This window comes from Salinicola endophyticus (assembly GCF_040536835.1).
GTDB classification, from domain to species: domain Bacteria; phylum Pseudomonadota; class Gammaproteobacteria; order Pseudomonadales; family Halomonadaceae; genus Salinicola; species Salinicola endophyticus_A.
Genome location: NZ_CP159578.1, coordinates 3,573,484 through 4,032,642, shown reverse-complemented (window position 1 = coordinate 4,032,642; position 459,159 = coordinate 3,573,484). Strand labels below are relative to the sequence as shown.

At 66.1% G+C, this 459,159-nt stretch carries 392 protein-coding genes, 6 tRNA genes, 3 rRNA genes, 1 pseudogene and 1 riboswitch (2 of these 403 cut by a window edge); of the genes and pseudogenes, 199 read left to right on the top strand and 203 right to left on the bottom strand.

From position 1 onward, the window contains the following. The 7 genes from ABV408_RS18200 to ABV408_RS18170 all read left to right on the top strand — a co-directional run. Positions 1-316 carry the 3' portion of a TRAP transporter substrate-binding protein gene (locus ABV408_RS18200; RefSeq protein ID WP_353980286.1) on the top strand. Its footprint begins 656 nt before the window's first position, so the window shows 316 of its 972 coding nt (coding positions 657-972); its start codon lies off the left edge, out of view; it ends in the stop codon at positions 314-316. Positions 317-404: 88 nt separating this feature from the next. Next, entirely contained in the window at positions 405-1,493 is a 1,089-nt protein-coding gene (locus ABV408_RS18195; RefSeq protein WP_353980285.1) for a glycoside hydrolase family 88 protein, read from the top strand. A 424-nt stretch (positions 1,494-1,917) separates the two neighbouring features. Next, on the top strand, positions 1,918-3,507 hold the full coding sequence (locus ABV408_RS18190; protein WP_353980284.1) for an ABC transporter substrate-binding protein: 1,590 nt from the start codon (positions 1,918-1,920) through the stop codon (positions 3,505-3,507). A gap of 74 nt (positions 3,508-3,581) precedes the next feature. Then, positions 3,582-4,586: an ABC transporter permease subunit gene (locus ABV408_RS18185; RefSeq protein ID WP_035472694.1), complete on the top strand. Its 1,005-nt coding sequence runs from the start codon at positions 3,582-3,584 to the stop codon at positions 4,584-4,586. A 10-nt stretch (positions 4,587-4,596) separates the two neighbouring features. Next, positions 4,597-5,496 carry an ABC transporter permease subunit gene (locus ABV408_RS18180; RefSeq protein WP_353980283.1) on the top strand — a complete coding sequence of 300 codons (900 nt, stop codon included), beginning with the start codon at positions 4,597-4,599 and terminating at the stop codon, positions 5,494-5,496. A gap of 63 nt (positions 5,497-5,559) precedes the next feature. Next, on the top strand, positions 5,560-6,603 hold the full coding sequence (locus ABV408_RS18175; protein ID WP_353980282.1) for an oligopeptide/dipeptide ABC transporter ATP-binding protein: 1,044 nt from the start codon (positions 5,560-5,562) through the stop codon (positions 6,601-6,603). Beyond that, a complete protein-coding gene (locus ABV408_RS18170; protein WP_353980281.1) occupies positions 6,600-7,598 on the top strand; it encodes a dipeptide ABC transporter ATP-binding protein in 999 nt (332 codons plus the stop codon). Before ABV408_RS18175 ends, ABV408_RS18170 begins: the two co-directional genes overlap by 4 nt. Before the next feature lie 21 nt (positions 7,599-7,619). Here ABV408_RS18170 and ABV408_RS18165 read toward each other — a convergent pair whose 3' ends face one another. The 6 genes from ABV408_RS18165 to ABV408_RS18140 form a co-directional block, all read right to left on the bottom strand. Then, positions 7,620-8,780: a sn-glycerol-3-phosphate ABC transporter ATP-binding protein UgpC gene (locus ABV408_RS18165; protein ID WP_353980280.1), complete on the bottom strand. Its 1,161-nt coding sequence runs from the start codon at positions 8,778-8,780 to the stop codon at positions 7,620-7,622. Positions 8,781-8,805: 25 nt separating this feature from the next. Continuing rightward, entirely contained in the window at positions 8,806-9,651 is an 846-nt protein-coding gene (gene ugpE / locus ABV408_RS18160; RefSeq protein WP_353980279.1) for a sn-glycerol-3-phosphate ABC transporter permease UgpE, read from the bottom strand. Further along, entirely contained in the window at positions 9,651-10,526 is an 876-nt protein-coding gene (gene ugpA, locus ABV408_RS18155; RefSeq protein WP_353980278.1) for a sn-glycerol-3-phosphate ABC transporter permease UgpA, read from the bottom strand. The genes ugpE and ugpA overlap by 1 nt, the downstream gene beginning before the upstream one ends. Positions 10,527-10,651: 125 nt before the next feature. Then, positions 10,652-11,977 carry a sn-glycerol-3-phosphate ABC transporter substrate-binding protein UgpB gene (ugpB, locus tag ABV408_RS18150; RefSeq protein WP_353980277.1) on the bottom strand — a complete coding sequence of 442 codons (1,326 nt, stop codon included), beginning with the start codon at positions 11,975-11,977 and terminating at the stop codon, positions 10,652-10,654. 157 nt (positions 11,978-12,134) lie between these two features. Continuing rightward, positions 12,135-13,361 (bottom strand): peptide antibiotic transporter SbmA, encoded by a 1,227-nt coding sequence (gene sbmA, locus ABV408_RS18145; protein WP_353980276.1) that lies wholly within the window; start codon positions 13,359-13,361, stop codon positions 12,135-12,137. 97 nt (positions 13,362-13,458) lie between these two features. After that, the gene (locus ABV408_RS18140; protein WP_353980275.1) at positions 13,459-14,196 is read right to left on the bottom strand and encodes a GntR family transcriptional regulator; all 738 of its coding nucleotides are present in this window, start codon (positions 14,194-14,196) and stop codon (positions 13,459-13,461) included. A 213-nt stretch (positions 14,197-14,409) separates the two neighbouring features. Between ABV408_RS18140 and ABV408_RS18135 the strand changes: the two genes are divergently transcribed. Both ABV408_RS18135 and ABV408_RS18130 read left to right on the top strand, forming a co-directional pair. Further along, positions 14,410-15,213 (top strand): amidohydrolase family protein, encoded by an 804-nt coding sequence (locus ABV408_RS18135; protein ID WP_353980274.1) that lies wholly within the window; start codon positions 14,410-14,412, stop codon positions 15,211-15,213. Positions 15,214-15,297: 84 nt separating this feature from the next. Further along, positions 15,298-16,599 (top strand): SLC13 family permease, encoded by a 1,302-nt coding sequence (locus ABV408_RS18130; RefSeq protein ID WP_353980273.1) that lies wholly within the window; start codon positions 15,298-15,300, stop codon positions 16,597-16,599. Positions 16,600-16,803: 204 nt separating this feature from the next. Here ABV408_RS18130 and ABV408_RS18125 read toward each other — a convergent pair whose 3' ends face one another. Both ABV408_RS18125 and ABV408_RS18120 read right to left on the bottom strand, forming a co-directional pair. Further along, positions 16,804-18,288: an amidase gene (locus ABV408_RS18125; protein ID WP_353980272.1), complete on the bottom strand. Its 1,485-nt coding sequence runs from the start codon at positions 18,286-18,288 to the stop codon at positions 16,804-16,806. A gap of 60 nt (positions 18,289-18,348) precedes the next feature. Beyond that, the gene (locus ABV408_RS18120; RefSeq protein ID WP_285950807.1) at positions 18,349-19,365 is read right to left on the bottom strand and encodes a 1-aminocyclopropane-1-carboxylate deaminase; all 1,017 of its coding nucleotides are present in this window, start codon (positions 19,363-19,365) and stop codon (positions 18,349-18,351) included. A 228-nt stretch (positions 19,366-19,593) separates the two neighbouring features. Between ABV408_RS18120 and ABV408_RS18115 the strand changes: the two genes are divergently transcribed. The 9 genes from ABV408_RS18115 to hemG all read left to right on the top strand — a co-directional run bounded on the left by ABV408_RS18115 (position 19,594) and on the right by hemG (position 31,914). Continuing rightward, positions 19,594-20,085 (top strand): winged helix-turn-helix transcriptional regulator, encoded by a 492-nt coding sequence (locus ABV408_RS18115; RefSeq protein WP_353980271.1) that lies wholly within the window; start codon positions 19,594-19,596, stop codon positions 20,083-20,085. A gap of 281 nt (positions 20,086-20,366) precedes the next feature. Beyond that, the gene (gene kdgD / locus ABV408_RS18110) at positions 20,367-21,284 is read left to right on the top strand and encodes a 5-dehydro-4-deoxyglucarate dehydratase (protein WP_353980270.1); all 918 of its coding nucleotides are present in this window, start codon (positions 20,367-20,369) and stop codon (positions 21,282-21,284) included. 123 nt (positions 21,285-21,407) lie between these two features. Next, positions 21,408-22,790 (top strand): enolase C-terminal domain-like protein, encoded by a 1,383-nt coding sequence (locus ABV408_RS18105; RefSeq protein WP_353980269.1) that lies wholly within the window; start codon positions 21,408-21,410, stop codon positions 22,788-22,790. A 288-nt stretch (positions 22,791-23,078) separates the two neighbouring features. Then, positions 23,079-24,656 (top strand): aldehyde dehydrogenase (NADP(+)), encoded by a 1,578-nt coding sequence (locus ABV408_RS18100; protein WP_353980268.1) that lies wholly within the window; start codon positions 23,079-23,081, stop codon positions 24,654-24,656. Positions 24,657-24,895: 239 nt separating this feature from the next. After that, positions 24,896-25,369 (top strand): nuclear transport factor 2 family protein, encoded by a 474-nt coding sequence (locus tag ABV408_RS18095; protein ID WP_353980267.1) that lies wholly within the window; start codon positions 24,896-24,898, stop codon positions 25,367-25,369. A gap of 161 nt (positions 25,370-25,530) precedes the next feature. Further along, entirely contained in the window at positions 25,531-27,045 is a 1,515-nt protein-coding gene (gene betC / locus ABV408_RS18090) for a choline-sulfatase (protein ID WP_353980266.1), read from the top strand. A gap of 133 nt (positions 27,046-27,178) precedes the next feature. Continuing rightward, positions 27,179-28,765 carry an ABC-F family ATPase gene (locus tag ABV408_RS18085; protein ID WP_353980265.1) on the top strand — a complete coding sequence of 529 codons (1,587 nt, stop codon included), beginning with the start codon at positions 27,179-27,181 and terminating at the stop codon, positions 28,763-28,765. Between the two features lie 256 nt (positions 28,766-29,021). Further along, the gene (locus tag ABV408_RS18080; protein WP_353980264.1) at positions 29,022-30,380 is read left to right on the top strand and encodes an aryl-sulfate sulfotransferase; all 1,359 of its coding nucleotides are present in this window, start codon (positions 29,022-29,024) and stop codon (positions 30,378-30,380) included. A gap of 112 nt (positions 30,381-30,492) precedes the next feature. Then, on the top strand, positions 30,493-31,914 hold the full coding sequence (gene hemG, locus ABV408_RS18075) for a protoporphyrinogen oxidase (RefSeq protein WP_353980263.1): 1,422 nt from the start codon (positions 30,493-30,495) through the stop codon (positions 31,912-31,914). A gap of 213 nt (positions 31,915-32,127) precedes the next feature. Here the strand turns inward: hemG and ABV408_RS18070 are convergent, their stop codons facing one another. The 4 genes from ABV408_RS18070 to ABV408_RS18055 form a co-directional block, all read right to left on the bottom strand. Beyond that, positions 32,128-32,985 (bottom strand): HAD-IIA family hydrolase, encoded by an 858-nt coding sequence (locus ABV408_RS18070; protein ID WP_353980262.1) that lies wholly within the window; start codon positions 32,983-32,985, stop codon positions 32,128-32,130. A gap of 90 nt (positions 32,986-33,075) precedes the next feature. Further along, on the bottom strand, positions 33,076-34,029 hold the full coding sequence (locus ABV408_RS18065; RefSeq protein ID WP_353980261.1) for a glyoxylate/hydroxypyruvate reductase A: 954 nt from the start codon (positions 34,027-34,029) through the stop codon (positions 33,076-33,078). After that, positions 34,026-35,696, bottom strand: a complete 1,671-nt coding sequence (locus tag ABV408_RS18060) for a gamma-glutamyltransferase (protein WP_353980260.1) — start codon at positions 35,694-35,696, stop codon at positions 34,026-34,028. The genes ABV408_RS18065 and ABV408_RS18060 overlap by 4 nt, the downstream gene beginning before the upstream one ends. Positions 35,697-35,755: 59 nt before the next feature. Further along, the gene (locus ABV408_RS18055; RefSeq protein ID WP_353980259.1) at positions 35,756-36,754 is read right to left on the bottom strand and encodes a TDT family transporter; all 999 of its coding nucleotides are present in this window, start codon (positions 36,752-36,754) and stop codon (positions 35,756-35,758) included. A gap of 188 nt (positions 36,755-36,942) precedes the next feature. On the opposite strand from ABV408_RS18055, the gene ABV408_RS18050 reads away from it, so the two are divergent. The 10 genes from ABV408_RS18050 to ABV408_RS18005 all read left to right on the top strand — a co-directional run bounded on the left by ABV408_RS18050 (position 36,943) and on the right by ABV408_RS18005 (position 46,723). After that, the gene (locus ABV408_RS18050; protein WP_353980258.1) at positions 36,943-37,848 is read left to right on the top strand and encodes a LysR substrate-binding domain-containing protein; all 906 of its coding nucleotides are present in this window, start codon (positions 36,943-36,945) and stop codon (positions 37,846-37,848) included. 200 nt (positions 37,849-38,048) lie between these two features. Further along, complete coding sequence (locus ABV408_RS18045; protein ID WP_035475128.1) at positions 38,049-38,237, top strand: hypothetical protein; 189 nt, start codon at positions 38,049-38,051, stop codon at positions 38,235-38,237. A gap of 122 nt (positions 38,238-38,359) precedes the next feature. After that, positions 38,360-39,568: a 5-demethoxyubiquinol-8 5-hydroxylase UbiM gene (ubiM, locus tag ABV408_RS18040; RefSeq protein WP_353980257.1), complete on the top strand. Its 1,209-nt coding sequence runs from the start codon at positions 38,360-38,362 to the stop codon at positions 39,566-39,568. Between the two features lie 142 nt (positions 39,569-39,710). Next, entirely contained in the window at positions 39,711-40,616 is a 906-nt protein-coding gene (gnd, locus tag ABV408_RS18035; RefSeq protein WP_353980256.1) for a phosphogluconate dehydrogenase (NAD(+)-dependent, decarboxylating), read from the top strand. Between the two features lie 406 nt (positions 40,617-41,022). Beyond that, the gene (gene nrdH, locus ABV408_RS18030; protein ID WP_035475161.1) at positions 41,023-41,247 is read left to right on the top strand and encodes a glutaredoxin-like protein NrdH; all 225 of its coding nucleotides are present in this window, start codon (positions 41,023-41,025) and stop codon (positions 41,245-41,247) included. A 178-nt stretch (positions 41,248-41,425) separates the two neighbouring features. Then, on the top strand, positions 41,426-41,830 hold the full coding sequence (nrdI, locus tag ABV408_RS18025) for a class Ib ribonucleoside-diphosphate reductase assembly flavoprotein NrdI (protein WP_353980255.1): 405 nt from the start codon (positions 41,426-41,428) through the stop codon (positions 41,828-41,830). Beyond that, a complete protein-coding gene (gene nrdE / locus ABV408_RS18020) occupies positions 41,812-43,983 on the top strand; it encodes a class 1b ribonucleoside-diphosphate reductase subunit alpha (protein ID WP_353980254.1) in 2,172 nt (723 codons plus the stop codon). Before nrdI ends, nrdE begins: the two co-directional genes overlap by 19 nt. A 74-nt stretch (positions 43,984-44,057) precedes the next feature. Next, entirely contained in the window at positions 44,058-45,038 is a 981-nt protein-coding gene (nrdF, locus tag ABV408_RS18015; protein ID WP_035475159.1) for a class 1b ribonucleoside-diphosphate reductase subunit beta, read from the top strand. 161 nt (positions 45,039-45,199) lie between these two features. Further along, entirely contained in the window at positions 45,200-46,006 is an 807-nt protein-coding gene (locus ABV408_RS18010; protein WP_353980253.1) for a hypothetical protein, read from the top strand. Positions 46,007-46,102: 96 nt separating this feature from the next. Then, positions 46,103-46,723, top strand: a complete 621-nt coding sequence (locus ABV408_RS18005) for an NUDIX hydrolase (RefSeq protein ID WP_353980252.1) — start codon at positions 46,103-46,105, stop codon at positions 46,721-46,723. 23 nt (positions 46,724-46,746) lie between these two features. Here ABV408_RS18005 and ABV408_RS18000 read toward each other — a convergent pair whose 3' ends face one another. After that, positions 46,747-47,979: a methyl-accepting chemotaxis protein gene (locus tag ABV408_RS18000; RefSeq protein ID WP_353980251.1), complete on the bottom strand. Its 1,233-nt coding sequence runs from the start codon at positions 47,977-47,979 to the stop codon at positions 46,747-46,749. 226 nt (positions 47,980-48,205) lie between these two features. Between ABV408_RS18000 and ABV408_RS17995 the strand changes: the two genes are divergently transcribed. Then, positions 48,206-48,898 (top strand): tellurite resistance TerB family protein, encoded by a 693-nt coding sequence (locus ABV408_RS17995; protein ID WP_353980250.1) that lies wholly within the window; start codon positions 48,206-48,208, stop codon positions 48,896-48,898. 21 nt (positions 48,899-48,919) lie between these two features. Here the strand turns inward: ABV408_RS17995 and ABV408_RS17990 are convergent, their stop codons facing one another. Beyond that, positions 48,920-49,066: a hypothetical protein gene (locus ABV408_RS17990; RefSeq protein WP_353980249.1), complete on the bottom strand. Its 147-nt coding sequence runs from the start codon at positions 49,064-49,066 to the stop codon at positions 48,920-48,922. A gap of 157 nt (positions 49,067-49,223) precedes the next feature. Beyond that, a riboswitch (yybP-ykoY riboswitch) is annotated at positions 49,224-49,395 on the top strand. An 11-nt stretch (positions 49,396-49,406) separates the two neighbouring features. Here ABV408_RS17990 and mntP point away from each other — a divergent pair. Together mntP and arfA are read left to right on the top strand one after the other, a co-directional pair. Further along, positions 49,407-49,985, top strand: coding sequence for a manganese efflux pump MntP (gene mntP, locus ABV408_RS17985; RefSeq protein ID WP_353980248.1), 579 nt, complete (start codon positions 49,407-49,409; stop codon positions 49,983-49,985). An 85-nt stretch (positions 49,986-50,070) separates the two neighbouring features. Beyond that, positions 50,071-50,223: an alternative ribosome rescue factor ArfA gene (gene arfA / locus ABV408_RS17980; RefSeq protein WP_110678480.1), complete on the top strand. Its 153-nt coding sequence runs from the start codon at positions 50,071-50,073 to the stop codon at positions 50,221-50,223. A 122-nt stretch (positions 50,224-50,345) separates the two neighbouring features. On the opposite strand, the gene ABV408_RS17975 is transcribed toward arfA, so the two are convergent. The 3 genes from ABV408_RS17975 to rhtA form a co-directional block, all read right to left on the bottom strand. Continuing rightward, positions 50,346-50,675, bottom strand: coding sequence for a LysE family transporter (locus ABV408_RS17975; protein ID WP_353980247.1), 330 nt, complete (start codon positions 50,673-50,675; stop codon positions 50,346-50,348). A 210-nt stretch (positions 50,676-50,885) separates the two neighbouring features. Beyond that, positions 50,886-51,704 carry an AraC family transcriptional regulator gene (locus tag ABV408_RS17970; RefSeq protein WP_353980246.1) on the bottom strand — a complete coding sequence of 273 codons (819 nt, stop codon included), beginning with the start codon at positions 51,702-51,704 and terminating at the stop codon, positions 50,886-50,888. Between the two features lie 109 nt (positions 51,705-51,813). After that, on the bottom strand, positions 51,814-52,707 hold the full coding sequence (gene rhtA, locus ABV408_RS17965; protein ID WP_353980245.1) for a threonine/homoserine exporter RhtA: 894 nt from the start codon (positions 52,705-52,707) through the stop codon (positions 51,814-51,816). A 96-nt stretch (positions 52,708-52,803) separates the two neighbouring features. Between rhtA and ABV408_RS17960 the strand changes: the two genes are divergently transcribed. Beyond that, positions 52,804-53,376 (top strand): XRE family transcriptional regulator, encoded by a 573-nt coding sequence (locus tag ABV408_RS17960; protein WP_353980244.1) that lies wholly within the window; start codon positions 52,804-52,806, stop codon positions 53,374-53,376. Between the two features lie 39 nt (positions 53,377-53,415). On the opposite strand, the gene ABV408_RS17955 is transcribed toward ABV408_RS17960, so the two are convergent. Together ABV408_RS17955 and ABV408_RS17950 are read right to left on the bottom strand one after the other, a co-directional pair. Continuing rightward, positions 53,416-53,892: a carboxymuconolactone decarboxylase family protein gene (locus ABV408_RS17955; protein ID WP_353980243.1), complete on the bottom strand. Its 477-nt coding sequence runs from the start codon at positions 53,890-53,892 to the stop codon at positions 53,416-53,418. Positions 53,893-54,024: 132 nt separating this feature from the next. After that, positions 54,025-55,431 (bottom strand): PLP-dependent aminotransferase family protein, encoded by a 1,407-nt coding sequence (locus tag ABV408_RS17950; RefSeq protein ID WP_353980242.1) that lies wholly within the window; start codon positions 55,429-55,431, stop codon positions 54,025-54,027. 388 nt (positions 55,432-55,819) lie between these two features. Between ABV408_RS17950 and ampC the strand changes: the two genes are divergently transcribed. Beyond that, on the top strand, positions 55,820-56,998 hold the full coding sequence (gene ampC / locus ABV408_RS17945) for a class C beta-lactamase (protein ID WP_353980241.1): 1,179 nt from the start codon (positions 55,820-55,822) through the stop codon (positions 56,996-56,998). Positions 56,999-57,107: 109 nt separating this feature from the next. Here the strand turns inward: ampC and mqo are convergent, their stop codons facing one another. Continuing rightward, the gene (mqo, locus tag ABV408_RS17940; protein ID WP_353980240.1) at positions 57,108-58,706 is read right to left on the bottom strand and encodes a malate dehydrogenase (quinone); all 1,599 of its coding nucleotides are present in this window, start codon (positions 58,704-58,706) and stop codon (positions 57,108-57,110) included. Positions 58,707-58,965: 259 nt separating this feature from the next. On the opposite strand from mqo, the gene ABV408_RS17935 reads away from it, so the two are divergent. The 3 genes from ABV408_RS17935 (at position 58,966) to ABV408_RS17925 (ending at position 60,118) form a co-directional block, all read left to right on the top strand. Beyond that, positions 58,966-59,139 carry a hypothetical protein gene (locus ABV408_RS17935; protein WP_353980239.1) on the top strand — a complete coding sequence of 58 codons (174 nt, stop codon included), beginning with the start codon at positions 58,966-58,968 and terminating at the stop codon, positions 59,137-59,139. A gap of 114 nt (positions 59,140-59,253) precedes the next feature. Next, positions 59,254-59,790 carry a gamma carbonic anhydrase family protein gene (locus ABV408_RS17930; RefSeq protein WP_353980238.1) on the top strand — a complete coding sequence of 179 codons (537 nt, stop codon included), beginning with the start codon at positions 59,254-59,256 and terminating at the stop codon, positions 59,788-59,790. Between the two features lie 4 nt (positions 59,791-59,794). Continuing rightward, positions 59,795-60,118, top strand: a complete 324-nt coding sequence (locus ABV408_RS17925; protein ID WP_353980237.1) for a thioredoxin family protein — start codon at positions 59,795-59,797, stop codon at positions 60,116-60,118. A gap of 163 nt (positions 60,119-60,281) precedes the next feature. Here the strand turns inward: ABV408_RS17925 and ABV408_RS17920 are convergent, their stop codons facing one another. Then, positions 60,282-60,863 (bottom strand): gamma-glutamylcyclotransferase, encoded by a 582-nt coding sequence (locus ABV408_RS17920; RefSeq protein ID WP_353980236.1) that lies wholly within the window; start codon positions 60,861-60,863, stop codon positions 60,282-60,284. A gap of 199 nt (positions 60,864-61,062) precedes the next feature. Between ABV408_RS17920 and ABV408_RS17915 the strand changes: the two genes are divergently transcribed. Beyond that, complete coding sequence (locus ABV408_RS17915; RefSeq protein ID WP_353980235.1) at positions 61,063-61,932, top strand: sulfite exporter TauE/SafE family protein; 870 nt, start codon at positions 61,063-61,065, stop codon at positions 61,930-61,932. A gap of 37 nt (positions 61,933-61,969) precedes the next feature. On the opposite strand, the gene ABV408_RS17910 is transcribed toward ABV408_RS17915, so the two are convergent. The 3 genes from ABV408_RS17910 to ABV408_RS17900 all read right to left on the bottom strand — a co-directional run bounded on the left by ABV408_RS17910 (position 61,970) and on the right by ABV408_RS17900 (position 64,599). Then, positions 61,970-63,325 (bottom strand): nucleobase:cation symporter-2 family protein, encoded by a 1,356-nt coding sequence (locus ABV408_RS17910; RefSeq protein WP_353980234.1) that lies wholly within the window; start codon positions 63,323-63,325, stop codon positions 61,970-61,972. A gap of 292 nt (positions 63,326-63,617) precedes the next feature. After that, positions 63,618-64,076, bottom strand: a complete 459-nt coding sequence (locus ABV408_RS17905) for a YkvA family protein (RefSeq protein WP_353980233.1) — start codon at positions 64,074-64,076, stop codon at positions 63,618-63,620. A gap of 247 nt (positions 64,077-64,323) precedes the next feature. Then, a complete protein-coding gene (locus ABV408_RS17900; protein WP_035475106.1) occupies positions 64,324-64,599 on the bottom strand; it encodes a hypothetical protein in 276 nt (91 codons plus the stop codon). Positions 64,600-64,890: 291 nt separating this feature from the next. Here ABV408_RS17900 and ABV408_RS17895 point away from each other — a divergent pair, with 291 nt between their 5' ends. The 9 genes from ABV408_RS17895 (at position 64,891) to ABV408_RS17855 (ending at position 76,218) form a co-directional block, all read left to right on the top strand. After that, positions 64,891-65,457, top strand: a complete 567-nt coding sequence (locus ABV408_RS17895) for an isochorismatase family protein (protein WP_353980232.1) — start codon at positions 64,891-64,893, stop codon at positions 65,455-65,457. Beyond that, positions 65,454-66,428: a helix-turn-helix domain-containing protein gene (locus tag ABV408_RS17890; protein ID WP_353980231.1), complete on the top strand. Its 975-nt coding sequence runs from the start codon at positions 65,454-65,456 to the stop codon at positions 66,426-66,428. Before ABV408_RS17895 ends, ABV408_RS17890 begins: the two co-directional genes overlap by 4 nt. A gap of 152 nt (positions 66,429-66,580) precedes the next feature. Continuing rightward, a complete protein-coding gene (locus tag ABV408_RS17885; RefSeq protein ID WP_353980230.1) occupies positions 66,581-67,114 on the top strand; it encodes a VOC family protein in 534 nt (177 codons plus the stop codon). Between the two features lie 104 nt (positions 67,115-67,218). Further along, positions 67,219-67,821 carry a TetR/AcrR family transcriptional regulator gene (locus tag ABV408_RS17880; RefSeq protein ID WP_353980229.1) on the top strand — a complete coding sequence of 201 codons (603 nt, stop codon included), beginning with the start codon at positions 67,219-67,221 and terminating at the stop codon, positions 67,819-67,821. 62 nt (positions 67,822-67,883) lie between these two features. After that, positions 67,884-68,267, top strand: a complete 384-nt coding sequence (locus tag ABV408_RS17875; protein WP_353980228.1) for an antibiotic biosynthesis monooxygenase — start codon at positions 67,884-67,886, stop codon at positions 68,265-68,267. Between the two features lie 222 nt (positions 68,268-68,489). Beyond that, a complete protein-coding gene (locus ABV408_RS17870) occupies positions 68,490-69,713 on the top strand; it encodes an MFS transporter (protein ID WP_353980227.1) in 1,224 nt (407 codons plus the stop codon). A gap of 155 nt (positions 69,714-69,868) precedes the next feature. Next, positions 69,869-71,533, top strand: a complete 1,665-nt coding sequence (gene pgm, locus ABV408_RS17865; protein ID WP_353980226.1) for a phosphoglucomutase (alpha-D-glucose-1,6-bisphosphate-dependent) — start codon at positions 69,869-69,871, stop codon at positions 71,531-71,533. 187 nt (positions 71,534-71,720) lie between these two features. Then, positions 71,721-73,817, top strand: coding sequence for a methyl-accepting chemotaxis protein (locus tag ABV408_RS17860; RefSeq protein WP_353980225.1), 2,097 nt, complete (start codon positions 71,721-71,723; stop codon positions 73,815-73,817). Between the two features lie 310 nt (positions 73,818-74,127). Beyond that, a complete protein-coding gene (locus ABV408_RS17855) occupies positions 74,128-76,218 on the top strand; it encodes a methyl-accepting chemotaxis protein (protein ID WP_353980224.1) in 2,091 nt (696 codons plus the stop codon). A gap of 45 nt (positions 76,219-76,263) precedes the next feature. Here the strand turns inward: ABV408_RS17855 and stpA are convergent, their stop codons facing one another. Then, positions 76,264-77,574 (bottom strand): glucosylglycerol 3-phosphatase, encoded by a 1,311-nt coding sequence (gene stpA, locus ABV408_RS17850; RefSeq protein ID WP_353980223.1) that lies wholly within the window; start codon positions 77,572-77,574, stop codon positions 76,264-76,266. A gap of 241 nt (positions 77,575-77,815) precedes the next feature. Between stpA and ABV408_RS17845 the strand changes: the two genes are divergently transcribed. The 5 genes and pseudogenes from ABV408_RS17845 (at position 77,816) to ABV408_RS17825 (ending at position 83,750) form a co-directional block, all read left to right on the top strand. Beyond that, positions 77,816-78,304 (top strand): pyridoxamine 5'-phosphate oxidase family protein, encoded by a 489-nt coding sequence (locus ABV408_RS17845; RefSeq protein WP_035475094.1) that lies wholly within the window; start codon positions 77,816-77,818, stop codon positions 78,302-78,304. 111 nt (positions 78,305-78,415) lie between these two features. After that, positions 78,416-79,435, top strand: a complete 1,020-nt coding sequence (locus ABV408_RS17840) for a CNNM domain-containing protein (protein ID WP_353980222.1) — start codon at positions 78,416-78,418, stop codon at positions 79,433-79,435. 241 nt (positions 79,436-79,676) lie between these two features. Further along, the gene (zigA, locus tag ABV408_RS17835; protein ID WP_353980221.1) at positions 79,677-80,912 is read left to right on the top strand and encodes a zinc metallochaperone GTPase ZigA; all 1,236 of its coding nucleotides are present in this window, start codon (positions 79,677-79,679) and stop codon (positions 80,910-80,912) included. A 359-nt stretch (positions 80,913-81,271) separates the two neighbouring features. Next, positions 81,272-82,459 (top strand): annotated as a pseudogene (gene cml / locus ABV408_RS17830) (CmlA/FloR family chloramphenicol efflux MFS transporter); the annotation flags it as partial. Between the two features lie 190 nt (positions 82,460-82,649). Continuing rightward, positions 82,650-83,750: an NADH:flavin oxidoreductase/NADH oxidase gene (locus tag ABV408_RS17825; protein ID WP_353980220.1), complete on the top strand. Its 1,101-nt coding sequence runs from the start codon at positions 82,650-82,652 to the stop codon at positions 83,748-83,750. 124 nt (positions 83,751-83,874) lie between these two features. On the opposite strand, the gene ABV408_RS17820 is transcribed toward ABV408_RS17825, so the two are convergent. The 3 genes from ABV408_RS17820 to ABV408_RS17810 all read right to left on the bottom strand — a co-directional run bounded on the left by ABV408_RS17820 (position 83,875) and on the right by ABV408_RS17810 (position 87,883). Beyond that, positions 83,875-85,788: an acetate--CoA ligase gene (locus ABV408_RS17820; RefSeq protein WP_353980219.1), complete on the bottom strand. Its 1,914-nt coding sequence runs from the start codon at positions 85,786-85,788 to the stop codon at positions 83,875-83,877. A gap of 171 nt (positions 85,789-85,959) precedes the next feature. Beyond that, positions 85,960-86,883, bottom strand: coding sequence for a GTP cyclohydrolase FolE2 (gene folE2, locus ABV408_RS17815; RefSeq protein ID WP_353980218.1), 924 nt, complete (start codon positions 86,881-86,883; stop codon positions 85,960-85,962). A 133-nt stretch (positions 86,884-87,016) separates the two neighbouring features. Further along, entirely contained in the window at positions 87,017-87,883 is an 867-nt protein-coding gene (locus ABV408_RS17810; RefSeq protein WP_353980217.1) for an aldo/keto reductase family oxidoreductase, read from the bottom strand. A gap of 118 nt (positions 87,884-88,001) precedes the next feature. Here ABV408_RS17810 and ABV408_RS17805 point away from each other — a divergent pair, with 118 nt between their 5' ends. From ABV408_RS17805 to ABV408_RS17790, 4 genes are all read left to right on the top strand, one after another. After that, positions 88,002-88,931, top strand: coding sequence for a LysR family transcriptional regulator (locus tag ABV408_RS17805; RefSeq protein ID WP_353980216.1), 930 nt, complete (start codon positions 88,002-88,004; stop codon positions 88,929-88,931). A 29-nt stretch (positions 88,932-88,960) separates the two neighbouring features. Then, positions 88,961-89,929, top strand: coding sequence for a LysR substrate-binding domain-containing protein (locus ABV408_RS17800; protein ID WP_353980215.1), 969 nt, complete (start codon positions 88,961-88,963; stop codon positions 89,927-89,929). A 101-nt stretch (positions 89,930-90,030) separates the two neighbouring features. Then, positions 90,031-91,284 carry an amidohydrolase family protein gene (locus tag ABV408_RS17795; RefSeq protein WP_353980214.1) on the top strand — a complete coding sequence of 418 codons (1,254 nt, stop codon included), beginning with the start codon at positions 90,031-90,033 and terminating at the stop codon, positions 91,282-91,284. Between the two features lie 126 nt (positions 91,285-91,410). After that, on the top strand, positions 91,411-92,799 hold the full coding sequence (locus ABV408_RS17790) for a sodium:solute symporter family protein (RefSeq protein WP_353980213.1): 1,389 nt from the start codon (positions 91,411-91,413) through the stop codon (positions 92,797-92,799). A gap of 79 nt (positions 92,800-92,878) precedes the next feature. On the opposite strand, the gene ABV408_RS17785 is transcribed toward ABV408_RS17790, so the two are convergent. From ABV408_RS17785 to ABV408_RS17755, 7 genes are all read right to left on the bottom strand, one after another. Further along, a complete protein-coding gene (locus ABV408_RS17785) occupies positions 92,879-93,475 on the bottom strand; it encodes a phosphatase PAP2 family protein (RefSeq protein WP_353980212.1) in 597 nt (198 codons plus the stop codon). A 310-nt stretch (positions 93,476-93,785) separates the two neighbouring features. Then, positions 93,786-94,928, bottom strand: a complete 1,143-nt coding sequence (locus ABV408_RS17780; RefSeq protein ID WP_353980211.1) for an N-acetylmuramoyl-L-alanine amidase — start codon at positions 94,926-94,928, stop codon at positions 93,786-93,788. 154 nt (positions 94,929-95,082) lie between these two features. After that, positions 95,083-95,694, bottom strand: a complete 612-nt coding sequence (locus ABV408_RS17775) for an HAD family hydrolase (protein WP_353980210.1) — start codon at positions 95,692-95,694, stop codon at positions 95,083-95,085. 176 nt (positions 95,695-95,870) lie between these two features. After that, entirely contained in the window at positions 95,871-97,280 is a 1,410-nt protein-coding gene (locus ABV408_RS17770) for an isochorismate synthase (RefSeq protein ID WP_353980209.1), read from the bottom strand. Then, complete coding sequence (locus ABV408_RS17765; protein ID WP_353980208.1) at positions 97,277-97,582, bottom strand: isochorismate lyase; 306 nt, start codon at positions 97,580-97,582, stop codon at positions 97,277-97,279. Before ABV408_RS17765 ends, ABV408_RS17770 begins: the two co-directional genes overlap by 4 nt. Next, the gene (locus ABV408_RS17760; RefSeq protein ID WP_353980207.1) at positions 97,582-98,337 is read right to left on the bottom strand and encodes a thioesterase II family protein; all 756 of its coding nucleotides are present in this window, start codon (positions 98,335-98,337) and stop codon (positions 97,582-97,584) included. The genes ABV408_RS17765 and ABV408_RS17760 overlap by 1 nt, the downstream gene beginning before the upstream one ends. Next, complete coding sequence (locus ABV408_RS17755) at positions 98,334-99,977, bottom strand: (2,3-dihydroxybenzoyl)adenylate synthase (RefSeq protein ID WP_353980206.1); 1,644 nt, start codon at positions 99,975-99,977, stop codon at positions 98,334-98,336. The genes ABV408_RS17760 and ABV408_RS17755 overlap by 4 nt, the downstream gene beginning before the upstream one ends. 406 nt (positions 99,978-100,383) lie before the next feature. On the opposite strand from ABV408_RS17755, the gene ABV408_RS17750 reads away from it, so the two are divergent. From ABV408_RS17750 to ABV408_RS17700, 11 genes are all read left to right on the top strand, one after another. Continuing rightward, positions 100,384-101,274: an AraC family transcriptional regulator gene (locus ABV408_RS17750; RefSeq protein WP_353980205.1), complete on the top strand. Its 891-nt coding sequence runs from the start codon at positions 100,384-100,386 to the stop codon at positions 101,272-101,274. 145 nt (positions 101,275-101,419) lie between these two features. Continuing rightward, positions 101,420-105,733, top strand: coding sequence for an amino acid adenylation domain-containing protein (locus tag ABV408_RS17745; protein WP_353980204.1), 4,314 nt, complete (start codon positions 101,420-101,422; stop codon positions 105,731-105,733). After that, the gene (locus ABV408_RS17740; RefSeq protein WP_353980203.1) at positions 105,730-111,150 is read left to right on the top strand and encodes an amino acid adenylation domain-containing protein; all 5,421 of its coding nucleotides are present in this window, start codon (positions 105,730-105,732) and stop codon (positions 111,148-111,150) included. Before ABV408_RS17745 ends, ABV408_RS17740 begins: the two co-directional genes overlap by 4 nt. Beyond that, positions 111,147-112,196, top strand: a complete 1,050-nt coding sequence (locus ABV408_RS17735; RefSeq protein WP_353980202.1) for a Gfo/Idh/MocA family oxidoreductase — start codon at positions 111,147-111,149, stop codon at positions 112,194-112,196. Before ABV408_RS17740 ends, ABV408_RS17735 begins: the two co-directional genes overlap by 4 nt. Further along, a complete protein-coding gene (locus tag ABV408_RS17730) occupies positions 112,193-113,905 on the top strand; it encodes an ABC transporter ATP-binding protein (RefSeq protein WP_353980201.1) in 1,713 nt (570 codons plus the stop codon). The genes ABV408_RS17735 and ABV408_RS17730 overlap by 4 nt, the downstream gene beginning before the upstream one ends. Continuing rightward, a complete protein-coding gene (locus ABV408_RS17725) occupies positions 113,902-115,626 on the top strand; it encodes an ABC transporter ATP-binding protein (protein WP_353980200.1) in 1,725 nt (574 codons plus the stop codon). Before ABV408_RS17730 ends, ABV408_RS17725 begins: the two co-directional genes overlap by 4 nt. Positions 115,627-115,727: 101 nt before the next feature. After that, positions 115,728-117,893: a TonB-dependent siderophore receptor gene (locus ABV408_RS17720; protein ID WP_353980199.1), complete on the top strand. Its 2,166-nt coding sequence runs from the start codon at positions 115,728-115,730 to the stop codon at positions 117,891-117,893. Next, positions 117,893-118,174 (top strand): hypothetical protein, encoded by a 282-nt coding sequence (locus ABV408_RS17715; RefSeq protein WP_353980198.1) that lies wholly within the window; start codon positions 117,893-117,895, stop codon positions 118,172-118,174. Before ABV408_RS17720 ends, ABV408_RS17715 begins: the two co-directional genes overlap by 1 nt. 1 nt (position 118,175) lies before the next feature. Further along, positions 118,176-119,684, top strand: a complete 1,509-nt coding sequence (locus tag ABV408_RS17710) for a PepSY-associated TM helix domain-containing protein (protein WP_353980197.1) — start codon at positions 118,176-118,178, stop codon at positions 119,682-119,684. After that, positions 119,677-120,921, top strand: a complete 1,245-nt coding sequence (locus ABV408_RS17705) for a RhtX/FptX family siderophore transporter (RefSeq protein ID WP_353980196.1) — start codon at positions 119,677-119,679, stop codon at positions 120,919-120,921. The genes ABV408_RS17710 and ABV408_RS17705 overlap by 8 nt, the downstream gene beginning before the upstream one ends. Before the next feature lie 60 nt (positions 120,922-120,981). Beyond that, entirely contained in the window at positions 120,982-121,707 is a 726-nt protein-coding gene (locus ABV408_RS17700) for a 4'-phosphopantetheinyl transferase superfamily protein (protein WP_353980195.1), read from the top strand. A 238-nt stretch (positions 121,708-121,945) separates the two neighbouring features. On the opposite strand, the gene ABV408_RS17695 is transcribed toward ABV408_RS17700, so the two are convergent. The 7 genes from ABV408_RS17695 to ABV408_RS17665 form a co-directional block, all read right to left on the bottom strand. Continuing rightward, entirely contained in the window at positions 121,946-122,722 is a 777-nt protein-coding gene (locus tag ABV408_RS17695; protein WP_353980194.1) for a MauE/DoxX family redox-associated membrane protein, read from the bottom strand. A 164-nt stretch (positions 122,723-122,886) separates the two neighbouring features. After that, complete coding sequence (locus ABV408_RS17690; RefSeq protein ID WP_353980193.1) at positions 122,887-123,666, bottom strand: copper resistance protein B; 780 nt, start codon at positions 123,664-123,666, stop codon at positions 122,887-122,889. After that, positions 123,659-125,554, bottom strand: coding sequence for a copper resistance system multicopper oxidase (locus tag ABV408_RS17685; RefSeq protein WP_353980192.1), 1,896 nt, complete (start codon positions 125,552-125,554; stop codon positions 123,659-123,661). The genes ABV408_RS17690 and ABV408_RS17685 overlap by 8 nt, the downstream gene beginning before the upstream one ends. 37 nt (positions 125,555-125,591) lie before the next feature. Next, positions 125,592-126,080: a plastocyanin/azurin family copper-binding protein gene (locus ABV408_RS17680; RefSeq protein ID WP_353980191.1), complete on the bottom strand. Its 489-nt coding sequence runs from the start codon at positions 126,078-126,080 to the stop codon at positions 125,592-125,594. 251 nt (positions 126,081-126,331) lie between these two features. Beyond that, positions 126,332-127,648: a sensor histidine kinase gene (locus ABV408_RS17675; protein WP_353980190.1), complete on the bottom strand. Its 1,317-nt coding sequence runs from the start codon at positions 127,646-127,648 to the stop codon at positions 126,332-126,334. Next, on the bottom strand, positions 127,635-128,300 hold the full coding sequence (locus ABV408_RS17670) for a response regulator transcription factor (RefSeq protein WP_353980189.1): 666 nt from the start codon (positions 128,298-128,300) through the stop codon (positions 127,635-127,637). The genes ABV408_RS17675 and ABV408_RS17670 overlap by 14 nt, the downstream gene beginning before the upstream one ends. Positions 128,301-128,455: 155 nt before the next feature. Then, the gene (locus ABV408_RS17665) at positions 128,456-129,028 is read right to left on the bottom strand and encodes a flavin reductase family protein (RefSeq protein ID WP_353980188.1); all 573 of its coding nucleotides are present in this window, start codon (positions 129,026-129,028) and stop codon (positions 128,456-128,458) included. Positions 129,029-129,216: 188 nt separating this feature from the next. Between ABV408_RS17665 and ABV408_RS17660 the strand changes: the two genes are divergently transcribed. Continuing rightward, on the top strand, positions 129,217-129,405 hold the full coding sequence (locus ABV408_RS17660) for a hypothetical protein (RefSeq protein WP_353980187.1): 189 nt from the start codon (positions 129,217-129,219) through the stop codon (positions 129,403-129,405). 119 nt (positions 129,406-129,524) lie between these two features. On the opposite strand, the gene ABV408_RS17655 is transcribed toward ABV408_RS17660, so the two are convergent. Continuing rightward, the gene (locus tag ABV408_RS17655; RefSeq protein WP_035475066.1) at positions 129,525-130,160 is read right to left on the bottom strand and encodes a peroxiredoxin; all 636 of its coding nucleotides are present in this window, start codon (positions 130,158-130,160) and stop codon (positions 129,525-129,527) included. 212 nt (positions 130,161-130,372) lie between these two features. Further along, positions 130,373-131,440, bottom strand: coding sequence for an aldo/keto reductase (locus ABV408_RS17650; RefSeq protein WP_353980186.1), 1,068 nt, complete (start codon positions 131,438-131,440; stop codon positions 130,373-130,375). Positions 131,441-131,670: 230 nt separating this feature from the next. Between ABV408_RS17650 and ABV408_RS17645 the strand changes: the two genes are divergently transcribed. After that, positions 131,671-132,633 carry an AraC family transcriptional regulator gene (locus ABV408_RS17645; RefSeq protein WP_353980185.1) on the top strand — a complete coding sequence of 321 codons (963 nt, stop codon included), beginning with the start codon at positions 131,671-131,673 and terminating at the stop codon, positions 132,631-132,633. Here ABV408_RS17645 and ABV408_RS17640 read toward each other — a convergent pair. Further along, a complete protein-coding gene (locus ABV408_RS17640) occupies positions 132,603-133,148 on the bottom strand; it encodes a C40 family peptidase (RefSeq protein WP_353980184.1) in 546 nt (181 codons plus the stop codon). The genes ABV408_RS17645 and ABV408_RS17640 overlap by 31 nt on opposite strands. 246 nt (positions 133,149-133,394) lie before the next feature. Here ABV408_RS17640 and gloA point away from each other — a divergent pair, with 246 nt between their 5' ends. The 3 genes from gloA (at position 133,395) to ABV408_RS17625 (ending at position 137,640) form a co-directional block, all read left to right on the top strand. Continuing rightward, positions 133,395-133,925, top strand: a complete 531-nt coding sequence (gloA, locus tag ABV408_RS17635; protein ID WP_207033953.1) for a lactoylglutathione lyase — start codon at positions 133,395-133,397, stop codon at positions 133,923-133,925. 334 nt (positions 133,926-134,259) lie between these two features. Continuing rightward, complete coding sequence (locus tag ABV408_RS17630) at positions 134,260-135,915, top strand: glucan biosynthesis protein D (RefSeq protein ID WP_353980183.1); 1,656 nt, start codon at positions 134,260-134,262, stop codon at positions 135,913-135,915. A 366-nt stretch (positions 135,916-136,281) separates the two neighbouring features. After that, positions 136,282-137,640, top strand: coding sequence for a Na+/H+ antiporter family protein (locus ABV408_RS17625; RefSeq protein ID WP_353980182.1), 1,359 nt, complete (start codon positions 136,282-136,284; stop codon positions 137,638-137,640). Between the two features lie 57 nt (positions 137,641-137,697). Here the strand turns inward: ABV408_RS17625 and ABV408_RS17620 are convergent, their stop codons facing one another. After that, positions 137,698-138,609 (bottom strand): polysaccharide deacetylase family protein, encoded by a 912-nt coding sequence (locus ABV408_RS17620; protein WP_353980181.1) that lies wholly within the window; start codon positions 138,607-138,609, stop codon positions 137,698-137,700. Between the two features lie 169 nt (positions 138,610-138,778). Between ABV408_RS17620 and ABV408_RS17615 the strand changes: the two genes are divergently transcribed. Continuing rightward, on the top strand, positions 138,779-139,939 hold the full coding sequence (locus tag ABV408_RS17615; protein WP_353980180.1) for a M42 family metallopeptidase: 1,161 nt from the start codon (positions 138,779-138,781) through the stop codon (positions 139,937-139,939). A 58-nt stretch (positions 139,940-139,997) separates the two neighbouring features. Here ABV408_RS17615 and ABV408_RS17610 read toward each other — a convergent pair whose 3' ends face one another. The 5 genes from ABV408_RS17610 to ABV408_RS17590 all read right to left on the bottom strand — a co-directional run bounded on the left by ABV408_RS17610 (position 139,998) and on the right by ABV408_RS17590 (position 145,515). Then, positions 139,998-140,942, bottom strand: a complete 945-nt coding sequence (locus ABV408_RS17610) for an efflux RND transporter periplasmic adaptor subunit (protein WP_353980179.1) — start codon at positions 140,940-140,942, stop codon at positions 139,998-140,000. A gap of 125 nt (positions 140,943-141,067) precedes the next feature. Further along, on the bottom strand, positions 141,068-141,283 hold the full coding sequence (locus ABV408_RS17605; protein ID WP_110675987.1) for a DUF1656 domain-containing protein: 216 nt from the start codon (positions 141,281-141,283) through the stop codon (positions 141,068-141,070). Then, positions 141,273-143,567 carry an FUSC family protein gene (locus ABV408_RS17600; protein ID WP_353980178.1) on the bottom strand — a complete coding sequence of 765 codons (2,295 nt, stop codon included), beginning with the start codon at positions 143,565-143,567 and terminating at the stop codon, positions 141,273-141,275. The genes ABV408_RS17605 and ABV408_RS17600 overlap by 11 nt, the downstream gene beginning before the upstream one ends. A 223-nt stretch (positions 143,568-143,790) precedes the next feature. Next, positions 143,791-144,750: a 2-hydroxyacid dehydrogenase gene (locus tag ABV408_RS17595; RefSeq protein ID WP_353980177.1), complete on the bottom strand. Its 960-nt coding sequence runs from the start codon at positions 144,748-144,750 to the stop codon at positions 143,791-143,793. Between the two features lie 9 nt (positions 144,751-144,759). Then, the gene (locus ABV408_RS17590) at positions 144,760-145,515 is read right to left on the bottom strand and encodes a GntR family transcriptional regulator (RefSeq protein WP_353980176.1); all 756 of its coding nucleotides are present in this window, start codon (positions 145,513-145,515) and stop codon (positions 144,760-144,762) included. A gap of 143 nt (positions 145,516-145,658) precedes the next feature. Between ABV408_RS17590 and dctP the strand changes: the two genes are divergently transcribed. The 6 genes from dctP to ABV408_RS17560 are packed head-to-tail and all read left to right on the top strand — an operon-like array spanning position 145,659 to position 151,592. Then, positions 145,659-146,702 (top strand): TRAP transporter substrate-binding protein DctP, encoded by a 1,044-nt coding sequence (gene dctP / locus ABV408_RS17585; RefSeq protein ID WP_353980175.1) that lies wholly within the window; start codon positions 145,659-145,661, stop codon positions 146,700-146,702. Positions 146,703-146,736: 34 nt separating this feature from the next. After that, positions 146,737-147,243, top strand: a complete 507-nt coding sequence (locus tag ABV408_RS17580) for a TRAP transporter small permease (protein WP_353980174.1) — start codon at positions 146,737-146,739, stop codon at positions 147,241-147,243. After that, positions 147,240-148,547: a TRAP transporter large permease subunit gene (locus ABV408_RS17575; RefSeq protein ID WP_353980173.1), complete on the top strand. Its 1,308-nt coding sequence runs from the start codon at positions 147,240-147,242 to the stop codon at positions 148,545-148,547. Before ABV408_RS17580 ends, ABV408_RS17575 begins: the two co-directional genes overlap by 4 nt. A 15-nt stretch (positions 148,548-148,562) precedes the next feature. After that, positions 148,563-149,768 carry a mandelate racemase/muconate lactonizing enzyme family protein gene (locus ABV408_RS17570; RefSeq protein ID WP_353980172.1) on the top strand — a complete coding sequence of 402 codons (1,206 nt, stop codon included), beginning with the start codon at positions 148,563-148,565 and terminating at the stop codon, positions 149,766-149,768. Continuing rightward, a complete protein-coding gene (locus ABV408_RS17565) occupies positions 149,765-150,532 on the top strand; it encodes an SDR family oxidoreductase (RefSeq protein ID WP_353980171.1) in 768 nt (255 codons plus the stop codon). The genes ABV408_RS17570 and ABV408_RS17565 overlap by 4 nt, the downstream gene beginning before the upstream one ends. A gap of 19 nt (positions 150,533-150,551) precedes the next feature. Continuing rightward, a complete protein-coding gene (locus ABV408_RS17560; RefSeq protein WP_353980170.1) occupies positions 150,552-151,592 on the top strand; it encodes an L-idonate 5-dehydrogenase in 1,041 nt (346 codons plus the stop codon). A gap of 209 nt (positions 151,593-151,801) precedes the next feature. Here ABV408_RS17560 and ABV408_RS17555 read toward each other — a convergent pair whose 3' ends face one another. Continuing rightward, a complete protein-coding gene (locus tag ABV408_RS17555) occupies positions 151,802-152,431 on the bottom strand; it encodes an OmpW family outer membrane protein (protein WP_353982253.1) in 630 nt (209 codons plus the stop codon). Positions 152,432-152,703: 272 nt separating this feature from the next. Between ABV408_RS17555 and ABV408_RS17550 the strand changes: the two genes are divergently transcribed. Then, positions 152,704-153,531 carry a YrhK family protein gene (locus ABV408_RS17550; RefSeq protein ID WP_353980169.1) on the top strand — a complete coding sequence of 276 codons (828 nt, stop codon included), beginning with the start codon at positions 152,704-152,706 and terminating at the stop codon, positions 153,529-153,531. Between the two features lie 45 nt (positions 153,532-153,576). Here ABV408_RS17550 and ABV408_RS17545 read toward each other — a convergent pair whose 3' ends face one another. The 8 genes from ABV408_RS17545 to ABV408_RS17510 form a co-directional block, all read right to left on the bottom strand. Then, positions 153,577-154,626, bottom strand: a complete 1,050-nt coding sequence (locus ABV408_RS17545; RefSeq protein ID WP_353980168.1) for a metal ABC transporter substrate-binding protein — start codon at positions 154,624-154,626, stop codon at positions 153,577-153,579. Between the two features lie 259 nt (positions 154,627-154,885). Next, positions 154,886-155,770, bottom strand: coding sequence for a metal ABC transporter permease (locus ABV408_RS17540; protein WP_353980167.1), 885 nt, complete (start codon positions 155,768-155,770; stop codon positions 154,886-154,888). Continuing rightward, positions 155,767-156,483: a metal ABC transporter ATP-binding protein gene (locus ABV408_RS17535; RefSeq protein WP_353980166.1), complete on the bottom strand. Its 717-nt coding sequence runs from the start codon at positions 156,481-156,483 to the stop codon at positions 155,767-155,769. Before ABV408_RS17535 ends, ABV408_RS17540 begins: the two co-directional genes overlap by 4 nt. 2 nt (positions 156,484-156,485) lie before the next feature. After that, the gene (locus ABV408_RS17530) at positions 156,486-156,632 is read right to left on the bottom strand and encodes a hypothetical protein (protein WP_207033974.1); all 147 of its coding nucleotides are present in this window, start codon (positions 156,630-156,632) and stop codon (positions 156,486-156,488) included. 197 nt (positions 156,633-156,829) lie between these two features. Continuing rightward, a complete protein-coding gene (katG, locus tag ABV408_RS17525; protein ID WP_353980165.1) occupies positions 156,830-159,118 on the bottom strand; it encodes a catalase/peroxidase HPI in 2,289 nt (762 codons plus the stop codon). Between the two features lie 650 nt (positions 159,119-159,768). Then, complete coding sequence (gene poxB / locus ABV408_RS17520; RefSeq protein ID WP_353980164.1) at positions 159,769-161,493, bottom strand: ubiquinone-dependent pyruvate dehydrogenase; 1,725 nt, start codon at positions 161,491-161,493, stop codon at positions 159,769-159,771. Positions 161,494-161,652: 159 nt separating this feature from the next. After that, the gene (locus ABV408_RS17515; protein WP_353980163.1) at positions 161,653-162,678 is read right to left on the bottom strand and encodes a PDR/VanB family oxidoreductase; all 1,026 of its coding nucleotides are present in this window, start codon (positions 162,676-162,678) and stop codon (positions 161,653-161,655) included. A gap of 190 nt (positions 162,679-162,868) precedes the next feature. Further along, entirely contained in the window at positions 162,869-163,954 is a 1,086-nt protein-coding gene (locus tag ABV408_RS17510; RefSeq protein ID WP_353980162.1) for an oxygenase MpaB family protein, read from the bottom strand. Between the two features lie 188 nt (positions 163,955-164,142). Here ABV408_RS17510 and ABV408_RS17505 point away from each other — a divergent pair, with 188 nt between their 5' ends. Next, the gene (locus ABV408_RS17505) at positions 164,143-164,385 is read left to right on the top strand and encodes a hypothetical protein (RefSeq protein WP_353980161.1); all 243 of its coding nucleotides are present in this window, start codon (positions 164,143-164,145) and stop codon (positions 164,383-164,385) included. Positions 164,386-164,516: 131 nt separating this feature from the next. On the opposite strand, the gene ABV408_RS17500 is transcribed toward ABV408_RS17505, so the two are convergent. Next, positions 164,517-165,086 (bottom strand): helix-turn-helix domain-containing protein, encoded by a 570-nt coding sequence (locus ABV408_RS17500; RefSeq protein ID WP_353980160.1) that lies wholly within the window; start codon positions 165,084-165,086, stop codon positions 164,517-164,519. A 120-nt stretch (positions 165,087-165,206) separates the two neighbouring features. Between ABV408_RS17500 and ABV408_RS17495 the strand changes: the two genes are divergently transcribed. Continuing rightward, positions 165,207-166,022 carry an oxidoreductase gene (locus tag ABV408_RS17495; RefSeq protein ID WP_353980159.1) on the top strand — a complete coding sequence of 272 codons (816 nt, stop codon included), beginning with the start codon at positions 165,207-165,209 and terminating at the stop codon, positions 166,020-166,022. Positions 166,023-166,173: 151 nt separating this feature from the next. Here ABV408_RS17495 and ABV408_RS17490 read toward each other — a convergent pair whose 3' ends face one another. The 3 genes from ABV408_RS17490 to ABV408_RS17480 all read right to left on the bottom strand — a co-directional run bounded on the left by ABV408_RS17490 (position 166,174) and on the right by ABV408_RS17480 (position 167,187). Further along, positions 166,174-166,650 carry a hypothetical protein gene (locus tag ABV408_RS17490; RefSeq protein ID WP_353980158.1) on the bottom strand — a complete coding sequence of 159 codons (477 nt, stop codon included), beginning with the start codon at positions 166,648-166,650 and terminating at the stop codon, positions 166,174-166,176. 118 nt (positions 166,651-166,768) lie between these two features. Continuing rightward, positions 166,769-166,963 (bottom strand): hypothetical protein, encoded by a 195-nt coding sequence (locus tag ABV408_RS17485; protein WP_353980157.1) that lies wholly within the window; start codon positions 166,961-166,963, stop codon positions 166,769-166,771. Beyond that, a complete protein-coding gene (locus ABV408_RS17480) occupies positions 166,960-167,187 on the bottom strand; it encodes a hypothetical protein (protein WP_353980156.1) in 228 nt (75 codons plus the stop codon). The genes ABV408_RS17485 and ABV408_RS17480 overlap by 4 nt, the downstream gene beginning before the upstream one ends. Before the next feature lie 473 nt (positions 167,188-167,660). Here ABV408_RS17480 and ABV408_RS17475 point away from each other — a divergent pair, with 473 nt between their 5' ends. Both ABV408_RS17475 and ABV408_RS17470 read left to right on the top strand, forming a co-directional pair. Beyond that, complete coding sequence (locus ABV408_RS17475; RefSeq protein WP_353980155.1) at positions 167,661-168,809, top strand: AI-2E family transporter; 1,149 nt, start codon at positions 167,661-167,663, stop codon at positions 168,807-168,809. A gap of 90 nt (positions 168,810-168,899) precedes the next feature. Next, on the top strand, positions 168,900-170,420 hold the full coding sequence (locus ABV408_RS17470) for an efflux transporter outer membrane subunit (protein WP_353980154.1): 1,521 nt from the start codon (positions 168,900-168,902) through the stop codon (positions 170,418-170,420). Positions 170,421-170,492: 72 nt separating this feature from the next. Here ABV408_RS17470 and ABV408_RS17465 read toward each other — a convergent pair whose 3' ends face one another. Beyond that, positions 170,493-172,073 carry an EAL domain-containing protein gene (locus tag ABV408_RS17465; protein ID WP_353980153.1) on the bottom strand — a complete coding sequence of 527 codons (1,581 nt, stop codon included), beginning with the start codon at positions 172,071-172,073 and terminating at the stop codon, positions 170,493-170,495. Positions 172,074-172,207: 134 nt separating this feature from the next. Between ABV408_RS17465 and ABV408_RS17460 the strand changes: the two genes are divergently transcribed. The 7 genes from ABV408_RS17460 (at position 172,208) to rrf (ending at position 179,863) form a co-directional block, all read left to right on the top strand. Continuing rightward, positions 172,208-172,283, top strand: a tRNA-Thr gene (locus tag ABV408_RS17460). Positions 172,284-172,807: 524 nt separating this feature from the next. Continuing rightward, entirely contained in the window at positions 172,808-173,503 is a 696-nt protein-coding gene (locus ABV408_RS17455) for an ROK family protein (RefSeq protein ID WP_353980152.1), read from the top strand. Positions 173,504-174,500: 997 nt separating this feature from the next. After that, positions 174,501-176,040, top strand: a 16S ribosomal RNA gene (locus ABV408_RS17450). 100 nt (positions 176,041-176,140) lie between these two features. Continuing rightward, positions 176,141-176,217, top strand: a tRNA-Ile gene (locus ABV408_RS17445). A gap of 191 nt (positions 176,218-176,408) precedes the next feature. Beyond that, positions 176,409-176,484, top strand: a tRNA-Ala gene (locus ABV408_RS17440). Positions 176,485-176,713: 229 nt separating this feature from the next. Then, positions 176,714-179,602, top strand: a 23S ribosomal RNA gene (locus tag ABV408_RS17435). 145 nt (positions 179,603-179,747) lie between these two features. Continuing rightward, positions 179,748-179,863: ribosomal RNA gene (gene rrf, locus ABV408_RS17430) — 5S ribosomal RNA — on the top strand. The 16S, 23S and 5S rRNA genes sit together here with 2 tRNA genes alongside, the layout of an rRNA operon. Positions 179,864-180,287: 424 nt before the next feature. Here the strand turns inward: rrf and ABV408_RS17425 are convergent. Then, positions 180,288-180,977 (bottom strand): NAD(P)H-dependent oxidoreductase, encoded by a 690-nt coding sequence (locus ABV408_RS17425; RefSeq protein ID WP_353980151.1) that lies wholly within the window; start codon positions 180,975-180,977, stop codon positions 180,288-180,290. A gap of 183 nt (positions 180,978-181,160) precedes the next feature. On the opposite strand from ABV408_RS17425, the gene ABV408_RS17420 reads away from it, so the two are divergent. Continuing rightward, on the top strand, positions 181,161-182,075 hold the full coding sequence (locus tag ABV408_RS17420; RefSeq protein WP_353980150.1) for a LysR substrate-binding domain-containing protein: 915 nt from the start codon (positions 181,161-181,163) through the stop codon (positions 182,073-182,075). An 87-nt stretch (positions 182,076-182,162) separates the two neighbouring features. Here the strand turns inward: ABV408_RS17420 and ABV408_RS17415 are convergent, their stop codons facing one another. Continuing rightward, positions 182,163-182,465, bottom strand: coding sequence for a hypothetical protein (locus ABV408_RS17415; RefSeq protein WP_353980149.1), 303 nt, complete (start codon positions 182,463-182,465; stop codon positions 182,163-182,165). 179 nt (positions 182,466-182,644) lie between these two features. Here ABV408_RS17415 and ABV408_RS17410 point away from each other — a divergent pair, with 179 nt between their 5' ends. After that, the gene (locus ABV408_RS17410) at positions 182,645-183,847 is read left to right on the top strand and encodes an ABC transporter substrate-binding protein (protein WP_035474775.1); all 1,203 of its coding nucleotides are present in this window, start codon (positions 182,645-182,647) and stop codon (positions 183,845-183,847) included. 196 nt (positions 183,848-184,043) lie between these two features. On the opposite strand, the gene ABV408_RS17405 is transcribed toward ABV408_RS17410, so the two are convergent. The 5 genes from ABV408_RS17405 to typA form a co-directional block, all read right to left on the bottom strand. Then, a complete protein-coding gene (locus tag ABV408_RS17405) occupies positions 184,044-185,339 on the bottom strand; it encodes a branched-chain amino acid ABC transporter permease (protein WP_353980148.1) in 1,296 nt (431 codons plus the stop codon). Next, a complete protein-coding gene (locus ABV408_RS17400; RefSeq protein ID WP_353980147.1) occupies positions 185,339-186,337 on the bottom strand; it encodes a branched-chain amino acid ABC transporter permease in 999 nt (332 codons plus the stop codon). Before ABV408_RS17400 ends, ABV408_RS17405 begins: the two co-directional genes overlap by 1 nt. A 39-nt stretch (positions 186,338-186,376) precedes the next feature. After that, entirely contained in the window at positions 186,377-187,081 is a 705-nt protein-coding gene (locus tag ABV408_RS17395; RefSeq protein ID WP_285950683.1) for an ABC transporter ATP-binding protein, read from the bottom strand. 65 nt (positions 187,082-187,146) lie between these two features. After that, positions 187,147-187,917 carry an ABC transporter ATP-binding protein gene (locus tag ABV408_RS17390; RefSeq protein WP_035474779.1) on the bottom strand — a complete coding sequence of 257 codons (771 nt, stop codon included), beginning with the start codon at positions 187,915-187,917 and terminating at the stop codon, positions 187,147-187,149. Positions 187,918-188,259: 342 nt separating this feature from the next. Next, complete coding sequence (gene typA, locus ABV408_RS17385) at positions 188,260-190,104, bottom strand: translational GTPase TypA (RefSeq protein WP_353980146.1); 1,845 nt, start codon at positions 190,102-190,104, stop codon at positions 188,260-188,262. A gap of 476 nt (positions 190,105-190,580) precedes the next feature. Between typA and ABV408_RS17380 the strand changes: the two genes are divergently transcribed. Continuing rightward, positions 190,581-192,158, top strand: a complete 1,578-nt coding sequence (locus ABV408_RS17380; protein WP_353980145.1) for a TerC family protein — start codon at positions 190,581-190,583, stop codon at positions 192,156-192,158. Then, entirely contained in the window at positions 192,155-192,724 is a 570-nt protein-coding gene (locus ABV408_RS17375; protein WP_353980144.1) for a nucleotidyltransferase family protein, read from the top strand. The genes ABV408_RS17380 and ABV408_RS17375 overlap by 4 nt, the downstream gene beginning before the upstream one ends. An 89-nt stretch (positions 192,725-192,813) precedes the next feature. Here the strand turns inward: ABV408_RS17375 and ABV408_RS17370 are convergent, their stop codons facing one another. Next, positions 192,814-193,809 carry a polysaccharide deacetylase family protein gene (locus ABV408_RS17370; protein WP_353980143.1) on the bottom strand — a complete coding sequence of 332 codons (996 nt, stop codon included), beginning with the start codon at positions 193,807-193,809 and terminating at the stop codon, positions 192,814-192,816. A gap of 441 nt (positions 193,810-194,250) precedes the next feature. Between ABV408_RS17370 and glnA the strand changes: the two genes are divergently transcribed. From glnA to ABV408_RS17345, 5 genes are all read left to right on the top strand, one after another. Continuing rightward, the gene (glnA, locus tag ABV408_RS17365) at positions 194,251-195,657 is read left to right on the top strand and encodes a glutamate--ammonia ligase (RefSeq protein ID WP_353980142.1); all 1,407 of its coding nucleotides are present in this window, start codon (positions 194,251-194,253) and stop codon (positions 195,655-195,657) included. Between the two features lie 218 nt (positions 195,658-195,875). After that, positions 195,876-196,436 (top strand): DUF4124 domain-containing protein, encoded by a 561-nt coding sequence (locus ABV408_RS17360; protein ID WP_353980141.1) that lies wholly within the window; start codon positions 195,876-195,878, stop codon positions 196,434-196,436. 235 nt (positions 196,437-196,671) lie between these two features. Beyond that, positions 196,672-197,715, top strand: coding sequence for a nitrogen regulation protein NR(II) (gene glnL, locus ABV408_RS17355; protein WP_353982252.1), 1,044 nt, complete (start codon positions 196,672-196,674; stop codon positions 197,713-197,715). Between the two features lie 112 nt (positions 197,716-197,827). Next, positions 197,828-199,237 (top strand): nitrogen regulation protein NR(I), encoded by a 1,410-nt coding sequence (ntrC, locus tag ABV408_RS17350; RefSeq protein ID WP_353980140.1) that lies wholly within the window; start codon positions 197,828-197,830, stop codon positions 199,235-199,237. 90 nt (positions 199,238-199,327) lie between these two features. Further along, positions 199,328-201,076, top strand: coding sequence for an alpha-amylase family glycosyl hydrolase (locus ABV408_RS17345; protein WP_353980139.1), 1,749 nt, complete (start codon positions 199,328-199,330; stop codon positions 201,074-201,076). Between the two features lie 37 nt (positions 201,077-201,113). On the opposite strand, the gene ABV408_RS17340 is transcribed toward ABV408_RS17345, so the two are convergent. Continuing rightward, the gene (locus ABV408_RS17340) at positions 201,114-202,223 is read right to left on the bottom strand and encodes a cobalamin-independent methionine synthase II family protein (RefSeq protein ID WP_353980138.1); all 1,110 of its coding nucleotides are present in this window, start codon (positions 202,221-202,223) and stop codon (positions 201,114-201,116) included. 297 nt (positions 202,224-202,520) lie between these two features. On the opposite strand from ABV408_RS17340, the gene ABV408_RS17335 reads away from it, so the two are divergent. Beyond that, a complete protein-coding gene (locus tag ABV408_RS17335) occupies positions 202,521-203,384 on the top strand; it encodes an oxaloacetate decarboxylase (RefSeq protein ID WP_035474786.1) in 864 nt (287 codons plus the stop codon). A 144-nt stretch (positions 203,385-203,528) separates the two neighbouring features. Then, entirely contained in the window at positions 203,529-204,863 is a 1,335-nt protein-coding gene (locus tag ABV408_RS17330; RefSeq protein WP_353980137.1) for a deoxyguanosinetriphosphate triphosphohydrolase, read from the top strand. 188 nt (positions 204,864-205,051) lie between these two features. On the opposite strand, the gene ABV408_RS17325 is transcribed toward ABV408_RS17330, so the two are convergent. The 10 genes from ABV408_RS17325 to ABV408_RS17280 all read right to left on the bottom strand — a co-directional run bounded on the left by ABV408_RS17325 (position 205,052) and on the right by ABV408_RS17280 (position 215,491). Next, positions 205,052-205,768: an Imm52 family immunity protein gene (locus ABV408_RS17325; RefSeq protein WP_353980136.1), complete on the bottom strand. Its 717-nt coding sequence runs from the start codon at positions 205,766-205,768 to the stop codon at positions 205,052-205,054. A 29-nt stretch (positions 205,769-205,797) separates the two neighbouring features. Beyond that, on the bottom strand, positions 205,798-206,463 hold the full coding sequence (locus ABV408_RS17320) for a Tox-REase-5 domain-containing protein (protein ID WP_353980135.1): 666 nt from the start codon (positions 206,461-206,463) through the stop codon (positions 205,798-205,800). 76 nt (positions 206,464-206,539) lie between these two features. Continuing rightward, positions 206,540-206,830, bottom strand: a complete 291-nt coding sequence (locus ABV408_RS17315) for an Imm52 family immunity protein (protein ID WP_353980134.1) — start codon at positions 206,828-206,830, stop codon at positions 206,540-206,542. 553 nt (positions 206,831-207,383) lie between these two features. Further along, entirely contained in the window at positions 207,384-208,058 is a 675-nt protein-coding gene (locus tag ABV408_RS17310) for a Tox-REase-5 domain-containing protein (protein ID WP_353980133.1), read from the bottom strand. Further along, entirely contained in the window at positions 208,058-208,420 is a 363-nt protein-coding gene (locus ABV408_RS17305) for a hypothetical protein (RefSeq protein WP_353980132.1), read from the bottom strand. Before ABV408_RS17305 ends, ABV408_RS17310 begins: the two co-directional genes overlap by 1 nt. Next, positions 208,417-208,761 (bottom strand): DUF4123 domain-containing protein, encoded by a 345-nt coding sequence (locus ABV408_RS17300; protein WP_353980131.1) that lies wholly within the window; start codon positions 208,759-208,761, stop codon positions 208,417-208,419. The genes ABV408_RS17305 and ABV408_RS17300 overlap by 4 nt, the downstream gene beginning before the upstream one ends. A gap of 144 nt (positions 208,762-208,905) precedes the next feature. Next, a complete protein-coding gene (locus ABV408_RS17295) occupies positions 208,906-209,931 on the bottom strand; it encodes a T6SS immunity protein Tli4 family protein (protein ID WP_353980130.1) in 1,026 nt (341 codons plus the stop codon). 107 nt (positions 209,932-210,038) lie between these two features. Next, entirely contained in the window at positions 210,039-211,616 is a 1,578-nt protein-coding gene (locus ABV408_RS17290) for a hypothetical protein (RefSeq protein ID WP_353980129.1), read from the bottom strand. Then, entirely contained in the window at positions 211,613-214,369 is a 2,757-nt protein-coding gene (locus ABV408_RS17285) for a type VI secretion system tip protein TssI/VgrG (RefSeq protein ID WP_353980128.1), read from the bottom strand. The genes ABV408_RS17290 and ABV408_RS17285 overlap by 4 nt, the downstream gene beginning before the upstream one ends. A 195-nt stretch (positions 214,370-214,564) precedes the next feature. Then, positions 214,565-215,491 carry a LysR family transcriptional regulator gene (locus tag ABV408_RS17280; protein WP_353980127.1) on the bottom strand — a complete coding sequence of 309 codons (927 nt, stop codon included), beginning with the start codon at positions 215,489-215,491 and terminating at the stop codon, positions 214,565-214,567. A gap of 210 nt (positions 215,492-215,701) precedes the next feature. Between ABV408_RS17280 and ABV408_RS17275 the strand changes: the two genes are divergently transcribed. From ABV408_RS17275 to betT, 4 genes are all read left to right on the top strand, one after another. After that, complete coding sequence (locus ABV408_RS17275) at positions 215,702-216,790, top strand: 4-oxalomesaconate tautomerase (RefSeq protein WP_353980126.1); 1,089 nt, start codon at positions 215,702-215,704, stop codon at positions 216,788-216,790. 70 nt (positions 216,791-216,860) lie between these two features. Then, entirely contained in the window at positions 216,861-217,976 is a 1,116-nt protein-coding gene (locus ABV408_RS17270) for a tricarboxylate transporter (RefSeq protein WP_353980125.1), read from the top strand. A 39-nt stretch (positions 217,977-218,015) separates the two neighbouring features. After that, positions 218,016-219,971 carry a tripartite tricarboxylate transporter permease gene (locus ABV408_RS17265; protein WP_353980124.1) on the top strand — a complete coding sequence of 652 codons (1,956 nt, stop codon included), beginning with the start codon at positions 218,016-218,018 and terminating at the stop codon, positions 219,969-219,971. 502 nt (positions 219,972-220,473) lie between these two features. Then, positions 220,474-222,537, top strand: a complete 2,064-nt coding sequence (gene betT / locus ABV408_RS17260; RefSeq protein WP_353980123.1) for a choline BCCT transporter BetT — start codon at positions 220,474-220,476, stop codon at positions 222,535-222,537. A 27-nt stretch (positions 222,538-222,564) separates the two neighbouring features. Here the strand turns inward: betT and ABV408_RS17255 are convergent, their stop codons facing one another. Then, positions 222,565-223,416, bottom strand: a complete 852-nt coding sequence (locus ABV408_RS17255) for a hypothetical protein (RefSeq protein WP_353980122.1) — start codon at positions 223,414-223,416, stop codon at positions 222,565-222,567. Between the two features lie 320 nt (positions 223,417-223,736). On the opposite strand from ABV408_RS17255, the gene ABV408_RS17250 reads away from it, so the two are divergent. Continuing rightward, positions 223,737-225,368, top strand: a complete 1,632-nt coding sequence (locus ABV408_RS17250; RefSeq protein ID WP_353980121.1) for a sodium:solute symporter — start codon at positions 223,737-223,739, stop codon at positions 225,366-225,368. Then, positions 225,361-225,885: a hypothetical protein gene (locus ABV408_RS17245; protein ID WP_353980120.1), complete on the top strand. Its 525-nt coding sequence runs from the start codon at positions 225,361-225,363 to the stop codon at positions 225,883-225,885. The genes ABV408_RS17250 and ABV408_RS17245 overlap by 8 nt, the downstream gene beginning before the upstream one ends. Positions 225,886-225,900: 15 nt before the next feature. Here the strand turns inward: ABV408_RS17245 and ABV408_RS17240 are convergent, their stop codons facing one another. Genes ABV408_RS17240 through ABV408_RS17230 form a run of 3 tightly spaced genes read right to left on the bottom strand, consistent with a single transcriptional unit; the run spans position 225,901 to position 228,936 of the window. Continuing rightward, positions 225,901-226,872, bottom strand: coding sequence for a sugar kinase (locus ABV408_RS17240; RefSeq protein WP_353980119.1), 972 nt, complete (start codon positions 226,870-226,872; stop codon positions 225,901-225,903). A 26-nt stretch (positions 226,873-226,898) separates the two neighbouring features. Beyond that, positions 226,899-227,813: a nuclease-related domain-containing protein gene (locus ABV408_RS17235; RefSeq protein ID WP_353980118.1), complete on the bottom strand. Its 915-nt coding sequence runs from the start codon at positions 227,811-227,813 to the stop codon at positions 226,899-226,901. A 37-nt stretch (positions 227,814-227,850) separates the two neighbouring features. Then, positions 227,851-228,936 carry a diguanylate cyclase gene (locus tag ABV408_RS17230; RefSeq protein ID WP_353980117.1) on the bottom strand — a complete coding sequence of 362 codons (1,086 nt, stop codon included), beginning with the start codon at positions 228,934-228,936 and terminating at the stop codon, positions 227,851-227,853. An 85-nt stretch (positions 228,937-229,021) separates the two neighbouring features. On the opposite strand from ABV408_RS17230, the gene ABV408_RS17225 reads away from it, so the two are divergent. After that, positions 229,022-229,900, top strand: coding sequence for an NAD-dependent protein deacetylase (locus tag ABV408_RS17225; protein ID WP_353980116.1), 879 nt, complete (start codon positions 229,022-229,024; stop codon positions 229,898-229,900). Here the strand turns inward: ABV408_RS17225 and ABV408_RS17220 are convergent. From ABV408_RS17220 to ABV408_RS17200, 5 genes are all read right to left on the bottom strand, one after another. Then, positions 229,875-230,867 (bottom strand): aldo/keto reductase, encoded by a 993-nt coding sequence (locus ABV408_RS17220; protein WP_353980115.1) that lies wholly within the window; start codon positions 230,865-230,867, stop codon positions 229,875-229,877. The two genes, ABV408_RS17225 and ABV408_RS17220, sit on opposite strands and share 26 nt — an antisense overlap. A gap of 84 nt (positions 230,868-230,951) precedes the next feature. Then, entirely contained in the window at positions 230,952-231,383 is a 432-nt protein-coding gene (locus ABV408_RS17215) for a YbaY family lipoprotein (protein ID WP_353980114.1), read from the bottom strand. Between the two features lie 68 nt (positions 231,384-231,451). After that, complete coding sequence (locus tag ABV408_RS17210) at positions 231,452-231,826, bottom strand: translation initiation factor Sui1 (RefSeq protein WP_207033538.1); 375 nt, start codon at positions 231,824-231,826, stop codon at positions 231,452-231,454. A 100-nt stretch (positions 231,827-231,926) separates the two neighbouring features. Beyond that, entirely contained in the window at positions 231,927-232,607 is a 681-nt protein-coding gene (locus ABV408_RS17205) for an HAD family hydrolase (RefSeq protein ID WP_353980113.1), read from the bottom strand. A 310-nt stretch (positions 232,608-232,917) separates the two neighbouring features. Continuing rightward, positions 232,918-233,904 (bottom strand): D-glycerate dehydrogenase, encoded by a 987-nt coding sequence (locus ABV408_RS17200; protein ID WP_353980112.1) that lies wholly within the window; start codon positions 233,902-233,904, stop codon positions 232,918-232,920. 383 nt (positions 233,905-234,287) lie between these two features. Between ABV408_RS17200 and ABV408_RS17195 the strand changes: the two genes are divergently transcribed. After that, entirely contained in the window at positions 234,288-235,523 is a 1,236-nt protein-coding gene (locus tag ABV408_RS17195) for an FAD-dependent oxidoreductase (protein WP_353980111.1), read from the top strand. 153 nt (positions 235,524-235,676) lie between these two features. Here ABV408_RS17195 and ABV408_RS17190 read toward each other — a convergent pair whose 3' ends face one another. From ABV408_RS17190 to ABV408_RS17180, 3 genes are all read right to left on the bottom strand, one after another. Further along, a complete protein-coding gene (locus ABV408_RS17190; protein ID WP_353980110.1) occupies positions 235,677-237,095 on the bottom strand; it encodes a VOC family protein in 1,419 nt (472 codons plus the stop codon). Between the two features lie 90 nt (positions 237,096-237,185). Then, positions 237,186-238,439, bottom strand: coding sequence for an aspartate aminotransferase family protein (locus ABV408_RS17185; protein WP_353980109.1), 1,254 nt, complete (start codon positions 238,437-238,439; stop codon positions 237,186-237,188). 119 nt (positions 238,440-238,558) lie between these two features. Continuing rightward, a complete protein-coding gene (locus tag ABV408_RS17180) occupies positions 238,559-239,491 on the bottom strand; it encodes a LysR substrate-binding domain-containing protein (RefSeq protein ID WP_353980108.1) in 933 nt (310 codons plus the stop codon). A gap of 119 nt (positions 239,492-239,610) precedes the next feature. On the opposite strand from ABV408_RS17180, the gene ABV408_RS17175 reads away from it, so the two are divergent. The 3 genes from ABV408_RS17175 (at position 239,611) to ABV408_RS17165 (ending at position 244,065) form a co-directional block, all read left to right on the top strand. Beyond that, positions 239,611-241,104, top strand: a complete 1,494-nt coding sequence (locus tag ABV408_RS17175) for an aldehyde dehydrogenase family protein (protein WP_353980107.1) — start codon at positions 239,611-239,613, stop codon at positions 241,102-241,104. Positions 241,105-241,203: 99 nt separating this feature from the next. Further along, on the top strand, positions 241,204-242,667 hold the full coding sequence (gene nhaC, locus ABV408_RS17170; protein ID WP_353980106.1) for a Na+/H+ antiporter NhaC: 1,464 nt from the start codon (positions 241,204-241,206) through the stop codon (positions 242,665-242,667). Positions 242,668-242,784: 117 nt separating this feature from the next. Beyond that, on the top strand, positions 242,785-244,065 hold the full coding sequence (locus ABV408_RS17165; RefSeq protein ID WP_353980105.1) for an FAD-binding oxidoreductase: 1,281 nt from the start codon (positions 242,785-242,787) through the stop codon (positions 244,063-244,065). A gap of 207 nt (positions 244,066-244,272) precedes the next feature. On the opposite strand, the gene ABV408_RS17160 is transcribed toward ABV408_RS17165, so the two are convergent. The 18 genes from ABV408_RS17160 to ABV408_RS17075 form a co-directional block, all read right to left on the bottom strand. Continuing rightward, on the bottom strand, positions 244,273-245,799 hold the full coding sequence (locus tag ABV408_RS17160) for an aromatic amino acid ammonia-lyase (RefSeq protein ID WP_353980104.1): 1,527 nt from the start codon (positions 245,797-245,799) through the stop codon (positions 244,273-244,275). A 154-nt stretch (positions 245,800-245,953) separates the two neighbouring features. Beyond that, entirely contained in the window at positions 245,954-246,271 is a 318-nt protein-coding gene (locus ABV408_RS17155) for a putative quinol monooxygenase (RefSeq protein WP_353980103.1), read from the bottom strand. A 77-nt stretch (positions 246,272-246,348) separates the two neighbouring features. Continuing rightward, positions 246,349-247,770 carry an amidase gene (locus ABV408_RS17150; RefSeq protein WP_353980102.1) on the bottom strand — a complete coding sequence of 474 codons (1,422 nt, stop codon included), beginning with the start codon at positions 247,768-247,770 and terminating at the stop codon, positions 246,349-246,351. A 2-nt stretch (positions 247,771-247,772) separates the two neighbouring features. Next, positions 247,773-249,035: a Zn-dependent hydrolase gene (locus tag ABV408_RS17145; protein WP_353980101.1), complete on the bottom strand. Its 1,263-nt coding sequence runs from the start codon at positions 249,033-249,035 to the stop codon at positions 247,773-247,775. 44 nt (positions 249,036-249,079) lie between these two features. Then, positions 249,080-249,775: an ABC transporter ATP-binding protein gene (locus ABV408_RS17140; RefSeq protein WP_353980100.1), complete on the bottom strand. Its 696-nt coding sequence runs from the start codon at positions 249,773-249,775 to the stop codon at positions 249,080-249,082. Continuing rightward, positions 249,775-250,527, bottom strand: coding sequence for an ABC transporter ATP-binding protein (locus tag ABV408_RS17135; protein WP_353980099.1), 753 nt, complete (start codon positions 250,525-250,527; stop codon positions 249,775-249,777). Before ABV408_RS17135 ends, ABV408_RS17140 begins: the two co-directional genes overlap by 1 nt. Continuing rightward, positions 250,524-251,552, bottom strand: coding sequence for a branched-chain amino acid ABC transporter permease (locus tag ABV408_RS17130; protein ID WP_353980098.1), 1,029 nt, complete (start codon positions 251,550-251,552; stop codon positions 250,524-250,526). The genes ABV408_RS17135 and ABV408_RS17130 overlap by 4 nt, the downstream gene beginning before the upstream one ends. Position 251,553: 1 nt before the next feature. Beyond that, a complete protein-coding gene (locus tag ABV408_RS17125; RefSeq protein WP_353980097.1) occupies positions 251,554-252,414 on the bottom strand; it encodes a branched-chain amino acid ABC transporter permease in 861 nt (286 codons plus the stop codon). 75 nt (positions 252,415-252,489) lie between these two features. Further along, complete coding sequence (locus ABV408_RS17120) at positions 252,490-253,740, bottom strand: ABC transporter substrate-binding protein (RefSeq protein ID WP_353980096.1); 1,251 nt, start codon at positions 253,738-253,740, stop codon at positions 252,490-252,492. Between the two features lie 54 nt (positions 253,741-253,794). Then, positions 253,795-254,571 carry an FCD domain-containing protein gene (locus ABV408_RS17115; RefSeq protein WP_353980095.1) on the bottom strand — a complete coding sequence of 259 codons (777 nt, stop codon included), beginning with the start codon at positions 254,569-254,571 and terminating at the stop codon, positions 253,795-253,797. Between the two features lie 463 nt (positions 254,572-255,034). Next, a complete protein-coding gene (locus ABV408_RS17110) occupies positions 255,035-255,451 on the bottom strand; it encodes a hypothetical protein (RefSeq protein WP_353980094.1) in 417 nt (138 codons plus the stop codon). A gap of 182 nt (positions 255,452-255,633) precedes the next feature. Next, on the bottom strand, positions 255,634-256,395 hold the full coding sequence (locus ABV408_RS17105) for a DeoR/GlpR family DNA-binding transcription regulator (RefSeq protein WP_353980093.1): 762 nt from the start codon (positions 256,393-256,395) through the stop codon (positions 255,634-255,636). A gap of 67 nt (positions 256,396-256,462) precedes the next feature. Next, positions 256,463-257,635 (bottom strand): exo-alpha-sialidase, encoded by a 1,173-nt coding sequence (locus ABV408_RS17100; protein ID WP_353980092.1) that lies wholly within the window; start codon positions 257,633-257,635, stop codon positions 256,463-256,465. A 9-nt stretch (positions 257,636-257,644) separates the two neighbouring features. Next, on the bottom strand, positions 257,645-258,547 hold the full coding sequence (locus tag ABV408_RS17095) for an NAD(P)-dependent oxidoreductase (RefSeq protein ID WP_353980091.1): 903 nt from the start codon (positions 258,545-258,547) through the stop codon (positions 257,645-257,647). Positions 258,548-258,599: 52 nt separating this feature from the next. Then, entirely contained in the window at positions 258,600-259,607 is a 1,008-nt protein-coding gene (gene pdxA, locus ABV408_RS17090) for a 4-hydroxythreonine-4-phosphate dehydrogenase PdxA (protein ID WP_353980090.1), read from the bottom strand. After that, positions 259,604-261,007, bottom strand: a complete 1,404-nt coding sequence (locus tag ABV408_RS17085; RefSeq protein WP_353980089.1) for a four-carbon acid sugar kinase family protein — start codon at positions 261,005-261,007, stop codon at positions 259,604-259,606. The genes pdxA and ABV408_RS17085 overlap by 4 nt, the downstream gene beginning before the upstream one ends. Next, entirely contained in the window at positions 260,994-261,884 is an 891-nt protein-coding gene (gene dapA / locus ABV408_RS17080) for a 4-hydroxy-tetrahydrodipicolinate synthase (RefSeq protein WP_353980088.1), read from the bottom strand. The genes ABV408_RS17085 and dapA (ABV408_RS17080) overlap by 14 nt, the downstream gene beginning before the upstream one ends. 26 nt (positions 261,885-261,910) lie before the next feature. After that, entirely contained in the window at positions 261,911-263,275 is a 1,365-nt protein-coding gene (locus tag ABV408_RS17075; protein WP_353980087.1) for an Nramp family divalent metal transporter, read from the bottom strand. A gap of 232 nt (positions 263,276-263,507) precedes the next feature. On the opposite strand from ABV408_RS17075, the gene ABV408_RS17070 reads away from it, so the two are divergent. The 14 genes from ABV408_RS17070 (at position 263,508) to ABV408_RS17005 (ending at position 274,329) form a co-directional block, all read left to right on the top strand. Next, a complete protein-coding gene (locus ABV408_RS17070) occupies positions 263,508-264,182 on the top strand; it encodes an SDR family oxidoreductase (protein ID WP_353980086.1) in 675 nt (224 codons plus the stop codon). A 53-nt stretch (positions 264,183-264,235) separates the two neighbouring features. After that, positions 264,236-266,206: a DEAD/DEAH box helicase gene (locus ABV408_RS17065; RefSeq protein WP_353980085.1), complete on the top strand. Its 1,971-nt coding sequence runs from the start codon at positions 264,236-264,238 to the stop codon at positions 266,204-266,206. A 57-nt stretch (positions 266,207-266,263) separates the two neighbouring features. Continuing rightward, on the top strand, positions 266,264-266,392 hold the full coding sequence (pqqA, locus tag ABV408_RS17060) for a pyrroloquinoline quinone precursor peptide PqqA (RefSeq protein ID WP_353980084.1): 129 nt from the start codon (positions 266,264-266,266) through the stop codon (positions 266,390-266,392). A gap of 44 nt (positions 266,393-266,436) precedes the next feature. Then, complete coding sequence (gene pqqB / locus ABV408_RS17055; RefSeq protein WP_353980083.1) at positions 266,437-267,330, top strand: pyrroloquinoline quinone biosynthesis protein PqqB; 894 nt, start codon at positions 266,437-266,439, stop codon at positions 267,328-267,330. Then, positions 267,318-268,103: a pyrroloquinoline-quinone synthase PqqC gene (pqqC, locus tag ABV408_RS17050; protein WP_353980082.1), complete on the top strand. Its 786-nt coding sequence runs from the start codon at positions 267,318-267,320 to the stop codon at positions 268,101-268,103. Before pqqB ends, pqqC begins: the two co-directional genes overlap by 13 nt. Beyond that, positions 268,100-268,393 (top strand): pyrroloquinoline quinone biosynthesis peptide chaperone PqqD, encoded by a 294-nt coding sequence (gene pqqD / locus ABV408_RS17045; RefSeq protein ID WP_285950644.1) that lies wholly within the window; start codon positions 268,100-268,102, stop codon positions 268,391-268,393. The genes pqqC and pqqD overlap by 4 nt, the downstream gene beginning before the upstream one ends. After that, the gene (pqqE, locus tag ABV408_RS17040; RefSeq protein WP_353980081.1) at positions 268,390-269,502 is read left to right on the top strand and encodes a pyrroloquinoline quinone biosynthesis protein PqqE; all 1,113 of its coding nucleotides are present in this window, start codon (positions 268,390-268,392) and stop codon (positions 269,500-269,502) included. The genes pqqD and pqqE overlap by 4 nt, the downstream gene beginning before the upstream one ends. 134 nt (positions 269,503-269,636) lie before the next feature. Continuing rightward, positions 269,637-270,605 carry a ScpA family protein gene (locus ABV408_RS17035; protein WP_353980080.1) on the top strand — a complete coding sequence of 323 codons (969 nt, stop codon included), beginning with the start codon at positions 269,637-269,639 and terminating at the stop codon, positions 270,603-270,605. 12 nt (positions 270,606-270,617) lie between these two features. Further along, entirely contained in the window at positions 270,618-271,532 is a 915-nt protein-coding gene (scpB, locus tag ABV408_RS17030) for an SMC-Scp complex subunit ScpB (RefSeq protein WP_353980079.1), read from the top strand. Between the two features lie 38 nt (positions 271,533-271,570). Further along, complete coding sequence (gene rluB, locus ABV408_RS17025) at positions 271,571-272,434, top strand: 23S rRNA pseudouridine(2605) synthase RluB (protein ID WP_353980078.1); 864 nt, start codon at positions 271,571-271,573, stop codon at positions 272,432-272,434. Positions 272,435-272,649: 215 nt separating this feature from the next. Beyond that, positions 272,650-272,725 (top strand) — tRNA-Lys (locus tag ABV408_RS17020). A 31-nt stretch (positions 272,726-272,756) separates the two neighbouring features. After that, positions 272,757-272,832, top strand: a tRNA-Lys gene (locus tag ABV408_RS17015). Positions 272,833-272,893: 61 nt separating this feature from the next. Further along, positions 272,894-272,969: transfer RNA gene (locus ABV408_RS17010), tRNA-Lys, on the top strand. 166 nt (positions 272,970-273,135) lie between these two features. Next, positions 273,136-274,329: a serine hydrolase gene (locus ABV408_RS17005; RefSeq protein ID WP_353980077.1), complete on the top strand. Its 1,194-nt coding sequence runs from the start codon at positions 273,136-273,138 to the stop codon at positions 274,327-274,329. A gap of 56 nt (positions 274,330-274,385) precedes the next feature. Here the strand turns inward: ABV408_RS17005 and ABV408_RS17000 are convergent, their stop codons facing one another. Then, a complete protein-coding gene (locus ABV408_RS17000; RefSeq protein WP_353980076.1) occupies positions 274,386-275,933 on the bottom strand; it encodes a M48 family metalloprotease in 1,548 nt (515 codons plus the stop codon). 155 nt (positions 275,934-276,088) lie between these two features. Here ABV408_RS17000 and ABV408_RS16995 point away from each other — a divergent pair, with 155 nt between their 5' ends. Both ABV408_RS16995 and ABV408_RS16990 read left to right on the top strand, forming a co-directional pair. Continuing rightward, complete coding sequence (locus ABV408_RS16995; RefSeq protein ID WP_353980075.1) at positions 276,089-276,340, top strand: sulfurtransferase TusA family protein; 252 nt, start codon at positions 276,089-276,091, stop codon at positions 276,338-276,340. After that, complete coding sequence (locus ABV408_RS16990; RefSeq protein WP_353980074.1) at positions 276,337-277,419, top strand: AI-2E family transporter; 1,083 nt, start codon at positions 276,337-276,339, stop codon at positions 277,417-277,419. Before ABV408_RS16995 ends, ABV408_RS16990 begins: the two co-directional genes overlap by 4 nt. A gap of 6 nt (positions 277,420-277,425) precedes the next feature. On the opposite strand, the gene ABV408_RS16985 is transcribed toward ABV408_RS16990, so the two are convergent. Next, positions 277,426-277,896, bottom strand: a complete 471-nt coding sequence (locus ABV408_RS16985; protein WP_353980073.1) for a peroxiredoxin — start codon at positions 277,894-277,896, stop codon at positions 277,426-277,428. A 354-nt stretch (positions 277,897-278,250) separates the two neighbouring features. Between ABV408_RS16985 and dapA (ABV408_RS16980) the strand changes: the two genes are divergently transcribed. From dapA (ABV408_RS16980) to purC, 4 genes are all read left to right on the top strand, one after another. After that, positions 278,251-279,135: a 4-hydroxy-tetrahydrodipicolinate synthase gene (dapA, locus tag ABV408_RS16980; RefSeq protein ID WP_035477167.1), complete on the top strand. Its 885-nt coding sequence runs from the start codon at positions 278,251-278,253 to the stop codon at positions 279,133-279,135. Between the two features lie 51 nt (positions 279,136-279,186). Beyond that, entirely contained in the window at positions 279,187-280,137 is a 951-nt protein-coding gene (bamC, locus tag ABV408_RS16975) for an outer membrane protein assembly factor BamC (protein WP_353980072.1), read from the top strand. Next, positions 280,137-280,940 carry an MBL fold metallo-hydrolase gene (locus ABV408_RS16970; protein WP_353980071.1) on the top strand — a complete coding sequence of 268 codons (804 nt, stop codon included), beginning with the start codon at positions 280,137-280,139 and terminating at the stop codon, positions 280,938-280,940. Before bamC ends, ABV408_RS16970 begins: the two co-directional genes overlap by 1 nt. Before the next feature lie 78 nt (positions 280,941-281,018). Beyond that, positions 281,019-281,732, top strand: coding sequence for a phosphoribosylaminoimidazolesuccinocarboxamide synthase (purC, locus tag ABV408_RS16965; protein WP_353980070.1), 714 nt, complete (start codon positions 281,019-281,021; stop codon positions 281,730-281,732). Between the two features lie 134 nt (positions 281,733-281,866). On the opposite strand, the gene ABV408_RS16960 is transcribed toward purC, so the two are convergent. Both ABV408_RS16960 and tsaA read right to left on the bottom strand, forming a co-directional pair. Further along, positions 281,867-282,433 (bottom strand): peptidylprolyl isomerase, encoded by a 567-nt coding sequence (locus ABV408_RS16960; RefSeq protein ID WP_353980069.1) that lies wholly within the window; start codon positions 282,431-282,433, stop codon positions 281,867-281,869. 76 nt (positions 282,434-282,509) lie between these two features. Beyond that, on the bottom strand, positions 282,510-283,400 hold the full coding sequence (gene tsaA, locus ABV408_RS16955; protein WP_353980068.1) for a tRNA (N6-threonylcarbamoyladenosine(37)-N6)-methyltransferase TrmO: 891 nt from the start codon (positions 283,398-283,400) through the stop codon (positions 282,510-282,512). Between the two features lie 207 nt (positions 283,401-283,607). Here tsaA and ABV408_RS16950 point away from each other — a divergent pair, with 207 nt between their 5' ends. The 4 genes from ABV408_RS16950 to fabF all read left to right on the top strand — a co-directional run bounded on the left by ABV408_RS16950 (position 283,608) and on the right by fabF (position 286,684). Continuing rightward, on the top strand, positions 283,608-284,171 hold the full coding sequence (locus tag ABV408_RS16950; protein ID WP_353980067.1) for a cupin: 564 nt from the start codon (positions 283,608-283,610) through the stop codon (positions 284,169-284,171). Positions 284,172-284,232: 61 nt separating this feature from the next. Next, positions 284,233-284,724: a GNAT family N-acetyltransferase gene (locus ABV408_RS16945; protein WP_353980066.1), complete on the top strand. Its 492-nt coding sequence runs from the start codon at positions 284,233-284,235 to the stop codon at positions 284,722-284,724. Positions 284,725-284,784: 60 nt separating this feature from the next. Next, positions 284,785-285,384 carry a helix-turn-helix domain-containing protein gene (locus ABV408_RS16940; RefSeq protein ID WP_353980065.1) on the top strand — a complete coding sequence of 200 codons (600 nt, stop codon included), beginning with the start codon at positions 284,785-284,787 and terminating at the stop codon, positions 285,382-285,384. A gap of 37 nt (positions 285,385-285,421) precedes the next feature. Beyond that, entirely contained in the window at positions 285,422-286,684 is a 1,263-nt protein-coding gene (gene fabF / locus ABV408_RS16935) for a beta-ketoacyl-ACP synthase II (protein WP_353980064.1), read from the top strand. 113 nt (positions 286,685-286,797) lie between these two features. Here the strand turns inward: fabF and ABV408_RS16930 are convergent, their stop codons facing one another. Continuing rightward, positions 286,798-287,592: an SDR family oxidoreductase gene (locus ABV408_RS16930; protein ID WP_353980063.1), complete on the bottom strand. Its 795-nt coding sequence runs from the start codon at positions 287,590-287,592 to the stop codon at positions 286,798-286,800. 359 nt (positions 287,593-287,951) lie between these two features. Between ABV408_RS16930 and ABV408_RS16925 the strand changes: the two genes are divergently transcribed. From ABV408_RS16925 to astB, 5 genes are all read left to right on the top strand, one after another. Beyond that, positions 287,952-289,169: an aspartate aminotransferase family protein gene (locus ABV408_RS16925; protein WP_353980062.1), complete on the top strand. Its 1,218-nt coding sequence runs from the start codon at positions 287,952-287,954 to the stop codon at positions 289,167-289,169. A 10-nt stretch (positions 289,170-289,179) separates the two neighbouring features. Beyond that, positions 289,180-290,298 (top strand): arginine N-succinyltransferase, encoded by a 1,119-nt coding sequence (locus tag ABV408_RS16920; RefSeq protein WP_353980061.1) that lies wholly within the window; start codon positions 289,180-289,182, stop codon positions 290,296-290,298. Then, complete coding sequence (gene astA, locus ABV408_RS16915; RefSeq protein WP_353980060.1) at positions 290,298-291,317, top strand: arginine N-succinyltransferase; 1,020 nt, start codon at positions 290,298-290,300, stop codon at positions 291,315-291,317. The genes ABV408_RS16920 and astA overlap by 1 nt, the downstream gene beginning before the upstream one ends. 90 nt (positions 291,318-291,407) lie before the next feature. Then, the gene (gene astD, locus ABV408_RS16910; RefSeq protein ID WP_353980059.1) at positions 291,408-292,877 is read left to right on the top strand and encodes a succinylglutamate-semialdehyde dehydrogenase; all 1,470 of its coding nucleotides are present in this window, start codon (positions 291,408-291,410) and stop codon (positions 292,875-292,877) included. Between the two features lie 8 nt (positions 292,878-292,885). Further along, a complete protein-coding gene (gene astB, locus ABV408_RS16905; protein WP_353980058.1) occupies positions 292,886-294,226 on the top strand; it encodes an N-succinylarginine dihydrolase in 1,341 nt (446 codons plus the stop codon). Positions 294,227-294,270: 44 nt separating this feature from the next. Here the strand turns inward: astB and ABV408_RS16900 are convergent, their stop codons facing one another. From ABV408_RS16900 to ABV408_RS16890, 3 genes are all read right to left on the bottom strand, one after another. Beyond that, the gene (locus ABV408_RS16900) at positions 294,271-295,305 is read right to left on the bottom strand and encodes an SPFH domain-containing protein (protein ID WP_207033477.1); all 1,035 of its coding nucleotides are present in this window, start codon (positions 295,303-295,305) and stop codon (positions 294,271-294,273) included. After that, positions 295,302-295,766 (bottom strand): nodulation efficiency, NfeD-like protein, encoded by a 465-nt coding sequence (locus tag ABV408_RS16895; RefSeq protein WP_353980057.1) that lies wholly within the window; start codon positions 295,764-295,766, stop codon positions 295,302-295,304. Before ABV408_RS16895 ends, ABV408_RS16900 begins: the two co-directional genes overlap by 4 nt. 162 nt (positions 295,767-295,928) lie before the next feature. After that, positions 295,929-297,125 carry an MFS transporter gene (locus ABV408_RS16890; RefSeq protein WP_353980056.1) on the bottom strand — a complete coding sequence of 399 codons (1,197 nt, stop codon included), beginning with the start codon at positions 297,123-297,125 and terminating at the stop codon, positions 295,929-295,931. Between the two features lie 295 nt (positions 297,126-297,420). Between ABV408_RS16890 and ABV408_RS16885 the strand changes: the two genes are divergently transcribed. Next, the gene (locus ABV408_RS16885; RefSeq protein ID WP_353980055.1) at positions 297,421-299,553 is read left to right on the top strand and encodes a response regulator; all 2,133 of its coding nucleotides are present in this window, start codon (positions 297,421-297,423) and stop codon (positions 299,551-299,553) included. 24 nt (positions 299,554-299,577) lie between these two features. Here the strand turns inward: ABV408_RS16885 and ABV408_RS16880 are convergent, their stop codons facing one another. Then, complete coding sequence (locus ABV408_RS16880) at positions 299,578-300,993, bottom strand: WecB/TagA/CpsF family glycosyltransferase (RefSeq protein WP_353980054.1); 1,416 nt, start codon at positions 300,991-300,993, stop codon at positions 299,578-299,580. Between the two features lie 334 nt (positions 300,994-301,327). Between ABV408_RS16880 and ABV408_RS16875 the strand changes: the two genes are divergently transcribed. From ABV408_RS16875 to ABV408_RS16860, 4 genes are all read left to right on the top strand, one after another. Continuing rightward, positions 301,328-302,611, top strand: a complete 1,284-nt coding sequence (locus ABV408_RS16875) for an oligosaccharide flippase family protein (protein ID WP_353980053.1) — start codon at positions 301,328-301,330, stop codon at positions 302,609-302,611. Next, positions 302,608-303,537, top strand: a complete 930-nt coding sequence (locus ABV408_RS16870) for a glycosyltransferase family A protein (protein WP_353980052.1) — start codon at positions 302,608-302,610, stop codon at positions 303,535-303,537. Before ABV408_RS16875 ends, ABV408_RS16870 begins: the two co-directional genes overlap by 4 nt. A gap of 542 nt (positions 303,538-304,079) precedes the next feature. Beyond that, the gene (locus ABV408_RS16865) at positions 304,080-305,072 is read left to right on the top strand and encodes a glycosyltransferase (protein ID WP_251977698.1); all 993 of its coding nucleotides are present in this window, start codon (positions 304,080-304,082) and stop codon (positions 305,070-305,072) included. Continuing rightward, positions 305,069-306,058 (top strand): glycosyltransferase family 4 protein, encoded by a 990-nt coding sequence (locus tag ABV408_RS16860; protein WP_353980051.1) that lies wholly within the window; start codon positions 305,069-305,071, stop codon positions 306,056-306,058. Before ABV408_RS16865 ends, ABV408_RS16860 begins: the two co-directional genes overlap by 4 nt. Here the strand turns inward: ABV408_RS16860 and ABV408_RS16855 are convergent. Genes ABV408_RS16855 through ABV408_RS16845 form a run of 3 tightly spaced genes read right to left on the bottom strand, consistent with a single transcriptional unit; the run spans position 306,041 to position 309,980 of the window. Then, positions 306,041-307,405, bottom strand: a complete 1,365-nt coding sequence (locus ABV408_RS16855; RefSeq protein WP_353980050.1) for an O-antigen ligase domain-containing protein — start codon at positions 307,403-307,405, stop codon at positions 306,041-306,043. The genes ABV408_RS16860 and ABV408_RS16855 overlap by 18 nt on opposite strands. Beyond that, on the bottom strand, positions 307,360-308,772 hold the full coding sequence (locus ABV408_RS16850) for a hypothetical protein (protein ID WP_353980049.1): 1,413 nt from the start codon (positions 308,770-308,772) through the stop codon (positions 307,360-307,362). Before ABV408_RS16850 ends, ABV408_RS16855 begins: the two co-directional genes overlap by 46 nt. Beyond that, positions 308,769-309,980 (bottom strand): polysaccharide biosynthesis/export family protein, encoded by a 1,212-nt coding sequence (locus ABV408_RS16845; RefSeq protein WP_353980048.1) that lies wholly within the window; start codon positions 309,978-309,980, stop codon positions 308,769-308,771. The genes ABV408_RS16850 and ABV408_RS16845 overlap by 4 nt, the downstream gene beginning before the upstream one ends. A gap of 260 nt (positions 309,981-310,240) precedes the next feature. Between ABV408_RS16845 and ABV408_RS16840 the strand changes: the two genes are divergently transcribed. The 3 genes from ABV408_RS16840 (at position 310,241) to galE (ending at position 313,308) form a co-directional block, all read left to right on the top strand. After that, a complete protein-coding gene (locus tag ABV408_RS16840; RefSeq protein ID WP_353980047.1) occupies positions 310,241-310,792 on the top strand; it encodes a heme NO-binding domain-containing protein in 552 nt (183 codons plus the stop codon). Between the two features lie 14 nt (positions 310,793-310,806). Continuing rightward, entirely contained in the window at positions 310,807-312,231 is a 1,425-nt protein-coding gene (locus tag ABV408_RS16835; RefSeq protein ID WP_353980046.1) for a sigma-54 dependent transcriptional regulator, read from the top strand. 93 nt (positions 312,232-312,324) lie between these two features. Next, positions 312,325-313,308 (top strand): UDP-glucose 4-epimerase GalE, encoded by a 984-nt coding sequence (galE, locus tag ABV408_RS16830; protein ID WP_353980045.1) that lies wholly within the window; start codon positions 312,325-312,327, stop codon positions 313,306-313,308. A gap of 240 nt (positions 313,309-313,548) precedes the next feature. Here the strand turns inward: galE and ABV408_RS16825 are convergent, their stop codons facing one another. From ABV408_RS16825 to ABV408_RS16795, 7 genes are all read right to left on the bottom strand, one after another. Further along, entirely contained in the window at positions 313,549-314,925 is a 1,377-nt protein-coding gene (locus tag ABV408_RS16825; protein WP_353980044.1) for an amidase, read from the bottom strand. After that, entirely contained in the window at positions 314,922-315,605 is a 684-nt protein-coding gene (locus ABV408_RS16820) for a DUF2848 domain-containing protein (protein WP_353980043.1), read from the bottom strand. The genes ABV408_RS16825 and ABV408_RS16820 overlap by 4 nt, the downstream gene beginning before the upstream one ends. Before the next feature lie 103 nt (positions 315,606-315,708). Further along, on the bottom strand, positions 315,709-316,989 hold the full coding sequence (locus tag ABV408_RS16815) for a TRAP transporter large permease (protein ID WP_353980042.1): 1,281 nt from the start codon (positions 316,987-316,989) through the stop codon (positions 315,709-315,711). Then, positions 316,989-317,627 carry a TRAP transporter small permease gene (locus ABV408_RS16810; protein ID WP_353980041.1) on the bottom strand — a complete coding sequence of 213 codons (639 nt, stop codon included), beginning with the start codon at positions 317,625-317,627 and terminating at the stop codon, positions 316,989-316,991. The genes ABV408_RS16815 and ABV408_RS16810 overlap by 1 nt, the downstream gene beginning before the upstream one ends. Positions 317,628-317,699: 72 nt before the next feature. After that, a complete protein-coding gene (locus ABV408_RS16805) occupies positions 317,700-318,746 on the bottom strand; it encodes a TRAP transporter substrate-binding protein (protein ID WP_353980040.1) in 1,047 nt (348 codons plus the stop codon). 76 nt (positions 318,747-318,822) lie between these two features. Beyond that, a complete protein-coding gene (locus ABV408_RS16800; RefSeq protein ID WP_353980039.1) occupies positions 318,823-319,617 on the bottom strand; it encodes a putative hydro-lyase in 795 nt (264 codons plus the stop codon). A gap of 229 nt (positions 319,618-319,846) precedes the next feature. Beyond that, entirely contained in the window at positions 319,847-320,746 is a 900-nt protein-coding gene (locus ABV408_RS16795) for a LysR family transcriptional regulator (RefSeq protein WP_353980038.1), read from the bottom strand. 200 nt (positions 320,747-320,946) lie between these two features. Here ABV408_RS16795 and ilvD point away from each other — a divergent pair, with 200 nt between their 5' ends. From ilvD to ABV408_RS16775, 4 genes are all read left to right on the top strand, one after another. Then, the gene (gene ilvD / locus ABV408_RS16790) at positions 320,947-322,659 is read left to right on the top strand and encodes a dihydroxy-acid dehydratase (protein WP_353980037.1); all 1,713 of its coding nucleotides are present in this window, start codon (positions 320,947-320,949) and stop codon (positions 322,657-322,659) included. Positions 322,660-322,862: 203 nt separating this feature from the next. Further along, entirely contained in the window at positions 322,863-324,044 is a 1,182-nt protein-coding gene (locus tag ABV408_RS16785) for a hypothetical protein (protein ID WP_353980036.1), read from the top strand. A 109-nt stretch (positions 324,045-324,153) separates the two neighbouring features. Next, entirely contained in the window at positions 324,154-324,591 is a 438-nt protein-coding gene (locus tag ABV408_RS16780) for a hypothetical protein (RefSeq protein WP_353980035.1), read from the top strand. A gap of 120 nt (positions 324,592-324,711) precedes the next feature. Next, positions 324,712-325,239 carry a metallophosphoesterase family protein gene (locus ABV408_RS16775; protein WP_353980034.1) on the top strand — a complete coding sequence of 176 codons (528 nt, stop codon included), beginning with the start codon at positions 324,712-324,714 and terminating at the stop codon, positions 325,237-325,239. A gap of 16 nt (positions 325,240-325,255) precedes the next feature. Here ABV408_RS16775 and ABV408_RS16770 read toward each other — a convergent pair whose 3' ends face one another. Then, positions 325,256-326,482 carry a PQQ-dependent sugar dehydrogenase gene (locus ABV408_RS16770; protein WP_353980033.1) on the bottom strand — a complete coding sequence of 409 codons (1,227 nt, stop codon included), beginning with the start codon at positions 326,480-326,482 and terminating at the stop codon, positions 325,256-325,258. Between the two features lie 462 nt (positions 326,483-326,944). Between ABV408_RS16770 and ABV408_RS16765 the strand changes: the two genes are divergently transcribed. Continuing rightward, positions 326,945-328,009, top strand: coding sequence for an AbrB family transcriptional regulator (locus ABV408_RS16765; protein WP_353980032.1), 1,065 nt, complete (start codon positions 326,945-326,947; stop codon positions 328,007-328,009). A 21-nt stretch (positions 328,010-328,030) separates the two neighbouring features. Here ABV408_RS16765 and ABV408_RS16760 read toward each other — a convergent pair whose 3' ends face one another. Then, positions 328,031-328,528 (bottom strand): hypothetical protein, encoded by a 498-nt coding sequence (locus tag ABV408_RS16760; protein ID WP_353980031.1) that lies wholly within the window; start codon positions 328,526-328,528, stop codon positions 328,031-328,033. Between the two features lie 436 nt (positions 328,529-328,964). Here ABV408_RS16760 and ABV408_RS16755 point away from each other — a divergent pair, with 436 nt between their 5' ends. Continuing rightward, positions 328,965-329,687 (top strand): glutamine amidotransferase-related protein, encoded by a 723-nt coding sequence (locus ABV408_RS16755; protein WP_353980030.1) that lies wholly within the window; start codon positions 328,965-328,967, stop codon positions 329,685-329,687. A 129-nt stretch (positions 329,688-329,816) separates the two neighbouring features. Here the strand turns inward: ABV408_RS16755 and ABV408_RS16750 are convergent, their stop codons facing one another. The 10 genes from ABV408_RS16750 to ABV408_RS16705 all read right to left on the bottom strand — a co-directional run bounded on the left by ABV408_RS16750 (position 329,817) and on the right by ABV408_RS16705 (position 339,047). Next, a complete protein-coding gene (locus tag ABV408_RS16750; RefSeq protein WP_353980029.1) occupies positions 329,817-330,587 on the bottom strand; it encodes an ABC transporter substrate-binding protein in 771 nt (256 codons plus the stop codon). 184 nt (positions 330,588-330,771) lie between these two features. Next, complete coding sequence (locus tag ABV408_RS16745; protein ID WP_353980028.1) at positions 330,772-331,890, bottom strand: succinylglutamate desuccinylase/aspartoacylase family protein; 1,119 nt, start codon at positions 331,888-331,890, stop codon at positions 330,772-330,774. Positions 331,891-331,966: 76 nt separating this feature from the next. Continuing rightward, positions 331,967-332,788 carry a transporter substrate-binding domain-containing protein gene (locus ABV408_RS16740; RefSeq protein WP_353980027.1) on the bottom strand — a complete coding sequence of 274 codons (822 nt, stop codon included), beginning with the start codon at positions 332,786-332,788 and terminating at the stop codon, positions 331,967-331,969. A 71-nt stretch (positions 332,789-332,859) separates the two neighbouring features. Continuing rightward, positions 332,860-333,591 (bottom strand): ABC transporter permease, encoded by a 732-nt coding sequence (locus ABV408_RS16735; protein ID WP_207033451.1) that lies wholly within the window; start codon positions 333,589-333,591, stop codon positions 332,860-332,862. Further along, positions 333,579-334,295: an ABC transporter permease gene (locus tag ABV408_RS16730; protein WP_207033449.1), complete on the bottom strand. Its 717-nt coding sequence runs from the start codon at positions 334,293-334,295 to the stop codon at positions 333,579-333,581. Before ABV408_RS16730 ends, ABV408_RS16735 begins: the two co-directional genes overlap by 13 nt. Positions 334,296-334,305: 10 nt before the next feature. Next, positions 334,306-335,076: an ABC transporter ATP-binding protein gene (locus tag ABV408_RS16725; protein WP_035477094.1), complete on the bottom strand. Its 771-nt coding sequence runs from the start codon at positions 335,074-335,076 to the stop codon at positions 334,306-334,308. A 407-nt stretch (positions 335,077-335,483) separates the two neighbouring features. Then, entirely contained in the window at positions 335,484-336,467 is a 984-nt protein-coding gene (locus tag ABV408_RS16720; RefSeq protein ID WP_405049950.1) for a succinylglutamate desuccinylase, read from the bottom strand. 201 nt (positions 336,468-336,668) lie between these two features. After that, positions 336,669-337,697, bottom strand: coding sequence for an SMP-30/gluconolactonase/LRE family protein (locus tag ABV408_RS16715; protein ID WP_353980025.1), 1,029 nt, complete (start codon positions 337,695-337,697; stop codon positions 336,669-336,671). Between the two features lie 56 nt (positions 337,698-337,753). Then, complete coding sequence (locus ABV408_RS16710) at positions 337,754-338,344, bottom strand: lipocalin family protein (protein WP_110689090.1); 591 nt, start codon at positions 338,342-338,344, stop codon at positions 337,754-337,756. A 262-nt stretch (positions 338,345-338,606) separates the two neighbouring features. Next, the gene (locus tag ABV408_RS16705; protein WP_353980024.1) at positions 338,607-339,047 is read right to left on the bottom strand and encodes a hemerythrin domain-containing protein; all 441 of its coding nucleotides are present in this window, start codon (positions 339,045-339,047) and stop codon (positions 338,607-338,609) included. Between the two features lie 602 nt (positions 339,048-339,649). Between ABV408_RS16705 and ABV408_RS16700 the strand changes: the two genes are divergently transcribed. From ABV408_RS16700 to ABV408_RS16685, 4 genes are read left to right on the top strand one after another with little or no spacing between them, the layout of a single operon-like run. Beyond that, a complete protein-coding gene (locus ABV408_RS16700; protein ID WP_353980023.1) occupies positions 339,650-340,084 on the top strand; it encodes a hypothetical protein in 435 nt (144 codons plus the stop codon). After that, positions 340,077-341,273, top strand: coding sequence for a hypothetical protein (locus ABV408_RS16695; RefSeq protein ID WP_353980022.1), 1,197 nt, complete (start codon positions 340,077-340,079; stop codon positions 341,271-341,273). Before ABV408_RS16700 ends, ABV408_RS16695 begins: the two co-directional genes overlap by 8 nt. Before the next feature lie 31 nt (positions 341,274-341,304). After that, positions 341,305-344,109 carry an EAL domain-containing protein gene (locus ABV408_RS16690; protein ID WP_353980021.1) on the top strand — a complete coding sequence of 935 codons (2,805 nt, stop codon included), beginning with the start codon at positions 341,305-341,307 and terminating at the stop codon, positions 344,107-344,109. After that, entirely contained in the window at positions 344,084-344,872 is a 789-nt protein-coding gene (locus ABV408_RS16685) for a PEP-CTERM/exosortase system-associated acyltransferase (protein WP_353980020.1), read from the top strand. The genes ABV408_RS16690 and ABV408_RS16685 overlap by 26 nt, the downstream gene beginning before the upstream one ends. Positions 344,873-344,938: 66 nt before the next feature. Here ABV408_RS16685 and ABV408_RS16680 read toward each other — a convergent pair whose 3' ends face one another. Continuing rightward, complete coding sequence (locus ABV408_RS16680; protein ID WP_353980019.1) at positions 344,939-346,015, bottom strand: tartrate dehydrogenase; 1,077 nt, start codon at positions 346,013-346,015, stop codon at positions 344,939-344,941. 5 nt (positions 346,016-346,020) lie between these two features. Then, positions 346,021-346,902, bottom strand: coding sequence for an alpha/beta hydrolase (locus ABV408_RS16675; protein WP_353980018.1), 882 nt, complete (start codon positions 346,900-346,902; stop codon positions 346,021-346,023). Between the two features lie 111 nt (positions 346,903-347,013). Between ABV408_RS16675 and ABV408_RS16670 the strand changes: the two genes are divergently transcribed. Next, positions 347,014-347,928, top strand: a complete 915-nt coding sequence (locus tag ABV408_RS16670; protein ID WP_353980017.1) for a LysR family transcriptional regulator — start codon at positions 347,014-347,016, stop codon at positions 347,926-347,928. 261 nt (positions 347,929-348,189) lie between these two features. Here the strand turns inward: ABV408_RS16670 and ABV408_RS16665 are convergent, their stop codons facing one another. Both ABV408_RS16665 and ABV408_RS16660 read right to left on the bottom strand, forming a co-directional pair. After that, positions 348,190-349,131, bottom strand: a complete 942-nt coding sequence (locus ABV408_RS16665) for an ABC transporter substrate-binding protein (protein WP_353980016.1) — start codon at positions 349,129-349,131, stop codon at positions 348,190-348,192. Positions 349,132-349,178: 47 nt separating this feature from the next. Continuing rightward, positions 349,179-350,342, bottom strand: a complete 1,164-nt coding sequence (locus tag ABV408_RS16660) for a TauD/TfdA family dioxygenase (RefSeq protein ID WP_405049949.1) — start codon at positions 350,340-350,342, stop codon at positions 349,179-349,181. A 512-nt stretch (positions 350,343-350,854) separates the two neighbouring features. On the opposite strand from ABV408_RS16660, the gene ABV408_RS16655 reads away from it, so the two are divergent. Then, positions 350,855-351,718: a LysR substrate-binding domain-containing protein gene (locus ABV408_RS16655; RefSeq protein WP_285950596.1), complete on the top strand. Its 864-nt coding sequence runs from the start codon at positions 350,855-350,857 to the stop codon at positions 351,716-351,718. Between the two features lie 65 nt (positions 351,719-351,783). After that, a complete protein-coding gene (locus tag ABV408_RS16650; RefSeq protein ID WP_353980014.1) occupies positions 351,784-352,248 on the top strand; it encodes a hypothetical protein in 465 nt (154 codons plus the stop codon). 74 nt (positions 352,249-352,322) lie between these two features. On the opposite strand, the gene ltaE is transcribed toward ABV408_RS16650, so the two are convergent. Next, positions 352,323-353,339, bottom strand: a complete 1,017-nt coding sequence (gene ltaE / locus ABV408_RS16645) for a low-specificity L-threonine aldolase (protein ID WP_353980013.1) — start codon at positions 353,337-353,339, stop codon at positions 352,323-352,325. A 76-nt stretch (positions 353,340-353,415) separates the two neighbouring features. Beyond that, a complete protein-coding gene (locus ABV408_RS16640; protein WP_353980012.1) occupies positions 353,416-354,279 on the bottom strand; it encodes a cobalamin biosynthesis protein CbiX in 864 nt (287 codons plus the stop codon). A 181-nt stretch (positions 354,280-354,460) separates the two neighbouring features. On the opposite strand from ABV408_RS16640, the gene ABV408_RS16635 reads away from it, so the two are divergent. Both ABV408_RS16635 and ABV408_RS16630 read left to right on the top strand, forming a co-directional pair. Next, entirely contained in the window at positions 354,461-354,757 is a 297-nt protein-coding gene (locus tag ABV408_RS16635; protein WP_353980011.1) for a YciI family protein, read from the top strand. 147 nt (positions 354,758-354,904) lie between these two features. Next, entirely contained in the window at positions 354,905-355,252 is a 348-nt protein-coding gene (locus tag ABV408_RS16630) for a hypothetical protein (protein ID WP_353980010.1), read from the top strand. A gap of 150 nt (positions 355,253-355,402) precedes the next feature. On the opposite strand, the gene ABV408_RS16625 is transcribed toward ABV408_RS16630, so the two are convergent. From ABV408_RS16625 to ABV408_RS16615, 3 genes are read right to left on the bottom strand one after another with little or no spacing between them, the layout of a single operon-like run. Further along, entirely contained in the window at positions 355,403-356,317 is a 915-nt protein-coding gene (locus ABV408_RS16625; protein WP_353980009.1) for a methylenetetrahydrofolate reductase, read from the bottom strand. A 57-nt stretch (positions 356,318-356,374) separates the two neighbouring features. Continuing rightward, positions 356,375-357,172, bottom strand: coding sequence for a M90 family metallopeptidase (locus tag ABV408_RS16620; RefSeq protein ID WP_353980008.1), 798 nt, complete (start codon positions 357,170-357,172; stop codon positions 356,375-356,377). 44 nt (positions 357,173-357,216) lie between these two features. Beyond that, positions 357,217-358,779, bottom strand: a complete 1,563-nt coding sequence (locus tag ABV408_RS16615; RefSeq protein WP_353980007.1) for a bifunctional GNAT family N-acetyltransferase/carbon-nitrogen hydrolase family protein — start codon at positions 358,777-358,779, stop codon at positions 357,217-357,219. Positions 358,780-359,038: 259 nt separating this feature from the next. Between ABV408_RS16615 and ABV408_RS16610 the strand changes: the two genes are divergently transcribed. From ABV408_RS16610 to ABV408_RS16600, 3 genes are read left to right on the top strand one after another with little or no spacing between them, the layout of a single operon-like run. After that, a complete protein-coding gene (locus ABV408_RS16610) occupies positions 359,039-360,199 on the top strand; it encodes a porin (protein ID WP_353980006.1) in 1,161 nt (386 codons plus the stop codon). 10 nt (positions 360,200-360,209) lie between these two features. Beyond that, positions 360,210-360,632 carry a hypothetical protein gene (locus ABV408_RS16605; RefSeq protein WP_353980005.1) on the top strand — a complete coding sequence of 141 codons (423 nt, stop codon included), beginning with the start codon at positions 360,210-360,212 and terminating at the stop codon, positions 360,630-360,632. 3 nt (positions 360,633-360,635) lie between these two features. Further along, entirely contained in the window at positions 360,636-362,228 is a 1,593-nt protein-coding gene (locus tag ABV408_RS16600) for a diguanylate cyclase domain-containing protein (protein WP_353980004.1), read from the top strand. A gap of 7 nt (positions 362,229-362,235) precedes the next feature. On the opposite strand, the gene ABV408_RS16595 is transcribed toward ABV408_RS16600, so the two are convergent. The 3 genes from ABV408_RS16595 to ABV408_RS16585 all read right to left on the bottom strand — a co-directional run bounded on the left by ABV408_RS16595 (position 362,236) and on the right by ABV408_RS16585 (position 364,068). Then, positions 362,236-362,856: a flavin reductase family protein gene (locus tag ABV408_RS16595; RefSeq protein WP_353980003.1), complete on the bottom strand. Its 621-nt coding sequence runs from the start codon at positions 362,854-362,856 to the stop codon at positions 362,236-362,238. Between the two features lie 95 nt (positions 362,857-362,951). Continuing rightward, the gene (locus ABV408_RS16590; RefSeq protein WP_353980002.1) at positions 362,952-363,200 is read right to left on the bottom strand and encodes a GlsB/YeaQ/YmgE family stress response membrane protein; all 249 of its coding nucleotides are present in this window, start codon (positions 363,198-363,200) and stop codon (positions 362,952-362,954) included. Positions 363,201-363,354: 154 nt separating this feature from the next. Next, complete coding sequence (locus ABV408_RS16585; protein ID WP_353980001.1) at positions 363,355-364,068, bottom strand: dienelactone hydrolase family protein; 714 nt, start codon at positions 364,066-364,068, stop codon at positions 363,355-363,357. Positions 364,069-364,232: 164 nt separating this feature from the next. Between ABV408_RS16585 and ABV408_RS16580 the strand changes: the two genes are divergently transcribed. Then, positions 364,233-364,754, top strand: a complete 522-nt coding sequence (locus ABV408_RS16580; RefSeq protein WP_353980000.1) for a YgjV family protein — start codon at positions 364,233-364,235, stop codon at positions 364,752-364,754. Here the strand turns inward: ABV408_RS16580 and ABV408_RS16575 are convergent. The 4 genes from ABV408_RS16575 to ABV408_RS16560 all read right to left on the bottom strand — a co-directional run bounded on the left by ABV408_RS16575 (position 364,739) and on the right by ABV408_RS16560 (position 368,823). Continuing rightward, positions 364,739-365,404, bottom strand: a complete 666-nt coding sequence (locus ABV408_RS16575) for a GntR family transcriptional regulator (RefSeq protein WP_353979999.1) — start codon at positions 365,402-365,404, stop codon at positions 364,739-364,741. The two genes, ABV408_RS16580 and ABV408_RS16575, sit on opposite strands and share 16 nt — an antisense overlap. A gap of 30 nt (positions 365,405-365,434) precedes the next feature. After that, positions 365,435-366,346 (bottom strand): aminotransferase class IV, encoded by a 912-nt coding sequence (locus ABV408_RS16570; protein ID WP_353979998.1) that lies wholly within the window; start codon positions 366,344-366,346, stop codon positions 365,435-365,437. A gap of 24 nt (positions 366,347-366,370) precedes the next feature. Then, positions 366,371-367,783 (bottom strand): Na+/H+ antiporter NhaC, encoded by a 1,413-nt coding sequence (nhaC, locus tag ABV408_RS16565; protein ID WP_353979997.1) that lies wholly within the window; start codon positions 367,781-367,783, stop codon positions 366,371-366,373. 350 nt (positions 367,784-368,133) lie between these two features. Continuing rightward, positions 368,134-368,823 (bottom strand): glutathione S-transferase family protein, encoded by a 690-nt coding sequence (locus ABV408_RS16560; RefSeq protein WP_353979995.1) that lies wholly within the window; start codon positions 368,821-368,823, stop codon positions 368,134-368,136. A gap of 157 nt (positions 368,824-368,980) precedes the next feature. Between ABV408_RS16560 and ABV408_RS16555 the strand changes: the two genes are divergently transcribed. Then, a complete protein-coding gene (locus tag ABV408_RS16555; RefSeq protein ID WP_353979994.1) occupies positions 368,981-369,646 on the top strand; it encodes a helix-turn-helix domain-containing protein in 666 nt (221 codons plus the stop codon). Between the two features lie 148 nt (positions 369,647-369,794). Then, a complete protein-coding gene (rluF, locus tag ABV408_RS16550) occupies positions 369,795-370,877 on the top strand; it encodes a 23S rRNA pseudouridine(2604) synthase RluF (protein ID WP_353979993.1) in 1,083 nt (360 codons plus the stop codon). A 9-nt stretch (positions 370,878-370,886) separates the two neighbouring features. On the opposite strand, the gene ABV408_RS16545 is transcribed toward rluF, so the two are convergent. The 6 genes from ABV408_RS16545 to ABV408_RS16520 form a co-directional block, all read right to left on the bottom strand. Next, on the bottom strand, positions 370,887-371,288 hold the full coding sequence (locus tag ABV408_RS16545; protein ID WP_353979991.1) for a heme-binding protein: 402 nt from the start codon (positions 371,286-371,288) through the stop codon (positions 370,887-370,889). A 40-nt stretch (positions 371,289-371,328) separates the two neighbouring features. Then, on the bottom strand, positions 371,329-372,585 hold the full coding sequence (glcF, locus tag ABV408_RS16540) for a glycolate oxidase subunit GlcF (RefSeq protein WP_353979990.1): 1,257 nt from the start codon (positions 372,583-372,585) through the stop codon (positions 371,329-371,331). Between the two features lie 8 nt (positions 372,586-372,593). Further along, positions 372,594-373,724 (bottom strand): glycolate oxidase subunit GlcE, encoded by a 1,131-nt coding sequence (gene glcE / locus ABV408_RS16535; RefSeq protein WP_353979988.1) that lies wholly within the window; start codon positions 373,722-373,724, stop codon positions 372,594-372,596. A 77-nt stretch (positions 373,725-373,801) separates the two neighbouring features. Continuing rightward, the gene (glcD, locus tag ABV408_RS16530; RefSeq protein WP_405049948.1) at positions 373,802-375,238 is read right to left on the bottom strand and encodes a glycolate oxidase subunit GlcD; all 1,437 of its coding nucleotides are present in this window, start codon (positions 375,236-375,238) and stop codon (positions 373,802-373,804) included. Positions 375,239-375,548: 310 nt separating this feature from the next. Further along, the gene (locus ABV408_RS16525; protein ID WP_353979986.1) at positions 375,549-377,246 is read right to left on the bottom strand and encodes an L-lactate permease; all 1,698 of its coding nucleotides are present in this window, start codon (positions 377,244-377,246) and stop codon (positions 375,549-375,551) included. A gap of 426 nt (positions 377,247-377,672) precedes the next feature. After that, on the bottom strand, positions 377,673-380,024 hold the full coding sequence (locus ABV408_RS16520) for an FdhF/YdeP family oxidoreductase (RefSeq protein ID WP_353979984.1): 2,352 nt from the start codon (positions 380,022-380,024) through the stop codon (positions 377,673-377,675). Between the two features lie 495 nt (positions 380,025-380,519). On the opposite strand from ABV408_RS16520, the gene ABV408_RS16515 reads away from it, so the two are divergent. Next, the gene (locus tag ABV408_RS16515) at positions 380,520-381,233 is read left to right on the top strand and encodes a glutathione S-transferase N-terminal domain-containing protein (protein ID WP_353979983.1); all 714 of its coding nucleotides are present in this window, start codon (positions 380,520-380,522) and stop codon (positions 381,231-381,233) included. Between the two features lie 52 nt (positions 381,234-381,285). Continuing rightward, complete coding sequence (locus ABV408_RS16510; RefSeq protein ID WP_353979982.1) at positions 381,286-381,972, top strand: glutathione binding-like protein; 687 nt, start codon at positions 381,286-381,288, stop codon at positions 381,970-381,972. 105 nt (positions 381,973-382,077) lie between these two features. Here ABV408_RS16510 and ABV408_RS16505 read toward each other — a convergent pair whose 3' ends face one another. The 8 genes from ABV408_RS16505 to ABV408_RS16470 form a co-directional block, all read right to left on the bottom strand. Then, a complete protein-coding gene (locus ABV408_RS16505; RefSeq protein WP_353979981.1) occupies positions 382,078-383,040 on the bottom strand; it encodes a D-2-hydroxyacid dehydrogenase family protein in 963 nt (320 codons plus the stop codon). Between the two features lie 67 nt (positions 383,041-383,107). Next, entirely contained in the window at positions 383,108-383,914 is an 807-nt protein-coding gene (locus tag ABV408_RS16500; RefSeq protein WP_353979980.1) for an amino acid ABC transporter ATP-binding protein, read from the bottom strand. Further along, complete coding sequence (locus ABV408_RS16495) at positions 383,907-384,572, bottom strand: amino acid ABC transporter permease (RefSeq protein ID WP_353979979.1); 666 nt, start codon at positions 384,570-384,572, stop codon at positions 383,907-383,909. Before ABV408_RS16495 ends, ABV408_RS16500 begins: the two co-directional genes overlap by 8 nt. A gap of 20 nt (positions 384,573-384,592) precedes the next feature. Then, on the bottom strand, positions 384,593-385,234 hold the full coding sequence (locus ABV408_RS16490) for an amino acid ABC transporter permease (protein ID WP_353979977.1): 642 nt from the start codon (positions 385,232-385,234) through the stop codon (positions 384,593-384,595). 100 nt (positions 385,235-385,334) lie between these two features. Continuing rightward, a complete protein-coding gene (locus ABV408_RS16485; protein ID WP_353979976.1) occupies positions 385,335-386,243 on the bottom strand; it encodes a transporter substrate-binding domain-containing protein in 909 nt (302 codons plus the stop codon). Positions 386,244-386,574: 331 nt separating this feature from the next. After that, entirely contained in the window at positions 386,575-387,534 is a 960-nt protein-coding gene (locus ABV408_RS16480; RefSeq protein WP_353979974.1) for a CobW family GTP-binding protein, read from the bottom strand. Further along, positions 387,534-389,174 carry an amidohydrolase gene (locus ABV408_RS16475; protein WP_353979973.1) on the bottom strand — a complete coding sequence of 547 codons (1,641 nt, stop codon included), beginning with the start codon at positions 389,172-389,174 and terminating at the stop codon, positions 387,534-387,536. Before ABV408_RS16475 ends, ABV408_RS16480 begins: the two co-directional genes overlap by 1 nt. Further along, complete coding sequence (locus ABV408_RS16470) at positions 389,171-390,574, bottom strand: sodium/glutamate symporter (protein ID WP_353979971.1); 1,404 nt, start codon at positions 390,572-390,574, stop codon at positions 389,171-389,173. Before ABV408_RS16470 ends, ABV408_RS16475 begins: the two co-directional genes overlap by 4 nt. Positions 390,575-390,828: 254 nt before the next feature. Between ABV408_RS16470 and ABV408_RS16465 the strand changes: the two genes are divergently transcribed. After that, the gene (locus tag ABV408_RS16465; RefSeq protein WP_353979970.1) at positions 390,829-392,289 is read left to right on the top strand and encodes a PLP-dependent aminotransferase family protein; all 1,461 of its coding nucleotides are present in this window, start codon (positions 390,829-390,831) and stop codon (positions 392,287-392,289) included. Positions 392,290-392,467: 178 nt separating this feature from the next. Here ABV408_RS16465 and ABV408_RS16460 read toward each other — a convergent pair whose 3' ends face one another. Continuing rightward, a complete protein-coding gene (locus tag ABV408_RS16460; protein ID WP_353979969.1) occupies positions 392,468-393,817 on the bottom strand; it encodes an aspartate aminotransferase family protein in 1,350 nt (449 codons plus the stop codon). 383 nt (positions 393,818-394,200) lie between these two features. On the opposite strand from ABV408_RS16460, the gene ABV408_RS16455 reads away from it, so the two are divergent. Both ABV408_RS16455 and ABV408_RS16450 read left to right on the top strand, forming a co-directional pair. Further along, a complete protein-coding gene (locus ABV408_RS16455) occupies positions 394,201-394,971 on the top strand; it encodes a sulfite exporter TauE/SafE family protein (RefSeq protein WP_353979968.1) in 771 nt (256 codons plus the stop codon). Positions 394,972-395,022: 51 nt separating this feature from the next. Continuing rightward, positions 395,023-395,781, top strand: coding sequence for an SDR family NAD(P)-dependent oxidoreductase (locus ABV408_RS16450; protein ID WP_353979967.1), 759 nt, complete (start codon positions 395,023-395,025; stop codon positions 395,779-395,781). A 91-nt stretch (positions 395,782-395,872) separates the two neighbouring features. Here ABV408_RS16450 and ABV408_RS16445 read toward each other — a convergent pair whose 3' ends face one another. Further along, positions 395,873-398,428: a membrane-bound PQQ-dependent dehydrogenase, glucose/quinate/shikimate family gene (locus ABV408_RS16445; RefSeq protein WP_353979966.1), complete on the bottom strand. Its 2,556-nt coding sequence runs from the start codon at positions 398,426-398,428 to the stop codon at positions 395,873-395,875. A gap of 339 nt (positions 398,429-398,767) precedes the next feature. On the opposite strand from ABV408_RS16445, the gene ABV408_RS16440 reads away from it, so the two are divergent. From ABV408_RS16440 to ABV408_RS16410, 7 genes are all read left to right on the top strand, one after another. After that, positions 398,768-400,060 carry a hypothetical protein gene (locus ABV408_RS16440; protein WP_353979965.1) on the top strand — a complete coding sequence of 431 codons (1,293 nt, stop codon included), beginning with the start codon at positions 398,768-398,770 and terminating at the stop codon, positions 400,058-400,060. A 324-nt stretch (positions 400,061-400,384) separates the two neighbouring features. Next, complete coding sequence (locus ABV408_RS16435) at positions 400,385-401,512, top strand: branched-chain amino acid ABC transporter substrate-binding protein (protein ID WP_353979964.1); 1,128 nt, start codon at positions 400,385-400,387, stop codon at positions 401,510-401,512. Positions 401,513-401,613: 101 nt separating this feature from the next. Beyond that, complete coding sequence (locus ABV408_RS16430) at positions 401,614-402,528, top strand: branched-chain amino acid ABC transporter permease (RefSeq protein WP_035471257.1); 915 nt, start codon at positions 401,614-401,616, stop codon at positions 402,526-402,528. A gap of 1 nt (position 402,529) precedes the next feature. After that, complete coding sequence (locus tag ABV408_RS16425; protein WP_207033366.1) at positions 402,530-403,519, top strand: branched-chain amino acid ABC transporter permease; 990 nt, start codon at positions 402,530-402,532, stop codon at positions 403,517-403,519. Positions 403,520-403,529: 10 nt separating this feature from the next. Then, the gene (locus ABV408_RS16420; protein ID WP_353979962.1) at positions 403,530-404,306 is read left to right on the top strand and encodes an ABC transporter ATP-binding protein; all 777 of its coding nucleotides are present in this window, start codon (positions 403,530-403,532) and stop codon (positions 404,304-404,306) included. A gap of 86 nt (positions 404,307-404,392) precedes the next feature. Next, positions 404,393-405,100 (top strand): ABC transporter ATP-binding protein, encoded by a 708-nt coding sequence (locus ABV408_RS16415; RefSeq protein WP_353982251.1) that lies wholly within the window; start codon positions 404,393-404,395, stop codon positions 405,098-405,100. 35 nt (positions 405,101-405,135) lie between these two features. Then, entirely contained in the window at positions 405,136-406,170 is a 1,035-nt protein-coding gene (locus tag ABV408_RS16410; protein WP_353979961.1) for a trans-3-hydroxy-L-proline dehydratase, read from the top strand. Between the two features lie 21 nt (positions 406,171-406,191). Here ABV408_RS16410 and ABV408_RS16405 read toward each other — a convergent pair whose 3' ends face one another. The 7 genes from ABV408_RS16405 to ABV408_RS16375 form a co-directional block, all read right to left on the bottom strand. Continuing rightward, positions 406,192-408,255: an FUSC family protein gene (locus tag ABV408_RS16405; RefSeq protein ID WP_353979960.1), complete on the bottom strand. Its 2,064-nt coding sequence runs from the start codon at positions 408,253-408,255 to the stop codon at positions 406,192-406,194. A gap of 4 nt (positions 408,256-408,259) precedes the next feature. Then, on the bottom strand, positions 408,260-409,279 hold the full coding sequence (locus tag ABV408_RS16400) for an HlyD family secretion protein (RefSeq protein WP_353979959.1): 1,020 nt from the start codon (positions 409,277-409,279) through the stop codon (positions 408,260-408,262). Continuing rightward, positions 409,279-409,497, bottom strand: a complete 219-nt coding sequence (locus ABV408_RS16395) for a DUF1656 domain-containing protein (protein ID WP_353979957.1) — start codon at positions 409,495-409,497, stop codon at positions 409,279-409,281. The genes ABV408_RS16400 and ABV408_RS16395 overlap by 1 nt, the downstream gene beginning before the upstream one ends. Positions 409,498-409,690: 193 nt before the next feature. Beyond that, a complete protein-coding gene (locus ABV408_RS16390) occupies positions 409,691-411,274 on the bottom strand; it encodes a GGDEF domain-containing protein (protein ID WP_353979956.1) in 1,584 nt (527 codons plus the stop codon). Next, positions 411,244-411,951: a hypothetical protein gene (locus ABV408_RS16385; protein ID WP_353979955.1), complete on the bottom strand. Its 708-nt coding sequence runs from the start codon at positions 411,949-411,951 to the stop codon at positions 411,244-411,246. The genes ABV408_RS16390 and ABV408_RS16385 overlap by 31 nt, the downstream gene beginning before the upstream one ends. Before the next feature lie 37 nt (positions 411,952-411,988). Continuing rightward, positions 411,989-412,450 (bottom strand): GNAT family N-acetyltransferase, encoded by a 462-nt coding sequence (locus ABV408_RS16380; protein WP_353979954.1) that lies wholly within the window; start codon positions 412,448-412,450, stop codon positions 411,989-411,991. A 122-nt stretch (positions 412,451-412,572) separates the two neighbouring features. Then, on the bottom strand, positions 412,573-413,442 hold the full coding sequence (locus ABV408_RS16375; RefSeq protein WP_353979953.1) for an EamA family transporter: 870 nt from the start codon (positions 413,440-413,442) through the stop codon (positions 412,573-412,575). 208 nt (positions 413,443-413,650) lie between these two features. Here ABV408_RS16375 and ABV408_RS16370 point away from each other — a divergent pair, with 208 nt between their 5' ends. From ABV408_RS16370 to ABV408_RS16335, 8 genes are all read left to right on the top strand, one after another. Next, positions 413,651-413,815, top strand: coding sequence for a hypothetical protein (locus tag ABV408_RS16370; RefSeq protein WP_353979952.1), 165 nt, complete (start codon positions 413,651-413,653; stop codon positions 413,813-413,815). Then, positions 413,799-414,320 carry a DUF192 domain-containing protein gene (locus tag ABV408_RS16365; RefSeq protein WP_353979951.1) on the top strand — a complete coding sequence of 174 codons (522 nt, stop codon included), beginning with the start codon at positions 413,799-413,801 and terminating at the stop codon, positions 414,318-414,320. The genes ABV408_RS16370 and ABV408_RS16365 overlap by 17 nt, the downstream gene beginning before the upstream one ends. Before the next feature lie 477 nt (positions 414,321-414,797). Then, positions 414,798-415,772, top strand: coding sequence for a TAXI family TRAP transporter solute-binding subunit (locus tag ABV408_RS16360; RefSeq protein ID WP_353979950.1), 975 nt, complete (start codon positions 414,798-414,800; stop codon positions 415,770-415,772). A 252-nt stretch (positions 415,773-416,024) separates the two neighbouring features. Next, positions 416,025-418,616, top strand: coding sequence for a TRAP transporter permease (locus ABV408_RS16355; protein WP_353979949.1), 2,592 nt, complete (start codon positions 416,025-416,027; stop codon positions 418,614-418,616). Between the two features lie 142 nt (positions 418,617-418,758). After that, positions 418,759-419,196 carry a DUF4385 family protein gene (locus ABV408_RS16350; RefSeq protein WP_353979947.1) on the top strand — a complete coding sequence of 146 codons (438 nt, stop codon included), beginning with the start codon at positions 418,759-418,761 and terminating at the stop codon, positions 419,194-419,196. Between the two features lie 47 nt (positions 419,197-419,243). Next, positions 419,244-420,035, top strand: coding sequence for an MOSC N-terminal beta barrel domain-containing protein (locus tag ABV408_RS16345; protein WP_353979946.1), 792 nt, complete (start codon positions 419,244-419,246; stop codon positions 420,033-420,035). A 605-nt stretch (positions 420,036-420,640) separates the two neighbouring features. Beyond that, positions 420,641-421,297, top strand: a complete 657-nt coding sequence (locus ABV408_RS16340; protein WP_353979945.1) for a carbonic anhydrase — start codon at positions 420,641-420,643, stop codon at positions 421,295-421,297. Between the two features lie 49 nt (positions 421,298-421,346). Further along, positions 421,347-422,930 carry a SulP family inorganic anion transporter gene (locus tag ABV408_RS16335; RefSeq protein WP_353979944.1) on the top strand — a complete coding sequence of 528 codons (1,584 nt, stop codon included), beginning with the start codon at positions 421,347-421,349 and terminating at the stop codon, positions 422,928-422,930. 103 nt (positions 422,931-423,033) lie between these two features. On the opposite strand, the gene ABV408_RS16330 is transcribed toward ABV408_RS16335, so the two are convergent. After that, the gene (locus ABV408_RS16330) at positions 423,034-425,085 is read right to left on the bottom strand and encodes an alkaline phosphatase family protein (RefSeq protein ID WP_353979943.1); all 2,052 of its coding nucleotides are present in this window, start codon (positions 425,083-425,085) and stop codon (positions 423,034-423,036) included. A gap of 77 nt (positions 425,086-425,162) precedes the next feature. After that, positions 425,163-426,143 (bottom strand): catabolite repressor/activator, encoded by a 981-nt coding sequence (cra, locus tag ABV408_RS16325; RefSeq protein ID WP_353979942.1) that lies wholly within the window; start codon positions 426,141-426,143, stop codon positions 425,163-425,165. A 330-nt stretch (positions 426,144-426,473) separates the two neighbouring features. On the opposite strand from cra, the gene ptsP reads away from it, so the two are divergent. The 5 genes from ptsP to ABV408_RS16300 all read left to right on the top strand — a co-directional run bounded on the left by ptsP (position 426,474) and on the right by ABV408_RS16300 (position 433,740). Next, positions 426,474-429,362, top strand: coding sequence for a phosphoenolpyruvate--protein phosphotransferase (gene ptsP / locus ABV408_RS16320; protein WP_353979940.1), 2,889 nt, complete (start codon positions 426,474-426,476; stop codon positions 429,360-429,362). Then, positions 429,362-430,339 (top strand): 1-phosphofructokinase, encoded by a 978-nt coding sequence (pfkB, locus tag ABV408_RS16315; protein ID WP_353979939.1) that lies wholly within the window; start codon positions 429,362-429,364, stop codon positions 430,337-430,339. Before ptsP ends, pfkB begins: the two co-directional genes overlap by 1 nt. Continuing rightward, positions 430,336-432,156, top strand: a complete 1,821-nt coding sequence (locus tag ABV408_RS16310) for a PTS fructose-like transporter subunit IIB (RefSeq protein ID WP_353979938.1) — start codon at positions 430,336-430,338, stop codon at positions 432,154-432,156. Before pfkB ends, ABV408_RS16310 begins: the two co-directional genes overlap by 4 nt. 191 nt (positions 432,157-432,347) lie before the next feature. Next, positions 432,348-433,109 (top strand): methyltransferase domain-containing protein, encoded by a 762-nt coding sequence (locus ABV408_RS16305; RefSeq protein WP_353979937.1) that lies wholly within the window; start codon positions 432,348-432,350, stop codon positions 433,107-433,109. Between the two features lie 94 nt (positions 433,110-433,203). Continuing rightward, the gene (locus ABV408_RS16300; protein WP_353979936.1) at positions 433,204-433,740 is read left to right on the top strand and encodes an O-acetyl-ADP-ribose deacetylase; all 537 of its coding nucleotides are present in this window, start codon (positions 433,204-433,206) and stop codon (positions 433,738-433,740) included. Between the two features lie 19 nt (positions 433,741-433,759). On the opposite strand, the gene ABV408_RS16295 is transcribed toward ABV408_RS16300, so the two are convergent. From ABV408_RS16295 to folB, 4 genes are all read right to left on the bottom strand, one after another. Further along, positions 433,760-434,455 (bottom strand): response regulator, encoded by a 696-nt coding sequence (locus ABV408_RS16295; RefSeq protein WP_353979935.1) that lies wholly within the window; start codon positions 434,453-434,455, stop codon positions 433,760-433,762. Next, complete coding sequence (locus ABV408_RS16290) at positions 434,455-435,927, bottom strand: ATP-binding protein (protein ID WP_353979934.1); 1,473 nt, start codon at positions 435,925-435,927, stop codon at positions 434,455-434,457. Before ABV408_RS16290 ends, ABV408_RS16295 begins: the two co-directional genes overlap by 1 nt. A 189-nt stretch (positions 435,928-436,116) precedes the next feature. Further along, positions 436,117-436,641, bottom strand: coding sequence for a 2-amino-4-hydroxy-6-hydroxymethyldihydropteridine diphosphokinase (gene folK, locus ABV408_RS16285; RefSeq protein WP_353979933.1), 525 nt, complete (start codon positions 436,639-436,641; stop codon positions 436,117-436,119). Continuing rightward, positions 436,641-436,994: a dihydroneopterin aldolase gene (gene folB / locus ABV408_RS16280; RefSeq protein ID WP_353979931.1), complete on the bottom strand. Its 354-nt coding sequence runs from the start codon at positions 436,992-436,994 to the stop codon at positions 436,641-436,643. The genes folK and folB overlap by 1 nt, the downstream gene beginning before the upstream one ends. Before the next feature lie 164 nt (positions 436,995-437,158). Here folB and ABV408_RS16275 point away from each other — a divergent pair, with 164 nt between their 5' ends. Next, positions 437,159-437,836, top strand: a complete 678-nt coding sequence (locus ABV408_RS16275) for a glycerol-3-phosphate acyltransferase (RefSeq protein ID WP_353979930.1) — start codon at positions 437,159-437,161, stop codon at positions 437,834-437,836. Positions 437,837-437,915: 79 nt separating this feature from the next. On the opposite strand, the gene tsaD is transcribed toward ABV408_RS16275, so the two are convergent. Beyond that, the gene (gene tsaD, locus ABV408_RS16270; RefSeq protein ID WP_353979929.1) at positions 437,916-438,944 is read right to left on the bottom strand and encodes a tRNA (adenosine(37)-N6)-threonylcarbamoyltransferase complex transferase subunit TsaD; all 1,029 of its coding nucleotides are present in this window, start codon (positions 438,942-438,944) and stop codon (positions 437,916-437,918) included. A gap of 421 nt (positions 438,945-439,365) precedes the next feature. On the opposite strand from tsaD, the gene rpsU reads away from it, so the two are divergent. The 3 genes from rpsU to rpoD all read left to right on the top strand — a co-directional run bounded on the left by rpsU (position 439,366) and on the right by rpoD (position 444,022). Then, complete coding sequence (gene rpsU / locus ABV408_RS16265; protein ID WP_081919436.1) at positions 439,366-439,581, top strand: 30S ribosomal protein S21; 216 nt, start codon at positions 439,366-439,368, stop codon at positions 439,579-439,581. A 240-nt stretch (positions 439,582-439,821) separates the two neighbouring features. Continuing rightward, entirely contained in the window at positions 439,822-441,750 is a 1,929-nt protein-coding gene (gene dnaG / locus ABV408_RS16260) for a DNA primase (RefSeq protein ID WP_353979928.1), read from the top strand. A 409-nt stretch (positions 441,751-442,159) separates the two neighbouring features. After that, positions 442,160-444,022 carry an RNA polymerase sigma factor RpoD gene (rpoD, locus tag ABV408_RS16255; RefSeq protein ID WP_353979927.1) on the top strand — a complete coding sequence of 621 codons (1,863 nt, stop codon included), beginning with the start codon at positions 442,160-442,162 and terminating at the stop codon, positions 444,020-444,022. 217 nt (positions 444,023-444,239) lie between these two features. Here rpoD and ABV408_RS16250 read toward each other — a convergent pair whose 3' ends face one another. The 12 genes from ABV408_RS16250 to ABV408_RS16195 form a co-directional block, all read right to left on the bottom strand. Further along, complete coding sequence (locus tag ABV408_RS16250) at positions 444,240-445,358, bottom strand: porin (protein WP_353979926.1); 1,119 nt, start codon at positions 445,356-445,358, stop codon at positions 444,240-444,242. 62 nt (positions 445,359-445,420) lie between these two features. Further along, on the bottom strand, positions 445,421-445,723 hold the full coding sequence (locus ABV408_RS16245; RefSeq protein ID WP_353979925.1) for a hypothetical protein: 303 nt from the start codon (positions 445,721-445,723) through the stop codon (positions 445,421-445,423). Positions 445,724-445,940: 217 nt separating this feature from the next. Further along, the gene (locus tag ABV408_RS16240; protein WP_353979924.1) at positions 445,941-447,542 is read right to left on the bottom strand and encodes an ABC transporter ATP-binding protein; all 1,602 of its coding nucleotides are present in this window, start codon (positions 447,540-447,542) and stop codon (positions 445,941-445,943) included. A gap of 10 nt (positions 447,543-447,552) precedes the next feature. Further along, the gene (locus ABV408_RS16235; protein WP_353979923.1) at positions 447,553-448,524 is read right to left on the bottom strand and encodes an ABC transporter permease subunit; all 972 of its coding nucleotides are present in this window, start codon (positions 448,522-448,524) and stop codon (positions 447,553-447,555) included. A 70-nt stretch (positions 448,525-448,594) separates the two neighbouring features. Next, complete coding sequence (gene oppB / locus ABV408_RS16230; protein WP_285950529.1) at positions 448,595-449,521, bottom strand: oligopeptide ABC transporter permease OppB; 927 nt, start codon at positions 449,519-449,521, stop codon at positions 448,595-448,597. A 46-nt stretch (positions 449,522-449,567) separates the two neighbouring features. Further along, entirely contained in the window at positions 449,568-451,130 is a 1,563-nt protein-coding gene (locus ABV408_RS16225) for a peptide ABC transporter substrate-binding protein (RefSeq protein ID WP_353979922.1), read from the bottom strand. Between the two features lie 79 nt (positions 451,131-451,209). Next, the gene (locus tag ABV408_RS16220) at positions 451,210-452,805 is read right to left on the bottom strand and encodes a peptide ABC transporter substrate-binding protein (RefSeq protein WP_353979921.1); all 1,596 of its coding nucleotides are present in this window, start codon (positions 452,803-452,805) and stop codon (positions 451,210-451,212) included. 246 nt (positions 452,806-453,051) lie between these two features. After that, positions 453,052-453,987, bottom strand: a complete 936-nt coding sequence (locus ABV408_RS16215; RefSeq protein WP_353979920.1) for a C40 family peptidase — start codon at positions 453,985-453,987, stop codon at positions 453,052-453,054. Positions 453,988-454,018: 31 nt separating this feature from the next. After that, complete coding sequence (locus tag ABV408_RS16210; protein WP_353979919.1) at positions 454,019-455,617, bottom strand: peptide ABC transporter substrate-binding protein; 1,599 nt, start codon at positions 455,615-455,617, stop codon at positions 454,019-454,021. Between the two features lie 204 nt (positions 455,618-455,821). Beyond that, the gene (locus ABV408_RS16205; protein WP_353979918.1) at positions 455,822-457,015 is read right to left on the bottom strand and encodes a GGDEF domain-containing protein; all 1,194 of its coding nucleotides are present in this window, start codon (positions 457,013-457,015) and stop codon (positions 455,822-455,824) included. 40 nt (positions 457,016-457,055) lie between these two features. Then, a complete protein-coding gene (locus ABV408_RS16200; RefSeq protein ID WP_353979917.1) occupies positions 457,056-457,748 on the bottom strand; it encodes an OmpW family outer membrane protein in 693 nt (230 codons plus the stop codon). A gap of 191 nt (positions 457,749-457,939) precedes the next feature. Then, positions 457,940-459,159, bottom strand: partial view of a peptide ABC transporter substrate-binding protein gene (locus tag ABV408_RS16195; protein ID WP_353979916.1) — the 3' portion only. 358 nt of this gene lie beyond the right edge of the window; the window shows 1,220 of its 1,578 coding nt (coding positions 359-1,578); its start codon lies off the right edge, out of view; its stop codon occupies positions 457,940-457,942.

Sequence of the window (459,159 nt, the reverse complement as noted above, 5' to 3'; positions counted from 1 at the left end):
TGAGGTGGCGAAGTACTACTCACTCGACGAGCATCAGCGCATTCCCGATTTCCTGGTCATCTCCAACCGTGCCATGGACAAGCTGACCCCGGCGCAGCAGCAGATCGTGCGTGACGCGGCGGCTCATGCCACACAGTCCTATCGGCGGCTGTGGGACGCTGCCACGCGCCAGGCGCTGAGTGACGCCCGCGCCATGGGCGTCAAGATCAACCGCCCGGAGCAGGGACCTTTCCGCGAGGCAGTGCAGCCGCTCATCGACGACTACCGCCAGGACCCCGCGACCGGGGCGCTGCTGCGCCAGCTGCTCGCGCCCTGAGCGCGCCGGCGGTAACCAGGGCACGCCACGACGTGCCCATGCGCTACCACTTGAAAAATCGCTACTAAGTGAACAGGACGGTTGCTTGATGAATGCATCTCAAGACCTTTCCCAGGCGTCGCTCGAGCGGCAGATCGATCGTGTGATCCAAGGCCTGACCGAGTTGCGCCACGATGGCCGCTTTCACGAACCGAACCTGGATGGTTCAGCCGGCGACTATGTCAGCTTCGACAGCTGGGAGTGGCCCCAGGGGGTCGGTCTCTATGGTGTCGTCAGGTTGTGGCAGCGCAGCGGTGACGACGCCCTGCGTCAACTGCTGGAGGGCTGGTACGAGCGCCAGCTCGAGCGCGGGCTGCCGCCGCTCAATGTCAATACCACGGCACCCATGCTGGCGCTGTCGGTGCTCTGGGCCGAGACCCGCGAGGCGCGCTGGAAGGCGGTGCTGGATGGTTGGGCGGACCAGCTCATGGCGACACTGCCGCGTACCCGTAGCGGCGGCTTCCAGCACGATGTCTCGGACAAGATCAATGATGACGAGCTGTGGGACGATACCCTGTTCATGGTCGCGCTGTTCCTGGCGCACTACGGCCGTGCCGCCGGACGCGAGGCGCTGGTCGAAGAGGCCAACCTGCAGTTCTTGTTGCACACCCACTATCTGAGCGAGCGCGAGAGCGGGCTGTGGTTCCATGGTTGGACCTTCGATGGTCATCACAACTTCGCACGTGCCCGCTGGGCCCGCGGCAACTCGTGGATCTCCGCCGGTCTGCTGGATTTTCTCGACATGGCCGACCTGCCGCCGGCTCTCGAGCGCTACTTCACTTGGGTGCTGCGCGCGCAGATGGAGACCCTGATCGACTACCAGTGCCCCAGCGGCGCCTGGCGCACGTTGATCGACGACCCCACCGCCTACGAAGAGATGTCTGCTACTGCGGCATTCGGCTATGCCTTCTTGAAAGGCGCGAGGCTGGGCTACGGCAATGCGCGCTGGGCACAGGCCGGGCAGCGGGCGCTGGCGGCGGTGGTCTCGAACATCGGCGCGGATGGCCAACTGGCGAACGTCTCCTATGGCACGCGCATGGGCCATACGCTCGATTTCTATCGCGAGATTCCCCTCCATCCCACCGCCTACGGCCAGTCCATGGCGCTGCTGTGCCTGGTCGAGGCGCTAGAGCACTGAATGGCTGGCGCCGGAGCCTCCCGGCGCCAGCGCTCTGCTTCCCTACCCCTCCCTCCGGTAATGCTCTCGTTTTCCCCTGCGCTACCTGCTCGCTTGAATTGACCGGCTAAACGGGAACGTTGATCGGTATGCTGGCCGTGGCCGCGCAGCCCCCGACGTTCCTCGCCACCCAGGCCGCGGGGCAGGCGGCGCGTTGAGGCGGCTTGTCGAGACGGCGCGCTTAGAGTTTTGGGCTATAACCATATTGCGCCGTTAGCGCAAGCACCATGTCTCACGCTATCGGACAATTGATTAAACGCTAACCGACGAACTAACCTCAGGCGACTGCCCGCTGGGCCGAGCCGTCAGCGGGCAAGGCGACAACGATAAACGGCCACAAGCCGACAAAGACAATGACAGCGACCGCTGTGCAGGAGAATCTCCAATGAAAAAGACGCTGCTGGCCGCCGGTGTGGCGGCCATGATGATGGGCGCGACCCCGGTCATGGCCAAGACGCTGGTCTACTGCTCCGAAGGCTCGCCGGAGGGCTTCGACCCCGCGATCTACACCACCAGCACCACCTTCGATGCGACCAGCGAGACGGTGTTCAACATGCTGGTGCAGTTCAAGCCGGGCACCACCGAGCTGGAGCCGGCCATCGCCAAGAGCTGGGAAGTCTCCGACGATGGCCTGAGCGTGACCTTCCACCTGCGCGATGACGTCAAGTTCCAGACCACCGACTTCTTCACCCCCAGCCGGCCGCTCAACGCCGACGACGTCATCTGGAGCTTCGAGCGCCAGATGGACAAGGGCAACCCCTACTACAAGCTCGCCAACGGCAACTTCGAGTACTTCAACGCGATGTCGATGGGTGAGCTGATCAAGTCGATCGAGAAGGTCGACGAGCACACCGTCAAGTTCGTGCTGACCGAGCCCAATGCGCCGTTCCTGGCCAACCTGGCGATGCCCTTCGCGTCGATCCACTCCCAGGAGTACGAACAGCAGCTGATCGACGAGGGCAAGCCGCAGCAGGCCAACCAGCAGCCGATCGGTACCGGCCCGTTCCAGTTCGTCGCTTATCGTGAAGACGCGGCGATCCGCTATCAGGCCAACCCGGACTACTTCCGCGGCAAGCAGCCGATCGACAATCTGGTCTTCGCCATCACCCCGGATGCCCAGGTGCGCTACCAGAAGCTGATGGCCGGCGAGTGCCAGGTGATGCCGTTCCCCAACCCGTCCGACGTCAAGGCGATGAAGCAGAACGACGCCATCCAGGTGCTGCAGGAGCCGGGACTCAACGTGGCGTATCTGGCCTACAACACCCAGGAGAAGCCGTTCGACCAGCCGGAAGTGCGCCGCGCGCTCAATATGGCGATCAACAAGCAGGCGATCATCGACGCGGTGTTCCAGGGCGCGGGGGAAGTGGCCAAGAACCCGATTCCGCCGACCATGTGGAGCTACAACGACGCCGTCAAGGATGACCCCTACGACCCCGAGAAGGCCAAGCAGATGCTCGCCGACGCCGGGGTCAAGAACCTGAAGATGGACATCTGGGCGATGCCGGTCCAGCGTCCCTACATGCCCAACGCGCGGCGCACCGCCGAGCTGATGCAGGCGGATCTGGCCAAGGTCGGGGTCGACGTCAATATCGTCACCTACGAGTGGGGCGAGTATCTCAAGCGCGCCTCCGCGGTCGACCGCAAGGGCGCGGTGATCCTGGGCTGGACCGGTGACAACGGCGATCCGGACAACTTCATGGGGACCCTGTTGAGCTGTGCCGGTGTCGGCGGTGCCAACCGTTCGCAGTGGTGCTACAAGCCGTTCGACGATCTGATCCAGCAGGCGCGTACGCTGAGCGATCAGGCCGAACGCGCCAAGCTCTACGAGAAGGCGCAGGTGATCTTCAAGCAGCAGGCGCCGTGGGACACCCTGGCCCACTCGACGGTGTTCATGCCGATCCGCAAGGAGGTCACCGGCTACGTGATCAATCCGCTGGGTCTGCATAGCTTCGAAGGCGTCGATATCCAAGAGTAACTCCCTCCCTTCGTGGTGCACGGGGCAGCCTGGCGGCTGCTCCGTGCCCGCGCATGACTAGTCAGACCCTCACTATGTTCAAGTTCATTCTGGTCAAGCTGGCGCAGCTGGTGCCGACCTTCATCGGCGTCACCATCGTGGCGTTCGCCTTCATTCGTCTGCTGCCGGGCGATCCGATCCTGCTGATGGCGGGCGAGCGCGGCATCTCCGCCGAGCGCTACGCCCAGCTACAGGCGCAGTTCGGCTTCGACCGGCCGCTGCCGGTGCAGTACTGGGAGTTCCTCAAGGGGCTCTTGCACGGTGACCTGGGCAACTCTCTGGTCACCCACTCGCCGGTGGTCGGCGAGTTCTTCAGCCGCTTCCCGGCGACCATGGAGCTGTCGCTGTTCGCGCTCGCCTTCGCCGTGATCATCGGCCTGCCGGCCGGGGTGCTGGCGGCGATCCGCCGTGGCAAGACGCTCGACCACACCGTGGTCGGCATCAGCCTGACCGGCTATTCGATGCCGATCTTCTGGTGGGGCCTTTTGCTGATCATGTTCTTCTCCGGCACCCTCGGCTGGACCCCGGTCTCCGGGCGCATCTCCTTCATGTACTTCATCGAGCCGGTCACCGGTTTCATGACCATCGACACCCTGCTCGCCGGCGACTGGGGCGCCTTCCTCTCCGCGCTGCACCATCTGATCCTGCCCGCCATCGTGCTCGGCACCATTCCGTTGGCGGTGATCGCGCGCCAGACCCGCTCCTCGATGCTCGAAGTGCTGGGCGAGGACTACGTGCGCACGGCGCGGGCCAAGGGGCTCTCCAGCTACCGCGTGATCATGGTGCACACCCTGCGCAATGCGCTGATCTCGGTGGTCACGGTGATCGGGCTGCAGGTGGGGCTGCTGCTGGCCGGGGCGATCCTGACCGAGACGATCTTCTCGTGGCCGGGCATCGGCAAGTGGATGATCGATGCGATCTCGCGGCGCGACTACCCCTCGGTGCAGGGCGGTCTGGTGCTGATCGCGTTCATCGTGATGATCGTCAATCTGCTGGTCGATCTCGCCTATGGGGTCATTAATCCGCGCATCCGTCATTGAGGACCCAAAAATGGCTGCAATTTCTACCCCTGCCGCGCCCGGGACGTTTCGCCATCAGTTGGGCGGCTTCTGGAAGGATTTCAGCGCCAGCCGCGGCGCCCTGGTCGGGCTGATCTTCATTGCGCTGATCTTTCTGGTGGCGCTGCTGGCGCCCTGGGTGGCGCCCCACGATCCGGCACTGCAGGACCGCTCGGCGCTGCTGGTGCCGCCGGTGTGGCACGCCGAGGGCAGCTGGCGCTATCTGCTGGGCACCGATGCGGTGGGCCGCGACATTCTCTCGCGGCTGATCTATGGCGCCCGCTACTCGCTCTCGATCAGCGCCATGGTGGTGCTGATCTCGATGTGTGGCGGCATCTTCCTGGGGCTGCTGGCGGGCTACTTCCGCGGCTGGGTCGAGACCGTGATCACCCGCGTGATGGACGTGGTGCTGGCTTTCCCCAGCCTGCTGCTGGCGCTGGGCCTGGTGGCGATCCTGAGCCCGGGGCTGACCAGCGCGATGATCGCCATCGCCCTGGTACAGCTGCCCTACTTCGTGCGCCTGACGCGCGCGGCGGTGATCGGCGAGAAGAGCCGCGAGTACGTCACCGCCAGCCGCCTGGCCGGGGCCGGCCATATGCGTCTGATGTTCAACACCCTGCTGCCCAACTGCATGGCGCCGCTGATCGTACAGGCAACGCTGTCGTTCTCCACCGCGATCCTGGATATCGCCGCGCTGGGCTTTCTGGGCATGGGCGTGCAGCCGCCGACCCCCGAGTGGGGCGCGATGCTGGCCAATGCGCGCGAGTTCATGGGGAGCGCCTACTGGGCGGTCACCTTCCCGGGGCTGGTCATTCTGCTGACCGTGCTGATGATCAACCTGATGGGCGACGGGCTGCGCGATGCGCTGGACCCGAAGATGAAACGATCGTGAGCGCGAGGTCCGCCCCCGGCGCTGAAGACCGGGGCGGGCGTGGCGACGCGACGAGGAGTTCACATGGCATTACTTGATATCGCAGGCCTGAGCGTGCGATTCCAGACCAACAGTGGCCTGTTCACGGCGGTCGAGAACGTCGATATCCAGGTGGATCACGGCGACGTGCTGTCGATCGTCGGCGAGTCCGGCTCGGGCAAGTCGGTCTCGATGCTGGCGACCATGGGGCTGCTGCCGTGGACCGCCCAGGTCAGCGCCGAGCGCATGGCCTTCGACGGCCAGGATCTGCAGCGTCTGAGTTCGCGTCAGCGCCGGCGCATCGTCGGCGGCGAGATGTCGATGATCTTTCAGGAGCCGATGAGCAGCCTGAATCCGTGCTTCACCGTGGGCACCCAGATCGACGAGATGATCAAGCAGCACAAGGGCGGCTCGCGCCGCGAGCGTCACGAGCGGGCGCTGGAACTGCTCGCCCAGGTGGGGATTCCCGACCCGGCGCGGCGGATCAAGGCGTATCCGCATCAGCTCTCCGGCGGCATGAGCCAGCGGGTGATGATCGCCATGGCGATCTCCTGCGATCCGCGGCTGCTGATCGCCGACGAGCCGACCACGGCGCTGGATGTCACCATTCAGGCCCAGATCCTCGAACTGCTGCTCAAGCTGCAGGAGGAGAAGGGCATGGCGCTGATCCTGATCACCCACGACATGGGCGTGGTCGCCGAGACCGCCAAGCAGGTGATCGTGCAGTACGCCGGGCGCCAGGTGGAGCAGCAGGAGGTGAGGTCGCTGTTCGCCCACCCGCGCCACCCCTATACCGAGGCGCTGCTCTCGGCCCTGCCGGAGCGCGCCGCGGGGCAGTCGCGGCTGCCGACCATCCCCGGCGTGGTGCCGGGCCAGCACGACCGCCCCACCGGCTGTCTGTTCAACCCGCGCTGCCGTTACGCCACCGACCACTGCCGCGAGGTGGAGCCGGTGGCGGCGCCGGATGACCCGGCGCGCACGCTGTGCCACTACCCGCTCGGGCGGCCGGATGGCGAGGCGTCATCCGACCCTTCCCCCGGCGTCTCGCCCGAGGCGTCTTCCCCCTCGCGACCGGAGGTGCGTCCATGAGCCGTGAAGCGGTACTGCGCGCGCGTCACCTGACGCGCTACTACGAGATCAAGGGCGGGCCGTTCTCCAGGCCGGCCACGGTCAAGGCGCTCAACGAGGCCTCGTTCGAGCTGTTCGCCGGGCAGACGCTGGCGGTGGTCGGCGAGTCGGGCTGCGGCAAGTCGACCCTGGCGCGGGTGCTGACGATGATCGAGCCGCCCACCAGCGGCGAGCTCAGCATCAACGGCCAGGCGGTGGCGCTCAAGCCGGGCCAGCGCCCGCCGGCGGCGCTGCGCCGCGAGGTGCAGATCATCTTCCAGAACCCCTATGGCTCGCTCAACCCGCGCAAGACCGTGGCGACCATGCTGGAGGAGCCGCTCAAGCTCAACCGCCGCGAGATGAGCGCAAGCCAGCGCCGCGCCGCCGCGCTGGAGATGATCGAGAAGGTGGGCCTGCGCCCCGAGCACGCCGATCGCTACCCGCACATGTTCTCCGGCGGCCAGCGTCAGCGTATCGCGATCGCCCGCGCGCTGATGCTCAACCCTAAGATCCTGGTGCTCGACGAGCCGGTCTCGGCGCTGGATCTGTCGATCCAGGCCCAGGTGCTCAATCTGCTCGCGGATCTACAGGATGAGTTCGGGCTGGCCTACGTGTTCATCTCCCACGATCTCTCGGTGGTGCGGCGCATCGCCGACGACGTCATCGTGATGTACTTCGGCCAGCCGGTGGAGACGGGGCCGGCGGAGACGGTTTTCAGCCAGCCGCGCCACCCCTACACCCAGGCGCTGTTCTCGGCCACGCCGGTGGCCGACCCCAACCGGCGCCGCGAGCGGGTACGGCTAAAAGGCGAGCCGCCGTCACCGCTGGCGCCGCCGCCGGGCTGCCCGTTCGCCCCGCGCTGCCATCGTGCCACCGAGGCCTGCACCCGCACCGACCCGCCGCTGGAGCCGGTGGACGACACGGTCAGCGTGGCCTGTATCCACGTCGAGACCCGGGGCGCGCAGGCGGCGTCCTGATCCCAGCAGAGCGATACCGTCTCAGGCGATGCGCGATGTCGCTGCTGATGTCTCGGCGACAAGACGCGCCCGCCGTGCCAGACGCCGCTCTTCGGCGTCGAACAGGTGCAGCGGGCCGTCGACGCCGAGGCGGATCTCGCTGCCCTCACGCAGTGCCGCGGCCTCCAGCGTGGCCAGCGGCAGCCGCGCGGTGAGCGGGGCGTCGAGCCCCGGCAGGCGGCAGTAGGCCAGCGCATCCACCCCCAGGCGTTCGATCATCTCCAGGGTGACCGCGAACTCGCCCTGCGGGTCGAGGCGCAGATGCTCCGGGCGTACGCCCAGGGTGGCGGCACGCGCGGGCGCCTTGACCTCCGCGTTCGCCGCCGTATCGGCCCTGGCTTCGGCCTCGAGGGCGTCTGTTTCGAGGATCAGGCCGCCGGGCAGCCGTGCTCTGCCGTCGCTGTGGGTCACCGGCAGCAGGTTCATCGCCGGTGAGCCGATGAAGCGCGCCACGAAGCAACTGGCGGGCGTCTCGAACAGGCTCATCGGAGTGCCGATCTGCTCGATGCGGCCGTCGCGCATGACGACCAGACGGTCGGCCAGGGTCATCGCCTCGACCTGGTCGTGGGTGACATAGAGCATGCTCGCGCCCAGGCGCTGCTGCAGGCGTCGAATCTCCAGGCGCATCTGCACGCGCAGCGCGGCATCGAGGTTGGAGAGCGGCTCGTCGAACAGGAACACGCGCGGCTCGCGCACGATCGCCCTGCCCATCGCCACGCGCTGGCGCTGGCCGCCGGAGAGCTGGCGCGGGCGGCGTTCGAGCAGCGCCTCGATGCCCAGCAGGGTCGCGGCCTCGCGTACCCGGCGCGTGATCTCCTCGCGCGGGCGCTTCTGCAGCTTGAGCGCATAGGCCATGTTGTCGAACACGCTCATGTGCGGGTAGAGGGCGTAGTTCTGGAATACCATCGCCACCCCGCGCTGGGCCGGCTCCAGGCGGTTGGCCAGCGTCCCGCCGATCTCCAGCTCGCCATCACTGATAGTCTCGAGCCCCGCCACCAGCCGCAGGAAGGTCGACTTCCCGCAGCCCGAGGGGCCCACCACGACCATCAGCTCGCCACTTTCCAGGGTCAGATCGATACCGTCGACGGCGCGCTGGCCGCCCTTGTAGGTCTTGCCGAGCTGGCGGCATGTCAGCGTGGCCATGGGATGAGTCTCTTGGCGTTTGGGGTCACTTTTCGGCATCGGTCAGCCCACGCACGAAGAAGCGCTGCATGGCGACGATCACCACCACCGGCGGCAGCACCGTGAGCAGCGTCATCGCGGTGGCCAGTTGCCAGGGCGGCAGGGTGTCGGTGGACTGCACCAGATTCTTCAGACTGATCACGGCGGTGGCGTGATCCGGCGAGTTGGCCGCCAGCAGCGGCCACAGGTACTGGTTCCAGCTATAGATGAACATGATCACGAACAGCGCCGCGAGGTTGGTCCGCGACAGCGGCAGCACGAAATCCTTGAGAAAGCGCAGCGGCCCGGCGCCATCCAGCCGTGCCGCCTCGAACAGCTCCGACGGCAGGCTCAGAAAGCACTGGCGCAGCAGGAAGGTGGCGGTGGCCGAGGCGATCAGCGGCAGGATCATCCCGGCGTAGGTATCGATCAGCCCGAAGCGCGCCACCACGCCGTAGGTCGGCACGATGCGCACTTCCACCGGCAGCATCAGGGTGACGAAGATCAGCCAGAAGCAGAGCGTGCGGCAGGGAAAGCGGAAGAACACGATGGCATAGGCGGCCAGCAGCGAGATCGCGATCTTGCCCAGGGCGATACCCAGCGCCATCACCAGCGAGTTGCCGAGCAGGCGCAGGGCGCTGACGCCGAGCCCGGGCATCGGCTGCGACAGTAGCTGCCAGTAGTTGGCCAGCCCCTGGTCGCCGAACCACAGCGGGGCGATGCCGTTCTGCAGATCCGCGGCACTATGGGTGGAGGCGGTGAGCGCGAGCCACAGCGGTAGCCCGAAGATCACCACGCCAATGATCAGCAGCAGGTGAGTGAGGCCGTCGAGGCCGGGGCGACGATAGCGCATCAGTAGGCGACCTTGCGTTCGAGATAGCGGAACTGGATGAAGGTGAGCACCCCGACCAGCAGCATCAGCAGCACCGACTGGGCGCTGGAGCCGCCCAGGTCGCGGCCCACGAAGCCATCCTCGTAGAGCTTGTAGACCAGCGTGCGGGTGGCGCCGCCGGGGCCGCCCAGGGTGGTGTTGTCGATGGTGGCGAAGGTCTCGAACAGCACGTAGACGCTGTTCATCACCAGCAGGAAGAAGGCGGTCGGCGACAGCAGCGGCAGGGTGATGCCGAAGAAGCGCCGAAACGGCCCGGCGCCGTCGATGGCGGCGGCCTCGAGCAGCGAGGCGGGGATCATCTGCAGCCCGGCGAGAAAGAACACGAAGTTATAGCTCATCTGCTGCCAGATCGAGGCGATCACCACCAGCGCCAGCGCCTGGCCGGGGTCGAGCTGGGCATCCCAGTGCACGCCGAAAGCGGCCAGGGCGTGGGTCAGCACGCCGAGCACCGGGTCGAACATGAACAGCCACAAAAGCCCTGCCACCGCCGGTGCTACCGCATAGGGCCAGGTGAGCAGCACGCGGTAGAGCTTGGCGCCGTGGAGCACGCGGTCGGCGAGGACCGCCAGCAGCAGTGCCAGACCCATGGCGCCCGCCGCCACCAGCAGGCTGAACAGCGCGGTGACGCCGAAGGCGTGCCAGTAGCCGGGGGAGCTGAGCACATGCTGAAAGTTGGCGAGCCCGACGAAGCGCTCACCGAGGCCGAAGGCATCCTGCACGTAGAACGCCTGACGCACTGACTCGGCGGCGGGCCAGAAGAAGAAGATGGCAACCACCGCGAGCTGGGGCGCCAGCAGCAGCCAGGGAGTGACGGAGTGACGTTCGAAAGTGGTCATCTTGATCGGCACAGCGGGCGGCTTGCGCCGCCCGCTTTCAGGGACTCGACAGGAGAGAAGGACATCTCAGGCGCTTAGGGTTTGGACACAAGGTCAGCGCGCGCAGATCGTTTGCGTACGCAGCCCTAGTTCGAGACGCTGCGCTCGAACTGCTCGAGCTCCGCATTGCCACGCTTGGCGGCCTCGGTCAGTGCCTGGGCGGCGGGCTCGCTGCCGTTGAACGCTTTCTCCAGCTGCTCGGCGATGATGTTGCGGATCTGCGGCATGTTGCCCAGACGCAGGCCGCGGCCGTTGTCATCCGGCGTGCCCCGGGTCAGCTGGTCGATCGCCACGCTGGCGCCCGGCGTCTTGGCGTAGAAGCCCTCTTCTTTCAACTGCTGATAGGCGGCAGTGGTGATCGGCACATAGCCGGTGAAGCTGGCCCAGTCGGCCTGTATCGCCGGCGAGGAGAGGAAGTTGAGGAACTCGGCCACGCCTTTGTAGACCTTGTCCGACTGGCCCTGCATGACCCACAGCGAGGCGCCGCCGATGATCGAGTTGCGGGGCTGGCTCACCGCTTCGGCGTCATAGGGCAGCGGGGCGATGCCGAAGGTGAACTTGCCCTTGGCGGCTTCCTGGATACCCGCACGCGAGGCGGAGGAGGTGGTCAGCATGGCGCAGCGCCCCGACTGGAAACGCTTGGTGCCGTTGTCGGCGCGGCCGCCATACTCGAAGGCGTGGCTCTTCTGCCACTCGGCCAGATCCTGGATATGCCCCACCGTGGCCGGCTGCTTGTCGAACACCAGGCGGGCGTCGGTACCATTGAAGCCGTTGGCCTGGGTGGCGAAGGGCACATCGTTGATCGCGCTGAAGTTCTCCAGCTGGGTCCAGCTCGGCCAGGCGGTGGTCAGACCGCACTCGGCGGCGCCGCTCTCGACCAGCTTGTGGGCGTCCTTGCCGACCTCGGCCCAGGTCTTGGGCGGCGTCTCGATGCCGGCCTTGGCGAAGGCGTCCTTGTTGTAATAAAGCACCGGGGTGGAGGAGTTGAAAGGCATCGACAGCATGTGGCCGTCGCGCGAGGTGTAGTAGCTCTTCACCGCCGGAAGGAAGGCGTCGGGATCGAACGCCGTGCCGGTGTCCTGCATCAACTGGTAGACCGGATAGATCGCGCCCTTGGCGTTCATCATCGTCGCCGTGCCGACCTCGAACACCTGGGTGATCGCCGGTGCCTGGCCGGCGCGGAAAGCAGCGATGGTCGCGGTCAGATTATCGCTGTAGCTGCCCTTGTAGACGGGCTTGACCACATAGTCGTCCTGGGAGGCGTTGAACTCGTCGGCGATGGCGTTGACCTTCTCGCCGAGCACGCCCTCCATGGCGTGCCACCAGGTGATGGTGGTGGCCGCCTGGGCCGAGGTGGAGAGAGAGAGCGCGGTGACAGCGACGAACGGAAGCAGCATAGGGGTAAGGCGCACGGTACATCTCCTGACAGAGCGTTACAGGGTGTGGTGCGTACGCTAGGACGACAAGATGTCAGGAGCGTGGCATTCGAATGTCATTTGAATGACAGCGCTTTGACCGGGCGGTGACGTGGCGATGAAGGCAGGGCGCTGCGTGCCCCGCCGTCATCTCTCAGGTCGTTGCCTGGGGGGCCTCCGGCGTGCGTTCGATCATCCGCTCGAAGGTGCGCAGACGTTTGACGATCGACAGCAGTTCGATGATGGTCGACCAAGAGTTGACCAGATACTGGAAGGAGTCGCGCACCTGGCCGAAGACGTTGAGGATCTGCTGCAACAGGCCCAGGGTCAGCTTGCCGGCGACGATCGAGGGCGCCAGCACGATGAAGGCAAAGACCGCATCCGCCTGCAGGTAGAAGATGCGCGCGATATTGAAGTAGGCATAGTGCCAGTAGAGCCGGAAGTAGTTGCGCCGCACCGCCTGAAAAAGCTCCGCTACCGTGGCCGGGCGGGCGCGCTCGGCGGCGTCCTCGCCGTAGACCAGCTCCTTGCGGTAGGCCGCCTCCACGCGCTGATTGCGAAACTCCAGCCCCGGTAGCTTGACCCCTGCCAGTGCCAGGAACAGGGTACCGAACAGCGACCAGGCGACCGCCGACCACACCAGGGCGTTGGAGACGTGCCCGACCAGCGGCAGTTCGGTGATGTGCTGGGACATCGTTACCAGCAGCGGCAGGAAGGCGATCAGCGTCAGCACCGACTTGAGCAGACTCACCCCCAGCCCCTCCAGCGTGGTGGAGAAACGCATGGTGTCCTCCTGCACGCGCTGAGCGGCCCCCTCGACATGGCGCAGGCGCGACCAGTGGTGCATGTAGTAGTCGTTCATCGCCCAACGCCAGCGGAAGATGTAGTGGCTGACGAAGAACAGGTTGAACACCCCCACCGTGACCGCGACGAAGGCGATACCGGCGAAGGCGAGCATTTCGCCGTAGAGATCCGCCGCGCTCACCGCGCCGTCGCCGCTCAGCGCCCGCTGCACCATGTCCCAGAACGGCCCGTACCAGGCGTTGACCGCGACGCTGGTCTGGACCGAGAAGTAGGTCAAGAACACGATCAGCGCGCTGCCGAGGATCGACCAGCGCTGCCAGCGGTGCGGGCTTAAGCGGAACCAGGCGGCGGCGAAGAGCGCCGTGCACAGGATGTAGTAGAGGTAGAACCACAAAAACGACGGCGCCCAGAAGCGCGAGACATCGATCGGCAGCTCGGCGCCGGGGGCGAGCGGGGGCAGGCCGATGACGGCACCCCAGGCGTTGGCGGTGGTGTCCCACAGCCCCAGGCACAGCAGCGACCAGACGAGTGCGCTGAGCGAGAGCAGCGCGGGTCGAGGAAAGAAGGATCGAAACACGGTGACATCCTGCGCGGCGATGGGAGCGGGCCCGGCATCTTGAGGCCCTCTCCATCGACCGTGACGCCCGCGTTACGTTCCCTTACGGGTCGCGGTCTCAGGTGATGTCGACCTGATAGCGAAAGGTCTCGGCATTGCCCAGGGTGCGGCGAAACTCCAGCGGCGTGCCGTCGTAACCCAGCGCCAGGCGTTCGATGTTCACCACCGGCGCCCCCTCGGCGATCTCCAGCGCCGCGGCGGTGTGGGCGTCGGCGGTCTCCACGGTGAGGGTCTCGCGCGCCGAGGCCACCAGCTGGCCGCACTGGGTCTCGTAGAAGGGGTAGAGCAGGTTCTCGAACGCCTCCGGGTCCACCGACATCAGCCGGTCGAAGCGCGCCGCCGGCAGCCAGATCTCCTCCCGCGAGACGTTGCTGCCGCCGATCTGGCGCAGCCGTTCGAGCTTGATCACCTCGCTCCCCGGGGCGAGGTCCAGCGCCTTGGCCACGTTCTCCGGGGCCTGGGCACGCGTTCGGCTCAGAATCCGGCTGGTGGGTACTTGGCGCTCGCCGAGCGCATCCACCTGGCGGAAGAAACGGAACAGGGAGCCCTGGAAGTTGGGGCGCCGAATGAAGGTGCCGCGCCCCTGGCTGCGCTCCATCAGGCCGTCCTGGACCAGGGTATCCACGGCCTTGCGCAGGGTGCCCACCGCGACGCCGTACTGCTTGGTCAGCTCGGCTTCGGTGGGGATGGCGATGCCGGGTGCCCACTCCCCGGAAGCGATGCGCGAGAGCATATCGTCGCGCAGGCGTTGATAGAGCGGCAGACGTTCGTCGGTCTGCAGGCTCGACGTTCTCATCACGTTAGGTTCCCTGCCTGTTATTGATTTCAATGTATCACCTTTAGTCGTAGGTAAAGAAAACTGCGACTAAAAGCGTGTATGCTGTCGATTGATCTATTCATATAGATGAATGGATGAGTCGAAGCGGTCGGACAAGGGCTGATTGCATAGGCTTATATCATGTGATTCAAGGATTTTATGATGCATTCTACTGCTAAAGTCGTAACGGGCGTGGATACCCATGCTCACATCTTCCAGCGCGATCTGCCGCTGGTGGAGGGCCGGCGCTATAGCCCGGACTACGACGCCAAGGTGGAAACGTATCTGGCCCATCTGGACCGCTGTGGCCTGTCCCACGGTGTCCTGGTGCAGCCGAGCTTCCTCGGTACCGACAACGACTATCTGTTGGCGGCACTGCGCCGCTACCCCGAGCGGCTGCGCGGCACCGCGGTGGTCGAACCGACGATCTCTGCGGCTGCGCTGGATGCGCTCGACGCCGCCGGGGTGGTCAGCGTGCGTCTCAACCTGATCGGCAAGACGCTCGACGATTACGCCGCGGCGCCGTGGCAGGGCTTCTTCACGGAGCTGGCCCGGCGCCGCTGGTCGGTGGAGATCCAGCGCGGAATGGAAGATCTCGATGACGTGGTGGCGCCGATCCTGGACGCCGGCTGCGACGTGGTGATCGATCACTTCGGCCTGCCGGGCGGCGAAATCGATCCGGTGAATCCGGCACATCGTGCACTACTGACGCGGATGGCGCACCAGCCGCTGTGGGTCAAGCTCTCGGCCACCTACCGCAGCCGGTCGAGCCTGGATCAGGCGAGCCGCTCGATCGAGCGGCTGCGCGACGCCTACGGCCACAGCGAGAACCTGCTGTGGGGCAGCGACTGGCCGCACACCCGCTTCGAGGCGGACACCGACTACGACGCCCAGTTCGCGCTGCTGGAGAAGCTGCTGCCTGACCCGCAAGAGCGCCGCCAGGTGCTGGTCGACAACCCGGCGCGGCTGTTTCGGATCGCGCTGGCGGGCGAGTGAGCGCCCGCTTGCGCAGACACGCCAACAACATCACTCCGGGAGCCGGACGCGCCGGTACCGGGATCACGCACGAGGGGAACTGACATGATGAGTCTGCTGGTGGTGGGGGCGATCATCGTCTCCATCGTTCTCGGCTACCGCTTCAAGCTCAACATCGGGCTGTTCGCGATCGCCTTCGCCTACCTGATCGGCTGCTTCGGCATGGGCATGAGCCCCAAGGAGGTGATCGCCACCTGGCCGCTGAAGATCTTCTTCATCATCTTCTCGGTCTGCCTGTTCTACAGTTTCGCCATCGTCAACGGCACCCTGGAGAAGCTCGCCGAGCATCTGATGTACCGCTGCCGCAACGTGCCCAGCCTGATGCCGTTCGCGATCTTTCTCGCCGCCACGGTGATCTCCGGGCTCGGCGCCGGCTACTACACCGTGCTGGCGTTCATGGCACCGATCACCCTGCTGCTGTGCAACCGCACCGGTCTTAGCCTGATCGTCGGGGGGATGGCGGTGAACTACGGCGCGCTGGCCGGGGCCAACTTCGTCTCCAGCCAGAGCGGGATCATCTTCCGCACCCTGATGACCAGTTCTGGCGTCTCCGACAACCAGGCCTTCATCAATGCCCTGGGCATCTTCGCCAGCACCCTGATCGTGCCGGTGGTGGTGCTCGCCGGGCTGATCGTGGTGGGGCGCCGGCGCGGCAGCGCGGTGGCCTCGCTGGAGCACATCGAGCGTCCCGCGCCGCTCAACCGCGAGCAGAAGACCACCCTGACGCTGACGTTGATCATGATGGCCACGGTGCTGCTGCCGCCGATCGCCAGCCTGCTGCTGCCCGGCAATGCCGCGATCGCCTTCGTCAACGCCAAGGTCGATATCGGCCTGATCGCCAGCGTGTTCTCGGTCATCGCGCTGCTGCTCAAGCTGGGCGACGAGCGCCAGGCGATCGCCTCGCTGCCGTGGGGCACCATCATCATGATCTGCGGGGTCGGCATGCTGATCTCGGTGGCGATCAAGGCCGGCACCATCGATCTGCTGGGGTCGTGGATCGGCACCAACATCCCGCCGGCGCTGATTCCGGTCGCCTTCGGCGTGGCGGCGGCGCTGATGTCGCTGTTCGCCAGCACCCTGGGCGTGGTCACCCCGGCGCTGTTCCCGCTGGTGCTGCCGATCGCCAACACCCTGGCCATCGACCCGATGATCATCTTCATCGCCATCGTGGTCGGCGCCCAGGCCACCTCGATCTCGCCGTTCTCCTCCGGTGGCAGCCTGATCCTCGGCTCCTGCCCCGATGACCGCGCGCGTGCCGGGCTGCTGCCCAAGCTGCTGTTCCGCGCCGCGCCGCTGGGCTTCGTCGCGGCGATGGTGTTCAACCTGCTGCTGACCTTCGTGTTCTAACGTTCACATGAAAAGTCGGCGAGCACAGTACTTTTCAGGAAGTGCCTGACGCGCCGGCGACAGGACCAACCGCCAGGGGCGGCATCATCGATGCCGCCCCTGGTGTTTCTGAATCGGTGTTTCTGAGTCGGTGTTTCTGGATTGCGCCTCTGGACGCGTGTCCCTGGCGCCTCGAGTGCCAGAGCGCGGGGTTCGCGACGAGGCTCAGCCGCTCAGCGCGGCGGGCATGGGGGCCAGCTCGCCGCTGATGCGCTCGTAGAGACGTGCCAGTTGCAGCAGGCCCCAGTCGTCGCGCGGGGCGCCGATCAACTGCAGCCCCATCGGCAGGCCCCGGGCATCGACGCCGGCGGGCACGCTGATCGCGGGCAGACCCGCCAGCGAGGCGGGCACCACCACCTCCATCCAGCGGTGGTAGGTATCCATGGTGCGGCCGTCGATGGTCTCGGGCCAGGGCGTGTCGAGGGCGAACGGGAATACCTGAGCGCTGGGCATGGCGACGTAGTCGACCCGTTCGAAGAGGGCGCACCAGGCGCGATAGATCTCACTGCGGCGCACATTGGCCGCGTGGATGTCCTGGGCCGAGAGCGCGAGCCCGCGAGCGACCTCCCATTGCGCCTCCGGCTTGAGCTGGTGGCGGCTGTCGGGGTCGGCGTAGTACCCGCCGAGACTGCCGCACACCGCCCAGTGGCGCAGGGTGGTCCAGCTCTGCCACTGGGCCTCGGGCGAGTACGGCAGGGCCGCCGGTTCGATCCGGCAGCCGCCCGCTTCCAGCCGCTGCAGCGCGCTTTCGCACAGCGCGAGCACCCCCGGCTCCAGCGCCAGGTGCCCCGACCAGTCCCCCAGCCAGGCGATACGCAGGCCATCGCCGTCGCGCTCGAGCGCCGCCGCCGGATCTTGCCCGGTGGGCAGCAGCGCTTCACCCAGCGACAGCGGCGCGCGGCGGTCGTAGCCCGCCTGCACGGCGAGCAGGCGGGCCACGTCCTCGACGCTGCGGCCCATGGGGCCGTTGGTGGCAAGCTGCTGGCCGAACGCCTCCGGCGCCAGACCGGGGACGCGCCCGAACGAGGGGCGCAGGCCGATCACCTGGTTGAAGGCGGCGGGGTTGCGCAGCGAGCCCATCATGTCGCTGCCGTCGGCCACCGGCAGCAGGCGCATGGCCAGCGCGGCGGCGGCACCGCCGCTGGAGCCGCCGGCGGTGCGGGTCGGCGCGTGGGCGTTGCGGGTGGCGCCGAACACCGGGTTGTAGGTGTGCGAGCCGAGCCCGAACTCCGGCGTATTGGTCTTGCCGATCACGATGGCCCCGGCGGCGCGCATACGCGCGACCATCAGGCTGTCGGCGTCGGCGCGATGATCGCGGCACAGCGGCGAGCCCTGCATGGTGGGCAGCCCCTGCACGTCGGAGAGATCCTTGATCGCCTGGGGCACGCCGTGCAGCCAGCCGCGCGAGCGCCCGGCGGCGAGTTCGCGGTCGGCCGCCTCCGCCTCCGCCAGCAGTGTCGCCGAAGGGCGCCGGGAGACGAGCGCATTGAGCGACGGGTTGGCGGCATCGATATGCGCCAGATAGGCCGCCATCACGTCGCGGCACGATACCTCGCGGGCGTGTATTCGCCGGGAGAGCGTGGTGGCGCTCCAGGTGACGATCTCATCGAGCGCGTGCGCGATGGTGGGGCCGGCGTTGGCGTGGGGCATGCGCGTCTCCTCGCTGGGTGGGTGACGGGAAGCCGCCAGCATACCCCAGGGCGATGGCCCTCAGCCGGCGTGGAACAGCTCGCTGTAGGCGCTGAGCGCCGGGGCGCCGCCGAGATGGGCGTAGAGCACCCGGGAGCCGGCGGGAAATTCGCCGCGGCGTACCTTGTCGATCATGCCGTGCATCGACTTGCCCTCGTAGACCGGGTCGGTGAGCACGCCCTCGAGCCGGCCGCAGAGGCGGATGGCCTCCAGGGTGCCGTCGTTGGGCAGGCCGTACTCGGGATGCCCGAAGCGGGTGTCGAGGATCACATCCTCGGCCTCGATCGGTTGGCCGAGGTCGACCAGCTCGGCGGTATTCTGGGCGATACGCAGGATCTGGGCGTGGGTCCGCTCCGGCTTGGCCGAGGCGTCGATGCCGATGACTCGACGCGCCCGGCCATCGGCGGCGAAGCCCACCACCATGCCGGCCTGGGTGCTGCCGGTCACCGAGCAGACCACGATGTAGTCGAAGGTGAAGCCCAGCTCGCGCTCCTGCTGGCGCACCTCTTCGGCGAAGCCGACGAAGCCGAGGCCGCCGTAGGGGTGTTCGGAGCAGCCGGCGGGGATCGGATAAGGCTTGCCGCCGCGCGCTCGCACGTCCTCCAGCGCGCGCTCCCAGCTCGCGCGGATGCCGATATCGAAGCCCGCCGGGTCGAGGCGCACGTCGGCGCCCATGATGCGTGACAGCTCGATGTTGCCGACCTTGTCGTAATGGCTGTCGTCGTAGTTGACCCAGTTCTCCTGCACCAGCACGCACTCGAGGCCGAGATGCGCGGCCACCGCGGCGACCTGGCGGGTCTGGTTGGACTGGATGCCGCCGATCGAGACCAGGGTGTCGTAGCCGCCCTCGAGCACTTCCGGAATCAGGTATTCGAGCTTGCGCGTCTTGTTGCCGCCGAAGGCGAGCCCGCTGTTGCAGTCTTCGCGCTTGGCGTAGAGCTCGACCTCGCCACCGAGATGCTCGCTCAGGCGCTTGAGCGGGGTGATCGGAGAGGGGCCGAAGGTGAGGGGATAGCGGGGAAAACGATCGAGTCTCATGGGGTCACCGGATTGTCGTTGTGATGGCAGCGGCAAGACCGCTGGTCGCGGGAATGCGATGCCTGGGTGCTTGGCAGACAGTGCCTAAAACGCTATCAGGAAAGCCGATTGGTAAGGTTGCAAGTTGCGATCTTTTTTCGGACTGATATGAGTAATAAGTGGAGTTATGTCATCGATAGTTGTGCTAAAAATAACTGACGCACAATAAAATTAAGCTGAGGTGTTGCCATGACGCTCTCTGACGCCGCCGAGGCGCCGCCGCTGGATCGTATCGACCGTCAGATCCTCGACGTGCTCCAGCACGACGCCTCGCTCTCCAACGTGGCGCTGGCGGAGCGGGTCAATCTCAGCCCACCGGCGTGTCTGCGCCGGGTCGAGCGGCTCAAGCGCAGCGGCCTGATCAAGGAGGTGGTGGCGGTGCTCGACGCCGAGCGCCTGAACGCCGGCATGGTGGTGGTGATCGGCGTGGTGCTGGATCGCTCCACGCCGCAGTCGTTCGCCGACTTCGAGGCGGCGGCGCGGCATATCTCCGGCTGCATGGCGTGCCATCTGGTCACCGGCGAGTTCGACTACTTCCTGATGATCCGCACCCGCGACAGCCAGAGCTTCAACCGCCTGCACGCCGAGCAGCTCATCTATCTGCCCGGTGTGCGCCAGATCCGCTCCTTCATGGGGCTGCGTGAGGTGCTCTCGAGTACCCGGATTCCGCTGGGGCGCTGAGGGGCTCGCTGGCGGGCAGGGCATCGACGTCTGCACGTCACAGCTCGCCACGGTGAGGGGCGCCCCAGCCGCGCGCCAGGCTGGTCCGTGTGTTCCTAGGCTTTGGGCTAAGGTATAACGGCACTATAGTATGATGTATGACAACATCATCGACATCGAGCCTGCCGCTGATGCGTCGGCAGGTATGTGATGTCGACAGGGCGCTGCCGGCGTCTATCCATGTCAGCCCTTGTCCCCATATCAGCCCTTATGCCCGTGCCAGCCCTTAGCGAGGAATCCAGGTGAATTTTTCCAGAGACGCGCTCAAAGCCTCCATCACCGACGGTCTGCTCTCCTTTCCGGTGACCGACTTCGATGCCCACGGCCAGTTCGATGCCGAGAGCTACCGCCGGCGGCTCGCCTGGCTCAAGGACTACGACGTGTCGGCGCTGTTCGTCGCTGGGGGGACCGGGGAGTTCTTCAACCTGACGCTGGATGAGTATCGCGAGATCGTCACCATCGCGGTGGAGGTCCTGGGTGGCCACGTGCCGATCATCGCCAGCGCCGGGCAGAGCGCCGAACTGGCCAAGGCGCATGCCAAGGCGGCGCAGGACGCGGGCGCCGACGGCATCCTGCTGATGCCCCCCTACCTCACCGAGTGCCCGCAGGCGGGCATCGTCGAGTATGCCGCCAGCGTATGCGAGTCCACCGAGCTGGGGGTGATCTATTACAACCGTGCCAATGGCGTGCTCGATGTCGACGGCGTCAAGGCGCTGGCCGAGCGCTGCCCCAACCTGGTCGGCCTCAAGGACGGCAAGGGCGACATGCAGTCGCTCAACATCACCATCAAGACGCTGGGCGAGCGCCTGGCCTACGTTGGTGGCGTGCCCACCGCCGAGATCATCGCCGAAGCGTATCTGGCGATCGGCGTCAGCACCTACTCGTCGGCGGTGTTCAACTTCGTGCCGGCGCTGGCGGTGAAGTTCTATCGGGCGCTGCGTGAGGGTGACCACGCCTTCGTGCGCCGCGTCACTCAGGAGTTCTTCATTCCCTTCGTCGGCCTGCGCGATACCACCAAGGGCTATGCGGTGAGCCTGATCAAGGCCGGCGCCGGACTGGTCGGCTACCCCGCGGGCGATGTGCGCGCGCCGCTGGTGATGCCCAGCGCCCAGGAGCTGGAGACGCTGAGACGGCTGATCGAACACGCCGAGCGTCTGTGATCCCTGCGGCCGCCGGTGGCCGCTGTCGCTATCTAAGCGCCGCCCATCGCCGGCGGCCGCTGTCGTTCACTCCATTTGGCCCGACCGACGCCGGGCCGTCTCGCTCTCACCGCTGGAGGCGCCATGCCCAGCCACGCCACGACCATGAATGCCAAGCCCAGGCACGCCACACCGACCATCACCGCCATGCGGGTGATTCCGGTCGCCGCCCGCGACAGCATGCTGCTCAATATCGGCGGGGCCCACGCGCCCTGGTTCACCCGCAATCTGGTGATCCTCGAAGATAGCGCCGGCCACGTCGGGGTCGGCGAGGCGCCGGGGGGCGAGACCATCCAGCGCTCGCTGGAGCAGGCCCGCGAGCGCGTACTCGGGCAGTCGCTGGGCCAACTGCGCGGGGTGGTGGCGTCACTCCACGCGCGCGGGCGCAGTGCCGATTTCGAGGACTTCGGCCGTGGCTCCTGGACCTTCGAGTTGCGTATCAACGCAGTGGCAGCGCTGGAAGCGGCGCTGCTCGATCTGCTGGGCCAGTTCCTCGGCGTGCCGGTGGTGGATCTGCTGGGAGACGGGCGCCAGCGCGAGCATGTCGAGGTGCTCGGCTATCTCTTCTTCATCGGCGACGGCCACGCTACGCCGCTCGACTATCGGCGCGGCAGCGCGTCTGCCGGCGCTGGCTCGGGGCACGACTGGTATCGCCTGCGCGACCAGCCGGCGATGACGCCGCAGGCGATCGTCGAGCAGGCCCAGGCCGCGCATGATCGCTACGGCTTCCGTGACTTCAAGCTCAAGGGCGGGGTGCTGCCGGGGGCGCAGGAGATCGAGGCGGTCAGCGCGCTGCACGCGGCATTCCCCGAAGCGCGCACCACGCTCGACCCCAACGGCGCCTGGTCCCTCGACGAAGCGATCCGGCTGTGCCGCGACCTGCATGGCGTGCTCGCCTATGCCGAGGATCCCTGTGGTGCCGAGCAGGGCTTTTCCGGGCGCGAGATCCTGGCCGAGTTCCGCCACGCCACGGGGCTGCCGGTGGCCACCAACATGGTCGCCACCAACTGGCGCGAGATGGCCCACGCGCTGATGCTGCGCGCGGTGGACATTCCGCTCGCCGACCCGCACTTCTGGACCCTCTCCGGCGCCGTGCGCGTCTCCCAGCTGTGTCAGGATCACGGCATGACCTGGGGCTCTCACTCCAATAATCACTTCGATGTCTCGCTGGCGATGTTCGCGCATGTCGGCGCGGCGGCGGTGGGCCGGGTGAGCGCACTCGATACCCACTGGATCTGGCAGGAGGGTGATGCGCGCCTGACCCGCGAGCCGCCGAGCATCGTCGACGGCCGCGTGGCGGTCACCGACGCCCCGGGGCTGGGCATCGAGCTCGACATGGACGCGGTCGAACGCGCCCACGCCGACTACCGGCGCTTGCCGGCCGGAGGCCGTGACGACGCCATGGCGATGCAGTACCTGATCGACGGCTGGCGCTTCGATCCCAAGCGCCCGGCGCTGGTGCGCTGAGCCTTAGCGGCGGTGTCGGGCTCGGGGCCCGAGACCTGGCGTCGATGTCGCGCTTTGAGTCCTGGGTTCTTGGTCTTTAGCCCTTAGCCTTTAGTCCTTAGCCCTTAGTCGTAAACGGCGCTCTCTAGGCGACCATGCTGCTAGGCTCTCGAGGGTCCGTTGCGATCCTAGACGCCAGGGCGCGTACGAAAAAGCCGTCACCGGGGCGGTTTTCGTAGGCGGCCTGGCCTGGCTGATCCGGCTGCGGCCGGCAGCCAACGCACGACCATTACCACTTCAGGAGGCAAGATGAATCTGACAGGTGACATGCTGATCGGCCAGCAGGCCGTGACCGGCAGCCGCGATCCCATCCACGCGATCAACCCGGCCACCGACGAGCGTCTCGAGCCGGCCTACGCGGGTGGCACCCAGGCAGAGGTCGAGCGTGCCTGCGAGCTGGCCTGGGCGGCCTTCGACCACTACCGCGAAACCTCGCTGGAGACCCGCGCCAAGTTTCTGGAAACCATTGCCGAGCAGATCGAGGCGCTGGGCGACACCCTGGTCGAGCGTGCGGTGGCCGAGTCCGGCCTGCCGCAGGCGCGCATCCAGGGCGAGCGCGGGCGCACCTGCGGCCAGCTGCGCCTGTTCGCCCGCGTGGTGCGTGACGGCGAGTGGCTCGACGTGCGCGTCGATCCGGCGCTGCCCGAGCGCCAGCCGCTGCCGCGGGTCGACCTGCGCCAGCGTCAGATCGGGCTCGGCCCGGTGGTGGTGTTCGGGGCCAGTAACTTCCCGCTCGCCTTCTCGGTGGCCGGCGGCGATACCGCCTCGGCGCTGGCCGCCGGCTGCCCGGTGATCGTCAAGGCGCACTCCGCCCACCCCGGTACCAGTGAGCTGGTCGGCCGCGCGATCCAGGCGGCGGTGAAGCAGTGCGGGCTGCCGGAAGGCGTGTTCTCGCTGCTGTTCGGCTCCGGCCGCGAAGTGGGGCAGGCGCTGGTCACCGACCCGCGGATCAAGGCGGCCGGCTTCACCGGCTCGCGCAGCGGCGGTCTGGCGCTGTGGAAGGCGGCGCAGTCGCGCCCCGAGCCGATTCCGTTCTACGCCGAGATGAGCTCGATCAACCCGGTGTTCCCGCTGCCGGCAGCCCTGGCGGCGCGCGGCAAGGAGATGGGTGAAGCGTTCGTCGCCTCGCTCAACATGGGCGCGGGGCAGTTCTGCACCAATCCCGGCCTGGTGATTGCGGTCAAGGGGCCGGCGCTCGACGCCTTCGTCGCGGCGGCCGGTGAGGCGGTCAAGGCCAGCGGTAGCCAGACCATGCTGACCCCTGGCATCTTCGAAGCCTACGAAAGCGGCGTCAAAGGCCTCGCCGACAGCGGCAAGGCGCGGGAAGTCGCGCGGGGCAGCAAGGGCGATGGCCCCAACCAGTGCCAGACCGGCCTGTTCGTGACCGCGGCCCAGGACTTTCTCGGCGACGAGGCGCTGCAGGCCGAGGTGTTCGGCTCCACCTCGCTGGTGGTCGAGTGCGCCGATGCCGCCGAGCTCAAAAAGGTCACCGAACATCTGGAAGGCCAGCTGACGATCACGCTGCAGATGGATGACGCCGACCTCGACGCCGCGCGCGAGCTGCTGCCGACGCTCGAACGCAAGGCGGGGCGCATTCTGGTCAACGGCTGGCCCACCGGGGTCGAGGTGTGTGACGCCATGGTCCACGGCGGCCCCTTCCCGGCGACCTCGGATGCGCGCACCACCTCGGTGGGTACGGCGGCCATTCATCGCTTCCTGCGCCCGGTCTGCTATCAGAACCTGCCCGACGCGCTGCTGCCGGAAGCGCTCAAGCAGGACAACCCGCTGACACTCAAGCGTCTGGTCGACGGCAAGCGCGAAAGCTGAGCCCCGCTCGACACTCGCTAGAGATTGCCTCAGCCGCTCTCCATACTCGGGGGGCGGCTTTTTCGTGGCTACACGGGTCGCCCAGGGGCGGCGATCGGTCGTTTCCCGCGGGCGATGTATCAGCGTGCGCGTGGCAGACTGCTGCCTGAGTAGCGCATCCACCCCCACGCTTACCCGGCCCTGTCGCAGCGCCGCGAGATGGCCGTTTTCAGATAGCGCCTAGCTTCGAGGAGTCCCCCATGAGCCAAGAATCCCGCCCCCCGCTGCCCCCGTTCGACCGTGATAGCGCGATACGCAAGGTGCGCCTGGCCGAAGATGGCTGGAACAGCCGTGACCCCGACAAGGTTGCGCTGGCCTATACCGCCGACACGCGCTGGCGCAATCGCGCCGAGTTCATCCATGGGCGGGACGAGGCGCGCGCCTTTCTCGCGCGCAAGTGGGCGCGCGAGCTCGACTACCGCTTGATCAAGGAGCTGTGGGCCTTCGATGGCGAGCGTATCGCGGTGCGCTACGCCTACGAGTGGCACGATGATTCCGGCAACTGGTTCCGCTCCTACGGCAACGAGAACTGGCGCTTCGACGCCAACGGGCTGATGGCCGAGCGCCACGCCAGTCTCAACGACCTGCCGATCCGCGCCGACGAGCGGCTGTTCCACTGGCCGCTGGGGCGACGGCCCGACGATCACCCGGGGTTGTCCGCGCTGGGGCTGTGAGGCCTACCCGAGCACCGGTAGTTTTCGGATGAAGCCTAGCCCCAGCCTGGCTGGGGCTGAGACACCGAATCCATCGTTTGTGCCGATGCGCCGCCGCCGCGCATGCTGGGACTCCCCTGCCGTCGCAGGGGCGACGACCACGCAACGCTGCCGGGGGACCCATGACACGACCCAATATTCTGGTGCTGATGGCGGATCAGATGAACGGTACCCTGTTCGAGAACGGGCCGGCCGACTTTCTGCATGCGCCCAATCTCAAGGCGCTCGCCAAGCGGGCGGTCAACTTCAATCGCGCCTACACCCCCAGCTATCTGTGTGCGCCGGGGCGCGCCGCCTTCATGTCCGGCCAGCTGCCGTCGCGCACCGGGGTCTACGACAACGCCGCGGAGTTCCGCTCCGCCGTGCCGACCTGGGCCCACCACCTGCGCCGGGCCGGCTACTCCACCTGTCTCTCGGGCAAGATGCACTTCGTCGGCCCGGATCAGCTCCACGGCTTCGAGACGCGCCTGACCACCGACGTCTATCCGGCGGATTTCGGCTGGACGCCGGACTACCGCAAGCCGGGCGAGCGCATCGACTGGTGGTATCACAACCTGGGCTCGGTGACCGGCGCCGGGGTGGCGGAAATCTCCAACCAGATGGAGTACGACGACGAGGTCGCCTTCCACGCCGAGCAGAAACTGTTCGATCTCTCGCGGGGCCAGGATTCGCGGCCCTGGGCGCTGTGCGTGAGCTTCACCCACCCCCACGACCCTTACGTGGCGCGGCGCCAGTACTGGGATCTGTACGCGGACTGCGAACAGCTCGAACCCGCCGAAGGCGCGCTGGCATTCGATGAGCTGGACCCGCACTCCCAGCGCATCTTCATTGCCAACGATTACGAGAAATTCGATATCCAGCCCGAGCACGTGCGCCGGGCGCGGCGCGGCTACTTCGCCAATATCTCCTATATCGACGACAAGGTCGGCGGCATTCTCGATGTGCTCGAGCGCACCCGCATGGCCGAGAACACCATCATCGTGGTCTGCTCCGATCACGGCGACATGCTGGGCGAGAAGGGGCTGTGGTTCAAAATGAGCCCGTTCGACGGCTCCTCGCGGGTGCCGCTGATGATCGCCGCCCCGGGGCTGGCGCCGGCCAGCGTCGACACGCCGGTCTCGACCATCGATATCAACGCCACCCTGGCCGATCTGGTCGGCATCGATCTCTCCGAGGTCGCGCCCTGGACCGACGGTCAGTCGCTGCTGCCGCTGGCCCAGGGTGGCACGCGCGAGGCGCCGGTCTACATGGAGTACGCCGCTGAAGGCAGCTATGCGCCGCTGGTGACGATCCGCCAGGGGCGCTGGAAGTTCAACCACTGCGAGCTCGACCCGCCGCAGCTGTTCGATCTCGAAGCGGACCCCCGCGAGCGCCACAACCTGGCCACGGACCCGGCCCACGCCGAGACGCTGGCGGCGTTTCAGGCCCAGATGCGCGCGCGCTGGGACATGCCGCGCTTCGATGCCGAGGTGCGCGAGAGCCAGGCCCAGCGCCTGGTGGTCTACGAGGCGCTGCGCAACGGCCACTACTACCCCTGGGATCATCAGCCGTTGCAGGACGCCTCGCAGCGCTACATGCGCAACCATATGGATCTCAACGTGCTCGAGGAGGCGCAGCGCTTCCCGCGGGGGGAGTGAGCCGGGAAGCCCTGGCGTTCCGCTGTCATCGGCTGATGGTGGATCGCCGCGGCGGCGGGCGCGTACAATGCGCCCGCGCCGGCCACATGCGCCCGGACGCTTCATTCACGCCGTCCCCCGCGAGTACCTACCTTTGCTCTCTACCGCCAATATCACCATGCAGTTCGGCCCCAAGCCGCTGTTCGAAAACGTCTCGGTCAAGTTCGGCCAGGGCAATCGCTACGGCCTGATCGGCGCCAACGGCTGCGGCAAGTCGACCTTCATGAAGATCCTCGGCGGCGACCTGGAGCCGAGTGCCGGGCAGGTCATGAAAGACGCCACCACGCGGCTGGGCAAGCTGCGCCAGGATCAGTTCGCATTCGAGAACGAGCGCGTGATCGACACCGTGATCATGGGCAACCAGGAGCTGTGGCAGGTCAGCGCCGAGCGTGAGCGGATCTACGCGCAGGCCGAGATGTCCGAGGAAGATGGCATGCAGGTGGCCGATCTCGAGGTGCGCTTCGCCGAGCTCGACGGCTACACCGCCGAGGCGCGTGCCGGCGAGCTGTTGCTGGGGCTGGGCATTCCTCTCGAGCAGCACACCCAGCCGATGAGCGTGGTCGCCCCGGGCTGGAAGCTGCGCGTGCTGCTGGCTCAGGCGCTGTTCTCCGATCCTGACGTGCTGCTGCTCGACGAGCCCACCAACCACCTGGACATCAACACCATCCGCTGGCTCGAGGGCATGCTACGCGCGCGCAGCTCGACCATGATCATCATCTCCCACGACCGCCACTTCCTGAACAGCGTCTGCACCCACATGGCGGACCTGGATTACGGCGAGCTGCGGCTGTTCCCCGGCAACTACGACGAGTACATGACCGCGGCGACCCAGGCGCGCGAGCGTCTGCACGCCGAGAACGCCAAGAAGAAGGCCGAGATCGCCGAGCTGCAGCAGTTCGTCAGCCGTTTCTCGGCCAACGCGTCCAAGGCCAAGCAGGCGACCTCGCGCCAGCGCAAGATCGACAAGATCCAGCTCGAGGAGGTCAAGCCCTCCTCACGGGTCAGCCCGTTCATTCGCTTCGATCAGAACAAGAAGATCCATCGCCACGCGCTCAATGTCGAAAAGCTGACCAAGGCCTGGGGTGACAACGTGCTGTTCGAGCGCTTCGGGCTGCAGGTCGAGGCCGGCGAGCGTATCGCCATCATCGGCCCCAACGGTATCGGCAAGACCACCCTGCTCAACTGCCTGGTGGGGGCGATGACCCCGGACGCCGGCGAGGTCAAGTGGACCGACGCGGCGGAGGTCGGCTACTTCGCCCAGGATCACGCCGCCGACTTCGAGGGTGGCGAGACGCTGTTCGAGTGGATGCGCCAGTGGACCACCGAAGGCGAGCAGACCGTGCGCGGCGCACTGGGTCGCATGCTGTTCTCCAACGACGACATCGGCAAATCGGTGAAGGTGATCTCCGGCGGCGAGCAGGGGCGCATGCTGTTCGGCAAGCTGGCCCTGCAGAAGCCCAACGTGCTGGTGATGGACGAGCCCACCAACCACCTCGACATGGAGTCGATCGAGGCGCTCAACCTGGCGTTGGAGAACTACCCCGGCACGCTGATCTTCGTCAGCCACGACCGCGAGTTCGTCGGCTCGCTGGCGACCCGCATCATCGAGATGAAGGACGATGGCATCGTCGATTTCAGCGGCAGCTATGACGACTATCTGCGCAGTCAGGGGGTCTACTAGCACCACGGGCATCATCACCGCTGGGTGGAATCCATCACGCCCTTGGGCGACGAGAAGGGCTTAGCGGTGCCGACGCCGATCGCCCAGGTACCCAACGTCTCCTGACAGGGAGAAAAATGGCGTCGCGCGGGTCTATCTGAAAGCCGGCGATGGTGTATCGCTGCCATCGCCGGCCAGACAAGGTGCGCCGGTAGGCTGTCATGCCGGCCAGGCCCAGGCCCGTAAAGGGCGAGACTCGACGAAGGAGCGACGAGCGATGGTGTCACGGAGCACAGCCGTATCGGCAGTGATGGGGGCCTGGCTGATGGCCTCGGCGACCACGGTGCTGGCCTTGCCCAGCAGCTTTCCCACCGGTACGACCTACTACGATCCCGAACGCGCCTACAACGGCTTCGTGCTGTTTCCCGGCGGCGACCGTCAGACCCACCTGATCGACATGAACGGCAACGAAGTGCACCGCTGGGATTACGAGAGCTTCCCACCGGTGCCGCTCTCCGCTGCGCAGGCCGGCGGCGAGAAAGGGCATCTGCTGGTGCAGCTGGCGCGGGTCGACAAGCTCCCCGAGCACGCCAGCCCCGGCAACGGTCTCACCAACGCCACCGTGGCCGAGGTGAATTGGGACGGCGATGTTGAGTGGCAGTGGGGCAGCCAGCAGCATCCGGTCTACCAGCATCACGACATGCGCCGGCTGCCCAACGGCAATAACCTGGTGATGACCGCCGGGATGCGTGAACTCAACGGTTTCGATTATCCGGTCATCGACAACGCCGTCGAGGAGGTCGACCCATCCGGCCGGGTGGTCTGGTCGTGGAAGGCCGGCGATCATCTCGATGAGATGGGCTTTTCCGATGTCGGCCTGCGTGCGCTCAAGGATTCCGAGGATCCCGACTTTCTGCATCTGAACACGGCGGTACCGCTGGGCCCCAATCGCTGGCACGACGCCGGTGATGAGCGCTTCGCGCCGGACAATATTCTGGTCAACTCGCGCAACGCCAACGTCATGTTCATCGTCGACCGGCAGAGCGGTGAGATCGTCTGGCGTATCGGCCCCGATCTGCCGGCGCTCAAGCTCAATGGCAAGCTCGGCCGCCCCGTGGACCAGACCGTGGGGGCCCACGACGTCCACATCATCCCCGAGGGCCTGCCGGGGGCCGGCAACCTGTTGATCTTCGACAACCAGGGCAATGCCGGCTTCCCGCCGTCGAAGCAGGGGTTTTTCTCCTCCTCCCGGGTGATCGAGGTCAATCCGAGCAGCGGCAAGATCGTGTGGCAGTACACCGGCAGTATGTCGGGCATTTCGCCCTATACCTTCTACAGCTCGTTCATCTCGAGCGCGCGGCGGCTGCCCAACGGCAATACGCTGATCGACGAGGGCCAGGACGGCCGGCTGTTCCAGGTCACGCCGTCAGGCGAGATCGTGTGGGAGTACGTGAGCCCGTTCTTCGGCAAGTCGATGCCGGGCGACGACTACGTCACCAACCAGGTCTACCGGGCGCAGCTGGTGGATTATGACTGGGCGCCGCAGGGTACGCCGCATCAGGAGCACGCGGTGATGCCGGACTGCGACATTTATGTGGCGGCGCCCGGCTGTCATCCGGGCACGGCAGACAAGTAAACCGTGAGCGTTCCTATCGGTCGGCGTGGCGGCAAGACGCCGCACGCCGACCGGATGCGGGGCGCGCGATGTCTGCGTAAACTTCACAGAACACTCTCCTGCGCGAGCTCCCATGACCAGCCATGCTCCAGATGCTCCAGCCGACACGCCTGCCGCCCGCCATGACGCGCCTTCCGAGACCCTGATCGTCGGCGCTGGGGCCACCGGCCTCGCCGCTGCCTGGGCCCTGGCCAAGCAGGGCCGACAGGTGACGCTGCTCGAAGCCGGGGCGCGTGTCGGCGGCAATATCGCCAGCGAGCGCGACGGCGAGTGGCAGATCGAGCACGGCCCCAACACGGTGATCATGAAGCCGCCGCTCTACGCGCTGCTCGACGAACTCGATCTCTTGGGTGAGGCGCAGCCGGCCAACCGCGTCGCCAACAAACGCTATGTGGTGCTCGACGGCAAGCCGGTGGCGCTGCCCATGACACCGGCCGAGGCGCTGACCAGCCCGATCATCGGCTGGCGCGGCTGGGCCCGGCTGCTGCGCGAGCCGCTGCTGCCGCGCGGGCGCCAGGCGGAGGAGTCGCTGGCGGCGTTCGTCGAGCGGCGTCTCGGCCGGCGCGTGCTCCAGCGCATGGTCGACCCCTTCGTCTCCGGGGTCTACGCCGGGGACCCGGCCAGGCTCTCGGTGCAGGCGGCGATGCCGCGCCTGGCGGCGATCGAGCGCGAGCACCGCTCGCTGATCCTCGGCGGTCTCAAGCGCCTGCGCCAGAGCCGGCGCGAGCCCTCGCCGATACCGGCCGCCTGGCGCGGTCAGCTGGTCAGTTTCCCCGAGGGGCTTGCGCGCCTGGCCGAGCGTCTGGCCGAGTGCATCACGGCGCAGCCGAGTGCCGCCATCGAGACCGGCTGCGAGATCGTCGGCGTGCGTCGCGATGCGCAGGGTTGGGTGGCGGCCGCGCGTGATGGCCGCGAATGGCGTGGGCGGCAGCTGCTGCTGGCGGTGCCGGCGCCGCTGGCGGCGCGCTGGCTCGAAGCGCTCGATCCGGCCCTGGCCGAGCCGCTGGCGGAGATCGTCTATCCGCCGGTGAATGCCGTGGCGCTGGGCTTTCGCGATGCCGATATCGACCACCCGCTGGATGGCTTCGGTGTGCTCATCCCGCGGGCCGAAGGGCGGCCGACGCTGGGCGCGCTGTTCCCCTCCACGCTCTTTCCCGGACGCGCCCCTGACGGCCACAAACTGCTCAACGTCTTCATCGGCGGCCGCCAATCCCCCGAGGCCGCGGCGGGCGACGACGACACCCTCAGTCAGCGCGTGCAGGCGGACTTGGGCGATATTCTGGGTATTCGCGGTGAACCGGTATGGCGGCGGGTAGTGCGCTGGCCGCAGGCGATTCCACAATACGAACTCGGCCACGGCGAGCGGCTGGCACGCCTCGACGCCGCGCTGGAACGTCACCCCGGTTTGCACCTGGGCGGCAACTGGCGCGGCGGTATCGCCGTGGGCGACTGTCTGGAGAATGGCCGGCTGTTGGGCGAGGCGCTCGCTCTTTAGAACGCCTTTCTCAGAACGCCTTTCACAATCGCGAGACGACGTGGGCGTATCCGGCGGCAGGAGGTCGCGAGGGCGCTGTGAACCCCTCACTGGGCGCTACCTTTGCTATCCCTGGCAAAGGACCCTCGCTTTACCCTGCCCCCGGCACCCATCGTCAGAGGGGGATGGGCTTTGGGTCGATCGGCGCGGTTGGGGTGGGAAGTGTCTCGAGCGCTACTTGTCCACCAGCTCGGCCACCGAGGAGAGGATCTCCTTGGGCCGGAACGGGTAGCGCTCGATCTCCGATTTGTCGGCGATACCGCTGAGCACCAGCACGGTGTGCATGCCGGCCTCGATGCCGGCGACGATATCGGTGTCCATGCGGTCGCCGATCATGCCGGTGCCGTCCGAATGTACCCCGAGTTTGTTGAGCGCCGAGCGGAACATCATCGGATTGGGCTTGCCGACGATGTACGGCTTGCGCCCGGTCGCCTCGGTGATCAGCGCGGCCACGGCGCCGGTGGCCGGCAGCACGCCCTCGGCGCTGGGGCCGGTGGCGTCCGGGTTGGTGCAGATGAAGCGCGCGCCATCCTTGATCAGACGGATCGCCTTGGTGATCGCCTCGAAGGAGTAAGAGCGGGTCTCGCCGAGCACCACGTAGTCGGGCTGGGTGTCGGTCATGATGAAGCCGGCTTCGTGGATCGCGGTGAGCAGACCCGCCTCGCCGACCACGAAGGCCGAGCTGCCCGGGGCCTGGTCGCGCAGGAAGGCGGCGGTGGCCAGCGCCGAGGTCCAGATGCTCTCTTCCGGCACCTCGATGCCGCTGTGCTGCAGCCGGGCGCTGAGATCGCGCGGGGTGTAGATGGAGTTGTTGGTCAGCACCAGAAAGGGAATCTCACGCTCGCGCCACTGATTGATCAGCTCGGCGGCGCCGGGGATGGCCTTGTTCTCGTGGACCAGAACGCCATCCATGTCGGTCAGCCAGGATTTGATGTTGCGCCGGCTGGCGGTGTTCTCGCCCTTGCCGGTGCCTGACTTCCCGGACTTGCCCTTGGCGGACGATGCTGTGTCGGAGTTGCGGTTCTCGGCCATGAAACCCCTCGGCGTACGGCTGTGGATAACGTATCGATGATGGTCTTGTGCACAGGCAGTTTAGCAACTCGAACGGCAAAGCTCCGCCGTTCAGTAGCCGCGCGCGGCATCGGCGAGATCGGCGACCTCGCCGTGGGCCTCGAACTCTCGGATATTGGCGGCGACGATACGGCTGCCGCTCTCCGGGTCGATCAGCGAGGCGACATGCGGCGTCACGGTGATCTGCTGATGGCGCCAGAACGGGTGCGCCTCGGGTAGCGGCTCCTGGCGGAAGACATCGAGCGTGGCGTGGCTCAACTGGCCGCTGGCGAGCGCGGCGAGCAGATCATCCTCGACCAGGTGGGGGCCGCGCCCGGCGTTGATCAGGCTGGCGCCGCGGGGCAGCCTGGCGAACAGCGCGGCGTCGAGGAGATTCTCGGTGGCGGGCGTCAGCGGCAGCAGACAGACCAGAATCTCGCAGCGCTGGAGGAAAGCAGCGAATTCGGACTCGCCGGCGTAGGTGATGACCCCTTCGATCTCGCGCTGCGTGCGTGCCCAGCCGAGCGTCTCGAAACCGAGCCCGGCGAGCGTGCGCGCCGCGGCACCGCCCAGGTTACCGAGCCCCATGACCCCGACCCGGCGCCGGGTGGCCGGCGGTACCACCTGCTGCGCCCAGCGCTGCCGACGCTGGTTGGCGGCGATCGCGGGCATCTCACGATGATGGCGCAGCACGTGCAGCGCCACGTACTCGCGCATGCGCTGGGTCAGGTCCGTGCCCACGGTACGGATGATCGGCACCCCCGACGGCAGCTCGCGGTCGGCCAGGACGTGATCGATGCCCGCCCCCAGCGACACGATCGCCTTGAGGTTGGGGAAGGGAGTGAAGGTGCCGTCGGCGGGGCGCCAGACCACCGCATAGCTGACCGCGTCCGGGTCGCCGGGGTCATCCACCGGGCGCAGCGTCCAGCCGGGCAGCAGCGGGGCGAGCTGAGCGATCCACCACTCGATCTTGGCCGCATTGGGGATCGAGACGACGATCGTGGCACGCGTCTGGGCGGCATTCATGGGCGCACCTCCGGCGCGGTGTCGGTGAGCGGGTCGAGCTGGAACGGTGCCGGCGTGGCGCCGCCGCCGATCGGCTGGGTGGGATCATGGAGGCCGACACACTCGCCCGACTCGGGGTCGCGCGCCACGCCCGAGACACAGGCATAGAGCTTGGGAAACACCAGCGACTGGGCGATCTCCAGGGGAAAGCGCGATTCCAGCGCCGCCAGCGTTGCCGCGTCGAAGCGCGGGTCGACGCGTATCGAGCCGCGATGGCTGGCGTCGAGACGCGGGTGCTGCACGGCTTCTTCCAGGCTCATGCCGAAGTCCATCATCAGCGCCGCGACCTGGGTCACCGCCGGCATGATCAGGTTGCCGCCGGATGCGCCCACCGAGAAGCGCGCTTCGCCGTCCTTCACTGCCACCGTGGGGCACATGTTCGACGAGTTGATGCGCTTGCCGCCGGCCATGGTCGTGGGATAGCCGGGGCGCGGGTCGAAGTAGCTGACGCTGTCGTTCATCAGCATGCCGGTGGTGGGCAATGTGACCCCGGAACCGAAGCGATTGAGCAGGGTATAGGTGAGCGCGACCATGTTGCCGTCGGCGTCCACCGCGGACATCGACGAGGTGCAGGCGCCGTGTTCGCCGTCGATGCTCTCTCCGTTTGCGTTCCCTCCGTTCACATCCTCGCCGGCACTTGGCGGCAGCACGCCGGTGCGGATCTTGTGCTGGCGCCAGCACGCTTCCAGCGCCTCGGCGTAGGCCACCCAGGTCGCCGGGGTCGGCCGCGCGGGCGGCACCGGCATCGCCGCCCCGGCGTGGGACAGCATCTCGCGCTGACGCAGCCCGCCCGAGGTTTCCCCGGGGGTGTAGAGCGTATAGCCACGGTGCGAGGCCAGCATCGGCGCGTATTCGTGCACCGCGTAGCCTGCTAGATCCTCGCGTGTCAGGCGTGAACCGCCGGCCTGGAGATCGGCGACGATCTGCTTCGCCAGCTCGCCGCGATAGAAGGTTTCCGCGCCGCCGGCGGCGATCTCGCGGAGCGTGTCGGCCAACTGCGGTATGCGCAGGTGGCTCTCCGGCGTGGCCGGATGCCCGCCGGGCAGGTAGATCGCCGCCGAGGTGGGGTCGCGGGCCAGGGTGGGGGCACACAGCGCGATCTGCAGCGTGGTGAACCAGTCGACCTGAAGGCCGCGCTCGGCAAGCGCGATGGCCGGCGCCATGACCTCGGCGCGGGGGCGCGAGCCGAAGCGCGCCAGGGCATGGTCGAGCCCGGCCACCGCACCGGGCACGGTGATCGAGCGATAGCCTGCGATGTTGGCGTCGTCGACCACCCCGGGAAACCCCATCGGGGTGTGGGGCCGGGCGGGGTCGATCGGGTAGTCGTCCAGGCGGATGGCGGCGGGCAGTGTGCCCTGGAAGTCGAGCGCCACGGCGCGCTGTTCCCGGGCCAGCCAGATCACCATGAAGCCCGAGCCGCCCAGCCCGCACATCCACGGCTCGACGGCGTTGAGGGCGTAGGCGGTGGCGACGATGGCATCGACGGCATTGCCGCCGGCCTCGAGCTGGGCCGCCCCGGCGCGGGCAGCGAGCCGGTGCTGGGCGGCGACCGCACCCCGCGGCGAGCGCACCGGCGTGGTGGTCAGGGTCCAGTTGTCGCTATCGGCATGGGGGCTGGGGAGAATCATGGCCGGGTGGCCTCGCGCTGTCGGGTCTACCTGCGATCATACGGCCTGTGGCGCAAAGATCATCCCGCACCAGCGATATCGGCGTGCGCGGCCAGGCGCCAGGTGACCAGATAAAAGCTCAGATAGCGCAGCGCCACATAGCCGACGATCACACTGGCGACGACGATCTCCAGCGTGGCTAGGCCGTGGACGATGGCGATGTCATGGTGGTGGAAGCCGACGTGCTGCATCCAGGCGGCGGTCTTCACCAGTGCCGTGGCGCCGATCACCATGGGGAAGGTGAAGGCGGCGTAGCCGGGGCTGTAGGGCAGGCGCAGCAGCCGAATGAAGGCCAGGTAGATGATCAGCGTCATCAGCACCGCGATGCCGCCGAGCAGGGCCACCAGAAGCGGCGAGGGGCTGGCGACCACGCTCAGATAGCCGGCCAGCGAGAGGCTGGCGGGGGCCGCCATGATCGCGATGGTGGGCTTGGCCGGGTCGGGGATCTCGGCGGCGAAGATCAGCCGGTAGATCATCACCGGCAGCAGCACCGCGTAGAGACCCATGCCCAGCCAGAGCAGGCCCAGGGCCAGTGGATGCAGCGCGGCCACGCCGGGAAAGGCGACGTCGGCGACGATGATGCCCACCGGCGGCACGAACCACGCCGGCACCATGTGGTGCAGCTCGAAGCCGCGCACCCGATGCACCACGAAGGCGACCAGGAACAGCAGGTGCAGCGCCACCGCGACCAGCCACAGGGTCACGCCCAGGTTTGGTGCGAGCCAGGTGCCCGCGGCCTTCGACACCACCATGGTCGCCATGGCGAAGGTGGGGACCACGCTGCCCACCACCGGGTGGGCCAGATCCGCCCACAGCCGCCGCGGGTGGAGCACGAACTTGGCTGTCAGCAGCGCCAGCAGCACGCTGGCGATCAGCGCGCCGCTCACCTGCGCCACACCGCCCAGCGGAGCGAAGCTCTCCCAGGCCCAGCCGAGACTCGAGATCCCCAGGGCCAGGCCGGCCATGGGCGTGGGGGTGTGCTGCAGGCGCTGGTGCAGGGTCATCATGCGCGTAGCCATGGGTGCCTCGACGGTGACGATGATCGAATGCCACCCATGTTATGGCTTTTCGTTCTATCGATATATTTTAACTTTTTTCACTTGGCGTTTTATTATATTTAACGAAAATGTCCGGGCGTCTTACGCTACGGCCCACATGACCGTCGAGGCGTGGCGTTCCAGATACCACCCGCGACGAGAGGCACTCCATGGCCATCACCCTGCGCCAGCTCCAGGTCTTCGTCAGTGTGACCCGCGAGCGCACCCTGACCGCCGCCGCCGAACGGCTCGCGCTGAGCAAGCCGGCGCTGAGCATCGCTCTGGCCGAGCTGGAGAAGCAGTGCGGGCGAACCCTGTTCGACCGCCACCGCAATCGGCTCTATCTCAACGATCAGGGGCGCCGGCTGCTGCCGCTGGCGGACGAGCTGCTGGCGCGCAGCGCGACCCTCGAGCAGCTGTTCGATGACGCCACCACGCTGGGGGGCCAGCTACACATCGGTGCCAGCTACACCATCGGCCATCAGTTGCTGCCACACCTGCTGCGCGACTTTCGCGATGCCACCGGCCATCGGCAGCAGCAGCTCACCATCGCCAACAGCGCCGCGATCTGTAGCGCGCTGGAGGCGTTCGAGCTGGATATCGGCATGATCGAGGGGCGTGTCGCCGATGCGCGCTTCGACGTCATCCCCTGGCGCCAGGACCGGCTGGTGGTGACCGCCGCCGCCGACCATCCGCTGGCCGCGGCAGGGCCGCTCGAGATCGAGGCGCTGGCGGCGGAGTCGTGGCTGCTGCGCGAGCCGGGTTCGGGCACCCGCGAGCAGTTCATGCGCTATATCGCGCCCAGGCTGCCGGCGTGGCGTGCCGGGCTGGAGATCAACTCCGCCGAGGCGATCATCAATGCCACCGCGGCGGGGCTGGGGCTGACCTGCCTGTCGCGGCTGGAGGCGCGCCATGCGCTGCGCGACGGGCGCCTGGTCGAACTCGACGTGGGGCTGGAGATGACCCGCGAGTTAAGCCTGGTGCTGCATCGCGACAAGTATCGCAGCCCGCTGCTCGAACGTTTCTTGGCCTTCTGTCGGACGGCGGGGAACCCCGAGGACGATGACTTGGTCTAGGATATGTATGAAAACTGTCTGCGCTCGGCAATACGGCGTTAAAAATCGGCTTAAAATGCTCATTTACACCCCGTAAACTCCGCTTTCTCGCCTATTTTTTGCCTTGTCTTGCCTTCGCTCGCCGATTTTTCTTACACATCCTAGTCTGATGAGAGGGCCGGATAGGGACGCCGGTCACGGGTATCGCCAAAGGAGAGGTCATGATCATCACTGTGGGTGAATTCAAACGTCTGCTCGACGCCTACGACGACAGTCTGGAGCTGAGTTTCAGCGGGCTCGAGTACCATCGTCTCAAGCAGAAGGGCGATGCTCACCTCGAGGTCGAGTTCGAGGAGAAGGTGTTCAAGGACAAGCAGGGCCATACCCGGGTTCACGACGACAAGTACTGACGCTCGCCGTGCGGCGCGGCGCCGGGTGCGCGCATCGGCCGCGCCCGTGCCGCCAGCCGCGGGATTACCCGCGGCGTGTTTTTGGTTATCTTGACGCCCCATCACGGTAGGGAGCGGCAGAGATGGAAGGTTCCACCCCCACAACGCGGGTCGACGTCGCGATCGTCGGTGCCGGCCCGATCGGTTTGTGCTTCGCCAACGCGCTGTCGCGGCGCGGCGTGAGTGCGCTGCTGATCGACCGCCAAGCGCGCGCCAGTCTCGAAGCGCCGGAAAGCGACGGCCGCGAGATCGCGCTGACCCGCGCCTCGCAGCAGACCCTCGACGCGCTCGACGTATGGCCGCGGATTCCCGCGGATGAACGCGCGGCGATGCGCGCGGCCAAGGTCTTCAACGGTGAGTCGTTGTTCGCCATGCAGATCGCACCCCGCGCGGGGCAGGACGCCGAGCTCGGCTGCCTGGTGCCCAACCGGGCGATTCGCGCCGCCGCCTATGCCGCGCTCGTCGATTCGCCCCAGGCCGAGGTGCTGTGGCGCTGCGAGAGCGAGATCGAGACCTTCGCCCCCAGCGCCGACGATAGCGGGGTCGAGATTCGTCTGGCCGGCGGAGAGATCGTCGAGGCCGCGCTGCTGGTGGCGGCGGACAGCCGCTTCTCAAGCACGCGTCGGGCGATGGGTATCCCGGCGCACACTTATCAGCACGGCCAGCACATGCTGGTGTGCCGCATGCACCATGAACAGGCGCATGATTTCAGCGCCTGGGAGTGGTTCGGCCATGGCCAGACGCTGGCGCTGCTGCCGGTGGATACCCACTGTTCGTCAGTCGTGCTGACCCTGCCGCCGGCGCAGATGGATGCGCTGATGGCGCTGCCTCAGGCCGACTTCGAAGCCGAGATCACACGTCGCTTCGAGGGCCGCCTGGGGGCGATGACCCGGGCCGCCGAGGCGCGCCGCTATCCGCTGGTCAGTGTCTATGCCGAGCGTTTCGTGGGGCCGCGCCAGGCGCTGCTCGGCGATGCCGCGGTGGGCATGCATCCGGTCACTGCGCATGGCTTCAACCTTGGTCTCGAAGGCGTACGCCGGCTGGCCGGATTGGTCGGTGACGCCCGCGCGGCGGGGCAGGATATCGGCGCGCCGAGGCTGCTGGCGCGCTACCAGCGCCAGCAGCGCCTGGCCACCGGGCCGCTGTTCGCGGCCACCCTGGCGATCGTCGGCCTCTACACCGACGAGCGCCCGCCGGCGCGGCTGCTGCGCAAGGCGGTGCTGCGCGCCGGCGACGCCGCCTGGCCGGTGCGACGGCTGATCGCGGGGCATTTGATGCGCTCTGCAAGCTAGCGCGGATCACGGCACCACCGAGAGGCGGATTTTCCACTAGGTTCAGTACGCGAGATCGATTTCGATACATTTCATCGTCGTGCCCCGGCGCATGGTTTTCGATATCCGGCGGTGCGGCTCTCATCCGCAGGGAGAACGGCACATGGAACTCGCAATGGTGGGGCTGGGGCGCATGGGCGCCAATATGGCCGAGCGGCTGGTACGCGGTGGGCACCGGGTGGTCGGCTCCGATCCGAGCGCGGAGGCGCGCGCCAAGGCGGCGGAGAAGGGCATCGAGCCGGCCGAATCGCTGGCGGCGGCGATCGCCGCGCTGCCGTCGCCGCGGATCGTGTGGCTGATGGTGCCGGCAGGAGATCTCATCGATAAGCTGCTCGCCGACCTCGAGCCGCTGCTGGCGGCGGACGATGTGGTCATCGATGGCGGTAACTCCCTCTACAAGGACAGCCTGCGCCGGGCCGAGCGCGCCAGCGAGAAAGGGCTGCACTTCGTCGATGTGGGCACCAGCGGTGGGGTCTGGGGGCTCGCCGAGGGCTACAGCATGATGGTCGGCGGCGAGACCGCGGTGATCGAGACGCTCACGCCGCTGTTCGAGGCCCTGGCGCCGGCGCCGGACAAGGGTTGGGGGCATGTCGGCCCCGCCGGTGCCGGTCACTTCACCAAGATGGTCCACAACGGTATCGAGTACGGGCTGATGCAGGCCTACGCCGAAGGCTTCGCGATCATGGGCAAGAAAGCGGAGTTCGGTGTCGATCTGCACCAGGTCGCCGAGATCTGGCGCTACGGCAGCGTGGTGCGCTCGTGGCTACTCGACCTGACCGCCGATGCGCTGGACAAGAACCCCGGCCTGGAGGGCATCGCGCCTTACGTGTCCGACTCCGGCGAAGGGCGCTGGACCGTGGCCGAAGCGCTCGAGCTTGACGTCAGCGCGCCAGTCATTACCCTCTCCCTGCTCGAACGCCTGCGCTCGCGCGAAGCCGACTCTTTCGGCGACAAGCTGCTCGCCGCGATGCGCAACGAGTTTGGCGGTCACGCCATCAAGTCGGATTAAGCCCTGACGAGAGGGCGCCCGTCACACCTCGGGCCCTACCCGATGTTGGCCCTACCAGATGTAGTATGCCGAGCGCGCCGTTCGCTACCAGTCGAACGGCGCGCTCGACGTTTCCGGCGCCCTTTTCTGCGCTTATCGAGAGCCTTTTCCTCCCCCGAGGAAGAAATTTCCGCCCCTTGACAGGGCGTGAGGCGCACAACGGTGGGCCCTCCCGAGGGGGGCGAAAATATCCACAGGGAATGCACAGAAAAAAACCACATCTATGCTTGGAAAAACGCCAGGCTACCATATATAGTGTTTTTCCAGAGGCGGTCGACACCACGCAATGGGTGTCCAAACGCCGCCAAGGCCCGCACCATCGGCCAGCGATGGGCGCTATTTCCTATCACGGATGGTAATGATTATCATGAGCATCACGATCTATAGCAAACCCGCTTGCGTCCAGTGCAACGCCACCTATCGCGCGCTGGACAAACAAGGGATCGACTATACCGTGGTCGACCTGACCCAAGACGCCGCTGCCATGCAGCGCGTACAGGATCTCGGCTACCGTCAGGTGCCGGTCGTGGTGGCGGGTGATGATCATTGGGCCGGTTTCCGCCCGGACAAGATCAGCACGCTGGTCGCCTGATTCGTGGTTTCCGGGGCGCCCGCCCCGACTGACGCGGACCGCGCCAAGTGCGCCGGTCCGGTCTGGAGAGCGCGGTAGAGCGGCCGCTCGACGGCATTGCGCCGCGCTCGCAGAGAGTCTCCAGGCCGCGGTCCCATTCGACACGACCTGAATCGCGCAGAGGCGCAAGGAAGTCGTCATGGCTGAGCTGGTCTACTTCTCGACCAAATCAGGCAATACGCGACGCTTCGTGGAAAAGCTCGGCCTGCCGGCCAGCCGGATCCCGCTGAACCGTGACGATCCGCCACTGCGCGTTGCAGCACCTTATATTCTCATCGTGCCCACCTACGGCGATGGCGAACCGCGCACGGCGGTGCCGCCGCAGGTGATCCGCTTTCTCAACGATGAGCACAACCGGTCGCTGATCCGCGGGGTCATCGCCGGTGGCAACGCCAACTTCGGCGCGGCATTCGGCCTGGCTGGCCGGGTGATCGCACAGAAGTGCCAGGTACCGTATCTCTACCGTTTCGAGCTGATGGGCACCGATGAGGATGTCCGTCGCGTCCTTGCAGGGGTGAATGAATTTTGGAAACGCTCAGCCTAGAAAAAGAGACGGCAGCGCGATCGCCCGCCGATCACAATGCCAAGACGCTCGACTACCACGCGCTCAACGCCATGTTGAACCTGTACGATGCCGAAGGGCGTCTGCAGCTCGACAAGGACCGCGAGGCCGCGCGTCAATATTTCCTCCAGCACGTGAACCAGAACACCGTGTTCTTCCACTCGCTGAAGGAGAAGCTCGACTATCTGGTGGAAGAGGGCTACTACGAGCAGGAAGTGCTCGATCAGTACGACTTCGCCTTTGTCACGGCGCTGTTCGATCAGGCCTATGCGGTCAAGTTCCGCTTCCAGAGCTTCCTGGGCGCTTTCAAGTACTATACCAGCTACACGCTCAAGACCTTCGACGGCAAGCGCTACCTCGAACGCTTCGAGGATCGTGTGTGCATGGTCGCGCTGTCGCTGGCGCGCGGTGACGAGACCCTGGCGCGCCAGCTGGTCGAAGAGATCATCCACGGGCGTTTCCAGCCGGCCACCCCGACCTTCCTCAACTGCGGCAAGCGTCAGCGCGGTGAGCTGGTCTCGTGCTTCCTGTTGCGCATCGAGGACAACATGGAGTCCATCGGGCGCTCCATCAACTCGGCGCTGCAGCTCTCCAAGCGCGGCGGCGGGGTGGCGTTCTCGCTCTCCAACATCCGCGAGGCGGGGGCGCCGATCAAGCGCATCGAGAACCAGTCCTCCGGCATCATTCCGATCATGAAGATGCTCGAAGACGCCTTCTCCTACGCCAATCAGCTGGGCGCGCGTCAGGGCGCCGGGGCGGTCTATCTCAACGCCCACCACCCGGACATCCTGCGCTTCCTCGATACCAAGCGCGAAAACGCCGACGAGAAGATCCGCATCAAGACGCTCTCGCTGGGCATCGTGATGCCGGACATCACCTTCGAGCTGGCCAAGCGCAACGAGGACATGTACCTGTTCTCGCCCTACGACGTGGAGCGCATCTACGGCGTGCCTTTCGGTGATATCAGCATCACCGAGAAGTACGACGAGATGGTCGACGACGGGCGTATCCACAAGAAGAAGATCAACGCCCGCGAGCTGTTCCAGACCATCGCCGAGCTGCAGTTCGAGTCCGGCTACCCGTATCTGATGTTCGAGGACACGGTCAATCGCGCCAATCCGATCCACGGCCGGATCAACATGTCCAACCTGTGCTCGGAGATTCTGCAGGTCAACACGCCGACCGAGTACGACGACGACCTCGGCTATCGTCATATCGGCGAGGACATCTCCTGCAACCTGGGCTCGCTCAACATCGCCAAGACCATGGATTCGCCGGACTTCGGCGCCACCGTGGAGACCGCGATCCGCGGCCTGACGGCGGTCTCCGAGATGAGCCATATCTCCTCGGTGCCGTCGATCGCCGAAGGCAATGCCAAGTCGCATGCGATCGGCCTGGGGCAGATGAACCTGCACGGCTACCTGGCCCGCGAGCGCATCTTCTACGGTAGCGAAGAGGGGTTGGATTTCACCAACATCTACTTCTATACCGTGGCGTTCCACGCCATCCGTGCCTCCAATCGCATCGCCATCGAGCGTGGCAAGCGCTTCGCCGGTTTCGAGCAGTCGACCTATGCCAGCGGCGAGTACTTCGACAAGTACACCGAGCAGGCGTGGGCGCCCAAGACCGAGAAGGTGCGCGGGCTGTTCGAGAAGAGCGGTATCCACGTCCCGACCCAGGAAGACTGGCGCGAGCTGAAGGCATCGGTGATGGCCCACGGGCTGTTCAACCGTAACCTGCAGGCGATCCCGCCTACCGGCTCGATCTCCTACATCAACAACTCGACGTCGAGCATCCACCCGGTCACGGCCAAGGTCGAGATCCGCAAGGAGGGCAAGCTGGGCCGCGTCTACTACCCGGCGCCCTACCTGACCGACGACAACCAGGCTTACTACCAGGACGCCTACGAGCTCGGCCCGGAGAAGATCATCGACACCTACGCCGAGGCGACCCAGCACGTCGACCAGGGCCTGTCGCTGACGCTCTTCTTCCGCGACACCGCGACCACGCGTGACGTCAACAAGGCGCAGATCTACGCCTGGCGCAAAGGCATCAAGACGATCTACTACATTCGTCTGCGCCAGGCCGCGCTGGAAGGGACGGAAGTCGAAGGTTGCGTCTCCTGCACGCTGTAAGCCCGACTGTCTGAATTGTTGGAACGCGCCGGCGTGAGCGCCGGCGTCAACCGAACGAGAACATGCTCATGGATATGCCCGCGACCTCTGCAGCCCGCCATCTGAGCCGGGTCGATGCGATCAACTGGAACCGCCTTCAGGACGACAAGGACCTGGAGGTCTGGAACCGCCTGACCGGCAACTTCTGGCTTCCGGAGAAGATTCCGCTCTCCAACGACATCCCGTCCTGGAACACCCTGACCGAGCACGAGCAGCAGCTGACCATCCGTGTCTTCACCGGTCTCACCCTGCTCGACACCATCCAGGGCACGGTCGGCGCGCCGACGCTGATCGAGGACGCGGTGACCCCCCACGAAGAGGCGGTGATCACCAACATCAGCTTCATGGAGTCGGTCCACGCGCGCTCCTACAGCTCGATCTTCTCGACGCTGTGCGCCACCCGCGACGTCGACGACGCCTACCGCTGGAGCGAGGAGAACCCCTTCCTGCAGAAGAAGGCGGAGCTGATCCTCGAGCGCTATCGCGCCGAAGACCCGCTGATGCGCAAGGTCGCCAGCACCTTCCTCGAGTCGTTTTTGTTCTACTCCGGTTTCTACCTGCCGATGTACTGGTCCAGCCGTGCCAAGCTGACCAACACCGCCGACCTGATCCGCCTGATCATTCGTGACGAGGCGATCCACGGCTACTACATCGGCTACAAGTTCCAGCGCCAGCTCGCCCAGCTGCCGGCGGAGCGCCAGGAAGAGATCAAGATCTACGCCTACGAGCTGCTCCACGAGCTCTACGACAACGAGGTGAGATACACCGAAGCGCTCTACGACGACGTCGGCCTGACCGAAGACGTCAAGAAGTTCCTCCACTACAACGCCAACAAGGCGTTGATGAACCTGGGCTTCGAAGCGCTGTTCCCGGCCAGCGTCACCGACGTCAGCCCGGCGATCCTCGCCGCGCTCTCGCCCGGTTCCGACGAGAACCACGACTTCTTCTCCGGCTCCGGCTCCTCCTACGTGATCGGCAAGACGGTCAGTACGGAAGACGAGGACTGGGCGTTCTGAGGCGCGGTGAAGCGCTGAAGACGTGTCATGTAAAACCGCCCCATGTGGGCGGTTTTGCACGTCTGGGGTCGAGCTTCCATGCTCGCTGCACACTGCGTGCATGAAACGCGGCGATAGTGAGAGTGCACCGTGTCCCGGTGCGCCACAGGAGTCGTGTCATCATGCAAGCAAGATCCAAGTCACTGTTCGCGCTCGCCGTTACCCTCACCGCACTGTCTCCGTTGGCTATGGCGGCGCCGCCCGAGCGGGCGCAGCCACCGGCGCCGCACAGCGCCAAACAGGCCCACGCCACCGCGCTCAAGGACGCTGTGGTCGCCAGCTGGCAGCTCGACCAGCGCCAGCAGGCCGCGTTGGCCCAGGCGGATAGCGAGTTCCGTGACGGGCTGCGCCAGCTGCGCGGCGATGGCCCGAAGGCGGCCCCGGAGGCACGGCGTGGCGCACTCGATGCGCTGCTCGAGCGTCAGCGCCAGCAGCTCGCCGATGTGCTGGAGCCGGCCCAGCTGCGCGCTTACCTGATGCTCGAACGCCAGGCGGCGATGCCGCGCCATCCCGGCCCGGCGCATGACCCGGCGGCGCTGGATGCCGATCTGCAGGCGCGTTTCACGCCGCTGTTCGCGACCTGGCAGCTCGATCAGCAGCAGAGCGCGCAGGTGCTCAACGCCCAGCGCACCTTCTTCGATGGTCTGCACCAGCTCAAGCGGCCGGGTGCGGCACCCGACGCCGAGGTCGACGACCCGCGCGGTGAACGCTTCAAACGCCTGATCGAACAGCGCCATAGCGCTCTGGCCCAGGTGCTGAGCCCGGAGCAGGTCACCGCCTTCGAGGCGCTGACCCAGCCGCCACGGCCGCCGCGCGCCGGTCAGGCCCCGGCGCCCGATGCGCCGCCGGCGCCCCCTGCACCCGGCACGCCCCCGGCACCGCCGGTGCCTGACGCTCCCCCCGCACCGAGCGCCCCGCCGGCACCCTGAGTCATCCCGCCAAGCCCTTCCTCGGAAGGGCTTTGTTGTGCGTGCCACGGGGGCACTTGCTAGGCTGGATGCCTCATTCGCTGCGGGATGGATTCCATGGAAGATCAATGGCTGAGCTGGGCCAAGCGTATCTCTGCGCTCGCCGATACCGGGCTGCACTACTGCCGCGACACCTTCGACCGTGAACGCTACGAGGAGATCTCCGCGCTCTCGCGCGAGATGATGGCGACGCTGGGTGGAGCCACCCCCGAGCGTATCGCCACGGCGCTGGGCCCGCGGGAAGGCCACGTCACGCCGAAGATCGATGTGCGCGCGGCGATCATCGAACAGGGACGTATTCTGCTGGTGCAGGAGCGCTCGGATGGCCGCTGGACCCTGCCCGGCGGCTATGCCGAGGTGGGCGTGTCGGCGGCCGACAATACCTGCAAGGAGGTGTGGGAGGAGGCCGGGATTCGGGTGCGCATCGCGCGGCTCTATGCCATCCGCCACAAGGCGCGCCACGCCTACCCGCCGGACGTGCTCGACTTCTACAAGCTGTTCTTCCTCTGCGAGCGGCTCGACGACGCCCCGCTGGACCCCGGGCACGAGGTGCTGGATGCGGCCTACTTCGCGCCCGACGCGCTGCCGCCGCTATCGACGCCGCGGGCGATTGCCCGCGACATCGAAGACGCCTTCCTCTTTCATGCCCAGCCGCAGCGGCCTGCCGTCATCGACTAGCGCAGGCAGTGTGCGTACAGAGCCTAGAATGCTTCCCACTCGGCGGTTTCCGCCTCTTGGCGCCGTGCCGGTTGGGAGGCCGGTCTGGCGCTAGTCGCCGGCAGCGGGGCGGCCTGCGGGCGCCGCGGGGTGACCGCAGCACTGGCGTCGAGGCGGAACACCGCGACCACCGACTGCAGCTCGTTGGCTTCTTCTTCCAGCGCCCGCGCGGCGTTGGCGGCCTGCTGTACCAGCGCGGCGTTCTGCTGGGTGACCTGGTCCATCTGGGTCACCGCCTGGTTGACCTGGGTGATGCCGTGGTTCTGCTCCTCCGAGGCCGCGGCGATCTCGTGCATGATTTCGCTGACCCGGGTGATCGAGGTGACGATGTCGTGCATCGTGTCACCGGCCTTGTCGGCCAGGGCGGCGCCGCTCTCGACCCGCTCGGCGGAGCGCTGGATCAGGTCGCGGATCGCCTTGGCGGCATCGGCCGAGCGCTTGGCCAGCGTCTGCACCTCGTTGGCGACCACGGCGAAGCCGCGACCCTGTTCGCCGGCGCGAGCCGCTTCCACCGAGGCGTTGAGGGCGAGGATGTTGGTCTGGAACGCCACCGAGTCGATGGCGTCGAGCAGCGTCACCGCCTGGCGCGAATTCTCGCTGATCGCGTGCATCGTGCTGACCACGCCGCCGACCACCTCGCCACCGCGATTCGCCACGTCGGTGGCCTCGCTCGCCAGTTGGCTCGCCTGGACCGCGTTGTCGGCGTTCTGGCGTACGGTCGAGGTCAACTGCTCCATGCTGGCGGCGGTCTCTTCCAGCGATGCTGCCTGCTGCTCGGTACGCGAGGAGAGGTCGGTATTGCCCTGGGCAATGCCGCTGGCGCCGTCGAGCACGTTGTCGCAGGCGCTGCGCACGTTGCCGACGGTGCTCGAGAGATGGCTCTGGGTCTGCGCCATGGCCGCGAACAGCCGTCCGATCTCGTTGTTGCCGCGGCGCTCCACCGGCACCGACAGGTCGCCGGTGGCAAGCTTCTCGCAGTGTTCCACCAGACGTTCCAGCGGACGAATCACGTTGACCGTCACGCCCCACAGCACGATCGTCACCAGCACCAGGGTCGCCACCACCGCGACGGCAATGCCGGCGTTGATCAGCCCCGGCGAGACGTCGGTGTTGACGGCGTAGGCGGCCAGCCCCGCGACCCCCAGCACCAGGAGTGTGAATGCCACCAGTACCAGCAGCCAGCTGGTCTTCACGGTCATGTCTGCGAGACGTTTCATGCTTGGTTCACCTGCCTTCCCTTAGTATCGAAGAGCCGGGCGTCACCTGCGTGTGGCGGCCGGAACGGCACCGATCCACGTGGGTGCCGAGTACGCTCTATCGGCCCGCGCGGCAGCGTCTTGAGTGCCCGGCACTGCGACAAACTGGCACACCGGGCCGATGCCCCGGCCCGGTAGCCGAGGCTGGCGGCGCCATCTCTTCTCGACAGGCAGCGGAGTACAGCAGATGAATGCACAACGGATCCTTTCCCAGCTCATGCAGCAGGCGGGTAGCGGCCAGCGCCAGAAGGCCGGCAGCGGGGGCTTCGACGTCAAGTCGCTGCTCGGCGGCGGCGCGCTGGGGCTGCTGGTCGGCAGCAAACGCGGGCGCAGCCTGGGCGGCAAGGCGATCAAGTACGGCGCGCTGGCGGGCATCGGGGCGCTGGCGTGGAAGGCGTGGCAGGCGCATCAGGCGCAGCAGTCGACGCCAGCCGAGGCGACGCCAGCCGAGGCGACGCCAGCCGAGGCGACGCCAGCCGAGGCGACGTCCGCAGCGGACCAGCCGCTGGAGCAGCTCTCCGGCGAGCGCCAGGAGACGCGCAGCCGCGGCATTCTCAAGGCGATGATCGCGGCGGCGCGCGCCGATGGGCATATCGATGCCGCCGAGCGTGCCGCCCTGGCCGAGCAGATCGATGCCCTGGGCGCGGATGACGAGCTGCACGCCTGGGTCGAGCGCGAGATGTCGGCGCCGCTGGATGCCGAGGCGATCGCGCGCGATGCCGACTCGCCCCAGGCCGCCCGCGAGATCTACCTCGCCAGCGTGGCGATCATCGACGATCAGAATCCGATGGAGAAAGCCTGGCTCGACCAACTGGCACAGGCGCTGTCACTGGATGGCGAGATGCGCCAGGCGCTCGAGCGCGAGGTGCACGCGGGCTGAAACGCATCCCGTGCCACCGCGTCAGGCGGGGCGCGGGCAGCATCCGGCGTCCCCGCGCGGCGTAGCCAGGGCCGCGATCAGCGCGATCAGCGCGGTCAGCGAGAGCAGGGCGACCCGCGTGCCGTAGGCGTAGGTCGTCTGCAGCAGGCCGAGATGCTGGGTTGCCACGGCACTGGCGGCTTGCCACGCAGCGCATTCGCCAACCCCGTGTTCAAAGTTCAACTCGGGTGAACTTGATTAACGCCGACGACATGAGTTAACCGGGGTGTATTTTTCCCTTTAAATTCAATCATTTATTGAAAGGTTCCGGCGCGACGACTATAGTCTGAGTCTCTTTGGGGAGTAGCCGGTCGCTGGTGTGTCTGTTGTAGACCAGCGGCGTGCGTGTCAACACACTCGGCCCTGGCCGTGGCACGCACACCGATGTCGGTTGGCGAGACCATTGACACCCGCGACGCAGAGTCGGGCCTGGCGGGTGTCGTGGTGCAACCACCGGCTGGACGACGCCATGAATCCCGCATCTCTGTTCTTGCTTGCCTTCGCCATGTCGACCGACGCCTTTGCCGCGTCGATCGGCAAGGGCGCCGCGCTCAAGCGCACGCGGTTTCCCGAGGCGCTGCGCATCGGCATGATCTTCGGCACCATCGAGGCGATCACGCCGGTGATCGGCTGGGCCATCGGCCTGGCGGCAACGCATTTCGTGTCCGAATGGGATCACTGGATCGCCTTCGTGCTGCTGGCCGGACTCGGGTCGCACATGATCTGGGCCGGCCTCAAGCCGGATGACCCGCGTACCCAAGACGACGCACAAGCGCCGGCACGACGCTCGTTCTGGCTGGTGGCGGCCACCGCCCTGGCGACCAGCATCGACGCCATGGCGGTCGGCGTCACGCTGGCCTTTGCCAACATCAATATCCTGGTCGCGGCGGCGGCGATCGGCCTGGCTACCACGCTGATGGTCACCATCGGTATCATGCTGGGGCGGGCCATCGGTTCGCTGATCGGCAAGCGCGCCGAGATCGGCGGTGGCCTGGTGCTGATCGTGATCGGTTGTATGGTGCTCTACGAGCACCTCGCCGCCGCCTGAGCGATGGCGGGCCCAGTCCGCATGCGCTTTACCCCCATCTTGATCACACTCGTCGAGTCGCCATCCTGAACGTCAAGGAGCTTCCATGGCACGTCAGCCGATCCGCGACAACGCGCTCAAGGCCGCGTTACGCACACCGCAGTTTCGCCAGCAGCAGCAGACGCCCAAGAAGGGCAAAGGCAGCTATTCACGCAAGGGCCGTGGTGCCCAGGGGGGGCGCCATCGCCAAGCGGCCTGAAGCCGGCCGTTTCGCCATGGCGCTTTCCTGTCACCCTGCACGCTGCTTGTCTGCTCATTCTCCTCTCGCTTCTTATCATTCTTCTCTCGCTTCTTATCATTCTCCGCTTGCCGACCACGGCCTCAGCCCGGCATCAGCACGCTCCACCACGCTACCAGCAGCAGCACCAGCGCCAGCGCGCGGTTGAATAGCCGCCACGCCAGCCAGCTCAACCAGACGACACCCAGCCAGCTCAACGCCAGACTCGCGTAGGGCCGGCTGGTCAGCAGCTGGCCGAGACCCAGCCCCACCAGCAGCACGAGCGCGGCGGCGGCCAGGCTGGCACCGATCACCGCCGGCAGGGTACGCCGGAAGCCGTGATGCAGCCCCTGATGCAGAATCAGCAGATTGGTCGGCCCCGGCGTGATCGAGGCGACGATGGCGAACAGCGCGAAAGGTATCCAGCTCGGCATGGGGTCTCTCCATCGGACAACATGAGCTCCGACTATCGCCTGGCGCGGCTGATGCGTCTGGAAGATCTGAGCAGGGCTGGCATGCCGCCGAGGTCTGGTCGACGGCATCGGGGCGAAGGGGTGAGAGGAAGGGATCAGGCCGGCAAGGTCGGTTCGTCGGGATCAGATCGACAGGGTCGGGTCGACAGCGTTGGATCGAGGCAAGGTAGCTCAGCCGCGGCGGCGGTAGTCCGCGGGCGTGAGGCCATAGGCGCGTCGGAACCAGCGCCCCAGATGGCTCTGGTCGGCGAAGCCGAAACGCGCCGCGACCTCGGCCGGGGCATCGCCTACCGCCAGACAGCGGCGTGCCCGGGCGAGCCGCAGCTGAACCAGATAGGCGTGGGGCGCCAGGCCGAAGGCGGCCTTGAAGGCGCGGCTGAGACGGAAACGATCGACGCCGCAGTGGGCGGCGAGGGTCTCCAGGCCGATATCCTGCTCGCAGTGGGCGTGCAGGTAGTCGCGGGCCAGACGCGCGGTGCGCGGCAGCCGCGGGTCGCCCAGCGCTCTTTCCTGCCAGCCCAGGTGGGGCAGCATGCCGCGCAGCACGGCGTCGAGATGCGTCTCCCGAGCCAGTCGCCACCCGGGCGTGCGCAGTGCGGTGAAGGCCGCGGCCACCTGGCGCGCCAGCTCGGGGTCGTCGGCCAGCGTGCGCCGGAAGCCGGGTTCGCCGCTGGTGACCGGCGCCGCGCCGAACTGGCGCAGTTCACGCTGCAGCCAGGCCGGGTCGAGGTAGAGCATGGCATAGGTGAACCCGCCCGCGGTGGGTGCGCGGCCATCATGGAGTTCCCCGGGCTCGACGAAGAACAGCCGGCCCGGGGTGCTGTCGTGACGCTGACGCCGGCAGTGGAACTGCTGCACGCCCTGTTCGGTGAAACCGACCAGATAGCTGTCGTGCCAGTGCGGGTCGTAGGCGTGGCCCTCGAAGTGGGCGCGCAGGGTCTCGAGACCGCTGCCGTGGCGCTGCAGATCGATCCACCCGGTCGACGACATGCTCTCCTCCTGGGCTGCGTGGAAGCCGCTCCAGTCTGCCACGCCCGGTGTGGTGCGTCTGGAAGATTCGCGCGCCGCTGCCGACATCGCGCCCCGAGCGGTGCCGCGCTCAGTCGGGTAGCGGCGCCTCGAACGGCTCCTGGGCACGGGCGGTGAGCGTGGTGCCGATCGAGGCGACGATCACCAGCGCGATCGCCAGCCACTGCAGCACGCTCAACTGCTGGCTCAGGAACAGCAGGCCGGAGAGCGCGCCCACCGCCGGCTCCAGGCTCATCAGGGTGCCGAAGGTCTGGGTCGGCAGGCGAGGCAGGGCGATCATCTCCAGGGTGTAGGGGAGTGCGGTGGAGAGCACCGCCACCGCCAGCGCGAATGGCAGGATCTCGGGAGCGAAGATCGCCGGGCCGACCTCGATCAGCCCGATCGGGGCGATCACCACGGCGGCGATGGTGATACCCAGGGTGGCACTCTGGGCGCCATTGATCGCCCCGGCCTTCTGCCCGAACAGGATATACAGCGCCCAGCACACCCCGGCACCCAGGGCGAAGGCCGCGCCGACCGGGTCGACCGGGCCGCTGTGATCGTCACCCAGCAGAAGCAGCAGGATCAGGCCGCTGACCGCGAACGCCACCCACACCAGATCCAGCCAGCGGCGCGAGGAGAGCATCGCCACCGCCAGCGGGCCGGTGAACTCCAGCGCCACTGCGATCCCCAGCGGAATGCGCGCCAGCGCCTGATAGAACATCAGGTTCATGACGCCCAGCGAGACGCCGTAGATCAGCGTCGACTTCCACGCCCGGCGGCTGATGCGCCGCCGCCAGGGGCGCATTATCAGCAGCAGCAGGCCGGCGGCCAGGATCAGGCGAATCGAGGTGGTGCCGGTGGCGCCGATCTGGGGAAACAGTGTCTTGGCCACGGCCGCACCGCTCTGGATCGAACACATCGCCACCACCAGCATGGCGACCGGCCAGGCGCGCTGGACGAAGGGATGGGTGGCGACAGACATGACACCTCCAGGGGGGCTCGGGCATGATGGCTCGCCAAACGTGGCCGTTAAGCGCCTTGGCGGTGAGCGGCACGGACGAGAGTCGCGATTGTACGGATGGGCAATATATTGCACAAGCCTAGTGAGCGCCCCGATGTCCTGGTGCATGTGGCCGCCAATGTCAGACGCCTGCGCCAGGCGCTCTCCCTGAGCCAGCAGGCGCTGGCCGAGCGCGCCGGGCTCAGCCGACGCATGCTGGTCAATATCGAGAAGGGCGATGTCAACGTCAGCCTGAACACACTGGACCGCCTGGCCGAGGCGCTGGGGGTGCTGTTCTACGCGCTGGTTCAGCCACCGGACAGTGAAGACTCCGCGCGCATAGACGAGGTCGCCTGGGTCGGCCGCTCGCCGCAGAGCCGGGCACGGCTGCTGGCGAGCAAGCCGGCCCGCCAGGAGGTCGAGCTGTGGTCCTGGTCGCTCGCCCCGGGTGAGGTCTACGCATCGGCGGCCGACGACAACGGCTGGCACGAGATGCTGGTGGTGATCGAAGGGGCGCTGACGCTGGAGCTTGCCACGGGTGACATCGTCATCGCCGCCGGCGACTTCCATGTCTATCCGAGTGACCAGCCCTATCGCTATCGCAACGATGGGGCCGGCACGCTGCGCTTCATTCGCAACGTGGTGCATTGAACCCGCTGCGCACCCGGTGCCACAGAAGGTTAAGCGTGATCACAGTCCCGCCTTGTCCAGTCCGAAGGCCTTGTCGGCGGAGCCAGGAACGACCTGGAAGGCAATGCTGAGACGATTCCAGCCGTTGATGGCCACGATCAGGAAGGTCAGGTCCGAGAGCTCCGCTTCGGAAAAGTGGCTGCGCACGTCATCATAGATATTGTCATCGACCCCATGCTCGGGCAGCCGGGTCAAGGTTTCCGTCCAGGCCAGGGCGGCCCGCTCGCGGGGTGTGAATAGCGTCGATTCCCGCCACAGCGCAACATGGTGCAGACGCAATTCGCGCTCGCCGTCGATCTTCGCCTCTTTGACATGCATGTCGACGCAGAAGGCGCAGCCGTTGAGCTGGGAAGCGCGCAGCGTCACCAGATGCTTGATCTCCTTGATCACGTCGCTCTGCGACAGTGCCATGTTGAAATCGATGTACTTCTGCGCGGCCTGGGGAGAGGTCTGGTAGTAATTCACGCGGGCTTGCATGTCGCTCACCTGTCTGGGCAGTGGGTCGTAGGAGGGTGCGAATCAGATACCGGGACAGGATGAAAGGCGGACGTGGCGTCGCACAGGGCCAAGATCTGCGACGATTTCTAGGCCATGGCAAGAGGCGCCGCGTCACACCGTGAGCGCGGCCAGCCGAGTTGCCAGCGCATCGGCATGAGCCGCATCGATGACGTTGGTGAAGCTCAGCAACAGCCCTGACTGGCGTGCCGAGCTCAGATACCAGGCGGACAGTGCATGCCCACCCAGCCCGGCGCTGGCGGCCCGGTTCGCGATGGTCACGTCGTCGGCGCCTTCGGGAAGACGGGCCAGCAGGTGCATCCCACCGGCCTGTAGATCGAGCTGAACCCGGTCGCCCAGATGATGCTCGAGCGCCTGACTAAGATGTTCACGGCGCACCTGATAGAGCGCCCGCATACGCTTGAGATGGCGAGCGAAATGGCCTTCTTCGATGAAATCCGTCACAACCGCCTGACTCAACGTCGGGGCGCCATGCCCCAGCCCCTGCATCGTGCGCTGGAAGGTCGCGACCTGAGCACGGGGAACCACCAGGTAGGCCAGCTTGATGGCGGGAAACAGGACCTTGCTGAAGGTGCCGGTGTAGAGCACGCGCTCGTCACCATCGAGACTCTTCAGTGCCGGTTCGGGCTGGCCGCGATAGCGGTACTCACTGTCGTAGTCATCCTCGATGATCCAGGCCTCCTCCCGCTTCGCCCATGCCATCAACGCTCGGCGGCGGGCCAGCGTCATCGTTACCCCGGTGGGGCTCTGATGCGTGGGCGTGACGACGGCGAAGCGGGCCTGGGTGGTGCGTGAACATCCCTCTTCGACATTCAACCCTTCGGCGTCGACGCTCACCGGGTTCAAGAGCATACCCGCGCCCAGCAGTCGTTCCCGCGCCATCACATAGCCCGGCTCTTCGAACCAGCCACTGTCGCCGGGTGCCAGCAGGGCCCGGCAGATCAGCCCAAGCGTGTCCCGGTAGCTGTCGGTGATGAAGATCTGTTCGGGCTGGCAGGCGATACCGCGCGACACCCCGAGGTAGCTCACCAGGGCGCGCTTCAGCGCCGGGTGGCCCGTCGGCGGTGGGTAATTCAGTTCGGCGCTGGACTGGGCCCTGAGTCGGCGCTGGGTCAGGCGCGCCCACAACTTGTGGGGGAAGGCGTCCAGCGCCGGAAGCCCCAATTGGAACGGTAGCGGCGGCTCTAGATCGGGCTCCGGCGCCTGCTGGGCCATCGTATCCGGTGTCGGGGTCGGCCCCATGGAGTCGGGCAGGTGGGGTGAAACGATCGTGCCCGCGGGGCCTCGCGGCAACAGATACCCTTCGCTGACGAGCAGCTGATAGGCCAGCTCGACCGTACCGCGCGACAGGTTCAGCTCACTGGCGAGGCTGCGTACCGAAGGCACCCGTTTGCCGGGGGGCAGGCGCCCGTCTGTCATCGCTTCGCGCAGGCGCTGATAGAGCTGCCGGTAGATCGGCACGCTCTGCGTACGGTCGAGCCGAAGTCGGGTATTGGACATGTCGATGTCCTGGAAGATCGAAGACGTCTTGGCGCTGCCAAGCGGATCTGTCCGATTCTAACCTGACTCCTCTGCACAAGGAGGATGTCCGATGACCACCGTCCGACAACTACCGGTGACCACGGAGCAGGCGTGTCTGCCCTGCTTCGATGTCATGCGCGAGCTTCGCCCGCATCTCGAGGAATCGCGGGACTTCGTCAGTCGGATCATGCGGCAGAGGGCATCGACCTCGACCCTGAACTGCGTCCACGGAAGGCCGGCCAGGCGGTTGACGAATGGTTACGCAGCGCCGGTATTACCCAATATGCGTTTTCGCGCATGATAGCGGCAGCTGGCGCGCAGGCGGTCGTCATGTCGCCGATGAGGAATTCGACCCAAGGAGAGGACGATGAAAGCATGGTGGCTGGGTGTGGCGCTGGTGCTGAGTACGCAGGTGGCCGTGGCTCAGGAGATGGACGCGGCCGAGACCCGCCGGATAGTCGACCCGCTGATCGAGACGCTGATGCAGCAGGAGCGGATCGCCGGTATGGCGGTCGCTATCGTGCGCCCCGACGGGGTTCAGGTGCTCGACTACGGCATCGCCGATCGCGACACCCGCCAGCCGGTAGACGCCGATACCCTGTTCGAGATCGGCTCGCTGAGCAAGACCTTCACCGCCACGCTGGCTACCCTTGCTGCCGTGCGCGGCAAGCTCGATCTGGATGCGCCGGTGAGCCAGTACCTGCCGGTGCTCGAGGGCAGCACCTTCGATGACGTCGATGCGATCAATCTGGGCACCCACACCGCCGGCGGCCTGCCGCTGTTCGTGCCCGAGACGGTCAACGACCAGGATGCACTGATGGCCTGGTATCGTCAGTTTCAGCCGAGCGCGCCGGTGGGGGAGAGCCGACTCTACTCCAACCTGAGCATCGGGCTGCTGGGGCTGGAAGCAGCCGCCAGCCTCGGCAGCGACTTCGTGCCGGCGGTGCGCGAGCAGCTGCTCGAACCACTGGGGCTCGACCACACCTGGTACGACGTGCCCACCACCGAGCAGGGGCATTACGCCATGGGCGAGGACAAGTCAGGCGAGCCCAAGCGGGTCTCGCCCGGCGTGCTCGAGGATGAAGCCTACGGCATCAAGACCACCGCCACCGATCTGGCGCGGCTGGTCCAGGCCAATCTGGGGCTGCTCACGCTCGACGATGAGCTGCAGCGGGCGATCGATGCCACCCACCGGCCCTACTACCAGGTCGGCGACATGACCCAGGATCTGATCTGGGAGCAGTATCCCCGTCCGGTCAGCCTCGACACCCTGGTGGCGGGTAACGGCTATGGCATGATTCTCGAGCCGCAGACGGTCAAGCCGATCGCCCCGCCGAGTGATGACGTCGCACGGCCGGCCAAGGTGTGGATCAACAAGACCGGCTCGACCAACGGCTTCGGCGGTTACGTGGTAATGCTGCCCGACCGCCAGGTGGGGCTGGTGATGCTGGCCAATCGAAACTACCCCAATGCGGCGCGGGTGGAGACGGCCTACCGCATTCTTTCGGGGCTGGGGGCGATCGAGCCGGACGCCGCTAACCCCTGAGGGGAATGACAGGCGTCGTGGGCGGCCAGAAACGCCAAGCGCCCGCCGGAATCCGGCGGGCGCTTGGCAGGGGCGACGAGGACTGCGTCCTGATGCTGAGTGCTGACGTCTAGTGCTGACGCGGGGATGGGGCGTCGATAGCCGCCTGCCCCAGATCGGGCTCGTCGAGTTCGAGCAGTTCCCGCGACATCGCACGGACCTCGCTCAGCAGCTTCGGATTGGACGCCAGCGCCTGTCCGTAGGAGGGCACCAGTTCGCGCAGCTTGGCCTGCCACGCCTCGCTCTTGACCTGCTCGGGGAACACCTCTTCGATCAGGCGCAACATGATCGACGGCGCCGTCGACGCCCCCGGGGAGGCGCCCAGCAGGGCGGCGATGGTGCCGTCGGCGCCGCTCACCAGCTCGGTGCCGAACTGCAGCGTGCCGCCCTTGCCCTCGACGTCCTTGATCGTCTGCACTCGCTGGCCGGCGGTCCACAGTTTCCAGTCCGCGCGCTTGGCCTCGGGGTAGTAGCCCTTGAGCTCTTCGAACTGGTCCTCTTCGGACATGCGCAGCTGGCTGATCAGGTAGCGCACCAGATCCAGGTTATCCAGCCCGACCTTGGTCATCGGCCACAGGTTGCTGGGGGTGATCGAGCGCATCAGATCGGTCCACGAGCCATTCTTGAGGAACTTGCTCGAGAAGGTGGCGAAGGGGCCGAACATGATCGCCGGGGTGCCGTCGAGAATACGCTTGTCGATGTGCGGCACCGACATCGGCGGCGAGCCGGCCGGCGCCAGGCCGTAGACCTTGGCGTCGTGCTTGGCGACCACTTCCTGGTTGGTGGTGTAGAGGAACTGCCCGCCCACCGGGAAGCCGCCATACTGCTTGGCTTCGGGAATGCCCGATTTCTGCAGCAGCGGCAGCGCCGCGCCGCCGGCGCCGATGAACACGAAGCGCGCGTTGACGCTGCGCTCGTTGCCGCCATCGCTGGTGTTGGCGACCGTCACCTTCCAGCTGCCATCGGCGTTGCGCTTGAGATCGCGCACCTGGGTGTTGAGCGACAGCTCGAAATTGTCGCGCTTGGCCAGCGAGTCCATCATCTGGCGGGTGAGCTCGCCATAGTTGACCTCGGTGCCGATCGGCATGCGCGTGGCCGCCACCGGGTCATCGCCTTCGCGCCCGCTCATCACCAGCGGGATCCACTCGGCGATCTTGGCCGGATCCTCGGCATACTCCATGCCGGCGTAGAGCGGGTTGCGGTGCATCGCCTCGAAGCGCGCATTCAGGAAGGAGACGCGATCCTGGCCCCACACGAAACTCAGGTGCGGCACGGTATTGATGAACGAGCGCGGCTCGGAGAGCACGCCGTCACGCACCTGGCTGGCCCAGTACTGACGCGAGACCTCGAACTGCTCGGTGATGCCGATGGCGCGCTGAATGTCGACACTGCCATCGGGCTGGGGCGAGGTGTAGTTCATCTCGGCGAAGGCCGAGTGACCGGTACCGGCGTTGTTCCAGACGTTGGAACTCTCTTCGGCGGCGCGATCCAGCCGCTCGAACAGCTGGATCGACCAGTCGGGTTGCAGCGACTGCAGCAAGGTTCCCAGGGTAGCACTCATGGTGCCGCCCCCGATGAGAACCACGTCGACGTTGGGGGTATCGCCGGATGCCGCTCCTGCCTGGGTGGTCGGCAGGGAACAGAGCGTGATGCCGTGACGCAATTTCATGAAGGTTCTCTGTCTGATGGATACGGACAGGCGCGAACGCGAATGCGTCACTAGTTTAATGAGCTAGTCCCCTCAGTGCCATGATAGATGTCGACAAAGCCGAGAAATCGTCATCATCCGCGGCGCTCGTCGATGCCAATCGGGGGACGGCGGAGGTGGGCTTGACGCACGACCATTTGTTTAGCATGCTAATCAGGTGTTGCGACGAAACGTCGCAGCCGTCTTGTCAACCAGCCGTTTCCTTAACCAAGGAGGGGTCATGAAAGTGTTCAATCGTCTCTTCTCGATGCTCGCCGCGGTCATCGTCTCCGCGCTGCTGCCGTTCTCGATGAGTGCCGAAAGCGACGCCAGCCCGCATCAGAACCTCTATGGCAGCAGCAACCTCAGCGCCTCGGTCGGTGGCCAGGGCAAGCGCCATGACGATCTCTCCTGAAGCCGCCTGACGACCGCGGGCCGAGCGGACTTGTGTGCGCGTCTAAAGTCGCCTGGCGCCAGGGTATGCCGGTAGGTGACCATCAGCGTCTGTGCACCATCTCTGGAGTCCGCCATGCCGCTATACGCCTATCGCGATCATCGCCCCCAGCTCCCTGCCAGCGGTCGCTACTGGATCGCCCCCGGGGCGCACGTGATCGGGCGTGTCGAGCTCGGTGACGACGTGGGTATCTGGTTCAACGCGGTGCTGCGTGGCGACAACGAGCGCATCGTCATCGGGGCCGGCAGCAATATCCAGGAGGGCTGCATGCTGCACACCGACCCGGGCTTCGTGCTGCGCGTCGGCGCCGGCTGCACGGTGGGTCACCACGCCATCCTCCACGGCTGCGAGCTGGGCGACCATACCCTGATCGGCATGGGCGCCACGGTGCTCAACGGTGCCAGAATCGGCAAGCACTGCCTGGTCGGCGCGGGTGCTCTGGTCACCGAGGGCAAGCAGTTCCCCGACGGGTCGCTGATCGTCGGCGCGCCGGCCAAGGCGGTGCGCACCTTGGACGCCGAGGCCCGCGCTGCGTTGGAAGCGTCCGCCGAGCACTACGTCAAGCGCTGGCAGGCGTTCGCCGACGACCTCCAGCTGCTCGACGAGGAGTGAGGTCATGCTGCCCATCGATTACGCGCCCCAGGCCCCCGAACTCGCCGCGCTACGTGAAATGCGCGGCCCGGCGGTGATCGAGTTCGGCGTCTCCTGGTGTCCTTGGTGTCAGGCGGCGCAGCCACTGATCGCCGAAGCCTTCGCCGGCTTCGAGGCGCCCTATTTCAAGGTCGAGGATGGCAAGGGGCGGCCGCTGGGGCGCGCCTTCGGGGTCAAGCTGTGGCCCACCTTGATCTTTCTGCACGACGGTGAAGAGACCGCGCGGCGGGTGCGACCGGCCTCTACGGAGAGCCTGCACGAGGCCTTGGCGCAGCTCGCCGACGTCTGAGTCCCGCGGCGGATCGCTGCCGTGCTGCCTGCCACCGCGCTGCTGGCTACCCGCGCTCTCCATTCTTCGACTTCCCGCCCGTCCTCACGCCTCTATCGCCTGTCTTCTTCGCTTGGCTGAGGTCGGTTCTCTGCCCGGCGCGTTCAGTGCCGAGCCATCGCCATCAGAGCGTCGTCTCCAGGGCGTGCAGTTCGCGCTCCAGGGCAAACACGTGGGCGTCGTCCCAGCCCAGCTCGCGCAAGGCCTGGGCGAGATTGAGCAGATAGTCGCGGTTGGGCCCGCTGGGGCCGTGTGAGTCAGCGATCTGACGCGCGATCTCGGCCTCCGACGCCGGGCCCAGATAGGCGGCATTGTCGGCCCCGGCGAGATAGACCACACCCTCCGCCGTGGCCGGCGTGGCGCTGTCCATGAAGTCCATGCGCGTGACCACGCGCAGATAGCCGTTCTTCTCGCGGATATCCAGCGGCTCGAACACCCGCGGTGCGATGCGGTAGGCCATGCCGTGGCAGATCGCGTCCGCCTGCTCGGCCAGGGTCAATACGCGCCCGGGCGCCTCGGGTGTCCCGCGGTGGTCGTGGGAACCCTGCCAGAAGCGCCGGGTCCAGCCGCGGATCGCGGCCGGGCGGCGTTCCAGATAGTCGAAGTCCGCCTTCCAGATCAGCGAGCCGTAGCCGAACAGCCAGACCGAGTCGTGGCCGTCGAAGTGGGTCATCTGGCGGTTGTACGCGGTGGTATCGAAGGACATGGCGCCGTCTCGTCGGGTGAGTGGAAGTGACATCGTCGTCATAGCGGCAGACTCGATATGCATATCGGAAATCGAGATTGTCACACCTGACGGGAGCTCCGTTATATTGATCGCGTTTCTTATATCATTTCAAGCATAAGCGTCGAGGTCGAGTGGGTTCCACCCCGGCGTGAGCGCGGCAACTTCCCGGGAGAGCGGCATGCAGCGTTTGATCATCTTCGGTATCGCCGGTTTCATCGCCCAGCTGGTGGATGGGGCGATCGGCATGGGGTATGGACTGACTTCTTCATCAATGCTGCTGGCGCTCGGGGTCACCCCGGCGGTCGCCTCGGCCTCGATCCACATGGCCGAGGTGGCGACCACGGCGGCGTCGGGGACATCCCACTGGCGTTTCGGCAACGTCGACCGCCGCCTGGTCAAGACCATGATGCTGCCGGGCGGTGTCGGTGCCTTCGTCGGCGCCTGCTTTCTCAGCAACGTGCCCGGCGATGCGATCAAACCGGTGATCTCGCTCGGACTGCTGCTGCTGGGGCTCTACATCATCGCCCGCTATCTGTTCGATCTGGCGTCGCGGCAGCCGAGTCGTGACGTCTCCCGCGCCAAGCTGATCCCGCTGTCGCTGGTCGCCGGCTTCTTCGACAGCGTCGGTGGCGGCGGCTGGGGGCCGATCTCCACCCCGGTGCTGCTGGCCCACCGCGGCATCGAGGCGCGCAAGGTGGTGGGCTCGGTGGATACCAGCGAGTTCTTCGTCACCGTCGCCGGCACGCTCGGCTTCGTGCTGGCGCTGGGGCTCGACGACATCAACTGGCAGTGGGTGGCGGTGTTCGCGCTGAGCGGCCTCGCTGCGGCGCCGCTGGCGGCGTGGATCGTGCGCCTGCTGCCGGCGCGACTGCTGGCGGTGATCGTCGGCGGGGCGATCGTAGTGGTCAACGCACGCACGCTGCTCGGCGCGCTGGGCGTACACGGCGAGCCCGCCTCCCTGACGCTAGGCCTGCTGGGGCTGGGCTGGGTCGCGCTGGTGGCGATGGCGGTACGGCGTCATCGGGCCAGCGCGGCGGCGCTCTCCTGAGAGTCAGCGCTGGTGAGCCTGCGCCTGACATGCTGCCTCAGGACGATGATCGGCCCGGCAGCACCAGGTTGAGCACGATCGAGACGATCGCCCCGGGGATCAAGCCGGAGTCGATCAGCACGCCGATCTGCTCCGGCGCCGCGGCATACAGCCCTTTCTGTGCCGGCAGCCCGATCGCCACCGCCAGCGAGACCCCGACGATCAGCATGTTGCGCTTATCGAAGGTGGCGTGGGAGAGCATCTTGACCCCGGCGCTGGCGATCATGCCGAACATGATCACCACCGCGCCACCCAGCACTGCGGCGGGGATCGCCGAGACCGTCGCGCCGAGCTTGGGCACCAGCCCGGCGACGATCAGGAAGGCGCCTCCGATCGCCACCACGAAACGGCTGGCGACGCCGGTGAAGGCCACCAGCCCCACGTTCTGGCTGAAGCTGATCTGCGGAAAGCCGCCGAACAGCGAGGCGAAGGTGCTGGCCAGGCCGTCTGCCATCACCCCGCCGGAGAGTTCACGCGGGGTGGCCTCGCGCTCGGCGCCGCCGATCGCTGTCCCCGAGATGTCGCCGATCGACTCGGCGCAGGTCACCACCGCCATCAGCGCGATCGCCAGCATCGCCGTGGGGTCGAAGGTGATCCCCATCTGCAGCGGGATCGGTAGCTGGAACCAGGCCGCCTCGCCCACCCCCGAAAAGTCGAGCAGGCCCAGTGGCGCCGCCGCCACGCAGCCGACCAGGATGCCGATCAGCACCGCCGCCTCGGACAGAAAGCCGCGCCCGAACTGATGGAAGGCGACGGTGATCACGAACACCAGCGCTGCCAGCAGCAGATGGTGGGGGGCGCCGAAGTCCGCCGCGCCGAAGCCTCCGCCGACGTAGGAGAAGCCCACCGGCAGCAGCAGCAGGCCGATCAGCAGCACGAAGGTGCCCGACACCACCGGCGGAAAGAACACGCTCAGGCGGCGGTAGAACAGCCCCACCATGGCCATCGCCAGCCCGCCCACCAGCGCGCCGCCGAACACCGCAGGCAGGCCCTGGGTGGTGGCGATGGGGATCATTACCGGCACGAAGCCGAAGCTGGTACCCATGACGATCGGCAGGCGCGCGCCCACCGGCCCCAGACCCAGCGTCTGCACCAGGGTGGCGACCCCGGCGACGAACATCGCCATCTGCACCAGGAACACGGTGTCCGCTCCCGAGAGCCCGGCGGCGCCCGCGATCACCAGCGGCACCGTGGCGTTGGCGACGAACATGGCGAGTACGTGCTGGATACCCAGCGGGATCGCCTTGCGCAGCGGTGGCAGGTAGTCGACATCGCGCAGGCGCTCGGCGCCGCGTGTCTGCGGATGGGAGGCGTTGGGGGAGCTGGGCGCGGGGGCGGCGCTGTCCTGGGTCATCGTTGTCTCCGACGGCATTGTTGTTGGTGCTGACCTTATAGGGGCGGCAGCGCGCGATCGCGATGCCCGGCTCCAATCTAGCGGTTTTGCCGGTCGATGTAGACTTTCGATTTAGAGTCCATGTCCCACACCTCTGACGATGGGCGCCGGGGGCAGGGCAAAGCGAGGGTCCTTTGCCAGGGGTGGCAAAGGTAGCGCCCAGGGAGGCACAGCGCCCTCGCGACGCGCTGCCGCCGGAGAAGCCCGGTTGTGAAAGGCGCTTAGCAGGACCAGAGCAGGCGGTAGCCGGCCCTCAGCCCGGCGGTGACTCGGACGACTCGGGCCACCAGCGCGCCAGCACCGCTGCCGCCTGGCGCTCCACCTCTTCGTCGATATAGATCGAGACCGCGACCAGCGCCGCCGCCAGCACGCTGGCATCATCGGTGAAGCCGACGCCGGCGATGACATCGGGGATCGCGTCCAGCGGCGAGATAAAGTAGCCCAGCGCGCCGATGATGGTCGACTTGGCCCAGATCGGCACGTCGGGGCGTTTGAGCACGAAGTAGAGCTGCAGCGACTTGAGCGCCACGCCGCGCCCCGCGCGGCTGCCGAAGCGTGCCAGCTTGCGCCAGAAGCGCGCATCGCTATAGGCCTCGGCATGCTCGATGACCACCGCCTCAGGGTCGGTCATGGGCGCTGGCGTGTCGTGGGTCTCCGGCGTGGCGGGGGTGGCTGCCGGTGGCGTACGGCTGAAGCGGGGTAGGCGGGGCATGGCTGGTTTCCTCGTCGCGGACGCTGAGAGGGTGTCTACAAAATGTCTGCGCTCGACAATACGGCGTTGAAATCGGCTTCAAAATGCTCATTTACCCTTTGTAAACTGCGCTTTTTCGGCCGATTTCGCCTTGTCTTGTCTTGTCTTGTCTTCGCTCGCCGAATTTGTAAACGCCCTCGGAGACCGGGGCTGTGATTCTAGCCAGGAGTCCCCGCCCGCGCCTAGCCCCGCGCGGGCGGGCGCTGCCTCAACCCTTGACGCCGCCGGCGAAGTCCAGCGACAGCCGGATCGGGGTATCCAGCGGCAGCTTGACCACCGCCAGGGCGTGCTCGGTCATGCGCCGGATCAGTTGCTCGTAGGCTTCACCGCCTTCGTCCTTGATCGCCTTGACCTGATTCTCCGAGAGGTTGTCGCTGCCCAGCTGGTTCTTGGCGGCGTGGCGCAGCGTCTCGCCGGTCTCGCCGGCGGCGAGCTGGTGGAATTCGTCGCGATCCATACCATCGTTGTGCAGTGTGATCTCCATGGCGCTCTCTCCCTTGTGTGAGGCGTGACTTCCGTGTGTGGCTTGTGCCGTCTCGTCGAGCGGCGTGACGTCGCCGCCCACGCTACACAACGTAGAAGCCGGGCGGGCAGGGCACAACTCGCGTGTCAGCGGCGCCGATGCCTCGTCACGCGACGGTGCTTGTGGCACCTGACATCGAAAGGTCCGAAAATGTCCGCTATCCGGGCGCCCACGCCCTGGTGGCCGGCGTGGGCAAGCCCCTAGTCTGAACGCTCTGGCCGCTTCGGCCCTATCCTGTTCGAGGAGTTCGTCATGCCCGCCACCGCCCTGCTGCTGATCGATGTTCAGGCGTCTTTCCCGGCCCGAGACTACTGGGACGAGGCGCTCGCCGAGCGCTGGCGGCCGCACCAGCGCCGCCTGCTCGACCTCGCCCGCGAGACCGGCGTGCCGCTGGTGCGTATCTTTCATCAGGCGCCGGGCAGCGCGACGCCTTTCGACCCAGAGAGTGGCCTGATTCGTCCGCTCGCCGGCTTCGACGATGACGCCGACGTCACCTTCCACAAGACCGCCCACAACGCCTTCAGCGATACCGGCCTCGAGCGCTGGTTACGGCTCAACCGCATCGAGCGCCTGGCGATCAGCGGCATCCGCACCGAACAGTGCTGTGAAACCACGGCGCGAGTCGGTTCGGACCTGGGCTTCGCGGTCGATTTCGTCAGCGAGGCGACGCTGACCTTCCCCATGTCCCGCGCTGGGCACACCTGGAGCGCCGCGGAGATTCGCGCGCGGACCGAGCTGGTCCTCGAGGGGCGGTTTGCGCGGATCGTCGATGTCGAGACGCTGGCCACGGAGTGGCGCGGCGCACGCGAGGCCGCGTGAGCGCGGTGGTGGCGGGTGCTGACCTGCGGGTCGGGGTGCTGATGCTGCCCGGCCAGGTGCCGCTGGACCTGGCCGGGCCGCTGCAGGTGCTGCTCAGCGCCTTGCAGTTGGGCGCGCCGCTGGAACTGCGCTTCTTCGGCCCACAGGCGTCGCTGCCGTGGCTGGGGCCGCTGGCGCTGACGGGCATCGAGGCGCTGCCCGAGGCACCGCTGGCGCTCGATCTGCTGGTGGTGCCGGGGCAGTACCGGGCGCACATCGACAGCGCGCTGCAGCGCCACGCCGGCGACTGGCTGCAACGGCAGGCGCCCGCCTGTCGCACCCTGATGGCGGTCTGCTCCGGGGCGCTGCTGCTGGCCACGACAGGGCTGCTCGATGGCCGCCGCTGCACCACGCATCACAGCCTGCTCGACGAATTGCGCCGGCTGGCGCCGCTGGCCCGGGTGCGCGGCGACTGCATCTTCGTCGAGGATGGCCGCTATCTCACCAGCGCCGGGATCTCCACCGGCATCGATACCATGCTGCACTGGCTGGCGCTCAACCAGGGACAGCGCCTGGCCCAGCAGGTCGCGCGGGAGCTGGTGATCTACTGGCGGCGTAGCGGTCAGGAGCCGCAGCTCGGTATCTGGCTGGAAGGGCGCAATCATGTCGAGACGCGCATTCATCGACTGCAGGACGCGCTTGCCGCCGATCTCGCCCGGCCCTGGTCGCTCGCGGAGATGGCGCGAGTCGCTACCCTCGGCGAGCGCCAGCTGCGGCGACGTTTCGCCGCCCTGACCGGGCTCTCGCTGGGCGACTATCTGGCACGCCTGCGCCTGCAGCAGGCGCGTCAATTGATGAACGAGACAGACTGGAGCCTGGCCTGTATCGCCGAATGCAGCGGATTCGGCGACGATCGTCAGTTGCGGCGAGTATGGCAGCGCTTCGAGCACGGCTCGCCCGCGGCCTGGCGTCGCTCGCAGGCGCGTTCCTGAGCGCGCCGTCGCAATGGCTCCCCAGGTGATGTGCGGTGAAGCGCTGGATATTGAGGGGGTTAGACCACTGGTCTAAACTGGTTGGACCACTGGTCTAAGAGCGTCCTTTCCGGTGCCATCAGACCAGCCCCGGGCGTCGAGGAGAATTACGTATGCGCTGGCGCGGTATCAACCACCTGGAGCTGTCGGTCATCGATTACGAAGCATCGGTGGCGTTCTATGATCGGCTGTTCGGCTGGCTGGGCTACACCAGCTTCTGGACGCTCGATATCGGTTATCGCTCCACCTACTACATGGCACGTTTCCCGCTTCCCCACAGTTACATCGGCCTGCAACCTGCGCAGAGCGGTGGAAAACTCGACCACGCCGCACGCGCCACCGGCATTCATCATGTGGCGCTGTGGGCGGCATCGCGTCGAGAGATCGTGCGATTTCATCGCGAGTTCCTGCTGCCGCAGGGTATTCCGGTGAGCGAGCCGCCGGCGGAATATGCGGTCTATGCGCCGGGCTACTATGCGGTATTCTTCGACGACCCGATCAACGGTATCCACTGGGAGCTGGCGCACATCCCGCGGTTGCCGACGCCGATGGCCTATCTGCGCTGGCGTCGCGCCATGCAGGCAGCGCTGGCGGGCAGTGCAAGAGGACCGCGTGATACGCTACGCCGCCTGCCTGGTCGTGGCTGACGCCCGCCCCCGCTCACCCTTTGACCGACGTTCGAGATGTCATGCCCGCCACATCCTCCCCCTCTACCGTCAGGTCGCCCAGACGCACCCACCGCGAGCGCTTGATGTCGCTGTCGCCGGCCCAGCGTGCGCAGTTGCTCGACCCGGCGGAGGCCGAGTTCGCCCGGCACGGGTACGCCGGTGCGTCGCTCAACCGGGTGCTGGTCGCGGCGGGCATGAGCAAGGGCCAAGCCTACCATTATGTGCGCGACAAGGCCGACCTCTACGCGGCCACCATCGAGCGCGCCCTGCAGCGACTGATCGAGGCCGTCGATTACCGCGTGGGGGAGCCGACCGAGGCGGCGGTATTCTGGCAGCGTATCGAGCAGCTGTTCGCCCGGATCAGCCAAGTCTTGCTGAGTGATGAGCGGCTGGCGGCGCTGGCCTGTGGCATTCACGAAAGCGAGGCCACGCGGGCGGCGCTGGATGCCTCTCAGCTGTCGCTGCGGCGCCTGTTCACCGCACTGATCGCGCATGGGCAGACGCTGGGCGCGGTGCGTACGGATCTGCCTCAGAGCCTGTTGATGGACCTGCTGTTCGCCCTGGCGGTGGAAGTGGACCGCTGGTTCGCGACACATTGGTCCGCACTCGATGCCGACGAGGCGCGACGTCTGAACACGCGGGTCATCCGAATGCTGCGTGATCTGGCTCGACCGCCTGCCGAATGAGCGGGCGGCGATGGCTGAGCGCTGTCAACCATTGTCTGACGAAGGAGCAGGGAGCGACCGGCATGATTGTCAACACACCCGCCGCGCCATACTACGCGGTGATCTTCACCTCGCTGATGGGCGACGACACGGCTGGCTACGCGGCCATGGCAGATAAAATGCTGACGCTGGCTCGGGCCCAGCCCGGCTTTCTGGGCGTCGAGTCGGCGCGGGAGAGCATCGGCATCACCGTCTCCTACTGGACCGATCTCGACGCGATCCGCGCGTGGAAGCGTGATATCGATCACCGCGAGGCCCAGCGTCTGGGGCGGGAGCGCTGGTACGCGGCCTATCGCACGCGTATCGCCCGGGTCGAGCGCGACTACGGTTCAGCAGAGAAGGGCTCAGCAGAGCAGGGATTAGCAGAGAAGGGCTCAGCAGAGCAGGGATTAGCAGGGAAGGGGTGAAGAGAACGGGGCAGACGTACAAGGGGGAGATGAGCAGGATCGAGCCGGGCATGGTCGAGACGGCTGAGCGCCACCGATCGATTCTCGGAGTTTTGATCAAGCATTGTGGATTTTCATCGATAGTGGGGTCTCGCCTAATACTTTAGTCTTGCCGGCATGCCCGGGCGTTGGCGTTGTTCCTGCCACGCCTGCTTTTCAGACCCCTCGTCGAAGGATGCCGCCATGTCGACTCCCTTACCCACTGCCCAGCCGGCGCCGCCCTCGCGCTGGTTCGCGGTAATCGCTCTGACCCTGGGGGTATTCAGCCTGGTGATGGCCGAGTTCCTGCCAGCCAGCCTGCTGACGCCGATGGCCGACTCGCTGGCGATCAGCGAAGGCCAGGCCGGCCAGGCCGTCACGGTGACGGCGGTGGTCGCGCTGCTGTCGGGGTTGCTGGTGGCCTCCGTCACCCAGCGACTCGATCGTCGCCATGTGCTGCTGGCGTTCTCGCTACTGATGATCGCCGCCAACCTGACCGTGGCGTTCGCCCCTGGCCTGGCCTGGTTGCTGCTCGGCCGGGTCCTGCTGGGCATCGCTCTGGGTGGGTTCTGGGCGCTCTCCGCCGCTACCGTCATGCGACTGGTGTCGGAGCACGACGTGCCGCGTGCGCTGTCGCTGCTGTTCGCCGGTGTCCCCATCGCCACCATCAGTGCCGCGGCGCTGGGTAGCTATCTCGGCGATCTGTTCGGCTGGCGTGACGTTTTTCTGCTGGCGACGGCGATCTCGGTGCTGACGCTGATCTTCCAGTACCTCACCTTGCCGCGCATGACGCCGGAGCGTCCCACCCCGCTTGGCACGCTGGTGAGCGTGATGAAACGACCGGGCATGATGGTCGGCATCGTGGCCATCCTGCTCGTGTTCTGTGGCCATTTCGCCTTCTTCACCTATGTCCGTCCATTTCTCGAGGGCGTGTCGCACATGGGGATCAATGCGCTTTCATCGACGCTGCTGGCGTTCGGGGTGGCCAACTTCGTCGGCACCTTGGCCGCGGGGTATCTGCTGGAGCGCAGTCTACGCCTGACGCTTTTGCTGATGCCTCTGGTCATGGGCTCGCTGGGCTGGTTGCTGGCAACGCTGGGCGGCTTCTCGCCGGGAACCGATGCTTTCATGGTCGCGCTGTGGGGCTTCGCCTTCGGCGCGGTGCCGGTGGCCTGGTCGACCTGGATCACCCGGGTGGTGCCGGACGAAGCCGAGAGCGGAGGTGGCCTGATCGTGGCTTCGATCCAGCTGGCGATCGCCCTGGGGGCGGCCGTCGGCGGGGTCATGTTCGATCTGAGTGGCGTGCTTGGCGTGTGCGCCACCGCCGGCACGCTGCTGCTGGCCGGCGCGGCGCTGGTGCTGGCGGGGGTGAAGACGCGGCCGGTGGTCGCTGCGGAGTGCGGCGGGCAGGGCTCGGCCTGCGGCTGAACGTGTCGCGATGTCCCGCGCCGCTTCGCGCCAGGCATTGACGGGTAGCGGCGCGGGGAGTCTTGCTTGTCGGCTGGCGACAGTGGTCTGCTATAGGGAATCTGGCCGGCACGTGCGTGTCAGACCCTATCCCAGGCCATCGAAAGGAACCGACGATGAGTATCGACCCCCAGGCAGGACGCTTGCCGGACCCGCACAGCCTCGCCAATCTGCCGCGGCTGGTCTCGCGCTACTACAGTGAGCGCCCCGACGCCCATGATCCGGCCCAGCAGGTCGCCTTCGGTACCTCCGGCCACCGCGGCTCGTCGCTCAAGCGGAGCTTCAACGAGTGGCACATCCTGGCCACCACCCAGGCGATCTGCGAGTACCGCGAGGCCCAGGGCATCGATGGGCCGCTGTTCATCGGCATGGATACCCACGCGCTCTCCGAGCCGGCGTTCGTCTCCGCCCTCGAGGTGCTCGCCGCCAATCGGGTCGCGGTGCGGATCGACGCCGGCTGCGAGGCGACCGGCTTCGAGCCCGGCTACACCCCGACGCCGGCGATCTCCAACGCCATCCTCTTCTACAACCAGGGCCGCCACCACGGCCTGGCCGACGGCATCGTCATCACCCCGTCGCACAATCCGCCGGTGGATGGCGGCTTCAAGTACAACCCCACCAACGGTGGCCCGGCCGATACCGGTGTCACCAAGTGGATCCAGGAACGCGCCAACGAGCACCTCGCCGACGGCCTGCGCCAGGTCCAGCGGGTGAGCTACGCCGAGGCGCTGGCGGCACCCACCACCCAGCGTTTCGACTATATCGAGAGCTATGTCGGCGGCCTCGACAAGGTCATCGACATGGCTGCGATCCGCGATTCCGGGCTCACCTTCGCGGTCGATCCGCTGGGCGGTGCCGGGGTGCACTACTGGCCGCGTATCGCCGAGAAGTACGACCTGCCGCTGGAGGTGCTGTCGACCACGGTCGACCCGACCTTCCGCTTCATGCGCGTGGACTGGGACGGCAAGATCCGCATGGACTGCTCCTCACCCCACGCCATGGCCGGGTTGATCGAGAACAAGGATCGCTTCGACGTCTCCTTCGCCTGCGATACCGACCACGACCGCCACGGCATCGTCGCCCGCTCCACCGGGCTTTTGAACCCCAACCACTATCTCGCTGTGGCCATCGAGTACCTGTTCACCCATCGCCCTCACTGGGGCGACCAGGCCGCCATCGGCAAGACCCTGGTGTCGTCGTCGATGATCGATCGCGTCGCCGAGGGCCTGGGGCGCGAGGTCACCGAGGTACCGGTGGGCTTCAAGTGGTTCGTCGATGGCCTGATCGAGGGCAGTCTCGGCTTCGGCGGCGAGGAGTCCGCGGGGGCGTCGTTCCTGACCCTGGAGGGCCAGCCGTGGTCGACCGACAAGGATGGCATCATCCTCGGTCTGCTCGCCGCCGAGATCACTGCGGTCACCGGGCAGGATCCGGGCGAGCGCTACCGGGCGCTGACCGAGCGCTACGGCGCGCCCGTCTACCAGCGTGTCGATGCCCCGGCCACCCGTGAGCAGAAGGCCCGGCTGGGCAAGTTGTCGCCGGAGCAGGTCACCGCCGAGACGCTGGCTGGCCATCCGATCATGCGCAAGCTGACCGAGGCGCCGGGCAACGGCGCTGCCATCGGCGGGCTCAAGGTGGTGACCGAGGCGGGCTGGTTCGCCGCGCGCCCCTCGGGTACCGAGGACGTTTACAAGATCTACGCCGAGAGCTTCGAGGGCGAGGCGCATCTCACGCGTATCCAGCAAGAGGCCAAGGCGCTGGTCGACGCCGTGCTCGCAGGCTGAGCCGGCAGGCGGTGGCATCGCCACCGCCCGGTATGCCTTCCCTCAGGCGACTTGCGCCGCCGCGCGATCTCTCGGCGACAGTGGCTGTTCCCCGGGCCTAAAGTTACTTTGGGTCCGGGCGATATCCCCCCTGAATCGATTCGTTGCCGCTCGTCGAGCGGCGCCTCTCGCTGTCGGGGAACCCCTCATGCATTTCAAGTCCATACGTACGCTGGTCACGCTACTGGTGGGGGCGTGTATCGTCTTCGTGGTCGCGGCCATGGTGGCTTACACCGTCTATGCCAACGCGCGCTCCCAGGCGCTGGTGGACGCGCGCACCGACGCGCTGCTGACCACGGGGATCCACGAGCGCCTGAAAACCGTGGCCGGGCGCGAGGCCGAGCGTATCGAAGCACCGCTCGAGCACGCCCTGACCCTGGCGCGCTCGCTCGCCAACACCAATGCACTGATGGGTGCGGTCGACGAGCAGGGTCGGCGGCGACTGTCGCTGAGCCGTGACGGTCTCTCCAACCTGGTGCGTCAGACCGTGGTCGACAACCCCGACCTGCTCGACGCCTTCATCGGCTGGGAGCCCAACGCCTTCGGCAACGATGCTTACTATCAGGGCCGCGAGGACGCCGGCTACGGCAAGGATGGACGTTTCATGCCGTGGTGGTATCGCACCGCCGACGGCAAGATTGCGGTGCTGCCGCTGGGCGATACCCTGGACAGCGCCCAGGTGATGCCGAGCGGGATCCGTGAGGGCGAGTACTATCTCTGCCCCAAGGAGACCCGCAAGGTCTGCATCATCGATCCGGCGCCTTACGACTACAACGGCAAGACGCTGATGGTGACCTCGTTCAACGTCCCGATTCTGGTCGACGGCGAGTTCCGCGGCAGCGCCGGGGTCGATCTCTCGGTCGACTTCATCCAGGGCCTGCTGAAAGACGCCAGCAGCGCGCTCTATGACGGCGCCGGCGACTGGACGCTGGTCGCCCCGCGCGGCGGGATCACGGCCTATACCGATGACCCCCAGGCGGTGGGCAAGAATGCCAGCGAGGTGTTCGATGCCAGCATCAATGCGCTGCTCGATCAGGCGCGTCAGGGCCAGCCGGCGCTGCGTGAAGAGGGCGGCCAGATCGAGATGGCGTGGCCGTTTCATGTCGGCCCCGCTGACGGCAAGCCCTGGATACTGATGATCCGCCTGCCCGAGAGCGTGGCCATGGCCGGGCTCACCGACCTGCAGCAACAGCTCGCCGCCCAGCGCCATCACGACACCCTGGCGATGCTCGCAGTGGGCGCCGGGCTGGCCGCGCTGGGGCTGCTCGTGAGCTGGCTGCTCGGCGGCAGCCTGTCTCGGCCGCTCAAGCGGCTGGCGCAGCGCATGCGCGAGATCGCCTCCGGCGACGGCGACCTGACCCAGCGGCTGCCGGTGCGCGGGCGCAACGAGAGCGCCGAACTGGCAATCCAGTTCAATGCTTTCGCCGAGAAGATGCAGCAGGTGCTGATCGAGGTGCGCGATAGCAGCGACTCGGTCAAGCACGCCTCGCTGGAGATCGCCAGCGGCAGCGAGGACCTCTCGCGGCGTACCGACTCGATGGCGGCGAGCCTGCAGCAGACCTCGGCCTCGATCGAGCAGATCACCGGCACCGTGGAGCATACCGCGCACTCGGCACGCGAGGTCGACAAGCTGGCCGTCTCGGCCACCGAGGCGGCCCAGCGCGGCGGCGAGGTGGTCTCCAGCGTGGTCCAGACCATGGACGAGATCGAAACCTCGTCGCGTCAGATCGCCGAGATCGTGACCACCATGGACAGCATCGCCTTCCAGACCAACCTGCTGGCGCTCAACGCCTCGGTGGAAGCGGCGCGTGCTGGCGAGAATGGCCGCGGATTCGCGGTGGTGGCGCAGGAAGTACGCAACCTTGCCAGTCGCAGCGCGGATGCGGCGCGTCAGATCAAGACGCTGATCGACGCTTCCGCCGAGCGCACCCAGACCGGCGCCCAGCGGGTGCGCGACGCCGGCGCGGCGATGGACGAGATCGTCGCCAGTATCGCCCGGGTCAACGGCGTGCTGGGCGAAATCACCGCGGCCACCGGCGAGCAGAGCCAGGGCATCGGTCAGGTCAATCTGGCGGTGGCCGAACTCGACAGCGTGACCCAGCAGAACGCCGCCATGGTGCAGCAGACCGCTACCGCGGCGGCGGCGCTGCAGCAGGAGTCGCAGCGCCTGGCCGAGACGGTGGGTGCCTTCACACTGGATGCCACGACCGCCGCGCGCCCGGCGCTGGGCCGAGCCGGCAGTTGAAGTGACCGTGAAACGCAAAGAACTGAACTGAAACGACTTGAACTGACACGAACTGAACTGAAACCGTAACGGCCGGGGCGTGCGCCCCGGCCGTTTGTCATTGTCGCCCCTCCTTTAATCAAGCGGCGCCTAAAGTTTTCTTCGGGCGCGGCGATATCCCCATAGACGCTGCCGTGTTGATGCCCTGTAAGGTGATTCGGGGCAGCGCGGCCGGTGCCAGCCAATATCAAAAAAACAAGCTGACTCGATCGGTGTGAGCCGATCGACCGTAGCACCACGGGGGCTACTGCCTTCTCCAGGGGACTCTCTCATGCACTTCAAATCCATACGTACGCTGGTCACGCTGCTGGTGGGGGCGTGCATCGTCTTCGTGGTCGCGGCGCTGGTGGGGTACACCGTCTACGCCAATACGCGCTCGCAGGCGCTGGTAGATGCGAGCACCGATGAGCTGGTGACCGCGAGTGTTCGTCAGCGCCTGAGCGCAGTGGCCGGGCGCGAGGCCGAGCACATCCAAGCCAAGCTCGATCACGCCCTGACCCTGGCGCGCTCGCTCGCCAACACCAATGCACTGATGGGCGCAGTCGACGAACAGGGCCGGCGGCGGCTGTCGCTGAGCCGTGACGAGCTCTCCAACCTGGTGCGCCAGACGGTGGTCGACAATCCCGACCTGCTCGACGCCTTCATCGGCTGGGAGCCCAACGCCTTCGGTAACGATGCCTACTATCAGGGCCGCGAGGATGCCGGCTATGGCAAGGATGGGCGCTTCATGCCGTGGTGGTATCGCACCGCCGACGGCAAGATCGCGGTGCTCGGACTCGGCAGCTCGATGGAGAGTGAAAAGCCGATCCCGGGCGGCATCCGTGAGGGCGAGTACTACCTGTGTCCGAAAGAGACCCTGAAACCCTGTGTGGTCGACCCGCACCCCTTCGACTACAACGGCCAGACGCTGATGGTGACCTCGTTCAACGTGCCGATCCTGGTCGACGGCGAGTTCCGCGGCAGCGCCGGCGTCGACTTCTCGGTCGACTTCATCCAGGGCCTGCTGAAGCAGAACAGCCAGGCTCTCTACGACGGCGCCGGCGACTGGACGCTGATCGCCCCGCGCGGTGGGATCACCGCCTATACCAAAGCCCCCGAGGCCGTGGGCAAGCCAGCCGGAGAGGTGTTCGATGCCAGTGTCAATGCGCTGCTCGACCAGGCGCGCCAGGGGCAGCCGACGCTGCGTGAGAACGCCGGCCAGATCGAGATGGCGTGGCCATTCCATGTCGGCCCGGCCGACGGCAAGCCCTGGATACTGATGATCCGCCTGCCCGAGAGTGTGGCCATGGCCGGTATCAACGATCTGCAGCAGCAGCTCGCCGCCCAGCGCCATCGCGACACCCTGGCGATGCTTGCGGTCGGCGCCGGGCTGGCCGCGCTGGGGCTGCTCGTGAGCTGGCTGCTCGGCGGCAGCCTGTCGCGGCCGCTCAAGCGACTGGCGCTGCGCATGCGCGAGATCGCCTCCGGCGACGGCGACCTGACCCAGCGGCTGCCGGTGCGCGGGCGCAACGAGAGCGCCGAGCTGGCGATCCAGTTCAACGCCTTCGCCGAGAAGATGCAGCAGGTGATGATCGAGGTGCGCGACAGCAGCGACTCGGTCAAGCACGCCTCGCTGGAGATCGCCAGCGGCAGCGAGGATCTCTCGCGGCGCACCGACTCGATGGCGGCGAGCCTGCAGCAGACCTCGGCTTCGATCGAGCAGATCACCGGCACCGTGGAGCATACCGCGCACTCGGCACGCGAGGTCGACAAGCTGGCCGTGTCGGCTACCGAGGCGGCCCAGCGCGGCGGCGAGGTGGTCTCCAGCGTGGTCCAGACCATGGACGAGATCGAGGCCTCGTCGCGTCAGATCGCCGAGATCGTGACCACCATGGACAGCATCGCCTTCCAGACCAACCTGCTGGCGCTCAACGCCTCGGTCGAGGCGGCGCGTGCCGGCGAGAACGGCCGTGGCTTCGCGGTGGTGGCGCAGGAAGTGCGCAACCTCGCCAGTCGCAGCGCAGACGCGGCGCGTCAGATCAAGACGCTGATCGACGCCTCCGCCGATCGCACCCAGACCGGCGCCCAGCGGGTGCGCGACGCCGGCGCGGCGATGGACGAGATCGTCGCCAGTATCGCGCGGGTCAACGGCGTGCTGGGCGAGATCACTGCGGCCACCGGCGAACAGAGCCAAGGCATCGGTCAGGTCAATCTGGCGGTGGCCGAGCTCGACAGCGTGACCCAGCAGAACGCCACCATGGTGCAGCAGACCGCCACCGCCGCCGCCGCGTTGCAGCAGGAGTCGCAGCGCCTGGCCGAGACGGTGGGGGCGTTCACTCTGGATGACACCGGTGGTAACAGGCGCCCGGCCCTGGGTCGCTAGACCTGAATCACTAGACCTGGATCGCGGGATCGATGGTGCGGCCGATCAGTCGGGCTGGGGGGGCCTGGCCCGGCGCTGCCGGGCCAGCTCGCAGAAGAAATCGACGTACTCGATATGGCCACCGGCAAAGATCACATCGAGGCGTAGCGGGTCGTCGGGATCGCTGATGCCGGCCAGCGCCGGCCACGGCGAGACGCCGGGGTCCCTGGCGTGACGCGCCAGCCGCTCGGCGTCGACCCGGGCACGTGCCACCTCGCCACCGCTGCTGTCGACGAACAGCACCCGGTTGGGGCGCGCGAAGGCGTGCCCCAGCTGCTGCACCAGGGTCAGGAAACCCCGATCGCTGCCGCCCCGCTGTGGGGTGTCGTCCTCGCTGGTGCTGACCGAAGTGAGCGTGTCACCGACCCCGACGATCATCGGCATCAGCGCCGGATCGAAGTGCTCACGCGCCAGCGCCAGCAGCGCCTTCGGCTCGCGCGGGGCCTGGCGTGCGTCGAACGTCTCCCCCAGCGGCGCCACTCCGGTACGTGCCTGGTAGTAGCGATTGAGGATCGCCAGCACGCCGCTCTCCTTGACCGCCCCCCGCAGCATTAGCTGGAAGTCCGTGGTGCCTTCCGCGGTACCCAGGCGCGGGCGCTCCTGGCCTGAGTCGTCGCGCCCGGCGTTGGGCGCGTAGTGGATGAAGAAGGCGTCCTCGAGCCCTGCCGCCGCGGCCGCTGCCAGACGCGCCTGCATGAAGTCCACCACCGCCTCCTGCAGCCGCCAGTAGGGCTCGGGCGTTGCCTGCCAGTGGCGGCGGAAGACATTGAGGTTGAGCGTCGGCGAGGCGAGGTTGTCGAGCACGGCCGCGGCGATCAGAGGGGCACGCGTCGCGGCGTCCAGGGCGAAGGGCGGACGAGCCAGGCAGTGATCGAGAAAGGTTTCGGCCGCGACCGGAAAGCTGGCCAGAAAGTCGAGCTCTGCGGCGCTGACGCCGGGGTGCGACACGCGCCCGAAACGGTCCTGCCACTGGACCCCGCCGGCGGCCAGCCCGGGCAGGTAGCAACCGCGACGGCGCGCCTCGGCGGGGTCGTCGAAGTTCGCCTCCACCAGCGCGTTGACGCCGCGGGCGCCGACGTGTTCGCCGTTGGTGAGCACGAAGAAGTGCCCCGCCAGCTCGCCGGCGGCCTCAAGGTAGCGGCGCGGCAGCTGCCGGGTCAGCGGGTCGTCGACCAGCCCCATGCAGACGCCATCGAGATCCTGGATGATCAGCAGGTTGGCACTCGCCGCCAGGGCCTGGCCCAGCTCGGCGTGGTCGAGCGAGAAGGGGCGGGGAGTAAGAGACAGCGCGGCGCTGGGGGGCTGCGGGTCGGTCATGGCGTGGGCGGGCTCCGAGGTCGATGCGTGGCCTGATTGCGGGCGCCAGGCGGCGGTGCGGCAAACACGATGGCTTGAGTATAGCCCCCGCCGCGGAGGGGCTCAGCCCGAGGGTACGGTGGACTTTGCTTAGCCGGCGCCGCGCAACTAGGCTCAAGGAGCCGCCGAACCTTCGGCGGCCACGCCCGGATGGCGTGTTGTCCGGTTCGCTTGCGGACCCCCACGGTGACAGGAGGCAAGGATGTCCAGCCCCGAACACAAGCAGAAGATCTGGCAGCTGATCGACGATATCAAGGTCGGCATGCTGGTGACCCTCGACGACGGCGCACCCCGCGCCCGACCCATGCATCTGGTCCAGGATGCCTACGACGGCACGCTCTGGTTCTACACCCGGCGCAGCGCCGAGAAGGCGTTCGAAGCGCAGAGCGACCGCGACGTCTGCATCACCTTCTCCGATCAGAAGCACGGGGTCTATGTGTCGATGTCGGGCAAGGCGCGCCTGCGCGACGATGCCGAGCTGATTGACAAGTACTGGAACCCGTTCGTGGCGGCCTGGTTCGAGGGCGGTCGCGAAGACGACGATATCGCCATGCTGGAGATCGATATCGACTTCGGCGAGCACTGGCAGGCGCGCGAGAGCAAGGCTTTCCAGCTCTACGAGATCGCCAAGGCCAACGTGAAGAAGGACCACAAGCCCGATATGGGCGAAAACGAGAAATTCGGCCACTGAGCGTGACCGTGCGCCGCCGCCGTGCGCTCGGCGGCGGCGACTTCCGGTCGCCTTGACACGGCCCGGCCGAGTCCCGATAAAGAGTGCTCACTGGTCACATAGCGAACCCCCATGCTCCTGCTGACGGCTTTCGTCGTTCTCTCCATCGGCTTCTCGTTTCTGTGCTCGATTCTCGAAGCCGCGCTGCTGTCGCTGACGCCCAGCTATATCGCGCAGCTCCAGGACACGCGGCCCAAGCTGCACGACTCGCTCAATGCGCTCAAGTCCAATATCGACCGCCCGCTGGCGGCGATCCTGACGCTCAATACCATTGCCCATACGGTCGGGGCGACCGGGGTCGGCGCCCAGGTGGCGGTGGTGTTCGGTGACGCCCACGTGGCCATCGCCTCGGCGCTGATGACCCTGGGCATCCTGGTGTTTTCCGAGATCATCCCCAAGACCATCGGCGCCACCTACTGGCGCACGCTGGCGCCGATGCTGCCGCGCATACTCAAGTTCATGGTGTGGCTGCTGCTGCCGTTCATCTGGCTGTCGGAGATGATCACCAACCGCATCGCCAAGAACGAGGGCGATATCGACATGCGCGGGGAGATCAAGGCGCTGGCCAGGATCGGTCTCGAAGGCAAGGCGCTGGACGCCGACGAGGCGCGCACCATCACCAATATTCTCAACCTCCACGAGATTCCGCTGAAGCGGGTGATGACCCCGCGCACCGTATGCATGACGGTGGTGCCGGACATGACCGTGGCGGAGTTCGACCGCGACTACGGCAAGACCCAGTTCACCCGCTTCCCGGTCATGGATGGCGCCGAGCAGGCGCTGGGTTACGTGCACAAGGCCGACACCTACCACGCCGAGGACGAACAGCGGCTCAAGGCGCTGATGCACCCGATCGCGATGGTCGACGAGAGCGACAGCGTCGAGCATGTCTTCACCGCCATGCTCAACGACCACAACCACATCCGGGTGGTCTACGACGACCACGGCAGCTGGGTGGGGCTGATCACCCTCGAGGACGTGCTCGAGACGATCCTGGGCCAGGACATCGTCGACGAGACCGACAACGTGCGTAACCTGCGCAAGTACGCCCGTCAGCGCTGGCTCAAGCGGCTGCGCCCCCAGGGCGAGTGAGCGCAAGAGAGGGGGCGCCCTGAGCGGCCCCTTTTTTCGGCCCCGTGATCAGAGCCGCAGCCAGGCTCGATCTCATGCTATTCCGGCGGTACGACGCATTTCGCCGTGCGGCGATCGGTTTTACGCTTGGTCTATTTATTGTTATGTTATAACATAATGGCGTGACTCGGGCAGAGTGGCTTGGGCCGATACCGTCCTGCCGCCGCGCCCTGGCAACGACCGATGCAGTGAGGAAACCATCATGAGTGACACCCTACCGGCCGGCTCGCGCCGCCCCGCGCCGCCGCTTCCCGTTACCGTGCTCTCCGGCTTTCTCGGCGCCGGCAAGACCACGCTGCTCAACCATCTGCTCAACAATCGTGATGGCCGGCGTATCGCGGTGATCGTCAACGACATGAGCGAGATCAATATCGATGCCGCCCTGATCGAGCGTGAAGTCGATCTCAATCGCGCCGAAGAGAAGCTGGTCGAGATGAGCAACGGCTGCATCTGCTGCACCCTGCGTGAAGACCTGCTGATCGAGGTGAACCGCCTCGCCGACGAGGGTCGCTTCGACTACCTGGTGATCGAATCCACCGGCATCTCCGAACCGCTGCCGGTGGCCGAGACCTTCACCTTCGAGGATGAGCAGGGCCGCAGCCTGTCGCAGGTGGCACGCCTGGATACCCTGGTCACGGTGGTCGACGGCGCCAACTTCCTGACCCAGTACTACGAGGCCAAATCGCTGGCCGAGGCCGGTGAGAGCCTGGGCGAGGAGGACGAGCGCAACGTCGCTGATCTGCTGGTCGACCAGATCGAGTTCTGCGACGTGCTGCTGATCTCCAAGAGCGATCTGATCGACGCCGCCCAGCTCGCCGAAGTCGAGGCGGTGATCAGAACCCTCAATCCGGATGCCGAGATTCATGCCATCCATCATGGCCAGATCGCCCTGGATCGGGTGCTCGATACCGGCCGCTTCAGTTTCGAGAAGGCCCAGCTCGCCCCCGGCTGGCTCAAGGAGCTGCGCGGCGAGCATCTCCCCGAGACCGAGGAGTACGGCATCAGCAGCTTCAGCTTCGAAGCGCGCCGCCCGTTCCACCCGCAGCGCTTCTTCGAGCTGCTGCACGGTGACTGGGGCGATGGCCGCCTGCTGCGCTCCAAGGGCTTCTTCTGGCTCGCCAGCCGCCCCGAGTTCGCCGGTCAGTGGAGCCAGGCCGGCGGCATTGCCCACCACGGCTTCGCCGGCCTGTTCTGGCGCGCGGTGCCCGAGTCGCGCTGGCCCCAGGACCCGGAATACCTCGCCTCGATCCGGGAGAAGTGGGAAGAGCCGTTCGGCGACATGCGCCAGGAGCTGGTGTTCATCGGCCAGGGGCTCGACGTGGCGGGTATCCGCCGCCGCCTGGAAGCCTGCCTGCTCGATGACGACGAACTGGCCCGCGGCAAGGCGTACTGGAAAAGCCTGCCCGACCCCTTTCCCGACTGGGGTGTCGCCGCCTGAGCGACGCGCCCAGCTCCTCTCTGTGGTCTGGTCTCCACCAGAGTCTTCCCCGGCCCCATGGCCGGGGTTTTTTGTGTCACCCGGGGGCAGATGGCATGCGCTCTCTATAGGGGGGATATGCTGCGTCTCTGCTAGCGGCCGTCACAAGGCCAGATATTGCTGCGGCTGGACGGATCACATAGGCTCGAACCGTGTCTTGGTAACGGCTTGCACAAGGAAAGACGATGGGAGCCAGCATTACCGCAGAGCATTGAGCCGCAACAGCACCTGTAGTTGTTGCGGCACTCTGCGAGATCGATCCTGCCTGACGGATGACGAGCAGATGCCGCCCGATATTCTCGATCGAGCGGTGATTCGTCATGACTCAACTTTCCTCTGCTTGGCGGCACACGCTACTGGCAGCCTTGCTGCTGATGGCACCTTTCGACATTCTCGCCTCTCTGGCGATGGATATTTATCTTCCGGTCGTTCCGGCGATGCCGGGCCTGCTGGATACGACGCCTGACGTGATCCAACTGACACTGAGCCTTTACATGGCGATGCTCGGTGTGGGGCAAGTGATTTTCGGGCCGATATCGGATCGTCTTGGGCGGCGGCCAGTTCTGCTGACCGGGGGCGCTATCTTCGCCATGGCCTCCCTGGGGGCTGCGGTGTCAGACACGGCGGCTCCCTTCGTCACCTTCCGTCTGCTGCAGGCGTTCGGCGCCTCGGCAATGCTGGTAGCGACATTCGCGACGATTCGCGATGTGTACGCGAGGCGCCCCGAAGGTACCGTCATCTATGGGCTATTGAGCGCAGTACTGGCCTTCGTTCCCGCGCTCGGGCCCATCGTGGGGGCACTTGTCGACCACTTTCTGGGATGGCGGATGATATTCGTGCTATTGGCCGTGCTGGCACTGTTCACTCTGTTGCATGCCGGCATGCGATGGCACGAGACACGCCCGGAGCCGGGGGGCGAGACATCCTGGTCGCTGTCCTCGATTCTCTCGAGTCTGGATTTCTGGGTTTACACGCTCGGTTTCAGCGCCGGGATGGGGACCTTCTTCGTCTTCTTTTCGACGGCTCCACGTATGCTGATGGGCCGCGCTGGCTATTCGGGGATCGAATTCAGTCTAGCCTTTTCGAGTGTTGCACTCGTCATGGTCTTGACCACGCGATGCGTCCGGTCCTGCGCCACCAAATGGGGAAATGCAGGTTGCGTATTACGCGGAATGGGTGTGCTGGTATGCGGTTCACTGTTGCTGGGTGGGGGGGAACTCTATTGGGGACCCTCGTTCTTCACGCTTATCGTGCCCATGTGGGTAATGGCGATCGGGATCGTCTGCACGGTATCCGTGACCGCCAACGGCGCACTCGAGGCGTTTGACGAGATCGCGGGAACGGCAGTCGCGATTTACTTCTGTATCCAGAGTCTGATCGTCAGTCTCGCGGGCACGCTGTCAGTCACCCTGTTGAACGGAGATACGGCATGGCCGTTGATCTGTTATGCCACGACGATGGCGCTGTTGGTGTCGGCGGGGTTGGCGCTGCTCCGACTGCGTGACGCCGACGGCGGGGGGCTCCACATGACTAGAACCAGCCGGCCGATGCGCCATCGCTTGAGCGGTGCGGTGCGTGCCGTACCAGGTGCTACTCGTGGCGGTGTATGGAAAGCATCTTACGTTGGCGACATTGCGCTGCAATTATTAGCCAGCTACATTTTGTGCCATTCCATTCCGCGACAGGAGCCGCGATCCGATGGCATCTCCGCAACTCTTTTCCCCGTTGGCACTCGGCGGGCTGACCCTTCCCAACCGTATCGTGATCTCGCCGATGTGCCAGTACTCGGCCGACGACGAGGGGAGCATGACCGATTGGCATACGATCCACCTGGGCCAGCTGGCGCTCTCCGGCGCCGGCCTGCTGATCATCGAAGCCTCGGCGGTGGCCGCGGCAGGGCGTATCACCCCGGGGGACGTGGGGCTCTACTCCGACGCCAACGAGCAGGCGATGGCGCGTACGCTTGCGTCGGTACGCGCTCATTCGCCGATGCCCATCGGCATTCAGCTCGGCCACGCCGGGCGCAAGGCCTCCTGCCAGGCCCCCTGGGAGGGCGGTGCGCAGCTGGGGCTCGAAGACGGTGGCTGGGAGACCCTGGCGCCCTCTGCCATGCCCTATCAGGACGATCAGCGCCCGCCGCAGGCGATGACGCTCGACGATATCGACACGCTCAAGGCGGATTTCGTCGCCGCGGCGCAGCGTGCTGAGCGCCTGGGCTTCGATCTGATCGAGCTGCACGCGGCCCACGGCTATCTGCTGCACCAGTTCCTGTCGCCGCTCTCCAACCAGCGCGAGGACGCCTACGGCGGCAGCCTGGAGAATCGCATGCGCCTGATACTCGAGATCTTCGAGGCGGTGCGTGAGGTGTTCCCGGCGGAGAAGCCGGTGGGCATTCGTATTTCCGGCAGCGACTGGGTCGAAGGCGGCTGGGATCTGGAGCAGAGCGTGGCCCTGGCCCAGGCGCTGGACGTCCGCGGCTGCAGCTTCATCGACTGCTCCGGCGGCGGGCTCGACCCGCGCCAGACGCTCGATGTCGGCCCCAGCTACCAGGTGCCGTTCGCCCGGCGCATGAAGCAGGAAGTCGCCATGCCGGTGATCGCGGTCGGCCTGATCACCGAACCGGAGCAGGCCGAGGGGATCGTCTTCAGCGGCGACGCCGACGCCGTGGCGCTGGCCCGCGGCATGCTCTTCGATCCGCGCTGGCCGTGGCACGCCGCGGCCAAGCTGGGGGCCAGCGTGCACGCACCCAAGCAGTATCTCCGCAGCCAGCCGCATACCCTCAAGGGGCTATTTGGCTAGGACTGTTCGGCCAGGGCTATCTGGTCAGGGCTATTTGGCCAGGGTTTTTGGCGATAGTGCAGGTCACGTCGGGCGATGCAACTCACGGGTGGGCACACCGAGCTAGGTGCTTGGTATCGCCCGTTCAGCGGTTGTCGTCCGCCTCCTTGGGGGCCTCTTCACGCAGGCTGGCGATCGCCTCGCGGGCATCCTCCAGGCTGGTCGGGTCGTCGATGGTGGCGGGTACGTCGAAGCGCTCGCCATCGGCGATCTGGCGCAGGGCGCGGCGCAGGATCTTGCCCGAGCGGGTCTTGGGCAGCCGCGCCACCACCCGTACCTGCTTGAAGCTCGCCACCGGGCCGATCCGTTCGCGCACCAGCGCGATCAGCTCCTCGGTCAGCCGCGTCTCGTCGCCGTCGAAGCCATCCTTGGGGATCACCAGCCCCACCGGCTGCTGACCCTTGAGTGCGTCCTGGGCGCCGATCACCGCGCACTCGGCCACCGCGGGGTGCGACCCCAGTACCTCCTCCATCTCGCCGGTGGAGAGCCGGTGGCCGGCGACGTTGATTACGTCGTCGGTGCGTCCCATCACGAACAGGTAGCCCTCGTCGTCGATATAGCCGCCGTCGCCGGTCAGGTAGTAGCCGGGGTAGGTGGCCAGATAGGCGCTGTGCAGGCGCTCGGGGTCACCCCAGATACCGGCCAGGCAGCCCGGCGGCAGCGGCTGCTTGATCACCACGCTACCTTCGGTCAGCGCACCCACTTCCTCGCCGTGGCGGTCGAGGATGCGCACGTCGTAGCCCGGCACCGGGAAGGTGGCCGAGCCGGCCCGGGTGGGGACGGGGTCGAGCCCCAGCGGATCGGCGGCGATCGCCCAACCGGTCTCGGTCTGCCACCAGTGGTCGACGACGGGCACGTCGAAATGCGCCTTGAGCCAGTGGTAGGTGGGCGGATCGAGGCGCTCCCCGGCCAGGAACAGCGAGCGCAGGCTGGAGAGATCGTAGCCCTCCTTCAGCCGCGCCTCGGGGTCCTCCTTCTTGATCGCGCGGAAGGCGGTCGGCGCGGTGAAGAAGCTCTTCACCCGGTACGCATCGATCACCCGCCAGAAGGCGCCGGCGTCCGGGGTGCGCACCGGCTTGCCCTCGTAGATCACCGTGCTGGCGCCGCGCAGCAGCGGGCCGTAGACGATGTAGGAGTGGCCCACCACCCAGCCCACGTCGGAGGCGGAGAAGAACACCTCCCCCGGGGCGATGTCGTAGATCGCCTCCATCGAGTAGTGCAGCGCCACGGCGTAGCCGCCGGTATCGCGTACCACGCCCTTGGGGCGGCCGGTGGTGCCGGAGGTGTAGAGGATATAGAGCGCCTCGGTGGCCTTGACCGCAACGCAGGCGGCGGGCTCGGCCGCGGCCATGAGCGTCTCCCAATCGCTCTCGCCGGCGCCGAATTCGGCGTGGCACGCGTCGCGCTGCAGATAGACGCAGTGGGCCACCGCATGCGCGCTGCGCGACAGCGCCTCGCGCACGATCGGCTGATAGGGCACCACGCGGCCAGGTTCGAGCCCACACGAGGCAGCCACCACCACCTTGGGCTTGGCGTCCTCGATGCGCGCTGCCAGTTCGCGCGCGGCGAAGCCGCCGAACACCACCGAGTGGATGGCGCCGAGACGCGCGCAGGCGAGCATCGCGATCAGCGCCTCCGGCACCATCGGCATGTAGATCACCACGCGCTCGCCACGGTTCACGCCCAGCTCGCGCAGGGCACCGGCGCAGCGGGCGGTGGCGTCGCGCAGCTCCCGGTAGGTGTAGCGGCGCTGCTGGCCGCTGAGCGGTGAATCCCAGTAGAGCGCGATGCGCTCGCCGTGGCCCTGATCGATATGATGATCGAGAGCGGCGTGACACAGGTTGAGCTCGCCGTCGCCGAACCAGCGCGCATGGCCGGCGGCATCGAGCTCGAGGGCACGGCTCGGCGGGGTGCACCAGGGAATGCGCCGGGCCTGGCGCATCCAGAAGGCTTCCGGGTCGTCGAGCGAGGCCCGGTACTCGTCCTGATAACGACTCATGAACACCCCCACTGAGCGCTGGTTCGCGGCCGCCCGGAGTTTGCGTCAGGGCGCCGGCCGGTGGCACTGGCGGCGTGCAGCCGCTGTGTCTGCTCATACTCTATGGGCGTGGCGCGGCGGCGACCGTCAGACCATCGGCTAGCTTCGACGAATGGACGCGGGCGGCGCGGCTCAGCGCACCTCGAAGTCGCGTTCGGCCCGGGCCACGGCGTCGTGGGCGTGCAGGCTCTCGGCGTGAGTGATATCGATACGGTAGCCGGCGACGCCGGACTGCGCCTCGCAGGCTGCCGCCAGCCGCCGCGCGGCGTCTTCGCAGAACATCAGGTTGACCCCGTTGCGTTCGGCGAAGGCCTGCTCGTCGAGTCGCTTGACCAGCGTCTGCACCGGTGTCTGCAGGGTCTCTTCGAAGGCGTCGATGCGCGTCGCCGGGTCGTAGGCGGCATCCGCGCTCAGACGCAGCGCGATCACCGCCCGGCTGCGCTGACTGTGGGGCGTGGGGAAGCTGCCGCCGTGCTCGATCCACTCGGCCACTGCCTCGGCGTCGAGGTTTGCGGTGTTCTGCTCATCGGCCCAGTGGCGCCAGTCGCGGGCCATGGCGTGGCGGGCCAGCGCGGTCGAGCAGGGGCAGGTGGATGAGTAGTCGAGTTCGAGGGTCAGGGTCTGGCTCAGGCCCTCGCGGCTGCCGTCGAGGGCCAGCGTGAGGGGATAGTGGCGCCAGCCGCTGGCGTCGCTGAGCAGGGCACGGCGGCGCAGCGGCAGGGCGAAGCGCAAGGTCAGAGAGAGGCGCTGGCTGGTGTCGTCCTGGCTATCCAGCAGGGCGTGGCCCAGGGCGTTCAGCCGCGCCGGTGTCACCGGCGATTCGTCCAGACGGTCGAGCAGGCGATAGAGGCGCGACATATGGATACCGCGCTGACCGGCGGCCAGGTCGACGCTGACGTCGGCCGTCGCCGCCAGCCGCTCGCCGTCGGCCCAGTGCAGCCGGGTGGCGATGCCCTGCATGCCGACCCTTTGCAGGGCTCGGTATGGCGTGTCCTGGGACGGTTCCGGTTCGCGCCCAGCGGCGACATCCGGTAGCGGCGGTACGGTGAGGTTCATGAGTGCTCGTCGACGGTTGTAAGTGTTATTTTATAACATATCATTCCGGCCGATGGGTACACTCTTTGTCTGCCGCGCAACGCCGCAGGCCGAGCAATGCCGCAGGGGGATAGCGCGCTGATCAACCGGTGAATCAGTCGCCGATGCGGTCCAGTAGTGCCATCTGCGCTGCGGGGATCTCCAGCGCTGCTGCCTGGATATTCTGCTGCAGATGCTCGGGAGACGAGGTGCCGGGGATCAGCAGGATGTTGGGTGAGCGCTTGAGTAGCCACGCCAGCGCTACCTGCATCGGGGTGGCGCCGAGTGTCTGCGCCACGGCGGAGAGCGTTTCCGACTGCAGCGGCGTGAAGCCGCCCAGCGGGAAGAACGGCACATAGGGAATTGCGTCCGCGGCCAGCCGGTCGATCAGCGCATCGTCGGCGCGGTTGGCCAGATTGAACTGGTTCTGCACGCAGACGATGGGCACGATCTTCTGGCCGTCGGCTACCTGGGTCGGCGTGACGTTACTCAGACCGATATGCTTGATCAGGCCCCGTTCGCGGAGTTCTGCCAGTGTCGTCAGCGGCGCTTCCAGCGAGCCCTCCGCCGGCCCATGCGCGTCCAGCATGCTGCGCAGGTTGACGACTTCCAGTTGCTCCAGCCCCAGATTGCGCAGGTTGTCTTCCACCGCCTGGGTCAGCTCGGCGGGCGAGAGCGCGGGCAGCCAGGCGCCGGTTTCATCGCGCCGAGCGCTGACCTTGGTGACGAGGCAGAGATCACTCGGATAGGGGTGCAACGCCTGCTTGATGAGCTGATTGGTGATGTGCGGACCGTAGAAGTCCGACGTGTCGATGTGGTCGATGCCGGCGGCGATGGCCTCATTGAGCACCTGCAACGCCCGCGCCGGGTCCTTGGGCGGACCGAACACCCCGGGGCCGGCGAGCTGCATCGCCCCGTAACCGAGTCGTTTGACCTGACGGTTGCCGAGTGTGTAGGTGCCAGCCTTGTCGATGAGGGACATGTGTTCACTCCTGTGTCGATGAAGGGCGTTAGACGCGCTGATGTGTCCTCATGGTAGGTGCATCAGGGGTGTGCGACTATTGTGGTGAATCCATACAAGTTGTGCGGAGAAATGCACAGTGAGCGCCGATCTCGGTGATCTTCAGCTCGTGCTGGCCGTGGCCAGAGCCAAGGGGTTTCGGGAAGCGGCGCGGCTCAGCGGAACCAGTGCGTCGCGCCTGAGCGATGCGGTGCGGCGTGCCGAGACGGCGCTTGGCATTCGGCTGTTTCATCGCACCACGCGGGCGGTGACGCTGACCGAGGCAGGCGCCGCCCTGGTCTCGCGGCTGGCCCCAGCGGTCGAGGAGGTCGAAAACGCGCTGGATGCGATCAACGGCTTCCGGGATCGCCCCGCCGGCACGCTACGTCTCAATGTACCGGTTAGTGCGGCGCGGCTGATCCTGCCATCGATCCTGCCCGATTTCCTCAAGGCCTACCCGGAGATCCGCATGGAGGTCACCGCCGACAGCGCCGCGACGGATACGCTGGCGGCGGGCTTCGATGCCGGCATCCGCTACGACGAACTGCTCGAACAGGACATGATCGCCGTGCCCATCGGTCCGCGCGAGCAGCGTTTTGCGCTGGTCGCCTCGCCCGATTACCTGGCGCGTCATGGCACCCCCGCGCACCCCCGCGAGCTGCTGCAACATGCCTGTATCCGTGGCCGTTTCACCAACGGCAACCGGCCGGCCTGGGAGTTCGAGCGCGGTGAGGAGTCGATTCGCATCGAGCCCACCGGCCCGTTGACGGTCAGCATCGGCGGCGGTGTGGATCTTGGCGTCGAGGCGGCGTTGCAAGGCGTCGGTTTGGTCATGATCTTCGAGCAGTGGGTCCAGCCGTATCTTGCCAGCGGAGAGCTGGTCGCGGTTCTCGAGCCCTGGTGGCTACGCTTCCCCGGCCCCTATCTCTACTACTCGGGTCGCCGCCTGGTACCGGCCCCGTTGCGCGCCTTCATCGACTTCATCTGCGATCGAGACTCGCTACCCCGGCGGCGGGATCACGTATCCTGACGCTCTTCGTTGCCTCTCGGGAGCTTCCCATGCGCATGTCACCTCTGCCGCCGCTCAACTCGCTGGTCGCCTTCGAGTCGGCGGTGCGCCACATGAGCTTTACCCGCGCCGCGGGCGAGCTCAATCTGTCGCAGAGCGCGGTGAGCCGTCAGGTGGTCCATCTCGAGCAGTTTCTGGGGCGCAAGCTGTTCGTGCGCGAGCAGCGGCGGCTGACCCTGACCCGGGCCGGCGAGGCCTATGCGCTGCAGGTACGGGCGATCCTCGACGACTGTGTCCAGGCCACCGCCGAGGTGATGAAGAGCACTGGCGAGAACGAACTCACGCTCGCCTGCACTGCCGGCGTGGCGCAGTTCTGGATGGCGCCGCGGCTGAGCCTGTTCCGGCGCACCCACCCTGACATCAAGCTGCGCCTGATCGTGCGCGACGGTGTCACTTCGCTCTCTTCGTTCGAGTTCGATATCGGGCTCTACTACCTGAAGAGCCCCGCGCTGCCGGGGTTCGACGCTACCTTCGTGATCCCCGAGCAGGTCTATACCGCCTGCGCGCCGGGCTATCTCGCCACCTGCCGCGAGCGTCACGGCCTCGGCGAGGGCGAACGCCTGAGCCCGGCCCAGCTGCAGCACGAGACGCTGCTGATGCTCGAGGATGCCCAGAGCCTGTGGATCTCCTGGCACGACTGGTTTCGCTACCACCGCCTGGCCAGTCCGGCGCTGGCCAATACCCTGGTGTGCAACCACTATCCGACGCTGGTGGAGATGGCGAGCCTGGAGCAGGGCATCGTGCTCGGCTGGCGGCATGTGATCGACAGCCAGATCCGCCGCGGGCGCCTGGTATGGGCCTCCGACCACTGGGCCAGCCACGGTGGCGGCTATTTCCTGATCACCCCGGAGGAGCGCCGCGAGAACTACGCCACCCGCTGCTTCAAGCGCTGGCTGCTGGAGATGGCGCCCAACGAACCGCTGGCCGCGGCCCCGGGGGGCGGTCGCGGCGCGGGCTGAACGATGCGCTGACCGCATGCTGACATGCGTTTTTGTCGCTTTTCAGGCCGTTCCCGCGCTGATTAGGCTCGAGACGTTCCCGTCCCCACAAGAGCCCAATCATGACCGAACGCACGCCCCCCGCCCGCCTGCTCAAGAACTTCCGCCTGGTCGACGGCAGCGCCGCCGAACCGCGTGACGGCCTCCAGGTACTGATCGAGGGTGACCGCATCGTCCAGGTCGCCGAGACTGCGATCGATGCCCCGCACGCCGAGGTGATCGATCTCGGCGGGCGCACCCTGATGCCGGGGCTGATCGACTGCCACGTGCACGTGATCGCCACCACCGCCGATCTCGGCGCCAATGCGCTGCTGCCCGATGCGCTGGTCGCGGCGCGCGCCACGCCGATCCTGAAAGGCATGCTCGAGCGCGGCTTCACCACGGTACGCGACGTCGGCGGCGCCGACCGCGCCATCCAGCAGGCGGTGGCGGAGGGCTACTTCGTCGGTCCGCGCCTGGTGATCTGCGGCAAGGCGCTGTCGCAGACCGGCGGCCACAACGACTACCGCGGCTTCTTTGATGAGCGTGACGATCAGTACCAGACCCGCCGGCTGGGCTCGATGGGGCGCATCTGCGACGGCGTCGAGGCGGTGCGTCGCGCGGTGCGTCAGGAGATCAAGGGCGGCGCCCAGTTCATCAAGGTGATGGCCAACGGCGGCGTCTCTTCGCCCAGCGACCCGATCGATTTCCTCAGCTTCTCGCGCGCCGAACTCGAGACCATCGTCGAGGAGGCGAGCAATGCCCAGACCTACGTCAGCGCGCACCTGTATACCGACGAGGCGATCCGGCGCGCGGTCGAAGCGGGGGTGCGCTCGCTCGAGCACTGCAATCTGATCACCGCGGAGACCGCGCGCTTTGCCGCCGAGCGCGGGGCCATGGCGTGTCCCACCCTGGTGACCTATGAGCGGCTCAAGCTCGAGGGCGCCGAGTACGGGCTCAAGCCGGAGTCGGTGGCCAAGATCGACGACGTGCGCCTGGCCGGGCTGGAGAGTCTGGTGACCATGCGCGAGGCGGGCCTGGAGATGGCCTACGGCACCGACCTGCTCGGCGAGATGCATCCGCACCAGTCCGACGAGTTCGTGATCCGCGCCCAGGTGCTGCCGCCCCACGAGGTGATCCGCAGCGCCACCGCCACCGCGGCCAAGCTGCTGCGCATGGAGGGGGAGGTCGGCTGCATCGCGCCTGGGGCGTACGCCGACCTGATCGTGGTCGACGGCAACCCGCTGGAGGATATGCGTCTGCTGACCGGTCAGGGCGATCATCTGGCGCTGATCATGCAGGGCGGGCGTGTGATCAAGGAGCGCCTGAGCCGTTGAGCCCGGGGCGGCCGTGGGCGTCACCCACGGCCGCGACCGGCACGCGCTGGACAACCACCACCGTCGATAACAACCGCGACCCATAACAATCACGATCCATAACAACCACAATCGGAGGCCTGCACCATGCATGCACTCTTCGTCATTGCCTATCTGCTGCTGATGGTCGTCGTGGGGCTCTACTTCTCACGGCGCAAGGTCCACGACGATACCGACTTCATCGTCGCCGGACGCTCGCTCTCGACCCTGGTGCTCACCGCGACGCTGCTGGCGACCTTCGTCGGTTCCGGCTCGATCGTCGGCGGCGCCAGCTTCGTGTTCCAGCACGGCCCGGGGGCGGCGATCTTCTTCTTCGCCGGCACGCCGATCGCCGCGCTGGTGGTCTACTTCCTGCTGGCGCGCAAGATGCGCCGCTCACGCGCCACCACCATCCCGGCGCTGATCGAGGCGCGCTTCGGCCCGGTGGCGCGCTCGATCGCGTCGCTGATCATCCTGCTCGCCTACGTCGGTATCGTGTCGTATCAGTTCACCGGCGCGGGGCAGGCGCTCAATCTCGTCTTCGGCCTGCCGGTGTGGCAGGGCGTGGTGATCGCGGCGCTGGTGATGATCGGCCTGGCGACCATGGGCGGGCTGGTCTCGGTGGCCTACACCGACTATCTGAGCGCGGTGATCATCTTCGCCAGCATGCTGATCGCGCTGCCGCTGGTGCTGACCCGGCTGGGTGGCCTCGACGGCATGATGGAGGCGCTGCCGGCGACCCACCAGACGCTGCTCGGCGGGCTCTCGCCGTGGCAAGCACTGAGCTACTTCCTGCCGCTGTTCCTGCTCATCCTGGGCGATCAGAACCTGTTCCAGCGCTTCGCCGCGGCGCGCGACCCGCAGACCGCCAAGAAGGCCGCGCTGGGCCTGGTTCTGGCCTCCATCGTCTGCACATCACTGATCACGCTGCTGGTGTGCGCCACGCGGGTGATGTATCCCGATATCACGCCGTCGACCGCGATGATGACGCTGGCCCAGCAGGGCGTTCCCAGTGTGATCGGCGGCCTGCTGCTGGCCTCGATCGTGGCGCTGCTGCTGACCACCGGCAACTCGTATCTGCTCTCGGCCTCGGCCAGCCTGACCCAGGACATCGTCGGCGGGCTGTTCAAGATCCAGGTGCCGGCGGGCAAGGCGCTGCTGCTCAACCGCCTGGCGGTGGTGCTGCTCGGCCTGCTGGCCTGGGTGCTGGGCGCCTTCTTCCCCAGCGTGCTGGCGATGCAGATGTACTCCTACGGCATGTACGGCGCGGCGATCACGCCGGTGTTCCTGGCCGCGCTGCTGTGGCCGCGGGCGACCCCGGCCGGGGCGCTGGCGGCGATGCTCGTGGGTGGCGGGATGACGCTGGTGTGGGAGATCGCGCTGGGCAAGCCGATGGGCTGGAACAGCGTGCTGGTGGCGATGCCGCTGGCGGCGTTGACGCTGATCGCGGTGAGTCTGGCCGGGCGGCGCCCGGCGGCGGTCTCGAGTACGGCTTGAAGATGGCGAGAACGTTGGCAGCGATGCCAAACACCACGGCCGGGCACACTGCCCGGCCGTGGTGTTTACGGCACCTGGCTCAGCGCGGCATCCAGCCGCGGTCGATCAACGGCGCCAGCAGCCGCCGGTGAATTCCCCGGGCCAGCCGGTGCAGCGCAGGCATGTAGTAGGCCTCGCAGCGCGCGGCGAACAGGGCCACCGAGCCGGAGATGAGCAGTGCCCCCAGCATGTCCAGGGGGAAGTGCACCCCCAGATAGACCCGCGACCAGGCGATACCCAGGCCGATGGCGGCGAAGATCACCCCCAGCGGGCGCAGCTCCCGCGACAGCAGCAGGGTCACCGCGGCGGCGGTGATCACCGTCATGTGATCGCTGGGGAAGGAGCTGTCGGCAGCATGGCTCAGGTAGGTGTGCCCCACCGGCAGCATGAACGGGCGCGGATGACTCCACGCCAGCCCGATCACGCTGTTGACGCCGAGCGCGGCGACGCAGGCCACCAGGCCGCGCAGCGCCAGGCGCTGGCGGGCCGGGTCGCGCTGCAGCCAGCCGACGATCATCAAAAGCGGCACCAGGTAGATGGCGTAGATGGCCAGCGCGTAGGCCAGATCCAGCGTCAGCCGCGAGGCGTGGGCGGGGGCATTGAGCCAGTCGAACAGGCGAAGGTTGAGCGCTTCCATGATAGCGGTACGTCGTCGTCCTTGAGCGTCGTGCGGGAAAAACCAGATCGCCATGCTAGCGCCGCGGCGGCGGCCGGTGCGCAGGGATTGGTAACGAAACGGTCATCTTTTTGTCAGCCGTTGCCTGGCGCTGTCGGCGCCTGGCAACGGGTGATGGTTGTCGTTCTACGCCGGTTCGCTTAACAAGAGCTTATAACGCCTTTCACAGCCGCTAGACGACATGGGCTTATCCGGCGCCCATCGTCAGAGGGGGGATGAGCTCTTAGGGCGGCCACGCCGTCGCTGACAGCGGTTGGGCGTGGCGAGCGCTTCACGCCGGCAGCGGGTTGGTCTCGAAGAAGTCAGCCACGCTCTGGTGCAGTGCCTCGGCCAACGCTTGCTGGTGCGCCTTGACCAGCAGGCGCTTGCAGTCGGCGCGGTTGGACATGAACCCGGTCTCCACCAGCATCGAGGGGATGTCCGGCGACTTGAGCACCGCGAACGCCGCCTTGTTGACCCGGTGCTGATGCAGGTGGGTCACCTCGCCGAGATGGCCGAGCGTGGTCTTGGCCAGCTTCTGGCTGGCGACGTCGGTCCCGCGCATCGACAGGTCGATCAGCACCGACTGCACGTCGGGATCATCCGAATAGATGTTGCTGTCGCGGGTCGAGTCGTAGCGGTCGGCGGCATTCTGGCTCTCCGCCAGCCAGCGTGCCATCGCCGAACTGGCGCCGTGCTCCGAGAGGATGTAGACCGAAGCCCCCGACGCCGACGGGGTGGGCGCGGCATCGGCATGGATCGAGATGAACAGATCGGCGTGGTGGTCGCGGGCCATCAGCACGCGCTGATGCAGCGGAATGAAGATATCGCTGTCACGGGTCAGCGAGGGCTCGAAGCGCGCATCGGCGTGGAGCCGTGTCTTGAGCGCGTCGGCCACGCCCAGGGCGACATACTTCTCGTAGTGGTCGTCGGCGCTGACGCAGCCCGGATCCTTGCCGCCGTGGCCTGCATCGATCTCGATGATCGCCTTGCGCGGCTGGCGGTGGGACTCGGCTTCGGCGGTGACTGCCGCCATCAGCGGGTCGGGGTCGTTGATGCTGACGATCAGCTGGGCGCGCTTGGCATCCAGCTGGCGCACCTGGGTCCTGGGCTGCTTGAGCCGTTTCAGGTCGAGCACGATGCGAATGCCGTCGCCGTGACGCCCGGTGCGCACATCCTTGACGATACCGGCGTGCTGGCGCGGGGCCTTCGACGGTGCGATGCGCGATACCTGCGGCAGATCGATGACCACCCGCGGCGGGTTATCCAGGGTGAAGACCTTGTGCTCGTGGCTGCCCTCGAGCTCGATGACGAAGCTGGCGCTGTCGTCGTCTTCCTGCAGGGTGAAGGGGGTGAGCGGGTTGGCGGCCAGCGCGCGGGTACTGGGGAGGAGACAGGTGGCCAGAAGCGTGGTGATGAAGCGCCTTCTATCCATGACGGTGACTCGTGAAAATGGGTGACGATGGGTAACGATATGGACGTTATAACATAATGTTTATAGCCTAAGATCGGCATGACTATGACCAACGCCGGGGACAAATGATTCCTCGGCGAGTGATATCTCGCGGGCTGTGGCGCGCCGTGATTGGCTATCGGTCAGCCGGTGTCACCCGTGTCAGCAGCGCCTGGCAGTCCGAAAAGTGCCAGTCCACCGCTTCGGGGCAGGGGTTGTCGGGCGCGTTGACGAGCACTGTGGTCGTACCCGCGGCACGGCCGCAGGCCATGTCCATGGAGCTGTCGCCGACCATCACCAGCTCATCCGGCGCCTGCGCCCAGCGGTTGGCGAAGTGCTGCAGCCCGCCGGGGTGGGGCTTGGGCGGGGCTTCGTCGCGGCCGAGCACGTCAGCGTGGGCGAAGCAGTCCGCCAGGCCGATCGCCTCCAGCGTGATATGCGCCAGCTCCTTGGCGTTGCGTGTCAGGATGCCCAGCCGGCAGCCGCGCTGGGCCAGGGTCAGAATCAGCTCGACCGCGCCACTCGCCGCGGTGGCCGCGAGTGCCAGCGCACGCTCGTGCTCCAGCAGCCAGGCGTGTTTGGCATCGCGCTCGGCCGCGGGCAGTGTCTCCAGATGGTGGAGCAGATCCGCCCCCGCGGGAATCTCCAGCTCGCGGCGGATCGCCGGGAAGTCGTGCACACCGACGGTGAGCGTCCCGTCCATGTCGAAGACCCAGTGGTGGTGGCGATGCAGGGGACGAGACGTCATGGGGCGCTCCTCGTGAGGTATGCCTGGCATCCTGCCATGATCGCGGGTGCGGCGCGACGCGGTCGATGGCCCAGCCGAACTCGAATACCCTCGATCGACGTCGGCCCACGTTTGCCACGGGGGCACGACCCGCCAGGCGAGACCGGACGGTATCCATGCCCTTGGATGACCCATGCCTAGACGGCCGGACTGGTGGTGGCTGACAGAGCCTCCTGCATGGCGCTCAGTTTCAGGCAGGTCTCCCGATACTCATGTGACGGCTCCGAGTCTTCCACCAGACCGCAACCGGCGAATAAATATCCTCGTCCCTGCACTAGCAATGCTGAGCGCAGCGCGACGATAAAATCTCCGCTGCCCTTGCCATCGAGCCAGCCCAGCGGCGCCGCGTACCAGCCGCGATCCATACCCTCGTGCTGGCGAATGTAGTCCAATGCGGCGCGGCGCGGATGGCCGCCCACCGCGGGTGTCGGATGTAGTGCTTGTAACAGATGCAGGATGCCGTTGCCTTCCGCGAGGCGAGCGCGGATGGGCGTGTCGAGGTGCTGGACGCGTGCCAAGCGCTTCAGCATGGGGACCGGGGAAATCTCCAGCCCTTCGCAGAGTGGTGCTAGCGCTGTGCGGATCGCCTCAACTACCAGCTGATGTTCGTGTCGATCCTTTGCACTGTCGAGTAGGGCAAGTCCGAGCCGGGTGTCCTCCTGGTCATCGCCGCTACGGCGAGTCGTGCCGGCCAAGGCATGGGTAAGCACCTCACCCGCGCTGACCTTGATCAAGCGCTCCGGCGAGGCGCCTATGAAGCAGGCATCCGCGCGGCGGCAGGCGAACAGGTGAGCGTCGGCGTGTCGCTGGCGTAGCTTCTCGATGACCTGCCAAGGGGCGACGTGACCGAGTGGCTGGGCCTGAGTGCGTGCCAGAACTACCTTGACGAAGCGCCCCCGGCGCACGTCCTGCACGGCCTCGGCCACTTTGCTTTCCCATTGCTGGCGCGCCGACACCTTGGTATCCGCCTGGTCCGCGCCGTGATATGGCATCGGCGCTAGACGCTCGGCAGGACGATATAGTCGCGTCAGCGCGGAGCCATAGTCATGGGCCAGGGCGAGCGCGTTCTCACCGGGTTTGGCTAGATGTTGGCAGAGCAGGTAGTGCTGCCCATCCTCGCGTAGCACCGTGAGACTGGCGAGTAGCAGGCTGGCATCGGCAAAGCCCTGCCAGTGCGCCTCGCGCTGGCCGCGGGTATCGAAGCGGAAGCCACCGCATAGACGCGGCGCCACCGGCCCGGTGACCAACGCGTCGGTGCAGAGCAGGCGCCAGTTTTCCTCGACCTGAGTGAAACGCTGCTCAGCGTGGCCGTTGAGTTCCAGGGCGCAGCCCCAGGCGAAGAACGTCAGCTCGTTCTGTTCCCAATACAGGTAGGGAGTTCGCTTGTCATCCTGAGTGCTGAGAACCTGGAGTGGATCGAGCGGATCGATTTCGAAAGAGATTGCCGCCAGCACCGGATGCGCTAGCTGTTCAGCCTGGTCGATCGCGCGCTCGAGCGCGTCATGCAGAATCGCCGTATGTCGGCTCGATGACACTGTTTGGTTCATGCGGAGCCTCGCGTCTGGCGCCAGTATTCGATCTGCTGGTCGATGTACCAGTGGATGATCTGGACGAACAGGCTTTCGATGAAGGCGGCATCGAGGCCACTCTCAAGCGCCCAGCGAGCGCGCTCCGGTAGCATCGCGGCGACGCGTTCGGGGGCCGGTATCTCGGCCTCGCTGGACTTGAAGCATGAGGCTGCCTTGACGTAGTCCATGCGTCGGCCGAGGGTCTGGATGATGTCGCGGTCGATCCTATCGATGGCCTGGCGAATGTCGGTCAGGCTGGTGCACTCTTCGGCTGGTTGCATCACGCAGTCTCTCGGGACGGGGAGTCGTTAGTGGCGAGCCGGCGCAGCAGGTGTTCAATCACCGCATCGCGTTCCTCGCTCAGGTAGAAGTGGCCACCGGGGAAGCGTTTCAGCTTCACTGGGTGGCGGCTGTTGTCTTCCCATGCGCGTGCCTCGGCGCTGCTGACTTCCTCGTCACGCTCGCCCAGGAGGACGTCGAGAAGGCAGTCCAGAGCGATGGGTTGCGCGCGTTGGTAGGTTTCGATCACCTGGTAGTCGGCACGCAGAATCGGCAGGAACAGCGCGCGCAGCTCGGCATCCTCGAGCAGCTCGCTGGCTCCGCCCTGGCGGCGGATATCCTTCAGCAACGCGGCTTCGTCACCACCATGCAGTGCACCACCGCGTTGTCGGTGCGGTGCCGGATGAGCAGAGACGAACAGGTGGCGTAGTGTTACGCCAGCGCTTTCCAGGCGCAGTGCCGTCTCGTAGGCCAGTGCCGCGCCGAGGCTGTGGCCGAACAGCGCCAGAGGCGCGTCAGTGAATTCCTGCAGAGCACTGGCCGCGCCTTCGGCAAGTGCGTCCAGCCGGGTTGCGGGTGCTTCGTTGAAGCGATCCTCACGTCCTGGGTATTGCAGGGCCAGCAGATCGACGTCGGCGGGCAGGTGTTCGCTCCAGTTGCGAAAGAAGCTGGCGCTGCCGCCAGCGTGGGGGAAGCAGGCCAGGCGCAGACGCGGCATCGGCGTCAGGCGCCAGGGGCGGATCCAGAGGGGGCTCATGAGCGTTCCTCCAACTCGCGGCGCAGGTGCTCGCGCAGATCCTTCTTGCTGATCTTGCCGATGCCGGTATGCGGGAAGGCCGACATCAGTTCGATGCGATCCGGCACCTTGAATGCCGCCAGGCCGCAGCCGTTCAGGTACTGCTTCAGTTTCAGCGTCGAAGGTGCCGGCTGACGTGGGATGACGAAGGCACAAGTGCGCTCGCCGAGGAGGCTGTCGGGCATCGCCACCACGGCGGCATCGTGTACCTGGGGATGGGCGATCAGCAGGTTCTCCACTTCCTCCGCTGCGATCTTCTCTCCGCCACGGTTGATCTGATCCTTGTCACGGCCCTCCACCACCAGATAGCCGTCGACGTCACGGCTGACTCGGTCGCCCGTGCGGTAGAAGCCGTCTTCGCTGAAGGTGATGGCATTGTGCTCGGGCAGGCGGTAGTAGCCGCGGATGGTGTAGGGGCCGCGTACCTGCAGTTCGCCAACCTCGCCGGGGCCGACCTCGCGGCCTTCGGCGTCGACCACCCGCACCTCGTCGTCCGGTGACAGCGGACGCCCCTGGGTATGCAGTACGCGCTCCGGCGGATCGTCCAGGCGGGTGTAGCAGATCAGGCCCTCGGCCATCCCCAGCACCTGCTGCAACTGACAACCGAGCAGCGGGGTGACGAGCCGTGCCGCGTTGCTGCCCAGCTTCGAGCCGCCGACCTGGAGCAGGCGCAGGCTGCAGAGATTGGCGCGGCGGCTTTCCTGAGCATCCAGCCAGAGTATCGCCAGTGGCGGTACCAGTGCGGTGTGGCTGACCCGTTCATGGGCTATCAGCGCGAAGCAGGACTCGGGATCGCTGCGCTGGCTGACCACCACCCTACCGCCGGCCAGCAAGGTGCCGATCACGCCTGGGCAACAGAGGGTGAAGTTGTGTGCCATCGGTAATGCGGTGAGGTAGACCGTGTGTTCGTCGAAGCCACAGAGCTTGGCGCTGGCCCGCACGTTGTAGAGATACTCTCGATGGCGTCGGGGTATCAGCTTGGGGGTACCGGTAGTACCGCCGGAAAGCTGGAAACAGGCGATATCCCCGGCACGCGCGGCACACTCTTCCAGCGCTTGTGCCTGGTAAAGGGGCTCCAGCGGTTGCAGCGGGGTTTCGGCCTCGCCGTGAATCAGCGCCATCTGGCAGGCGCCGCTGGCGAGCAGTTCGCGGGCCATTGGCCGTGGGTCGAAACCATCGATCCGTTCGGCGCCAATGTAGGCCCTGGCGCCGATGAAACGGCAGAAGCCGCCGATTTCATGCTGGCGATGGGCGGGGAGTGCCATGACCGGACGTACGCCAAGCTGGAACAGGGCGAAGCAGGTCTCGACGAATTCGATGCTGTTGGGCAGATGCAGAACCACCGTATCGCCACGCTCCAACCCGACCTGGCGCAGACCGGACGCCAGACGGCGGCAGCGGATCAGTAGCTCGGCGTAGCTGAGGCGTCGTTCGGCGTCGCACAGGGCGATCCGCTGTGGATGGCTGGCGGCACTGGCGGCCAGGGCTTCGGCGAAGCTCAGGTTCTGCCAGTAGCCGGCCTCGATATAGCCGCGAATAAAGCTGTCGGGCCAGTCAGGCGCATCGTCGATGGACTGGGGAAGCGTGGACGCGAGCGGCATGCGATCTCCGAGAGGACGGTCGATTGTCATTTCATGTAAATGAGATTTATTATCATTGGCGATTCGCGTGTGACGCACAAGGGCTGGTCTTTCGATGGCGGGACTTTTTCATTCGCTACAGCGACTGAAGGGGGGAGCGGTGTCCGTTGGTCGCCAAGGAAGCACAGAATCAATCGCCGTACGCGCTGAAGAGCAACGCGACAGTTAAGAAAAATCTATATTTTTTAGTAACTTAAGATATCCTTTGGGTGGGCTTTTGCTCCCGTGCCGCGTGACGTGGCCAGGTGCTGGAGACGTTGAATCCGCGAGGACATCGAGCCGGTGGTTGCCGCAAGAAGCGTCACGCTACCTATCCATTCAGAAAGGTGCTGCCAAGCCGGCAGCGTTCGGGCTACAGGAAAATCCGATGACCATTACCATCATTGCCCCAAGATCGGACGGTGTCGCGTTGGTGGCGCCGGGCAACCGTGCCGGTGTCGCGCACCTCGACCCAAATCTCAAACTGGTGTCCGGAACCTTCCTGTCGTCCAGCGAGGAGTGGTTCGAGGAGCCGCTGGAACGGGGGCTGCGGCTTATCCTGGTACAGAGTGGCCGGCTGCGCTGTCGGGTTCCCGGTCAGCCCGAGCACACCATCGAAGGGCCGAGCCTGTGCACCATCGCCAGCGATGGCGATTTCAGCTCGGCACAGATCTACGCCACCGACAAACCGTTGCGCTACACCATCCTCCAGCTCGGTGTCGAAGCATTGAGCAGCCATGTCGGCTGGTTCCCCGAGCACCTGACGCAACGTCCCGGCGGCGATCCGAGGATCACGAGCTGTCCGGCGCCGCGAGCGATGCAGGCGCTGGCCTCGCAGATCGGCACTTGCCAGATGCGCGGACCGACCCGCGATCTTTACCTGGGCGGCAAGGCGCTCGAAATGGCTGCGCTGAGTGCTCAGTTACTCTCTGGTGAGACGCAGCCGGCCGATGGGCCGCGTATCACCTGTTCCGAAGTCGAGCGTATCCGCGCGGCCCGCGACCTGCTGGTGGGGGCGTTGCAGGAGCCGCCGTCGCTGGATGCGCTGGCCAGTCACGTGGGTATGAATCCGCGCAAGCTGACCGTCGGCTTTCGTAAGGTGTTCGGCACCAGCGTCTTTGCTTACTTGCAGGAGTACCGGCTGCGCGAGGCGCATCGGATGCTGTGCGATGAAGAGATGAACGTGTCGGCGGTGGCCTACCGAGTAGGATATAGCCCGGCACATTTCTCCATCGCGTTCCGCAAGCGCTATGGCGTCTCGCCCCGCGATATCCGCTAGCCTAAGTAGCGCTGCAGCTAATGAAATAGTTCGGTTGCCTAAAGGAATGGCGGATAGGTCTTCCTGATAATGAGATAAAGTCGCATTTGATAATTGTTGCCATATGTAGGCAGCCAACTTCAAATGTCTGTCTCAGGAAGCCTCCATGGATCTGCCCCTCGATTCCCGGCCCGCGCTGCGCGACTGGGTGACCGAACAGCTGGCCGAGCTTCTCGGCGCGCCGCACGACGATGTCCGCACCTTGACGGACGACGACGACCTGCTGAGCTGCGGGCTCGACTCGATTCGTCTGATGTACCTGCAGGAGCGCCTGCGTGCCCGCGGCGCGGCGCTGGACTTCGCCCAACTGGCGCGGCGCCCTTGCCTGGGTGCCTGGCTCGACCTGCTGGCGGGTGCCGAGCCGAGGCTTGCCCCCGTCACGCTGGCGGAGGTGACAGTGGCGCCGGATCAGCCGTTCGAGCTGTCTTCCGTGCAGCAGGCCTACTGGCTGGGACGGGGTGCCGACGAGGTGCTCGGTAACATCAGTTGCCATGCTTTTCTCGAATTCCGCGCGCGTGACCTCGATCCGCAGCGACTGGCCGTGGCGGCGCAGTGCGTGCGCCAACGCCACCCGATGCTGCGCGCCTGCTTCTTCGAGGGCCGTCAACAGATACTCGAATCGCCGCCGCTGCCCTGCTTCGACCTGCAGGACTGGCGCAGCCTGCAACCGGAGCAAGCCGAACGTGACTGGCAGACGCTACGCCAGTGGCGCTCGCACGAATGCCTGGCGGTGGAGCAGGGCCAGGTGTTCCTGCTCGGGCTGGTACGCATGCCGGGAGGTGAAGAGCGCCTCTGGCTGAGCCTCGACCTGCTCGCCGCCGATGTCGAAAGTCTGCGCTTGCTGCTCGCCGAGCTGGGCGCGGCCTATGTCGCGCCGGAATGCCTGACGCCAGCGCCGTCGCTGCACTTCGCCGATTATCTTGCGCGCCGCGCGGCACAGCGCGTCGAGGCGGCGGCGCGGGCTCGCGAGTATTGGCTGGAACGCCTGCCGCACCTGCCGGATGCACCGGCTCTGCCGCTGGCCTGCGCGCCGCAGGCGATTCAGCAGCCGCGCACCCGGCGCCTGGCGTTTCAGCTTTCCGCCCGCGAGAGCCAGCGTCTGGAACACCTGGCCGCACAGCATGGCGTGACCCTGTCGAGCGTGTTCGGCTGTGCCTTCGCCATGATCCTGGCGCGCTGGAGCGAGACCTCGGAATTCCTTCTGAACGTACCGTTGTTCGACCGTCACGGCGAGGATCCGCGTATCGGCGAGGTAATCGCCGACTTCACCACCCTGTTGCTGCTGGAATGCCGGATGGACGCCAGCAGGCCCTTCGTCGAGGCGGTGAAAGACTTCCAGCGCTGTCTTCACGGTGCCATCGATCATGCCGCGTTCCCGGCGCTGGAGGTGCTGCGCGAGGCGCGTCGGCAGGGGCAGCCGCGCTCGGCGCCGGTGGTGTTCGCCAGTAACCTGGGCGATGAGAGCTTCGTGCCGGCAGCCTTCCGCGATGTATTCGGCGAACTCCATGACATGCTCTCGCAAACGCCGCAGGTGTGGCTCGACCATCAGCTCTACCGGGTCGGCAATGGCATCCTGCTGGCCTGGGACAGCGTTGTCGGGTTGTTCCCCGAAGGCTTGCTCGAAACCATGTTCGACGCCTACGTGATGCTGCTCCAGCAGCTCTGCGACAGTGCCTGGGAGCGACCGCTCGGCCTGCCGTTGCCTTGGGCGCAGCAGGCGCGCCGGGCCATGCTGAATGGTCAGCCGTCGCTCGCTGCTCCGCGCACGTTGCATCACGATTTCTTTGCCCGCTCGTTGGCCGCGCCGTCCACCGTCGCGCTCTGCTACCGCGACAGGTGCATCAGCCGTGGCGAACTGGCCGAGCGCGCCCTGCGCATGGCCGGTGGCCTCTGCGCTGCCGGCGTCAGGCCGGGTGATGCGGTGGAGATCAGCCTGCCGCGCGGGCCTGAGCAGGTTGCGGCGGTCTTCGCCGTGCTCGCGGCGGGGGCCTGCTATGTACCGCTGGACATCGACCAGCCGCCAGCGCGTCGACGCCTGATCGAGGAAGCAGCCGGGGTGCGTCTGGTCATTGCCGGGCAGGACGACCCGCAGGCCTCGCCGCCGCGTTGGGATAGCGAGCGTTTGGCGTGCATGCCAGCCCTGGCCGCACCGCTGCCACTGTCGCCACAGGCCAGCGCCTATGTCATCTACACCTCCGGCTCCACCGGGGTGCCCAAGGGCGTGGAAGTCAGTCACGCGGCGGCGATCAATACCATCGACGCCTTGCTCGATCTGCTGCAGGTGAGCGAGGCGGATCGCCTGCTGACGGTTTCGGCGCTGGACTTCGATCTCTCGGTGTTCGACCTGTTCGGTGGCCTCGGTGCGGGCGCCAGCCTGATTCTGCCAAGCCAGGCACAGGCGCGCGATGCCGCCGCCTGGGCACAGGCCATCCAGCGCCATGGGGTGACCTTGTGGAACTCGGCACCGGCCCTGCTGGAAATGGCCCTCAGCCTGCCGGCCAGCCAGGCCGACTACCGTAGCCTGCGCGCGGTGCTGCTGTCCGGTGATTGGGTGGCGCTGGATCTGCCCGCGCGCCTGCGCGCGCGGTGCGACAGCGCATGCCAGCTACATGTGCTCGGTGGCGCCACCGAGGCGGGCATCTGGTCGAACCTGCAAAGCGTCGACACGGTGCCGCCCCACTGGCGCTCGATTCCCTATGGCCGCCCGCTGCCCGGGCAGGCCTACCGGGTGGTCGACGCGCAGGGGCGTGACGTGCCGGATATGGTGGTCGGTGAGCTGTGGATCGGTGGCGCCAGCCTGGCCCGTGGTTATCGCAACGATCCCGAGCTGAGCGCGCGGCGTTTCGTCCACGATGGCCAGGGCCGCTGGTACCGCACGGGGGATCGTGGACGCTACTGGCCCGATGGCACCCTGGAATTCCTCGGCCGGGTCGACCAGCAGGTGAAGGTGCGCGGCCAGCGTATCGAACTGGGCGAGGTGGAGGCGGCACTGTGTAACCAGCCCGGCGTGGAAAGCGCCTGCGCGGCGGTGCTCGAGGGTGCCACTGCGAGCATCGGCGCGGTGCTGGTGCCGTGCCTGGCAGAGCGCGCCGATAGTGCCACGCAGGTGCCGGAGGCACAGCGTTTCGAGGGCCTGGCCGAGGCCGAGACGGTGGTGACCCGAACGCTTCTTGGCGCGCTGCTGGAGGCGCCGCTGGCATTCGATGATGCCCTGCGCCAGCGCTGGCTCGACTGGCTGGCGGACTCCGCAGTGAACGCCCTGCCGCCGCTCGACGAAGCGTTGCAGCGGCTCGGCTGGCAGGCCGCGGACTTGAGCGCCATGGATAACGCCCTGCGTGCTCAGCTCACACAAGAGCAGGCGCCAGCCGCGTTACTTCTCGATCCCTGGCTGGCCCCACAGGCGCTGGCCGCGCGCCTGCCGGACGGCCGCGAGGCCCTGGCGCGCTTGCTGGACGCGCTGCCGACGCCGGCCAGCGGCGAACAGCTGCGGGTGGCCGTACTGGACACCCGCGCGGGTCTCTGGCTTGACCCCGCGTCGATCTCGGCCATGCACCCGAATCTCGAGCTGACCCTCTTCGAGCGCAGCCGGGGCCTGCTCGATGCCGCCGCTGCGCACCTGCCGTCGCAATGGGCGACCCAGGTGCTGGACGACGGCCTGCTGCCGGTAGAACAGCTCGGTCGCTACGATTTGGTGATCAGTTTCGCCGCGCTGCACACCTACGACACCAGACGCGAAGGGCTGGCGCTGGCAGCGGCGTTGCTGCGTCCGCAAGGCCGTCTGTTGCTGATCGACCTGCTGCGTGAATCACCGCTGGCGTTGCTCGGTGCGGCATTGCTCGATCCACGGCCGCTGCGTCTGGCGCCGTTGCCCGTGTTGCTGGACGACGTCGCTGGGGCGGGGCTGACAGCGCACTGCCTGTGGCGCAGCGAGCGCATCGCGCTGATTCAGGCGCAATCAGCAGGGCTCGGGTTCGATGCCGCCGCGCTCCGCTGCGCCCTGGAGGCGCGCCTGCCACAGGCGATGCGCCCCGATCATCTATGGTGCCTGCCGAGCCTGCCGTTGAACGCCAATGGCAAGGTCGACCGCCGTCGCCTGGCGCACAGCATGAGCCGCGCGCTGGGTCAGAGCCATGACGAGGGGGCCGCCCAGGAGCCACTGCAAGCTCACGAGAAGGCACTCGCCGAATGCTGGGAGGCATTGCTCAAGCGCCCGGTACGCCGGCGTGACGCCAGTTTCTTCAGTCTTGGCGGCGACAGCCTGCTGGCGACCCGTCTGCTGGCCCGCGTCCGCGAGCGCTTTGGCGTGCGCATGGCAATGGCCGACTTCTACCGCCAGCCGACCCTGGCCGGTCTCGCCCGTCAGGTACGGAGGCAGGCCGCCGACATCGAGGAACGCCACATGGAAGAGGGTGTGCTATGAGCCTGTGCGAACTGCTGGAAACCTGCCATAGCCGCCGCATCGAACTCTGGAGCGAGGAGGGCCGCCTGCGTTACCGTGCGCCCCAAGGCGCCCTCGACGCCGACCTTGCCGGGCTCCTGCGGGCCGAGCGCGAGGCATTGCTGGAACATCTTGAGGGTGGCCCGGACTGGCGCGCCGAGCCCGAGCTTGCCCATCAGCGCTTCCCATTGACGCCGGTTCAGGCCGCATACGTCTTGGGCCGCCAGACGGCCTTCGACTACGGCGGCAACGCCTGCCATCTTTACGCCGAATACGACTGGCCAGCCGACACCGACCCCGAACGCCTGGAAGCGGCCTGGAACGCCCTGGTCGCGCGCCACCCCATGCTGCGTGCGGTGATCGAGGACAACGCCTGGCAGCGGGTGCTGCCCGAAGTGCCCAGGCAGAAGCTGACCGTGCATGCCTGCACGGAACTCGACGAAAGCGCTTTCGAGCTACACCTGAGCCGGGTTCGCGAACGCCTCGACCATGCCTGCGTGGCGCTCGACCAGTGGCCGATCCTGCGCCCCGAACTGAGTCTGGGTCGGCATGCCTGCGTGCTGCACTGCTCGGTGGACTTCACCCTGATCGATTACGCCAGCCTGCAACTGCTGCTCGGCGAATGGCGCCAGCGCTATCTCGATCCACAGGGCACGGAGCCTCCATTGCAGGCGACCTTCCGCGACTACGTCGGGATCGAGCAGCGCCGCCGTCAGTCGCCGGCCTGGCAGCGCGATCGTGACTGGTGGCTGGCACGTCTGGACGATCTGCCAGGTCGCCCCGATCTGCCGCTACGGGTGCAGCCGGACACCCACTCGACGCGTTTCCAGCACTTGCACGCGCGGCTCGATGACGCCGCCTGGCAGGTGCTCAGCGCCCGCGCCGGCGAACATGGGCTGAGTGCAGCGGGAGTGGTTCTGGCGGCGTTCGCCGAGACCATTGGCCGCTGGAGCCAGAGCCCGGCGTTCTGCCTCAACCTGACGGTGCTCAACCGGCCGCTGCTGCACCCGCAGTTATCGCAGGTACTCGGCGACTTCACCGCCCTCAGCCTGCTGGCGGTGGACAGCCGACATGGCGACCACTTCGTCGAGCGCGCCCGGCGTATCGGTGAGCAGATGTTCGACGACCTCGACCACGCGACCTTCAGCGGCGTCGATCTACTCCGCGAGCTGGCCCGTCGGCGTGGACGCGGCGCCGATCTGATGCCGGTGGTTTTCACCAGTGGTATTGGCAGCGTGCAGCGCCTGCTCGGCGACGGCGAGGCACCCGGCGCGCCGCGCTACATGATCAGCCAGACCCCGCAGGTCTGGCTGGACTGCCAGGTCACCGACCAGTTCGGCGGCCTGGAGATCGGCTGGGACGTGCGCCTGGGACTGTTCCCCGAAGGCCAGGCACAAGCCATGTTCGACGACTTCGTCGGCCTGCTGCAGCAACTGGCACAGAGCCCGCGCTCCTGGAGCGACGACGAGGCGGCGGCGCCCCTCGAAGCGTTGCCGCAGGCGTTGCCCGGTAGCGCGCGGAGCATCGCCGCAGGCTTCGCCGAGCGTGCCCTGCTGACCCCCGAGGCAACGGTGATCCACGACGTCAGCGGCAGCTACAGCTACCGCCAGATCGCCCAGCACGCCAGCGCCCTGCGTCGTGCCCTGGCGGCACAGGGTGTGGGGCGTGGCCAGCGGGTCGCGGTGATGTTGCCGAAAAGCGCCCTGCAATTGGTCGCGGTGCTCGGCGTGATCCAGGCCGGCGCTGCCTATGTGCCGGTGGACATCCGCCAGCCGCTGCTGCGTCGCCAGACGATCCTCGCCAGCGCCGAAGTGGCCGTGCTGATCTGTCTGCAGCGCGATGCTGTGGATGCCGGCTATGCCTGCCTGGCCATCGATCGTCTGGTCGCCGATAGCGACTGGCCGCTGCCGCCCGCCGTGGAGGTGGCGGCAGACGATTTTGCCTACGTGATCTACACCTCCGGCTCCACCGGCACGCCCAAGGGGGTGATGCTCAGCCATGCGGCGGTGGGCAACACGCTGCTCGACATCAACCAGCGTTACGCCGTCGGCGAGCATGACCGACTCCTCGGGTTGGCCGAGCTGAGCTTCGATCTGTCGGTCTATGACCTGTTCGGCGCCACCGCGGCGGGCGCCCAGATCATCCTGCCCGATCCGGCCCGTGGCAGCGATCCATCGCATTGGGCCGAACTGATGGAGCGCCATGCCATCACCCTGTGGAACTCGGTGCCGGCTCAGGGCCAGATGTTGATCGACTATCTGGAGAGCGAACCCGAGCGGCGCTTGCCTGGGCCGCGTTGCGTGCTCTGGTCCGGCGACTGGATTCCGCTCAACCTGCCGACTCGCTGGTGGCGACGCTGGCCGGACAGCACGCTGTTCAGCCTGGGCGGGGCCACCGAGGCGGCGATCTGGTCGATCGAACAACCGATCCGCCCGGAACACAGCGCAATGGCCAGCATTCCCTATGGCCGCGCCTTGCGCGGGCAGAGCGTGGAAGTACTCGATGCCCGGGGGCGGCGCTGCCCGCCCGGGGTGCGCGGCGAGATCCATATCGGCGGGGTGGGGCTGGCGCTCGGCTACGCTGGCGACCCGCAGCGTACCGCCGAGCGCTTCGTCCAGCATCGCGATGGCCGTCGTCTGTACCGCACCGGCGATCTTGGCCGTTATCTGGCGGACGGCAGCATCGAGTTCCTGGGGCGCGAGGACGACCAGGTGAAAATCCGTGGCCACCGCATCGAGCTGGCTGAGCTGGACGCCGCGCTGTGTGCCCATCCGCAGGTCAACCTGGCGGCCACCGTGGTGCTGGGAGAGGCTCATGAGCGCAGCCTGGCCAGCTTCGTCACCCTGCACGCGCAGGAGTCGGACGATACCGACCCACAGGCGGCGCTCGATCTGGTGCGTCAGCGCGCGGCGCGGGCATTGCGGCGCGATTGGGGCAGCCTCGAGGAGATTGCCGGCGCGGTCGCCGCCCTCGACCGCGCCTGCCTCGTCTCGCTGGCTGCCTGGCTGGCCAGCAGCGACCTGTTTGCCAGTCGCGTGCCGCTGGGCTTCGCCACCCTGTGCCAGCGCCTGGGCATCGCCGAGGAGCATCAGCGGCTGTTGCGTCACTGGTTGCGCCAGTTGCAGGAGGGGGGTTACCTGCGCGTCGAAGGTGAGGGTTGGCTGGGCTGCGCGGAGCGTCCCATGCTGCGCCCGGAAGAGGCCTGGGCGGTGTTCGCTGAATGCGCACCGGCGGCGCTCTGGCCGGCGGAACTGATCGCCTACCTGCGCGACAGCGCGCAGTCTCTTGGCGAACAGTTGGCCGGGCGGATCAGCCCGGCAGCACTGATGTTCCCGCAGGGGTCGGCGCGCATCGCCGAGGCCATGTACAGCCAAGGCCTGCATGCCCAGGCGCTGCACGAGGCGATGGCCGAGGCCATCGCCGCCATCGTCGAACGGCAACCGCAGAGGCGCTGGCGTCTGCTGGAACTGGGCGCCGGCACCGCCGCCGCCAGTCGCGCGGTGATCGCCCGGCTGGCGCCGCTGGTGGCGAGTGGTGTGGAGGTGGATTATCTGTTCAGCGACGTCTCCAGCTACTTCCTCGCTGCCGCCCGCGAGCGTTTCGCCGGCCAGCCCTGGGTACGCTTCGGCCGTTTCGACATGAACGGCGATCTTCTCGACCAGGGCGTGGCGCCGCATTCGGTGGACATTCTGCTCAGCTCCGGGGCGCTGAATAATGCGCTGGACACCCCGTTGCTGCTGGCCGGCCTGCGCGAGCTGCTGGGCGCCGACGCCTGGCTGGTGATCCAGGAGCTGACCCGCGAGCACAATGAAATCAGCGTCAGCCAGAGCCTGATGATGGAAAACCCGCGCGATGTCCGGGCTCAGGAACACCAGTTGTTCGTCCATGCCGGGCAGTGGCTCGACTGGCTGGCGCGCGAACCGGGCGACCTGGCGTGCGGCGTGGTAGCGCCCGGCAGTGCCCTCGACCTGCTCGGTTACGATGTCCTGCTGGCGCGCTGCAAGACCGACCGCGCGCGCCTGGAGCCAGCCGAGCTGCTGGCCTTCGCCGAAACACGGGTGCCGCGCTACATGCTGCCGGCGCAGGTGCGCGTGCTCGAACGCCTGCCGGTCACCGGCAATGGTAAGGTCGACCGCAAGGCTCTGGCCGGCTTCGCCCGCCAGCCCCAGCCGAGCCCGCGCCGAGGCATTGCCCAGGCTCCGGCGGACGAGCTGGAAAGCACGCTGCTGAGTCTCTGGCGCGAGGTGCTGGACAATCCGGAGCTAGGGGTCGAGCAGGACTTCTTCGGCGCCGGTGGCGACTCGCTATTGATCGCTCAATTGATCGCCCGTTTGCGCGAGCGGCTGGAGGTAGCCCGCCACCATCCGTTCGACCGTCTGTTGCGCTGGGCGCTCAGCCAGCCGACCCCGCGTGGCCTGGCCGAGCGCTTGCGCGGCGCGCCCGAGGAGGAGCGCCAGCAGGGCACGGCACCTGCGCGCCGGTGCACGTCACTGGAAAGCGCCACACCGCGCGCGCCACTCGCCGAAGGCGCGGTGCCGCTCGATCCGCTGGTACGCCTGGTGGCCGGCGAGGGGGTGCCACGGGTGTTGATCCACGAGGGCCTGGGTACGTTGCTGGCGTACCGGCCGCTGTTGCGCGCCTTGGGCGAGGAGCGGCCACTGCTGGGCCTTGCGGTGCATGACAGCGATGCCTACCTGGCGACCCCCGCCGAGCACCTCAATGCCTGTCTGGGCCGGCGCTATGCCGAAGCGCTGCAGGCGACCGGGCTGCGCGAGGTCGATTTGCTCGGTTACTGCTCCGGTGGGCTGCTCGCCCTGGAAACGGCCAAGTCCCTGGTGCAGCGAGGGGTGCGCGTGCGCCACCTGGATATCGTCTCCAGCTACCGAATTCCCTATCAGGTGGACGACGAGCGCCTGCTGTTGTTCAGCTTCGCCGCCACCTTGGGCCTGGATACCGCAGCGCTTGGCTTCCCTGCGCCGCAGCCGCTCGGCCAGGCCGTGCAGGCGGCGCTCGTGCAGACGCCGCAACGTCTGGGCGACGAAGCGCTGGCAGGTTTGCCGAACCTGGCCGATCTCGCCGCCCTGCGTGCCCGCGTATTGCAGGCGGCCAGCGGCAGCGCCGATGCCGCCAGCCTCGAACGAGACACCCTCTATCGACTGTTCTGCCACTCGGTGCGCGCCAGCCAGGCCGAGGCGCCGGTGCCTTATGTCGGCAGCCTGCGGCTGTTCGTGCCGAACGCCGGTAATCCGCTGGTGCCGCGCTACGCCGAGGCCTTGGAAAACCATTGGCGGGCCGCTGCGCTCGGTGCCTGCAATGTCCACGAGATACCCGGCGGACACTTCGACTGCCTGGGCGAGGCCCTGGCGCAATTGCTGCTGACAGAGGAGGCGTGCCGATGAGCGATGTGCATTCCGTGGTGGTCGCTGGCTCTCGGTTCGGTCAGTTCTATGCGGCCGGCATCACCGCCGATCCGCGCTTCGTCCTGCGCGGCATCCTTGGCCAGGGCAGCCGGCGTTCCCAGGCACTGGCCACACGCCTGGGCGTCGCAAGCTGGCGCGAGGTGGCGGCCTTGCCGGACGACATCCGCCTGGCCTGTGTTGCAGTCGGCGGCGCGGCGCGCGGCGAGCAGGGCCCGGCGTTGGCCGAAGCGCTGATGGCGCGCGGTATCGACGTGCTGATCGAGCATCCGCTGCTGCCGAGCGAATGGCAGGATCTGCTGCGCAGCGCCGAGCGCCTGGGGCGGCGTTGCCTGCTCAACACCTTCTACCCGCAACTGCCAGCGGTGGCGCGCTTCATCGAACTGGGCCGGCAATTGCGCCGGCGTCGGGGCATTCGTCATCTGGACGTGGCCTGTGGCGTGCAGGTGGGGTTCGCCACCTTGGACATCCTCGCTGCAGTGCTGGAGGGCGTCGGTCCGTACTCGATGGAAGCCTCTTCGAGCGATCTGTCGAGCATGCGCGGCCTTTCCCTGGTGCTGGCGGAGGTGCCGCTGAGCCTGCAGGTGCTCAATGAACTGGCCGCCGCTGACGACGGGCGCATGACCCTGCTGCAACGCATCAGCCTGACCACTGACCGTGGCACGCTGAGCCTGCTCAGTCCCCATGGCCCATTGCTGTGGACGCCGGCGGTGGCCGTGCCGGCCGAGGATGACGACGGCCTGTTCGTGCTGTTGGACGAGACCTCCGACGAGCCGCTGCCCAGCGCTCAGCTCTGGTACGCAGAGCCCTGTAGCTGGACGCAGATCCATCAGCGGCTGTGGCCGACAGCCGCGGCCGAGGCGCTGGCGTTGCTCACCGACGGCGCCGAGGTGCATCGGCGTAACCAGCGCAGCCTGGAGGTCGCAGCCCTGTGGCAACGCATCGGCGAACGCCTGGGCTTCCCCGAGGCGCCGCCGCGATCCCTGGCGTCGGCGAGTCTGCAACAGGCCCTGGAGCCAGCATCATGACCCCGGTGCTATGGCGTCTGCTGCGTCCCTATCGCGGGCGGATGGCGGCGGCCATGGGCCTGCAGGCCTTGGCTGGGCTCTGTTCGCTGTTGCCCTGGATGTTGCTTGCCTGGCTGGCCGAGCCCCTGGCGCAGGGGCAGGTGCAAGCGCCGTTGCTGGCGCTACTGTTGCTGGCTGTGCTGACCTGGCTGGTGAGCCAGGCGCTGGCCGCGCACCAGGCCCATCGGGTCGATGCGGATCTCTGCAACGACTTGCGCCTGCGCCTGCTTTCGCACCTGCAACGGTTGCCGCTGGACTGGTTCGGGCGCCAGGGCCAGGACGCTGTGGCGCGCTTGCTGGAGCAGGACGTGCGGGCTTTGCACCAGTTGATCGCGCATGCCCCCAACGATCTCAGCAACCTGCTGGTGGTGCCGCTGGCGGCAATGCTCTGGCTGGCCTGGTTGCAGCCTTGGCTGCTGTTGTTCTGCCTGTTGCCGTTGCTGCTGGCTGGCGCCGGTTTCCTGCTGTTGCGCTCGGCGCGTTACCGCGATTCGGTGCAGCGGCGCAATGCTGCCCTGGAAACCCTCGCGGCGGATTACGGTGAGTTCGCCCATAACCTGCTGTTGGCTCGGCAGTACCCTGGCGCCGGCGTGCAGCGTGGCGTCGAGGCATCGGCTGCGGCATTCGGTGAGGCATTCGGTGCCTGGGTGGCGCGGGTCGGGCACCTGGCCGCGCTGGTCTACGTACAGTTATCCACACCCTGGCTGCTGGCTTGGGTTCTGCTCGGCGCGCTGCTGCTCGACAGCCTTGGCGTGTCTCTGGCGCTGGGGCAGGTATGTGCCTTCCTGCTCCTGCTGCGGGCGATGGCCGCGCCGGTGCAGGTGCTCGGCCATGGCGGCGATGCGTTGTTGAGCTCCCGCGCCGCCGCCGAACGCCTGCAGCAGGTGTTCGCTCAGGCGCCGTTGGCCGAAGGCCGTGCGACCACGCCACCGGCCGACGGCGCGGTAAGGGTGAGCGGCCTGGGGCATGCTTACGAGGGTGAGGAGGTGCTGAGCGATATCGATCTGCAACTGCCGGACGGCAGCCTGGTGGCTTTGGTCGGCGCTTCCGGTTCCGGCAAGAGCACTCTGCTGCATCTGCTGGCGCGCTATATGGACGCCGGACGCGGTGAGATACGCATCGGTGGCGTGGCGTTGGACGAGATACCTTCCGCTGTGCGCCACCGGCATATCGTGCTGGTGGGCCAACAGGCAGCAGCGCTGGAGATCTCCCTGGCCGATAACATCGCGCTGTTGCGTCCCGACGCTGCGTTTGACGAGATTCGCCAGGCAGCTCGCGATGCCTGTCTCGACCAGCGCATCATGGCGCTGCCGCACGGCTACGACAGCGTACCAGGGCGCGATCTGGAGCTTTCCGGCGGCGAGCTGCAACGCCTGGCGCTGGCTCGCGCGCTGCTGTCGCCAGCGCCTCTGCTGCTGCTCGACGAGCCGACCTCGGCGCTCGACCCGCAGACTGCCCGTAGGGTGTTGCGCAACCTGCGCCAGCGCGGGGGAGGGCGCACCCGAGTGGTGGTCGCTCATCGGCTGGCCGAGGTCAGTGACGCCGATCTGATCCTGGTCATGGCCGATGGCCGGATCGTCGAACGCGGCGAGCACAAGGCGTTGCTGGCCACGGACGGTGCCTACGCGCGGTTATGGCGCGAACAGAGCCGTATGGAGGTGGCGGTATGACGCCGTTCGAGCGTTTGCGTGCGCTGCCGCAGGACTGCCGCACCGCGCTGCGCCGTGCGAGTGGCTGGGCGATTCTGGCAGCGCTGCTGGATGCCGCCAGCGGCGTGCTGTTGGTACCGCTGATCGAAGCCTTGTTCGCCGACGGAGCGTTACCCTGGCGTTGGATCGCCGCGCTGCTCGGCGCGACCCTGGCCCAGGCGCTGGTGCAGTACCTGGCCCTGCGGCGTGGCTTCGCTGCCGGTGGTGCGCTGTCTGCCGGCCTGGTACGCGGCCTGGTCGCACGGCTGCCGCACCTGTCGCTACCGGCGTTGCGTCGAGTGGCACCAGCCGAAGGCCTATTGCGTGGCCCGGTGCTGCAGGCCATGGGCATTCCGGCGCATCTGCTGGGCCCTTTGCTCGGCGCGCTGGTGACGCCGCTCGGGGTAGTGCTCGGGCTGTTCCTGATCGACCCGCCAATCGCCCTCGGCCTGCTCGTCGCCGGTATCTTGCTGGGCGCGCTGCTGCGTTGGAGCGGGCGGCGCAACCTGGCCGTGGAAGACGCCCGCCTGGCCGCCGAGCGCGATGTCGCTCGGCAACTCCAGGCCTTCGCCGAGCACCAGCCATTGCTGCGCGCGGCGCAACGCGAGAGCCGTGCCCGACAGAACCTGGAAGACGCTTTGCAGAAACTCCACGCCACGACCCTGACGCTGCTGCGCCACAGCCTGCCCAGCGGCCTCGGCTTCGCCCTGGCGGTACAGGCGGTGTTCGCTTTCGCGCTGCTTGGTGGCGCCTGGATGGTACAGGCCCAAGGTCTGGATGGTGCTCGTCTGGTAGCGGTGCTGGTGCTGCTGGTGCGCTTCATCGAGCCGTTGTCCCAGCTCACCCATCTCGACCAGGCGCTGCGCGGCGCCTGGCAGGCCCTCGATACCCTGCTGCGGGTGTTCGCCCTGCCGCCGTTGGAAAGCCCCGAGCCGGACGAGCGCCCGCGCGACGCGAGCCTGGAGGCAGAGGCTTTGCGCGTGAATCTGGATGATGGCCGGGCCTTGCTCGAGGACATCTCCCTGAAGCTGGAAGCGGGCTCGCTGAACGTGCTGGTCGGCCCTTCCGGGGCGGGCAAGAGCACCCTGCTGGCCGTGCTCGGGCGGCTCTACGACGCCGATGCCGGGCGCGTCCTGCTGGGTGCTGTGGATATCCGTCGATTGAGCGCGACGACGCTCGCCGCCAGCCGCAACCTGGTGTTCCAGAACAATGGCCTGTTCCGTGGCAGCGTTGCCTGGAACCTGCGCATGGCGCGACCCGATGCCGGTCTCGAGTCGCTACGCGAAGCCGCGCGGGCGGTGGGGCTGTTGGAGGAAATCGAGAGCTGGCCGCAGGGCTGGGACAGCGAGATCGGCCCCGGAGGTGCACTGCTTTCCGGTGGCCAGCGCCAGCGCCTGTGCCTGGCCCGCGGCTTGCTCTCGGCGGCCCCGCTACTGCTGCTCGACGAGCCCACAGCCAGCCTCGATGCCGTCAGCGAGGCGCAGGTGCTGCGCAGCCTGGTCGCCTTGCGTGGCCGGCATACCCTGCTGGTGGTGACTCACCGCCCGGCGCTGGCGCGCCTCGCCGATCAGGTGCTGGTGCTGGAAGAGGGGCGCCTGCGCGCGAGCGGTCGGCACGCCGAACTGAGCGCCAGTGATGCCTGGTATGCCGATTTTGCCTACGAGCAGGCAGAGGAAAGTTCCATGTTGGCCGTGAATCGATAGAGAAATACCGGCAATCGAAAGCGCCTCTATCGATGTTTTTGTAGAATGATAATCATTTAGATTTATAAGCAAAAACGAGAACGACCAGGGAACGCCAATCGATGAACCATAACCGTTACGCACCCCTCTGCATGGGGCTGTTATTGATGAACCCGTTGGGAGTTGCCACTTCGCTTGCGGATGACCGTGCCGACGACACGTCCTCGGATACGGCAACGGCGGCAAACCACTCGGCCGGCAGCGTGAAGCTGCAGGACGTCGTGGTCGAGGGCGCGCGCCCCGCCGGCAGTGAAGCGCCGGGGGTGACCACGCTTGCCAGGATGCCACTCAGTCCGCGCGAGCTGCCGCAGTCGGCCAGCGTCATCGACCGAGAGCGCCTAGACGAGCAGAATCTGTCCAGTCTCGAAGAGACCATGAAGCAGGCCACTGGCGTCACCGTGAGGCCGTTCGAGCAGCTCACCACGGCCTATTATGTGCGCGGCTTCAAGATCGACTCCTTCGAGTTCGACGGCGTGCCGGCGCTACTGGGTGACACTGCCAGTTCGCCTCAGGACATGGCGATCTACGAGCGGGTAGAGATCCTGCGCGGCTCCAACGGTCTGCTGCACGGCACCGGCAATCCGGCGGCCACCGTCAACCTGGTGCGCAAGAAGCCTCAGCGGGAGTTCACCGCCAGCACCAACCTGCAGGCCGGAAGCTGGGATCGCTACCGCGCCGAGTTCGATGTGGGTGGGCCGCTCACGCCGAGCGGCAAGGTTCGCGGTCGGGCGGTGGCGGCTTATGAGGACCGAGATTACTTCTACGACACGGCGGATCAGGGCACACGTCTGCTCTACGGGGTGACCGAGTTCGATCTGACGCCCAGGACGCTGCTGACCCTCGGCGCGCAGTATCAGAACATCGAATCGACGACCAACATGGCCGGCGTGCCCATGGCCAAGGACGGCTCCAGTCTCGGGCTCCCCCGGGATACCTATCTCGACGTCGACTGGGACCGCTTCGACTGGGAGACCTACCGTGCGTTCGGCTCGCTGGAGCAGCAGCTCGGGCGGGGCTGGACAGGCAAGCTGAGTGCCGAGTACCAGCATGCGGACTCCCAATTGCGCTATGCCGGCGCCTACGGTGCCATCGATCCTGACACCGGCGATGGCGGCTATCTGACCGGGGCCGCCTACAGGTTCTCGACGATCCAGCGCAGCTTCGACGCCAATCTCAAGGGCCCCGTGACGTGGCTGGGGGCGACGCACGAGCTGCTCGGCGGCGTGACCTACGCCCAAAGCGAGAGCCGCGATGAGTCCGCTCCGTTTCTCGATCTGGCCGCCACGCCGGTCAACGTCTATCGCTGGGACCCGTCCAGTGTGCCGCGTCCCCGAATCGGCCAGTACAGCTCTCGCGGGACGACCACTACCACGCAGAAGGGCCTCTATGCCCTGGGACGCTTCAAGTTGGCCGAGCCCGTCACCCTGGTGGCCGGGGGGCGGGAAAGCTGGTGGGAGCAGGAAACCCCGGTAACGCGTTTCGCGCCGGGCCGTCAATTCACGCCCTATGGCGGTCTGATCTGGGACTTCGCCCGCGACTGGTCCTGGTATGCCAGCTATGCCGAGGTCTATCAGCCGCAGACCGGTCGCACCTGGAGCGGCGAGCTGCTGAAGCCGGTCGAGGGCAAGACCTATGAGACCGGCATCAAGGCCTCCTTCGCCGATGACCGTTTGACGCTGTCTCTGGCGGCGTTTCGCATCGACCTGGAGAACAACCCGCAAGTCGACCCCGAGCATCCCGGTGCCGGCCGTACGACCTACTACATCAGTGGCGGCAAGGTGCGCAGCGAGGGCTTCGAACTCGAGGGTACCGGTTACCTGACGCCCAACTGGAGCCTGTCAGCGGGCTATACCTACACCACCACCGAATATCTCAAGGACACTCAGTCCGCCTCCGGTGACCGTTACGCCTCCTTCACGCCGCACCATCTCCTGCGCTTGTGGAGCAATTACGACCTGCCCTGGCAAGCGCGGCGCTGGAGCGTCGGCGCTGGCGTCCAGGCGCAGAGTGACTACAGCGTCGATTCCGGTGGCGTGACGCTGCATCAGGGCGGCTATGCACTGGTCAACGCGCGCCTGGGATATCGCATCGACGAGCACTGGACGGCGGCCCTCAATGCCGACAACGTCTTCGACCGCACCTACTATCAGAGCCTGTTCAGTCCCAGCTGGAACAACCGCTACGGCGAGCCGCGCAGCCTCATGCTCAGCTTGAGGGGGACTTTCTGATGCCGCGCCGGCAGACATTCGGCTGGGTCTGGCGGGTGCCTTTCGCCACCACGGTCAGCCTGATCGCCGCGGCGGCGACGGGAGACCAGCTCACGCGAGGGTTGGTCGGATATGAGCCGCTGGAGCGGCTCTACGCCGGACTCTTCGGTGCCCTGGCCGTAGGTCTGCTGTTGCTGGTCGCCGAGCTGCTGGCGCCGGATGCCGACGCCATGGCCGGGAGGCTCGGTGTAGCCCTGCTTCTGCTGGGCCTGGCGCTGGGTCTGCTGACGGGAGCCCGTTGAGATGGCCATGCCCAATCGTGCCCTGCTGTTGGCACTGCATGGTGGCGCGGGGGCCCTGTTCGGCGTGGTGCTCTTCGTGGTGCTGTTCAGCGGTGCCTGGAGTCTCGGGCACGAGGTGTTGAACGACTGGCTGCGTCCACCGCCGGTATCGTCAACACGCATGACGATCGAGCGGGCCGTGGCCCGGGCACGCGAAGCGGGCGTCGATACGCGCCATGTCAGCATCGTGCTCCCCAGTGCCGAGCGTGCCGCCTTCCGCGTCTGCGATGCGCATTTGAACTGTCAGCTTACGTTCGATGCGCACGATGGTCGGCGACTCGACGACATCCCGTCGTTGGATATCCTGCTGAATCTCCACAAGAGCCTCTTCATCGGCTTTCCGGGACGGGTGGTGATCAGTCTGTCCGGCGTGCTGCTGTTCGTTCTCTGTGTGGCTGGCGTGCTGTTGCATGGTCGCCGCTGGCGTGAGCTATGGCGCTGGCGGCGTGATCGTGGTCTGCGCCTGGCGCTATTCGACCTGCATGGCCTCATTGGCCTATGGGGGCTGCCGTGGCTGTTGCTGTTCAGTCTCACCGGGGCTCTGAGCGGATTGGGGGCGCTGGGCACGCTGCTGCTGGCGCCGGTGGCCTATCCCGAGCAGCCTCGGCAGGTCTTCGCGGCGCTCATGGGGGCGCCTCCTCCGGCCGCCGTGGGCAGGCCGCTCGAGACGCGCGTCGATCTCGATGCGCTGCTGGCTCGCGATGCCGCACGGTCGCCGGGCTTCATGGCGCAGCGGTTGACCCTCGTCAACGCTGACGACGCTGCAGCCAGCGTGGAGATCGCGGGGGTGCAGCGGGGCTTGCCGAGTACCGCCAATTTCGAGCGCCACCGCTACCGGCTCGCTGATGGCACGCTCCTCGAGGAACACAGTTCGGCGCAGCGGGGTGCCTGGCTGCGCGCCTTCATCGCCGTGCAGCCCTTGCACTTCGCTCACTATCAATGGCTGGGGCCGGGCTGGTCGGCCGTGCTGCGCGGCCTGCATCTGACCATGGGACTCGGCGCCTGCCTGCTCTGTGCCACGGGGCTGTATCTGTGGCTGCAACGGCGACGGGCGGCGTCAGCGGCGCGCGTGACGATTCTCCTGCGCCTGAGCCAGGGCGTCTGCGTCGGTCTGGTCACCGCCGCGGCGCTGCTTCTTTTGGCACTGCAACTCCTGCCGCAAAGCATACTGAGCGGCCCCTGGCCGGGCCGACTGCTCGTCGGCGTATGGTCCGCCTGCGTGCTCGCGGCGCTGGCCCCCATCAAGGGGTGGCCACCGACGCGCTGGCTGCTCGGCAGCGCGGGGCTGGCCTGCCTGACGGCTGCGGTCATGCATCTCATCCTCTGGTTGAGCCAAGGGCGGTTACCCACCCTGGGAGCGGATGTGACGCTGCTCTGCTGCGGCTTGCTGCTCATCCGCCATGTCTGTAAGCAAGCTCGGGCCGCTCGACATTTAAGCCACTCTCGGATCATCGGAGATCGCCATGCTTGAGCTGTATCGTCACCGCCGCCTGGTCGTCACCCTGGCGTTGCTTTACCTGTCGCAAGGCATTCCCATCGGCTTGGCCATGGACGCGTTGCCGACGCTGCTGCGCCAGGAGGGCGCGCCGCTGCGTGCGCTGGCCTTCCTGCCGCTGGTGGGGTTGCCCTGGGTGCTCAAGTTCCTCTGGGCACCTTGGGTCGACAACCATTGGTCGCGACGGCTCGGTCGGCGGCGCAGCTGGATATTGCCGATGCAGGGCGGCGTTGTCGTCTGCCTGCTTAGCCTTGCCGCGCTCGGGATCGGCGTGGATAACGCTGGCTGGGCGGTAGGGCTACTGGCAGTGGCGTCGCTGGCCAGTGCGACCCAGGACATCGCCACCGACGGCATGGCGGCGGAGCACTTCAGCGGTGATCTGCTGGCCAAGGTCAACGCTATCCAGATCGCTGGGGTGATGATCGGTTTCTTCGCCGGTGGCGCCGGCAGTCTGATTCTCAGTGGTCAACTGAGTACGCGGGTGTCCTGTTTGATCCTGGCCTGTGTGCCGCTGGCAAGCTTGTGCTGCGTGTTCGCACTGGATCGGGAAGACCCTCGCGAGCGTCCGCCGGGGGCGGCTGCCAAGGCCAGCCTGTCGTGCTTCCTGCGCCGGCCGTTGGCGTCGTCGCTGCTGGTGCTGGCATTGCTGTCGGCGATGACCGCGGTATCCGGCTTCGGCCTCTCCAAGCTCTACCTGAGCGATGCCGGCTGGGCGCTGCAGGACATTGGCCGGCTGGGCATGAGCGGCGGGCTGGTCACGGTGTTCCTGGGCTGCGGGGGCGGCGCGTGGTTGATCCGGCACGTTGGTCTGTGGTGGGGATTGGCCTTCGGGGTGGTACTCGGCGGATGCTCGGCCCTGCTCTGGTCTCTGCAGGCCGGGCGCTGGCTCACGCTGAGCGACGAGTTGGTGTGGACTTGCGTGATCATCGGTTCGCTGTCCAGCGGCATCACCTCGGTAGCAATACTGACGGCAGCGATGCGCGTCGCCGGTCAGGGCAGCCAGGCGGGCACCGATGTGACGGCGGTCCAAAGCACTCGCGATCTCGGTGAAATGCTGGCGTCCTCGTTTCTGGTTACGCTCACCGCGCAGATCGGCTACGCGGGTGGCTTTATCAGTGGTGGTGCGCTGGCGCTGCTGGCGCTGGTCGTGGCCCTGCGCCTGCAGGCGCGAGAGGGAAGCGTCTCAGTGGGGATGAAAAGGGGAATCGAGTGAACGTTAGCCTTGGCAGTTGCGGGCAGAACCGGCCCCCTCGACGGCACAGGGAGATGAGCGATGGCAGTCGGGTCCGATAGGCGTCATATCGAGATTTGGTTTTGCGACCCGCGACAATGTGTGCTTCCTGCCAGCCTCGCCGGTCTCCTGTCAGCGCAGGAACGTGATGCGATGGCTGCTTTTCGATACCGGGACTCACGTCGCCAATATCTGGTCAGTCACGTCATGCTGCGCTGGGTCTTGAGTCGATACGAGCCGCATGTCGAGCCGGCATCCTGGCGCTTTCAGACAAATGACTTTGGTAAGCCGTGGATTCTCAATCCCACACTGGCGCCGCTGTATGTCAATCTATCGCATATCTCGACGTGCGCCGCGGTTGCCGTCTCCAGGGGCGGGGAGGTCGGTGTGGATATCGAGACATCCTCGACGTTGCCTGATCCTCAGCCCCTCATCGGGCTGTGTTTCAGTGAAGCGGAGAAGGCCCATCACGAATCCTTTGCGGCGGCGGACAGAGGCCAAGCCTTTATCCGGCGCTGGACGCTCAAGGAAGCCTGGTTGAAAGCGCTGGGCAAGGGGCTGAGCGTGTCACCTGCTTCGATCGAATGCACGTGGCAAGCTGGAGCGTGGCGCATAGACGATCACCATCACCGGCTGAGTTCCTGGCCGGGCTGGTCGGTACATCAACGCGCTTTACGGGAGGACGTACAGCTCGCAGTTGTGGCTGGCTATCCCAGTGCAGATGTCGAGCTGAAACGCTGGTATCCCACGGCGGACGATGGCTCGTGAAGGGCAGATGCTAGGGTCGTCTGCACGGCAATTTCTTCATCCGTTTTGACATGTCGTTGATTCGCCTCGCACCTTTCGCGTCCCGTCCATGTCGAGGACCCAGTGGTGGTGGCGATGCAGGGTACGAGACGTCATGGGGCGCTCCTCGCGGGATATGCCTGGCATTCTGCCGGCAGTCGGCCCCCGCAAGCCAAGAGCGGTGGCCGTGGACAGCGACGCTGTCGGGGGCACTGGCAGGTCATCCTGCCAGCATTCGCAGCGGCATCCAGAGACCCATCAATATCATCATCAGGTTTTCGGTCAGTGACAGAAAACCCAGCGGCACGTTGCTGTTACCGCCCACACAGGCACACTTCAGCTCGCGCTTGTCGATATAGACCGCCTTGAACACCGAGACGGCCCCCACGCCGCCGATGATCAGCGCCACCGGCGCAGCGATCCAGATCAGCGTGCCGGCGATCATCAAGACCCCGGCCAGGGTTTCGGCGAAGGGGTAGACGTAGCCGTAGCGCACGTGGCGCTGTGCGAGCAGATCGTAGTTGAGGAACATGGTCGAGAAGCTCTCGACATCCTGCAGCTTTTGCACCCCCAGCAGCGTCATCGCCACGGCAATGAACCACTCCAGCGCGCGACCGGTGAAGACGCTGCCATACACCGCCCAACTGATGGCCAGCCCCGTCAGGAAGGCGACGGCGAAGATGGCGATGACCGGCTGATAAGTGGTCTCGCCCTCTTTTTTCACACGCTTGCCAAAATACTCGCGCACCTCGGTGTAGCCACCGATACGCTCGCCGCCGATGAAGGTCTGCGGCGTTGTATCGACCCCGTGCTCGGCCTTGAAGCGATCGACCTCCTCGCGGGAGGTCAGCCAGTGATCCTCGACCTCGAAGCCCTTGCGCGCCAGCAGCGCTTTCGTCTTGAGTCCGAAGGGGCAGCGGTGGTCGGTCATCACCATGCGATAGAGGATAGCCTTTCGATGCTGGCCATCTCTGCTGTCAGTGGCTGTGCTGCTCATGGGAGATCTCCCTGTTATCCGTGACGTCCTGTCATCGCATGTGGCCTCAGGCGGGCAAATCGCTCATATCCGCCGCTTTTAAAACCCCGCCGCGTTTAAAAATAGACAATGTTGACCGGAGGTGTCGCTGGCGCCGATCGAAATGCCCGATCATGCCTCGAAGATCAGTACCAGGCGCGCAGCCCGACCACCAGCGCGGTGGTAGATTCGTCGTGATCGTGGTCACGCTCATGACTCACGCCGATATAAGGGCTGATCTCGCGCATCAGTTCATAACGCAAACGCAGGCCAACCTCGCTGCTGTTGAGCCCCTGCCGGAGGCCGTATTCCGGAACATCCTGCAGTGATGCCGAGACCTCCATACGCGGCTGCAACACCCACCGCTGGGTAAGGAGCATGTCGTATTCGAACTCAGCACCCATGCTGACGTCACCGTCATCACTGACGTAGAGCGCCGTATCGGTCTCCAGCATCAGAGGGGCCAGCCCCTGCAGACCGATCACCGCAAAGCGTCGATCCGGGTCGGGATTGAAGTTCTGGCGCACCCCCGCCTGCAGGTTCCAGAAGGGCGAGATGATGCGGCTATAAAGCAGCTCCAGGTTGCTGCTCTCCGGGCTGCCACCATTGATCGGCCCTTCCCCCTCGCTTTTCCACCAGAAGCGCTGCGTATCGTTACCGACCCAGCCCTGGGCATCCCACAGCCAGGCGTTGGGCGCACCGGCACTGTCGCGATATTCGAGTCGGTCGACCATCACCTGACTGAAGATCGCATCGTCATAAAGAGGCTCGGGCCAGTCGGCCGGTGAGCCGCTATGCGCACTGAGCGGCCCTTCGGGGATCACGCTGTCCACACTGGCACGACCATGCTGACCGGCCGTTGCAAGCGACGGCAGCGCAAGCGCCAGCGTCAGTAAGCCACACGAGACAATCCTCGAATCAGACATGAGACAGGACCTCCGCCGGTGCGACGCGTACGACCCGGAACATGCCGGCATCCATGTGATACAGCAGATGACAGTGGAAGGCCCAGCGTCCCGGCTCGTCTGCCGTCAACAACAGCGAGGCACGCGACGCCGGCAGCACGCTCAGGGTGTGCTTGAAGGGGAGCCGATCTCCCTGACCGTTCTCCAGCTCCATGAACATGCCGTGCAGGTGAATGGGATGCTCCATCATGGTGTCGTTGATCAACACCAGTCGGATCCGGTCTCCCAGCACGATATCGATGGGTTCGGATTCGGAGTACTTCACGCCGTCGAACGACCACATGTAACGCTCCATGTTGCCGGTCAGATGCAGCTCGATGGTACGTGACGGCGGACGCTGATCGCGCATGGGCCGGACGTTACGCAACTGGCTGTAGGTGAGGACGCGATGACCGACGTCTTCGAGTCCTGTCCCCGGCTCGCCCAGTCGATAGCGTAGCGTCTCAGCCACGTTGATGTTGCCCGGGCCATGATCGCCGGGGCCATGTTGACCCACGACCGGGCCCATGCCACCGCCTGCTTCCATCGCACCGTGGTTCATGCCGGCCATGCCGCCGTGGTCCATGCCCTTCGAAGCTGAGGCGCCGTGGTTCATGCCAGACATGCCGGCCATGCCGCCGTGGTCCATGCCCTTCGAGGCTGAGGCGCCATGGGTCATGCCAGACATGCCGGCCATGCCGGCCATGCCACCGTGGTCCATGCCCATGTCCATCATGGTGCGCTGGGGCGGCTTTCGAAGGTCTGGCACCGCCGCGCGCATACCGGGGCGAGGCGTCAGCGTGCCCAGAGCCTGACCGCTTCGATCCATCGACTCCGCCACCAGCGTATACGCTCGATCCGCCTGTGGTTCGACGATGACATCATAGGTTTCTGCCACACCGATCTGGAACTCATCGGTGTCGACCGGTTCGACCTGCTCGCCATCGGCGCCGACAACCGTCATGGCCAGCCCCGGGATGCGGAAATTGAAATAGGTCATCGCCGAGGCGTTGATCACCCGCAGCCGGATACGCTCGCCGGGACGGAACACGCCCTCCCAGCCCACGGCAGGATGCAGCCCGTTCATGAGATAGCTGTAGGTGGCGCCCGTGACGTCGGCGATATCGCGAGGGCTCATGCGCATGTTGTTCCAGGCCAGACGATCTCTGACGGTAGCGGCCCAGCCCTCCTTCTCCACCGCGTCGAAGAAATCTCCCACCGTGCGCTGGTTGAAGTTGTAGTACTCCCCCGAGCTTTTCAGCCGGGCCATGATTCGGTGCGGGTCGTCGAAGGTCCAGTCGTTGAGCATGACCACGAACTCCCGGTCCGCCGTGACACGGTGCGGTGACGCAGGATGAACCACCAGCGGGCCGGTCAGCCCTTTCTGCTCCTGCATGCCGGAGTGGCTGTGATACCAGTAGGTACCACTCTGGCGAACGGGAAAGCGCACCTCGAAGGTCTCGCCCGGCGCGATGCCGGGAAAGGAAACCCCGGGCACACCATCCATCTGGAAGGGCAACAGCAGGCCATGCCAGTGGATCGAGGTGTCTTCATCGAGATGATTGTGGATGCGTAGATGGGCCTGCTGCCCTTCCCACAACTCGACCAGTGGGGCCGGGATCGAACGGTTGATGGTAATACCGCTGCCATGGCCGCCAGCGATGGCGACGCGTTCACGACGCACGTCGAAATCCAGCAGGACCGGGCCGGGCACACCGCCATTCACCTGTGCCGCATTACCCGCCCGCGGGGTCAGCGGCGCCCCGCGGGCGTAGCCCGGCAGCAGTGCCTCCAGCCCTGCCAGCGCTCCCGTCCCGGCCAGGGCCAGGAGTAGGCGGCGGCGACTTTCATCCGTTACACGTGATGTCATGACAGACAGCTCCAGGTGACTGAGGGGCGCGCACGGCTCACGACGCTGAACTCAGCGTCACGACACCCTTCATGCCGGCTTCGTAATGGCCGGGGAGGAAGCAGGCGTACTCGACACGCTCCCCCTGAAGGGGCGCGGTCCATATCAGGGTTTGCGTGGCACCGGGCTCGATGGTGACCGATGTCGACATCATGTCGTCGTGGCCATCGCCGTGATGGCCTGCACCGTGACGGCCGTCGTTGTGTTGCATCATCTCTTGGTGTCGGCGCTGCATGTCGGCGCTGCCGATCGAGAACTCGTGGGGGAGCATGGATACGTTCTGAATGCGAAAGCGCACGGTGGCCCCCGGGGCAATCTGCAGTCGAGCGGGGTCGAACCACATGCTTCCGGCCTTGATCTCGATAGTGCGCGTCACCGCCGATGCGTCGCCCGAGGCGGAAGCAGAGTCGGAAGTGTGGTCGTGACTGGCATCGGCCAGCGCCGGGGAGGTGAGAATGAGCAGACTGGTGATCAGTAGGGCTTTCATGAGCAAGCTCCGCAGCAGACATTGTCTGCATCCTGCGCCTGCTTGCTGAGAGGAACCTGAAAAACGCCACTGTCGGCATCGTCAACGTGACGTTTTTCGATGTCCCCTCAGAGGGTGTTTACAAATTCGACGAGCGAAGGCAAGACAAGGCGAAATCGGCCGAAAAAGCGGAGTTTACAAGGGGTAAATGAGTATTTTGAGGTCGATTTCAACGCCGTATTGTCGAGCGCAGGCATTTTGTAAACACCCTCTCAGGCCGTCGGGATATCGATCTCGACGCGCAGCCCGCCCAGTGTCGCCTTCGCGTAGCGCACTCGGCCGCCGTAGCGATCGACGAGCTGGGCGAGGATCGAGAGCCCCAGACCATGGCCTCGACGCTGTTCGTCCAGGCGCCAGCCACGCTGACCCAGCGTGTCCAGCATCTCGTCCGCTACGCCTGGGCCGTCGTCTTCCAGACGCAGGCCGGGAGGATGGTCACACAGCGTCAGCTCGACCCGGCCACGCGCCCATTTGCCCGCGTTGTCCAGAACGATCCCCAGCATCTCCATGCCATCCTGGCGCTCCATGGGCAGGCGGTAATCGGCCTGTGCAGGGGCGTTCGAGAGGACGAAGTCGATGTCGGGATAGAGGGTGGTGAACATCTCCAGTAAAGAGTGGACGTCTGTCTCGGTGGTATGCTGCTGACCGGTACTGGGACCGGCGATACGCGAACGACGTAGCTCCGCCTCGAGCTTTTCGTCGATATCGTAAAGGCGGGTCAGGAGTCGTGCGCGGCGCGGTTCGTCGACTGCACGGCGCGAGCGCAGTGACTGGATCACCGCCGTCAACGGCGCCCGGATGGCATGGGACAGGTTGGCCAGCGACTCCCGCGAGCGTTGCTGGCGACGCTTCTGATCGTCCAAGAAAGCGTTGAGCTGACGGATCGGGGCATCCAGCTCGGAGACGGTCTCGATCTCGAGACGCGCACGGGTGCCTTGCTGTAGCTCGCCGAGTTGATGGCTCAAGCGCGCAAAAGGGCGCAGCGCCCGCTTGACCGCGAACAGATTCAATATCAGTAGCAGCAGCAGTACCAGCGCCGAAATGACGCCGACCCAGACATGCAGGCGTGAAAGCCCGCGCTCGACGCTGGCGAAATCCTCTCCGATCACCAGCGTCGACGGCTGGTCGTCGAGTACGAAGTGTGTACGCCAGACGAGCAAGTGATAGTCGCCCCAATGCACCTTGCTAGCTCGCCCGCCGGGCCCTTCGAGCAGTGGCTCGAGTGTCGGCAACAGGTCGGGATGGGAAGTGCGAAGGCGGTCGCCTATCTTCAGCAGATAGAAGTGGTGGAACACGTCGGCGGTGCTCGTGCCTTGCCATGCCGCTAGGTTGTCAGGGGTATGCTGAGCACGCAGATACTGCACGCTGGAGCGCGCCTCCTGCTCCAGGCGATCGGCCAGAAACTCCTGAGCCAGGCGATTGAGCAGGATACCGTGCAGACTCCAGGTGACGACCACCACGATCAGCGCCACCAGCGCAAGCGAGCCCAGTAGACGCAGGTACAGGCTGCGCCGATCAAGCCGAAACAAGCATGTACCCCTCTCCGCGTCGGGTCACGATGCGCTCGCGCCCGAGCCGATGGCGTAGGCGGGCGATGTAGACCTCGATCAGGTTGGGGGCCGCGGCGTCCTGGTCCAGTGCATAGAGCTGCTCCAGCAGCTGTGGCTTGGAATGGACCCGATCGGGGTGGCGCATCAGGTAGCGCAGCAGTCGGAACTCGGTCGAGGTCAGTCCCTGCCAGTCCCCCTGGGCGAGACGATACTGCTGACGCTGTTCATCGAGGCAAATGCCGTTGATTTCCAGAACGTGCGAGAAGGTGTCGACACGGCGGCGCAGCAGTGCCTGCAAGCGTGCCAGCAGCTCCTCTTCGTGAAACGGCTTGGTCATGTAGTCGTCGGCACCGGCGCGTAGCCCCTCCACCTTGTCCATCCAGCTATCCCTGGCCGTCAGGATCAATACCGGCACCGACCAGCGCGCCTGGCGCCAGTCGCTCAGCAGTGCCATGCCCGAGCCATCCGGCAACCCCAGGTCGAGGATCGCCAGCGCATAGCTTTCGGTACTCACCAGCGCCGCGGCCGTGCTCATGCCGCTGGCCACATCGACGCGATAGCCCGAGTCGTCCAGCAGCTCGGCCAGACTTTCGGCCAGTAGCTCGTCATCCTCTACCAGTAGCACTCTCATGTTCGCCTCCGCTAGGCACATCCATCCCTGCTGGCGCGGCTTCGGATCGAGCACGCTTCGGTCACCAACGCCGGGACGCCCGCTACGCTCATCATTGATGATACCGGTGCCGCAGAAGACGCTCCGAGCCTATGACCCGAATGCCGAAGGCTCGGTCACAGGTTTTGTCTCCGGAAATCCGCCGAGCGATCTATTTCGTCGCCAGCGACCATGAAACGGCCGTGGCCGCGGTAGTGCAGCGTGCGCGGTCGCTCCAGAGAAGTGTCGACATGGGCGGCGACGATCTCCCAGATGAACAGCTCATGGCGATCGATCTGGCTATCGTCCACCAGACGACACTCGAAGTTGGCATAACACTGTGCGACCGCAGGTGCCGAGACCTCCTGACTGGCCTGCGGCGTCAGCCCGAAGGCGGCGAATTTGTCGACTTCATCGCCATCGCTGTTGCCTACGCCGACCACTGCATCCACTAGATCGACGGTGGGCACGTTGATCGTGCACTCCCGGCTTTCGCGGATCAGATGATAGCTATGGTTGCCGGGGCTGATCAGGCAGCCGAAATGCGCGGGGGTGAAGCCGAGCATCATGTGCCAGCCCATCACCATCAGGTTACGCGTGTCCTGCCACTGCGACCCCACCAGCACGATCGGTCCTGTCTCGAGATGACAGCGGCACTGGTCGAGCGGAAAGCGGGATTTGTGTGCTGCGTGGTGCGTATGCCGGTTCATGCCGTGGCCCTCTCGTGGATCGCCTGTCGTCCAGCCTAGTCGAGACTATCGATCAGCGAGGGTATCGATCAACGAGGCTATCGATAGCCGGCATGACCATTATCGACGCCTTCAATTTTCCGTCACACTCTTGTGCTTATATCCTTGCTGTCAATCCCCCCAATATCTCTCTCGCAAGGAGACGCAGCGTGAAAATCTCAGGGCGCATCAAGGCGTTGATCATCATGGCCGTGGTTATCTACGTGGTTGCCCACGTAGTGCGTGTCATGGTGATGATGCTGGCGCGCTCGGCCACGCTGCGCCTGCCGGCACGCGAGGCGCGGCCGCGCCTGACGCGCGACGAGCGCAAGGCGCTGAAATCCTGCTCGCGCTGCTGAGCCATTTCCGCTCGCTCGCAAGACAACACTGCAAGCCAAGACGGCAGGGCAAAAAAAGCCCGCGCTCACCGAGCGCGGGCTTTTTTATGGGGCCGTTTTTACGGTGCCGGCCAGCCGGCTTATTTGTTGGGCTGCTTGGTCACGCGCAGGTAGGGCTTCTTCTCGTCCCAGCCGTTGGGGAACAGCTCCTTGGCCTTCTCGTTGTCGATCGACGGCACGATGATGACGTCGTCGCCGTCCTGCCAGTTGACCGGGGTGGCGACCTTGTAGCCGTCGGTCAGCTGCAGGCTGTCGAGCACGCGCAGGATCTCGGCGAAGTTGCGTCCGGTGCTGGGCGGATAGGTGATGGTCAGGCGCACCTTCTTGGCCGGATCGATGATGAACACCGAGCGTACGGTGTTGGTGCCGCTGGCGTTGGGGTGGATCATGCCGTAGGCCTCGCTCACCGAGCGGTCGGCATCTGCCAGCAGCGGGAAGTTGAGCCCGCAGCCCTGGGTCTCTTCGATATCGCCGACCCAGCGCTGGTGGTCGTCCAGCGGGTCGACCGACAGACCGATCGCCTTGGTATTGCGGCGCTCGAACTCCGGCTTGAGGCGCGAGACTTCGCCGAGTTCGGTGGTGCATACCGGGGTGAAGTCGGCCGGGTGGGAGAACAGGATGACCCAGCTGTCGCCGGCCCACTGGTGGAACGAGATCGGCCCTTCAGTGCTCTCCTGGGTGAAGTCCGGGGCGGTATCGCCGAGCTGTAACGCCATGACACTCTCCTGTTTGCCTGTTGACCTGGGGTGGCCGTGAAGCCGGGTTCGCACGCTCATCATGACGCAGCGCCGGGGGCGTGTGAAACAACCGCTGGCGCTAACGACATGCCCGACATCCCGGGCGGCGGCGCCGCCCAGGATGTCGTTCTCTGACTGAAGTGGTAGCGCTGCAGGCGTTTCTCAAGCCCTGCGCAGGATTCGACGCGGTATCAGCGCTTGCGCGCCTGGCGCAACTGCTCGCGGCGATAGTCGCCTTGACGCTCGAGCATCCAGCCCGGGTACTCGGCGGGCAGCGCGCTGACCTGGTCGAGCCGCGCCAGTTCGTCGTCGCTCAGCGTGACCGCGGTCGAGGCGATGTTGTCGTCGAGCTGATCGAGGCGCTTGGCGCCGACGATCACGCTGGTCACGCGCGGCTGGTGCAGCAGCCAGGCCAGGGCGATCTGGGCCACCGAGACGCCCTTGGCGTCGGCGATCTCGCGCATGGTGTCGATGCAGTCGAAGCCGCGCTCGCGGTCGACCGGCGGGAAGTCGAAGCTGGCGCGGCGGTCGCCGGCCTGGGCTTCGGCGTCACGGCTGTACTTGCCGCTGAGCAGCCCGCCCGCCAGCGGGCTCCACACCATCAGCCCCAGATCCTCGCTCTCGAGCATGGGGATCAGCTCGCGCTCCAGATCGCGCCCGGCCACGGTGTAATAGGCCTGCAGCGACTCGAAGCGGTGCCAGCCGTTGCGCTGGGCGATCCCCAGTGCCTTCATGATCTGCCACGCCGCCCAGTTGGAGACGCCGACATAGCGCACGTGGCCATGCTCGACCAGGGTGTGCAGGGCGCGCACGGTCTCTTCGATCGGCGTGGCGGGGTCGAAGCCGTGAATCTGGTAGAGGTCGATATGCTCGAGCTGCAGCCGCTTCAGGCTCGCCTTGACCCCCTCCATGATGTGATAGCGCGAGGCGCCGCGATTGTTGACCCCGGTCGAGCGGTAGGGGTCATTGGTGCCGGTGGGGCTGAACACCTTGGTCGCCACCACCACGTCGTCACGCGCCACGCCGAGGTTCTTGAGCGCCTGGCCGGTGATGACCTCGGACTGGCCCTGGGAGTAGACGTCGGCGGTATCGATGAAGTTGATGCCGGCGTCCAGCGCGCGGCCGACCAGTTTGTCCGCGTCCGCCTGCTGCAGGTCGCCGATCTGGCGCCACATGTCGCCGTCGCCGCCGAAGGTCATGGTGCCGAGACAGAGTTCAGAGACGAACAGGCCGGTGTTGCCGAGCTTGCTGTAACGCATGGGAGTGCTCCTGAAACTTGGATGGAAGGCGCGGCGTCGAGCGCCGCCGCTGCCGTTCCAGTATGGTCAAGGTCGGGGACGGTGACTGGCGCGATCCGGTCGGATATTTGCCCAAAGCTCTCTGTCTTGTTGGCCGCTGCCGCGCACGCTGTCGGCTTGGCGTAAGCTGTGCTCGGCGCGACTAGACTAGAGAGGAGGGCGGGACCGTGCAGCTTTATCGGATAGGCGAGTTGGCGGTACCTGCACGCCAGGAGGGGGGCGCGGCGAACGCCCAGGCGCTGCGCCAGGAGCTGGTCGAGTTGCTCGATCGTCTGACCCGCGGGCGCCAGGGCAAGTTGCCTACGGCGATTCCCGGGCTCGGCATCAACCGGTTCGATGCGCCGCAGCCGCCGCGCCATGTCATTCATGATCCGGTTTTCAGCGTGATTGCCCAGGGTGCCAAGCGGCTGGCGGTGGGCGAGGCGCTGTTCGAGTACGACCCCATGCACAGCCTGCTCGCCGCGGTGGATATGCCGGTGCTGGCGGAGGTCACCCAGGCCAGCCGTGAACGCCCCTATCTGGGGCTGCGCCTGGACCTGGATCTCGAGTGCATCGGCGAGCTGATCCGTGACCCTGGGCTGCCCTTCATCGCCACCCGCGAGACGTCGCGCGGGCTCAGCGTGAGCGAACTGGAAACGCCGCTGCTGGAGGCCTGCGTGCGCCTGCTGCGGCTGCTCGAGACGCCGGCGGACATTCCGGTACTGGCGCCGATGCTGCGGCGCGAGATCTTCTACCGCCTGCTGCGCGGCGAGCAGGGCGCGCGGCTGGCGCAGATCGCCAGCCAGGAGAGCCACGCCCATCGGGTCGCGGCGGCAGTGCGCCGGCTGCGCGAGCATTACGCTGAGCCATTGACGATCGCCGAGCTGGCCGCTGGCGTGCATATGAGCGTCTCCGCCTTTCATCATCACTTCAAGGCGCTCACGGCGATGAGCCCGCTGCAGTATCAGAAGCGGCTGCGCCTGCAGGAGGCACGGCGGTTACTGCTGGGCGAGGATCTGGAGGTGACGCTGGCGGCGCAGCGCGTGGGCTACGCCAGCCTGTCCCAGTTCAGCCGTGAGTATCGGCGCTGCTTCGGGCTCTCGGCACAGCAGGACCGCCAGCGCTGGCGCCGCGGTGAGCAGCGTCAGTCGGCCGGGGCCGCTGCCCCTAGATAGTGCTGGCGCCAGTAGCGCACGTCCAGTGACGAGACCGTCACCGTGCGCCCGCTGCCGGGGGCGTGGATCATCTGGCGGTGGCCCATGTAGATGCCGACATGGGTAGCGCGGTTGCCGCCGCCGAAGAACAGCAGGTCGCCGGGGCGGGCGACATCGATCTCGGGCAGGGCGTGGTACTGCTCGTTGGCGGTGCGTGGCAGCGGTACGCCGATCTTGGCGTAGGCCATCTGTACCAGGCCCGAGCAGTCGTAGCCGGCGGGGGTGCTGCCACCCCAGCGGTAGGGCGTGCCGAGGGCATCCTTGGCCGCGGCCATCACCAGGATGCGCGAGATCGAGAGATTGTCGCCATCGATCGCCGGACCGCTGTCGCGGGTGACGATTGCTTTCTGGGTGCTGCAGCCGGCAACCAGTAGCAGCAGGCTGCATAGCAGCAGCCATCCTAGGCGTCGGAAAGGGGCCTTGATGAGCGCACCGCTCGGGCCCGTTGCAGAACAGCGTATTGCGGGTGTCGCCATGCCAACTCGTCTCGCGCCGGTTTGTCAGGAGTGTAGAGCAGGCGGCGGGCGGGCAACAGCGCATTGCCCCTGCCCGGTTGAGACGTGGGGGTACGCCCCCCATCTCTCTACCTCATAGGCTTTGTACGAAAACCGCCGGCGCTCGCCGGCTTTTCGTACAAAGCCTAGATGCCATCGTAGCGAACGGCATCCAGCCTGGCCCACGCGCATGCATCATCATCGATCATACATAGGAGGAGAGTGCCCATGAGTATCGCCGAAGACCAGGTGCCGGGCGTCGAACCCGCCACCGCCGAGAGCCAGGGCTTCGTGTTCAACCACACCATGCTGCGGGCCAAGGACCCCAAGGTCTCGCTGGCGTTCTACACCCGGGTGTTCGGTATGCGTCTGCTGCGCAAGCTCGACTTCCCGGAGATGCAGTTCACGCTCTACTTCCTCGGCCACGCCGAGGCCGGAGAGGTGCCGGAGGATGATGCCGAGCGCACCGCCTACACCTTCTCGCAGAAGGGTGTGCTCGAACTGACCCACAACTGGGGCAGTGAGAACGACCCCGAACTCAGCTATCACGACGGTAATGCCGAGCCCCAGGGCTTCGGCCATATCTGTTTCGCGGTGCCGGATCTGGCCGCCGCCGAGCGCTGGTTCGACGCCAATGACGTCGAGTTCAAGAAGCGCGCCGACGAAGGCAAGATGCCCAACGTGGTGTTCGTCAAGGACCCGGACGGCTACTGGATCGAGGTGGTGCAGCCATCGCTCTCCGCTGGCCTCGGCGACTGAGCCGCACGCCTTCCCGCTGCGCTGGCCGGTGTCACCCTGACGTCGGCCAGCCACGGTCTCGTTAGCGTTTCTGCTGTCTCACTCCTACCTGCTGCCTCCTATCGCCTTTCCACGCTCTTCCTGCTAGCGCGCTGCGCGTCCTCTCTTTGTTCTCCCTGTGTGCCCGGTAGCCGTCGATTGCGCTCCACGACCGGATACCCCTGGGAACCCATCCGCCCGGCCAGCGTCTTATCATGGGATTTTATCGATGCAGCCCGGCGCGCGACGATCGGGTATGCTGCCAATCGTTGGTCCACCGAGGTGGGACTCGAGACGAAAAAGGATGGGGGTGTTCATGGATCGTAGAAGTGTACTGAAAAGCGCCATCGCGCTGGCGGCCTGGTATGGCGTGCCTTCGGCGCCACTGTTCGCGGCGGCAAAGGCCTCCAGCGGTATCGCCGATGGCAAGTCGCAGGCGTTCAGTTTCGACTGGCTCAAGGAGTACGCCGGCTCGCTGGCGGCAAAGCCCTACCAGAGCACGGTCGAGAAGCTGCCGCCGACGCTGGCCAACCTCACCCCGCAGCAGTACAACGCCATCGGCTACGACCCGGCCCACTCGCTGTGGCACGACATGAAGGGGCCGCTGGATATCCAGTTCTTCCATGTCGGCATGGCCTTCAATCAGCCGGTGCGGATGTACTCGATCGATCCGCAGACGCAGCAGGCCAAGGAGATCCACTTCCGCCCGGAGCTGTTCGACTACAGCAAGGCGGACGTCGACGTCTCCCAGCTCGAAGGCCAGGGCGATCTCGGCTTCGCCGGCTTCCGCGTGTTCAAGGCGCCCTCGCTGACCCAGCGCGACATCGTCTCGTTCCTCGGCGCCAGCTACTTCCGCGCGGTCGACGACACCTATCAGTACGGCCTGTCGGCACGCGGCGTGGCTGTCAACACCTACACCGACGGTGAGCGCGAGGAGTTTCCCGCTTTCACCCGCTTCTGGTTCGAGACGCCTAAGCCGGGCAGCACCACCTTCACCGCCTATGCGCTGCTCGATTCACCGAGCCTCGCCGGGGCCTACCGCTTCGTCATCCACTGCGAAGAGACCCGCGTGGTGATGGAGATCGACAAGCATCTCTATCCGCGCGAGACGATCGCCCAGCTCGGCATCTCGCCGATGACCAGCATGTTCAGCTGCGGCACCCAGCAGCGTGACATGTGTCTGACCTTCCACCCGCAGATCCACGACTCCGACCGCCTGTCGATGTGGCGCGGCAACGGCGAGTGGGTGTGCCGGCCGCTCAACAATCCGCCGCGGCTGCAGTTCAACACCTTCGACGACGACAGCCCCAAGGGCTTCGGGCTGCTGCAGACGGATCACGACTTCGAGAGCTACGAAGATATCGTCGGCAACTACCATGCGCGTCCGAGCCTGTGGGTCGAGCCCAAGGGCGACTGGGGCAAGGGCGAGATCCAGATGCTGGAGATTCCCACCACCGGCGAGACCATGGACAACGTGGTGGCGTTCTGGAAGCCGGCCAAGCCGGTGCAGCCCGGCGAGACTTTCAGCTACGGCTACAAGCTCTACTGGAGCGCGCTGCCGCCGGTGCAGAGTGACCTGGCGCGGGTGCGCAAGACCTTCACCGGTATCGGCGGCTTCCCCGAAGGGTGGGCGCCGGGTGAGCACTACCCCAAGGTGTGGGCGCAGCGGATTGCGGTCGACTTCATCGGCGGCGAGCTCAAGCACTTCTATGACGACGGGATTCCGGTGCATGCCCAGCTCGATGTACCCGAGGGCAAGGTCGAGCAGGTCGAGATCCTGTGGGTGGAGGAGGTCGACGCCTTCCGTATCCAGTTCGACTGGTATCCGACCAGCGACTCCACCGACCCGATCAACATGCGTCTGAACCTCAACGCCGACGGCAAGACGGTCAGCGAGACCTGGCTCTATCAGTACTTCCCGCCGGCGCCGGACGAGCGCCAGTACCCGGCGCACCCCAACCAGGCGAGCTGAACGACGCCTCGAGCGGCGGATATCCGCCGGACCCCATGAAGCAGGGCGGCCCTATGGCCGCCCTGCTTGCGTCTGGCGGTGTGGGTCTAGACCGGCGCCGCGCCGCGTCTGGATCGCCTGGTGCCGAATGCCTCCCGTTTTCGGGCTTATGGCTGCCTTTTCGCCGCCATTCTCGACATCTCTTCATCCTGAGGGCATGGGGCGCGCCCTGTGACCCCGGTCGGCCCTGAGGAGGGGGGAGACCGGGAGAGCAGGAAAATTCCGCTTTTCCCTGGCGTTCGCGGGCTGTGGCGATATCATCGGCGGCTTCGCGCGCAGGGTCGGCCGCAGGCGCCGGCGTCATGAAGCAAAGAGTCGAGGCGATGCATGAATGCAGTGGTTCTGGCCATCCTGGTGATGGTCACGTTGAGTCTGGCCCGGGTACCGGTGGTCTTCGCGCTGATCGTGGCAGCGCTGGGCGGCGGCTTGTATGCCGGTTTGCCGCTGGAGACGGTTCTCTCCGCGTTCAACGATGGGTTGGGCGGTGGCGCTACGGTGGCGCTCTCCTACGCGGTGCTGGGGGCGTTTGCGGTGGCGCTGTCGCGTTCCGGCATCACCCAGTGGCTCTCTCACCGGGCGGTGGGCAAGCTGGCGCTGGATGGCAGCGGGCCGTCGCGTCGCAGCGTGATCCTGGGGCTGCTGGGGTGTCTACTGCTGGCGGCGATCAGTTCTCAGAATCTGATCCCGGTGCATATCGCCTTCATCCCCATCCTGGTGCCGCCGCTGCTGGGGCTGATGAACCGGCTCAAGCTGGACCGCCGTGCGGTGGCCTGCGTGATCACCTTTGGTGTCACTGCCCCCTATATGCTGCTGCCGGTGGGGTTCGGGGCGATCTTCCTCAATGACATTCTGCTCAGCAACGTCAACGCCAGCGGCGCCGCCTACGGGCTTGAGGTGCAGGCGTCGCAGGTGCCGCTGGCCATGGCGATTCCCATCGGCGGCATGGCACTGGGGCTGCTCACCGCGGTGTTCTTCAGCTACCGCCGCCAGCGCCACTACGAGGACCTGCCCTATGTCGGCGAGAGCCCGGCCGATGAGCACCACGCGGCGGCCAGCGCCGGCGGGCTGGCGCTGTGGCAGAAACTGCTGCTGGTCGTTGCCCTGGTGGGCACGGTGCTAGTGCAGCTCTACACCGATTCGATGGTGCTGGGCGGGCTGTTCGGCTTCGCCGTGCTCGCCCTCACCGGGGTCTTCCGCTGGCACGAGCAGGACAGCGTCTTCACCGAAGGCATGCGCATGATGGCGCTGGTCGGCTTCATCATGATCGCCGCCGCCGGTTTCGCCAGCGTGATGCAGGCGACCGGCGCGGTCGACAGCCTGGTCGGCAGCTCCACCGCGCTGATCGGTGACCACAAGGGGCTGGCGGCGCTGATCATGCTGCTGGTGGGGCTGTTCATCACCATGGGCATCGGCTCGTCGTTCTCGACCATTCCGATCATCGCCTCGCTGTATGTGCCGCTGGCGCTCAACTTCGGCTTCTCGCCGCTGGCCACGATCGCCCTGGTGGGCACCGCGGCGGCGCTGGGCGACGCCGGCTCGCCGGCCTCCGACTCGACCCTGGGGCCGACCGCGGGGCTCAATGCCGACGGCCAGCACGACCACATCTGGGACAGCGTGGTGCCCACCTTCCTGCACTACAACGTGCCGCTGCTGGTGTTCGGCTGGATCGCCGCGATGACGCTGTGAGCGTGTTCGAGACTCATCCACTGCTCACGCAGGGCTCATCTATCGCTCACCCGGCGTTCACACTGGGGTAGCGCCGGCTGCCTCTAGCTGCACCTGGCGGGCGATGGCGCCGGGGGTGGTCCACCACACCCCCTCGGCTTCACGGTAGCCGGCCAGCTCGGTGAGAACCTCGCGCAGCTGGCGCAGGCGGAACGGCTGGCCTACCAGCCAGGGGTGCAGGGCGATCCCCATCACCAGGCGCTGCTGCTGCGACTGTGCCAGCAGCTCCAGGAACTGATCGCGGATCATGGTGCAGAACTCCTGCATGCTCACCCGGTGGGTGGAGATGGTGGGTATGTCGTTGACCTCCTGCGGATAGGGAATCGACCACAGCGTGCCCCGAGTGGTGCGCATGGCGGTCGGGCGTTCGTCATGGGCCCAGTTGAGGACATAGTCGAAACCCGCCTCGGCGAGCAGATCCGGGGTGCGCTCGCTCTCCGAGATCCAGGGTGACAGCCAACCGCGCGGCGCCTGGCCCAGATGGGCCGCCAGGCGCTGGCGGCATTCGCCGATCAGGCGGCGTTCGGCGGCTTGCTCGAGCTGGCCCTGGCGCTCGGCGTTGGTGTGGCCATGGGCGATGATCTCGTCGCCCCGCGCGGCGAAGGCGTCGATCAGCTCGGGGCAGTGGTCGAGCAGGGCGGTATTGGCGATCACCCCCGCCGGCAGCGCGAGCGATTCGAACAGTTCCAGACAGCGCCAGGCGCCGACCCGGTTGCCATACTCACGCCAGGCGTAGTTGAGCACGTCCGGCTCGCCCTCCGGGGCGGGCGGGGCGATGCCCACACCGCGTCCCTCGCCGAAGGCGTAGTGTTCCAGATTGAAGCCGAGATAGACCGCCAGACGCGTCTCGCTGGGCCAGTGCGCGGGGTCGCGGTCGGTGATCGGGCGGTAGGGGAAGCGGCCGTGGTGGCGCAGCGGCGGTTGAGACATCCTGTCGGCTCCTGTCCATCCTGGGGCGCTGGCGCGGCGCGCTCGCCGGCCATCGGGTCTACCCAGCGTAGCTTGCGCCTTGTGCTGGCGCTGCCCATTCGGGCGCGGGCACTGCTAAGCTGAACGAGGACTCTTCTTCTTCACGACAGACACCCGTCAGGAAGGTGGCATGAGCAAGACTACCGGTAAGAGCGCTGGTCCTAGCAAGAGCACCAAGGCCAAGACGCCGAAACGCACGCGCAGCGGCGGCAAGCCGCTCGACGATCAGGCGATGGCGTTCCTCGAGCGCTATCTCAACAACGCCTCGCCCACCGGCTACGAGTGGGAAGGGCAGAAGCTGTGGATGGAGTATCTGCGTCCCTACGTGGATGAGTTCATCACCGACACCTACGGCACCGCGGTGGGCGTGATCAACCCCGACGCCGAGTACAAGGTGGTGATCGAGGGCCACGCCGACGAGATCTCCTGGTACGTCAACTACATCACCGACAACGGCTTGATCTACGTCATCCGCAACGGTGGCAGCGACCATCAGATCGCCCCCTCCAAGCGGGTCAACATCCACACCGACAACGGCATCGTGCCCGGTGTGTTCGGCTGGCCGGCGATCCATACCCGGCGCCAGGGGCCGCAGGAGAAGCCGCCGGAGCTGGACAACATCTTCATCGACGTCGGTGCCAGCACCAAGGACGAGGTCGAGGCGCTGGGCGTGCACGTCGGCTGCGTGATCACCTACCCCGACGAGTTCTTCGTGCTCAATGGCGACAAGCTCGTCTGCCGCGCGATCGACAATCGCATCGGCGGCTTCATGATCGCGGAAGTCGCGCGGCTGCTGAAGGCGCGCAAGCAGACGCTCGATTTCGGCCTGTATATCGTCAACGCGGTGCAGGAGGAAGTCGGGCTACGCGGAGCGGAGATGATCGCCGAGCGGCTCAAGCCGAACGTGGCGATCGTCACCGACGTCAGCCACGACACCTCGACGCCGATGATCGAACCCAAGCGCGAAGGCGCCAACAAGATCGGCGATGGCCCGGTGATCTGCTACGCCCCGGCGATCCAGAACAAGCTGCGCGAGCGCCTGATCCAGGTCGCCACCGCGCAGAAGATCCCGTTCCAGCGTCTGCCGCGTTCGCGCGCCACCGGCACCGATACCGACGCCTTCGCATACTCCAACTCGGGGGTGGCTTCGGCGTTGATCTCGCTGCCGCTGCGCTATATGCACACCACGGTGGAGATGGTCCACAAGCAGGACGTCGAGCACGTGATCGAGTTGATCTACCATGCGCTGCTCGACATCAAGCCAGGCGAGACCTTCAGCTACTTCGAGTGATGGCCGACGCCTGACACCTCCCGACCCGCGCCGGCGTTATCGCCGGCGCGCGGTTCTCTCACACGCTGATCAGATTCTCCCACCACCGCTTCATCGACACCCACCAATCGGGCTGCGTCTCGTGCTCGGCGCGATCGCCGCCGAGGTAGATGGTGGCGGTGAGCCCGGCGGAGAGCTTGGTCCCCGGCGGAATGTCGTCGAGGGCGATGCGTACCGGAATGCGCTGCGACAGGCGCACCCAGTCGAAGGAGGCGTTGACCGAGGCCAGACCACCGTTCTGATTGCTCAGGCTGCTGTCGCTGATGCCGCGGGCGAAACTGTCGACATGGCCCCAGATCGGGCGACCGTTGGCCAGCAGCTGGACCCGCGCCGGCTCGCCGATCTCGATGCTGTCGAGCTTGGTCTCCTCGAAGTAGCCCAGGGCGTAGAAGCTGTTGGCATCGACCAGGGTGAGGGTATCGGCACCCACACCGACATACTGCCCCGGACGCAGCAGCAGGTTGGTGACATAGCCATCCACCGGGGCGCGTACGGTGGCCCGTTCCAGGTCGAGTTCGGCCTTGGCCACCTCGACCTTGGCCTGCTCGACCGCGGCCTGGGCGGTCGACAGGGTGAAGCGGGCGTTGTCCTTGTCCTCCTGGGAGACGTAGTTCTTCAGCCGCTGGCGCCGGCCGCTGGCGGCCTGGGCTTCGTCGCGCTGCTGCTGCAGGCGGTGCAGATTGGCGCGGGCATCTTCGAGAGCGAGCTGGTAGCGGCGCTTGTCGATGGTGAAGAGCACGTCGCCCTTGGCCACCCGCTGGTTGTCGTGGACCTGGAGATCATCGACCAGTCCCGCCACGTCGGTTCCGAGATGGATGACGTCGGCGCGGATGCGCCCGTCGCGGGTCCACGGGTCGTGCATGTAGTGGTTCCAGATCTCGGCCACGGCGACCAGGGCCGCCGCCACCAGGATCAGCGTCAGGGCCGGACGGATCGCTCGGCGAAGTCGATGGGTCATGGTCATGGTGTCTCTTCTATTGTCGGTCTCGGACAGCCTGGCGATGTCCATCAAGAGATGTCGTTCAGGCGATGTCTATCGGGTCGGGCGTCATCCGCATCGGTGACGGCGCAAGACTCGCAGCGCGGCGGTCATGGCGCGATCGGTAGCGCGCCGCTGAGCGCAAGCACCGCCCACAGCAGCAGCGCGAAGATCGCGATATCGGCCAGCACCGGTTGCCACAGCCAGTGGTAGAGCCGCCAACGCACGAACAGCCGGCGGATCAGCAGGTAGAGCGCCAGCGCCAGCAGTACCGGCAGCGCCAGCGGGGGCAGCAGAAAGCCGAGGAACGACCACTCAGCGAACATGGGTGTCATCTCCCGTCTCTGGCTCGTCCGAGCCGGTGTCTGTCTCGTTCACGTCAGTGCCTGATTCGTCCGACCCGGTATCTGACTCGTCGCTTTCCGTGTCCGCCTGGCCGGGCTCAGGCTCGCGCGTGGCGGCGCTGTTTACCGTCACGGGATCTTCCTGTGCATCTTCCTTGGTATCGTCCTGTGCACCTTTTTCCTGTGCATCTTTTCCCTGTGCGCCTTCCTGGGCGATGTCCTGCGGCGCCGGCGCCGTGGTGTCGCCCTGTTCCAGCATGACCCCGGGAGCGTCGCGCATCAGATGCCCGAGCATGGCGATCTCGCCGATGCTGGCGATGGGCAGGCGAGTCTCATGGTAGAGCCGCTCGACCCAGGCGATCGCCTCGTCGGCGAGCTGGTGCCAGACTGCCGGGTCGTGGCGCTGGCGCGCCAGCAGGCGGGTGCCGATGCCCGCCAGCCATGTCTCGATCTCTGCGCGATGCGCGCCCAGCTCCGGGCCCAGGCGGCGAATACGCCATACGCACAGGGCCAGGGCGTGGAGGTCGATCGCCTCGCGCAGCGCCGTATCGCTGCCGCCCAGCGCTACCAGGCGGCCGAGGCGGTCATAGAGGCGGCTCTCCAGGCGCGCGCGGCTGGGCTGGTTACGCTCGCCGAGCAGGCGTGCAAGCCCCTGCCAGTAGGCCGCCATCAGCGTACGGATACGCTCGGCGGGTGAACGCTGGCGCATCACCGAGTAGGTGATCATCGCCACCAGGGTGCCGATGATCGAGGCCACCCCGCCGTTGATATAGCGCGCTGGGGCGAAGGTGTAGGTCGAATTGAGGTTGAGCAGGGTCATCATGGTGACGGAGCCGGCCAGGCCGATTGCCGACCAGCGTGGGTGCGGCGTCAGCAGGGTGCCGATGACCACCGGTACCGCCACGGCCAGGGCCAGCAGCGGGAAGCCGTTGATCACCGGCAGTACCAGGAACAGCAGCACGCCGCCCAGGATCACTGCCGCCAGCGACCCCCACAGGAACTGATAGACCACCGCCGCGGGGTTGGGCGCCTTGGCGAACAGCATGGTGAAGACCCCCAGCAGCATCATTGCCAGATAGCCCGAGTGCCAGCCGCTGTGGATCCAGTAGAGCCCCAGCAGCTCGAAGGCGACGAACACGCGCAGGGCGTTGTAGCGTGCCACGAAGTGCTCGTTGTGGGTGGTGCGCGAACGGCGCTTTCGCGGCAGCGTCTCGATCCGCGCCGAATCGGGAGCGGTCAGGGCGTGGCGCAGGCGCTGGCCGTGGTGGAGCAGGTCGAGCACCTCGCCCAGGCGCTGGCGCACCAGCTCGGCACGGGCACGGCTGCGCGGCGAGACTTGCTCGGGATCCCAGTCGAATGGCGCCAGCACCAACGGCTCGCCCGGCGCGGCGGCGGGCTCGGCCGCGGTATGCTCGAGCACCGGCAGGGCCTGGTCGAGTAGCGGCGCCAGCCAGCGCTGGCCGTCGTCGCAGGCGCGCAGGTAGTCCAGTGCGGTCTCCAGCTCGCGGATCGCGGTGATCAGCGCCAGGCTGTCGCTGGCGAAGCGGTCAAGTGCGGGGATGAAGTGGCTCAGTCGCCGGGCCTCCAGGCGGGTCAGCCCGCGCAGCTTCTGGAACTGCTGATAGTGGCCCAGCAGGCGCTTGAACTGGCTGTCGCGCAGCCCCCGCGAGCGCGGCTGCGCCAACACGTCGAGGGTGTCGCGGGCGCCTTCGGTGAGAAACTCGGAGAGCGTCTGCGGCAGCGCGCGGCTGCCGAAGCGCGGGGCGATGGCGATATGCGTCAGCAGCGCACAGCCGATGCCCAGGGCGGTCTCGCTGAAGCGCGCCTGGGCCACATGCCATACCTGATCGACCCCGGTACCGATGGCCGTCAGCGAGACCAGGGTCGCGGTGTAGCCGCTGAGCATCATCACATAGCCGAGATACTCGTCCTGCTCGAGCATCACCCAGTACATGCAGACGGCCAGCCAGGCGCCGGCGAACAGCAGATAGAGCATCGGCTGCTGGCCGAACAGCGAGATCAGCACCAGCCCGACGATGGCCCCGAACAGAGTGCCGAACAGCCGCGCCACGCCGCGCCCGATGATGATACCGATGGGCGGTGTGCCGCCGGTGAACATGACCGGCTGCAAGGTCACGATCATCACCGCCAGGATCGCCCAGGCGGGCTGATAGAGATCCAGGCGCATGGCCAGGAACAGCGCCAGCCAGACGGCGAGCACGGTGCGCAGGGCGAGTAGCCAGTGGTCGGCGGGAATGCGTGTCATGAAAGCACCAGCGCCCGGGCGTGTGCACACGCCCGGGCCAGTCGTCGATGTCTCGGGGAGACGCGAAAAAGTCACCTAACAGTTAGTCTGCGAAGTATCACATCGACTAAGACACATGTCTAGATGCTGTCCGAGAAAGTCGGCGAGCGAGGGCCAGAAGCCACACGAGCGTGTTGAACGTTGTTCAGTTGGGCGTAACGCAAAGTGTCGCGCTGTGTCTCACTCAGGCAATGACGTTGCGCAGCTCCCGGCCGGCGGCCAGGCGATTGATGTTGTCGGCGATCGCGTCCTTGCGGCGTTCGATGGTGCCCTGGGTCCAGCCCGACATGTGTGGGGTCATGATCAGGTTGTCCAGTTCGTGGAAAGGCTGTTCGGCTGGCAAGGGGTGTGGTTCGTCGGCATTCGGATAGCGATACCAGGTGTCGATCACTGCCCCGGCGATGCGTTTCCGGCTCAGGGCCCGATACAGCGCCTCGGCATCGATCACCTCGCCTCGTCCGACGTTGATCACCCTCGCATGCGCCGGCAGGGCGTCGAACGCGGCGTCAGTGACCAGGCCTCGAGTGGCGGGTGTCTGGGGGAGTGCCACGACCAGATCGTCGATATCACGATAGAAGTCCGTCAGCGCATGCAGCGAGTAGGCCGTAGCCACCAGCGGATCGATCACCGGGCTGCGGTTGGCCACATGGACCGTCACGCCCAGCGGCCTGACGATTCGAGCGATGGCCCGACCGATATGGCCAAAGCCCAGAATGCCGAGTGTCCGCCCGGCCAGCTCACCGTGAAACCGGTTGCCCGACTGAAAGGTCCAGTCGCCACGACGCAACTGGCCATCGGCCTGGAAATAGGGAATCTGCGACGTCAGCAGCGCGCCCAGGACGTACTCCGCGATCGGCACGTCGTGGCCGTAGCAATTGCACAGCGTAGCCGTGCCTGGCAGCAGTGCTCGATCCACCGCATCGATGCCCGCGCCAGCCACCTGGAAAAGCCTTGCCCCCGAAGGCTGCGGCTGGTCGCTGGAGAGCCCCGTGGCGACCACCACGTCGGCGCGGGCATAGGCATGCCGATCATGCTCCTCGGTCAGATCGTCCGGCAGGCAGGCCAGCTCGGCGTCGATGTCGAGCCGAGCGCTCAGTCCGTCATGGAATGTGGCGGCATTCTTGCCGTGAAAGACGATTCGCATGGTGGCTCCTTATGGCATGAAGGGCTCGATACTGGCGTCGAGCAGGGACGGGTCCAGCTCCATCTCGAGGCAGGGGAACATGCCCGCAGCGAAATCCATCAGCTCGTCGGACGCCCGGCAGGCGCCATCGAGGTCTTTGGCGAGAATGGCTCGCAGCACCTCCTGATGCAGCGCGATATTGCGATGGATCAGCTCGTCCGTACCGCAGTAGGTCAGGAACAAAAACCCCAGCCGGCGATAGATCGTATGCAGCGGTCGCAGCGTTCTCACCAGAAAGGGTTCGGCAGCCGCGGCGAGAATCAGATCGTCCATACGATGGTCGAGTTCGTTGAAGCTCCTGATGTCATCCGCCGTCAGTGCCGTCTCACGAGCCTCGTTCAATGCCTCCAGCGATTCGTAGAGGCGACGCATTTGGCTGACGTGCAAATGTGATGCCTTCTTGATGGTCCGCTGAATGGCAAAGCGCTCCATGTCCCGGCGCAGATCCAGCAACTCGCGCTCCCTGGCGAGATCGATAGGTGCCACCTTCAGCCCACGCCCGGCCCGCACCTCGACCAGGGTGTCGTCCGACAGCTTGCGAACGGCCTCGACGATCGGCGTCCGCCCCAGCCCCACGCGCTCCTGCACCGCCTGGAGGGTGAGGTACTCGCCCGGTTTGAGTTCCATATGGGTCAACAAGGACTCGATCCGCTCATAGGCTAGCTCGCCCCGGGACAACCCCTTGATTGCCGTCGAGGCGCCCTTGTCTTGGGATGGTGCATTCATCGTCATGCCTCTCACTGTGACTCACCCAAGATATTTTGCGAATTAAACCTTAGTTTCATGGAATTATAAAAAATTGCGCGATATTTTTCTTCTCGAGATAGAACAAGACGGCGAAGCCGCCACGCTCATGACGAGGACGCCCCATGAAGACACTCAGCCGAAGAGACCTGATGAAGTCCACCGGGTCCGGACTATTGGCAGCGGGCCTGCTGCCCGGTGCCGCACGTGCCGCGACCGGACCGGCGGAATACCGTCTGCGCGCCCAGACCAACAAGAGCGAGACCTCGACCCAGGGCCGCATGTACGGCCGTCTGGTGGAGCTTTGTCGGACCCTCTCCGGTGGGCGGCTGCAGATCGATCTGCACTACTCGAACGCCATCGTCGAAGGCGTACAGACATTCGATGCCGCCGCCTCCGGGGTGCTCGACATCGACATGACCGGCGCCAGCTACCTCACCGGCAAGGACCCGGCCTTCCAGTTCATCGGCGACGTCATGGGCGGCTACGAGGACCCCATCCAGTTCCACGCCTGGCTGGACACCCCCCAGGCTCGTGAGATCGTCGATCCGCTCTACGCACGCTACGGGATGTATTGCGTCGGGCTGCTCTGCCCACCGCTGGAGTCACTGAGCTCCACCGTGCCGATTCCCGGCATCGAAGCGCTGAAGGGCTGGAAGTTCCGTTCCCCGCCGGGAATGGAGAGCGAGATCTTCGCCAGCCTGGGGGCCGCCCCGGTAGTCATGCCGTTCGGTGAGGTCTTCACTGCCATGGAGACCGGGGTCGTGAGCGGTGCGGATGCCGGCACCCTGGCCCTCAACCGCTCGCTCGGACTCTACGAGATCTGCAAGTACGCCACCTATCCGGGCTTTCATTCGATGCCCGCCGACCACCTGGCGATCAATCTTGAGGTCTGGAATCGACTGCCCGAGTCGCTGCAATTCGTGATTCGTACCGCGCAACGGGCTATCGCCTTCGACCTGATCAAGAGTGTCACGGTCGCTGATCGGCAGGTGGTGTCGGACCTCGGCGACGAGGTGACCTTCAGCGACTGGTCCGATGAAGACAGGAAGGCATTCCGCCAGGCGGCACTGGATATCTGGAAAGACTGGGCCACACGAAGTCCGGCGGCCGATGCCATGGTGACCAGCCATCTCGCCTTCATGAAGAAGCTCGGCTTGCTCACCTGAACGCGCTTACCGGTCCCCACCGCTGGAGTCTGTTATGTCGAACGACACGTCATGTCATCGTCATGATGACCGTTTCAGTTGGGACAGCCTTCCTGCCTGGCTGTTCATGGTCGTCATCGGGGCAACCACTTACGAGGTCGTGGCTCGCTACTTCTTTCACAGCCCGACGATCTGGGCCAACGAGCTCTCGCTTTACGTCTGCGCTATCGCCTACATCTACGCGGGCGGCTATGTCATGCGTCGTGATGCTCACCTGCGCATTTCGATTCTCTATGACCTGGCGCCTCCCCGTCTCAAGCGCTGGCTCGACATCATTCAGTGCCTGTTCATCGTGGGCTTCAGTCTCGCCATCGGCGTCTCCGGGGCGCCCGAGGCCTGGCAGGCCTTCATACACACCGAGCGCTTCGGCACCGCCTGGAACGCACCGATTCCGATGACGGTCAAGCCGCTGCTGGTGCTGTGTGGTCTGACCATGGCGGTGCTGGCGATCGCGAATCTGCGGCGTCGCCTGCGTGACAGCGACCAGGAGGTGCGGTCATGACGATAGCGGTCTTTTCAGCGGTTCTACTGGTCGCGCTCTTCGCGGCCATGGCCATCGGCGTCCCCCTGGGATTCGCCGCCGGCGGCGTCGCCGCACTGTTGGCCGTGGTTCATTTCGGCATCGATGTCCTGCCGCTGGCGATGGAGAAAGTCTACGGCATGGCGATCAACTACTCTTTCGCCGCTGTGCCACTTTTCATCTTGATGTCGTCGCTGCTGGAACGCTCATCGATCGCTCGAGATCTCTACGATGCGCTGCAGCAGATGGTCGGCTCCGTGCGCGGCGGCGTCGCTCTGGTCACGCTGATCATCGCCGTCGTCCTCGCCGCGATGAGCGGCATCATCGGCGGCGAGATAGTGATGCTCGGGCTGGTGGCGCTACCGCAGATGCTGCGCCTGAACTACGACCGCAACATGGCCATCGGCGTCATCGTGGCCGGTGGTTCACTGGGCACGATGATTCCGCCGAGTATCGTCATGATCATTTTCGGTCTGGTAGGCGGGGTCAGCATTCAGAAGCTGTTCGCCGCGACAGTGATTCCCGGGCTGATCCTGGCGCTGAGCTATATCGCCTATGTTGTCATCCGCTGCTGGCTGAATCCGTCCCTGGCGCCGGTCAAGGCCGCGGAGCCGGACAAGTCGGACATGACGCCGGGTCGCCTCTTCAAGAGCCTCGTGCCGCCGCTGTTGCTGATCGTCCTGATTCTGGGCTGCATCTATGGCGGCGTGACCTCGATCACCGAAGCGGCCTGCATGGGGGTCGTCGGAACCCTGGTCTTCATCGTGCTACGCGGTGAACTGTCACTGTCGCTGCTGCATCAGAGCCTGACCCAGACGTTGCGCTCGGTGGGGGTACTGCTGTGGGTGACGTTCGGTGTGGCGGTGCTGATCAGCGTCTACAACCTGGCCGACGGTCGCGAGTTCGTCAATTCGCTGCTCCTCGACGCCGGGCTGTCGCCGATGATGACGATTGTCTTGATGCTCGCGATCTTCCTCGTCCTGGGCTGCTTCATGGACTGGATCGGTATCGTCTTGCTGACCATTCCGATCTTCATTCCCATCGTCAATGAACTCGGCTACAGCCCGGTCTGGTTCGGCGTGCTGTTCTGCATCGCCATGCAGATCGCCTTTCTCTCGCCGCCCTTCGGCTCCGCCGCCTTCTACCTGATAAGTGTGGCTCCCGAGGGCATCGGCCTGATGGATATCTACAAATCCGTGGGACCTTTCATGGCCATTCAACTGGCCGTGCTGCTACTGGTCCTGTTCCTCCCCGACCTGGCGCTTTGGCTGCCTGGCCTGAATTGATACTTGGAGATGCCGGTGAAGATAACCGCGATAGAAACGCTCATTGCGCGAGAGTTCGAGAACGTAATCTGGGTGCGCATTCATACCGACGAAGGGACGATCGGGCTCGGCGAAACCTTCTATGGGGCGGGCAGCGTTGCGGCCCATATCCATGACACTCTGTCGCCGCGCCTGCTGGGTCGCAACCCGTTGGACATCGAGGCGCTGCACCGTGACATGACGGCCTTGCCACTCGCCCATGCCTCGACCGGTGCCGAATCGCGCGCGGTGTCGGCTATCGACATCGCGCTGTGGGACCTGCTGGGCAAGGTCTGCAACCAGCCGGTGCACCAGATGCTGGGCGGGCTGTGCCGGCCCAAGCTGAGGATCTACAACACCTGTGCCGGCTACGGCTATGTGCGCAATCGTGACATCCGCCCGGTCAACAACTGGAATCTCGGCGCCCAGGAGGGACCCTTCGAGGATCTCGATGCGTTCATGACCGACGCCGGCGCCCTGGCCGAGAACCTGCTGGAAAACGGCATCTCGGCGATGAAGATCTGGCCCTTCGACCCCATCGCGCGCGAAACCGGCGGCCTGGATATCAGCGCGGCACAGATGAAGCGCGCGCTTACCCCCTTCGAGCAGATACGCCAGCGTGTCGGTGACGCCATGGATATCATGGTGGAGTTCCATTCCCAGTGGAATCTGACCAGCGCAAAGCGCATCGCCAACGCCCTGGAACCCTACAATCCGTACTGGTTCGAGGACCCGATCAAGATGACCTCGACGGCGGCCCTGGGCGAGTACGCGCGCTCGACCCACGTGCCGGTCTGCGGCAGCGAAACGCTCGGCTCGCGCTGGCCCTACAAGGAAATGCTCGACCAGGACGCCCTCGGCGTGGTGATGGTCGACCTGTGCTGGACGGGCGGGCTCACCGAAGGTCGCAAGATCGCCTCGCTGGCCGAGACCTATCACAAGCCGTTCGCCCCTCACGACTGCATCGGGCCGATCGGCTTCGCCGCCGCGATACACATGTCGTTCAGCCAGCCCAACACCCTGATCCAGGAGTCGGTGCGCGCCTTCTACCGAGGCTGGTACCGGGAACTGGTGACACGCGTGCCGACCATCGAGGACGGTTACGTCTACCCCATGGAAGGGCCGGGGCTCGGCGTTGAGCTGTTGCCCGAGGTCTTCGAGCGTTCTGATCTGAGCGTACGTCGCAGTGAGGAGGCAGCATGACAGCGTTGTTCGATTTGACGGGCAAGACCGCACTGGTGACCGGTTCATCAGGCGGCCTGGGATTGGCCATGGCCCGCGGTCTGGCCGAGGCCGGCGCCGAAGTGATCCTGCACGGCAGGCATCAGGCAAAACTGGACCAGGCCGTCGGCGAGTTGCGCGCCGCCGGCCTGGCGGCCGACTCGGCCGCGTTCGACGTCACCTCGGAAGCCTCGATCGAGGCGGCCTTCGCCGCCTTCGACGAGGCGCAGTGCCACATCGACATTCTGGTCAACAATGCCGGCATGCAGTGGCGCCAACCGATGACCGAACTGGCTCTGGAAGACTGGCAAAAGGTCATCGACACCAATCTGACCAGTGCCTTTCTGATGGGCAAGCAGGCTGCACGCCGGATGATCGCCCGTGGCGACGGCGGCAAGATCGTCAATATCGGCTCGTTGACCAGTCAGGTGGCGCGGGCCACCGTCGCGCCCTATACCGCCGCCAAGGGCGGGATTCGCCTGCTGACCTGTTCGATGGCGGCCGAGTGGGCGCCCCACGGCATCCAGGCCAACGCCATCGGCCCCGGCTACATGCTCACCGAGATGACCCAACCGTTGGCCGACGATCCCGAGTTCGATGGCTGGGTTCGCAAGCGCTCGCCTGCCGGACGCTGGGGAACGCCCGAGGACCTGGCCGGCACCGTGGTCTATCTGGCGTCACCGGCCTCGAGTTACGTCAACGGTCAGATCATCTATGTCGACGGTGGCATGCTGGCTGTGCTGTGAATACCGGAGGGGAGACGGCATGAACACGACACACGCGGTGGTCGCCCATGGACCCCATGATCTGCGCATCGACGAACTGGCGTGCGAGACACCGGGGCTAGACGAGGTCCTCGTCAGGGTCGCGGCGGGCGGTATCTGCGGCTCGGACCTGCATTACTATCACGACGGCGGCTTTGGCGACGTGCGCCTCAAGGAGCCACTGACGCTGGGGCACGAGGCCGCCGGCTTCATCGCCGCGGTCGGCGAGGGTATCGATGCTTCGCTCCAGGGGCGGCTGGTGGCCATCAACCCCATTCGCCCTTGTCAGCAGTGCCGTTACTGCCTGCGGGGCTGGCAGAACCACTGCACCGACATGGTCTTCAGCGGCTCGGCGATGCGCTTTCCCCATGCTCAGGGCATCTTCCGCCAGCAACTGATCGTGCCGCTGGCGCAGTGTGTCTTTCCCGCCGCGGACGTCACTGCCGGCGAGGCGGCCCTGGCCGAACCCTTCGCGGTGGCTCTGCACGCGGTGCGACAGGCCGGGGATGTCTTCGGCAAGCGCGTGCTGGTGACCGGCGCGGGGCCGATCGGCGCGCTGACCGTGGCCGCGGTGCGAATGGCCGGCGCGGTCAGCATCACCGTCACCGACGTGGCGGACTTCCCGCTGGAGCAGGCCCGTCTGATGGGGGCCGACGAGACGATCAACGTCACGCGGGGCGATGTTCTGGAGCAGGCCGTCGCCGAGCATGGCGGGTTCGACATCGCCTTCGAGGCCTCGGGGGTGCCGGCCGCCCAGCTCCAGGCGCTGCGGGCGTTGGCACCCCGCGGCACCCTGATCACCATCGGCCTGGGCCAGGAGGCGACACTGCCGATGGCGCTGATCTGTGCCCGTGAGCTCACCGTTCGCGGCACTTTCCGCTTCCATGAGGAATTCGCGCTGGCCGTGAGCAAGCTCCCCGAACAGCGCGAAGCGCTCGGTCATGTGCTGACCGCCACGCTCGACTACACCCGGGCTAGCGAGGCATTCGACCTCGCATCGGATCGCAATCGCGCGCTCAAGGTGCAATTGCGTTTCGACTGAACTCCACGGCACATGCCAGGGGCCAGGCGGCGCGTGGCGTGCCGGCGTCAGCCCTTTGCAGCGACATCCCGGCGGCCTCTTGGCTCGCGCCGCCCACTGGGGCAGACGAAAAAAAGGCCACCTCGCGGGTGGCCAAGGAGAGAGTGGGAGCTCCCTGAGAAGATCGGACCGCCGGCGCTGATGGCCGGGCGGCTGGAAAACGTGGTTGCTTAGAAGCGGTAGCCGAGGCCCGCCATGACCACCCAAGGGTCGATATGCAGGGTGGTGTCGTAGGACTGACCGCCGACCTTGGCGGTGGCGTCGGAGTCGATATCCAGATACCAGGCGGCGGCATTGAGCGACCAGTGGTCGTCGACCAGCAGATCGACCCCCAACTGCCCGGCGGCACCCCAGGAGTCGTCCAGGTCGAGACTGGCGCCGGGCACGTCGATCTTTTCGTCGGAAAAGTGGGTGTAGTTGAGCCCCGCGCCGACATAGGGCTGGACCCAGGCATCGGTGCCGCCGAGCGGGTAGTACTGCAGCGTCAGGGTCGGCGGCAGGTGCTTGATCGAGGCGCCTTCGCTGCCGTTCAGGTTGATATCGTGCTTGAACGGCGCAGCCGCCAGCAGTTCCACCCCGAAGTTGTCATGAAAGCGGTAGCCCAGGGTAAAGGCGAAGTCGCTCTTGTCCTGGACGTCGACATCGATGTCCAGGGCATCGAAGCGACCGTTGTCGTCCTTGGGCGAGACCTTGGCCACACCGAAGTGGGTGAACCAGTCGCCGGCGCCATAGGCGAGTGCGGCGCTGCTCGGCAGTGCGGTAGCCACGGCGACGGCGGCGAGACAGAGATGACGAGTCATTGCGTTCATTAGCGTTCCCTTGTGCGATCCACAGGCACAGGTTACGCGGCAAAGACCCTAGAGGTAATGTGGTTATTTGTCGCAAAAGCAAACTTAGCCATCGCGCCGAACGCTGAATCTATGCGAGCCATCTTTCGCGGTACGTGAGGGGCACACCGCCGCCGTTGCGAGAAGGTAGCCCCGGCACGGCATGGAGTGACCGCCGGCGCGTGCATTGTTACCATCCCGAGCTGCGGGTGCACGCTTTGCCTGCGACGTGAAAGGATGCGCCCGTGCCTCACTTGTTCACCAATCGCGCCAAGCTGTCCGACCTGACCCGCACGACTCCCGATCTGCGGGACGATTTCCGCTGGGAAACTGCCAATGCGATCCTCTACAAGGCCGGCGGTTTTCTGTTTATCGTCGGCAGCATCTTCTTCTTTCCGCGCTTCGAGGCCTATCAGAATATTGGTGCGTGGATCTTCTTCGTCGGTTCGCTGTTGTATCTGGTGGTGACCGGGCACGACATGCTCGAGGTGCGCAAGTTCTGGCTGCAGAGCCCCCAGTCTCATCACGCCCTCAACCGGCGCTTCGAGCTGATCGCCGCCAGCGGCTATCTGGCGGGTACGCTGCTGTTCACCGTGGGCAGTCTGTTCTTTCTCAGCTGGTGGGGGTGGTTCATCGCTGGGGCTTGGTGCTTCGTCATCGGCTCGTTGCTGTTCGTGCTGGCCGCGAGCGTCAACGTATTGCAGATCGTCCAGGCGCCGTCGTTGCTATCCATGCAGATGACCAACTTGACGGCGGTCGCCTTCGTGGTCGGTTCGGTACTGTTTGCGGTCGCCTCGATACCCTATCTGTGGACCTTCGATGATCTAGAGAGCAAGCAGCGGCTGTTCACCTTCCTGGCCTGGCAGTACCTGATCGGGAGCCTGCTGTTCTTTCTCGGCGGTGTTTCCAATTACTACCGCGCCTATCTGCTCATCTGCCGATTTCGTGATGGTGAGAGCCGGCATGCCGACGACGATGCCCGGCTCATGGCGTATCTACACGGCGAGATCAGTGGCACGGAATTTCGCCGTGCCTGGCGTAACGAGGGGCTGTCGTCACGGGATCGTCCTTGAGCCCGTAGCGGAACGCTTCGCCGGCACCTCGGCACTGGCGCTGCTTCAGTCCCTGGCGGGCGCCGTGAGTGCGTCCACCAGGGTATCCACGTTGTGGCGGAACATGCCCAGGTAGGTGCTGCCTTCACCGTCCGGGGTCAGCGCATCGGCGTAGAGGGTGCCGCCGATGGCGATCCCGGTCTCCTGATGTAGCTGTTGCACCAGCGCCGGGTTGCTCATGTTCTCCAGGAACAGCGCCTTGGCGTGGTTCTGCTCGATCTGCTGGATCAGCTGAGCCAGGTCGCTGGCGCTGGGTTCGGCCAGGGTGTTGAGCCCCACCGGTGCGAGCAGCTTCAGACCGTAGGCGTGGGCGAAGTAGCCGAAGGCATCGTGGCTGGTGATGATCAGCCGGTCGGCCTCGGGGATCTTGGCCAGACGCTCGCGGGTTTCGGTGTCGAGCACTTTCATCTTGTCGATATAGCGCTCGGCGTTCTGGCGGTAGTCATCGGCGTGGCTGGGGTCGACCTCGATCAGGCCGTCGCGGATATTGCGCGCGTACTGCTCGCCGTTGCGCAGATCCTGCCAGGCATGAGGGTCGAGATTGCTGTGGTGATGATGGCCGGCCCCGGCATGCTCGTGATCGGCGTCGCCATGGTCATGATCGGCATCGCCGTGGTCATGATCGGCGTCGCCGTGGTCATGGCCGTGATCGTGATCGTCGTCATCCGCGACTTCCTCGTCGTGGTGGCCGTCGAACGCCAGCGGCTGGATGCCGCGGCTTGCTACCACCACCTCGCCCTGATAGCCACTGGCCTCGATCAGGCGATCGATCCAGCCTTCGAACTGCAGGCCATTGACCACCACCAGATCGGCGCCGGCCAGTGACTGGGCATCAGAGGGCTTGGGCGAGAAAGCGTGGGCGTCGCCGTTGGGGCCGACCAGCGAGGTCACCGCGACGTGATCACCGCCGATGGTCGAGACCATGTCGTCGAGGATGCTGAAGCTGGTGACCACCTTGAGCGGCTCGTCGGCGTGGGCCGGGCCGAGCAGGGCCAGGCCCAGGGCGCCGGCGATCAGACCCTGGCGCAGGGTGGCTGAGAGCGAGAGACGGGACATCGCGAATTCCTCCTTCGGTTGCGCGGCAGAGACCGCAGTGACGTAACGACAAGCGCGGCGTGACGCCGAATGGACCTAGGCTCTGTACGAAAACTACCTGCGCTCGGCAATACGGCGTTAAAAATCGTCTGGAGCGCCAGCCCGGTCAAAAATGCTCATTTACACCTCGTAAACTCCGCGTTTTCGCCGATTTTTGCCTTGTCTTGCCTTCGCTCGCTGACTTTTCGTACAAACCCTAATGGCTGCCGGACGCGCCGGCTCAGCCGTGTGCATCCGGCGGCAGAATCGGTTGTACCCGTCGGCGCCAGCGTGCGAACACGCTGTGGTAGCGGCCGAACAGCGCGGAGAGCAGATAGATCGCCCCCGCCAGCAGAATGATGCAGGGCCCCGAGGGCAGGCCGGCGTGGTACGACAGCAGTAGCCCACCGACGCTGGCGAACATGCCGATCGCGATCGCCAGCCCCATCAGCCCTTCGAGGCGCTTCGACCAGAAGCGCGCCGCGGTGGCCGGCAGCATCATCAGCCCCACCGCCATCAACGTGCCCAGGGTCTGAAAGCCGGCGGTGAGGTTGAGCACCATCAGCCCCAGGAAGAGCCCGTGCACCGCGCCGCCGCGAATTCCCTGGCCGCGCAGGAACAGCGGGTCGAGACACTCGACCACCAGGATGCGGAAGATCGCCGCGAGCACCACCAGGGTGGCGCTAGAGACGCCCACGATCAGCCACAGCGCGGTGGTATCGACGGCCAGGATCGAGCCGAACAGCACATGGGTGAGATCGACACTGCTGCCACGCAGCGAGATCAGCATCACCCCGGCGGCCAGCGAGATCAGATAGAAACTGGCGATCGCCGAGTCCTCGCGGTGTCCGGTCAGGCGCGAGACGCTACCGGCCAGCCCGGCCACCAGCAGCCCGGCGGCCAGCCCGCCCAGACTCATCGCGGGTAGCGAGAAGCCGGCGAGGAGAAAGCCCACCGCCACTCCGGGCAGCACCGCGTGGGCCATGGCGTCGCCTACCAGGCTCATGCCGCGCAGGGTGAGAAACACGCCCAGCGGTGGCGCCACCAGCGATAGCGCCAGCCCGGCCACCAGCGCGCGGCGCATGAAGCCGAAGTCGAGCAGTGGAGAAATCAACCAGTCGATCATGACGCCGGCCCCTGAGCGGCCGCGGCCGCCGCCACGGGCTGGCCGCTGGGCGTCCAGGTCATGGTTTGTGGCGTGTACCAGTGACCGTGACCGCGGTCGAGATGCAGCACCCGGTCGGCCAGGCGACGTAGCTGGTCGTGGTCGTGCAGCACGATGATCACCGACACCCCCTCGGCGGCCATGTCGCGCAGGGTCTGGATCAGTAGCTCGACGGTCGCCGCGTCGACATTGGCGAAGGGCTCATCGAGCAGCAGCAGCCGGGCTTCCTGCATCAGCGTGCGGCCGAGCAGGGCGCGCTGGCGCTGGCCACCGGAGAGCTCGCCCAGCGGGCGGTGCTCCAATGCCTGCAGCCCCAGGCGCTGCATCACCGCCTGGCCGCGGCGATACTCCGCCGGGCCGTAGCGGCGGAAGCTGCCGTGGGTGGGCCAGCAGCCGCTCATCACCAGCTCTTCGACGCTCATGGGGAAGGAGAGATCCAGTGCCAGCTGCTGTGGCAGCCAGGCGCGGCGGGCGTTGGGCACCTGGCACAGCACGCGTCCGCGCAGCGGCCGCAGCACGCCCATGATGCCCTGCACCAGAGTGCTCTTGCCGGCGCCGTTGGGGCCGACCAGGGCGGTGATGCTGCCGGCATCGAACCCGCCGCTGAGGTCTTCCAGCACCAGGCGATTACCCTGGGCCAGCGAGAGCGATTCGAGGGTCAGAATGGCGGCCATGCTCAGCCCAGCATCCCGACGGACCACGCCGCCGCCAGCCACAGCACGGCCAGCGGCAGCAGGGTGAGCAGCATGCGGCGTCCGGCGCCGAGCGACATCAGCGAAAAATGGCAGGGCCCATCCGGGCGGTGGCGGTGACGATGCGACATGAAACGACCTCTTGGATAGGTCGTGAAGGTTATATTATAACAAAATCGCTGCCAAGGAGAATTAGTGCGCAATGGCGACGTTGGCGGGCAGAAAAACGACTCGACGCCCCAGTAGGGCGCCGAGTCGTCGATGCGTGAGCCTGCGAGGCATTACACGTGGCGATCCAGCGGCTGAGGCCGGATCGCTGCCGTGCGTCTCAGACGTCGAAGCGGTCGTGCATCATCACCTTGTGCCACGCCTTGGCGAAGTCCTTGACCAGCTTCTCGTGGCCACCCTTCTGGGCGTAGAACTCGGCCAGCTGGCGCAGTTGGGCGTTGGCGCCGAAGATCAGATCGCAGCGGGTCGCCTTGAACTTCGTCTCGCCGGTGTGGCGGTCGTCGAGGGTGAACGTCAGCCCTTCGGCGTCGACCTTGTTCCACGCGAAGTCCGGCGAGGTCAGGTTGACGAAGAAGTCGTTGGTCAGCACGCCCGGGCGGTCGGTGAACACGCCGTGCTCCCGGTAGGCGCCCTTGGCGTTGACGTCGAGTACCCGCAGGCCGCCGACCAGTGCGGTCCACTCCGGCGCGGAGAGGCCGAGCAGGGCCGCGCGGTCGAGGAAGATCTGCTCCGGCGAGACGTTGTAGCGGATATCGTCGCGATGGAAGTTGCGGAAGCCATCGGAGACCGGCTCGAGCCAGCGGAAGGTCTGCTCGTCGGTCTGCTCGGCGGTGGCGTCGTTGCGCCCCGGGGTGAACGGCACCTCGAGTGTGACGCCGGCATCCTGGGCCGCTTTCTCCACCGCGGCACAGCCACCGAGCACGATCAGGTCGGCCAGCGAGACCTTCTTGTTGCCGCTCTGGGCGCCGTCGAAGTCACGCTTGATGCCTTCCAGCACGCCGAGCACGTGGGCCAGGTCGTCGGGGTTGTTGACCGGCCAATCCTTCATCGGTGCCAGGCGGATACGCGCGCCGTCGGCGCCGCCGCGCTTGTCTGAGGTGCGGAAGGTGGAGGCGGCGCCCCAGGCGACCGCGGCGAGCTGGGAGACGCTGACGTCGGCATCCAGAATCTTGGCCTTGAGTTCGGCGATGTCACGGCTGTCGACCAGTTCGAAGTCGACCGCGGGGATCGGGTCCTGCCAGATCAGATCCTCCTGCGGCACTTCCGGGCCCAGATAGCGCGCCTTGGGGCCCATGTCGCGGTGGGTCAGCTTGTACCAGGCGCGGGCGAAGGCGTCGGTGAAGTAGTCGAAGTCGTCGAGAAACTTCTCGCAGATCTTGCGATAGGCCGGGTCGACCTTGAGCGCGATGTCGGAGGTCATCATCATCAGCGGATGATCGACGCCTTCGAGGTGGGCGTCCGGCGTACGCGGGGCGTTCTTGTCCACCGGGGTCCACTGCAGCGCGCCGGCGGGGCTGCGGGTCTGCTCCCACTCGAACTTGAACAGGTTCTCGAGGTAGCTGTTGTCCCACTGGGTCGGGTTCTGGGTCCAAGAGCCCTCGATTCCGTTGGTCATGGTGTCTTCGGCGTTACCCTTGCCGCGCGGGTTGTGCCAGCCCAGGCCCTGGGACTCCATCGGCGCGCCTTCCGGGGCGAAGCCGATCTGGTCCGGCGGGGTCATGCCGTGGGACTTGCCGAAGGCGTGGCCGCCGGCGATCAGCGCCACGGTCTCTTCGTCGTTCATCGCCATGCGGCCGAAGGTGATGCGGATATCGGCGGCGGAGTCCTCGGGGATGCCCTTCTTGGCCGAGCCTTCCGGGTCGACGTAGATCAGGTTGGAGTTGGAGGCGGCCAGCGGCGCTTCGAGATCGTAGTCGTCGTCGCCCGCTTCACCGGTCCAGCGCAGGTCGCGGTTGACCATCTGATCCGGGTGGCCTTCGAACGGGCCGCGCGGGGCGTCCTCGATCTTCTTGCCGTACCACGCCTCCGGCCCCCAGTAGGTCAGGTTGTCCGGCTCCCAGGCGTCGATGCGCCCACCGGCGAAGCCATAGGTGGGAAAGCCCATCACTTCCAGCGAGCAGTTGCCGGTGAGCACGATCAGGTCGGCCCAGGAGAGCGCGGCGCCGTACTTCTGCTTGATCGGCCATAGCAGACGCCGCGACTTGTCGACATTGCCGTTGTCCCACCAGCTGTTGATCGGGGCGAAGCGCTGCATCGCTTCGCCGGCGCCGCCGCGGCCGTCGGCGATACGGTAGGTACCGGCGGAGTGCCACGCCATGCGAATCATCTGCGGGCCGTAGTTGCCGTAGTCCGACGGCCACCAGTCCACCGAGGAGGTGAGCAGCGCCTTGATGTCCTGCTTGACCGCGGCCAGGTCGAGCTCGCTGAAGGCCTTGGCGTAATCGAAGTCAGGGTCTTCGGGGTTGGCCTGGGGCGCGTTCTGATGCAGCAGCTCGACCTTGAGGCGATTGGGCCACCACTGATCGGTGGTGGGTTCGGAGCCGGCGACGCCGCCCACGGTATCGCCAGCGAAAGGGCACTTGCCGCCGATCTTGATCTCTTCACTCATGCTGTCCGTCCTTAAACGCTACTGTGTCGACTTCCGATATCTTCCCGGCACCGCGATGACGACGCGGCGAGACGATATCGCAAAGCGTCGGAGCGGCACTGCGCCCAGCCGCTCGCGTCTCGGCGTCGTCGCCGAATCTTCAGCATAGGTAAACTTTGGGACTGGCGTGTGACGCTGACGATAGTTTCTGACTACCATCTCGTTTGGCTGACGCTATGCCACCGCACGCCAGCGACAGCGTGTGGCTGGCACCAGTCCGCTGGGCTGAGGCTGGGCGCGCTGCGGCTGGGATTCAGGCTTTCAGCCAGCCATAGAGCAGTCGGCGAGGCAGGAAATCAGCCGCCGCTCTCGCCATGCTGCCGCGCTTAGTCCGCCCATACAGACGCGAGCGCAACACCAGCCAGTGCGGTTTCGATCATCAGTTCGTGATCGTGTAGGGCGACCGGACACCCCAAGCTAGACGGATTCCAGCAGGCGCACTCCCGTTCCCACAGGCGATCCGCATTGTCGACGTCGAGCAAATAGCGTGCGCAGCTGGTGAAATCGGCCGAGCGGGCGTCCGCTCGAGCCCATGGAACTGCGGGCGGTGACGTGACCTGCAACGGGAGATGCTACCGGCCGTTCATCGGCGCCGCTCGCCGCTGCGTGCGTCACCTCAGCAGGTTTGCCTTGGCCAATTCAACAACCTCGTCGCCGCGTCCATTTAGCACAGCCTTCAGCATGTATAGAGTGAAGCCCTTGGCCATCTCAGTCGTCACCTTCGGCGGCATAGCCAACTCCATGCGTTCGACGACGGCATCGATCAGGACGGGGCCGTCATGGGCCAATGCCTCCGCGATTTTGCTCTCGATGTCGGCGGGATCTTCGACGCGGATGCCCTTGATCCCGACCGCCTCAGCCAGCGCTGCGAAATCGGGATTGTCGAATCCGGTGCCGAAATCGACGAAGCCCGAGGACTTCTGCTCCAGCTCGATGAAGCCGAGTGCGTTATTGTTGAAGACGACGATCTTCACCGGCAGCTTTAGCTGCTTGAGCGACAGCAAATCGCCCATTAACATCGTGAATCCGCCATCACCCGACAGCGAGATGACCTGGCGCCCGGGATGCGCTGCCTGAATGCCGATCGCCTGCGGCATCGCGTTGGCCATCGACCCGTGCCAGAAAGATCCGATCAGCCGGCGCTTGCCGCCCATCGTGAGATAGCGCGCGCTCCACACGGTCGGCAGGCCGACGTCAGCCGTGAATGCCGCATCTTCACTTGCCATCTCACTCAACACGCGAACCACGTGCTGCGGATGGAGCCGCCCGCCCGGACGCCCCTCGGCCAGCTTGTCGAGGGCGGCGCGCGCCTCGGTATAATGATCGACGGAAGCGCGCAGATGCCGATCGTCACGCTTCTCGGCGATCTTCGGCAGCAACGCGGCGAGCGTATGCTTCACGTCACCGATCAAGCCTTCCTCGACCGAGGTGCGGCGGCCGATCGATTCCGGCCGGATGTCGATCTGCGCGATCCGCGCGTCCTTCGGGTAGAACTGGCGGTAGGGGAAATCGGTCCCAAGCATCAGCAGTGCATCGCAGGCGCCCATGGCATAGTAGCCGGATGAGAAGCCGATGAGGCCGGTCATCCCGACGTCATAGGGATTGTCCCACTCGATATGCTCCTTGCCGCGCAACGCGTGGACGATCGGCGCCTTGAGCGCTGCGGCTAGCGCAACGACCTCGTCATGCGCGCCCTCGACGCCCCCGCCGCAGAGCAGGGTCACTCGCTGCGATTCGTTGAGGAGGGTCGCGAGACGATCGAGCACGTCTTCGGGGGGAATGATGATCGGCCTACGCGGCTTCAGGGACAGCGGCTGCGGCGCGCTCGCGACCGAAATCTCATTCAGCGCAACGTCACCAGGGATGACCAGCACCGAGACACAGCGCTCCGCGACGGCCCGCCGGATCGCCATTTCTATCGCGCGCGGCATCTGGTCCGGGCTGGAGACGAGTTCGCAGTAGCCCGAGCATTCGCGGAACAGCTCCTGCGGATGCGTCTCCTGGAAATAGCCCGAACCGATCTCGGCTGACGGGATCTGTGCGGCGATCGCGAGCACCGGGACGCGCGAGCGATGCGCGTCGAACAGGCCGTTGATGAGGTGGAGATTGCCCGGACCACAGCTACCCGCGCACACCGCAAGTTCGCCGGTCGAGTGGGCTTCGCCGGCGGCGGCGAAGGCGGCCACTTCTTCGTGACGGACATGCAGCCAGTCGATGCCGCCCTTGCGACGGAGTGCGTCGGTGAAGCCATTGAGGCTGTCGCCGACGATGCCGTAGATCCGCTTAACCCCAGCGGCCTTGAGGGTATCGACTATTTGGTCGGCTACGGTTGTCATCGATACTTCCTTTAAACGTGCAACATCGGCTGTTGCAGCATTCGAACTGGCGGCGCGCCCGGCACAAGAACTTTCGACGGGCGCGGCCGATCGCTAAAGCCAATTGCCATGGCTAAACCTCCATGTCCCTAGGCGCAGGCCGGGGAGCGGGGCGGGCAGTCAAAGAGCGAGAACGATCTTTCTGGTTTTTGATCTGCTCACGCAGATCATCATCCGTCCGCCATCTGCGCGCGCTTCGTCCGTGTACCATTGATCGCGATGCGCCGGTATTCCGCCGAGCACCGCGACCTCGCAGGTTCCGCACACGCCCTCTTCGCAGGAAGTGGGATAATCGGGGAGGATCTGCCGCACATGGTCGAGGATCGTTTCATGCGGTTCCACGGTGAAGCTGTGCCCGCTAGCGCGACATTCGACCTCGAAAGCCGCATTCGGACGGATCCGTTCCGCGGTTTCGCCCTCACACACGGGTTCAGGATGCTCCGCAGCGACTTCCGTCCTCTGGTCGTCGAAGTCCTCTATGTAGAACCGAACCCCCTTTCGCTTCGAGACGATGTCCCCGGCCTCGTTCATGAAACCGGTGGGACCGCACGCATATACGGCTTCCAGCTTGTCTTCACGCTCGAAAAGCTCGGCAAGCGACTGGCGGCCGGTTTCGCCGCTGACATATACGTGCAATTCGGCATTTGCCTTGTCTGCCAATGTCCGAAGTTCGTCGATAAAGGGCATTTGATCAGGGCTTCGGACGAAATAATGGCATTTCCACGCAGCGTCGCTGCCATCGAGTTCGCGAAGCATCGAGAGGATCGGCGTAATCCCGATACCGGCTGCCAGAAAGGTATAGTGCGACGCCTGCTTGATCGGAAATCGGTTGATCGCCGGATAGATGTCGACATCGGTGCCCACATGGAAACGGTCGCGAATGGATAAGGAGGCCGATCCCGGATCCTGGAGAATCTTTACCGCGATCCGGTACTTCTTTTGATAATCGCCATCGATCAGCGAATAGGATCGCAATCCGCAGCCGGGAATCTCCACGTCGATATGCGCGCCGGGCGTCCAAGGCGGAAGATATTCGGCACTGAACTCGATCAGCAATACATTCCTGGCAATTTCGTCACGTCGCGTTATCTTCGCCGGGATACGGGTGAGTACCATGTTTCTGCTGGACATTGCCATTTCAGACATCGTGATTTTCCTATGGTGTGCTCATGTGAGCACCTCGATTCACCACTCGCGATGATTGCTTGCGACCATCTGCGGAAAGCAGTCAACGCCCCACATGCGCATCTTCATGAAGTATCGGGCAACGGTGCAACGAAATAAGTCTATCGTCGCAGCCGGTGCGGCCCGATCTCCACGCTATTGACTTGAGTAATCAATGCACCCCTTTCATGAGTGCGCGCGCTGACGCAATCAGCTCTCGAGCATCTGGGCCCCAGAAAAGATCGATCGCGCGCCGCTCGACATCTGGCGATTCCTGCCTGGCCCGGATTTCCGGTAGCGCAGCCTTCAAATTCTCTGCCTCTTCCGCCCTTTTCGCTTCGTCCCAGCCAGCTCCCCAAATCTGAAGATAAGTTGGATAAGAGGCGATGACCAAATTCGTCGGCTTGTTGAAGAACTCGTCCAAGACATCGACGGCCATCTGCTGGGTGGGGTGCCAATTTTTCTTGATCTGTTCCTGAGTGAGTACGGCGAAGTCCTTACCGGATTCAGGCATGATATACATCGTGTCCGTCTTTTTGAAAAGCTCCTGATATTTTTCAAAAAGGGCATCAACCTCCGCGATCGTCTGAGGGATTTCCTCTTCCGGCGCTCCCACAAGACGCAGATATGCCGCCGATTCCGCGACATACTGGTCGCGTTCATGATCCGGAAGCCGCTGCGGGGGGGAATCGCCATGCCAGGCGAAGTGTTCGTACGTCCACAGCATCCCCATCATCTCGGTCAGGGCCGCCCACATCACGTCACGGGGGCCATCGGCGTGGTATTCGCCCAGTTCCGGTTGCCCGACATCGATGATGCCGCCTTTTACATGATCATGAAGCGCATGCAGGTGCGCCCACATGGTTTCGGCAGTACGCGTATCACCGAACCACATCGGCGCATGAAGACCCGAATTGCGCTGAAAGCGGTTGAAGGAATCGAACGCGGTCAATGTCCCGGCGCGAACCTGGGTCGCAAGCGGATCGGCATCGCGGACACCGGCGACCACCGGCTTGTACATCAGCTGCATACTGAATTGCGCCGGTGTCTGGTAGATGACGGTGGCGGGATGCAACAGAACCTTCCACACGACACTGGAAGGGCCGAACAGGCCATAGTCCGGCGTGCCGTCTTCATGGTTGCGCTGGCCAGCTGCAACCGGTACCCCCAGCCTGCGCCATCGGGACGGATTTCCCATCATCTTTTCTTCCGTAAGGACGAAATCTTCCGACGAACTCACTGCATCTTGTTCGGACATCTCAAGTTCCTCTGGCAAGGTTACCTACAAATCGCTCGCTCACAGGCCCGCGATCCTCCGACGAAGCGCGGTTCGAGCGATCTTGCCACGCCGGCGCATCGTCCTGTCTTGGCTGCTGCCCATCACCCATATTCCCATTCGGGAATATGGGTGATGTAGGGCATTCCGTCAAGCGCGCAAGGGGTGGCGTGGCACATCATCGCTTTGATCGCGAAGTTGTGACAGGCGTTGGCATAGTATCTGAAGGTCAGTTTTTTCCGCCGAGGCATCCGCAAAATGTTCGGTTGCGCGGCAAACGAGGACGGCTCGACCTTGGGCAGATCATAGAGGCCGCACAGGCTTTCGATCTCGAATTGCTGACGATCCGATCAATCGCCACCGCGATGAACGTGGATCGGAAAGCGCTCAATTATCAGGTGAAGGATCGCTAGGCACTGCTCAGCATCGTGGCGCATAAGACGTGTTCGGAGGCTTGCCCCTCAGAAGCCATTCGCGCCGCCAGTGACACCTTGTTGACGGCGTGTTCCTTTGGCTCTGATCAAAGCTTCCTTAGCCTAATCAATCATCGAAGCGATGCGACAATCAGCGTAATCTCAAGATCGATCATCCGGCGCAGATCATCGGTGTCCACGGCGATTTCCTTCAGCGATCGAAAGGTTGCGGTCTTGATACGGGCCAGCAACCGAACGTCGATATCGGGCCGGTTGACATGCGCCGCCATGATGTCCGCGAGCAGCGCCTCCATGGCGGTATAGGCTTCCTGAACCGCCGGTACGCTGAAATCGAACAGGTCGCGCGCGTCCGGCATCGCATGGACGAACTCATACCCGCGGACGATCCAGTCGACCAACGCGAACCGCAGCTTGGCGTCCAGGGTTTCATGCTGGTCGAGTTCCTGCCGGATCGCCGCTATCGTTTTTGCGATTGCGTGGCGGATGACCGCATCGAACACGTCTCTCTTGTTGCGAAAGAGCGGATAGAGCGCCGTGCGCGACATGCCGACCGCCTGCGCGAGATCCGCCATCGACGTTCGTGCAAATCCGTATCGTGCGAAGACGATCGCTGCTGCTTCGACGATTGCTTCGCGCTTGCCCGTATAGGGCGGGGTCGTTTCGCTGGTCTGGGTCATCATATTTCGCCGATTGATCCTGACATATTTGCAAATAATGTCAAAGTGTCTATATATATACCACCGGGGAGGGGAAATCCTTGTCCCGGGTCACCCTCGACCCAGCTATCCACGGAGCACAACATGGCAAAGAAAATCTGGTTTGTAACAGGCGCATCGCGCGGCTTCGGCCGTATCTGGAGCGAAGCTGCGCTCAAGCGCGGCGACCATGTCGTTGCAACCGCACGCAAGCTGGACGATGTCGCCGATCTTTCCGCCACTTACGGTGACGCGGTTCTGCCGCTTGCCCTCGACGTCAACGATCGGGACGCTGTATTCGCTGCGATGAAGCAGGGTCACGAGCATTTCGGCCGCATCGACGTCGTCATCAATAATGCCGGTTACGGACAGTTCGGGACCATCGAGGAAGTCGCTGAGAAGGAAGCGCGCGCGCAGTTTGAAACGAACGTCTTCGGCGCCATCTGGGTGCTTCAGGCAGCGCTTCCGATCATGCGGGAACAAAAGAGCGGCCATCTGCTGACCGTCACCAGCATCGGCGGTCTCGTCAGCCTGCCGACGGTGGGCGTGTATAATGCCAGCAAGTTCGCGATGGAGGGAATCAACGATGCCCTGGTGCAGGAAGTGAAGGATTTCGGCATCAAGGTCACGATGATCGAACCGTCGGGCTATGCAACCGACTGGGCCGGTCCATCGGCCCACCGTGCCGACAGCATCGCCGCGTATGACGGCGTTCGCGACGATTTCGTTGCCTCGCTATCCGGCATGAAGCGCGGCGATCCGAATGCGACGGCCGACGCCATTCTGAAGGTGGTCGATGCGGACGAGCCCCCACTGCGGTTCATGCTCGGCAGCTTCGGTCTGGGGATGGTGAAGAAAAGCTATGAGCAGCGCATCGCCGAGTGGGAAGCTTGGTATCCGGTTTCTGCCGCGGCGGAATAACCCTTTGGGAGCAGGGCCTTGCTTGCCGAAAAGGCCTGCTCGACCCAAGTTGCAGTCGGGGCGGCAAGCGTAACGATACGCTTGCCGCCCCGATGGGCGTGTGGCTGGCACCAGTCCGCTGGGCTGAGGCTGGGCGCGCTGCGGCTGGGATTCAGGCTTTCAGCCAGCCGTAGAGCAGGCGGTAGAAGGCCTCTTCGCTGAGGGTGTCGTACTGGGAGAGATCGCGGCGCTGGCCATACTGCAGATCGGAGAAGCGGTAAGCGCCCTCGGCTTCGACCACCTCCTTGATGTCATCCTCGTCGGTGGAGGCGTAGAGCAGTACGCGATGGCCGGAGAGATACTGCTCTTCGGGTTTCAGGTGCAGCTTGCACGCGCCCATGGCGACGGTCTGCTCACGCAGGGTGAGTTGATAGGTCTCCTCGAAGCGGATCAGGGTCTGGGTCGTCTCCGCGTAGTGGATCTCGACCCCGTCGAGGGCGAGTGACTCGATCCACTCGGCGACACACTGCTGTAGTGCCTCCAGGCGCAGGCGTAGATCCTCGAGCCCCTGCTCGAATTCGAGGCGCCGCTGCTGGCTTTCGACGACCGCCTGCTGAATCCCGGTTCTCAACTGCTCGATATCGGCCATGGCTGGACTTCCGTGGAGTGAGTGACCCCTGGGGGCCGTGCAGACAGGGCCCCATAACAAGAAGCCGCCCAGGTTAGGCGGCTTCTCGGTATTACCCCGTTCACGCTCGGCGTGGCCTTCAGGCAGCAGCGGGCTGGCGGTTGTCCGGCGAGCGCTGCATCGCTGTCAGCGCTCGCTCCAGATCCAGCGCCTTGCATTTGAAGGCGCTGCAGTTGGCGCAGCAGACGTTGGCACCCTCTTCTGCCTTGATCGGCAGGTGAAACTGTCGATGACCGCAGATGGAGCAGGTGAGATCCAGCGTGACCGTGATCATGTCCTGCCACTCCGATGTTCGGCGCGGGCCATCTGCAGCGACAGCGAACGTGCCAGGTTGAGGGTGTGCAGCAGGTAGTTGGGGGTTGCGATCTCCTGCTGGTGCCCATAGGTATCGATGAAGTCACCGCACTCGATGCAGGTGATTTCGTCCCAGGCCTGATGACATTCAGAAGAAGCGGTTTGCGTATTTCCGCAGCGGGTGCATGAAATCCGGTGTTCCATGGTCAGCCCTCCTTGGCGTCGATGTCCGGTCTTCCTGACCGGTGATGAGTGGCGGCAATCCTTGCCATCGCACCCGGTGTCCTTACCGGGTTGGCCACCTGGGGTGGCCGCTGCGACAGGTGCAGAATGGCACAGCGTTTCTTGCTGTACAAGACTTGTACTAGTGTCGAAAGGTCGTAGCGCTTATCCTGGGTTAACATTACCCTGCCAACCACTTGAATTGCTTGATATATTCTGTGGGGATAAATCAAAAAATCAATGCTGACGGGCGGTTGCGTCCAGCAATTCGGAGCGATGGATACGCCGCCAACAAGCTGTACAACAGCTGATTTCCGCGCGTGTCGAACCGATGTCCGGTGTCCTCGTTGGCCATACTGGCGGGCTCTTCGGGTGGTCGACGGTCGATAGGAGCGGCCACGCAGGCCGGGTTACGGCTATGCTTGGCGTGTCATTTAGCGGAGCCTGTCGATTCCATGAGTTCATTGAGCCAGCACAAGGCGTTCATTCTGCTGTTGACGGCGGTCTCCATCGCTTTCGTATGGCTGCTGCTGCCGTTCTATGGCGCGATCCTGTGGGCCGTCATTTTGGCGATCCTGTTCCAGCCGATGCACCGGCGGCTGAACGCGCGGTTGGGGCAGCGGCCCAACACCGCGGCTTTTTTCAGCGTGCTCGCCTGCGTGTTCATCGTCATCATTCCGATGTCGTTGATCTTCTTCTCGCTGTTGCGCGAAGGGGCGAGCCTCTACCAGCGGCTCGACCAGGGCGATATCGATTTCAACGCCTACATCGCGCAGTTCCGCGATTCGCTGCCGCCTTCCGTGCAGGGCTGGATGGGCGATGCCGGCATCGGCAGCTTCGCCGATCTGAGCCAGCGGCTGGCTTCGGCACTCGAGCAGGGCAGCCAGCTGATCGCCAAGCACTTGCTGAGCGTCGGCCAGAACACCCTGCAGTTTCTGATCAGCTCGGGGATCATGCTCTACCTGCTGTTCTTCCTGTTTCGTGACGGCCGCAAGCTGGGCCAGCAGATCCGAGCCACGGCGCCGCTCAGCGATGCCTATACTTCGCGCCTGATCGAGAAATTCACCGCGGTGGTGCGGGCCACGGTCAAGGGCAATGTGATCATCGCCATGGTGCAGGGGGCGATCGGTGGGGTCGCGTTCTGGCTGCTGGGGATCGAGGCGGCGCTGCTGTGGGGCGTGCTGATGGCGTTTCTGTCGCTACTGCCGGCCATTGGCTCGGCGATCATCTGGGTGCCGGTGGCGGCCTATCTGCTGCTCAGCGGCGATTACGCCAAGGGCTCGATCCTGGTCTTCGTCGGCGTGGTGGTGATCGGGCTGGTGGATAATCTGCTGCGGCCGCCGCTGGTGGGCAAGGAGACCAAGCTGCCGGACTATGTGGTGCTGATCTCCACCGTCGGCGGCATGACGCTGCTGGGGATCAACGGCTTCGTGCTGGGGCCGCTGATCGCGGCGCTGTTCATGGTGTCGTGGTCGCTGTTTCGCTCCGAAAAGGAGGACGAGGAGCGGCCGCTCTCCGGTGGCGGTGACATCACCACCGAGGCTCGCCAGCACCAGCCATCGCACGCCGCGCCAAAGGCGCAACAGGGCCATCGGGAGAGCTAGCGGCGTCGAGACCGCTGGAGCCGATGGTGGCTGCAAAATCAGGATGATGCCCGGCCCGCCAGGTCGCCGGGCAGGCAAGTGGGGACAAGGATGTCGTTACACCAGGGAAAGGGGCGGCCGGTACCTCGGGTACTGGCCGGCGGGCTGATGCTGACACTCATGCTGCTGGCGGGGTGTGCCAACTATGCCGGCATCTCGCCACAGGCGACGCTGACGCCGCTCAGCCGGCTGAGCGCGCAGCAGGTACTGGGCGACACCCCGATCACGCCCGCAGCGTGGCCCGAGCGGGCGTGGTGGCGCGGGCTCGGCGACCCCGAACTGGATGCGCTGATCGATGAGGCGCTGGCGGATTCGCCGGATATCGATGCGGCACGCGCGCGTTTGCGCTCGGCCAATGCGGCGATTGCCAGTGCCCGGGCCAGCGGCCTGCCGAGTGTGGACGGCTCGGCCCAGGTGTCGCGCGCACGGGTCTCGGAGGTGCAGGACCCGCGCGGTCAGGGCAACTTCTACTCCACCACCCGCAAGCTGATGCTCTCGTTCGACTACGACCTCGACCTATGGGGCGGCAAGCGGGCCGCCTGGCGCGCGGCGGTGGGCGAGGCCCGGGCGCAGGAGATCGAGTTTCATGCCGCGGCGCTGACGCTCTCGGTCGACGTGGCGCGGGCCTATGTCAGTCTGGCCCACGCCTTCGAGCTGCGCGATATCGACAACCGCCAGCTCGACCGCGCCCAGCGGATCGACGCGATCAATCGCGAGCTGCAGCGGGCCGGGCTCGACAACCAGCTGCAGAGCCTGCAGTCCCAGGTCACCGTCGCCAATGCGCGGCAGACGCTGGAGGCCGCCGAGCAGTCGATCCGCAGCCAGCGTATCTCGCTGGCCACGCTCCTGGGCAAGGGGCCGGATCGCGGCCAGTCGATCCCGCGGCCGCGGGATCTGGCGCCGGCGATCGCCGCGCTACCGAGTGTCATCCCCGCTGAGCTGATCGGGCACCGCCCCGACGTGGTGGCGGCGCGCTGGCGGGTGGAGGCCGCCTCCCAGCGCATCAAGCAGGCCAAGGCGAAGTTCTATCCCAATCTCGACCTGACCGCGATGGCCGGCTTTCAGTCGCCGCTGGGGGATTACTTCTTCAGCGAAGCGGCGAAATCGGCCAGCGTGACGCCGGCGATCTCACTACCGATCTTCGAAGGCGGGCGGCTGCGCGCCAACCTGGAGAGCAGCGATGCCGACTACGATCTCGCCGTGTCGCGCTACAACGCGACACTGGTCGAGGCGCTGGGAGAGGTGGTCGACGACATCACCACACTCGACTCGGTGGCTCTCCAGCGCCAACGTCAACAGCAGGCGGTGGCCAGTGCCCGAGATGCCTATGCGCTGGCCGACGAGCGCTACCAGGCGGGGCTGGCCAACTATCTCGATGTGCTCAGCAGCGAACAGCAATTGCTCAGTGCCGAGCAGAGCCTGGCGCAGCTCACCACCCAGCGCCTCGACCGCTCGGTGCAACTGGTCCAGGCCCTGGGCGGCGGGTTGGCGCTGGATGCGGCGGTGCCCCACGCACCCGGCGGCGTTCCGCAGGCGCCGGATCCGGCGGTGATGGCCAGTATGCAGCCGTGATTCGCCGGCGTTGCGGCGTGGTGGCATCACCGGCGTTGTGTCGGCGCCAGCGATATCCGTGGCAGCCGCGCGCTAGCTCAGATCGGGGCAGGCGCCACGGCTTTCACTGGCCGCGCGGCTGGGCGGGCTCTTGAGGCGCGCCAGTATATCGCGCAGCGGGGCCGGGCGGGCGTAGAGGTAGCCTTGCAGGTAGCGTACGCCATGGTTGCGCAGATAAGTGTTCTGGGCGGGAGTCTCGACGCCCTCGGCGATCACCGTCAGTGCCAGGCGCTGGGCCAGATCGACGATATTGTCGAGCAGATGCCGCGAGAGAATGTCTTCGTCGGCCATGGTGACATAGCTGCGGTCGACCTTGAGATAGTCGACGCGGAAATGGCGTAGGTAGTCGAGCCCGACGCTGCCGGTGCCGAAATCGTCCAGGGCGATCAGAATCCCCATCTCGCGCAAACGCTCGAACAGCCGGAAGGTGTGCGGCGTGGCCCGGAACGGCTCGCGTTCTGTCAGCTCCAGCACCAGCGTGATCCGCCCCGGCGGAAAGGTATCGAGAAAACGCTGGCAGTCGTCGAGCAGCCGCCAGTCGTGGCAGTGCGCGGCTGAGAGGTTGAAGCCGATATGGAAGCCATGGGGCAGCTCGGCCAGGCGAGACGTCAGCTCGCTGGCGACTCGATGCATCAGGGCCTGGGTCAGCGGCACGATCATTCCGCTGCTCTCCGCCAGCGGGATGAACTGGTCCGGTGGAATGATGCCCTCCCCGGGGTGGCGCCAGCGCACCAGAACCTCGGCACCGTTCCAGCGGTCGGTGTCGGCATCCACGAACGGTTGGTAGTAGGGCACGAACTCGCCATCGCGCAGGGCACGCTCCAGCTCCTGCGCCGGCGAGCGGCGTTTGAGCATCAGCCAGAACATCAGCGCGCCACACAGGATCAACAGCCCCAGGATGGGCAGAAAGTCACTCTCCAGGGTGTGCCACAGGCTGCCCGGGGCCAGCGTTGCGCGCAGCCGGAACGGGTATTGGCTGGAGAAGCGCTCGGGGATCGTACCGTTGGCATCCCAGGGCGCCGGAGAGACGGTGCCGTCAGAGGCGAGTTGATAGTCACCGATCTGCAGTTTCAGCGTCAGGTCGCGTTCCGCCAATTGCAGGACATTGATCACATACTGGCTGTCGATACCGGCCAGCACGCTCCCGCCCGGGCTCGGCAGTCGGAACACGATCACCGCCCGCTGTGGTGTGACCTGGTTGCCGGCCATCAGGCGCAGACGCCCGGCACTGTAGTTCTGGCTCTGCTCTGGATATCGCCCCGTACCTTGCAGAGAGGTGCAGTAGATCTGGCCATCGCTCACGAGATTGAGCGAGCGTACGAACGGTGTAGCCATGCTCTGCTGGCGCAGCGCGAACACCGCCGACTTGCACGGGGCGCCGACCAGATAGCGCACCTGGTGAGTAGCGACTTCGGCATAATCGAAGATCGACTCCACCTTGCGCATGGCGTAGTCGAAACTCTCCTGGGTTTGCGCGGTCAGCTCGCGCTCCGCCTGCCAAAGCATCAGCGGCACGCCCACCAGCACCGGCGCGAGCGCGGCGAGTAGCGGAAATGTGAATTGCCGAGCCTGCTTGGCAAAGCGAAAGCGGAGACGATAGGGGGCGTGAGGCATGACGGCGGATTGTTGTCATTTCGCCATCAATAGCACGTTGCCCCGCCGAGGGCCAGGCAAGTGAAAATCCACAGCCGGCACCCGCGTTTACGCTTGTCCCCGTGGCCCCGCCTGATTATGATAGGCGCCGCCTGGCCGGTGTAGCTCAGTCGGCAGAGCAACGCATTCGTAATGCGTAGGTCGGTGGTTCGAATCCACTCACCGGCACCAAAATGACCCGTGAAAGCATGGGTTCAGGCATCGAGAAAAGTCACCTTAGGGTGGCTTTTTTCGTTTGGGGCCGCCCACTTTATCGGGCCTCGTGTAAGGTCCTGCTTTTCTCCCTCAGATATCCAATGCTCGACGCCTTCAGGCTACCTGGGCCCAACCGCAGCTAAGCTCATCCCGGGCGACCACCCGCTGCCTTCGCGTCGGCAAAAAACTTTCCGTTCATGCAACGGAAGTCGTGTTGCGCTTCAAGCAGCCAGCGGTCGCCTTGCTCGATGATGGAGAGAAGACGGGCATGGAGAAATGGCGCATCATGAACGCCTGATCGGCGACGTCATGGCCTTTGACCGCCAGCTGCTCGCCCATAAGGATGCCGCCGAACTCGCGTAGAAGATTGTCGGGCCGGCCCCGGACGACACGTCTGCGCTACCGTCATACAAGCCCGGCACCTGAGGACCTGACGACATGCAGGGCCTCGCACTGTTCGGTGGTTGGGTCGATCCTGCCTACAGGCCGGGGAAATCATGATGAGCAAACGTAATGCCAAGGGCGCGGACCTTGTCGTCCTCGCCATCGACATCGGCGGTAGCCATGTGAAGATCCGCTCCAGCGCCGGTGGCGAGAAAAAGAAGGCCGACAGCGGCAAGTCGATGGGTGCGGGCGATATGGTCGCCGCCGTCGAAGACATGGCCAAGGGCATGCAATATGACGTGGTCGCCATGGGCTACCCGGGGCCGGTTGTCCATGACAAGCCGCTTCATGATCCTGCCAATCTCGGCGCAGGATGGGTCGGTTTCGATTATGCATCCGCCTTCGGATGCCCGGTGCGGATCGTCAACGATGCGCTGATGCAGGCCATCGGCTCCTATCAGGGCGGACGTATGCTGTTTCTCGGTCTCGGCACCGGGCTTGGCGCGGCGATGATCGTCGAGAATGTCGCCCAGCCGATGGAGATTGCTCACCTACCCTATCGCAAGGGCAAGAGCTACGAGCACTATGTCGCCGAGGCGTATCGCAAAAAGAAGGGCAATAAGAAATGGCGCAAGCGCGTGTTCGATGTCGTTGAATGCCTCTCCGCAGCGCTTGAGCCCGATTACATCGTCATTGGTGGCGGAAACGTTGAAAAGCTCGACACGCTCCCGCCGAAATGCCGGCGCGGCGAAAACGCACTCGCCTTCGATGGCGGGTTCCGCCTCTGGAAGGATGAAGACCTGATCGTGTGAACTCTGCAGCTTTTGGCGTGATGTCGAAGAAGGCTATCGCGCCAAGGGCGACATCACGATCCGCGGTTTGCTGTTGCGCGAACAGCCAAACCTGAATTCGCATGAGTTTATCGTTTGCGCGCCGGCAGGCATTCAACGACAGCCGCCGGATGGCAAGGGTTGCTCTCGCCAGGGGGGCTGCCTTCGGTCAATTTCGTTGTGAGAGTCGTGTCGACGGAGGCGCGGATGCTCCGTGGCTGCCCCCTCGTCTGGCGCAGACACACGGGAGGGGCCTCGCTCTATATGCCTTTCATCCGCTATCAATTTTCTGATGCCTTGGTGCTTCTAAGCTGCCTGGGCGGCAGCGCACTCAACATCGTCTCTATAAAGCAATGCGTGCGCTGGCCTCCGGGTAGCGCACGCGTCCCGTCGTGCCGCCATGGGTGAGCCTTCTTCTCCGCCCTTGAAAGGCGGGCCAACTTTTTTGCTTTTAGCCCTTGCCAAGGCCGGTGTGGATCCGTAGAGTACGCATCCGCTGACGCCGAGACAGGTTCTCGGGGTTGGTGGAAAAGCTAGCTAAGCTGTTGAAAAGATTGAAAAAAATCGATTGACACTTAGCCGCGGAGGTAGCAGAATACGCGCCTCGCTTTTCCAGGATCGGTTCTCAGGCGGCAACGTGAACCGGGCAAGGGTCGACAAGAAAGACGTTGACATCTTCGCCAAGATCCTTAAAATACGCCTCTCCTTACGGCGACCCAGAAAGCAAGCGCTGACAAGCACTTGAGTCACTTTCGGGTCACGGCAGAAGGCTCGACACTCTGCGTGAGACGAGACTTCAAGTAAGGACGCTCTTTAACAATCGATCAGGTAATTGATGTGGGCGCTTGTCTTGCGTGACGCCAGTCACAGCATATCAAGGCAAGCGACTCGTCTAAGATTCGTTTGACCTTGAACCAAGTTTGGTCCGCTTCGCTTCTTCTGTCTTCGGGCAGAGAAGAGGTAAGGACTATCAGACTTTTAACTGAAGAGTTTGATCATGGCTCAGATTGAACGCTGGCGGCAGGCCTAACACATGCAAGTCGAGCGGCAGCACGGGGAGCTTGCTCCCTGGTGGCGAGCGGCGGACGGGTGAGTAATGCATAGGAATCTGCCCGGTAGTGGGGGATAACCTGGGGAAACCCAGGCTAATACCGCATACGTCCTACGGGAGAAAGCAGGGGCTCTTCGGACCTTGCGCTATCGGATGAGCCTATGTCGGATTAGCTGGTTGGTGAGGTAATGGCTCACCAAGGCGACGATCCGTAGCTGGTCTGAGAGGATGATCAGCCACACTGGGACTGAGACACGGCCCAGACTCCTACGGGAGGCAGCAGTGGGGAATATTGGACAATGGGCGCAAGCCTGATCCAGCCATGCCGCGTGTGTGAAGAAGGCCCTCGGGTTGTAAAGCACTTTCAGCGAGGAAGAAGGCTTGACGGCTAATACCCGTCAAGAAGGACATCACTCGCAGAAGAAGCACCGGCTAACTCCGTGCCAGCAGCCGCGGTAATACGGAGGGTGCGAGCGTTAATCGGAATTACTGGGCGTAAAGCGCGCGTAGGTGGTTTGGCACGCCGGTTGTGAAAGCCCCGGGCTCAACCTGGGAACGGCATCCGGAACGGCCAGACTAGAGTGCAGGAGAGGAAGGTAGAATTCCCGGTGTAGCGGTGAAATGCGTAGAGATCGGGAGGAATACCAGTGGCGAAGGCGGCCTTCTGGCCTGACACTGACACTGAGGTGCGAAAGCGTGGGTAGCAAACAGGATTAGATACCCTGGTAGTCCACGCCGTAAACGATGTCGACTAGCCGTTGGGACCTTTAAGGACTTAGTGGCGCAGTTAACGCGATAAGTCGACCGCCTGGGGAGTACGGCCGCAAGGTTAAAACTCAAATGAATTGACGGGGGCCCGCACAAGCGGTGGAGCATGTGGTTTAATTCGATGCAACGCGAAGAACCTTACCTACCCTTGACATCCAGAGAACTTGGCAGAGATGCCTTGGTGCCTTCGGGAACTCTGAGACAGGTGCTGCATGGCTGTCGTCAGCTCGTGTTGTGAAATGTTGGGTTAAGTCCCGTAACGAGCGCAACCCTTGTCCCTATTTGCCAGCGATTCGGTCGGGAACTCTAGGGAGACTGCCGGTGACAAACCGGAGGAAGGTGGGGACGACGTCAAGTCATCATGGCCCTTACGGGTAGGGCTACACACGTGCTACAATGGCCGGTACAAAGGGTTGCGAGACCGCGAGGTGGAGCGAATCCCAGAAAGCCGGCCTCAGTCCGGATCGGAGTCTGCAACTCGACTCCGTGAAGTCGGAATCGCTAGTAATCGTGAATCAGAATGTCACGGTGAATACGTTCCCGGGCCTTGTACACACCGCCCGTCACACCATGGGAGTGGACTGCACCAGAAGTGGTTAGCTTAACCTTCGGGGGAGCGATCACCACGGTGTGGTTCATGACTGGGGTGAAGTCGTAACAAGGTAGCCGTAGGGGAACCTGCGGCTGGATCACCTCCTTAAACGATTAGCGGATCGCGAGATAAACGCTCACAATCAATTACCTGATCGACCAAGAGCAAAGACTGTGGAAAGGCTCTCGAAAGCCGCCCAGTGACCAACGGGTCTGTAGCTCAGTTGGTTAGAGCGCACCCCTGATAAGGGTGAGGTCGGCCGTTCAAATCGGCCCAGACCCACCATCTCGAGCTCAGTTGGTTAGAGCGCACCCCCGGGGTGTCGAAAGAGAGGGTGAGGTCGCGGGGTTTTTCGAATCGGCCCAGACCCACGAATTTCGCCAGATACCGTGTTGCTTTTCACCTCGTGTAGCAGGTTACACGTCGGCAAAAAGCGCCTTGTCATGACGAAAATTATCCAGATAACTGGATTATCTGGGGCCATAGCTCAGCTGGGAGAGCGCCTGCCTTGCACGCAGGAGGTCAGCGGTTCGATCCCGCTTGGCTCCACCAAATCTTTCCCCGTTGGCACACGCCACACAGTCACCAAGTTCTAAGCCATCCGCTTCGTCGCTAACACTGCGACCGAGTCGATCGCTTAGAGCTTCTGCTCTAAACGCTCTTTAACAATGTGGATCATGCTGACAGTTCTTCTCGCAAGAGAGGAACGAAAAGTGATACGTCTCAAGCGTATCCGGCAATTGTCGTTGTGATCGCGCGACCAGACTCCTTCGGGTTATATGGTCAAGCGATTAAGCGCACACGGTGGATGCCTTGGCAGCCAGAGGCGATGAAGGACGTTGTAGCCTGCGAAAAGGCTCGGTGAGGTGGCAAACAACCTGTGACCCGGGCATGTCCGAATGGGGAAACCCACCCAGCATAAGCTGGGTATCCCACACTGAATCCATAGGTGTTGGGAAGCGAACCGGGGGAACTGAAACATCTAAGTACCCCGAGGAAAAGAAATCAACCGAGATTCCCCCAGTAGCGGCGAGCGAACGGGGAGTAGCCCTTAAGCAGGTGACTGGTTAGACGAACGGTCTGGAAAGTCCGGCCATAGCGGGTGATAGCCCCGTAGTCGAAAACCTGATCCTGTGAAATCGAGTAGGTCGGGGCACGTGAAACCTTGACTGAACATGGGGGGACCATCCTCCAAGGCTAAATACTCCTGGCTGACCGATAGTGAACCAGTACCGTGAGGGAAAGGCGAAAAGAACCCCGGAGAGGGGAGTGAAATAGATCCTGAAACCGTGTGCGTACAAGCAGTGGGAGCAGACACGTTCTGTGACCGCGTACCTTTTGTATAATGGGTCAGCGACTTATATTCAGTGGCGAGCTTAACCGTATAGGGGAGGCGTAGAGAAATCGAGTCTTAACTGGGCGACCAGTCGCTGGATATAGACCCGAAACCGGGCGATCTATCCATGGCCAGGGTGAAGGTCAGGTAACACTGACTGGAGGCCCGAACCGGGATCTGTTGAAAAAGATTCGGATGAGCTGTGGATCGGAGTGAAAGGCTAATCAAGCTCGGAGATAGCTGGTTCTCCTCGAAAGCTATTTAGGTAGCGCCTCACGTATTACCGCCGGGGGTAGAGCACTGTTTCGGCTAGGGGCCCATCCCGGGTTACCAACCCGAGGCAAACTCCGAATACCGGTGAGTAGAGCGTGGGAGACACACGGCGGGTGCTAACGTCCGTCGTGAAAAGGGAAACAACCCAGACCGTCAGCTAAGGCCCCCAAATTCTGGTTAAGTGGGAAACGATGTGGGAAGGCATAGACAGCTAGGAGGTTGGCTTAGAAGCAGCCATCCTTTAAAGAAAGCGTAATAGCTCACTAGTCGAGTCGGCCTGCGCGGAAGATGTAACGGGGCTCAAACCAGATGCCGAAGCTACGGGTTCATCCTCAGGATGAGCGGTAGAGGAGCGTCGTGTAAGCCTGCGAAGGTGTGTTGAGAAGCATGCTGGAGGTATCACGAGTGAGAATGCTGACATGAGTAACGACAAGGGGAGTGAAAACCTCCCCCGCCGGAAGACCAAGGGTTTCTGTTCTACGTCAATCGGAGCAGAGTGAGTCGGCCCCTAAGGCGAGGCTGAAAAGCGTAGTCGATGGGAAACGGGTCAACATTCCCGTACCGGATGTGATTGCGATGGGGGGACGAAGAAGGCTAGGTGAGCCAGGCGTTGGTTGTCCTGGTGAAAGTCAGTAGGCTGAGAGCTTAGGCAAATCCGGGCTCTCAAGGCCGAGAGACGAGACGAACGGACTACGGTCCGGAAGTCATCGATGCCACGCTTCCAGGAAAAGCCTCTAAGCTTCAGATCACATGCGACCGTACCCCAAACCGACACAGGTGGTCAGGGTGAGAATCCCAAGGCGCTTGAGAGAACTCGGGTGAAGGAACTAGGCAAAATGGCACCGTAACTTCGGGAGAAGGTGCGCCGGCGTAGCGTGAAGAGACTCGCTCTCCTAGCGCGAACCGGTCGAAGATACCAGGTGGCTGCAACTGTTTATTAAAAACACAGCACTCTGCTAACGCGTAAGCGGACGTATAGGGTGTGACGCCTGCCCGGTGCCGGAAGGTTAATTGATGGTGTTAGCGCAAGCGAAGCTCCTGATCGAAGCCCCGGTAAACGGCGGCCGTAACTATAACGGTCCTAAGGTAGCGAAATTCCTTGTCGGGTAAGTTCCGACCTGCACGAATGGCGTAATGATGGCCACGCTGTCTCCACCCGAGACTCAGTGAAATTGAAATCGCAGTGAAGATGCTGTGTACCCGCGGCTAGACGGAAAGACCCCGTGAACCTTTACTATAGCTTCACACTGGACGCTGATGTTGCTTGTGTAGGATAGCTGGGAGGCTTGGAAACCGTGACGCCAGTTGCGGTGGAGCCAACCTTGAAATACCAGCCTGGCATCATTGGCGTTCTAACTTCGCACCGTGATCCGGTGTAAGGACAGTGTGTGGTGGGTAGTTTGACTGGGGCGGTCTCCTCCGAAAGAGTAACGGAGGAGCACGAAGGTACCCTCAGCACGGTTGGAAATCGTGCATTGAGTGCAAGAGCATAAGGGTGCTTAACTGCGAGACAGACACGTCGAGCAGGTACGAAAGTAGGTTCTAGTGATCCGGTGGTTCTGTATGGAAGGGCCATCGCTCAACGGATAAAAGGTACTCCGGGGATAACAGGCTGATACCGCCCAAGAGTTCACATCGACGGCGGTGTTTGGCACCTCGATGTCGGCTCATCACATCCTGGGGCTGAAGTCGGTCCCAAGGGTATGGCTGTTCGCCATTTAAAGTGGTACGCGAGCTGGGTTTAGAACGTCGTGAGACAGTTCGGTCCCTATCTGCCGTGGGCGTTGGAGATTTGAGAAGCGCTGCTCCTAGTACGAGAGGACCGGAGTGGACGCACCTCTGGTGTTCCGGTTGTCACGCCAGTGGCACTGCCGGGTAGCTATGTGCGGACGGGATAACCGCTGAAGGCATCTAAGCGGGAAGCCCCCTTCAAGATGAGATCTCCCTGAGACTTCGAGTCTCCTAAAGGGTCCAGCAAGACGAGCTGGTTGATAGGCACGGTGTGGAAGCGCTGCAAGGCGTTGAGCTAACGTGTACTAATGCCCCGTGAGGCTTGACCATATAACCCCAAGGGGTCTGGGTCGGGCGATCACATCGCGACAATGGCCGGATAGGCAAGAGACGTATCATCAGCATGATCCAGATTGGTCGATGTGAAGCCGGTGCGTGAAAGCGCGTCACATGGTTCATGTCGACGTCAGTTTTGCCTGACGACCATAGCGAGTGGGAACCACCTGATTCCATGCCGAACTCAGAAGTGAAACCGCTTAGCGCCGATGGTAGTGTGGGGTCTCCCCATGTGAGAGTAGGTCATCGTCAGGCACCTATACCGAACCCCCGGCTCATGCCGGGGGTTCATTCGTTTTGGGGTCTCTCCCTGGACCCGTTCGTCGGGAACGAACGGGAACCGCTTCAGCGGGCCCGAAGGGCGAGTCTCAGGATGAGACGAGTCAAGTCGCGGAGCGCCGCCCCTGAGCGTGTACGAGAGCCTGTCAGGCATCGATACCGAACCCCAGTCTCGAGAGAGGCTGGGGTTCACTCGTTTATGGGACCTGAATCCTTCGAAACCTTTCCCCGCTACGCGGCTCAGGCATGCTGCCCTTAACTTATCCCCACTCCCTTTATCGGGCTCCAGCGGTGATCGGTCGTGGCTTCATGTACGCCATGCGGTCGTCATTGATTGGCATCCGGCATTGCAGTGCTGGCGTTAGTCGAGACTGACCGAACCCGCATCGCGATGTCGTACTCAGGCGGGGCAGGGCTCCTCTATGGACTGCAGACTTGCGACCAGTTTTTCTACCTGCCCTAGCGCCTCTCGGATGGAGCGTTGCAGACGTTCGCCACCCTCTTCCTGGTACTCGATGGCGATGTCGTGGAACCGTTCGATCCCGATCAATTCCAGGGCGGCGCGTACGCTGGCTTCCAGATGGTTCATGTGCGCCATCGCCCCGCCTGGTCCTAGCCCATGCCCGCCGCGGGAAGAGAGAATCACCGCCTGGCGCGGTCGGTCATTGAGCAGCGGGACCACCGGATGTTCCAGGTTGCTGGGGTCGAAACCGATCGTGCGGCCCAGTCGGACGATCTGGTCGATCCATGCCTTGAACGGTGCCGGGTAGCTGTAGTTGTAGAGCGGTATTCCCAGGACCAGCACGTCGGCGTCGATCACTTCGTCCACCAGGCGGTCGCTCTCGGCGAGCGTCTGGTGCATCGCCAGTGTACGGCTCTCCTGTGGGGTAAAGGCTGCCGCGATCCAGTCTTCATCGAGATAGCTCGGCGGCTGCGCGCCCAGGTCGCGGCGGGTCACCGGATCGTCGGGCCGGGCGGCCTTCCACTGTTCGATGAAGTGATGCGTCAAGCGGCGGCTCAAGGAGCCATGTTGGTGGGTGCCGGCGCGGCCTGGCCGCGGGCTGGCATCGAGATGGAGCAGCTGGGTCATGGTGTTCTCCGTAGGAGAGGGGGCCGATTCGTTCGGCTCAGCCAGGTGCTTTTGGCCAGGGTTGAAATGAGTCTGCTTCAGCCTTGAGTGGCTTCACGACCATGAAATCTCACCCGCATCGCAGCGACAAACGACCATTTCTTGTCATAATGAGAAAATAAAACTCATCCATGAGGTGGTGCCATGAGCGCTCGTAAACTGCCCTCGCTCTCTGCGCTGCGTGCTTTCGAGGCGGCGGCGCGCCATCTCAGTGCCAAGCGTGCTGCCGCGGAGCTGTCGGTGACGCCAACCGCCATCAGCCACCAGATTCGCCAACTGGAGTCGCAGCTAGGCGTTGCGTTGTTCATTCGTCAGCCGCGGCAGCTACAGCTCACCATGCAGGGTCGCGAACTGCTTGCCGCTGCCAGCGAGGCTTTCGATACCCTGGCGGCCACGGTGGCGCGCCTGCGCCCGGAACCAGCGCATCTCAGTGTCACCCTCTCGACCATTCCAGCAGTGGCTGCGCGCTGGTTGCTGCCGCGGGTGAGCGAGCTGCGCCAGGCCCATCCGGATCTCAATCTCAACCTGCAGATTTCCCACCATCTGGTGCCGCTGGATGGTGTCGCGGCGGATATGGCGATCCGCTACGGCGCCGGGCACTGGCCAGGGCTGGAGGCCGAGAAGCTGTTCGACAACACCTTTGTGCCCGCCTGTAGCCCGAGCCTGGCAGTGCGCAGTCATGCGGATTTGCACCACGCCACGCTGATTCACTACGAGCCGCCCAATCACAAGGGCGCGCTGCTCAGTTGGGGCGCCTGGCAGACGCTGGCGCGCGTCCCCGAACTGGAGATCGGCCAGGGGCTGGTGTTCTCGGATGAAACCCACACCATCGCTGCCGCTCTGGGCGGCCAGGGCATTGCACTGATGAGCCGCACGCTGATCGCCGAGGAGCTGGCCGATGGGCGCCTGGTAGAGCCGTTCGGCCCCGAACTGCCGGGCGAGCCGTTTCATCTGGTCTACCCGCCGGCGCGGCGTGATGAGCCCGCTATTCGTGCTGTTCGCGAGTGGGTGATGAGGCTGGCCGAGGGTGACCAGAGAGGTCGTGATGAAAAGGCGTGAGAAGAGACTGTCAGAAGAGATTGCGGGAAAGGCGCGGCGGTGACGCCTTGGACAAGAATGCGGCGGCCCTGAGCCGCCGCGTCCGGTTCAGTCGTCTTCGTCGCGGGGGGATTGGAAGGCGCGCTTGTCATCGGGCAGGCGCACCATGTCGCCCAGGTTGAGGTCGCCGTGGCTGTCATGGCGTTCGCCGTCGTCGCCGATCAGGGCGGCGACCTTGCCGATGCTGACGCCATCCTTGTAGGCCTCGACCTGAATGCGCACGGTGGCACCGTGGTAGCGCGCGGTGAGAATCATCCCGGGCTGCGGCTCGACCCGGTGCTGTTCGTCCTTGGCGTAGTGGGCATTGACACTGGCGCCGCCCGGGGCGTCCCACTCGACATGCTTGTGCATGCGTTTCTCCTTGTCCAAGAGGTTCATGTGCTCCTAGCGTAGCGCGCTTTGCCCGCCTCTGCCGCGTGGTGACCTCGCCAAAAGGCGCACGTCACGGGAGAGCGCAACGCTTGTCTTTTGCCCGCGCCGGCAGCACAGTTGAAGGGTCTTTCGTAACCCAACAATGAGTGACAACAACGATGAAAAAGACAGTCATGGCACTGGCGGTCGCGGCGGCCTCGGTGTGCAGCATCGCGGCGCAGGCGGACGTCAAGGTAGGCTTTCTCGGCGGTTTCACCGGCGGTATCGAGAGCCTGACGCCGCCGATCTTCGACGGCGCCAAGTTGGCGGTGGCCGAGGTCAACGAGCAGGGCGGGCTGCTGGATGGCGAGAAGATGGTGATGCCGTCCGGCGATACCACCTGCTCGGATGCCGCGGCGGCCTCCAACGCCGCTGACCGCTTGGTCAACAGCGAGAAGGTGACCGCAATCGTCGGCGCGCTGTGCACCGGGGCGACCATCGCCGCGGCCAACAACGCGGCGATTCCGGGTGGGGTGGTGATGGTCTCGCCGGCCTCCACCGCGCCGGCGGTGACCGATCTCGCCGACAACGACCTGGTCTTCCGTACCGTGCCTTCCGATGCCTTCCAGGGGGAACAGCTCGCCAAGCTGCTGCTCTCCAAGGGGATCGACAATGTCGCCGTGACTTACGTCAATAATGACTATGGCCAGGGCCTCGACGGCGCCTTCACCAAGACCTTCGAAGCCGAAGGCGGTACCGTTGCCGCCAACCTGGCGCATGAAGACAACCGGGCCGACTACCGCTCCGAGATCGGGCAGCTCGCGGCCAGCGGCGCGCCGACCCTGGTGGTGCTCGCCTACGCCGACACCTCGGGCCAGACGATCCTGCGTCAGGCCTACGAAAGCGGCGCCTTCACCCAGTTCGCAGGTGGCGATGGCATGGTCGGCAACTCGCTGGTGGATGCGGTGGGCGCCGACGTGCTCGAGGGAATGATCGCCACCCGACCCGGGTCGCCGCAGTCGCCGGGCACCGAGACCTTCACCAAGCTGGCAGAAAAGGCGGGGATCGACCCCACCGCGGTGTTTGCTGCCCAGTCCTATGACGCCGCCTTCCTGCTCGCCATGGCGATCGAGAAGAACGGCAGCGCGGATCGTGAAGGGCTCTCCAAGGCACTGCGCGAGGTCGCTGGCGCGCCGGGCGAGAAGATCCTGCCGGGCGAGTGGGCGAAGGCCAAGAAGCTGATCGATGCCGGTAAAGACGTCGACTACGAAGGGGCCGCCGGTGACGCCGAGTTCGACAAGAACGGCGACGTGCCGGGCGTGGTAGTCGAGATGGCGGTGGAGAATGGCAAATTCGTCACCAAGGGGCCGGTGGGTGAGTAAGCTGATCGGTGAATAAATAGCGTTACCAAGGAGCCGGTTAGCGAGTCACTGCGCCGGCGCCTCCCGAGATAGAAAAATCCGGGATAGGAAAAACCCCGAGTCGGCGGCTGCCGGCTCGGGGTTTCTGGTTTTCATGTAACTCCACGGGGCTGTCGCGATGAGCGCCCGTCGTGGTGGGCGCCCGTCACCGTGAACGTCAATCGTGCTGGGCGACCCGCTCCGGGATCATCCCGCGCGGGGCAAAGCGCAGCACCAACAGGATCAGCAGCCCGATCACGAAGACTCGCGCCTGCAGCGCGCGGCTATCGAGATTGCCCGGCTGCCAGCCGAACCAGTCCCCGCCCAGGGCGGTCACCAGATGCATCAGCGCCAGCGCCAGTGGGCCGGACATGATCCAGATCACGTAGACCAGCACCGCGCCGAACAGGGTGCCCAGGTTGTTGCCCGGGCCGCCCAGAATCACCATCACCAGCACCAGGAAGGTGTGGTTGAGCGGCAGATAGCCCTGGGGGTCGAAGATCCCGGTGAAGCTGGTCAGCACCGCGCCGCCCAGCCCCATCAGGATACAGCCGAAGACGAAGATCTCCTGGCGCCGGCGGTTGATCGACTTGCCCATCGCCGCGGCGGAGACTTCGTTGTCGCGGATGGCGCGGATCATCCGCCCCCAGGGCGCGTGGTAGGCGCGGTGGAGCAGGAAGAAGATCACCGCGATCAGCACCGCGGTCACGCAGAAGTAGAGCGCGCGGGCGGTGACGAAGCCGACCTCTCCGGGGTCGGGTACCGGCCACGGCAGCGGTGAGATGGTGGCGGTGCCGCGGGTCAGCCAGTCCGAGTTCTTGAGAAACGCCTTGATGATCTCGGCGATGCCCAGGGTGGCGATGACCAGATAGTCGCTGCGCAGCCCCAGGCAGATATGCCCGATGACATATCCGATCCCCCCGGCGAGCACGCCGCCGACGATCCAGCCGAGCCATACCGGTAGCCCCAGGCCGCCGATGAACTCCACCTGGGACTCGATATCGCCGGTGACGCTGCGCAACCAACTGATCACCACCAGGTAGGCGATGAGCGCGACGATCACGGTAATCAGCGTGCGCAGCCAGCGCGGCACGCCGAGCCGATCGATGCGGCTGACGGCCAAGACCAGCGCGACCGCGGCGACGATCGCCAGCAGCACCCAGCCCAGCCGGCCCGGCAGGTCGCTGGCCCAGAAGGCGTGATTGACCGGAATGCTGAAGAAGGTGGCGGAGAAGCCGCCGAGAGCGACGAAGCCCATGATGCCGGCGTTGAACTGGCCGGCGTAGCCCCACTGGATGGTCAGGCCGAGGGCCAGGATGGCGTAGCAGGCGGCCTCGACCATCATGCGTGTGGCGTAGGCCGGCCCCATGCTGGCGAAGACGGCGAGCACCACCAGCGCCAGGCCGCCGAACAGCAGGATCTCGCGGCGGGGGAAAGGACGCTGGGACGGCGTCTGTTGAGTGGAGGGGTTCATTAGATCACCTTCCCTTTGAACAGGCCGGTCGGGCGCCAGATCAGCACCGCGATCAGAATGAAGAAGGGCACCACGATCTTGTACTCGGTGCCCACCAGCGCCAGGTTGTTGGGCAGCTCCAGCCAGCTCGGCAGGCTATCGCGCAGCGGGCGCAGCAGCACCGACCAGTTGAATACCGCCAGGGTCTCGGCGAAGCCGACCAGGAAGCCGCCGGCGATGGCGCCGTAAGGGTGGCCGACGCCGCCGACGATCGCCGCGGCGAAGATCGGCAGCAGCAGGAAGAAGCTCAGGTCCGGCTTGAACGCCACATCCAGCGACAGCAGCGTCCCCGCCAGGGTCGCCAGCGAGCCGGCGATTATCCAGGTCAGGGTGATGATCAGCTTGGTATTGATGCCCGAGGCGCGGGCCAGGTCGGGGTTGTCCGACATCGCTCGCATCGCCTTGCCCAGGCGCGCCCGGGTCAGGAACAGATGCAGCCCGATCACCGCCACCAGGGTGACCACGAACAGGATCACCTGCGGCTCGGTGATGATGATCGGGCGCGTCACGCCGGGCAGCTCGATGCGAAAGATCGCCTTGCGCGCCTCGACGTAGAGGCTCTCCGCGCCGGTGCCGGAGAACAGCCGGATCAGCCCCTGCAGCATCAGCGTGACCCCCAGCGAGGCGATCACCATCACGATCGGTTTGACCCCGTGGGCACGCAGCGGCTGGTAGAACACGCGGTCGATGCCCACCGCCACCAGCGAGGTGAAGATCATCGCCAGCGGCAGCATCACGATCGCGGTGGGCAGCCCCAGGGCGTCGCCGGCGTGGGGAAAGGCCAGCGTCAGCAGCAGCACCACGAAGGCGCCCAGGGTCATCATGTCGGCGTGGGCGAAGTGAGCGAAACGCAGGATGCTGTAGATCAGCGTCACCCCGATCGCGCCCATGGCGTAGATGCAGCCGGTCACGCTCCCGGCCACCACCACGTAGTTGAAGAAGTAGATCAGCTCATTCACGGCGAAATCTCTTGTCCTGTCGGCATGGCAGCGGCGCTCTCAACCGCCGAGGAAACTCTTGGCCACCTGCGGGTCGGCGAGCAGCGCCTCGCCGCTGTCGGTGAAGCGGTTCTGTCCGGCGGCGAGCACGAAGCCCCGGTGGGCGATACGTAGCGCCTGCTTGGCGTTCTGCTCCACCATCAGCACCCCGACCCCGGTGGCGCTGATGCGCTTCACCTGTTCGAAGATCTCGTTCATATAGCGCGGCGAGAGGCCGGCGGTGGGCTCGTCGAGCAGCAGCACGCTGGGTTCGTTCATCAGCGCCCGGCCCATCGCCACCATCTGGCGCTGGCCGCCGGAGAGTTCGCCCGCGGGCTGGTGGCGCTTGTCGTAGAGCGGCGGGAAGATGTCGTAGATCTGGCGCTTGAGCCGCGACACCGTGGCCGGCTTGAGAAAGGCGCCCATCTCCAGGTTTTCCGCCACCGAGAGGCTGGGGAAGATGTTCTTCTCCTGGGGCACGAAGCCCATCCCGCGCTCCACCAGCTTGTGTGGTGGCAGATTGGTGATCGGGTCGCCGCGCAGGCGAATCTCGCCGCCGGTGATGGTGAGCAGGCCGAACACGGCCTTGAGCATGGTCGACTTGCCGGCGCCGTTGGGGCCGACGATGACCCCGATCTCGTCGGCTTCGATCGCCATGTCGACGCCGTTGAGAATGTTCATGCCGCCGTAGCCGCCATGAACGTCGATCGCTTCGAGTAGTGGCATGGTGAGCTCGTTTGTTATTGAAGCGGTTGGCGCACCGGGCTGCCCGGCACGCCGGCCGTGAAGCGTCAGGCCGTGGTGGCCCCGAAGTAGGCCTCGATGACCGTCGGGTCGTTCTGGATCTGCGCGATCGGGCCCTCCATCATCACCTGGCCCTGGGCGAGCACGATCACCGGATCGCACAGCCGCGCGATCATGTCCATGTCGTGCTCGATCACCAGGAAGGTGTAGCCGAGTTCCCGATTGAGCCGTTCGATGTTGCCCATGAGATCGCCTAGCAGGGTGCGGTTGACCCCAGCGGCGATCTCGTCGAGCAGCACCACGCGGGCATCGGTCATCATGGTGCGACCCAGTTCGAGCAGCTTCTTCTGCCCGCCGGAGAGATTGCCGGCCAGTTCGTTGCGCACGTGGGCGAGGCCGACGAAGTCGAGCACCTCGAGCGCACGGCGGCGGGTCTCGGCCTCCTGGCGGCGTACCTCGCCCGGCTTGAACCAGGTGCTGAAGAGGTTCTCCCCCTCCTGGCCCGGCGGCACCATCATCAGGTTCTCCAGCGCGCTCAGGTGGCTGAACTCATGGGCGATCTGGAAGGTGCGCAGCAGCCCCTTGTGGAAGCGATGATTGGCGGTGAGATGGGTGATCGGCTCGCCGTCGAGCAGGACCTCGCCGCTGTCGGGCATGAGGCTGCCGGCGATGATGTTGAACAGCGTCGACTTGCCGGCGCCGTTAGGGCCGATCATGCCGGTGATCGAACCGCGGGCGACCTGGATGGAGCAGTCGTCGATGACGGTCAGGCCGCCGAACGACTTCTTGATATTGCGGACATCGATGATCGGAGTCATCGCGTCTCCCCTGCAGCGTTGTTGATATTGTGCTGTTGCTGGCGTACTGGATGTGCGTTGTCTTGGGCTAGCGCTTCTGGCTCGAGGATGTGTCTAGAGAGTTTATCTAGAGAGTCTATCTAGAGAGCCTGGCTAGCGTGCTGCTGTCCTGTTTCCTGTCGCTTTTGAGGTTAGATGTTGGGTTGGCACTTGCCGCGTTGGCATCGTTCAAACGCAAAGAAGGCGGCAACTCGCCCGATCATCGCCGCCGCGGGCGGGCAGGTCAAAGCCTGCCGGCGCGGTGGCGATGGGTGCGAGTGCCGCCCATCTTAATCCGATTTCGGAGCGGGTATCAGCCCTTCCTCAATTCTTCTTGGCGCGCTTACGCTCGTTCTCGGTCAGATACTTCTTGCGCAGACGGATGTGGTTGGGAGTGACTTCCACCAGCTCGTCGTCATCGAGGAACTCGATCGCCTGCTCCAGCGAGAAGCGCACCGGCGGGGTCAGGACGATGTTCTCGTCGTTGCCGGAGGCGCGCATGTTGTCGAGTTTCTTGGCCTTGGTCGGGTTGACCACCATGTCTTCGGCGCGGTTGTTGATGCCGATCAGCATGCCTTCGTAGACCTCGGTGCCGTGCTCGACGATCAGCTTGCCACGCTCCTGCAGGGCATAGAGCGCATAGGCCAGCGCCTTGCCGGACACCATCGACACCAGCACGCCGTTGCGGCGCTTGATCATGGCGTCGGGCTTGAGCGGGCCGTAGTGGTCGAAGCGGCTGGTCAGGATGCCGGTGCCGGAGGTCAGGGTCAGGAACTGGCCACGGAAGCCGATCAGCCCGCGCGCGGGGATGATGAAGTCCAGGCGCACGCGGCCCTTGCCATCCGGGTTCATGTTGGAGAGCTCGCCCTTGCGGTAGCCGAGTTCTTCCATCACCGAGCCCTGGTGCTGCTCTTCGCAGTCGATGATCACCTCTTCGTACGGCTCCTGCTTGACGCCGTCGATCTCGCGGATGATCACCTCGGGGCGGCCCACGGCCATCTCGAAGCCTTCACGCCGCATGGTCTCGATCAGGACCGAGAGGTGCAGTTCGCCGCGGCCGGAGACCTTGAACTTCTCCGGGCTGTCGCCCTGCTCGACGCGCAGCGCCACGTTGTGGATCAGCTCCTGGTCCAGACGCTCCTTGATGTTGCGGCTGGTGACGAACTTGCCGTCCTTGCCGGCGAACGGCGAGTCGTTGACCTGGAAGGTCATGGAGACGGTCGGCTCGTCGACGGTCAGCGCCGGCAGCGCCTCGACCGCGGCGATGTCGCACAGGGTGTCGGAGATCGCCAGGTCCTCGATCCCGGTGATGCAGACGATGTCACCGGCGGTGGCCTGCTGGGTCTGCACCCGCTCCAGGCCCATGTGGGTCATCACCTGGCCGATCTTGCCACGGCGGGTGTTGCCCTCCTTGGTGATCACGGTGATCTGTTGGTTGGGCTGGACGCTGCCGCGCTTGATGCGGCCCAGACCGATGACGCCGACGTAGCTGTTGTAGTCGAGCGCCGAGATCTGCATCTGGAAGGGGCCGTCGAGTTCGACCTTGGGCGGCTCGACGATATCGACGATCGACTGGAACATCGGCGTCATGTCATCGGCCAGCTGGTCCGGCTCCATGCCCGCGATGCCATTGAGCGCCGAGCAGTAGATGATCGGGAAGTCGAGCTGGTCGTCGCTGGCGCCGAGGTTGTCGAACAGATCGAAGATCTGGTCGATGACCCAGTCCGGGCGCGCGCCGGGGCGGTCGATCTTGTTGACCACGACGATCGGCTTGAGGCCCTGGGCGAACGCCTTCTGGGTCACGAAGCGGGTCTGCGGCATGGGGCCGTCGACGGCGTCGACCAGCAGCAGGACCGAGTCGACCATCGACATCACGCGCTCGACCTCGCCACCGAAGTCGGCGTGTCCCGGGGTGTCGACGATGTTGATGTGGTAGTCACGGCCTTTGCCGTCGTTCCACTGGATCGCGGTGTTCTTGGCCAGGATGGTGATGCCGCGTTCCTTTTCCTGGTCGTTGGAGTCCATGATCCGCTCCTGGCCTTCCGCTTTGCGGTCCAGGGTGCCGGATTGGCTCAGCAGCTTGTCGACGAGCGTGGTCTTGCCATGGTCGACGTGCGCGATGATGGCAATGTTGCGGATGCTCTCGATGCGAGCGTCAGTGTCACTCATGGGGCGGTATCCATATAAATGTGTGCGCCCACGTTGGCTGTCGATCGCCTTTTGACACGGGATCGACGAATGACCCTGGGCACGGGTAGGAAGGTCGGCCGCGCATTGTACAGGCAAGGGCGCGAGACTGGCTACTTTCGTCGCGTAGACATCGGAAGTCGTTGGTCTTGATGGCAGTTTCCCGTGTGGGCGATGACATTTCGATGGCGATCGCCGCCGATGCCATCACACGACGGGATTCCCTTTGGCTGCTGCCGGTCCTAGACTGGCCGCTCCATAGTCAACGAGGGACCTGGCTTGTCCACGTCTAACGACGACGGTTGTCGTCGCTCCACCGCACTTTTTCTCTCCGCGCCGCCGTGCTTCCCGGCGCACTCCCGATCCCGCTCGCGTGCTCGCCCCCGGCGACCCGGTCGGCCCCCTGGGGCGGCCTGTGCCGCGGCACCGCCGTGCTTCACCGCCGCGGGTGAGTGGCGATGATGCTCTGGTTCGAATTCTCCTGGATGCTCGAACCCGCCGCCTGGGCGGGGCTGCTGACCCTGGTGATCATCGAGATCGTGCTGGGGATCGACAACCTGGTGTTCATCGCCATTCTCGCCGACAAGCTGCCACCGGCGCAGCGCGACCGCGCCCGGGTGCTGGGGCTGTCGCTGGCGCTGGTCATGCGCCTGGTCCTGCTGGCGGCGATCTCCTGGTTGATGGGGCTGACGCGGCCACTGTTCGTGCTGTTCGAGCACGGCTTCAGCGGGCGCGACCTGATCCTGATCGGCGGTGGGCTGTTCCTGATCTACAAGGCCACCAGCGAGCTGCACGACCATCTCAACGCTGCCACCGCCCACCAGGGGCGCAACCGCGGCCACTATGCCGCCTTCTCGGTGGTGGTGGCGCAGATCGTGGCGCTCGATGCGGTGTTCTCGATCGACTCGGTGATCACCGCCGTCGGCATGGTCGATCACCTGATGGTGATGATGATCGCGGTGATCATCGCAGTGGGGCTGATGCTGCTGGCGAGCAAGCCGCTGACGCGCTTCGTCGGCGAGCACCCCACGGTGATCCTGCTGTGTCTCGGCTTTCTGCTGATGATCGGCTTCAGCCTGGTCGCCGAGGGCATGGGGCTGCACATTCCCAAGGGCTATCTGTATGGCGCCATCGGCTTCTCGATCCTGATCGAGCTGATGCACGAGTGGCGCCGGCGCAACGAGGATCGCGCCGGTGCCCGCCTGGGCGCGCGCCGGGCGCGGACTGCGGATGCGGTGATGCGCCTGATCAGCGGGGGCGACATGAGCCTGGAGCAGCGTGCCGGCGAGCCGCTACGCGACGAGGGCGATGATGACGACGCGGCGGTCTTCGGTGCCGACGAACGGCGCATGGTGCGCGGCGTGCTGTCGATGGCGGACAAGCCGATCAGCGCGGTGATGACCCTGCGCCGGGATCTCGACTGCGTCGATCTGGACGAACCGCTCAGCGTGCAGCAGACGCAGTTGCGCGAGAGCACTCACGCCACCCTGGTGGCGATTCGTGGCGGCGAGCGCGACGCGCCGCTCGGCGTGGTGCACAAGAAGCGCCTGATCGACACGCTGCTAACCCAGGCGCCGCTGGCGCTGGAGACGCTGGTCGAACAGCCGCTGGTGCTGCTCGAGAACACCAGCCTGGTCGAGGCGCTGCGCCAGTTCCAGCGCAGCGGCGCGCTGATCGCCTTCGTGGTCGACGAGTTCGGCACCCTGGAGGGTGTGGTCACGCTGTTCGATATCCTCATGGACATCGCCGAGGAGGACCCCCAGGCCCAGGGTGCCCAGGCCAAGATCCGCCGGGTCTCCGCGGATTGCTACGAGATCGACGCCAGCGAGGATGTGGTCGACGTCAACCAGCAGCTACCCGAGCCGCTGCCGTTGGGGCGCAACTACACCAGCCTCGGCGGTCTGGTGGTCGACCGCCTCGAGACCCTGCCCTATATCGGCGCGCGGGTGGAGATCGAACGCTGGCAGGTCGAGGTGCGCGATGTCGAGCGCCACCGCATTCGCCGGGTACGGCTGTGTCTGGCCCAGCCCGAGTGAGTGCCGGGCACGCGGTGGTGCCCGCCGCCGCGTGCTTGCTGGTGTGGATCGCGCAGGATGCCCGGCGCCTGGCCGCGCTCTATCAGGCGCGTGAGCTGGCGCTGCCGGATGCCTGGCTGGCCGCCGGCTTCGTGCGCAACTGCGTGTGGGATCGACTGCACGGCTACGCGACCGCCACCCCGCTCAACGATATCGATCTGATCTATCACGACCCCGACGACACCTGCGAGGCCCGCGATCGGGCGCTGAGCGAGCGGCTGCGTGCGGCCAGCGGGCAGCCGTGGTCGGTCAAGAACCAGGCGCGCATGCATCGGCGCCACGGCCACGCACCCTATGCCTCGGCGAGCGCGGCGATGCGCTACTGGGTCGAGCGCGAGACCGCGCTGGGGGTGCGTCTGGACGCGTCGGGGACGCTGCGTCTGAGTGCCCCGCTGGGGCTCGACTCGCTGCTGGCGGGGCGGCTGTCACACAACCCACGCCACGGCGATGTGACGGTGTTCCATCGGCGTGTCGCCGAGAAACGCTGGCGAGAGCAGTGGCCTCGCCTGAAGGTCATACCGGCCTGAGGCGGACGATCCGAGCGCACGCCTTTTCATCACAGCGCCCGGGTTCATCACAGCGCCCGGGGCCAGACAGCTTCAGGATAAGAAAGCCCCTAGTGCGGCAGATGCCCCAACAGCCAATCAAACAGCCTGCCCGCGCTGCTGGCCAGCGGTTGGCCGATGACGAATCGTGGCAGCCGCCGGGTGTCGCTGCCCGGCTCCAGCCAGCCCGGGGTGCGCGTCAGCCAGCGGGCGTCGGCGTCGAGCCGGGTGAAGCGGTCGAGTGTCTCGATATCGCCGGGATCGGTGCAGGCGCGGATGCTCAACGGCTCGCGACACAGCCGTGACAGCCGTTGCTGTCCGGTCTGCAGGGCGCGCCGGGCATCGGTGCTGGCGGCGAGTGCGGCAACGTCGGTCAGTTGTCCGAAGCGCAAGAGCCCGGCCTGGTCGAGCCGACGTACGCTGAAGGCATCGAGTGCCGGCTCCAGCTGGTGCCTGCCGGCCAGCTCCTCCTGCCACAGCGTCTGCGCGATCTCCTTGAGACGCGGCGCTTTAGCCTTCTGCTGCGTCTGCAGATAATCCTCGATCGCCTGGCTCTTGCGCTCGTCCTGCCCGCCGCGGGGTGCGCCCGGCAGGTCGAGTTCGGACAGCCGGGTCGCGACGCGGCCGCGGGCACTCTCGTCGTGCCACAGGGCTTCGGCGATCAGCGTGCGATCGGGCATCCACGGCTGGCGGACCATCGGGTCGGGAAGAAAGACACTGGCCGGGAAGGCCAGCTTTTCGAGCAGCGGATGGAGACGCGTGGCGACGTCACGCCAGCCGCCATCGATGGTCAGTGCGATGCGCGGCAACTGATCGTGATGCAGCTGCAGGGCACTCTCGAGACTGACGATCTGGGCACTCTCGGTGAGGGTGGCGATGAGGTGTGCCAGGCTCTCCGGCCCGAGGCAGGTGTCGCGGCGATGCGGCAGACGGGCTTCGTCTTCGCTGTCGAGTACGCGGTTGAGCGCCAGAATCGCGCTGCGTCCCCATAGCGGCTCACTCAGATTGCGCCGCCAATGGCCGCGCAAGCGTTGTACCACGTCCTGTGGGCGATCCAGCCTGGGCATGTGTAGCCTTCCGTGATCAGGGAGCGACGGTGGCGGCGAAGGCGCCCTCCGCCCCAGTATCTCCGTCCTGCTCGCCGTGGAAAAGGGGCGTGGCGCAAACTTGCATGGTCAAGTCGCGCCCTGATTTGGTGCATATTGATCTTTTGGTTGGCCTTTTTGGTGCACTCGTCCGCGCGTGACGCACCAGAATGAAACCCTGGCGCTTTTCCGACGATTTTAGTGCATCGGCGTGATGCTGAAAAAAGATGGCATTACAGGGAGTTATTGTTTTACCACCAGCGTCTGCCTCATTTTGGCACATTACTTGCTCTTGTTTCGTAACACGCTTTATCGATCCGCGGGCAGTGGTTGCACGCATGGGCAAGCGCCCGGGTCACATGCTAAAAAGCGGTGTTGGACATTCGCCAACGAATCGAGCCATGGCTCACAGTGGAGGACAACATGTCTGAGAAAACCCTCGCCCTTATCGAAGAACACGACGTCAAGTGGATCGATCTGCGCTTTACCGATACCAAGGGCAAGGAGCAGCACGTCACCATTCCGGCCAGCGCCGTCGACGCCGAATTCTTCGAAGAAGGTCAGATGTTCGACGGTTCTTCCATCGAAGGCTGGAAGGGCATCAACGAATCGGACATGATCCTGCGTCCGGAAGACGGCACCGGCTTCCTCGACCCGTTCACCGAAGACGCCACGCTGATCCTGCGCTGCGATATCATCGAGCCGGCCACCATGCAGGGCTACGAGCGTGATCCGCGCTCCATCGCCAAGCGCGCCGAAGCCTATCTGAACAGCACCGGTCTGGGCGACACCGCCTTCTTCGGCCCGGAGCCTGAGTTCTTCATCTTCGACGAGGTCCACTTCAAGTCCGACATCGAAGGCTCGATGTACAAGATCACCTCGGAAGAGGGCGCCTGGTCCACCGATCGTCAGATCGAAGGCGGCAACCTGGCGCACCGTCCGCGCGTCAAGGGCGGCTACTTCCCGGTGCCGCCGGTCGACAGCTTCCACGACATCCGCAGCGCCATGTGCAACACGCTGCAGGCGATCGGCCAGTCGGTCGAAGTGCATCACCACGAGGTCGCCAACGCCGGCCAGAACGAGATCGGCGTCAAGTTCAACACCCTGGTGAAGAAGGCCGACGAAGTTCAGGAGCTGAAGTACGTGGTCCACAATGTGGCGCACGCCTACGGCAAGACCGCCACCTTCATGCCCAAGCCGCTGGTCGGTGACAACGGCTCCGGGATGCACGTCCACCAGTCGTTCTGGAAAGATGGTCAGAACCAGTTCGCGGGTGACGAGTACGCCGGCCTGTCCGAGATGGCGCTCTACTACATCGGCGGCATCATCAAGCACGCGCGTGCCCTGAACGCCTTCACCAACGCCTCGACCAACTCCTACAAGCGCCTGGTGCCGGGCTTCGAAGCGCCGGTCATGCTCGCCTACAGCGCGCGTAACCGTTCCGCCTCGATCCGTATTCCGTACACCTCCAACCCGAAGGCCAAGCGGGTCGAGACGCGCTTCCCCGATCCGACCGCCAACCCGTACCTGGCGTTCTCGGCGATGCTGATGGCCGGTATCGACGGCATCAAGAACAAGATCCATCCTGGCGATGCCATGGACAAGAACCTCTACGACCTGCCGCCGGAAGAGGGCAAGAAGGTTCCGACCGTCGCCAGCAGCCTGGATCAGGCCCTGGAAGCGCTGGACAAGGATCGCGCCTTCCTGACCGAAGGTGGCGTCTTCACCGACTCCATGATCGATGCCTACATCGAGCTGAAGGGTGAAGATGTCGAGCGTCTGCGCATGACCACGCATCCGGTCGAGTTCGAGCTCTACTACAGCCTTTGAACGACGGCCTTTGAACGACAGCCTGTAATCGGCGGCGTTCGCGCTCGACGACAAGCCCCACTTCGGTGGGGCTTTTTCGTCTGCGGCCGATAGAGAGCGGAAACGGAGCGCCGAAACGGCAGGTGGGGGAGACTCGGATGCGCAGCGATACCCAGTGTGAGGCCCGGTGCGGGTGGCGCCGGCGTGAGCGGTTCGGAAGGCGCGCACTGGCGCGCGTCATGGCGGGTGTGACGGTCGCGGTGATGGCCACCGGCGCGGCGTTGGCGGCGCCGGTCTACCGGCATATCGATGCCCAGGGCAACGTGGTCTACAGCGACCGCCCGGCCAGCGGCGAGCGGGTCGAGCTGGCCCCGATCAGCGTGGTCGACCCGCAGGAGGCGGAGGGTTCGGCGGGTGTGGTGTCATCGGTGTCACCGCGCGAGATGCCGGCACCCGAGGCGGCAGCGGCCTACACGCGCTTCGAGATCGCCAGCCCCGCCGATGGCACGACCCTGCCCACCGGGCGTGCCGGCGACGTCCAGGTGCGCCTGGTGATCCAACCGCCGCTGGCGTCCTCCGACCGGGTGCAACTGCGGGTGGATGGCGAGGTACGCCAGTCGCCGATGCGCACCCAGGTGTTCGCGGTGAGCGGCCTGGCGCGCGGTGAGCACCAGCTGCTGGCGGAGATCGTCGATGCCCAGGGAGCGGTGCAACTGGCCACGCCGCCGGTCACGCTCTATGTCCAGCGCGCCAGCGTGAATCTGCCCGCCAACCCGAACCGCGCCAACGGCTCGAAGTAATCCGCTCGCTCGGCTCGGGTAGCGAACGGGAAAGACGCCCGGTGGCGTGTGTCGCCCTGGACCTGCTCGCCTTGGCCTCCCTGCTTGAGCCGACTCACCTTGAATCTCTTGCGCCATTTTGGTGCATTGGCGATAGGATGGCGTGGCCTCCAGGCCGCCAACGCCCGTCGGTTTGGAGGTGGCGCGGTTCTTGCACTGAATCAGGACATGGCGGATCACCACGATGGAACGACGTATGTATCAACGCTTGCTGGAACATCTGACGACGGCTGTCGTGCTGCTCGACGAGCGGCTCCAGGTGCGCTGGCTCAACCCCGCCGCCGAGGCGCTGCTGGCAGCCAGCCGGCCGCGGGTGGTGGGGCAGTGGCTGGAGTGCCTGGAGGGCGAGTCGGGGCGGGTGCGCGAGGTGTTGAGCAAGGCGATGTGCGAGTTCCACCCCTACACCCAGCGCGAGGCGTCGCTGTCGCTGCCCGGCGGCGAGACGATCACCGTCGACTTCACCGCGACGCCGATCACCAGCCGCGAGCTGCTGCTGGAGATCGAGCCGCGCGACCGGCTGCTGCGTATCTCTCGCGAGGAGGCGCTGATCGCGCGTCAGGAGACGGTCAAGGTGCTGACCCGCGGCCTGGCCCACGAGGTCAAGAATCCGCTGGGCGGCATTCGCGGCGCGGCCCAGCTGCTGGAGCGCGACCTGCCCGACCCGCAGCTGGCGGAGTTCACCCGTATCATCGTCGAGGAGGCCGACCGCCTGCGCGATCTGGTCGACCGCATGCTCGGCCCCAACACCCTGGTGCGCCACGAGCCGCTCAACGTGCACAAGGTGCTGGAGCGGGTGCGCGCGCTGCTGGAGGCGGAGCACCCCAGGCTCGCCTTCGAGCGCGACTACGACCCCAGCGTGCCGGATCTGATCGGCGACGAGGCGCAGTTGATCCAGGCCACGCTCAACGTCGCGCGCAATGCAGTACAGGCGATGACCGAGCATGCCACTCCCGAGCCGCGGCTGCTCCTGCGTACCCGGGTGCGGCGCCAGTTCACCCTGGGCGCGGAGCGTCATCGCCTGGTGTGCGAGATGGCGATTCTCGACAACGGCCCGGGGATTCCCGAGCCGATCCGCGAGACGCTGTTCTTCCCCATGGTCTCCGGGCGCGCCGAAGGCAGCGGCCTGGGGCTCTCCATCGCGCAGTCGATCCTGCATCAGCACCAGGGGTTGATCGAGTGCGAGTCGCGCCCCGGGGCCACCGAGTTCCGTCTGCTGATTCCGTTCGAGGCGCCGGTTTGAGCGTCTCTCGCTATCCCCGCGGGCGCGCAAGGACGCGCTCTGCCGCTAGCGCCGCGAGCGCGGTTCACGCCGTCGCTGCGAGCGCTATTCATCTTTGTGCAGGAGGAGTGTCATGACCGATGTCGCCCGTATCGTGATCGTCGACGACGATCGTGCCATCCGCTGGGTCCTGGAGCGGGCGCTGGCGCAGCCGGATCTGGAGGTGAAATCCTTCGAGCGCGCCGATGCCGCGCTGGAGGCGATCGAGCGCCAGCCGCCGGAGGTGTTGTTGACCGATATCCGCATGCCGGGGATCGACGGGCTCGACCTGATGGCCAAGGTGCGCGAGATGCACCCGGACCTGCCGGTGATCGTGATGACCGCGCACTCGGATCTCGACAGCGCGGTGGCTTCCTACCAGGGCGGCGCCTTCGAGTATCTGCCCAAGCCGTTCGATGTCGACGACGCTCTCGCGCTGGTGCGCCGCGGGGTCGCCCATGCCCGCGAGCGGCGCTCGCCGGCGGCGATGCCGGAGGGGCTCTCGGCGGAGATCATCGGCGAGGCGCCGGCGATGCAGGAGGTGTTCCGCGCCATCGGCCGGCTGTCGCAGTCGCATATCACGGTGCTGATCAACGGTGAGTCGGGCACCGGCAAGGAGCGGGTCGCCCAGGCGCTGCACCAGCACAGCCCGCGTCGCGGTCAGCCGTTCATCGCCCTCAACATGGCGGCGATTCCCAAGGACCTGATGGAGTCGGAGCTGTTCGGCCACGAGAAGGGCGCCTTCACCGGGGCCACCGCCCAGCGTCGCGGACGCTTCGAACAGGCCGACGGCGGCACCCTGTTCCTCGACGAGATCGGCGATATGCCGGCCGATACCCAGACCCGGCTGCTGCGCGTGCTCGCCGATGGCGAGTTCTATCGGGTCGGCGGGCACACGCCGGTCAAGGTCGACGTGCGGATCATCGCCGCGACCCACCAGAATCTGGAGACCCTGGTTACCGACGGGCGCTTCCGCGAGGATCTGTTCCACCGTCTCAACGTGATCCGCGTGCACCTGCCGCGGCTGGCCGAGCGGCGCGAAGATATCCCGCGGCTGGCCCAGCACTTCCTCGCCGAGGCCGCCAAGGAGCTCGCGACCGAACCCAAGGTGCTGACTCAGGAGGCGACCGCCCATCTCACCCGTCTGCCGTGGCCGGGCAACGTGCGCCAGCTCGAGAACACCTGCCGCTGGCTCACCGTGATGGCATCGGGACGCGAGGTGCTGGTCGACGATCTGCCGCTGGAGCTGCGCGATCTCGACGGCGTGGAAGCGCCCAGCGGTGACTGGCGCGCGGCCTTCCGCGAGTGGGCGGATCGCGCCCTGGCCGCGGGCCACACGCATCTGCTCGAAGAGGCGGTGCCGGACTTCGAGCGTATCTTGATCGAGACCGCGCTCAAGCACACCGGCGGGCGTAAGGGCGAGGCCGCAGAGCTGCTGGGCTGGGGGCGCAACACCCTGACGCGCAAGCTGAAGGTGTTGTTGCCGGCGCTGGCGGATGACTGAATCCGAATTTAACCTCGATCATAAAAGCGGCTAGTCTGACACGACGCCCGGTGTTGTGACCGGGCGTCAATCCATCACCCAGGGGATGCCATGATCGAGAACACCGCCTGGTGGCGTGGCAGCGTCATCTATCAGATCTATCCGCGCAGCTTCATGGATGCCCGCGGTGACGGGATCGGCGATCTGCCGGGGATCACCTCGAAGCTCGACTACGTCGCCGAGCTGGGGGTCGATGCGATCTGGGTCTCGCCGTTCTTTCCCTCACCGATGAAGGACTTCGGCTACGACGTCACCGACTATCGCGGCGTCGATCCGATGTTCGGCTCCTTCCACGACTTCCAGATGCTGCTCGAGCGCGCCCACGAGCTGGGGCTCAAGGTGATCATCGACCTGGTGCTCAGCCACACCTCCGATCAGCACCACTGGTTCGTGCAGAGCCGCAGCTCGCGCGACAACCAGAAGGCCGACTGGTATGTCTGGGCCGACCCCAAGCCCGACGGCACGCCGCCCAACAACTGGCTGTCGTTCTTCACCGGCAGCGCCTGGACCTTCGATAGCCGGCGGCGCCAGTACTATCTGCACAACTTCCTGTCGTGCCAGCCGGATCTCAACTTCCACAATCCGGCGGTGCGCCGGGCGCAGCTCGACAACGCGCGCTTCTGGCTCGACATGGGCGTCGATGGCTTTCGCCTCGACACCTCCAACTTCTACTTCCATAGCCAGGGGCTCGAGAACAACCCGGCGCTGGGCAGCGGCGAACTCAAGACGCCCAGCGTGCCGGCGTCCAACCCCTACGCCATGCAGCGCCACCAGTTCGACATCAGCCAGCCCGAGAACCTGGGCTTTCTGCGCGAGCTGCGTGAGCTGATGGAGGAGTACCCCGGCACCACCACGGTAGGCGAGATCTCCGACGACCGCCCGCTGGAGCGGATGGTCGAGTACACCACCGGCAACGACCGCCTGCACATGGCCTACACCTTCGACCTGTTCGATGCGCGCTTCGAGGCCAAGCAGCTGCGCGATGTGATCGAGCACTTCCAGTATTACGCCGTCGATGCCTGGCCGTGCTGGGCGCTCTCCAACCATGACGTGATGCGCGTGGTCTCGCGCTGGACCGATCACGAGCATCTGGAGCAGCACGGGCCGCTGGTGGCGCGGCTGGCCACGGTGATGCTCTGCTCGCTCTATGGCAGCGTGTGTCTCTATCAGGGCGAGGAGCTGGGGCTACCCGAAGCCGATGTGCCCTACGAGCGGCTGGTCGACCCCTACGGCCTGGCGCTGTGGCCGGAGTACAAGGGACGCGATGGCTGCCGCACGCCAATGCCGTGGAGCGAGGGCGACCGCGGTGGCTTCTCCAGCGTCGAGCCCTGGCTGCCGGTGGATGTGCACCATCGCCGCCTGTGCGTGGATCGTCAGCTCGCCGACGCCGACAGCACCCTGAACGTGACCCGCGCCTTTTTGCACTGGCGCAAGGCGCAGTCGGCGATGGTCGACGGCACCCTGATCCTCTCCGACTTCGACGACGAGCTGCTGGGCTGGCTGCGCGTCTCCCGTGATCAGGCGATCCTCGCGGTGTTCAACCTGACCGCCGAGACCCGTACCACCGGGCTGCCCGAGGGCGCCGGGGAGATCGTCTACCGCCAGGGCTTCAACCCCGAGCTGGTGGAGGGGCAACTGAGGCTGCCTCCGTTCCAGGCGGCGTTCATCGAGATCGCCCGCGACAGCATCGACCCGCGAGCGCTGATCGAGCAGGAGCCGGATCTCGAGCGCAAGGGCTTCCTGAGCCGCCTGCTGGGCTCGCTGATGGGGCAGGAGGAGGGTGGCACGCGGCCGAGCTGAGGCCACGTGCCGCCGGAATTGCTCGGGGCGTGAAGCGTTACGCGCCCCAGTAATCGCGGGCCAGATCCACCACCAGCCGGATCTTGTCCCACTGGGCCTGCTCGGCCAGGTCGTTGCCCTCCTCGGTGGAGGCGAAGCCGCACTGCGGGCTCAGGCAGAGCTGCGACTTGGCGACGAAACGGCTGGCCTCGTCGAGCCGCGCACGCACGCCGGCGGGGTCTTCGAGGTCGCCCACCTTGGTGGTGACCAGACCGAGCACCGCCTGCTGATGGCCTTCGGGAATGAAGCGCAGCGGGTCGAAGCTGCCGGCACGATCGCTGTCGTACTCCAGGAACCAGGCATCGACGCCGACCTGGCCGAACAGGGTCTCGGCCACCGGCTCGTAGCCGCCTTCGCTGATCCAGGTGGAGCGGAAGTTGCCACGGCAGACGTGCAGCGAGACGAACAGATCGTCGGGCTTGTCGGCGAGGGCGTGGTTGAGCATCTCGGCGTAGATCGCCTGCAGCCGGTCGGGGTCGTCGCCCCGGGCGCGGGCGGCTTCACGCTCCTTCTCCGAGCAGAGATAGGCCCACACGGTGTCGTCGAGTTGCAGATAGCGGCAGCCGGCAGCGTAGAAGGCGCGGATCGCCTCGCGATAGGCGTCGGCGGTGTCGGCGAAGAAGGCGTCCAGGCTCGGATAGACATCGCTGTCGATCTTCTTGCGGCCACCGCGGAAGTGCAGCACGCTGGGGCTGGGAATGGTCATCTTGGGCATCGCCGTGGCCACCCCGGCCAGATAGCGAAAGTGCCCGAGCATCGGATGATCGGGGTTGAAGCCGACCTTGCCGTCGACCCGGATCTGCTTGGCCCCGGTCTGTATGCCCTGGAACTGGATACCCTGCTCACCGACGAAGCCGGTAACGCCGTCGAGCTGTTCGAGAAAATCGAAGTGCCACCAGGCACGCCGGAATTCACCGTCGGTGACCACCGCAAGGCCGGCCGCCTCCTGCTGCTCGACCACCCGGCGGATTTCGCGATCCTCCACCGCGGCGAGTGCAGCCGCATCGATCTCGCCCTGCTGATAGCTGGCGCGGGCCGCCTTGAGTGCCGCCGGACGCAGAAAGCTACCGACGATATCGGCTCGGAATGGGGGATGCGCTTGTGACATGGCAGTTTTCTCCGGTAGTAAAGCGACGGCATGCTGAGGGTGCTAATAGTGCGTGATGAGTACGATCGACACCAATGAAGGCGTTTCACGTCGATCATGCAGGGCGTTCACCTTGGTGCTCGAGACCGCTGAGCCTTCCTCGGCGCTGACGTTTGGCGATAAGACTTTAGTGGTAGAATCGTCGGCATTCTGACTCAACCCGTCGCGCCAGCGCGCGCCGGTTCGCGTTCGTTTTTCATCATCTCATTCATCACCGCGCGTGACGCAAGGCGCGGGGCGACATCACAGGAGTCTTCCGTGGCGACACCTTCCCAGCACGATCTGCGCAACGCCTTCCGCCAACTGTTGGCCAACGACGAGTGCTACTACACCGCCTCGGTGTTCGACCCGATGTCGGCGCGTATTGCCGCTGATCTGGGCTTCGAGGTGGGCATTCTCGGCGGTTCGGTGGCCTCGCTGCAGGTGCTGGCGGCGCCCGACTTCGCGCTGATCACGCTGAGCGAGTTCGTGGAGCAGGCGACCCGGATCGGCCGCGTGGCGCGGCTGCCGGTGATCGCCGACGCCGACCACGGCTACGGTAACGCGCTCAACGTCATGCGCACGATCACCGAGCTGGAGCGCGCCGGGGTCGCTGCCCTGACCATCGAAGACACCCTGCTGCCGGCGCAGTACGGCCACAAGTCCACCGACCTGATTCCGGTCGAAGAGGGCGTGGGCAAGATGCGCGCCGCCCTCGAAGCGCGCATCGACCCGGCGATGGCGATCATCGCCCGCACCAACGCCGGGCAGCTCGATGACGACGCCGCGGTCGCGCGGATTCGTGCCTATCAGGCCGCCGGCGTGGACGCCATCTGCCTGGTCGGCGTGCGCGATTTCGACCATCTCGAGACGCTGGCCTCGGTGCTGACCGTACCGCTGATGCTGGTCACCTACGACAATCCGGCGCTGCGTGACCGTGCGCGCTTGGCCAAGCTCGGCGTGCGCATCGTGGTCAACGGCCACGCCGCCTACTTCGCCGCGATCAAGGCGACCTACGACTGCCTGCGCGAGCAGCGCGATATCGCCACCAACGACCTCGACGCCTCGCGTCTCTCGACGCGGTACTCCACCCTGGAGGAGTACCGTATCTGGGCGCGTGAGTACATGGACGTCAAGGAGTAAGCCCCAGCGTCGACGAGGCGCGATGTCGGGGCGAGCGCTTTTCTTCGTCCCGAGCGATCGGCATGCTAGGCGTTAACCAGAACGCCTAGCCCCCTTATTGTGGCTCTCGGCAGTGAGCTGCTGTCCTTTCGAACGGAGATACCGATGACCGCCATGCACTGGGAGCGCCTGCTCGACCCCGTGCGTCTACACGACGCCCGCACCTCGCGCGGCGAGGTGGGGCGTAGTCCTTTCCACAAGGACTTCGACCGCATCGTCTTCTCCGGCTCGTTCCGGCGCCTGGGGCGCAAGACCCAGGTGCACCCGCTCACCGACAACGATCATATCCACACCCGGTTGACCCACTCGCTGGAGGTGGGCTGTGTCGGCCGCAGCCTGGGCATGATCGTCGGCGAACAGCTTCGCGAGCGGCTGCCAGAGTGGGTCAGCCCCGCGGACCTGGGGGTGATCGTGCAGGCGGCCTGCCTGGGGCACGACATCGGCAACCCGCCGTTCGGCCACGCGGGTGAGTACGCCATCCGCGACTGGTTCAAGTGGACCGAGCAGCAGGGCGGTGGCCTGCTCGACGGGCTGGACGAGGCCGAGCGTGCCGATCTACTCACCTACGAAGGCAATGCCCAGGGCTTCCGCATCGTCACCCAGATCGAGTACAACCAGTTCCGCGGCGGCATGCGGCTCTCGGCGGCGACCCTGGGCACGCTGCTCAAGTATCCGTGGACGGTCGAGCACGGCGGCAAGATGGGCAAGTTCGGCTGTTATCAGTCGGAGAAGCACCTGCTCTCCGAGGTGGTCGACCGGCTCGGCATGAAGTCGGCCGGGGAGTCCAAATGGTGCCGCCACCCGCTGGCCTATCTGGTCGAGGCTGCCGACGATATCTGCTACGCGCTGCTCGACCTGGAAGATGGCCTGGAGATGGGCATTCTGCGCTTCGACGAAGTCGCGGAAGTACTACTGCAGATCGCCGGAGAGCCGCCCAAGGGCTATCCGGGCATGCAGGAAGCCGGGGTCTCCCAGCGCCGCCGTATCGCCGCCCTGCGCGGCGCGGCGATGGAGCGCGCGGTCAACGAGGTCGGTGATGTCTTCGTCCAGCACGAGCAGGCGCTGCTCAACGGCACCCTGACCGACGACCTGCTCGAACTGTGCCACCCGGACCTGGCCTGGGGCGTGTCCGCGGCCAAGCAGCTGGCGCGTGAGCGCATCTTCCAGAACGAGCGCAAGGCCAAGCTGGAAATCGGCGCCTACACCACCCTGGGCATCCTGCTCGAAGCCTTTATCGGCGCCGCCCACGAGCTGCACCACACCGGCCAGTCATCCTTCAAGCACCAGCGCGTGCTGGCGCTGATCGGTGAGAACACCCCCAAACCCTCCTGGTCGCTCTACGCCAGCTACCGCCGCATGCTCGACTTCATCGGTGGCATGACCGACCACTACGCGGTCGAGCTCGCTCAGGAGATGGGCGGCCGCCTCAAGGGAGATTGAGATAAGGTCCTGTTGAAAACCTTGGTAGACAGCGGCGTGAATCGCCGCTGTTACCCTTGGCATTTTTCAATGCCACATGGCTGGTTCATCTTCGGCATCGACTAAGTCGATATTCGCGCCGCTGATGCCAAAAAGAGCATGGTTTATCCATTGGCTTTGAATAGGCCGGTTTGCGCGATCTAAACCGATCACATTCCTCGTTCCGGCAGTAATCCTCTATCGGCCAGAAATACCTCGGTCGCCCGGGCCAGTTTGATATGCTCTTCGTTGTCGGGGTCGAAGGGGTCTTTGGTGGTCACGATGAGGGTGCCGATATTCGGCAGATACTCCGCCATCGCAACAAAGGGCATCTCGTTACTCAGATCGACATCCGGCACCAGTGCCATCCAGCCGACCCATTCACGATGCGGAAATACGGCATGAGGACGATAGCGCTGTGGAGCTACATCGGCCCATAGGGGAGGCATAATGCTGGACAAATGCCGGAGGCAATTAGCAAAGACCTTCCAGTAATTAGGCCAGTCGGCTTTTTTTAGTAAGCCAGTATCTATGAAGAATGCACCTGGGCGCTCTCCCCCCCAAGAGAAGCCGTTTTCAATGTAATAATATTTTTTTTCCTCTGGGCTAAAGTTGCCTCGGGATGTGAATGATATTAAGCCTTCTCCACTATATTTGGGGTCGAATTTTTTCTCGGGTTTTATGGCGTCATTAATGACCCTGTTGCGTTCATGAACGTCGATCGATATGCCTTGCTCACCATAGGCATAACGCCACTGGTGCATAACCGGGTCTTCTCCACTGATTTTTTCAAGCATGGCGATCCATTTGTCGTAGACTGCCTCTGCTTGCATCGGTGCTTCAGCAGGTAAACTAATGAACCTTAGTACTGCACCGGAATAACCCATGCTTAATCTCCGTTGATATTGATCGTTACCTAGGCAGGCTCATATAGACAGGGGGTCGGCAGCCTTCTGTTCATGAATCTTTCTGCAGTATAATCTCGTACGACGTTATCAGAAAAGTACCAGGATAACTGCGCAGGCGGTATATTATTTGCTATTGCTCCTTGCTGTCGACTTGCCTGTACGGGGAATTCGTCAAGCGCCTTTGACATGAAATCCAAGCGGTTTCCTTGGCTATTGACAATTTCCCTGGGCTGCCAGCGACCTAGCCAATCCTGCTCCAGAAACTGCCGATAACCATACTTAGCCTCGACCAGTGTACACCTGGCCGACCAGAACCCATCGAAATCGACGCCATTGAATTGCCACTCCTCGATCCGGTTTGGCCCCACGATAGCAAAGGTCGGTCCGCTGCCCATATTGGCGATCTTCAACTGGTATTCGGGCCAACGTCCGTCACCCGTCTCGAAACGCCGGCCTGCAATGAATATGCTCCTCCTTTTTCGGGGCTCGCAGTCGTTGCAGTCCTCGTTGGTGTCGGTATCGCTGACCTCATCCGCGACCGGCCGTGAGCGAGTGTCGCTGCCGCTTTCTGAGGCCGTGTCGTTCAGTACACCGACCGCGGTGAGCGCCTCGCGGGTGATCGCGAGGTTGTAATCCACCGCGGTGGTCAGGACTTCCTTGCCGGCCTCTGCCATGGCGCTGTCTGCCTGGGAGAGATAAGATCTTGGATACTCTTGGATAGGGCAGGCAGATTATTGGGGCTAACAGCGATCAAATGCCTCGTTCTGGTAACAGTCCTCTATCGGCCAGAAATACCTCGGTCGCTCGGGCCAGTTTGATGTGTTCTTCGTTCTCGGGATCGAACGGCTCTTTGGTGGTCACGATCAGGGTGCCGATACCCGGCAGATACTCGGCTAGGGCGACAAAGGGCATCTCGTTGCTTAGATCGACATCCGGCACCAGTGCCATCCAGCCGACCCATTCTCGATGAGAGAAGGCAGCCTTCCTATGATAACCTTTTGTGGAAAAATTAGACCAATTTGCTTTTTTAATACGTGCCATTTTTTCTAAAAAGAGTGGAGTAAGCTGACCAGTAGTCTTCGCTCTTGGTGTCTTTGAGAGAGTTTGCGTTTAGAACAAAAGATCCTCCGAGATCCGAGGATCCATCGAGTAGTCGAGCCTTGGCAAAAAAGGCTTTTCGCTTTCCTTTAAACCTTGAGTGGGAACGGGCATGGACCAAGCGGTGAAGTTGACCAGGCCTTTGCCTTTGTAGCTTTCGTTGTTTTTGTGGGTCTCGTGATAGGCGCTCTTTAATACTTTGCTTTTGTCAGTGACTGGGCAATAGATGGCTTTGTCTTTTTCAGTGATGAGAGGGTATTGCCAGTCGCTTAAGGCTGTGTCTACTTCAGAGATTTTTTCTGTTGCTTTTAAAAAACAGGGAGTACACCTCTTCTATTTCGAGATCCTCTTTGTTTTTTTGGAAAAATCATCCTTAAAGAATATTTCATTTTTTGCTCCTTTTTAAAAGCCTTTGAGATGACAGGATATGATTAGCCCCGTTTCTGAAAACTCATCTTCTGTGAGTTCTTTGACACGAGGGTCCGAAAAAACCAGTTTAGGGTCGCGGGAGGCATGTTTTTCTAATTGCCACTGATTGTGCCGAAGCCTCGCTTATGAAAGAGTCTATGAGCTTGCTCATAAAAGGTATGCTGCGAGGTTGCCATTCGCATTCGATGTTTCTTTCTAACCAACTGCCATATCCATATTTAGCCTCGACTAGCGTGCAGCTGGCTGACCAGAATCCATCGAAATCGACGCTGTTAAACTTCCACTCTTCGATTTTGTTAGGTCCCGCGATGGAGAAAATTGGATTTCCACCCATATTGGCAACCTTCAACTGATACTCTGGCCAGTTTCCATCTCCTGTGTTGAAGTTTCGGCCCGAAGGCACGAACTTGTAGCCCCGTTTTCTGGGTTCACAGTCGTTGCAGTCCTCGTTGGTATCGGTATCGCTGACCTCACCCGCGACCGGCCGTGAGCGAGTGTCGCTGCCGCTTTCTGAGGCCGTGTCGTTCAGTACACCGGCCGCGGTAAGCGCCTCGCGGGTGATCGCGAGGTTGTAATCCACCGCGGTGGTCAGGACTTCCTTGCCGGCCTCTGCCATGGCGCTGCCGGCCTTGGAGAAGGCGCCTGTCTGCGATTCGATTGTGGCGGCCGCCGTGCTGGCACCGACGACACCCAGCAGGACCAGTGCCTCGTATCCTCCGAGAATCACAAGGGGAAATACCATCAATCGTCTCCTTGGTTGGTGGCACTGGCCGGGGGCATCTCGATCAACGCCAGCAGGTCTTGAGCGAGCAGGTCGGGCGACTGCTCGCTCTGCCGAAAATAGCGAGTGACCGCCTCACCGTCGATCAGCGCCGGGGCACTCAGGCCGTAGAGCATGTACTTGTGAATCAGGTCCTTGCGCGTCATGCTAAAGCTTGTGGCGCGGTCGTAAGCCTGGCCAAGGGTCTCAGCATGTTTCTGTGGTGTCTGTTGCTGGTAAAGCGAGGGCAGGCGAGATTGCAGAAACGCCATCGCCTCGTCGATCATCGCTTGCCGTTCGGGCTGGCGCAGCCGTAGCTCCTGGTCCGGTGTCAGTTCGATCATGATGTCGCTCCTTGCGTCTCGCCGGCGGGCCGAAATACCTGGCGCTCGTTCATGACACGGACACTCCAATAGCGAATGGGGCCGAACAGCGTGTACCGCTGGTCTTCGTCCAGCAGTTGCATCAGTTTCGTGAAGACCCGCGGGTCGTAGTAGCGCAGCAGTGCGAGGCCACCATCTGGCAAGCGCATGTCGAGCTGCTTTTGCATATGAGCAAAGAGATCGTTTTTCGCGCTCTCGTCGACCCATAAGCCAACTGAAGGCTGCGAGCTTCGCGTCAACCAGTGCGCGGCAGCTGGTTCGTGCTCGGTGGCGATGACCAGGCTCTCCTGGGACTGGGCCACACCCACACTGCCGGAGCGCGCCGGGACGGTTCCATCGCCAGGCTTATCCGCGTAAATGATGGCGGGATGGCAAGAGGGGCGCAGGTCGGAAAACGGCCCCTTCAAGAATGAAGGGGCCGTTGACCGTCATTTTGACGAGTTAGGTTAAAAGGCACCCGGGCGAGGCTTGAACGTCCGCGTGATGGCGTCCCAAAGCCCCACCGCCTCTGCATCGGTCAGCGAGGCTTTATTAATGCTGGGGTGCTCTTCACCGTGAGCAAACTGACCGTTACGCATAGAAATATCAATATAGGGGGCTCCTGGAGAACCTTTCAGGCTATTGGCCTCAAGATTGAAATAATTACCTTTGACGTTTTCATCGGTCGTGCCTGTGCTGAGCCATTCTTCTGCCTGATCTATACCATCGAGGTCCACTTCACCTTTTCTCAAAACTGAGAAATTTTGATCATTGGCTAATGCTCGTTCAGCCTGATCGGTACGATCCAACAACGTGTCTTCTTCAGCAATGGTGCTATCCGTGTAGAAATGAATATAGACATCTCGATTTTTATTATCTGAAAATCTCATTCCGACCTGTTCCTTGCGTGTCGGCACTGCGGCTCCGGGAATAGTCTCATCCGCGCCGCCGGCCAGAAAACCGTGCTCGAAACATAGGCCGGGGCGTTCGGGGATCTCTCCCGCCTGTCGAGGGGACAGGTGGGTCAACAAGTACTCGACCTGCTTAAGGCGTTCGGGTTTGTTGGACTTTAGTGAAGATCGCATTTGCTCATACTTACCTTCCGATAGATCTGTAGCTGTTAACTCCACTCGGAACATGGTCAATCCCTCGAATTTGTAACCCTCCAATAGCCTTGCCGCGTCTGGCATATGAGGGCTTTCGTTACGATCGATGATGACCATGTCGTCGCTAACATGGATGATCCGCTTGAGAAAGGGCTGATCTCCGGCATCCACAGTATGCATGGCTTCCAGCTCGGCTTTGCGCTTGTCGATTAGGCGCTCGAACATCTGTCGGCTGCTGGACTTGGCACTGATCTTGGCCTCATTGACGGTCAGGCTGCTGAAGCTCGGTTTGAGTTGCGACGGCATATCGACCTGAAAACGGCCAATGCAAACCGGCGCCTGCGTGTCGGTATAGGCCTCGACGGTCTGGCGTTCCTGGTCGTTCATCTCGGGGACTCCCTTTTCCGGTGCACCACAGGCCGTGGCCAGCAGTAATAGCCCGCTCATGAGCGGCGCTCGCAATCGAGTGATCATCCTTAATTCCCTGTATGCCTTTATTCCCATTGTTCGGCGATCTCGAGCAGTGAGGCCAGCGTGAACCAGCGTGCCGCCTCCTGGTTGTAGGCTGGCTCGTGCTCTGTGGCGATGGCCAGGCTCTCCTGAGACTGGGCCACACCCACACTGCCGGAGCGCGCCGGGACAGTTCCATCGCCAGGTTCATCCGCGTCGCTGATGGTGTATTGGTAAAAACGCGGGCGGCCTCGCGAGTCACGCTCGGTGATCATCCGGCGTTCACCATATTGATCCATCATTCTTGCGCCCATCAGGGTATCGGAGCCGTAGCTGACCTCTCGTCCATGCCAGGTGACACTGCCATAGCTGGGATGGGCATCGCTATCCGAATAAAACAGATAGGTATTGGTGTGGAACTGTTCGCTGAGTGCTGAATGGAAAGTCTTGACTGAAAGGTTGACGATTCGCGAATAAGCCTCCCAGGCCTCATTCAATGTGCCTTGCCGATCAGGTGCGCTTAGCCCCAGTTCCGGCATGGCCAGGGTCTCGTCCATCATGCCCCACCAATGGTCGCGCTCGAGATAGATCTCCGTGTAAGGGTCGCTAGCCGTCGGCAGTGTCAAGACTGACTCGTCAGGTCTTTCGATACGCAGCCAGCCGCTACCATACTCTGGCGTTGGGACTAGCTGTAGTGGCCCCGGCGCTTGTGCCAGAACAGCGGTCATTTCGCGTGATGAGGCCCCCAACACTTGGCTGGTGGCCCACGATGAGGGACTGAACGCCTGGCTTTCGGTACCGGACTTCATCCGTCGGTAAAACACCGCTGCACCTATGGTGGGCATGACGCCATGCACGATGCCCAACAAATCGGCGTTTCCTCCGGAAACCTCTGAATAGTATCGCGCGACCAATCCGCCCATGGAGTGGGTTACGAGAATCGCTTGCTTGCACGTCATGCACGCTTGGCGATAGCCCGCGATGATATCTTCTATACGTCGAGCCAGGGTGGCAGCTGAATCCGAATTGGACTGCAACCAGTTATAGCCGCAGGCGTGGACCGGAAAGTTGAAACGTCCCAACGTCTGAACGTTGCCTTTGGCTCGTGCCTGGGCTTTTTTCTCGCTCAGGCCCCGGGTCTCGATATAGTGGCGAGTCAGGTTGCTCTTGAGCGTGCTGAATGCGCTTTTGAATTCGATATTGAGCTGGGTTTCCAGCCACACCAGAAAGTCGCCGTAGGACATATTCGCCACTTCGCCCCAGCCGCGCGCTCTAAGTAGCTCATCCGTCGGAATCTTGTCTCCGCTCCGATGATCGATATAGCGACGTGCAATGTCCTGTGGGACGTGGCCTTCAGGGTCGACAGACGTTTGCGCGGGATTAAGTATACGTTTTCTAGCTTGGGCGCCTTTAATTAACCAAGGAGCTGCACTCAATTGACTGTCGAGACGCCATGTGTCGTCTGACTGAGTGTTCACCAAATTACTTCCCATCACTCCTGGTACGAAGACAATAGGGATCACGCCCTCATGCACGGCTACCTCGGTGACATGATTTTCTGCACTAGGGCGCATGCAACTGACGGCCATGTCGAAGATGTCGTAGATGTTGTACTGACTCATTCCGCCTGTCTCCGAAATAGAATGGTCATGCCCTCGACGAATTCGCTTTTCTGAACTTGGGTGTCGCCCTGGGCATTTGTCTTGCCGGTATGGATGATATTGCCATTTCGACGCAGCTCGAAGGGTATATTAGGGAGAGGCGTTCCATCGGGACGCGTGGCTCTGTACGTTTCCTGATAGGCGGTTTTTGGAAAATCATTAAAGGTGTGCGACATACTCGTCGGCCCACCGAAGTTGTGCTGTGCCCCTTTGATATCCGCAGCACCCGGGCAGTGAACCTCGATATTGCCGCCTTCGATACGGATATAACCGCCTCCGCTCTGCAATAAAATGCCCTTCTCGGCGTTGATTTGGATACGCCCTTCGGTGGAGGTCACCTGGACGCCTTTCTCCGCGGTGAAGGCCATCTCGCCATCTTGCGCCTGCACTTCGACCTTGCCGCGGGCGGCGAACAGCTTCATGCCGGCGCGGTAGACGAACAGCGAGAGCTTCTCGGAGATCGAGGCGACCAGACTCTTGCCGGTGGCCACGTTGACGTCTTCGCCGCTGGAGACGCTCAGCGAGCGGCCCTGGGCCAGGTGAGTCGATTCCGGCGTGCTCAGGGTGATGCCGGCGGGTGAGGCCATATGCAGCCAGGGCGCTTTCATGCGTGCCGCTTCGCCACGGCCGCCGCTGTCGGTGGCGCCACGGGCGTTGTCCTGCTTGGCATCCGCGAGCTGTTCGCTGTTGCCGTAGGTGTCGTCGGCGTCTTCGCCCGCCTGCTTGAGGTGCTCGCGGGCGTCGAGGGCGTCGGCGTTGTGGTCCGCCGCGCTCTGGCTGAGGCTGTCGCTGAGCTGGTAGGCGCTGTCGAGCTGCTGCTTGGCCGGCGTCAAATCGAGCTGGTCACCGCTGGCGCCGAGCTGGCCCCAGCTGGTGAGGTAGAGCCCCTGATTGGCGCGGATGGCGCCATAGGCATCGGTGCGCAGCTCGAACCCGGTGCCGCGGAAGGCGCCACGGGTGTTGCCGGTCTGGTGGATCAGGTAGCCGAGGTTGAGCTGGCTCTTCTCCGCTTCGGAGTTGAGACGGACGCGTTCCTGGTCGGTGGCGTCGTCGAACACCAGCTCGTTGTACTTGCTGCCGCGGTAGGTCTTGCTCTTGAACCCGGAGAGCAGGCCGTGGCTGTGCCAGTCCGGGGTCTGTTCGCCGTTGTAGACCCGGCCGGTGATCAGCGGGCGGTCGGCATCGCCTTCGAGGAAGTCGACCAGCACTTCCTGGCCGATACGCGGCACGAACACGCTGCCCCAGCCGGCGCCGGCGTTGGGCTGGGAGACCCGCAACCAGACGCTTGAGTTCTCATCGTTTTGCCCCTGGCGGTCCCAGTGGAACTGCACCCGCACGCGGTTGAGGTGGTCGGTGTGGATCTCTTCATTAGCCGGGCCGACCACGGTGGCGGTCTGCGGCCCGCCAATCACCGGGCGGCGGTGAGTCAGCGGGTGGCGGTAGGGTTGGCTGAGGCGCTGGGCTTCGAGGTCGACCAGAAAGTGACCGGTGCCGCCGCTGGCATAGTCGGAGAGACGCTCACCAGTAGGATCTGCGGTATCAGCTTCCAGCCCGTGCGCCTGCTTGGCGGCGTCGAGCTGGGGCTGCAGGCTGCCCGGCAGCGCCTGGAGCTGGGCCGAGACCGGCAGCGCGTTCTCGGCGTGGACGGTAACACCCAGCAGCAGGAACTGGCGCTCGGGCTCACCGCCGGTGTCGTGCAGCGGGTGCTGGGTGAGTTCGAACCAGCGCCCGGCCTGGAGCTGACGCGCACCGCCGCTGCCGCGGAAGCGCTTGGCGCGGGACTCATGGGCTTCCAGGCGGTTCTCGGTCAGCCGTTCGCCGCGCTCATGGCCGTGGTAGTAGTACTCGCCGGCGTAGTCGTAGAGCTCGGTCCGCGGCAGGTTGCCCTGGTCGCTGAGGGTGTCGAGCCCGGTGCGCTTGGTCAGCGAGGGCTGCTTGTAGTCGAAGGTGCCGACGCTGACCCGGGTGGGCTGCTGGATACGCACGCCGCCCCACTGGGTGAGGGCGTCCTCACGCTCGGTGGCCGCCTGGCGGTGGAAGCGGATCGCCTGGGGGCTGACCGGTTGGGTGGTATCGACATCGTCGGTGATCACCAGCCGATGCCCGTCGAAGCCCGACCCGGATGGGTCGGAGGAGGCGTTATCCGCGTCCTGTTCCTGCCCCGAATATTCGAAGTAGTACCATAATCCTTCCTCCTCAAAGAGACGGCTGACGAAGTTCAGATCGCTCTCGCGATACTGCACGCAGTAGCTTCTGGCCGGGTAGTCGCGGCGCAGGTCGAAGCGGTAGCGCCCCTGGGCCAGCTCGTAGTCGTCGAACACGGCGGTGAGCACATCGACGACGCTACGATCCTGGAAGATGCGGCTGTCGCGGCCCAGGCCGAGCATGGCGAGCCACGGTACCAGGGTGAGCTGGTAGTAGGTGACACCGCCATCTTCGCCCAGCAGCGCGGCCTCGGAGACCAGCCCGTGCAACGGGCGGTAGCTGCCGTCGGCCTGCAGGATCGAGAGCCGCGCCGGCTGCGCCATCAGCGTCTTGAGCTCGATATCGCCCTGCTGGGAGATGCAGTCGAGGGTGTAGGTAAAGGGGGCGCTGACGCGCTCTTCGCCCACCAGCCGATGGGGCACGAGGGCGGTGCCGGCGATATCGAGGGTCAGCAGCCGCTGCGACTGCGACAGATCGATATCGAAGGTGTCGAGGAGATCGTTGAGCATGCGGTTTTCCTGATCGCGGTGGCGGAGCCGGTCGACGAGGGTCAGAGACAATGTTCAGAGGATCAGGATAACGCATCACTGGCGAAATGTTTGTAGGAGATATGCTACGGCTGGCGTGAGATATCGGCCAGAAGGGCGCACTTTCGTCCAAAGAGTGACATGCCACTCTCATGTGAAGATTAGGTCACTTAAAGGCTAGAGATATATCGGCCCGCCGTTCTCGCCCCCTTCGCCGCGATCCCAGTGCCGCAGCAGCGTCTCGACGAAGCGCTCAGCGGCCGGCGACAGCGCGCTGTCGCGGCGGCGCACCATGCCTAGCGTGCGCTTGACCAGCGGTTCGACCAGCGGGCGCTGCACCAGCAGCGGGTGCTCGTCGTCCGGCATCGACAGCCGCGGCACCGCGGCCACGCCCAGGCCTGCTTCCACCATCCCCAGCGAGGTAGAGAGATGCTGCACCTCGTAGAACCAGGTCGGGCGCTGGGTCAGCGACGACAGCTCGTGGTCCAGCAGCATGCGGTTGCCGCTCATCCGGCCCACGCCGATCAGCTTGTGCTCGCTCAGTTCGCTCCAGGTCACCTGTGACTGCGTGGCGAGCGGGTGATCGTGGCGGCACACCAGGACGAAGGGCTCGACCACCAGCGGCGTGAAACGAATGTCCGGGTGATGTCCGCTGAGCATGTTGATGCCGAACTCGGCCTCGCCGCTGAGTACGGCGCCGAGGCCGTCGTTGGCGCTGAGGTCGAGCAGGCGTATGCGGATATTGGGGTAACGGGCGTTGTACTCGCGGATCACCGCGGGCAGGAAGTAGAACGCCGCGGTAGGAATGCAGGCGAGAGTGATCTGGCCGATGCGGTTCTCCGCCAGGGCGCGAATGTTGAACAGAGCGTGGTCGAACTCGTCGAGCAGACGCTTGGCCTGGGGAAAGAAGTCGCGGCCCACGGTGGTCAGGCTCACCTTGCGCGTGGTGCGCGCCAGCAGTGGGGTACCGAGCACCGCTTCGAGCTTCTGGATGCGTCGGCTCAGCGCCGGCTGCGACAGGTTGAGCGCCTCGGCGGCGGCCTGGAAGCTCTCCAGCTCGGCAACCTTGAGGAAGGCCTGGATCTGCTGAATCTCATAGTTCATTAGTCGAATGTCTCGCCGCCGCCAGGATCGTGCTCACTCTTCGGTCCCGATGCTTTTCTGTTTTTTATCAAATGCTTATTTACTTTATTGCAATTGATGCGCGATATGCATTAATAGCCACGATAATGGCATTGGAATGGCGATTTCAAGCATGCGAGCTTCCCCGTCACTTGTCGGCCATGAGGGCCGTCACGGGAAAGGAAACACGTCATGCGAGCCATACCCTGCGTTCTGATGCGCGGCGGCACCTCCAAGGGGCCGGTCTTTCTGGGACGCGATCTGCCCAGCGATCCTGCGGAACGCGATGAGCTGTTGCTGACCCTGATGGGGTCGGGTAACGAACTCGAAGTCGACGGCATCGGCGGCGGCTATCCGCAGACCAGCAAGGTCGCCATCGTCACGCCTTCCGCCGAGCCCGGGGTCGACGTCGACTATCTCTTCGTGCAGGTGATGGTCGAGCAGCGCCGGGTCGATACCTCCCCCAATTGCGGCAACATGCTCAGCGCCGTGGGGCCCTTCGCCATCGAGCAGGGGCTGGTCGCCGCAACGGGGGACGTCACCCGGCTGACCATCCGTAATCTCAACACCAACAGCCTGATCGATGCCGAGGTCTGCACGCCGGGCGGGCAGGTGACCTACGTCGGCGATACGCGTATCGATGGCGTGCCCGGGAGTGCCGCGCCGGTGCTGCTGGAGTTCCGCAACGTGGTGGGAGCCAAGACCGGCAAGCTCTACCCCACGGGCAAGCCGGTGGAGACGATCGATGGGGTCGAGGTGAGCTGCATCGATGCTGCCATGCCGATGGTGCTGATACGCGCCGCCGATCTCGGCAAGCGCGGTGATGAAACGCCCCAGGCGCTGGATGGCGACAGCGAACTGCTGGCGCGGCTGGAGTCGATTCGCCTCCAGGCCGGGGCAGCCATGGGCCTGGGCGACGTGCGCGAGCGGGTGATTCCCAAGCCGGTGCTGATCAGCGCCCCCGCCGGCGGCGGCACGCTGTGCGTGCGTTACTTCATGCCGCAGCGTTGTCATCGGGCGCTGGCAATCACCGGCGCGGTGGGGCTGGCGCTGGCGTGTGCCGATGGCCGCAGTCTGCTCCAGGGCCTCGCCGGCGCGCCGAGCGCGGAGGGCTTGCTCGAGTTCGAGCACCCCAGTGGCCGGCTCGGAGTGATCGCACGTTGGCCCGCCGAGCAGGCGTGGCCGAGCTGTTCGCTGATCCGCACCGCGCGGCGGCTCTTCAGTGGCAGCGTCTACGTGCCCGAGAGGCTGACGCCTGCCCCCGATACGGCGATCGGCTGAGCATGGCGCGAGCCGACGGTATGACGACAACACAGCCATAACAGCAACAACATCAACGAGGAGACGTGCCATGCACGCCAAGCGCACACACACCTTTTTCCCCTGCGTTGGCCGCCACTGCGCCCTGGCGCTGGCTGCGGCGCTGCTGCCACTGGGGGCTCAGGCCGCAGAGCCCGAGGCGGTGCCCGATACGCTCGAGTGGACCGTACCTTTCGGGGTCGGCGGCGGTACCGATGTCTGGGCACGCTTCATGTCGCACTGGATGGGGGAAGCGCTGCTCTCGCATCCGACCATCGTGATCGACAACGTGCCCGGTGGCGGTTCGATCACCGGCACCAATCTGTTCTACGCCCGCGCCGATGCCGACGGCTCGCAGATGCTGGTGACCTCGGCCTCGACCCAGTTCCCGGCCATGCTCGACGACCCGCGGGTGCGCTACGACTACGCCAAATGGACGCCGATCATCGCCGCGCCCACCGGCGGCGTGGTCTACGCCCAGCCGGGCTACGGCAAGGATACGGATACGATTCTCGCTGCGCTGCGCGAGTCGCCGACCAAGTTTGCCATGCAGACTCCCACCGGGCTCGAGATGCCGGTGCTGCTGGCCTTCGACCTGCTGGGTCTCAAGGTGGAGCCGGTGTTCGGCATGCGCAGCCGGGGCGAGGGTCGGCTGGCGTTCGAGCGCGGCGAGGCGGGGGTCGATTTCCAGACCACCTCGGCCTACTTCAGCAACGTCGCTCCGCTGGTCGAGGCGGGCAAGGCGGTGCCACTGTTCTCGCTCGGGGTGATGAACGCCGACAACGTCATCGAGCGTGACCCTGCCTTCCCCGATCTGCCGACCTTCTCCGAGCTCTATCTGGCGCAACCCGGGCATAGTCGCGACGACATCGCCTATCAGGTGTTCCACAAGTTCTTCGCCTCCGGCTATGCGCTGCAGAAGCTGCTGCTGGTGCCCAAGGACACCCCGCCGGCGCTGATCAAAGCCTACCGCCAGGCCGCGGCGACGCTGCCCGAGCGCGAGGACTTCCTGACCGCGGCGCGCAACCAGGTCGGCCCCTACACGCCGGTGGTGGGTGAGGTCGCGGCCAAGCAGCTCGACTCTGCCATGCAGCTCAGCGACGCGCGCCGCCAGTGGGTGATCGACTGGCTCAAGTCGCGCTATGGCGTGCGTGTTTCCACGCGCTGATCAAGCGCCGGCACCAAGGCCGGCCAAGGAGAGACAACGATGATCGATGCGTTGATGACGAGCCTGGGCGAGGTATTCAGCGGCGCCCATCTGCTCTACATGGGCTTCGGCGTGCTGGTGGGGCTGCTGGTGGGCATCATTCCCGGCCTGGGCGGTATCGCCGGCATGGCGCTGCTGCTGCCGTTTCTCTACGGCATGTCGCCGGGGCTGGCGCTGGGCATGCTGATGGGCATGGTGGCGGTGATCCCCACCGGCGATACCTTCACCTCGGTGCTGTTGGGGATACCCGGGTCGAGCGCCTCCCAGGCCACGGTGATGGATGGCTTTCCGCTGGCCAAGAAGGGGCAGGCCGCACGGGCGCTGGCCAGTGCCTTTCTCTCCTCGCTGTGCGGTGGGGTGATCGGGGCGGTGGTGCTGACCGGCTTCATTCTGGTCGCGCGGCCGCTGGTGCTGGCGTTCTCCTCGGCGGAGCTGTTCGTGCTCACGCTGCTGGGCTTGGCAATGGTCGCGGTGCTCTCCGGCGAGAGCCAGTTCAAGGGCATGGCGGCGTGCGGTCTGGGGTTGCTGCTCGGGGCGATCGGTACCGCCCCGGCCACGGGCGAGTTCCGCCTCAATCTGGATGTGGGCTATCTCTACGACGGTATCCCGCTGATCGTGGTGGGCCTGGCGATCTTCGCCTTGCCGGAGATCATCGACCTGTTGATCCAGCGCGGCAGCATCGCCCGCGAGCGTACCTCGCTGGGTCACGGCTGGCGCCAGGGGATCCGCGACGTGGTCGACAATCGCGGGCTGGTCGCCAAGTGCGCCGGCATGGGCAGCCTCATCGGGACCATCCCGGGGCTGGCGGGCTCGGTGGTCGACTGGCTGACCTACGCTTTCGCCTCGCGCACGGCCAAGGGGGAGAAGCACTTCGGCCAGGGCGACATTCGCGGCGTGATCGCTCCGGAGTCGGCCAACAACGCCTGCGCCTGTGGGGCGATGGTGCCCACGCTGCTGTTCGGCGTGCCGGGCTCGGGGACTGCGGCGATCTTCCTCGGTGGTCTGCTGCTGCTCGGCCTGGAGCCGGGGGTGAGCATGATCTCCACTCACCTCGACCTGACCTACACCATCATCTGGTCGCTTGCGCTGGCCAACATTCTGGGCGCGGCGCTGTGCCTGGTACTGGCGCGCCCGGTGGCACAGCTGACGCGGATTCCGTTCGTGCTGCTGGCGCCGGTCATCACCACGCTGATCCTGTTCGCCGCCTATCAGGCCACGCGCTCGCTGGGTGACTGGTACACGCTGTTGGCGGTGGGTGCGGTCGGGGTGCTGTTCAAGCGTGCCGGTTGGTCGCGCCCGGCATTCCTGATCGGCTTCGTGCTGGCGCCGGGGGCGGAGACCTACTTCTATCAGAGCGTGCAGTTCCAGGGCATGTCGGCCTTCCTGCGCCCCGGTGTGCTGATCATCCTGGGCATGATCGCGCTGGCGTTGCTGCTGCCGCTGCTCAAGCGGCTGCTGAGCCGGCGCCAGCCGCTGGCGGTCGGTGCCGAGGTCACCTCGCCGCAGCAACCGCCGGCAGTGCCTACCTTCGGGCGTGTCGATGCGCTGTTGGTGGTGGGTCTGCTGCTGCTGGCGGCGGCGTCCTGGTACGACATCAGCGGGCTCTCCTTCCTCGGTGGTATCTTCCCGCGGCTGGCGATCACGATCATGGCCGTGGGGGCGGCGCTGAGCGCGCTGGAAGCGTGGCGCCGCGGCGCGCGTTGGGAAGCACAGCCGCTGGGCGCGCCGCTGCTGTGGCTGGTAGGGCTCTTGGGGTTGGTGGTCCTGGCGTCGATGCTCGGCTTCGTCAGCGCGGCGACGCTGATGGCGTTCGCGTTCCTGCGCGGCGTGGCCAGGGCGCGCTGGTCGACGGCGCTGGCGATCGCGGCAGGGATCGCGGCCTTTCTGCTCGGCATGCAGGCGCTGCTCAGTCTGCACTACCCCAGTGGATGGCTGGATGCGCTGATCGGCATCTGAGCCCGCGCCTCGCTGTGGGTCGATGGCGCCTCCCCGGTGGGGAGGCGCCTTTTTTTGGTTCATCACACCTGTCCGGGGAAGCCGGTGACAGTCTAGGGCCGCGCCACGCGCGGGCCCCTGCGCGATGACTGTCAAGCGCGTTCGGTGCCAGTCCGCACCGAAGAAAGGCGAGAGCGGTGCGGTTGAAAGTCGCAGCATAACGCCGTATTTTAATTGAACGGTCAATCAATAAAGATGCGTGACGCCTTCTTGATGGTTCTCGTGTCCGGGCGCCTAGCGCGGTAGTGCGCCAGGTGGCGCCGGGTTGCGTTGACCGCGGGGAGAGCGGGCGTTGAAAGTCGCCCTGGCCGGTATGCCCCAAGTCGACTTAACTCAAAGCAAGATCGCAGCGCCCCGCGAGGGACAGCGGGAGCACCGCGCTGTGTTCGACGGTTCGTCTTCGCCCGTGAAGCAGTCTGGGCGTGACGCGCCGGACGTCATTTCGACACCGGATGGATATCGTATGCACACACAAACCGACAATAATTCACCAGCCCGAGACCGACTCAATCCCGTCGTGTTCTACGGCTCGGTGATCGGCATCGTCGCCTTCTCGATCTGGGCGATGGTCGCCACCCAGCAGGCCAATGCGATCATCAACGCGCTGCTGGGATGGATCTCCAACACCTTCGGCTGGTACTACTTTCTCACTGTCGTCATCTATCTCGCCTTCGTGATCTTCCTGGGCGTCTCACGCTTCGGCAAGATCCGCCTCGGGCCAGAGCACGCCAGGCCCGACTTCAATATCTTCTCGTGGTCGGCGATGCTGTTCTCGGCGGGTATCGGCATCGGGGTGATCTTCTTCGCCCTGGCCGAACCGTTGACCCAGTTCTACCAGTCGCCGCAGGTACCCAGCGACCAAGTGCTAGCGGCGCGTCACGCCATGGAGCTGACCTTCCTGCACTGGGGCATCTCGGGCTGGGGCATCTATACCCTGGTGGGGATGTCGCTGGCGTTCTTCAGCTACCGCCACAACCTGCCGCTGACCATCTCGAGCGCGCTATACCCGATCTTCGGCAAGAAGATCTACGGCCCGATCGGCCATGCGGTGGACATCGCCGCGGTACTCGGCACGGTATTCGGTATCGCCGCCAGCCTGGGGATCGGCGTGATCCAGCTCAACTACGGCCTGGATTTCATGTTCGGTATCACCGAGAGCGTCTGGACCCAGACCATCCTGGTACTGATGATCGTGCTGTTCGCCACCATTTCCGCGGTCACCGGGGTGGAGAAGGGCATCCGGCGGCTGTCGGAGTTCAACATTCTGCTGGCTGTCGCGCTGCTGCTGTTCGTGCTCTTCGCCGGCAAGACCATCTTCCTGCTCAACGCTCTGGTGATGAACGTCGGCGACTATCTCTCCGACTTCGTCTCGCTGTCGTTCAACACCTACGCCTTCGATCGCCCGACCGAGTGGCTCAACGCCTGGACGATCTTCTTCTGGGCCTGGTGGATCGCCTGGGGCCCGTTCGTGGGGCTGTTCCTGGCGCGCATCTCGCGTGGGCGCACCATTCGCACCTTCGTCGCCGGCACATTGACCCTGCCGATCGCCTTCATGATGATCTGGATGTCGATTCTGGGTAACAGTGCGCTGGACATGGCGATGAACGGTGCTCATGACTTCGGCGAGCAGGTGATGAACAACCCGCCGGCGGGCATCTATCTGTTCCTGCAGGCCTACCCGTGGCCAGTCTTCACCACCATCGCGGTCAGCGTGCTGGCGATCGTGTTCTTCGTCACCTCGGGGGACTCCGGGGCGCTGGTGCTGTCGAACTTCACTTCGATCCTCAAGGACGTCAACAGCGATGCGCCGATCTGGATGCGTATCCTGTGGTCGGCGGTGATCGGTGTGCTGACCCTGTCGCTGCTACTCGCCGGGGGGCTGAGCACGCTGCAGAGTGCGGTGGTGATCACCGGGTTGCCGTTCTCGATCGTGCTCTTCTTCATGATGGCCGGACTCTACCGGGCGTTGAAGGTGGAGGCATTCAAGGAGGATAGCCACCGGCTCAGTCTCTCCGGGTCGCTCTCCGGGCGCATGTCCGCCGGCGGGCGCGAAGCGGGTTACGACTGGCGCAAGCGGCTCAAGCGGGCGATGTCGTTCCCCACCCGCGACGAGGCACGTCAGTTCCTCGAGCAGACCGGACGCCCGGCGATGGAGGCGGTGCGCGACGAGCTCGAAGGCCAGGGCGTGAAGGTGCAGATCAACGAGGGGACGCAGAACGACGACGACTACCTGTCGCTCTACGTCGACCTCGGCAGCGAGCAGAACTTCACCTATCAGATCTGGACGCACCCGTTCGCCACGCCCTCGTTCGCCATGCGCACGCCGCGCAGCAGCAGCCGCTACTACCGCCTCGAGGTCTATCTACTCGAAGGCAGCCAGGGCTACGATCTGGCCGGCTACACCCGCGAGCAGGTGATCGACGACATGCTCGATCAGTACGAGCGCCACTTGCAGTTCCTGCATCTCAACCGCGAGGAGCCGGGCAGCATCAACATGCCCGACAGCCCCGAGCAGCCGCCGGCCTGAGGCGAGTGATCCGCGGCCCTGACAGCGTCAGGGCCGCGTGTCGCAGGCGGTCTCCGTCGGTGGTTCCCACGCCGGCGGCAGCTCTGCCGCCTCGGGCACCGGGGCGGTCAGGCCGAGTTCGCGCCGTCCCAACCAGTCGAGCATCGCCGCGCCGGTCACGCGACCGGCGTCGGCGATACCCTGGGTGCCGAACAGGCGGTTGAACTCGAACAGTATCGGCGTCTCGCCGAGCATGGCGACATCGAAGCCGCCATGATCGATCTGGAACGCCGCCGCCACCCGCTTCACCAGCGCGACGGCCGCCTCGGGGATGTCCTCGTGGTCGATGCGGCCGCCCTGGGCCACGTTGGCGCGATAGCCACCCAACGGCGTCACCCGCCAGTAGCTGGCGAGAATGCGGTCCCCCACCAGTACGATCCGCAGATCGCGATCGATCGGTAGCCTGGGCTGGGCGTAGAGCACCGGGTTATCCGCCGCGAAGCGCTCGAGTTCGCGGCGCCGTTCGACCAGATGCACGCCGTTGCCGCGGGCGCTGCGAATCTCCTTGAGAATCATCGGATAGCCGATTTCCGCCTCCACGGCGTCGATGCCGTAGGGGGTATTGGCCTGGATCACGGTGGGCGGAATGTGCTGCGGGAAGGCCGCGCGCATGGCACGGGTCTGCTCCACCTTGTCGTGCCCCAGATAGTAGGTCGCCGGGGAGGGAAAGATGCGCTTGTGCAGTGCATGCAGCAGCACGTTGACCTGCCAGTAACTGGGAAACAGCAGCCAGTCGGCGGCCTGGATCTCGTCCAGATGATCGAACATGCGCTCGGGCTTGATATAGCGAACGTTCGGCATGCCGAGGGTGCGGGAGACATCGAAAGTGATCAAACGCATCGGAGACCTCATCGAGGACAGGCGCGCCAGCGGGGAAGGGAGCGCATCATCCGAGGCTTTCCGGGGTTTGGCAAGAGGGTCGCGAGAGTTTGTCAGTGGCCCCGACGAGCAGTGCTCATGCCCCACGGCGCGTCGTCCCGGGCCGCGTCGGGCTGGGTTTTCCTGGTACCTGCACGGCTATCGAGACGTGGCGTTGCGATGCCGGTGTGGCGACATGCTAGGCTGAAGTCATCAATACAAGGCGCTTCAGGCACCTCTCCACTCGACGGACAACATCGACGTATAACTCCGACGTATAACAACAACGCGAGGATTGGCTCATGGGGGCTTTCACTGTCTGGGACAGCATCGTGCTGGTCGTTTACGTGCTGGGCATCGCCTGGGTCGGGGCCCGCTTCGGCAAGTCGCAGGCGACGACACAGGACTACTTTCTCGGTGGGCGCAGGATTCCCGGCTGGGCCATCGGTCTCTCGGTGATGGCGACCCAGGCCAGCGCCATCACCTTCATCGGTGCGCCGGGCTGGGGCTTCGAAGGCGGTCTCGAGCGGCTGGTGACCTTCATCAACGTGCCGCTGGCGATGGCGGTGCTGATCGTGGTGCTGGTGCCGATCTTCCATCGCGCCGGTATCTACAGCATCTACGAGTTGCTCGAACGGCGCTTCGGGCCGCTGACCCGGTCGCTGGCGGCGCTGCTGTTCCTGATCGCCCGCGGCCTGGCCACCGGTGTGGTGCTCTATGCGCCGGCGCTGGTGCTCTCGGTGGTGACCGGCTGGAGCGTCGATCTGACCATCGTGCTGATGGCGGTGATCGCGGTCGGTTACACCGTGCTCGGCGGTATCAGCGCGGTGATCTGGACCGATGTGATCCAGATGTTCGTGCTCTGGCTCGGGGCCATCCTGAGCATGCTGCTGATGGTCTCGAGCCTGCCCGGCGGCTGGAGCGACGTCTTCGCCTTCGGCGCCGCCCACGGCATGTTCGATACCTTCGACCTGTCGCTCGACCCCAGCGTGACCTACTCGCTGTGGGCGGGGCTGATCGGTGGGGTGGTCATGCATGTGGCCTACTTCGGCACCGATCAGAGCCAGATCCAGCGCGTGCTGACCAGTCCGAGCATTGCCGAGGGGCAGCGTTCGCTGCTGATCGGCGGCTATCTGCTGGTGCCGCAGATGCTGCTGTTCCTGTTCATCGGGGTGATGCTCGCGGCGTACTACCAGCAGCACGGGCTGACCCCACCGGAGAATCTCAACGAGCTGTTCCCGCGCTATGTGGTCGAGGCCTTTCCGGTCGGCATCACCGGCCTGGTGATCGCCGGCGTCTTCGCCGCCGCCATGTCGAGCCTGGATTCGGCGCTCAACTCGCTCTCGGCGGTGAGCGTGCGCGACTTCTATGCGCGCTTCGTCAGGCCCGACGCCGACGAAGGCCACTACCTCAAGGCGTCGCGCTGGGCCACCGTGTTCTGGGGGCTCTACGCCACCCTGTTCGCCTTCTTCGCCGGCAACCTCGGCCCGGTGATCGAGGCGGTCAATCGGATCGGCTCATGGTTCTATGGCGCTCTGCTCGGCGTCTTCCTGCTGGCGGTGCTCAGCCGACGCAGCAATGGGCGCGGCGCGGTGGCGGGCATGCTCTTGGGCATGGCCGCGGTGTGGGCCGCCTCGCACCTGGGGATCTCCTGGCTCTATCAGAATGCGGTGGGGCTCGGCGTATCGCTGGCGGTCGGCTATGCGGTCAGTCTCAGCGCCCCGGCGCCGAGACCTGAGCAGCTCGCCGACGTGACGCTGGAGGAGACGGCGCCGGACATGCAGGCGCTGCTGCGCCGGCGCAGTGCTGCGGCCACGCCGCTGGGGCGTGATGCCCGCGTGACGCGTGCCCGCTGTCTTGGTCTGCTGGTCTGGTTCGTGATTTCGCTGTTGGCCCTGGGGGGGCTGCAACTCTGGGCCCATGCCCATGGATGAGGGCCACCTACGTCGCCGGATCGATGGCGAGGCGGCGAGCCGGCGGCTGCGGCGCTACGCGGCCGCGCGCTTCGAACCGGCCTGGCTGGCGCTGTGGGCGGTGGCGCTGACGGCACGTGAGGCGCAGACGCCGGATGCCTGGCTGCTGGGGCGCAGTGGCCTGTCGCGGGCGTTGCTGTGGCCCGGGCCGCTGGGCCACGATGCCTGGGAGTATGATGCGCCGGCAGGCGTGGAGACCCGGCTGGGGGGCGAGACCAGTGAGGCGGGGCGTCCCTCGCCCGAGGCGTTTGCGCGCTGGTGGCTGTGGGAGCGGCTGGCCAAGCCGCGACTGTGGTCGCTGCGGGTGCAGCCCGCCACCCTGCAGCGGCTCTGGCTGCCGCTGTGGCTGGGTTACCACCAGGGGCGCCAGACGCGGCTGATCGTGCTGAGCGGAGTCTCCGGCGAAGCCCTCGGCGCGCTCAAGCCCGCGGTGCTGGCGGCGCTTCGGGCCGAGGCGCGGGCGGCAACGCCGGATTGAGTCGCCGCCCGCGTGTCAGCCGGGCATCGCCTCGCCGCTGCGCTCCATGGCGGCGAGTTCGTCGCGCCGGGGCAGCCCCTCCATGTCGCCGATCACCTGCACCTGACGCGCGCCGATCAAGTTGGCGCGGTGCAGCGCGGCGGGCCAGTCGAGCCCATCGAGACGCGCGCTGATGATGCCCACGGCGAAACCGTCGCCCGCACCCACGGTGTCCACGACCCGGGCCACCGGGGTGCCGGCGACGCTGCCTTCGCTGTCTTGCGTGCGGAAGTAGCTGCCCTCGGGGCCGAGCTTGATCACCACCGCCTGGGCGCCGCTGTCGAGATAGACCCCGGCGATGTCATGCGCGCTGTCGCGCCCGGTGAGCAGGCGCCCCTCGGCGAGCCCGGGCATCACGATGTCGGCCTTGGCCGCCAGGGCGTTGAGCGTCTGCTTCATCTCCGCCTCGCTGGCCCACAGGCTGGGGCGCAGGTTGGGGTCGAAGGAGATCGACAGCCCTGCGGCGCGGGCGCGGGTGAGCAGCTCGAACGAGAGCTCGCGGGTGGTGGCGGAGAGCGCCGGGGGGATGCCGGTGGCGTGCAGATGGCGCGCGGCATCGAGCGGTACCTCGCGGCAGTCGTCGAGGCACAGATGGCTTGCGGCGCTGCCGCGGCGGACATACTCCACGTGGGGGTCGGCGCCACCCTCGGCGCGCGCCTTGAACAGCAGCCCGGTGGCGTGCGCCGGGTCCTCGATCAGATGGCGGCAGTCGAGGCCCTCGGCTTCCAGTGCCCGGCGCAGGAAGGTGCCGTTATGGTCGCGCCCGACTCGGGAGAGCCAGCGCACGTCGAAGCCCAGCCGAGCCAGCCCGATGGCGACATTGGTGTCGGCGCCGGCGGTGCGCCGGTGAAATTGCCCGACGCTATCCAGCGGCCCGGCTTCGTCGGCCACGAACATCGCCATGGCTTCGCCGAAGGTGAGAACATCGAAAGCGGGTGCAGCGGACATGATATCTCCTGGAAAACGGGCGGCGTTCAGCGTGCGGCCGCCTTGCGTTGATATTGTTGTTGGCGGCGGTCGAGCGACTCCACCAGGCGCTGGCGCTGCTCGTCGTCGATCACTTCGTTGCCGTCGATACCCAACTGGGCGGCGAGATCAGCGCCGTCGATCACCTGCACCTCGCGATCGCTGCCCAGATGCTGGGTCTCGTCGTCGATGGTCCAGCCCGGCAGTACCAGCACGCCCTTCACCGGCACGTTCAACTGGGTGTGGCGTGTCAGCCACTGGCGCAGCCACACCGTGGCCATACGTACCTTGCGCAGCATGCTGCGCTGACTGCCATCGGGGAAGCGCAGCCGCTCGGACTCCACCGCGACGACCTGGTTGGGGTTGCCCTCCAGATCGAGGGGAAAATCCCGCGCCATGGTCTGGATCACGAACACCCCCTGGGGGGTGACCAGCACGTTGTCGATGCTGTAGCTGTCGGTGGGGAAGTCGTGGAACACGAAGAAGGGCTTGGCTACCGGGCGGATCAGATGATCCAGCGCCTGACCGATGGCCAGCTCCGAGGCCAGGCTGCGGGTGAGACGGCGCACCCGCTGCACGTCGCGCAGGATCAGAAAGCCGAACAGCATCGCCAGCAGGGTGCTGAACACCCCGTAGAGCGACCATTCGAGCCAGCTCTGCTCGTCGGCGAACAGCATGCGTCCCATGCCGTAGACCAGCGGCATCAGGGTCAGGGTCGGCGCCAGCGCGGCATCGAGAAAGAACGCCACCCGGGCGCGCTCGAGGCGGTCGCGGTGGAGCTGGGCGATTTCGCGGATCGGTTTGCCGTCGTGGGGGGAGCGCAGGCCGACGTTCTGCAGATCCCGCAGGGTGATCGCCACCAGCGCGGCCGCCCCCAGCGGGGCGAGAAAGATCAGCGGTAGCAGGTATTCCAACCAGGCCATGGGCAGATGTCCTTGCGGCGGCGGCGAAAATGCCATTCTAGCCGAGGTCGAGCAGGCTCTGCGATGTCGCGCTGTGCGCCACCTCGATTCGGTCGCGGCCGGCGTTCTTGGCCGCGTAGAGTGCCTGGTCCGCTTGCAGCAGCCACTGTTCGTGGCTGGTCATGTGGGGCGCCTTGGCGGCGGCGCCGATGCTGCAGGTGGGCATCCGCACCAGCGGTGGCGGTGGCGCGTGTCGGCGCAGGCGCTGCTGGAAGGCGCGCAGCGCGGCCTCGGCCTGTACCAGCGTGGTTGCCGGCATCAGGATGCCGAACTCCTCCCCGCCGTAGCGCCCGAGCAGAAAGTGCGGCGGGAGCGACCGACGCAGCAGCGTGGCCAGTTCGCGCAGGGTTTCATCCCCCACGCCATGGCCGTGCCGGTCATTGATGCTCTTGAAGAAGTCGAGATCGATCAGGGCGATCACACCCGGTGACTCCGTGACCTGCTCGGCGGCGATCTGGGCTTCCCAGAAACGCCGGTTGTAGAGCCCGGTCAGGCCGTCGGTGCGGCTCAGGTCGGTCAGGTTACGTTTCTGGCGGCTGAGCTGGCGCGCCTGCAGGTAGGTGATATAGCCGATCGCCAGCGGGTAGGTGATCAGCATCGGCAGGCTGCACAGGAGCACGCTGGTGGTGGGGATGATCGGCGGTGCACCGGGTGCGATCAGCCACATGCCGAACAGGCTGCCCAGCGCCAGCAGCCCGACACCGCGCAACGCCATGCGCGTGCCGCCGACGGCAATGTTGTTGAGGCTGATCATGGTCAGCACGACGATCGTCGGCAGCAGGTTGAAGTGCATGGCGGCGAGCCAGAAGCCACCCAGCAGACTGTCGATGCCGAGGTTCTGGCGTTCGGCGTGATAGGGTGAGCTGTGCCGCTTGGCGCGCCAGTAGGCGAGATGCGACCAGCCGGCGATCTGCAGTGCCCACAGCAGCCAGACCCAGGTCGGCGTCGGCAGCGTCAGCAGCGCGCTGCCGATGCACAGCCCCCCGGCAGCCAGCCCCAGGGTGCGCGGGGGATAGATCCGCCGGGCCAGGCGTAGGCCGCGCAGGCGCTGTTCGATCAAAGGGTCCAGAAGCGTATTGGGCATCGGGCAGCCGTGCTGCGTCTCCGCGGGACACAGTCTATTAGAAATAGGGTGGCTCCCTTTCTATCACCGATCGAGGGCAAAAAGCATGTGCGACACGTCGGCGGCGGGCGTCGAGGCGCTGGGGGCTTTCCTCGTCCGTTACCCGGAGCTATTCGTGCTCACCGGAGCGGGCGTGAGCACCGCCAGCGGCATTCCCGACTACCGCGATGCCAGCGGGGCGTGGAAGCGGCCGCCACCGGTCAGCCACCAAGCGTTCATGGCCAGTCGGGCGGTGCGCCAGCGCTATTGGGCGCGCAGTCTGGTCGGGTTTCGCGCCCTTGCCGCGGCGCGGCCGGGGGAGGCGCATCACGCCCTGGCGGCGCTGGAGGCCGGGGGTGGCATATCGCAACTGGTGACTCAGAACGTCGATGGCCTGCATCAGCGCGCCGGCTCGCAGCGGGTGATCGATCTCCACGGCCAGGCCGATCTGGTGGTCTGCATGCACTGCGGTGCGCGGCTGATGCGCCATGCGCTACACGACGAGCTGGCACGGCGCAATCCGCGCTGGCTCGACCTGCCGGCGGCGGTGGCGCCGGATGGCGATGCCGATCTCGAGGGTGTCGATTTCACGGATTTCGTGGTGCCCGACTGCCAGCGCTGCGGTGTCGGCATTCTCAAGCCGGATGTGGTCTTCTTCGGCGACAACGTACCCCGCGCCCGGGTACAGGCGGCCTTCGATGCCCTCGAACGGGCACCGGCCATGCTGGTGGTGGGGTCGTCGCTGATGGTCTATTCGGGCTATCGCTTTGCCCGCCATGCGGCGCGGCAGGGCAAGCCGATCGCCTGCCTCAACCTGGGGCGGACGCGCGCTGATGCGCTCTATGCGCTCAAGGTCAGCGCGCCGATCGGGCCCGCGCTGGAGGCCGCGACGGCGGCGCTGAGGCCGCCTGAGACCACGTTCAGCGGCGTGTCGGCGGCGCCATGAACTCGGGCCCGACCGGGTCCTTGATGTGCTCGGCGAGCAGCGCATCGATATCCGCCAGGTCGCGATCGCTCAGCTGCCAGCCGCTGATGTCGCCGACCGGGTCGACCTGGGCTGGCTTGCGTGCCCCCCACAGCGCCACGATGTTGGGCGAACGGTCGAGAATCCAGCGCACCGCCAGGGCCAGCACCGACTTGCCGTGGCGCTCCTGGGCCAGTGCCTCGAGATCCTTCACCGCGGCCAGGTACTGCGCGAAGCGCGGCGACTGGAACTTGGGGTCCTTGTTGCGCAGGTCGTCTCCAGAGAAGGTGGAGTCGCTGTGCATCTTGCCGCTGAGCAGGCCGCGGCAGAGGGCGCCGTAGGTGAGCAGGGTCAGATCGTTGTCCTCGGCGTAGGGCAGGATCTGCGCGTCGATATCGCGCTCGAACAGGTTGTACGGGGGCTGCAGCGTATGCAGCGGCGCCACCTCGCGGAAGGCCTCGCACTGTTCGGGGGAAAAGTTGCTGACCCCGATGGCGCGGATCTTGCCCGCCTGATGAAAGCGCGCCATCGCCTCCGCGGTCTCGGCGATCTCCACCAGCGGATCGGGCCAGTGGATCTGGTAGATATCGATGGTGTCGGTCTTGAGCCGCCGCAGCGAGTCGTCGAGCTCCTTTTCCAGCCGTTTGGCGGTGGCGTTGCGGGCCAGGCTGTCGTCGTCGTACCACTCCAGTCCCGCCTTGGTCGCCAGCACCAGCCGCTCGCGCTGGCCGCTCTCGGCGACCGCCTTGCCCACCACCTCTTCGGAGTGGCCGAAGCCGTAGGCCGGGGCGGTATCGATCAGCGTAATGCCCTTGTCGATGGCGGCGTGAATGGTACGGATGGCGTTGGGATCGTCGGTGCCGCCCCACATGCGCCCGCCCATGGCCCAGGTGCCCAGGCCCACGCGGGACATCTCGATATCGGTACCGGGTAGCTTACGCGTTTCCATGCTCGTCTCCGTCGAGGACTGACAGTCGAATCAGCGTGGTCGGTTTTCGCCCGGGCATCAAGCCAATGCCCCGGGGTGAGCGCTTCAGGGCGCCGAAGGGGAGAGCGCATCGGCCCCGGTCGGCACCACCGGGATGTCGGGCTCCGCTGGGTCGTGGCGACCGAACACCGCCACCGGTGTCTGGCTCAGGTAGATGATGCGCCCATGGCTGCGAATCTGGGCGCTGAGCTGGTAGATGTCGTCACGCGCGATGGCGTCGGGCAGATACTGCAGCGTGACAGGCAGCGGCAGCTGACCGAGCTGCTCGTAACGGCTGCTGGCCACCACGTCGCCGTGAGTGACGTCCTCCAGCTGCACCTCCAGGGTGGCATCGGCGGGCAGGGTGACCGGGTTCTCGGAGACCACCCGGGCAGCGAGGGTCTCGAACTGCGGCCCCCCGGCGCAGCCGGCCAGCAGGGCGACGGCCAGCAGGGCTGTGGCCGAACGGACGCGGCGCGAAAGGGCGGGGTACGGCATGGGAAGCGACCTCCTGAGATGGCGAACGAGCGGCTGGCGTTGAGACAGGCGTGGCGGCGATAAATTCCTCAGCCGCCGGCCAGCTTGACCGTATAGCCGCGGGTTTCTAGCTCGCGCTTGAGCACCTCGCGATGGTCGCCCTGTATCTCGATCACCCCCGCCTTGAGCGCGCCGCCGGTGCCGCAGCGCTTCTTCAATACCTTGGCCAGCGCCTTGAGCTCCTCCTGGGGGAGGGGAACGCCTTCGATCGTGGTCACGCCCTTGCCCTTGCGGCCGCTGGTTTCGCGGCGGATACGCACGATCCCGTCGAGTGCGGCGAGTCGCTCGGCTTCGGCGTCGGCCTGACAGCGGCACTCGGCGAGCGCCTGGCGGCACGCGGGGCAGGTCTCACCGTGCTCGGTGGAGTAGACCAGGCCGCGCAACTGATCCTGTAAGGAGGGCATGAAGGGCTCCGCTGCAATGGCTGAGACGCCATGATAGCGCGCTCGGCCGGGCCCGGACGAGCGCTGCCCGCCGCCGCCCCGCGAGGAGATTGGGGCGGTATCAGGCGTGGTTGGCAGCGAGCATCGGCAGCAGTCGATCGACGGCAGTAGGCAGCTCGCGCATATGACCGATGGCGATGGCGCCCGCCGGTGTGGCTTCGCGCTCGGGGAAGCGGTTGATGTGTATCACACGCATGCCGGCGGCCAGCGCAGCGCGCACGCCGACCTGGGCATCGTCGATCACCACGCAGTGGGCCGGGTCGAAGCCCATGTCGCGGCCGGCGTGCAGGAACAGGCCGGGGTCGGGCTTCCAGCTGCCCACGCTGTAGGCGCTGTAGATATGATCATCGAAGAAGTGGCGTAGCCCGGTGCTGTCGAGCGCGCGGCGGATCTTGTGCTCGGGGCCGTTGGAGGCGACGCAGCGCGGCAGCCCGCCCAGCGCATCGAGGGCACCGGCGGCGCCTTCGATCGGTGCGAGCTCGTTGAGCATGCGCTCGTTCATCTCACGGCGCATGTCGCGCTCGGTCTCTTCGCGCAGCGTGGGGTCGATCGCGCCGTAGGCGCGTTCGAGATGCGCCACGATGCTGCCGAAGCGCGCGCCGCGAAAATCGTTCATGTAGTCGATGGGGCGAAACGGAAGACCGGCCTGGGTGAGGTACTTGGCCATGATCTCGGCCAGCAGCGGTTCGCTGTCGACCAGGGTGCCGTCGCAATCGAAAAGCAAGCAGAGCGGGTCGGGCATGATGGGTCGCCTCGAGGGCGCTGTCAGTGAAAGGGGTGACCCGCGGCCGTGGCTGGCGAGTCGTTGGCTGTTGCGCCAATATCCCGGTTATCGGCACCGTGACCTCATTGTTGAGATAAGGTTACGGAACACTGTTTTCAATGACGCTTGCCAACTTTAGTCGCCGTGCTTCGGCTTGACAAGCCGGGGGGCGCAGCGGGGCGTGAATTGCACACTTTTTGACCGATGAAGTCGGCCCGGTCGGATGATAGGTCCTCGGTCAAACCAAGCCCCGCCCAGCCTGGCGTGGCGGAGCCAGTCCACCGGCCTGTCAGTCGAGCCGCTCGGGCCACGCCTCGGGATTGAACGGGCTGAGCGGGCGCTTGCCATCCAGCGCCAGCAGCAGGTTGTCGACGGCGCGCTGGGCCATGGCGGTGCGCGTCTCGTGGGTGGCGGAGCCGATGTGCGGCAGCGCGACCACGTTGGCCAGGCGCGGCAGCGGCGAGTCGGCCGGCAGCGGCTCCTGCGCGAAGACGTCGAGACCGGCGCCGCGGATCTCGCCGCGTTCGAGGGCCTCGATCATCGCGGCTTCGTCGACCACCTCGCCGCGGGCCAGATTGATGAAGATCGCGCTCGACTTCATGCGCGCGAACTCGGCCGCGCCGATCAGGTGCCGGGTGTCGGCGTTGAGCGGCACGATGGCGCAGACGAAGTCGGCCTCGCGCAGCAGCTCGTCCAGCTCGCAGTGGCGTGCCCCCAGCTCCTGCTCCAGTGCCGGTTTGGGCGAGGCCTTGGCGTAGAGCACGCGCATGCCGAAGCCCAGCGCACCGCGGCGGGCGATCGCCTGGCCGATCCGGCCGAAGCCGATCATGCCCAGGGTCTTGCCATGCACGTCGGTGCCGAACTGCTCGGCGCCGATACTCGCCTGCCACTCGCCGCGCTTGACGTACTCGGCCAGCTCCACCACCCGCCGGGCACTCGCCATGATCAGCGCGAAGCCGGTGTCGGCGGTGGTCTCGGTGAGCACGTCCGGGGTATGGCTGAGCAGGATGCCGCGGCGGGTCAGCTCCTCGACCGGGTAGCTGTCCACGCCCACCGAAATGCTCGAAATGGTCTCGAGATTCGGCGCCGCGTCGAGCAGCTCGGGGGTGATCTTCACCCCCGCGCCGATCAGCCCGTGGGCCTGGCCCAGCGCCTCGCGGAATGCCGGGTCGTCGGCGGAGGCGAGCTTGCCGAAGTAGTCGACCTGATAGCGCTCGCGGAGCTGGTCGAGCTGCTGCTCGTCGAGACGGCGATAGGCCAGGATACGCTTGCGCATGGAACTCTCCGTTTGATGGCAGGGACCGGCCGCCCCCGCCCAATGTGGCCGGGGGAAGACGCCAAAGCCGTTCCGGCACGGCGCCGAGCGGGGCCATGAGCTTGACCGGTGATCACCGCATCATGGCGAGTCGGCCTGCGTAAAGTCCAGACCGCTGAGGCTGACGCTGACGTCGACCACGAGGGTGCGGGTGATCGCGCCCGCGGCGCTTGGTTGCGCCGGGGTTGCTGTTATCATCGATTGCCACAGGCATGACAGGATGCGGCGCGGTGTTCGTCACAGGCGGCGGCATCGGCGTTGACCCATGGCGAGGCTGTCGACGTGTTCAAGGGCTGAGTAGGTGTTTAAGGGCTGAGTAAGTGTTCAAGGGCTGAGGAGTGGCTATGCAAGCGGATGTGGTGGTGCTGGGGGCCGGCATGATCGGGGTCTCGACCGCGCTGCAGTTGCAGCGGCGTGGGCGCAACGTGGTGCTGGTGGATCGCCGCGCGCCGGGGGAGGAGACCTCCTACGGCAACGCCGGCCTGATCCAGCGCGAGGCGGTGGAGCCCTATCCCTTCCCGCACGACAGCCGCATGATCTTCAAGGTCGCGCGCAAGGGCGGCATCGACGTCAACTACCACCCCTCGGCGCTGCCGCATCTGGCCTCGCCGCTGGCGCAGTACTGGTGGTGGTCCTCGCCGTCGCGTTACGCCCAGGTGGCGAGGGAGTACAGCCGGCTGATCGCCCACTGTCTGAGCGAGCACGACAGCCTGATCGAGGAGGCCGGCGCCGGGGCGCTGGTGCGCAAGAGCGGCTGGCGCACCGCCTACCGCAGCCAGGAGGCGCTGGAGAAAGGGCTGGCCAATGCCGAGCGGCTGGCTCAGGAGTACGGGGTCGAGCATGCGCCGGTCAGCGGCGACGAGCTGGCGCGGCTGGAGCCCGGGCTGACCCAGCGCCTGGCGGGGGCGGTGCACTGGACCCAGCCGTGGTCGGTGCGCGACCCCGGCGCGCTGGTGGCGAGCTACGCCAGCCTGTTCCAGGCCCGCGGCGGCGCCTTCGTCAGCGGCGATGCCGCGACCCTCGAACGCCACGGCGCCGGCTGGCGGGTGACCACCAGCGAAGGGCCGGTCGAGGCCGCCGAGGCGGTGGTGGCGTTGGGCCCGTGGTCGGATGAGCTGCTGCGGCGCTTCGGCTATCACCTGCCGCTGTTCGTCAAACGCGGCTATCACCGCCACTACGACATGCCGACGCCGCTGAGCATGGCGATGCTGGATGCCGAGAACGGCATCATGCTGGCGCCGATGAATCGCGGCCTGCGCATCACCACCGGGGCAGAGTTCGCGCGTCTCGACGCCCGCGCCACGCCGCTGCAGTCGAGCAAGGCCGAGCGGGTCGCGCGCGAGCTTCTGGCGATCGGCGATGCGGTCGAGCAGACCCCATGGCTCGGCGCGCGGCCGTGCACGCCGGACATGAAACCGGTGATCGGCCCGGCGCCCAAGCACGCCGGGCTGTGGTTCCACTTCGGCCACGCTCACCAGGGCTTCACCCTCGGGCCAGCGTCGGGGCGGCTGCTGGCGGAGATGATGTGCGGCGAGACGCCCTATATCGAGCCGGCGCCCTATTCGGCCAAGCGCTTCTGAGAGGGTGTTTACAAAATGCCTGCGCTCGACAATACGGCGTTGAAATCGACCTCAAAATACTCATTTACCCCACGTAAACTCCGTTTTTTTGGTCGATTTCGCCTTGTCTTGCCTTCGCTCGTCGAATTTGTAGACACCCTCTGAGCGGGCGCGTCAGTTGTCGGCACTGCAGGCTTCGAGCCCCAGGGCGTGCATCACGCGCTGGCGTGATGCCGCCTCGCGCCGAGCATAGAGCGCCAGCTCGTCGATCACCGGCGCCCCCAGCGCCTGCTCGAAGTCGTCGCGATTGGCGTGACCGGCGTAGCCGTCGCTGCGCGCGTCACCGAGATTGGACTGGAAGATACCGGCCGCACTCACCGGCAGGAAATCCTCGTAGGTGATCGGCTGCACGCTGACCCAGCCGCGGGCGATCGCCGCTTCCAGGTCCACTGTGGCCAGATCCACCGCTGCCAGGTCCGCCGTCTCCCCACCCACCGCTGCCTCTCTGACCGCCTCGCCCGCTGGGGTCAGCCGGTAATCGAAATAGGCCAGCCCCTGGCGGCGCAGCTCCGTCAGGTCATCGGGGAACGCCGTGAAGACAGCGTCGAGTACCTGCTGGTGGGCAGCGTTGTCGAGGCCCTGGCTGCGCTCGCGGGCGGCTGCCAGCAGCTGGTCGTAGTGCTCGCGTCCGGCTGGCGTCAGCGCCATGCCACGCTGCTCGATCTCGCCGAAGCGGGCACTGTGCGACCCCTGCTGGCGGTCGGCGAAACGAATCTCCTCCTCCAGCGCCTTGAAGCTGGTCTGGCGCAGCAGGATCGGGCAGGCGCGCCGGGGCGGGCCCTCGATCACCGCCTTGGGGGTGATCCCGACCTCGGGCATGCGGCGCTGCACCGTGTCGATATCCAGGGTGCGCGGGGTCAGGTGATTGATATGCGGGCCACGGAAGCAGACCACATCGGCGATCAGCCGATGCTGGTCGTGCAGGGCGCAGTAGGTGGGCCAGTCGACGGTTGCCTCGCGGTGCCAGCGGAAGGTCTCCAGCGCGGCGGCGACGAAGCGCTCGGCGTCGTCCTCGCTCAGCCCGCCCTGGGCTTCGTGGCGCTCGATCAGCGCCAGCGCCTCCGGGGTGAAGATCTGGCGGGCGTCGAGGATGGCAGCGGCGCGCTCGCGCAGCTGGCGATCCTCGATCAGCTCCAAGCGCAGCAGTGAGGTGAAGACACGGAAGGGGTTGCGCGCCAGCGCGGCGTCGTCCACCGGACGGAAGGCGGTGGCGTGAACCGGTACCCCCGCCGCGGAGAGGTCGTAGTAGCCCACCGGCTGCATGCCCATCACCGCGAACAGCCGGCGTAGCCCAGCCAGCTCCGCTGCCGTGCCCACGCGAATGGCGCCGTGGCGCTCGACGCCGAGACGTGCCAGGTCATCGTGGGCCTCGAGTCTGGCGGCCAGCTCGGGGTCGCCGGCGAGAGTCTCGCGATTGACGGTCTCGACCAGCTCCAGGAGCGTGCCGTACTGGGGGACTTCTGTCTGATACATCGCCGACATGGCGCGCGAGAAGCGGTCGCGGATCGCATCGGGGGAGAGAAACGAGGGCATGGCAAGTCTCCTGCGTATGAGGGGCGTCAAAAAGGGGCGCTTCGCGGCGCGTCAGGGTGTGGCGGGGGCGAGCACGTGGACGCGACGCGCTCAGGCGCGCAGCGTGGCCAGGGCCTCGCCGAGCCGCGCCAGGCCCTCATCGAGAATCTCGGGTTCGCTGGTCAGTGGGGGCAGCAGGCGCAGCACGTTGCGCTTGCGCCCGCTGGGCATCAGTAGCAGGCCGCGCTCGCGCGCCGCGGTGAGCAGCGCGCTCAGGTGCTCGGCCCCGCTGGCATTGGGGGTGTCGTCGAGCACGATGCCGCGCATCGCGCCGATGCCGGTGAGGGCGCCGACCATGGGGTGGCGGCCGCTGGTCTGCCACTCGCGGTGGTGGGTCAGCACGCGGGACTCGACCGCCTGCGACCAGCGCGCCAGATTGGCGTCGCTCATCTCCGCGATCACCGCCAGGGCCGCGGCACAGGCCAGGGCGTTGCCCGAGTAGGTGCCGCCCAGCCCGCCCCGGGGCAGCGCGTTCATCACCGCCTCGCGCCCGGCGACGGCGGCCAGCGGCAGCCCCGCGGCCATGCTCTTGCCCATTAGCAGCAGGTCGGGCTCGACCTCCAGGTGCGAGAACGCGAAGCGTGCCCCGGTGCGCCCGAAACCGGACTGGATCTCGTCGAAGATCAGCACGATGCCCAGCGCCTGACAGCGCGCTTGGAGCTGGCGGGCGAAGTGCGGGCAGAGCCGGCGGAAGCCGCCTTCGCCCTGGACCGGCTCGACGATGATCGCGGCGACCTCCTCGGCGGGAACCTCGACCGCGAACAGCCGTTCCAGCGCGGCCAGGGCCGTGGCGGCGTCGACCCCACTGTCCGGCCCCGGAAACGGCAGGTGGTACACCGGGCCGGGCAGGCTGCCGAGACGCTGCTTGTAGGGGGCGACCTTGCCGCCGAGATTGAGCGCGGCCAGGGTGCGCCCGTGGAAAGCGTCGTCGAAGGCGATCACCGCCGTGCGGCCCGTATGCGCACGGGCGAGCTTGAGCGCGTTCTCGGTCGCCTCGGCGCCGCTGTTGGTGAGCATGCAGCTGAGCGGATAGCTGACCGGCACGAAGATATCCAGCGCCTGGGCCAGATCGAGATAGCCGCGGTGGGGCAGGGCGTTGAAGGCCGAGTGGGTCAACTTGCCGAGTTGCGCCTGAATGGCGGCCAGGACGCGTGGGTGCCCGTGCCCCAGGTTGAGCACGCCGATCCCGGCGACGAAGTCGATATAGCGCTGGCCCTGCTCGTCCCAGACCTCGGCGTTGGCGCCGCGCTCCAGACAGATCGGATGCACCACCCCGAGGGCGTGGCTGACGTGGGGAAACTCCATGGGTGGCTACCTGCAGTGGCGACGATGACGGTTCGGGTCATCAAAGCAGCCGGGCAGGCGGCGCTTCAAACGAAAAAAAGCCGCCCTATCATTCCAAAAATTCTGGATTCTCCCGCCGGCTATGCGTCGGTCGGTGCGGGCGTCTGAACCGGACCCAGGGTGGGACGGTCACGATGTTCGTGCATCCAGTCGAGAAAGCCGCGTACCTTGGCCACCTCGCCCTTGTGTTCGGGATAGGCGAGGTAATAGGCGTCGCGGCTCGCGAGCGCGTGCGGCCAGGCCTGCACCAGTTGGCCCTGGGCGAGCTCCTCGGCGGCGAGAACCTGTGGCACCAGCGCCACCCCGCAGCCCACTCGCGCGGCGCGCAGCAGCATCTCGAAGGTATCGAAGCGTGGCCCGTGATAGCTGTGCTGGGTGTAGAGCTGCTGATCGGCGAACCAGGCATGCCACGCCTCCGGGCGCGAATCGCTCTGCAGCAGCACCTGCTGGGTGAGCGCAAGCGGATCGTCGAAGCCGCCGACCGGCACCAGCGAGGGCGCGCACACCGGCACCATCCGTTCGTCGAGCATATGGATGCACTCCGCCTTGGGCCACACGCCGCGGCCGTAGAAGAAGGCGGCGTCGACCCGCTCCTGTTCGAGATCGAACGGCTGCGTGCGGATGCCGATATTGAGATAGACGCTGGGATAGCGCAGGCGGAAACCGTTGAGACGCGGCACCAGCCAGCGGGCGCCGAAGGTCGGCAGGGTGGTGACGTTGAGCACCTCGCTCTCGCCGCCGTAGGACTGCATGTAGCGGGTCGACATCTCCACCTGGGCCAGCACCTTGCGCACCTCGGTGAGATAGAGCGATCCCTCCGGGGTGACCTGCAGCCGGCGTCGCACCCGGCGGAACAGCGGATGTTCGAGGATCGCCTCGAGCTGGGCGACCTGCTTGCTCACCGCGCTCTGGGTCAGGCTCAGCTCGTCGGCGGCGCGGGTGAAGCTCAAATGGCGCGCCGCGGCCTCGAAGCACTGCATGGCGGTGAGGGTGGGGAGATGACGGCGATTCATGGCAGCCTGCTGGCAGGAAAAAAAGGAATGATGTCGGTATAAAACGTCGTTTGTGGCGCGTCAATGGCCGGCGCAATACTGCCGCGACACCTTTTTCGTTCCGGCAGCAGGAGAACAACATGATCGACGAGATCCTCGGACGCCTCGGCGTGGCGACTTCGGCCTACCGCGACGGCGACTATGTGGTCACCTCGCCCACCGACGGCGGCGAGCTGGGCCGGGTCAGCAACGAGTCCGCAGCGGCGGTGACCGCGCGTATCGACCGCGCCGAGCGTGCCTTCGCCGCTTGGCGCCAGGTACCGGCCCCGCGGCGGGGCGAGCTGGTGCGGCTGTTCGGCGAGCAGCTGCGCCGGCACAAGGAGGATCTCGGGGCGCTGGTCACGCTGGAGTGCGGCAAGATTTATCAGGAGGGGCTGGGCGAGGTCCAGGAGATGATCGACATCTGCGATCTCGCCGTGGGCCAGTCGCGTCAGCTCTACGGCCTGACCATCGCCTCCGAGCGCCCCGGCCACCACATGCGCGAGAGCTGGCATCCGCTGGGCCCGATTGGTCTTATCACTGCCTTCAACTTCCCGGTCGCGCCCTGGGCCTGGAACGCCGCGCTGGCGCTGGTGTGCGGCAACAGTCTGCTGTGGAAGCCCTCCGAGAAGACCCCGCTGTGTGCGCTCGCCTGCCAGGCGTTGCTGGAGCGCGCCATGGCCGAGTTCGGCGACGACGCCCCGCAGGATCTGAGCCAGGTGATCATCGGCGAGCGCGAAGCCGGCGAAGCCCTCACCGACGACCCGCGGGTGCCGCTGATCAGCGCCACCGGCAGCACGCGCATGGGTCGCGAGGTCGCGCCCCGGGTCGCCGCGCGCTTCGGCCGCAGCATTCTCGAACTGGGCGGCAACAACGCCATGATCCTGGCGCCCAGTGCCGATCTCGACATGGCCGTGCGCGGCATCCTGTTCTCGGCGGTCGGCACCGCCGGCCAGCGCTGTACCACCCTGCGCCGTCTGATCGTCCACGAGTCGGTGCGTGACGAGGTGGTCGAGCGGATCAAGAAGGCCTACGCCAACGTCACCATCGGCGACCCGATGCAGGGCAACCTGGTCGGCCCGCTGATCGACGCCCAGGCCTTCGACCAGATGCAGTCGGTGCTGGAGAAGGCGCGCCAGCAGGGGGCCACGGTGTTCGGCGGCGAGCGCCAGCTGGCCGACACCTACCCCAATGGCTACTACGTCTCGCCGGCGATCGTCGAGGTCGCCGAGCAGAACGAGCTGGTCAAGCACGAGACCTTCGCGCCGATCCTCTACGTGCTCAGCTACCGCGACTTCGACCAGGCCTTGGCGCTCAACAACGACGTGCCGCAGGGGCTGTCGTCGTGCATCTTCACCACCGACGTGCGCGAGGCGGAAGCCTTCGTTTCCGATCAGGGCAGTGACTGCGGCATCGCCAACGTCAATATCGGGCCGAGCGGTGCCGAGATCGGTGGCGCCTTCGGTGGCGAAAAGGAGACCGGTGGCGGGCGTGAGTCCGGTTCCGACGTGTGGAAGAGCTACATGCGTCGCCAGACCAATACCGTCAACTACTCGCGCGAGCTGCCGCTGGCCCAGGGCATCAAGTTCGACTGACGCCTCGCCGGAGCGCGCCCTGCGCTCCGGCTCCACTTCCTGCATCTCTCCAACGCGCTCCCCTGTCCGCGCGCCAATAACAACTCCGGGAGAAGGTCGATGAGTGACAACGTTCGCGTGGGCGCGATTCCCAGCCTGCCGCTGGCGCTGGCGCCGCTACTGCTGACCGTGGCACTGCTGATGACGCAGTTCTTCGTCTTCGGTGACTTCACGCCCCACATTCCGCTCGCCTGCGGCATCCTGATCTGTGCCTTCTTTGCGCGCCTGCGTGGCATCGCCTGGACGCGCATGGAGGCGTCGATGCTCAAGGTGATCAAGCTGGGCCTGCCGGCGATCCTGATCCTGCTCGCGGTGGGCATGCTGATCGGCACCTGGATTCTCGCGGGAACGGTGCCGACGCTGATCTACTACGGCATCAATCTGGTCTCGCCGGGCTGGTTCCTGGTCGCCACCTGTCTGATCAGCTCGTTGATCTCGCTCGCCGTGGGCACCTCCTGGGGCACGGTGGGCACCGTCGGTCTGGCGCTGATGGGCATCGGCCATGGCCTGGGTATTCCGGTCTATCTGACCGCGGGTGCGCTGGTCTCCGGCGCCTTTTTCGGTGACAAGATGTCGCCGCTCTCCGATACCACCAACCTCACCCCGGCGGTCTGCGAGACCGACCTGTGGACCCATATCAAGAGCATGATGGCGACCACGGTGCCGGCGATGACGCTGGCGCTGCTGGCCTACGCCTGGCTCGGTGCCGGCTACGCCGATCAGCTGATCGACGTCGGTGGCATCGATGCCCTGCGCCGCACGCTGGCCGAGCACTTCACCCTGAGCTGGATCACGCTGATCCCGCCGGTGGTGGTGATCTCGCTGTCGATGGCCCGGTTTCCGCCGTTCCCCACCATCTTCGGCGGTGCCGCGCTCGGTGGGGTGATCGCGATCCTGCTCCAGGGCAGCGACGTGCAGGCGGTGTTCGACGTGATGCAGAACGGCTACGTCGCGGACACCGGCAGCGCGGCGATGGATACGCTGCTCTCCAAGGGGGGCGCGATGTCGATGACCTGGGTGGTGACCCTGACGCTGTTCGCACTCGGTTTCACCGGGATGCTCGAAGCCTACGGCACCATCGACGCGATCATGCTGCACCTGGCCAAGCTGATGCGCGGGCGCTTCAGCATGGTGCTGACCAGCTCGGTCACCACCGCGTCGGTGGGCACCGTGGTCGGCGACGTCTATACCACCCTGGTGCTGCCGGGGCGGCTGCTGCACGGGCAGTACCAGCAGATGGGCTACCGCACCTCGGTGCTGTCGCGCACCATCGAAGACAACGGCACGCTGCTGTCGCCGCTGATCCCGTGGAACATGGGTGGGAGCTTCGTCGCCGCCACCACCGGGGTGCCCACGCTGCTCTATGCGCCGTTCGCCTTTGCCTGCTGGCTGTCGCCGCTGTTCGGCCTGCTGTGGGCGCTGCTCGGCCGCTTTGTTCCGCGGCAGGCGACGACAGCGGATCGGGCGGCCGAGCGGCGGGCCGGTTCAGGGGCGCGGGGTGAAGCGCAGGCGGGTAGCGCCTGAGCGGCGCGGCGTGAGCGAGACGCCACCCCACACGATGTGATCGGCATGACACTGGCCGAGCGGCCAGTGTCCGGCCAGCAAGGCATCCAGCAATCAGCGCTCAGGCGAGGAGCGGTCATGCAAGAGCAATGTCTATGGACCCAGGGGGCGCAGGAGCCGGCGCCCGTTACCGAGACGCTGGATGGCGCGCTGCGTACCCGCGTGTGCGTCGTCGGCGGCGGGATCACCGGCCTCTCCACCGCGCTGCATCTGAGCGACAGCGGTACCGAGGTCTGCGTGCTGGAGGCGGGAGACATTCCGACCGGGGGCTCCGGGCGCAATGTCGGGCTGGTCAACGCCGGCCTGTGGGTGCCGCCGGACGATATCGTCAAGGCGCTCGGCGAGGCCGACGGCGAGCGCGCCAATCGGGTGCTCGGCGGGGCTCCGGCCAAGGTGTTCGCGCTGATCGAGCGCCACGGCATCCAGTGTCATCCCACCCGCACCGGCACCCTGCACCTGGGGCACAACGCCAAGGGCTGTGACGAGCTGGCGCGCCGGCGCGATCAGCTCGTAGCGCGTGGGGCCCCGGTCGAACTGATCGAGGGCGAGGCGTGCGAGCGGCTCACCGGGACCCGGCGTATCCGCGCCGCACTGTGCGACCGCCGTGCGGGTACGCTCAACCCCGCCGAGTATACTCGCGGGCTGGCGCGTGCCGCCCAGACCCAGGGCGCGCGGCTGTTCACCCACAGCCCGGTGACGGGCATCCAGCGCGAGGGCGACGGTTGGCGCCTGACCACACCCAAGGGCAGTGTCGTCGCCGACCGCGTGGTGCTCGCCACCAACGCCTACGCCCAGGACAATTGGAACCAGGCGCGCCAGCACTTTTTCACCGGCTACTACATGCAGGTCGCCTCGCGCCCGCTCTCCGGGGCCGCGGCGGATGCCATCCTGCCCGAGCGCCAGGGCGCCTGGGATACCCGCACGGTGCTCTCGAGCATCCGCCGCGACGCCGCCGGGCGGCTGGTACTGGGCAGCCTGGGTCGCGGCGAAGGGCGGCCGCGGGCCTATCTGAAGCGCTGGGCCGACCGCATCGCCGGTCACTACTTCCCCGAATTGGGGCCGGTCGAGTGGGAGTGCACCTGGAGCGGCCGTGTCGCCTTCACCCCGGACCACACCCTGCGCCTGTTCGAGCCGCTGCCGGGGATCGTCGCCGCCTGTGGCTACAACGGCCGCGGGGTCACCACCGGCACGGTGGTGGGCGAGGGCTTCGCCGAATATCTCAGCCGTGGCGACGACAGTCTGCTGCCACTGCCGCTCAAGTCCTACCGCGCCATACGTGGGCGCGGGCTATGGAGCGCAGCCTACGAAAGCGGCTTCTCGCTCTATCACCTGGGGCAGTGCCTGCGTCTGGTGAACTGAGAGGGTGTTTACAAATTCGACGAGCGAAGGTGAGACAAGGCGAAATCGGCCGAAGAGACGGAGTTTACGTGGTGTAAATGAGTACTTTGAGGTCGATTTCAACGCCGTATCGTCGAGCGCAGGCATTTTGTAAACACCCTCTGAGCGGTGCCCGCCCTGGGCGCTCCCTACGCTGAGTGCCCATTGGCTGCCCCGAGCGCTGCCGCGTCAGGAGACGTACAGCGGCCAGTGGCGTGAGCGGATCCGCGTCAGGCAGTGACGCAGCTCGCCATCCAGGGCACGATCCTCGCCCACCGGGGCAAAATCCTCACGCAACGCCGCGACCATGGTGGCCAGCGGTGCGGGCAGCGGGTCAGCGCGCAGGTGAACCCCCTGCAGCGCCGCCAGCAGTGTCGCCGCGGCGACCTGCTCGGTGAGTTCGAGCACGCGCAGCGCATCGCGGGCGGCGATGGTGCCCATACTCACCTTGTCCTGGTTGTGGCACTCGGTGGAGCGCGAGAAGACGCTCGCCGGCAGGGTGCCCTTGAGCGCCTCGGCGGCCCAGGCGGAGGCGCCGATCTGCACCGCCTTGAAACCGTGATTGATCATCGCCCGCTCGGCCGGGGCGCCTGAGAGATTGCCCGGCAGCCCATGGTTGTAGCGGCTGTCGACCAGCAGCGCGAGCTGGCGGTCGAGCAGGTCGGCGACGTTGGCGGTGAGGGTCTTGAGGCTATCCATGGCGAAGGCGATATGGCCGCCGTAGAAGTGGCCGCCATGCATCACCTCGCCCGAGTCGGGGTCGATCAGCGGGTTGTCGTTGGCGCTGTTGAGTTCGGTCTCGATGAAACCGTGCAGCCAGCCCAGGCTGTCGGCCAGCACCCCCAGCACGTGTGGGGCACAGCGCAGCGAGTAGCGGTCCTGCAGGCGCTGCTGCGGTGCGGCCGTCTCGCTCTCCATATCGGCGCGCAGCCAGGCGGCGACCTGGCCCTGGCCGGGATGCGGCTTGGCGGCGAACAGCCGGGCGCCAAAATGCGCCGGGTTGCCGCGCAACGCCACCACGTTGAGGGCGGTGATGCGGGTGGCGAGCTTCAGCAGATACTCGGCGCGGGCGAACGCCTGGCACGCCAGCGCGGTCATCACCGCGGTACCGTTCATCAGCGCCAGCGCCTCCTTGGGGCGCAGGGTCAATGGCGCCCAGCCCAGCTCGGCGTGGGCTTCGGCGGCTGGGCACACCCGGCCGCGCCAGATCACCTCGCGCTCGCCACACAGCATGGCGGCAATGTAGGAGAGCGGAGTGAGATCGCCGCTGGCCCCCACCGAGCCCTCCTCGGGAATGCGCGGCAGCAGGTCCTCGTGCAGGCAGGCGTGGAGCCGTTCGAGCAGTTCGAAGCGCACCCCGGAGATGCCCTGGCATAGCGACTGCAGGCGTGCCGCAAGCACCGCTCGGGCGGCTTCGGGCTCGAGAAAACGGCCCAGGCCACAGCCGTGGAAGGTGTAGAGCTGACGCGGCAATGCCGCCACCTGGCTCAGTGGCACCGCGGTGACGCAGGAGTCACCGTAGCCGGTGGTGATGCCGTAGATTTGCCCCTCGCGGTCGAGCAGCCCTTCGACCGCCTGGGCGCCGCGGGCGATGCGTGCACGCCACGCCGGGTCGTCGTCCAGGCGTGAGGGGGCACGGCGCTCGGCCAGGGCGACCACCGCCTCCAGGGTCAGCGGGGCGGGGCCGAAAACGATCGGCGCGGGGGCATGAGACATGGCTCGGTATCCACTTGGCTCGGGGTGGCGCCGAGTGTAGCCGGGCGATGTGCCCGGCGGCCAGCGAGCGCTTCGCCCGCAGAGTGCTGGCCGCCGGGGAGGATCGAGAAGTTCAGATCGAAAGTTTCAGATCGAAGGATTCAGCGCGACCGAGTCAGGCCGACGGGCGTTCGGCGGTAAGGAAGAAGCGCACCTTGGGCTCGGCGGCCAGCAGCGGGGCGGAGCCCTCCTTGAACGGGGCGTAGTGCGGCATGCTGGTGTGGTGCTCGAAGGCGGCACGGTCGCGGTAGACCTCGTGCAGCACCACCAGGTCTTCGCTGCCCTCCGGGGTCAGCACGTCGAAGGTGAGGCAGCCTTCCTCGTTGGCCAGTGACTCGCTGGCGTCGTTGTGTGCCAGCGCCAGAAAGGCCGGCACCTGACCCGGTTTGATCTGAAACTCGGCAATCACCACGAAGTGGGTGTTAGCGGTCATGAAGACCTCCCTGTTGGATGAAAGAGTGGCGTCGTAAAGCCCCTAGTGTAGGTGCAACGTCGGACGTCTGCTGACGGCTACGTCATACCTCCCGAGAACCCTGGCGGAATCAGGCGTGGCAGGTGGCGCTCGAGTAGTCGGGCGGCATCCATCACCCGCATGTCGTCGAAACGCGCCGCGACCAGATGCAGGCCGACCGGCAGGCCGTCGTCGTCGAGGCCGCAGGGCAGCGACGCTGCAGGTTGCTGGGTGAGGTTGAACGGGTAGCTGAACGGGGTCCAGTCCATCCATTGCCGGTAGCGACCGCCCTCGGGCACGTTGCTGCCGACGGCAAAGGGTGCCAGCGGCAGTGTCGGCGTCACCAGCAGGTCGTAGTGGCGATGGAACTCGGCCAGTTGCGCGGTCAGCGCGGCGCGCGCCTCGCCGGCACGCTGGTAGTCGCTCAGCGAAATGCGCGCACCGCGCTCGGCGATGGCTCGCAGGCCCGGGTCGAGGCGTTCGCGCTGGGCCTCGTTCAGACCGCCCACCAGTCGTGCGGCGCCGGCGAACCACAGGGTGTTGAAGGTAGCTTGAGGGTCGGCGAAGCCGGGGTCGATCTCCGTCACCTCGGCGCCCAGCCCGCGCAGCACGGCGACGGCGTCATTCACCACCCGGGCGATGTCCGGCGCGACTTCGACATAGCCCAGGTCGCGGCTGTAGGCGATCCGCCAGCCCCGCAGGTCGTCCGGCGGTGAGCGGCGCCAGTCGAACGGGCAGGGCGGTCCGGCGTAACCGTCACGCGGATCGGGCTGGGCGATCGCGCTCATCATCAGCGCGGCGTCCTCGGCAGTACGAGTCATCGGGCCGAGGTGCGAGAGCGTGGTCATGGCACTGGCCGGCCATTGCGGCACCCAGCCGAAGGTCGGCTTGAGGCCGAAGGTGCCGGTAAAGGCGCAGGGAATGCGGATCGAGCCGCCGGCGTCGCTGCCCTGATGGAGCAGGCCCAGGTTGAGCGCCGCGGCGGCGCCGGCACCGCCGGACGAGCCGCCCGGTGTCAGGCGCGGATTCCAGGGGTTGCGGGTGATGCCGTGGAGGGGATTGTCGGTCACCCCCTTCCAGCCGAACTCGGGGGAGGTGGTCTTGCCGAGCAGCACGCAGCCGGCCTCGCGCAGGCGGGCGGCGAACGGGGCGTCGGTGTCCCAGGGCCCGGCCGCCGAGGTGGTCGCGGAGCCCTTGCGGGTCGGCATGCCGCGGGTCGGGGTCAGGTCCTTGATGGTCACCGGGATGCCGTCGAGCGGGCCCAGCGGCGTACTGCGTCGATAGCGAACCTCGGCGGCGCGAGCGGCCTCCCGCGCACCGTCGGCGTCGACGTGACAGAAGGCGTTGATGGTGGGGTTATGGTGCTCGATGCGCGCCAGGCAGTCTTGCGCAAGTTCCACCGGCGAGATCTCGCCGGCGGCCAGCAGGGCCCCGGCATCGACGGCGCTCAGGCCGGCCAGGTCGGTGTCGCTCTTTGCCATGATCAGGCTCCTTTTTCCGCCAGTTCGAGGGTGGCGTGCAGCAGCACGTCGGCGCCGGCGGCCACGTCTGCGGGGCTGGCGTATTCGGCTTCGTTATGGCTGATGCCCTTCTCGCAGGGAATGAAGATCATTGCGGTCGGTGCCACGCCGGCGACGAGCACCGCGTCGTGCCCGGCCCCGCTGACGATGTCTCGATGGGCATGTCCGCCCGTCTGCGCCGCCCGGCGTACCGCGTCGATGCACGCGAGATCGAAATGCTGCGGCGGGTTGTTCGCGGTCTGGGTGACGGCGAGTTCCAGGCCACCCTCGGTGGCGATTCGTTCCAGGGTCCGGCGGAACTCGGTGACCATGGCGTCGAGCACCTCGCCGTCGCTGTGGCGCAGGTCGACGCTGAGCGTGACCTCGCCGGGGATCACGTTGCGCGAGTTGGGCCGTACCTGGCAGGCGCCGACGGTGCCGCGGCCGTCGGGCTGGTGGGCCATGGCGATGGTGTCGACGGCCTCGATCACGCGGGTGGCGCCGAGCAGCGCATTGCGGCGCAGATGCATCGGCGTCGAACCGGAGTGGGCGGCCATACCGGTCAGCGTGACGTCGAACCATTGGATGCCCAGCGCGCCGGTGACCACGCCGATGGTGTCGCCTTCGTCCTCGAGGATCGGCCCCTGCTCGATGTGCGCCTCGAGGTAGCCGGCAAACCGGGCCGGTCGGTGGGCGTCTTCACCGACGTAGCCGATCGCCTCGAGTGCCTCGCCGGCGCTGATGCCCTCGGCATCGCGCCGCGCCAGGGCGTCGTCGAGTGTCAGTTGGCCGACGAAAACGCCGGAGCCCATCATGCAGGGGGCGAAGCGGCACCCCTCCTCGTTGGTCCAGGCCACCAGCTCCAGCGGCCGCTGGGTCTCGATGCCCTGGGCGTTCAGCGTGCGGACCACTTCCAGCGCTGCCAGTACGCCGAAGCAGCCGTCGAACTTGCCGCCGGTGGGTTGGGTGTCGATATGGCTGCCGATCACCACCGGGTCGGCCGTGTCGTCGCGCCCCGGGCGCCGCGCGAAGAGGTTACCGATGGCATCGAAGCGCACCGTCAGATCTTCCGCCTCGCACCAGCGGGTCAGCAGATCGCGACCCTGGCGGTCGAGATCGGTCAGCGCCTGGCGGTTGCAGCCCCCCTTGGGGGTGGCGCCGATATTGGCCAGTGTCATCAGGCTCTGCCATAGGCGCTCGCCGTCGATGGTCAGCCGGGTCTCTTGAGAAGATGAAGTGGGGAGCATGGTCTTGTCCTTATCCTGGTCGAGGGCACTCTGGTCGGCGCCGTTCAGGCGCTCAGCGCCAGAAAGCGGTCACGGATCGCGGGGTCGTCGCGGAACGCCTGGGCGCTACCGTGATAGACCACCCGGCCCTGTTCGAGCACATAGTGGCGGTCGGCGAGCTGTTCGCAGACCCGCAGGTTCTGTTCGACCAGCAGCACTGGCAGCCCCAGGCCGCGGATGTCTTTGAGGATGCGCACGATCTCGTCGACGATCACCGGCGCGAGCCCCTCGGTGGGTTCGTCGAGCAGCAGAATGCGCGGGTCGTTGATCAATGCCCGGGCGATGGCGAGCATCTGCTGTTCGCCCCCCGAGAGTGCGTTGCCGCCGTTGCGGCGCCGCTCCTCGAGGCGCGGGAAGAGGCGATAGATGTCGGCGAGTTGCCAGCGGCTGCTGCGCCGGGCGGCGATCTTGAGGTTTTCCTCGACGCTGAGCAGGCCGAAGATCCCGCGATGTTCCGGCACCAGGGCGACCCCCTGGCGGGCGATGCGGAAAGGCTCCTGGCCGTTGATGATGCGCCCGTCGAAACGCACCGATCCGCGTCGTGGCGGCACCAGGCCGACGATGCTCTTGAGGGTGGTGGTCTTGCCGGCGCCGTTGCGTCCCAGCAGGGTGACCAGCTCGCCGGCCTCGACCTTGAGCGAGACGCCTTCGAGCACATGGCTCTTGTCGTAGTAGCTGTGGATGTCGTCGACCTCGAGCATCAGGCAGCCTCCCCCAGATAGGCGGTGCGCACTCGCTCATCCTCGCGCACCGCTTGTGGCGTTCCCTCGACCAGGATCCGGCCGCGGTTCATGACGGTGATGGTGTCGCTGATCGACATCACGATGCTCATGTTGTGTTCGATCAACAGCACGGTATGGTCGCGCCCAAGCTCGGCGATCAGCCGGGTCATGGTGGGGATGTCGTCGACCCCCATGCCCGAGGTCGGTTCGTCGAGCAGCAGCAGGCGGGGCCTGGCGCATATCGCCATGCCCACTTCCAGAATGCGTTGCTGGCCATGCGACAGGGTGCCGGCCGGCAGCTCGGCGCGCTCGGTGAGCGCCAGGCGTTCGAGCATTTCGTCGGCGGTAGCGGCATGGCGGCGGTGGCTATCCAGACGCCGCCAGAAGTCCAGCGCCCGCCAGCCGGCGGCGCCCTGGGCGGCCAGGCGCAGGTTCTCGCGAACGCTCAGGTTCTGGAACAGGCTGGTGATCTGGAACGAGCGCGCCATGCCCAGCGCCACCCGCCCATGGGCGGGGCGGCGGGTGATGTCGCGACCTTCGAACAGGATCTGCCCGCCGCTGATACGGCGCTCGCCGGTCAGGCAGTGGAACAGACTGGTCTTGCCGGCGCCGTTGGGGCCGATGACGGTATGAATGGTCCCGGGGTGGATACGCAGCCCGACCCCGTCGACGGCGCGGAAGGCCCCGTAGGCCAGTGTCAGGTCGCGGGTTTCCAGCAATGGTGTGGTCATGCGTCCTCCTGCGCCTTGCGCGCGGCGCCGGCGCGCCGGCGTCCCAGGGATTCGAGGCCGCCCCACAGGCCGCCGCGCATGAACATCACCACGGCGATCAAGGCCACGCCGAGCAGCAGCATCCAGCGCGGCCACAGGGCAGAGAGCAGGTCGCCGAGGATGACGATGGTACCGGCGCCCAGCAGCGAGCCGAACAGCGATCCGGTGCCGCCGATGATGGTCATGATCAGGATCTGCTCGGACATCGGTAGCTCGATGTTCGATAGCGGCGCGAAGTTGAGCAGCATGGCGTAGAGCGCCCCGGCGAGTCCGGTGACGGCGCCCGACAGCGCGAAGGCGAGAATCTTGAAGTGGCGGGTGTCGTAGCCCACGGCGGCGGCACGCGCCTCGTTCTCGCGAATGGCCAAGAGGGTACTGCCGAAGGCCGAGTCGATGACCCGACGCGCCCCCAGGTAGAGGAGCACGAACAGCACCGCCACCAGGCCATAGAAGGCCAGGGGCGACGCGAGATCGAACAGGGTGAAACCACCGATGGCCAGGGGAGGCCGCGGGACGTCGAGCAGACCGTTGTCGCCGCCCGTCCAGTCGCTCAGGGTATAGGCGATGAAATAGGCCATCTGGGTCAGCGCCAGGGTCAGCATGACGAAGTAGATCCCCGTGCGACGGATCGCCAGGGCGCCGACCAGCAGCGCCAGCAGACCCCCGGCGGCGGCCGCCAGCAGCAGTGCCGTGAACAGCCCGACCTGCCAGTGGATCATGGCCAGGGCCGCCACGTAGGCACCGCTGCCGAAGAAGATCGCCTGGCCGAAGGAGAGCAGACCGGTGTAACCGAGCAGCAGATTGCAGCCCAGCACGGCCATGGCGAAGATCAGGATTTCGCAGGCCAGCGTGGCCGAAGGCACCACCAGGGGCAGGGCGATGACCACCGCCAACATGGCCAGGGTCGTCGCCGCTGGCCGCCGCCGGAAGATGGCGTTGGCGGGGCGGCTGTCGCCGCGCGCCGGTGTCGTGAGCTTGGGGTTCATCTCAGGCCCTCCCGAACAGGCCGTAGGGCCGTAGCAGAATGACCACGGCCATCGCGGCATAAATCATCAGACTCGATCCCTGCGGCCACAGGCTGGCCATCAGGCTCTGCACCACCCCCACCATCAGGCCGGCGGCCAGGGCGCCGCCAAATGAGCCCATGCCACCGATCACCACCACCACGAACGCCACACCGAGGATCTCCGGGCCGAGGAAGGGATTGGCTCCGCGCAGCGGCGCGGAGAGCACGCCGGCCAGGCCGGCCAGTGCCACCCCTAGGGCGAAGGTGACCGAGAACAGGCGGAAGATATTGGTGCCGAGCAGTGACACCGTTTCGGTGGATTCGCTGCCGGCGCGTACCAGGGCACCGAAGCGTGTGCGTTCCAGCAGCAGCCAGAGGGCCACGGCCACCAGGGCGGCGAAGCCGATCAGGAACAGCCGGTACTGCGGGTAGGCGAAGTGGCCCAGTCGCACGATGCCGCGCAGCAGCTCCGGCGTCGGCACGCTCTTGCCCACCGGGCCCCAGAGCATGATCGAGACTTCCTGGATGATCAGCGCAATGCCCAGGGTGACCAGGATCTGGAAGGTATGCGGCAGATGATAGATACGCCGAATCAGGCTGCGCTCCAGCAGCCAGGCCAGCAGCCCCACCGCGAGTGGCGCCAGCAGCAGCGACAGCCAGAAGTTGCCGGTCAGGGTGACCGTGGTGTAGCAGAGGTACGAGCCGAGCAGGAAGAAGGCGCCGTGAGCGAAATTGACGAAGTTGAGCAGACCGAAGATCAGGGTCAGGCCGACCGAGATCAAAAAATAGATCATCCCCAGTCCCAGACCGTTCAGGATCTGGAAGAGATAGACGTTGAGCATGATGTCACCTCGCCGGGAGCGGAAGTGGTTGATGCCAGGCCGCGGCGGCGACGCTCGTCGCCCCCGCGGCAACGGTCACAGGTGGCAGCCGCTCTGCGCCGGCGACAGGAAGGATTGGCCCGAACTGACGATGTCGGCGTAATCGCTGGCGTCGGTCATCTCCGCGGCACCCTTGCCCTCGAGCAGGTAGTAGTCCTTGAGCACCTGGTGGTCGGCGGCGCGAATCGTCTCCTCGCCGGTGGGGCCCTGGTAGGTGCGCCCCTCGAGAGTGTGGATCAGCGTCTCGCCCTGGGTCGCGCCGCTGTCGGCCGCCGCCTGCAGCAGGGTCTTGGTCATGGTGTAGTCGGCGGCCAGCGGGTAGTTGGGGGTGATGCCGTAGGCCTCCTTGACCCTCTTCACCAGCTCACGGTTGGCGGGGGTGTCGACCTCATGCCAATACTGGGCACCGAAATAGATGCCGTCGATGTTGTCGTTGCCCAGCTCCTGTAGCTGCTCCAGGCCAGAGGACCACACCATGATGATATCCATCTGCTGGTTGAGCCCGAAGTTGACCGCCTGGCGCAGGGCATTCGAGGATTGCGAGCCGAAATTGAGCAGCACCAGAACGTCGGGGTTGGCGGCCATGGCATTGGTCAGATAGCCAGAGAACTCCTGCTCCTGCAGCGAGTGGTAGCTGTTGCCGACATGCTCCACGCCCTTGTCCGCGAAGACCTTCTCGGCATTGCGCAGCAGCGCTTCGCCGAAGACGTATTGGGGGGTGATGGTATAGAAGCGCTTGGCATCGGGGTGGCTGTCGATGTAGGGCACCAGGGTCTGCTGGATCGCCCCGTAGGTGGGCACCGACCAGCGGAAGGTGGCGGGGTTGCACTCGCTGCCGGTGATCTCGTCAGCGCCGGCCGGGGTCATGAAGACGCCGCCGGCATCGTTGACCTCCTTGCCCACCGCCAACGCGGTCGAGGAGAGCGTCGCGCCGTTGAACAGGCGCGCGCCGTCCTGCTCGATCGCTTCCTGGACCTTGCGCACGGCACGTCCGGCATTGCCCTCGGTGTCGATAGAGACATAGTCGATCTGGCGGCCCAGCTTGGCGGACATCTCGTCGACCGCCAGCTTGGAACCCATCTCGGCGTACTTGCCGTAACTGGCATTACTGCCGGAGAGGGATTTGACACCGTAGACGGTGATCGGTGTCTGGTCCTGGGCCTGGCTCGGGCCCGCCGCCACGCCGAGACCGAGGGTAGCGGCCATCAGGGTAGCGGGAAGCAGTCTGGTGGAAACCCGGGAGGTGAAAGACCGGTTGGTGGAAGACAGCGTATCGCGTCGCATCATGAACCTCGCAATGATTGTCGTTGTTGTTGCAGAGATGAGCCGGGGTGTCGGCCCCTAGTCGGGTGCTAGAAACCCCTGGCGGGGGTTGACCAGAAACTGGTCGGCGACCTGGCCCTCGAGGGCCGTCATGTGGTGCTCGGCATCGCACATGTGGTCGTGCATCAACTCGCGTACCCGCAGGACGTCCCGTTCGCGCAGGGCCGCGACCAGCTCGACGTGATAGTCGATGTTGGCCTGATCGAACTGCTTGCGCTCCGGCTTGTAGGCCTTCTTGAGCACCACCAGATCGCGCAGCAGATCGTTGAGGAAACCGCACAGGAAGCGCAGCAGGGGATTGGGGCAGGCGCGCGCCAGGATATTGTGGAACTCGAGCTCCAGCATGCGGTGGTGGCGATGCCCTTCGTCGCCATCGTGAGGCTGGCGGCAGCGCTCGATGTTGCCCTCCAGCGCGAAGAAGTCCTCGGGGACCAGATGGTCGATGACCGAGACGGCCATCTCGACCTCGGCCAGACGTCGCAACTGATAGACCTGGCTGCCATCGAGATGCTGGAAATGCAGAAAGTTGCGCAGGGCACGGCTGGCGGGATCGGTGGTGGGGGCCTTGATCAGTGCGCCTCCGCCAGGGCCGGTCTTCAACGTGATCAACCCCTCCACCTCGAGCACCTTGAGGGTCTCGCGAATGGTCGCCTTGGCGCAGCCATAGTGGGTCATCAGCGCCTTTTCGTTGGGCAGCTTGTCGCCCGGCTGCAACTGAGCGGTGACGATCTCACGCTTGATGTCTTCGCCGATGATGTCGGCCAGCTTGCGACGGCGCGTCGGTTCCGCGGTCATGGGGTGCCTGTCTTTGTATTTATACGAATAAATATATTAATTCGCGCAAAAGGAGCGGCGCGTCAAGGCGTCCTCTCCCTGGGAGGCGGCGCATGAGTGCACGTGTCTTGCACCCGCATGGTGCCGGTGAAGTTGCCGGCTTGCTGAAGGCCGGCACTAATCGCTTGTTCGATAACGGGAAGCGAGGTGCTACGTGGCAGTGCGAGGCGGGAGGGGTATGCACCAGAGGGATGAGTCGAGGGTTTTTTCGATAGCCGAAAGTTTTCAGGGGGCTCGTGATCGATGAATATTTTTGTGGCTGAGGGTGCCGGGAGGTGGCCCTGAGCCACCTCGCCTGCCATGCACGTCATCCCCGCGACAGCGCCTCTGTTGCCGCCAGCGCCAGGTCGTGGCTTGTCGCCCGCATCCCCTCGCAACCGGTACCGAGTGCCCTGGCGATCACCGCTAGTGGATTCGGATGGCGCTAATGAATGCGCGGCGCCTCGCCCATCCCTAACCGCTCCTGGAACTCGGCCACCGCGCTCTTGAGCAGTTCCATCAGCCCGGGAATCAGCGCTGCGCCCTGTTCGGGGCCACTGACGAACTGCTCGACGCTGACGTGCACCGCCTCCTGGTGGACCACCAGCTTGGCCGCCTTGATCGTGTTCATCACGTCGTTGGCGGTCTCCAGCAGCCGCAGACGATTGGTCGACGGGGCGGTCTGCCACACTCCGGGCAGCATCAGTTGGAAGAAGGCCGGTTCGTCGGCCGCGACGACCAGCACGAACTCCAGATGATCCTGACGCAGGCGCGCGGCCTGTTCGTCCATGGCTTCGATATCGATCTCTTCGGCGCGCAGCCGCTCTATGTATTGCGCCAGTGGCGTCTGTTCGGATGACATGGTGGCGCTCCGCTAATCAAGTCAATCAGGCTTCGAGCCCCGAGCGGTGACGCGGTTGGCGACACGGCCCGGTTCGAAGGCGATCCCCCCAGTGTAAGCGAGATCGCAGGCGAGAGCGTGGGGGAAGGCGCGAAGGGGTAGCATCGAAGGGGGCAGGCAGCGAAGGGGCCGAGAGCGAAGGCTCAGGGCGCGTCCGGGCGCCGCACCCGAGCGCCGAGGGCGGCGAAGACATCCACGCGAACGTCCTCGGCGTCGGTGATCAGATGCCATTGGCGCGGGAAGGGGGTCCAGTGCTGCTGGCTGGCGCGACCCAGCTTGGTCGCGTCGGCCATCACATAGACCTCGGCGGCGCGCGCGATCATCGCCTCCTTGAGCCACGCCTGCTCGGGGCTCGCCTCGCACAGCCCCAGCTCGGTCAGCCCATCGGCGCTCAGGAACAGGCGGTCGACGCTCAGCCGTGACAGCGCCGCGTGCGCCAGCGGCCCGTAGACGGTCATGCTGGAGGCGCGCAGGTCGCCGCCGAGCACAGTGGTGCGCCCTTCGGGCAGCTGGATCAGCCACGGCAGCGCGGCCATGTTGTTGGTGACCACGTGCAGCCCGCGGCGTTCGTGCAGGCACGCCGCCAGGGCCGCCGTGGTGGTACCGCCATCGAGCAGCACGGTGTCGCCGTCCTCGATGCAGTCGAGCGCGCAGGCGGCCAGGCGCGCCTTGACGTCGCCCTGGCGCAGCCGGCGCTGCTCCAGCGTCAGCTCGGGCTCGCGCTGGCCGACCCCGGTGGTCGCTCCGCCATAGGTGCGCACCAGCAACCCCTGCTCGGAGAGTGCGCCGAGATCGCGCCGTGCGGTCGCCTCGGAGATGCCGAAGTGGCGGCACAGCGCCTCGATGCTGGTGATGCCCGCGTGCACGGCTTCGAGCATTTCACGGCGGCGTTTGGCGACTTTCATTCCCTCTCCCTCGGCGTCGTCGGCTGCGTGCAGTATGCCATAGGCGCCGGCAGTGCCGCGGGGCGGGTCAGCCCTCCACCCAGGATGGGGCGACTCGGCTGTATTGAATGCACTGACGAAAGCGGGTGAAGGCGATATGCAGTGCGCCATCCGCACCCTGCACGATCGACGGGTAGGAGTACTCGCGGTTGGCACGGCTGGCGGAGTCATTGGTCATGCAGTAGCCGTCGCCGGTCTCCAGGTCACGGCACGGGCCCCAGCTACGCCCGCCGTCGGCGGAGAGCACCAGCGACATCGGCGCCCGCGGCACGCCCCAGAAGGCGCGCTTGCCATCCACCGCGGCCTGCTCGGTGAGCTCGCCGTGGGCTTCACTGTCCTCGATATCGTCATAGAGCGAGGTGCGCCGCTGGGTGATGCCCTCGGCGTTGATAGGGTTGTAGACCATCGCCAGGCGGCCATCGGCCAGGCGTGTGCACTGGATCGATGAGTTGTTGTTGGGCAGCGGCGTGGGTTCGGGCGCACTCCAGCGGCGGCCATCCCGTGAGCGGCTGAGATAGATCCGATCCGCCCAGCGGCTGCGGTAGAGCGCCACCAGCTCGTCGCCGTCGAGCCGAACAACGTTCATGTGCACGCAGCCGACGCTCTGTGGCACCTCGTGGGACTGCCAGCTGACGCCCTGATCGCTCGAAACCAGCACCGCGCTGATGTCGTCGTTGCCGACCCAGCGTTCGCCGGGTCGAGTGCGGCAGTGGAACACCGGGCAGACCCAGTCACCGTTGGCCAGCACCACCGGCGGCTGGCGCACGAAGGTGCCGGGTTCGGCGAACAGCGTCTCGATCGGCCCCCAGCTGTGGCCATCGTCGCGGGAGACCCGCTTGCGCACGAAGGCGGTGTTCTGATGGCCCGAGAGCTGCGCGGTGTAGATAAGCCACAGCTCGCCGGTGCCGGTATCGAACAGGATCGGGTTCTGCTCCGAGCGGGTATCGTCGTCGGAGAGCTTGACCGGCGTCTGCCAGCACGCCGCGCCGGCCGGTAGCCGCGACAGGTAGATCGAGATGTCCGGAACGCCCTCCTGAGTGCCGCCGAACCAGACGCACAGCAGGTCGCCGTCGGGGCGCTGATGCAGGTTGGCCGCGTGATTCTGGACGCAGGGCGAGGGCAGCAGCGCATCCAGGCGCTTCGGGTCGCCGTCGCGGGGGCGCAGCTGGCCATCGAAGAGGGCCTCGGGGGATGACGTCATGGGAACTCCTCAGACCAGCGACAGCTGATGACGGGCGGCGACGATGTCGGAGAGCTCGGGGACGAACCTGTCACCATCGCCCTGGGATTCGGCGCCGGCGTAAAGGTCTCGCACCGCCTTCGCCACGCCGGCTTCGACGTTCAGCGCCTCGGCCAGATCGGCGAGGTAGCGGGTATCCTTGTGGGCGTTGGCCAGGGTGAAACGGTGGGCGTCGCGGTCACGCTCGAGCACGTACTGGAAAAAGGTGCGGTAGAAACCGCTGTCCATGCGTGAGCCGCGGATCACGCTGTCGAAGGTCTGCGGGGTGATCCCGGCCTTGGCCCCGATGGTCAGCGCCTCGGCGAAGATCGCGCCATAGCCCATGGCGAGGAAGTTGTTGAGCAGCTTCATGGTGTGGCCGGCGCCCACCGGGCCGACGTGGAGGATCTTGGCCGCCCAGGTCTCGAGTACTGGGCGCAGGCGCGCAAGCGTGGCGTCGTCGCTACCCACGATCGCCTGCAGCTCGCCGGCCTCGGCCTGGGTCGGGGTGCCGCCCAGCGGGGCGTCGATCAGGATGATGCCGTCGGCGGCGAGCGAGTCGGCCAGGCGGCGGGTCACGGTGGGTTCGGAGGTCGAGCAGTCGACGATCACCAGGTCGCGCTTGCCCGCACCGCGGGCGCCGGCACGGATGCCCGTGTCGCCCTCGATCAGCGCCTCGACCTGGGGCGCGCCGGTGACGCAGAGAAAGACGATGTCGCACTCGGCACCCAGGGCGGCGGCGTTGGCGGCCTCGCGGGCGCCGTCGGCGATCAGCGCCTCGAGCGGTGCCCGGTTGCGGTGGGCGAGCCCGACCAGCGGGTAGCCGCCCTTGAGCAGATTGCGCGCGATCCCCGCGCCCATGAGTCCGAGTCCTGCAAATCCGATGGTCGGCATGTGGTTCTCCTTGCTGGCGGATATCGCGAATGATGCGTTCGTTTCAGGTGTGTCAGGCCGGTTGCCCGCGGCGGCTGGCCAGTTCCACCGCCTGGCGCAGCGCCTCGATCAGACTGCGGTCGTCGGCGCTACCGCTGCCGGCGATATCGAAGGCGGTGCCGTGGTCGACCGAGGTGCGCACCACCGGCAGACCCACGGTGACGTTGACCCCGGCCTCCAGCCCCATCACCTTGACCGGGCCATGGCCCTGGTCGTGATACATCGCCACCACGCAGTCGAAGTCGCCGCGCCCGGCGCGAAAGAACAGGGTGTCGGCGGGTAGCGGGCCCTCGACCTGCCAGCCGCGCTCGCGCAGGGTCTGGATCGCCGGGACGATCTTTTCCTCTTCCTCACCGTAGCCGAACAGCCCGTTCTCACCGGCATGGGGGTTGATGCCGCACACCGCGATACGCGGATTCTCCTGCCCGGCGCGGACCAGCGTGGCGTGGGCACGCTCGATGGTGCGCTGCACCAGGCCCGGTTCGATACGCCGGATGGCGTCGAGCAGACCGATATGGGTGGTGACGTGGATCACCTTCATCTTCGGGGTCACCAGCATCATCGAGACCTCTTCGGTAGCGGTCAGATGCGCCAGCAGTTCGGTGTGCCCCGGGAAGAGGTGGCCGCCGGCGTGCAGTGCCGCCTTGTTGAGCGGCGCCGTGCAGATGGCATCCAGCTCGCCAGCCTCGACCAGCTCGACGGTCCTGGCGACATAGCGGTAGGCGGCGTCGCCCGCGATCGGGGACACCTGGCCCCAGGGCAGCTCGGCGGGAATCAGATCGAGATCTATACAGTCGATCCGCCCCTGCTCGAAACGCGCCTGAGCGGGGGAGTCGACCACCGCGAGCGCTAGCGGCGAGGCGACGATCTCCATGGCCTGGCGCAGGCGGCGGGCATCGCCGATCACCAGCGGTCGGCAGCTGGCGTAGACCGCATCGTGGGCCAGCGCCTTGACGATGATTTCGGGGCCGATGCCGGCGGCATCGCCCATGGTGATACCGATGACGGGGCGGTCGCTCATGCGGGGGAGTCCTTTGCGGTGCCGCGTCCGGGGGCGTGCATGCCCGGGCGGGCGGGTGTCTCGGAGAAGGGAGCCGTCTCGGCGGCGGCATGCGGCCGGCGCGGGGCGACGTGCGTGGCCCAGAGGTCGACGAAGGCCGCGCTGTGGCCGAAGCCGCCGGCTTTGGTCACCACTTCCAGGGGATGTGTCGGGCGCTCGGCTGTCAGGCGCGCCATGCCGGCGACCGGCGCGTCGATCAGCGTCAGGCGCTCGATCCCGGCGGCATCGAGAATGGCGCGAGCGGTGGCGCCGCCGGTGGCGATCAGGCGGCAGACGTCAGCGAGGTGCGGCGCGATCAGCGCGCCGAGCGCCTCGCTTAGCGCGGCACCGTCGCGGGTATCACGTTCCTCGGGCTGGGCGATGCGCAGCATAACGTCGCGGTTGGACGTGAGGGCGTCGGCCAACCGCCTCGACAGGCGCTGGCGTGCGCCGGGCGGCGCCGGCTCACGTAGCGTCGCGGGCGCGATCTCGATCACCTCGAGCGCCGGTATGGCAGCGGCGAGGGCATCGGCCTGGTCATGGGCGCGGCTGCTCATGCTGCCGATCACGCTCAGGGTAGGGCCGCTCTCCGCCGGCGCCGAGGCAGCGATGCGCGCTTGCCGCCCGTGGCTATCTTCAAAAGCCGTCTCGGGAACAGCTTCAGGGGCAGGTTCAGAGACCAGCACCAGGGCGTCGGGAAGTGCCTGGCCGAGGCCGGCAGCGCCGACCCAGACAATGGAATCGAGCGCGCTGCCGAGGGTGGCGATGCGCTGCAGATCGCGGTCGTCTTCGGCGTCGCAGACCACCGCCTGGACGCCTGCGCGCTGCCAGTCGCGCAGCCGTTCGAGGGCACGGGTATCGTCGCCACGCAGGGTGTCGAGGTCGAGCAGGCGCGTGTCGAGGCCAGCGCCGGAGAGCATCGCGATCAGGTCGGCGCGTCCCTCGATACCCGCGTTGCGCCACACCTCGGTCTCCTCCACCGGCACGCCGTCGAGCCACTGGCGTCCCTCCCGGGTGGTGCGTCCGCTGGCCGGATAGGCCGGCGCGACCAGCGCCATGCCGGCCTTGGGTACCAGGCTTGCGATCTCGACGGCGAGATTGCCGCGCAGCGTCGAGTCCACCTTCTTGAACAGATGCCGGTAGTGGCCCTGCCAGGCATCCACACAGGCGGTGTGGCGGCGCGCGGCGACGGCCGGCGCACACTCACGCGAGTCGAGATCGACCGCGACCACGTCCGCCTCCTGCGGCCGCGTGGCCGCAAGCAGCACTTGGGTATGCAGCCCGCGCTCGGCGCAACCTACCGCCGAATCCGCGGTTCCGGTGAGATCGTCGGCGACGATCAGCAGCTGCGCATGGGGCGTGGCGCGCTCAGGGCGTGACACGAGAGTACCCCTCCAGCGCGCGTTCGAGGCTGGCGCGGGCCCCCGGTGTCAGCGCCTGGACCGGCGCACGCGCCGGCCCTGCCGGCATGCCCAGCAGCTCCGCTGCGGTCTTGAGCACGCTGGGCATGGTACCGAGCGCGAAGGCGCTGCGCAGCGGGCGCAGCGCTTCCTGGGCTTCCCGTGCGGTATCGATATCGCCCGCCTGCCAGGCGTGCCAGATCGACATCACCACATCCGGTACGGCGTTGGTGGTGGCGGCTACGGCGCCGTCGCCGCCGGCCATCAGTGTCCACAGGATCATCGAGTCGGTGCCGGTGAACACGGCAAAGTCCTCGCGCCGCAGGCGAATCAGCTGCACCAGCCGGTCGAAATCGCCACCGCTGTCCTTGATCCCGCGAATGTTGGGGATCTCGGCCAGCCGCGCCACGCTCGCCACCTCCAGCGTCACCCCCGCCTTGGCCGGAATGGTGTAGAGCAGAATAGGCAGCTCGGTGGCGCCGGCGATGGTCTCGTAGTGGGTGATCAGCTCGGCCTGGGTCGCGCCGTTGAAGTAGGGCGTGATGATCGAGAGACCATCGACGCCGACTTCCGCCATGCGCGCGTTGAGCGCGATCACTCCGCGGGTGGTGTAGCCCCCGGTGCCGGCGAAGACCGGCACCCGGCCTGCCGCCTGTTCGACCACGATGCTGGCCACGCGGACCTTTTCGTCGTCGGAAAGCGAGAAGAATTCGCCGTTGGTGCCGAGCGCGAACAGGCCATGGACGCCCTTGCCGATCAGGGTATCGACCAGCCGGCGCAGGCCGGCTTCGTCGATCTCCTCGTGGACATCCAGTGGGGTGATGAGGGCGGGAACGATGCCGCGGAATGCGAGGCTCATGGTATCTCCAGAGTCGGTGGAGGCACTCAGCCGAGCTGGCCGAGCGCCTGGATCAGGTTGTCGACGATGGCGTAGAGCGACCACAGTCCGATCAGCGACAGCACCACCAGGATCAGGGTCTGCCACCAGCGGTTGACGTGCTCATCGAGCATGAACTGACGCGAGCTGGTCATGCGTAGCACCCCGAAGAGGATCGGCGGCAGCAGGATCGCGGTGATCACGCTGGTACCGAATACGCTGAGATAGACCAGATTGGGCGCCTGCGGCATGCAGATGAACAGCGGCACCACGATGAACGCGGCGATCAGCACGCGGTTGTACCAGGGGTCCTCGGCCGGCTTGGCGAACGCCTTGCCCCGGCGGGTGGCCAGGTGCAGGCCGTTGAACATCAGATTGGCGAAGCCGCGGGCGTTGGCTGGAAAGCTGGAGAAGGCGGCCAGGAACAGGCTGATCCACAATAGCGCCGGCCCCATGGGACCGACTGCCATCTGCATCATGGTGGCGAGATCGTTCTCGTTGGAGACGGTCATCCCGGTGCCGCGAATGGTCTCCGCCGCGACCACCCAGAAGAGCACGTTGATGATCAACAGCGGCAGCATGCCGGCCATCAGATCGAACTGCTGAAGGCGGCGATAGCGCGGGCCGTTCCAGCCGCGCTCGTCCATGAAATAGGGGTAGAGCAGGTTGAGCGCCGAGCCGCCGATGGTGCCGATGGTAGCGATGGCGATGAAAATGGCATCGAACGGGCCATTGTCGGCCGGGATCGAGAAGGTCAGCCCCTTGGCCATTTCGACCAGATCGATATGCCCGGTGGCGACGATGGCGCCGACGAAGGTGGCGATGATCACCACCGAGGCGATGCGCGCGGTCCACTCCAGCCACTGATAGGCGTTGCGCCGCGCGAGCATGACGATGGTCGCCACCACCACCACGGTGCCGCCGACGAAGTAGCCCCAGGTGGCGCCGCCGAGCTCGCCGGAGAGCTGATAGAGCGCCACTGCACAGGCGCGCAGAAAGCTCATCTGGATGATGATCCCGTAGAAGAAGATCGCCACGCCGAAGAACATCGGAAAACCGCGCCATACGCGCTGGAAGCCCTGTAGCACCGAGGTATCGCCGAAGCGATTCTCCAGCTTGTACTTGGCGATGGCGGAGATCATGCAGTAGCGCGCGAACAGCGCCACCACCAGGGTCCACATCAGGGCGTAGCCGTAGTTGGCGCCGGACACCGTCGAGCTGACTAGGTCCCCGGTGCCCAGAAATGCCATCGCCAGGACCAGGCCCGGGCCGATACAGCGGATGTATTCGCCCGCGGTGCGCGGCAGCAGCGGCGCCGACTGCGGGCCGACATCGCTCGCGCTGGCCGGCTCGCGCATCGAAGTCCGTGACATGAGGGCACTCCATTTTGATTGTTTCGATCTTTGGGTTTGGCAAAATCTGATCGAAACGATCCATAAGGGCAAGCCGTTCATTCTTATACATAGGTCTAATCTTGTTCTCCACATACCATTTTTAAATTTAAAATCAATTTGTTGGTCGGGTTTTTCAGGGTTCGACATAGCGCTGGGCAACGCCTCTGTTCTATGATCGATGCGATCATTCTGGCGACAAGGGAGGCGACTCATGCGCATTCTGATCACGGGGTGCAGTTCCGGCATCGGCGAGGCCACCGCCCGACGGCTGCTGACGGCGGGGCATGAGCTGATCGGGGTCAGCCGGCATCGGCCGGCACTGGCGGCGAGCGGCATCGACTGGATCGAAGCCGACCTGAGTGATCCCGACCTCGACCCCGCCGAGTGGCTGCGCCCGGAGCTGGCGGTGGCCGGTGTGGTGCACGCTGCTGGCATCATGCATACCGGCGTGCTGGGGCGCCGCGATGCACAGGGCGCGGCGGCGATGTGGCGGCTGCACGTCGAAGCGCCGGCGCGCCTGCTCGATGCGCTGACCCGCCAGGCGCACCCGCTCAGGCGGGTGGTGCTCATCGGCAGCCGTACCCAGCAGGGGGCTGCGGGCAAGAGCGACTACGCCGCGTCCAAGGCGGCTCAGCAGGGGCTGGTGCGGAGCTGGGCGCGGGAGCTGCTGAGCGCCCCGGCGACGGTCAATCTGGTGGCTCCCGGTGCTACCGACACGCCGATGCTGCGTGATCCCGCGCGCGCTGACGTCGCCCCGGCGCTGCCGCCGATGGGGCGCTTCGTTACCCCGGAGGAGGTCGCCGCGTGCGTGGCATTTCTGTTCGACGACGAGGCGCGCTCGATCACCGGCCAGACCCTGACCGTCTGCGCCGGCGCCTCTCTGTAGGGTAGGGTGCGACTGCCGGCGCGCGGCAGCGATGCGCGTGCTACCCTCGCGCCATGTCTGCCAACGCCCCCCAACTCCGCCCCTATCAGACCCAGGCCGTCGACAACGTCATCGCCCACTTTCGCGGCAGTGACGACCCGGCGGTGGTGGTGCTGCCCACGGGCAGCGGCAAGTCGCTGGTGATCGCCGAGTTGGCCAGGCGTGCGCGGGGGCGCGTACTGGTGCTGGCGCACGTGCGTGAGCTGGTCGAGCAGAATCACGCCAAGTACCTCGCCTACGGGCTAGAGGCGGATATCTTCAGTGCCGGCCTCAAGCGCAAGGAGAGCGCGCGCCAGGTGGTGTTCGGCTCGGTACAGTCGGTGGTCAACGGCCTCGAGGCGTTCGCCGCCGGTGACTTCACCCTGCTGGTGATCGACGAGTGCCACCGGGTCGCGCTGCGCCACGGCGGGGCGGAGTCCGAGACACAGACGAGTGCTGCGGAGCGGGCGCGGGCATCCTCGAGCTATGCCCAGGTGATCGCCCGGCTGCGCCAGGCGCGGCCCAATCTCAAGATTCTGGGGCTGACCGCCACCCCCTACCGGCTGGGCGAGGGCTTTCTCTACCACCGCCACTACCACGGCATGGTCAAGGGGCCGGAGGACGCCTTCTTCCGCGACTGTGTGTTCGAGCAGCCGCTGCGGGTGATGGTGCGCCAGGGCTATCTGGCCGAGCCGCGGCGCCTCGACGCCGCCTTGGCGTTCTACGATTTCTCGCAGCTCACGGCGCAGCGCAATGGCCAGTTCGCCGAGCGCGACCTGAACGGGGTGGTCCAAGGCAACCGCGCCACGCCACAGATCGTGGCCGACGTGATCGAGCGCGCCCGCGACCGCGAGGGCGTGATGATCTTCGCCGCCACTGTGGCGCATGCCGAGGAGGTGCTGGGCCTGCTGCCGGCGGAGGCCAGCGCCCTGGTCACCGGAGCGACGCCGGGGCCGGAGCGCGAGCGACTGATCGCCGCCTTCAAGGCACGCGAACTCAAGTACCTGGTCAACGTGGCGGTGCTCACCACCGGCTTCGACGCACCTCACGTCGATGTGATCGCGATCCTGCGGCCGACCGAGTCGGTGGGGCTCTATCAGCAGATCGTCGGCCGCGGCTTACGGCTCTCGCCCGGTAAGCGCGACTGCCTGGTGCTCGATTACGCCGGCAACCCGTGGGATCTCTACGCCCCCGAGATCGATCAGGTGCGCCCGGACAGCGAGAGCGAGCCGGTCCAGGTCGAGTGCCCCGAGTGCGGCTTCGCCAACACCTTCTGGGGCAAGCGTGATGGCGAGCTGGTGATCGAGCATCACGGCCGCCGCTGCCAGGGGCTGCTATCCACACGCGACGCTGTCGATCGCGCCCAACCCGGCGCGCAAGACGACAGGTCGAACCCGGAAGCGTCAGCCGGTGTCGGCGTGGGTGTGGGTGTGGGTGCGAATGAAAGCCGGGGCGCGGCTTCGGGTGCCAATAAAGGCGAGGGCGCGGCTTCGGGCGCCAGTAATAAAGTGCAGTGCACCTTTCGCTTCCGCTTCAAGGTGTGCGAGCAGTGCGGCGGCGAGAACGACATCGCTGCACGCGCCTGCGGCCACTGCGGTGAGCGTCTGGTCGACCCCGACGACAAGCTGCGCGATGCGCTCAAGCTCAAGCACGCCAAGGTGCTGCGGGTCAGCGGCATGCAGCTGCAGGCGACCACCAACGGCCGCGGCGTGCCGCGTCTCAAGGTCACCTACCACGACGAGGATGGTGACACCCTGGACGAGTGGTTCGGCCTCGAGACCCGGGCCCAGCGCCACGTCTTCGCGCGGGTCTTTCTGCGCCAGCATCTGCGTGCTCCGGGCAGCGACTGGCAGCCCGCCTCGGCCGAGGAGGCTGCTGCCGAAGCGCATCGCCTGCGGGCGCCCGACTTCGTCATCGCGCGCAAGAGCGGCCGCTACTGGCGCCTGGGCGAGAAGCTGTTCGACTATGCCGGGCGCTATCGCACCGCCGAAGCGGCGGGTGGCTGAACCGAGACGATCGTTCACCGGCTAATTGTTTCACGAAGTCGGGTCGGATTGGCTAGAATGCACGGGCGTTCGCTGGAGCGCCACGCCACTCGATTCAAGGAGCTCACCATGAGCTGGACGACCCCGGAAGTGAAGGAAATCTGCGTCGGCATGGAAATCAACGACTACATGCCCGCCGAGTTTTGAGTTCGGCAGCAGGTGCAGGCGAAGCCGCGGGTCTGCGGCTTCGTGTGCTGGGGGCGGCCGCCGGTGGCGGCTCCCCGCAGTGGAACTGTCGTTGCGAGGTGTGCCGCCTGGCCTGGGCCGGCGACCCGCGCATCACCCCGCGCACGCAATCCTCGATTGCCATCAGTCGCGACGGCGAGCAGTGGGCGCTGATCAACTGCGCGCCCGAGATTCTGGCCCAGATTCGACAAAACCCGGTGCTGCAGCCGCAGCACGGTGACCGCCATACCCCGATTCGCAGCGTGCTGCTGACCAACGCTGACGTCGATCATATCGGCGGGCTGCTCAACCTGCGCGAGCGCTCGCCGTTCCGGCTGCTGGCCACGCCGTCGATCCAGGCGGTGCTCGAGGCCAACCCGATTTTCGGCGTGCTCAACGCCGAGTGTGTGACCCGCGAGCCGGTGGCCCTGGAAACCGCCTTCGAGCTGCTCGACGGCGTCAGCGCAAAACTCTTCGCGGTGCCGGGCAAGACCGCGCTCTACCTGGAAGGCGACACGGTCGAGATCGGCGTCGAGGGCGAGGATACCGTGGGCGTGGAGTTCATCGGCGCCGGCTCGCGGGTCTACTACATCCCCGGCTGTGCGGCGATGACCCCGGCCCTTGCCGCAAGGCTGGAGGGCGCCGACCTGGTGCTGTTCGACGGCACCCTGTGGCGCGACGACGAGATGATCGCCGCCGGTGTCGGGGTCAAGACCGGGGCGCGTATGGGGCACATGTCGATGTCGGGCGACGCGGGCAGTATCGCCGCCTTCGCCGAATTGGCGGTGCGCCGGCGCGTCTTCGTGCATATCAACAACACCAACCCGGTGCTGATCGAGGGCTCGCCAGAGCGCGCCCAGGCCGAGAACGCGGGTTGGGAGATCGCCTACGACGGCATGGAGCTTGCGTGTCGCAGCTGAAAGTCGAGAATCATCCCGATCTGGTCGAACCCCTGAGCATGGCAGCGCTGGAAGCGCGCCTGCGCGAGGTGGGCGAGACCCGCTATCACCATCGCCATCCGTTCCAGCTGATGCTGCAGAACGGCGAGCTGGACAAGCGCCAGGTGCAGGCCTGGGCGCTCAACCGCTACTACTACCAGGCGATGATCCCGATCAAGGATGCGTCCTTGATCGCGCGTCTCGACGATCCCGAGCTGCGCCGCATCTGGCGCGCCCGGCTGGTCGACCATGACGGCGAGGCGCCGGGCGAGGGTGGCATTGCGCGCTGGCTGAAGCTGACCGATGGCCTGGGACTGGCGCGTGAGCTGGTGGTTTCGACCCGCGGCATCCTGCCGGCCACGCGCTTCGCGGTGGAGGCTTACACCTACTTCGTGCGCGACCGCACGCTGCTGGAAGCGGTGGCTTCTTCGCTCACCGAGCTGTTTTCGCCGATGGTGATCGGCCAGCGGGTGCGCGGCATGCTGGCCCACTATGACTTCGTGTCGGCCGAGACCCTGGCCTACTTCGAACCGCGCCTGACCCAGGCGCCGCGGGATGCGGAGATGGCGCTGGATTACGTCAAGCGCCACGCCCAGCGTGCCGACCAGCAGCAGGCGGTGATCGATGCGCTGCGCTTCAAGTGCAGCGTCCTGTGGGCCATGCTCGATGCGCTCCAGTACGCCTACGTGGCGCCTGGCCAAGTCCCGCCGGGCGCCTGGAACGGCGAGGCTGAAAGGGGAGGGCAGCCGACATGAATCCATCAGCGCCAGCACTCGCCGAAGAGGCGATCGTACGTCTGCCGCGCGGCGTGAGACTGCGTGAAGACAAGGCCCGCGGCGGCTGGGTGCTGCTCGCGCCGGAGCGCGTGTTCCAGCTCGATCCGGTGGCCCGCGAGGTCCTCTCGCGGGTCGACGGCGAACGCGATATCGGCGCCATCGTCGATGATCTGGCCGCCACCTTCGCGGCCCCGCGCGAGCGCATTCTCGGCGACGTGCGCGCCATGCTCGCCGATCTGATCCTCAAGCAAGTGCTGGAAGTGGCATGAGTCATCTCGATGATTCTGTCCGTCCCGCGCCGCCGCTCGGCATGCTGGCGGAGCTGACCCACCGCTGCCCGCTGCAGTGCCCCTACTGCTCCAACCCGCTCGAACTGACGCGCAAGCGCGACGAACTCGACACGGCAACCTGGCAGCGTGTCTTCGCCGAAGCCGCCGAGCTGGGCGTGCTGCAAGTGCATCTTTCGGGCGGCGAGCCGGCGGCGCGGTCGGATCTCGAAGCGCTGGTGGCGAGCTGCGTCGAGCACGGGCTCTACACCAATCTGATCACCGCCGGGGTCAATCTCTCGCGGGCGCGGCTCGATGCCCTGGCCGAGGCCGGGCTCGACCATGTGCAGCTCTCGATCCAGGGCGCCACTGCCGAGGTCAACGATCGCATCGCCAATCTGCCCGGCGCGTTCGAGAAGAAGCGCGCCTTTGCCGCCGAGGTCACCGACGCCGGCCTGCCGCTGACCCTCAACAGCGTGATCCACCGCCACAATCTGCACCAGCTGCCCGAGCTGGTGGAACTCGCGCTCGACCTGGGCGCACGGCGCCTGGAGATCGCCCACGCCCAGTACTACGGCTGGGCGCTGGAGAACCGCGCCGCGCTGATGCCACCGCGCGAGCAGGTGATGGAGGCGCTGGCGCTGGTCGAAGCCGCGCGGGAGCGGCTCGCGGGCAAGCTGGTGATCGATGCCGTGGTGCCGGACTACTATGCGCGCCTGCCCAAGCCGTGCATGAACGGCTGGGGGCGGCAGTCGCTCAACGTCACTCCGGCAGGGCGCGTACTGCCGTGCCACGCGGCGGAGACGATTCCCGGACTCGCGTTCTGGAACGTGCGCGAGCACTGCCTGGGCGAGATCTGGTACGACAGCCCGGCGTTCAACGCCTATCGCGGCACGGCTTGGATGCCGGATACCTGCCAGAGCTGCGAGCGGCGCGAGATCGACTGGGGCGGCTGCCGTTGCCAGGCGCTGGCGCTCACCGGCGACGCCCGCCAGATGGACCCGGTGTGCGAACTTTCGCCCTACCATGACCAGATCCAGACGCTGGCGATCGTCGACGCCAGCCGTGACGCCGAGTTCCGCTATCGGCGCTTCGCTCGCGAGGGGCGGTGACTGGCTTCCCCCGGTCCCGAGACGTCTCACCCCGACCCGCTATCCGCGGCCCGCTATCCCGCCGTCCGCCATCCCTTGTTAGACTGCCGAATTGGCGTTGAGCGATTTCATCCAGCACCCGGCGGGGAGGCGGCATGCGCGTGATCGATTCCGAGCAGGAGCCCGATGCCGCCGAGGCGGCATCCCCTGAGCAGTTGCCGCTGGATTTCGTGGTGCGGGTCAATGGCGAGACGCTGACCCAGCTGCCCGAGGATCTCTACATTCCCCCGGAGGCGCTCAAGGTCTTTCTCGAGACCTTCGAGGGGCCGCTGGATCTGCTGCTCTATCTGATCCGGCGCCAGAACCTGGATATCCTGGCGATCAACGTCGCCGCGATCACCCATCAGTACGTCGAGTACGTCGAGCTGATGCACGCGATGGAGATCGATCTCGCCGGCGAGTATCTGGTGATGGCGGCGATGCTCGCCGAGATCAAATCGCGCAGCCTGCTGCCGCGCCCGCCCAAGGCGGCGGAGGATGACGACGAGGAGGACCCCCGCGCCGAGCTGATCCGCCGGCTGCAGGAGTACGAGCAGCTCAAGCTCGCCGCCGAGGAGCTCGACGCCTTGCCGCGCCAGGGGCGCGACTGGCATCCGGCCCAGGCGGCGCTGCCCACGCTCACGCCGCGGGTGGTGCATCCGGACGTCGAGCTGGGCGAGCTGCTCGGCGCGCTGGGGCAGATGCTAAAGCGTGCCGACCTGCGCCAGTCGCATCGTATCAGCCGCGAGGCGTTGTCGACCCGGGATCGCATGCAGGCGATCATGCAGCGGCTGCGTGCCGATCAGTTCACCCCGTTCGAGGCGCTTTTCACCCCCCGCGAAGGGCGCGCCGGGGTGATCGTCACCTTCATGGCGATTCTCGAATTAGCGCGTGAGTCGATGATCGAAATCGTGCAGAATGCGCCGCTCTCGCCGATCCACGTGCGTGCACGGCTGGCGCTGGAGGCGGGCGCCGAGGCCGCGTTCGACGCCGACGACATGACAGACGCCGCGGCGGACGAGTCGATCTTCGAGACCGATGGCGTGAGCGACAGCGACGCGTCGTCCGGCCGACAGCAGCGATAGCGAAGCGATACCATGAACCGTCTGACCGATCCCTACGTGACGCCGGCGCTCGACGAGATTCTCGAGGCCGTGCTGCTGGCCGCGGGCGAGCCGCTGTCGCTGGAGCGGATCGAGGCGGTGTTCGACGAGGGCAAGCCGCCCTCGCGGGCGGCGATCCGGGAGTCGCTCAACAAGCTCTCCGAGCGGCTGCTGGCGGGTGGGGCGCTGGAGCTGATGGAGTCCGCGTCCGGCTATCAGGTGCGTATTCGCCAGCGCTACTCGCCGTGGGTCTCGCGGCTGTGGGACGAGCGCCCGCAGCGCTACTCGCGGGCACTGCTGGAGACCCTGGCGCTGATCGCCTATCGTCAACCGGTGACCCGCGGCGACATTGAAGAGGTGCGTGGCGTGGCGGTGTCGAGTTCGATCATGCGCACCCTGATCGAGCGCGGCTGGATACGCGCCGTGGGCCAGCGCGACGTTCCCGGGCGCCCGGCGGTCTATGCCACCACGCGGGCCTTCCTCGACGCCCTGGGGCTGAAGAGTCTCGATGCGCTACCGCCGATGCACGAGCTGAAGCATTTCGAGACCTTCGAGACCGCGCTGCACACACCGCCGACGGAGGACACCGTAGCCGCCGACCAGGCGCCTGCGGCAGAGACCGAGAGCCCTGCGGCGGAGAGCGAGAGACCTGCGGCGGAGAGCGAGAGACCTGCGGCGGAGAGCGAGACGCCGAGCGGTGACGAACAGACAGTATCTTCGGCAGCGTCGGCAGTGCCCGACGCAGGCGAGCACGCCGAGACGGCGTCCCCCGGCCAGTCGTTGAGTTTTGCCGAGCTCGACGCACGTCTGGCCGAACGCGCCCGCCAGCGCCAGGCGGTGGAGCCCGACTCCGCCGCCGACGCCACGGACGCGGACACCCCGGAAGCCTCGGACGAACAGGATCCCTGAGCCTGGCTTCCCGCAGCCGATGAGGCATCGATAGACCCATGACAGACACCAATACCGAAAAACTGCAGAAAGTACTGGCCCGGGCCGGCTACGGCTCGCGCCGTGAGATGGAGACCGCGATCGGCGCGGGGCGCATCAAGGTCAACGGCAGCGTTGCCACCCTGGGCGACCGGGTCGGTGCCCGTGACCGGATCACCCTCGACGATCGTCCGGTCAACCTGCGCGCCAACGACGAGGTGCCGCGCCGGGTGATCATGTACAACAAGCCGGAAGGCGAGCTGTGCACGCGCAAGGACCCGGAAGGGCGGCGCACCGTGTTCGAGCGGCTGCCGCGCCTGAAGGGCGAGCGCTGGATCGCGATCGGGCGTCTCGACATCAACACCAGCGGGCTTCTGCTGTTCACCACCGACGGTGAGCTGGCCAACCGGCTGATGCACCCGTCGCACCAGATCGAGCGCGAATACGCCGTGCGCGTCATGGGCGAAGTGCAGCGTGAGCACGTGGTCAATATGGTCGAGGGCGTGATGCTCGAGGATGGCCCGGCGCGCTTCACCGATGTCCAGGAGTTCGGCGGCGAGGGCATCAACACCTGGTTCCACGTGGTGATCCTGGAGGGTCGCAACCGCGAGGTGCGCCGGCTGTGGGAGTCCCAGGGGCTGACCGTGAGCCGGCTCAAGCGTGTGCGCTACGGCAATATCTTCCTCGACAAGCGCGCCAAGGCCGGCGAGTGGCTCGAACTCTCCCAGGACGAGATCGACGAACTCTCCACCATGGCCGGGCTGGAGCCGCGCAAGGTGCCGGAACTGACCCCGGACGAGAAGAACCGCTGGAGCCGCGACAAGAACAAGCGGCGCCCGGTCACGGCGATGAAGAAGCCGCGGCGGCCGCGTCGCGACGCCTGATCTCGCGGCGGTTTGACCATAGCCGGGCCCGCGTCTGCGCGACGCGGGTTCGGCTTGGGGCCTTCGCCGGCTCTTGGTGAGTTCTCGCCTGTGCTTGATGGGTTCTTGGCGGGTTCTTGGCATCGGACCCGCGGTGTGCAACCGGCGCGGGCAAGGTGGGAAAAAACGCTTGCCTGCTCCGAGGCTTACCATTAGTATGTGCGCCCAGTCGGTAAGGGTCGTTAGCTCAGTTGGTAGAGCAGTTGGCTTTTAACCAATTGGTCGTAGGTTCGAATCCTACACGACCCACCACCGCCGACGGGTCGATGCAGTTTGCAAGTTTGGGTCGTTAGCTCAGTTGGTAGAGCAGTTGGCTTTTAACCAATTGGTCGTAGGTTCGAATCCTACACGACCCACCATCGATCTCCCCTATCGCCGTTCTCGGCAACCGATTCGACACCCTCGTCGATCGTCTGCAATGGGTCGTTAGCTCAGTTGGTAGAGCAGTTGGCTTTTAACCAATTGGTCGTAGGTTCGAATCCTACACGACCCACCATTGCTTCTTCGTTTTCGCTCTCCCTTGCACGTCGCCCCGTTTCCAGTTGCCCATCGCCCACGGCCTGCGGTGTCTTGCGTTGTCGCGTCTGTCGATGCGGCAGGCGAGTGCGACGCCACGTGGCACGTAACTGTGATAGAGATAGGGGCCGCCGAGGAGAATCGCCATGCCTGCCCGGTCACACGACCCCAATGCGCCAACCGCCGACGCTTATCGCCACGCCGCAGAGCCGATCGGCAGCGTCACCGATGCCTATTCGGGGCGCCTGGCACCAGATCTGGCGGTGTCGACCTATCGCAATATCCAGCGCCTGTTTCCGTCGCGCACCATCGCCGCCGGCGCAGCGGTGCGTGAGTTGCCACGCTCGCCCCGGGCACTGGGCGAGATCAGCGTGGTGCAGGGGGGCGAGCACTACGATCTCTACGACTATCTGGCGCTGAACAGCGTCACCGGCCTGCTGGTGCTGCACCGCGGGCAGATCCGCTACGAGACCTATCAGCGCGGCAATGGCCCCGATACCCGCTGGATGTCGATGTCGGTGGCCAAGTCGGTGACCTCCACGCTCGCCGGCATGGCGATCCACGACGGTGCCATCGCCGAGGGGCTGGCCGCGCGGGTGGGCGACTACGTGCCGGCGCTGGCCGATAGCGCCTATACCGCGGTGATCCTGCGCGAACTGCTGCTGATGGCCTCCGGGGTGGGCTGGAACGAGACCTACACTGACCCGGGCTCCGACCGCCGGGCGCTGCTGGCGGCCCAGCTCGAACAGCGCCCGGGGGCGGCGATGGCGCTGATGGCGACGCTGCCGCGGGTGGCGCCGCCGGGGACGCGGCACAACTACAGTACCGGTGAGACCCAGATCCTGGCGGAGATGGTCAGCCGCGCCGTGGGGCGCCCGCTGGCCGACTATCTGGCCCAGAAACTGTGGCAGCCCTATGGCATGGAGGCGGATGCCAGCTGGTGGCTGGCGTCGCCGCAGGGCGTCGAGATCGGCGGCAGCGGCATCGCCGCGACCCTGCGCGACTACGCCCGCTTCGGCCAGTTTTTGATCGAAGGCGGCCGTGTGGCAGGGGCGTCTCTGCTGCCTGCGGGCTGGATCGCCGAGGCCACGCAGCCGAGCGTGCTCGCCGGCGGCGAGTCGATCGACTACGGCTACATGTGGTGGAGCGGCTGGACTGAGCCCTCGCGCCGCGATCGCGCCTTCGCGGCGCGCGGCATTCATGGCCAGTATCTCTACGTCAATCCGCGGCGCGAGCTGGTGATCGTGCAGCACGCCGCGGCGCCCAAGCCGATGGGGCGGATGGTGATCGAGCCGATGTCGCTATTCGATGCGATCGCTGCGGCGTTGGCGAACGATTGAGGTAACGACTTGGGGCGACGAGCAGCGGGTGCCGATGTCGCCAGCGTGTGCGTCGCTCAGAAGTTCTGCATCGCCTCGCGATAGTCGAGAAAGTCCTGGCGCCGCTGCGCGATCCGGCTGGCCATGGCGTAGTCGCCGCTGCGCTTGGCGCTCTCGCTGGCCGAATCGAGCTGGCGGATCGCCGTGTCGATCTGCCCTTCGAGCTGTAGCTGCTCGGCCCGCGCCAGCTGCCCCCAGGTCTCGCGCCCGCTGCGCCCGGCGGCTTCGGCCAGCAGGCCGAACACGTTGGGGTCTTCCGGGTACTGCTCGCTCATCCCACGCAGCACGTCGAAGGCTTGGCCCGGCTGCATCTGCAAAAGCGCCTCGGCCTCGACCCACTGCGCCGGGAAGTAGTCGGGCGAGAGCCGCAGGATACGCCGCGCCCGCGCCAGGGCGCCGGGGCGGTCGTCGGCGTCGAAGGCGATCTGCGCGGCGGTAGCGGGGATCATCGACAGGTCCGGGTGGGTCTTGGCCAGCGTGTCGAGGGTCGCCAGTGCCTCGCTGTAGTGTGCCTGCCGGGCCGTGAGCAGCGCCTGCAGGTAGCGCACCGCGGCCGCAGGCGGGTGATCCTGTTCGAGCTCGGTCAGCGCCTGCGAGGGCGTATCCTGATTGAGCAGCAGCAGCGCGCGGGCGCGTATCATGGCGTAAGCCGTGTCGTCGTGGGCGGGTGGCGAAGGTAGCTGATCGGCGCGCGCTTGGGTGTCGCTGATGCGCGATTCGGTGACCGGGTGGGTGAGCAGGAACTCCGGCGGGTTGCCGCCCTGCAGCGTGGCCAGCTTCTGCAGCGAGCGGAACATCTTCGGCATCGCCTGCGGGTCGAAGCCCGCCTTGGCCATGGCGTTGAGCCCCACGCGGTCGGCCTCCTGCTCGAAGCGTCGCGAGTAGGCCAGCTGGTCCTGGGCGAAGGCGGCGGTGGAGCCGACCATGGTCGCCAGCCCGGCGCCACCGCCGCCACCGGCGGCGATGATCATCCCGGCGAGCATGGCGGCCATGGTCGGTAGCTGGGTCTGCTCGATACGCGCCATGCGCCGGGCGTAGTGGCGCTGGGCCAGATGGCCCAGCTCGTGGGCCAGCACCGAGGCGAACTCGTCCTCGTCCGGGGCCGAGGCGAACAGGCCGGCGTTGACCCCGACGATACCGCCGGGGACGGCGAAGGCGTTGAGCAGGCGGCTGTCGATCAGCGTCACCACCAGCTGGTCGTCGACGCCGCTGTAGGGCACCAGCCGGGCGAGAATCGATCGGACGTAGGTCTGGGCGATGGGGTCCTGCCAGGGGTCGGTCTGGGCGCGGAACTGGCGTAGCCAGGCACGGCCGAGGCGGTGCTCGTCGCTGGTGGTGACGGTGGCGCTGGTACTGCCCATATCGGGCAGTTGATAGCTCCCTCCGCCGGAAGGTTGGGGGCTCTCCATACCGGCCCGCTGAGGGCTCTCTATACCAGCCCGCTGAGGGCTCTCCATGCCAGTCTGCTGTGCCATGGCGGGCGACCCGCCGAGCCCGAGCGCAGCGACGGCCAGCGTGCCCAGCAGCACTCCGCGCGACGCGCGCGCATGCAATCTCATGATCATCGACCTTCTCGTCTGGACGCCGACGAAAGCGACGGAAGTCGCTGTCGGTTCTGCGCTATGATGCCTTCGACCGCAGCCTGTGGCAGACGTTGCCTGCAAACCCCAGGGTATGCAACTGTCGCTACGGTGCCCACTCAACCGATGCAGGAAGTGTCATGTCCCACGCCCCCGATCATCGGCTCGACGCCTCGGGTCTGAGCTGTCCGTTACCGCTGCTCAAGGCCAAGCAGGCGCTCGCCGGCATGCAGCCGGGGGAGCTGCTCGAAGTGGTCGCCACCGACGCCGGTTCGTGGCGGGATTTCGAAAGTTTCGCCGCGCACAGCCGGCACATCCTGGTCGAGCGCACGGCCACGGCGGGGAGCTACCGCTACTGGCTGCGCAAGGCGGGTAAGGATAGCGAGGCATGAGTTTGAAAGGCGTATTGCGGCAGTGGTTCGAGCGCTACCTCTCCGACGAACAGGCGATCGTCCTGCTGGCGCTGCTGGTCGGCGGTTTCGCCGTGGTGATCTGGATGGGGCAGGCGCTGGCGCCCTTTTTCACCGCGCTGGTGGTGGCCTTTCTGCTGCAGGGCGTGGTCGGCTGGCTCGAACGCTGCGGGCTGCCACGACTGCTGGCGGTGGGGCTGGTATTCCTGCTGTTCCTCGGCGCGTTGTTGGCGCTGGCGCTGATCGTGCTGCCGCTGGTGTGGAATCAGCTGATGGAGCTGGTGCAGGAAGCGCCGCGCATGTTCGCCAGCAGCCAGCTCTGGCTCGATCAGCTGCAGGCGCGCTACCCCACGGTGGTGACCCCGGATCAGATCCAGGGCTGGATCGCCTCCGCCGGGCGCCAGGCCTCCACCCTGGGCCAGCGCGCGCTGACCCTCTCGCTCGCCTCGCTGGGTAGCCTGATGGCGCTGATCATCTATCTGGTGCTGGTGCCGATCCTGGTCTTCTTCATGCTCAAGGATCGCGAACGCCTGGTGGCCTTCCTGCTCTCGCTGCTGCCGCGCCAGCGCACGCTGATGACGCGGGTATGGCAGGAGATGGACGACCAGATCGCCAACTACGTGCGCGGCAAGACCATCGAGATCATCATCGTCGGCAGCGTCGCCTTCATCACCTTCTGGGCCTTCGGGCTGCCCTATGCGGCGCTGCTCGGGCTGGTGGTGGGGCTGTCGGTGCTGGTGCCCTATATCGGCGCCGCGGTGGCCACGCTGCCGGTCGCCGCGGTGGCGGGCTTCCACTTCGGCATGGGCGAGCAGTTCTTCTACGTGCTGCTGGCCTACGCCATTCTGCAGGCGCTGGATGGCAACGTGCTGGTACCGATCCTGTTCTCGGAAGCGGTCGACCTGCACCCGGTCTCGATCATCCTGGCGGTGCTCTTCTTCGGCGGGCTGTGGGGTTTCTGGGGCATCTTCTTCGCCATCCCCCTGGCGACCCTGATCAAGGCGCTGGTCCAGGCCTGGCCGCGCGGTATCGCCAGCCAGGCCGAGATCACATCTCAGTGAGGGTGTTCAGCCGTTGAGTTCCTGGGCTGCGGCGAGCACTTCTTCGACGTGGCCCGGTACCTTGACCCCGCGCCACTCGTGGGCGAGCTTGCCCTCGGTGTCGATCAGGAAGGTGCTGCGCTCAACGCCCAGATGCTCCTTGCCGTACATCTTCTTGAGCTTGATCACGTCGAACTGACGGCATACCGCTTCGTCGCGGTCCGAGATCAGCTCGAACGGAAAGCCCTGCTTGGCCTTGAAGTTCTCGTGCGCCTTGAGGCCGTCGCGGGAGACCCCGACCACCACGGTATTGGCGGCGCGGAAGGCGTCGATGTTGTCGCGGAAGTCGCCCCCTTCGGTGGTGCAGCCGGGGGTGCTGTCCTTGGGATAGAAGTAGATCACCACCTGCTGGCCGCGGTAGTCGCTGAGGCGGAAGGTGGTGTCGCTGGTGGCGTCGGCGGTGAAGTCCTCGACCGGTTGTCCGATGCTGAGTGTCATGCTTGCCTCCCATGAGCTGTGACGACGTGGAAACAGGGGCACGCGTCGACGCTTGACGCGGGTCAGCGTGCCACTGGCATCGAACGATAGCCGATCTCGGCGGTCAATGCTCGGTGGCATGGGCGCTGCTGCGGGCAGCAGTGGCGGCGGCGCGGCTGTACAGGCCGCGGCAGCCTGAGTACCATTCGGTGTTTGCGAAATGCGTAGCGCGGGCAGTGCCACGGGCGTCCGGAGCGGCCTATCGGGCCTGGCGATGGCCTCCATTCTTCGGCCCGTGTCTTGTTTTCGGCCCATGTCTTGGAATCCTGTGTCAGGCCCATGCGCCCGTCAGGTCATAAGGGAGAGAACCGCAACATGATCACAGGCAGCATCGTCGCCTTGGCGACACCGATGAAGCCCGGTGGCGAGATCGACTGGGAGGCGCTGCGCCGCCTGGTGAACTTCCATCTCGACCAGGGCACCGACGCCATCGTCGCCGCCGGCACCACCGGTGAGCCGACCACCATGTCGTTCGCCGAGCACTTCGACGTGATCCGCACCGTGGTGGAGGAGGTCGGTGGGCGCATCCCGGTGATCGCCGGGACCGGCGCCAACAACACCGCCGAGGCGGTGGAGCTGGCGCGCTACGCCAGCGAGGTCGGGGCGGACTGCTGCCTGTCCGTGGCACCCTACTACAACAAGCCGACCCAGGAAGGCTTGTACCAGCACTTCAAGGCGGTCGCCGAGGCCAGCGAGCTGCCGATCATTCTCTACAACGTGCCGGGGCGCACCTGCTCGGATATCTACAACGAGACCGTCTTCCGTCTCGCCGAGCTCGAGCGCATCGTCGGGCTCAAGGATGCTACCGGCAACCTGGAGCGCGCCGAGGAGCTGATCGACCGCCTCAAGGGCAGCGATTTTGCGCTCTACTCCGGTGACGACCCCACCGCCTGCGACTTCATGCTGATGGGCGGCCACGGCGATATCTCGGTGACCGCCAACGTTGCGCCCAAGGCGATGCACGAGCTGTGCGTGGCCGCCGCCGGCGGCAACCACGAGCGTGCCCACCAGATCAACGCGCGCCTGGCGCCGCTGCACACCGCACTGGGGATCGAATCCAATCCGATTCCGGTGAAGTGGGCGCTCAACCGCATGGGCTACGCCGACAAGGGCATTCGCCTGCCGCTGACCTGGCTCTCCGAGCGCTACCACGGCAGCGTCGGCGAGGCGTTGCAGCTGGCCGGAATCGAGACCGCGTGAGCCGGCGCACGCCGGATGCCGAATAGACTTGCTTCGAACAAAGGTGGATGCATGAAGCCCATCCTCAAAGGGATGCCCCTGGTGCTGTGCGCGACGCTGACGCTGTCGGGCTGCGGTCTGTTCCAGGATGGTTATTATTACAATCGCGATGACGAGTATCGCGATGCCAAGATGAGCAAACCGCTGCAGCTGCCGTCGTCGAGCAACCCGATCCGTTATCAGGACTCGATGCCGGTGCCCCAGGCGGACAGCGACTTCATGGCCTCTTCGGATACCGACGCGCCGCGGCCGCAGCCGCTGGCGGCGGGGCCGAGCGAAGGGCAGCCGTTCGTCGAGGCGCGCCAGGCGGGCAACGAGCGCTGGCTGCTGGTCAACGCCGCGCCGGCCAGCGTGTGGCCGCGGCTGCAGGGCTTCGCCGTCGACCACGGCGTGCGTGCCACCGACATCGACCCCGCCAAGGGGCGTATTCAGACCGCCCAGGGTGAGATCAGCCTGCGCCAGGGGCTGCGCAGCGGTACCAGTGAGGTGCGCTGTAACATCGGCGATACCGGCCAGTGCCTGAGCGGGATCAAGGCCTATCTGGAAGCCAGTGGTGCCAGCGACAGCGGCGTCTCCCTGGCGGCTCAGCCGCTCGACCAGAGCGAGCGGGTCAAGCTGATCAATCGCGATGGCACCTGGCAGCTCAATCTCGCCCTGGATGCCAACCGCGCCTGGTCCGAGCTCTACTACCAGCTCCAGAACGGCTTCGACCAGCAGCGCCTCAAGCTGGTCGACCAGAACCGCAGTGCCGGCGAGTTCTTCGTCGACTACCGCCCCGCGGATCAGGACGGCGGCTGGTTCGACTGGTTCGGCGGCGGCGGCAGCGATTACCGCTCGTATCGCCTGCACCTGGTCTCCCAGGCGGCGCTCACCTCGGTGACTGTGACCGATCCCAGCGGCAAGCCGGTGCCGCCGATCGAAGCGCGCGACCTGCTCGACGCCATCGCCGCGACCCTGCGCTGATGGCGCAGGGGTCGCCGCTGGCGCCGGGGGCCGCGCCCGGGCTCTACTTCGCCTCGCTGGGCAGTGGCAGCAAGGGCAACGCGACCCTGGTCAGCGACGGCGAGACGCTGATCCTGGTCGACTGCGGCTTCGGCATGCGCGAGGCCGAGCGGCGCATGGCGCGGCTCGGCGTGCATCCGCGCCAGCTCTCGGCGCTGCTGGTGACCCATGAGCACAGCGACCATATCACCGGCGTCGGCGCCCTGGCGCGGCGCTATCGTCTGCCAGTGCACCTGAGCGCCGGCAGCTGGCTCTCGGGCAAGCTCGGCGAGGTGCCCGAACTCGATCTGCTCACGCCCCAGGCGCGCTTCGCCATCGGCGGGCTGGAGATCGATCCGGTGACCGTGCCCCACGATGCCCGCGAACCGATCCAGTTCCGGATCCGCGCCCAGGCGCGCAGTCTGGGGCTGCTGACCGACCTCGGCCACCCCACGGCGCACGTGGTCGAGGTGTTTCGCCACTGCGACGCGCTCTTCCTCGAGTGCAACCACGACCCGCGGATGCTCGCCGAGGGGCCCTATCCGCCCCATCTCAAGCGTCGCGTCGCCGGCCGCTGGGGGCATCTGGCCAACGCCCAGGCGGCGACGCTGCTGCAGCGGCTCGGCCTGGATCGGCTGGAGCGGATTGTGTGCTCGCACCTCTCGGCGCAAAATAACCACCCCGAACGCGTCCTGGAAACCCTGACGCCGCTGCTCGACGGCGACGAGTCGCGGCTGATGATCTCGACCCAGGACCACGGCACCGACTGGCAGCGGGTGGCCTGAACAGGCCGGCCACTGCGGCGTTGCGTGACACCCAACCTCAAGACAGCCGCCCGACGGCGGCGACGCGGAGACAGCTCCATGCAAAAACGCGATCTTCTCTACGCCGGCAAGGCCAAGTCGGTCTATCTGAGCGACGACCCCCAGCGGCTGGTGCTGCACTTCCGCGACGACACCAGCGCCTTCGACGGCAAGAAGAAGGAAGCGCTGGAACGCAAGGGCATGGTCAACAACCGCTTCAACGCCTTCATCATGAGCAAGCTGGCCGAGGCGGGCATTCCTACCCACTTCGATCAGCTGCTCTCCGATACCGAGTGCGTGGTCAAGAAGCTCGAGATGATCCCGGTGGAGTGCGTGGTGCGCAATCTGGCCGCGGGCGGCCTGGTGCGGCGTCTCGGGGTCGAGGAAGGTATCGCCCTGGAGCCGCCGACGTTCGAGCTGTTCCTCAAGAACGACGAGAAGGGCGACCCGATGATCAACGAGTCGCTGGCCGAGACCTTCGGCTGGGCGACGCCCGAACAGCTGGCGACCATGAAGTCGCTCACCTTCCGCGTCAACGAGGTGCTCAAGCAGCTGTTCCTCGATGGCGGCATGCTGCTGGTCGACTACAAGCTCGAGTTCGGCGTGTTCGAGGGCGAGATCGTGCTCGGTGACGAGTTCTCCCCCGACGGCTGCCGCCTGTGGGATGCCGAGACCCGCGAGAAGATGGACAAGGATCGCTTCCGTCAGGGGCTGGGCGGGGTGATCGAGGCTTACGAAGAGGTCGGCCGGCGCCTGGGCATGAGCTTCGACTGAGCCCATCCGCCCGCCGCCAGGATCGCCTGGCGGCGCGATAGCCCAGATGGCCCGAATGGACAGAGCCCCGGCACCCAGGTGCCGGGGCTCTCGTCGTTATGAGGCACGCGCAGCTGTGATGCCCGAGCCGCGCGTCAGTCGACCCGCTCGGCGCCGACGATGGTGATCGGCTGGGTCGGCACGTCGGCGTGCGGCCCGCGGCGGCCGGTGGGCGTCTCGGCGATCTTGTCGACGACGTTCATGCCCGAGACCACGTGTCCGAACACGGTGTAGCCGGGGTTGTAGAGATCGCGATAGTTCAGCGCGTCGTTGTCGACCAGATTGATGAAGAACTGGCTGGTGGCGGAGTCCGGATTGGCGGTGCGCGCCATGGCGATGGTGCCACGGGTGTTCTTCAGGCCGCTCTTCTCCAGCGGGATCGGATCATGGGTCGGTTTGGGTTCGAGATCCGCATCCAGGCCGCCGCCCTGGATCATGAAGTCGGGGATGACCCGGTGGAACACCGTGCCCTGGTAGTGCCCCTCGTCGACATAGCGCAGGAAGTTGGCCACCGTGCGCGGCGCCGCCTTGGCGTCGAGTTCGAGCTCGATGTTGCCCTGGCTGGTCTCCAGGCGCACGTGGGGATGATCGGCATCGGCCAGCGCCGGGGTCGAGAGCAGCGGCAGGGCGACGAGCCCGGCCGCCAGGATCGATTTCAACATGTAGTAACGCTCCGGTCTTTGATATGAGCACCCTAGCGGGGGTGGCGCCACTAGGCCAGCCCAAAACGCTGTGGTCTCAGACTGCCCCGTTGGGGCGCGGTTCGATGGCGATCACCTGCAGGCTGTCGCCGATATCGTCGGACACCGCCCGGAAGCGTACATTGACGTCGCGCAGGCAGACCCCGTACTCGCGCCCCGAGTCGCTGCCGGCCCGAGCGTGGTAGGCCGGGCGCGGGTCCTGGGCCAGCACCTCCTCGATCAGTGCGCTCAGCCCGGCGCCGTCGGCATGTGCAGCGAGGGCGCGCCGGGCGCCGTCACTGAAGCCGACCGTCATGGGCGCGGGGGCAGCCGGGGCGAAGCCGGCCCGCGCCTGCGGCTGTGACTCCGCCCACGGCAGATAGGGCCGGATATCGACGATCGGGGTGGCATCGCACAGATCGTGGCCGCGCAGATGCAGTTTCACCCGGCTGCGTCGGGCGGCCAGCGGCGAGCCGGCGATGGGCTCGGCGGCCGCCGTGGGGCGGGTGCTGAGTTCGACCTTCACCAGCTCTACCAGCGACAGCCCCAGGCGGTTGGGGCGGTGGGTGCTGCGGCTGGCGAAGACCCCCACGCGCTGGTTGCCGCCCAGGCGTGGCGGGCGCACCCGGGGCGACCAGCTGGTCGGGCTGCGGTCGAACACGAAGCTCAGCCACAGGTGGCTGAAGGCATCGATCCCTTCCACCGCCAGTGGATCGTCGAATGCCGCCTCCAGATAGAGAATGGCACGCGCGCTGGGGGCCAGCCCAGGCTGGCGCGGGATGCCGAACTTGTCGGGGTAGTCGCTGGCGAGGGTGCCGATCGGGGTCAGCGTGAGCGGCGCTGAGGGATCGTCGAGTCGGATGTCTGGCGTGGTCAAGGCGGGCGTGTCCGAAGCCGGTGGTAGCGCCACCGTGCGCGGCAAGGGCAGGGTGGGGCGAAGAAGCGTCATGGTGGCGGCTGAGGCGGCCGTGCGCAATGCGCGACATCGCCCGTGGCCCTTACAAGCGGGGCGCCGACACGGTAGCTGCGCGCCGTCCTAGCCGGATGCGCAGGCGGTGCCATACTGTCAGCGGGACACCCCCGCGAGCGGGCCCGAAGGAGCGGGCTGCACGCGTATCGACGGCGCCGGAGTCGCGCCATACCACGGAGAGGTTGGATGAGTTTCCTACGCGTCTATCACGAAGCCGACGGCGAACAGCCGCTGCTGACGACCCAAGAGCCCGAGCGTCTGCGCCTCGAACTCGAAGCCAATGCGATCCACTATCGTCATCATCCGTTGCCGGCGATGCCGGAAAGCGCACCGAGCGATGCGCTGCTGGCTCGCTACACGCCGATCATCGCTGAGGTAGGCCAGCTCAGCGACTGCCGCCGGGTCGAGCTGCGCGGCATGAGCCCACGCTATCTCGCTGACACCGGCGGGCTCGAGCGTGAGAGTCTCTCCCGCGAATCGCGTAGCGACAGCGATGACTGGCACCTGCTGCTGCATGGTCAGGCGGTGTTCTACCTCCACCTCAATGGCCGGGTCTATGTCATCGGCTGTGAGCGTGGCGATCTGCTGCTGATCCCGGCTGGCGTGCCGCACTGGTTCGACATCGGTCCCAGCCCCGACTTCGTGGCCTTGAGTTGGAGCGATGAGACGGCGCATCATCGGCTCGAGACCACCAGCGACATCGCGCTGCGTTTTCCGCGCTATGAAGCGCTTTACGCTGAAGTTGCCTAAACCCGGCGCTGGCCCGATGATGGCGCGGCTCGCCACCCATCCCGAACCCGGAGAGACCGTGATGCTGGAACGTACCCGCTTTCGAGAAGCGCTGCCGCGGGATGCGGCCGACCAGGCCGAGGTCTTCCACCATGCGGTCATGGAGGGGGCATCGAGCCGCTACACCCTGTCCCAGCGTGAGGCGTGGTCGGCGGCGCTGCCGCGCACCGCCGAAGCGTGGATGGCGCGCCAAGCGCTCTATCCCACCCTGGTCGCCGAGTGCGACGGCCACTGTGTCGGCTTCTGCGAGCGTGACGCCAGCGACGGGCGTATCGAGACCCTCTATGTGTGGCCCGCGATCACCCGCCAGGGCGTCGGCTCGCGCCTGCTCGAACTGTCGCTGGAGGCGTTGCTCGCCGCCGGCCACACCCGCGTGCTGATCGATGCCAGCCTGATGCTGGCGCCGGCGCTGGAGGCGCGGGGGTGGGCCCGACTGGCCGAGGAGACGGTCGAGCGCTTCGGCGAGTCGCTGCCACGGGTGCGGCTGGCCTTTACCCGGCCGGATACGCCCTGAGCCCCGACCTCCGGCTTTCCCTGGCGGGTGGAATCCGGTACAGTCGCTTGCATTATGAAAGTGAGCGACGAGCCCGACCTCTGCCCCATCGCCCGCGCGCTGGCCTGCGTGGGGGATAGCTGGACGCTGCTGATCCTGCGCGACGCCTTCCAGGGGGCGACGCGCTTCGATCAGTTCCAGCGTGGTCTCGGCATTGCTTCCAACATGCTCACTCGGCGTCTCGAGCGCATGGTCGACAATGGCCTGCTCGAAAAGCGCCGCTATCAGACCCGCCCGCCGCGCTTCGAGTATCGCCTGACCGACAAGGGACGCGGGCTGGCGCCGGTGCTGTTGACACTCTACGCCTGGGGCGAGCACCACCTGCCGATCGACGCCCGCGGTATCGAACTGGTGCATCGTGACAGCGGCGAGCCGATCGTGCCGGTCATCTACGACCGCCATCGGGGGATGCCGCTGGTACCGCGCGACGTGGCGATGGTCGCCGGCCCCGACGCCACGCCGGCGATGCGTCAGCGCGCCGAGCGTGCACGGGCCCAGGGGGAGGCCCTGTTCAGCTCTTCCATGCAGGATACCGCCACGGTGGAGACCGCTGTGGCAGATCCACTCGCTGAGGCCGCCGTTACCCCATCCGCCGAGATCACCGGCCAGCGGCCGCAATAATAGTGCTATTCGATCAACGACCAGTAAGGACAACGTCATGCGACGTATCGTAGTGACAGGTATGGGCATTCTTTCGCCGCTGGGCTGCCAGCTGGAGACCGTCTGGCAGCGCCTGCTGTCCGGCGCTTCCGGGCTGCGCCGCCTGCCCGCGGAGACCGTCGAGGGTCTCGCCGTCGGCGTCGGCGGGCCGGTGCCGACCATCGAAGAGGACAGCGCCGGGTTCGATCTCGATCGTGCCATCGACCCCAAGGAGCGGCGCAAGATGGACCGCTTCATCCAGATGGCGGTGGTGGCCGCCGACGACGCGCTCAGACAGGCCAACTGGTACCCCCAGAGCGAGGACGAGAAGACCCGCACCGCGACTCTGATCGGCTCGGGAATCGGCGGCTTCCCGGCGATCGCCGATGCGGTGCGCACCACCGACAGCCGCGGTCCGCGGCGGCTGTCGCCGTTCACCATCCCGTCGTTTTTGGCCAACCTGGCGTGCGGCCACATCTCGATTCGCCATGGCTTCAAGGGCCCGCTGGCCGCGCCGGTGACCGCCTGCGCCGCCGGCCTGCAGGCGATCGGCGACGCCGCGCGCATGATCCACGCCGGCGAGGCGGAGATCGCCGTGTGCGGCGGCAGTGAAGCGTGTATCGACCGCGTCAGCCTGGGCGGCTTCGCCGCGGCCAAGGCGCTCTCCAGTCATTACAACGATACCCCCGAAGCGGCCTCGCGGCCGTTCGATCAAGGCCGTGACGGCTTCGTCATGGGCGAGGGTGCCGGGGTGATCGTGATCGAGACTCTGGAGCACGCCCAGGCCCGTGGCGCCACGCCGATCGCCGAGCTGGTCGGCTACGGCACCACCTCGGACGCCTACCACCTGACCGCCGGGCCGGAGGATGGCGAGGGCGCCGCCCGGGCGATGCAGATCGCGCTGCGTCAGGCCGGCCTGGCCCCCAGCGACATCGCCCACCTCAACGCGCACGCGACCTCGACGCCCGTGGGCGATCGCGGCGAGCTGGCGGCGGTCAAGCGCGTCTTCGGCGAGCATCGTCCGGCGATCAGCGCGACCAAGGCCGCCACCGGCCACCTGCTCGGCGCCGCCGGCGGCGTCGAGGCGATCTTCACCCTGCTGGCGCTGCGCGACCAGATCGCGCCGGTGACGCGCAACTATCTCGACCCCGACCCGCTGGCAGCGGAGATGGACGTGGTCCACGGCGAGTCGCGCCCGATGGCGATGGAGCACGCGATCTGCAACGCCTTCGGCTTCGGTGGCGTGAATGCGAGCGTGATCTTCAAGCGCTTCGCTGGCTGAAACGGGCTGCGCTCGCCAGCGTTTCAGCGGGCTCGACGCAAGACGCGTGCCAGCGGTGATACCGCTGGCACGCGTCGTTTGAGGTGCTCAGCTCAAGACGCCAAGCCTGAGCGTCAGGCCATGGTATCGACGATACCGCCCTCGACCCGCATCGCCGCGCCGGTGGTGGCGCTGGCCTGCTCGGAGGCCAGATAGACGCTCAGGTTGGCGACCTCCTCGACCTCGGCCACCCGCTGGATGATCGAGGAGGGGCGGTTGTCCTTGACGAAGTTGGCTTCCGCCTCGGCCTCGCTCACGCCCTGCTCGGCGGCCATCTTGGCGATCATCTTGCCCACGCCCTCCGACTTGGTCGGCCCCGGCAGCACCGCGTTGACGGTGACCCGGGTGCCTGCCAGCACCTTGGCCAACCCACGCGAGATCGACTGCACCGCGCTCTTGGTCATGCCGTAGTGGACCATCTCGGCGGGAATATTGAGCGCCGACTCGCTGGAGAGGAACTGGATGCGACCCCAGTCGCGCTGCTTCATGCCCTGGGCATAGTGGCGCGACAGGCGCACCGCGCTCATCACGTTGACGTCGAAGAACTGCTGCCACTCGGCGTCCTCGATCTCGAAAAAGTCCTTGGGCCCGAAGATACCGACGTTGTTGATCAGGATGTCGCACTCGGGGCGCGCCGCGATCAGCGTCTGGCAGCCTTCGGCGCTGCCCAGGTCGGCGGCCACGCCGTCGATGCTGGCGCCGGGCACCTCGCGGGTGAGGGTGGCGATCGCCTGGTCGACGCGTTCCTGGGTGCGTCCGGTCACGGTGACACTGTCGCCGGCCTGGGCCAGCCCCTTGGCGATGGCCAAGCCGATGCCGGCGGTGGAGCCGGTGACGATGGCGTGCTTGGCACTGAGATCGATCTGCATGCAAACCTCCTTGAGTACGGTAATCGCAGCCGGGGAGACGCGGGCGCTCTGACATGGCACTGACCCTGCCCGGGTCTGGCGCCGACATGGTCCTCAAGGGCGCCGCGCAGGTAGACTGCAGGCTGGCAGGGGCGTAGCCCGGCGCCGCCGATCACCGCTCCGGGGCGCGCGCCGCTCCGGCTTCACGTGACTCTCAAGCGTAGGACGCTTTTCGCAATTTGCCGTCCCATCGCTGAAAGCCGCCGGCGAAGCGCCTGCTTATACTCGATTCCAGACCCTATCGGATGCTGGGCGCCAAGCGCCCGAGTCCCGCCCGGCCCGCCGCCAGGGACGCCGCGTCCAACCTTGAGGAGACCACGATGGCCGCAAGCCCGACGAGAGACGAATTCGACCGCTACATGACGCCCAACTACTCGCCGCAGCAGGCGATTCCGGTGCGCGGCGAGGGCAGCCGCCTGTGGGATCAGGCGGGCAAGGAGTACGTCGACTTCGCCGGCGGCATTGCGGTCAACGCGCTGGGCCACTGCCACCCCAAGCTGGTCGATGCCCTGACCACCCAGGCCAACAAGCTGTGGCACCTCTCCAACGTCTATACCAACGAGCCGGCGCTGAACCTGGCGCGCGAGCTGGTGTCGCGCACCTTCGCCGACAAGGTCTACTTCTGCTCCTCCGGCGGCGAGGCCAATGAGGCAGCATTCAAGCTGGCGCGGCGCTGGGCGTTCGACAACTTCGGCGAGCGCAAGCACAAGATCATCTCGTTCAAGCAGGGCTTCCACGGGCGCACCCTGTTCACCGTCAGCGTCGGCGGTCAGCCCAAGTACTCCGAAGGCTTCGGTCCGGTGCCCGGCGGCATTCACCACGCCCGCTTCAACGATCTCGACAGCGTGCGCGAGCTGATCGACGACGACACCTGCGCGGTGGTGGTCGAACCGATCCAGGGTGAGGGCGGCGTGACGCCGGCCACGCCCGAGTTCCTGCAGGGGCTGCGCGAGCTGTGCGATCGTCATCAGGCGCTCTTGGTGGTCGACGAAGTGCAGTCGGGTGTCGGCCGCAGCGGCAAGCTCTACACCTACATGCACTACGGCGTGACCCCGGACATCCTGACCTCGGCCAAGGCCCTGGGCGGCGGCTTCCCGATCGGCGCCATGCTCACCACCGACCGCGTCGCACCGTCGCTGGCGGTGGGCACCCACGGCTCCACCTACGGCGGCAACGCGCTGGCCTGCGCGGTGGGTCTGGCGGCGCTGACCACCATCGACACCCCCGAGGTGCTCGAAGGCGTCGAGCGTCGGCATGCGCTGTTCCGCGAGCATCTCGAAGTGATCAACCGCAAGTACGGCGTGTTCAAGGAGATCCGCGGCATGGGGCTGCTGATCGGCGCGGAGATGAGCGACGCCTATGAGGGCAAGGCGCGGGATATTCTGCCGCTGGCGCTCGAAGAGGGGCTGATGGCGCTGGTCGCCGGGCCCAACGTGCTGCGCATGGCGCCGTCGCTGGTGATCCCCGAGGCGGACATCCAGGAGGGCATGGCGCGCCTGGAACTGGCCATCGAACGGCTCGTCTCAGCCAGTGCGTGAGTCGACCGGCATGCGTGGCATCGACCCCTCTGCCCGCGCCGGCGAGGCCGCGCGGGAGGCCGGCCAGCTGCTGGTCCGCCCGGCCCAGGCGGCCGATCTCGGCGCCATCGAACGCCTGGCCAGCAGCGCCACGCCGCGGCTGACCAACCTGCCGGCCCACCGTGACCGCCTCGAGGAGCGCATCGCGCGCTCCTGCCGTGCGCTCTCCCACAACGTCGATTTCCCCGGCGACGAGAGCTACACCTTCGTGCTCGAGGACCGCGAGATCGGCGAGATCGTGGGGACTGCGAGCATTCGCGCCCAGGCCGGGGCTCAGGACGTCTACTACACCTACCGTCAGGAGACCCTGATCCACGCCTCGCAGCAGCTCAACCTGCGCCACGAGGTGCAGACGCTGTCGCTCTCCCACGAGATGTCCGAGGTGTCGCTGCTGTGCGCGCTGTCGCTGGATGCGCGCTATCGCGGCACCAGCGCCGCCTCACTGCTGCGGCGTGCGCGGCTGATGTTCATCGCCCAGTATCCGGAACGCTTCGCCGACACCCTGGGAGTGGCCTTCCCCGGCTATCTGGATGACACGGGTAGCTCACCGTTCTGGGCCAGTGTCGGTCAGCACTTCTTCAACCACGGCTATCACGAGATCAACCAGCTCGCCGGGGTGCGCTCGAAGAGCTTCATCGCCGAGGTGATGCCGCAGTTCCCGCTCTATCTGCCGCTGCTGACGCCCCAGGCGCGTTCGGCGATCGGGCGCGAGCATCCGGCCCACGAGCCGGCGCTGGGCGAGATGCTGGCAGAGGGCTTCGTGCGCTCGCGCCATGTGGATATCTTCGATGCCGGGCCGGTCCTGCGCGGCGAGCGCGCACGTCTGCGCACGCTCAATCAATGCGGCTGGCACCCGGTACGCATTCGCCCGGCGGCTTCGCTTCCGGACGCCGAGCCGGCGATGGTGGCCAACCAGCGTCTGGCCGATTTTCGCTGCACCGTGGCCCGCTATGCGCTGACGCCGACCGGCCAGTTGCTGCTCTCCGAGGCCCAGGCTGAGCTGCTCGGCGTGGAGGAGGGGCGGGCGGTCCTGGTCGCGCCGCTGGCGCTGCCGGACGTCGAGGATGCATTGGACGAGGGAGACCTGTAATGCGTCTGAGACCCATCAGCCATCACGATATCCACGAACTCAAGTCGCTGGCCCAGGAGACCGGGGTGGGCTTCACCTCGCTGCCCAACGACCACGACTTCCTCGTCGCCAAGATCGACAAGGCGGTGGCGGCCTTCGAGGGCCGTGTACCCGCATGTGAGCGGCTCTACTTCTTCGTGCTCGAAGACGAGCAGAGCGGCGAGCTGGCCGGCTGCTGCGCCATCGAGGCGGAAGTCGGGCGCGAGACGCCCTTCTATCACTACCGGGTGGGCAAGCTCGCCCACTCCTCGGTTCAGCTCGATCTGCACCGCACCATCGATACGCTGTTTCTGAGTTCCGACCACACCGGCGATGCCGAGGTCGCCTCGCTGTTCCTGCGCCCGGCCTATCGCCGCGACCGCAACGGCACGCTGCTGTCCAAGGCGCGCTGGCTGTTCATGGCGGAGTTCCGCGACGGCTTCCCCGACAAGGTGCTCGCCGAGATGCGCGGGGTGATCGATGCCGATGGCATCAGCCCGTTCTGGCAGTGTCTGGGCAGCCACTTCTTCCCCATGGAGTTCAAGCAGGCGGACCAGCTCACCGGGCTGGGCCAGAAGAGCTTCATCGGCGAACTGATGCCCAAGTACCCGATCTACACGCCGTTTCTGCCCGAGGCGGCGCGGGCGTGCATCGGCCAGGTTCACGAGCAGACCCGCCCGGCGCTGGAGATGCTCAAGAAAGAGGGGCTGCGCTGGGAAGGCTATATCGACATCTTCGATGGCGGCCCCACGGTGGAGGCCTATATCGATGACGTCGGGGCCATTCGCCACTCGCAGCGGGCGCTGGTCGAGGTCAGTGGCGGCGAGCTCGACTACGCCGAGCGTCCCAGCTGGCTGGCGGCGACCACCGGCATGGCGGACTTCCGCTGCAGCTTCATCGGCCGCGGCCCCGACGCCGACGGCGTGGTCCACCTGAGCGAGGCAGAAGCGCAGCGCCTCGACGTGACCAGCGGCGACGCCCTGCGCCTGCTTCAGACCTGAGCGGAACCAGAGCGACGGCGCGCTGGCCGCATCCGGCGGGCGCGCCGCAGCGGGCCGAGCCGACTTTTCAGAATCCAACCGGAGGGAACCATGGACGCCACACAACAACTGCTGATCGACGGCCAGTGGCAAGCGGGTGCTGCGGCTGCCTTCACCAAGCACGACCCGGTCGCCGGCACGCGTCTATGGCAAGCCAATGCCGCCTCCGCGGAGCAGGTCGGCGCGGCGGTGAGTGCTGCGCGGCGCGCCTTTGCCGGCTGGGCCCGGCGCCCGCTGGTCGAGCGCCAGGCGGTGGTCGAACGCTTTCGCGACCAGCTAGAGGCCAACCGCGAGCCGTTGGCCGAGAGCATCGCCCGCGAGACCGGCAAGCCGCTGTGGGAGGCGCGCACCGAGGTCGGCGCGATGATCGGCAAGATCGCCATCTCGTTGAACGCCTACCACGAGCGCACCGGCGAGCGCGCCCGCGACGCCAACGGCACCCGCGCGGTGCTGCGGCATCGCCCCCACGGCGTGCTGGCGGTGTTCGGCCCCTACAACTTCCCCGGCCATCTGCCCAACGGGCATATGGTGCCGGCACTGCTGGCGGGCAACTGTGTGGTGTTCAAGCCCAGCGAGCAGACCCCGATGACCGCCGATCTGACCCTGCAGTGCTGGGTCGCGGCGGGTCTGCCCGCCGGCGTGATCAATCTCGTCCAGGGGGCGGCCGAGGTGGGGCAGGCGCTGGCTGGCCACAGCGATATCGACGGCCTGCTGTTCACCGGCAGCGCCAAGATCGGCGGCCTGCTGCACCGCCAGTTCGGCGGCCAGATCGGCAAGATCCTGGCGCTCGAACTGGGCGGCAACAACCCGCTGGTGGTGCGCGACGTGCGCGACCCCGACGCGGTGGTGCTGACCATTCTGCAGTCGGCGTTTCTCTCCGGCGGCCAGCGCTGCACCTGCGCCCGTCGCCTGATCGTGCCCGAGGGCGAGAGCGGCGATCAGCTGATCGCGCGGCTGGCCGAGGCGATGCAGAAACTTCGCGTGGCGCCACCATTCAGCGAGCCGGCGCCGTTCTACGCAGGGCTCGTCAGCCCGGCGGCGGCCGAGGGGCTGCTCGCGGCCCAGGCCGATCTCGAAGCACGCGGCGGCCGGGTGATCGTGCGCATGGCCTCGCTCGAGGCGGGTACCAGCCTGCTCTCGCCGGGGCTGGTGGATGTCACCGGCTGCGCGGTGCCCGACGAGGAGCACTTCGGCCCGCTGCTCAAGGTCTACCGCTATCGTGACTGGGACCATGCCATCGAACTGGCCAACGACACCCGCTACGGCCTCTCCGCGGGTCTGATCGGCGGCGACCAGCCGGAGTGGGACGACTTCCTGCTGCGCATTCGTGCCGGCATCGTCAACTGGAACCGCCAGACCACCGGCGCCTCCGGCGACGCGCCCTTCGGCGGTATCGGCGATAGCGGCAACCACCGCCCCAGCGCCTACTACGCCGCCGACTACTGTGCCTATCCCGTCGCTTCGATGGAGTCCGATACCCTGACGCTGCCCGGCGAACTGCCGCCCGGGGTGAGTTTATGAGCGACGCGATGAGTGATGTGCGCGAGGTCAATTTCGACGGTCTGGTCGGGCCGACCCACAACTACGCCGGCCTGGCCCACGGCAACGTGGCGTCGATGCGCCACGGCGGGCTCGCCTCCAATCCGCGCGAGGCGGCGCTGCAGGGGCTGGCCAAGATGAAGGCGCTGATGGATGCCGGCTACGCCCAGGGCGTGCTGCCGCCGCAGCAGCGCCCCGATCTCGGCGCGCTGCGCGCGCTGGGCTTTACCGGCAGCAATGCCGAGGTGCTGACCCGGGCCGCCCGCGAGGCGCCGCAGCTGCTGCGCGCGGTGTGTTCGGCGTCGAGCATGTGGACCGCCAATGCCGCCACGGTGACGCCGAGTATCGACGCCGCGGATGGCCGCGTGCACTTCACCCCGGCCAACCTGCAGTCGAGCTTTCACCGCTATCTGGAGCCGGAGACCACTGCCCGCGTGCTGGCGGCGATCTTCCGCGATCCGGCGCACTTCGCCCATCATTCGGCGCTGCCGGCGACCCCGGCGTTCTCCGACGAGGGCGCAGCCAACCACACCCGGCTCTGCGGCGACCACGGCGAGCCCGGCGTGCATCTCTACGTCTACGGGCGTCAGGCGTTCGGCGGCGAGCGCGGCCCGCAGCGTTACCCCGCCCGCCAGACGCTGGAGGCCAGCCAGGCGGTGGCGCGTCAGCACGGCCTGGCTGATGCGCAGACGGTGTTCGCCCAGCAGCACCCCGAGGCGATCGATGCCGGGGTGTTCCACAACGACGTGATCGCGGTGGGCAACGGCCCGGTACTGCTCTACCACGAGATGGCGTTCCTCGACGAGGAGCAGACCCTGGAGGCGCTGCGCAGCCGAATGGCCACGCCACTGATCCCGGTGCGCGTCCCCAGCGAGGCGATCAGCCTGGAGGAGGCGGTCTCGACCTATCTGTTCAACTCGCAGCTGCTCACCAATCCCGGCGGCGACATGACGCTGGTGGTGCCGGGCGAGTGCCAGGAGAACGAGACGGTGTGGCGGGCGATCCAGGATCTGCTGCTGGCCGGGCACAACCCGATCGGCGAGATCCTGGTCAAGGACGTCAAGCAGAGCATGCGCAACGGGGGCGGGCCGGCCTGCCTGCGCCTGCGCGTAGCGCTCTCGGCGCAGGAGCGCGGCGCCCTGGGCGGGCGCGTGCTGCTCGATGAGGGGCTGCACGCCGAGCTGGTGGCGTGGGTCGAGCGTCACTACCGTGACCGGCTGACGCCCGACGATCTGGCCGACCCGCAGCTCGCCGAGGAGACATTGGCAGCGCTGGACGAACTCACCCGCCTGCTGGGTATCGGCAACGTCTATCCGTTCCAGCTCGGCTGAGAGGGACCGATTCAGGCGGCCCGGGCGTCCGGGCCACCCGGCGCTCAGCTCTGGCTGGCGGCGCCGCCGACCATGCCGCGCTGCAGGTCGTTGTCACGCAGATGCTTGGCGACCGTATCTTCCGGTGAGCCGGCCATCTCGCGGAACATGCCCATCGAGCCCAGCAGGGCAGAGGACTCGTAGGGCACGAAGACCCGCTCGCCCGCCTTGGCCATGTTCGGCAGCGCCTTGATGTAGCTCTGGCCGAGCAGGTAGCCCACCACGGTGCGCTTGTTCTCGTCGCTCTCGCCGATGGCGTTGAGCACCAGCTTGATCGACTCCTGCTCGCCCTGGGCGCGCAGGATCGCCGACTGCTTGTCGCCCTCGGCGTTGAGAATCGCCGACTCGCGCTGGCCCTGGGCCATGGCGATGGCGGCGGACTTCTCGCCCTCGGCTTCGGTCACCGTGGCGCGGCGTTTACGCTCGGCGGCCATCTGCAGGCGCATGGCGCTCTCCACCTCTTCGGGCATGGCGATGTCCTGGACCTCGACGCGGGTGATCTTGACCCCCCACTTGGAGGCCGGCGTCTCCATGTCCGCCTGGATGGCGTTGTTGACCTCGGCGCGGGATTCGAACAGCTTGTCCAGCTCCATCTTGCCCACCACCGAGCGCAGCGTGGTCTTGGCCAGCACCTCGACCGCCTGGCTCATGTTGGCGACCTCGTAGACCGCGCGCTTGGGGTCGATGATCTGGTAGTAGAGCGCGCCGTTGATGGTGACGGTGACGTTGTCGGTGGTCACCACCGGCTGGCCGGGGAAGTCCATCACCGTCTCGCGGCGGTCGATGCGCACCTCCTCGGTGGAGATCGGGTAGTACTCCTCGCCCTGCTTGCGATAGCGGATCATGCTGATCGCCCGCGGCTGCTCGATGAACGGGATGATCACGTTGATCCCGCTCTCCAGCAGCCGGTTGAAGGAGCCGAGACGCTCGACCACCATCACCTCCGACTGGCGCACGATGACCAGCCCCTTGATGATGAGGATCACGCCCAGCGCGACGATGATCAGGCTGATCAGCAGCCCGGGCCCGATGAAATTCATGATGATGACTCCGTATGATGGGGGAGCGTGACGATGGCAAGGGTGCCCTCGAAACGCTGGAAGATGACCTCGCTGTTGGCGGGCAGCTCGGTCGTATCGCTGTCGGCGACGCGCAGCCGATAGAAGTCGCCGTTGATCTCGATGCCGCTGGCGCCATCGAAATCGCGCTTCAGCGTGCGGTAGCGCTGGCCGCGTTCGGTGCCGGTGCCGGTGGTGCCATAGGCGACACCGCGGGGCGAGAAGCGGGGGCGGATCACCTTGATCACCAGCGGCAGCATCACCCCGGCGGCCAGACCCAGCCCCAAGAGTTGCCAGGTGAGCGAGGCGCCGAGCGCGGCCAGCAGCACCGCGACCAGCGTTGCCACCGCCAGCGCCAGCAGTACCAGTGCGCCGGAGAGCAGTTCGGCCAGCCCCAGCAGCAGGGCTGCCACCAGCCAGACATAAGCCATGTTCCAGTCCATTGCGTCTCCACCGATCGGATCGTGAAAAGGAGTACCGGCGCGGCCGCAGGCAAGCCGCTAGTTTGGCCAAAGCGGCGATGGATGCCTATCAGTGATCGCCGTCACATCGTGTAAGACTTCGCCCATAGCCGCCGTTGGCGTGCAGTACTTTTCAGACAGGCGCTAATCGTCACCGAGCCTGACCATCCGCGGCCGCCCCAGCAGCACCCCGGCCACGCTCTGACCGGCCAGCAGCAGCAGCAGGAACCCCAGCGAGAGCTGCCAGTCGCCGCTCAAACCGTGCAGGGCGCCGAACAGCAGCGGGCCGCAGGCCGCCAGCAGATAGCCCAGACTCTGCGACATGCCGGAGAGCATGGCGGCGTGCTGCGGCTGGCGCGTGCGCAGCACGATCATGGTCAACGCGAAACTGAAGCAGCCGCCCTGGCCGGCGCCGAGCAGCAGTGCCCAGCCGATCGGCGCTGCGGTGGGGGCCAGCATCAGCCCCAGCAGGGCGGCAGCGATCAGCGCACACAGGCCGAGCACCAGCAGACTGTGGTGGGTCAGGCGCGAGGCGAGGCGGGCAATGAAGTAGCTGGCGGGGATGCTGGTGAGATTGATCATCGACAGCATCAGCCCGGCGGTGGCCTCGGGCACGCCGGCCTGGATCGCCACCGCCGGCACCCAGGTCTGCAGGGTATAGAAGCCGAGCGACTGGGCGCCCATGAACAGCGTCAGCGTCCACGCCACCGGGCTGCGGAACAGACGCGACATCGGCGGGCGTTTGGCCGCGGTGCCGTCGCCCGCGGGCAGACGCAGTGCCAGGCGCCACCACAACAGCGCCGAGAGCCCGCCGAAACCGGCCCACAGCCAGATCGGGGTCGACCAGCTGCCCGAGGCGCGCATCAGCGGGACCGCGCTGCCGGCGCTGATCGTCGCGCCCACGCCCATCATCACCGTATAGAGCCCCATGGTACGGCCCAGGCGATCACCGCGATCGCGTTTGACCAGGCTCGGCATGAACACATTGCCGAAGGCGATACCCAGCCCCGCGCACAGCGTGCCCACCAGCATCAGCGTCACGCTCTCCATCCCACGCAGCAGCCCACCCAGGGCGATCAGGCTGAGCGCCCAGGCGATCGCGCGGTCGAGCCCCACGCGCCCGGCGAAACCCGGTGCCAGCGGTGACAGCAGCCCGAAGCAGAGAATCATCCCGGTGGTGAAGAGACTGGCGGTGCCGGCACCGATGGCGAGTGTCGACATGATCGGTTCGAGCACCGGCCCCACCACCACGATCGGCGCGCGCAGATTGATCGCGGCGAGGCCGAAGGCCACGAGCCACAGCCAGGCAGGGAGCGGTGCGCGGTTGGGCGATGTCGACATGGCAAAAGTCCCAGAAAATCGAGGGGCTAGCTTAACACCGATGACCGTTGAGCCGGCGTTGCATCGCGCGATTGGTGCCGGGGTGTCGGGTCGAGTTCGGAGTGTGTCGATCGCATCCAGGCGCAGGGAGGGCGGGCCGTTACACGTAGCCGGGGTAAGGAAGAAAGGGGCCGATGGGCACCGAGGCGGGTTCAACATCTTCTGGGCAAGCACGGCACGATTCAGACATTGCTTAATCATAAGCTTGTCTGCGCTACGCTGAGAGACGAGGCGCGAACGACATGAGGAGCCCGCCGTGGCGACACCCCCTGATAGCGCATCCGCCAAGGCGCGGATCGAGCGTCTGACACGCCGGCTGCAGCGCTCAGAAGCCGCACGAGAAGAGGCAGAGACGATTCTCGAGCGGCGTAGCCGGGAGCTGCTGCAGGCCAACGAGCAACTGATGGAGCGCGAGTCCGATCTGCGCGCCAGGCTGGAGCGCGAGACGCAGCATCTGATTCGCGCGCAACGCACGGCGAGAATGGCCACCTTTCACCGCTATCGCGGCAGCCAGCTGGCGGCATCACCCGCCTTCAACAGCCTCCTGGGGATCAGCACCGAGGCCAAGCCCAGTGAGCAAACGCTATGGGAGGCCATCCACCCCTTCGATCGCGACAAGATACAGCGCGCGGAAGCCGAGTTCCATCAATCCGCGGCAGCGGGAATAGACCATGAGTACGACTGTCGCATTCTGCGTGATGGCGAGGTTCGCTGGATACGCTGGATCATTCGCAAGGAAGTCGACGACCAGGGTCGTTTCGTGTCGTTCATCGGGGCGGTGCAGGACATCACCGAGCAGCGCACCTCGGAGCGCCGGGCGCGGGCCCTGGCGCTGGTGGCCGAGCGGCGAGTCAGGCAGTTGACCCGGCTCAGCGACGCCCTGCGCGAGAGTCGCCGTGCCGCCGAAACGGCGCTGCGGGTCAAGGCCGACTTTCTCGCCGCCATCAGCCACGACATCCGTACGCCGCTGAACGGTATCCTGGGGATGCTGGATCTGCTCTCGCTGGACGCCTTGCGTGTCGATCAGCGCGAGCGGCTCGGCATCGCCCAGGATGCCGCCAACCAGCTGCATCGCTATATCGAAGATATCGTCGACATGGCGCAGGCCGAAGAGGGCGCGCTGGAGTACTGGCCGCAGCGGGTGGATATCCACCGGCAGCTCGAGGATGTCATCCGTTTCTGGCAGGGCGGCGGGCGCTCCGGGCCGACGCCGCCACTCGAGCTGGAGACAGCGTCGGCGACGGAGCTCACGCTGGTTACTGATCCGGTGCGCTTGTGCCAGATCCTCAATGTCTATATCGAGCGGCTGGCGGAACGGGGCATGCCGATTCGGATTGGCACCCAGCGGCGATCGGGGCGGTTGGATATCCGGCTCTCCTGCCCGGGGGACGAACAGGACCCTCTGGCGGCCGACCCGCGTCGGCGGGCGCTGCTGCAGCGTCTGGCAACTACGATCGGGGCCCAGATACGGCCGCTGAACGTCCGGGCACGCGCCGGCGTCGTGCTGTCGCTGCCGCTGGCGGCTGACGAGGCGTCGCCCGGCGTGGCGTATGACGTCTCCGGAGTGCAAGAGACTGCTGGCCCCCGGCTCGATCGCGACGAGCCTCGGGTACTCGTCGTCGATGACATCGAGACCAACCGTGTCGTGCTGACCCAGCTGCTGCAGGTCATGGGTTACGTCAGCGACATCGCCTGTGATGGCGACGAGGCCGTGGAAAAGGTGCTGGACGGGGACGTTGCGTACGACGCCGTGCTGATGGACCTGCGCATGCCACGCATGTCCGGGGAGGAGGCGGTGGCGTGCATTCGCTCGGCGGCGGATCCGCGATGGCAGCGTCTACCCATCGTCGCGGTCACTGCGCATGCCAGCCGGGAAGAACTCGCCGGGTTACGGGCACGCGGGTTCAGCGAGGCGATGACCAAGCCGGTCGATCGTCAGCGGCTCTCTGCGGTGCTGCGGCGCGTGCTTGATACCGCGTCGCTCGACGGGGCAAGCGACGTCGAGGCGCTGCCCGACGCGACGGCACGGGCGCAGGATGAAGCGCTACCGGCCCCGATCGAGCCCGACTATTTTCGTACCCTGTTCAAACCGCTCCCCGCATCGCGGCGTGATCTGCTGCTGAAGGTGGCGATCGATGATTTCGAAAGGTTGATACAGGAGCTGGAGGCGGGTCACGCGCACGACAGCGCGGATGAGATCGAACGGGCCGCGCATAGTCTCAAGGGGGTGTCGGGTAACTTCGGCGCCTTCTCGCTGATGGCGGCAGTCGAGGCCTATCGGGCGCTGCCGCCTGAGGCCGCGGCGGCCCGCCTGCCGGCCCTGCGCGAACAGGTCGCGGGCGTGATCGACCACGCCCGCGACCTGTTCGCCAGTCTGGATTCGGATTGAGCGGCTGCGCTCCGGGTCAGCGTCTCAGTAGGCGCCGCGACGGCTGAGAACGGCGGGGACCGTGCGCAGCATCAGCCCGAAGTCGCGAAGGATGCTGCGGCTTTGCAGGTAGTCGATGTCCATGACGACCTGCTGCTCGAACGGAATGTCGGCGCGGCCCGAGACCTGCCAGGTGCAGGTGATGCCGGGTTTGCCGCCCAGGCGCTGCCAGCTGGCGTCGCGGTAGGTGACGACTTCGTCCGGCAGCGCGGGGCGCGGGCCGACGATCGACATCTCGCCGCGCAGCACATTGATCAGTTGCGGCAGCTCGTCGAGTGAGGTCTTGCGCAGCCAGGCGCCCACGCGGGTGATGCGCGGATCGCGTTTCATCTTGAAGCAGACGCCGTCACGTTCGCTGCGGGCGAGCAGCTCGGCGCGACGCGCCTCGGCATCCCGCACCATGGAGCGGAACTTCAGCATCATGAAGGGCTTGCCGTTGGCGCCGATACGGCGCTGGCGGAACAGCGCCGGGCCGCGATCCTCGGTGCGGATGGCCAGCGAGATGAGCGCGAACAGCGGGGCGAGTACCAGCAGCGCGGAACCGGCGATCGTCACGTCCATCAGGCGCTTGAGCGCGGCATGGAAGCGGGTGCGGGCGAGGCGTGCCTGCAGTCCGGCCAGGGTGGCGTGCGCGAGGAAGGTCACGTTGCCGACGAGGTAACGCTGGGCCAGGCGGCGGGGCTCCTGGGCCAGGCGCCATACCCACTCGCAGCCGCAGCGGCGTACCCAGGCCGGGGCGCGAGTGACGTTGTCGGCGTAGTAGTCGAACAGGCCGCCGACACCCAGCACGACGGGGACCTGCAGATGGTGGCGGTTCTCGGCGATCCAATTCTCCTGAATCGGCACGCCGAAGCCCACGAACAGCAGGTCCGGTTTTGCCCGATTGATGCGCGAGATCAGAAGCTCCGTCTCCTCGGCCGCGAAGAAGCCGTGCTGGGTGCCCGCGACGTTCAGTCCCGGATAGCGCTGCTGCATGGCGTCGGCGGCTCGGGCCGCGGTGCCCGGGCTGCCACCCAGCAGGTAGATAGAGAGTCCCTGAGTGGCGGCGCTTTCGCACAGGGCCGGGAACAGGTCAGTGCCGTTGAGATTGTCGCCCAGCGGCGCGCCGGCCAGCTTGGAGGCGATGCGAATGCCCGAGCCATCCGGCAGCAGCAGGTCGGTATGGGCCAGGCTCTCGCGATACTGCGCATCGCGGCGGGCCACGTTGACACAGTGCGCGTTGATGAAGTTGATCGTCGTCGGCGTGCCCTGAGCGGCACGCTCGATGATGGCGGTAACGGCTGCCTGCCGCGAGGCCGCCACCAGCGGCATGCCGAACAGGGGCGTGGTCTCCAGCGTCTGCTGCGGGGCCGGTGAGGCGGAGGCGTTGGCGGTACGGATGTCGAGGTTGGCAGTGTTCATGGTGACTCTCCAGTGGCAAGCGAGTGAGCTATCTGGAGAAGACGTGTCATAAATCGTGCCAGATTTTATTTTTATTTATAATAAACAATTACTTGTTTTGTTTTTTGGGGTGTCGGGCCAAGTCTTTGACAGGGCCTGGAGGCCCCCTGGGTTGCAGCTTGCATCGTCGAATGCAAATGGCATGTCAATTTGCGATGTCGGCGCCGAAAAACGCCAATTCAGCCTCGGGAAAAATGGCTAACGGCTTGCCATGAAAAAGCTTTTTGGAATTGGCCCGATTATTGAATGGGGTAGGCGAAGACTTCGAACCACAGCACATCAGCCGGGGCCAGACATGAACCCATTCGCATTTCGCTCTCACCTTGCTCGTCGGGAGAACAGCCCGCTACTACGTGGCCTGGTCGCCTTCGGTAGCGCCGAGATGATCAACCGCGTCGTGCGTATCCTGGCGATCGTGGTGATCGCCCGACAGGTGTCGCCTACCATCATGGGTGTGGCGGCACTGGCCCTGAGTCTGTTCGAAGTGGTCAGAGCGCTGGCCAACGCAGGGGTCGGCCAGCGCATTATCGCTGCCAGCGAGGATGCCCTGGCGGCCACCTGCAACACGGCCTTCAGACTGTTCTGGTGCTGGTGTGTCGGGGTCGCGGCGATTCAACTCGCCCTGGCCGGCGCTCTGCACCTCTTCGGCATGCGCGAGATTCCGCTGATGCTGGCGCTGCTTTCCGGCGTCTATCTGTTCATGCCGGCGGGCCTGGTGCAGGTGTTTCTGCTCATGCGTGAAGAGCGTTTCGGCACGATCGCGCGGATCGCCACCGTGCAGAACGTCAGCGATCACCTGCTGACGCTGCTCTTCGTTCTGATATGGCCGAGTGCCTGGGCCATCGTGCTGCCCAAGCTGGTCACCGCCCCGGTGTGGCTGGTGCTCGTGCGTCGTGCCAAACGCTGGATGCCGCAACCCGAGGCGGGGCATGTGCCCTGGCGCGCCTTCATGGGGTTCGCCGTCGGTGTCCTGATCACCGAGATGGTCAATGTCGCCCGCACCCAGCTCGACAAACTGATCGTGGGCGCCGTCTTCGGGGTCAAGGCCCTGGGTATCTACTACTTTGCGTTCAATGCCGGTCTCGGTATCACCACCTCCTTCGTGATGGCGCTGGGGCAGATCCTGTTCCCCTACATTTGCCGCGCGGATGATCTGGCGGAGCGCCGGCGCCGGTGCCACAAGGGGCTGATGCTGGCGCTGGTGGTGTTCCTGCCGTTACTGCTGCTGCAGGTGTGCCTGGCGCCCTGGTATGTACCGCTGATCTTCGGGGTGCAGTGGACGCCGTCGGCGCCCTTGGTGTCGATACTGGGGCTCGGGGCGATGCCGATGATCTTCGCAGCGGTGGCCAGCGCCTGGTTGCGAGCGCTCGACCAGCCGGGGGTCGAGGCGATGATGAGCAGCCTGGCGACGGCAGCGGCGCTGGGTGGCCTGGCGGCCTTTGCCGGCTGGGGATTGATGGCTGCCGCGGGCGCCTATGTGGCGGGGCTGGCACTGATCCTGATTCCGGGCTCGATTTGGTGTCTGAGGCAAGATGGTGGCATCGTTTCACGGATGCCGTTCAAGAGGGCTTGCGCATGACTCGGCCGAGGTTTTCCGTCGTGATTCCGGTCTACAACGCCGCCGACAGTATCGAGGAGACGGTCGCGAGCGTGCTGTGCCAGACGGAGCCTCACTTCGAACTCTGGCTCATCGACGATGGCTCCACCGATGACTCTCTGGCGCGGCTGCAGGCTCTGCAGGCGCGCGACGCGCGTATTCGCGTGCTCGCCCTGGCGAATGGCGGTGTCGCCGCGGCGCGCAATGCCGGCGCGGATCGCGCTGAAGGGGAGTGGATCGCGTTTCTCGATGCCGACGACGTGTGGCATCCCACCAAGCTCGAACGCCACTGGCAGTACCATCGCCAGGCGCCGCAGCTCGATATGAGTTTTGCCAAGATCGCTTTTCTACTCGGCGAGGGCACCGATCTGGCACGGGCGCAGACTGTCTCGACGGTACCGCCGGAGGCCCTGACGCTCGAAGATGTCCTGGGGGAGAACCCGGTCTGCACCAGTTCCAATCTGGTCGTCAGCCGCGAGTGCTGGCGTGCCAGTGGTGGCTTTCGCCGAGGCATGCAGTACGCCGAGGATCAGGAGTGGCTGGCGCGTGTCGTCAAGCAGGGGCGCCACATTCGCGGCATGGACGTTCTGCTGGTGGGGTATCGACTCTCGGCCGGCGGGCTGTCGGCCAATCTGCGCGCCATGTACGACGGCTGGCAGCAGCTGACGCGGGACTACGCGGCGGATTTCGATGCCGCCGCCGCGCGTGCGCTCTACTGTCGCTATCTGGCACGCCGGGCGCTGCGCGCGGGGAGCTCGCCCTGGCTGGCACCGCGTTTCGCGCTGGTCGGAGTGGCCAACTCGCCGCGGGCCTTCTTTCGCGATCGACGCCGGGGCCTGATGACCCTGGTGGGATCACTGGTCAGTCCGCTGCTGCCTCGTACCCTGCGCATGCGGCTATTCGCCTAAGTTTTGTACGAAAACTACCTGCACTCGGCAATACGGCGTTAAAAATCGGCTCAACATGCTCATTTACACCCCGTAAACTGGTGCGCCAGCCCGGTCCGTTTTCGCCGATTTTTGCCTTGTCTTGTCTTGCCTTCGCTCGCTGACTTTTCGTACAGAACCTAGTCCTGTCATCAGAGTCACGCGTCACTCTTCTTTCACCATACTTCTTTCATCCCGCTTAATTTCACCACACGCCTGTCGCGCTCGCGCTTTCTCGCCAGTGGCTCCTCGAGGGTCGCGTCGTCTGGCCGCGGCACGCGGTCGCGACAAGACTTGCGCGCGACCCCCAGGCGATTTCTTCTCGAAACGCGGGCAAATTGCGAAATCGGAGAAGGCGGGCGTCGCAATCTGCAGTGATGAGCGCAGGCAGTCGGTGTGATCAAGGCGGCATGTTTCTCAAGTCTTTGATTTATATTAAAAATAAAAGTTGGCACGGTTTTTGATACTCAAAGAGTAAAGACACTTGCTTCACCCAATTTCTTTATTCACTTGGAGTATCCGCCATGACCCTGCCCACCATCTCCGTCATCATGCCCGTCTACAATGTGGAAGCGTTCGTCGGCGAGGCGATCCAATCGGTGCTCGATCAGACGTTCCAGGATTTCGAGCTCATCATCGTCGACGACGGCTCCCTCGATAACAGCATGCAGGTGTGCCGAGGGTTTGCGGATGAGCGCATCCGTATCGTGACCCAGCGCAACCGGGGCCTCGCAGGCGCCCGCAACAGTGGCATCGCGGTGGCCCGCGGGCGTTACATCGCGCTGCTGGACTCCGATGACCGCTGGGACCCGACCAAACTCGCACTGCACTTCATCCATCTCAATGCCGATGACGCGGTCGACGTCAGTTATTCCGGCTCGCGCCTGATCGACGCCGAAGGCCGCCCGCTCGGTGTCAGCCAGCAGCCCCGGCTGACCGGCGTCGAGGCGCGCCACGTCCTCACGCGCAACCCGGTGGGCAATGGGTCGGCGCCGGTGATTCGGCGTCGCGCTCTGGACCGTGTCGCCTTCGTGCATCCGCAAGAGCCCGGGCGCCTGTGCTGGTTCGACGAGAGCTTCCGCCAGTCGGAGGACATCGAGCTGTGGCTGCGCATGATCGCCGGGTACGGCTGCCGCTTCGAGGGCATCGACGGCCTGCTCACCGACTATCGCATCGTGATCGGCGGGCTCTCCTCCAACGTGATTCGTCAGTACGAAAGCTGGGAGCGGGCGATCTCCAAGGCGCAGGCATACGCGCCTGAGCTGCTGGCGCGTCACGGCGCGCGTGCCCGGGCTTATCAGCTACGCTATCTGGCAAGGCGAGCGGTGCAGCTGGGGGATGGCTCCTTCGCCGTGGCCCTGATGCGTCAGGCGCTCGCAGCCAGTCCGTGGATCGCGCTGCAGGAGCCTTACAAGACGCTCGAAACGGGGCTCGGTGCGATGGCGGCACGCTGGCTGTCGCGTGAACGTTTCGCCCTGCTGTTGAGTCGTCGCTTGGGTACCGAGGTGGCCGCATGAAAACGCTCGAGATCGTACATTTGCTGGACGATGTCTCTCCCGGCGGGGTCATGCAGGCGCTGGCGATTTTCGAGCATCCTGCCTGGGTCGGCCGTCTGCGCAGCCGGGTGGTGACGGTGAAGCCGGATCAGACGTTGGCGCCGAGTCTGAAAGCGGATGTGATCATGACGCACTTTCCGCCGCGCTGGCGGGCACTGCCCTTCCTCGTGTCGCTGCGGCTGCGCAATCGTCACGCTCGGCTGATTCATATCGAACACAGCTATACCCGTGCCTGGGCGGCACATCATGTGCCGCGCTTCGGCCGCTTTCGGATGATGCTGAACATCTCCAGCCGTCTGTTCGACCGTATCGTCGCGGTGTCGCAGGGACAGTCGCAATGGTTGACCGAGGCCGTGGGGATAGAACCACGACGCCTGCAGGTGGTCTCGCCCTGGAGCGACGTCCCCGCGCTGCAGGCGGTGCCGCCCTCGGACTGGCAGGGGCAGCGCCCGCTGGTGGTGGGGGCCTATGGCCGTTTCGTCTGGCTGAAGGGGTTCGATCGCTTGGTCGCTCGCTTTCTGACGCTGGATCCGGCGCGCTATCAGCTGTATCTGGGCGGGAGCGGGCCGGAGGAGCAGGCGCTGCGGGCGCTGGCCGGAGAGGCGCCGCACATCCACTTCGTCGGGCAAGTCGATGATCGTGCCGGCTTTCTGGCCGCCTGTGACATCATCGCCGTACCCTCGCGCTGGGAATCCTTCGGCCTGGTGGCGGCCGAGGCTCGGCAGGCGGCTCGGCCGCTACTGGTCGCCGGCGTGGATGGGCTGCCCGAGCAGGCGGCCGAAGCGGGGTGGGAAGTGGATTTCGATAGCGAACACGGCCTGAGTACCTGCCTTCAGAATCTGACGCCGCCGCGGCTGGGTGCCATGGCCGCATCGGCGCGTATCTCCACGCAGTGCCTGGTCGATGATCGACTCCTGCGCTGGCGGCAGTTACTGCCGCTCGACTGAGTCTTCCGCCACTGTCAGCTCGCCTTGCCGATGCGGCGCTGGCGCCCCCTCCTCAGCCCTCCCACCGGTGGCTTCCAGACGCCGCCAGGCGGCCTGTCTGGCCGCGATGCCGACGATGACCAGCGCCGGCCAGTAGAGATAGCTCAGAATCTCCAGGTTCTCCCCGAAGCTGTAGAGGGTGAGCAGCAGCAGCATGGCCAGGGCGACACGACCGACCGGTTGGTAGAGCGCCAGCCTGCCCGCCATCCAGAAGCTCGCCGCCAGCGGCACGGCCAGGGCGATCGCCCCCAGCAAGCCTTTGACGAAGAGCAGGCCGTACCAGCTATGGTGGCTGCCGATCGGCATGTACTCGACCAGATGCGGGCCGTTTTCCACGATGCCGTGGCCGAACCAGGGCGCCTCGTTCTGCCAGCGTTCGATGGCGATACGGCCCAGGGCGGCGCGCACTCGGCTGGAGTCGGCGCGGGCACTGGTGAAACGCTGTATGGCCTGTTCCATCAAGCCCTGTATCTGGGGAGACAGCAGCCCCAGCAGCAAGATAGCGGGGGCCGCGGTGAACCAGGTCCATGGCTGGCGCAGGCGGCTGACACCGAACGACACCGGCCAGACGATCGCCAGCGCCACGAGTGCCAGTCGCGACTGGCAGAGTAGTGCGATCAGCAGGCCCGCCGACACGCCGATGATTTTCCAGCCCAGCTGCTTCTCCTCCAGCGCGCAGAGGATGTGCACTACCGCGATCATGCCGGCCGCCGGTGACCAGGGGGCGAAGAACTGCCAGCGTGGCACGCCGGTCCCCGGCTCCAGCGTATACAGAATCACCGCAAAGTACTCCGGTCCCGACCCGCCGACGATCTTGAGTGGCGACACATACAGCTGGCCCGGAAGCCCCACGAACGGCGCGACCAGAAACAGAGGGATCAGGATCAGCGTCTGCAGTCCCAGGCGGCAGACGGCCCGATAGATCACCTCGGGGCGCACGGGCAGCAGCGCGCCGGCCAGCGGGAACAGCGCCAGCAGTGCCCAGCCCTTGGCCCAGCCGATCGAGGACTTGATGGTCTTGGCGGTACCCAGCTCATTGAGCAGATGCCCGACGATCAGGATCACCAGCATCGCCAGCATCGCCAACAGCCAGATGAAGATCACCGGATGGGGCGGCGGCGGGCGCCATGACGTGGCGTCCCCCGGGGCCAGGTATAGCGTGACCGCTGCCATCGCCGCCAGGATCCAGGCCATGGCCGGCCCGGCGATGTACAGACCGCCGAGCAGCCAGAGCAGCCAGGTGCACTGAATGGCGACCGAAATCAGCCTTTCGGCAGCAGTAGTTTGATAATCGGCTGGCGTAGCCATAGCAGCAGGAAGCCCATGATGACGAAGAGACTGGCGACCACGCCGCCAGCCACCGCAAGCACCGCCGACGGCGACGAGGGGGCGCTGGGCAGCGAAGGTGACTCGAAGGTCTGGACGAGCGGGTAGGACGCGAAGGGGTCCGACTTGTTGGTGTCCAGCCGGGCCAGTGCCGAGGAGAAGACCGCCTCGGAGATCCGCTGCTCCCTGAGCAGATCCGACAGGCCGGCGGCCATGGTCACCAGATCGCCATGATCCTGGTTCTCGCGTCGAATCTGCTGCTGAATCTCCACCAGCTCGGCGTTGATGCCGGCCACCCGGCCTTCTGCGCTCAATAGCTCATCGAACAGTCGGGCGCGGCCTTCGCTCACCGAGAGGTCGACGAAGCGCTGCAGGGTTTGGGTCGGCAACCCCGTGAGCGTCGCACCGCGCGCCAGCATCGCCTGCAGCAGGGTATCTTTCTGGGCCTGGCGTTCGCTCAAGCGCAGATGGCGATCGCCCAGCGTGGCGCGATCCTGATTCCAGTCGGTCAGCGCGATGGCGTAGCGCGACAGCAGCGACTGAAAGATCGGGTCGGCCTTCAGCAGCAGCGCGCTACGCGCCTCCGCCAGGGACACCTGCAACAGCTGGCTCAGGCGCTCGGCCGTGGCCCGGTAGCGCTCCAGCTCGAGCCGCGCGCTGCGTTGCTGCGCCTCCAGGTCATCGACGACCCCCAGGCGCTGATTGAACTGCTCGAGCGTTGCCAGCCCCGCCTGTCCCTGGAACTCGAGCACGCGGCGCTGCGCTTGCTGTAACTTCTGCTGTAGCTCCTGAAGCCTGTCGCGGTCCGCCGTTTCGCGCTTCTCCGCCTCGTCCTGGCGCAGGCGCTCCAGGCTGGACAGGAAGCTTTGACGCAACGCTTCGAGACGCGCCTGCGCCTGCTCGGGCGTCGGGCCTGCCATGGCCACCATGATCAGGTTGGTCTGATCGACCAGGCGCACGCTCGGACTGGGCAGCATGCCACCGCCATCGTCCAGGCGCTGCGCGCCACGCTGGAGCACCAGGTCCGAACTCAGCAGCCGCTTGTAATTCTCCGTCGGGCTCAGCGAGGGCGTCGCGAAGGCGGAGCTCGTCTGCGACGAGGCCTGACCGATGGACTCCAGATTGATCGAGCCGCCGACACCCGATCCGGGCAGTATCAGGGTCATCGAGCTCTTGTAGCTGACCGGTGCCAGCAGCAGATAAGCGGCCAGCAGCCCCCAGATGATCAGCAGGAAGGGGGCGATGGCGATGATATAGCGGCGATAGCGGCCCGCCGAGGGTAGCCCATCTCGAATGAACCACCAGAGACGCAGCAGCCGGCGCGGTGAAGGTGAGCGGTTATCGGTCATGGTGAGGCATCGTGGATGAGAATGACGGTGGCGGCCGGCCCCAGGGCTTCGCCCACCATCGACACGGCGTCCCTGACGTTCATCCAGCGGCTGTCGTAACAGGCGAGCGCGTCGCCGGGCATCAGATAGGGGTTGATACGATCCCGGTCCGGGCGCTCCAGCATGTCCTCGACATCGCGGTCGATGACCACGGTGGTGTCATCGAACGGGTTGGTGGAGATGAGAACGGCATGGCGGTGAGCGTTCATGGCCGAGCCGCCGACACAGTTGGCGCTGACCAGCCCCTGCAGTAGACGCGTGCCGTAGGGCAGGCTGGTCGACTCCTTGCCGATCGCCGAGGTGGCGTTGCTGGCGGCGGGTCGTGACAGGTTGGACATGAACACGCGTACCCCTGGCGGCGTGACCGGTGTCGGTCGCACGAGCGCCGCGTCGAAGCAGTGCGTGCTGGGCACCTCGACACGATCTCCGGGAGCCAGTCGCAGGTCATCGGCGCCGCTGCCTTCGACCAGCCCGGCGAGGTCGACTGTCGTCCACTGGTCACCTCGAATGACACGCACGTCGCCCAGGTTGGCATCCGGACGGGCACCGGCGGCAGCCATGATCGCCATTGACAGATTGCGACCGAGATTGGCATCCCCCGCCACCGGGCCGTCGCGCTGGCCGACGCGACTCTCGGCCGGGCGTTCACCGATGCGCACGGTGCCCGCATTGAAAACCGCGCCTCTGACCGAAATCGAGATACCCGCACGCTCCACCAGCGAGACGGCAGCGACACGCGGTAGACGCCGGACCAGCTGTGCCTCGACGAGCCTGTCGCTCAAGCGGGCTTCCACCTCGGCGACGGAGCGTCCGGTGGTGTCGATCACGGGCAGGCCGGGTAGTGCCAGGCGGCCGAGTTCATCGATGACGTACAGCTTAGAGAGGTCCCCCGGGTCGCCGAGCACGTCGACACGCAGGCGGTCGCCGGGGGCGAGACTGGCAGGCTCGGCGCGCATCTGTGCCGCCGGAACATACGTTTTTCCGGCCGGCGGGGGCGGCGACATAGCGGGCGTGCATTGGCGCTGGTAGGCGTCGGCCTCCCACTGTTGCGGCATCCACAAGGCGCCATCCCGGTTTTCGGGCGTGGGGGCCGACTGGCAGCCGCTCAGTGTCATTGCGGCGGTGACGATCCACGCCATGGTGCGTGTACGGTAATGGGCTTTATGCATGCGCACCTCTCTACATAATCCATCATTGTAGAGAAGTCGATGCGGAAAGGAATCGAAGTATTATTAGATTTCACTCTGTCTCTCAATGGAATGTCTCAAGTTGCAAAGACATTGATGCTGTTTGCAACGTGCCGCCTCCCGAAATGCAAAAGAGAGCGCTTTTATGCCGCTATTTTCGTGCCTAGATATTGGCATCGATATTGCAGAGCCTTCTCCATTGACTTCGATTCTTCGTCTACTCCGTGGCGGAAGGGGCGCGTATGAAAGGGTTGATCTTTGTCGAGCTGATGAACTTTCTCGATGAGCAGTTGGGTGACGCCATTACCGAGAGGGTGGTGGAAGCGGCCTCGCTGCCCAACGATGCCGCATTCACCACGGTTGGCAACTATCCCAGCCACTACGCGGCGGACCTGGTGGCGGCCGCGGCCAGGATGACCGGTGCCGATGCCGCTTTGATGTGTGAAGATTTCGGCCGCTTTCTCTTCCAGCGTTTCCAGACACGTTTTCCACATCTATTGTCGCGCTACACCAGTGCCCGGGAGCTTCTCGAGCATGTCCAGGGGCATATCCATGAGGAGGTCAAGGTCATTTATCCCGATGCTTCGCCACCGCAGGTGGAGACGCACAGTGATATAGAGGGCTATACCGTCACTTATCGTTCGGGGCGGGGGTTCGCCCATATCGCTTACGGTCTGGTAGCGCAGTGCATCTCATTCTATAGTGAACAGAGCGACGTCTCTTGGAAGTCCGGCAGCACCGACACGCAGGCGTGCTTCATTATTCGGCCCAGAAAAGGTATCTATCCTCTATGACGGAAAGCACTCGGGTGTTGATCGTCGAAGACATCGTGTCTCTTGCGCTCACCTATGCCAGTCAGCTGGAGGCCGCCGGGTGCCAGGTCGAAATCGCCGATAGTGGAGAGAAAGCCCGCTATTATATCGAGGCCGGAAAGCGCGAGCGGCAGGCATTCGATGTCATCCTGCTCGACCTGAAACTGCCGGATGTCGATGGCCTGGATTTTCTGGCGGATGCCCCCGAGTTGACCAAGCATGCCAGCGTTGTCGTCATTACTGCGGACGGCTCCATCAATCGGGCCATCCAGGCCATGCGTCTGGGAGCCTACGACTTCCTGGTCAAGCCGGTCTCGGTCGAGCGCTTGACGACCACCGTGAAACGCGCCGGCGAGCGGCTGCGTCTCGAGCAGGAAGTGCAGGTGGCGCGCAGTCTTCAACGGCGTGAACAGTTTCAGGGCTTCATTGGCGGCTCCGACGTCATGCAGGTCGTCTATCGCGCGATCGAGAACGTCGCCAACTCCAAAGCCACCGTATTCATCACCGGCGAAAGCGGGACCGGCAAGGAGGTGGCGGCCGAGGCCATCCACGAGCTCAGTCAGCGGCGGTCGGGGCGTTTCGTCGCAATCAACTGTGGCGCCATACCCGAAAACCTTCTCGAGTCCGAGCTCTTTGGCCACGTCAAAGGCGCCTTTACCGGCGCGCTGGAGAATCGCACCGGGGCTGCCAGAGAGGCCAGTGGCGGTACGCTGTTTCTGGATGAAATCTGCGAGATGGAGCTGAAACTGCAGGTCAAGCTATTGCGCTTTCTGCAGACCGGCATGGTGCAGCCCGTCGGTAGCAACCGAACCGTGCCGGTGGATGTGCGCGTGATCTGTGCCACCAACCGCGACCCCTTGGTCGAGATGAGCGAGGGGCGTTTCCGCGAGGATCTCTTCTATCGTCTCTCTGTGCTGCCTATCGATCTGCCTCCGTTGCGGCAACGGGGGGATGATGTGGTGCTGCTGGCTCAGGCGTTCATGACGCGTTTTTCCACCGAAGAGGGCAAGACGTTCGAGGCGCTCGACGATGAGACGCAGCAAACGCTGCATCGATACCACTGGCCGGGCAATGTCCGCGAGCTGCAAAACGAGATTCGCCGCGCCGTGGTGATGAGCGCCGGTAACCAGCTCTCTCTGGCACATCTGGGGACGGCCGCGGCGGCACCGGCCATGCGTGCCGAGTCTGGAGGCAGTGAGCCGACACAGCCGCAACACGCCCCCGATGCTGGCGCTGATGCAGCCCCGTCCGGACTCGCCTTTCAGGGGCTGACGCTCGAGCAGATCGAAAAGATGGCGATCGAAAAGGCCATCGCCAACAATGGCGGCAGTGTGCCCGGTGCGGCGCGTGATCTCGCCGTCAGCCCCTCTACGATCTACCGCAAGCTGGAGAAATGGTCTTTGACCGGAACCTCGTCTTAGTTTGCTTTGCGTCGTTGGTCGGGGTTGGCGTGCAGCGCATCGATAGACGCTGACATAAAGACGTTGCTGGTTTTATCGAGGCTTGGGGTGTCAATGTCCAAAGGTGAGATTCTGGTCGTGGGCGGCGCTGGTTATATCGGTTCGCACATGGTCGAGCATCTGTATCGATCGGGATATCGGGTGACCGTTCTGGATAATCTATCCACAGGACATGCCGATGCCGTCGTCAATGCCGAGCTGGTCGTCGCTGACCTCGGAGATAGAGAGACGCTAGGGCGTCTCTTTCGGTCCAAGGCCTTCGATGCCGTGATGCATTTCGCGGCCTTGAGCGAAGTCGGTGCCTCCGTCACGCAGCCCGAGGCCTACTATCAGAACAATGTGGCCAAGACCCTTGCGCTGCTGGCAGAGATGCGCTGCCACGGCGTGGATACGTTCGTGTTCTCGTCGACGGCGGCGGTATACGGGGACGCCCACGAAAGTGCCATCGGCGAGTCTAGCGGTACCTCGCCGATCAACCCTTATGGGTGGTCGAAGCGCTTCATCGAGCAGATCCTTCGCGACTATGCCCACAGCTATGCGCTGAGGCCGATGATCTTTCGCTATTTCAATGCGGCGGGTGCCGATCCCGAGGGGCGATTGGGCGAACGCCACGATCCCGAGACGCACCTAATTCCGCTGCTGCTCCAGGCCGCTTCCGGCCGCCGCGCTGACTTCACGCTGTTCGGTAGCGACTACCTGACGCAGGATGGCTCCTGCGTCCGGGACTTCATCCATGTCGACGACCTGTGTCGCGCGCATCGCCTGGGTCTGGAGGCGCTGTTGCGAGGAGAACCGGGCGATGTCTTCAACCTGGGAAGTGGCGTTGGTTACAGTGTCCTGCAGGTCATCGAATCGGTCAGGCGCGTGACCGGGTGTGATGTCGCCGTCAAGACTGCCGACCGTCGCCCTGGCGATCCGGCGTATCTCGTCGCCGACGTGACAAAGGTCGAACGTGCGCTGGGATGGCGGCCTCACTACTCGCTGGATGAGATGGTGGCCCATGCCTGGCGCTTCGAAACCGACAGGGCGCAGGGATAGCGCTGGCTGACCTCGACCATCGATTCTGATCTGTCAGGCCAGCGTATCCGATCCGTACGGCGGGGCTCATCGAGCCCCGCCGTGTGCGTCTGGGGCAGCGCCCGTCATGCCGCCGCTCGAGGGCATTGGCTCTGCCGGCACCTTTACAAGAGGCGCCGGGAAGTGCAACGGGTCCATGAGGGAAATATAGGGAGGATTCTGACCGCGAGAGCAGGTCACGCTTGCCGAGCCACCTTCGCGCTATCTCCTCAGCATCCTCTCCACCACGCAGGCATGCTGCAACAGCATGGTATCGTCGCCCTGGGGGCGCGATAGCATCAGCCCGATGGGCAGCTCGGCGCCGGTGGCGATGTAGGGCAGCGAGATCGAGGCCGCGTCGAGATAGTTGAAGACGCTGGTATTGCGCAGCGCCAGCCGGTTGGCGCGCTGGAAGGCGGCGGCATCGTCCTCGAGCGCGGCCCGTCTCGGGGGCAGCGTGGCGACGGTGGGCAGCAGCACCGCATCGAAGCCGGCCATCTCCTGTTCAAAGCGCTGCTGCCAGCCCGCTCTTGGCCACAGGCGCTGCAGGTAGTCCGCGGCGCTGATGTCCCGGCCGCCCTGCAGGCGTTCGGCGATCAAGGGGTCGTAGTCGGCTTCGGCGCGGGCGAGCTGCTCGCGGTGCAGCGCGGCCGCTTCCGGTACCACCAGGCCGCCCTGCTGGTTGATGGCCAGCGCCGCGTCGATCGCCGTGAACGGCAGTCGCTCGATGTGGCATCCCTGGGCCTTGAGTACCGCGATCGCGGCCTCGAAACCGTCACCCACGGCGTCGTCCAGTTCGCTCAGCAGGTCGCCTGCGGCCACCGCCAGCCGCAGCGGTCGCGGCGTCGTGTCCAGCGCCGGCAGTGGCCGCTCGGCGAGGATCGACCAGAGGCTGGCACAGCACGCCACGCTGGGCGCGATCGGGCCCACGCAGTCGAGGCTCGGTGCCAGCGGATAGGCTCCTTCACCGGGTACGCTGGCCTGGCTCGGCTTGAAGCCGGTCAGGCCGCAGAACGCCGCAGGAATTCTGAGCGAACCGCCGGTATCGCTGCCCAGCGTGGCGGCGGCGAGACCGAAGGCAACCGAGGCCGCGCCACCTGAGGTCGAACCGCCGGTGATGCGTTCGCCATCGAACGGATTGGGCGGCGTGCCGTAGTGTCGATTGAGACCGAGCCCCGAGAATGCGAACTCGCTCATGTTGGTACGCCCGGTCAGCAGCGCCCCGGCACGGCGCAGACGCTGGACCGCCGGCGCATCGTGGCTGGCGGGCGGATTGCCTCCCAGCACGCGAGAGGCGGCTCGGGTCACCTCGCCACGGACGTCGAACAGATCCTTGATGCTGACCGGCAAGCCCGCCAGGGGTTGAGTGGGGTCGACCTGCGCCAGCCGATCATGCAGCGTGTCGGTATCGAACTCGATATAGGCTGTGGCGGTGACCTCGGCGCGTGCCCGGGCTCGCTCGATCAGTGCCTCCAGCGCCTGGGTGGGGGTGAAGTCACCGCCGTCGATGGCGGCCTGCCAGTCGCGTAGCCGGCGTTGGCCGGCAGGGCGCTCCCAGAATGCGCGTGCGCCACCTTGTGGGGGCTTGATTGAGCTCATTGCGCGACCTCGAGCTCGATGACGGCGTAGCGGTGGCTCAGGCGACGATTCAGCACGGGGTCGGTGAGCGTCATCGAGAAGCGTGGGCTGGGCCGGATACCGCCGATGGTCGGTACCGTGCCGCACAGCAGCAGCGTGTCGGGGGCCAGCGACTCGCCCTGCTTGAGTGCGGCGGGCAGCTTGGCCAGCAGCGTCTCGATATCCAGCAGCTCGGCCAGCGTGCCCTGCTGATAGGTGACGACCTGACCGTTCTCTTCGATCTCGCTGGCCAGCGCCAGCGCATCCCAATGTGCGCGAACGGCTGTCAGCGGCCAGGCCTGTCGGGCGACCGGCTTGGCGCAGAGCTGCTTGGACTCGGCGACACCGACCGCCTCGAGTTTACGGTCGGTGTGGTCGGAGGCGAGCGTCACCCACAGCCGGCCATCACTGTCGCTGACCAGACAGACCTCGGCCTCGCCGGAGCCGTCACCGCCGAGCATCTCGACGTGCTCCGCCTGGGTCAGCAGTTGTGCACTGGCGCGGTAGAAAAGCGGCACGCTGGAGGGCGGTTTGACGCCGATGGCGGCCAGCTCGTCGATATGATGTCGCACGCCCGCTTGATCGCGGCCTGCCCAGCCGGCGATCGCCAGCCGCCGTGGCGTGACGTTGAGCGTGCCTTCAGGGGTATCGAAAGTCAGCATGAGCGGTTCCTGAGTTGTCTTTGGCGCGAAGATCGGCATCGGCTGCCGCGGGTCATCGATGGCACGACGTAGCGATAACGCGGCGCCTCGACGACGCGGCGGATCAGAGCGAGTTCGGCAGCCACAGGGCGATGCCGGGGAACAGGATCAGCAGCACGGCCATCACCACCATGGCGGCGATGAACGGCAGCGTGCCGATGATCACATCGGAGAACGGCTTGCCGCGCCGGGCTGCCTGCACGATGTAGAGGTTGAGACCGACCGGCGGGGTGATCAGCGCCATCTCGACGAACAGGATCATCACCACGCCGAACCACACCTTGTCGAAGCCCGCGGCGAACAGCAGGGGGGCGATGATCGGCAGCGTGATCACCATCATCGAGAGCGTCTCGATGAAGAAACCGAGCACCACCAGCAGTGCCAGCACGCAGAGCAGCAGCGCCATCGGCGACAGGTCCAGTTGCGTCAGCAGCTGCGTCAGCTGTTGGGAGAGGCCGGCCGAGGCGAGCGCGAAGTTGAGAAACGACGCCGCCAGCATGATGAACAGAATCATCGAGGTAGTGCGCACGGTGTTGTCGAGTGCGGCGGTCAGCATGCGCCAGTCCAGGCGTCGGTTGAATGCGGCGAGTATCAGCGCCACCACCACGCCGATGGCGGCGGCTTCGGTGGGTGTCGCCCAGCCGGTGTAGATCGAGCCGACGATGGCGATGAACAGGACCAGCAGCGGCAGCAGGAACTTCAGGTGACGCAACCGCTCCGACCAGCTCGAGTGACTGCGTGGCCCCCCTAGCGAGGGCTTGAAGGTGCAGAACAGGATCGCCGGCAGCATGAACAGGCCGGTCAGCAGGAGCCCCGGCAGCAGCCCGGCCACGAACAGCTTGGGGATCGAGGTCTCGGTGAGGAAGCCATAGACGATCAGGTTGATCGACGGCGGAATCAGGATGCCCAGCGTGCCGCCGGCGGCGATGCTGCCGCAGAAGAGCCGCGGGTGATAGCCGAGCTTGTCGCCCTGTGGTAGCGCCACGGTGGAGATCGTCGCCGCGGTGGCCACGGAGGACCCCGAGGTGGCGGAGAACAGCATCGAGGTCATGACGTTGGCATGCAGCAGGCCGCCGGGCAGCCAGGAGAGCCAGTGATCCATGGCGCGATAGGCGCGCTCGGCGATCCCCGCACGCACGATGATTTCGCCCATCAGCACGAACAGCGGAATCGCGATGAGCAGAAAGGAGTCCGCCGCCGACCACAGATTCTGGCCGAGTGCCCGCATCAGCGGGAAGAACGAGAAGAACTGATCGACGCCGAAGGCGAGCAGGAACAGCACGATGGCGACCGGAATACCGGTCAGCAGCAGTGCCAGAATCCCGATGGAGAGATAGGCGAGCATCAGGATTTCCCTCCTGTCGCGGTATTGTCGCGCGCGCGGGTCGCGGGTGGGGCGGTTTCGAGTGACTCGGCCTCGAGCTGGTCGGCATCGTGGCCCATGCCGATCAGCGTGCCGATCGTGTCACGATCGCCGCCGACCGCGGCCAGCAGGGCGCGAATCGCCAGCACCGCCGCCGACACGGCAAACCAGGTGTAGCCCAAGACCCAGACCAGCTGCGGTATCCATAGCGGTGTCGACAGCGGCGTATTGGCGGTGGTGTGGTTGGAGAGTGACCCCGAGAATACCGGCCAGGCGTGGATGACGATCATCCAGCCGACCAGATTGACGGCGAGTATCGAGAGCAGATCAAGCACCGTACGGGCGGCGCTGGGCAGCTTCGAGTAGCCGACATCGATACGGATATGGGCACGTTCGACCAGCGTGTGCGAGAGCCCCCAGGCCGAGAGAACGGCGAGGACATAACCGGCAGTCTCCTGGACGCCTTCGAAGGAGCGACCCAACAGTTTGCGGCCGACCACTTCCAGGATGACCATCACCACGACGGCCAGCAGCAGCAGGCCGATGAGCCGTGCGGCCCAGCGCGAGACGAGGCGGACGGCGCCCACGAGGGCGTCGACCAGAGAGACGAGAGCGAGCATATTGAATACCTGCCGGCGGCTGAGAACGGGTGTCTGGGGCAGGGCACCGGCGTGCCCGGCCCTGCGACCCGTTTACTTGACGATGGGGAGCGCGACGAGCGGCGCGACGTTCGCGTTCCACAGCGAGATCGTTTCGTCATCGATCCGCGCGGCCCAGCTCGGCAGGACTGCACTGACCAGCGCCTGATGGGCGCGCTCACGGTCGGCATCGGTCACCGCGACCAGGGTCATGTCGCCCGGCTTGCCGTGTTCGCACTCGCCATTGCCGGTCAGACAGGCGATGCCCTGCTGCTCGTCCTTGGGCAGATTGTTCCACACCGGATCGATGAAGCCGGTGGCGATCTCACGCTCGATCAGCTGGCGGGTGGCGTCATCCAGCGACTGCCAGGTGGCATCGCTGATGGCGGTAATGACGGTGTCCCAGCCGCCCACCGGCAGGGGCAGCAGATAGTCCGCCACATCCTGCCAGCCGGAGTTGTAGCCGGAGAGCGAGCCGGTGACGGCGCAGTCGATCACTCCGCGCTCCAGCGCCCCTGGCACCTCGTTGAACGCCATGACCGTGCTCTGGGCGCCGAGCGCGGAGAGGAACTCAGCCGTGGTGCGACCGCTGGCGCGGACCTTCTTGCCCTGCAGGTCGCCGAGGCTCTTGATCGGCGTGTTGCAGAACACCACCTGCGGCGTGTTGGGCGCGATCGCCAGCACGTGCGCCTGGTAGTGAGACTGCATCGCCCGTTCGGCGATCGGCATGAACGCCTCGCTGACCTCGCGGGCCTTCGCGGGGTCGGTGGTCATCATCGGCAGGTCGAGCCCTTCGAGTGCCGGCGCCTCGCCGCCGACGTAGTCGGAGAAGGTCATGCCGACATTGAACAGGCCGTTCTTCAGATAGGTGAAGACATCGCCACCGGAGATACCCATCTGATCGAAGGTCGTCATCTGGACCTGAATCTGGCCGTCGCTCGCCTCGGGCAGCGTCTCGGTCCAGAACGGTTTCTCGAAGTTCTTGTGGAGCGAGACCGCGCTCCAGGTACCGACGACATTGAGGCTGGTTTCCGCACTTGCCGGTTGGGCGAGACCGGCGGCCATAGCGGTCATGGTGAGGCCGAGCAGCATCTTTTTCATGGGACTCTCTCGCGTATTGAGTTTGTTGTACGAGGGTGGGTCATCGCCTGACGGACGCGCTTGTCGCGCGATGTCGTCAGCGGTACTTCAAGCGATGGTTGGGAATGTCGGTGATCAGCATGTGGCCCGGGGCGTGGGCCATGGCGAAGGGCAGCTTCGCATTCATCAGTGCGATCTGCGGCGTCACCCCGCAGGCCCAGAACACCGGGATGTCGCCGGCTTCCATCACCGGGGCATCGCCGAAGTCCGGCTTTTGGATATCGTCGATGCCGATCAGCTCCGGTCGCGCCAGGTGCAGGGGCGCGCCGTGAACGCTGGGCATGTCGGTGGTGATCTGGATGGCGCGGATGGCATCGGCCGGCGACATGGCGCGCATCGACACGACGTAGCTGCCGTGGAACGGGCCGGCGGGGATCAGCGGAAGGCTGGTGCGGTACATCGGCACGATGGTGCGAGCGGCCATGTGGCGAACCGGTACGCCCTCGGCGATCAACGACTCCTCGAACGAGAACGAGCAGCCGAGCGAGAAGGTGACCAGGTCGTCGCGCCAGCGGGAGACGAGATCGGCCGGTTCGTCGACCAGTTCGCCCTCTTCATAGACGCGGTAGCGTGGCACGTCGGTGCGCAGGTCGATCGCTTCACCCAATACCTGCGGGTGAATGCTACCCGGTTGGCTGACGTCGAGTACCGGACAGGCGGCGCGATTGGCCAGGCAGAAGCGCAGGAAATCGGCGGCGTAGCGCTCGGGCAGAATGACCAGATTGGCCTGGGCGTAGCCGTTGGCGATACCGGTGGTGGTGGTGGGCCAGTCGCCGCGACGGATGGCGTTACGTGCCTCGGCCGGAGAGACGGTGGCGTCGAGAGAGGTCATGTCGTCGATCCTGATTGTCATTGTCGTGGCCGCTACGACCGCCAGGGCCGAACGCCACCTTTATGCAATCCAACGCTATGGGTTCACGGCGTATCAATCCAATCGATTTTTATGATTCCCTTTCATCGGCAAAACCTTTCAATCTCGGCCCTCTCGACAAAACCCTTCAATGTCAGGCACATCGCCAACGCCTTCCGCCACGCGACCCATCGGCGACGCCATGGCAGCGTCAGGCATGCTCGCGCTGGTCTCGTTGACCGAGCTCGATCGCCAGATCGATGACGCCATCGGCCAGCGCCTTGTCGATGTGCTGCGGCCAGGAGGCCGCGAAGTCGAGCCGAGGCAGATCACAGGGCAGCGTGATGAGCTCACCGCGGGCGATCTCCTGCTCGACGATGCGCGGCGGGATGGCACCGACGCCGATGCCATCCAGCGCCAGGCGTACGATGGTCCAGACCGAGCCGGAGCAGTGCAGCTTGATCCGCTCGAGGCGCTCCTGGTGGAGCAGCGACTGCAGCGCGCGATAGGGGCGGCTGTCACTGGCGAAGGTGATCAACGGTGTTCCGGTTCGCGCCAGCGCTTCCAGGGTGAAGGTCTGGGGCGAGAAGCCCAGCTGCGGCGTGGCGATCAGGCCCGTGGCATAGTGGCACAGCGGCCGGCTGAGAATGTCCTTGGCGTCCACCGGACCCAGCGTGAAGGCCATGTCGACCTGGCGATTGAGCAGTCGGCTGGCGAGCCCCGGCGTGCCATCCACCTCGAGCTGCAGCGTCATGTCGGGAAAGCGATTGGCGAGCTCGGCAATGAACGCCGGCAGCCAGCTGTGGGCGATCGTTTCCACCACGCCGAGACGCAGCACCCCCTGGAACGGGTTGCTGGCCTCGAGCATCGCCATCGCCTCCTGACGCGTCTCCAGCAGCAGCTCGGCGTGGCGATAGAACTGCCGCCCCTTCAGGGTCGGCTGGATCGGACGCTGGGCGCGGTCGAGCAGCGCGCCACCGACGATCTCCTCCAGCCGCGCGACCCGATCGGAGATCGAGGGCTGGGTCAGATGCAGGTGCTGGGCAGCCAATCGGAACGAGCCGAGGCGCACGATCCAGACGAAGGCTTCGATTTCCTTGAAGTCGAACATGACGAGCCGCCGCGAAGTGAGAGAGGATGGAGCGAGAGCGCCGCGCCAGTATGGCACGGACAGGGGGCCGCCAAGCGATCTCCGCCGGTTCCATCGGTCACGGACGCCAGCCAGGCGCGTCCGTGTAACACGATGCCGCGACCGCACGCCAATCACACGCCAGGACCACAAGACTCAGCATCACCAGAGAGGAGCGCCCGATGAGCGAGCACGATGCCACCCACGAGAACGACCCGCGGCGGCGCCATTCGGCCAAGGTGGTCGATGGCCCCGGCAAGGCCGCCAGCCGCGCCATGCTGCGCGCCGTCGGTTTCAACGACGAAGACTTCAAGAAGCCGCAGATCGGGGTCGCCTCGACCTGGAGCCGGGTCACGCCGTGCAACAGCCATATCGACGTGCTCGCCGACGCGGCCAGCGCCGGCGCCGACGCCGCCGGCGGCAAGGGCGTGGTGTTCAACACCATCACCATCAGTGACGGCATCGCCAACGGCACCGAGGGCATGAAGTACTCGATGGTCTCGCGCGAGATCATCGCCGACTCCATCGAGGCGGTGGCCGGCTGCGAGGGCTTCGACGGCGTGGTCGCGATCGGCGGCTGTGACAAGAACATGCCGGGCTGCATGATCGGTCTGGCGCGCCTCGATCGCCCGGGTATCTTCGTCTACGGTGGCACCATCCAGCCCGGCGCCGGGCACACCGATATCGTCTCGGTGTTCGAGGCGATGGGCGCCTACTCCCAGGGCAACAAGTCGCTGATCGAGGTCAAGCAGATCGAGGAGACGGCGATCCCCGGGCCGGGCTCCTGCGGCGGCATGTACACCGCCAACACCATGGCCTCGGCGATCGAGGCGCTGGGCATGAGTCTGCCCAACTCCTCGGCCCAGGAGGCGGTATCGCAGACCAAGCGCGACGACAGCCACGCCGCCGGTGAGGCGGTGCTCAATCTGCTGGCGCTGGGTCTGAAGCCGTCGGACATCATGACCCGCCAGGCGTTCGAGAACGCCATCATCGTGGTCATCGCCCTCGGCGGCTCCACCAACGCGGTGCTGCACCTGCTGGCGATCGCCAACACCATCGGGGTCGAGCTGACGCTGGATGACTTCACCGCGATCGGCAAGCGCGTGCCGGTGCTGGCCGACCTGCGCCCCAGCGGCCACTACATGATGAGCGAGCTGGTGGCGATCGGCGGTATCCAGCCGCTGATGAAGACCCTGCTCGAGGCCGGCCTGCTGCACGGCGACTGCGTCACCGTCACCGGCAGAACGCTGGCGGAGAACCTCGCCGAGGTCGCGCCCTATCCGCTCGATCAGCAGATCATCAAGCCGCTGGATGCGCCGGTGAAGGCGTCCAGCCACCTGCGCATTCTCTACGGCAACCTCGCCCCGGAAGGTGCGGTGGCCAAGATCAGTGGCAAGGAGGGCACCCGCTTCACCGGCCGCGCGCGGGTATTCGACTCGGAAGAGGAGGCGCAGGCGCGCATCAACGACCTGACGGTGGTCGCCGGCGATGTCGTCGTCATCCGCTACGAAGGGCCCAAGGGCGGGCCGGGCATGCGCGAGATGCTCACTCCCACCTCGGCGATCATGGGCCGTGGCCTGGGCGATCAGGTGGCGCTGATCACCGACGGGCGCTTCTCCGGCGGCAGCCACGGCTTCGTGGTCGGCCATATCACCCCGGAAGCGTTCGTCGGTGGGCCGATCGGCCTGGTCGAGGATGGCGACGAGATCACCATCGACGCCGAGAACGACGTCATGACCCTGCACGTCGACGACGCCGAGCTCGAGCGCCGACGCGAGGCGTGGCGGCGGCCGACGCCACGCTATGCCCGCGGCGCCCTGGCCAAGTACGCCAAGACCGTCAGCTCGGCTTCACGTGGTGCGGTGACCGATCTGCCCGACGTTCTCGATGACTGAGTTCTCGACGACTGAGGCGCAGGGCGACTGAAAGGCTGGATGAGCGGGGCGACCGGCCGCGCGCTCCAGCGGTTCGCGCCTCCAGCATTAGCCGGGCTCATGCTGGAGGCGCGGAATTTTCACGTGTGTACGCCAGTTTCCGCGGCGCGGCTTGGGTATCCTTGGCGACTGATTCATCACCATGACAGCGTTGAGGGGACCCCATGCAGACCAGCCGCGACCGCATTATCACCACCCACACCGGCAGTCTGCCGCGCACCCCGGCGCTGTCGCGCATGCTGGTCCTGCGTGAGCAGGGCAAGCCGGTGGACAGCGCGGCGTTCGAGGCCGAGGTCGCGCGCTGTCTGGATGGCGTGATCGGCGCCCAGCTCGATGCCGGGCTCGACAGCATCAACAACGGCGAGGCGCCGCGGGTGGGGTTCTCGACCTATGTCAGCGAGCGCATGAGCGGCTTCGGCGGCGAGGGGCGGCGCAAGCCCACGCTGGATATCCAGAAATTCCCCGGCTATGCCGAACACATGGCGCGCCAGATCGGCGTCTCCGAGGATCTGGCCAAGGTGTGGAACACGCCGCTGGCGCAGCAGGCGGTGCGCTACGATCCGACCCTGGCCGGGGTCAAGGCGGAATTGGCCTCGTTCGAGGCCGCGCTGGCGGGGCGCCCGGCACCGCGGGAGACCTTCATGACCGCGGCTTCCCCCGGCGTGGTCACCACCACCATGCTCCGCGCCCAGGACAACCCTGACTACCCCACCGACCGCGACTATGTGCTCGCCGTTGCCCGTGAACTGAAGCAGGAGTACGAGGCGATCGTGGCCGCCGGCCATGTGCTGCAGCTGGACGCCCCAGATCTGGCCATGGAGCGCGTGATCCTGTTCGGCGATGCCGACCTGGGGACTTTCCTCGAGCGCGTCGAGCTGCACGTCGAGGCGATCAATCTGGCGCTGGAGAACATCCCGGCGGACAAGGTGCGCCTGCACGTCTGCTGGGGCAATTGGCAGGGTCCGCACCAGGACGACGTGCCGGTGGCCGAGCTGCTGCCGATCCTCTACCGGGCCAAGGTGGGGGCGCTCAGTATCCCGCTGGGCAACCCGCGGCACGAGCATGAGACGGTCTCGTTCAAGACCCACCCGCTACCCGATCATATGCTGCTGATGCCGGGGGTGATCGACGTCACCACCAACTATCTCGAACACCCCGAAGTGGTGGCCAACCGTATCTGCGCCTCGGTCGCTGCGGTAGGCGATCGCGAACGCGTGGTGGCAGGCACCGACTGCGGCTTCGGCACCTTCGCCAGCTACGAGTTCGTCGCCCAGGACGTGGCCTGGGCCAAGCTCGCGGCACTGAGCGAAGGGGCGGCGATCGCCACCCGGCGGCTGTGGGGCTGAAGCTGCGGCCAGCGCGCGGCGTCCCGGGCTCTTCTATACTGCAAGCGTCCATGGCTCGACCGAGCCTGATGTGATGACAAGGAGAGGTGGCATGACCGGGAGAGGGGCGATGAGCGTAAGCCGTGCGGTGAAAGTAAGAAGTGCGATGAACGTGGTGAGCACCATGGCCATTGGCGTCGGGGTGTCGCTGTGTCTGGCGAGCGCCGGGGCGATGGCCCAAGAGCCGGGAGCCAGCCAGCCACACCACCCCAAGGAGACCCGGGTGCTGGAAGAGGGGGCGCCCGAGATCGCCAAGCAGTGCCTGGCACTGGCGCTCGACAGCGGCGAGAACCGCGAGATCGAGGGCAAGGCGATCTACGACACCAACGCCTGGGACTATACCGCCGACGAGCTCGACAGTGGCGATACCTTCGAGCTGCTGGTCGATCTGCTGGGGCCAGGCAATACCAAGTACAACCTCACCTGCCAGGTCGACGCCGGTGGCAAGGTGACGTTCGACAGCGTCGAGACCTCATCCACGGTCAAGTCCAACCCGGGCGGTGCCTGAGACGCTGCCATGTCATTGCGCGACGGCCCTTCGGGGCCGTTTTGCTTTATCCATTGGGGGCTGATGCCGTGAGCGTCGTGTGAAGACATGGCGACGTTCGAGAGTGGCTAGGAGCGCGCCATGAACGACACCCACAGCGGTGATGAACGGCTGCACGAGAGGCGCACGCTGCGTATCGACAGCGCGGCGCCGCTCGGGGTGATCGCCGACACCCACGGCCTGCTGCGCGATGAGGCGCTGGCGCTGCTCGCCGACTGCCCGCAGTTGATTCACCTCGGCGACGTCGGCGACCCCGAGATTCTGACGCAGCTAGCCGCTCGCGGCCCGCTCTATGCGGTGCGCGGCAACATCGACCGCGAGGGCCCCTGCGCGGCGCTACCCACCCACCTCGAGCTGATCGTCAACGGCCAGTCGTTGCAGCTGGTGCACGATATCGCCGACTGCGACGAGCGGCTGGCCTGTGCGGCGATCCTCCACGCCCACTCGCACAAGCCGCGCCAGACCTGGCGCGATGTCGACGGCCGGCGCCAGCTGCTGTTCAATCCGGGCGCAGCGGGGCGGCGGCGCTTTCGCCTGCCGCTGACCCTGGGCAAGCTGTGGGTCACCCCCGCCGGGCTGCGTTCGGCGATCATCCATCTACCGCTGTAAGACGCGCTCGGCAAAGTCACGGCGTACCGGGCAGCAGCCGCACCAGGGCGCCGTCGCGGGCATCGGTCAACGCCCACAGCGCGCCGTCCGGCCCGGCATCCACATCGCGCACCCGTCCCAGCCCCGTTGCCAGGCGCGCTTCGCCGCTCACCCGTTCGCCATCCAGCGTCAGCCGCACCAGGCCGCCGGGGGAGAGCGAGGCGATGATCAGGTTGCCGTGCCAGTCGGGGAAGCGTGAGCCCTGATAGAAGGTCATGTCGCCCGGGGCGATCACCGGGTCCCAGTAGTAGATCGGTTGCTCCATTCCCTCCCTGGTGGTTACGCCTTCGCCGATCGGCGCGCCGCTGTAATCCTCACCGTAGGTGATCACCGGCCAGCCGTAGTTGCGCCCGGCCAGCGGCACGTTGAGTTCGTCACCGCCGCGGGGGCCATGTTCGATGGTCCACAGCTTGCCGCTGTCGGGGTGCAGCGCCGCGCCCTGAATGTTGCGATGGCCGTAGGACCATACCGCCGGTGCCCCCGCCTGACCCGCGGCGAACGGGTTGTCCTCGGGAATGCTGCCGTCGGGGTGAATACGCACCACCTTGCCCAGATGCGTGTGCGGGTCCTGCGCCAGCTGGCGCGGTGCGGGCAGCGAGCGTTCACCGAGGGTGACGTAGAGGTGGCCCTGGGTGTCCCAGACCAGCCGCGAGCCGAAGTGCTTGGTCGACGCCCAGGCCGGCGTCTGGCGGAAGATCACCGTCAGATCGTCGAGCTGCTGGCTCCCGGCGGCGAGGGTGGCACGGGCGACGGCGGTGCCGTTCTTGCCACCCTCGCGCGGTTCAGCGTAGCTCAGATAGAGCCGGCGATTGCGCGCGAACTCCGGGTCGAGGGTGATATCGAGCAAGCCACCCTGGCCGCGGGCGTCGATCTCGGGTAGCCCGCCGATCGGCGCGGAGACGCTGCCGCTACGCAGATCGACCCGGCGCAGTCGACCCGGTCGCTCGGTGATCAGGGCGGTGTCGTTGTCGACAAAGGCCAGGCCCCAGGGGTACTCCAGCCTCTCGGCCACACGCTCGATGCGCAGCGGCGCGCTCGCCGGCAGTGCCGGGGCGCGGGTCTGCGCAGCGAAGGCGGGGCGCTGCTCCGGGGCGTTGGGTGGGCCGGTGGGCACCGGCGCCTGGGCCAGGGCGTCGCCGCCCAGCGCGAGCAGGGCGACGCCAGCGATGCGTGAGGCCAGGCGAGGCGCTGTGGTTCTTACCAAGTGCGGGGCCCAGCATGGGGCCAGCCTACTGGCCATGTTTGGGGCCATGTTTGGGGCCATGTTCGGGGACAAGTGAAGGGTCACGGATGGCGGCATGGGGCTCTCCTGAAACGAACGCGGTGGCCGGCTGGCGGGTGCCGGCAAGGATCGGTGCAAGACGACGCCTCGAGAGTATGGACCCTGGGGCGCGGGCCGGCGTCGAGCTCGTGCTGAACAAACGGCGCTCCGCGCCGTCTCGAAAGATTGTCGACAAACACTGACGCTATTAGTGATGCCTGATAGAATTCTGGAAGGGCTGAATAGCTTGGCGAGCGACATGAAGCGCAAGGCGCACGGCGTGCAGAAGATGAGACATAACTCGGGGTTAGGCGAATCTTCGAGCACCGCGCAACGTCGCGATTCGGTCGAGTAGCCCGCTGTTCAGCTTTTCCTAGTCTTTTACGGAATTCGGCCTCCCTCCACGTGCCTAGACCCTCTCCCTCTCTTCACAATACCTGGCGCTGGCTCCTGCTGGTGCTGGCCTGTGGCGTATCCAGCTGGCTGCTGGCACTGGTGCATATGCCGGCCGGCGGATTCATCGGCCCGATGGCGGTCGCCATTGTCTATGGAGTCACGGTGGGCGGTCTCGCGCTGCCGCGCAGCGCCTTCAAGCTGAGCCAGGGGGTGGTTGGCGTGCTGATCGCCCAGACCCTGACACTGGCGGTGTTGCGCCAGATTCTGGACGCCTGGCCGGTGATGCTGCTGGCCACGGCGATCACCCTGTTGCTGAGTCTGGTGGTGGGCATCGCGCTGGTGCGGCATGGCGGCCTGCCGGGTACGACCGCGGCCTGGGGCACCACCCCCGGGGCCGCCGCGGCCATGGTCGCGATGGCCGAGGAGAGCGATGCCGACCCGCGGATCGTGGCCGCGATGCAGTATGTGCGGGTGGTCTGCGTGGTGCTGCTCGGCGCGCTGGTCAGCCACTACCTGGGGGTGACCGACACCAGCGCCGGTCACGCTGCGCCACTGCCGGCCTCGGCCCGCGCCTGGCTCGACCTGCTGGCGACCCTGGCGGTGGTCGTGGCCGGCGTGTGGCTGTGTCATCGCCGCCTGCCGGCCGGGGCGCTGCTGGGGCCGGTGGCGCTGGGCACGCTGCTGCATCTCGGCGGGGTGGTGACCCTGACCCTGCCGCAGCCGCTGCTGGAACTGGCCTACGGTGTGATCGGTGCCTATGTGGGGCTGCGTTTCGACCGTGCCACGCTGCATACCATTGCCCGCGCGCTGAGCAAGATGGTGCTGGCCTCGCTGGTACTGATCGCGCTGTGTGCGCTCTCGGCGTGGCTGGTGACGCTGCTGATGCATACCACCTTCATCAGTGCCTATCTGGCGACCAGCCCGGGTGGGCTCGACTCGATGACCATCATCGCCATCGATACCCACGCCGATGTCGGTCTGGTGGTGGCACTGCAGACGCTGCGTCTGTTCACGGTGGTGCTGGTGGGGCCGGGGATGGCGCGCCTGGTGGCGCGTTTTGCGCGGCCGACCTGAGACGGGATTCTGAGCGCGTATTTACTCGGTACGCCAGTGCCAACGACGGCTCGACGTGTCCGGCGGGGTGTGGCTGCGCACCCGGCTGACCCACGCTTGGCGGTTGTCGTGGCGAATCAGATAGACCGTCTCGCCTTCACGCAGCGGCGGATTGGCGGGGTCGATCAGGATCGCTTCGAACCAGCGCGAGTGATAGAACACCTGCAGCGTGCCGCGCACCGGATGCGCGGTAACCTGCACCGCCGCCTCGGCGCCGGCACCGGGGGAGGGCAGCGAACTCGCCAGCCAGGCGGGCATCACTCCCGGGCGTAGCATCACGTTGACTGCCAGCAGCAGCATCAGGCCCAGGCTCAGACTGAGGGTGGGCGTGAGCAGCGGAGACTTGATCGCCACCGCCAGCATGAGCGCGGCGGGCACCGCGGCCGGCGGAAAGGCATTACCGCGGCAGAGCAGCAGCAGGGCATAGAGACCCACACACAGTGCGGCCGCTTCCTGCAGATGATCGAACCATGGCGCCATACGTCACCCTGCTGACTGAGTCACGCTCGCCTCTCACTGGGCAAGTCGTCGTTCTTCGATCGAGCCCCTGGCGACGTTGCAGCAGTGGCCGCTGGCCGTCTCACAGGGGACTCGCATGCTCACGTCTGAGGATAAAGATCGCCACTGGTGGGCTCCACACGAGAACGGTAAACAATTGAAGCTCAACGTAGCGGTTGAGAGGGATTGTCGCCGCCGTTGTGGGACAATGACGGCTCGCCAGACGTCTGCCCTCAGCCCCTGTCTGCTGCGCGTCGGATGGCTGGGTGGCCTGGGCTGCGGTGCGTGACTGGGGCCGCTGACCGACGCTGTCAGCAGACGTAAGCGCGACGTCGCCGGAAGATCGAGGTCACCGTCAGGTTCAGCAGAATACTGAGTTCAGATCACCAAGGTCAGAGCACGAGAAGAGGAGAGCTCCATGCGCATTGGCATCCTGCAATGCGACGATGTCGCCGAGCCGCTACGCGAGACGCATCGCAACTATCCCGAGCAGTTCGCCCGCCTGCTCGGCTCGCAGGAACCCGGGCTCGAGTGGCACACCTGGCGCTGTCTCGATGGCGAGATTCCCACCCAGGCGGATATCGCCGAGATCGATGCCTGGTTGATCACGGGGTCCAAGTACGGCGTCAACGATGGTGACGCCTGGATCGAACGGCTGTGCGAATTCGTGCGTCTGCTGTGGGCGCAGCGCCGGCCGCTGATCGGTGTCTGCTTCGGCCATCAGTTGATCGCCAAGGCGCTCGGCGGCGAGGTCGAGCGTAGCCCGCGTGGCTGGGGCGTGGGGGTGTCGTACAACCGCATCACCGGCCAGGCACCGTGGATGACCCCGCCGCGGGAGGCGCTCAATCTGCTGGTCAGCCACCAGGATCAGGTTGCCCGACTGCCGGCCGAGACCCGGGTGCTGGCAGCGAGCGACTTCTGCCCGTTCTATCTGATCCAGATCGGCGAGTGCTTCCTCGGCATTCAGGGCCACCCGGAATTCACCAAGGCGTACTCGGCGGATCTGATGAATCTGCGCGGCGACCGCATGCCGGCGGATAGGGTACGTGAAGGGCAGGCATCGCTGGCCGACGAGGTCGACAGCGAGACCATGGCGCACTGGATGCTCGCGTTCTGGCGTCAGGCCGGGGCGGCCCAGTGAGCGCCGCCGGCAGCGTGTTCCGGTAGCGCCTGAAGCGCGATACAAAGACAAAGCCCCGATCCAGGATCGGGGCTTTTTTCTTGCCACTACGGCATCGGCCGGGGGCCGATGCCGTAGCGGTGACAGCGATCACTCGCCGGTCTTGAAGTACTTGTCGTAGATCTTGTCGTAGGTGCCGTCCTGCTTCAGCGTGGCCAGGGCCTCGTTGAAGCGCTCGGCGAGTTTTTTGTCGCGCGGGCGGAAGGCGATACCGAAGCCCTCGCCGAAGTACTTCTCCGGCTCGGTGATCATGCCGCCGATTGTCTTGTAGTTGCCTTCCTTGCTGTCGAGCAGGGTCGACTTGCCCACCGGGAAGTCGAGGAAGGCGATATCGACGCGACCCGCATCCATATCCAGTACCAGGTCGTCAGCGGTGGTGTAACGGCTGATCTTGGCCACGTCGCCGTACATGTCGGTGACGTAGTTGTCCTGCAGGGTGCCGCGCTGGACGCCGATGGTCTTGCCCTTGAGCGACTGGGGATAGATCGTCTCGATGCTGCTGCCGGCCGGTACGAACCAGGCGGAGGGCGGCTTGATGTACGGGGCGGAGAAGAGCACGGTGGCACGGCGCTCGTCGTTGATCGTCATCGACGACATGATGGCGTCGTACTTACGTGCCAGCAGGCCCGGAATGATGCCATCCCATGCTTGCACCACCCACTCGCAGTCGGCCTTGATCTGCTTGCACATGGCGTTGCCGAGATCGATGTCGAAGCCGGTCAGCTCGCCGTCGGCGGTGCGGTACTCCATCGGCTCATAGGGCACATCGACGCCGATGCGCAGATGCTCCTTGTCCTGGGCGTGGGCCGCGCCGGCGATCAGCGCGGCGCCGAGCAGCGTGGTGGTCAGCAGTTTTTTCATGAATCGCGTCTCTCTTGTGGTACGGGTGTTGTTGTTCAGTTGTCGCCTGGTCAGCGAGGGCGTCCCGACGTCGGCGGCCTCGTGAGCGATGCCGCGTCGGTGATACGGGCCTGACGCTGGCAGCATAACCAATGCGCCGACGCTTGAATATCAGCCCCCGGCGATCCGACCAGCGTCAGCGGCCTCACGGCGCCAGCAGATAGCCGCTGCGATGGCTCTGGTGGCCGGCGATATCGGCCACGATCATCCCGGCAGTGGCCATACGGCGCTGGGTTCGAGCATAGAACATGCCGCGCTGGGGCGCGCGGATCGCTTCGATACGATCGCTGATCGGATCGATGATCTCGGCGATCAGCTGCCCCGCCTCCACCTCGACGCCGGGTGCCAGATGGAACACCACCAGGCCGCCGATCGGCGCGTGCAGGAAATCCATCGCCGCCAGTTCGGTGGCCGGGTAGGCCAGCCCCGGTAGCGGCGGCGCCTCGCCCACGACCAGACCAAGGTGGGTCAGCCAGTCGATGATCGCCTGGCTGTCGTGGGCCGCCAGCTCGTGGGAGACGTCCTGCTGCCCGCGCAGCTCTACAGTGACCGACTGGGTGCCGTAATCGATCGGGAAGCGCTCGCCGAAGCGCTGGCGCAGCGCTTCCCACACCAGGGTGAAGCACTCGTCGAACGACTGCCCGCCGGAGTCGGTGGCGAGCATGCTCGCCTTGGCGCCGAAGTAGCGCGCGAAGGGTTCGAACACCGGCCACGCCGCCGGCGTGGTGTAGAGGTGCTCGACCGCATTGAAGTCGCAGTGCAGATCGAGCACGAAGTCGGCCTCGCAGGCCAGGCGTTGCAGCGTCAGGCGCAGCGACTCGAGGCTGGTCGTCGCCTCCCGTGCCGCCAGGGCGGCGCTGAAGCGCGCCCGGATCAGGCGCCGGTTGGCGGCGATATCGTCGCTGAGCTCGGCCTCGAGGCCGTCGGACACCTGGTCGACCACATCGACGTAGTGGCGGTTGAAGTTCTTGAGCGTCTCGAAGTCGTAGCGACCCAGCGCGGTATCCATCAGCTGCTGGTCGAGTCCGATCGGGTTGGCCACCGGCACGACGCTCACCCGGCAGGCGAGGCGGCCGTCGCGTTCGAGTTCGGCCAGGCGCTGCTTGAGCGTCCAGGCGACCATCATGCCCGGCAGCTCGTCGGCATGCAGCGAACCCTGCACGTAGACGTGGCGCTCGGCGTCGGCGGGGCCGAAGTGAAAGCTGTCGAGCGCGCGCTCGGTGCCCGGAACCGGGCCGATCAGGGGGTGTCTGCGGTGTTCCACGGGGAGTCCTCGGCGCGAAGTGGCAGCGAGCGGCGCACCGCCAGGGAGGGCGGCGCGCCGGTGCATCGGGGGGCGCTTACTGGGCGCAATCCTGCTGGCTGGGGCGCACGGACAGGTCGTAGTCGAAGTACTGGTGCATCAGCTTGTCGAAGGTGCCGTCGGCGTAGACCGCGCAGATCGCCTGGTCGAACTTCGCCGCTAGCGCCTTGTCTCGCTTGCGGAAGGCCATCGCGGCGCCCTTGCCGAAGATCGAGGTGGGCGTCTTGATGCTCGGACCCACCTGCTTGTAGGGGCTGTTGTCGCCACGGAAATCGATGGCATCGACGGCGATCGGGAAGTCTTCGAAGGTCAGGTCGAGACGCCCGGCCTTGAGGTCATTGACCACGTCCTGGGACGAGCCGTAGCGCTGGATGTCGAGCACGTCGCCATACTCCTGAGTGACGTAGACATCGCGGATGGTGCCGCGCTGCACGCCCACCGAGAGGCCCTTGAGCGAGGCTTTGTCGGCGATGTCGATATCGCGGTCACGCGCGGTGATCCACACGCTGGGCGTGTTGTAGTAGGGCAGCGAGAACAGTACTTGGCGCTCGCGCTCCGGGGTGATCGCCATCGACGACAGGATGGCGTCGTACTTGCGTGCCAGCAGGCCGGGAATGATGCCGTCCCAGGGTTGTTCGACCCAGGTGCAGTCGAGCTTGGCGCGCTTGCACAGTTCGTTGCCGAGATCGATCTCGAAGCCTTCGAGCTGGCCGTCGGCGCTACGCATCACGAACGGCTCGTAGGGCACGTCGATGCCGAGACGCACGGTCTGGGTGTCGTCGGCCAGCACCGGCGCGGCTGCCAGCGGCGCGGCGAGCAGGGTGGCGGTGATCAGGGTCTTGGTGATCCAGTTTGTCATGGTGTCGGTTCTCGCTGTGATCGCAGGTGTCGTTATTGTGGTCTCGAGGGCCATCCTGGCTGCCACCGCGCTCAGGCGCCGCGCGGTCGCAGGTGGGCCAGCAGGCGTTTTTCCAGCCGGCGGAAGACGAACATGATACTGAAGGTCAGGCACAGATAGATCAGGGCGACGAAGATGAAGGCCGGGAAGGGGGCATAGAAGCGTGCGTAGACGTAGTAGGCCGCCCCGGTCAGGTCCATGATCGTCACCACGCTGGCCACGGCGCTGGCGTGGAGCATGAAGATCACCTCGTTGCCGTAGGCGGGCAGCGCACGGCGGAAGGCGCTGGGCAGGATGATACGACGCATCATCAGGCCCTTGGACATGCCGTAGGCACGTGCCGCCTCGATCTCGCCCTTGGCGGTGTTCTTGATCGCGCCACGAAAGATCTCGGTGGTGTAGGCCGCGGTGTTCAGCGTGAACGCGATCAGCGCCGGGTAGAAGGCATCCTTGAACACCTCCCAGAAGATGGTGTCCTGGATGCCATTGAAGAACACCACGCCGTAGTAGACCAGGTAGAGCTGGATCAGCAGCGGGGTGCCGCGGAAGACGTAGGTGTAGGCGTAGATCGGCCATTTGATCCACCACCGCTTGGAGCCGCGGCCGATCGCCAGCGGTACCGCCAGCACGATGCCCAGCAGCAGACACAGGAACACCAGCTGCACCGTGGTGACCAGACCGTTCCAGTAGAAGCCCAGGGTATTGGCGGTGAAGATCGCGTTGCCCGCGAGCAGTTGGGTGAACCAGGCGTTCAGTTGGTCCATTCGCTGGCCTCCCCGAAACCGGTGCTGTAGCGCTTGCTGAGCTTGGCGAAGCCCCACTCCGAGAGCGAAGCGATGAGCAGGTAGATCCCCGCCACCGGCAGCATGAACAAGAACGGCTCATGGGTCGCCTTGGTCGCCTCGGCGGCGACCCGCACCATGTCGGTCAGGCCGATGATCGAGACCAGCGCGGTGGTCTTCAGCAGCACCATCCAGTTGTTGCCGATTCCCGGCAGCGCATGGCGCATCATCAGCGGGAAGCGCACGCGGCGAAACGCCAGCCACGGGCTCATGCCGTAGGCGCGGGCGGCCTCCATCTGGCCTTCCTCGACCGACTGGAAGGCACCCCGGAAGGTCTCGCCCATGTAGGCCCCGAAGATCAGGCCGATGGTGATGACACCGGCGACGAAGGCATCGACGTTGATGAAGATATCGACATCGAAAGCGTCGTAGAGCTGATCGGTGAGCATGTTGATGCCGATCTGGCCGCCGTAGAACAGCAGCATCATCAGCACCAGATCCGGCACGCCGCGGATCAGCGTGGTGTAGAGGGTGCCGATGGCGTGGATGGCGCGATTGCGCGAGAGCTTGGCGCTGGCCGTGAGCAGGCCCAGGATCACCGCCAGCACCAGCGACAACAGCGCCAGTTCGAGCGTGACCATGGCGCCTTCCAGCAGCCGCGGGCCGTAGCCTTGCAGGTCGATCATGATGGCCGCCTCAGTGCTTGGGCGCCAGGAACTGGCGCAGGCGCTCGGAGCGCGGGTTGTCGAGGACCTCGGCCGGCGTGCCTGACTCTTCGATCACGCCCTGGTGCAGGTAGATCACCTGGCTCGAGACATCGCGGGCGAAGGCGATCTCGTGGGTCACCAGAATCATGGTGCGGCCCTCGTCGGCGAGCCCGCGCATGACCTTGAGCACGTCGCCCACCAGCTCGGGGTCGAGCGCCGAGGTGGGCTCGTCGAACAGCATCACTTCCGGGTCCATCGCCAGCGCCCGGGCGATCGCGCCGCGCTGCTGCTGGCCGCCCGACATCTGGGTCGGATAGTAGTCGGCGCGCTCCAGCAGGCCGACCCGGTCGAGCAGCGCCCGGGCTTCGTCGATGGCCTGCTTGCGTGGCTTCTTGAGCACATGCACCGGGGCTTCGATGACATTCTCGAGCAGCGTCATGTGCGACCACAGGTTGAAGTTCTGGAACACCATCGAGAGCTTGGCGCGCAGGCGCTCGACCTGTTTCCAGTCGGCGGGCTCGCGGCCGTGCTTGGTGGCACGGAAGTGGATCGGCTCGTTGTGCACGATCAGCTCGCCTTCGTCGGGCTGTTCGAGCAGGTTCATGCAGCGCAGGAAGGTGCTCTTGCCCGAGCCGGAGGCACCGATCAGGGTGATGACATCGCCCTTGTGAGCCTCGAGAGAGAGGCCCTTGAGCACCTCGTGGGAGCCGAAACGCTTCTTGATGTCGCGCGCCTCGAGCGGGATGGGGGTCGTGGCCATGTGGTCGTCCACCGAATGAGTTGGCTGGCAGGAACCGTCGGCGCGCTCGGGTATCCGGCTCGCGAAAGTCGGGGTGAGCGGCGCTGCTCCCTGCCGGGCTGAGAAACGAAATCCCGGAATGGGCGCTAGGAAAAATGCGGCGATTCTATCAGCTTCGGCGCCGGGTGCCAGAGACCTCTGGCGGTGGTGGCGGTGGTGGCGGTGCCGGCCGGCCTGTGGTGGTGGGAAATGCGGTAGGCATATGACATGGCAGAGTGCTCCTGCACGGGCGTTGTCGTTGTTGGATGTCGTCGCTGTAGATCGTTTTTTGCAGATCGTTCTTGAAGAGAGTTGCCGGAGACCGTTGTTGGCACGCGTCCAGCAGCGCTCGCATGACGCCTCGCCGCTGGGCAGCGCGGCGCCGGGCTTCAGCCGTCGCCGGGGGCGGCACAGGGCCGTACCAGCAGTGCCGCCCGCGCGTTGAGTTCGACCCGGGCGTTGGGAAAGACCACCGCCAGTGGTTCGGGGCCGACCACGAAGCCGCCACCGGTGTCATCTTCGCTGAGCCGCGTTTTTGGGGCGAATTCGGTGAAGTTGGCGACATCCTCGGCGAAGGTGAGCCGGAACGAGGGATGATCGCGCATCAGCTCCACCGCGACCTGGAAGAAGCGCAGCGCCTCGACATTACCCGCATCGGGTGCCCGCCCCGCGGCCAGGCACGCCAGCCAGCGGCGCATGCCGCCAAGCGCGGCGAGATCGTTGGCGCCGAACGGACGCACCTTGCCCAGCTCCAGGGTATAGGCCTCGGCAGCGTGATAGTGGCGCGAATAGTGCGAAAAGGTCCAGCTGTGCTGATGCTGCAGCAGCACCGCCTGCATGTCGGCGGCGGCCAGCGCCGACCAGTGCGAGGTCGGCTGGTGCTCGGTGAACGGCACCACGGCAAAACGCGGGTAGCGGCTGTCACGGATGGCGGTGTGCATATCGAGATGCAGCGGACGCGCCGGATGACGAGCATAGAAGTCGTCGACCAGTTGCATGAGCTGGCGCGCACGCTCGGGCTCGTCGCCGTCGGTTGCCAGGTCGCGCCGGAACAGCCGGTTGAGATTGGTCTCGACGAAGCGCGTGCCAGCGCGAATCGCCGGCAGGTTGCCCAGAATCACCAGCAGCGGCGCGCCGAGCGTCACCGTCCCGGCCTCGAGCGCGGCGAGCAGCTCGCCCACCAGCTCGATCGGCGCGGTCTCGTTGCCATGGATACCCGCCGAGATCACCACGCTGCGCGCCTGCGGCGCGGACCGGGTCGGGGTCAGCTCGAGCACCCCTGGGGCGAGCGTGCGGTAGCGCCCGCCGGCGAGCTCGCCCTGATGGGTGCCGGTGTCGCCGTCGAGGGTCAGCGCCAGCCAGTCATCGAGCAGGGACATGAGCGTCTCGCGCGTGCGGGGAACGGATGCCGGGTTCGATCACTCGTGGCCTCGGTGTGACGGGGTGTGCACTCAGATTACCCGCTTGCCCGGCGGCGACAAGCGCGGCCGTCGACAGACTGAAAAAGCGCGGCCGCATCATGAAAGCGCCGTGACCGCCAGGTTGACCGATACCCACCCGCGCCACGTCCCGGCTCAAACCCCGCGGGCGTTGGTATAAAGGGTGTAGATCGAGCGGCTGGCGGTCATCAGCAGGCGGTTGCGCTGGGCGCCGACGAAGCACAGGTTGGCGCACACCTCCGGCAGGCGGATGCGGCCGATACGCTCGCCCCCGGGGGCGAAGATGGAAACGCCGTCGCGCCCCTCGCCGCCGGAGACGCTCGCCCACAGATTGCCATCCACATCCAGGGCGATGCCGTCGTAGGTCTCGTCGTGGCTGGAGACGATCACCTCACGCGCGCCCAGCGCACGGCCCTGCTCGGTCAGGGCGAAGCGCGACACCGAGGCGGGCAGCTCGGGGAAGTGCGAGGGGGCGGTGTCGCTGGCGTAGAGGTAGCGGCCGTCGGCGGAGAGCGCCAGGCCGTTGGGTTTGGCCAGCTCGTCACTGAGCCGCTGCGGCTCGTCGAGCGTGTCGTCGACGTAGTAGATCGCCGGCGCCAGCTGCAGCGCGCGTTTGCTGCCCTCGTAATCGACATGGGCGCCATAGCCGGGGTCGCTGAAGATCACGCCGTCATTGGGCAGGATCACCAGATCGTTGGGGGCATTGAGGGGCTTGCCCTGGAACGCTTTGGCGAGCACGCGGACGCTGCCGTCCCACTCGTAACGCACCACCCGCGCCGGCGAGTGTTCACAGACGACCAGACGCCCATGGTTGTCGAAGGCGTTGCCGTTGGCATGGCCGACCCCTTCGCGCAGCACGCTGACACGCCCGCTGGCTTCGTCCCAGCGCATCTGCCGGGCGCGCGGGATATCGCTGAACACCGCGTAGCGCCCGACCGCGTTCCACGCCGGCCCCTCCAGCCACAGGCCATCGGACCAGTGCCGCTCAAGCGGGGTGTTGAACAGATAGTAGGGCTCGAAGCGTGCATCCAGCACCTCCCAGGCGGGATCGGGATAGCGGCTGGGCGTCGGGCCCGCGTCCTGCGCCCAGGTCGTGGGCGAGAGCGCGGCGGTGGCGGCGAACGCAGCGCTGGTGCCGAGAAAGTGACGACGGTTCATGTCCATATGGCGAAGCTCCTTGACGGCGAAAGCACGGGGCCTGGGTGCAGGTTGAGCGGGCGTCAGCCCGCCGAGGGGGTATCGGGCTGGGGCGGACAGTGTGCCGGGTCTTGCTCGACGCTGATCAACTCGTCGACGGGAAAGTCCAGCGCCTGGGCTCGGTCGAGGTAGGCCGAATAGGTCGCCGCGGGCATGGTCGGTTGGCGCGAGAGTATCCACAGGTAGTCGCGATCGGGGCCCGCCACCAGCGCATGCTGGTAGTCCGGATCGAGCGCCAGCACGCTGTAACCGGCATAGAAGGGGCCGAAGAAACTGACCTTGAGATGCCCGACATCGGGCTCGCCGGCGAAGCTGGCACGCCCCTCGGCGCTCTCCCAGCGCTGCTCCTTGGGGTCGTAGCCGCGGTTGATGACCCGAATGTCGCCGTCGTCGCGCAGGCTGTAGTTGGCGGTGACGCATTCGAGACCCGACTCGAAGCCGTGATCGAGGCGGGCGATCTCGTACCACTGGCCGAGATAGTGGTCGATGCGGAAATCGGTGACCGGCTGAGTCCCTTCCGGCACGCCGGTACAGCCGGCCAGCAGCGTGAAGGGGGCGAGCCAGGTCAGGCGCGGATAACGGGGCAGACTCGAGGGTAACAGCACAGGATCCATCCTTGTTGAGCGGCAGCGTCACCACGGCTCGCGCGGCAGAAGTTCGCCAAGTCCTAATAGATTGCCCAAATGAGACAAAGTTGCAATACCGAGCGCCACCCTCGGCGCTACCAAGGGCGCTGGCGGGGGCCGCGGCGAATCGCGCTGCGAGTCTTGTACGAAAAGCCCGGTGAGAGGGGAAGGCAAAGAGGAGATAAAGAGAGGTCGAAAGCGGCGCCGCTGCGCCCGTGTGGAGGGCGGCGACGCCTGCCGGGGGGCTGGCTCAACTGGCGTGGCGCGCCTCCATCTCCTGCTGATAGGTCTTGGCCAGCGAGGTCTTGTGGGCATCGTCGAGCACACGGCCCGCGAGCTGGAACACTTCCTGCTCTTCCTCTTCCAGATGGTGCGTCACTAGATGCTGCAGCTTCTTGGCGCTCGCCAGCCAACCCGGGGAGTCGTATTCGGTGCTTTCCAGCGTCTCGATCAGCTCATCGATCTCGTGATGCTCGGCGACGCTATGACGCGCCTTCTCCTGCGTCATGTCGTACTCCATCATCGGGATATACAGCGCCCGCTCCTCGGCGGCGGCGTGATTCTCGAGCTCGGCACGCAGGCGCTTGAACAGCTCGTCGCGGCCTTCGCTGTCGCCATGGGTCTTCACCAACAGTTCCAGCAGCTGACGCTGCTTGTCGTGACTTTCACGCAGGGCTTCGAAAATGGTCATGGTCTTCCTCATCCTTGGGGTCGTCCGGGGGCAGCATGATGGGTCGCGGTGCCAAAGCCGCCACCGCGCATCGCCGGGCCTGTAGCGGCCCGCAGCGTCGATGCGCTGCATCATGTCTCTAGGTTAGGCCATGCTCGGCACACCCGCACGCCCTGGTCGCCAGCCTCGCCGTTCCGCCGTCGCAAGGTGCCATCGCCGGTGATATTGCAGCGCCTGTTGCACCCGCCTCAAGTAGAGGAATGCCGCGCATTCGTGCCGCTACGGTCAGTACTGCGCGACGCTTTGCCACACTGGCGATCTACATTTTCTCTGCCTATCTCCAGCACGCCTGAGGGTGCGCTGGCTGCCGCGGGCGGCAGTGTCATTTCTCTTGACGCTTAGGTGACTATCTTTGGCAGGATCATCGATGAGATAAAAATGATACAAGCTGTTATTTTAGGGCCTAGAAGTCCAAGTCGCGCCGAAGGAGTGTCTCCGCAAGGCGTGGCATGGGAGACCGGCATTGCGGCAGTGCGGCGGTCAATTTCGGAGTCGAACGTGTCCTTGGTGATGAGCAGACCAACAATAAGCATCCAGGGGATCGAGCTGCGGAGTCGCATGACATGCGACCACCGCTGATCGCTTGTCTCTGCCTCGTAGCGGCGCTTCTCTTCACCGTCAAGAGCCGTGGCGACGACCCTATGGTGGTCCTGATCGCCAATCCGTCAGTCATCCAGAGCTCTCTATCGCTGGAAACCGTCAGAGCGATCTTTGCCATGCGTCAAAGAACTCTGGCCGATGGCCAAGCAGTGCATGTTTTCGTGCTACCGGACGGCGACCCGCTGCACGAGGCCTTTGCCAAGAAGATTCTCGGCGTCTATCCCCATCAACTCCGCCTGGCCTGGGACAGGGCCGTCTTTTCCGGTACCGGACAGGCACCGAACGAAGTCGCCACGGCGTCGGCGATGCTCAAGGCTGTGGCCTCCACGCCCGGCGGTATCGGCTACGTCTACCGTTCAGAACTGACGAATCAAGTTCGGGTGCTCGACATTGAATAACGTATTACGAAGCGCAGCGCCGAGCTGGCTGAGCGTGCTCGGTTTGACGCTGGCGGTCCAGGCTCAGGCAATGGAGATGCCGGATACTTTTCAGGTTCACGGCTTCATGAGCCAGGCGCTGATCTTGACCGATCACAACGACTTCTTCGGTCCTAGCAGTCGCGATACCGGCAGTCTTGAGTACACCGAGCTGGGGCTCAATGCCTCATTTCGGCCGCGCAGTAATGTGCTTGTGGCAGCGCAGGTGCTGGCGCGTCAGGCAGGCGACATGCAGCAACTGAACGAGCCTGAGCTCGACTATGGGGTGCTGGATTATCAGTTCTTCACCGACAGCGACGCCAATGCGGGCATTCAGCTCGGTCGTTTCAAGAACCCTCTCGGACTCTACAATCAAACGCGAGATGTCGCCGCCACACGGCCCAGCATATTGCTGCCACAGTCCATTTACTTCGATCGCACTCGCCAGCCCGCGCTGTCCGCGGACGGCGTCATGCTTTACTCAGAGGCATTTCTGAATAACGGTTCCGTCCGGTTTCAGTTCGGTATGGGTAGCCCTCGTCTCGACGATCAATCCGAAGTCAGTGCCTTGGGTGCGGACAGTTATGGCGAATTCTCGGGTAGAACGTCCTACATCGGTCAGGTGCGTTACGAACATGGTGGCGGCGAATTCGTGCTGGCATTGACTTATGCTGACGTCAATGCGGAATTCGACTCTCGCGGTGTGCGGCCCGGTTTGGGTGATTTTTCCTTTCAGCCTTGGCTTCTTTCTTTTCAGTACAATCTGGAGAACTGGTCTTTCACGACCGAATACGCCATCCGTAACATTCAGACAAAAGGATTCGTGTCTCCTTATAACTATGATGTGACGGGAGAGAGCTGGTACGTGCAGTTGAGTCGACGGCTGGGTAGTGACTGGCAGTGGCTCTTGCGGTACGACTCCCTGGTGACCGATATCGATGATCGTTCAGGGAAGGAGTTTGCTCGGACATCAGGCCAGCCGGCCTTCACGCGTTATGCCAAGGACTGGACGACCGGCATCCAGTGGCAGCCCTATGGGCGTTTTATGGTATCGACGGAACTTCACCATATCGAGGGTACGGGCTGGCTGCCTTATCAGGATAGGGCGGAGCTCATGAGCCAGAAGAAGTACTGGAATTTGCTTCTGTTTCAGGTCTCTTACTTTTTCTGATGTCATCGACGAAACTCTGAGAGGCGTTTGAATGCGTGCTCATGAGCGTACCTTCAAGCTGGACCTGAAATGGCGAGCCATGCTGCTCACCAGCTTTCTGCTTTTAGGTTTGACGATTCTGATCGTGTGGGTGAGCAATCGGGCGTTGATGGACCAGTTCGCTGATGCCCGCCGCGATTTCTACGATCGTCAACGTCAGGAAGTCCATTTCAATATTCAGCGCTCCGCGGATGCCATGCGGCAGATGGCGAGTCTGGTGGCTGCTTCCGAACCCCTGGGTAACGCGCTGCTGCATGCAGACACAGAGCGTGCCAGCCTTGCGCTCCGTGCGCTGTGGCCAACACTGCAGTTGGATGCAGGTGTGGATGAGGTCATCGTCTACGACCGCAGCCTGAACGTGATCACGAGTACCGGTAGAGAGAGTTCCGCAGCACCTACCCCCATCGATCGTGTCTGGCTGCGCGGCGTTCTGGCCCGTGAAGAGCCGGCCGATCGGTTGAGATGCCGGCAATCGTGCCAGCAGTACGAGGCGGTGCCTGTCCTGGCCGAGGGGACAGATGCCGGGGTGGTCGTTCTCTCGCGTTCGCTGGCCGACGTGACGCGCTATGTGCAGATGAGCTCTGGGAGTGAGGTCGCCCTGCTGGTGCGTCAGGAGGGCGGCGCAGGTGGTAAGCGTTTTCTACCGCGCTGGGATGCCCTCCTCACTGCCTTGACCCATGAGGCCGAGCTGCTCCCCTTCATCAAGGCACTCACGCAACAGTACGCTTGGGAGACGATCGAGGGCAGATCTCTGAGTTACTCGCAGGACGGCCGGACCTATGAGCTGTCGACGATACCCATCGCGGGTACTGATAGTGGAAGTGATACGCGGGGAAGTTTTCTGCTGGTATCGGACGTGACCACGCAGATGGAGAGCATTGCTAGCACCACCAACACCATTCTGCTGATCTCTCTAGGGGGCTGGCTGGCGGCGGAATGTATCCTTTACTTGATCCTTCGCTATCGCATGGATCAGTTGCGGGCGATCAGCCGCAAGCTCCCGCTGCTCGCCGATCGGCAGTACTACGTCATGCGTCAGGGGCGACAGGCGCGCAGGTCATTGTTCGTCGACGAGATCGATACACTGGAGAAGACGGCGATCGATCTCGAAATACAACTCGAAGGTCTCGAAAAGGAGGTCAGCAAACGCGGGAGCGAACTCGAGACCCGAGTACGGGAACTGGCCCGAGAGCGTGACTTCATCAGTGGACTCATGAATACCGCAGAGGTGCTGGTCGTCACGCACCGCCGGGATGGCCGCATGACGCTGGTCAATCGATTCTGCCAGGTGATGACGGGATTGGATGAGCAGGCGCTCAAGCAACGCAGTTTCCCGGCCACCTTTGCGGTCGAGCGCTTCGATGAGGAGGAGATATTCGCGCATGGCAGCCAGCAGGAAAGTACGTTCGTTGCTGTCGATGGCACCAAGCGAACGATCGTCTGGTATCACACCCCGTTGAGAACGGAGGAAGGGGGCTCCGAGGTCATCTCTGTCGGCGTCGATATCACCGAGAGAAAAACGGCTGAAAATCAATTGTCCTGGCTGGCCAACCGCGACCCGCTCACAGAGCTCTACAATCGACGTTTCTTCGAGGATGCATTGCGCCGCGCCGTGGTCACGGGTCACTTCGGTGCCGTGCTCTATCTCGATCTCGATCGATTCAAGGACGTCAACGAGCTAAGCGGCCACCATTCCGGAGACCGGCTGCTGCGGACCGTGGCAGCGACGCTGGCAGAGCTCAACCTAGGCAGCATCGTGGCTCGCCTGGGAGGCGATGAGTTTGCCGTGCTCATGGAGCACGCCTCTGCGGATCTAGCGATCGAACGCGCCAAACAGATTGCTGAGGAGTTGGAGCATCGCAGTCTGCACGTGGACGGTCGCACCCACCGCGCCAGTGCCAGTATCGGTATTGCGCTCTATCCCGATAACGGCGACAGTCCCGATGAGCTTATGGCCAATGCCGACTACGCGATGTATCGCGCCAAAGAGGACGCTACCCAACGCTGGCATTTGCTGACGCCGGATCAGCAGGGGCGTGAAGATTTGAAAAATCGTGTCTTTTGGATCGAAAGGATTCGCAATGCACTGCTGCATGACCAGTTCGAATTGCTGGTTCAGCCTATCTTTCGATTGAAAGATCTCACTATTCAGCATTACGAAGCGCTGCTGCGTATGCGCCAGGAAGATGGGGGTTATTTATCGCCGGGCGCTTTCATCCCCGTTGCCGAGCGCACGGGTCAGATCGTTGCCATCGATAGATGGGTGCTTTCCCACGGTATCGCACTGCTGTCACGCCGATCAGACGAAGTCATCAATCTGGCTGTCAACCTCTCCGGGCAGTCTCTCAATGACCGGACATTGACAACCTTCCTGCGTGAAGAGTTTGATAAGTGGCAGGTGAAGCCCCACCGCTTGGTGGTAGAAGTCACCGAAACGGCGGCTGTGACCGATTTTACCTCGGCAAGAGGTGTGCTAGAAGAAATCAGACGCTTGGGCTGCCAGGTGGCACTCGATGATTTTGGCGTTGGCTTCAGCAGTTTCTACTACCTGGGGCAGCTACCGTCGGACTATATCAAGATAGATGGGTCATTCATTACCACGCTGTTGGACAGCGAGGAGAGTCGGCTGATCGTCAAAGCCATCGCCGATATTGCTCGGGGGTTGGGCAAGAAAACGGTCGCCGAGTTTGTTGATAAATCTTCTATTCTACCCTTCTTGGCTAATTATAATATCGACTACGCTCAGGGGTTTTATTTTGGTAAACCAATGCTTGCTCGCGACGCAGGATTTGGATGAGCTCTCGCAGCCTCGCTCGATCGCTGGTGTGACGGACGCATTGCTGACGATTTTTCACTTCAGACTGGCACTGTCCGAAGACGACAAGCGGTGTGCCTTTCAGCTCCGTCATCGGGTGTTTTGCGAAGAGCTCGGGTTTTTCAGCATCGATCAGCACGATCGCGTCGAGAGGGACGCATTCGATGACAATGCCCTGCACTGTCTCGTGGCGCATCGCGAAACAGGGATAATCGTCGGATGTTTGCGGGTGGTCAAGGCGACTGGGGATGATGGCGAGGCGGTCATTCTACCCGTCGAGGAGCACTGTTCGCATTTAGGCATCACTATCGATATGGGAGACGTTCCACTCTCCAGGACGCACCTCTGCGAAATATCGCGTGTCGCCATTCCCTACTATTTTCGCACTGGTGGTGGGAGTGGGAGTGCATCGGCGCAGGAGAAGCAGCTGCTGCAACAACACGGTCGTCAGACGTTCATGACCCTCGGTATTGGTCTGAACCTATGCGCTACCGCCCTGAGTGGTCTGCTTGACCGTCCTCACGTTCTAGCGATGATCGAGCCACGCTTTCAGCGCCTGCTGGCCAGGGCCGGGCTGCGTTTCGCCCAGGTGAGCCCGACCGTCGAGCTGCTCGGTGTGCGGGCGGCGTTCTATATCGACCAGCGACGTGCCGAGCGCGAACTCAGCCAGACCTTTCAGCCGCTCTACGCGGCGCTCTACCACGAGCTGGAGCAGCAGTATCGTCTGACTCGCACCGCTAGTTGACTGGCCCCTACCGCCGCGCGCCCCGGCGTAGCACGGCTACTCCAGGGCTTGCCGGTCGCGTCGCGATCAGAGTGCCTCGGCGATTGCCCGGCCCAGGCTTTCGGTGGTGCCCTGGCCCTTGATGTCCGGGGTGAGCAGCGTGCGGTCGTCGCTGGCCAGTACGCGTTCGATGGCGCTGACGATGGCGGCGCCGGCGGCATCGTGCCCCAGATGCTCGAGCATCATCGCGCCGCACCAGATCTGGCCGATCGGGTTGGCAATGCCCTGGCCGGCGATATCCGGGGCGCTGCCGTGGACCGGCTCGAACAGGCTGGGGAACTTGCCCTCGGGATTGATGTTGGCCGAGGGCGCAATGCCGATGGTGCCGGTACAGGCCGGGCCGAGGTCGGAGAGGATGTCGCCGAACAGGTTGCTGGCGACGACGACGTCGAACCAGTCCGGGTGCAGGACGAAATTGGCGGTCAGGATATCGATATGAAACTGATCCACGCCGATTTCGGGGTAGTGCGACGCCATCGCCTTCACCCGTTCGTCCCAGTAGGGCATGGTGATCGAGATGCCGTTGGACTTGGTCGCCGAGGTCAGCTTCTTGCGTGGGCGGCTCTGGGCCAGCTCGAAAGCGTACTTGAGCACCCGGTCCACCCCGGTACGCGTCATCACCGTCTCCTGCATCACCGTCTCGCGCTCGGTGCCCTCGAAGATCTTGCCGCCGATGCTCGAGTACTCGCCCTCGGTGTTCTCGCGCACCACGTAGAAGTCGATGTCGCCGGGGTGGCGGTCCGCCAGCGGGCTCTTGATGCCCGGCATCAGCCGGCAGGGGCGCAGGTTGATGTACTGGTCGAAATGGCGCCGGAACTGCAGCAGCGAGCCCCACAGCGAGATATGGTCGGGTACCTTCTCCGGCCAGCCCACTGCGCCGTAGAAGATGGCGTCGAACCGCGACAGGGTGTCGAACCAGTCGTCCGGCAGCATCTGGCCGTGTTCGAGGTAGTAGTCGCAGCTACCGAATGCGAACGTCTCGAACTCGAGCGCGATATCGAAGCGGCGGGCGGCGGCCTCGAGCACGCGCAGGCCTTCAGGCACCACTTCTGTACCGATGCCGTCGCCGGGGATGACGGCGATGCGATGGGTCTGGCTGGCCATGGGGATTACCTCATGAAGTCGATGAGATGACGGAGCACGCCAGCGGGCGCCTCCTCGGGTAGATAGTGGCCGCAGGGCAGGGCCTCGCCGTCGACCTCGGCGACGGAGACCGCGCGCCATTCGGCCAAGGCGTCGAAGCAGCGCTCGATCACGCCGTGTGCACCCCACAGCACCCGTAGCGGGCGGGTGAGGTGGCGCCCGGCAGTGCGGTCGGCGCGGTCGTGTTCGAGATCGATGCCGCGGGCGGCACGATAGTCCTCGCACAGCCCGTGGGCGGCGCCGGGCAGGGCGAGACAGCGTTGGTACTCGGCAATGGCGGCGGGGTCGAACGGCGCCAGCCCCGCGTGGCGGCTGCCCATGATGCGGGTGACGTACTCAGCCGGTGCGGCTTCGATCCACGACTCCGGCAGCGGCGCCGGCTGGATCAGGAAGAACCAGTGCCAGTAGGCGGTGGCGAAAGTGAGATCGGTCGCCTCGTACATCGCCAGGGTCGGTGCGATATCCAGCACCATCAGCTTGCGTACCCGCTCGGGATGGTCGAGCGCTAGACGATGGGCGACCCGGCCACCGCGGTCATGCCCGCACAGAAAGAAGCTGTCGAAGCCGAGCTTATCCATGACCGCGACCTGATCGGCGGCCATGCGGCGCTTGCTGTAGTTGGCGTGTTGCGGCTCGCCCGGTGGCTTGCTGGCATCGCCGTAGCCACGCAGGTCGGTGGCGACGACGGTGTAATGCTCGGCCAGCGCCGGTGCCAGGCGATGCCAGATGACGTGGGTCTGCGGATGGCCATGCAGCAGCAGGAGCGGCGGACCCGAGCCGCCGATCACGCCGGTAATGGAGACATTCGCGGCGACTTCGATGGTGGCGTGTTCGAATCCTGGGAACATGTTCTCTCCTCGCGCTGCCTGTCTGCAGAGACGCCTGCAGTGTAGGCCCTCTCGCCATGGCGATAATCGGGCTATCATGCAATCCATTGTTGAATACAGGTGGAGAATGGCGTGGCGGCGCTCGACGATCTGGCCTTTTTCCAGCATATCGCCCGGGCGCGCAGCCTGACCGGGGCGGCGCGCGAGCTGGGGGTATCTCTCTCTGCGGTCAGCAAGCGGCTGCAGCAGTTGGAGCTGCGGCTGGGCGTGGCGCTGGCGATCCGCACCACTCGGCGCCTGACGCTCACCCCGGAGGGGGAGCGCTATCTACAGCGCGGTGCGCTGATCCTCGACGATCTCGGCGAGCTCGAGAATTCGCTGCGCGAGCAGGGCTCGGCGCTGAGCGGGCGACTGCACGTCAATGCCACCTTCGGCTTCGGCCGGCGCCATGTGGCGCCGCTGCTGTCGCGCTTCGCCGCCTGCCATCCCCAACTCTCACTGCAGCTGGAACTGAGCAACTTCCCCCGCGGGCTCGATGCCCAGGGCATGGATATCCACATCCGAGTGGGTGAGCCGCCGGATGCACGCTGGGTTGCCCGGCGGCTGCTCGCCAACCGTCGCATCCTGTGTGCGGCCCCGGCCTATGTGGCCAGCCGGCCACCGCTGCGCACACCGGAAGATCTGGCCCAGCACGACTGCCTGGTGATCCGCGAGAACGATACCGACTATGCGTTGTGGCGCTTCGAGACCAAGGCCGACCCGCATGAGCAGCGTACGGTGCGCGTGCACGGCCGGCTGTCGAGCAACGACGGCGAGGCGATGACCCGGCTGGCGCGTGATGGCCACGGTGTGCTGCTGCGCTCCTGGTGGGACGTGCATGGGCTGCTCGCACGCGGGGAGTTGGTCGAGCTGCTGCCCGAGTGGCGCGGCGTGGCCGCGGACTTCCACCTGCTTTACAGCGCGCGTGCGCGAGAGAGCCTGCGGGTCAAACGCTTCGCCGAGTTCATGGTGGCGGAGATGGCGGGGCGGGTGCCGCCGCTACCCTAGCTTGGGTACGACGCGTACCGGCATGCTGCGACTTGCCGTGCGGCGCCCGGGGGTGGCCCGGAAAAAAGCCAGACAAAAAAATGCCCACCAGGGGATGGTGGGCAAATAAGGGATCATTCAAGGGAACACTGACTCAGAGTGCCCGTGTGAGGGATAGTTCCCGGCGTGTCCCCAAAAAATCTCGAAAAAATGTAACGCTTTTTTGCCGTGATGGCGGAGCGCGCTCGGCGCTCCGGCCGGTGCGGCCTCAGCCAGCGTGGATCACAGCGAGAACGCTGCCTTCACCGCCGGCCAGGCGGGCTCGCCGGCGGTGGTCTCGACGCCCTTCAGCATCGTCTGTACCTCTTCTGGATGCGCGGTGATCCACGCCTTGGCCACCGCCTGCTGTGACTCCCCGACCTGGCCGTACTGCTGGATCATCCAGCTCTGCTCGGCCGAGGAGAAGGTGAACTGATCGAAGAAGGTCACCAGGTTGGGATGCGCGTCGGCATATTTGCTGGCCATCAGCGTGCGCACGTCGCTGGCGCCGTTGCCCTTGCCGAACAGATTCTTGCTGTCGCTGAGGTAGTGCATGGGAAACTCGAGGTTCATCCAGTGCGGCTTCCAGCCGACCCACACGATCGGCTCGTGGTTGTCGATGTGGCTCTTGACCGCGCTGAGCATGCCTACCGTGCTGGTGTCGACCAGCGTCCAGTCACCCAACCCCCAGGTGTCGGCGTCGATCGCCTTGTGTAGGATCTCGCTCGCCGCCGAGCCGGCACCGAAACCGTAGATCTCGCCGCCGAATTCGTCGCGATGGGCATCGAGGTCGGCGAACGAGGTGATGCCGCTCTCGTAGACATACTCGGGCACCGCCAGTGTCATCTGCGCGCCGGTCACGTTGGTGGCCAGGCGGCGCACGCTGCCCTTCTCCTCCAGCGGCGCCAGCATCGGCTGCTGGGCCGGCAGCCAGGCCCCCAGAAAGACATCGACGTCACCGCTGTCCATACCCTGGTAGATGACCTGCAGCCCGATCTCCTGAGCCTTCGGATGATAGCCAAGCGTGCTCAGCAACTGGCTGGCGATCTCGGTCTTGACGCTGATACCGGGCCAGGCGGGCGCGCCGAAGACGATACTGTCGTCCGCGGCCTGGGCCGTCGGCATGGCGCTCAGACTCAGGCCGGCGCTCAGCAGCAGGGCGGGCAGGGTGGTCGCATATCTCATTGTCATTCTCCTTGATAGCGGGTAAGGGCTAGCGGTGGTGCGGTCTCTCAGCGTGTCAGCACGCGCAGATGTGACTGCAGCATGTCGAGGTCGAGATAAGTGCCCTGCAGGTGGCGCTTGCCGGTGTTGGGGTCGAAGGCGTGACGCCCGTGCAGCACGCGACGGTTGTCGAAAGCCACCATCTGCCCCGGCGCCAGGCTCAGTTCGACCCGGCGCTGCGGCTCGCGCAGGAGCTGCCAGAAAGCGTGGTAGGCATCGTACCAGGCGTCGATCTGCGCCAGCGGCAGGCTCAGGGTATCGCGAATCCAGTTGTTGAAGCGGATTTCGCGCGGCTCACCGGCGGCATCCAGGTCGATGACCGGCTGGCGCACGGCGATATCGTGACCTTCGTCCTGGAAACGGAAGTCGATCGGCGTCTCGCTGAGCACCCGAAACGCCTGCGGGTCACGCTGACGCAGCTCGCGCGCCGCGGCAAAGCCGTCGGTGAAACTCGATTCGCCACCTTCAGCGTCGTTCTCCAGGCAGTAGAGCAGCTGGATGTCCGGCGGCTGACGCCAGTTGGGCAGATCGGTGTGCAGCTCCAGGCCGATCGCGGTATAGGCCGCGTTGTTCGGATTGGGCACCGAGCGCACATCGAAGCGGGCGCCGAAGTTGGTGGCGCGCTGGGGACCGATGTGTTCGGCGATGCGAGAGACCGTCTCCCGCTCGCGCGGGCCGTCGTCGAGCAGCACCAGGCCGTCGCGCAGCAGCGCCTCGATCCAGCGGCGGCGCCCGGCCTGGCTGTCGTCGAAGTCGGCATAGGCCACGTGGCGCGGCGCGAAGCCGGGCTGCCACGGCTCGGCGCGGGGCAGCAGGGTGTCCCGCGCTTGGCCGGGACGGCGCTGATGCAGCCAGCCGGCATCGAAGCGCGAACGATGGCCGTCGGCCCAGATCAGGCTCAGGCAGTCGGCGGCAACCTCCAGCTCGGCCACCGCATCGTCGTTGCCCAGACGCGCCCACAGCGGGTCGTCGAGCAGCGAGTAGAGCCGCTCTCGGGTCAGCGGGTGGCGGCACGCCGAGCAAGCGCAGTGATCGCGCAGCCAGCGCTGGGGGAACTCGCCTTGACTGCCGTCGGCCCAGGTCAGCACCACTCGCCGTGACTGCCGCCTGGCCTCCACCAGCGCGACGTCGGGCGCGCCCTCGCCCTGGCGATAGCGGCGCAGCTCGGCCATCTCGATGCGCGTGTCGGCGCTCTGGGCAGAAGCGGTGTGGAAGGCATTACCGGATGACAAGACTCGAACTCCCGATGGCGAGGCCATCTCTAGCAGGCGAATGACAGATGAGCGGATAACCGCTGGGCGAGGGGGAGACGCGCGTAGACGCCTCGCGTCTCGCGGTATCGTTACAGAATGCGGATGGCGGCGAAGGGTGACAAACGATTAATCTATCGGCTAAGGCCAAGCTGAGCTAATGCCGGGCTTATTTCGGAAACCGTGTAGGCTGTGTCCGACATCGTCCGCCAGTCGGCGCTTAGGTTCTGCGCGAAAAGTCAGCGAGCGAAGGCAAGACAAGGCAAAAATTGGCGAAAACGGACCGGGCTGGCGCTCCAGTTTACGGGGTGTAAATGAGCATTTTGACCGGGCTGGCGCTCCAGCCGATTTTTAACGCCGTATTGCCGAGCGCAGGTAGTTTTCGTACAAAACCTAGGGCCACTTCTCGACCACAGACCCCGCAGAGAGTCACTATGTCCCAGCTACCCCCGGTGCTCTGGCTACACGCGTTCGAGGCGGCTGCGCGCACGCTCAGCTTCACCGCCGCGGGGCGTGAGCTGGGGGTCACCCAGTCGGCGATCAGTCAGCGCATTCGGCTGCTCGAGGATCGTGTCGGGCAGCCGCTGTTCGTGCGCCACCCGCGCAGCCTGGCGCTCACGCCGGCCGGGCGCGCCTGGCTGCCCAGCGTGCAGGACGCCTTCGCGCGGCTGGCCGAAGGCACCGCCGAGGTGTTCGGTCCCAGTCCCGATGCGCCGATCACCCTGCGCGCCACGCCGGCACTGCAGCAGACCTGGCTGGCGCCGCGCCTGCTGCGCTTCCAGCAGGCGCATCCGCAGGTCACCCTGCGCCTGGTGAGCGCGATCTGGGCGGATGACTTCGGTGCCGAAGGGGTGGATATGGAGCTGCGCTACGGCCACGGCGAATGGCCCGACCTCACCGCGCAGTGCCTGGGGGAAGAACGCCTGCTGCCGGTGTGCAGCGCGGCGCTGGCGCAGCGCCTGGGCGAGCCCGCCGACCTGGCCGGCGAGACGCTGCTGCACGCCGCGGGGTTCGCCGCCGGCTGGCCGAGCTGGCTGGCCCTGGCAGGTGTCGCCGGGCTCGAGCAGCGCTGCCGGGCGATGATCTGCGATACCCACGTGACCACCCTGGCGCTGGCCGGATACGGCGGCGGGATCGCGCTTTCGCATCGGCGCCTGCTCGAGGCGAGCCGCGACCTGGTGGCGCCCTTCGCCCTGGACATGGCCACCGACGAAGCGTTCTGGCTGGTACGCCCGGCCAGTCGCCAGCTGCGCGCCCCGGCGGCGGCGCTGTGGGACTGGCTGCTGGCGGACCACTGAGCCGAGCCGGCCACGGCCCAGGTGGGCTATGCTGAAGACCTTTCCCGCCAACTTCGAGGTGGAGCATGTCCAAGATATCGCGATCCCGCCGTCCGCTGGCCAAGGCGGCGCTGACGCTCGGCCTGGCCCTGATGACGGCGCTGCCCGCGGCCGGCGTCGCGTTGGCGCAGGGTGTCACCGGGGTCGACCCGCACACCGGCAAGCGCGTGTATCTGCCCGACAACAACCACGACGGGCGCGCAGACTACGTGCCGCGGCGCCTGGAGATTCAGGTGGTGCCGGGCATCAACACCGCACCCAATCCGCCGCCGGTGCGTGACGACTCGGCCGGTGGCACGATCTGCCACGGCCGCGACGGCGGTACTACCATCTCCACCGCGCGACGGGTCTGCGATCCCGATGCGCCGAGCGGCGATGGCGGGCCGGGCGCCAGCTCGACCACCACTCGCTCGACTACCACGACGACCACCACGACCACGCGCTCCACGCCGACACGTCCCTCTTCCGGCTCCTCCACCCGGGTCGATTGAGGCGCTTGCCGGCGTGCGGCAGGCGACGCTGCGAGCCGGCCGCGTCGGTGACTGGCTGATCGGTGGTTGGCTGATCAGTGGCTGGCGAAGTAGCGCGTGAAGGCGTCCACTACCTGATCGATATCCGCCTCGGAGACATCGCGGTGGGTGACGAAGCGCGGTGCGTAGAGCGCGCCGACCAGGATATCGCGCGCTTTCAGCCAGGCGTGCAGGTGCTCGGGGTCGAGGGCGTCGCCGCGGGTGAAGCGCACGAACACCATATTGGTCGACTGTGAGGTCACTTCGATGCCATCGATGGCGTCGAGCCCCGCCGCCAGACGCTCGGCCTTGGCATGATCCGCGGCCAGTGCCGGCAGATGATGCGTCAGCGCATACTCGCAGGCCGCCGCCAGCAGCCCCACCTGGCGCATGCCGCCGCCCACCACCTTACGCCAGCGCCGGGCCTGGTCGATCAGTGCCTGGCTACCCACCAGCACCGAACCGGCCGGCGCGCCAAGCCCTTTGGAGCAGCAGATCGAGACGCTGTCGAAGGGCGCGCACAGCGCTTCCAGGGTCGAGCCGCTGGCGATCACGGCATTGCCCACGCGCGCACCGTCGAGATGAGTGGCGAGGCCATGGCGTCGCGCCAGCGCGGTGGCCTGATGCACGTAGTCGGCATCCAGCACTTGGCCGTGGAAGGTGTTCTCCAGCGCCAGCAGTCGGGTGCGGGCGAAGTGCGGGTCGACCGGCTTGATCGCGGCGGCGATCTTCTCCAGCGGCAGGCTGCCGTCGGCGGCGTTGTCGATCGGCTGCGGCTGAATGCTGCCCAGTACCGCCGCGCCGCCGCCCTCGTAGCGATAGGTGTGTGCCTGCTGACCGACGAGATATTCGTCGCCACGCTGGCAGTGGCTCATCAGCGCGACCAGATTGCTCTGGGTGCCGGAGGGGAAGAACAGCGCCGCCTCCTTGCCGGTCTGGTCGGCGGCGTAGCGCTCCAGCTGATGGACGCTGGGGTCGTCGCCCCAGACGTCGTCACCCAGGGGGGCGTCGAACATCACCCGGCGCATCTCGGCGCTGGGGCGGGTCACGGTATCGCTGCGTAAATCGATCATGGAAGCGCCTTTGAGGTGTCGTTGCAGAGGGTCGTGGTTGAGGGTCGCTTCGGCCAGGCGTCGGGTCGAGCGTCGCTCACGCCGGCGGCGATGCCGGGGCGAGCGCCATCAGCAGTGGTGAGCCGGCGAGCGCCTGCTGCAGGCGAGTCGCGAGAATCTCGACGATGGCGTCGTTCTCGCCCACCAGCCGTGTCGTGACCACGTTCAGGCCGGGGGCGCGCGCCATCGCCTGGGTGCAGATCTCGTCGATGTCGCCCCCTTCGCCGGCGTGGCGGCCCGGGGAGAGAAACAGCATCGCGAGGATCACGTCACCCTCGGCCAGCGCGGGCGAGGCCAGCAGGTCTTCCAGCAGCGGCTCGTTGAAGCGGTAGGCGTCGCCCTCGCGGCGCTCCATCGAGGCGAACGTCACACACGCGACCTCGTCGGCCAGCAGCGCGCTCAGTTGCCCGCTGAGGTAGTTGCGCACCGCCGTCACCTCGGGGATCGGGCTGCCGTGGTCGACCAGCACGACACTGGGCTTGGACTGGCCCGTCATGCATTCGCGCACGTTGTCGGCGAGGAGCCGTGCCAGGCGCAAATCCGGCGCCAGCAGCGTATCCACCAGCGGCGGGGCGACCTTCACCGCCAGCCCGGGGTAGTTGGCCTGCACCTCGGCCAGCCGCTCCGGCAGGTAGCGGGTCAGCGCCTGGCTGGGGCCGAAGAAGAAGGGCAGGATCAGCAGCTCGGTCACGCCCGCGGCGGCATGGCGTTCGGCCAGCGGCCCCAGCGAGACGGCCTTGTGCCCGCCGAGCTGCTCGGGGGGGATCTTGAACGAGTGCAGCAGCGACGCGGCCTCGACCGCCTCGCCACTGACCTGGCTCAGGGCTGCGGCGAGCCGGCGCAGATTGAGCGTGGCAGCAGGGCGCAGGGAGCCGTTGTCGACGAGTAGAATCTTTCGCATGGGGCCTCGATAGGGTAACGGCAGAGCCAATCGCTGAATGGCTAGCATACCCGAGCGCTAGCGCTTGGCAGAACCGGGCAGACTGGCCATCGTCTCTCGGCGGTGCGTTTGTTCACGCCAGGCGCTTGGCGCATGATGCCGACGCCTACCGGGTCGATTGAACCAACAAGGAGAGCATGGCATGACACAGTACGCCGTCGTGGCTCACGACTACACCGATGAAAACGCCCTCGCGCGTCGCCTGGCCAATCGCGAGGCGCACCTGGACGGTATTCGTGCGCTCTCCAGGCAGGGAAAATTCCTGAGTGGCGGGGCATTTCTGGATGAGCACGGCAAGATGATCGGCTCCAACGCGCATTTTCAGTTCGAGGATCGCGCCGCGCTCGACGCCTGGCTCGAGACCGAGCCCTATCTGACCGGCCGTGTCTGGGAGCACGTCGACATTCGCGAAGTCAAACTGTTCGACCCCAACACCTAGGGGCTTTACGAAAAGTCGGCTAGCGAAGTCAAGACAAGGCAAAAATCTATGAGAAAGCGGAGTTTACGGGGTGTAAATGAGCATTTTGAGTGGATTTTTAACGCCGTATTGCCGAGCGCAGCCAGTTTTCGTGAAGGGCCTGGGACGATGACCCAAGATCCCGCACTCCCCCAGCGCATTCGCCAACACCTGGCGGCGGTTCCCCGCGAGGCACTGCCGATCACCTATCAGCAGCTCGCCGAGGCGTTGGGCTTGCAGCCGCCGCGCACCATTCAGCGCGTCGCCCAGGCGCTGGAAGCCCTGATGCGTGAAGACGCCGAGCACGGTCGGCCCTTTATCGCCGCGCTGGTCGTCAGCCGCCGCGGGGAAGGGCTGCCCGCGCAGGGCTTCTTCGATCTTGCCGTGGAACTGGGGCGGTTCCCCGTCGATCCGGCGCGACAGGCCGGGGCTTGGCGGGAGGCGTTTGAACGCGCGATGGCAGCGAGATCGGTGTAGAGGCGATCCCAATTCCATTCGACACGCTGTCCGTCGGGCGGGGGCGGGCTATCCGACACGCGGTATCTGGCCGGCTACCGGTGGGTCGTTGGCTACCGGCGGATCGTTGATAGAGAGACGACGCCGACTGGGCGATGACCCCGGTCATCCTCAAGTTTGCGCGAAACGATTGGCCCACTTCACCGTGAGATCGAACGCACCCAGGGCATAAAAGTGGAAGCCCGCCAGGTTGCTGGCCGGATCGCGCTCCTTGGAGGCAGCCAGTGCCTTGACGATCCGGCCCGGATCCTGACCTCGCCAGCTCAGGCCTAGCAATCCTCTCAATCCGGTCATGTTCCTGTGTAGCACCTTGACCGAGGAACCGACCCCGCAAGCCATGGCGTGCTTGAGCAGGCTGGGTCCACTGGCCAGACCGTGCAGGCCGGCATGAATCGGCAACCGATTGCCTTGCTCCCGAATACGACGCTCCCAGGCAATGAAAGGGTCGGCATCGAAGAAAAACTGGGTGACGATGTAGAGCGGTATACCGGTCTCGACCGAAAAGGCATTCTTGATCGCCAAGGCACGGTCGAGCGCTTCCTGCGTCGCCTCGGGGTGACCCTCCGGGTGCCCCGCCACACCGATACGCCGTATGCCGACACGCTCGATGATACCCGACTCCAGCAGCTCGAGCGTGTTGCCGAGCTGGCCGTGAGGCGTGTCGTCGCCGCCGGCCAGCAGCAGGATCTCATCGACAGCGGTCTCTGCCACCAGTTTCGATAGCAAACGCTCGAATTCACGCTTGTCGGCCAGCCTACGGGCGGTCACATGGGGTACCGGTTTGAATCCCATGCCCTGCAATCGCTTGGCGCAAGCCAGCATCTCTGCGTGCGTATTCTTCGGGAATTGGGGAATGAAAATGCGGGTCTCCTCGGGGACGGCACCCCATTCGACCCTGTCTCCAAGTATCGCCTTCGGTGTGGCCTCTATCGAATACCCCTGGGACAGCGGGGTGAATGGCACGCAAGGCCCCTCGTTCAGCGGTGTCGTCACCGCGTCTTTGGGCTTGGCGAATGGCGCCGACATCTTGACCCTCCATCCGGCGGTTTTTTACGCTATTGCGTTCGAATTTTGAAATCGGCCTCAGGCGGAGGGCGGGGGACGTGTGAAACGCGTCATGGCGTCCTGCCCGAAGTAGCGCTTCAACAGGTCATAAAGCGCGGGATAGACCTCGATCAGCTGATCCGGGGCGGTGAAGAAGAGCTCGCAGCAGACCGCGAAGCACTCGCCGGGGTGGGTGGCGGCGTAGTCGTCGATCGGTGTCTCTTCGCCGCGGGCGAGGTGCGCCTGCAGGTCGTCCCACACCGCGGTGAAGATGCGATGCCACTCCTGGGCGGTGACTTCGCTCGCGGCGGCCAGCGGCGGAAAGCCGTCGACATCGTGGGAGTTGCCCAGGTCGAGCTTGTGGGCGAACTCGTGGATGATCACGTTGTAGCCGGAGTAGTCGCCGCTGGCGCCGACCTCGGGGGAGGCCAGCACCACCGGGCCGCGCCAGGAGGTCTCGCCGGCGCGCTCGTCCTCGTACTCGTGCATCACGCCGAAGTCGTCCAGCTCCTCCACCCGGCGGTGGAAGGCGTCGGCGACCAGCACGATATCGTGCACGTTGGCGAAGGCGGCGCTGGCGTCGTCGTCGCTCCAGGCCAGCGTCAGCAGACAGGCTTGGGCGGCGATCGCCAGTTGGGCGGCGAGATCGTACTCGACCTCCTCGGACGCCGCCCACTGCCAGCGGTGCAGCTGCTGCCAGGCGCGCTCACCCAGGCGTGCGGCGTCGCTGTCGTCGAGGTCGGCGAGCAGCGGCAGGCCCTGGCGTACCGCCTGCCAGCACGCCGCATCGAACGCGGGAGCACCACGCCGAATGGGCCACCAGCCCGGCCGCTTCACGCGCGCCTCTCCGTGGTGGCGTTACGCTCGCCTCGCCGCATGCCTCAGCTCTCTTCCTGACGCGCTCCGGACTTCCACGACCAGTCGCGCAGGCGCAGGTCGTAGAGGTCCAGGCGGCGATCCTTGAGGTTGGTCACCGCGCCCTCGTTGCGGACCAGCTTGAGCTTGGTCAGGTCGAGATCCGAGAACATCACCATCTCGGTGTTGGGCGTGGTCTCGGAGAGCACCGCATCGTGAGGGAAGGCGAAGTCGGAGGGCGAGAACACCGACGACTGGGCGTACTGGATGTCCAGGTTCTCGATCGAGGGCACGTTGCCGACGCTACCGCACACCACCACGTAGCACTCGTTCTCGATCGCCCGGGCCTGAGCGCAGTGGCGCACGCGCAGATAGCTGTTCTTGGTGTCGGTCCAGAACGGCACGATCAGCACGTCCATGTCCTGCTCGGCGAGCAGCCGCGGCAGCTCCGGGAACTCCACGTCGTAGCAGATCAGGATGCCCACGCGGCCGGCATCGGTCTCGAACACGCACAGCTCGTCGCCGCCCTCGACCACCCAGTCACGGCGCTCCTGAGGAGTGATATGGAGCTTGGCCTGGCGGTCGACGCTGCCATCGCGGTGGCACAGGTAAGCGACGTTGTAGAGCTTGCCGTCCTCGCCCTTCTCCACCATCGAGCCGGCAACGATATTGATGTTGTAGGAGACCGCCATGCGCGAGATCTCGTTCTTGAAGCGCTCGGTGAAGCCGGCCAGGAACTGAATCGCCGCGACCTGATCGGTCTGGTCGGTCAGCCCCATCAATGGCGTGTTGAACAGTTCCGGAAAGACCGCGAAGTCGCTCTGATAGTCGGAGATGGCGTCGACGTAGAACTCGACCTGCTTGAGGACCGACTCGACCGAGTCGAACTCGCGCATCTGCCACTGCACCGCGCCCACCCGAATCTGGGTGCGCCGGGTGTCGATCACCAGGCTGGCCGGTTCGTAGAGGATGTTGTTCCACTCCAGCAGGGTGGCGTAGCCCATCGACTTCTCGTCTTCGGGCAGATACTTCTTCAACAGCCGTTTGACCAGGAAGTCGTTGGCCAGCTGGAACGACAGGATGGGGTCGTAGAACTCCTTGCGCGCGACCCGCTCGATGTACTCCGCCGGCGACATCTCCTCGGCGTGCTGGTGATAGTTGGGGATTCGCCCGCCCGCCAGGATCGCGCGCAGGTTCATCGAGCGGCACAGGTCCTTGCGCGCTTCATACAGGCGCCGGCCGAGGCGATAGCCACGGTAGGCGGGGTCGATCAGCACGTCGAGACCGTAGAGCGCATCGCCCTCGGGTTCGTTGAGAATGATCTCGCGGTGGCCGATCAGCTCGTCGTACTTGTGCGGGTTGGAGAAGCGGTCGTAATCGACCCGCACGGTGAGCGCGACGCCGACGATCTTGTCGTCGTCCTCGATGATGATCTGGCCATCGGGGAACTCGTCGATCAGCTTGTCGATGGTGTGCTGGGACCAGGCACCGCCGATGTCGTCGTAGACGGCGTCCATCAGCCGCTTGAGCTGCGGATAATCCGCGCAGGCGAGGTTACGCAGGTTGAGATGCAGTTCTTCCAGAGACATTGAGCGGCTATCTCCATCCGGGCCAATAACGGTCGGCGCACATTGGCGTGAAAAATGGGCTTATAGAGACAAAGTCTAACACGTCGCGTTCCCCGCCGAGTGGCGTCGCTTGGGTGGGCAGAACCGGCCCGTGCCTGCGCCCTCGGCGGGTTGCCGACTTCAGAAAGGCTGTCATCTGCCGACAATAATGCAGACATTCTAATTTTTCTTCGAGCGGTGGGACGCGTGGCAGCCACGCCGCCCACCCCTGAGACCCGGTATGCAGCGATGGCGACAGATAGGGCTGGGACTGGTGCTGATGAGCATGAGTCTGGCGGCCCAGGCGTTTCATGCAAGCGACGACGGCCGCCTCACGCTGAGCGGTTTCGGCACCCTGGGGCTGGTTCACAGCGACAATTCCGATGCCGAGTTCCTGCGTGACATCGGCCAGCCCAAGGGCGCCGGAGAGGGGTGGAGTGCGCGGGTCGACAGCCTGCTAGGGGCGCAGCTCGAGTGGCGTTTCGAGCCGCGTTGGGACCTGGTGGTGCAGGGGATCAGCCGCTACCACGACAGCGGCAATTACCGCCCCGAGCTGAGCTGGGCGTTCGTGCGCTATCGCCCTGACCCCGCGCTGCAGCTGCGCGCCGGGCGTCTGGGTTGGGATGTTTTCCAGCTCGCCGATTCGCGCTACGTGGGTTACGCCTACCCCTGGGCGAGACCCCCGGTGGATCAGTTCGGCATGCTGCAGTTGACCCATATCGACGGCGCCGACATCACCTTCAAGCAGCCGCTGGGCAGCGACCTGGTGCGGCTCAAGCTCTACGCCGGGCGCTCCGAGAGCCGCATCCACGTGGTCGATGACCTGGTCGCGGACTTCGATGCCGACGCCGTCTACGGCGGACACCTCGACTACGAGCACGGCCCCTGGCGCCTGCGCACCAGCTATACCGAAGTGCGCTCGGACGTGGACTACACTGGTGGGCTGGTGAACGAGATCGACAGCCTTCAGATACCCGGGTTGGATGGCGAGCGCGAGGTCGAACGCGCGCTCGGCTTCTCGCGGCTGCGGCTGTTCTCGTTGGGGGCGCTGTATGACAGCGGCCCGCTGCAGGTACAGGCGATGTGGAACCGTAGCCGTACCGCGCGCTACCACGGCCGGATCGATTCGGCGCTGCTCTCGGTCGGTTACCGGTTGGGGCAGGTGACGCCCTATGTCGCGCACTCCCGTGCCATCACGTCTTCCACCCATCCCGACGTCACCGATATCGACCAGCGCACCTGGACCTTCGGTACGCGCTTCGACGTCGCCAGGGATATCGCACTCAAGGTGCAGCTCGATCGTATCGATACACACAGGCCTGGCTTCTTGTGGCGTGGCGACAGCGACTGGGAGGGCGGTTGGAGCTCGATCTTCAGTCTCGGGCTGGACTTCATCTTCTAGGAACCTGGGCATGATTCGCGTGCGCGCCTGTCTTCTCATAGCGCTACTGACGCTGACGCTGACGCTTCCGGCGAAGGCGGATATCGCCATCGTGGTCGAGGCCGGCAGCGGCGTCGGTCAGCTCACCCGCAGCGAGGTGGTCAATATCTTCATGGGCCGTTATCGCAAGCTGCCCAATGGCAATCCGGCGCTGCCGCTGGACGTGGCACCGCTCAAGGTGCGTTTCTATCGTGCGCTGGTGAACAAGAATCTGGCCGAGATCAACGCCTACTGGGCGCGCCTGGTCTTCTCGGGCGAGGCCTCCCCGCCGCAGCAGGTAACGACGGCCGTCGAGATGCGCCAGCTGGTGGCGCACAATCCGAGCGCCGTCGGTTATCTCGACAGCCGCGAGGTGGGTGACGATCTGCACGTCGTGCTGATACTGAGCGAGTGAGCGATGTCGCGACTGCTGATGCTGTTACAAACCCGCCTGGCGCTGCGCACCACGGCGATCATTTTGCTGATCGTGGGCCTGCTGGGCGTCGCCTTCCTGCTGCTGGCGGTGCACTTTCGCGCCCAGAGTGTGCATCGGGAGCAGCAGGCGCGCCTCGAGGGCCTGCTGACCACGGTCGAGCGCACGGCACAGATCGCCTGCTTCCTGAACGGCGAGGAGCTGGCGCGGGAGCTGGCCGATGGCCTGCTGAGCAACGACATCGTGCATGCAGTACGCATCGAATCCCTCGACGGCAAACTGCTGATCGGTCGGGGCGGGCCGATCGACAGCCCCAACGATGCCCTGTTCACGCGCGAGATATCGTCGCCGTTCGAGCCCGAGACACCCCTGTGCCGCCTGATCATCGATCCCGACCAGCGCTATATCGATGGTCTGGTCGGTCAGGCCTCGCGCTTTGTCGGCGGTGCGCTGCTGCTGCAGCTGCTGGGGATCGGCTTCTGTGTGGTGCTGGTGGTGGTGCGCTACGTGACCCGCCCGATCACCGGGTTGTCGCAACGGCTGCGAGCGCTGGAGGCGGAAACCGGGCAGAAACTGCAGGCGCCGCGGGGTAACCGCGACGACGAGATCGGTCAGTTGGTGAACAGCGTCAACGCCATGATCGATAACCTGGTCCAGAGCCTCGACGCCGAGCGCTGTCTGCGCCTCGAGCGCGAGGTCGAGGAGCGCCGCTACCGGGCGATCTTCGACAATGTCGAGACGGGAATCTTCGAGGTCGACGACGATGGCACGATCCGCGTCGCCAACCCCGCCTTCCGGCGTTTGTTCAAGCTGCCCGCCAAGCGCGACCTGACCCGTCACCCGATCGACTTCGCCACCCTGGTCGACCCCGAGGGCAGCTTTGGCGCCAGCCCGGCCACGGTGGTCGCCGGCGGCCGTGGGCAGCAGTGGGAGGTGGCGCTGGGCGACGAGGAGCCGCGGCGCTGGGTCAATCTGGTGCTCAACCCGCTGGAGGCCGGGCGCTTGCAGGGGGTCGCACATGATGTCACCGCGCGTAAGCGCGCCGCGGACGCGGCCGAGCAGCTGGCGGTGACCGACCCGCTGACCGGGCTCGGCAACCGGCGTGGCTTCGATCGCCGTCTGGCGGTGATGGGGCGCCATCATCGGCTCTACCCGGATCGTTGCCACGCCCTCGTGCTGCTCGACTTCGATCACTTCAAGCAGATCAACGACACCCACGGTCACCACGCCGGAGACCGTGTACTGCGCCACGTCGGCGGCGAGCTGGCGATGCTGCTGCGCCAACGCGACTACGTGGCGCGGTTGGGCGGTGACGAGTTCGTGCTGCTGCTGGAAGGGTGCGGGCAGCGCGACGAGGTCGAGGCGCTGCTGGCGCGCTTCGTCGCGGGGCTGCAGACCCCGATCGAGCTCGAGTCGGGGGTGGCGATCACCATCGGGGTCAGCATCGGGGTGGCGCTGCTCGGGGTGGATACCGAGGAGCCGCAGCAGGCGCTGCTGCTCGCCGACCGCGCGATGTACGCGGCCAAGCGCGCCGGGCGCAATACCTGGCGCTTCCACACGTCCGACGGCAACGGCTGAGCCGCGCTCAGCCCGGTCGGCGCATCTGGAAACGCTGCGCCTCGGCGGCCTCGAAGTAGTCCGCCGGACCGCCGCCGCGCAGGATCGGGCGCGCGGCGGCGGTCTGATAGATGCCATCGACCAGCAGGGCAGGATCGATGTGCACCCCGACCACCTCGCCCAGTACCAGCCAGTTGTCGATCTCTTCCCCAGCGGCGGAGCGCAGCCGCAGCGTCTGGCTCAGACGGCACTCGAAAACCACCTGGGCTTCGCCCACATGGGGCACCGCGACGACCTGGGAGGCGCTCGGGGTGAGCCCGGCCAGGCTGAACTCGTCGACCTCCGGGGCCACCGACGCCGCGCTCTGGTTCATGGCTTCGGCCAGAGGGCGGGTCGCCAGCTGCCAGCAGAACTCGCCGGTGCGTTCGATGTTGCGCACGCTGTCCTTGTAGCCGGCACTGGAGAAACCGATGATCGGCGGGGTATCGGCGAAGGCGTTGAAGAAGCTGTAAGGGGCCAGATTCAACTGCCCCGACGCGTCCTGTGACGAGATCCAGCCGATCGGGCGCGGGCCGATGATCGCCTTGAACGGATTGTGCGGCAGGCCATGCCCCTCTCGGGGCTGGTAGAAGTGGGCGTTGCTGGGCATAGCGAAAGATTCCTGAGGGGACGCGATGACGTGGCGGCAGTGGCCGCCGCCGGCACCATGCCCGCGGCGACGATGAGGGGAGACTGGGTTTGGCGCTATTTGCGCACCACGCGATAGACGATCAACAGCACGATGGCGCCGAGGACGGCGATCGCGAAGCTGCCGAGGTTGAAGCCGGAGACGCTGCCGAAGCCGAGTGCGGTGCCGATCCAGCCACCCACGACCGCACCCAGGATGCCGAGGATGATGGTGACGATGAAGCCGCCCGGATCCTTGCCCGGCATGATCAGCTTGGCGATGGCGCCGGCGATCAGACCGAAGATGATCCACGTGATGATGCCCATGAGTGCCTCCTGGCTGGGTTGGCGCCTGCCGAGATGGCGCGCCTTAGCGAGTAAAGGGGTCTATGGCTGACAGTATCTATCCTGGTCAGAAGCTAGTCGGCGTCGCCGCGCCCGGCAAGCGCCTGACAAAGGCCTAGCGTGGCGGGGTCGCGCTTCAGGCTGTGCGGCCAGCGAGAAAGGTCAAAGTGCGCCCATGGGCCAGCGCCGCGGCCTGCTGGTGATAGCTCGCCCGCGACCAGCAGTTGAAGCCGTGCTCGGCGCCGTCATAGAGATGCACCTCGACCTCGCGGTTGGCGGCGAACGCGTCGCGGGTCTGTTCGACATGATCGAGCGGGATATGATCGTCCTCGGCACCGAAGTGGAACTGGGCCGGTACCGCGAGCTCGCCGGCGCGATCGAGATACTCGGTGAGGCCACCGGCGTAGTAGCACACCGCGGCATCGACGCCCGCATCCAGCGCACACAGGTAGGAAAGCACACCGCCCATGCAGTAGCCCACCGAGGCGATCGGCCCTTCGCACACCGGGCTTGCACGCAGTGCCCGGGTGGCGGCGCGCAGGTCGCTGATCACGGTGGGGTAGTCCAGCGCCTGCTTGTGCGCCACGGCGGCTTTCCAGTCGTCACCGTCATAGCCCAGCTCGACCCCTGGCGCTTCGCGCCAGAAGACATCGGGCGCGATGACACTGTAGCCATCCATGGCGTACTGCTCGGCGACACCGCGGATATGGCCGTTGACGCCGAAGATCTCCTGGATCAGCAGAATGCCGGGGCCCTTGCCCTTGTGTGGCAGCGCCTGATAAGCCTTGAACGTCTTGCCGTCCTCGGCGGTGATCTCGATCCATTCGGTCTTGATGTGGGTCTGGGGCATGTCTGGCTTCCTGTACGGGGTAAATGATCTTGGCCGGCGAGGGGCGTCTTGCCGGCAGTGGCCGCTGAAACGGCGCCCGGCGGCGCGCCGGACAACCCGGGGAAAAGTATAGCAGGCTATCTAGCATCGGCCGGGGAACGCGGCCGTCACAGGGAGAGGGACGCATGCCGCCACTCGATGCCACCACGCTGGTCGCACAGCTCGGCGGGCTGATCGCGCTGGGTTTCATCATCCTGGCCTTTGCCAGCCGCCAGGACGATCGGCTGCTGCTCCACCTGATCTTCGCCAATGTCGCCTTTGCCGTGCATTTCCTGCTGTTCGGCGAGTGGACGGCGGCGGGTATCACGCTGTTGGTGATCGTGCGGATTCTGCTGGCGCGCCACTATCGCGGCGACTGGCGGGTGATGCTCGGCATGCTGGTGCTCAACCTGGCGGTGGCGCTGGCCGCAGCGCGCGGTCCAGCGGACCTGTGGCCGCTGGTGGCGACGCTGTTCGGTACCGTGGGCATGTTCATGCTGCGTGGCATCCCCATGCGGCTGTGTCTGGCCGCAGCCGCGCTGGCATGGCTGATCAACAACGCGCTGATCGGCTCCCTCGGCGGCATCGTCGCCGAACTGCTGGCGCTGGTGACCAACCTGGTGACGATCTGGCGGCTACGGCGCTGGTGCTATCAGTCCAGGGTCTGAATCACCTGCGCCAGGCCCTGCTGCATATGACGGGCGATATAGCTGAGCGTTGCCTCCAGCGAGTCACCCTTGGCGTGTTCCAGGTAGCTGTCGTGCGATTGGCGGGCCGGTCCGGGGCGGTTGTGTGCGCGCTGGTGCAGCACGAAGTAGCACTGCAGGTGCGGTTTGATGCGCGACCAGGCATCGAGCAGCAGAGGGTTGCCGCTGAGCTCGTAGCACCATTGATGCAGCGCGAGCTCGCGGTCGATCGCCTGTGCACCGTCGCCGGCATCGATCGCCTCGAGCAGGCGCGCATGGCGCTGCTCTAGGTCGTCGAAACTGGCCGCGGTGCGCTTGGGCCAGAGGCTCGTGAACGCCATCTGTTCCAGGCCGGTACGGTACTCATAGAGCTGATGCAGCCCCTCGGGTGTGAGTTCGAGCACGCGTACGCCCTTGTAGGGTTCGCTGATCAGCAGGCCGATATTCATCAGATGGCGGATGGCTTCGCGCAGCGGCGCGCGGCTGACGCCGAGCTGCTGGGCCAGCGCATTCTCGGTCAACCGCGTACCGGGGGCGATGGTGCCATTGGCGATCAGTGTCTGCAGGCGCTGGGCGGTCTGCTCCCAGAGCGTCTGGCGGGCCGGAATCTGCGCGATATCGGTCGATAGCATGCGTTTCTCAAAGTGGCGTGAGTTATGACGTCAGCCCTTGAGGTAGTCGTCGTAGAGACCCGTCAGACGCTGCATCAGGCTGGCGTCACGGCGGTTCACGATAGCATGTCCGTCGATGTGATAGACCGGTGTCAGACCACCCAGCGTGCCGGTGACGAAAGCCTCGTCGGCGGTGTAAGTCTGCGCCAGGGTGAAGTCCAGCTCGCGCACCACGATACCCGCCTGCCGCGCCAGACGCATGACCGTCTTGTGGGTGATGCCATTGAAGTTGTAGCGCCCGGTGGAAGTCCACAGCTCGCCGTCGCGAACGATGAAGAAGTTGGTCGAGTTGCAGCTGGCGACGAAGCCATGCGGGTCGAGCATCAGTGCTTCGTTGGCGCCAGCATTGATCGCCTGAATCAGTGCCTGAATGAAGTTGAGCCGGCTATGGGAGTTGAGCCGCAGATCGAAGACGTCGGGGCTGCTGCAGCGAAAGGTCGAGGTGAATAGCGTCAGGCCCTGCGCCTTGGTGGCCTTGTCCACCACCTTGTGCTCGGCGACGATGACGATGGTGGCCTTGCCGCGCAGGAAACGCGGGTCCTGGTTGGGAGTACTCTTGAGCCCGCGGCTCACCATCAGCCGAATATGCACGCCATCGTGCATGCTGTTCTTGTCCAGAGTTTCCCGAATCAGGTCGACCAGCTCGTCGCGGGTGACACCGATATCCAGCGAGATAGAGGCGGCGCCTTGATAGAGCCGCTCCAGATGCTCGTCGAGCGCGATCAGCCGGCCATCGACCAGTCGGATGCCTTCCCAGACGCCGTCGCCGAGGACGAAGCCGCTGTCGAAGATCGATACCGTCGCCTGGTGCTTGGGTTTGAATTCGCCGTCGACATAGACGATCACCTCTTCGTTGCGGGTATCGGCCACGTAGGATTGCGAGCTGCCAGTAGTGTGAGTCATGCGGTTTCCTTCCATGCTGTACGGTCAGGCGGCGGGTTCTGTTTCCGGGGCGGGCTGCGGCCGCTGCCACATGGCGAAGCCGGTGAAGCCATAGAGCAGCGAGAACACCATCACCAGCCAGTGGTACCAGAGGAACGGCAGGTAATCGGTGGTCGCAACACCGGTAGTGGTGGCCATGAACACCGCGCCGCTGGTCCAGGGAATCATTGGGGTCGAGAGCGTGCCGCCGGCCTCGACGTTGCGCGACAGCACCACCCGCTGCAGCCCGAGCCGGTCGTAGATGTTTCGTGTCATCGAGGCCGCGGTGAAGATCGCCACGTAGGCGGCGCCGCCGAAGATCGTGCCGAAAAAGCCACATGCCATGGTGGCCAGGGTCAGCCGGCCAGTGCTGCGGTGGACCATGCGTGTGAGCGCGGTGGCGATGGTATCGAGGACGCCGATACGCTCCATCAGACCCCCCAGCCCCAGTGCGAAAATGACGATGGCGATCACCGGTAGCATCGAGACGATGCCGCCGCGATTGAGGATGCTGGCGAGATAGCCCGAGCCGTAGTCGCCCTGATTGCCGGCATACAGCGTGGTCACCGCCTGCAGTGGCGTGGCGCCCTGAGCCAGCCAGGCACAGAGCACGCCGAGCACGGCGCCAATCGCGATCACTGGCAGCGCGGGCTTGCGCAGTGCCAGCAGCACCAGCGTGGCGAGTATCGGCAGTAACAACCAGGGAGAGAGCATGAAGTGCGCATCTAGCTGAGCCATGACCGCGTCCGCCTGCTGCATGTCATAGCCGCTACGGGAAAGGTGATTCCCGGCCAGGGCGAAGCCGAGCGTGGTCAGCGTGACGCAGGGCACGCCGGTGTAGAGCATCGAGCGCACGTGCTCGATCAACGGCACTTCGCACAGCGAGGCGGTGAGTACCGTGGTATCGGAGAGGGGCGAGAGCTTATCGCCCACGTAGGCGCCGGAAATCACCGCGCCGGCGACGAGCGGTAGCGGCAGTTCGAAGCCGTGCCCGATACCCATCATGGCGATGCCGATGGTGCCCACGGCGCCGAACGAGGTGCCGGTCACCAGCCCGGTTGCGGCGCAGATCAGGAAGGCGGCGGGCAGGAACCAGGCCGGGTCGATCAGGGCAACACCGTAGTAGATCACGCTGGGAACGATGCCAGCTGCGATCCAGGCACCGATCAGCGCGCCGACGGTGATGATGATCATCACCCCCTCGAGGCCGCTGCGAATACCGTCGAATGCACCCTGCTGGAGCGAGTCATAGGCGTGGCCGAGGCCCTTGCCGATGGCGAACATCGCAAACCAGGCAGCGAACAGCGCCAGTGCGACGGGCATCTTGAGTAGCAGCACCGTCGACATGATGGCGGCGAAGCTGGCGAGAATCAGGCAGAGCGCGACCGGGCCCGGACGACGGGCAGATTGTGGCCTCATGGGACACCTCGAACGTTATTGAGCTTGTTATGCGGTGTGCGTCAATAAATTGTATACAGCATACAATGTGTGCGACTCAAGCCGAAGAGGTCGAAAAGTCATCACAGAGGCATGCCGGAAAGGCGACCGCATCATTCAGAGCTCGACAGATCGATTTGGGTGATAAGAGCGGTAATGGGCGGCGAGGCGACGTGAGGCACGAGCCATGGCGAGCAGCGAGGAGGCTGGTCGTGAAGGAAGTGAGCGGCTGGGGGGAGTGCTGAGTCAGAGATGATCAGCGCCTGACGCATGAGCGCAGGCGCCAGTCAGCATGGCCATCACAGCGAACGAGACGGCCATGCATCGAAACGCTAGGCCGGCTGGCGGCGGTCTGCGAGTACCCGACGTCCGCGGATGCAGTCGGCCTCGTGGGGCTCGTCGACCCACGGCTCGGCGATACCTTGTTCGATCCAGCTCGCTACCGCCGGGTGCGCCAGCAGGCGCTCGGCGTAGTCGCGGGCCGCGCCCTCCAGGCAGATGCAGTAGCCATGCACGCGCACTGCTATCGGGGCGAACATCGCGTCCACTGCGGTGAAGCGCGCACCCGCCAGCCAGGGGCCGCCGAAGCGCGCGATGCCTTCCTGCCACAGGGTGTCGAGGCGGGCAATATCCCGCGCGAGGGCGGCGCTGGGTTCACCCAGCTCGATGCGCAGGGCGCAGCTCATCGAGCACTCATCGCGCAGCGCGAATAAGCCCGCATGCATCTCGGCACTGGCGCAGCGGGCCCAGGCGCGTGCCTCGCGCGCCTGCGGCCAGGCTGCTGGATGGCTTTCGGCGATGTACTCCATGATCGCCAGCGACTCCCACACCGCGCTGTCGCCATCATGCAGACAGGGCACCTTGGCGGTGGGTGAGAATTCGGCGAAGGCTGCCTGCTTGCCGTCCCCTTCGAACGGGGTCATCACCTCCTCGAAGGGGATCTCCAGCGCGTGCAGCAGCACCCAGGGGCGCATCGACCAGGATGAGTAGTTCTTGTTGGCGATAAAGAGCCGATACGTCATATCCACCTCCAGGGCTGTGTCGCCACGAGTATGCGCTGAGCCGGTGGGAGCGGGAAAGCGTCGCGCGCCTACATGCCAAGCTTCGCGTTGCAATGGCGTTTCGTCTGACGCAACATTCGTCGCTGATCGATGGTCCATTCCGGTGAAGAGAGTCTCCATGGCACAACGACGAGTCGAGGCGGTGGAGCGCGCCCTGACGCTGCTTGGCGCGTTCTCGCGAGATCGGCACGAGTTGACGTTGACCGAACTGGCCAATGCCACCGGCTTCTACAAGAGCACCATCCTGCGGCTGATGGCCTCGCTCGAACATTTCGGCTATGTGGCGCGCGACGAGCGCGGGGTCTATCGGATCGGCCCGGCGGTGCTGACGCTGGCGCCGCTGGCAGTGGAGGGGCCGCAGCTGGAGCGTCTGGTCCGGCCGGTGCTGGTGGCACTGCGTGATGCCAGCGAAGAGACCGCGGCGTTCCACGTACGCGATGGTGAGGCAAGGATCTGTCGGTTGCGCGAGAACGGCCACCTGGAACTGCGCCACCACCTCGACGAGGGCGTGCGCCTGCCAATCGGGGAAGAGGCCATCGATCAGGCCCTGGGTGGCGAGCTGCCGGCGGGGCAGTTGGCGCTCTCCCAGGGTGGACGTCAGGCCGGACTGTCGACGGCGGCGATCGCTGTCTACGATGGTGAGGGTGAATTGAGAGGCGCGCTGTCACTCTCCGGGCCCAGTGCGCGGATCGACGCGCGGATCGAGGTCCACCACGCGCCACTGCTGATCGAGGCCGCGGCGCGTCTGTCACGCGACTGGCCGCGCGGGCTCATTCCTCTCTGATACCGCCGGGGCGGACACCTCGAATTGACGCCGGTTTTATCGGCGCGACTGAAGCGTCAAACTAGGCGCGGTCACCGGGTGATGCCGTTTCACCGGTGGCTACTCGAGCGATGCCGAGGCATCTTTTTTTCTGGCTGGACGACCCCTTATGGCGCTACGACAATCGACCCGGATCAACAAGTACATCAGCGAGAGCGGCATGTGCTCACGCCGTGAGGCCGATCGCTTCGTGGAGCAGGGCAACGTCTGGATCAACGGCCGCCGCGCGACCACCGGCGACCAGGTGGTGGCGGGTGATCGGGTCAAGGTCAACGGCCAGGAGATCGAGCCGCGGGAGGCGGAGGATCTGGTACTGATCGCGCTGAACAAGCCAGTGGGGATCGTCAGTACCACCGAGTCCAGCGAGAAGGACAACATCGTCGAGTTCGTCAAACACGGCGCGCGCATCTTCCCGATCGGCCGGCTCGACAAGGATTCCCAGGGGCTGATTCTGCTGACCAACGACGGCGATCTGGTCAACAAGATCCTGCGCGCGCACAACCAGCATGAAAAAGTCTATCGGGTGACGGTCGACAAGCCGATCACCGACGACTTCATCGCGGGTATGCAGCAGGGGGTGCCGATCCTCGGTCAGGTGACCAAGCGCTGCCAGGTCAGCCGCGAGTCGACCTTCGTCTTCACCATTACGCTGGTGCAGGGGCTCAACCGCCAGATACGCCGCATGTGCGAGTACTTCGGCTACGAGGTCACGCAGTTGATCCGTACCCGGATCATGAACATCTCGCTCAAGGGGCTGGCGCTGGGTGACTGGCGGGATCTCACGCCAAAGGAGATCGATACGCTCATCGCGTTGACCCGCGACTCCGGCAGCGAAGCCGAGCCGGAGCGCACGCCCAAGCGCGCGCGCAGCGGCAGCGCTGCGAAGCCGGCGACCGGCAAGCCTCGCGCCGGTGGCAAGTCCGCTCCCGGCAGCAAGCCGTCTTCCGCTGGCAAGCGTGCCGGCCGTGATGCTGCCAGAGGCGGAGCGGCCAGTGCCAAGAAGCGCGGCAGCGCCAACGCCCGCTCCGGCCCGAAGAGCGGCGCCGCCGGCAAGCCTGGTGCCAAGGGCAAACCCGGAGGGAAAGGCAAGCCGAGCGTCACTGGCAAACCCGGCGGCAAGCCCGCCGCCAAGGGGCGCGGCGGAAAGCCAGGGGCGCCCAACGCCAAGGGCCCGCGCGGCAAGAAGCGCTAGGTCGGGCGCTTAGCCGATGGCTTTCACCGCGGCCTTGGCCACCTGTACGTCCTGCTCCGGCTTGACCCCGGAAATCCCCACGCTGCCGATCACCTCACCGTCGACGATCACCGGCACGCCGCCTGCGAGCAGCGCCTGCATGGGCGCGCTGACGAAGGCGGTGCGGCCATTGTTGATCATCTCTTCGAAGACTTGAGTCTCCTTGCGGCCGATGGCGGCATTGCGGGCCTTCTCGCTGGCGATGCCGGCGCTGAAGGGGGCGGCGCCGTCGAGCCGGCGCAGGCCCAGCAGATGGCCGCCGGCGTCGGCCACGGCGATGGTGACCGCCCAGCCCTGGGCCTCGGCTTCACGCTGGGCGCTGTCCAGCAGGGCGTTGACGTCGGCGAGTTCGAGTACGGATTGGGTCTTCATGGTGTGGCTCCTGGGGAAACTGACAACAGGGGATTGTGAGTCATGCCTGGGGCGCGGCCAGACGCTCGTCGACCAGCTCGATCCAGTGGCGCACCGGGGTGCGCCCGGCGCCATCGAGGTGGCTCTGACAGCCGATGTTGGCGGTGACGATAGTGTCGGGCTGGCCGGCCTCCAGGGCCTCCAGCTTGGCGTCGCGCAGCTGGCGCGACAGCACCGGCTGGGTGATCGAGTAGGTGCCCGCCGAGCCGCAGCAGAGATGGGCATCGCGTACCGGCGCGAGATCGAAACCGAGACGTGTGAGCACGCCTTCCACCGCCCCGCCGAGCTTCTGCGCGTGCTGTAGTGTGCACGGGCAGTGGAAGGCGAGACGCTGGGCGTCGTTGGCGGTGGTACTCCCGGCCAGCGCTTCGAGATCCTCCTCGCGCAGGATCTCGACCAGATCCTTGGCCAGCTCGCTGACGCGGCGGGCCTTGTCTGCATAGGCGGGGTCGTCGGCGAGCATCTCGCCATACTCCTTGACGAAGGCGCCGCAGCCGCTGGCGGTCTGCACGATCGCCTCGGCGCCGTCTTCGATCAGCGGCCACCAGGCGTCGATATTGGCGCGCATGCGCGCCCGCCCCGTGTCCTGGGCGTTGAGATGGAAATCGATCGCGCCGCAGCAGCCGGCGTCGCGCGCCGCGCGCACGCCGATACCCAGGCGGTCGAGCACGCGCGCGGTGGCGTCGTTGGTGTTGGGTGCCAGGCCGGGCTGCACGCAGCCTTCCAGGATCAGCATCTGGCGGGCGTGACGCTCGGGCGCGGGGCGTGCCCGGCGCGGTGCCGGTCGCGGTGGGATCTTGTCGCGCAGCGCGGCTGGAGCCAGCGGACGGAAGGTCTGGCCCAGGGCCAGCAGGGCCTGGAAGCGCTTGGGCTCGGCCAGCGCCTTGCGCAATCCCAGACGCAGCGCGCGTTCACGCGGGGTGCGCCCGACCCGGCGGTCGACCTCGGCGCGGCCGATGTCGAGCAGCTTGTGGTACTCGACCCCGGAGGGGCAGGTGGTCTCGCAGTTGCGGCAGGTGAGGCAGCGGTCGAGATGCAGCTGGGTCTCGCGGGTCACCTGGTCGTCGCCGGCGTCGCTCTCCAGCAGCTCCTTGATCAGGTAGATGCGCCCGCGCGGGCCGTCGCGCTCGTCGCCGAGCAGCTGATAGGTGGGGCAGGTGGCGTTGCAGAAGCCGCAGTGCACGCAGGTGCGCAGGATGCGGTCGGCTTCGCGGATCGCGGGCCGTTCGCGCGCGGCGTCGGTGAATTGTGTCTGCATGGTGGCTCCTACCAGTCGGCGTAGAGCCGGCCGGGATTGAAAATGGCGTGCGGGTCGAGACGCGTCTTGAGCTGCTGGTGATAGCGCGCCAGCACCTTGGGCAGTGGCGAGAACGGCGAGGCGCCGTCGGGCGCGGGGCCGAAGCGCGTGGCGTGGCCGCCGGCGGCGATGCTGGTCTCGTGCACGTGCGGTGCGGGCTCGTCGCTGCGCAGCCACTGCTGGGCACCGGCCCAATCGCACAGCCAGTCGCCGCTCAGCGCCGGGCGCCGGGCGCGGGCCGGCAGCGAGAGCCGCCACAGCGGCCGTGGGTCCTGCGGCGAGAAGAAGGCCAGGCGCTGCTCGCGCAGATCTTCCCAGAAGGTGGCATCATCGGCGTCGCCGCCCAGGCGTTCGCGGGTCGATGCCACCGAGCCTTCGCCCCCTTCGAGACGCACATGCAGCACGCCCTCGGCGAAGGCAGCGCCACTCAACGGCAGCGGCTCGCGGCCCCAGGCGCGTAGACGGTCTAGCGCGCGCGCTTCGTCCATCTCCAGACGCAGGCAGGCGCTCGCCGGCGGCAGCGGCAGCACCTTGAAAGAGACCTCGGCGAGTACCCCCAGCGTGCCCTGGGCGCCGACCATCAGCCGCGACAGATCGTAGCCGGCGACATTCTTCATCACCTCGCCGCCGAAGCGCAGCAGTTTGCCGTCATGGGTGATCACCCGGGTGCCGAGCACGAAGTCGCGCACCGCTCCGCTCCAGGGGCGGCGTGGCCCGGAGAGACCGCAGGCGACCATGCCGCCGACGGTGGCCGCATCGCCGAAGTGCGGCGGCTCGAACGGCAGCCGCTGGCCGCTGGCGGCGAGCGCGCTTTCGAGCTCGGCCAGGCGCGTGCCGGCGCGTACCGTGACCACCAGCTCGACCGGATCGTAGTGGACGATGCCCTGATGCTCGCCGAGCGCGAGGCGCCTCTCGGCAGCGACCCGGCGGCCGTAGAAGGCCTTGGTACCGCCGCCCTGGATCACCAGCGGTGTGCGCTCGCGGTGGGCTTGGCGCACCTGCTCGCAGAGCGCGTTGCTCAGGTCCTGGCCGCTATCCAGGGTAGGCCCGGCCTGATCCGCAGGGGTGAACTCGGGGCGCTGGTCCTGGGGGTGTGGCATCACGCATCTCCTGACTCGAACGACTAGCTAGACTTTGTACGAAAACTACCTTCGCTCGCTGACTTCTCGCACAAACCCTAGAAGCGGGGCAGCTCGGGGTGGGGCAGCTCGCCGTGGTGCACGTGCATGGCGCCGAATTCGGCGCAGCGCGCCAGCGTGGGAATGTTCTTGCCCGGATTGAGCAGGCGATGTTCGTCGAAGGCGAACTTGACCGCATGGAACTGGGTCAGCTCGTCGGCGGCGAACTGGGTGCACATCTGGTTGAGCTTCTCGCGTCCAACGCCGTGCTCGCCGGTGATGGTGCCGCCGACCTCGACGCAGAGTTCGAGAATCTTGGCGCCGATGGTCTCGGCGGTCTCCAGCTCGCCGGGGCGGTTGGCGTCGAACAGGATCAGCGGATGCAGGTTGCCGTCGCCGGCGTGGAAGACGTTGGCGACGCGCAGCCCGTAGGTCGCGGAGAGCTCGTTGATGCCCTTGAGCACCCGCGGCAGCTCGCGCCGGGGAATGGTGCCATCCATGCAGTAGTAGTCCGGCGACATGCGCCCCACGGCGGGGAAGGCCGCCTTGCGCCCGGCCCAGAACAGCTGACGCTCGGCGTCGTCACGGGCGAGCCGGATCTCGCTGGCCCCGGCGCGCTCGAGCAGCTCGCGCACGCGCTCGCAGTCGGCGTGGACATCGGCCTCGACGCCGTCGAGCTCGCACAGCAGGATCGCCTCGGCCTCGACCGGATAGCCGGCGTGGACGAAGTCCTCGGCGGCGCGAATCGCCAGGTTGTCCATCATCTCCAGGCCGCCGGGAATGCAGCCGGCGGCGATGATGTCACCCACCGCCTTGCCGGCACGCTCGACGTCGTCGAAGCTGGCCATCAGCACCTTGGCCACCTGCGGCTTGGGCAGCAGCTTGACGGTGACCTCGGTGATCACCCCGAGCATGCCCTCCGAACCGGTGAACAGTGCCAGCAGATCGAAGCCGGGCGCGTCCAGTGCCTCGCTGCCCAGGGTCATGCGTTCACCCTCGATGGTGACGATCTCGACGCTGAGCACGTTGTGTACGGTGAGCCCGTACTTGAGGCAGTGCACCCCGCCAGCGTTCTCGGCGACATTGCCACCGATCGAACAGGCGATCTGCGACGAGGGATCGGGGGCGTAATAGAGCCCGTGCGGCCCGGCGGCTTCGGAGATGGCCAGGTTGCGCACCCCCGGCTGCACCCGCGCCAGGCGCGCATCGGGATCGAGTTCGAGAATACGGTTGAAGCGCGACATTACCAGCAGCACGCCCTTGGCCAGCGGCAGCGCACCGCCGGAGAGCCCGGTACCGGCGCCGCGGGTCACCACCGGCACGCGCTGGGCGTGGCAGACCCGCATCAGCGCCGTCACCTCTTCGAGGGTCGCCGGTAGCGCCACCAGCAGCGGCAGGGTGCGGTAGGCGGAGAGCCCGTCGCACTCGAACGGGCGCAGATCCTCTTCGCGCGCCAGCAGGGTGAGCCCTGGCGCCTCGGCGTGAATCGCCGCCATCAGCGTGGCCTTGTCGACGCTGGCGATCTCACCGTCGAGTCTTTCATCGTAGAGCAGGGTCACGGTCTACTCCCTGGATTGCCGTCATGGGGTGCTTGTCTTGGAGCGGCGTCTCTGCGGACGCTCGCACGTGGCGCCTCTGCCAAGAGATGCCGGTGCCGCGCAACGTTGTGGAAAGTATTTCCATACTGATCTCTGGCATTGTGAGAAAGCGACAGGGGGCTCACCATTAGCCAAAAGACGTAGATGTTGTTAATTGGTCAGACCATGGCGATGCCGAGGCATCGCCATGGTCCGGGACGGGCGGTGGTCAGCCACCCATCAGCGGGTCGCCGATATGGAACACGTAGAAGGCGAGCAGGCCGACGATGCCCGCGAACAGGCAGTAGTAGAGGGTCGGCAGGATCGTCTTGCGCAGCGTGGTGCCCTCGCGGCCGAGCAGCCCCACGGTGGCCGAGGCCGCGACCACGTTGTGAATGGCGATCATGTTGCCGGCCGCCGCGCCCACCGCCTGCAGCGCCACCATCATCGCGGTGGAGACGCTGAGCGCCTCGGCCACGTTGAACTGGAACGCCGAGAGCATCAGGTTGGAGACGGTGTTGGAGCCGGCAATGAAGGCGCCCAGCGCGCCCACCGCAGGGGCGAACAGCGGATAGACGTGGCCCACGCCGTCGGCCACCAGTTGCGCCATCGCCACCGGCATCGAGACCAGATCGGACTCGTTGACGCCGGAGTTGATCAGGATGCGCACCATGGGGATGGTGAACAGCAGCACGAAGCCGGCACCGAGGAGGGTCTTCGAGGATTCGGCGAATGCCGCCTTGACCTGGCTGGCGCGCATCTGGTGCAGGAAGATGGTGCAGATCACCGCGATCAGGATGATGCCGCCGGGCAGATAGAGCCACTCCACGCTGCCGGAGACGCCCTGTTCGCCGAGGATGTTGCTCCAGCCGGTGCTGACCGAGGAGAGCGCCGACTTGACCGCCGGCACGGTGCGCGAGATCACCAGCAGTACGGCGACGATCACATAGGGCATCCAGCCGCGCAGGGTCGACATCGGGGCGCGCCCGGCGACGTCCTCGACCTTGATCTCGATCGTGCCCAGCCACTCGGCCGGCCACTGCGAGCGTGGCGGGAAGTCCCAGATATCCTTGGGCAGCAGAAAGCCTTTGCGTGCCGCCGGCACCACGATCGCCAGACCGATCAATCCGCCCAGCAGCGACGGGAACTCCGGCCCCAGGAAGACCCCCACCAGCATGTAGGGCACCACGAAGCAGACCCCGACGAAGAGCGCGAAGGGTGCGATCGAGAGGCCCTCGCGCCAGGAGCGATTTTCGCCGAAGAAGCGCACCATCACGGTGACCAGGATCAGCGGCATGAACACCCCGATCAGGCCGTGGGTGAGCGCCACCTCGGAGGTGATCAGGCGGAAGAAGGTCTCCCAGCTCGAGCCGTCGGCAGCGAGCTGCTGGCTGATCGCCGCCTGGTTGAGCCCGCCGGTGACGCCGACCACGATCGGCGTGCCCACGGCGCCGAAGGAGACCGGGGTCGACTGCAGCATCATCCCCACCACCACCGCACCCAGCGCGGGGAAGCCGAGTGCCACCATCAGCGGCGCGGCCACTGCGGCCGGCGTGCCGAAGCCCGAGGCGCCCTCGATGAAGCAGCCGAACAGCCAGGCGACGATCAGCGCCTGCACGCGGCGGTCCGGGCTGATGCCGGAGAAGCCGTTGCGGATCGCCATGATGCCGCCGGAGTGCTTGAGCGTGTTGAGCAGCAGGATGGCGCCGAAGATGATCCACAGCAGCGCCACGGTCAGGATCAGCCCCTGGAGAGTCGATGCCAGCACCCGGTTGGCGGTCATGTCCCAGGCGAACAGTGCGATCAGCACCGCCACCACGAAGACGATCGGCATGGCCGTGCGCGCCGCCATGCGCAGGCCGATCAGCAGTACCCCGGCCAGGATCAGCGGCAGGAAGGCAAGCAGTGACAACACCGTATGGTCCATAGCGAAAGCCCTTCTGTGATTTTTATGAGAGCGTGGTTTTCATGCGAGCGTGACTGTTGTTCGTTCGGGTCGAGAAGCGCGTGAGAAGCCGTTCTTCGACGCCGCTTAGACGCCATCCCCCGTCCGTGCCGCGGGGCAGGGGCGGATGCTGGCACGATAGCCAGACGCCCGGGCGTGCGCTATCCGTGGATAAGTGGTCAGACCATGGTGAATCGTTGCGGTGGGTTGCCTGCGGGCCTCTTGCTGCAAGGCTTGCCTGGTGGCGCCGGGGTGTGTCGCGGGGTCGAGGGAGCCGCGATGATGCGACTAATGGACGGTGCCGGTGATCGGTGTCAGCTTGCTTATCGGTGCCAAAAAAAGCGCCGGGTCTCCCCGGCGCTTCGATCGTTCTGGCAGGTTGCACATCTCGGCGCTGCGATGGACGCCTCAGCCGGTGGCGAGCAGGCCGGTATCGGCTTCGATCTGCTCGGTCGACATCAGCGTCACGTTCACCGGGATCGACTTGGCCGCCAGGGTATTGCTGCCGGTGTCGCGGTTGGCCACCGGGATCAGGTCGTTGACCTCGGGATAGTAGGCGCCCAGGCAGTTCTCGGGCAGGTCATAGGCGATGATCTTGAAGCCGGAGACGTTGCGCTCGACGCCATCGTCGCTGAGCGTGCTCAGGGTCACCTTGTTGCCCGCCTCGAAGCCGTGCTTCTCGATATCCCGCGGGTTCATCATCAGCACCATGCGCGTGCCGTAGATGTCGCGATAGCGGTCGTCGTAGGAGTAGACGGTGGTGTTGTACTGATCGTGGCCGCGGATCGAGAGCAGCTGGAAGTGGGCATCGCCGGGTTCGGACTCGTCCTCCGTCAGGTGGTCCTGCGGGAACAGGAAGTGCGCCTTGCCGGAGTCGGTGTTCCATACCCGGTCGCGGGCGGCGATATCGAGATGGAACACCCCGTCGGCGGCGAGGCGCTGGTTGAAGTCGTAGAAGGTCTCCGGCTGGCTCGCTTCGATCTTGTCGCGGATGCGCGCGTAATCCTCGGCCAGCCACGCCCAGTCGACCTTGGGATTGGGGGCCAGGGTCGCCCGCGCCAGTCCGGCGACGATCGCGATCTCCGAGCGCAGGTGTTCGGAGGCCGGTTCCAGCGCCCCCTTGGAGCCCTGCACGTTGCACATGCCATCCTCGATGGTGATGGTCTGCTCGACCCCGGCCTGGATATCCTTCTCGGTGCGCGCCAGCGCCGGCAGTAGATAGGCCGCCTGTCCGTGGATCAGATGGCTGCGGTTGAGCTTGGTCGCGATCTGCACGGTGAGCGGGATCTTCTCGACGTGGGCGCAGACCCGGGCCTGATCGGCGATGGCGCGGAAGAAGTTGCCGCCCATGCCGAGGAAGGCGTCGGCCTCGTCGCGCAGGATCGCCTCGCAGCACAGCGCCACGTCATGGCCGTGCTCGCGCCGGCACTCGATGCCGAAGAGCTCGTCCAGCTTGGAGAGGAAGGCTTCGCCGGACTTGTGGAAGATGCCCACGGTGCGGTCGCCCTGGACGTTGGAGTGGCCGCGCACCGGGCAGGCGCCGGCGCCGCGTCGGCCGATATGGCCGCCCATCAGCAGCAGGTTGAGGATCTGGTGGATATTGTCGCCGCCGCGCATGTGCTGGGTGATGCCCATGCCCCAGCAGCAGATCACCCGCTCGGCGCGAATCCACGCCTCGGCCGCCTCGCCGATGGCGGCGCGGGTCAGCCCGCTGTGGCGCTCGATGCGCTCCCAGGGTAGCTGGCGGCAGTGTTCGGCGAAGGCTTCGAAGCCATCGGTATGCATGTGGATGAAGTCGTGGTCGATCACCCGCTTGCCGCCGTTGTCGCGGGCCTCGTCGTCGGCGGCGATGATGTGCTTGCACATGCCCTGGATGGCGGCGATATCACCGCCGATGCGCAGTTGATGGTACTGGCTGCTGATCGGTACGCCGTGGTTGGTCAGCATGTCCTTGGGTGTCTGCGGATTGGCGAACTTGACCAGCGCCCGCTCGCGCAGCGGATTGAAGGTGATCACCTCGGCGCCGCGCAGGCGCGCCTCGTGCAGCAGGCCCATCATGCGCGGGCTGTTGGTGCCGGCGTTCTGGCCGAACAGGAAGATGCAGTCGGCGTGCTCGAAATCCTCCAGCACCGTGGTCGCCTTGCCCACGCCGATGCTCTGCGGCAGTGCCACCGTGGTGGTCTCGTGGCACATGTTGGAGCAGTCGGGGAAGTTGTGGGTGCCGATCATGCGGCCGTAGAGCTGCCATAGAAAGGCGGCCTCGTTGGAGGTGCGCCCGGAGGTGTAGAGCTCGACCCGGGTCGGGTCGTAGGTCTGGATGCGCTCGCCGATCTCGCGGTAGGCGGTCTCCCAGTCGATGGGATCGTACTTGTCGGTGGTGGGGTTGTAGCGCAGCGGATGTGTCAGCCGCCCCTGCTTTTCGAGCGCGTGATCCGACCACGCCAGCAGTTCGTTCACGCTGTGCTGGGCGAAGAACTCCGGCGTGGTGCGCGCCGCGGTCGCTTCCCACGCCACCGCCTTGGCGCCGTTCTCGCAGAACTCCAGCGGGCCGGGCTTCTTGGGGTTGGGCCAGGCGCAGCTGGGGCACTCGAAGCCGCCGTCGGGCTGGTTGATCTTGAGCATCAGCGAGTTGCCCTTGAACGGCACCTTCTCGCGCAGAAAATGGGTCTCCGTGGCCTGCACCGATTGCCAGCCGCCGCCCGGGGCGTCGTGCTCGCCCTGCTGGCCGTGCAGTTCATCATCCTTGAGTTGATGTGACATGACCGTGGTCTCCTTGATCGACCTGCGAACTGCCGGCACAGCGTTGCCAGTGAACCGCGAACTCGGGAAGCGCTGAATACATCGCCGAACGAGCCGAACGAGCCGAACGAGCCGAACGAGCCGAACGAGCCGAACGAGCCGAACGAGCCGAAGGGCAAGGCGTACGGAACGCAGAAGGCGAGCCTTCGGCCGGGCTGGCGCCCCAGTACCGTGCCACGTAGTCATTCGCTGGGGACGCCGAGTCCGTGCGGATAGTCATGCAGCGCTTCCCTCACGCTGTGCCGGCTACCGTTTACAGTATGGCAACGCTTGCGCATTTGCCCAGTTCGGTCTGGGTCCATGAGGAAGTGCTGAAGAGGGGGCCTGCCCGAGAGGCGCTCAGTGCGCCGCGCCGGCGGCAGTTTCCGTTTGACGCCCATCGACCCCTTGGACATGCTGGATCACGTCGATTGACCTCTTGTCACATTGTTCTCTTGTCACGAGGAGATGCCTGTCATGGCGCTTAAGATGTTCGATCTCTGCGGTCGCGATGAGCGGCTGCGTTTCTCGCCCTACTGCTGGCGGGTCAAGTTCGCCCTCGCCCACAAGGGGCTGGCGTGCGACTTCGTGCCCTGGAAGTTCACCGACAAGGAGGCGCTCGCCTTCTCCGGCCAGGGCCGGGTGCCGGTAATGGTCGATGGCGAGGAGACCGTCGTCGACAGCTACGAGATTCTGCGCTATCTCGACCGCGCCTACCCCGACAAGCCGCTGCTGGGCGAGGGCGCCGCGGCGGAGCGCGCGCGCTTCTTCAAGTTCTACAGCGAGCGCTCGCTGGCCCCGGGCATCGTGCGCACCATTCTGATGGATGTCTTCAATACCATTCACCCGGATGATCGCGACTACTTCCGTACCACGCGCGAGAAGGCCTTCGGCCGCACGCTCGAGGAGATGCACTCGCCGAGCCAGGGCCTGACCATGCTCGACCGCGCCTTGGAGCCGATGCGCGGGCGTCTCGACGAGAGCGAGTTCCTCGACGGCGCCGCCCCCGGCGCCGCCGACTATCTGGTCGTGGGCGCGTTCATGTGGGCGCGGGTCTGCTCGGGCGCCGACCTGGTCTCCAATGCCGACCCGGTCTACGCCTGGTACCAGCGCATGCTCGACCTCTACGACGGGCTGGGCCGCAACGCCACCCGCCTCGTCGATGTCGAAGGGGCGTATCAGAACGTGTGAGTTCGATAGCGGCGGCGCGATCGCGTGCCGCCAGCGGCGACAGGAGCTGGCCATGATCGATCTGTATTACTGGACCACGCCCAATGGGCACAAGATCACCCTGTGTCTTGAGGAGGCCGGGCTCGACTATCGCATTCGGCCGATCGATATCGCCAAGGGTGAGCAGTTCAGCGCCGAGTTTCTGGAGATTTCGCCCAACAACCGCATTCCGGCGATCGTCGACCGGGCACCGATCGACGGCGGCCAGCCGCTGGCGCTGTTCGAGTCCGGGGCGATCCTCGAGTATCTCGCCGACAAGAGCGGCAAGTTCCTGCCCAAGAGCGGGCGCCAGCGCTACCGCGTGCTGCAGTGGCTGCACTGGCAGGTCGGCGGGCTGGGGCCGATGGCGGGGCAGAATCATCACTTCCGCCACTACGCGCCGCGCAAGATCGAGTATGCGATCGAGCGTTACACCAAGGAGACGGCGCGGCTCTACGGCGTGCTCGACCGCCAACTGGAGGACAACGACTTCGTCGCCGGTGATGACTATTCGATCGCCGACATGGCGATCTGGCCGTGGATTCGCTCCTATGAGAAGCAGGGCCAGGAGCTGGATGACTTCCCCGCGCTGCAGCGCTGGTTCGAAGGGGTGCAGCGGCGTGACGCGGTGAATCGGGCCTACGCCCGGGCGCTGGAGGTCAACCCGGACAACGACGTGGCGATGACCGATGAAGCGCGCGGGCACCTGTTCGGGCGCTGAGGGCCGCCAGGAGAGCCAAATAGAGAGGCCCGGTATTCACCGGGCCTCTCGCGTTTCCATCACACTGTTCTAGCACAACATCGTTCTAGCACACCGCTCTGGCGCTCAGCGTTCGCTGTCGAAGAACGTCTTGACCTGCTGGAAGGCGGTGGCGAAGTAGCGTTCGTAGGTGTCCTTTTCGACGAAGCCGATGTGCGGTGTCGCCAGTACTCGCGGATGCGCCTGATAGGCGCTCGCGCCCTCCGGCTCCTGCTCGAAGACGTCCAGCGCCGCGCTCCCCGGACGCCCGGCATCGAGGGCATCGAGCAGCGCCCCGGGGCGGATCAGCTCGGCGCGGCTGGTGTTGACCAGCAGCGCATCGGCGCGCATGGTGGCCAGCTCGCGCGCGGTGATCATGCCGCGGGTGTCATCGGTGAGCCTGAGATGCAGCGAGACCACGTCGCAGCGGGCGAGAAAGGCGTGGCGATCGGGCTCGAACGCGATACCCAGCTCGAAGGCGCGCCCGGCGCTCGCTTCGCGTCCGTGGGCCACCACCTGCATGCCGAAGGCCTGGGCGTAGCCGGCAACCAGACTGCCGATCTTGCCCAGCCCCCAGATGCCCAAGGTGCGCCCGTGCAGCGCATGCCCCAGCGACTCCGTCTCCAGACGCTCGGTGGTGCGCTGCCACTCGCCCCGGGCCTGGCGCGCCAGATAGCCGCCGAGACGGCGACAGCCCGCCATGATCAGCAGCCAGGTCAGCTCGGCCGGGGCGATGGGCGAACCGGTGCCCTCGCGCACCGCGATACCCAGCTCGCGACACGCCTCGAGATCGATCGCCGAGGCCAGGCGTCCGGTCTGCACCACCAGCTTGAGCCGCGGCAGCTTCTCCAGCACCTCGCGGCTGAGCACGCTACGTTCGCGGATCAGGATCACCGCATCGCTCTCGGCCAGCCGCGCCGCCAGCGCCGAGGGGGCGACCCGCGCGTACTCGATATCCAGCCGCACGTCGCAGCCGTCGAGTTCGCGCACGGCGTCGAGAAAGCCGCAGCATCCCTGATAGTCATCCAGCACCGTTACCGTCATCGCCATGGCAGCGCCTCCTCGGCAGTCATACTGGCTGCCATTGTTGGCACGTCCAGGGGTGGCTGTCGAGCGGTCACTGGTGGCGTTCGAGAAAGCGCTGAACGCGCTCGGTACGCGGCCGGGTGAAGAAGGTTTCGGGGTCGGCCTGCTCGATGATCAGCCCCTTTTCGAGAAACACCACCTGATCGGAGACGGCGCGGGAGAAGGCCATCTCATGGGTCACGATGACCATGGTGTAGCCTTCGGCCGAGAGCGCTTTGATCACCCCCAGCACCTCGCCCACCAGCTCCGGGTCGAGCGCCGAGGTGGGCTCGTCGAACAGCATCACCTCCGGCTGCATGGCCAGCGCACGGGCGATCGCCACGCGCTGCTTCTGGCCACCGGAGAGGGTGTTGGGGTAGGCATCCTGCTTGTGCGACATGCCGACCTTGTCGAGCAGTTCCCGGGCTCGCGCCTGGGCTTCCTGTCGCGACTGGCCGAGCACGTGGATCGGGGCCTCGGTGACGTTGTGCAGCACGTTGAGGTGCGGCCACAGGTTGAAACTCTGGAATACCATGCCGGTCCTGGCACGCACGCGCGCCAGCGCCTTCACCGACATGGCTCGCCCGTCGGCGTTGATGCCGATACGCTCGCCGGCGATGTGGATGGTGCCGCGCTCCGGCTGTTCCAGCCAGTTGATGCAGCGCAGAAGCGTCGACTTGCCCGAGCCGGAGGAGCCCAGGATGGTGACGACGTCGCCCTGTTTGACCTCCAGATTGACGTCGCGCAGCACCTCGACGTCGTCGAAGCTCTTGGACAGGTTGCGGATCGAGACCGCGGCTGTACTCGCGTGAGGATCACGCGTCGCCTGACGTCCGGCCGTGGCGTAAAGATCAGACATTGTCGAACCCCCGTCTGCTACCGAAGCGCCCACACTGTTTGACGATCACTTCCATCACGATGCTGACCGCCCAGTAAAAGCCGATCACCACGATGAAGGCTTCGGTGGGAATGAAGTAGGTACCGGAGAGGCTGTTGGCCGCGGCCGTCAGCTCCTGCACGGTGATGATGACCAGAAAGGCCGTGTCCTTGAGCGCGTAGATCAGCTGATTGCCCAGCAAGGGGCGGGTCTGCATGACGATCTGCGGCAGGATCAGACGCAGGAACATCTGGCTGCGGGTGAAGCCGTGGGCCTGCGCCGCCTCGATCTGACCGGGCGGGAAGGTCAGCCGGCTGCCGCGGAAGATCTCGGCGATATAACAGCCGTGGTAGACCGCCAGGGCACCGACCCCCGACCACCAGGCGTCGAGCCGGATACCGAAGCTGGGCAGGCCGTAGTAGAGCAGGTAGGCCAGGATCAAAAACGGCAGCATGCGCATGCCGTCGATGAACACCCGCAGCGGTACCGCCAGCCGCGGGCGACTGCCTTCGAGCAGATAGAGCAGGATGCAGCCGATCACGAAGGCGGCGCTGATCGCGCAGCCGAAGATCGTCATGGTGCTGAGAAAGCCGGACCAGAACTGATCCCGCGCCTGCCACAGAATTTGCCAGTTACTCATGACCTTCTCCTCGCGATGCCCTAGACGGCGAGCCGGTTGGCGCGGCGCTCGGCGACCCGCTGGGCCCACACCAGACCGCCGATGATCGCCATGTAGAGCACGCAGGCGACCAGAATCGGCGGCAGCGGCTCATAGGTGACCGCGGAGATGCGGTTGGTGACACGGGTCAGATCGACGATCCCGATCACCGCGATCGCCGGGCTGCCCTTGATCAGAAACGACATCTCGTTGATCAGCCCGGGCAGACTGGTGATCACCATCTGCGGCAGCATGATGCGGCGGAAGGTGATCCAGGGGGTCATGCCCGTGGCCATCGCCGCCTCGCGCTGCTCGCGCGAGAAGTTGCGAAAGGCGCTGCGCCAGATCTCGGCGTTGAAGGCGGTGGTGTTGAGGGTGAGGGCCAGAATCCCCGCCACGTTGCGGTCCAGTTGAAGGCCGAAGGTCGGGGCGCTGAGGAAGATGAACAGCGCCAGGGTGACCAGGGGCGTGGCACGGGCCAGGCTGATGTAGAGCACCAGCAGCTGGTCGATGAGCGGAACCTTGGCGAGTCGGATCAGCGCCAGGATCAGCCCGGCGGTGACCCCCATGGCGATGGACACGCCGGAGATCCAGAGCGTGGTCCAGGCGCCCTCCAGCAGCATGTGCCAGGCACTGGCGTTCATGATGAGCTCTCCACAGGGTGGTCGCTGGCAGCGCACCGCGGGCAGGCCGCGGCGCGCTCGGGTCGGCTAGACGTGGTCGCGGCGGCGCCGCGGTGACCTGCTACTGGCTGCTGGCCTGCAGCTCGTGGAACTGCTCGACGCTGGTCAGCGGTACCGTGGGCAGATCGGGGAAGCTCTCGCCGAACCACTTCTCCTGCAGCGCCGCCAGCTGGCCGCTCTCGCGCAGGTGGTCGAGGAAGCCATTCATGTAGGCCAGCAGCTCGGGGCTCGACTTGGGGATCGGCCAGGAGACGTAACCCGGGCCGGATACCGCCGGGCCCTTGGCGAAGACGTTCGGCTTGGAGGCCACCAGGGTGTTGACCGGTACCGCCGAGTCGATCACGAAGTCGAGCCGGCCATTGGCCAGGTCGGCGAAGGCTTCCGGGTAGGATTCGTACTGCACCACCTTGCCCAGTTCGCCGCCGCTCTCCTTGAGCATCTTCTCGAGCTCGGGCAGGCGTGACAGCAGCACGCTGCCGGCCTGGACCCCCAGCGTCTTGCCGCTCAGGTCGGCCACGCTCTTGATGCTGTCGTCGCCGGCACGGGTGATCGCGAAGTGCTGGGCGGAGGCGTAGGGCGCGGTGTAGTTGAACACGCGCAGGCGCTCGTCGGAGACCGATGCGCCGGTCAGTGCCATGTCGTACTGGCCGGTGGAGACCGCCGCCAGCAGGCCGGTCCACGGCAGGATGTCCTGCTTGACGTCGAAGTCGGCATACTCGCGCAGCGCCACCAGCACGTCGGCATTGAACCCGACCGGCTGGCCGTTCTCGATGTAGTTGAAGGGGGCGTAGTTGTCCTCGGTGGCCACGCTCAGGCTGCCGCGGCTCTCGATCTCGGGTAGATCGGCCGCCATGGCCCAGGGTGGCGTGGCCATGGCGAGGGCCAGCAGGGCACCGCCCACCAGGGTGGCCAGGCGTGCGCCGTAACGGTGCGGGGTCGGTGTCGTGGAACGGGTCGGGAAGCGCATCATGAAGAACCCTCTCGAGGTGTTGTTATGGCGTGACGTCTTGGTCGAGTGACGCCGCTATCGAGTGATGTCGTTGTCGCGTTTGTTGTTATCGCAGTCGCTGTCATTGCAGTTGCTGTAATGCATCGCCCCGCCGGGTCGGCCGTCAGCGCTGGGGCGACCTGTGCGGCGCTGGTTTCACCCTAAAGAACTCGCCGCCCCTCGCCGTAGAGCCAGTTGGCCGGCAGTGGTTGGCCAGACGCCACGCCCGCGGCTGAATCGGAACGCAGCCGCCGACCTGGGGCCGGCGTGGCCGCAGATCGGTCCGCTGACGCTTTCATTATCTATGCAGGGTTCATGCCAGTTCTTCGAGGGCAGCGATCAGCTGCGCCAGCGCGACGCCGCGAAAGCCGATCCCGATGAGCTGGCTCGGTCCGCCACGACCCGGCGCCGTGGGAGTCCAAGAGGAGCGCCCGCCGCTCCACTGAAAGACGTATCGCCGGCCCGCGCAGTCGATAAACCCTTTGGCTCGCGCGAGAGCGTGCTGGTGCACGGAGAGCAGCGCCTCGAGCGTCTCGCGGTGCAGCGTCGCCGGCAGCGTGATGCTGAAACGCTGCCAGTCGAGGCTGGAGCCTGGGGCGGGGCCGGGAGCGGTGGTAGAGCCAGTGCCGGTTACCGCTGCACGGAACGCCGGCGCCGGTTCGCGCCCGTTCTCGACTGTCGCGTACAGCGATGGCGCGTCTGATTGGCAAACGATAGGGGTGGTGGCTGGGGCGAGCGCGCTCAGCCGCTGCCAGGCGGCTTGCCGCGATGTCGGTGACAGCAGCGCCGCCCGGTTCACCACGAGTTCGGTGGCGCCGATGATCTGTTCGGCGACCAAGTCGCCGACCCGGCGATCGTCGAGACGAGCCGTCAAGGTGGAGAGATCGACCAGGGTGACGATGCGTTCCAGGTGGTAGCGCCGCGCCACCCGGATGAGATCGGCGATACGCCCGGGGCGGGCCACGCCGCTGGTCTCGATGATCAGCGACGTGGGCGGCTGCTCCCAGCGCGCCAGGCGCGAGAGCTGGACACCGAGTTCGTCACTCAGCGAGCAGCACAGGCAGCCGCTGCTCAGCGCGAGCAGGTGCTGGCCCTGGTGTTCGATCAGTTCGGCATCGACGTTGAGGGTGCCGAAGTCGTTGACCAGCACCAGGGTATCGGCACCGCACCCCTGACGCAGGTGTGCATTGAGCCAGGTGGTCTTGCCGGCGCCGAGATAGCCGGCGATCAGCGTGACCGCGATGGTGCCGGGGACGCCGTTGGTATCCGTCATCAAGGCTCGGCCGGCGGGTTGGGATAGACGATGCCGCCGACCACGGTCGCCGCGACGCGCAGCGTCGGCAGCCGCGCCAGCGTTACCTCGCGCGGGTCCTCGTCCAGAACCGCCATGTCGGCGAGCTTGCCCACTTCGAGGCTGCCGATGCGATCGTCGAGCCTGAGCGTATAGGCGGCATCCAGGGTGATCAGCTTGAGCGCCCGCGTCACGCTGAGCGCTTCATGCGCGCCCAGGATCGCGCCGCTGGCGGTCTGGCGCGCTACCGTGCACCAAGCGGTGAAGAGCGGTGACAACGGTGTGACCGGGGCGTCGCAGTGCGCGGCGATGGGGATGCCGAGACGCTCGGCCGAGGCCAGCGGTTCCAGGCGCTGGCTACGCTCGAAACCCAGCGTCCGCGTACGGTGGATGTCGCCCCAGTAGTAGAGGTGGTTGGCGAACATGTTGAGGCAGACCCCAAGGCGGGCCGCACGCCGCATCTGCGCCTGATTGATGATCTGACAGTGCTGCAGGGTATGGCGATGATCGGGGCGCGGCCACAGCGCCAGGGCGGACTCGATCGCGTCCAGCATCAGATCCACGGCTTCGTCGCCGTTGGTGTGGATATGCAGCTGCAGCCCGGCCTGATGGTAGCGCTGGACCACTTCGATGAGCCGCTCCGGCTCCGCGTTCCATAGCCCGTTGGGTGTGCCGTCGTGGTATCCCGGCCAGTTGAGTCGGGCGCTGTAGCCTTGGATCGAGCCATCGGTCATCAGCTTGACCGGCCCGAAGTGCAGCTTGTCGGTGCTGAGCTGGCAGCACGCCAGTACCCGCTCGATGCCGACATCGGTGGTGTAGGTCAGCGCGCTCATCGCCGGCACCAGGCGCATCGGCACATCGTCACGCGCGCAGGTGGCGAGCATGCTCTCGACGCCGTCCTCGCTGAGCGGGTTGTAGAGGTCGGTCAGGGTGGTGACGCCGTGGCGCTGCGCGATCCGGGCATAGCGGGCCAGCGTCTGCGGCTCGCTGCCACGGTCGAAGAGATCCAGCGACAGCGTATCGAAGATGGCGAACATCGCTGCCATCTCACGCAGCTCGCCGTTGGGGTGGCCGTCTGCGTCCTTCATCACCCCCTCGATCTCGGCATGCGGGTCGAGGCCGGCGTGGCGCAGCATGGCCCCGTTCACCGTCATCATGTGCAGATTGGCATGGATCACCACGATGGGGCGTTCGGCGTCGACGGCATCCAGGTCGTGGCGATCCAGGCGCCGGTCGGGGAAGTAGATCGGATCGAACCCCCAGGCTATCAGCGCTGCCCCGGCGGGGAGGGTGTCAGCCTGCTGGCGCAGGCGTGCCTGCAGCGAGGCGATGTCGGTCAGCCCTGGCCAGAGGCTGCCCTCGGGGTCCTGACGGGCAAAGAACCCGGCATAGACGTACTCCCACAGAGCCCCCTCCAGCGCATGGCTATGCCCCTCCACGAACCCGGGCAGAATCACCTTGTCGGCGAAGCGTTGATCGACCTCGTGGGCACCCAGATCGGCCAGCTCGTTCAGCGTGCCGACCCCGAGCACGCGCCCATCGCGCACGGCGATATGGGTCGCCTCCGGCAGGCTCGGGTTCATGGTCAGGATGCGACGCGCGGCATAGATGCGAAGACTCATGTCGGGCTCGTCTCCTGAGGGGTGGCCGCGCGGGTTTGACGTCGGCGCTGCCAGCCCCGCAGCAGTGGAATGCAGGCCAGGGCGGCCACGGCATAGCCACCGAAGATGCCCAGGTAGGTCCAGGTGCCCAGGGAGGGGGCAATCGGTGCGAAGAAGAACAGGGTCGGAATATTGACCACGATGATCGCGATGTTGAAGAACGCCAGCTCCTTGGGCACTGAGGTGCTGAAGTCCGCATCGAGCATGCGTAGCAGCAGCAGGCCGGTACCGGTGGAGCCGCAGCAGCAGCCGAAGGCGGTCACCGTGCGTTCCGGGCCGAGTCGCCCGCTCAAGCGGCCGATCGCCACCGCGCCCAGCAGGGTGACGAGGGTGACGCCGACGGCGACGATCAGTATCGGGATCAGCAGCGCGGTGAGCACCGCCACCTGAATGCTCATCAGCGTCGCCACGACCATGAAATCGACCGAGCCGCTGGTGATGCGTTTGAGGGTGTCGTCATCGACCTTGCTCGACCAGCCGTAACGGTCGATCACCAGACGCATCAGCACGCAAATCGTGAGGCCATGGATGAAAAAGAGATTGAAGCTGAAGAAGACCGGCAGCACCTGATTGCCGGCGACCAGCGGCTGCATGAACGACAGCCAGGCATAGGTGATGGCGTAGGCGACCCCGAGCAGACCGAGATGCCAGGCGAGTGAATCGACGTTGCCGGCGTGGGTGACCTGCCGACCGCCGGCGGGCTGATGCTCGGGGGCATGGAAGCCGGCGATGAAATCGTCATCCAGGGTCGACTCGCGGTTGCTGTTGAGGCCGCGCTTGAGACAGTGACGCGCCACCGGCACGCCCACCGCGAACGCGGCGATGAAGCCCAGCGAGGCGAAGATGACGCCGACCTGGGCGGCATCGGCGATACCGTAGCGGGTCTCCCAGATGGTGCCGTAGGTCAGTGCCTGGCCCGGCCCCTGGGTGAAGCCATGGGTGACGATCGCCCCCAGTAGCGGGTCGAGGCCGGCACCGCTGATCCAGTCATAGCCCGCCATCAGGGCGAAGCCGAGCACCGCCTGAGCGCCCAGGCTGGCGGTCCAGATCAGTGTGAGCCAGAGTCCGCCGCCGACCACCCCCTGACGACCCTCCCGGGTGGTCGATCTGGGGCTGCCGGTCAGACACAGCGACATGAAGCTCAGGGTGAAGAAGTGAAAGGCGAGGGCGGTGAAATCCCCGGGCCCGTAGCCGGGGATCAGCCCGCACGAGAGCAGGATGAAACCGAGCACACCGGCGACGATGCTACCCGGCACCAGGCTGGCGCGCAGCCAGCCGAGGCGACCGCGCAGTAGGCTGCCGGCGACCAGCAGCGCCGCCATCAGCGCGAAGGCGATGATGCCATGAAAGGTACTGCCCATGTTGCGATCCTCACGGTTGATATTGTTGTAGGCACGCCCTTGGGGCGGGCATCACGCTTGGGCCCTGTCAGCGATGGTAAGGTCGGGTAGTGGCGATGCCACAGGACAGTTGCCGAGGATGGTCGAGACAGCGGCGAGCGCCGTTGGGCGCGCAGGAGGGCGAGCGAGCATGGGCGCAGGTAGGCATTCGATGGCGTGATTCTTGCAGTGACCACCCAGTAGGACGACGTCACGGCTGGCCAGCGAGGTGCACCATGCTCGATCACTACTTTGCGCTCGATTTCGACGCCCCGCGGGGGCTGCAGGAGCAGCTGCGCGAGGCGCTGCTCGACGCCATCCATACCGGTACCATTCCCGCTGCGGAGGCGCTCCCCTCCTGCCGCAGACTGTCGAGTCAGCTGGGCATCTCGCGCAATACCGTGGCGCTGGTCTACGAAGGGCTGGTGGAGGATGGCTACCTGGTCAGCCGGCCGCGCAGCGGCTACTACCTGCACGCCACCTATCACGCGGCGGTGGGCGAGCCAGCGAGCCAGCCGTGTGCAGCGCAGCAGCAGGATGCACCAGGATGGGACGCGCGCTTCACCCATCGTCCCAGTCATTTCCAGGGCGTGCTACGCCCCAGCAACTGGATGCACTACGAGTATCCGTTCGTCTACGGCCAGCTCGACACCCAGCTGTTTCCGCTGGAGCAGTGGCGCGAGGCCTCGCGCCGGCTGCTCGGCGGGCAGCGCGAGCGCCACTGGCTGAGCGACCGCTACGATCAGGATGACCCGATGCTGATCGAGCAGCTGCGCACCCGGGTGCTGCCCAAGCGTGGCATCCACGCCCGCAGCGACGAGATCCTGATCACGCTGGGGTCGCAGAATGCGCTCTTTTTGATCGCCCAGCTGCTGTTCGATGCGCGTACCCGGGTCGCGGTCGAGAACCCCGGCTACCGCGAGGCGGCCAATGTCTTTCTGCGTCAGGGGGCAAAGCTCAGCTATCAGCCGCTGGACGACGAGGGCATGTGCCTGGATGCGGCGGCGGCCGACTGCGACTACCTCTATGTCACGCCGAGCCACCAGGGGCCCACCGGGGTGACCATGAGCCGTGCGCGGCGCGAGGCGCTGATCGAGCAGATCCAGCGCCGTGATCAGATCGTGCTGGAGGACGACTACGACGCCGAGGTGAATTTCGATCACCACGCGCTGCCAGCGCTGAAGGCGAGCCGGGCGGGGGCCCGGGTCATCTACATGAGCAGCCTCTCCAAGCCGCTCTCGCCGGGGCTGCGGCTGGGTTATCTGGTCGCCGATGCCGAGTTGATCGAGGAGCTGCGGGCGCTGCGCCGGCTGATGTACCGGCACCCGCCCTCGAGCCTGCAGCAGCAGCTGGCGCAGTTTCTGTCCCAGGGCCACTACGACCGCTATCTGCGCGTCTTCGCCGAGGAGATGTACCGCCGCTGGGAGACCCTCGATGCCTGTCTCCAGCGCGACCTGCCGAGCTGCCGGCGGATGGGCGGCGACCACGCCAGCGTCTTCTGGCTGCAGGCACCGGCCGAGGTCGACACCCAGCGCCTGGCATGGCGGGCGGCCCAGCACGGGGTGCTGATCGAGCCCGGCTTCCAGCACTTCTTCGACCGGGTGCCGCCGCGCCACTTCCTGCGGCTGGGTTTCGGCGCCATCGACGTGGCGCGTATCGGCCCGGGAGTCGAGCGTCTGGCCCGGGCCATGGGATGACGCCGGCGGGGTTGTCCGCCCCAGCCGTGGTTTAGGGAAACGCTGAATAAATCGCCGAACGAGATGAAGGGCAAGGCGCACGGAACGCAGAAGGCGAGACATAACATGGGGTTAGGCGAGTCTTCGAGTACCGTGCAACGCAGTCATTCGCTCGTGCAGGCATTTATGCAGTGGTTCCTTAGCTGGCGGCGCCCAGCACCTCGTCGAGAATCGCCAGCCCCTGTGCCACCTCGGCCTCGTTGACGATACACGGCGGGGTCACGTGGATGCGGTTCTCGACCACGAACGGCAGTAGCCCCTTGTCGATCAGGGCGCGTTTGATCCTGGCCATCTCGGCCCCCGGCAGCGGCGCGCGCGAGGTGCGATCGCTGACCAGCTCCAGGGCGTGGAACACGCCGACACCACGCGTCTCGCCGATGATGGCGTGATCTCTGGCGAGCTGCGCCAGGCCCGTGGCGAGCGCGCCATTGCCGACCCGATCGGCGTTATCGACGATCCCCTCCTCGGCCATCGTATCCAGCGTGGCGACGATCGCCGCCATGGCCAGTGGATGGCCGGAATAGGTCAGGCCGCCGTAGAACATCTGGTCGTCGAAGTGACGGCAGATCGGCGCCGAGACGATCACGCCGCCGGCCGGCACATAGCCTGAGTTGACGCCCTTGGCGAACACGATCAGGTCGGGGCGGACATCGAAGTGCTCGAAGGCGAACCAGCGCCCGGTACGGCCGAAACCCGCCATCACCTCGTCGAAGATCAGCAGGATGCCGTAGTGATCGGCCAGTCGGTGCACGCCCTCCAGATAGCCCTGGGGCGGAATCAGCACGCCGGCAGTGCCGGGTACGGACTCGAGCAGAATGGCGGCGATCGCCCCCGGCCCTTCGCACTCGATCACCCGCTGCAGATGCTGCAGGGCGCGCTCGCACTCCTGCTGCTCGTCGCCGGCCCAGAAGTCGCTGCGATAGAGATAGGGGTTGAAGAAGTGGGCATGGCCACGGGCGAACTCGTTGGGGATGCGCCGCGGATCGCCGGTCGCGGCAATGGCTGCGCCGGTATTGCCATGATAGGAGCGGTAGGCGGAGAGAATCTTGTCGCGGCCGGTGTAAGCCCGCGCCATGCGGATGGCGTTCTCGTTGGCATCGGCGCCGGCGTTGGTGAAGAAGACCTTCTCGAAGCCCTGGGGCGCCCGCGCCAGGATGCGCTTGGCCGCTTCGCCGCGGGCCAGGTTGGCATGCGCCGGCGCCACGGTCGCGAGCGCGCCGGCCTGGGCCTGGATGGCGGCGATCACCTTGGGATGCTGGTGGCCGATGTTGGTGTTGACCAGCTGGCTACTGAAATCGAGATACTCCCTGCCCGCGTAGTCCCACACCCGGCAACCGCTGCCGCCGGCGATCACCAGCGGGTCGAGTGTGGCCTGGGCGGACCAGGAGTGGAACACGTGCTGACGATCGAGCTGGCGGACATGATCGTTATCGATTGCGTCGTTGTCGCTCGTATCGTTGCCGAGGGCGGTGGTCGGGGCCTGGGTCATGGTCTGCATCCTGTGTCGCCCGGCGCTGGCGGCACCGGTGGGAAAGGCGGAGTGCGCCTCGGGCGCTCTGCTTGCGCCCGGAGGTGTCTGGTTCACGTTCAGACTAAGCGGCGCTGCAGGATCGCCTTAGAGCCAGAACCTCGTCGCGCTCGTGACAGCCGGTGCCATGTCCCGAGGAGTCGCCACAACTGGCCCTACGGTCGTGCCGCCCGGGGCGCTTAAGGTGCTTGGCGTGGAGCATGAAGCCAGCTTTTCCACAGCAGGTTGCCGCCGCCCGGTTTGCATAGCCGGGATTCCACAATCGGGATTCCATAGCCAGATTGACAACATGAGAGGGCGACGATGGTCGGGTCGATGCGGGCGGGGCCGGGGAGCGCCCCACGGTGAGCGTCGCGGCGATGATGCCGGCGCTGCCGTCGCTGGGAGCTGTCCTGGCGCTGGCGTGCCTGGCGGGGGCGGTGCGCGGCTACTGCGGCTTCGGCTTCGCCATGCTGCTGGCGCTCGGGCTGATGCTCGTGATGCCACCGCTCGAAGCCGTGCCGCTGGCCCTGCTGCTCGACCTGATCGCCAGCGCGGGGCTGTGGCGGCGCGCCTGGCGCCTGGCCGACCGTCCCCGGCTGAGCCGTCTGATCGGTGGCATGGCGCTGGCGACACCGCTCGGCGTATGGCTGATGGCGAGCATTCCGCCCGCGCCACTGCGGATCGTCGTCGCACTGTTGGCCCTGGTCGGGGCGCTGGCGCTGCTGCTGGGGCGCACGGCGGTGCCCAGTGCGGCACGCGAGCTGCGCGCTGGCACTGCCTGGCTGGCCGGGGCGGCCTCGGGGCTGTGCCAGACGCTCGCCTCGTCGGGTGGCCCACCGCTGATGCTCTATCTGCTGCAGCAGCGGCTGCCGCCGGCGGTGCTGCGCGCCACGGCGATCCTGTTCTTTGCGCTCAGCAGCAGCGCCGCTCTGAGTGGCCTGTGGCTGGCCGGTGCGCTGCATGCCCAGACGCTGACACGCGGCGCCTGGCTGCTGCTGCCGGCGCTGCTCGGCAACGCGCTGGGGCAGTGGGCCTTCGAGCGCTCGCCGCCGCGCTCGATGCGCTGGAGCGTGGCGCCGCTGCTGATCGCGCTCTCGCTGTGGGTGCTGGCGCGAGAGACCCTGTTGCGCTGAGCGCACCGCGATAGACACGCAACCACCGACAATCAAGCCGAGGAGACAAGCATGCAAGACGTCGTTTTCATTACCGGTGCCACCTCCGGGTTCGGCCGCGCCGCCGCCCGCCGCTTCGCCGAGGCCGGCTGGGCGCTGGTCCTCGCCGGGCGTCGCCAGGCGCGGCTCGAGGCGCTGGTCCAGGAGCTGTCGAGCCGGGTCGAGGTGCACACGCTGGTGCTCGACGTGCGCGATGACCAGGCCGTAAGTCAGGCGATCGAGGCGCTGCCGGAGCCGTTCAAGCGGGTGCGCGCGCTGATCAACAACGCCGGCCTGGCGCTGGCGCCGGAGCCGGCCCAGCAGGTCAAGCTCGCGGATTGGCACACCATGATCGACACCAATATCACCGGTCTGGTCAACGTGACCCATGCGCTACTGCCAACGCTGATCGAGACCGGGGCAGGGGCGAGTATCGTCAACGTCGGCTCCATCGCCGGTCAGTGGCCCTATCCGGGGAGTCACGTCTACGGGGCGTCGAAAGCCTTCGTGCAGCAGTTCAGCTACAACCTGCGCTGCGATCTTCAGGGTAGCGGCGTGCGCGTCACCGACCTGGCCCCGGGCCTGGCCGAGACCGAGTTCACCCTGGTACGCACCGGTGGCGACCAGGCCGCATCGGATGCGCTCTACCGCGGCACCACTGCGCTCAGCGCGGAGGATATCGCCGAGCAGATGTTCTATCTGGCCACGTTGCCGGCGCATATCAACATCAACCGGCTGGAGGTGATGCCGACGCGGCAGGCGTGGTCGGCGTTCGCCGTCGACCGTGATTGAACCGACACGGCGTCCTGGCGTCTCGCTGAAACGCATCGCCCCGGCCAGTTGGCCGGGGCGATGCGGTCTTGCGGTGAGTGTAGCGCGCCGCTCAGGTATCGCTCTGCTTGGGCAGGGCGTAGGCGATCACGTAGTCGCCGGTGGGGGTCTGCATGAAGTGGTGGCCGGTGGCGACGATCACCAGATACTGGCGGCCATCGGCCTCGTAGACCATCGGGTTGGCCTGGCCGCCGGCGGGCAGGGGAGCCTGCCACACGGTCTCGCCGCTCTCGATGTCGATCGCGCGAATCAGGTCGTCGGTCGCCGCGGCGATGAAGATCAAGCCGCCGGCGGTCACCACCGAGCCGCCGTTGTTGGGCGTGCCGATATCGATCGGCAGGCCCGAGCGGATGCCCCAGGGGCCGTTGGCGCGGGCGGTACCCAGCGGGCGGTCCCATAGCGTCTTGCCGCTGGAGAGTTCGATGGCGCGGATATGACCATACGGCGGCTGCTTGCACAAAAGCCCGGTGTAGGGCACCCGCCAGCCGGCGTTGACGTTGATCGCGTAGGGGGTGTTGGCCTGCGGATCTCCCGCGCCCTCGGCGCCGCCGCGGTCGGATTTTTGCTCCTCGCGCGGGACCCAGCCCAGCTCGTTGGCGACGTCACGCGGCACCAGCTCGTTGTAGTTGGGCATGTCGTTGTAGTTGGCGATGATCACCCCGCGCTGCGGATCGACCGCCACGCTGCCCCAGTCTGAGCCGCCGTTGTAGCCGGTGTACTCGACCCACGGCTGTTCCGCGGTGGGCGGTGTATACATGCCCTCCCAACTGGCCTGATGGTACTGGATACGACAGAAGAGCTGGTCGAACGGCGACATGCCCCACATGTCTTTTTCGGTGATGTCCGGCTGGCGCAGGGTGGCGTAAAGCGAGAACGGCTGGGTCTTGCTGCGCTGCTCCGGCTCGGCGCCACCCTGAGGCACCGGGCGCTCCTCGGCGCCGCCGCCGAGCAGTTCGCCGGTCTCGCGGTTGAACACGTAGATCTCACCCTGCTTGGTGGGCATGATCAGTGCCGGCACCTCGCCGTTGTCGGTGGGGAAGTCGATCAGCGTCGGCTGCGAGCCGGGGTCGTAGTCCCACACGTCCTTGTGCGCGGTCTGGAAGTGCCACTTGGGCAGGCCGGTCTCGACGTCGAGCGCGACCATCGAGCTGGCCCACGCGTTCTCTTCCGGGGTGCGCGAGCTGCTCCAGTAGTCGGCGGCGCTGTTGGCCATGGGCAGGTAGACCAGCCCCAGCTTGCTGTCGCCGGCGGCGGTGGTCCACATGTTGGGCGAGCCGCGCACGTAGGTCTCGTCACCGCTCAGCGGTTCGCTGCGGTCGGGGCGGCCGGCATCCCAGGCCCACTGCAGTTCGCCGGTCATGGCGTCGAAGCCCTTGATCACGCCGGAGGGCGGATAGCGGCGCTGGCCGTCGAGCACCTGATGCCCGGTGACGATGACATCGCGCACCACCACCGGGGCGGAGTTGATCGAGACATAGCCCGGCGGGGTCTCGCCCATGTTGCGTTTGATATCGACCTGGCCGTTGTCGCCGAAATCGGTGCACGGCTTGCCGGTGGCGGCGTCGACTTCGATGATGCGCCCATCCAGAGTGCCGGAGATGATCCGGGTGCGGCAGGCGATGGCGTCGCCGGCGGCGACCGCGTTTTCTTTGTCTTGGTCGCCGCCGTTCTGATGCTCTTCGCGCTTGGCGTCACCTTCCTGGGCGCCGCTGGCCGCCTCCTGAGCGTCGGCGCTGGTGCTGTCCGCCGCGGGCAGGCGATCCGCCGGTACCTCGTAGTAGGTCACGCCGCGGCAGGCGGCGGTGTAGGGGATGGCTTCCTCGGAGACCACCGGGTCGTAGCGCCAGTTCTCTTCGCCGGTGGCGGCGTCGAGGGAGATCAGGATATTGCGCGACGTACACAGAAAGACGTCATCGCCCACCTTGAGCGGGGTGGTCTCGGCGCCCCAGCGTTGATCCAGCACGTCGCCGGTGCGGTACTGCCAGGCGACCTGGAGCTGGTCGACGTTCTCCGGGGTGATCTGCTCCAGCGGCGAGTAGCGGGTGGCCGCCGAATCGCGGCCGTAGGCGGTCCAGTCGCCAGGGGCGGGTACGTCCGCCGGCTGGGCGTTGCCGACATCGGTGGCCAGCGAGCCGTCGGCGACCGCCGGTACCGCCGCCAGATGTTGATAGCCGCGCCCGGGCAAGAGTGCCAGCGCGCCGGCCACGATCAGCCCCACACACAGGACACCGGCCAGCGCGAAGCCGACCCGAGGGCGCGGGCCGCCGCGCAGCGCGGGTGTGACCAGGGCGACCAGAATCGCCAGGATCAGGACCAGGTCGAAGCGCGGGATCCAGCGCCAGTAGTCGAGCCCCGACTCCCAGGCGGCCCACAGGAAAGAGCCGATGAAGACCAGCGCGTAGAGCCAGGCGCCCGAGAGCCGGCCGCGCCATAGCTGAATGCCCGCGAGCAGCATCCCTACGCCCGCGATCAGGTAGTACCAGGAGCCCCCGAGCAGCGCCAGATAGAGCCCGCCGCCGCCCAGGGCGAGTCCGGCTAGCGCGATGATGAGACCCACGATGCAGGCGAACAAGCTGCCCGCACCGCGAGACGAGGTGGATTTGGCCACGGTTCTCTCCCTTGAATGAATGCTGTGCCTTTCCGCCGATCCGTGGATCGCTGCGCGGCGCAGATTTATTTGTCGTGGGCACGACGTCTATGCCACGTCGGGCGCCTGCTCCCAGCGTAGTCAGCCCGCGCCGAGCTGACGAATTCCGCGCGCCACGGGGCTTTACGCCAGATGTCAGATGGGTAACGGATTTGTTACGGTAAAAGTCGAAACCGCCTACCTTGTATGGAGGACGCCGTATCAGCGCGCGTCCTTGCGTCTACGCGAATTCAGCGCGTGCGACGCGGTTTCTCGGCGGCCCGGCAGAGGCCGCATCGACAACGACAAGGGAATAACAACGTGACCAAGACCTACAAGACGATCGGCCTCACCGTGGGCCTGATGGCCTGCGCGCCCGTGGTATTCGCGCAGAGCTCGCAGGATAGCGAAGCGATCCAGCGTCGCCTCGACGCGCTTCAGCAGCAGGTGCAGGAGCTCAGGCGCGAACTCGCCGCGCAGAAGGCGAGTCAGCAGCGCGAGAACACCCAGACGCGCCAGTTGGCGGAGAAGAACAGCTCGCTGCTGGACAACGTCGGGACGCCGCAATTCAGCGGCGCGATCGAGCTGGGCTACACCTTCAACGACTGGAGCGAGTCGAGCAAGGATACCGTCGGTGACATGGACTTCGGCAAGTTCATCCTCGGCATGGACGGTGGCGAGGGGCCGCTCTCCTACTCGTTTCAGTACCGCTTCTACGACGGCTATCGCTTCCTGCACCACGCCTGGGCGGGCTACGCCTTCAGCGATGCCGATACGGTCAAGCTCGGCCTGGTGCAGACCCCGTTCGGCAACATGGATTACGGCTACCTCGGCTGGTATGGCAACCTGCCTTATCTGGCGGGCTTCAACGACAACCAGAACGCCGGCATCAAGTGGGACCACAGCCAGGGCGCCTGGGATACGTCACTCGCCTTCTTCAAGACCGATCAGCTCGGCGACGGTAACGAGCACTACGGTGCCAACGCGATCGGTGACAGCGCCCAGGGCAACAGCGAAGAGAATCAGCTGGCCGCACGCGCCGCCTACACCTTCGGCAAGGGCTCGGACTACACCACCGAGGTCAACCTCTCGGCCAAGGGGGGGCAGCTCTATAACCACAATACCCAGAAAAGTGGCGACAACTGGGCCGTGGCGCTGGGCATGAACGGCAACTACGGCAACTGGAGCACGCTGTTGCAGGCGACCAGCTACCAGTACAACGCCAAGAACCCCGACGAGACCGTATCGGGTATCTCGGACAACGCGCTGCAAGTCGGTGCCTTCGGCTTCAACTATCTGATCCCGGCAGAGGGGCAGATGTATTCGGCGAGCCTGGCCTACAGCATGGACGTCGATTGGGGCGTGGTGGAGAACCTCTACTTCTACAACGACTTCAGCTATATCGCCGCCTCGGGTGACTACTCGGCGGTCAACGGCGGCTTCGGCGACATGGACGACCCCATGCTCAACGATCTGGGGGTGAAGGTCACCGCCGGGCGCTACTACGCCTGGTTCGATATCGTCACCAACAAGAACGGGCTGAACTACTTCGGCTCGCCGGTGGACGATGGCTGGCACACCAGCGTACAGAGCCATTTCGGTCTGACCTACTGAGGGTTGGCCAGATCGCGATGCCATGCCCCGTCGAGCTCGCTCGGCGGGGCATGCGCGTTTCTGGAATCACCTCTGGTGCCACTCCCTGGCCACGCCGCAGGGGCTGCATGTCTGACGAGTAGACCAAGACCATCTGCGAGCATTAGAAACGTATATTTTATACAAGAGGTGTGCTATCAGTGCGTAACACGCCATGTCAGGAGGGGGTGGCAAAGAGGGAGGGCACGTTGCCCATCCCGCTGCGCACCGCTCAACGCAGGCGGTCTCCTGATCAGCGTCGTACCAACAACCATAAAGCGCAAAGCGAAGGGAGTAGTGGCAATCATGAACCTGAGAACGATCCTCAAGCTCATCGCCTCCACGGCGGCCCTCCATCTGGCCGCGAGCGGCCCGGCACTGGCCCAGGACGGACCGATCACCATCGGGGTCCAGGCGCCCACCACCGGCTCCGAAGCGACCTACGGCAAGGACATGCTCAATGCCATCGGCCTGGCCGCCGACGAGATCAACGCCAAGGGCGGCCTGCTCGGCGGACGCCAGATCACGCTGGTCAGCGGCGATACCGCCTGTGACCCGCAGCAGTCGGTCAACGCTGCCAGCCGTCTGGCCTCGCAGGAGGTGGTCGGCGTGGTCGGCGGCTACTGCTCCGGTGCCACTCAGCCGACGTTGAAGATCTACGGTGACGCCAATATTCCGTTCGTGATCGTCGCGGCCAACTCGACCCAGTTGATCCCCGCCAACCCCGGCAACGCCTTCATGATCAATTCGACCGGCGCCGACCAGGCCAAGACCGCGGTCGACTTCTTTGCCGGCAAGGGCATCGACAAGCTGGCGATCGTCAACCAGGGCGATGCCTACTCCCAGGACCTGGCCAACCTGACCCGCGACGCCTGGACCGCCGCCGGCCACGAGCTGTCGGCCTTCGAGTACGTCAACAAGGGCGAGCAGGACTTCTCGGCGCTGGTCAACAAGATCCGCGGTTCCGGCGCCCAGGCGGTGTTCTGGACCGCCTACTACGCCGACGGCGGTCTGCTGATCCGGCAACTGCGCCAGCGCGGCTTCCAGGGCACCATCGCGGTGGGCGACGGCTCCAACTCGCCCAAGCTGTTCGATATCGCCGGGCAGGCCGCCGAGGGCGTCTACGCCTTCTCCAACCCCACCGCCGACTTCCTGCCGGCCGCCAAGCAGTTCATCAGTGACTATCAGGCCAAGTTCGACACCGCCCCCGGCCCCTACGCGCCGCTGGCCTATGACGGCATGCAGCTGATGGCCTGGGCCATCGACAAGGCCGGCTCCACCGACGCCGATGCCATCATCAAGGCGCTGGGCAGCGCCGACGGCAAGGAGTGGCTGGCCGGCCCGATCAGCTTCACCCCGCAGCACACCCTGGCACGCAGCAACTTCGTGGTGCTCGAGGGGCAGGGCGGCAAGTGGACCCGCTACCAGCCCTGATCCACGGCCGGCCGTAGGGCCCGCCCGCCACTTGCGCAGACATTGCTCGGCGGGCGGCGCCGTGACGGCCTCTTCCCCTCGCTGCCCAGGGACGCATGCCCATGACCTGGTACGACTCTCTGCTCCAGCAGCTCGCCGACGGGCTGGTGCTGGGCTCTTTCTACGCGCTGGTGGCACTCGGCTACACCATGGTGTTCGGGGTCATCAAGCTGCTCAACTTCGCCCATGGCGATCTCTACATGACCGGCGCCTTCGCCGGCTTCGGCGGTCTGTCGCTGGTCTCCGGGGTGCTCGGCGCCGGCTGGCTGGGCATCTTCGTGGCGATGCTGCTGGCGATGCTGGCGGTGGGCTGCCTGGGGGTAGTGATCGAGCGTATCGCCTACCACCCGATGCTGGCGGCACCGCGGCTTTCGATCCTGATCACTGCGCTGGCGGTGTCGCTGGTGCTGCAGAACGCCGCGCTGTCGCTGACCGGCGGCCAGTACACCGCCTTCCGCACTGACCTCGGCTTCGGCGGGCTCAGCCTTGGCAACCTGTTCATCTCGTATAACCAGATCGTGCTGGTGGCCACGGCGGCGGTACTGATGATCGCGCTGGAGCTGTTCGTGTCGAAGACGCTCTATGGCCGCGCCATGCGCGCGGTGGCGATCGACAAAGACATGTGTCGCATGCTCGGCATCAACGTCTCGGCGGTGATCGCGATCACTTTCTTCATCGGCTCGGGGCTGGCCGCCGCGGCCGGCACCATGGCCGGCGCCTACTACGGCAGCATCTGGTACTTCATGGGCTTTCTGATCGGGCTGAAGGCGTTCACCGCGGCGGTGATCGGCGGCATCGGCAGTATCACCGGGGCCATGCTCGGCGGCCTGATCCTGGGGCTGCTGGAGTCGTTCGGCACCCATATCCCGTTCATCGGCAGCGAATGGAAGGATGTCTTCACCTTCGCGATCCTGATCCTGGTGCTGGTGTTCAAGCCCACGGGGCTGCTCGGCAAATCCGAAGTGGAGAGGATGTGACATGGCCAATCCGACCCCCGTGGCGCCACAGGAGCGCCCCCGTGGCAACCCGGCCCAGCGCCTGTATGCCGCCTTCGACTCCCCCGGGCGGCGGCGCGCGCTGCATCTGGTGCTGCTCGCCATCCTGATCGTCACGCCGTGGCTGTCGAGCCAGTACGTCACCGTGATCCTGACCAATGCGCTGCTCTACGTGGTGCTGTGCCTGGGTCTCAACGTGGTGGTGGGCTATGCCGGCCTGCTCGATCTCGGCTATGCCGCCTTCTTCGCCGTGGGCGCCTACACCATCGGCATCCTGACCCAGCAGTTCGGCTTCAACTTCTGGGCTGCGATCCCGTTCGCGCTGCTGGCGGCGGCGCTGGCCGGGGTGATCATCGGCGGGCCGACGCTGCGGCTGCGCAGCGACTATCTGGCCATCGTCACCCTGGGCTTCGGCGAGATCGTGCGCTTCACCGCGCGCAATCTGGAGATCACCGGTGGCGCCAGCGGGCTGTCGCACATCCCCGAACCGTCACTTTTCGGCTGGTACATCGATAGCTCGATCGATTTCTACTACGTCTTCGCGGTGCTGGCGGTGCTCGCCTACATCGCCAGCCAGCGGCTGTTCGACTCGCGCCTGGGGCGTGCCTGGCTCTATGTGCGCCACGACGAAGACGCCGCCGAGGCGATGGGGATCAACCGAGTCGCGGTCAAGCTGGCGGCCTATGTGATCGGCGCGATCTTCGGTGCCGTCGGCGGCATCTTCTTCTCGGTCAACCTGGGCGCGATCTCGCCGGAGAGCTTCAGTTTTCAGCAGTCGGTGCTGATCCTGATGGCGGTGGTGCTGGGGGGCATGGGCAAGATTCCCGGGGTGATCCTGGGCGCCTTCATCGTGGTGCTGGGCCCGGAGCTGCTGCGCGAGTTCGATACCCTGCGGCTGCTGATCTTCGCCGTGCTGCTGCTGCTGATCATGCTGTTCCGGCCCAGTGGTATCTGGCCCGAAAAACGATCCTGAGGAGCCGCCGATGCTACTCCAACTCAACCAGGTGTCGCTGAGCTTCGCCGGTAACAGCGTGCTCGACGGGGTCGCTTTCGGGGTCGCCGCGGGGCGCATCCAGAGCCTGATCGGCCCCAACGGTGCCGGCAAGACCTCACTGTTCAACGTCATCACCGGCTTCTATCGGCCGCAGCGTGGCGAAATCACCTTCGACGGCGAGCGCCTGGTCAAGCGCAAGCCGCACAGCGTGACCCGCCTGGGTATCGCACGCACCTTCCAGAACGTGCGCCTGTTCCGCGAGATGTCGGTGCTCGAGAACGTCATGGCCGGCCAGCACTGCCGCTCCCGTGCCGGCGCGCTGGCGGCGGTGCTGCGGCTGCCCAGTCAGCGCGCCGAAGAGAAGCGGATTCGCGCGACCAGTCTCGAGTGTCTCGATTTCGTCGGCCTCGCCGACAGCCAGGAGCGCCTGGCGACCAATCTCGCCTACGGCCACCAGCGGCGGGTGGAGATCGCCCGGGCGCTGGCCACCGAGCCCAAGCTTCTGCTGCTCGACGAGCCAGCGGCGGGGCTCAACGGCAGTGAGAAGGAGGCGCTGGTCGAGCTGATCCGGCGCATTCGCGACGAGCGCGGCATCGCGGTACTGCTGATCGAGCACGACATGAGTCTGGTGATGAACGTTTCCGAACATATCAGCGTGCTCGACCACGGCAGCCTGATCACCGAAGGCACGCCCCAGGCGGTGGCCAACGATCCGCGGGTGATCGAGGCCTATCTGGGCCAGGACGACGAGGAGTTGGCGCTGTGACACAGACGACGAGAGCCGACGAGGTGGCGGCGGCGAGCCCGCCGGCCGCAGGGGGGCAGGGTGCGCTGCGCCAGGGCGAGGTGCGCCTGAGCCTGAGCGGGGTGGATGCATTCTATGGACAGATCCAGGCCCTGCGCGGGGTGTCGCTGGAGGTGCGCCAGGGCGAGATCGTGACCCTGCTGGGCAGCAACGGCGCCGGCAAGTCGACCACGCTGAAGACCATCTCCGGGCTGGTGCGGGCGCGTCAGGGTGACGTCTGCCTCGAGGGGGAGTCGATCGCCCGGCTGCCGGCGCATCGGATCGCCCGCCGCGGCGTGGTCCACGTGCCCGAAGGCCGGCGTGTGCTGCGCGGGCTGACGGTGAAGGAGAACCTCGAACTGGGTGCCTTTACCGTCAAGGACGGCGCGCTGCGCCGGCAGCGGCTGGAGGAGGTCTACGCGCTGTTCCCGATCCTCCACGAGCGCCGCCATCAGGATGGTTCGCTGCTCTCCGGTGGTCAGCAGCAGATGCTGGCGATGGGGCGGGCGCTGATGCACGGCCCCAGCGTGATGCTGCTCGACGAGCCCTCGATGGGTCTGGCGCCCAAGCTGGTGACCGAGATCATGCGCATCATCAAGCGCCTCAACGAAGCCGGCACCACCATCCTGCTGGTCGAGCAGAACGCACGTCTGGCGCTGCGCCTGGCGCACTACGCCTACGTGATCGAGAACGGCGAGATCCGTATGCAGGGTGATGCTGCAGCGATGCGCGAGGACGCTGCGGTGGTCAAGGCTTATCTCGGCCTGGGCGACTGAGCCCGCGGTGCACGCGGATGGCGAGGAGTGACACGATGCACAGCACGCGCGTGATCCACAGTGTCAGTTGCCACGCCGAGGGCGAGGTGGGGGATGTCATCGTCGGCGGCGTGGTGGCGCCCCCGGGTGAGACCCTGTGGGCGCAGTCGCGCTGGATCGCCGCCGACGCCACGCTGCGCGACTTCATGCTCAACGAGCCCCGCGGCGGGGTGTTCCGCCACGTCAACCTGCTGGTGCCGGCCAAGGATCCGCGGGCGCAGATGGGTTTCATCATCATGGAGCCGGAAGACACGCCGCCGATGTCCGGCTCCAATAGCCTGTGTGTTGCCACGGTGCTGCTGGAGACCGGCATTCTGCCGATGCACGAGCCCTACACTCGGCTGGTGCTCGAAGCGCCGGGCGGGCTGATCGAGGTGAGTGCGCGCTGTGCCCAGGGGCGGGTGGAGGAGGTCGAGGTGCGCAATCTGCCGGCCTTCGTCGCCCATCGCGATCTGACCCTGGAGGTCGCCGGGCTGGGTAGCCTGAGGGTGGACACCGCCTTCGGTGGCGATAGCTTCGTGATCGTCGATGCCGAGGACCTGGGCTTCCAGGTGACCCCGGACGAGGCCCGCGAGCTGGTCGATGTGGGCATGCGCATTACCCGGGCGGTCAACGAGCAGGTCGGTTTCGAGCACCCGGACAATCCGCAGTGGCGCCACGTCTCGTTCTGCCAGATCGCCGCGCCGCCGGTGCGCGAGCAGGGTACCTGGGTAGGGCGCAACACGGTGGCGATCCAGCCCGGCAAGCTCGACCGCTCGCCCACCGGTACCGGCTGCTCGGCCCGCATGGCGCTGCTGCATGCTCAGGGCCGGCTGGCGGTCGGGGAGACCTTCATCGGCGAGTCGATTCTGGGCTCGCGCTTCCACTGTCGGATCGAGGCGGCCACCGAACTCGGCGGGCGTCCGGCGATCGTGCCCTCTATCCGCGGCCGCGCCTTCATCACCGGCACCCATCAGCACACCCTCGACCCGCACGATCCGTGGCCGTCCGGCTATCGCATCGCCGACACCTGGCCGCGACGCCTGAGCTGAGCCTGGGCGCGGCTCACCGCCTCAATGGCTGGCGCTGGCGGTGGCCGTCGACGGCTTGATGTGCGGGCGCTCGGCCATGATCCTGGCCAGACGTTCCAGCGCCAGTTCCAGGCGCTCGATCAGCCCCTCAATCAGCACGCGGCGATCCGCGGGGACATCGCCGTGCTCGGCGATCAGCGCATCCAGGCGCTGGCCGGCGGCGTGTACGCCCTGGGGGGGGCGGCCGTTGGCGGCTTCCTCGAAACCGCTGGCCAGGGCGCGCAAGAGTTGGCGGTGGGCGCGCCGGATCAGCGGGTGCGATGCGTCGTCGAGGCGGTCGCGCAGGCGCAGGGTGGCGCTGCCGATATCCAGGCCGGTGAGGCCCAGGATGAACAGATGGCGCTGATCCTCCGGCAGCATGTCGTCGTGCTGTGCCAGTTGCAGCATGCGATCGGCCATGTGGCCGCTGAAGCGAGTCTCGGCATCGCGGATCGAACGCCGCCGCAGCTGGTGGATATCCTGGGAGATGGCGTTGATCAGACGCCGGCGGCGTAGCCGCGTGCCCAGTCCAGGTAGCAGACGGAATCCCATCACCACACAGCTCAGACCGATGATCACCGACAGTGCGCGGTTGGCGAAGCTGTCGAAGGAGAAGTCCATGTTGTTGCCGGGCATGGTCAGCAGGATATTGAAGATGGTGAAGGCCAGGCAGTAGCCCATGATCTTGGGGTTGGTCGCGCCCATCAGCCCGAGGAACAGCGGCGTGCCGAAGAGCATGGCCAGCATCGGAAAGCCATGGGCCTGAGACAGCAGCACATGGCCGAACAGGAAGGCGCTGGGGATCGCCGCGAGCATGCCCTTGTAGAACATCATGGTGATCATCACCGGATTGTCGCGGCTGGCGAAGAACGCCGAAAACAGTGTGCCCAGCAGCAGCGCCACCAGTGCGCTGTTCCATGCGGTGAGAATCCAGAAGGTGGCCAGGCAGGTGAACACCAGCCCGGCGCGCAGGGCGTTGATGCCCGCTGCCAGGTGGTCGCGGTGCCACGCCAGGGGGGCCGAGCGCAGGCGGTGACGGCCCGGGTCGGCGATCGCCTCGCGTGCGTCCAGCATCACCATGGCGTGGCCGATCGCTTCGCGGATGCCCAGACGCACGCGACGGTCGAGCGGCGCCAGGCCGGACTCGTTGCTCTCGTGGACCAGGCGGCGCAGCGCGCGCAGCTCCTGGCGTGCCTGGGGGACGCCGTTGACGTGTTCCGCTTCGCGGAAGCCGTCGGCGACCTGGCGTGCGATCTCGACACTGCCCGGGTCGAGCTTGTCGGCGTGGTCGTGCAGCAGTTGGTGCAGCGCGTGCAGTGTGGCCATGAGGCGCAGCGTGCGGCGTGTCAGCACGTGGGTGGCGCGCATGCGCCCAGGGCCTTCGGGGCCTTCGAAGCGCGCCGCCTGGCTATCGGTCTCTAGCATCGTGAGCGGCCCCAGGCTGCCGCGCAGGGCCTGCTGCATGGCGGGGATGTCATCACTCGCCGCCAGGCGCAAAGCGGCATGCTCGAAGGCCTGGTTGATCACGCTGTCGGCCTGGGTGGCGAGGTGCTCGCCGACCCTGGAGGGCCACAGCAGCGAGCTCACCAGGGTGGCGCATATCGCGCCCAGGCCCAGCTCCGAGAGCCGCGCGACGGCGATATCGAACATCCCACCGGGAGAGCTGCCGCTGGAGATCACCACGATCAGCATCGCGGTGACCGCGCCCATGATGCACCCGTAGGTGTAGTTGTTGCGCCACAGCGAGGCGACATAGGTACACAGCATGATCCATAGGGTCAGCGCGGTCAGTGCCGGGATCCGCGCCTGGGCGAACAGCGCCATGATCGCGATCCCGACCAGGGCGCCGATGAGGGTGCCGCCGATCTGACAGATGCCCTTTTCGATCACCATGCCGCTCATCGGTCGAATCTGCAGAAACGCCGCCGAGATCAGCGCCCAGTAGGGGCGATCGAGGTTGAACCAGAGCGCCAGGTAGAGCGCGAGCATCATCGCCAGGGTGGTCTTGATCGCGAACTTGACCGCCGCGGCGTCCGGCATCAGATAGTGCTTGAGCAGCGTCGGCATGGGATCAGGGCACGTCGTCGGTGGCGCGCTCGGTGGGGATCGCGTCGGGGAGCGGCGTTGGCGACTGGGACTGCGGCGTGGGGCGTCGATCCACGCCGCTGCCGGCCGGGGCTGCAGTGCTGACGGGCTGGGCCGGTGCAGGCTTGGCGTCGGTGCGCTCGGTATCGGCGTCGTGCTGGATGCGGATCGTCGCGGTCATGCCGGCGCTCAGCAGGGTGTGATCGGGCATCTCGTCGAAGGTCACCAGCACCGGAATTCGCTGGGCCAGGCGCACCCAGTTGAAGGTGGGCTGAACCTGCGGCAGCAGCTGGTTGTTGAGGCTGGTGTTGGTATCGGCAATGCCGCGCCCGATACCGGCGACATGGCCGTGCAGGTGGGTATCACCGTTCATCAGGATGATATCCGCCGGGTCGCCGATGGCGATCGACGACAGCTTGGTCTCTTCGAAGTACCCCATCACGTAATAGGAGTGCGCCTGCACCAGCGCCATCACCGGGGTGCCGCGGGAGACGTAGTTGCCCGCTGCCAGCTGCAGGTTGAGCACGTGGCCGCTCACCGGCGCCACCACCCGGGTGCGCTGCAGGTCGAGCCTGGCGCTGGCGAGGCTGGCCTGAGCCTGCTCCAGATTGGCCTTGGCGATGCGTGTGTTGATCTGCGCGATCTGGCGATCCTCGGCGCTGATCGAGCGATTGCTGAGCTGGTTGCGGCGGCTCTCTTCGGCGCGTTTCAGGTCGAGCGTGGCTTGATTGTTGGCGACACTGGCCTCGGCCTTGTCGAGGGCGGCCTGATAGCGCGAGGGATCGATCTCGAACAGGGTGTCGCCCTGGCTGACGTAGCCGGTGTCGCTGACATTGAGCGAGCGCACCCAGCCGGAGACGTCCGGGGCGATGGTGATCACCTCGGCGCGCACGCGGGCGTCGCGGGTCCAGGGCGTGAACAGGTAGTAGTTCCACAGCCATACGCCGGCGGCGATGGCGATGGCGACGACGATCAGGGTCAAGAGGATACGGAGCGAGTTGCGCATCAAGAGCTCTCGAGCAGGACGGTAAACAGAAAAGTGATGGCGGCGGTGAAGAGCACGAACAGCGAAACGTCGAACCAGGCTTCGTACCACAGCGCGCGCTGCCCGACGAGCCAGTGCAGCAGGGTGCGTGTGACCAGCGTGGCAACGAGGCCGAGTATGGCGTAGATCAGTAGGGGGCTGAGATAGATGCCACCTAGCGCGATTTCCTGAAGACCCATGACACCTCTTAGCCCATCCGTCGAAGCGGCGATAATATTAGCATGCTTAATAAATCGCCGACAGGCTCCGTGACATGCCGCGCGCCGTGCCTCTCTGCGGTGGCGTCTCTTCCAGGGTATCGCTGCGACGGCGTCACTGCGCGTGCCGATCCCTGACGTGAGCAGAGTTTAGACCGAAATCGGTGTGTCCGTCTCAGCTCTCGCTCTGCACCACACGATCGCGGCCGCTGCGCTTGGCCTGATAAAGATGACGATCGGCGCGGCGCATCAGTTGCTTGAGTGGCTCCCGCGGGTAGCGCTCGGCCGCACCGATGCTGAGGGTGAGCGCCAGCTGTGGCCCCGAGGCCAGCACCAGCGGGGTGGTGGCCACCATCCGACAGAGGCGTTCGGCGACCGCCACCGCCTCGGCGAGCGTCGTCTCCGGCAGCACCACCGCAAACTCCTCGCCGCCCACCCTTCCGACCAGGCTGGGGTCGCGCACCGCGCTGCGCAACTGGTTGGCGACGGCGCGCAGTGCGTCGTCGCCGACATCGTGGCCATACGCGTCGTTCACCCGCTTGAAGTGGTCGATATCGATCAGCAGTACGCTCAGCGGCATGTTGCGGCGCCGGCGCAGGTGCCTCACGGCCGCCTGCAGCAGTGCACGGCGATTGCTCAGCCCGGTCAGGTCGTCGGTGTCGGCGCGCCGGGTCAGGCGCTCCTGCTGGCGTCGGCGCTGAGTGATGTCGAAACACCACACCAGCCACGCCGGCTGTTCGCCCACCCGCAGCTGGCGCGCGTTGAGCAGCGCCCAGTAGGGCGCCCTGGGACACAGCCTGGCCTCCATCTGATAGATCAGTTCGCCGCGTTCGAGCCGTGCGACCAAGCGCGCGTGCTCGGCGGGATCCACGAACAGCGCCGCCAGGCTGAAGCGGCTGGCGTGGTCGGCGCCGCTCTGGATGAGCAGGCTGTCGCTGACATAGAACACCTGCCGCTGATCGGCACCGATCAGGGTGACATCGCTGGGCGAGGAGTCGAGGATGCTCTGCAATAGTGCTTCACGGTCGCGCAGGGCCTGGGTCCGCTCCTGGATACGCCGCTCCAGCGAGAGGTTGAGCTGATGCAGGTCGTTGGCCAGGCGGCGCGTGCGCCGCTGGTCCAGGATGATCTTCAGCGCCAGCAGCGCACAGCCGGCGGCGAGCAGCAGCAGGGCCAGCGAGAGCCAGTGAAAAGTGCGCTGCAGCGTCTGGCGCTGGTGGTCTGTCTGGGTGGCGACGGCGATATTGGCGGCGACGACCAGCGCATGCAGTGCCGACTCCTGGTCGGCGAGGGTCGCGGCGATCGTGGCGGCCACCTGGCGCGCGGCCCCCGCCTCCTGCCAGCTGAGCTCTTGGTTCCAGCGCAGGGTCGCCTGGTCGAGGTGGGTCAGGGTGGCCTGGATCTGCGGACGCTCGCCCTCCTGCTCGTCGAAGATGTGCGTGTGCAACAGCGGCAGCAGGGCGGTGCGCATCACTCCCAGGCGTAGCTTGAGGCGTGCGGGAGGCTCGAGGCCGCTGGCCACGGCATCAGCGGTCGAGGCCAGGGCCATGACCTGCCGGCTGAGATTGTAGCTCTGCCACACCTCGTTGTAGCGCCCGGGCGAGGCGAACTCCTGGCCGCGGTCGGCCACCGTGTGCAGCCCCGCCAGTGCCACGCCCATCATGATGCCGGCCAGTAGCATCAGTGCCAGGGCGTGCCATGGGCGGCCGCCGTCCGGTACCGCCGCCTTCAGCGCAGCTGCAGTTCGTCGAGTTGCCATACGGTGCGGTTGTAGTAGGTCCGGGTATAGAGTTCGGGGTGGTTATCGTAGGGGTACATCACCATCAGCGGGCCGTAGGCGTCCACCGGCAGGTAGTGGCCATCACGCCGGTAGGCGACGATCGGATCGTAGCGGGAGAGGTCGCTGGCGGGAATGATCGCATCGTAGTCGTTGAGGGCATAGGCGTGCAGGCTCTCCGGCAGTGGCAGTTGCTGATGCGCCAGCAGCGTGCGCAGAGAGACGCCATACCAGTGGGACGAGCCCAGGCCACTGTCCGGAATCGGCCCCATCACCTCGCGACCGGGCAGCGCTTCCAGGTCGCCGAGCGTCAGTGTGGCGAGCGGCTTGCCGGCGGCGTCGGTCAGCCGCAGCAGCGGCATATCGCGCGGATAAGGCGTGGCCTCGGACGGCATATCATCGCGCGTGGCCTCGGACGCCATATCATCGCGCGTGGCCTCGGACGCCATATCGCGCGTGGCATCGGGCGCGGCACCGGAGGTGTCGGCAAACGCCGGGCGGGCCGCCAAAGCCCCCAGCGCCAGCAGCAGCCAGGCGCAAGATATCAGCCAGATTCGCGATGACAGCCAGAGCGGCTGCCGCCCGCGCCGCCCCTGGCTCGGGACACCGCGACGCTTCACGGACATAAGGCTGGTCAAGCAAGCAGAGAGTGTCGACATGGTCGGTTTGGCTCCTGGCCGTTGGGTGGCGTCTCGCTCAGGCGTTGGGGTCGTCGACCAGCAGCCGCGAGAACCTGACGATCTCGGCGTTGCGGTTGGACCATCCCAAGTGCGTCCAGAAACGGTGGGCGGCCGTGTTGTCGGCCAGCGTGTCCAGGTGCACTTTCTCGATGCCGGCGGCCAGCAGCGCCTGCAGACAGTGCTCGGTCAGCTGGCGCCCCAGGCCCAGTCCGCGGCATTCGGGCTCGACCATGACATGCTGCAGATAGCCGCGGCGGCCATCGTGCCCCGCCATGGCGCAGCCGACGATGCCCGATCGCCCGGGCCAGCGGGCGACGAAGCTCATGCCCGGGTTGCGCGCCAGATAGCGCGCGGTGGCCTCGCGGCCATCGGCCTGGCGCAGCACCACGCCCGGGGTGCGCTGCATCATGGCGACGAAGTCGGGGTGATCGTCCAGGGTCATGGCGGCGATCGTCACGCCGGGGGCGGCTGGGGGCATGTGGTCTCCTCGAACAGGGCAGCGGCAGATGACGCCGGCTCCCGTGAGTCGGTCAGTGGTGGCGATTCCAGAACGGCAGTCGTGCAATCTGGACGCCCGGGCAGGGCGTACGTTGGCTTATATCACGACGTCCGACGGGCGAGTCGCAGGCGCCGCAGGGGCAGGTTGATCACTGCGAGACCCGCGATCACCAGCAGCCCGCCGACCACCTTGTGCATGCCCAGCGGATCGTCCAGCAGCCATACCCCCAGCGCCACCGCGAAGACGGGCATCAGCAGCGTCAGCGGTACCACCCGGTTGACCGGATGCTTCTGCAGCAGGCGATACCAGAGCCCGTAAGCGGCGATCGAGGACATCACCGCGGTATAGACCACGGCGCCCCAGCCGGCCCAGCCGGCGTGCTGGATGGCTTGCCATTGACCGGATTCGAACAGCGCGCTGCCGAGCGCCACCAGCGGGGTGGCGAACAGCGCGATCCAGCCGGTCAGGGTCAGCGGCGGGATCGGCGGTGCCAGCTTGATGATCAGCGTCGAGACCGCCCAGGCCAGCGCGCTCGCCAGCAGCAGCGCGGTGGAGAGCGGCGGCGGCAGCGAGGGACCGCCGGCCAGGACCACCACGCCGCCGAACGCCAGTACCAGCCCGGCGATACGACGCGGCCCCAGCTTCTCCCTGAGAAAGAGTGCCGCCAGCAGGGTGGCGAAGGGCGTGCCCATCTGTACCAGCAGCGCTCCGGTGCCGGCTTCGGCATGTTCGAGGCCGACGAATAGTAGCGGAAAGTGGAGCCCGCCGAAGGTGATCGAGAGCAGCAGAACCCAGCGCAGCTGGGCGCGGGTAATACGCGTGAACGGTACCACCAGCGCGGCGACCAGCATGAAGCGCAGTACCATCACCAGCAGCGGCGGCATCTCTGCGACGCCGAGCTTGATCACGATGATATTGAGTGCCCAGATGGCAATCACGCCCAGGCCGATCGACAAATCCTTGAGGGGCACGCGCTGAGTTCCTTTGATATGGCTGGGCCCGTGGGTCCTTGGGCTCGTAGGTCCAGACTTTCAACGCCGCGGGCGTGGCCGTCAAGGGGCCATGGCAAGCCTGGGGGAGGGGGCTATGACGAGCCTGGCGCCGGGGGCTATGGCGAGCCCGGCCGACGCGGTATCTTGAGCCCGACGCTCGCCGTCGTCGACCATCGAGGATACGAAAATGTTGAAGGGAATCGCGATCTGTCTCTGCCTGCTGGTGACGCAGCTGGCCATGCTCTCCTGGATCGACCACCGTCAGGGTGGCAGTGAGTCCGTCCAGCGCCAGACCACCAGCGCCCAGGCGTCGCCGCGCGCCCGCGAGGATGACGATGCCGAGCTCGGTTGAGGCCGCCCGGGGGCGAGCTGGGCGCCGGTTGCCGGCAGCGACGCTGCGCTGGGGTACGGCGCTGGCGCTGCTGGCATGGGCGGTACTGGCTGGGGCCGTGGAGCCGGGCCGGCTGGGCCTGAGCGGAGCGGGGGGGGACTACACGCTGCGGATCGAAGTGGCGGCCACTGCCGAGCAGCGGGCACGGGGGCTGATGGCGCGCGACGCTCTGCCCGAGGACGCCGGCATGCTTTTCCTTTACCGCGCCGAGCAGCCCGGCAGCAGTGCCTACTGGATGTACCGCACGCGGATTCCGCTGGATATCGCCTTTCTCGGCGCGGATGGCACCATCCGTGCATTGAGAACGATGCCGCCGTGCCGTGCCGAGATGCCCAGCCGCTGCCCGGCCTATGCGGCAGGGGTGGAGTTTCGTGCCGCGCTGGAGACCAACGCCGGCTACTTCGCCCAGCGCGGGCTCGGCGTGGGCGACCGGGTCGATCTCGGCCCCTGGCTCACGGCGCCTTGAGCGTATGCCGGTCACGCATGCCCCATAGCGGTCTCGCCCGGTCCGCAGCGCCCGCCGCGGACAGCGGCGGAGAGATCCGCTTCTCCTGGCGTGTGTGGTGGTATTTCTCCGCGGCGCGATGCGCGGATCCAGAGGCAGAAGCGGCAAGGCGCGGGTTTTGCCAGCACGAAACTCTCTATAACATGGCTCGCCGTCGGGATAAGCTATGTTACTTAGGGAGTGCCGTTGTGTCCGGCGCCGGTTCGGGGCCACATCGGCCATCGGCACGCGCTCCAGGACGCTCTGCATGACGCGCCCCTGGCCGTTACGCAACAGGGAACGGGAAGCATAGCGGGCCTGCCACGCGTCACCCAGGGAGGGCGCGGCAGGCATGACGAGCCGGGACAGAATCAGCACAAGCCCGGGCCACGCCACCACTCGACGTTCGGGGTCGCCAGATCGACCTCACACAATAAACGGGAAACTCGAGGTATGCGCATGAAACGCCACGCTTTGACTGCAGCCTTACTCTCCTCTGCCCTGATGGGTGCGGCCACGCTGTCCGCCCCCGCCATGGCGCAGGACACCCAGTACATCACCATCGGTACCGGCGGCCAGACCGGCGTCTACTACGTGGTCGGCCAGTCCGTCTGTCGGATGGTCAACCGCAGCGCCGAAGAGAGCGGCATCCGCTGCAACGCGCCGTCCACCGGCGGCTCGGTGGCCAACGTCAACGGCATCAAGTCCGGTGAGTTGAACATGGGCGTCGCCCAGTCCGACGTGCAGTACAACGCCTACAACGGTGAAGGTCAGTTCGACACGCCGATGAAGGATCTGCGCTCGGTGTTCTCGCTGCACGGTGAGCCGCTGACCATCCTGGCGCGCGAGGATGCCGACATCCACTCGATCCAGGATCTCAAGGGCAAACGCGTCAACATCGGTAACCCGGGCTCCGGCCAGCGCGCCACCATGGAAGTGCTGATGAACGCCGAAGGCTGGGATACCAGCGTGTTCTCGCTGGCTTCCGAGCTGGGTGCTGCCGAGATGGCCTCGGCGCTGGCCGACAACAACATCGATGCCATGGCCTATGTCGTTGGCCACCCCAATGGCGCGATCCAGGAAGCGACCACCACCGTTGCCTCCAACCTGGTGCCGCTTAACGATGACGCGGTCAAGGGGCTGGTCGACAAGTACCCCTACTACAGCATGTCCACCATCCCCGGCGGGATGTACGAAGGCAACCCGGACGACGTCCAGACCTTCGGCGTGCGCGCTACCTTCGTGACCTCTGCCGAGGTGCCGGACGAAGTCGTCTACCAGACCGTCAAGGCGGTGTTCGACAACTTCGACCGCTTCAAGCGTCTGCACCCGGCATTCGCCAACCTCGAGCCGAAGGACATGATCAGCGAAGGGCTCTCCGCACCGCTGCATGATGGCGCCAAGCGCTACTACCAAGAGCAGGGCTGGCTCTGAGGAAACACGGTACAAATGCCTGCGCGGATGAATCGCCGCCTTGCGCTTCATCCCGCTCGCCTATTTGTTCAGCGTTTTCCTAAGCACGCGTGGGCTGACGTCTCGTCGAGGCGTCAGCCGCCGCGCCCTGGAAGGGGGCGGGCAGTGACGCCCGGCTCCGACCGCGAAGCGTTGCCGCAAGCAGACGTTTCGTCCCTGCCGTGAGCGGGCCACTTCCTCGGCGCCTGCGTGTTTCCCAGTCAGGATCTCACCATGACCGATACCAAGACCTCCGGCCCCGATCAGGCCAAGCTGGACGAGCTGGCCGCTACCGACACCGGTGGCCGCAAGCTGACCGGCTTTCCCAACCGATTGCTCCTGGGCGTTGCCGCAGCCTGGTCGCTGTTCCAGCTGTGGATCGCCTCGCCGCTGCCGTTCGTGTTCGGCTTCGGCGTGTTCAGCGCCACTGAAGCGCGTTCGATTCATCTGGCGTTCGCCATATTTCTCGCCTTCATGGCCTATCCGGCATTCAAGCGTTCTCCGCGCGAGCGCATGCCGCTGCCCGACTGGGCGATGGCCCTGGTGGGGGCGTTCTGTGCCTCCTACCTCTACTTCTTCTACGATCAGCTCGCACAGCGCCCCGGTGCCCCCATCCTGCAGGACGTGATCATCGGCGTGGTCGGCATCGTGCTGCTGCTCGAGGCGTGCCGCCGTTCGTTGGGGCCGCCGCTGACGATCATTGCGCTGATCTTTCTGATCTATTCGCTGGCCGGACCCTACATGCCGGGTATTCTGGCCCACCGCGGGGTGAGCTTCTCGGGGCTGGTCAATCATCAGTGGCTGACCACCCAGGGGGTCTTCGGCATTGCTCTCGGGGTCTCGACCAGTTTCGTGTTCCTGTTCGTGCTGTTCGGCGCGCTGCTCGACAAGGCTGGTGCGGGCAACTACTTCATCAAGGTCGCGTTCTCGCTGCTGGGCCACTATCGCGGCGGCCCGGCCAAGGCCGCGGTAGTCTCCTCGGGGCTCACCGGACTGATCTCCGGCTCCTCCATCGCCAATACCGTGACCACCGGCACCTTCACCATTCCGATGATGAAGCGGGTCGGATTCAGTGCCACCAAGGCCGGCGCGGTGGAGGTGTCTTCCTCGGTCAACGGTCAGATCATGCCGCCGGTGATGGGGGCGGCGGCCTTCCTGATGGTCGAGTATGTCGGCATTCCTTACATCGATGTGATCAAGCATGCCTTCGTGCCGGCGGTCATCTCCTATATCGCGCTGCTCTATATCGTTCACCTGGAGGCGCTCAAGGCGGGCATGCAGGGGCTGCCGAGCGGTAATCCGCAGCGCCCGTGGCTCAATAAGATCCTCGGCTTCCTGACCGGGCTGGTCGGGGTGATGGTGCTGGCGGCGGCGGTCTACTACGGGATCGGCTGGCTCAAGCCGGCCCTGGGCGAGTCTGCTTCCTGGGTGATCGGCGCCGGGGTCATCGCGGTCTATGTGCTGCTGCTCAAGCTCGGCGCCAATTACCCCGAGCTGGAGGTCGACGACCCCAATCAGGAGATCACCCAGCTGCCGCGCACCAAACCCACCGTGATGGTAGGGCTGCACTACCTGCTGCCGGTGATCGTGCTGGTGTGGTGTCTGATGGTGGAGCGCCTGTCGCCGGGCCTGTCGGCGTTCTGGGCCACTGCCTTCATGATCTTCATCATTCTCACCCAGCGCCCGGTCGATGCGCTCTTCCGCGGGCGCAGCGACTTCGTCGGCGATCTCAAGCGCGGCGGGCGCGACCTGTGGGAAGGGCTGATCGACGGTGCGCGCAACATGATCGGGATCGGCATCGCCACCGCTACCGCCGGTATCATCGTCGGGGCGGTGGCGCAGACCGGGGTCGGCCTGGTGCTGGCGGATCTGGTCGAGACGCTGTCGATGGGCAACCTGCTGCTGATGCTGCTGCTCACCGGGGTGCTCAGCCTGATCCTCGGCATGGGTCTGCCGACCACCGCCAACTACATCGTGGTGTCGGCGCTGCTGGCGCCGGTGATCGTGCAGCTGGGCGAGCAGAACGGTCTGATCGTACCGCTGATCGCGGTGCATCTGTTCGTGTTCTATTTCGGCATCATGGCTGACGTCACGCCGCCGGTGGGGCTGGCCTCGTTCGCGGCGGCGGCGATCTCCGGCGCCGACCCGATCCGCACCGGCTTCCAGGCGTTCTACTACAGCCTGCGTACCGCCGCGCTGCCGTTCCTGTTCATCTTCAACACCGACCTGCTGCTGATCAATGTCGACCTGTGGCACGGCATCGTGATCTTTGTCGTGGCCACGGCGGCGATGCTGATCTTCGCCGCCGCGACCCAGGGCTTCATGCTGGTCAAGAGCCGCTGGTACGAGAGCGCGCTGCTGCTGCTGGTCGCTTTCACCCTGTTCCGTCCCGGCTTCTGGATGGACATGGCCGATGCGCCCTACCGCGAAGTGCCGCCGGCCCAGTTCGAGCAGGCGCTGGGCGAGATCGGTCCGCGTGATCACCTGATGGTACGAGTCGATGGGCTGGATGCCTACGGCGCGCCGACCAGCTTCGTGGTCCAGGTACCGGCGACCGAGGGGAGTAGCGGCAGCGAACGCCTCGATAGCCTGGGGCTGCACCTGATGCAGGAAGATGGCAAGGTACTGGTCGACACCACCGACTTCGGCAGTCAGGCGGAAAAGCTCGGCTTCGACTTCGATCAGCAGATCGTCTCGGTGCGGATTCCGCGCGATCAGCTGCCCAAGGAGCTGATGTGGATACCGGGACTGCTGCTGTTCGCCATGATCGTCCTGTTGCAGCGCCGTCGCCGCGACGCCGGGAAGTCGCGCGAGGCGCTCGCCTGACGCTGCGCCACGCCCGGTAGACGGGCAGTATGCAGTTCGATGTGATGCAGACGGCCGCCTCGCCAGAGGCGGCCGTCCTGCCTTCGAGGCGCGTGGTGCTGGTATTGACGGCGCGAGGTATGGGTGTTGAAGGAGAGTGAAGATGGCGTTTCCCGACAGCCGCATCGATTACCGCCGCCACCCCGAGGCCTACCGCATCGGCCGCGGCGAGCGGGGCGTGTTCCACGTCCAGCCCTACAAGGACGAGCTGCTGTCGCTGTGGGCGATCCGCAACGAGGCTGACGCCCGCGAGGCGGTGACGGCGCTCTCGGCGCGTTTTCGTGACTACCGCGACGCCGACGATTTCGTCGGCATGGACATGGCGCGCAAGTATCTGCAGATGGGCTATACCCGTGCGCGTCGCTACGCCCGCTACCCGGGCGGGCGCAAGCGTGACCAACGCGGCCGGCCGGTCGAACCGCGGGATGCCGATGCCGAGAAGGCACGTATCGCCGAACACTACCAGCGTGCACTCGAGGCGGTGCGCGACGACACCACCTACAGGCGCGCCAAGCGTGCGCATCAGCAGCGCCGCCGCTGATGCGCCTCGCCCCCCTAGATGACCGATCCTCTGCCAGGAGCCTACCCATGCCCACGCTCTCCGCGATCCACCGCTATCCGATCAAGTCCGCCGCCGGCGAATCGCTCGTCCAGGCCCGCGTCGAGGAGGAGGGGTTGGTGCTCGATCGTCGCTTCATGGCAATCAAGCCGGATGGCACCTTTCTCACCGCGCGCACGCATCCGCAGTTGCAGCGGGTGCGCCCGAGCTTCGACGGCGAGCGTCTGACCCTGACCCATGACAGCCTGCCGCCGCTCGACGTCGCGCGCGAGGAGTTCAGTGGCGAGGCGGTGACGACCCAGGTGTGGGGCGACGAGTTTGCCGCGCAGGCCACCCACGCCTCGCTCGATGCCTGGTTCAGCGAGGTCGCCGGCGAGCCGGCACGGCTGCTGTGGCTGGGCGAGCGCTCGCCGCGCTACCGCGACGCCATCGGAGTGCGTGTGAGTTTTGCCGACGGCTATCCGCTGCTGTTGATCTCGCAAGCCTCTCTCGATGATCTCAACCGGCGCACCGACGGCACTCATGTCATGGCTCAGTTCCGGCCCAACCTGGTGGTGACGGGTACCGAGCCCTATGCCGAGGATGGCTGGCGGCGTGTGCGTATCGGTGAGGTGACGTTCCGCGTCGATGCGCCCTGTTCGCGCTGCGCCATGGTCACGGTGGACCCGGCACGCGGTGAGAAGCGCGCCGATCGTGAGCCGCTCAAGGCGCTGGCCGGCTACCGTCGCGGAGCGCGTGGAAAGGTCTATTTCGGGCAGAATCTGGTGGCCGAGAATGCCGGCAGTGTGAGCGTGAACGATGCGCTGGTGGTGCTCGAATAGCCTGGATCTCTCTTGCAAGGGCAGTACCTGATCCTGCAGAGACAGCCTCCAGTTGCACGCCTTTACTCGTGGAAATCGGCACTTTCATGAATGTCAGATGAATCGGTGAGTCGTTTTAACATTCATGTTGTCTACCCTCAGAGGGTGGGGTGACAAGGCTGATCAGGCGTTCATCCTGGCGACAGGTAATCGCGGCTTCTGTTACATTAGTTTTTATTAAATTTTAAACGTTCCTCGCTGGCTGATAACCGCATGAGCGCCCTGTTCATGCGGTATTCATCTTTATGACCATTTCGACTCGAATAGTTTCGAATCGATCGCGCTACTGGCACTTTCTGGGCCAGTATGGTGCGCCATTCCTGTCTGTTTTCCGCTTCTCATCAGTGGCACCGTGCGCACAATCCTTCACCTCGGCTTACAAAATTTTCAGCGTGCAAAGCGGTTAATGGTTGCCGCCGACATGGCTCTCCCGTTACGACTTTAGGCGAAGCCGGCGCCGCCGTGTTACCCGGGGCGCGGACGGCTCCTGTCATCGCCATCCACCGATCGCTATTCGAGCGCAGTGTGATCGCGACTGGCGATCCCAACGCTGCCGAGGAGTTCCCATGCAATTCACCGATCGTCTGCTACTCGAGAACCGCGCCTGGGCCGCCGGCATACGCGCCGCCGATCCGGAGATATTCTCCCGCTTGCACCAAGGCCAGGCGCCTGGCGCGCTATGGATCGGTTGCTGCGACAGCCGAGTCCCCGCCGAGCAGATCTGCAACGCCAGCCCCGGCGAGCTGTTCATCCATCGCAATATCGCCAACCTGGTCGACGAGAACGACGCCAACGTGATGAGCGTGCTCGAGTATGCGCTCAAGGCCCTCGAGGTCGAGCACATCATCGTCTGCGGTCATCGTGGCTGCGGCGGCATCCAGGCAGCGATCAGCGGCGACGAGGCGCTGGCGGCCCTGCCCCGGGTCGAGTCCCATGTCGGCCAGCTCAGGCAGCTGGTGGCGGTGCACGCGGATGAACTCAACCGCTTCACTCAGCTGGGTGACAAGGTCGACCACGTGGTCGAGCTCAACGTCACCGCCCAGGTCGAGCGCCTGGCCGAGCTGTCACTGGTACGCGAGAGCTGGGCGGCACGGCGCGCACCGACCCTGCATGGCTGGGTCTACGACCTCGCCAGCGGTCAACTCGACGACGTGGTGAGCCGCGGCCCGGCAGACGCTGACGCCATCCCCGAGGCCAACGGTTGGCGTCGCGCGGCGAGCTGAGGCTGGCACCCCGCGACATCGACGGATTTTTCAGGTCAAGGACAAGACAATGACGACTCAGACTTCTAGCGACGCTCACGTGGAGCGTGCCGAAACACTTTCCCTGCGCCACCTGGCCCGCGATCTGCCCGCCGGCATCGTGGTCTTCCTGGTGGCGATTCCGCTCTGTTTGGGGATTGCGCTGGCCTCCGGCGCGCCGCCCTTGGCCGGACTGGTGGCGGGCATGGTCGGTGGGCTGGTGGTGACGCTGTTCAGCGGCTCGGCGCTGTCGGTCAGCGGCCCCGCCGCCGGGCTCACGGTGATCGTGCTCGACGCGATCGAGACACTTGGCAGCTTCTCCGCCTTTCTCACCGCGGTGATCCTGGCCGGCGTGCTGCAGCTGGCGATGGGGATCTTCCGGCTCGGGCGGATCGGCGCCTTCGTGCCGACTGCGGTGATCAAGGGCATGCTCGCGGGGATCGGCCTGATTCTGGTGCTCGGGCAGTTTCCCATGGCGCTCGGCCATCCGCTGGATGACATGCCGGCGATCACCGACCCGGTGGCGCTGTTCAGCGGCGTCGCGCCGCTGGCAGTGGGGATCGCGCTGTTCAGCCTCGCCGTGCTGGTGCTGTGGGAACAGCCGCTGATCAAGCGCCAGCGGCTGCTGAGCCTGGTGCCTGGGCCGCTGCTGGCGGTGCTCGGTAGTATCCTGATCGAGCGGCTGGTGGGTACGGCGATGCCGGCGCTGGCGCTGGATACGGCGCACCACGTGCAGCTCGGCGGGCTCAGCGGTCCGGCTGATCTGCTCGCCGAGATGACCCGCCCGACCCTGGGCGCACTGGCCAACCCGGCGGTCTATACCGTGGCCATCACCATTGCCATCATCGCCAGCCTGGAGACGCTGCTCAGCCTGGAAGCGGTCGACAAGCTCGACCCGCTCAAGCGTCATTCGCCGCCGCACCGCGAGCTCAAGGCCCAGGGCATCGGCAACATGGTCTGCGGGCTGCTCGGCGCGCTGCCGGTCACCGCGGTGATCGTGCGTAGCTCGGCCAACGCCAATGCCGGCGGACGCACGCGTCTGGCGAGCATCATCCACGGCGGGCTGCTGCTGGTGAGCGTGGCGTTCCTGGCCATGTGGCTGGAGCTGATCCCGCTGGCGACGCTGGCCGCGATCCTGCTGCATACCGGCTACAAGCTGGCCAAGCCGTCGCTGTTCGTCGCCCACTACCGCGAGGGCATGCGCCGCTTCGTGCCGTTCACCGTCACTGTGGTGACGATCCTCGCCACCGACCTGCTGATGGGGGTGTTGGTGGGGCTGGTGTGCAGTCTCTACTTCCTGCTGCAGTCCGGCTACCGCTCGGCGATCGCCCACACCCGGCGCGGTGATCACGTGCTGCTGCAGTTCCAGCAGGATGTGTCGTTTCTCAACCGCGAGGAGATGCGCCAGTATCTGGACGCGGTGCCCGACGGCGGCGAGCTGATCGTCGATGCCACCGGGGCCAACTATGTCGACCCGGATATCCGTGAGGACATCGCCCGCTTCATCGACAGCGCGCCGAGCCGTGGCATCGTGGTCGAGCTACGCGACGTCGAGGGCACCAGCGGCACCTATGGCGATATCGACGGCGACGCCGCGCTGCTGCGTCCGGCCTGAGCCACGGCAGCCGCCACTCGATGTATCGTCACCTCCACCGCCGCCGGCCCGTCAGCCGGCGGCGGTCGCGTGAGTGAGATACGCCGCCACCGAGCGCTGCGTTTCAGTCGGCGATACGATCGAAATGGGTATCGACGTCATCGGCGCCCAGCTGCATGACCTCGCTCGGTGCGCCCTCGGCGTCGAGCCGCACGTAGCCGATACCGGCGCGGTTCCACAGCCGCTCGCCGTGGCTGGCGTGGGCCGGGCGATAGGGTTCGACCAGCATGCGCCGGCGCTTGGTCAGCCAATTGAGCGGTGACCAGGGCGCGTAGAGCCAGCGGTTGAGGCGGTCGAACCAGTCGAGCAGGGTGGTGGGGAAGGTGTTCTTGAGGCCGCTGCTGGTCACCTGCCACATCCGGGGGCCAGCCACCTGCGTGAGCGAATCGCTGTGTTGCGCGGTGCCGGTTCGCCGGTCCGATCGACCCTCGTCTAACCCCAAGTTATGCCTCCGATTCTGCGCTCCGCGCGCCTTGCGCTTCATCTCACTCGGTTTGCCGGTAAATATGTCGATTGATCGCTGGCGCAGGGTGATGGCGTAGACGAAGGAGTAGTGGACGTCGCCGGAGAGGATCACGTAGCGCTGCGGCGTGCGGCTGTGGCGCAGGATGTTGAGCATGGTATGCGCAGAACCCGGGTGTGCCATCCAGTTCTCGGCATCCACCATCAGCGGCTTGCCCAGGGCGGTGAACAGCCGCTGTACCCCTTCGATCAGCTTGACGCCGAAGATCGGCGCCGGCGAGACGATGATCACCTCGGACTGTTCGAGCAGATCCTGCTGGAACTCGCTCAGCGCCTCCCAGTCCATCAGCCCCGAGGGGCGGTGGCGCTTGCGCTCGCTGCGCCAGCGCCGGGTGCGGGTATCCAGCACCACCAGACGCGGCTGGGTATCCAGGGTGTAGCCCCAGCCGGTGAAGCGCAGAAGCTGGGTGATCAGCTCGCCGTGGCGGGCGCAGTCGAGACGGCCGTCGGCGTCACGCCGGGAGAGCCACTCGCGGGTCGCCGCCAGCGGCGCGGCCAGGCCGTCGGGGTCGTTGCCCCAGCCCTGGCACAGCAGGTAGGCGAGCAGCGCGTTGCCGACGATCCGCCGTGAGAAGGGATGGCCGTAGACGGCGGCCTCCCAGGCGGCGGTCAGGTTCCAGTCGTCGGTGATGTCGTGATCGTCGAAGATCATCAGCGTCGGCAGATGCGCCAGCAGGCGCGCGACCTGCGGCAGCGCGGCGACGAAGCCGTCGATGTGACGCTGCTCGCGGCGGTAGCGCTCGCCCTCGGCGGCGTCGAGGGTGGGCATTTCGAGCGTGATCAGTCGCCAGGGTGTGGGCGACCATACCAGCAGATACATCGCCATCACCTCCGCGAAGGTGATCAGGTGGTTCTCGGCGCTGGCACTGGTGAAGATCGGCTTGCGCTTGCCGCCGAAGAACTTGTCGCGCAGCGCGGCGTTCGACGCTACCGCGGGGAGCAGTGCGTCGCGGTGGTAGTAAGTGTCGTCACGGGCGTAGAGCGCTTCCCCGGTAGCGATCTCGGTGCCTTCGAGGCACTCGTCATACAGCCCCAGCCGCGCGATCAGCGCATGGATGGCGGCGAGCAGGGGGCCGGCGACATCGTCGGCGTAGATCTGGTCACCGCTCAGGATCAGCGCCGCCGGGCGGGCAGCGGCGTCCTGGTGGCGCTCGCCCAGCCAGCGGTCGCCGCGGGCCAGACCATCCGCGCCGGCGTGGTGGGGCTTGCGACACGAGCCGTGGAGCAGCGCGTCGTGGCGTGCGCGCAGCACCAGGGTGGGCAGCGGCTCGCCGGGATAGGCGAGCGCCTGGCCCCAGTCACGCAGCGAGCACCAGGCGTCGTGGCGATCACGGTAGGCCAGGTCGTAGGCGATGCGCGTCTCCTGCGGCAGCGGCGTTGTCAGTGCCAGATCGATCAGATGGCAGTGGGCGTGATCGCCGATGGCCAGGCAGGTGGTGGCAGCGTCCAGGTCGTGCGTGCGCGACTCGCCGTCGGCGCTCAGCGTCAGCCGCAGTGCGAGCGGGCGCGTGGCCACCAGCCACAGCACCAGGCGCTGCGGGTCGCAGCGGCGCAGCAGCGGGCCGGCCAGGATATCGGGCAGGGTCTCTTGCATGAACGCTTCCAGCTCGGGGGAGGAGGGCGTGCGCGTCGACGACGCGGCCTCAGCATAGCCCGGGCGGGCGGCCGTGGTCACCGCCGGCGCTTGAGCGTGCGCTCGATCACATCGAGGCCGGGGCGGTAGTCGCCACGCACCGCCTGCAACGCGCGCGCCAGCGCCTGGGCGGCGACGCGGTCGTGGTCCTGGGGCAGCGAGTTGACCCGGCACGGCAGGAAGTCGAGCAGGCGGTCGTCGCCGAAGGTCGCCAGGCGCAGGCCGGTGGGCAGTGCGCCGCGTTCGAGCAGGGCGTCGAGCAGGCCGTCCAGCAGGGTGTAGGAGGCGGTGACGATGGCGTCGGGCAGACGCGATTCGCCCAGTAGCTGGCGCATGGCCGCGGCGCCGCTGGCGCGATCGTAGCGCGCGGCGCTGATACAGCGGTACTCGCCGGCGAAGCTGCGGCAGGCGGCGAGGAAGCCCTGACGGCGTTCTGTGCTGATCGACAGCTGGGGCACGGCGTCGAACCACACGATCTCGTTGACGTCGGGGTCGAGCACCGAGCGGGTCAAGGCTTCGCCGGCGCTGCGGCCGTTGGTCACCACGCTGATGAAGTGCTGCGGGTCGAGCGGGCGGTCGACGGCGATCACCGGTAGCCCTTTGGTGAGCAGCTCGGCGTAGAAGTCGTCGTCCGGGGCCAGGCTGCTGGCGACGATCAGCGCATCGCAGCGCTGGGCGCGCAGCGAGCGCGCCAGCGTGCGCTCGCGTTCGGGGTCGTCATCGGAGCCGACGATCAAGAGCTGATAGCCCTGGCTGCGGGCGCCATGCTCCAGGCGTTTGGCCAGGCGCGCATAGCTGCCGTTCTCCAGGTCGGGGACGATCAGCCCCAGGGTGCGGCTGTCGCCGCCGCGCAGCGCCGCGGCCTGGGCGTCGATGCGGTAGTCGTGGTCGCGGGCGACCGTCAGCACCCGTTCCACCGTGGCCTCGCTGATGCGCCGTGCGCGCGCCTGTCCGTTGAGGACATAGCTGGCGGTGGTGCGGGACACACCCGCCAGGCGGGCGATATCGGCGAGTTTCATCGAGCGGTCTCCGGAGCGTGCGAACGCCTGGCACCATAACCCGTCGCGCCGGGGCGGCCCAGCCCCGGGCGTACGCTCGATGCCGCGGGCGGCGGCGTCCTGCGAAGGTCTAGCTTGTCAAATGCCCGCGTAACGACGAGCATAACGCCATTAGGTGACACGATTCAGCTTATTCTGATCGACGCCGCGGCCGGGCTCCGGACCGCGACGTCGGCTCAGCGCTTGTCGGCGGTGACCGGCGCGTCCGGCGCGACAGCGGTGACGCCGCCGGCCGCGGCTGAGTACAGTGGGCTCTGAGCGTCGCCAACACCGCTTCCGGGAGAGACCGACATGCTGACCCTCACGCCGCAAGACGCGGCCCTCGACTGCCGCGCCGACGGCTGGCAGGACGCCCTCGACCAGGCTGCGGCGTCGCTCCACCAGGCCGGGCTGGTGGAGCCCGCCTACCGCGATGCGCTGCACGCCCGCGAGGCCCAGGGCTCGACCTATCTGGGCAGCGGCATCGCGATTCCCCACGGCACCCCGGAGAGCCGCAGCCAGATCCACCACACCGGGGTGCGCTTGCTGCAGTTCCCGCAAGGGGTCGAGTGGCACGATGGCAACCGCGTCTATCTGCTGGTCACCATCGCCGCCTCCAGCGACGAGCACCTCGACGTGCTGCGCCAGCTCACCCACGTGCTCGACGCCGAAGGCGTCGCCGAGCGCCTGGCCGCCGCCGACAGCGCCGAGGAGATGATCGCGCTGCTGTCGCGCCCGCGGCCCAAGGCGCGTCTGGACGCCGACACCCTGTGTCTCAACTTCCCCGCGCGTGACCGCTTCGAGCTGGCACTGGCGGCGGCGGCGCGGCTGCGTCAGGCGGAGTGTGTCGACGCCAGCTTCGTCGCCGCGATCAACACCCAGGAGCCGGTCGCGCTGGGGCAGGGGCTGTGGCTGGTCAGTGCCGACCGCGGTGTCAAGCAGCCGGCGCTGTCGTTGGCGACGCCGGAGCGCGCCTTCAGCGGCCCGCGCGGGCCGGTCAACGGGGTCTTCTGCGTGGCGGCCCTCGACGACGCCCACCGCGACCTGCTGGCACGTCTCGCCGAGCTGCTCGACAGCGGCCAGGGCGAGGCGCTGGTGGATGCCGACGCCGACGGCGTGCTGATGCGCCTCTCCGGCGAGTCGAGCAGTGCCCAGACCGCCCGGGTTACCCTGCTCAACGCCCACGGGCTGCACGCGCGGCCGGCCAAGGTGCTGGTGCAGAAGGCACGCGAGCAGGCACTGCCGGTGCGCGTGCGCCTGCTCGAAGGCAGCGCCGAGTCGGTCTCGGCGGCGAGCCTGACCAAGGTGATCGGGCTCGGCGCGCGGCGCGGCCAGACACTGATCTTCTCGGCCGAGGGTGAGGGCGCCGAGGGCGCGCTGGCGGCGATGGTCGACGCCGTGGAGAGCGGGCTGGGCGAGGCGGTGCGGCCGCTCGCCGAAGCGGCTGCCGCGGGCGCCAACCGCGCCGCCCGACGTGAGGTCGAGGCGCCGCTCGAACCGCTCGAGGACGACGGCGTGCTGCCGGCCACGGCGGCCTCGCCGGGCCTGGCGATCGCCCCGGCCTATGTGATGCGCGCGCCGGATTTCGACTACCCCGAGCGCGCCCGCGATCTGGCCGCCGACAAGCAGGGCCCGGCCGAGCGCCAGCGTGAGCGGCTGCAGGCGGCGCTCGACGAGGCGCGGCGCCAGCTGCAGGCGCTGATCGGCACTGCCAAGGGCGGTGACGTGGCCGAGATCCTCTCCATGCACGCCGAGATGCTCGACGACCCGGAGCTGCACGAGGCGGCCTTCGAGGGCATGCGCGACGGTCTCAGCGCCGAGGCGGCCTGGTGGCAGGCGATCGATACCGCGGCCCGGGCCCAGGAGGTACTCGCCGACCGGCTGCTGGCAGAGCGTGCCGCCGACCTGCGCGACGTCGGTCGCCGGGTGCTCGGCGTGCTGTGCGGCATAGAGCTGCCGACGCCGCCGCAGCGCCCCTACATTCTGGTCACCGACGATATCGGCCCCTCCGACGTGGCGCGGCTGGATACCGCTCAGGTTCGAGGGTTGCTCACCGCGCGTGGCGGTGCCACCTCGCACAGCGCCATTCTGGCGCGGGCGCTGGGTATCCCCGCGGTGGTCGGCGCCGGCGAGCGGGCGTTGACCCTGAACAACGACGACGACCTGATCCTCGACGGTGATCTCGGTCGTGTCATCGTGCGCCCCTCCGCCGAGCGCCGCGACCGCGCCGAGCTACGCCTCAAGGAGCTCGAAAAGCTGCGCCGTGAGGCGCACGGGGCGCGCTTCGAAGAGGGGCGTACCGCCGACGGCAAGCGTATCGAGGTCGCCGCCAACCTGGGTAACACCGCTCACGCCGCCGACGCGGTGGAGCAGGGTGCCGAGGGCGTGGGGCTCCTGCGCACCGAGTTCATCTTCATGGCGCATCCGGAGGCCCCCGACCTGGAGACCCAGATCGGCGAGTACCGGCGCGCCTTCGACGCCCTCGACGGGCGCCCGCTGGTGGCGCGCACGCTCGACGTGGGCGGCGACAAGCCGCTGCCCTACTGGCCGGTGCCGGCCGAGGACAACCCTTTCCTCGGCCTGCGCGGGCTGCGCCTGGCGCTGACCCGGCCCGAGGTACTCGAGACCCAGCTGCGGGCGCTGTTGACCGCCGCCGGCGAGCGGCCGCTGCGGATCATGTTCCCGATGGTCAAGGACGTCGACGAGTACCGCCAGGCGCGTGCCATCGTCGACCGCCTGCAGGCGGAGATCGGCGCCGGCGACGTCCAGGTCGGGGTGATGATCGAGATCCCCTCGGCGGCACTGCTGGCGCCGAGCCTGGCCGCAGAGGTCGACTTCTTCTCCATCGGCACCAATGACCTGACCCAGTACACCCTGGCGATCGACCGCGGCCACGCCACCCTCTCGGCCCAGGCCGATGGCCTGCACCCGGCGGTGCTGCGGCTGATCCAGATGACGGTCGACGCCGCCCACGCCGAGGGCAAGTGGGTCGGGGTGTGCGGCGAGTTGGGCTCGGATGCCGCCGCGGTGCCGGTGCTGGTGGGCCTGGGGGTCGACGAGCTGTCGGTCTCGGTGCGTCAGGTGCCGATGGTCAAGGCGCGCCTGCGCGGCATCACTCAGGAGAGCGCCGAGCGCCATGCGCGCACCGCACTCGCCCAGGCCACCAGCCAGGCCGTGCGTGACGCGCTGGAGGCACTGTGATGGCGAGCGCGCACGAGCTCCTGGTGGTGACCCTCAATCCGGCGCTGGATCTTTCGATCGGGCTGCCGACGCTGACCCTGGGTGCGGTCAACCGTACCCAGTCGAGCCAGCTGGCCGCCGCTGGCAAGGGGCTCAACGTGGCTCGCGTGCTGGCCGCGCTGGGCCATCGAGTGACGCTCTCCGGGCTGCTGGGAGAGGACAACGACGCTCCCTTCATCGCCGCCTGCGCCAGTGCGGGGATCGCGGATGCCAGCCTGCGTCTGCCGGGCGAGACGCGCATCAACGCCAAGATCGCCGAAGCCGATGGTCGGGTGACCGATATCAACGGCCCCGGGCTGAGCGTCTCGGCCGAGGCGCTCGCGGCGCTGCGCCAGCGTCTCGAAACGCACTGCCGTGAGCGGACGCCGGGGGCGGTAGTGCTCACCGGCAGCCTGCCGCCCGGGGTCTCGGAGGAGGACTTCGCCGCGCTGGTGGCCGCACTCAAGGCCACCGGTGTGCCGGTGTGGGTGGATACCAGCGGGCCGGCGCTGGCGGCGGCGCTGGCGGTGCCGCCCAGCGCGGTGAAACCCAACGAGCATGAGCTGGCGGCCTGGGCCGGCGCGCCGCTGGATACCCTCGAGGCCCAGCGCGAGGCGGCGCGGCGGCTGCATCGGGCAGGGGTCGAGGAGGCGCTGCTGTCGCTCGGCGGCGCGGGCCTGATCTGGGTCAGCCGGCGCGGCGAGTGGCTGGCCGAGCCGCCCCGGGTGAGCGTGGTCAACACCGTGGGCGCCGGCGATACCCTGGTCGCCGGCATGCTCCACGGCATTCTCGCCGACCAGCCGCCGGCCCAGGTGCTGGGCTTCGCCACGGCGCTGGCGGCGGACGCGGTGCGGCATGTCGGCGTGGGCCGGCCCGAGGCCGCAGACTTTTCCGAACTACTTCAACAAACGCGCGTGCAGCGGCTCGACGAGGCGACGTACGCGGGGGAGAGCGCATGAACGTGATTCTGATTACCGCCTGCCCCAGCGGCATGGCGACGACCTTCCTCGGCGCGCGCCGGCTCGAACAGGCCGCCAAGCGGCTGGGCTGGCAGGTGTCGGTGGAGATGCACGGCGAGCTGGAGGCGGTGACCCCGGTCTCCGCCGAGGCGATCGCGGCGGCCGAGCTGGTGGTGGTCGCGGCCGAGCGCGTGCCCGAGCCGCAGCGCTTCGACGGCAAGCGGCTGTTCCGCGCGCCGATCCATCAGGCGTTGCCCGACCCGGACGCCTTCCTCGAGCGCGCCGCGCGCGAGGCCGCGACCTTCGACGCCGCGAGCGCGAATGCGGGCGCGCCCGCCACCGCCACGCCGGCGCCCCAGGCCGCCGGCGGTAATGGCCAGCGGCGCATCGTCGCGGTGACCGCCTGCCCCACCGGGGTGGCGCACACCTTCATGGCGGCGGAGGCCCTGGCTCAGGCGGGTAAGGCGATGGGGCACGCGATCCACGTCGAGACCCAGGGCTCGGTGGGGGCGCAGAACGCGCTGACCGCCGATGACATCGCCGCCGCCGACGTGGTAGTGCTGGCCTGCGATATCGAGGTCGACGACACCCGCTTCGCTGGCAAACCGATCTATCGCACCTCCACCGGCGCGGCGCTCAAGCAGCCCAAGCAGACCCTGGAGACAGCGCTGGTCGATGCCCAGGTGGAGTCGAGCGGCGCGCCCCAGGGCGGCAGTGCAGGGGCCGGCGGCGGGGCGCGCAAGAGCGTCAAGGAGCGCGGTCTCTACAAGCACCTGCTGACCGGGGTGTCGTTCATGCTGCCGATGGTGGTGGCGGGCGGTCTGTGTATCGCGCTCTCGTTCGTGTTCGGGATCAAGGCCTTCGAGCAGGAGGGCACCCTGGCCGCGGCGCTGATGCAGATCGGCGGCGGTACCGCGTTCAAGCTGATGGTGCCGGTACTGGCCGGCTATATCGCCTACTCGATCGCCGACCGCCCCGGCATCGCCCCGGGCATGATCGGCGGCATGCTGGCCTCGACCCTGGGCGCCGGCTTCATCGGCGGGATTCTCGCCGGCTTCCTGGCCGGCTACTCGGCCTCGGCGGTGACCCGCTACGTCAAGCTGCCGGCGAGCGTCGAGTCGCTCAAGCCTATCCTGATCATCCCGCTGCTGGCGAGCCTGTTCACCGGCCTGGTGATGATCTACGTGGTGGGCACGCCGGTGGCGGCGATTCTCGCCGGGCTGACCCAGTTCCTCAACAACATGGGCTCCACCAACGCGGTGCTGCTGGGCCTGCTGCTGGGCGCGATGATGTGCTTCGACATGGGTGGCCCGGTCAACAAGGCGGCCTATACCTTCGGGGTCGGCCTGCTCTCCACCGAGACCTACATGCCGATGGCGGCGATCATGGCCGCCGGCATGGTGCCGCCGATCGCCATGGGCATCGCCACGCTGCTGGCACGGGGCAAGTTCTCGCAGCCGGAGCGCGAGGCGGGCAAGGCCTCCTTCGTGCTGGGACTGTGCTTCATCACCGAGGGGGCGATCCCGTTCGCCGCCAAGGACCCGCTGCGGGTGATTCCGCTGGCGATGATCGGTGGCGCGGTCACCGGGGCGCTGTCGATGTGGTTCGGGATCAAGCTGATGGCGCCCCACGGCGGCCTGTTCGTGCTGCTGATCCCCAACGCGGTCAACATGGCGCTGCTCTATCTGGTCGCCATCGCCGCCGGGTCGCTGGTCACCGGGGTCGGCTATGCGCTGCTCAAGCGCGGCGAGAGCGAGCTGCCGGCGGTCGCCGACGCGGGCAGCGGCGCCGTTGCCCGCGAGCAGCGCACCGGCTGAGGCTGGGCGCGTTCCACGCTATCGACGCCGGCGCCCTGCGCCGGCGTCTTGCGTTGGGTGGGCAGTACGTCACCGAACAGCCACGCTCTGTCGCCTATGCTGCTTTACAAGCTGAAGATGACACTTGTCCTATACGGGCGCCTGCTGGATGCCTGAAGTCACCATGCTAACCTTGAGCCTGGATGTCTCCGATGAAGCAGAATATCTACGACAATCACGATTTCTTCAGCGGCTACATGGCGCTTCGTGAACGCGAAGGTGGTCTCAATGCCGCCATCGAAGAGCCCGCCGTCCGGCGTCTGTTGCCCGCGCTGAACGGTCTGGATGTTCTCGATCTTGGCTGCGGTTTTGGCAAGTTCTCCGAGTACTGCCTGGCGCAGGGCGTACCTCGATACGTTGGCGTCGATATTTCGGAAAAGATGATCGCCGAGGCGAGGCGACGGTACCCGGACAAGCGAGCCCAGTTCCACGTAAGTGCTCTGGAGGACGCTGAGTTCGACGTTGGCTCCTATGATGTGGCGGTGGCTTCGATGTGTCTGCACTACGTCGAAGACCTCGGGGGCGTGCTGGATAAGGTCGCTTCCGCCTTGAGACCCACTGGGCGTCTTGTGCTCTCGGTGGAGCATCCGATTTGCACCGCGCTGCTCGCTGGCTGGCACGACTCGGAGCAAATGCCACGGATGCACTGGCCGGTAGATGACTATTTCACCGAGGGACGGCGTTCCACCACCTGGTTCGTCGATGGGGTGATCAAGTATCACAGAACCCTGGATACCTATCTGAGTGCGGCGCTGGTGGCCGGTCTCTCGATCGCCCGGGTTCTCGAACCCCAGCCCACGGCGGAGGCCATCGAAGCGCAGCCACGGCTGGCCGAGCATCTCAGGCGCCCGCCGATTCTGGTCATGGGGTTCGACAAACGGCCACACGAGAGCCAATCGTCCCAAGACAGATAGCTAGTGCGGATGTCGCCCCGAGCTGTGGTAATGCCTTGGTCATGGTCCGGTGGCGGAACTAAAGTGAAGGCGATAGCCGTCAGAGGAGGTCGCGATGCAGATCCACTACCGCCAGGCGGGCCTCACGGTCGCCGAGGGCGATATCACCCGTTTCGACGGCGATGCCATCGTCAATGCCGCCAACCGTAGCCTGCTCGGCGGTGGCGGCGTCGATGGCGCGATTCACCGCGCGGCGGGGCCGCAGCTGCTCGAGGCGTGCCGCGCCCTGCGCCAGCGCGACTGGCCGGATGGCCTGCCGGTGGGCGAGGTGGCGCTGACCCCCGGCTTTCGGCTGCCGGCCGGTCACGTCATTCATACCGTGGGGCCGGTGTATGCCGAGTCCGAGGACCCTCGCGGACAGCTCGCTGCCTGCTATCGCAACGCCCTGGCGCTGGCTGACGAACAGGGATTCACCCGGCTGGCCTTTCCCGCCATCTCCACCGGCGTCTATGGCTATCCGAGCGCCGAGGCGGCGGCGGTGGTAGCCGAGGTGATGCGTGAGCGGCTACCCCAGTTGCCGGGGCTGGAGGTCACCCTGGTGTTCTTCTCCGCAGCGGATGCCGAGTCCTTCGTGCAGGTGGCGGGCTGGTAGGGCCCTTGTCGCGCCGCCTTCACTCCTCCGGCTGGTACTTGTAGCCGACGCCGTAGACCGAGCGGATGATGTCACGCTCCGGCCAGATGTCGGCGATCTTGCGCCGCAGTTTCTTGACGTGGCTGTCGACGGTGCGCTCGGAGACGATGCGGTGGTCGCGGTACATGTGATCCATCAGCTGGTCGCGGGAGAAGATCCGCCCGGGGCTCTGCATCATCACCTTGAGCAGCTGGAATTCGACCGCGGTCAGCCCCAGGTCGTGGCCGCCGGCCAGGGCGCGCCAGCCATCCTCGTCGAGCACCAGGCGCTCCTCCTCGGAAAGCTCGCTCTCGGCGCCTGCCGCGGCGCCCTGGGTGCGGCGCAGCACCGCCTTGACCCGGGCGACCACCTCGCGCGGGCTGAACGGCTTGCAGATATAGTCGTCCGCGCCCAGCTCCAGCCCCAGCAGGCGGTCGACCTCCTCGACCCGGGCGGTGAGCATGATCACCGGCAGCGCCGGGTAGCGCTCGCGGATCTGCCGGCACAGGGTGAGGCCGTCGGTGCCGGGCAGCATCAGATCGAGCAGCACCAGCATCGGCGCCTGCTCGGCCAGCCACTCCATCACCGCGTTGCCGTGGTCGATATGGTCCGAGGCGTAGCCGCTCTTGGAGAGGTAGTCGGCGATCAGTCGCGCGATCTTGGGTTCGTCCTCGACGATCAGAATGGTGTCGTTCATCAAGCCGGCTCCTTGTCGGATGGCGTGGTCGCCATCTCCAGCGGAAAGGATAGGGTCCAGCGCAGCCCGCCCAAGGGCGAGAGCGAGGGTACCAGGGTGCCGCCCTGGGCCTCGATCAGGGCGCTGGCGATCGACAGCCCCAGGCCACTGCCGCCGCTGCGGCGGCTGCGCGAGCCTTCCACCCGGTAGAGGCGCTCGGTGAGCCGCGGCAGGTCGCGCTCGGCCACGCCGGGGGCGGTATCTTCCCAGACCACTTCGGCGTGGCGCGCCCGGCGCTTCAGGGTCACCTGCAGCGAGCCGGGGCTGTCGGTGTAGGCGATGGTGTTGGAGAGCAGGTTGTCCCACAGCTGGCGCAGGCGCTGGCTATCGGCGCGTACCAGCGCGGGCTCGGTCTCTAGGGTCAGCGCCAGGCCGCGGTTCTCCAGTCGCAGGCGGCTGTCCTCGAGGCGCTGGACCAGCGAATCCTCGAGATCCAGCGGAATCAGGTGCATGTCGAGTGCGCCGGCATCGCTCTGGGCCAGCAGGCGCAGGTCCTCGACCAGGTGGCCGAGCTGATCCACTTCCTGCTGCAGCGAGCCCAGATTGTCCGCGCTCAGCTCGCGCACGCCATCCTGCATCGCTTCGATCTCGCCGCGCAGCACCGCCAGCGGGGTGCGCAGCTCGTGGGCGATATCGGCCACCCAGCGCTGACGCGCGCGGCGGTTGGCCTCCAGCGTCTCGGCCAGCTGGTTGAAGTCGGCGGAGAGGCTGGAGAGCTCGTCGTGGCCGCGCTCGGAGAGGCGCACGCTGTAGTCGCCCAGGGTCAGCCGGCGGGTGGCCAGGGTCATGTGGCGCGCGCGTCGCCCCAGCCACCAGGCCAGCCCGCTGGCGAGCAGCAGCGAGGCGAGGAACAGCGAGCCGACGATGATCATCAGATTGCGCTGCTGGCGGTCGAGGAAGATCTGGTCCATGCGCGCCATCAGCCGCTCCGGCGGCAGGTAGCCGAGCTGACCGACGGTCTTGTCGCCGCTGCGGATGGGCACGAAGTGCGGCTCCGGCGGCGGTGGCAGGTTGGGATCGCGCTGTGGCGGCGGGTCGAGCAGCGGCTCGCCGATCACCGGGTTGCTCAGCTCGTCGAGCAGCACATAGCCGCGGGCATCGCTCAGCTCGCGATCAATGCCGCTGGGCGGGCGGCGCTCGCTCGACCACAGCTGACTGCGTACCAGGCTCTGCCAGGCGCGCGGGTTGTCGCGCAGCCAGCGCCAGCTGCCGCGGCTCGCCCACTGCTCGCCGAGGGCGTTGGCCAGGGTCTCGGCGCGGGAGGCCTGGCTGCGCTCGAGGTAGCTGACGAAGCCCTGGTCGAGGCTGCGCGAGACGAACACGAAGACGAGACCGCTGATCAGCACATTGGTCAGCAGGATGATGACGAACAGCTTGAGGCTGAGTCGCGACAGGCGCGGCCAGTCGCGCGGGCTTTTGAGGGTTAGCGCCATGGGGTCGGTTTTTTTCACGAACCGGGAAGACCTCGTCAGTATGCCGTCGCCGGGCGCAGCGACGATCCAGGCAATGGGTAAAGATCGTGGAGATCGCTGTCACCAGTAGAGGTGGCGGTCAGGGCGTCAGGATGATTGTGACCTGTCCGGCGCTGGCGTGCACCTGGGCGGTTGCCAGCGTCGGTCGTGTCAGTCGGGTGCGGATATCGCGCGGCCGTGCCAGGTGAAGGCGACCGCCCAATGCGGCTGGGTGCGGGCATCGAAGCGTGCCCACAGCTCGGCGAAGGTGAGTCCGTGAGTGGGGTGGCGGTGATCCGGCAGCAGCTCCGCCAGCGGATGCAGCACGAAGGCGTAGCGCTCGATGTCCGCCCGCGGCAGGGTGGTGTCGCCGTGGCGCCCGCAGGCCTCGCCCCATAGCAGCAGGTCGATGTCCAGGGTGCGCGCGACCTGCTTGGTGGGGCCGGCGGGGCGGCCGTGGGCCTGCTCGATCGCCTTGCAGCGGGCGTTGAGCGCGGCGGGCGCAAGGTCGGTATCGAACGCTACCACCAGGTTGTAGAAGTCGCGCGGGTCGCTGAAGCCCACCGGCGGACTCTCGAACACCCGCGAGACGCGCAGCGTCGCCGGGGCGGCGAGGGCCGCCAGTGCATCCAGAGCGCCGACCAGGTGACGCTCACGTTCGATGCTGCTGCCGAGTCCGAGTACCGCCAGCGGCATCAGCCGGCCTCGCGCTCGATGCGCACGCCCACCGCGCGCGCGCTGGCGACGGCGCCGGGCTTGCGCACGGTCAGGCGCAGACGGCGCACGCCGAACTCGGCGATCACCAGCTGCGCCACGCGCTCGGCAAAGGTCTCGACCAGGCCATGGGCATGGTCGGCGGCATAGGCGGTGAGGCGCTCGCAGATGGCGGCGTAGTCCAGGGTGTGGGTGAGGTCGTCGTCGCGCGCCGCGGCGCGGATGTCGGTGGCGAGTTCGAGGTCGAGCTCCAGTGACTGCTGTACGTGGCGTTCCCACTCGTAGACGCCGATGACGGTCTCGACGCGCAGCCCTTCGATCAGTACTTGATCCATCTTGATTGGGTCCATCCTGATTGAGTCCACCCAGGTTCGGTACACATCCGGTTGATTCGCGCCACGCGCTGCGCTCGCGAGCGTCGATTGTACGTCATGAGAGTGGCAGAATCAGGGCTCGCGTCGTCCGCGACCCATGCCGATCGTCCACTGCCGGAGGGCGGATGCCGTCATCCACGCTCATCACCATCGCGCTGGCTTCAGCCGGCTATCTCAGCGGCTCGCTGCTGGGGGCGATCTGGGTCTGCCGGCTGTGGGGCCTGGGCGACCCGCGCCGGGCCGGCTCCGGCAACCCGGGGTTCTCCAACGTGCTGCGCGCCTTCGGCTGGCGCCCGGCGCTGGCGACCTTGGTGATCGACGCGGGCAAGGGCATGCCGGTGCTGTGGCTGGCCGGCAGCGCGTCGCTGTCGGTGTGGGCGCAGGGGTTGGTGGGGCTGAGCGTGCTGCTGGGGCACAGCTGCCCGCTGTGGCATCGCGGGCGCGGGGGCAAGGCGGTGGCCAGCGCCTTTGGCGTGCTGTTGATGCTGGCCACCCCGGTCGCCCTGATCTGCGCGGTGTGCTGGTTCCTGCTCGCCTGGCGGGTGCGCACCGCGGCGGTGGCCTCGCTGGCCACGGCGCTGAGCGCGCCGCTGCTGAGTTACTGGCTGGTGCCACCGATGAGCGGGGTGATCTGTGTGTTCTCGACCCTGGTGCTCATCCGCCACGCCTTCAATATCCGGACCTGGCGCGAGCACCGACGCGAGACCGTCGCGCCGGCGCTGGCCGACCCGCTGGACGAGGAGGATGCGCTCGAAGATCGGCGTGACGTCGGCACGGAGAGGCAGCGTCTCGATAGCGACTAGCGTGGCTCTGTACGAACACTACCTGCGCTCGCTGACTTTTCTTGCAAACCCTAGCGTGGGCCGGCGACAGCCGACAGACTCAGGGCTGCGGCGGCGTGAGCTCGGCCAGCGGCCAGCGCGGCCGCGGCTGCGGGGTATCACTGCGCTCGCCCGCCAGCAGGCGCTGGGCGCCAGCGTAGGCGATCATCGCGCCGTTGTCGGTGCAGAAGCGTCCGCGCGGGTAGTAGGCGCGGGCGCCGCGCTTGGCCAGGGCCTGGTCCAGGGTCGCGCGCAGCCGGCGGTTGGCGCTGACCCCGCCTGCCACCACCAGACGCTGGCGTCCGCTCGCTTCCAGCGCGCGGCGGCACTTGATCACCAGGGTGTCGACCACCGCATCCTCGAAGGCGCGGGCGACATCGGCGCGCGCCTGGGCATCCAGCGCCGCCTGCTGTTCCAGGCTGCGCAGCGCGGTCAGAGTGTGGGTCTTGAGCCCGGAGAAACTGAAATCGAGACCCGGGCGGTCGGTCATCGGGCGTGGGAAGTGGAACCGGCTGCTGTCGCCCTGCTCGGCCAGGGCCGCCACCTGGGGGCCGCCGGGGTAGGGCAGGTCGAGCATCTTGGCGACCTTGTCGAAGGCCTCGCCGGCGGCGTCGTCGACCGACTCGCCGAGCAGGCGGTAGTCGCCCAGCCCGCGCACGTCGACCAGCTGGGTGTGGCCACCGGAGACCAGCAGCGCCACGAACGGGAACTCCGGCGCCTCCGGCTCCAGCATCGGCGCCAGCAGATGCCCCTCCATATGGTGCACGCCGAGGATCGGTACCGCGAGCGCCCGGGCCATGCCGTGGGCGGTGCAGGCGCCGACCATCAGCGCGCCGACCAGCCCCGGGCCGGCGGTATAGGCGATGGCGTCGATGTCGCGCTTCTCCAGGCCGGCATCGGCCAGCACCTGATCGATCAGTGGCAGCAGCTTGCGGGTGTGGTCGCGGGAGGCGAGCTCCGGCACCACGCCGCCGAACTCCGCGTGCAGCGCGACCTGGCTGTAGAGCGTATCCGCCAGCAGGCCCTGCTCGCTGTCGTAGAGGGCCACGCCGGTTTCGTCACAGGAGGTTTCGATGCCCAGCACGCGCATGGTCGAAGGTTCCGTCGCTAATCAAAAGGGGGAGGGGAATGACAAGGCGCACTATACTACGCGCTGGCGATGGGCTTTGCATGGTCTCCACGGATGGCCTTCAAGGATGGTCTCCCCGGCACGGAGTCCGTGGCAGGGCCCGCCTGACGCCTGCCGGACAGCGCAGCGGCCAGGAAAAGTCGTTTGCAAAGCGTGAAGGCCGGCACTAGAATACGCTGCTCTGCAGGACTGGGTCGTGCGCTCTAACGCCCCTCGAGCGGTCGTCGAACCGGATTTTTCGGTGCGATACCGCGCAAGAGGCGGATCCGGGATTGCGACGCGGCACGCCCTCAGGGTGAGCCGTAGCGCCGTCTGAATCCCCTCGGATCATCATGGGCGTGCGTTCAAACCGAACTCAATTCCCAAGGTAGGTGAGTGCTTAATGCCTTCTGTCAAAGTACGTGATAACGAGCCGTTCGACGTCGCGCTGCGTCGCTTCAAACGTTCCTGCGAAAAAGCCGGAATCCTGTCTGAAGTCCGCCGTCGCGAAACTTACGAAAAGCCCACTTCCGTGCGCAAGCGTAAAGCTGCCGCGGCCGTGAAGCGTCACGCCAAGAAGCTCCAGCGTGAGCGTAAGCGTTTCGAACGCTTGTATTGATCCGTACTGGGGGTGACGTGAGTCACTCCAGAGGGATAGCCCAAACGGCCGCCGCCTCGGTGGCCGTTTGTTTTTGTTCCTCGCCCCCGGAGGGTGTCTACCCAGCCGGCGGCCGCAAGACGCGGCCCACGCGCAGCGTCGTCCGCTGCGTAGACCCTCTCTCCTCGACTGTCCCATTCCCGAGACAGTGGCCGTCGGCGCCGGGCGCCCGCGGCCGGCGCAACGAGAGCGTTTGACGCCATGGCCGGACAGATTTCACAGCGCTTCATCGATGACCTGCTGGCGCGGACCGATATCGTCGACGTCGTCTCCGAGCGCGTGCAGCTCAAGAAGAGCGGGCGCAACCACAGCGGTCTCTGCCCCTTCCATCAGGAGAACTCGCCCTCCTTCACGGTCAGCCATGACAAGCAGTTCTACCACTGCTTCGGCTGCGGCGCGCACGGTAACGCCCTGCGTTTTCTGATGGAGTACGACAACCTGCGCTTCCCCGAGGCGGTGGAGCAGCTGGCCGGTCGTGCCGGCATGCAGGTGGAGCGCGAGGGCGGCGATGACCCGGGCGCGGCCAAGCGCCAGCAGAAGCGCGAAGAGGGCGTCAATCTGCTCGAGCTCGCCTCGCGCTTCTTCCGCGAGCGGCTGGCGCTGGGGCAGGGCAAGACGGCGCGCGCCTATCTCGAGCGGCGCGGCCTGAGCCAGGAGGTGATCCGCGACTTCGGCATCGGCTACGCCGAGGACGAGTGGGAAGCACTCAAGCGCTATCTGAGTGCCCAGGGCATCAGCGAGGCGGTGCAGGTCGAGTACGGCCTGCTGGTCCATCGTGAGGAGACCGGACGCACCTACGACCGCTTTCGCGATCGGGTGATGTTCCCGATCCGCGACTGGAAAGGCCGCACCATCGCCTTCGGCGGACGCGTGCTGGGCGATGCCAAGCCCAAGTATCTCAACTCGCCGGAGACGCCGGTCTTCCACAAGGGGCGCGAGCTCTACGGGCTCTTCGAAGCGCGTCAGGCCAATCGCCAGCTCTCCCGGGTGCTGGTGGTCGAGGGCTACATGGACGTGGTGGCGCTGGCCCAGTTCGGCATTCGTAATGCCTGCGCCACCCTGGGCACCGCGCTCACCGCGGACCATCTGCAGCGGCTGTTCCGGCTGGTCGACGAGGTGGTGTTCTGCTTCGACGGTGACAACGCCGGGCGTCAGGCGGCGCGGCGCTCGTTGACCACGGCGCTGCCGTCGATGATCGATGGCCGCCAGGTGCGCTTCCTGTTTCTGCCCGAGGGCGAGGACCCGGATACCCTGGTGCGCCAGGAGGGGCGCGAGGCGTTCGAGAATCGCGTCACCTGCGCCAGTCCGCTGTCCGAGTTCCTGTTCGAGCAGGCTGCAGAGGGCCACGATCTCAAGCAGGTCGAGGGGCGTGAGCGTTTCGTCAGCGCCGTGCTGGAAGCGTTGAAGCAGCTGCCCGACGGGGTGTTGAAGTCGCTGCTGCTCAAGGAACTCTCGTCGCGCAGCGGTATCGAAACCTCGCAGTTCAGCGACTGGCTGGCGACCCATGCGCCGCCCGTGCCGCGGCCGACGGCGGAGGCCGGCGACGACGGGTTCGAGGCGATGATGGCGACCTCCGGCGAGGTCGAGTCGGCGCCCATGGCCGAATATGGCGCTGGGCCCGGGTATGGAGAAAGCCGCGCCGGCACCGGCGGCCCCCGACGCGGGCTGGCGGCGGCGCGTAGCGGAACTGCTACGCTGTCCCTGAGCTGGCCGGCGCGTATCGTGCAGCTGCTGCTGCACGAGCCGGGGCTGGCCGAGACGCTGCCGGAGCGTCTCGACTGGTGCTCCGAGGCGGAGCCCGACGGGCGTCTATGCCGCGAGGTGGTCAAGTTGCTGCGGGCCGGTCGCTACCGCAGCCCGCAGGTGCTGCTGGCGCATTTCCACGGCACCCCCGAAGGGGAGCGGTTGGATCAGCTGGCGCGGCGCGAGATGGCGATTCCGCGCGAGGTCAGGGCCAGCGAGCTGGCCAACTGGGTGCGCCATCTCGAGCGCCAGAGCGAGCGCCTGACGCCGGCCCAGGAGTATCAGCAGCTGCTGGCGAAGAGTCGCCAGCCCGGCGCGCTGAGCGCCGAGGAGAAGCAGCGTCTGCGCGAGCTGATCGGCATGCTCGCCGCCGGCGGCTCGGCATGACGGGATCGGCATGGCCCGATGGGCGTGACAAGGGGGTATGCCTGCCGGGCGGCCTCATCCGTGCGTCGGCGCATGCGACAGGTTATATCGATAGGTCTATAAATCGAGATGACTATAAATTGAGAGAGACAGGTCGATATAGCAGGCAGGTCGCGCCCACGGGCAGCAACGATAAAGCACACAGAATAGAATACGACAGGGAAGCGTGAAGAACCGCGGCAGGAGCCTCGAAGCGGTTGAAATGGCGGCGAAAGCCTCCAAATAGGGTAACCAAACACACTAGCACACCTGGCAGACAAGGCAAACAGATACTGGCAGCAAAATGCCGGTACGCGCTATACTAGCAGGCTTTTGGGGCGTCGCGCTGTCACCCCAGGTGCTTCATTCTTCTTCGTCGAGTAGGGTTTCTATGGCTGGACACGCACAGCAGTCACGTTTGAAGGAGCTGATCGCACGCGGCAAGGAGCAGGGCTTCCTGACCTATGCCGAGGTCAACGATCACCTCCCCGAAGATATCGCCGATCCCGATCAGGTGGAAGACATCATCTCCATGATCAATGACATGGGGATCAACGTCGTCGAGGAAGCGCCTGACGAAGACACCCTCATGATGTCCGACAACTCCACCGACGAGTCGGCGGCGGAGGAAGCGGTCGCGGCCCTGGCGGCGGTGGAGAGCGATGTCGGACGGACCACCGACCCGGTGCGCATGTACATGCGCGAGATGGGGACGGTGGAACTGCTGACGCGGGAAGGCGAGATCGAGATCGCCAAGCGCATCGAGGAGGGCCTGCGCGAAGTGATGTCGTCGCTGGCCTATCTGCCGGGCGCGGTCGACTCCATCCTTGCCGCCTACGATCAGACCCAGGACGAGGAGGCCCCGGGCCGCCTCTCCGATCTCTTCTCCGGTTTCATCGACCCCGACGAGGGCATCCCCGGCGTCGCCGAGGTCGAGATGCCGGAAGTGGAAGAGAGCAGCCTCGCCGCGAGTGACGACGACGACGAGGACGATGAAGACAAAGAAGACGAAGAAGACAGCGACGACAACTCCAGCGAAGGCGGCCCCGATCCCGAAGAGGCTCGCGTACGCTTCGAGCAGATCCGCCAGCAGAACGAGGCCGCCAAGGCGGCGGTGGCCAAGCACGGCTTCGATGCCGATGTGGCCAAGGCCGAGCTGGCGCGTCTGGCCGAGCTGTTCTCGCCGATCAAGCTCTCGCCCAAGCATTTCGAGCGCCTGGTAGGCCAGGTGCGCATCAGCGTGGAGCAGGTGCGCGAGCAGGAAAAGGCGATCATGCAGGTGTTCGTCAAGCAGGGTAAGGTGCCGCGCAAGACGTTCATCAGCGCCTTCCTCGGCAATGAAGCCAGCGATGCCTGGTTCGACGAGTTCGTGGCCAAGCACGCCAAGTATGCCGATCGGCTCACGCCGTTCCGTGGCGATGTTCAGCGCGCCCAGCGCAAGATCGGCTTCGAGGAGGAGATGGTCCAGCTGCAGGTGAGCCAGCTCAAGGAGGTCAATCGTCGCCTCTCGATCGGCGAGGCCAAGGCTCGCCGGGCCAAGAAGGAGATGGTCGAGGCCAACCTGCGTCTGGTCATCTCGATCGCCAAGAAGTACACCAACCGCGGGCTGCAGTTCCTGGACCTGATCCAGGAGGGCAACATCGGCCTGATGAAGGCGGTGGACAAGTTCGAATATCGCCGCGGCTACAAGTTCTCGACCTACGCCACCTGGTGGATTCGTCAGGCAATCACCCGCTCGATCGCCGATCAGGCGCGCACCATCCGTATCCCGGTGCACATGATCGAGACGATCAACAAGCTCAACCGGGTCTCGCGCCAGATGCTCCAGGAGATGGGCCGCGAGCCGACGCCGGAAGAGCTGGGCGAGCGTCTGGAGATGCCGGAAGACAAGGTGCGCAAGGTGCTCAAGATCGCCAAGGAGCCGATCTCCATGGAGACTCCGATCGGTGACGACGAGGACTCGCACCTGGGCGACTTCATCGAGGACAGTACCATGGTGCTGCCGATCGACTCCGCCACCGGCGAAGGCCTGATCGAAGCCACCCGCAACGTGCTCGGTGGGCTCACCGCGCGCGAGGCCAAGGTGCTGCGCATGCGCTTCGGCATCGACATGAATACCGACCATACTCTGGAAGAGGTCGGCAAGCAGTTCGACGTCACCCGTGAGCGTATCCGCCAGATCGAAGCCAAGGCGCTGCGCAAGCTGCGTCATCCGTCGCGCTCCGAGCCGCTGCGCTCGTTCCTCGACGAGTAATACCCGGGCTGCGTGCCCCCTCGACGACCCCGGCAGCCCAGCGCTGCCGGGGTTTTTTCGTTGGCGCGGCGCGCGGTCATGCTCGTACCACGCGTCGCGCTGACAGACCGCACTGGCGTGAACCCGATGCCCACACGAGCCGCATGAAAAAGCCGCTGCGCGGGGCAGCGGCAAACGATCGTGCAGTGGGCGCGTCCGCTCCCGGAACCGGTGTCGCTCAGAAGTCGTAGCGCACCAGCAGATCGGTCTCGTCGTGGCCGGTATGGCCGTCGTCGGCCCGGCGCGAGTCGTCGAACTTGCGCTCGACGGCGAGGATCAGGTTGTCGTCGAACAGCAGCCAGGCCGCGCCGGCGAGATAGAAGGCGCTGCGCGCGTCGGAGTCGCGATCCTCGAGGCGGTTGAAACCGGTGTAGAGCTGCACCGTGCCGGGGACCTGCTGCTTGACGTTGTAGAGCGCCACGCCCTCGTAGCCGCGGGCCTCGTCGACGATGCCGTCGCTGTTGGTGACACCCTTGAACTCACCGTCGCGAACCAGGTTGTGGTATTCGCCGGCTGTCAGCGCGAAATACCAGTTGCCCGGAGTCCAGCGCGCCGCGAGCAGGCCGGCGTCGACGTTCTCGTCGCGGTCGCTGCCGCCTTGGAGCTCGCCGTCGATCTCGCTGTGGGTATAGGTCAGACCGAACGCCCAGTCGTCGCTCGGCTGATAGACCGCGGCACCCTGGGCGGTGTACTTGCGCTCAAGGTCGACCAGATTGCCGCTGTAGCCCACCGAGCGGGGCACGTCGTTGCGCGAGGTCTGGTAGAGCACCCCCAGGGTCCAGTCGCCAAAGCGGTTCTGATAGGAAATGGCGTTGTCGGGGCGGCCGTTGCCGTCGAAGCCGCCGTCGCTGGAGGCGCCGTTGAAGCTGCCCTGGGCGGTGGCGCCGTTGTACCAGAACCAGTCGGTCCAGTAGGCGACCATGTCGTACCACAGCGAATACTGCTTCCCGATCAGGATGGTGCCGTAGTCATCGTTGCTGACACCGGCATAGAGCAGGCGCTTGTAGTGGTTGTCGGTGCCATCCTCGAAGAAGGGGTCGAAGGCCCACTCGGCGCGGGCGATCGACGACCAGCCATCAGCGAAGTTGTGTTCGTGGATCAGGCGTACGCGCGAACCGGCGTTGGTCGGGTCGTGGTCGTCGTGGGTATCGTCGACGAAGCTGCTGCCGGCGGCGATACGCCCGCTGAAGGTGAGCTTGTCCTGCGCTGTCTCGTAGAGCGTCAGGGCGAGGGCCGAGTGGCTGGCCAGCAGCGTGCCGGTGGCGACGAGGCTCGCCAGGAGAGTCTTGTTGTACATGGTGAAGCGTTACCTATTTATTATTGAAGGAAAAAATGGGTTCTCAAATGGCAGGGGGCGGATCAGGGCGACTCGGTGGCCTGGCTGTCGAGGAACTCTTCGAGCGATAGCTGACGATCGCCGTCGCGGTCGGCGGTGCCGAAGGCGCCCATCAGATCGGCGTCCGAGCGCGCCTCGCTCGGATCGATGACGCCGTCACCGTTCTTGTCGAGTTGATGAAATTGCGCGACCAGCGCCGGCGGCGCGCTGCCTTCCAGCTTGGCGCGCTCGAAGCTGCCGGCGCCGTCGCCGAAGGGCAGGGTGTTCTGGCAGCCCGCCAGTGCCACCAGGATGGCGGCGCTCAAAAGACCTTGTGTGGTGGTCATGGATGTCTCCCTTGAAGGAGTGGATGAAGGGGTAAAACCCCGTTTTTCGGCCGCAGTTGTCCGTGGCGCCTGCCACAGGGCAAGCGCGGCCAAGTCGTTGTCAGGTGTCTGGGATCGATTAGATCCGGTGCGAACCGTGGTTTATTGTCAGCGTGTCTCTCCCGGGTCGAACGGCGGCGCCTATCCGATGGCGCCGCCGCTGACGCTCTGCGTCATCTCAGGCCGCGTCGTCGTCGAGGAAGGCGGCCTTGATCAGTGCCTGGGTGTAGGCCTCGCGGGGGGCGGAGAAGAGCTGCTCCGTCGGGCCCTGCTCGATCACTTGCCCCTCCTTCATCACCAGCACGTCGTCGGAGAGTGCGCGCACCACCGAGAGGTCGTGGCTGATGAACAGGTAGGTGAGGCCGTACTTTTGCTGCAGATTGCGCAGCAGGTCGATCACCCGTACCTGCACCGAGCGGTCCAGCGCCGAGGTCGGCTCGTCCAGCAGCAGGAGTTCGGGCTTGAGGATCAGCGCGCGGGCAATGGCGATGCGCTGGCGCTGGCCGCCGGAGAACTCGTGGGGGTAGCGATTGCGCATTCCCGGGTCGAGGGCGACCTCCTCGAGGGCGGCGATCACTTCGGCCTCGCGCTGGCGGCGGTTCATCTCCGGGTGGTGCACCTTGAGCCCTTCGCTGATGATGTCGCCGACGGTCATGCGCGGCGACAGCGAGCCGAAGGGGTCCTGGAAGACCACCTGGAGGCGCGAGCGCAGCGGACGCATCCCAGACTTGTCCAGCGCCGAGAGGTCGGTCTCGCCGAGGTGGATATCGCCCTCGGACTTGAGCAGCCGCAGTAGTGCCCGGCCCAGGGTCGACTTGCCCGAGCCGGACTCGCCGACGATGCCCAGGGTCTCGCCGCGGCGGATGCTGAGGTCGATGCCGCGCACCGCTTCGAAGTAGTCGCTCTTGCCGAACAGGCGCTTCTTGAGCGCGAAGCGCACCTTGAGGTCGCGCGCGCTCAACAGCACCGGCGAATCTGCCGGGGCGGGCGTCTTGCGCCCGCGCGGGATGGCGTCGAGCAGCATGCGCGTGTAGTCGTGGCTCGGGGCGTCGAACACCGCCTGGGTGGGGCCGCTCTCGACCACCTCGCCGTAGCGCATCACGCACACCTTGTCGGCGAAGTGGCGCACGATGCTCAGATCGTGGGTGATGAACAGGATCGCCATGCCGTACCGGGCCTGCAGCGACTTGAGCAGGTCCAGAATCTGCGCCTGGACCGTCACGTCGAGGGCGGTGGTCGGCTCGTCGGCGATCAGCAGGCGCGGTTCGCAGGCCAGCGCCATGGCAATCATCACGCGCTGGCGCTGGCCGCCGGAGAGCTCGTAGGGGTAGCTGTCGATGCGCCGCTCGGGTTCGGGAATGCCGACCTGCTCGAGCAGGTCGAGCACGCGGCGGCGCTTGGCGCTGCCGTGCAGGCCCTTGTGTTTGGTCAGCACCTCGCCGATCTGGCGCCCGACCCGGTGCAGCGGGTTGAGCGAGGTCATCGGCTCCTGAAAGATCATCGAGATGTCGTTGCCGCGGATGCGGCGCATGCGCCGGGGCGTGACCGCGAGCAGATCCTCGCCGTCGAAGCGGATCGCGCCCTGGGTCTGGGCCAGCTCCGGCAGCAGGCGCAGGGTGGCGGTCGAGGTGACCGACTTGCCCGAGCCCGATTCGCCCACCAGCGCCAGGGTCTCGCCCTCGGCGATGCGCAAGCTGACCTCCTTGACCGCCGTCACCGCGCCGGTGGGGAGTTGGAAGGTCACGCTGAGCTTGTCGATTTCCAGTAGTGATTGCGTCATCGGATCGTCCTCAGCGGGTCTTGGGGTCGAGGGCATCCCGCAGCCCATCGCCCAGGAAGTTGAGACAGAACAGCGTGGCCGCGAGGAAGAACGACGGCACCAGCAGCATCCACGGGGCGCTCTCCATCATGTCGACGCCTTCGGAGATCAGTACCCCCCAGCTGGTCAGCGGCTCCTGCACGCCGAGCCCCAGAAACGACAGGAAGCTCTCGAGCAGGATCACCTTGGGCACGGTCAACGTGACGTAGACGATCACCGGGCCGATGGCGTTGGGGATGAGGTGGCGGGTGACGATCTTGCTGTCGCGTACGCCCAGCGCATGCGCCGCCTCGATGAACTCGCGGCGCTTCAGGGCCAGGGTCTGGCCGCGCACGATGCGCGCCATGTCGAGCCACTCCACTGCGCCGATGGCGGCGTAGATCAGGAAGATATTGCGGCCGAAAACCACCATCAGCAGGATCACCAGGAACATGAACGGCAGCGAGTACATGATGTCGACGAAGCGCATCATCAGGCTGTCGACCCGCCCGCCGAGATAGCCGGAGATGGCGCCGTAGAGCACCCCGATCACCAGGCTGACGAACGAGGCCACCAGCGCCACCGAGAGCGAGACACGACCGCCGTAGAGCACCCGGGTCAAGAGGTCGCGGCCGTTGGCGTCGGTGCCCAGGTAGTGAGCGTTCTCCAGCGTCGGGCCGGTGCCGAAGGCGTTCCAGTCGACCTCGGCCAGGCCCCAGGGCAGGAACCAGGGGCCAGCGACGCACACCACCACGATGGCGATCAGCAGGCCGAGGCTGGCCATCGCCGCGCGGTTCTGGGTCAGCCGGCGCCAGGCATCCTTGGCCAGGCTTTCGCCCACCGGGGCGTCTGCGGCGCGCGGGTCGGGCGTGGGGTCCGGGCCCGGCGGCGGGTTGGGGCCGCCAGCGGGCAGCGGGGCGGCGTTGTCTTGCGCGCCGCTATAGGGCTTGGCGTCGGATGTCATTAGCGGCCTCCCTGTGGTTGTGGTGATGGGGTGGGCGTGAAGGGTCGGTTGTGACGTACAGGGGCATGAGTCAGTCGTCGTAACGAATTTGCGGGTCGAGCGCGGAATAGAGCAGATCGACGATCAGGTTCATCAGCACGATCAGCACGCCGTAGAAGACCACGGTGCCCATCACCAGGGTGTAGTCGCGGTTGAGCGCCCCCTGCACGAAGTAGCGGCCGATGCCGGGGATGCCGAAGATCTGCTCGATCACCACCGAGCCGGTGATGATCCCGGCGATCGCCGGGCCGAGGTAGGAGACCACCGGCAGCATCGCCGGGCGGATGGCGTGGCGCCAGATCACCTCGCGTTCGGAGAGCCCCTTGGCGCGGGCAGTGCGGATGAAGTGGCTGCCCAGGGTCTCGATCATGCTGGCGCGCATCATGCGGGCGATGTAGGCGATCTGCTGGATCGACAGCGCCACCACCGGCAGCACCAGGTTGGGCCAGGCGCCGCCGTTCCAGCCGCCGGCCGGCAGCCACGCCAGCAGCACGCCGAAGACCAGGGCGAAGATCGGCGCGATGACGAAATTGGGCACCGCAATGCCGGTCAGCGCCGTGCCCATCACCAGGTAGTCGACGGTGGAGTTGCGCCTGATCGCCGCGGCGATCCCCAGCGGCAGGCCGATCATCAAGGCCAGCAGGATCGCCAGCCCGCCGATCTCCAGGCTCACCGGGAAGCCCTGCATGATCAGCTCGGTGACGCTGAAGTCCTTGTACTTGAACGAGGGGCCGAAATCGCCTTCGAGCAGATTGCCCATGTAGCGCAGATACTGCATCGGCAGCGGCTCGTCGAGGTGGTAGGCCGCCTTGAGGTTGGCCTCGATCTCCGGCGGCAGCTGGCGCTCGCCGTCGAACGGCCCGCCCGGGGCCACCCGCATCAGGAAGAACGAGATGGTGATCACGATCAGCAGCGTGGGGATCGCCATCAGCAGCCGCTTGAGGGTGTAACTCAACATACCGGTGCACCTCGCGGCGCGCACGGCGGGGTCTGGGCATCGATCATCAGTCGCGCTCCTCCAGATAACGCAGCGGGTGGACATCCATCGGGTTGCTCTGCCAGCCGTCGAGCCTGGGTGAGACCAGATGCACGGAAACGTAGTCGTAGAGCGGCAGCAGGGCGTAGTCGTCGAGCAGCCGCTGCTGGGCCTGGGTCAGGGTGCGCTGGCGCGTCGCCGGGTCGAGCTCGCCGGTGCTCCTGGCCACCAGGGCGTCATACTCGGCGTCGTGATAGCCGCTGGCGCGGCTGGCCGAGCCGTCGTCGGCGTAGGAGCCGAGGAAATCGAACGGGTCGTTGATCGTCGCCACCATGCCGTAGCGGGCGACCTCGAACTTGCCCTGGCGGATGGTGGCGTAGTGCACCGCCGCCTCCGAGTTGACCAGCGCGACCTCGACCCCCAGCGGCTTCCACATCGCCGCCACCGCCACCGCGATCTTCTTGTGATCCTCGAGGGTGTTGTAGTTGAGCGTCAGCCGCAGCGGATGCTCGGGGCCGTAGCCGGCCGCTTTCATCAACTGCCGGGCGCGGGTCAGGCGCGCCTCCATCGGCATGTCGGCGAAGGCCATCTGGCCGCCGGGCGCGTTGGCGGTGCCGCGCGGCACGAACCAGGTCGAAGGCGTCTGCCCCTGGCCCAGGATCTGGCCGGTGATCACCTCGCGGCGTACCGCCAGGTTGAGCGCTTCGCGTACGCGACGGTCGGCCAGCGGCTGGCCGTCGCGCAGGTTGAACATGTAGAAGTACTCCGCCGTCAGCGGACCCACGCGCAGCGCGTCCGCCAGATTCTGCTTGGCCCAGACGAAGCGCGACGACGGCACGCTGGAGTAGGCGATATCCATCTCGCCGGTGCGGAAACGGTTGAGCGCTGAGCCGGCGTCGTCGATCGGGTAGAAGGTGGCCTGGTCCAGGGCGACGTCCTGGGCAGCGTGGAAGTGTGGGTTCTTGGCGATCACGATGCGCGCCTGGGGCTGCCACTCGCTCAGGGTGAAGGCGCCGCTGGAGACCGTCTTGCCCGGCTCGACCCAGTGCTCGCCGGCGGCCTCGATGGCGTGTGCCGGCAGCGGCGCCGCTTCGGTCATCGCCAGCGCCTGCAGGAACCAGGCGGTGGGCTGGGTCAGGTGAATCTTCAGGGTGTGCGCGTCCGGCGTCTCCACGCCCAGGCTTGCCGGGGCGGCCTCGCCTACGTTGATCGCCCGCGCACCGACGATGGGGTAGTAGAGATTGGCGTTGTGATTGGCGACCGCCGGCTCGAGTACCCGGCGCAGGGCGAACGCCGCGTCTTCGGCGGTGATCGGTTCACCATCCGACCATTCGGCGTCGCGCAGGTGAAAGGTGTAGGTCTTGCCGTCGGCGCTGATCTCCCAGCGCTCGGCCAACCCCGGTACCAGGCTGCCGTCGGCGGCATAGGTGACCAGCCCCTCGAACAGCGCGCGGGTGATGCGCGTTTCCCAGTTGCCGCTGGTCTTCTGCGGGTCGAGGGTGCCCGGCTCGGCACCGTTGGCGATATTGACGCTGAAGGCCTGGGCCGAGCTGGCCAGGGCGCCGAGCGCGAGTCCGCCGAGGGCGGCCATGAGCTGTCGTGAAAGCATCGTCTTGGCGTTCTTGTTGGGCCGCCGCGCGGATCATCGTTCTCCGGCGGCGGGGTGAGTGTCAGTCGTCGCGGGAAAGCCAGCGCGACAGATGGCGGTTGAGCGCGTTGTCCTGCCAGCCCGAGAGGTCGGGGGCGACCAGGTTGCGCGAGACGTCGACATAGATCGGCGCCATGGCGTAGTCGCCCAGGGCCTGGCGCTCGGCCTGCTCGAGCAGCTGCTGGCGGGCGTCGGCGTCGGTCTCCCGGCTGGCCGCGCGCATCAGCGCGTCGAACGCCGGGCTGCGATAGCCGCCGTAGTTCTTGGGCGCATTGCTCTGCAGGATGCCGAGGAAGTTGCTGGCGTCGTCGAAATCGGCGACCCAGCTGGCACGGCCCACGTCGAAGTTGCCGTTGGCCAGCTCGGCATAGTGGACCGCGCCCTCGGCGTTGATCAGCTGTGTCTTCACCCCCAGCGGTTGCCACATCGCCGCCAGTGCTACGGCGATGCGCTTGTTGGCTTCGGTGGTGGAGTAGCGCAGGGTCAGCTCCAGGGGGTGCTCGGGACCGTAGCCGGCGTCTTCGAGCAGGCGCTTGGCCTGGGCAATCCGCTCATCCATCGACCGATCCAGGCCGGGCATGCGCTGGGCGTCGTAGTGGGCGACGCCGCCGGGCACGAAGCCGCTGGCCGGCGCGACCACCCCGCCCATGATCTGCTTGGCGATCACCTCGCGGCGGATGGCCAGATTGAGCGCCTCGCGCACGCGCTTGTCGGCGGTGGGGTGGCCCTGGCGCTGGTTGAGCGCGAAGTAGTAGTTGGCCAGCTGCGGTGCCAGGTGGACGGCGTCGGGCAGGTTGTCTTGCAGCCACTGATAGCGGTCCGGCGAGAAGTCGCGGACGATATCCAGGCCCCCGGCGCGGAAGCGCTGCAGCGCGGCGCTGCGATCTTCCACCGGGTAGTAGTCGACCCCGTCGAGGGTGACTTCGGCGGCAGCATGGAACTCGGGGTTCTTGCGCGCTGCGATATGGTCGTGGGAGACCCACGAGGTGGGGGTGAAAGCGCCGTTGGTGACGATATGGTCCATTTGGGTCCAGGCATCGCCGTAGCGCGTGACCACGTGTGACGGTACCGGCGCGGCGGCGATGTGCGCCAGCAGCGTGGTGAAGTAGGGCGTGGGGCGCTCTAGCGTGATCTGGAGCGTCTTGGCGTCGAGTGCGACGACGCCCAGCGCTGGCGCGTCGGCTACGCCCTTGGTGTGCGCCTCGGCGCCGCGGATGAGGTAGAACAGATTGGCGTAGACGGCGCCGTTGGCCGGGTCGAACAGACGCTGGAAGGCGAGCACGAAATCCGCCGCCACCACCGGCTGGCCGTCCGACCAGTCGGCGTCGTCGCGCAGATGAAAGGTGTAGGTCTTGCCGTCGTCGCTGACCTCCCAGCTGCGGGCGACGCCGGGCACGTAGCGCCCGTCGGGGTCGAGGGTGACCAGCCCTTCGAACAGATCGCCCAGTACGTCGTTCTCCCAGGTGGTGCCACCGATGCGCGCGCTGTCCAGCGAGGCGGGCTCGCCCTGGATGCCGATGGCCAGCGTCGCCGCCGCGGCCGGGGCGGAGAGCGACAGCGCCCCCAGCAGCAAGGGGAGACAGCGGGCCGTGAGACGGCGTGTGCGTGAATCGAACATGATCGAGTCCTTGTGTTGTTATGCGAGGCGCAGCGTTCGGGGCTGCGCCGCCCGGGCGCGTTGCATGGACGTCCTACCCGTCTCGATCCTATGTCATCCCGGAGATGCCGGCACTCGATAGCGCTGAGGCTCTCTATCGATACAGCGCTGAGGGCTCTCTATCGCGCTGAGGGCTCTCTATCGCGCTGAGGGCTCTCTATACATACAGCGCTGAGGGCTCTCCGGGGTCTGCTTGCGGCGGCGCACTCAGCCGAGGTGGCGGCGTACCGCACACAATTGCTCGGCGTAGTGGCTGCCGCTGAGCCGGCGGCGCTCGACGCGGGCGTTGTTAGTCGGCGCGTGGAGCAGGGTGTCGTCACCCAGATAGAGCCCCACGTGGTCGACCACCAGGCGCCCGCTGGCACCCGGCTTCTCGAAGTAGAGCAGATCGCCGGCGCGGCGCGCCTCCAGGGCGACCGGTGTGCCGCTGGCGAGCTGATCGCCGGCGTCCCGCGGCAGCGCGATCCCGACCGCCGCGAACAGGCTGTGCACCAGCCCCGAGCAGTCATAGCCGAAGCTCGAATTGCCCGCCCACAGATAGCGCAGCCCCTCGAAGTGGCGGCCCAGTCGGGTCAGGGTGGCGGCGTCCGCGGGCAGCGGGGTCTCCGCCAGCCGTACGCTGTTGCGTGGCAGCCAGCCGCGGCCCAGCGGCGAGATCACCTCGACGTGTGTCGGCGTCACGGCCAGCCGACGCAGCCGGGTCATAAAGCTCAGTGCCAGCCGGTCGGCCTCGGGTCGGCCGCGTTGCGGTGACGTCACCACCAGCTCCGTGCGTGGCGCCGTGACCACCACCTCGCCCTCGACGCCACCCTCTGCCTCGTCGACGTCCTCGGCGAGCTGCGCCGCCGGCAGCCAGCCGGGGTAGCCGCGCGGATCGAGGGCGCTCGTCTGGCTCGGCACCACCACCCGGCACCACTCGCGGCCAGCGGCGTCGGTGGCGCGCTCGAGCACTTGCACCGGGGTATCGAACAGCACCTGGCTGACCAGCAGCTTGTCGCGGCACAGCGTCAGGCGGGTGTCGTCATCGAGTGCCGCCAGCCAGCGCTCGAGCTGGACCGGCGCCGCCAGCGCCGGGGCATCGAGGGTGCGGGGCGCCTGCGGCGAGCGCCACAGGCCGGCGACGGAGACAGCGATACGCGGCATGCTCGGTTCCCCCGATTCGGCGCGCGTGCGCTCAGTCCTTGAAGCTCACCCAGCGCGACGGATGGTTGTCCATCGCGTTGTCCTGCCAGCCCTGGAGTTCGGGATTGACCAGATTGCGTGTGACGTAGAACAGCAGCGGGGCGACGGCGTTGTCGTCCATGGCGGTCTGTTCTGCCTTTTCGAGCAGTGTCTCGCGCGCATCCAGATCCAGGGTCTGCGCCGCCTGATCCATCAGCTTGTCGTAGGTGGGGTTGGAGTAGGCGCCATAGTTGTTGCCTACCCCGGTATGCAGCAGGGTGAGGAAGTTCTCGGCGTCGTTGTAGTCGGCGACCCATGCGGCGCGGGCGACATCGAAGTCGCCCTGGGCGATGGACTGATAGTGGACGGTGGCCTCGGCCTGTTGCATCTGCACGTCGACGCCGAGCGGCTTCCACATCGCCGCCACGGCGATGGCGATCTTCTTGTGCTCGTCGCTGGTGTTGTAGCGCAGCCGCAGTGTCAGCGGATGGTCGGGGCCGTAGCCGGCCTCTTCGAGCAGCGCCTTGGCCTTGGCCATGCGTTCGTCGATCGACATTTCCTTGAACGGTACCGGCTGATGCTGATAGTGGCTGACCCCAGGCGGCACGAAGGCGAAGGCGGGCAGAAAGGTGCCGGCCATGATCTGCTTGGCCAGAACCTCGCGGCGAATGGCCAGATTGAGCGCTTCCCTTACCTTCGGATCTGCGGTCGGCCGGCCGTCGCGCATGTTGAATACGTAGTAATAGTTACCGAGGTAGGGCCCCATGTGGGTGGCCTTGGGCAGGTTCTCCTTGAGCCACTGGTAGCGGCTGGAGGGATATTCGCGCAGCACGTCCAGCTCGCCGGCGCGGAAACGCGAGATGCCGGCGTTGCGATCCTCGGTGGTGTAGTAGTTGACGCCATCCAGTGCGACTTCGTCGGCAGCGTAGTAGGTCGAGCTCTTCTCGACGCTGATGCGTGACTGCGACACCCACTGCACCGGATGGAAGGCGCCATTGGTGGCGATATGGTCCATCTTGACCCAGTCGCGACCGTACTTGTCGACCAGATGCTTGGGCACCGGATAGGCGGTGTAGTGGGTCAGCAGTTGCAGGAAATAGGGTGTGGCCTGGTTGAGCGTCACCTCGAGGGTCTTGCCATCATCCAGCGATTTAGCGCCCAGGCTCTCGGCCGGCTGCTTGCCGGTGTTGATCGCCTCGGCGTTGGCGATCGGGTAGAGCATATAGGCGTACTTGGAGGCGTTCTTGGGCGCCAGCAGGTGCTGCCAGCCGAACACGAAGTCCTCGGCGGTGACCGGCTCGCCGTCCGACCACTTGGCGTTGTCACGCAGATGGAAGGTATAGGTCCTGCCGTCATCGGAGACCTCCCAGCGCGTTGCCATGCCCGGCAGCACTTCGCCATCGGCCGACTGCTTGACCAGACCTTCGAAGACATCCATCAGAATGTCCGACTCCCAGGTGCCGCCGGAGACCTGCGAGGTATCGAAGGAGGCGAGCTCACCGATGACACCGATATTGAGCGTCTCGGCCTGGGCCGGGGCGGCGAGGCTGCCGATGGCGAGCGCGAGGGCACTGACGGCGTAGAAGCCGCGGGGAAGAGCGGGGAAGGGCATCGACGATGTCTCCGAATGTGTTTGTTGTTGTGGCGCGCACGGGGTTTCTCGAACAGTGCCCAGCGAGCGGCCGATACGACACCTTCGCGCGATCGGCTCAGCGCGTCTAATTCAAATGCTCGATGGTGTCTTTCATCTCATGCATAGCAGGCCGGGCTGCATGCGGCGAGGGCCGCGGGGATGGCTGTGGCGGGCGCGCGCGGATCAAGACATGGGGCGAGTCAGCATGGCGCTGTCGCTCTGCTCGGCGGCGTCGACGCAGATACGGTCACGGCCCTTGCGCTTGGCGCGGTAGAGCGCGCGGTCGGCACTGACGATGGTCGCGCTGAGCGTCTCGCCCTCCGGTGACGCCTCGGCGATGCCGATCGACAGTGTCACCGGGATATCATGCCCGGCGGCGTGCAGCGGGGTGCATATCACCGCGTCGCGCAGGCGCTCGGCGATCGCCTGCGCCGCCGCGATATCTGTCCCGGGCAGCAACACCAGGAACTCCTCGCCGCCCCAGCGCACCGCCACGTCCCCATCGCGTATGGCCCCGCGCAGGCGTGCGGCGACCGTGACGATCACGCTGTCGCCTACCTCGTGGCCGTAGGTATCGTTGATGCGCTTGAAGTGGTCGATATCCGCCAGCAGCACGGCTGAGCGAGTACCCTCGGCGCCTGTCGTGCGTGCCGCCTCCAGCCGGTCCAGCGCGCGCTGGGCGCCGTGGCGGTTGGCCAGCCCGGTGAGCTGGTCGGTCTCGGCCTGCTGGCGCAGGGCGCGGTTGGCGCGCTCGCCGGCCATGGCGATATAGCCGAAGTAGACCAGGATACTGGCGACCCGGTCGACGGCGAAGGAGGGATAATTGACCGCCTCCAGCGTGGGCAGCGTGAGGTCCAGCGCCAGCGCCACGGCGGTACCGACCAGGGCTACGGCGTAGGCGGTAAACGCCAGCGCCACGACGATCGGCGAGAACAGCCGTGCCGAGGCGGGCCTGACGATCTCGAACACCGTCAGGCAGGCCGGGAGCGTACAGACCAGGGCGATGACCAGGCGGCGATAGTTCAGTGCCACCTGACACAGGTCGAGCACCGCGAAAAGCAACAGGGGAAGCGTCAGCATGGCACCCAGCAGGCGCGGGTCGATGCGCCGCCGATAGAACAGCCGTACGCCGCTCCAGGAGCAGACCAGGCTGAGCATGAAGAGAAAATAGGTGATCAGGCTGAGCGTCAGGCTGGGTTCGCCGCTGGCCGGGAATTGGGTCATCAGCGCCGCCCCCAGCGAGGAGCCGATGAGTGCGGCCAGCCAGTGCCACAGGAAGCGCTCGCTGGGCTGACTCAGTACCACCGTCAAGAACACCAGCAGGAAGGCGGCGCGGCTCAGCGTCGCCGTGAGCAGAGCATCGTCGATCATGTGCATGGTGTCGCCTTCCTTCCCGGGTCGCGCCGGCCCGGCCGTGTCAGAAGCGGTAGCCGAACCCGGCGCCGAGCGTCCAGATATTGGCCCGCAGCTCGCTGCTGAACCCGTCGCCTTCGAAACGATAGGTGGGCACCTTCAGATAGTGCAGGCTGGCACTGACGAACCAGTCACCACTCACATGATAGTTGGCGCCGGCCACCAGCAGGGGACCGCTGACCGGCTCGACCGAGAAATCGGGAATGCCGGCCGCGGGTTCGACACGCCGCTCGCGGGCGTGGTAGAGACCGGCGCCGAGGTAGGGCGTCAGTGCACCCCACGAGGGGAAGTGGTGCTGCAACGAGAGTGTCGCGCTGTAGCTGTCGACACGACCGACGTCGAAGTCGCCGATCAGCGAGTCGCGTACTCGGTAGTGCGTGCGCGAGACGCCGCCGGTGAACTGGAGCGCCCAGCGCTCGCTCAGGAAGTAGCTGATGTCGACGCCCGGCTGAACGCGGGAGGCGATCTCGACCTCGCCGCCGATGGTCGAGATCGTCGAGTGGACCTGGGTGGCATGACTGCCTAGCACCACGCCACGCAGCAGCCAGTCGCCCTGGCCCAGGGTACCCGCCCGGGCTGAACCGGTGGGCGTCAGTGCGACGAGCACGAGCAGGCAGAGACAGGCGGAGCGGGCACGAGAGAGGTAGAAACGGGTGGCGCGATGCGGCTGGGTGACGGCTGGCGCAAGGTGCCGCATGGCGCTCTCCTGGGGCAGTTCGAAGGTCGGTGCCGGTCACGCCGACACCGCCGCGTCCTGCCGTCACTCTCTCCCTTTATCGGCGGCGATACGGCACGCTTGAGCGCCGTGGCCGCCGTGGCCGCCGTGGCCGCCGTGGCCGCCGTGGCCGCCGTGGCCGCCGTGGCCGCCGTGGCCGCCGCGGGCGAGCCTTACTCTGGCTTGTGCACCCAGCGCGAGGCGTGCATGTCGAGGGCGTTGTCGTCCCAGCCTTCGAGCCCTGGCGCCACCAGGTTGCGCGAGCTGTAGGTGTAGATCGGCGTCAGCGGATAGTCGGCCAACCCCAGCCCCTCGGCCTGCTGCATCAGCTTGGCCCGCTTGGCCGGGTCCTGCTCGCGATCCGATTCACTCAGCAACTGGTCATAGCGCGCGTCGTGATAGGCGCCGTAATTGTTGGTCTCGGCGGAGAGCAGCTGGAGGAAGTTCTGGGCATCGTCGTAGCTCGAGATCCAGGCGGCGCGGGCGACCTGGAAATCCCCCTGCATCAGGTCGGCGTAGTGGATGTTGGCCTCGGTGTTGCGCAGTTCGACATCGACCCCCAGCGGTTTCCACATGGCGGCCACGGCGACCGCTATCTGGCGATGCTCATCGCCGCTGTTGAAGCGCAGGGTCAGCTTCAGCGGTTTGTCCGGGCCGTAGCCGGCCTCTTGCATCAGTGCCTTGGCCTTGTCCAGGCGGGTGTCGATGGGAGCGTCGAGCCCCGGCTGCGACTGCGCCTGATAGTCGCTGGTCCCCGGCGGCACCAGCGAGGTGGCCGCGGTGACCGCGCCCTTGAGCAGCTGTTCGGCGATCACGTCGCGGCGGATCGCCAGGCTCAGCGCCTCGCGTACCCGCTTGTCGGCCACCGGCGAGCCGTCGCGCAGGTTGTAGACGTAGTAGTAGGTGCCCAGTGAGGGGAAGCGGTGGGTGGCATCGGGAAGCGTTTTCGAGAGGCGCGGATACTGCGCCGCGGGATAGTCGCGCAGGATGTCCAACTCGCCGGCGCGGAAGCGCTGGATGCCGGCCACCTTGTCCTCCAGCGGATAGTAGTCGACGCCATCCAGGCTGACGTTGTCGGCATCATGGAAGTGAGCGTTCTTGACCGTTTCCAGCTCGGTGTTGGAGACCCATTTGACCGGCTTGAAGGCGCCGTTGACCGCGATATGCGACGGGTCGCTCCAGTCGTCGCCGTACTTGGTGTAGAGATGCTGGGGGATCGGATAGGCGAACGGCAGTACCAGGGTCTTGAGGAAGTAGACCGTGGGCTCGTTCAGGGTGATCCGAAGCGTCTTGCCATCGTCGAGAGAAGCGACGCCGAGCGTCTCGAGCGGCTTCTTGCCGGCGTTGATCGCCTGGGCGTTGACCACCGGGTAAAGGCGGTGGGCGTAGTTGG

Coding starts and splice junctions, on each gene's coding strand:
- ABV408_RS18195 (WP_353980285.1), top strand. CDS start 405: ATGAATGCATCTCAAGACCTTTCCCAGGCGTCGCTCGAGCGGCAGATC.
- ABV408_RS18190 (WP_353980284.1), top strand. CDS start 1,918: ATGAAAAAGACGCTGCTGGCCGCCGGTGTGGCGGCCATGATGATGGGC.
- ABV408_RS18185 (WP_035472694.1), top strand. CDS start 3,582: ATGTTCAAGTTCATTCTGGTCAAGCTGGCGCAGCTGGTGCCGACCTTC.
- ABV408_RS18180 (WP_353980283.1), top strand. CDS start 4,597: ATGGCTGCAATTTCTACCCCTGCCGCGCCCGGGACGTTTCGCCATCAG.
- ABV408_RS18175 (WP_353980282.1), top strand. CDS start 5,560: ATGGCATTACTTGATATCGCAGGCCTGAGCGTGCGATTCCAGACCAAC.
- ABV408_RS18170 (WP_353980281.1), top strand. CDS start 6,600: ATGAGCCGTGAAGCGGTACTGCGCGCGCGTCACCTGACGCGCTACTAC.
- ABV408_RS18165 (WP_353980280.1), bottom strand. CDS start 8,780: ATGGCCACGCTGACATGCCGCCAGCTCGGCAAGACCTACAAGGGCGGC.
- ugpE (WP_353980279.1), bottom strand. CDS start 9,651: ATGCGCTATCGTCGCCCCGGCCTCGACGGCCTCACTCACCTGCTGCTG.
- ugpA (WP_353980278.1), bottom strand. CDS start 10,526: ATGACCACTTTCGAACGTCACTCCGTCACTCCCTGGCTGCTGCTGGCG.
- ABV408_RS18140 (WP_353980275.1), bottom strand. CDS start 14,196: ATGAGAACGTCGAGCCTGCAGACCGACGAACGTCTGCCGCTCTATCAA.
- ABV408_RS18130 (WP_353980273.1), top strand. CDS start 15,298: ATGATGAGTCTGCTGGTGGTGGGGGCGATCATCGTCTCCATCGTTCTC.
- ABV408_RS18125 (WP_353980272.1), bottom strand. CDS start 18,288: ATGCCCCACGCCAACGCCGGCCCCACCATCGCGCACGCGCTCGATGAG.
- ABV408_RS18120 (WP_285950807.1), bottom strand. CDS start 19,365: ATGAGACTCGATCGTTTTCCCCGCTATCCCCTCACCTTCGGCCCCTCT.
- ABV408_RS18115 (WP_353980271.1), top strand. CDS start 19,594: ATGACGCTCTCTGACGCCGCCGAGGCGCCGCCGCTGGATCGTATCGAC.
- ABV408_RS18105 (WP_353980269.1), top strand. CDS start 21,408: ATGCCCAGCCACGCCACGACCATGAATGCCAAGCCCAGGCACGCCACA.
- ABV408_RS18100 (WP_353980268.1), top strand. CDS start 23,079: ATGAATCTGACAGGTGACATGCTGATCGGCCAGCAGGCCGTGACCGGC.
- ABV408_RS18095 (WP_353980267.1), top strand. CDS start 24,896: ATGAGCCAAGAATCCCGCCCCCCGCTGCCCCCGTTCGACCGTGATAGC.
- betC (WP_353980266.1), top strand. CDS start 25,531: ATGACACGACCCAATATTCTGGTGCTGATGGCGGATCAGATGAACGGT.
- ABV408_RS18080 (WP_353980264.1), top strand. CDS start 29,022: ATGGTGTCACGGAGCACAGCCGTATCGGCAGTGATGGGGGCCTGGCTG.
- hemG (WP_353980263.1), top strand. CDS start 30,493: ATGACCAGCCATGCTCCAGATGCTCCAGCCGACACGCCTGCCGCCCGC.
- ABV408_RS18070 (WP_353980262.1), bottom strand. CDS start 32,985: ATGGCCGAGAACCGCAACTCCGACACAGCATCGTCCGCCAAGGGCAAG.
- ABV408_RS18065 (WP_353980261.1), bottom strand. CDS start 34,029: ATGAATGCCGCCCAGACGCGTGCCACGATCGTCGTCTCGATCCCCAAT.
- ABV408_RS18060 (WP_353980260.1), bottom strand. CDS start 35,696: ATGATTCTCCCCAGCCCCCATGCCGATAGCGACAACTGGACCCTGACC.
- ABV408_RS18055 (WP_353980259.1), bottom strand. CDS start 36,754: ATGGCTACGCGCATGATGACCCTGCACCAGCGCCTGCAGCACACCCCC.
- ABV408_RS18050 (WP_353980258.1), top strand. CDS start 36,943: ATGGCCATCACCCTGCGCCAGCTCCAGGTCTTCGTCAGTGTGACCCGC.
- ABV408_RS18045 (WP_035475128.1), top strand. CDS start 38,049: ATGATCATCACTGTGGGTGAATTCAAACGTCTGCTCGACGCCTACGAC.
- ubiM (WP_353980257.1), top strand. CDS start 38,360: ATGGAAGGTTCCACCCCCACAACGCGGGTCGACGTCGCGATCGTCGGT.
- gnd (WP_353980256.1), top strand. CDS start 39,711: ATGGAACTCGCAATGGTGGGGCTGGGGCGCATGGGCGCCAATATGGCC.
- nrdH (WP_035475161.1), top strand. CDS start 41,023: ATGAGCATCACGATCTATAGCAAACCCGCTTGCGTCCAGTGCAACGCC.
- nrdI (WP_353980255.1), top strand. CDS start 41,426: ATGGCTGAGCTGGTCTACTTCTCGACCAAATCAGGCAATACGCGACGC.
- nrdF (WP_035475159.1), top strand. CDS start 44,058: ATGCCCGCGACCTCTGCAGCCCGCCATCTGAGCCGGGTCGATGCGATC.
- ABV408_RS18010 (WP_353980253.1), top strand. CDS start 45,200: ATGCAAGCAAGATCCAAGTCACTGTTCGCGCTCGCCGTTACCCTCACC.
- ABV408_RS18005 (WP_353980252.1), top strand. CDS start 46,103: ATGGAAGATCAATGGCTGAGCTGGGCCAAGCGTATCTCTGCGCTCGCC.
- ABV408_RS18000 (WP_353980251.1), bottom strand. CDS start 47,979: ATGAAACGTCTCGCAGACATGACCGTGAAGACCAGCTGGCTGCTGGTA.
- ABV408_RS17995 (WP_353980250.1), top strand. CDS start 48,206: ATGAATGCACAACGGATCCTTTCCCAGCTCATGCAGCAGGCGGGTAGC.
- mntP (WP_353980248.1), top strand. CDS start 49,407: ATGAATCCCGCATCTCTGTTCTTGCTTGCCTTCGCCATGTCGACCGAC.
- arfA (WP_110678480.1), top strand. CDS start 50,071: ATGGCACGTCAGCCGATCCGCGACAACGCGCTCAAGGCCGCGTTACGC.
- ABV408_RS17975 (WP_353980247.1), bottom strand. CDS start 50,675: ATGCCGAGCTGGATACCTTTCGCGCTGTTCGCCATCGTCGCCTCGATC.
- ABV408_RS17970 (WP_353980246.1), bottom strand. CDS start 51,704: ATGTCGTCGACCGGGTGGATCGATCTGCAGCGCCACGGCAGCGGTCTC.
- rhtA (WP_353980245.1), bottom strand. CDS start 52,707: ATGTCTGTCGCCACCCATCCCTTCGTCCAGCGCGCCTGGCCGGTCGCC.
- ABV408_RS17960 (WP_353980244.1), top strand. CDS start 52,804: ATGGGCAATATATTGCACAAGCCTAGTGAGCGCCCCGATGTCCTGGTG.
- ABV408_RS17955 (WP_353980243.1), bottom strand. CDS start 53,892: ATGCAAGCCCGCGTGAATTACTACCAGACCTCTCCCCAGGCCGCGCAG.
- ABV408_RS17950 (WP_353980242.1), bottom strand. CDS start 55,431: ATGTCCAATACCCGACTTCGGCTCGACCGTACGCAGAGCGTGCCGATC.
- ampC (WP_353980241.1), top strand. CDS start 55,820: ATGAAAGCATGGTGGCTGGGTGTGGCGCTGGTGCTGAGTACGCAGGTG.
- mqo (WP_353980240.1), bottom strand. CDS start 58,706: ATGAAATTGCGTCACGGCATCACGCTCTGTTCCCTGCCGACCACCCAG.
- ABV408_RS17935 (WP_353980239.1), top strand. CDS start 58,966: ATGAAAGTGTTCAATCGTCTCTTCTCGATGCTCGCCGCGGTCATCGTC.
- ABV408_RS17930 (WP_353980238.1), top strand. CDS start 59,254: ATGCCGCTATACGCCTATCGCGATCATCGCCCCCAGCTCCCTGCCAGC.
- ABV408_RS17925 (WP_353980237.1), top strand. CDS start 59,795: ATGCTGCCCATCGATTACGCGCCCCAGGCCCCCGAACTCGCCGCGCTA.
- ABV408_RS17920 (WP_353980236.1), bottom strand. CDS start 60,863: ATGTCCTTCGATACCACCGCGTACAACCGCCAGATGACCCACTTCGAC.
- ABV408_RS17915 (WP_353980235.1), top strand. CDS start 61,063: ATGCAGCGTTTGATCATCTTCGGTATCGCCGGTTTCATCGCCCAGCTG.
- ABV408_RS17910 (WP_353980234.1), bottom strand. CDS start 63,325: ATGACCCAGGACAGCGCCGCCCCCGCGCCCAGCTCCCCCAACGCCTCC.
- ABV408_RS17905 (WP_353980233.1), bottom strand. CDS start 64,076: ATGCCCCGCCTACCCCGCTTCAGCCGTACGCCACCGGCAGCCACCCCC.
- ABV408_RS17900 (WP_035475106.1), bottom strand. CDS start 64,599: ATGGAGATCACACTGCACAACGATGGTATGGATCGCGACGAATTCCAC.
- ABV408_RS17895 (WP_353980232.1), top strand. CDS start 64,891: ATGCCCGCCACCGCCCTGCTGCTGATCGATGTTCAGGCGTCTTTCCCG.
- ABV408_RS17885 (WP_353980230.1), top strand. CDS start 66,581: ATGCGCTGGCGCGGTATCAACCACCTGGAGCTGTCGGTCATCGATTAC.
- ABV408_RS17880 (WP_353980229.1), top strand. CDS start 67,219: ATGTCGCTGTCGCCGGCCCAGCGTGCGCAGTTGCTCGACCCGGCGGAG.
- ABV408_RS17875 (WP_353980228.1), top strand. CDS start 67,884: ATGATTGTCAACACACCCGCCGCGCCATACTACGCGGTGATCTTCACC.
- ABV408_RS17870 (WP_353980227.1), top strand. CDS start 68,490: ATGTCGACTCCCTTACCCACTGCCCAGCCGGCGCCGCCCTCGCGCTGG.
- pgm (WP_353980226.1), top strand. CDS start 69,869: ATGAGTATCGACCCCCAGGCAGGACGCTTGCCGGACCCGCACAGCCTC.
- ABV408_RS17860 (WP_353980225.1), top strand. CDS start 71,721: ATGCATTTCAAGTCCATACGTACGCTGGTCACGCTACTGGTGGGGGCG.
- ABV408_RS17855 (WP_353980224.1), top strand. CDS start 74,128: ATGCACTTCAAATCCATACGTACGCTGGTCACGCTGCTGGTGGGGGCG.
- stpA (WP_353980223.1), bottom strand. CDS start 77,574: ATGACCGACCCGCAGCCCCCCAGCGCCGCGCTGTCTCTTACTCCCCGC.
- ABV408_RS17845 (WP_035475094.1), top strand. CDS start 77,816: ATGTCCAGCCCCGAACACAAGCAGAAGATCTGGCAGCTGATCGACGAT.
- ABV408_RS17840 (WP_353980222.1), top strand. CDS start 78,416: ATGCTCCTGCTGACGGCTTTCGTCGTTCTCTCCATCGGCTTCTCGTTT.
- zigA (WP_353980221.1), top strand. CDS start 79,677: ATGAGTGACACCCTACCGGCCGGCTCGCGCCGCCCCGCGCCGCCGCTT.
- ABV408_RS17825 (WP_353980220.1), top strand. CDS start 82,650: ATGGCATCTCCGCAACTCTTTTCCCCGTTGGCACTCGGCGGGCTGACC.
- ABV408_RS17820 (WP_353980219.1), bottom strand. CDS start 85,788: ATGAGTCGTTATCAGGACGAGTACCGGGCCTCGCTCGACGACCCGGAA.
- folE2 (WP_353980218.1), bottom strand. CDS start 86,883: ATGAACCTCACCGTACCGCCGCTACCGGATGTCGCCGCTGGGCGCGAA.
- ABV408_RS17810 (WP_353980217.1), bottom strand. CDS start 87,883: ATGTCCCTCATCGACAAGGCTGGCACCTACACACTCGGCAACCGTCAG.
- ABV408_RS17800 (WP_353980215.1), top strand. CDS start 88,961: ATGCGCATGTCACCTCTGCCGCCGCTCAACTCGCTGGTCGCCTTCGAG.
- ABV408_RS17795 (WP_353980214.1), top strand. CDS start 90,031: ATGACCGAACGCACGCCCCCCGCCCGCCTGCTCAAGAACTTCCGCCTG.
- ABV408_RS17790 (WP_353980213.1), top strand. CDS start 91,411: ATGCATGCACTCTTCGTCATTGCCTATCTGCTGCTGATGGTCGTCGTG.
- ABV408_RS17785 (WP_353980212.1), bottom strand. CDS start 93,475: ATGGAAGCGCTCAACCTTCGCCTGTTCGACTGGCTCAATGCCCCCGCC.
- ABV408_RS17780 (WP_353980211.1), bottom strand. CDS start 94,928: ATGGATAGAAGGCGCTTCATCACCACGCTTCTGGCCACCTGTCTCCTC.
- ABV408_RS17775 (WP_353980210.1), bottom strand. CDS start 95,694: ATGACGTCTCGTCCCCTGCATCGCCACCACCACTGGGTCTTCGACATG.
- ABV408_RS17770 (WP_353980209.1), bottom strand. CDS start 97,280: ATGAACCAAACAGTGTCATCGAGCCGACATACGGCGATTCTGCATGAC.
- ABV408_RS17765 (WP_353980208.1), bottom strand. CDS start 97,582: ATGCAACCAGCCGAAGAGTGCACCAGCCTGACCGACATTCGCCAGGCC.
- ABV408_RS17760 (WP_353980207.1), bottom strand. CDS start 98,337: ATGAGCCCCCTCTGGATCCGCCCCTGGCGCCTGACGCCGATGCCGCGT.
- ABV408_RS17755 (WP_353980206.1), bottom strand. CDS start 99,977: ATGCCGCTCGCGTCCACGCTTCCCCAGTCCATCGACGATGCGCCTGAC.
- ABV408_RS17750 (WP_353980205.1), top strand. CDS start 100,384: ATGACCATTACCATCATTGCCCCAAGATCGGACGGTGTCGCGTTGGTG.
- ABV408_RS17745 (WP_353980204.1), top strand. CDS start 101,420: ATGGATCTGCCCCTCGATTCCCGGCCCGCGCTGCGCGACTGGGTGACC.
- ABV408_RS17740 (WP_353980203.1), top strand. CDS start 105,730: ATGAGCCTGTGCGAACTGCTGGAAACCTGCCATAGCCGCCGCATCGAA.
- ABV408_RS17735 (WP_353980202.1), top strand. CDS start 111,147: ATGAGCGATGTGCATTCCGTGGTGGTCGCTGGCTCTCGGTTCGGTCAG.
- ABV408_RS17730 (WP_353980201.1), top strand. CDS start 112,193: ATGACCCCGGTGCTATGGCGTCTGCTGCGTCCCTATCGCGGGCGGATG.
- ABV408_RS17725 (WP_353980200.1), top strand. CDS start 113,902: ATGACGCCGTTCGAGCGTTTGCGTGCGCTGCCGCAGGACTGCCGCACC.
- ABV408_RS17720 (WP_353980199.1), top strand. CDS start 115,728: ATGAACCATAACCGTTACGCACCCCTCTGCATGGGGCTGTTATTGATG.
- ABV408_RS17715 (WP_353980198.1), top strand. CDS start 117,893: ATGCCGCGCCGGCAGACATTCGGCTGGGTCTGGCGGGTGCCTTTCGCC.
- ABV408_RS17710 (WP_353980197.1), top strand. CDS start 118,176: ATGGCCATGCCCAATCGTGCCCTGCTGTTGGCACTGCATGGTGGCGCG.
- ABV408_RS17705 (WP_353980196.1), top strand. CDS start 119,677: ATGCTTGAGCTGTATCGTCACCGCCGCCTGGTCGTCACCCTGGCGTTG.
- ABV408_RS17700 (WP_353980195.1), top strand. CDS start 120,982: ATGGCAGTCGGGTCCGATAGGCGTCATATCGAGATTTGGTTTTGCGAC.
- ABV408_RS17695 (WP_353980194.1), bottom strand. CDS start 122,722: ATGAGCAGCACAGCCACTGACAGCAGAGATGGCCAGCATCGAAAGGCT.
- ABV408_RS17690 (WP_353980193.1), bottom strand. CDS start 123,666: ATGTCTGATTCGAGGATTGTCTCGTGTGGCTTACTGACGCTGGCGCTT.
- ABV408_RS17685 (WP_353980192.1), bottom strand. CDS start 125,554: ATGACATCACGTGTAACGGATGAAAGTCGCCGCCGCCTACTCCTGGCC.
- ABV408_RS17680 (WP_353980191.1), bottom strand. CDS start 126,080: ATGAAAGCCCTACTGATCACCAGTCTGCTCATTCTCACCTCCCCGGCG.
- ABV408_RS17670 (WP_353980189.1), bottom strand. CDS start 128,300: ATGAGAGTGCTACTGGTAGAGGATGACGAGCTACTGGCCGAAAGTCTG.
- ABV408_RS17665 (WP_353980188.1), bottom strand. CDS start 129,028: ATGAACCGGCATACGCACCACGCAGCACACAAATCCCGCTTTCCGCTC.
- ABV408_RS17655 (WP_035475066.1), bottom strand. CDS start 130,160: ATGGCGTTACAGCTCGGCGATACCGCCCCGGACTTCACCCAGGAGAGC.
- ABV408_RS17650 (WP_353980186.1), bottom strand. CDS start 131,440: ATGCGTTACAGCAAGCTCGGCAACACCGGCCTGTTCGTCTCTGAACTC.
- ABV408_RS17640 (WP_353980184.1), bottom strand. CDS start 133,148: ATGGCGACACCCGCAATACGCTGTTCTGCAACGGGCCCGAGCGGTGCG.
- gloA (WP_207033953.1), top strand. CDS start 133,395: ATGAGTATCGCCGAAGACCAGGTGCCGGGCGTCGAACCCGCCACCGCC.
- ABV408_RS17630 (WP_353980183.1), top strand. CDS start 134,260: ATGGATCGTAGAAGTGTACTGAAAAGCGCCATCGCGCTGGCGGCCTGG.
- ABV408_RS17625 (WP_353980182.1), top strand. CDS start 136,282: ATGAATGCAGTGGTTCTGGCCATCCTGGTGATGGTCACGTTGAGTCTG.
- ABV408_RS17620 (WP_353980181.1), bottom strand. CDS start 138,609: ATGTCTCAACCGCCGCTGCGCCACCACGGCCGCTTCCCCTACCGCCCG.
- ABV408_RS17615 (WP_353980180.1), top strand. CDS start 138,779: ATGAGCAAGACTACCGGTAAGAGCGCTGGTCCTAGCAAGAGCACCAAG.
- ABV408_RS17610 (WP_353980179.1), bottom strand. CDS start 140,942: ATGACCATGACCCATCGACTTCGCCGAGCGATCCGTCCGGCCCTGACG.
- ABV408_RS17605 (WP_110675987.1), bottom strand. CDS start 141,283: ATGTTCGCTGAGTGGTCGTTCCTCGGCTTTCTGCTGCCCCCGCTGGCG.
- ABV408_RS17600 (WP_353980178.1), bottom strand. CDS start 143,567: ATGACACGCATTCCCGCCGACCACTGGCTACTCGCCCTGCGCACCGTG.
- ABV408_RS17595 (WP_353980177.1), bottom strand. CDS start 144,750: ATGCGAATCGTCTTTCACGGCAAGAATGCCGCCACATTCCATGACGGA.
- ABV408_RS17590 (WP_353980176.1), bottom strand. CDS start 145,515: ATGAATGCACCATCCCAAGACAAGGGCGCCTCGACGGCAATCAAGGGG.
- dctP (WP_353980175.1), top strand. CDS start 145,659: ATGAAGACACTCAGCCGAAGAGACCTGATGAAGTCCACCGGGTCCGGA.
- ABV408_RS17580 (WP_353980174.1), top strand. CDS start 146,737: ATGTCGAACGACACGTCATGTCATCGTCATGATGACCGTTTCAGTTGG.
- ABV408_RS17575 (WP_353980173.1), top strand. CDS start 147,240: ATGACGATAGCGGTCTTTTCAGCGGTTCTACTGGTCGCGCTCTTCGCG.
- ABV408_RS17565 (WP_353980171.1), top strand. CDS start 149,765: ATGACAGCGTTGTTCGATTTGACGGGCAAGACCGCACTGGTGACCGGT.
- ABV408_RS17560 (WP_353980170.1), top strand. CDS start 150,552: ATGAACACGACACACGCGGTGGTCGCCCATGGACCCCATGATCTGCGC.
- ABV408_RS17555 (WP_353982253.1), bottom strand. CDS start 152,431: ATGACTCGTCATCTCTGTCTCGCCGCCGTCGCCGTGGCTACCGCACTG.
- ABV408_RS17545 (WP_353980168.1), bottom strand. CDS start 154,626: ATGTCCCGTCTCTCGCTCTCAGCCACCCTGCGCCAGGGTCTGATCGCC.
- ABV408_RS17540 (WP_353980167.1), bottom strand. CDS start 155,770: ATGATCGACTGGTTGATTTCTCCACTGCTCGACTTCGGCTTCATGCGC.
- ABV408_RS17535 (WP_353980166.1), bottom strand. CDS start 156,483: ATGGCCGCCATTCTGACCCTCGAATCGCTCTCGCTGGCCCAGGGTAAT.
- ABV408_RS17530 (WP_207033974.1), bottom strand. CDS start 156,632: ATGTCGCATCGTCACCGCCACCGCCCGGATGGGCCCTGCCATTTTTCG.
- katG (WP_353980165.1), bottom strand. CDS start 159,118: ATGAGTGAAGAGATCAAGATCGGCGGCAAGTGCCCTTTCGCTGGCGAT.
- poxB (WP_353980164.1), bottom strand. CDS start 161,493: ATGACAACCGTAGCCGACCAAATAGTCGATACCCTCAAGGCCGCTGGG.
- ABV408_RS17515 (WP_353980163.1), bottom strand. CDS start 162,678: ATGTCTGAAATGGCAATGTCCAGCAGAAACATGGTACTCACCCGTATC.
- ABV408_RS17510 (WP_353980162.1), bottom strand. CDS start 163,954: ATGTCCGAACAAGATGCAGTGAGTTCGTCGGAAGATTTCGTCCTTACG.
- ABV408_RS17500 (WP_353980160.1), bottom strand. CDS start 165,086: ATGATGACCCAGACCAGCGAAACGACCCCGCCCTATACGGGCAAGCGC.
- ABV408_RS17495 (WP_353980159.1), top strand. CDS start 165,207: ATGGCAAAGAAAATCTGGTTTGTAACAGGCGCATCGCGCGGCTTCGGC.
- ABV408_RS17490 (WP_353980158.1), bottom strand. CDS start 166,650: ATGGCCGATATCGAGCAGTTGAGAACCGGGATTCAGCAGGCGGTCGTC.
- ABV408_RS17485 (WP_353980157.1), bottom strand. CDS start 166,963: ATGATCACGGTCACGCTGGATCTCACCTGCTCCATCTGCGGTCATCGA.
- ABV408_RS17480 (WP_353980156.1), bottom strand. CDS start 167,187: ATGGAACACCGGATTTCATGCACCCGCTGCGGAAATACGCAAACCGCT.
- ABV408_RS17475 (WP_353980155.1), top strand. CDS start 167,661: ATGAGTTCATTGAGCCAGCACAAGGCGTTCATTCTGCTGTTGACGGCG.
- ABV408_RS17470 (WP_353980154.1), top strand. CDS start 168,900: ATGTCGTTACACCAGGGAAAGGGGCGGCCGGTACCTCGGGTACTGGCC.
- ABV408_RS17465 (WP_353980153.1), bottom strand. CDS start 172,073: ATGCCTCACGCCCCCTATCGTCTCCGCTTTCGCTTTGCCAAGCAGGCT.
- ABV408_RS17455 (WP_353980152.1), top strand. CDS start 172,808: ATGAGCAAACGTAATGCCAAGGGCGCGGACCTTGTCGTCCTCGCCATC.
- ABV408_RS17425 (WP_353980151.1), bottom strand. CDS start 180,977: ATGACCCAGCTGCTCCATCTCGATGCCAGCCCGCGGCCAGGCCGCGCC.
- ABV408_RS17420 (WP_353980150.1), top strand. CDS start 181,161: ATGAGCGCTCGTAAACTGCCCTCGCTCTCTGCGCTGCGTGCTTTCGAG.
- ABV408_RS17415 (WP_353980149.1), bottom strand. CDS start 182,465: ATGCACAAGCATGTCGAGTGGGACGCCCCGGGCGGCGCCAGTGTCAAT.
- ABV408_RS17410 (WP_035474775.1), top strand. CDS start 182,645: ATGAAAAAGACAGTCATGGCACTGGCGGTCGCGGCGGCCTCGGTGTGC.
- ABV408_RS17405 (WP_353980148.1), bottom strand. CDS start 185,339: ATGAACCCCTCCACTCAACAGACGCCGTCCCAGCGTCCTTTCCCCCGC.
- ABV408_RS17395 (WP_285950683.1), bottom strand. CDS start 187,081: ATGCCACTACTCGAAGCGATCGACGTTCATGGCGGCTACGGCGGCATG.
- ABV408_RS17390 (WP_035474779.1), bottom strand. CDS start 187,917: ATGACTCCGATCATCGATGTCCGCAATATCAAGAAGTCGTTCGGCGGC.
- typA (WP_353980146.1), bottom strand. CDS start 190,104: ATGAGTGACACTGACGCTCGCATCGAGAGCATCCGCAACATTGCCATC.
- ABV408_RS17380 (WP_353980145.1), top strand. CDS start 190,581: ATGATGCTCTGGTTCGAATTCTCCTGGATGCTCGAACCCGCCGCCTGG.
- ABV408_RS17370 (WP_353980143.1), bottom strand. CDS start 193,809: ATGCCCAGGCTGGATCGCCCACAGGACGTGGTACAACGCTTGCGCGGC.
- glnA (WP_353980142.1), top strand. CDS start 194,251: ATGTCTGAGAAAACCCTCGCCCTTATCGAAGAACACGACGTCAAGTGG.
- ABV408_RS17360 (WP_353980141.1), top strand. CDS start 195,876: ATGGCGGGTGTGACGGTCGCGGTGATGGCCACCGGCGCGGCGTTGGCG.
- glnL (WP_353982252.1), top strand. CDS start 196,672: ATGTATCAACGCTTGCTGGAACATCTGACGACGGCTGTCGTGCTGCTC.
- ntrC (WP_353980140.1), top strand. CDS start 197,828: ATGACCGATGTCGCCCGTATCGTGATCGTCGACGACGATCGTGCCATC.
- ABV408_RS17345 (WP_353980139.1), top strand. CDS start 199,328: ATGATCGAGAACACCGCCTGGTGGCGTGGCAGCGTCATCTATCAGATC.
- ABV408_RS17340 (WP_353980138.1), bottom strand. CDS start 202,223: ATGTCACAAGCGCATCCCCCATTCCGAGCCGATATCGTCGGTAGCTTT.
- ABV408_RS17330 (WP_353980137.1), top strand. CDS start 203,529: ATGACCGCCATGCACTGGGAGCGCCTGCTCGACCCCGTGCGTCTACAC.
- ABV408_RS17325 (WP_353980136.1), bottom strand. CDS start 205,768: ATGGGTTATTCCGGTGCAGTACTAAGGTTCATTAGTTTACCTGCTGAA.
- ABV408_RS17320 (WP_353980135.1), bottom strand. CDS start 206,463: ATGGCAGAGGCCGGCAAGGAAGTCCTGACCACCGCGGTGGATTACAAC.
- ABV408_RS17315 (WP_353980134.1), bottom strand. CDS start 206,830: ATGGCACGTATTAAAAAAGCAAATTGGTCTAATTTTTCCACAAAAGGT.
- ABV408_RS17310 (WP_353980133.1), bottom strand. CDS start 208,058: ATGGTATTTCCCCTTGTGATTCTCGGAGGATACGAGGCACTGGTCCTG.
- ABV408_RS17305 (WP_353980132.1), bottom strand. CDS start 208,420: ATGATCGAACTGACACCGGACCAGGAGCTACGGCTGCGCCAGCCCGAA.
- ABV408_RS17295 (WP_353980130.1), bottom strand. CDS start 209,931: ATGAACGACCAGGAACGCCAGACCGTCGAGGCCTATACCGACACGCAG.
- ABV408_RS17290 (WP_353980129.1), bottom strand. CDS start 211,616: ATGAGTCAGTACAACATCTACGACATCTTCGACATGGCCGTCAGTTGC.
- ABV408_RS17285 (WP_353980128.1), bottom strand. CDS start 214,369: ATGCTCAACGATCTCCTCGACACCTTCGATATCGATCTGTCGCAGTCG.
- ABV408_RS17280 (WP_353980127.1), bottom strand. CDS start 215,491: ATGAACTATGAGATTCAGCAGATCCAGGCCTTCCTCAAGGTTGCCGAG.
- ABV408_RS17275 (WP_353980126.1), top strand. CDS start 215,702: ATGCGAGCCATACCCTGCGTTCTGATGCGCGGCGGCACCTCCAAGGGG.
- ABV408_RS17270 (WP_353980125.1), top strand. CDS start 216,861: ATGCACGCCAAGCGCACACACACCTTTTTCCCCTGCGTTGGCCGCCAC.
- ABV408_RS17265 (WP_353980124.1), top strand. CDS start 218,016: ATGATCGATGCGTTGATGACGAGCCTGGGCGAGGTATTCAGCGGCGCC.
- betT (WP_353980123.1), top strand. CDS start 220,474: ATGCACACACAAACCGACAATAATTCACCAGCCCGAGACCGACTCAAT.
- ABV408_RS17255 (WP_353980122.1), bottom strand. CDS start 223,416: ATGCGTTTGATCACTTTCGATGTCTCCCGCACCCTCGGCATGCCGAAC.
- ABV408_RS17250 (WP_353980121.1), top strand. CDS start 223,737: ATGGGGGCTTTCACTGTCTGGGACAGCATCGTGCTGGTCGTTTACGTG.
- ABV408_RS17245 (WP_353980120.1), top strand. CDS start 225,361: ATGGATGAGGGCCACCTACGTCGCCGGATCGATGGCGAGGCGGCGAGC.
- ABV408_RS17240 (WP_353980119.1), bottom strand. CDS start 226,872: ATGTCCGCTGCACCCGCTTTCGATGTTCTCACCTTCGGCGAAGCCATG.
- ABV408_RS17235 (WP_353980118.1), bottom strand. CDS start 227,813: ATGGCCTGGTTGGAATACCTGCTACCGCTGATCTTTCTCGCCCCGCTG.
- ABV408_RS17230 (WP_353980117.1), bottom strand. CDS start 228,936: ATGCCCAATACGCTTCTGGACCCTTTGATCGAACAGCGCCTGCGCGGC.
- ABV408_RS17225 (WP_353980116.1), top strand. CDS start 229,022: ATGTGCGACACGTCGGCGGCGGGCGTCGAGGCGCTGGGGGCTTTCCTC.
- ABV408_RS17220 (WP_353980115.1), bottom strand. CDS start 230,867: ATGGAAACGCGTAAGCTACCCGGTACCGATATCGAGATGTCCCGCGTG.
- ABV408_RS17215 (WP_353980114.1), bottom strand. CDS start 231,383: ATGCCGTACCCCGCCCTTTCGCGCCGCGTCCGTTCGGCCACAGCCCTG.
- ABV408_RS17210 (WP_207033538.1), bottom strand. CDS start 231,826: ATGCCCTCCTTACAGGATCAGTTGCGCGGCCTGGTCTACTCCACCGAG.
- ABV408_RS17205 (WP_353980113.1), bottom strand. CDS start 232,607: ATGCCCGACCCGCTCTGCTTGCTTTTCGATTGCGACGGCACCCTGGTC.
- ABV408_RS17200 (WP_353980112.1), bottom strand. CDS start 233,904: ATGCGCAAGCGTATCCTGGCCTATCGCCGTCTCGACGAGCAGCAGCTC.
- ABV408_RS17195 (WP_353980111.1), top strand. CDS start 234,288: ATGCAAGCGGATGTGGTGGTGCTGGGGGCCGGCATGATCGGGGTCTCG.
- ABV408_RS17190 (WP_353980110.1), bottom strand. CDS start 237,095: ATGCCCTCGTTTCTCTCCCCCGATGCGATCCGCGACCGCTTCTCGCGC.
- ABV408_RS17185 (WP_353980109.1), bottom strand. CDS start 238,439: ATGGAGTTTCCCCACGTCAGCCACGCCCTCGGGGTGGTGCATCCGATC.
- ABV408_RS17180 (WP_353980108.1), bottom strand. CDS start 239,491: ATGAATCGCCGTCATCTCCCCACCCTCACCGCCATGCAGTGCTTCGAG.
- ABV408_RS17175 (WP_353980107.1), top strand. CDS start 239,611: ATGATCGACGAGATCCTCGGACGCCTCGGCGTGGCGACTTCGGCCTAC.
- nhaC (WP_353980106.1), top strand. CDS start 241,204: ATGAGTGACAACGTTCGCGTGGGCGCGATTCCCAGCCTGCCGCTGGCG.
- ABV408_RS17165 (WP_353980105.1), top strand. CDS start 242,785: ATGCAAGAGCAATGTCTATGGACCCAGGGGGCGCAGGAGCCGGCGCCC.
- ABV408_RS17160 (WP_353980104.1), bottom strand. CDS start 245,799: ATGTCTCATGCCCCCGCGCCGATCGTTTTCGGCCCCGCCCCGCTGACC.
- ABV408_RS17155 (WP_353980103.1), bottom strand. CDS start 246,271: ATGACCGCTAACACCCACTTCGTGGTGATTGCCGAGTTTCAGATCAAA.
- ABV408_RS17150 (WP_353980102.1), bottom strand. CDS start 247,770: ATGGCAAAGAGCGACACCGACCTGGCCGGCCTGAGCGCCGTCGATGCC.
- ABV408_RS17145 (WP_353980101.1), bottom strand. CDS start 249,035: ATGCTCCCCACTTCATCTTCTCAAGAGACCCGGCTGACCATCGACGGC.
- ABV408_RS17140 (WP_353980100.1), bottom strand. CDS start 249,775: ATGCTCGAGGTCGACGACATCCACAGCTACTACGACAAGAGCCATGTG.
- ABV408_RS17135 (WP_353980099.1), bottom strand. CDS start 250,527: ATGACCACACCATTGCTGGAAACCCGCGACCTGACACTGGCCTACGGG.
- ABV408_RS17130 (WP_353980098.1), bottom strand. CDS start 251,552: ATGAACCCCAAGCTCACGACACCGGCGCGCGGCGACAGCCGCCCCGCC.
- ABV408_RS17125 (WP_353980097.1), bottom strand. CDS start 252,414: ATGCTCAACGTCTATCTCTTCCAGATCCTGAACGGTCTGGGACTGGGG.
- ABV408_RS17120 (WP_353980096.1), bottom strand. CDS start 253,740: ATGATGCGACGCGATACGCTGTCTTCCACCAACCGGTCTTTCACCTCC.
- ABV408_RS17115 (WP_353980095.1), bottom strand. CDS start 254,571: ATGACCGCGGAACCGACGCGCCGTCGCAAGCTGGCCGACATCATCGGC.
- ABV408_RS17110 (WP_353980094.1), bottom strand. CDS start 255,451: ATGTCATCCGAACAGACGCCACTGGCGCAATACATAGAGCGGCTGCGC.
- ABV408_RS17105 (WP_353980093.1), bottom strand. CDS start 256,395: ATGAAAGTCGCCAAACGCCGCCGTGAAATGCTCGAAGCCGTGCACGCG.
- ABV408_RS17100 (WP_353980092.1), bottom strand. CDS start 257,635: ATGACGTCATCCCCCGAGGCCCTCTTCGATGGCCAGCTGCGCCCCCGC.
- ABV408_RS17095 (WP_353980091.1), bottom strand. CDS start 258,547: ATGCCGACCATCGGATTTGCAGGACTCGGACTCATGGGCGCGGGGATC.
- pdxA (WP_353980090.1), bottom strand. CDS start 259,607: ATGAGCGACCGCCCCGTCATCGGTATCACCATGGGCGATGCCGCCGGC.
- dapA (WP_353980088.1), bottom strand. CDS start 261,884: ATGAGCCTCGCATTCCGCGGCATCGTTCCCGCCCTCATCACCCCACTG.
- ABV408_RS17075 (WP_353980087.1), bottom strand. CDS start 263,275: ATGTCACGGACTTCGATGCGCGAGCCGGCCAGCGCGAGCGATGTCGGC.
- ABV408_RS17070 (WP_353980086.1), top strand. CDS start 263,508: ATGCGCATTCTGATCACGGGGTGCAGTTCCGGCATCGGCGAGGCCACC.
- ABV408_RS17065 (WP_353980085.1), top strand. CDS start 264,236: ATGTCTGCCAACGCCCCCCAACTCCGCCCCTATCAGACCCAGGCCGTC.
- pqqA (WP_353980084.1), top strand. CDS start 266,264: ATGCACGGGCGTTCGCTGGAGCGCCACGCCACTCGATTCAAGGAGCTC.
- pqqD (WP_285950644.1), top strand. CDS start 268,100: ATGAATCCATCAGCGCCAGCACTCGCCGAAGAGGCGATCGTACGTCTG.
- pqqE (WP_353980081.1), top strand. CDS start 268,390: ATGAGTCATCTCGATGATTCTGTCCGTCCCGCGCCGCCGCTCGGCATG.
- ABV408_RS17035 (WP_353980080.1), top strand. CDS start 269,637: ATGCGCGTGATCGATTCCGAGCAGGAGCCCGATGCCGCCGAGGCGGCA.
- scpB (WP_353980079.1), top strand. CDS start 270,618: ATGAACCGTCTGACCGATCCCTACGTGACGCCGGCGCTCGACGAGATT.
- rluB (WP_353980078.1), top strand. CDS start 271,571: ATGACAGACACCAATACCGAAAAACTGCAGAAAGTACTGGCCCGGGCC.
- ABV408_RS17005 (WP_353980077.1), top strand. CDS start 273,136: ATGCCTGCCCGGTCACACGACCCCAATGCGCCAACCGCCGACGCTTAT.
- ABV408_RS17000 (WP_353980076.1), bottom strand. CDS start 275,933: ATGATCATGAGATTGCATGCGCGCGCGTCGCGCGGAGTGCTGCTGGGC.
- ABV408_RS16995 (WP_353980075.1), top strand. CDS start 276,089: ATGTCCCACGCCCCCGATCATCGGCTCGACGCCTCGGGTCTGAGCTGT.
- ABV408_RS16990 (WP_353980074.1), top strand. CDS start 276,337: ATGAGTTTGAAAGGCGTATTGCGGCAGTGGTTCGAGCGCTACCTCTCC.
- ABV408_RS16985 (WP_353980073.1), bottom strand. CDS start 277,896: ATGACACTCAGCATCGGACAACCGGTCGAGGACTTCACCGCCGACGCC.
- dapA (WP_035477167.1), top strand. CDS start 278,251: ATGATCACAGGCAGCATCGTCGCCTTGGCGACACCGATGAAGCCCGGT.
- bamC (WP_353980072.1), top strand. CDS start 279,187: ATGAAGCCCATCCTCAAAGGGATGCCCCTGGTGCTGTGCGCGACGCTG.
- ABV408_RS16970 (WP_353980071.1), top strand. CDS start 280,137: ATGGCGCAGGGGTCGCCGCTGGCGCCGGGGGCCGCGCCCGGGCTCTAC.
- purC (WP_353980070.1), top strand. CDS start 281,019: ATGCAAAAACGCGATCTTCTCTACGCCGGCAAGGCCAAGTCGGTCTAT.
- ABV408_RS16960 (WP_353980069.1), bottom strand. CDS start 282,433: ATGTTGAAATCGATCCTGGCGGCCGGGCTCGTCGCCCTGCCGCTGCTC.
- tsaA (WP_353980068.1), bottom strand. CDS start 283,400: ATGACGCTTCTTCGCCCCACCCTGCCCTTGCCGCGCACGGTGGCGCTA.
- ABV408_RS16950 (WP_353980067.1), top strand. CDS start 283,608: ATGAGTTTCCTACGCGTCTATCACGAAGCCGACGGCGAACAGCCGCTG.
- ABV408_RS16945 (WP_353980066.1), top strand. CDS start 284,233: ATGCTGGAACGTACCCGCTTTCGAGAAGCGCTGCCGCGGGATGCGGCC.
- fabF (WP_353980064.1), top strand. CDS start 285,422: ATGCGACGTATCGTAGTGACAGGTATGGGCATTCTTTCGCCGCTGGGC.
- ABV408_RS16930 (WP_353980063.1), bottom strand. CDS start 287,592: ATGCAGATCGATCTCAGTGCCAAGCACGCCATCGTCACCGGCTCCACC.
- ABV408_RS16925 (WP_353980062.1), top strand. CDS start 287,952: ATGGCCGCAAGCCCGACGAGAGACGAATTCGACCGCTACATGACGCCC.
- ABV408_RS16920 (WP_353980061.1), top strand. CDS start 289,180: ATGCGTGGCATCGACCCCTCTGCCCGCGCCGGCGAGGCCGCGCGGGAG.
- astA (WP_353980060.1), top strand. CDS start 290,298: ATGCGTCTGAGACCCATCAGCCATCACGATATCCACGAACTCAAGTCG.
- astD (WP_353980059.1), top strand. CDS start 291,408: ATGGACGCCACACAACAACTGCTGATCGACGGCCAGTGGCAAGCGGGT.
- astB (WP_353980058.1), top strand. CDS start 292,886: ATGAGTGATGTGCGCGAGGTCAATTTCGACGGTCTGGTCGGGCCGACC.
- ABV408_RS16900 (WP_207033477.1), bottom strand. CDS start 295,305: ATGAATTTCATCGGGCCCGGGCTGCTGATCAGCCTGATCATCGTCGCG.
- ABV408_RS16895 (WP_353980057.1), bottom strand. CDS start 295,766: ATGGACTGGAACATGGCTTATGTCTGGCTGGTGGCAGCCCTGCTGCTG.
- ABV408_RS16890 (WP_353980056.1), bottom strand. CDS start 297,125: ATGTCGACATCGCCCAACCGCGCACCGCTCCCTGCCTGGCTGTGGCTC.
- ABV408_RS16880 (WP_353980054.1), bottom strand. CDS start 300,993: ATGAACACTGCCAACCTCGACATCCGTACCGCCAACGCCTCCGCCTCA.
- ABV408_RS16875 (WP_353980053.1), top strand. CDS start 301,328: ATGAACCCATTCGCATTTCGCTCTCACCTTGCTCGTCGGGAGAACAGC.
- ABV408_RS16870 (WP_353980052.1), top strand. CDS start 302,608: ATGACTCGGCCGAGGTTTTCCGTCGTGATTCCGGTCTACAACGCCGCC.
- ABV408_RS16865 (WP_251977698.1), top strand. CDS start 304,080: ATGACCCTGCCCACCATCTCCGTCATCATGCCCGTCTACAATGTGGAA.
- ABV408_RS16860 (WP_353980051.1), top strand. CDS start 305,069: ATGAAAACGCTCGAGATCGTACATTTGCTGGACGATGTCTCTCCCGGC.
- ABV408_RS16855 (WP_353980050.1), bottom strand. CDS start 307,405: ATGGCTACGCCAGCCGATTATCAAACTACTGCTGCCGAAAGGCTGATT.
- ABV408_RS16850 (WP_353980049.1), bottom strand. CDS start 308,772: ATGACCGATAACCGCTCACCTTCACCGCGCCGGCTGCTGCGTCTCTGG.
- ABV408_RS16845 (WP_353980048.1), bottom strand. CDS start 309,980: ATGCATAAAGCCCATTACCGTACACGCACCATGGCGTGGATCGTCACC.
- ABV408_RS16840 (WP_353980047.1), top strand. CDS start 310,241: ATGAAAGGGTTGATCTTTGTCGAGCTGATGAACTTTCTCGATGAGCAG.
- galE (WP_353980045.1), top strand. CDS start 312,325: ATGTCCAAAGGTGAGATTCTGGTCGTGGGCGGCGCTGGTTATATCGGT.
- ABV408_RS16825 (WP_353980044.1), bottom strand. CDS start 314,925: ATGAGCTCAATCAAGCCCCCACAAGGTGGCGCACGCGCATTCTGGGAG.
- ABV408_RS16820 (WP_353980043.1), bottom strand. CDS start 315,605: ATGCTGACTTTCGATACCCCTGAAGGCACGCTCAACGTCACGCCACGG.
- ABV408_RS16815 (WP_353980042.1), bottom strand. CDS start 316,989: ATGCTCGCCTATCTCTCCATCGGGATTCTGGCACTGCTGCTGACCGGT.
- ABV408_RS16810 (WP_353980041.1), bottom strand. CDS start 317,627: ATGCTCGCTCTCGTCTCTCTGGTCGACGCCCTCGTGGGCGCCGTCCGC.
- ABV408_RS16805 (WP_353980040.1), bottom strand. CDS start 318,746: ATGAAAAAGATGCTGCTCGGCCTCACCATGACCGCTATGGCCGCCGGT.
- ABV408_RS16800 (WP_353980039.1), bottom strand. CDS start 319,617: ATGACCTCTCTCGACGCCACCGTCTCTCCGGCCGAGGCACGTAACGCC.
- ABV408_RS16795 (WP_353980038.1), bottom strand. CDS start 320,746: ATGTTCGACTTCAAGGAAATCGAAGCCTTCGTCTGGATCGTGCGCCTC.
- ilvD (WP_353980037.1), top strand. CDS start 320,947: ATGAGCGAGCACGATGCCACCCACGAGAACGACCCGCGGCGGCGCCAT.
- ABV408_RS16785 (WP_353980036.1), top strand. CDS start 322,863: ATGCAGACCAGCCGCGACCGCATTATCACCACCCACACCGGCAGTCTG.
- ABV408_RS16780 (WP_353980035.1), top strand. CDS start 324,154: ATGAGCGTAAGCCGTGCGGTGAAAGTAAGAAGTGCGATGAACGTGGTG.
- ABV408_RS16775 (WP_353980034.1), top strand. CDS start 324,712: ATGAACGACACCCACAGCGGTGATGAACGGCTGCACGAGAGGCGCACG.
- ABV408_RS16760 (WP_353980031.1), bottom strand. CDS start 328,528: ATGGCGCCATGGTTCGATCATCTGCAGGAAGCGGCCGCACTGTGTGTG.
- ABV408_RS16755 (WP_353980030.1), top strand. CDS start 328,965: ATGCGCATTGGCATCCTGCAATGCGACGATGTCGCCGAGCCGCTACGC.
- ABV408_RS16750 (WP_353980029.1), bottom strand. CDS start 330,587: ATGAAAAAACTGCTGACCACCACGCTGCTCGGCGCCGCGCTGATCGCC.
- ABV408_RS16740 (WP_353980027.1), bottom strand. CDS start 332,788: ATGACAAACTGGATCACCAAGACCCTGATCACCGCCACCCTGCTCGCC.
- ABV408_RS16735 (WP_207033451.1), bottom strand. CDS start 333,591: ATGGACCAACTGAACGCCTGGTTCACCCAACTGCTCGCGGGCAACGCG.
- ABV408_RS16730 (WP_207033449.1), bottom strand. CDS start 334,295: ATGATCGACCTGCAAGGCTACGGCCCGCGGCTGCTGGAAGGCGCCATG.
- ABV408_RS16725 (WP_035477094.1), bottom strand. CDS start 335,076: ATGGCCACGACCCCCATCCCGCTCGAGGCGCGCGACATCAAGAAGCGT.
- ABV408_RS16715 (WP_353980025.1), bottom strand. CDS start 337,697: ATGGACATGAACCGTCGTCACTTTCTCGGCACCAGCGCTGCGTTCGCC.
- ABV408_RS16710 (WP_110689090.1), bottom strand. CDS start 338,344: ATGGATCCTGTGCTGTTACCCTCGAGTCTGCCCCGTTATCCGCGCCTG.
- ABV408_RS16705 (WP_353980024.1), bottom strand. CDS start 339,047: ATGACCATTTTCGAAGCCCTGCGTGAAAGTCACGACAAGCAGCGTCAG.
- ABV408_RS16700 (WP_353980023.1), top strand. CDS start 339,650: ATGCGACCACCGCTGATCGCTTGTCTCTGCCTCGTAGCGGCGCTTCTC.
- ABV408_RS16690 (WP_353980021.1), top strand. CDS start 341,305: ATGCGTGCTCATGAGCGTACCTTCAAGCTGGACCTGAAATGGCGAGCC.
- ABV408_RS16680 (WP_353980019.1), bottom strand. CDS start 346,015: ATGGCCAGCCAGACCCATCGCATCGCCGTCATCCCCGGCGACGGCATC.
- ABV408_RS16675 (WP_353980018.1), bottom strand. CDS start 346,902: ATGTTCCCAGGATTCGAACACGCCACCATCGAAGTCGCCGCGAATGTC.
- ABV408_RS16665 (WP_353980016.1), bottom strand. CDS start 349,131: ATGAGATATGCGACCACCCTGCCCGCCCTGCTGCTGAGCGCCGGCCTG.
- ABV408_RS16660 (WP_405049949.1), bottom strand. CDS start 350,342: ATGGCCGAGCTGCGCCGCTATCGCCAGGGCGAGGGCGCGCCCGACGTC.
- ABV408_RS16655 (WP_285950596.1), top strand. CDS start 350,855: ATGTCCCAGCTACCCCCGGTGCTCTGGCTACACGCGTTCGAGGCGGCT.
- ABV408_RS16650 (WP_353980014.1), top strand. CDS start 351,784: ATGTCCAAGATATCGCGATCCCGCCGTCCGCTGGCCAAGGCGGCGCTG.
- ltaE (WP_353980013.1), bottom strand. CDS start 353,339: ATGATCGATTTACGCAGCGATACCGTGACCCGCCCCAGCGCCGAGATG.
- ABV408_RS16640 (WP_353980012.1), bottom strand. CDS start 354,279: ATGCGAAAGATTCTACTCGTCGACAACGGCTCCCTGCGCCCTGCTGCC.
- ABV408_RS16635 (WP_353980011.1), top strand. CDS start 354,461: ATGACACAGTACGCCGTCGTGGCTCACGACTACACCGATGAAAACGCC.
- ABV408_RS16630 (WP_353980010.1), top strand. CDS start 354,905: ATGACCCAAGATCCCGCACTCCCCCAGCGCATTCGCCAACACCTGGCG.
- ABV408_RS16625 (WP_353980009.1), bottom strand. CDS start 356,317: ATGTCGGCGCCATTCGCCAAGCCCAAAGACGCGGTGACGACACCGCTG.
- ABV408_RS16615 (WP_353980007.1), bottom strand. CDS start 358,779: ATGTCTCTGGAAGAACTGCATCTCAACCTGCGTAACCTCGCCTGCGCG.
- ABV408_RS16610 (WP_353980006.1), top strand. CDS start 359,039: ATGCAGCGATGGCGACAGATAGGGCTGGGACTGGTGCTGATGAGCATG.
- ABV408_RS16605 (WP_353980005.1), top strand. CDS start 360,210: ATGATTCGCGTGCGCGCCTGTCTTCTCATAGCGCTACTGACGCTGACG.
- ABV408_RS16600 (WP_353980004.1), top strand. CDS start 360,636: ATGTCGCGACTGCTGATGCTGTTACAAACCCGCCTGGCGCTGCGCACC.
- ABV408_RS16595 (WP_353980003.1), bottom strand. CDS start 362,856: ATGCCCAGCAACGCCCACTTCTACCAGCCCCGAGAGGGGCATGGCCTG.
- ABV408_RS16590 (WP_353980002.1), bottom strand. CDS start 363,200: ATGGGCATCATCACGTGGATCATCTTCGGTCTGATCGCCGGCGCCATC.
- ABV408_RS16585 (WP_353980001.1), bottom strand. CDS start 364,068: ATGCCCCAGACCCACATCAAGACCGAATGGATCGAGATCACCGCCGAG.
- ABV408_RS16580 (WP_353980000.1), top strand. CDS start 364,233: ATGCCGCCACTCGATGCCACCACGCTGGTCGCACAGCTCGGCGGGCTG.
- ABV408_RS16575 (WP_353979999.1), bottom strand. CDS start 365,404: ATGCTATCGACCGATATCGCGCAGATTCCGGCCCGCCAGACGCTCTGG.
- ABV408_RS16570 (WP_353979998.1), bottom strand. CDS start 366,346: ATGACTCACACTACTGGCAGCTCGCAATCCTACGTGGCCGATACCCGC.
- nhaC (WP_353979997.1), bottom strand. CDS start 367,783: ATGAGGCCACAATCTGCCCGTCGTCCGGGCCCGGTCGCGCTCTGCCTG.
- ABV408_RS16560 (WP_353979995.1), bottom strand. CDS start 368,823: ATGACGTATCGGCTCTTTATCGCCAACAAGAACTACTCATCCTGGTCG.
- ABV408_RS16555 (WP_353979994.1), top strand. CDS start 368,981: ATGGCACAACGACGAGTCGAGGCGGTGGAGCGCGCCCTGACGCTGCTT.
- rluF (WP_353979993.1), top strand. CDS start 369,795: ATGGCGCTACGACAATCGACCCGGATCAACAAGTACATCAGCGAGAGC.
- ABV408_RS16545 (WP_353979991.1), bottom strand. CDS start 371,288: ATGAAGACCCAATCCGTACTCGAACTCGCCGACGTCAACGCCCTGCTG.
- glcF (WP_353979990.1), bottom strand. CDS start 372,585: ATGCAGACACAATTCACCGACGCCGCGCGCGAACGGCCCGCGATCCGC.
- glcE (WP_353979988.1), bottom strand. CDS start 373,724: ATGCCACACCCCCAGGACCAGCGCCCCGAGTTCACCCCTGCGGATCAG.
- glcD (WP_405049948.1), bottom strand. CDS start 375,238: ATGGCGGCGATTCACGCCGAGGCGCCAGGGCTCACCCTGCTGGCGCGC.
- ABV408_RS16525 (WP_353979986.1), bottom strand. CDS start 377,246: ATGGACCATACGGTGTTGTCACTGCTTGCCTTCCTGCCGCTGATCCTG.
- ABV408_RS16520 (WP_353979984.1), bottom strand. CDS start 380,024: ATGTCACATCAACTCAAGGATGATGAACTGCACGGCCAGCAGGGCGAG.
- ABV408_RS16515 (WP_353979983.1), top strand. CDS start 380,520: ATGGCGCTTAAGATGTTCGATCTCTGCGGTCGCGATGAGCGGCTGCGT.
- ABV408_RS16510 (WP_353979982.1), top strand. CDS start 381,286: ATGATCGATCTGTATTACTGGACCACGCCCAATGGGCACAAGATCACC.
- ABV408_RS16505 (WP_353979981.1), bottom strand. CDS start 383,040: ATGGCGATGACGGTAACGGTGCTGGATGACTATCAGGGATGCTGCGGC.
- ABV408_RS16500 (WP_353979980.1), bottom strand. CDS start 383,914: ATGTCTGATCTTTACGCCACGGCCGGACGTCAGGCGACGCGTGATCCT.
- ABV408_RS16495 (WP_353979979.1), bottom strand. CDS start 384,572: ATGAGTAACTGGCAAATTCTGTGGCAGGCGCGGGATCAGTTCTGGTCC.
- ABV408_RS16490 (WP_353979977.1), bottom strand. CDS start 385,234: ATGAACGCCAGTGCCTGGCACATGCTGCTGGAGGGCGCCTGGACCACG.
- ABV408_RS16485 (WP_353979976.1), bottom strand. CDS start 386,243: ATGATGCGCTTCCCGACCCGTTCCACGACACCGACCCCGCACCGTTAC.
- ABV408_RS16480 (WP_353979974.1), bottom strand. CDS start 387,534: ATGACGGATACCAACGGCGTCCCCGGCACCATCGCGGTCACGCTGATC.
- ABV408_RS16475 (WP_353979973.1), bottom strand. CDS start 389,174: ATGAGTCTTCGCATCTATGCCGCGCGTCGCATCCTGACCATGAACCCG.
- ABV408_RS16470 (WP_353979971.1), bottom strand. CDS start 390,574: ATGGGCAGTACCTTTCATGGCATCATCGCCTTCGCGCTGATGGCGGCG.
- ABV408_RS16465 (WP_353979970.1), top strand. CDS start 390,829: ATGCTCGATCACTACTTTGCGCTCGATTTCGACGCCCCGCGGGGGCTG.
- ABV408_RS16460 (WP_353979969.1), bottom strand. CDS start 393,817: ATGACCCAGGCCCCGACCACCGCCCTCGGCAACGATACGAGCGACAAC.
- ABV408_RS16450 (WP_353979967.1), top strand. CDS start 395,023: ATGCAAGACGTCGTTTTCATTACCGGTGCCACCTCCGGGTTCGGCCGC.
- ABV408_RS16435 (WP_353979964.1), top strand. CDS start 400,385: ATGAACCTGAGAACGATCCTCAAGCTCATCGCCTCCACGGCGGCCCTC.
- ABV408_RS16430 (WP_035471257.1), top strand. CDS start 401,614: ATGACCTGGTACGACTCTCTGCTCCAGCAGCTCGCCGACGGGCTGGTG.
- ABV408_RS16425 (WP_207033366.1), top strand. CDS start 402,530: ATGGCCAATCCGACCCCCGTGGCGCCACAGGAGCGCCCCCGTGGCAAC.
- ABV408_RS16420 (WP_353979962.1), top strand. CDS start 403,530: ATGCTACTCCAACTCAACCAGGTGTCGCTGAGCTTCGCCGGTAACAGC.
- ABV408_RS16410 (WP_353979961.1), top strand. CDS start 405,136: ATGCACAGCACGCGCGTGATCCACAGTGTCAGTTGCCACGCCGAGGGC.
- ABV408_RS16405 (WP_353979960.1), bottom strand. CDS start 408,255: ATGCCGACGCTGCTCAAGCACTATCTGATGCCGGACGCCGCGGCGGTC.
- ABV408_RS16400 (WP_353979959.1), bottom strand. CDS start 409,279: ATGCGCAACTCGCTCCGTATCCTCTTGACCCTGATCGTCGTCGCCATC.
- ABV408_RS16395 (WP_353979957.1), bottom strand. CDS start 409,497: ATGGGTCTTCAGGAAATCGCGCTAGGTGGCATCTATCTCAGCCCCCTA.
- ABV408_RS16390 (WP_353979956.1), bottom strand. CDS start 411,274: ATGGCAACTCGACGAACTGCAGCTGCGCTGAAGGCGGCGGTACCGGAC.
- ABV408_RS16385 (WP_353979955.1), bottom strand. CDS start 411,951: ATGTCGACACTCTCTGCTTGCTTGACCAGCCTTATGTCCGTGAAGCGT.
- ABV408_RS16380 (WP_353979954.1), bottom strand. CDS start 412,450: ATGCCCCCAGCCGCCCCCGGCGTGACGATCGCCGCCATGACCCTGGAC.
- ABV408_RS16370 (WP_353979952.1), top strand. CDS start 413,651: ATGTTGAAGGGAATCGCGATCTGTCTCTGCCTGCTGGTGACGCAGCTG.
- ABV408_RS16365 (WP_353979951.1), top strand. CDS start 413,799: ATGCCGAGCTCGGTTGAGGCCGCCCGGGGGCGAGCTGGGCGCCGGTTG.
- ABV408_RS16360 (WP_353979950.1), top strand. CDS start 414,798: ATGAAACGCCACGCTTTGACTGCAGCCTTACTCTCCTCTGCCCTGATG.
- ABV408_RS16355 (WP_353979949.1), top strand. CDS start 416,025: ATGACCGATACCAAGACCTCCGGCCCCGATCAGGCCAAGCTGGACGAG.
- ABV408_RS16350 (WP_353979947.1), top strand. CDS start 418,759: ATGGCGTTTCCCGACAGCCGCATCGATTACCGCCGCCACCCCGAGGCC.
- ABV408_RS16345 (WP_353979946.1), top strand. CDS start 419,244: ATGCCCACGCTCTCCGCGATCCACCGCTATCCGATCAAGTCCGCCGCC.
- ABV408_RS16340 (WP_353979945.1), top strand. CDS start 420,641: ATGCAATTCACCGATCGTCTGCTACTCGAGAACCGCGCCTGGGCCGCC.
- ABV408_RS16335 (WP_353979944.1), top strand. CDS start 421,347: ATGACGACTCAGACTTCTAGCGACGCTCACGTGGAGCGTGCCGAAACA.
- ABV408_RS16330 (WP_353979943.1), bottom strand. CDS start 425,085: ATGCAAGAGACCCTGCCCGATATCCTGGCCGGCCCGCTGCTGCGCCGC.
- cra (WP_353979942.1), bottom strand. CDS start 426,143: ATGAAACTCGCCGATATCGCCCGCCTGGCGGGTGTGTCCCGCACCACC.
- ptsP (WP_353979940.1), top strand. CDS start 426,474: ATGCTGACCCTCACGCCGCAAGACGCGGCCCTCGACTGCCGCGCCGAC.
- pfkB (WP_353979939.1), top strand. CDS start 429,362: ATGGCGAGCGCGCACGAGCTCCTGGTGGTGACCCTCAATCCGGCGCTG.
- ABV408_RS16310 (WP_353979938.1), top strand. CDS start 430,336: ATGAACGTGATTCTGATTACCGCCTGCCCCAGCGGCATGGCGACGACC.
- ABV408_RS16305 (WP_353979937.1), top strand. CDS start 432,348: ATGAAGCAGAATATCTACGACAATCACGATTTCTTCAGCGGCTACATG.
- ABV408_RS16300 (WP_353979936.1), top strand. CDS start 433,204: ATGCAGATCCACTACCGCCAGGCGGGCCTCACGGTCGCCGAGGGCGAT.
- ABV408_RS16295 (WP_353979935.1), bottom strand. CDS start 434,455: ATGAACGACACCATTCTGATCGTCGAGGACGAACCCAAGATCGCGCGA.
- ABV408_RS16290 (WP_353979934.1), bottom strand. CDS start 435,927: ATGGCGCTAACCCTCAAAAGCCCGCGCGACTGGCCGCGCCTGTCGCGA.
- folK (WP_353979933.1), bottom strand. CDS start 436,641: ATGCCGCTGGCGGTACTCGGACTCGGCAGCAGCATCGAACGTGAGCGT.
- folB (WP_353979931.1), bottom strand. CDS start 436,994: ATGGATCAAGTACTGATCGAAGGGCTGCGCGTCGAGACCGTCATCGGC.
- ABV408_RS16275 (WP_353979930.1), top strand. CDS start 437,159: ATGCCGTCATCCACGCTCATCACCATCGCGCTGGCTTCAGCCGGCTAT.
- tsaD (WP_353979929.1), bottom strand. CDS start 438,944: ATGCGCGTGCTGGGCATCGAAACCTCCTGTGACGAAACCGGCGTGGCC.
- rpsU (WP_081919436.1), top strand. CDS start 439,366: ATGCCTTCTGTCAAAGTACGTGATAACGAGCCGTTCGACGTCGCGCTG.
- dnaG (WP_353979928.1), top strand. CDS start 439,822: ATGGCCGGACAGATTTCACAGCGCTTCATCGATGACCTGCTGGCGCGG.
- rpoD (WP_353979927.1), top strand. CDS start 442,160: ATGGCTGGACACGCACAGCAGTCACGTTTGAAGGAGCTGATCGCACGC.
- ABV408_RS16250 (WP_353979926.1), bottom strand. CDS start 445,358: ATGTACAACAAGACTCTCCTGGCGAGCCTCGTCGCCACCGGCACGCTG.
- ABV408_RS16245 (WP_353979925.1), bottom strand. CDS start 445,723: ATGACCACCACACAAGGTCTTTTGAGCGCCGCCATCCTGGTGGCACTG.
- ABV408_RS16240 (WP_353979924.1), bottom strand. CDS start 447,542: ATGACGCAATCACTACTGGAAATCGACAAGCTCAGCGTGACCTTCCAA.
- ABV408_RS16235 (WP_353979923.1), bottom strand. CDS start 448,524: ATGACATCCGACGCCAAGCCCTATAGCGGCGCGCAAGACAACGCCGCC.
- oppB (WP_285950529.1), bottom strand. CDS start 449,521: ATGTTGAGTTACACCCTCAAGCGGCTGCTGATGGCGATCCCCACGCTG.
- ABV408_RS16225 (WP_353979922.1), bottom strand. CDS start 451,130: ATGGCCGCCCTCGGCGGACTCGCGCTCGGCGCCCTGGCCAGCTCGGCC.
- ABV408_RS16220 (WP_353979921.1), bottom strand. CDS start 452,805: ATGTTCGATTCACGCACACGCCGTCTCACGGCCCGCTGTCTCCCCTTG.
- ABV408_RS16215 (WP_353979920.1), bottom strand. CDS start 453,987: ATGCCGCGTATCGCTGTCTCCGTCGCCGGCCTGTGGCGCTCGCCGCAG.
- ABV408_RS16210 (WP_353979919.1), bottom strand. CDS start 455,617: ATGCCCTTCCCCGCTCTTCCCCGCGGCTTCTACGCCGTCAGTGCCCTC.
- ABV408_RS16205 (WP_353979918.1), bottom strand. CDS start 457,015: ATGCACATGATCGACGATGCTCTGCTCACGGCGACGCTGAGCCGCGCC.
- ABV408_RS16200 (WP_353979917.1), bottom strand. CDS start 457,748: ATGCGGCACCTTGCGCCAGCCGTCACCCAGCCGCATCGCGCCACCCGT.